The sequence below is a fragment of the Caproiciproducens sp. genome (assembly GCF_053840905.1).
This window is the reverse complement of the sequence record NZ_JBNLXQ010000001.1, coordinates 1-338,499: the sequence shown is the minus strand read 5'-3', so window position 1 is coordinate 338,499 and position 338,499 is coordinate 1. Positions and strand designations below refer to the sequence as shown.

The window sequence follows — 338,499 nt, the reverse complement described above, 5'->3', positions numbered from 1 at the left end:
GGGTGGTGATATTATCCGATTTCTGATCGTTCGCCGGATGCTGCACCGGGCAGAAATCGTAAATCTCCATGCCCTTCGGCACGACGACCATGCCCCCAGGATGCTGGCCGGTCGTGCGCTTGATCCCGGTGCAGCCGATCGCCAGACGCTGTTCCTCCGCACGGTGCATCACCATCCCCTTTTCCTCCGTATATTTTTTTACGAAGCCGATTGCGGTTTTATCCGCTACGGTTGCGATGGTTCCGGCCTTAAAGACGTTATCCTTGCCGAACAGCGTTTCTGTGTAGCGGTGTGCGCTGGTCTGGTATTCGCCGGAAAAGTTCAGGTCGATATCCGGCGTCTTGTCGCCGTCAAAGCCCAGGAAGGTCTCAAACGGAATCGTATGCCCGTCGCGGTTGTATTCCGTGCCGCAGACAGGGCAATTTTTCGGCGGCAGGTCGAACCCGCTGCCATAGCTGCCGTCGGTGATGAATTCGCTGTGCTTGCAGTTGGGGCAGACATAATGCGGCTCCAGCGGGTTTACCTCGGAAATACCGGACATATTCGCCACAAACGAGGATCCGACGGAACCACGGGAGCCAACCAGATAACCGTGCGCTTCCGAGTCCGCGACCAGCTTCTGCGCGGTCATATAAAGGATGGAGAAGCCGTGCTTCGTGATGGAACCCAGTTCACGGTCGAGACGCTTTTTCACGATATCCGGCAGCGGGTCACCGTAGACCTCTTTCGCCCTTGTCCATGTGATACTGGTCAGCTGTTCCTCGGCACCCTCGATAAAGGGCGGATAGGTTCCCTCGGGAATCGGGCGGATTTCCTCCGTCATCTCCGCGATCAGGTTTGTGTTTTTCACCACGACTTCATACGCTTTTTCCTTACCGAGATAAGCGAATTCCGCCAGCATTTCCGCGGTGGTGCGCATGTAGAGCGGAGCCTGCTCGTCGGTATCCTTGTATCCCTGACCGGCCATCAGGATTCTGCGGTAATCGCCGTCCTTCGGGTCCATAAAGTGAACGTCGCACGTCGCGACCACCGGCTTATGGAGATGCTCTCCGAGCTTTACGATCGTCCGGTTGAATTCTCTCAGCTTTTCCTCGTCGGGGACAAGGCCCTCGCGGACCATAAAAAGATTGTTCCCAATCGGCTGAATTTCAAGATAATCGTAGAAACTCGCGATTTCACACAGAGTTTCCCAAGGCTGCGCGTTGAAAACCGCTCTGTAAAGTTCTCCAGCTTCACATGCGCTGCCGACAATCAGACCTTCCCTGTGTTTGATCAGTTCGCTTTTGGGGATACGCGGGTTTCTGTAAAAGTAGTCCAGATGGGACTTGGAAATCAGCTTGTACAGATTTTTCAGACCCGTTTTATTTTTGACCAGAATGATCTGATGGTAGGATTTCATTTTTTTAGGGTCTCCGCCGGCCAGAGAGGAGTTGATATCCATCACCGACTGCGCGCCGGTGTCTTCCTTCAGACGCGTTAACAGCGCCATAAAGATCTTGCCCAGTACCGTTGCGTCGTCGCTTGCTCGGTGATGGTTGAACGGGTCGAGCTTTAAGTATTTGGCGACCGTGTCCAGTTTGCAGTTCTTGATATCCTTCAGCATGGAGCGGCACATGGGAACGGTATCGATGTACGGGTAGGAAAAATCCATTCCGCTGCGCTGCGCCGCGATCCGGATAAACGAGGTGTCGAACTCGGCGTTGTGGGCGATCAGAACGGCGTCTTTGCCGCAGAAATCATAAAACGCCTGAATGGCTTCCTTTTCCAGCGGCGCGTCTTTTACCATGGAGTCCGTAATCCCGGTCAGCTCCGTTATTTTCGCCGGAATCGGGATTTGCGGATTGACGAAGGTATCGAAGCTTTCTATAATCTCGCCGTTTTTGATCCTGACCGCACCGATTTCGGTAATTTTGTCCTTGTTCGGGCTCAGGCCCGTAGTTTCGATATCGAATGAGATGAATTCGTCATCCAGCGTTTTAGAGGATTCCCCTTTGACAGCCTGTACAAGATCATTGACAAAATAGGCTTCCACCCCATAAATGACCTTGATATGGATATCTTTCTTTTTCAGGTCGTTCACCGCGTTCATAGCGTCCGGAAAAGCCTGAGCCACACCGTGGTCGGTAATGGCAATGGCGCTCTGCCCCCACTGAGCGGCGCGCTTGATCAGGTCTCCGGCGGAATTCACGCCGTCCATGCTGGACATATTGGTATGTAAATGCAGTTCCACCCGCTTGACATCGGCTTTATCCGTCACTTTCAGCTGTTGGACCGTGCTGATGCTTTTGGCGCGCAGGACGATTTCATGGTCGTATTTATCGTATTCCACATCGCCGCGGGCGATGACCGACATGCCCTTCGACAGCGTGTCCAACGCCTTGCATTGGGAAACCATCTCAATAATTTTCAGCGTCATGGAACTGGTATAGTCCGTGATATTGATCGTGATGATTTTTCTCTGCTGATCCCTTGTAATCTTTTCTTCAATCTGAAAAATCTCGCCCCAAATCGTTACGCTCCCAATATCCGGAGTTACCTTATTAATCGGAACCGGCTTTGCTTTCGTCGCGTGCCCGTACAGTTCGCGGGCAGTTTCCGGTATCATGCAGGGGAGCAGCGTTTCGCCCGAGCGCACCTGAATTGTCCTGGGCGCTTTTACATGATTGAGATTTGTTTCGTAGGCTTCCACCTGCTCCACAACCGCTTCGCGTTTCAGCGTTTCCTGCCGCTTCTTTTTCTTTTCAATATAGACCGGATTCTCGCTGTCTACCGTCAGAAGTCCGTCGAATTCCACCGTCAGGCTGATGCCGAATTCCTCGTGAATCAGCCTGGAAATCAGGCGGTCAATATGACGCGAAACCAGCAAATCCCTTCCGCCGTGCGTCAGGGAGATGATCAGCTTTCCGTTTTCGACCCTTGCGGAGGAATCCGTCAGAGTCCCGTTGATACTGGCTTCCCGGCGCTTCAGTTCCATCACCAGACTGGGGTAATAGTCAACGCTGAAGGTCTCTGACGGGAAGGATGGAAAGATGCAGGCTTTGGCAAGGTTCAGTTCTTTACAGGCGGAAATTTGCTTTTCCACATCATAAAGCACGCGGCGCTCCACCAAAGATGGAAACGCCACGTCAGCAGTAATGATTCTGTTATTTGTATCGATTTGTAATGAAGAAATGCTTCCGTTGCACACGGGAGACGGCAGTCGTGAAGCTTCTATGTATGCACCAAAAAATTCACCAAAAGTTTTCAATGGAATTCCGTCCTTTACATCTGATCTATCTCCTGCATTAAGCAGTCCAAAAGCTGATCCTCCGGAACCTTGCGGATAATCCGGCCCTTCTTGAACAGAAGGCCCACCCCGTCTCCTCCGGCAATGCCGATATCGGCCTCGCGGGCTTCTCCGGGGCCGTTTACCGCACAGCCCATAACCGCGACCTTCAGATTCTTTTTGCATCCCGCAAGGCGCCGCTCGGCCTCGTTCGCAAGGCGGATCAGGTCGATCCGCGTTCTGCCGCAGGTCGGGCAGGAAACGAATTGGATTCCCTCCGTGTTCAGATCAAGCGCCCGCAAAATATCAAAACCGGCGGCGACCTCCTTTACCGGGTCGGCCGTCAGGGAAACACGGATGGTATCCCCTATCCCGCGCTGCAGAAGAGAACCGATTCCGATCGCGGATTTGATCAGGCCCATCCGCTCGGTCCCGGCCTCTGTCACGCCCAGATGCAGCGGGTAGTCGCAGCTTTGCGCCGCCAGCTCATAGGCCTGGATCATTTTGTTCACATCGGAGGATTTAATCGATAGGACAATATCGTGAAAATCATATTTTTCCAGCAGCGAAGCGTGATACAGCGCGCTTTCCACAAGCGCCTGCGGCGTTGGGCTGCCGTATTTTTCCAGAATTTCCTTTTCCAGCGAACCGGAATTCACTCCGATCCGGATGGGGATATTTTTTCGGCGGCATGCGTCCGCCACCGCCTTGACATGGTCGTCGGAGCCGATATTGCCGGGATTGATCCTGATTTTGTCAATTCCCGCCTCCACCGCTTCCAGCGCCAGGTGATAGTCAAAATGAATATCCGCGACAAGCGGAACCTGTACGGCGTTTTTGATCGCCGGAATCAGCGGAATGGCGTCCCTGCTCGGAATCGCGGCACGGATGATATCGCACCCGGCCTGCTCCAGTTCCACCGCCTGACGGACACTGCCGTCGATATCCGTGGAAGGAATGTTGAGCATGGATTGCACGGATATTTTGGAACCGCCGCCAATCGTCACCTTCCCGGCATGAACCGTCCTTGATTTTCGCATGATCAACCCAACCCCTTGCCAGTAATCAGCCTGATAATATCGTTGAAAGTAATAATCACCATCAGACCCATCAGCAGGCAGAAGCCGGCCGTGTTTACCCAGCCCTCGTATTTCGGGTTGATTGGCTTGCGGAAAATCGCTTCCACGATCAGGAACAGCAGCCTGCCACCGTCCAGCGCCGGCAGCGGAAGCAGATTCACGACGCCAAGGTTGACGGTAATGACCATCATCATCATCAGAATATTGTTCAGGGCGGCGATAAAATTCTGCTGCAGACCGATCGAGGCCGCCTGCCCTATGGCGTTCGCCGTGCCGACGGGGCCCGCGACATCATTGAATCCGAATTTTCCCGTGACAAGCCCGACCAGACTGTACCAGACCATTCGAACGGTGGAAACCGTGTCCTGCGCGGATTTGACAATCAGGGTGCCGGGATTTTTTTCAATCGGCTGCACATAAAAGTCAAGGGCAAGGATTTGCTTCCCGTCCGATTCCTTTGTATTAAACCGTATATCATCAAAGTTCAGCAGCTTTCCGCCGTGGGAAACCTGAATATCCGTTTTCATCGGGTCCGCCATGGCGAGAGCAAAACTCAAATCGCGGTCCCCGTTTATTTTATAGCCGTTGATGCTTTTAAAAACATCGCCAACCTGAAACCCGGCCGCCTGCAGGGCCGACTGATCGGTAAATTTCGAGATGGTCGTCGAAGAAAACGCAGGCTGCTGGCCTAAAAGAATCATCATAATGACGAGGCCCAGGATAATATTCATCACGGCGCCCATCACAACCACCAGCATCCGTTTCCAAACCGGCCTGTTGTTAAAGGCACGGTCGTCCGGGCTGTCCTCATCTTCGCCTTCCATCGCGCAGAAGCCGCCGATCGGAAACGCGCGCAGGGAATACTCCGTTTCCCCCCTTGTAAAATGAAACAGCTTCGGCCCCATGCCGATGGCAAATTCATTGACACGAACTCCGGAAAGCTTCGCCGTGAAAAAATGTCCGAATTCGTGGATAAAAATAATAAAGCTGAAAAGAAGAATCGCTATAATCACCAATATTGCTTTCGTAATCATGATCACCTCATCGTCAGCCGACCGCGCCGAAAACATAATCCCGCGCATTGCGGTCGGCATTCAAAATATCGTCAACGGACGAAACCGTTTGAACATCCGGCTGATTTTCCATCGCACTGCGGACCAGTTCCCCAATCCGGAGAAAAGAAATCCGGCCGTCCAGAAACAGCTTTACCGCGACCTCATTTGCTCCGTTTGCCGCCGCGGGGGCAAGCCCGCCGCGCTCAATTGCTTTCTTACACGTGTCAAGGCAGGAGAAAGTCTGGAAATCGGGCTCAAAAAAGGTCAATTTACCGTAATCCGTCAAGCTCAGCTGCGCAACCGGCGAAGGAAGCCTCTGCGGCCAGGTAATTGCATACTGAATGGGAATTCTCATGTCCGGCAGCCCCAGCTGCGCGATGACGGAATGATCTTCATATTCAATCATGGAATGAACGACGCTTTCCCGATGGACGACCACGGAAATTTTGGAGGCCGGCAGATCGAACAGCCAGGACGCTTCTATAATTTCCAATCCTTTATTCATCATGGTAGCGGAGTCGATCGTAACCTTGGCGCCCATGTTCCAGTTCGGATGCCTGAGCGCCTGCTGCGGCGTTACATGAATCAGCTGATCCCTGTTTTTCCCGAAAAACGGCCCGCCGGAAGCCGTAAGGAGGATGCGCTTGAGCGCTTTTTTCTCCGGGCAGCCCTGCAAACATTGAAATACGGCCGAATGCTCGCTGTCCACCGGAAAGATTTTTGCCGAATTCTTTTTGGCCGCCTCCATCACAAGGGAGCCCCCGGCGACCAGCGTTTCCTTGTTGGCGAGCGCAACGTCTTTTCCCGCTCCGATCGCGGTCAGGGTGGGCACCAGCCCAACCATTCCTACGACGGAATTCAGGATCAAATCGGCGCTTTCCATCGCTGCGGCCTCGCACAGGCCGTCCATACCGGTCACAACCCGGACAGGAGTGTCCGCCACGGCAATTTTCAGTTTTTTCGCCGCGGACTCATCAAACACCGCAGCCAACTCGGGTTTGAATTCCCTGATCTGTTCCTCTAAAAGCGCCGTATTGGCATTGGCTGCCAAAGCGCATACCTTTACGTTCAAACCGCGTACAACGTCAAGCGCCTGCGTGCCGATGGAGCCGGTCGAACCAAGAATTGAAAGACATCTTCTCATTATTATTCACCATTTTGCAGTTTTATTGCATCTAAGCATATATTTATTGAAAGACAAGCGGCAAAAACTGGACAAGCAAATACACAAACGGCGCTTCAAAAATCACGCTGTCAAAGCGGTCCAGAATCCCGCCGTGCCCCGGAATGATTTCCCCAAAGTCCTTGATATGGCAGCTGCGCTTGATCAGCGAAAAGCTGAGGTCGCCCAGAACGGACATAATCGTTCCGAAAAATCCGATGACCACCAGCGTCAGGTACGATATTTCCACGCTGTAAGCGTAGTAAACCGCGTGGAAGATATATCCGAAAACGATCATGGCGACAATATTCAGAACAAAGCCGCCGATAACGCCCTCCACCGTCTTTTTCGGGCTGATATTCGGACACAATTTATGTTTTCCCCAAAGGCTGCCGGCAAAAAACGCCCCGGTATCCGCTATCCAGGCGGAAAAAATTGCAATCATCACATAAAACATGCCGTGCTTCCCGCCAAAATTGCGCAGGCTGATCAGTGTTTCAAGGGCCGTCGGGATCATCAGCGACATACTGTAAATGACGCCCACCTCACGGAAGGTGATTACCTGATGGTACAGGATCAACGCTCCGAATATAACGACCGTATAGAGAAAATACGCAGTCTGTTGCAGCATATCAACCTGTATCAGCGGAATTACCGCGGAAAAGACCAGGCTGGGGATAAGCAGGACAAAATTTTTGGACAATCCCAGAGCGGAAATAATTTCAAAAACGGCAAAAACGGAAATCAAAGCAATCGCAATGTTCAAAGCTGCCGGAACGGTGCTGTTAAATACTACAATCGCGGCCAAAAAAAGGACAAGAGATACTCCTGAAGCAACCCTTTCTCTCAATTAAACCCCTCCAAAGCGCCTGTTGCGGCTCGCGTATTCGTTTAACGCGCGATCTAAATCCCTTGGCTTAAAGTCAGGCCACAAAATATCCATTACAACGTATTCGGCGTAAGCCGACTGCCAGAGTAAAAAATTTGAGATACGGCTTTCCCCGCTCGGCCGGATAATCAGATCCGGGTCGGGTTGTCCGCCGGTATAGAGCCGTTCGGCGACGGCAGCTTCACTGATCTGCTCGGGGGACAGCTTTCCTTTTTGCACATCCTCGGCAAGCATTCTGGCCGCGTGTACGATTTCCGCGCGGCCGCCGTAATTCATGGCAATGTTCAGGACCATGCCGGTGCGCTCTTCCGAAACCTTCTCCGTTTCCCGAATCAGTTTCTGCAGCTCCGGCGGAAAAGCCGATACGTCCCCGATAAAACGTACTTTTATGTTCTCATTTAAAAAATCACGCAGAGCATCTTCAAGATACTGCTTGAACAGCTTCATTAAAGCCCCGATTTCCTCTTTTGGACGCCGCCAGTTCTCCGTTGAAAAAGCATATACCGTAAGATACTCAATTCCAATCGAACTGCAGTAGCGCGTGATTGTCTTGAAGACAGCCGCTCCTACGGTATGGCCGGCGGAACGCGGGAGCCCGCGCTTTTTCGCCCACCGGCCATTTCCGTCCATAATGATCCCCAGATGCTTTGGAAGATACTGTTGTTCCATTTCCTTACCTATATTTCCATAATTTCCTTTTGCTTTTTTTCAAATACGCCGTCTACCTGTTTGCAATATTTATCGGTTAAATCCTGCGTTTTCTTTTCCGCCTGCTTCAGCTCGTCTTCCGTAAGCTCTGAATTTTTCTTCATGCCTTTGAGCTTTTCCATCGCGTCACGGCGCATATTGCGGATCGCGATCTTGCGCTCCTCGGCCATTTTGCTGATTTCCTTCACCAGGTCGCGGCGTCTTTCCTCCGTAAGCGGGGGAAAAGTGATCCGGATGACCTTGCCGTCGCTCTGGGGATTGATGCCGATGTCCGAGGTCTGTATGGCCTTTTCAATGGCGCGGCATACGGAAATATCCCAGGGCTGAATGGTCAGAATCCGCGCTTCGCTTACCGCCACCGCCGCAAGCTGGTTAATGGCGGTCGGCGTGCCGTAATAATCGACTTTTACTTTATCCAGCACCGCCGGGTTCGCCCTGCCCGCCCGGATGGACGCAAAATCATCCGACAGAGCGCTGACACATTTCTTCATGTGGTCCTCTGCGCGTTCCAATACTTCTTTCATCATAAGTCCTCCTTCACAAGTGTTCCGATCGGTTCCCCGCAAACGGCTTTGATAATATTATCCGGCTTGCCGATGCTGAAAACAAGAATCGGAATCTTATTATCTTTGCACAGGGAAGCAGCCGTGCTGTCCATCACCTGCAGGTTCCGGTTGAGTACGTCCATAAAGGACAGGGTGTCAAATTTTACGGCGTCCGGATTCTTTTTGGGGTCGCTGTCATAAACGCCGTCAACCATGGTGGCTTTTAAAATAATGTCCGCGTCAATTTCGGCTGCCCGCAGCGCCGCCGCCGTGTCGGTTGAGAAGAACGGGTTTCCGGTACCGCAGCCAAATACAACGACTCTTCCCTTTTCCAGATGCCGCACGGCGCGGTTGCGGATGTACGGTTCGGCAATCTGCTGCATCGCGATCGCGGTCTGCACACGGACCTGAACCCCAAGCTGCTCCAGCGCGTCGGCAACGCCCAGGGCGTTGATGGTGGTGGCGAGCATCCCCATATGATCCGCGCGGGTCCTGTCCATTTTTCCGCTGCTGCGGCCGCGCCAGAAATTGCCGCCGCCAACAACGATTCCGATCTGAACCCCCATATCCGCACATTTTTTGATCGGTCCGCAGATTTTCAGCACCGTATCAAAATCAATTCCGTGGGTCTCGCTGCCCGCGAGAGATTCGCCGCTCAGCTTGAGAAGAATTCTGTTATATTTAGGTTGCAAATAAAACACCCCTGTTTTCATTTTATATTATTCTACAATAAGCATTGTGTAAAGTAAAGGCTTTCATAACTAAATATAGTTATTATTGTCAAGTTTTATAATTTAGAAACATTTCTCCGAAAGCGGTAACAGTAGGAAGGCATAAAAATAGCGCAGGATTGTTTTCCTGCGCTATTCCTCAGTGAATTCTTACTTAACCATGCTGGCGATTTCTTCTGCAAAATTATCTTCGCGCTTTTCAATGCCTTCGCCCTTTTCAAAACGGACATAATCCACAATTGAAATGGAGCCGCCAAGCTCTTTTGCGGTAGCCTCCGTGTACTGCTGCACGGAAAGATCGCCGTCTTTGACATAGGCCTGATCCAAAAGGCAGATTTCCTTAAAGAACTTCCCAAGTCTTCCGGTAACAATCTTATCGGCAATTGCAGCAGGTTTGCCATCGTTGATAATCTGCTCTTTCAGAATCGTCTTCTCATGTTCAACAACATCGGCGGGAACCGATTTCTGATCGAGGTACTGCGGGCTGATGGCCGCAATCTGCATGGCGATATTCTTCGCGTACTCCTTAAACTCTTCCTTGGCCGCAATTTCCGCGGAAGTATCGAATTTAACAAGAACGCCGATTTTTCCGGCCGCATGGATATAGGGCGCAACTACGCCTTCAAAACGCTTGAAACGGCGGATCTTGATGTTCTCGCCGATGGTCAGGATTTTATCCTTGAGCATCGCGTCGACCGTCTGATCCGAGCCGCTTGCCTTGCACTGAAGCAAAGCCTCCACATCGGCGGGATTGGACTCGATCACCGTATCCGCACAGACCTTTACGAAGTGCTGGAAATCCGCGTTCTTCGCAACAAAGTCGGTCTCGGCGTTGACCTCGATGTCCACACCGACGGTTCCTTCCTCATTCAGGCACGCAAAAGCAACGCCCTCGGCTGCAATACGGCCCGCCTTTTTCGTAGCGGCCGCAAGGCCCTTCTCTCTCAAAAAGTCGATCGCGGCATCCATATTTCCGCTGGATGCTTCCAGTGCTTTTTTGCAGTCCATCATCCCGCAGCCGGTCTTCTCACGAAGCGCCGCAACATCTTTAGCTGTAAAAGCCATTCTATTTCCTCCGCTCTTAATATTCGTTTTATTTATTATTTGCGCATATCACCGATTATTCCGCGGCTTCCGCTTCATTCACTTTTTCTTCTTCCGCTTCAGCGGCAGCGGCGCCCATCTGGCCTTCCTTGCCTTCAACGATTGCGTTCGCGACGGTTGCGGAAATCAGCTTGACGGCACGGATCGCGTCGTCGTTGCCGGGAATCACATAATCGATTTCATCCGGGTCACAGTTGGTGTCGACAATCGCGACAATCGGGATGCCGAGCTTTTTGGCTTCCGCCACGGCGATCCTCTCTTTGCGCGGGTCAACGATAAACAGTGCGCCGGGGATTTGTTTCATATCCTTGATGCCGCCCAGGAATTTCTCGAGCTTTTCGATCTCAAGGCGAAGCTTGATGACTTCTTTTTTCGGCAGAAGATCAAAGGTACCGTCTTCTTCCATGGCCTTGAGCTGGTTCAAACGGTCGATCCTGCGGCGGATCGTACGGAAGTTGGTCAGCATGCCGCCCAGCCAGCGCGCGTTGACAAAATAAGCGCCCGCGCGTTCCGCTTCGTCCCTCACGGAATCCTGAGCCTGCTTTTTGGTGCCGACAAACAGTACGGATTTGCCTTCAGCGGAAAGGCTGCGGACGAAATTGTAAGCGTCCTCCAGCTTCTTGACGGTTTTCTGCAGGTCGATGATGTAGATGCCGTTGCGTTCCGTAAAGATATACGGCGCCATTTTCGGGTTCCATCTTCTGGTCTGGTGACCGAAGTGAACGCCGGCCTCCAAAAGTTGTTTCATTGATACTACTGACATAATAATCCTCCTTGGTTTTTCCTCCGTCCCGCTTTAACAGACGCAACACCCGGAAGCCGGGCACCAAATCGTCATAGCAGAGACGTGTGTTTTTTATTGCGCGGATATTATAGCATATAAAAGAATAAAATTCAAGACTTTTTCAGTTGCCAAAGAATCCGCCAAACCCGCGCCCTCTTTTTTTCGTTCGGCAATAGTTATTATACGTCACCAAAATAGTATCGTCCCCTATCACCTGAATATCCTGCCATTTAATAATAATATCGTCCTCCCTGCCCAGCAGCCCGAAGCAGCGCAGGCGGCCGTAAATTACAATGGCAATTACTCTGGCGTCCGCGGTGTCTATCTCCACATCACAGACACATCCTATCCGGGTCCCGTCCTTTACATTGATCACTTCTTTATGGCGCATATCAATGATCCGGCAAGTCACGCTTCCACCTCCCCTACAGATATATGCCGAACTTTGTTATATAATTAATTAATTGATTAATCAAAAAGAAAATGGTATAATTATTCGAGAAAAAATCAGGAGGCTATTATGAATATTTGGCATGATATCTCACCGAAAAGAATTAAGACTGAAGACTTTTGTGCCGTCATAGAAATTCCAAAGGGCTGTAAAATCAAATATGAGCTCGATAAGGAAACCGGTTTGCTGCTGATGGACCGGATTCTTTATACTTCCACTCATTATCCCGCGAACTACGGCTTTATTCCCCGTACTTACGCCAGCGATAACGACCCTCTTGACGTACTTGTCCTCTGTTCCGAGGATATCCGTCCGCTTTCCCTGGTGCGGTGTTATGCCATCGGCGTGATTATTATGGTGGACAACGGGATGAAAGACGAGAAAATCATCGCGATTCCGTTTAACGACCCCACCTATAACGGCTATCGTGACATTAAGGAGCTGCCGAAACATATTTTTGACGAAATGTCCCATTTCTTTTCCGTTTACAAACAGCTGGAAGGAAAAGTCACGGCGATCGACGAAGTCAAAGGACCCGCGGACGCAAAAGAAATCATCCAGAACTCCATTGACAGCTACGTTGAGAAATTTTGCAAATAATTCCCGCTGATCCAAAATCCCCTGTGAAATTCACAGGGGATTTTTTGCGCCGCAGCCGATCAAAGAAAACCGTTATGACTGAAACAGATACAGGATGCCGCCCTGGCCGCCCATTTGGCCGACATTGCTTGTATTGGAGCTGTATTCGCCGGAGTCCACCAGCACCGCGTTTTCTTTTACATAAGACTCGATATCGGAGCCGGAGCCGCCGGAACTGCCGTTCAGCAGGAAGTAGGTGATTTTGCCCTGAGCGACAAGCGCTTTCAGCCGATCGACCGTAAGGGAATTGTCCGAACCCAGGAACCCTCCGTAAGCATAGCAGGGCAGCCCGGTGTCAATGATGAACTGCGCTACGCTGCTGGACCGCTGTGCGGTAACAAGGAAGCTGCCTTCTTTATAATTTTTCACCAGATAAGCTTCCAAAGAGGCGCTCTGCGAGCTTCCGTTGCCCGACGGCATGCCGGTTCCGTTCCCCTGCCCGCTTTGCACCAGCTCCGGACCGGCGTACGGCATTGTGGCATTCGTTACGCCCATGACCGGCGTAAGAGCCCAGTAAAAAGGAGCTGCCGCTGAGGACAGGACAAGCACCGCGAGGGAAGCCGCGAGAACGCCGCGCTTATGTTTGACACAATAAACGGCGAACAGGAGGATTCCAATGCCCGCCGCGGCAAGCATAACGGGAAGCAGCCATGTCTTCAGTTCGGAATACCGCAAAACACAGACAATCTGCAGGGCAAGATTGAGAAGGAACGCGGCCAGCAGGAGCACGGGACGGAGATACTCCGTTTTTTTCTCCCGTCTGTGCTTCAGCCCGTTGTAGATGGCAACAATTCCGACGCCGCTCAGAACGGCAATGGCGGGCGCCATCATGCAGAGATAATACCGGTGATAGAATCCGGCAAAGCTGAAGAAAACCGCCATGGTAATCAGCCACAGAGACCAGAATACAAAAGCACCCTGACGCTCGTTTTTTCTTCTGAAGTTCCATTTATTCACGCAGAGCAGCATGCTGCAAAGGGCGAACAGCAGGAACCAGGAACCCTGCCCGTATAAATTTGACGTCCACAGCCGCAGAGGGGACGCACTTCCGATTTCAGAGCCGCCCATCCCGCCGGCACCCATATTGCGGCCGTCGTTCTGGTTGTCTCCGCGGCCGTCCGCACCGCCGTCAGGCATGTTCCGCCCGCTTTCATCGGCACCGTCGGACGTGCCCTGACCGTTCCCATCTGCATTGCCGCCAGGCATTCCCTGTCCGCTTCCATTTGTGCTGCCGTCCGGCACGCCCTGCCCGTAACCGTCGGGAGGCGTCCCGTTTCCGTCATCATTCGTCTGTGTTGCCGAACCGGAAGCATCCCTGTCGAATGAGCGTCCAAAGCCGCCTCCCATTCCGCCGCCCATGCTTTGTCCAAACAGCCTTTCCGTGCCGTTATGGCCAAAAATCAGTTCGATCATGGAATTGCTGCTGGTGCTGTCCACGTAAGGCCGGTTTTCAGAGGGGTAAAATTCTACGGCAAGCACCCACGCGAAAGAGACCCCCAGAACAATGACCATACTCAAAACCCCGGCAAGAATCCGCTTTCCGATTTTTTCCTTTGCAAAAAACAGATAAGTCAGGGCGACGGCGGGCAAAATCATGTATGCCTGCAGCATTTTGATATTGAAGCCCAATCCGACAAACAGTGCCGCGAGAAACAGATATTTCCATCTTCCGCTGTCGATCGAGCGAAAAAGGAACCACGCCGCTGCCAGCAATACAAAAATCAGCTGCATATCCATCGTATTGTTGCGCGACGCGACGGCGACGACCGGGGTTATGGCAAAAATCAGGGCCGAAACAAGCCCGGCGGGCCGACCGAAATACCGGGCGGTCAAAATGTAAATCATCACGGTGGAGGCCGCGCCCGCCAAAGCCTGCGGGAGCATCATGACCCAGCCGTGATAGCCGAAAATAAGTACGGAAATCGCCTGCGTCCACAAGCCGAGCGGGGGCTTATCCACAGAAACCATTCCGGCGGGATCAAATGAAACAAAGAAGAAATTTCGAAAGCTCAGCGTCATGCTTTTGACACAAGCCGCGTAATATTCGTTTCCGGTTCCATAGTTGGAAATCGCGTAGAAGTTTAAGGTAAACGACAGCGCCGCAATCAGGATCAGCGCGGGGATATAAGGCTTTTTTCTGAACTTCACAATGATGTGCTGCATAGAAGGTCCTCCGATTCCTTGCAATCTATTACAGCGCCCAGTATAATTGCTGATTGTGAAGGCGGCGTGACGGGAAAGGAAACAACAGCTAAATGTCTTTCTTGATCTTATCCAGCGCGGCCTTTTCCAGCCTGGAAACCTGCGCCTGACTGATTCCGATCTCCGACGCGACCTCCATCTGTGTTTTTCCCTGGAAAAAGCGCATGGAAAGAATCCGCTTTTCTCTGCTGTTCAAATCGCGGATCGCTTCCTTCAGCGCGATTTCGTCCAGCCAGTTGGAATCGTCGTTGTTGTCGCCCACCTGATCCATCACATAAATGGTGTCGCCGCCGTCTGAAAAAACCGGCTCAAAAAGCGAAACCGGTTCTACAATGGATTCCAGCGCAAGCACCACGTCCTCCCGCGGCAGGTTCAATTCTTTTGCTATTTCATCGATGCTGGGCTCGCGGCTGTTTTCAGCCGTCATCCTTTCTTTCGCCTGCATGGCCTTATACGCGGTGTCGCGCAGCGACCGGCTGACGCGTATGGAATTGTTATCCCTCAGATAACGCCGGATTTCTCCGATGATCATAGGCACCCCATAGGTGCTGAAACGGACGCCCTGATTGATGTCAAAGTGGTCGATCGCCTTGATCAGGCCGATGCAGCCCACCTGAAAAAGATCGTCAAGATTTTCCCCGCGGTTTGTAAAGCGCTGAATGACGCTTAAAACAAGACGCAGGTTCCCGTTAATGAGTTCGTCGCGGGCTTTCATATCCCCTTCTTTCACCCGGCGCAACAGCTGCATTTTTTCCTTTTCGGTAAGTACTTTTAATTTCGAAGTATTGACTCCGCAGATTTCGACTTTATTGTACTGCATGCCGTTCCCTCATTTCCATGGAATAACTTACTACCATTATTACCATGGGCGGGGTGATTCATGCGGAGCCGGCGGTAAAAATATTATGGGGAAAGGGAATTGCTTTTCCGTTATAAAGTCGTATATACTATAATCAATCCGTATCCTGTAAAAACAGGAAATAAGAGCAAGCGAGGCGGAGCCATGCGAATTCAGATACCGCCGCAGGTTGAAACGGTTCTTCAAAAATTGACAGCTTCCGGCTTTGAGGCCTATGTCGTCGGCGGCTGTGTGCGGGATTTCATCCTCGGGCTGGAGCCGAGCGACTGGGATGTGACCACCTCCGCACCGCCCGAGGAAACGGAACGCATTTTCAGCAACTGTCCGTGCGTAAAAACCGGAATTCAGCACGGAACCCTTACGGTGCTGATCGATCATCGGCCCGTGGAAGTGACCACCTTCCGGGTGGACGGACAGTATTCCGACAACCGGCATCCGGACAGCGTCCGCTTTACCCGCAGCTTAAAGGAGGATTTATCACGCAGGGATTTTACCGTCAACGCCCTCGCCTATTCTCACGCCGACGGCGTAATCGACTGCTTTGGCGGGATGGATGACCTGAAAAACCGAATCATCCGATGTGTCGGAACCCCCGGCCTGCGTTTTCAGGAGGACGGGCTCAGAATTCTGCGGGCGCTTCGCTTTTCCTCCGTGCTGGGATTTTCTCCGGAGCCGAACACCTCGGCCGCCATCCTGTCCAATTGCGGGCTGCTCCAACAAATCGCCCGGGAGCGTATTCAGTCGGAGCTGACTAGGCTCCTTTGCGGGAATCCGTCCGAGGCGCTTCAAAAATACCGCGCCGTGCTGGAACAGATCATTCCGGAGTTTTGCTTCATGACCAAATCGGACGAATGGGAGCACACGCTGAAAGCTGTTTCAATGGTGGAAGCAACGCCTGTTTTACGGCTGACCATGCTTTTCTATCATATCGGACAAACTACCCCGTCTGAACAAAGCCGAAACGAAAAAGAACCTTTTGACGGTTCCTGCAGCAAAAACGCCAGATCGGTCAAGGCCATCCTTCTGCGCCTCCGGTACGACGGCGATACGGTGAAAACTGTTTCCGAACTGACGGGACTTCAGCGGCTTCCTCTTCCCGCGGACGAAAGAAGCCTGCTGAAGCTTCTCCATCAATACGGCAAAAAAACGCTGAGTTTGCTTTTCAAAGTGCGGGACGCGGATCTGCGGGCGCAAAACCCGCCCGACACCCGTGGACTGGAAGAGCTGAAAAGGGCGGAAGCGATATCCCAAAGCATTTTCACACGGGGATTATGCTACTCTCTGAAGGATTTACAGATCAAAGGCTCGGATTTATTATCGATCGGCATTCCCGAAGGGACCGAAATCGGCAGGATTCTTTCCCTTCTTTTAACCACGGTGATGGACGGCAAATGCTTAAACCGGCGGGAAGCGCTTCTGAAATACGCATTACAGTTAAAGGAAGAATACCATAACGGAAACAGTTGAGCATATCTTTGGACCTGTTTATGATGAAAATTCAAGAATATTGATTTTAGGGACGATCCCTTCGCCGAAATCCCGCGAATACGGGTTTTACTACTCCCACCCGCAGAACCGGTTCTGGCGAATCGTATCGGATTTATACGGCCAGAAGCTTCCGGAAAGCAATGCGGAAAAAACGGAATTTCTGCTGAGAAACCGCATTGCGCTCTGGGATGTCCTCAAAAGCTGCAAAATCTCCGGGGCGGACGACGGCAGTATCCGCGACCCCGTCGCAAACGATATCGGGAGTTTCTTAAAGGAAACCGATATCCGCGCGGTATTTACCACGGGAACAAAGGCCGCCGCTCTCTACCGCAGGTTTTGTGAAAAAAGCGCGGGACGTTCCGCTATTGCGCTGCCGTCGACAAGCCCGGCCAACTGCCGGCACTATAGCTATGAAAGCCTGAGAGAAGCCTACCGGGTGATTCTGAAATACACACTGGAATAAAGAAAGCGTCGGAAAAGGCGGGCACGATGCCCGCCTTTTTCAGCTTACGCGCTCCAAATCCTTTTTCAGCCTTTCAATAATCCGTTTTTCCAGGCGCGATATGTATGACTGTGAAATGCCAAGGGTGTCGGCTACTTCCTTCTGCGTATGCTCTTTCGTGTTGTTCAGGCCAAAACGGAGCTGCATGATTTCCCGTTCCCGCGGAGCGAGATGCGACACGGCAGTCAGCAAAAGATTCCGCTCCACCTCCTGTTCAATGTTGCGGTTGACGGTATCCTGGTCGCTGCCCAGAATATCGGAAAGCAGAAGCTCGTTTCCGTCCCAGTCCACATTTAACGGATCGTCGATGGAAACTTCGTTTTTTAACTGGGAGCTTTTGCGCAGGTACATCAGAATTTCGTTTTCAATACAGCGGGACGCATAGGTTGCCAGCTTGATGTTGCGCTCGGGGCAAAAAGTGTTTACCGCTTTAATCAGCCCGATCGTTCCGATCGAGATCAGATCCTCCACCCCGGCGCTGCTCGATTCAAACTTTTTTGCGATGTACACGACAAGCCTGAGGTTGTGGGTGATCAGCGGTTCCCGCGCGTTTGGAACATTGTTCAGAATGTTCGCCATCACCTTTTCCTCTTCCTTCTTTGTCAGCGGCGGAGGAAGAGTCTCGGGCCCGTTAATATAGTGTACATGCCCGTTTAGACCTAATCGCAGCCATAATAATGACAGCTTATTTCCCAGTTCCCTTATCAGCTTATTCATTCCCATTTTCACTCTTTCCCTTTTGCCGCTGCCGCCGCGGCTGAGAAACGCGCCTGCCTACGGCCAAATTTAGGCTGACGTTTTTTGCAGTAAATCCGGATTCAAGAGCGCGCTGAACGCTCCAAGCTTCGATTTGGTTACCGCTATGTACACCTCGTGTACCTCAATCTTCTCTTTTCCTGTCATGACTGTCAGTTTATCCGGTTTAAACGCCGGAAGAAGCCCTTCCCCCGAAACCGCCTGAAACGGCACCAGCCGGATTTTCCCGCTCTCCTGCCGCGGCGCGATTCCGTCAAGACAATCCTCACAGACAACGGCGACCGGCGCGTTTGAAAACGGCTCGGTCAGCGTGTTGCCGGTATCCACCTTTGCGGCACAGGAAACCGACTTTCCGTTAAAATCGATCTGAATCCGGCAGAAAAGATTTTCCGGGGCCTGACGGCCCGTAATACGGTGAATCAGGCGTATGATAAAATAGCACACAACGGTCAGAATAATCAGAAGGAGCGGTGAAACATTGAAATAAACCACCGAATTTTTGATGATGAGCCCCTGCGGAGCGATAAAATACCACAGCGCAAGCATAAATCCCGCAAAGGCAAAGCTCATGATATAAAAGGCGGCCAGCTCTCTCAGAAACTGTTTGATTCCGTAACAGGGATACGCAAATAAAACAATCAGTCCCGACACGGCCAGCTTAAAAGCCAGGGATAAAAAGAGGTTGATTTCGGGTAGCAGAATAGAAAGAGAAGCGGCCGCGCCCAGGGCCGCGGCTGCAACCATTCTGGAACGTTTCACCGGCAGCGAAAGAAATTTTGAAACGGCAAGCAGCAAGAAATAATTGATAAATAAGTTGATACCGACCAGTACGTCTATGTAAATCGTCTGCTTCAAAGAGATCCCTCCCTGCGCTAAAAATAATTATACCGGCGCAGGGTCAAACATTGTGTCACAAATTGTATCCGATTCAGAATTAAAATTGTATGTTTACAACATAAAAAACGCCGGTCCTCACAAGAGCCGGCGTTGCGCTTTATTTGATTCGCATTTTGATCTTTCCGCTTTCCCTGCCGGGTTTTCCTCTGTTCCTTTGCGGGGAGGGCATTCCTCTTTTTTATTTTATTTTTATGGTTTTTACGGTCAATGGAGATGTACCGATTTCGGTCGATTTCAGGCAACTCTATGTAGCCTCGCGTTCCTCTTCGTCAAGATCAAGGCCAAAGCTGATAGACAGAGCCTGATTGACCTGTGTCATTGCCGTATTATCAAGGCGCCCCATGCGCTCTTTCAATCTGTGTTTGTCGATTGTACGAACCTGTTCAAGCAGGACAACGGAATCCTTTGCGAGTCCGGTGGTCTGGGCATTGAGCATAATATGCGTTGGAAGGTTTGCCTTTGCCCGCTGGCTGGTGATTGCCGCGGCAATCACGGTCGGACTGAACCGGTTTCCAACATCATTCTGAACAATCAGCACAGGTCGGACGCCGCCCTGCTCAGAACCAACCACCGGGCTCAGGTCGGCATAATAAATATCGCCTCTTCTAATGTTCACATTTTTCACGCTCCGAATAATTTATGATATAGGGTCTGCGATTATTGTTGACATTCTCCAGACGATTTATTCGCATGCAGTCCCTAACACATAATATTATTTAGACGCGGGGGTTGACATAAAATTAAATAGAAAAAAGGGTGCAATCGCTGTCACACCCTTATTATGTATCGTCGCGCATCTGCGCTTTCAGTTTTTTTTGAGGAATGGAAATGGTTTGAATCTGCCCTGTACTTCTGTCGGCGGTCATTGTGAAATCAATGCCCTCCACGGCGCCGGAAAATTCATCCCCATGCGTTCTGGTAAGGGAACCGCCTTTCTCCGCATAGTCCAGAACCTGCAGCAAAACGACGGCAAAAGAAGTGTCCGGCAAAACGCACTCGTCGCTTTTGGCGGAAATTCCGCTGTAGGAAACAGAAAATCCTTCGCCGCTCCAATCGTAGGTCAGGCCGTTCATATCCCCCGAAAGAAACTGCACGTTCGCCCTTCCGGGCGCGTCGCGGCTCAATGCGCATTGTATTTTTTCGCCGTTGTAATCAATATCGGCCGTGCAATGAAAACAGAAAACGATGTCTTCGGCCTTCATTTCCTGCGCCGCACAAGCAGAAAAAGAGAAAACCAGAAAAAGAGAAAACAGGCATATCGCTGTCCGGCGCATAACTTTCCACTCTCCGCACAAAAAATACGGTTTTACCGCTCAAGCTCCAGAAACAGCCCCGGAAGCATACCGATCATGTCCGTCGGCAGCATGGCACACTGGGAAAACGCTTTCGCACAGCGGTCCCCCGCCTCGCCGTGAAGATACACCGCGCCGACCGCCGCAGCAGCAGGGTCGATCCCCTGCGCAATAAAGGAAGCCGCCATTCCCGCCAGAACATCCCCGCTGCCGCCCTTTGCCATTCCGGGATTTCCCGTTGGATTCAGGTGTACCATTCCGTTCGGCTCCGCAATCAATGTGCCGGCGCCCTTGAGCACGAGGATGACGTGGTGCTTCTCCGCAAAGTTCCGGGCATATTCCAACCGGTGGGCCTGCACATCCTTTACGGTGGTCTTCATCAGACGGGCCATCTCCCCGGGATGGGGAGTCAGCACAACGGGAACGCGGGCTGTTTCCAATACATTTATATTCTCCGCAAGGATGTTTATGCCATCCGCGTCAATAATGAGGGGAACCTGTGAATCGGAAACGAGACCGCATACGATCCGCGCCGTCTCTTCCCCGCGCCCCAGCCCGCAGCCGATCAGGCACGCGCTCGCTTTGGACAGAGCATCCTTCAGCGCCCTCCTGCCGGCGGGAAGCATCGTTCCGTCCGGCGCATAGTCGAGCAGAGTGAAAACCGGCTCCACAAGCTGGGAAGCGACGATCGGGTAAAGGGTGCGGGGAAGCGCCGCGTCCACAATACCGGCCCCGCAGCGAACAGCCGCCTTCGCGCTCATCACCGCCGCTCCGGCCATCCCGTCGCTGCCGCAGAGGCACAGCAGCCTGCCGTAATTCCCCTTATTGCTGAGCGGGTCGCGCGGCCTCAGCAGAGCTTGTGCCGCCGAAAGCTCCGTTACCTCAAACGTCGACTTCTGGGCGGCGATAAGATCCGCGCCGATACCGATCGGCGCCACGCTCACCTGTCCGCAGTAATCCTGCGCGGGCTGAATCAGATGCCCGTTTTTCAGGGTGGAAAAGGAAATCGTATAGTCCGCTCTGATGCATTCCCCCTCCACCGCCCCGGAATCGCAGCCGGCGCCGCTGGGGATATCCAGGGAAACGACCACCGCGGCGGAATTGCGCACCGCGTGAAAAACAGGAAGCATTTCGTCGGGAACACAGCCGTGAAATCCGGTCCCGTAAATGGCGTCGACGATGAAGTCGGCGGAGGCTATGACGGTTTCCGCCCTCCCGCCTTCCTCCCTGTCCAGAATTTGTACCGTCGTATCCTTCAGACGAGAAAACACGGTCTTCGCAAGGTCTGTGCGGGGAAGGCCGTCGGTCATCACCACGGCAGCCGGCACGCCGAGCTCAGACAGCTTACGCGCCATCACATAGCCGTCCCCACCGTTATTCCCTTTCCCGCAGAGAATCACGACTTTCCGTCCGGACAGGCTGAACTTTTTCCGCAGGAAGCGGACGGCCGCGGCACCGGCGTTTTCCATCAGCTCCAAATAACTGATTCCGGAGCCGACGGCGCTTTTTTCAAGCTCCCTGCTCTGTTCACAGTTTAAGACCTTCATTTTCAGGCTCCTCCCCGATCACAACCGCCGAAGCGTATTCTTTCGTATGGGTCACGCTGACCTGGAGAACAATGTTTCTTTTCTGTACGATTTTCCGCGCGCTGCCGCGCAATTGAAAATACGGCCTGCCGTTTTCCTCTCTCAGCAGCTCCACCTCGCCGAGCGAAAATCCGCGCATCCCCGTCCCCAGCGCTTTGGAAAAGGCTTCTTTTGCGCTGAAGCTGGCGGCAACGCTCTGAACGGGAAATCCGCGCAATTCAAGCTGAGCGTACTCGGCGGGGCCGAGTATCCTCAGTAAAAAGCGCGGATTCTCCATGGATTTTCTGATTCTATTTATTTCAACTAAATCAATTCCTGCCAAAAGCATCGACTGCTACCTGCCTTGAAAGAAATGGTTTGATCGCGGTCAGGATTTTTTCGTTCGGGCTGAACAGCACCAGGACCCTGCCCTTTTGGGGATGGCGCGCCGCAAGGTACCAGGCGTCCCGGCCGTTTTCATATTCCGAAGCGTTGAATCTGGCCGAATAGGACTGCTTTTGATGGTCTTCCTTCCGGTACCTGCCCAGAGCTTCAATGTCGTGCACGTCAACGGAAATCACTTTTTTTCTGCTCCGGCGGCCGATGATTTTATCGATCGTAAGATCGCTGTTGGTCACACTGTATTCGTATTCCAGGCTGCGCGAAGAAATCAGATAGTAATCCAGAGCAAAAATACCGACCATAGCCGGCAGCAAAAGCATGGGTATGTACACCGCCAAAAGCGCAAGGATCAGGCAGCTTGCCGCGAGGACCCCGGCAAATACGAGCCAGTCGCTTCTACCGGTTTTTTTCTTGATCATCTGTTCAACAAAAATATCCATTTTCAATCTCTCCAACCGAATGCTGATTTATTGAATATTGTAACATATCGGTTTCCGCATTACAAGGGATTGCGTCCCCGGCAGCGGAATTGCCGACGGATTTCTTATCACATTCCCCAGATCTGTATGGCATATTCCCTGACCGCCCTGTCGCTCGAAAATTTTCCGGCGCCGGCTGTGTTCAGAAAGCCCTTGCGGGAAAACGCCAGCCGGTCGCTGTAATCGGAAATCGCACGCAGCCTTGTGTCGCAGTAAGAGAGAAAATCATACAGGACAAAGTAATGATCCGGCTTATGCCAGCTTGCCCCGTCGAGCAGGGAATGATACAGCTCCCGGAACATTCCGGTACCCCCGTCGTCAAACATGCCGTTGACAAGAGTGTCCACCGCCGCCCGGACCCTTTCGTTCTGCTCGTAAATCGTCCTCGGATTGTAGGAATCCGCGATTTTTTCAAGCTCCTCCACGCGCGCTCCAAAAATATAATTGTTTTCTTCCCCCGCCTGCCGGACGATCTCCACGTTTGCTCCGTCCAGCGTTCCGAGCGTTACCGCGCCGTTGAGCATCAGCTTCATGTTGCCCGTGCCGGAAGCCTCCGTCCCCGCTGTCGAGATCTGTTCGGAAATATCGGCGGCCGGCATGATTTTCTCCGCATAGGACACGTTGTAATCGGAGACGAAAACAACCTTCATCAAATGGTTGACGTCCGGGTCATTGTTGATTTTATTGGCAATTTCATGGATGAATTTAATAATGCCCTTCGCCCTGAGATACCCCGGAGCCGCCTTACCGCCGAACAGGAAGGCTGTCGGGTTGAAATGCCGGATTCTTCCGTCCTTTAAGCCGAAATACAGATCGAGAATGGAAAAAGCGTTTAAGAGCTGACGTTTATATTCGTGCACCCGTTTCACCTGAACGTCGAAAATAAATTCGGGGTTCAGCCTGATCCCGTCATGCTTTTCAATATAGTCGGAAAGCTGCTGCTTTTTTATCTGTTTGATTTGCGCAAACTGGCGGATAACGTTATCGTCGTCCTTATATTGTTCCAGATTCCTGAGCTTTTCCAAATCCGTAACCCAGCCGCTGCCGATCCTGTCGGTGAGAAATCCGGAAAGCTCCATGTTGGAAAGCACCACCCAACGCCGCTGGGTGACTCCGTTGGTTTTATTGTTGAACCGCCTGGGGTAAATCTGATACCATTCTTTCAATACGGAGTTTTTCAGTATTTCCGTATGGATTTCCGCCACACCGTTCACGGAATGGGTAGCAAAAACCGCGAGCCGCGCCATATGGATCACCGAATTTTCGTCAATGATCAGATACGGCTTTTGCGCTTCCTCCGCGGTAATCCCCATGCCGGACAGCTCTTTGAGCAGGGCTTTATGGATCATGACCACATACCGGTACACATTGGGGAGCACGCTCCTGAACAGCTTTGCATCCCATTTTTCCAGCGCTTCCGCCATAATGGTATGATTGGTATAGGCAAACGTCTGTCTTGCGATTTTCAGCGCCTTGCCGAAGGACACCCCCTCCCCGGAGACCAGAAGCCGGATAAATTCGGGGATGGACACCACGGGATGCGTATCATTCAGCTGGATCGCGTACTCCCCCGAAAAATGCGTGAAATCGTTTCCGTATCTTTTCTTATAGGTTCTGATCAGGTCCTGCAAAGACGCGCTTGTGAAAAAATACTGCTGCTTCAGCCTGAGCTTTTTCCCCTTGTCCGTCGTGTCGTTCGGGTACAGTACGCTGGAAATCGCTTCCGCGTCATCCCTCTCCCGGACGGCAAGTTCAAATTTCTGGTCGTTAAACAGCTGAAAATCAAACGGGACTAACGGCTCCGCCTGCCAAAGGCGCAGGGTGTTCACTGTGCCCGCCCCGTACCCGATGACGGGCGTGTCGTAGGGAACCGCATAGACCGTCTGGTTTTTAAACCTGACCTCTACTTTGTCCTCCTCCCCGCGCCGGGACCACGGGTCGCCGAACTGCTGCCAGTCGTCCACGGTTTCCTTCTGGAATCCGTTTTCAAAATGCTGCCTGAAAAGGCCGTACCTGTACCGGATTCCGTAGCCGTTCAGGGAGATTCCCTGCGTGGCGGCCGAATCCAGAAAGCAGGCGGCGAGCCTGCCAAGTCCTCCGTTTCCGAGCGCCGCGTCTTCGATTTCTTCAAAAGCAGCCACGTCTATATTATTTTCATGAAACAGCTCGGAAAGCTGGTTCAGAAGCCCTAAATTCTGTAAATTGCTGTAAATGAGCCGTCCCGTTAAAAATTCGGCGGAAAAATAGCAGGCTTTCTTACCGGCGTCCGGCGCTTCCCATTTGTACTTCACCTGCTTCATTGCCGCCTTCGAAACCGCGTGATACAGCTCCAGAACATCCGCCTGACGGATCGTTTTACCGTTTTCCAATTCCAAAAGGGTTATCACATCGTTCTTAAATGTATTCATAAAATCCACTCCTTAAAGTACAGAGGCCTATCTGCCGTAAATTCTCGCCAGACTGCAGAGTTCCTTTGAAATTTCGTCGGTAAGCTGACCCTTTTTCAGCCTCCACCGCCAGTTGGACCCTACCGTGGAGGGAACATTCATCCTGGCCCGGCCAGGCAGCAGCAGGATATCCTGCGCCTGAAAAATCACCGTATCGGCCACGCTGGCGTAGGCGGCGCGAAGGACCGCCCCCGGCAGGTCCTTTCTTCTTCTGACATGGAGGTATTCCTCCGCATACCTCACATTTTTTGCCGGCATCCTGCTGAAAAATTCAACCAGCGTGTCGTTATCGTGCGTTCCTCCGTAAACCACCGTATTGCTTGTATAGTACATTGGGAGATGCTGATTTTTCGGATCCCCGTCAAACGCGAACTGCAGGACTTTCATCCCGGGATATCCGTTGATTTTCAGAAGCCTTTTCACCTGGGGAACAACAACGCCCAGATCCTCCGCAATCACCCGTGCTTTTCCGACGGAATCGTTTATCGCGTCCGTCAGTTTGCGCCCCGGACCGGGCTGCCAGCTGCCGCCGACCGCCGTCGTTTCTCCCGCGGGAACGGCATAGTACCGTGCAATTCCGATAAAATGGTCTATCCTGATCACGTCGTAGCTCTTTGCGGAAAATTCCATCCGTTTTTTCCACCAGTCAAAATGACCGCGTTCCATGGCCTCCCAGTCATAGAGCGGGTTTCCCCAGAGCTGTCCTTCCTTTGAAAAAAGATCGGGCGGGACCCCTGCGACCTTCGTCGGCCTGCGGCGGGCATCCAGCTGAAACAGCCCGCTGTTTGCCCAGACATCCGCGCTGTCAAGGGCGGCATAAATCGGAATGTCCCCGATCACCCGGATTCCGCGCTGATTTGCATACGCTTTTACCCGGTTCCACTGCCTGTAAAATTCAAACTGGCAGAACTTCCAGAAATCCGTTTCCGCCCTCAGCTTTTCCGAATACCGCCGCACCGCCGCCGGACGGCGGAAGCGGATATCCTCGGGCCAGAGCAGCCATTCTCTGTTTTCAAATTCAGACTTCAAAGCCATGTACAGGCAATAATCTTCCAGCCAATATGCATTTTCTTCACAGAACTGCCCATACTCCGCAGTGTCTGCGTGCCTGCTTCTCGAGAAAGCCGTGCGAAGCACCGCAAACCTGGACTGAAAAAGCGCGGCATAATCCACACTGTCCTCATCGTCTCCCCAGAAAAAAGAGCCCGCTTCCCCGGGCTTCAAAAGCCCCTCCTCCGCCAGGACGTCCAGGTCGATAAAATACGGGTTCCCCGCAAAAACGGAAAAGGACTGGTAAGGGCTGTCTCCATAGCTGGTAGGGCCGATGGGAAGCACCTGCCAGTATTTCTGTCCGGCATCCTTCAGAAAATCGATAAACCGAAATGCCTGACTGCCAAACGTTCCGATTCCGTAATCGGAAGGCAGGCTGCTGATCGGGAGCAAAATACCCGAACCGCGGACAAGTTGATTTCTAACCGGCAACTTCATCACCCCGCTACGAAAAATCACGAAAATACGACAATATGATATCAAAGGATTTTTGGAATGTCAAGATAAAAAAAGAACTCTTCTGTAAGTATTTTCTATTTTTAAGCACAATATTTCGGGACATTTGCTCAATTAAAATGATAAGAGAAACCGATAAACAAAAATATTTTTCGTAATTTTTCGTAAAATTATCTTAAAGTCTCAAATCTTTATCTTATTTTATAAAAAATTTGTTTCATATATTTTCCAATTTCAAAATATAACTCTTGAAATAATGCGCGGGCAAAGTATATACTGTGGTTGAACAGGAAAAGAGGGATTTCTATGGCTACGATTAAAGACATTGCAGAAAAACTTGGAATTGCTGTCAGCACCGTATCAAAAGGCTTGAATGGGGCAAACGATATCAGCGAGGAGATGCGCCAGCTGGTGCTGGACACCGCTGTGGAAATGGGATACGCTTCCAAAAAAGTGCAAAAGCTCGGCAAACGCAAGGTCTGCATCCTGGTCGAAAACATGGAATATGAAAATATTGACCAGTTTGGCTATGAAATTGTCGTAGGATTTAAACTAAGCGCCGCCAGACATCATTGCGACGTAACGGTCATTCCCACAAACCTGAACATGCAGACTCAGGAAAAGTATGATTCCTATATGCTGAAACACGGATACAGCGGTTCGTTTTTGCTGGGATTCGCGCTGCATGACGACTACATGAGCCAACTGTACAAAACGTCGGTTCCAACGGTTTTGCTGGACAATTGCATCCCCAATAAGCACGTGGGGTACGTCGGCACCGACGGGTATAACGGCATCGACCTTGCGGTCAGGCATCTTTACGAATACGGCCATAAAAACATTGCCCTGCTGAACGGTTCCAAAAACAGCCTGGTGACCAAGGAACGCAATCAGGCCTTTATGCAAAGCATGGAGCATTACTCACTGAAAGTCAATCCTAATTTAATTGCCAACGGCTACTATGTTCCGGAATGCGCCAAAGACTATGTCGGTTCCTTTCTGAAAAACGGAGCGACCGCCATTGTCTGCGCAAGCGACCTGATCGCGGCGGGCGTGATCGCCGAACTGAACCGTCTGGGAAAATGCGTGCCCCTGGATATGAGCGTGGTCGGCTTCGACGATCTTCCGATCGCACAGCACCTGACCCCCACCCTGACCACAGTCCGGCAGGACAGGGTCGCGATCGGCAAAAGCGCCTTCATGATGCTGGAGGAGCTGATCAGCGGCGTAAGCATCAGCAAAGTTCTGCTGAAACCGGAGCTGATTATACGGAATTCCACAGGAACCTGCCCGTAAAAGAAAGATCCCGCTTGCAATTGACGTGTTTAGGTGTTATATTATGTAGTATTAACACAAGGATAAAGGAAGTAACCTTTTTTTCCGCTTATTCAGAGAGGGCATGTCAGCGGCTGAAAGCATGCCTGTAAGCCTTAAAAGGCGAAGTTCCCTTTGGAGTGGCGCGGCTGAACCTTTTCAGTAGGCTGCGACGGCAGGCACCGTTAAAGGCTGACGAGTAATTAATTAGGGTGGTACCACGGAGCTTTCGTCTTCGTCCCTTGCCGGGGCGGAGGCGTTTTTTATTGCTGATTCATGTCTGAAAGAATGGAAAGGATGATAACGCTATGAGGCAGGAGCTGGAAGCAATCCGCGAAAAAGCCATGCGCGAATTGGATGAGGCGAAAGGACAGCAGATACTCGAAAATCTGCGTATTAAATATTTGGGGAAAAAAGGAGAACTGACCTCCATTTTAAAACAGATGGGCGGACTCTCCGCGGAAGAGCGCCCCAAAATCGGCCAGCTGGCCAATGAGGTCCGCGCTTTTATTGAAGCCGATCTTGTCCGGCGCGCCGCGGAACTGAAAGAGGAAGAAACCCAAAAAAGACTGGAAAAAGAAAAAATCGACGTCACGCTGCCGGGCGTCCGCCGGGAGCTTGGCGCGAAACATCCCCTGAGCATCGAGCTGGACGCGATCAAGGAAATTTTCGTCGGTATGGGCTTTGAGATTGTCGAGGGGCCGGAGGTCGAATACGACTATTACAACTTTGAGGCGCTGAACATTCCGAAGGATCACCCCGCAAGGGATACCCAGGATACTTTCTATATCAACGACAACATTCTGCTGCGTACGCAGACCTCGCCGGTGCAGGTAAGGGTCATGGAAAAGCAGAAGCCGCCGATCCGCATCATTTCCCCCGGCAGGGTTTACCGTTCGGACGCGGTGGACGCCACGCACTCCCCGCTGTTCCATCAGATTGAGGGCCTGGTGGTTGACAAGGGAATTACCTTTGCGGATTTGAAGGGAACCCTTGAAACCTTTGTAAAGCGTATGTACGGCGAGGATTCCGTAGTACGCTTCCGGCCGCACCACTTCCCCTTTACCGAACCCTCCGCCGAAGTGGATGTGCAGTGCTTCAACTGCCACGGAGAAGGCTGCCGCCTCTGCAAAGGCGAGGGCTGGATCGAGATCCTCGGCTGCGGCATGGTCCACCCGAAGGTGCTTTCCAACTGCGGGATCGACCCGGAAATCTACAGCGGCTTTGCGCTGGGCATGGGGCTGGAACGCGTAGTCATGAGGAAATACAGCATTGACGATCTGCGCCTGTTTTATGAAAACGACGTCAGATTCCTGAAGCAATTTTAAGGGGGATGCAGAACAATGAATCTTTCAATGAGATGGTTAAAAGAATTCGTAACGCTTGACGATATGCCGATCCGCGATTTCACGGAAGCGATGACCATGAGCGGCTCCAAGGTCGAGGGCTGGGAGACCGAAGGCAGCGAAATTGAAAACGTGATCATCGGGAAGGTGCTTTCTCTGGAAAAGCATCCGGACTCCGACCATTTATGGATTACGCGGGTCGACACCGGTTCCGGGGAACCGATTCAAATCGTTACCGGCGCGCAGAATTTAAAGGCCGGCGACCTGGTGCCGGTCGCAATGGACAATTCCCTTCTGCCCGGCGGCAAGAAAATCAAAAAGGGCAGGCTCCGCGGCGTGGAAAGCAACGGAATGCTCTGTTCCCTCAGCGAGCTGGGGCTGACAAAGCACGACTTTCCCTACGCGGTGGAAGACGGTATCTTCGTGATACAGGAGGACTGCGCGCTCGGTGAGCCCGTGTGCAGGGCGATTGGGTTCGACGACACCAAAGTCGAATTTGAAATTACCTCCAACAGACCGGACTGCTTTTCCGTGATCGGCCTTGCCCGGGAAGCGGCGGCGACCTTCCATAAGTCCTTCAGCGTACACACGCCGGCTGTAAAGGCGGGGCACGGCTCCTGTAGGGGGATGCTCGACGTAAAGGTGGAAGCTCCGGATTTATGCTCCATCTACTCGGCCCGCGTGGTAAAGAACGTCCGCGTGAAGCCCTCCCCGCGCTGGATGCGCGAAAGGCTGCGCGCCATGGGCGTGCGCCCGATCAACAATATCGTCGATATCACAAACTATGTCATGCTCGAATACGGCCAGCCGATGCACTCCTTTGACCTGCGTTTTATTGACGAGGGCAAAATCCGCGTGCGCCGCGCGCAGGACGGGGAAACCATCACCACGCTGGACGGCGTCGACCATAAGCTGACCGCGAAGAATCTGGTGATCGCGGACGCCCGCAAGCCGATTGCCATCGCCGGAGTGATGGGTGGCGAATACAGCGGAATCGTCGGCGACACCACCACGATCGTGTTTGAGTCGGCATGCTTCAACGGCGCTTCCGTGCGCACGACCGCCAGGGATCAGGGCATGAGAACCGACGCGTCCTCCCGGTATGAAAAGGGCCTGGACCCCAACAACTGCCTTCCCGCGCTGGAACGCGCCTGTGAACTGGTGGAGCTGCTGGACGCCGGCGACGTGCTTGACGACAGGATCGTTGACGACCACTCCTCCGGCGAACGCACCAGAATCCATCTGAACGCGGACTGGATCAACCGCTTCCTGGATATTCAGCTGACCGCGGACGGGATGAAGGCGATCCTGAGCAAGCTGGAATGCGAATTCGACGGTGACGATATGCTGGCGCCCACCTTCCGCCCCGATCTGCAGCACAAAGCCGACATTGCCGAAGAAATCGCAAGATTTTACGGCTATGATAAAATTCCGGGCACCGCGCTGGGCGGCGGCGCGCAGGGGAAATACTCCGCAAGGCAAAAATTCGAGCGCACCATCAACGACACCATGCTCGCGCTGGGCGCCAGCGAGATCATGACGTATTCGTTCATCAGCCCAAAATACTACGATAAAATCTTAATGCCGGCCAGCTCGCCGCTGCGCAAGTCCATCACCATTTCCAATCCGCTTGGCGAGGATACCAGCATCATGCGTACCACGGCCCTTCCCTCCATGCTGGAGGTCCTTTCCCGCAACTACAACAACAGAAACGCGGACGCGTGCCTGTTCGAGCTTGCCAGCGAGTATATCCCGACTTCGGAGGACAAGCTGCCGATTGAAAAAACCAATCTGGTCGTCGGAATGTACGGCAATCACGCCGATTACTTTACGGCGAAAGGAATGGCTGAGCAGATTTTGGAAAAACTTTGCGTATACGGCTGGGAAATCGAAGCTTCTTCCGAAGAACCCAGCTATCACCCGGGGCGCTGCGCCGTGCTGAGCATAGAAGGAGAACGCCTGGGCGTGATCGGGGAAATCCATCCGAAGGTCGCCGAGAATTATGGCATCGGAGACAGGGTTTACTGCTTTTCGCTGGACGCAGACAAAATGTATGAGTACGCGAAGTCCGAAAAGACGTATACTCCCCTTCCGAAATTCCCCGCCGTGACCCGCGACCTCGCTCTTCTCTGCGACGACGGCACTCCCGTGCTGACGCTTGAAAAGGCCATTATCCGCGGCGCCGGAAATCTGCTGGAAAAAATCAGGCTCTTCGACGTTTATAAAGGAGAGCAAATCGATTCCAGCAAAAAGAGCGTCGCGTTCAGCATTACCCTGCGTTCTGCGGACAGCACGCTGACGGATGAGCGCATTGCCGGTACGATGAAAAAAGTCATGAAGGAGCTTGAAAAGGCCGGCGCTATTTTACGTTCCTAAGCTTCTGTTCACAAATTAGTTCTTGAAATTATTGTATGTATGTTGTATGATGTCAATATCGGAGGTGTTTCCATGCTTGATAAAACGATGACCTTTTCGCTCGGCACCGACCGTGAAGAGGATATTAAAAAAACACTCACCCTGGTGTATGATGCTTTGAAGGAAAAGGGATACAATCCCATCAGCCAGATTGTCGGCTACATTCTTTCCGAGGATCCGACTTATATCACGACACACAATAATGCCCGCAGCCTGATCCGCAGAATCGACCGCGACGAGCTGCTGCAGGTATTGTTGAAATCCTATTTGGGTGAGTAAATCACGCACTGTTACAGAAGCACTTATGAATTGAACAGAAGGAGGATGATACACGAATGAATGATGCAGACGAGAGCAAACCTCAGTTTCCTACCTATAAAGGCAAGCCGTTGGTGCGCTGCGGTGATGTGATTTATTACGGAAGCATGCAGGATAAATACGTTGTAAAGCTTGAAATAAAGAGCAAAAAAAAGGTTCAGGATCTTGACGTTGCGGACCGGGTCACCATACAGCTGATGTATACGGATCAGAACATCCGCTCACGCAAACAGATTGTAAAATCCAGCGAAAAAACCGGGCTTTACCTTGCAATGGATATTGCGGACGCCTGGCTGACCAGGGCGCTTGCAGAATAGATCGCAGAATAAAAGACGATACGGAAAATTCCGTATCGTCTTTTTTATGCCTATTTGCCGATATCCCGGCGGTAATGAGCGCCCTCAAACCGGATTTTGCCAACGCAGGCATAAGCTCTTTCAAGCGCCTCGTCCAAAGTACCGCCCAGCGCGGTGACCCCCAGCACGCGGCCGCCGTTGGTGTAAAACCGACGGTCCCGGTACAGCGTTCCCGCGTGGTAGACGGTGGCGCCGTCCACCTGGCCGGAATCGTCAAGGCCGGAAATTTCGAGCCCTTTGGCGTAGCTTCCGGGATATCCGCCGGAAGCCATCACGACACAGGCGCAGGCTTCCTGGCTCCATTCGATCGCCTGGGAGTCCAGCCTTTCGTCGACGACAGCCTCCAGAATCTCTACGAAATCGGTCTTCAGCCGGGGCAGGACCACCTGTGTTTCCGGATCGCCAAAACGGGAATTGTATTCGATCACCTTCGGCCCGTCCTTTGTCAGCATCAGACCGAAATACAGGCACCCCTTGAACGTCCTGCCTTCCCGGTTCATCGCCTCTACGGTCGGCTGGAAGATGGTTTTCATGCACAGCTCCGCCATTTCTTCGGAGTAATACGGGTTCGGGCTGATCGTGCCCATTCCGCCGGTATTGGGGCCCCTGTCCCCGTCCAGCGCTCGCTTGTGGTCTTTGGAGGAGACCATTGGTTTCAGACATTTTCCGTCCGTGAACGCCAGAACCGAAACTTCCGGCCCGGTGATAAATTCCTCCACCACCACCCGGTTGCCGGAAGCGCCGAACACCTTATCTTCCATGATGGTTTTCACCGCGGCGTGCGCCTCGTGGTCATCGGCGGCTATGATCACGCCCTTTCCCAGCGCAAGGCCGTCCGCTTTGATAACGATGGGATATTGGTTATTTGCCCGGATATATTCTATCGCGGCATGCGGGTCGTCAAAGACCTCATATCCCGCAGTGGGAATATGGTATTTTTTCATTAAATCCTTGGAGAACACCTTGCTGCTTTCAATCACGGCTGCGTTGGCGCGCGGGCCGAACGCACGGATTCCCGCCGATTCCAGCGCGTCCACCATTCCGGCGGCAAGCGGGTCGTCGGGAGCGACAAAAACCAGACCGATCCGGTTTTCCTTCGCAAACCGGACCACGCCGTCGATATCCGTTACCGGGATATCCACACACTCGGCGTCCCGTGAAATTCCGCCGTTGCCGGGAGCGCAATAAACCTTTTCCACCTTTGGGCTTTCCTTGATTTTGCGCACGATGGTATGCTCGCGGCCTCCCCCGCCGATGACCAGTATCTTCATATTTATCCGCCCCTATGTCTTAATTAATGGTGGAACAGCCTGATGCCGGTAAAGGCCATGGCGATTCCGTATTTGTTGCAGGTATCAAGGACATTGTCGTCGCGGATGGAACCGCCCGGCTGCGCGATATAGTTCACGCCGCTTTTGTGAGCGCGCTCAATATTGTCCCCGAACGGGAAAAAGGCGTCCGAACCCAGTGCGACATCCGTCAGCGTATCCAGCCAGGCACGCTTTTCCTCGCGGGTAAGCGGTTCCGGCTTCTGCGCAAAGAAATTCTCCCAGATTCCGTCCGCCAGAACGTCCATGTAATCGTCGGAAAGATACACATCAATGGTATTGTCGCGGTCGGGGCGGCGGATTCCTTCTTTGAATTTCAGCCCAAGCACCTTTGGATGCTGGCGTAAATACCAGGTGTCCGCCTTATTTCCAGCCAGACGGGTGCAGTGGATACGGGACTGCTGCCCCGCGCCGACACCGATCACCTGCCCGCCTTTGGCGTAGCAGACGGAGTTGGACTGCGTGTATTTCAGGGTGATCAGGGAAATCAGCAGATCGCGCTTCGCACTTTCGGGAATTTCCCGATTTTCCGTTATGACATTGGAAAGCATGTCGTTGTCGATCAGGATCTCATTTCTGCCCTGCTCAAACGTAATGCCGAAAACGTCCTTATGCTCAACGGGAGCGGGCTTGTAGTCCGGCTGAATCGAGACAATGTTGTAGCCGCCCTTGCGCTTAGATTTCAAAATGGCAAGCGCTTCTTCCGTATAGCCCGGAGCAATGATCCCGTCCGAAACCTCGCGCGCGATCAAGGTCGCCGTTTCCCTGTCGCAGATGTCGGACAGGGCGATCCAGTCACCGTAGGAAGACATTCTGTCCGCACCCCTGGCCATGGCGTACGCGCTGGCCAGCGGGGAAAGCGCAAGGTCGTCAACAAAATAAATCCTTTTCAGCGTGTCGGACAGCTCGCACGCGACCGCCGCGCCCGCGGGGCTGACATGCTTAAAAGAGGCGGCGGCGGGAAGCCCCACGGCGGCTTTCAGCTCTTTGACCAGCTGCCAGCTGTTAAAGGCGTCCAGAAAATTGATGTAGCCCGGCTTTCCGTTCAGCACCTCGATCGGAAGATCACCGCCATCCCGCATGAAAATGCGCGACGGCTTCTGATTCGGATTGCAGCCGTATTTTAAAGGTAGCTCATTTGACATTTCAGCGCCCTCCTGTTAATCATGATTTTTGTTGATAATTCTGGTTTCCGTCAGCCCGGTTTTCAGGTTGATGAAACGGGTGAACAGAGAAACCTTATTTTCTTCAGACAGGTTTTCCCAGAGCTTCTGCGTAAAATGGTCAATCTCACCGGAAATGCCGACCGGCGTCGGCTCGCCCTCAAAGGAAGGAAGCGGATTGCCGTCTCCCCGATAAGTATGGATAAAATGCCCTTCCCCGCTGACCGGTGAGGAATATTCATAGAAAAAGCGCTGCGCAGAGGCCGGATTTCCGTTTGCGCTTTTCAGAATGGACAGCCGGTAGCTTCCGTCTGCTTCCACGATACCGGAAACACGGGGCGTAAAATTCGGCCCGTCCGGTTCAAAGGTACGCGTGCGCAGAGCAGACTCAAAGGTTTTTCCCGCCTCTAAAAATTCATAGACCGTATCGGTCTGGTCCCCGTTCGTCACAATGGTGGTCCCGCTGAAAACCCTGACCGGCGAATAGATAATCAGCGAAGGGTCGCTCAGCTTTTCCGGGTCGAATGCCTGTGTGCGGATCCCTTCGCCGTCCTCCACAAAGACGCGGTTGCGGCTGTTCTCACTGCGCCCCATGATAAAATAGGCGATCACGGCGTTTTGGCCGTCCTCACTCCTGCCGAGAATGATTCCGCGCCCCGGATACCTGTTGGACGCCAGGCTGCTTTCGATATTCTGTATTTTCACGCTCAGTCCTCCTTAATGACGGTTCTTCCGTCAGCCACTTCAATCCTGCCTTCGCAGAACAGTGAAACCGCTTTGGGCAGCAACTTCCATTCCGCCTGCTCCATCACCCTGCGCTGGAGGATTTCCGGCGTATCACCCGGCAGAACCTCCACCGCCTTTTGCAGAATAATCGGCCCGCCGTCGCAGACCTCGTTAACAAAATGCACGGTCGCCCCCGTTACCCTGACTCCCTTCGCAAGCGCAGCCTCATGGACCTTCAGCCCATAGAAGCCTTCTCCGCAGAAGGAAGGAATCAAAGCCGGATGGACATTGATGATTCTGTTTTCATAGTGCCGGACAACCCTTTCGCTGATAATAGTCATAAAGCCCGCAAGGACAACCAGACCGATTTCGTACCGGTTCAGGATTTCCAGAAGGGAACGGTCGTAGTCCTCCTGCGCCGCAAAGCTCTTTCGGAGCAGGATTTCCGTAGGAATGCCCGCCTTTTCCGCGCGCCGCAGGGCAAAAGCATCCGCCCTGCCGGAAATGACAAGCGCCAGCTTTCCGCCGCTGAGCTCGGACCGGTTCCGGGCGTCAATCAGCGCCTGCAGATTTGTTCCGCCGCCGGAAACCAGAACAGCGATGTTCAGCATAGGATGACACCTTCCCCGCCGGAAACCACGCTTCCGATCACATAGGCGTGCTCGCCCATGGAATTCAGTTCGGCGACCGCGGGATTAGCCTGCTCTTTGGAGACAACCATGCACATGCCGATCCCCATATTAAAAGTATTGTACATTTCGCGCTCAGGGATATTCCCCTGCCTCTGCATCATGGAAAAAACCGGCAGCTTCGGCAGGGAGGCCAGTTCGATTTTAGCCGTCGTGTCAGGCTTGAGCATACGCGGGATATTTTCAAAAAATCCGCCGCCCGTAATGTGGGAAACCGCCTTGATGCCGACCTTTTCCATCAGCGCCAGCACCGGCTTCACATAAATTTTAGTCGGAGTCAGAAGCTCTTCCCCAAGGGTATGGCCAAATTCATTGATCTGCATATTGATATTTTTCTCGCTGATATTGAAAATTTTACGCACCAGCGAAAAACCGTTGGAATGAACGCCGGATGACTGCAGCCCGACGATTGCGTCGCCGACCTCAATTTTGGACCCGTCAATGATGCGGTCCCTGTCGACCATCCCGACGGAGAAACCCGCCAGGTCGTATTCGTCCATAGGATAAAAGCCGGGCATTTCCGCCGTTTCCCCGCCGACCAGCGCGCAGCCGGACTGCACGCAGCCGTCCGCGACGCCCGATACGATCTGCGCAATCTTTTCCGGATAGTTTTTCCCTACCGCGAGATAATCCAGGAAAAAGAGCGGCGTTGCCCCGCAGCAAACGACGTCGTTGACGCACATTGCCACACAGTCGATCCCGATCGTGTCATGCTTGTCCATTAAAAAAGCGATTTTCAGCTTTGTGCCCACGCCGTCCGTGCCGCTTACAAAAACCGGCGTCTTCATCCCGGAAAGATCCGGTTGGAACAACCCGCCGAAGCCGCCGATTCCCGAAACCACGCCCGGTATTTTGGTCCGGGCCACATGGTTCTTCATCAATTCGACCGCTTTATATCCGGCGGTAACGTCGACTCCGGCCGCTTTATAACTTTCGCTGAAACTTTTCATGTCCGATCCTCCCAATTTTTTCTCACAGTTCCTGAACCTTCGCCTGCAGCGCCTCATCCTTCTTCGCAACGCCCTGAGCCATTGCCTGTTTCATTTCCCGCAGCTTTGCGGCCAGCGTTTCGTCCGAAAGGGCCAGCATCTGCGCCGCAAGAATCGCGGCGTTATCCGCGCCGTCGATCGCTACGGTGGCAACCGGAATCCCGCTCGGCATCTGCACCGTCGCCAAGAGGGCGTCAAGCCCGTCGAGAGTGGAGGACTTGACCGGAATGCCGATGACCGGCAGGGTGGTGTGCGCGGCAAGCACGCCCGCCAGATGTGCCGCCTTCCCCGCCGCCGCAATGATTACCCCGAATCCGTTCTCAGCGGCGGAACGGGAGAATTCCGCGGCCGCCTGCGGCGTTCTGTGCGCGGACATCACATGTACTTCCATCGGGATTCCAAACGCTTTCAGCCGCTTCACAGCAGCCGAGACGACCGGGAAGTCGCTGTCGCTTCCCATGATGATCGCTACTTTTTTATCTTCCATCATTACACTCTCCTATCGTTTTCCGTCGGTCCGGAGCAATAAAAAACAGGCTGCACCATGAGATGGCACAGCCTGAAGCCATTATAACATCCGGAATATTGGCGCAGCTTGACAGTAAACAATTCCGATTCCCTTGAACCTATGAACGGAAGACACTGTCATTGCATTTCCCTCCGACAACACATAATGTATTTATTGTAGGTGATTCCGACGATAAATTCAATAGTTGTATATGCGAAAAATTTTTTTTGTACAGTTATCACGCGCAGGGCGGCTTATCGTGTTGTAATTTGTATAGTATGACCCGGCTTATTCCGCGGCGCCGGCATCATTCGCCACCAGTTCCTTCAGGGATGTGGCAAGACCCGCAAAAGACTGGAGGTTGGACGGAATAATAATTTTCGTGGCTTTTCCGTCTGCGGCCTTTTCAAACGCTTCCAGACTCTTGAGCGCAACGACCCTGTCGCCCGGATTAGCCTCGTTCAGAAGCTTGATACTGTCTGCATAGGCCTGCTGTACCAGCATGATCGCCTGCGCTTCGCCCTGCGCCTCACGGATTTTTGTTTCCTTTTCCGCGTCCGCGCGCAGAATCGCGGATTCCTTCTCGCCTTCCGCAATCAGGATGGCACTGCGCTTTTCGCCTTCCGCGGTCAGAATCTGGGCACGGCGCTCACGCTCGGCCTTCATCTGCTTCTCCATGGACTCCTGAATCTCCCTCGGCGGGATGATGTTTTTCAGTTCCACGCGGTTGACCTTGATGCCCCACGCGTCGGTGGCTTCGTCAAGGATGGTGCGGATTTTGGTATTGATGACGTCGCGGGAGGTCAGCGTATGGTCCAGCTCCAGATCGCCGATGATGTTTCTCAGCGTGGTAGCGGACAGATTTTCGATCGCGGAAATCGGCCGCTCCACACCGTAGGCATAGAGCTTCGCGTCGGAAACCTGAAAATACACGACGGTGTCGATCTGCATGGTGACGTTATCCTTTGTGATAACGGGCTGCGGCGGGAAATCGATGACCTGTTCCTTTAAAGAAACCCTTTTTGAGATCTTGTCGATAAACGGGATTTTAAAGTGAAGGCCGGTCGTCCAGGTGCTGTTGTAAGCGCCGAGACGTTCCACCACATACACGTGAGCCTGTGGCACAACCTTGATATTGCTGATTAAAATAATAAGAACAATAATTGCAAGCGCGACCAGAAAGATCGCCGCCAGATTGATTCCCATTCTATTCTTCCTCCTTCATTCCGTTATGTACCGTTACAATCAGTTTAACCCCTTCGATTGCTTTGATCAGTACATGCTCTCCGATTTTTATGACCGAACCGTCCTCGCTCCGCGCCGTCCAGACGCTGCCCAGAACATGCACCTGTCCTACGCTCAGGGTATTGTTAATTTCGGCTGTCACAATGCCGTCCTTTCCAATATAGCGATCCGCATTGGTCTCTTCTTTCTTGAAATCCATCAGTTTTTTTACCAACGGCCTGGTACTCACCAGCGTAATGGCGGTTACCGCCACAAACACCACCGCTTGGGTCCAAAGCTCGGCTCCGCAGAGGTTTGCCATCAGCGCGCCGACCCCGCCCGCAACAAACCAGATGGAAACCAGCTGAGCGGTAGAGCCTTCGACGACTGCCGCGACAATAATCACCGCAAGCCAAAAGTAAGGCAAATATGTCTCCATGTTTTCACTCCTTCCGATGCTGCGTTTATCTTACCACAATTCCAATAGGAAAACAACAACGCCAAATCGTCAAAAAAGACGGTTTCGGCCCGTTTTTTACCGCGCGGAAAATCCATCCCCCCGGCCCGGGTTGAGGCTGAGTGAACCGGGCCGGCTCTCGCCCGGCCGGTCCGTGGAGGAACAAAGAAAAGGACGGGCGCCCCAAAAAGCGTCCGTCCTTTTGAAAGACTGTTATTTACGATTAATACATGCCGCCCATGCCCGGGTCCGCCGGCATGGCGGGAGCCGGGGCAGGCTCTTTCTTGTCCGTTACCAGAGATTCCGTGGTGAGCACCATGGCCGCTACGGAAGCCGCGTTCTGCAGTGCGGAACGCGTTACCTTGGTCGGGTCCACAATACCGAACGAAGAAATCATATCGCCGTACTCCTCGGTAAGAACGTTGAAGCCGTAGCCAACCTTGTCGGCATTCTTGATGTGCTCTACAATCACAGAGCCTTCCAGGCCCGCGTTTGCGGCGATCTGGCGGATCGGCTCCTCAAGCACTTTCAGGATGATCTTAGCGCCGGTCTTTTCGTCGCCTTCGCCGTCCTCGACAACCTTCTCCACAGCCCTGAAGGTGTTCAGCAGAGCAACGCCGCCGCCCGCTACGATGCCTTCTTCCACAGCAGCCTTTGTTGCGGCAAGGGCATCTTCGATGCGGAGCTTCTGCTCTTTCATTTCCACTTCGGTTGCGGCGCCGACTTTGATAACGGCTACGCCGCCGGAAAGCTTGGCAAGGCGCTCCTGCAGCTTCTCACGGTCGAAGTCGGAGGTTGTGGTCCCGATCTGGGAACGGATCTGGGATACCCTTGCTTTGATCTCATCCTTATCGCCGGAACCGTCGACAATAATGGTGTTCTCTTTGTCCACCTTCACCTGACGCGCGCGACCGAGCTGCTCAACCGTAGTATCCTTGAGCTCCAGCCCCAGCTCTTCGGAAATCACCTGACCGCCTGTCAAAACGGCGATATCGCGAAGCATATCCTTTCTCCTGTCGCCAAAGCCCGGAGCCTTTACACCGACACAGGTAAAGGTGCCGCGCAGTTTATTCAGGATCAGGGTGGTAAGAGCCTCGCCCTCGATATCCTCCGCAATGATGACCAGCTTCTTGCCGGATTGTACGATTTTTTCCAGAAGCGGAAGGATTTCCTGGATATTGGAAATCTTCTTGTCTGTAATCAAAATATATGCATCATCAATAACGGCTTCCATTTTTTCCGTGTCTGTTACCATATAGGGGGTAATATAGCCGCGGTCGAACATCATGCCTTCTACGACCTCGGAGTATGTCTCAGCCGTTTTGGATTCTTCCACTGTAATGACCCCGTCGGAGGTTACTTTCTCCATTGCTTCGGAAATCAGCTTGCCGATAAAATCACTGGAAGCGGAAATCGTTGCAACACGGGCGATATCCTCGGAACCGGAAACCTTTTTGGAATGATCTGCCAGAGATTTTACGGCGGCGTCGACGGCCTTCTGTACGCCTTTGCGGACCTCCATCGGATTGGCGCCCGCGGTTACGTTTTTCATGCCCTCGCGGATAATGGCCTGCGCAAGCAGAGTGGCCGTGGTGGTACCGTCGCCGGCAACGTCGTTTGTTTTTGTCGCGACTTCCTTAACAAGCTGGGCGCCCATGTTTTCATAAGCGTCTTCCAGCTCGATCTCTTTGGCAATGGTAACACCGTCGTTGGTGATGAGGGGAGCGCCGAATTTTTTGTCGAGAACGACGTTCCTGCCCTTCGGGCCAAGGGTGATTTTCACTGTATCAGCAAGCTGATTAATACCGCTTAAAAGCGCTTTTCTGGCATCCTCGCCGTAAATAATCTGTTTAGCCATTGTTTATTTCCTCCAATATCAATTTATGATCTCTATCAATTACTCTACAACTGCAAGAATATCGCTCTGGCGAACGATGGTAAATTCCTCACCGTCGATCTTGATTTCGGTTCCGGAATACTTGCTTGTTATGACTCTGTCACCCTTTTTCACATACATTTTAATTTCTTTGCCGTCCACGACGCCGCCGGGTCCTGCCTCGATCACATCCGCAATCTGCGGCTTTTCCTTTGCGGAGCCGGCAAGAAGAATACCGCCCTTCGTGGTCTCCTCGGCTTCTTCCATCCTAATTAAAATTCTGTCTGCCAATGGTTTAATAGTCATAATATGTCCTCCTTCAAATAATTGATTTGTTTTAGCACTCATATTCCCAGAGTGCTAAGATATATTTTATATACTTATGACCGGAAAATCAAGTGCTTTTTTCTAAAAAACTGCAATTTCATAAATTATTTACAATTATTGTGAATTTTTGGGATTTTTAAACCGGCACAATAAAATTAACGGCGTTCGGAACCACCTCAAAGCGAAGGCTTTTGATTGTGGCGCATTCGCCGTCAAAGTTGGCGACGGCCAGATCCGGCGCTGTGATTTCCATTTTCTTTCCCCGGCAAAAGGTCAAAAGGCCTTTGAATTTCTCGGATTCCAGATGTTCGCCGTTCTTGTATATTTTAATCAGCGGCGGAATTTTATACAGAGGCGGCTTTTTAATCAGCACAAAATCCAGCAGCCCGTCGTCCGGAACGGCCCGCGGCGCGCCGCAAAAGCCCCCGCCGTAATACTTTCCGCTGCCGGCCAGAGCGAACAGGTAAGTGCCGTCAAACTTTTTGCCGCCGTCGATCAGAATCTCCAGCCGCTCGCCCAGCCTGCCGATCAGTGCTTTTACAAGGGCCAGATTATAGGCCGTGGGCCCGCTGATAAAGGGAATGTCCTTGAATTTCACCATTTCAAAAGCGACCCTGGCGTCCAGTCCCACGGAACAAAGGTTAATGGAATACCCCCCGTCGGAATGAATCATATCCACGGGGCGGGAGTGTGCTTTCAACTGCTTTTTCAAGGATAAAAAGTTCGCGGGCTCCCCAAAAGTTTTGATATAGTCATTGCCCGAACCGCACGGAAAAATTCCTACCTCGGCATTTTTTCTCCCGATGGCGCCGGCCGCCGTTTCGCTCAGAGTCCCGTCTCCTCCGATGGCGTAAATCCGGACCGGGTCCCCTTTTCCGCTCTCTGTTTCCGCAAGCTCCGCGGCGTGCTTCGGCCTCTCGGTAACATAACAGGAGAACTCGATTCCGTTCGCGTCCAGATATTCGCGGATAGCGGGAAAAAGGGTATCATAAGCATTCTTTTTTCCGGCAACAGGATTCACAATAAATACATACCGCATGATAGCCTCCAGCTGAAAGGATTTGAGGAATGTTATTTAAAATACATGTAGTATTGGCATTTAATCATGCCGTTGTAAAGCTTTCTGCGCCGGTCAGCCTTGCGGCCGAAACAATCTTCAAAGGTCTCGTCCGGGCTGATAATGGAGTAACTCCATCCATGCCTGCGTTCAAAGACGCTGCCCATGGTCCTGTAAAGCTCTTCCGCCTGACGCATGTCCAAAAGGCGCTCCCCATAGGGCGGGTTACAGATCACGCAGCCGTATTCGCCCACTGGCTTAAAATCCTCTATTCCCCGCTTTTCCGCGTGAATCTGGGAAATGACCCCGGCCTTTTTCGCGTTTTCAAGCGTGAGCGTGACCGCCGCGCCGTCAATATCGTAGCCGTGAGCAGTAAACGGAGCGTCGCGCAGGACCATGCTCTGCGCGCGTACCTTTTCCTTCTGCCAAAGACTTTTGTCGATACAATCCCAGCGTTCGGCGGAAAAATGGCGCTGCAGACCCGGCGCGATATTCAGCGCGTACAGGGCGGCCTCAATCAGAAGAGTGCCGGAACCACAGAACGGGTCGATAAAATTCGCGTCGTGCCGCACGCGGGAAAGATGTACCATACAGGCGGCAAGCGTCTCCTTAATCGGCGCTTCCGTGGAGCTTGCGCGGTATCCCCGCTTGTGAAGCCCCTCTCCGGAGGTATCGATCATAATGCTGGCCTGATCCTTCATGATCAGGAACTGGACCTGAAAAAGCGTTTCCGTCTCCTCGAACCAGCCGACATGGTACTTTTGCTTTAAACGCTCCACAATCGCTTTCTTGATGATGGACTGGCAGTCGGGAACACTGGACAGCTTGGAATTCAGGCTGCGTCCCTTGACCGGGAAACGGTCGTTTTTCCCGATCCACCGCTCCCACGGCAGGGCCTTTACCCCCTGAAAGAGCTCCTCAAAGCTGAGCGCCCGAAAATTTCCCATCTGCACGAGCACGCGTTCCCCGTAACGCGACCAAAAATTCGCACGGACAAGCATTTCGTCGGAACCGTCAAAAACGACCCGTCCGTTCTGGGGCTCCACATTTTTCGCGTCCATTGCGCGCAGTTCTTCCGCCACAAGGCCTTCCACCCCGAGAAGGCAGGGGCATACCAATTTAAAATGATCCATAATTCCACTCCAAAATGAAAATATGGGGCTGCGACAGTACGCAGCCCCAATCGTTATAGAAAACTATTCTCTATCAGGCACCGTGTTTTATCACCAAAACAGTGCGGGTGCGAATATTTTATTATTCCGTATCCGGCTCCAATAATCCGTAATTTCCGTCCTTGCGCTTATAAACCACATTGATTTCTCCGCTCTGTTCGTCGCGGAACATAAAAAACTGATGGCCGAGCAGGTTCATCTGAAGAATCGCTTCCTCCGTACTGAGAGGTTTTACAAAGAAATGCTTGGTACGCACGATCTTATATTCGCTGACGTCCTCTTCGGCAGTATGCAGATAATCCTGTACATACTGGTCGAGCGCGGCAGAATGGATTTCTTTCTCAAGCCTTGTCTTATTTTTACGGATTTGCCTGCCCAGCGCGCTGACCACCTGATCCAGCGCATCGTTCATCTCAAAGTCCGTTGCTTCCGCACGATAAATCATTCCCCGCGATTTAATCGTAATTTCGACCGTCTGGCGGTTCCTCTCCAGGGTCACCACCACATTGGCCTGCGCGTCTTCATCAAAAATTCTGTCAAAGCGCGACAGCTTCTTTGCAGCCAGCTCCTTAAAATTATCACGCAGATTGACCTTCCTGCCAGTAACAGTAATCTTCATAGGAACATCTCCTTTTTCTATTCTTAAAAAAGAACACCGATTACCTATAATATACCATAATCATACGGCAAATAAAAGCGCCAGGAAATTTAAATGGTAATTTTCTTGTGGCGGGTCACATGGCAGCCTACGTTGACCGCCACCGGCAGCCCGGCAATGTGAGTGGGAAACTGCTCGATATTCACCGCAAGAGCCGTTGTAAGCCCGCCAAAGCCTTGCGGGCCGACGTTCAGCTCATTGATCCTTTCGAGCATCCGCCGCTCCAGCCCGGCGTAAAACGGGTCGGAATTCCGCTGCGAAACCGGGCGGCAGAGCGCCTGCTTTGCCAGCAGCGCGCATTTTTCAAAATCTCCGCCGATACCCACGCCCAAAACAACCGGAGGACACGGATTCCCGCCCGCAATCCGAACCGTGTCCGCGATAAAAGCGATGATTTCATCCACGCCTGCGGACGGGGTAAACATTTTGATCCGGCTCATATTTTCGCTGCCGAAGCCTTTCGGGGCCGCGGTAATCGTAAGCTTGTCCCCGGGAACCAGGCGCAGGTGGATGACGGCGGGCGTGTTGTCCCCCGTATTCCCCCTGCAGATAGGATCCGCGGCCACCGAACAGCGCAGCCGGCCTTCGAGATACCCCCGGCGCACCCCTTCGTTGACGGCGTCCTCAAACGAGCCGCCGGTCAGGTGAACCTCCTGCCCGATTTCAGCAAAAACCACAGCCATGCCCGTGTCCTGACAGATGGGGATTTCGAGCTCCCGCGCGGCATTCATATTTTCGCACAGATCGCACAGAACGGCCCTGCCGATCGGGGACGTTTCCTTCTCCGAGGCGTCGGCGATACAGTTTTCAAGGTCCTTAGGCAAAACGCGGTTCGCGTCAATAAAAAGCTTTTTAATCGCTTCTGTGATCTGTGAAACATCAATCTCTCTCATACGCGCTCCCTCATTGAATGATTTTTCCGTTGGCGATCACATATTTCGGTTTGGAAGTCATTTCGAGCGGATTGCCGTCAAAGACGACCATATCCGCGTCTTTTCCGGGTTCAATCGAACCCACCCTGCCGTCGATCCCGCAGATTTTCGCCGGGTTGATGGTAATCGCCTTCAAAGCGTCCTCATAGCGCATTCCCTCGCGCACGGCAAGCGCCGCGCAGGTCGGAAGATACTGCAGCGGAACGACGGGATGGTCGCTGATAATCGCGGTAAGAATGCCCGCATTTGCGAGAATTCCCGGATTTTGCGGCGTTAAATTTTTCAGCTCCGGCTTGGAGCGGTCGCAAAGGAAGGGACCGGCCAGCACCCGTACGCCGTCCTTTGCCAGCGCGTCCGCAATCAGGTGCCCCTCCGTGCCGTGGACAATCACGTAATTCAGGTGAAATTCTTTGGCGATGCGGACGGCGGTAAAAATATCGTCGGCGCGGTGCGCGTGGAAATGCACCTCTATTTCACCCCTGAGGGCGGGAAGCAGCGCCTCGGACTTCATATCGAATTCGGGCGCGTCAAAGTCCTCGTCGGTCTTAGAGCGCTCCAGGTCCTTCTGATACCGCTGCGCCTTGAAAAGCTCCTCGCGGATCAGGGCGGCCGTCGCCATCCTTGTGGAGGGGGCAAGATTTTTGCCGTGATACACGGATTTCGGATTCTCCCCCAGCGCCATTTTTATGGCGACAGGAGCTTTTACCAGCATGTCGTCGATCCGTCCCCCGCAGGTCTTGATCGCGGCGAGCTGGCCGCCGATCGGGTTGGCGCTGCCGGGGCCGGTCACCACCGTCGTAACGCCGGCGGCAAGGGCTTCGCCAAAGCAGCGGTCGATGGGGTTCACCGCGTCAATAGCGCGCAGCTGCGGCGTAACGGGGTCTGTTTCCTCGTTCCCGTCGTCCCCCTCAAACGTAAGGCCGTCCTCCCACATGCCGAGATGTGTGTGCGCATCCACAAAGCCCGGATAAACCCCGGCTCCCCGAACGTCGAGGACCTGCTCATCCTGTGCGGGCCGTACGGAGCCGGAACCCAGAGAATCGATTTTTTCGCCTTTTGTGCGGATCCAGCCGTCTTCTATGACCTTGCCCGCCATCGTATCAATTTTTGCATGAATAATCAGCATTGTTTTTCCTCCAACAAAAAAGCGGAGTGCGTGCACTCCGCTGAAATTATTTCGACTGGCCGGAACCGCCGTGCTTGGAAAAGCCGCCGCGCTTTGACTCCACGCATCTTTTCAGATCCGACATCTTTTCATCACTTGTCTGCTTGAACTTGGACATCATATCCTCAAAGCTTGTCGCTTCGCTTTTTCTGCCCTGCCACTCGTAGTTTCCCGGCCTGGATACGCGTGGGGCGGGAGCATTGCCTCGCGGTGCGGGTGGAATGGCCTTTTTCATGGAAAGGCTGACTTTCCCGTCCTCGCTGATGCTCATTACCTTGACCTTCACCATTTGGTTCTCGGTTACGAAGTCGCGTATTTCCTTAACAAAGGTGGGTGCGACTTCCGAAATGTGCACCATACCGGTTTTGCCGCCCGGCAGCTCTACAAAAGCGCCGAATTTTGTAATGCCCGTAACTTTTCCTTCCAGGATCGTTCCTACCTCAAGCTGCATATGTAAGTGATTTCCTCCTTAATAATAGAGCGATTAATTCCCCGCAATATTAACAAAAACACGTTCTCCCGGCTTGGCAAAGTTCAGGCTTTCGCGCGCAACGCGTTCAATATAATCGTTGTTCCCGTTTGCGCCCGTGCTCAGGGCATGTTTTATGTCCTCGTTTTTTACCTGCTGAATGACGATCTTCTGCTTAACGGCCGCAAGTTCCTGGCGTTTCTGGCTGATCTGAACCTGTTGATTAACAAGCGCAACAATCGTATAGATTGCAAAAGCAAAGATAGCCGTACGCAGCAAAAAACTGCCCTTTTGCTTTTTTTTCTTGATAACCTTCATAACTCAGCGGCGCCTCCTAAGCTTTGCTGTCTTTTTCCGCTTCTTTTCCTTTTTTCGTTCAGGCTTTGCTTTGAAATGATTATACACTATTTGGCGGTGAGGTTTCAAGCGTTTTTTCAGATTTGACGCGACTATTTTTGTATTCTTACCAATTTTCTTCAGAACAGAGAGAAGCAAATGAGATATTTTAGCAAATAATTTCTTTATAGGAACAATAATAAATTTTCGGACGATTTTCGCCATAAAACGAAACACACGGTAGGTTACCGTACCTACCGTCAAATAATACAGGCACCAGCCGATTCCTTCCCCCGCCAGAATATAAAACCTTACTTCTCCGTAATTGACGCCCAGGGCAAGAAGGAAGGTAACAAACGCCGCCGTGACCATATAGAACAGATCCTGAAAAAACACGGCGCGGCGTTCCGACTGGAATACGGTGCGGAAGATGCGGAAAATATCATAATATGCGCCCAGAAATACGCCGGCAGCAATGGCGATGACAAACCCCTGAAGCTGGGCAGTGAGAGATAAATTCAAATAACCTCACTCCCCTATTTAAACAGCCTCGAGAAAAAGCCGCCTGAAAGCTGGTTTTCAGCATAGGACATGGCGCTGATATCGCCGGTCAAGGTCAGTTCGCCGGTTTCAATATTCAATTTATTGATCTGCAGCTTTGTCCCCTTAATAATCAGCTGGCCAAGGTCGGTGTAAGCGACAATGGTCTGTTCGTCAAAGCTGTCGACATTGGAAACGCCGGTGGCGGTCAAAGCGCGACGGTTCTCAAGGATCAGGCTGTGCGGTACCTTCACAGACTTTTTTTCTTCAGCCATTTCGAGACCCTCCTATTCATTCATACCAATTTGTATGCATAAACAGAGGGACATATACTTAAAGGTTCGCGGGTCCGTCCGACAGAACGCGGTACATTTCCGCGGCCTCTTCCTTTTTCGCGTATTCGTTTACGCTGAGCACCCGCGCCTTTACGCTGCGCGAACCGAGCTGCAGCTCCAGAATATCGTCTACCTTCACGTCGTAGGAGGCTCTGGCCGGTTTTCCGTTCACAAGCACCCGGCCGGCGTCGCAGGCTTCGTTCGCGATCGTGCGGCGCTTAATGATACGGGATATTTTCAGATATTTGTCCAATCGCATCGTATAACTCCTTCTGAATAAATAAAAGGCTGTAACGTCATAGTCTGTTACAGCCTTTTATGAGAACCGTTTTATTTTATTTAGCTGTAGCGTCCTTAAATGCCTTGCCCGCTTTAAAAGCGGGAACTTTGGAAGCGGGAATGGTGATGGGAGAATTTGTTCTCGGGTCACGGCCCTGTCTCTCACTGCGGCTGCGTACTTCAAACGTACCAAAACCAACGATCTGGACTTTTTCATCTTCGGAAACAGCTTTAACGATTGTGTCAATCATTGCATTGACAGCATTATCGGCATCTTTTTTGGACATACCTGCCTTTTCAGCAACAGCAGCAATTAATTCTGTTTTGTTCATAATATTTGACCTCCGTTTTTTTATTATTATTCAACAGCAGAAAGCTGAGAATGATTAATTTGTCTTAGCTTCATTCCAAAGAAAATCAAGCTGTTCCGGCGGCAAAGAAGCCATATCGGCTCCGCGTTCCTTTGCAAGCTGCTCCATTTTCTGAAAGCGCGAGATAAATTTATCACAGGAAAAGCTTAAGGCCTGCTCAGGCTCCATTTTCAAAAACCGCGAAACATTCACGACAGAGAATAAAAGGTCGCCCAATTCTTCCATGCGGTCTTCCCAGCTTCCATTGTCTATCGCTTCCCTTAATTCACAGGTTTCTTCCGCAACCTTATCAAGCGCGCCGGAAATATCGGGCCAGTCAAACCCGACCTTTGCGGCCTTATGCTGCACCTTGGCGCTTCGCATCAAAGCGGGCAGGGCTTTTGAAACGCTTTGCAGAACTTCCGTCTGAGTTGCCTGTTTTTTGGTTTCCTTTTTGATCGCGTCCCAGTTGACAAGAACCTCGTCGGAACTGTTGACGACCGTGCTGCCGAAAACGTGGGGATGGCGGATAATCATCTTTTTGGCAATCCCGTCCACCACATCCGAAAAGTCAAAGCGGCCCGTTTCCTTTTCAAGCTGAGAATGAAACAAAACCTGAAGAAGGACGTCGCCCAGCTCTTCCTTTAAAAGCTCCGTATCCTCATTGTCAATTGCCTCCACGGCCTCATAGGTCTCTTCAATAAAACAATTCCTGATACTATGATGCGTCTGTTCCCTGTCCCACGGACAGCCCTCCGGAGAACGGAGAATCGCCATGATATCCAGCAAATCCTGCATGCTGTATTTTTCCTTGAACTGAAAATCCAAAACAAATATCTCCTGTGAAAGAAAGTATCGGATAAACTGCTATCATTTTACCTTATCCAATTATGTTTTTCAAGTATTTTCACAATTTTTTGTCCTTTTGGAAGCATAAGCACATCGTTCGTATTCAGAGCCTTGAACCACAGCATACAGAGCACATAAATGACTCCCGCCGCGGCGATGGCCAGCAGAGTCGCGATCTTTCCCAGTCCGAGCATCGCGCCCGCCTTCTGAATAAAAAACGCGGCCGACACGCAGATGACGGAAGCCAGCAGCGGCTTCAGGAATATGCTCACAAAATTGATCGTGATCCTTGCTTCCCGGCAAAGGAAGAACAGGGCGAAAACCATAATGAAAATATAGCACACCAGAGTCCCGGTCCCCGCGCCCATCACGTTGATTTCGGGGATTCCGACCAGCGTGTAGTTTAAAACAAGCTTAATCGCAAGGCCGACAGCCAGCAGCTTTACGGGAATATCCACACGGCCCACCGCCTGAAGCATGCTGTTGATCGGCGTGCTCATCGCCGCGAAAATCGCGCCGAGACCCAGCAGCACCAGAATTCTTCCGATGACCGTAGGGGCGTTCTGAGAGCCGTACAGTAAAGTCGCGATCGGCGTGGAGAGTACGGAAAGCCCCAATCCCGCCGGTATGGTTAGCATTGCCACAATCCGAAGAACCGATTCAATGCTTCGCTTAATTTTTTTCGGATTTCCGCCCGTCCAGGCTTCCGTGACGTTCGGAAGGGCGCTGACGCCGAACGCCTGCGTAATAGCGGGCACCAGCATAAACAGGGTCGAGGCGTTGGAAAAGCAGCCAAACAGAAACGTAGGCACATTGTTGAGCTTGACGACGGAGTCGGGCATTACGTTCGCGTACATGCTGAGCAGCACCTGGGAATGCTCAGACATGATATCGTTGATGCGCTTCTGCAGGAACGTACTGTCGATAAAGGTGGAAAGGTTGACCGCAAGCGAGCCCAGCGCAATCGGAATGGCCGTTTTAATCAGGCGGACGGTCGTATGTTTCATGGGCAGCGGGCGGGGGGACGCGTGAAGCATCTCTTTTGTAATCCCGTCGCCGTGCCTTTTATGGTAAATGAAAAGATAGAGGAAACCGAAAACGGAACCGATGGTAACGCCGAAAATCGCCCCCGCGGCGGCATAAGGAAGCGTGGCGATCTTCGCGTATTCCGCCGAAGCCATCTTCACGCCGTAAACCGTACCGCCCGCCGCGAATTCCTTCAATCCGGACTGAATAACCAAAGACGCAAGGGCAAGGCCGAAAACCAGCTTGCACAGCGCTTCCACGATTTCAGAGATCGCGGTGGGATACATGTTGCGCAGGCCCTCATAGTATCCCCGGTAAATCGCCATCAGGCTGTTGAAGAGGATCGCCGGAGCAAGGGCGTAAATCGCGGGAAGCGCGTTTTGCGGGTTGTTCCCGACCGCGTAGGAAACATAGGGCTTCGCCCCGAAAAACATAATGGAAAAAGCGGCAATGCCGAGAAACAGGAAGATCTTGATGGAAACCGTATGGATCTGCCGGATGTCGCGGTACCGGCCGCGGGCGGAGTTTTCCGACACAAGCCGGGAAATAGCGATCGGGAATCCCGCCGTGGCAAGGCTGAAAATCGGGAAATACAGAGAATACGCGTTTCCAAAATAGCCGTTTCCGACGGGCGTCAGGATCCAGGCGAGCGGAATTTTAAACAGCGCTCCGATAATCTTTACCAGAGCAATCGCTACCATCAGGATTAAAGCGCCGTGTAAAAAGCTCTGCTTGCCAACGGCCGCGGTCCTTTTATTTTCCATTGCGACACATCCATTCCAAAGTAATCACATGAATTTCTATCCGTAAACAACAAACGCCTCTTTTCCACAGTCGGGTCGGAAGAAAAGAAGAATTTCCATCGCGCACATCATCTCATGGTAAATAGTATACTAAATAAGTTAAAATATTATGAACATTATTCCGGACATTGAAAAAGAGGGGTGCTACGCCCCTCTTTTTAATCCATACCGAACGATTTCAGTCATCCGACAGCTTATGGCCGCATTTGCTGCAGTAATCCGCGTTCTGAGGATTTTCCTCACCGCAGTTCTTGCAAACCATCCTGGCGCGCATGGCGACCAGCTGCTCATTGACAGCGTCAAGCTGTTCATATAAATCATCTATTGCGGTAATGCATTCACTGACAAGGTCAGACGAGTCGTTATCGGTCTTTTTGGCTTCATAAACCGTCCTGCCAAGCGATTCAAAGCGCTTCGAAATTTCATTGTTCAGATCGGCGGCGTTTATTCTAAGCTTAGAGACATCGACAAACTGACCCGCTTTTTTGCCGACGACATTCACCGCGGATTTCGCGTTGACAACGACATCTTCAAACAGTCCCATAACAGCACACTCCTTTAATTAGGTTTTCTTACTGAAATTATATTCCAACGGCAGAGGAAATGCAATAAAATTCATCAATATATCCCGCCGCCGATGAACTCGCGGATAATGGAATCCCGGGGCACGAATTCACTGTTGATCGGAGTGAATTTCTCAAGGCTTTCGACGAGTTTCTCCGTCAAAGGGTACTGCCCGCAATCGTGTGAAACGGTTTTCAGAAGAGGAATCGCCTGATTTGTCAGCACACAGGTCTCATAGGTATGCAGCGAATTGATGGTATAATCGGCGTCGCTGCGGTAGGGTTTAATGTATTTCTTCTCCCCATCCAGGACCGTCGGCCACATTTCCAGCGTCCGCACCGGCTTAGCGCCCCGGAAATTGTAATCTCTTACAATCCTTCGCACCAGCCTCATTTCATTCGCGTCAAACAGCTGTCTGTTCCCTTCGTGAATTCCCTGCTTCACACTGATATAGATTTTACATACGTCCTCCTGGGGCAGCTTACCGACAAAAACCGGATTCAGCGCGTGGATTCCTTCCACAATGGCAATGTCGTGCTCCCTCAAGGACACGTGGCGCCTGTGCGGATACGGCATGTGGATTTCAAAATTGAAAACCGGCATCGTGCAGTGACGGTCCCCGATCAGGGAAAGAAGGCATCTTTCAATATCGGGAACATCCAGCGCGTCCACGGACTCATAGTCGTGCTGCCCGTTGGCAAGTACCGGGGCCTGCTCCTCCCCGCGGTAAAAGTCATCCAGAGAGATGATGGTGGAGCCGATTCCGATCGACTGGAACGCGTTTTTCAAAAGATTTGAGGTGGTTGTTTTTCCGCTGCTGGACGGACCGGAAAGCATAATCAGCCGGCAGTTCCGCTTTTGTCCGGCAATGCTTCTGGCTATATTTCGGATGCTCTGGTGATAGGCCTCTTCCGTCCGCATAACAAAAGCTTCCGGCTGCGTGGATGCCGTGGCATTGATCCTACTGAGCTCGTTCTGATACTCTACGAAATTGCTCATAAACAGTTTTCACCTGATCTTTTCTAATAATCATTTCCTCAAAGCGATTGATATATTCATAGGGATATTTAAAGTTAAAAATGCGGGTAAGTCCGTCCGAGTACGGGTCTTTGATTTTGCTCGCGGCGCCCGCGCCGCAGGCGAGAATCGTCTGGGATTCATCCATAATCACAACATTGTACGGGCTTTCAAAGCCGGGCTTCGCCCATCCGGTATTTTCCAGATTGCCCACCATCCGGCTCTGCCGGTAAAGATAATACGGCAAATACCCGTGCGAAAGCAGCCGGCTGTCGGCGTAATCCAGCATTTCCGACGCCTGTGCGCCGCTTACAAAGGGTTCGCTTCCCTCCTGAAAAATCCTGGCCGAACGCTTCAGGGCAAGCGTGTGGACCGTAACGCTTTCCGGGGCAAGGCGGAGCACTTCATCCAAAGTGGACGTAAAGCTTTCCACCGTGTCCCGCGGCAGTCCCGCGATCAGATCCATATTGATATTGCCGAAGCCGTGTTCGCGCGCCAGCGCGAAAGCGGAGAGGGTTTGTGCGGTCGTATGGCGGCGGCCGATCGCTTTGAGCACTTCGTCGTTCAGCGTCTGCGGATTGATGCTGATGCGCGTGACCCCGTGCCTTTTCATCGCGTCCAGCTTATCGCCGTCAATGGTGTCCGGTCTGCCCGCTTCCACGGTGAACTCACGGCAGGCCGAGAGGTCAAAGCTGTCGCGGACGGCGGTCAGAAGGACCTCAAGCTGCTGCGCGGACAGGGTCGTGGGCGTTCCTCCGCCGATGTAAACGGATTCCAGCCGCAGCTTCAGGCCGGCGGCTATTTTCGCGGTATGACGGATTTCTTCGCAAAGAAGAGTCAGGTACTGCGGAATCAGCTTTGCCGTCTTTTCCACCGACGACGAAACGAAGGAGCAGTAAGAGCAGCGCGTCGGGCAGAAAGGGATGGAAACATACAGGCTGAAGGAGTCCGGCCCGGACCGTGCCAGAATCTTTTCTTCGCCGCGCATGGTCAGAAGGCTCAATTCCGTTTTGGCGCCGGAGACAAGAAGCTCGTTCCGAAAAGAATCCAGCGCTTCCTGTTCCCCTTTTTCGGCAATCAGGCGGCGCAGCAGCTTTACCGGCCTGACTCCCGTCAGGATGCCCCACTTCGGGGTAAAACCGCAGTACCGTGTCAGAAGGCGGAACAGCATCACCGCCATATGGCGCTCGCCGTCCTTCTGCCGGACATTTTCCGGTAAAGCAAACATATCCGAGTCTTCGTCCTCGTAGGAGCCGAACCTCACGCGTACGGAAATCCGCAATCCTTCCGGCAAGGCTTTCAATCCGGTATAAACGAGCCGGTCGTCCCGCTCGTCGGCGGGCAATTCGGAAACCACTTTGATTTTTTGATAAGGAAAAAAGACGCGGCAGAGATTTTCCATTTCGTAATGGAACGAGTGTCCGTCGATCATCAGGATCATAAGACGCCGTTCCCCATATACGGATTATTTTTTCTTTCGTATTCCAGCGTCGTTTCCCATTCGTGCCCCGGATAGACATGATAGTCCCCCTCGAGCTTTTCGAGCTTTTTCAGGGAATCCATCATCTGCGGGTAGCTCCCGGTCGGGAAATCCGTCCTGCCGCAGCTGCATTTCATCAGCGTGTCGCCTGAGAAAACAGCGTCCCCCACAAGATAGCAGCAGCTGCCGATCGTATGTCCGGGCGTATGCATCACGCGGATTTTCAGGCTGCCAAGCTCTACCGTATCGCCGTCGTTCAGCGCGACGTCCGCCGTAAAGGGCTCCGCTCCCAGCGGGGTGACCATGGTGGATAAATTCAGGGAATTGTCAGAGGTAAACAGCATATCGTCGGAATAGATATAGATTTTGGCGCCCGTCAGCCGTTTCAGGGAACTTACCCCCATAATATGATCAAAATGCCCGTGAGTTAACAAAATGGCTTTGATATTCTCCTTACCCGCGGCCAGAACCGCCTCCGTCAGCCTCGGGTCCTCAAAACCCGGATCGATTACCGCCGACAGGCCGGTTTCGTCGTCTGTTAAAATATAGCAGTTGGTGGGCAGCGGCCCGCCGGTGATTCTAGTTACTTTCATATCTGGCTTTAAGACCTCCCGTATCCTTATAATTGCCGGCCGCCCGGTCAGCTCAGGAACGCTTGATGGAAATAATCCCCTCAATGTTGTTGAGACGGTTAATGATGCTGTTCAGGTGCTCCAGGCCGTTGATGGTGATGGTAGCGGAAATTACGGCGCTGCCGTCCTTTGTTTCTCTGGAATTGAGTGAATGGATAAAGATGTGCATATTGAAAAGCTGCTGGGTCACGTCGGCAAGCAGGCCGGAGCGGTCGTTCGCCACAATTTCCAGCGTGGATTTAAATTCTTCCCTGACTTCGCCCGTCCAGTGCGCCTTGATCCATCTTTCCGGTTCGGGCGCGTCCTGCAGATTCTGAGGGACGTTGGAACAGGTGCGCTTGTGGATGGAAACGCCGAAGCCCCGGGTGATAAAGCCGATGATGTCGTCCCCGGGCAGGGGGTTGCAGCAGCGAGAAAACTTGATCAGGCAGTTGTCCATCCCGTCGACCGTAACGCCGCCCACCGGCTTCTTCGGTGCCTGCTTGGCAGGCGGCTGTGCCGGCACGGCCGCAGGCGGACGCTTGTCCTTCATATAGTCTTCTTTGATTTTGGGCATGATTTTCCAAAGCTGGATTCCACCGTAGCCGATGGCGGAGTATACGTCGTCCGCCGTGACGCAGTTCTGCTTTGCGCCGATTTTTTCCAGCAGGACGGCAAGCTCGGACTCGCTCATTTCAATGCCGTTCCTTCGGAATTCGCGTTCCAGCTCCGCTTTGCCCTCAACGATATTCTCATCGCGCTTCTCTCGTTTAAACCAGGCGCGTATTTTATTGCGGGCCTCGCTTGTTTTGACGATTTTCAGCCAGTCGCGGCTGGGCCCTCGGGTTTCTTTGGAGGTCAGGACTTCAATGATCTGACCGGTTTTTACTTTGTAATCGATGGGTACGATCCGCTTGTCCACCTTTGCGCCGATCATCCGGTTGCCGACGGCGCTGTGAATGGCATAGGCAAAGTCGATTACGGTGGAGCCGGACGGCAGGTTAATGACATCGCCTCTCGGCGTAAAGACAAAGACCTCCTCCGGGGCCAGGTCCGATTTGATGGTGCGAACCAGGTCGGTCGCGTCCCCGCTGTCCTTCTGGCTGTCCAGCATCTGGCGGATCCAGGCAAGACGCTGTTCAAACGAATCGTCGCTCTTCCCGCCAAGGCCGAGCTTGTATTTCCAGTGGGCCGCGATTCCGTATTCCGCGGTATGGTGCATTTCCCACGTTCTGATCTGCACCTCGAACGGGATTCCGTCCTTCCCGATGACCGTCGTGTGCAGGGACTGGTACAAATTCGGTTTTGGGGTAGAGATATAATCCTTGAACCGGTTCGGAATCGGACGGTACATATCGTGAATAACGCCCAAAACGTTATAACAGTCGTTTACCGTATCAACGATGACGCGCACGGCGTAAATATCGTATATTTCATCCATGGAGCGTCCCTGAATGAACGTCTTCCGGAAAATCCCGTTGATGCTCTTGACTCTTCCTTCCAGATAGACGTTGGGAATCAGCGGCGACACGCGTTCAAAAATACACTTTTTTGTCCGTTCAATAAAATCTTTCCGCTCGCTGCTGCGCAGCTCCAGGCTGCTTTCAATTTCCTCATAAGCCACGGGGTCCAGACATCGGAGGGAAAGGTCTTCCAGCTCCTCTTTCACGGCCCGGATGCCCAGACGGTGCGCAATCGGGGCGTAAACCTCCATATTTTCCAGCGCCTTGTCGCGCTGCTTCTGCGGCGGCATAAATTCAATCGTGCGCATATTGTGCAGGCGGTCGGCCAGCTTAATAATGATGACGCGGATATCCTTCGCCATGGCGATCAGCATTTTGCGCAGGTTCTCCGCCTGCTGTTCCTCCCGGGAAGAGTACGGAATACGGCCGAGCTTTGTCACGCCGTCGGTCAGGTTGGCAATTTCCACCCCAAAGCTCTTTTTCAGCTGCTCCAGATTGACCGGCGTATCCTCCACAACGTCGTGCAGAAGGCCGGCCGCAACGGATTCGGTATCCATGCCCAGTTCCACCAGGATGCACGCGACCGCGACGGGATGGGAAATATAGGGCGCGCCGGAAAGGCGCTTCTGCTCCTCATGGGATTTTACCGCGAGCTGATAGGCGCGGTCGATCACGTCCATGTCATATTCATGTTCACTTTCCTTGATTAAAGCGACCAAACGGTCATACGTCATTAGCGGCCACGCCATAGGATTCACCCTCCTTTCCCAGAGAATATAAATGATTCAGTATGTTGGAACGGAACAAGTCCACTTTCTTTTCCGTATGTACCATTTCTGCCGTACAGAGATTGGCGGATTTCTCCAGCCTGATCAGATGATGCTCGGCAAGGACGTCCAGTGCCGTCAGAAGCTTTCCGAAGCCGATCCGCGCGGAGCCGATTTTCGCCAAAAGGATTTCCGCTTCCCCGCAGAAGCCGTTCCCTGCGCGCAGCGCGCGGTAAACGGCGGCAAATTCGTTCCGGTCCGGTATCAGGCCGGAAAGCTCTTCCTGCGACAACGGTTCTTCTCTTCTGGATTTCTCGTAAAGCGCGAGCCCGGCAATGACTTCGTCCAGATCCACATCGGAGCGTTTCAGGTCTTTGATATAAATGGAAAGCGTATTTTTTCCGTTGTATTCCCGCGCTTCCAGCGTGACCGCAAGGTCAAGCAGGTCGCCGGGAACATACGGAAACTCCTCCAGCGTGGTGCCGAACTTCATGCAGCGTACGGCGGCGGCGCCCTGCGTCACGGTTACGCGCAGATGCTTTCCCCCGCCGACCGGCGTGATGTCGGACAATGTCATATGATACAGACCGAAAAGCGGCGACGGATTCCCCATCCCGAACGGTTCCAGCGCCTGTACATATTCGGGAATGTCCAGCGTCAGCTGCTGCGGTTTTAAAAGACAGTCGATTTTCAAAACGGGAACCGGCATTGGTCTGTTCAAAGAAGCGGCGTAAGCATTGATCGTTTTACGGAACGCGGAAATGTTTTTCGTCGGCAGCGTCAGGCCGGCCGCCATCGGGTGTCCGCCGTAACGGGTAAGCAGTCCGTCGCAGGAACGTACCGCTTCAAAAAGGGAAAATCCCTCGATACTTCTGCCGGAGCCCCTGGCTTCTTCGCCGGAATAGGAAATGATGATACTCGGTTTTCCAAACTGCTCGGTAATTCTGGAAGAAACGATTCCGATGACGCCGTGGTGCCAGTTTTCGCCCTCGATGACCAAAACACGGTCGTAAAGCCGCTGCGGCTGTTCCTTTAACTGCTGCAGAGCTTTCTCATATATTTCTTTCTCAATTTGGCGCCGGTATTCATTTTCGTCGTTGATATCGCAGGAAAGCTCGCCCGCTTCGTCCGGATATTCGGTCAAAAGCAGACGGACCGCCCTGTCGGGCGAACCGATCCGCCCCGTCGCGTTGATGCGCGGCACAATGGTAAAGGCGATATTTCCGGAGGTCAGTTTCCGCCCTTCCATCCCCGCCTGCTCCAGCAAAGAGCGAAGGCCGAGCCGGTCGGTGCGCGAGATCAGCCTGAGTCCCGCTTTGACAAAGCCGCGGTTTTCTCCCGTCAGCGGAACGATATCGCCGATCGTCCCGATCGCGGCGAGATCGGCGTAATTATCGAGAAGAGCCGTTATATCACAGTCTTCCCCTTCCAAAGCCATAATCAGCTTAAAGGCGACGCCGACGCCGGAAAAATCTTTATACGGGCTTTTGCAGTCGGTCCGGTAAGGGTCCACAACGGCACAGGCACGCGGCAGCTCCGCGCGCGGCCGGTGGTGATCCGTAATCACAACGTCCATGGAAAGGCTGTTTGCATAATCGACTTCTTCGATCGACGATATTCCGTTGTCAACCGTAACAATCAGGCTGACCTGCTGCTCGTGCAGTGCTTTGATCGCGTTGCAGTTAAGGCCGTAGCCTTCCCCTTCACGCTCCGGAATATAATACAGCACATTTGCCCCGCAGGATTCCAGATAGGAATACAGCATTGCGGTAGAGGTTACCCCGTCGGCGTCGTAGTCCCCGTAAACGGCTATTTTTTCAAATCCGTCCACAGCGCTTAAAATACGGTCGGCTGCCCGACGCATATCTGCCATTAAAAACGGATCGGAAAAAGTCAGTTCGGACTGAAACAGCTCCCGGATGTGCTCCGGCTCTGTGATTCCCCTTGCCTGCAGCAAAACCGCCAGAAGCTCGGGAATTCCTGTTTCTTTCGATATTTTCTGCGCAGACCGGCCGTCACAGGGAAAGACCCGCCACTTTTTGATACTCACGCACTACACCTGCCCCATAATTTCTTATTGTATCATTTTGATAAAAAATATTCAATATTTATCTGCATCCTGTCACATCAAAGCGGCCATGGTTCCCATGCATGACAACAAAAAGCCACCGATGACTGCCGGCGACCACAGAAAAAAGGTCAGCCGGACAGACCGGTGGCATGGATTCAAATAACGGTTTTCACCCGCGCAAAAGCTTTAAGCTTTTGCCTGCACCTTTTTTGCAGCCTTGTGGTTCTGCCACATGACATACATCGGGCCGGCAATGCAGACGGAGGAATAACAGCCGGTGACAACACCGACCATCATCGGCAGGGCGAACGTCGTTACGCTGCTCAGGCCATAAACAGCGCCGACCACATACACCGTCGCAATGGACGAAAAGGTGCATCCGGCGGTATAGAGGGAACGGGTAAAGGTCTGGTTGATACTGGTATTGACCAGGACCGAATACGGGGTCTTTGGCCCAAGAAGCCTGCGGTTTTCCCTGATACGGTCGTAAATGATGATGGTATCGTTCAGAGAATATCCCAAAATGGTCAGAACAACGGCGATAAAGCTGTCGTTGAGCGGCATTCTGAAGATAATGAAGGTAAAGTAAACCATGATAACGTCGTGCAAAAGCGCAATGACCGCCATAACGCCGGCGGACATACCGCCGATTTTCTTAAACCTGACTGCGACATAAAGAATCAGCAGCAGGGAGGCAATCGCAACCGCGGCGATACATTTCGCAAAGAAGCTGCGCCCCATGGACGGGTTGATAGAGCTTGATTCGACAACCTGGAAGCCCGCGTCCGGGTATTTCTCCGCAAGCGCTTTGGCAATTGCCTGCTGGCTGTCAATCGAAATGGAATCCGTTCCCGCGAAGGAAATGGAAACGTTGTTTTTTACCTGTGAACCGTCGGCGGATTTTACATCTTCCAGGATACGGACGGTAACGTCCTTCTTCGTGGCATCCTGAACAATCTTCTCTACATCCTCCTGTACAATCTTTCCGGTGTAGGAATATTTGATGACCGCGCCGCCGGTAAACTGAATGTCGAGCTGGGTGCCGAAAATGATGTTGAAAATCAGACCGATCGCCATGATTCCAATGGAAATACCGAAAAAGATTTTCCTGTTTTCAAAAAATTTGATGTGAAAGGTTCTCATTTTGCGGCACCTCCATATAACCATTTGCTGCGTGCGAACTTAAACCCGGAAAGGGACTTTGTCATCAGACGGGTCGCCGTTACGCCGAACACGAAGTTGCCGACAATACCAATGAGCAGAGTATAGCCGAAGGAATAAATGGAGCCGGTGGTCGACGGGCCAAAGATCATGGAAAGAATATTCGTCGGTCCGAAAACGCCCATCAGGATCAGAGCAACGATAATAACGGTGATATTGCCGTCGAAAATCGCCCAGAAGCTGTTGTCGTCACCCTTCTGGATAGCGCCGTCAAGCGTTTTGCCCGCCCACAGTTCCTCTTTGATTCTGGATGCGGTAATAATATTTGCGTCCACGCCCATGCCGATGGAAAGGATAATACCGGCAATACCGGGCAGGGTCATGGTGAAGCTGTTTACAAACGGGAAGTAGCCGGAAACAGCCGCAAAGGAAAGCGCGATCTGGCCCAGCAGCGCAATAATCGCGACAAAGCCGGGGAGTCTGAAAACGAAAAGCATAAAGATACAAATGATAGCGAATGCAATGCAGCCGGCAATCAGCATGGCGTGCAGGGAAGAGGCTCCCAGCAGAGGGCTGATCGTGCTGAAGTTTGTGGTGGTCAGCTTAAAGGGAAGCGCGCCGGCAGAAATCTTGTTTGCCAAATCGGATGCTTCCGCGGCGGTAAAATTGCCCTCGATGGAGCATTTTCCGTCGGTGATGACCGCGTTGACCGTCGGGCTGGAGATCATCACGTCGTCCATCCAGATGGAAATGACCTGGCCCTGCAGGCGCCCGGTCGCTTCCGCGAATTTTTCGGTCCCACTGTCGCTCAGCGTAAGAGCCACCTGATATTTTTGCCCGCCGGACGTTTGGTCCGAATACATTTCGGCCTTGGCGCTGCTGATTTCATTTCCCTGAAGAATAATTTTCTCCGCGGTGGTTCCCTTCGGGGTTTTATAGACGGGTTGTCCATCGGAACCGGTTTCCGTCGTCGTGTACTCGCCGCCCTCGCGGAAGGTGAGCATCGCCGTTGCGGAAAGCTCCTGAATGGCGCTTTCCGGGTCGAAAGTGGTTTCATCATTCTTCCACGGGAAGCGGACAATAATCCGGTCATGATCGTAGTCCGTATACAGCTCATAATCGGTGATGTGCTTGTCAGCCATTCGAAGCTCGATAATTGCTTTGGCGGAATCAATTTGCTCCTTGGTTGCCTTGGTCGAAGTTGCGGGGCTGAACGTAGCCTCGACGCCGCCGTTGATGTCAATTCCCCATCTAATGTCGCTTACACCCTTTATGTAGGTGTTCGAATTATCCCCGTTTTGTCCCTTAATGCCAAAGGTAGCAGTATAAGTTAAAAACAGTATGAGGAGGGCGACGATGAAAAAAACTGGTTTTGCTACTCGCTTCATTCGTAAATCCTCCAATTTTGGTATTCTGTGAATCCTCGCAGACGTAACAAAGTTTATTATATTGTTATTGCCCCAAAAAGTCAATCGATTTGGTAAGATTATTAACGGATACGGTCAAAAAAAGAAAGGGAGCAGCGCTCCCCTTCCCCTATTTTCTCAACAGCTTTTCCGCCGCCGCAAGCTGAACACAGATACAGAACAGTTCCATCGCCTGCTCCAGCTCCGCTACGGGCGGGTAAGTCGGCGCAACCCGGATATTCCTGTCGTTCGGATCCTTGCCGTACGGATACGTCGCGCCCGCGCCGGTAAGGGTGACCCCGGCTTCCCTGCAGAGCGAAACCACACGCTTTGCGCAGCCGTCCAGAACGTCCACGCTGACAAAATAACCGCCGTTCGGGTTGGTCCATTCGGCAACCCCCTTGCCCCCCAGCTCTGAAGCCAGGCTGTTGGTCACCGTCCGGAATTTCGGTTCCAGCAGAGCGCGGTGCTTCGCCATGTGCTTCATCACTCCGTCCATATCCTTGAGGAAATAAATGTGGCGGAGCTGATTCAGCTTATCCGGCCCGATCGTCTGGAAGGAATAATGCTCCCTCAGGACGGCGAGGTTGCTTTCGCTTGCCCCCATGGCCGCGATACCCGCGCCCGGAAAGGTGATCTTGCTGGTGGAAGCAAAGAAGATGGGCAAATCGATATTGTTATGTTTCCGGCATTCGTGCCAAAGGTTCAGCAGAGCGTCCGGGGTATCCGTCAGGTCATGGACACAGTAGGCGTTATCCCAGAAGATTTTGAAATCCTTTGCCGCCGGCTTCAGGGCCGCAAACCGCCGGACCGTTTCATCGGAATAGGTAATGCCCGTGGGGTTGGAATATTTCGGCACGCACCAGATTCCCTTAACCGCCGTGTCATCCGCGATCAGCTTCTCCACGACGTCCATGTCCGGGCCGGTGGCAAGCATCGGTACGGTGATCAGTTCAAAGCCGAAATATTCGGTGATGGCAAAGTGCCTGTCGTAGCCGGGAGAAGGGCACAGAAATTTAACAGGCCCCTGTCTGCCCCACGGCTCACAGCCCGCAAAACCGTGCGTCATGGCACAGGACACCGCGTCAAACATCATGTTCAGGCTGGAATTTCCGCCGACGATGATATTGTGGTCGTCCACGCCCATCATTTCCGCGAACAGCTCCCTCAGTTCCGGCAGGCCGTCCGGCAGACCGTAATTGCGGCAGTCGTCTCCGGTTGAAGAATGCATATCCGAACCTGAATTCAGAGTATCCAGCATTTTCATGGAAAGATTCAACTGATCCGTCGCCGGTTTTCCGCGCGCCATATTCAGTTTAAGGCCCTGGGCTTTAAACTGGTCGTAGCGGCTCTGCAAGTCTGCTTTCACTTTCGACAGCTCGGAATCTGACATGGATAAAAATTGCAACATGAGCATCTCCCTATCATAATATGCAAAATACATATGTAAACTCCTATTATTCTAATATATGCCGTGATAAAATGCAAGTTAAAAATAAAATTCCTGCATTTTCATCAATTTTCATGAAATTAGAATCCTAAGAACCCATTTCTATGTATTACATTTAGGAAGCTGCCCAAAAGGTTTTCGGTGGAAATTACTTCAAATACTGTGCAAGCTCACTGTCCACTTTCTGGATATGATTCAGAAGCCAGTTCATCAGAAAATAATTGGTTTTGGATACCAGCGCGATGGAAGCACCTTCTTTTGAAAGATCGTTTTTCAGATCGGCAAGCTGTTTCTTAAAATACTCATGCAGCTCCTTATGCTCTTTGTACTTTGGATAGGCGCTGCTTCTCTGCAGCTTTTCTTCATCCGAAAAATGCTTGATGGTATAGCCCTCCAGAAACTCCAGCGTTTTAAAAATTTCTTCCTTGCCCTTGCCCTGATTGCAGGCGGCAAAGAGCTGGTCGATCCGGTCGCAGAGCTCCTTGTGCTCCCCGTCAATCAGGGGCACGCCGATTTTCAGGCTTTCTTTCCACATTGCCATAAAAAACACGTCCTTTCTGTTTCCTAAATTAAAATTCCGCCGTGCCGGTCGTGCGCGGGAAAGGCAGCACGTCGCGAATATTGGCGATTCCTGTCAGATACATGACCAGACGCTCAAAGCCAAGGCCGTAGCCGGCGTGCTTTGTACCGCCGTAGCGCCTCAGGTCGAGGTACCACCAGTAATTTTCCTCGTCCAGACGGAACTCCTTCATGCGCTGCTGCAAAACGTCCATGCGCTCCTCGCGCTGGCTGCCGCCGATAATTTCGCCGATCCCCGGCACCAGCAGGTCCACCGCCGCCACCGTTTTGCCGTCGTCGTTCAGGCGCATATAGAACGCTTTGATTTCCTTCGGATAATCGGTTACAAAAACCGGCTTTCCGTAGACCTTTTCCGTCAGATATTTCTCGTGCTCGGTCTGAAGGTCGGTTCCCCATTCCACTTTGTACTCAAACTGATCGTTGTTTTTCTTCAGAAGCTCAACCGCCTCGGTATAGGTCACGCGGGCAAAATCGGAATCGACGACATTCCGCAGCCGATCCATAAGGCCCTTGTCGACAAACTGATTGAAGAACGCGATATCGTCCGGGCAGGTCTCCATAACATACCCGATGACGAATTTGATCATCGCTTCCGCCAGCTCCATGTCGTCCCGCAGGTCGGCGAACGCGATTTCCGGCTCTATCATCCAGAATTCCGCCGCGTGGCGCTGGGTATAGGATTTTTCCGCACGGAAGGTCGGCCCGAAGGTGTATACCTTTCCGAAAGCCATGGCCATGCACTCGGCTTCAAGCTGTCCCGAAACCGTCAGCGAAGTATGCTTCTGGAAAAAATCCTGTGAATAGTCTACCGCGCCGCTTTCCGTCCGAGGAGGGTTGTCCGCGTCCAGTGTGGTCACGGTGAACATCTCCCCCGCTCCCTCACAGTCGCTGCCGGTAATCAGCGGAGTGTGGACATAGACAAAGTCGTTTTCATTGAAGAATTTATGAATCGCATACGCCGCGGCGGAACGGACGCGGAACGCCGCGCTGAACGTATTGGTGCGCGGGCGCAGATGGGCGATCGTACGCAGATACTCCAGAGAATGGCGCTTTTTCTGAAGGGGATAATCCGGCGTGGACTGGCCATCCACCTCCACCCGCGCGGCATGGATCTCAAAAGGCTGCTTCGCTTCGGGTGTCAAAAGCAGTTCGCCCGACACCGTAAGAGCTGAGCCGACATTCAGCTTTGCGACCTCCGTAAAATTAGCAATTTTATCGGATTCAAATACAATCTGAACTCCCTTGAAGCAGCTTCCGTCATTCAGTTCAATAAAGCCAAGGGCTTTGGAATCCCGGATCGTGCGTACCCAGCCGCAAACCGTGACGGCTTTCCCGCCGAGTTCCGCCGTTTTGGAATATAATTCGGCTATTTCAGTCCTTTTCAAGCTGATACCTCCTAAATATTAGCAACTTATGAATTATTCTTATATTATAACACGAAGCTGCCCGGTGCAATACCAAAAACGCGGGAATTTCCGCAAAACTTCAAATATCTGTAGATTAGGGGTTGATTTTTCCCGGAACATTCGATATAATATCAGAGTTGCCTGATGTGAGAGCAACTGAATTGCCATTTGGAGAGGTATTCTAATGGTAAGGAGCCACATTGGAAATGTGGTGTGCCGCAAGGCATTGTGCGTTCGAGTCGCATCCTCTCCGCCAAGAAAGAGCATCCGCATTTGCGGGTGCTCTTTTTCATGAATGGATAACGGTAAAAACACATTGCAGTTCAACGGAAAGGACGCGAAAATTCAATGGGCGCGAAACAAGCCGTATCGTATTTATCAAAGGATATGCTTTTACATATCGATATGCTGGAAATCCTGAAACAAAACAACACCGAAATATTGCAGGCGTCCGACCGGGGCGTCCTGCTTTATAATGAAAGCTGCGGCGTCTATATGATCAGCGCACAGGACGGGCGTACGGCGAAAAAAATGCTTTCGTCCGTCAGACAGCCCGAAGTGATCGTCACGCATCAGAATTTCTGTATCGATACGGTTCAGAAGCAATTCCGTTTCCGCAGGAAAACAGCCTGCCATCAGGCGGCGTATTTCAAAAGGAACCCGCTGCCCGTACCGGAGTCCGCGGCAGTCATCCGCCCGCTGGACGAATCCTACCTGCCGTTTCTGCAAAATCATTATTCGCTCGCCGGCGTCGTGTCGGTGCAGGAACTTCTGGAATCCAGCTCCATGTTCGGAGCGTTTATCGACGGCGCGCCGGCAGGATTTATCGGCATTCACGCGGAAGGCTCCATGGGCCTGCTGGAAGTGCTGCCGGAATACCGCCGCCAGGGCGTTGCCGTCGTACTGGAAACCTTCCTCGTCAACCGTTTTCTGGCGGAAGGCCGCGTTCCGTTCGCCCAGGTCATTGCCGGAAATACGGCTTCCCTGAGGCTGCAGCAAAAGCTGGGCTTTACTGTTTCAGAACAGGCCATCTGCTGGCTGGGGTAGCGCCCCCGCCCGGCTGCTGCCCGTCCGTACCCAATCACAATTTACGGGGGAATCAAACATGACAGTTTATCAGCAAATCCTTATCGCCTGCCCTCTGGTGTTTCTGGCAAGTTTTGTGGACGCGGTCGCGGGCGGGGGCGGACTGATCTCCCTTCCCGCATACTATCTGACGGGCATGACGTCTCACTTTGCCATTGGCTCCAATAAATTTTCCTCCTGTATCGGCACGATGTTCTCTACCGGAAGGTTTTTAAAAAGCGGCAGCTTCCATCTGCGCGTCGCTCTCATCTCGGCCGGATTTGCCTTGGCCGGAAGCTACGCCGGCGCGCGGCTGGCGCTTTTTCTGGACGACCGTTTTCTTCGTCTCGCCATGCTGGTGCTTCTCCCCTTTGCCGCCGCCGTCATCTTACTTTCACGGAAAAAGGACAGTTCGGATATCAGCACTTTTGAAAAAATCCCCGCACGGCGCGCCATGGTCCTTTCCGCGGGGATCGGGCTGGCTCTCGGCATGTACGACGGCTTTTTCGGGCCGGGCACCGGCACTTTTCTGATTATTGCTTTTACTGCTTTGCTCGGGTTCGACTACAAAACGGCCTGCGGCAATACCAAAGTCGTAAATCTGGCCTCCAACGCAGCCGCGCTTGTTACGTTTGTTGCGGCGGGAACGATCCAGTACTCCGTTGCGGTTCCCGCGGCGGTTTGTTCCATCGCCGGCCACTGGATCGGTTCCGGACTGGCAATTAAAAAGGGGGCCCGGTTTATCCGGCCCGTTATGGTCTTCGTACTGGTACTTCTGTTTTCCAAAGTCGTTTACGACATGCTGATGAAATAGGAATCTTATTAAGGATAAGAAAAGTCCCGGACCCGCCCTATCGCCTAAAACTTTTTGTTATACATAAATCCTCCCGGATTTCAATAGAATAATAAAGTTTTCGGAAGGGCTTTAAAAAGTTGATGAGCAGGCCGACATTTGTTATAATCGACTTATAAAAACGAAGCATTGGTGGTGTCGCGTTTTGAACAGAAAAAAGACAAATAGGACAGCAAAGGTAGCGGCGGTAATCGACATTGGTTCGAATATGCTGAAAATGAGAATATCCCAGTTGAAAAAAGGCGAGATCGTTGATCTGGACATCCTGGAGTATCCCCTGAGCCTCGGGCACGAGGTCTTTACGGAAGGGAAAATCCGGTTTGAAAGCCTGCGAGAGCTTTCCCGCGTCCTGCACGGCTACTCTTCCGTCATGAACGAATACGGAGTTGACCAGTGCAAAGTCGTGGCCACCACCGCATTCCGGGATGCCAAAAACAGGTCCTACGTCGTCGACCAGCTGAAAATCCAAAATGACATTACGGTTCAGGTCCTGGAGGACGACCAGGAAAAAACGCTGATTTATTCCGAAATATTAAATTTTCTGAACAGAATCGAAAATAAGAAGAGCGAAAACGCGCTGATCTCTTACATCGGCGCGGGAACCATCGGATTTTCCGTTTATAACGGCAAGCATATGGTTTTTTCTCAGAATATCCCGATGGGCGCGCTGAAGCTGCACGACATGCTGGGAAATATCCAGGAACTGACGGAGGACTTTTACACCGTTGTGGAAGAATATCTTCATTCGATTATCGGACATATCAATATTCCGTTTAAAAAGGGGACCGTGTCGAACCTGATCCTGACCGGCAACGAGATCCAGCTGATCGCAAAGATCTGCGGCGTGGAGCCGGTGGACGACTGTTACACCATTCCTACGGCAATGCTTACCGACCTGTTTAAGCGGGTGCGCTCCATGTCCCAGGAAAAGATCGGGATCGAGTACGGGATCACCGAGGAAACCGCGGAGCTGCTGTATTCCGCCCTGGCCATTTATATCTCTCTGATCGATTTTACCACTTCCGATTCTATCATTTCACCCAAGGTGGAGCTTTGGGACGCGCTGATGCGGCAGATGCTCATCCCGAAAAGCGGGGACGAATACTTCGAGCATGTCCGCGCAAACGCGATTTCCTGCGCGCAGGAAATCGCAAAAACCTACAACTGCAATCAAAAGCACTCCGATAATATCCGAAAATTCGCCTGCCGTATTTTTGACAAAATGAAGGGCGCCCACGGCCTTGACCACAGGAAAAGACTTCTTCTGGAGCTGGCGGCCATCCTGCACGACAGCGGACACTATGTGACGGCCAAACAGCACCTTTTGAGCGCGTTCGACCTGATTAAAGATATTGACGTTTACGGAATGACCGACGATGAAATGCTGATTACGGCGTATGTCTCCCGGTACAACGAATACGACGTGCCGAATTACGACGACGTTGAATTTATCCGCACCAGCGACAAGAACAGGCTGATCGTTTCCAAGCTGGTGGCGATTTTCCGGCTTGCCAACGCACTGGATAAATCGCAGAAGCAGAAGCTGAAGGATATCAAGGTCAAGCTGGAAAACGACAAGCTGCTCATTACGGCGGAAAGCAACGACAACGTCTATTTGGAAAAATGGGCGTTTGACCAGTGCGCCCCTTTCTTTAAGGAGGTTTTCGGATACAATCCGGTGCTCACCGTCAAATCATCTCTCATATAAAAAGGCTGTGTGGCGATCATGAACGAGAAAATGAAAAAAACAAAAATTCCCTATATCAACCGTGAACTGAGCTGGATGGATTTTAACGGCCGGGTGCTGGAAGAGGCTTTCGAACGGGAAAATCCGATGATGGAACGGATCCGTTTTCTGGCGATTACCGCTTCCAATCTGGATGAATTCTTTATGGTGCGCGTAGCGGGCGTAAAAGAGCAGGTGAATTCGGATTATCGGGGCGAGGACCCCTCCGGTCTGACGCCAAAACAGCTTTTGCCCCTGCTTTCCAAAAAAATCCACGCTTTTACGGAAAAGCAGTATTCCTGCCTGCACCGCTCTATTCTGCCGACAATGAGAAAAAGCGATATCAGCTTTATCCCTCCTGAGGAAATGAGCCCCGATCAGCTGCATTTTATTTCCGATTACTTTGATAAAGTGCTCTTCCCCGTGCTGACGCCGCTCGCGGTGGACACAAGCCGCCCGTTTCCGCTGCTTGCAAATAAAAGCCTGAACATCGCGGTACGGCTCAAGGGTGAGGAGGACTCCTATTTCGCCGTCGTACAGGTGCCGTCGATCCTGTCCCGATTTCTGGAAGTCCCCTGTGACCGCGGCAAAACCTATGTCCTTCTGGAAAACGTCATCATCTATAAATTGGAAGCGCTGTTCGAGCTCAGCGATATCCAGTCCGCCTGCCCGTTCCGCATGACCCGCAATTCGGATCTGGACATTGACGAGGAGTCGGAGGACCTGCTGATCGAAATACAGAAATCCATTAAAAAGCGCAAGCGCGGCAAGCCCGTGCGGCTGGAGCTGCTGCAGAAGTGCGACCCTGAGACGCGGAAATTCCTGATCGACATGCTCGACGTCGGCGAAGATGAAATTTATGAGCTGCCCGGTCCGCTTGACCTGACCTTTTTCTCGAAATTCGCCTCTATTCCGGAATTTAAAAGCCTGTGCTTTCAACCGATCGAGCCGGTCTATCCGCCCGCCGATTTCTGGGGCTACGACGATATTTTCGAGGCCATCCGCGAAAAGGACAGAATGGTTCACCATCCGTATGAAAGCTTTGACATCGTGGTCGATTTCGTGCGCAGGGCGGCGGAGGACGAAAACGTGCTGGCAATCAAACAAACCCTTTACCGCGTCAGCGGACATTCCCCGATTGTGGCGGCGCTGATTACCGCGGCGGAAAACGGCAAACAGGTCACCGTACTGGTGGAGCTGAAAGCGCGGTTTGACGAAGAAAACAACATTCTCTGGGCAAAAAAGCTGGAGGAAGCCGGGTGCCATGTCATTTACGGTCTGGCCGGGCTAAAGACCCACTGCAAAATTCTGCTGGTCGTCCGCCGCGATGAGGACGGCATTCGTCGGTACCTTCATATGGGAACGGGAAATTACAACGATTCGACCGCGAGAATTTATACCGATATCGGCGTCTTTACCTGCAAGGAGCCGTACGGGACGGACGCTTCTTCCCTGTTTAACGTGCTGACCGGGTATTCCCGCCCGCCGGAGTACAACCGGTTCGTGGTTGCGCCGCACGGCATGAGAAGCTTTTTCCGGCGGATGATCGAAAAAGAGATCGAGAACGCCCGCCAGGGCCTGCCCTGCGGGATCACGGCAAAGGTAAATTCCCTTGTCGACCCCGATATTATCGAGCTGCTGTACCAAGCCTCCCAGGCAAACGTTCGGGTACGGCTGCTGGTGCGCGGCATCTGCTGCCTGATTCCCGGGCTGCCGGGAACCAGCGAAAATATTACGGTCTACAGCATCGTCGGCCAGCTTTTGGAGCACAGCCGCATTTTCCGCTTTGAAAACGGGGGCAGCCCAAAAATCTATATGGGAAGCGCGGACTGGATGCAGCGCAACCTTGACCGGCGTGTGGAGCTGATCTTTCCGATTGAGGAAGAGGACCTGCGGCAGCGGGCGTTCGCGATCCTGGACCTGATGCTGAGCGACAATATCAACGCCCGGATCATGCAGCCCGACACGGTGTACGCCCATATCGACAAGCGCGGAAAGGCCCCCTGCAATTGCCAGATTGAATTTTCCCGTCTGGCGCAGGCGGCGGTAAACAAATTTATGGAACAGGACGGCAATAAACCATTCCGCCCAATTTACAGTGCGGAACTCAGATAATGGAAAGATAAAGGAATCGGGAAAAGAGGAAACGTATGAAAAGAATCGGAATTTTAACAAGCGGCGGGGACTGTCAGGGACTGAACGCGGCGATCCGCGGCGCCGCAAAAGCGCTTTATGTCGAATTCAAGGAAAACGTCGAGATCTACGGAATCAACGACGGATACCGCGGTTTGATCGAGGGCAGCTACAAACACATGAAGCCGGACGATTTTTCGGGTATTCTGACCCTTGGCGGCACCATTCTGGGCACTTCCCGCCAGCCCTTCAAGCTGATGCGCGTGGTGGACGAAAACAGCGTTGACAAAGTCAAATGCATGAAGGACAACTATAAAAAAATGAAGCTGGACTGCCTGGTGATTCTGGGCGGAAACGGAACTCATAAAACCGCCAACCTGCTGAGCGAAGAAGGGCTGAATATTGTCACCCTCCCGAAGACCATCGACAACGACGTCTGGGGCACCGATATGACGTTCGGATTCAGCAGCGCAATGGAAATCGCGACAAACGTGCTGGACTGCATCCACACCACCGCGACCTCCCACGGCCGGGTGTTCATTGTGGAAATCATGGGCCACAAAGCGGGATGGCTGACCCTGCACTCGGGCATTGCGGGCGGGGCGGACGTGATCCTCCTGCCGGAAATCCCTTACAGCATTGACAGTATCGCCCAAACGCTGGAGCAGCGCAATAAACACGGAAAGCGCTTTTCCATTCTTGCCGTAGCGGAGGGCGTGATCTCCCAGCAGGAAGCAAAGATGAATAAAAAAGAGTTCAAAGCGTCGAGGGCCGGGATGTCTTATCCCTCCATTTCCTACCGTCTTACAAGGGAAATCAGCGAGAGGACCGGCCAGGAAATCCGCGTGACGGTTCCGGGGCATTTTCAGCGCGGCGGAAGCCCCTGTCCCTACGACAGGCTTCTGGCGACTCGGTTCGGCACCGCGGCGGCGAAACTCATCTCCGATAAAAAATACGGAAATATGGTGGCTCTGCAAAACGGAAGCATCGTTCCCGTTCCGTTGAATGAGGTCGCTGGAAAGCTGAAGGGCGTCCCGACAGACTGCGAGATCATTCAGACCGCGCGGGACATCGGCATCAGCTTCGGCGATTGAGAAAGAGGGTAATATTATGAAACCGAGCAAAAACAGGAAACCCGCCTTCGTGGCGGTTACCATGATGGTCGGCGCGATTTCCGCCGCCATGGCGGCATTTACGGCCGTACTGAACATCTGCGCTTTTATCAAAATTGTCCGCTGTACCAATACGGTTCAGAAATCATTGCCTGAAATTGAAAAAGCCGCGCGGCTTTACAGGAAGAATCACACGGCGGAAAAGACGGACCGCGAACAGAAAAACGGATAACTTACCTTCCTGAAACAGGCATCCGACGGCTGAGCCGTCGGATGCCTGTTTCACAGCAATTCCATTTCAGTTTGCGAGATAAAACATGTCACTCCCCCGCCTTCGGCGGGGGAGTGACACAACCTTATTGCAGATCAACCGGAAACGCTGTAGATTGTTTTTTATGATACCGTAATATGGTCTTTGAGCCCCGCGAACGTTTTTTCGCCGATGCCGCTGACCTTCCTGATTTCCTCTACGCTTTTAAAAGGACCGTTTTTTTCCCGGTAATCCACAATCCGCTTCGCGATCACGTCGCCGATTCCGTCAAGGCCGTCGCTTATCTGCTGAACGGTGGCGGTATTGACATTGATTTTTCCGTTGACCGCCGGGGTTCCGCCCACGGAGGAGGGGGCTTCCGATCCGGTTTTCGGGATATACGTCTCGTCGGCCGACGAAGAAGCGTCCGTTGTGACAACAAGGTCGGAAAGAGAAACTTCGGGCACATAAAACGCGTTATACCCGATGATGAGGGCGAACAGTACCGCCGCGATCACCATGAGATACCGCACATGCAGAGTTTCATCGTCCATGCTGAAGCCACCTTATCCAGCGCTAATCCCGCTTTAACTTTTTCAGAAACTGAACAAAGTAAGCCGGAAGCTCGCTGGTAATTTCCATGTATCGGCCGTCACGCGGATGAAGGAATCCGATCACCTTAGCGTGCAGGCACTGGCCGTCCAGATTCGGAACGGGTTTCTTCGGACCGTAAACCACATCCCCCGCAACCGGATGCCCAATGTACGCCATATGCACCCGGATCTGATGGGTACGCCCCGTTTCCAGCCGGCACTGTACATGGGTAAACCCGTCGTACCGCGCAAGAACATGATAATGCGTAACGGCATTGCGGGAGTTCTTTTCGGTCACCGCCATCATCTTCCTGTGGAGCGGGTGCCTGCCGATAGGCGCGTCAATCGTCCCGTCATCCTCCTTCAGGCTTCCGTGGACAACAGCCTCATAGAGGCGCGTAAAGCTGTGCGCCTTTATCTGCTCTGCCAGGTTCCGATGGGCGAAATCGTTTTTCGCCACAATCAGCAGACCGCTTGTATCCTTGTCTATGCGGTGAACGATGCCGGGCCGGACGACCCCGTTGATTCCGGAAAGCGAATCGCCGCAGTGCGCCAGAAGGGCGTTGACCAGCGTGCCGGTGTGGTTGCCGGCGGCCGGGTGCACCACCATCCCCTTCGGCTTATTGACGACCAGTAAATCCGCGTCCTCATACAGGATTTCCAGGGGAATTTCTTCCGGCCGGACATCCAGCTTTTCCGGCTCGGGAACAACGAGGTCAATGCGGTCGCCAGCCGTACCCCGGTAGCTTTTCGTAAGGGGTTTTCCGTTCAGGGTCGCGTTGCCCCGCTCAATCAGCTTTTCCGCCGCGGAGCGCGTCATATTTTCCGTCTTTTCACTGACAAGCTTGTCCAGCCGGGTACCGGAATCTTCCGGCTGAATCTCAATTTGAATCATCTTCCGCATTATTTTGTACGGATAACCTTTTCCGCGCTGCTGTTTAAATCGGAAAAAAACAGGATATGAATCATTAAAAATACCGTTCCGACCGTTACGCAGCAATCGGCAAAATTAAAAATCGGAGGAAAAAAGCTGACAGAAATATAATCGACGACATAGCCATACATCATCCGGTCGATCAGGTTCCCGATTCCCCCGCCGATAATCAGCGTACCGGCCGCATAGGAAAAGAAATTATGCTGCCTGTATTGGAACAGGGCGTAAATGATGACGGCGGAAATGGTCAGAGTCACCACAACAAAAAGCCAGCGCTGGTTCTGCAGCATTCCGAACGCCGCCCCCCGGTTCTGGATATAAAAGATTTTTAAAAAGCCATTGATCACATGAAAGCCGCTGTTGGGCTGCAAATTGGACGTAACCAGCAGCTTGAGGATCTGATCGATTGCGACAGCCGCCGCTGCAAGCAATAGTGCAATAATTGCCAACGGAATCTCTCCTTTTGTATGGTATGATGATTGGAAAAGGGCGAACCAGACAGCCCGCCCTTTTTGCAGTTATTGAAAAGCTCACGCGCAACGGCAGGGAGCATTTTTAATGACGGTCGTAGACGCCTTCGGAAGAATCCCCGCCGCCAGCGGTTCCATCCTCATCGCTGAATGGAACGGAGCTGAAATGCTGCGGCTTCTCCTCCGGCGAAAAATCGTCCTCGTCAAAATTGGAGACCTCGGTGTTAAACAGGCGGTCCTGTTTTTCAGAAGGAACCGGTTCCTCCAAAGGCTGAGCCTCTTCCTCGGGCGCGGGGACCGGAGAAACCGGCTCCGGTACCAAAACCTCCGCATTCTGCGCGGGCGCTGCTTCGGGCTTCTGCGACGGCAAAGCGTCGATTAGGGTAAGGTGCTCTTTATAAAGGCCCAGCAGCTTGGAACGGAAATCCGAAACAGTCTGCTGAAGGCGTTCCATTTCCTTTTGCTGTTCGATCACGCTCTGTTTGGCGCCGGAAACGATCCGCTCCGCCTTGATGTTGGCGTCCTTTACAATGATTTCGGCCTTGTGGCGGGATTCGCGGATGGAAGCGTCGCCCAGCTTCTGGGCGCTGACAAGGGCATTTTTGATCTCATCCTCTTCCGAACGGTAGTCTTCCACTTTTGCAGCCAATATTTTCATTTTTTCAAGAAGCTGCTCGTTTTCCGCTTTCAGCCTTTCATACGCTTCTTTTTGCTCCAGGTCTTTTTTGAGGAGCGCGTCATAGGATTCCTTTACCTGATCGATGAATTGATCCACATCGTCGGTACGGTACCCGGAAAAACCGGATTTTCTGAAACTGGCGTTAATAATGTCGTTCATTGATAGCATGTTCGAGCCCTCCGTTAAATATATTTCCTGCCTGCGATACTCAATCTGCCTTTTTTTGTGACGGGCCCAAGGCGGTCAAGAACAAAGCGGCCCTTTCCCCTGATGGAGAGTTTGCTGTCCGGCGCGACAGCCGCCGACACCGAAGTGTTCACTTCATGGTTCAGCATCACCAGCCCGGCGCGAATCATCTCTGATGACTTTTCCCTGCTTGTGCCGATGGCGGCCGCGACAATACAGTCCAGCCGCGCGGAAGCGACAACCGCGGAAAAATCTTCAAAGTTCCTGCCGACCGGCAGCGGAAGTACGGCGCCTTTCTTCAGACGGACACCCACTCTGCCGATTTTCTGCGTCTGGGACAAAAGATAATCGGTTACCTCGCCGCGGGAAAAAATCACGCAGCGGCCCTCCTCCGCAAGGATATCCCCGAGCGTTTCACGCTGGAGCCCGTTTGCAAGGAGAGCGCCGAGAAAGTCGCGGTGGGTAAGCGTGTCGCAGGCACGATAGCTTGCGGTAACCGCGGCAATGGGAAACGATTCGGCATCCGGCTGTGCAAAGTCTGGAAATGCGCCAAAAACTACACGCTCCGAACCGTCGTATCCGCCCCAGAGCATATAGTTTTTAAAGGAAAGACGATTCATGATTTTCTGTGCCGCAAGCGCCTGGCGCTCGTCTAAAAAGCCCACAAAGCGGGGCTTCGCTCCGCTTTGTGCCAGACGTACGGCGTCGCAAAGTTTTGCTTCAAAAATTGCGTCGGCCGACTGTTTCTCCATTAAAAATAAACACCGTTGTTTTCCAGCTCATCTAAAACGTCGTCACCCGTCAGGTCAACGTTATAGGGCGTGATAATGAAGGTGCTTGTGGCGACCCTCTTGATCTTTCCGCCGTTCGCGTAAGCGACGCCGCTCAGAAAATCAATAATACGGCGGGAAATATCCTTGTTTGTATTTTCAAGGTTTAAAACCACCGTATGCATTTTCAAAAGCTCGTCCGCCACTGCGCAGGTCTCTTCGCCGAAGCGCTCCGGCTTAAACAGAACGACCTGCAGCTGAGCGGTCGCATGGATATTGACGACCTTGTTTCCGTTGTTCTGCACGGGCGCGCGCTTAATGGTATCGCGTTCGCGGATTTCGGCTTCCTCGTTCTGGCGGGAGGAAATTTCCTCCTGCTGGACACCGTCATAATCGTAGTCGTACTCGTCTTCCGGCGGGTTCCACATATCTTTGATTTTTTCTACAATTCCTGCCATCGCTAAGCCTCCTGTAATGATTATTGATTGTATATTCTTGGGCCAAACAGAGCAGAACCAATTCTAACCATATTGGCTCCCGATAAGATTGCCTGGGAATAATCGGACGACATGCCCATGGACAAGTAATCCATATTAACATTATCTATTTTTTTATCCCTGATGTCAATAAAATGTTGGAACATCTTTGAAAAATATCCCTGCGTTTCGCCGCTGTCCGCGTCTGCGGGCGGAATTGCCATCAAACCGCGGATATGGATCGCCGGCAAAAGCGAAATCTGCCCGATCAGGCCGTCCAGCTCCGGCGGCAGCACCCCCGATTTGTTGGGCTCGCTCCCGATATTGACCTCGATCAGAATATCGGCCGTAAGGTCCCCGGCAAGCGAAAGGCGGGAAATTTCCTTTGCCAGCTTAACGCTGTCTACCGACTGGATCATAGAGACCTTCCCCACTATATTTCTCACCTTATTGGTCTGTAAGTGCCCGATAAACTGAAGCTCGCACCGGGAAAGCGAATAGGCGCCGTACTTTTCGCAAAGCTCCTGCACTTTATTTTCACCGATATGGTCGATGCCGAGTGCGATCCCGTGGTTGATCACTTCCACCGGAACGGTTTTCGTGGCCGCAAGAAGCGTGATATCCTGCGGACGGCGTCCCGACTTTACGGCGGCGTCAGCTATATTGCTGCGGATCACCTTCAGATTTTCTTCCAGATCCGAAAACCGGCGGTCAAAATCATTTGACGACTTTTCCATCATATAAATCAGTCCCTTCCACAACTACTTCATCAAACAGCTTTACGGTTGAATCGGTCATCAGGTCCTCCTTCGGCGGATCGGTCCGGCAGATGGCGTAATTCCCCGTGCTGAACAGCGGAAAAATCTGCCTGAACTCTATTTCACTGCCGTGCATGACATACACGCCCTTGACTTCTTTGGTAACCGAAGTTGCCTTGCCGTCGCTGTCTTTTCCCGTTTTCGTCACCCTGGCAAAATGAATCGCTTTCTGGCTCACACGGATTCCCGTGTATTTTTCGATCTGAATCTGCGCCGTGGCGTTGCGGATCAGCGCCAGCGAAGAATTCATGCTGCTGCTCTGCAGAATAACGACCGCTTCGGTGTCTTTGTCCTTCTGGTTCACCGCGGCGACCGTCGCCGGGACGGTCTGATTGGAGGCAAACGGAAACTGAATAGATACGGCGGCGCCTTCCTTGAACTTGGACGCTTTGTCCGCCGCCGCCAGACAGGCGAAATACCAGTCGTAATCCTCACAGATCTTCCCCGCGGAGCCGTTTTGCTCCGCCGGCTTTTCCTTTTGCTTTTCCTTGAATTCCGCAGGTGTAATGGTTAACAGCTTGTCATAGTCGTAAACCGATTCATAGCCGTCCGCGGAGCTGATAAAATAGCCCGACGCCGGGGCGGTAACAGCGCCGGTCGCCGCGCTGTTGGATTTGGCCAGCGTCTCGCGCTCCGCTTTCAGCGCGTTGATTCTGGCGTTGAAATTCGCCGTCTTATCCGTTACGATCTGGCGCTCGTTGATCAGGTAGAGCAAATCTTCGCGGCTGTTCGTCAGCTCGGTATATTCGCCGGACTGGATGCAGTCCAGCAAATCCACCAGCTTCAGGTTGATCTGGGAGCCGATGGAACCGATGCTGGCAGCATAAGTGTCCCCCGGCGTGCTGAGCTTCTGCAGCTTGGAAATCTGGTAATCGAGGTCGGCAATCTGCTGCTGGGCCGCGGCGCTCTGCTCATTCGGGTAAATCTTCGCGACCGTGCCGCCCTTTGCTACCTTTCCCCCGTCGCTGACGCTGTAAGTGATCACGCCGTTGACTTTGGTGTTCATCAGTTTTTCTTTCCTGACGGCGGTGCCGGTCACCTGTACGGTGTCCGCCGCGCTGGCGTAGGACGCCGTTTCCGTCTGGACTTTTGCGTAATGGGAGTTATAAATCTGATATCCCATATAAATAAACAGAAGGATGGCTACGACAGCCGATGCGATTCTTCTCAGCAGCGGACTATTCATCATTCCCATCCTTTCCGATCGATGATCCGGAATGCCTGTTGGATCACTCCGTCAAAATCCGCGTATTCATCCACCATAATCCAACGGATGTTTTCGTCGCGGCGGAACCAGGTGAGCTGGCGTTTGGCGTACCGGCGGCTTTCCCGCTTGATGGACCCGACCGCCTCGTCCAGAGAGCACTCCGAGCGGAAGTACGGCAAAAGCTCCTTGTAGCCGATCGCCTGCAGCGCGGTCCGAGCGCCGGGCCGGTCCAGAATTTCTTCCGCTTCCGCCAGCAGCCCGTCCTGCATCATCCGGTCCACCCGCAGATTGATCCTGTCGTAGAGCTTCTGACGGTCCTGAAAATCGAGGCCGATGATGCGCGCATCGTATGGGGAAGGCGTTTGCCTTGACAGCTCGAGCTGTTCGGTCATCGTGACGCCGGTCGTGCGGTAAATCTCAATGGCGCGGATTACACGGCTGAGATTGTTCGGATGAATCCGCTGCGCAGACGCGGGATCAAAGCTGCGCAGCTCGTCGATCAGCGTCTGCACGCCCAGCTTTTCGGCCTTTTCGGCAAGCGCCTTTCTCAGCGCTTCGTCCTTATCGTTCTCGGTAAACCTTATATTTTGCAGGAGGGAGCGGATATAAAGCCCGGTTCCCCCCGCAATGACCGGCAGCCTGCCGCGCGCGCGCACCTCCGAAATGCATTCCGAAGCAAGCGAAACATAGTCCGCCACACTGAACGGCTGGGTAAGCGGCGCGAAATCGATCAGATGATGCGGCACGCCGCGCATTTCTTCCGCCGTCGGCTTGGCCGTGCCGATATTCATTCCTTTGTAAATCTGCATCGAATCGGCTGAAATCACCTCGCCGTTCCTGCGGAGCGCAAGCTCCGTAGCAAGGCGGCTTTTGCCGGAAGCGGTCGGGCCGACGACCGCCGCAACCGGGATTTTATCTTTCCCGCTCATCATTGTATCCGCCCAAACTGGCGCTCCAGGTCTTTTTTCTTCATCACGATGGATACCGGCCGCCCGTGCGGGCAGTAGCGGATATCCTCACTTTCCATTCTCCTGGCGAGAGCGGCAAGCTCCGTCGGCGAGCTCAGGTCCCCCGCCTTTACTGCCGCGCGGCACGCGACGTTGTGGTAAAGCCAGTCCAGCTTTTCCGTCGTGATATCGTTTTTGGCCGACTGCAGGTAGCCCGCAATCTCCATCACCGTACCCGCAATATCGTCGTCGCCGAGAATCAGCGGGACGCTCCGGACCAGCACGGTGCCGGAACCGAAGTCGTCGATTTCAAATCCCGCCGCCGCGCAGATGTCCAGGGAATCCATGACCGCGGCGTACTCGTTTTTCTCCAGGGTAACGGCGACCGGCTCCAAAAGCATCTGCTGGTCGGCCCGGCCTTCCTGCGCCCTGAGCTTTTCGTAGAGCATCCGCTCATGGGCGGCATGCTTGTCGATAAAGACCAGTTCGTCCCCCCACTCCAGAATAATATAAGTATGAAAGGCTTCCCCCACCAGCTTTTCCGGTTCCGGAGAATCGGAAGGTTCGGCCGGTCCGGGTTCCGGCACCGCCGGATTCTCCGGGGCCACGGGCTCCGTGACGGCAGGTACGGCCGCCTGATCTTCCCGTACCACGGGAAACGGCTCGGTAAATTCAATATTTGCCGCCGCGAAATCCGTATGGAACGTCGGCCTGTGTGAATCGCTGACCGCGAAACTGTAGGAAGGCGCCGCGGGGCGAACCGCCGGGATCACCGGCACGGCCGGCTGCGGTTGCACAGCCCCAGCCGCGGGGGGAGCGGAAAACCGGATCTGAACCGGGGCCTTCGGCTGTTCGAAAACCGCGGTCTCCTGCTTTTGAAAGGACATGACGTTTGGCGTGTCCCCGCGGTGAAGGGCTGTTTTGACGCCGTGGTAAACCGCGTCAAACACCGGTTTTTCATTGATAAAGCGAACCTCTATTTTCGAGGGATGGACATTGACGTCCACCGCCTGATAGGAAATCCCTATATGAAGCACGCAGGCAGGGACCTTTCCCACCATCAGCGAGCCTTTGAACGCTTCTTCCAGAGCGACCATCGCGGTGCGGCTTTTGATGTAGCGGCCGTTGATAAAAAAATGCTGCATGCTCCGGTTCGGACGCGCCGAGGCAGGTTTGCTGATGAAGCCCCAAAGCTTTACACCGTTCAATTCGTATTCCACCGGAATCAGCCCCGCGGTAAATTCCTTTCCGAAAACAGCGTATATGGCCGATTTCAGCTTGCCGTCGCCGGGGCTGTTCAGCGTTTCGCGGGAATCACGGATGAACCGCACCGAAATTTCCGGGTGAGAAAGAGCCAGTCTGTCCATCACCGCGGCGATGGCGTTTGCCTCCGTAACATCCTTTTTCAGGAATTTCATGCGCGCAGGCGTATTATAAAAAAGGTCGCGCACCACAAGGGTGGTTCCCTGCGCGCAGCCCGCATCCTCACAAGCCTGTTCCACCCCGCCGTCGATTTCATAGCGCGTCCCCGCCAGCTCGCCCCGCGTCGCGGTCAGAAGCTCCACCCGGGCCACAGCCGCGATGGAGGCCAGAGCCTCGCCGCGGAAGCCGAGGGTGGAGATGCTCTCCAAATCGTCCTGGCTGCGAACCTTGCTGGTGGCATGGCGCAGAAAGGCAACCGCAACATCGTCGCGGGCAATCCCGCTGCCGTTGTCCGTGACCCGCATATAGGTAATCCCGCCGTTTTTTATTTCCACGGTAATAGAGGCCGCACCGGCATCGATTGAATTTTCGACCAGCTCCTTAATCACGGAAGCAGGGCGTTCCACTACCTCACCGGCGGCGATCAATTCCGCGATATGTTTGTCCAATACATTGATTTTACTCATGAAACGCCTCCTTTTTCTGTGTTCCTATTTTGCGAGTGTGGCCAGCTCAAACAGCGTATTCATGCACTCAATGGGCGTCAGGGTGTTGACGTCCAGCTTTTTGAGCCTGTCCATAATTTCCGTCTCGTTCGGCGGAGTGATCACAAGCTGCAGGTCTTCCTGTGTTTCTTCTTTATGCCCGCGCCTTTTCGGCATGGTCACCTGCTGCCCGCTTTCGAGCTCCGACAGCACCTGCTTTGCGCGGTTCACGATTTTATTCGGCACGCCGGCAAGCTTGGCCACTTCGATGCCGAAGCTGTCGTCTGCTCCGCCGCGCACGATCCGGCGCAGGAAGGTAATATCGTCGCCGCGTTTTTTTACGGCGATATTGTAATTTTTCACGCCGTCAATCAGCTCTTCCAGCTCCGTCAGCTCGTGATAATGGGTAGCGAAAAGAGCCTTCGCGCCCAAAAGCTGTTTGTTGGCGACATATTCCAGAACGGCGCGGGCAATGCTCATCCCGTCGAAGGTCGAGGTTCCCCGCCCGATTTCATCCAAAATCAGCAGACTGTTGCCGGTGGCGTTTTTAATGATGTCCGCAACCTCGGACATCTCAACCATAAAGGTCGACTGGCCGGAAGCCAGATCGTCGGAAGCGCCCACACGGGTGAAAATGCTGTCCGTAATCCCGATTTCCGCATAGGAAGCCGGTACAAAACAGCCAATCTGGGCCATAATGACGATCAGCGCGATCTGACGCATATAGGTGGATTTACCGGCCATGTTCGGGCCGGTAATGATGGCGACCCGGTTTTCGTTCCTGTCGAGCGTAACGTCGTTCGGCACGAAGGGAGTATCGAGCAAAATCTCGACGACCGGATGGCGGCTTTCCCTGAGAATGATTTTCCCGTCCAGATTGACGATCGGGCGGACATAATGATGTTCCGCCGAAACCTGTGCAAAGGAAGTCAGCACGTCGAGCCTTGCAATCGCGTTGGCCGTCGCCTGTACGCGGGTAAGCTGCGCGGCTACATTGCTGCGGACGGCGTCAAAAAGCTGGAATTCCAGCTGTACGGACTTTTCGTGCGCGCCGAGGATTTTTCCCTCCAGCTCCTTGAGCTCGGGGGTAATAAAGCGTTCGCAGTTGGTAAGGGTCTGTTTGCGTATGTATTCCGGGGGCGCCTGATCCTTATAGGAATTGCTGATCTCAATATAATACCCGAATACCCGGTTGTACCCGACTTTCAGCTTCGGGATCCCCGTTTTTTCCCGTTCCTGCGCCTCGATCTGGGCGATGATACCCCGGCCGTCGCTCATGTCGCCTTTCAGAAGATCCAGTTCCTCGCTGTAGCCCGGCAGGATCATGCCGCCTTCCCGAATGGAAAACGGAGGCTCTTCCACAATCGCCCGGTCGATTATCTGGTAAACATCTTCAAGAACGTCGATATGCTGTTCAATCTCTGTAAGGAGGTTAGACTTTACATCTTTCAGCAGGGTCTTCAAAGCGGGCAGCCGCGTGATCGCGGAGGACAGCGAACGAAGCTCCCTGCCGTTGGCGGAACCGTACACGATGCGGGACATCAGGCGTTCCAGATCGTGGATTCCGGTCAGCTGTTCGGCGACGGAGTCGCGCAGAATAGCGTCCCCCGTCAGCTCCTCCACCGCATTCAGACGGCGGTTGATCTGGACCGGGCTCAACAGCGGCTGCTCGATCCAGCTGCGGATCAGGCGCTTGCCCATCGCCGTGCGCGTTTTATCAAGCACCCACAGGAGCGAACCGCGTTTTTCCTTGTTGCGCATCGTTTCCAGAAGCTCCAGATTGCGCCGCGCGTTCAAGTCCAGATGCATATACTGCGCGCCGGTGTAAAGGTCTATCCCATTAATGCGTTCGATGCCCACGCGCTGTGTGCGCTTCAGGTAGGAAAGCAGCGCGCCGACGGCCTGCACAATCTCCGTTTTATCGGAAAGCTCCAGATCCGCAAGGCTTTTGGAATGAAACTGATCCAGCACCAGCAAAGAACAGCTCTGCGCCTCAAACTCCGCGTTATCCAGCAGTTCCAGACTGGCGGAAAGCCGCTCCTTGATAAACTTCGGAAGCCCGGTCAGCTCGAGAGTGTTCTGATTGACGAGGATTTCGCGCGGCGAATAGCGGGAGAGCTCGTTTTTAATCTGCTCCGTCAGGTCGCCGCCGGAAAGCGTGGTCGCGTGCAGTTCTCCGGTGGAAATATCCGCAAAGCAAATTCCCGCGCCCGCGCCCTCAGCGCAGAGCGAGCAGATAAAGTTGTTGCGCGCTTCGTCCAGCATGCTGCTTTCCAGCACCGTGCCGGGCGTAATCACGCGGATGATATCGCGTTTTACCAGCCCTTTGGCCAGCGCGGGATCCTCCATCTGCTCGCAGATAGCGACCTTATAGCCCTTCGCGACCAGACGCGCCACATAGCTTTCATAGCTGTGGAAGGGTACGCCGCACATGGGCGCCCGTTCTTCCTGTCCGCAGTCGCGCCCGGTCAGCGTCAGCTCCAGTTCCTTCGATGCAAGTTTGGCGTCATCGTAAAACATTTCATAAAAATCACCAAGGCGGAAAAACAAGATTGTATTGGGATTTTGTTTTTTGATTTCAAAATATTGCTGCATCATTGGTGAAAGATTTGCCATAACCTGCGTTTCATCTCCAATTCATGACTTGATGGGGAATCAGTGACAGCCCCCGCAGGAGGAGCAGTTGCCGCCGCAGGAGGATTCCACGTAATCGGTGGTCTCCGGGTCCTCGCCGTCGGCGGACTGGCCGATAATGGCGCTGACGCGCTGAAGCAGGGCATCCATTTCTTCCTTGGCCCTGTTGTAAGCCGTCATATTCGGATTCTGCATGATCTGGGCGTAGACGTGGCGCAGCTCCTGATTGAGCACCTGCATTTTGTCGGAATCCTGCTCCGGCTTCTGAGCTTCGTTGTTGATCGCCATTCTTTTGAGATTGAACTCGCCGATCAGATCCTGCAGCTGCTGATCGTCGTCGCTGTTCTGCTTTGCAAGCTGCATATTCAGATAACGCTCGTCCTTCTGTATTTCTTTGCCGATTTCTCTCGCTAAACTGATAATATCCATTTTGTTACTCCTTAATAATAATTTATATTGATGAATAAAACGTTGAAAATTTGATCGTCCGCCTGCTTTATTGATGAAGCTCTCCGTTTAAAATCCAGTTGCGGGCGGAAGTGATCCTTACATCGGCAAAGCTGCCGATCAGGCCCTGGTCCCCCGGGAAATCGACAACGATATTGCCGTCGGTCCGCCCGGAAAGAAGGCCGTTCTTTTCATTGCGCTCTTCCACCAGCACACGCTGGACTGTGCCGACCATACCGGCGCAGCGCGACGCCGCGATCCGCTCCTGCGCTTCGCAAAGCTGCGCAAACCATTTCGACTTTTCCTTGGCGGGAACCGGGTCGGGCATCTTCGCCGCCCTTGTCCCCACGCGCGGGGAATAAATAAAGGTAAACAGCGAAGTGAATTCCACCTCCTGAATCAGGCTGACGGTGTCGAGAAATTCCTCGTAGGTTTCGCCCGGAAACCCGACGATCACGTCGGAGGTAAGAGAAAGATCCGGAAGCTTTTCCTTGGCGTAACGGATCAGATCGAGATATTTTTCACGGGTGTAGCCGCGGTTCATTTCTTTCAGCACGCGGTCGCTGCCCGACTGGAACGGAAGATGAAGGTGACGGCTGATATGCCGCCCCTGCGCGATCGTGTCAATCAGCTCACGGGTCGCGTCCTTCGGGTGCGAGGTCATAAAACGGATGCGGTAATCGCCATCCACCGCGTCGAGCGATCTCAGAAGCTGTGAAAAATTCACCGGTTTGTCCAGATGTTTGCCGTAGGAATTGACATTCTGCCCCAAAAGGGTAATATCTTTGTACCCCGCCTTTACAAGGCCCTTGAACTCCTCCAGAATCGCCTCCGGGGTACGGCTGCGCTCCCTGCCGCGCACATAGGGCACAACACAGTATGAGCAAAAATTATCGCAGCCATACATGACCGTAAGCCATGCTTTCGTGCTTCCGTCGCGGTGGACCGGCAGACCTTCGACGATTTGCCTGTCCTCGCTGTCGTCGCCGCGCGCAAACACACGGGAGCCCTGCGTAATCGTGGTAAATAAAAGCTCGGGAAGCTTATGGATCACATGGGTGCCGAAAACCAGATTGACGAAAGGAAAGCTCTTCCGGATCCGCTCGGCAACATGCTCCTGCTCCATCATACAGCCACAGAGGGCGATAATCAGGGAAGGATTGCGCCGTTTCACATTTTTCAGCGCTCCCACATTTCCGAAAACCCTGTCTTCCGCATGCTCGCGGACCGCGCAGGTATTAAAAATGATGAGGTCCGCCTCATCTTCGTGATCGGTAAAGGAAAAACCCATTTCCTCGAGCTGGCCCTTTATTTTCTCGCCGTCCGCAACATTCTGCTGACAGCCGTAAGTGTGCACCAGCGCCATAGGGACGGCGCCGCGCGCCCGGATCGCCATGATCTGAGAAACGTCGCTGATGAATTCAGCCTGGGAACGCGCCGGCTGCTCCCGAGCCGGAAATTTTTCTGCCAAAAGGATAGCCCTCCTATGTTGTATGGTATAACTGATTATATCATGTTGCTTTGGTTACTTCAAGAAAAAAGAACCAAAAGCCCTGCCGCCGGGCAAGCGGCGGCAGGGCAAAAGGAAGTCCTATTTCGCTTTATACATCCACGGAATGGTGCGCCAGACGGCGAGCCGGCGTTTCAGCGCCCTGTCCGTCTTCCTGCCCGCCGAAAGCAGCTTGTCGTATCCGGCGGCGCGCAGATAGCCGCGCACCGCGTTATAGCCCGCGCCTTCTTTCAGCATGATGTCCACCCCGTTCATGACGGTCAGAGGCAGCTTCTGGTGTTCAAACAGCTGGATCAGCTCCGCGTCGTCCCGGCGGGTGGTTTTGATGAGATCAAAAATCCGGAGCATGGCGTCGGTATGCTGGAATATATTCTTCCCCACCGGCTTCTGCTTGCCGCGTTTTAATTCATAGACGGTATCCCGTTTGATGACCGTCGGCGACTGCGCGATCGTCTCGGCGGAAAGCAGGCAGCGAAAAACGAACTCCTCCGCGTATCCGTGGCTGCAGGAGTCGAAAAAATAAATCTGCCTGTCCAGCAGAAACCTGCGCCGGAGCATGACCGCGGAGATATCGATATGGATCGAATGACAGAGGACGCCCTTCAGGTATTGGGCGCCGCTTTCCTGACGGATCGCCTTGCTGATCAGCCGGCGTTCCGCGGCATGGGCTTCCTCCTCACTGATACTGCCGAATACAAAATCCGCCGAGGTGCGAAAAGCCGTTTCCAGATATCCGCCGATAAAATCGCGGTACAGTCTGCGGGCGAAAATAAAAGTGAGATAATCTCCCCCGGACTTCTGTATTCCTGTATTTAAAGCCGCGGCGACGGTTCCGTCTCCGTTCTGAATGACAAAACCACGAAGCTTCAGCTCTTTGATCAGCTGAACGGCTTCCCAGACCGTCTTGTCCGCGGAGCCCATATCCACTACGATGAATTCCGCGTCCAGCCCGGCCGCCTGCGCGGCGATCGAGCGCAATACTCCCGATATTTCCTGTTCAACATTTCTCACCGGAACAATAATGGAAAGCTTTGTAATCTGCATTACCGAACCTCCTTTACTGAATCTGTTACCAGTATATCATATTGCGGCGAATAGGAAAGATGAAAACTGACAGTTCTCCGTTCCTAATTCAAATTACTTTCAGTGATATTCTCTTTTTTCTCCGCCGGATGCTCCTGAAAATAGCGTCCTGCCGTGTAAAGCTTGCTGTCGTCGATAAAATGCGTCAGGCGCAGGACAATTTCCTCCGGCTCCTGCTTCATGCCGCAGCGCGCCCACTGGATAACGACGCCCACAAGCCCGTAGGAATAGAATTCCGCTATAAAAACCTTGTCCTCCGCGGCGATCTGGCCGCCCTGTGAAACAGTATCCAGCATCTCGGCGATCAGGTCCTTCGTCACATTGAAAAAATAGTCCTGAAAAGCGTTTTGTCCGGTGACGCTGAGGGCATTCGTATAAAAATACTGCTCCCTCTTCATCGTTTGCAGAACGTCAAGAACAACATTGTTCCATTCCTCCAACGATCTGTGCTGTGTGACGGCGGAAACGACCTCATTGTAATAAATCCAGTCCACCAAATCATATTTGTCCTTAAAATGATAATAAAAGGTCTGACGGTTAATCCCGCAGTGTTCCACAATATCGGCAACCGATATTTTCTGGAGCGGTCTTTTCATCATCAATTCCTTTATGGAAGCGGCAATCGCTTTTTTGGTGATCAGTGAATCAGACATGGTTTATTCTCCTGAAATACATGGGGATGATTATGTAGGAGGGCCTCACCCCGGACGAATGGTTTGTTTCCATTTTACCAGTATTATTGTTTTTTTTCAACAGGGCTGTAAGGAATCCATTTTTTTTACAATAGTACTTGCATTCTCCCAAAAAATATGATATTATAACAAAGCTGTTTTAAAATAATGTATGGGGCATTAGCTCAGCTGGGAGCGCAGTGCATCCGGTAAGCAACACCTCAGAGTCAGGAACAAATGAAAAATCGAATAGCCCGGAAAGCCGCATCAATAAAGGGCTTTCCAATATTTGGGGGTATAGCTCAGCTGGGAGAGCGCCTGCATGGCATGCAGGAGGTCAGCGGTTCGATCCCGCTTATCTCCACCAAAAACAATAAGCCACAAGGCCAAAACCTTGTGGCTTGCGTTTTATCTACGGCGACCGGACACTTGATAAATATCAGGGGAATGCGGAGATCAGTCATCGCATGATGGGTAATCCCTGATATCCTCATTTTCATAGAGCAATCCCATTACCAAAAGCGAGGAAAGAGCTATGTTTTCCAATTGGAGGACATAGCTCTTTTTTTTATATCCAAACGCGAAAATCCTAATAATCGCGGGCGTTATAAAAATGGAGTAGCTATTCCGTTCTCTTCGTGGTATCTTATGTGCTTGACAAATCAAAAGAAGGAGATGAATATTGGTGAGCGTAAACGCCAGAGAAGAAGAATATGAGCATGTGGAGCTGTTCGGCCGGCCCGCGCTTTTCACGAATTCCCGCATTGACCGCGGCACCGTGCCGGAAGGCTTCCACTGCTACGACCTGCGCGGCTCGGACCGCGACCCCGGAAAACCGACGACGGTGGAAAATCGGGTGGCCGTCAATCACGCCGGTACGGTGCTGACAGCCGAGCCAATCACCATTCCCAGGGAGGGCTTTCGCCGATTGCGCGGCGGGCGGCAGAACTATGGCTACATCGTGGAAACGGAGCGTTACCGCTACTGCCTGCGGTGCAATCCCGGTCCCGGAGATTATCAGGCGTACCTTGCGGCTTTCGATCTGCGGGTACAGAGGATGAACATGAAACAGGAAACACCCGCGCAGGATTGCGGCCTTGAAGATGGAATCGGGGATCAGACGCCCGAACAGGGCATCACGATGGGAGGCTTATGAGATGAGACAGCATCCGAAATGGCTGGAGTTTTTACGCGAGCAGTACCCGCCGGGCACACGTATCCGGCTCGCACAGATGAACGATCCCTATTCCCCCGTGCCGCCCGGCACCGAGGGGACGCTCGAGTACATCGACGACGCGGGCCAGTTCCAGATAAATTGGGACAACGGCCGCACCCTCGCGCTCATCCCCAGTGAGGATCACTTTTCCATCATTCCGCGGCCGTTCCAGACTCTCAAGCTCTACATGCCGCTCACCGTCACCACCTATGAGCGCGACGAATACGGCGACATGGACAACGATCCCGTCAAGCTTGACAGCCGGACGGTCCTTCCCTATGAGGATCATATCCTCGCCGCCATTCTGAAGGAGCGCGCGCCGGAGGAAGCGGAGCGTGGCCTCATGAAATACTATGGCGCGGACGACGCTGTAAACGACAAGGTGCGGTCTTATGTTTTCACGGTGGAACGTGTCCAGGGCCAATTGATGGGAGTCGCTGAGTGCCGCATCAAGAGCGAACTGACAGCTGAGGAACTGGAACGGCTCAAGGCGAACGTCTCCGGCCAGGCGTCCGATGGGTTTGGGGAAGGCTTCGAGCAGCGGCCGATCAAGACCCCGGACGGTGAGATTTACGTCAGCCTGTGGAGCAGCGAGAAAGGCTGGAACATCATGACGCAGGATGAGCTGGAGCAAAGCCAGCAGATGGGAGGCATGCGGCTTGATCAACAATAAAAGAATCATGGAGCTGGAGATCAGCCGTCCCGATACGTTCGGCTCGAATACTTCGTCGACAATTGCGTTGCCCGCCACCCCCTATGAGCTGCTGGATGCACTGGACAGGGCGCGCGTGACCGACGAACGGGTTATCTACTCCACGGAAATCCTGCGCTGCGAGCTGGACTACCTGCCCCAATTTCTCAGCCCCAGCTCCAACCTGTATGAAATGAACCATCTCTCCCAGCGGCTGGCCTCACTCAGCGATTGGGAGCTGGACTGCTTCGAAGGGATGGTGATGATGGATGCTATCCAGAACAGCTATGCTTTGATCCCTGTGGAGCGGCTGATCAACATGACCGTCAGTATGGAGCACTGTCAGATCGCCTACGAAGCACACAACGACGAATCCCTCGGCAAATTTTATGCGGAAAACGGCTTCGTGCTGCAACTGGACAGCCTGCCGGACAATATCTACGCATGGCTGGACTTCGGCAAGATCGGAAAAGAGATTCGCGAGGGCGAAGGCGGCGTCTTTACCCCGCACGGCTATGTGGTGCAGAACGGTATGATCGCGCGGCTGTATCAGAGCGGAGAGGCCGTCCCCGCCGAGAAGCCGGACTACACGGTGCTCCTGCGCGTGACCAAAGGGTATTTCAACGATCCCGAATCTGACAACGGTCTCTCCGCGCTCCTGAAGCTGCCCGCCGGCGATCAGGAGCTTTTTCAAGCGGTGAAGGAGGTGGACGCGGTATCGCCGGAGGACTGCTCGTTTGTCGCCGTGGACTGCGCCATTCCGCAATTGACGGAGAAAATCACAGATGAGCTGGAAGCAACAAATGGCGATTGCTACGGTCTGGTCAATGAGCTGGCAGGACAGCTACGGCATCTTGACCGTGAGGGCGGTATCCCCGCTTACAAAGCGATGCTGGCGGTGGCGCCCGAGGACATCTCTCTGGATGAGGCTCTCGATCTCGCGTATCAGACCGATGAATTCAGGCTTCTGCGGGAAACCGCGACCCCTGCGGATTACGCGAAAGCGGAGCTTGCGAAATGTACAATCCCGCTGAAAGAGGAACTGTTTGCCAGTGACGCGGCCCTCTGCTCTTACGGTGAAAGGCTCATGGAGCGCGACAAGGCTTCCTCCACCGAATACGGCGCCCTCGTCTCACGGGGCGGCCGGACGGTGGAGCAGTGCCTGAATCGGCCTGAGCCGCAGATGGAAATGAGGTGAATGAATCATACTTTTATCCAGAGATGTGCAACCGTAAACAGAATAAACTTTGCGCCGCCTTTTGATTTTAACGAAGATCAAAAGGCACTTTTTTGTTTCAGGAGGAAAAGTGTTGGCAGGACAATCGAATACGGTTAACAAACGGCGCCGCCTTTGCAAAAAGGCAGCGCCGTTTCCGTTATAAGGAGATGAACCATGGATCAGAAAACAAAAGAAAATCCCGGAACAGGATCGGCGGGCCCTCCGAAGCCGGTAACCCTCCCGCTTCCCAAAGAGCTGTCCCGCTGCAAAGGCTGCCCGTACCCCGGAATCGGCTTCATCTGCTGGAACACGGACGGGACCTGCATACGCACGGATGAGGAAGAAATGAACCGCCGCGATGGAAGAAGGCGGCGCAAGTGAACAGCATCATCAGCTGGATCGGCGGGAAGAAAGCTCTGCGCGACCAGATCTACCAGCGGATGCCGATTCAGATAGGACGATATGTCGAGGTGTTCGGCGGAGGCGGCTGGGTGTTGTTCGGACGAAGGCCCGACTCCGCTATGGAGGTGTATAACGACTTCAATGCCAATCTTGTCAACCTTTTTCGCTGCGTCCGCGACCGCCCGTTCGCGCTTCTGAAGGAACTGAACTTTCTGCCCCTTAACGGGCGGGACGAATTCGGCGTCCTCAAAAGGTACCTCGAAAAAGAGGAATTCACCAGCCCTTACCTGAAAGAGGAACTGGAGATCGCCGAGCGTTATCTGGCTCCTCCGGAGTATGAGGAAATCAAGCCGATCCTGCTCGAAAACGCAACGATGAATGACGTCAAGCGGGCCGCGGCCTTTTACAAACTCGTCCGCCTGAGCTACGGCAGCGGCTGCACCAGCTACGGCTGCCAGCCCTTCGATATCCGCAAGACCTTCCATTTGTTGTGGGAAGGCAGCCGGAGGCTCCGCGACACGGTTATAGAGAACAAAGACTTTGAGGCCCTCATCCGGCAGTACGAGCGGGATGACGCCTTCTATTATTGCGACCCGCCGTATTACCAGACGGAAGGTCATTACGCCGTGGCGTTTGGCCTCGAGGACCATTACCGTCTGCGGGACACGCTCGCTTCCTGCAAGGGGAAATGGCTGGTGAGCTATAACGACTGCGCATTCATCCGTGAGCTCTACCATGACTTTCAGATCGAGACGGTCAGCCGCCTGAGCAACCTTGCCCAGCGGTATGACGGCGGCTGCGAATACGCCGAAGTCCTTATCGCCAACTATGACACCAGTGAAAGACTGCGCGAACTGCCGGTGCAAATGAACCTCTTCGGTTCGTCCGACGCCGGCCTTTTTTGCTATGCAAAAGCATAGCAATAAAATAAATTCAACCGCGCCACATGCGCGAAAACTTCATGCGCTCCCGCCTCTTTTGCATCCATCGTGGCGCGCGATAATCCGCGCATGAAGTTTTATGACCAAACGGCCCAAATCAAGGAGGAAAATGCAATGAGATTACTTGAAACCAGCGCCGCCGTCGACCGGAAAGGGCGCCTCAGAATTCCCAAGGAAGTCTCCATTCAGCTGGAGCTTTCCCCCGGCGATGAAATCCGTGCCCTGATCTGCGACGATTCACACACTCTGCAGGCTCTGTGGCGGGAGTTTGTTTCCCGCCACGGCGTGGAGGATGAACAGGATCCGGCTGACAACGAGGCTTTGGAGGAAGTTGTGCTTCCCGGGGAGATGCTGGCGCAGGCGGGGCTCCGCGCCGGCGACGGACTTGACGCCATCTGCGGCGAGCGGAAGATCGTCATTACGGCCTCGGACGAAGCGCCCGGCCGTCTCGACCCTCTCGTCAGTCTGCCGGACGATCTGCGCAGGCTGTGCGGCGATCTCGGATTCAACCCCGGCACGGTTCGGAATGTGATGCGGAAAGGAGGTTATTTCCGTGAATAAGCCGATTTACAAGATTCTCGACGCCAAGGGGCGCGTGCTGATCCCGCGGGAAGCGCGCTCAGCCGCGGGTATGGACTACGGCGACATTGTCCGTCTGGATGTTCAGAACGGCCGGGTGTCGGTCAAAAAGGTCAACATCGTCGAGGTTGGGGACAAATCTCCGGAGGCGGTGGAGGCATTCGTGCACGCCGCCATCCGCGAGATGCCGGAGGAAAGCCAGATCGCCATCGCCGCCCGGCTGCTGGAGCTCATCGAGCAGAGAAAGGAAGGCCGCCATGGATGAGAAACCGGTCTATGGCGAGGAAGACTGCGTCCAAACCGGAACCGGTATGTTCATCGCCGGTTATGTGGTCGTTCTTAAACCGGAAGCAGTGCCAAAAGATCAGCATGGTATCCGTCAGCTTCTCTTCTGCGAAGGCGGATGGGGCAGCGTCCCGGACGAGGCCGACGGTTCTTCCGTGCGCGCCGTTTCCCTCGTCGGCGGAGAATGTGTTCGCCGGAGACGCAGCGAGATTCTCGGTTTGCTGAAACCCGAGCTGCTTCCCGACCGCGCGCGGCTTCAGCTGTCACAGATCCGGCCCCTGGATTCGGAGGTCCCCAAGGCGCCGCAATTTTTCGGTTACTGCTTCCTGCCGGACGGGCGCTATGCCGCGGGTGTTCCTCTTTCCGATGAGATGGAGGTGCGGGAGTACATCGACACGCAGCGCGGATACCAGCACCGCGTCATGATCTGCGACAGCGAAGACAGCTGTGTATTCGAAATGACCGCGGGTAAGGTCATTTTCCCTACACAGGAGGACATCGAGCGCTTGAATGAAGAACAAACGCTGTCGGACGCGCCCGTATCCGGCGGGATGGAAATGAAACCGTGAATTTCCGAGAAAGTGAGGCGATCCGGCAATGAAGAATATTGAAATCCGAAACGGCCGCGTCCTGTATTACGGCAATGAAGCGGGCTATGTGGAAAACGGCAGGGCCGTGGTCGACCCCATCTTCCAAAGCGATGAGCTCTCGGACTTTCTTACAAAGGAGAAACTCGAGACTCTATGGACCAACGGTGTATACGACCGGCTCACTGCCGCGAGAGAAACCACAGCGGCAGGCGCGGAGGTCCCCGCAGCCGGGCGGGCCCATGGTTTCCCCGACCGCCCGCCGCTGAAAAGCTGCCGGATATGGCAGTTGAAGCCGGACGTGGATGTCCGCATGAAATTCGTCGGCTACGACGAGCTGCTGAAGAACTTCGGCGAGCCGGATCCCGGCAATTACCAGATTGCCTACGACGGGCAGGTGGAAACCAACGATCTGGAGGAACTCTACACCAAATTCAACATCGATCATCCGCCCGGTTACGAGGGGCACAGCCTCTCTATGTCGGACGTGGTGGAGCTGTACGACGAAGCCGGCAGCTCTTTCCACTATGTCGACCATTTCGGCTTTAAAGAGATCAGATTTGACCCACCCGGACAGGAGATGCGCCAGGGGCCCGCCCTGAGTCCCTGAAGGGTGCTATAAAATTTCAAACAAAATACGGAGGTGTGGAATGAATCAGGAAAACAACAACGGAAAGGAAAAAAGTAAAAAGCGCAAAAGGGTGCTGCTGATTATCCTGCTCATCCTTCTGCTTGCGATCATCGGCATCACTTTTTCTTTTTGCCATGCCGGGACACCGAATGGTGGCGGCCCGTCCCCATCCAGCCAATCGGCCCCTTCTTCTTCACTCGATAATAACGGCAACGCCTTACCGGGCGGGTACGTCCCCAAATCCCGGCAGGAGATCCTGTCCGAGCTGCGGGAAAAGGAGGTCGTAGTCACCGACAAAGTGAGCGAACAGATCGCTTTTTCAAGTGGCGCAAAGGGCACGGTTGGTACATGGACGGTGGAAAACCCGGCATCCAACAAGGTGATTGAGCAGTGCGCTGTCATACTGAACGGACAGACCGTCGCGGAATCGGTGCCGATCTATCCGGGCCAGCATATTGAGCAGATCACCCTCTCCCAGAAGGTAGCCCCTGGTACTTACGACGTCATCGCAAATATCAAATATTACAGCACGGATACCAAGTCACTGCTTGGTCAGGCGGATTACCGCCTCAAGCTCACTGTTTCGTAAAGCCGGATTTCCGGCTTACAATCAGATTTATAAGGAGGATTTCCCATAATGAAAAAGGGTATCAAAAAACTGCTTGCGGGCATCGTCACCCTCGCCATGCTTTCCCTCGCGGCGGTTCCGGCGTTTGCCGCGACCACCACAACCGACTCGGGAACCGGCAACGTCACCGGCTCTGTAACCATCAACGGATCCATTTCGCCGCTGACGATCAGCGTGACGCACCCCATCAACGTCGCCTACGCCATCAGCCCCGACGCCGGCACGTTCACTTCACCGGACATCGGCATCACCAACAACACCAAGACGGCGGTCAATGTCACCGTCCAGTCCCTCGCCGCGGCATCCGGCGGCTCGCTGACCTTTACCGACGTCGACCCCGCGTCCAAGTCATGGAGTACGCTGAATAACGCGGATTCCAAGAAATACATCGCGCTCGGCGTAAAGGCGAAGGACTCCACTGGCTGGAGCTCCGGCTACAGCACCGCCACCCATTGGGCGACCACCCCGTCGCCGCTGCTGGTCGGATCGTTGAATCCCGCGACAACCGGGACCCTGACGCTTACGGCGGATTACGGCCTTGCCTTTGACGCGGCCTACACCGCAAACCACAGTCTCGTGTTCCTGTTCCAGCTCACATAACCGATAACGGACAGGCGGCCGGAGGCACACAGTTTCCGGCCGCTGTCTGTCCCCCGGAAAGGAGGTCAAACTCTTCATGCGTTGCTTCAAGCGCCTGTGTTGCGTCCCGCTCCTTGCCTGCTTTCTCCTGTTCACGTCCATTTTGCCCGGCATCACGGCCTCCGCGGCAACCACCCTGACACTTTCTGCAACGCCGAATCCCGCAGAAAATTATGTTGCTTTGAGCTGGACAAACAGCGACAAAAGCCAGCCGTATAGCTACATGCTGTACAGCAAATCATCCCATGATTCGACGTTCCAAAGTATTCCATCAAAGGCCAGCGTGAAAGTGCTGAACATCTACCCGGATAATTTTTCCGGATCTTGGGCCGTTTCGGGAACGGTATCCTTCACAAGCACATTAGACGGAAAAAGTTATACTTTCCCCAAAAGCGCGTCTCTGAAAATGTGGATGGAAGCCACAAATCCTGACAGCCTAAATGGGTATGGCAAAGGTCTTATCTCAGTGGATACCGTTCCTCTGTCCAGCTTCAATGCTAACCCGAACGCCTATTTAAAAGCGGCAGACGGTTCATATAAGTACGACACCGTGTTTTTCGGTTCGTGGGACGGAAATTCCAACGAGGATCTGACGTCGGCATCCGAACCGTATGTTGAAGCGTTCGTGAATACTGGTCGTGGACTTCTCATTGGGCACGATACCGCGTCTTGCGCTCCGGAATTCATGCACACCTATTTCAGCAGACTCGCGGAAAAGTACGCAAACTTGTATGCACTGGGGGGACTCAGCCAATTTCCGGCCTATGGCTACAATCAGGTTACGATCAGAAAAAAGGGGCTTCTGACCAGCTACCCTTGGGCAATCGGAGATATCGGCTCAATCCTGAACACGCCCATGTCCCATACTTATGGTCAATTCGCCATGGGTGACATCTGGATGACATACCCTCAAAATTTATGGAGCACCGCCTCCGAGATGAACACCTATAACGGAAAATCCGGTACCAATAATTTTTATCTGACGACATGGAACAACGTGGCAATGATTCAAACCGGCCACTCCAACGGGGCGGCAACGCCGGATGAGCAAAAAGTCCTTGCTAATTCACTCTTCTATCTCAGTCAAATCACTTCTGCAACCAGCTGGAATGACCATAAGGGACAGGATTTGGATGCACCTGATGCGCCGGCTATATCGGGCATCACCCACAATTCCGGCCGGACACAGTATACAGTCAACTACTCCTCGCAGGATAATCCGACCGGTTACCAATATTATGTGGAAAGCACCGGTCAAAACGACGGCGTGAAATACGATTCGCCCACCATCAGCACCAGTATCGAAAGCGGGATGAAGGGTTACTCCATTTCCATCGACAATAACCCATCCGGGGTTCCGGACGGCTCCATCACCACCACCTCGGGAAGCTACACCTTTGCGCGGCCATCCGGCAGCGGTTTTTATGTTCACATTGCCGCTGTAGACAACGTAGGAAATGTTTCAGCAGTCACGACCTATCATGTGGATGAGCTCGTTTCCGTCACACATCCGGTCAGCGTCGGCTATGCGATCAACCCCAACAGCGCGGCTCCTTTTACGGCGCCGGATGTCCAAATCGTCAACAACTCCACGATCCCCATCCGGGTTTCTGTCCAGAGCCTGTTTGCATCCGCAGGTGGTTCGCTCACGCTGAACGACGTGTTGCCGTCCAAGTATGCGGACTGGAGCAAACTGACCTCCGCGCAGACCAGATCGGACATCGCCCTCGGGCTGGGGATCAGGGAAACATCAACCGGAAGCAACACATGGTCGGAAATCGACCGGACAACCCCGCTTTATGCATCTGCTGTCACAGGCAGGATTCCTCTCGGCATCCTGAACCCCAACGGTGCCGCGGGAACACTGGCACTCACGGCAAAATACGGTCTTGCCTGGGATAAAGCCTACACTTCGGTTCACAGCCTTTCGCTGTTTTTCGATCTTACAGATTGAAAACAGATTTCTTCCACTGACAGCGGAAGGCTGTCTTTTTATACCCAAATTTGAAAACACAGGAGGAACAAGTCATGAGTGAACTGCAGAATGTACCGGCCGCCGCCCCCGAAAGTCCGGCGCAGCCCATGCAGGTGGATGTGAAAATCGGCTCCATCCGGCCGGAGGGCAATATCAAAGCCTACGCTTCAGTCAACCTGAACGGCTGCTTTGCTATCCGTAATGTCAAGGTGCTCGAAAGCAGCAAGGGACTGTTCGTGAGCATGCCGAGCTACCGGGCCGGGAACGGCGAGTATCGGGACATCTGCTTCCCGGTCACCAAGAAATTCCGGGAGCAGCTCAACGGCGCGGTGCTGGACGCCTATCACCAGGCGCTGATCCAGGGGCAGAAGGAAGCCCTCAGGCAGCATCCTCCCGAGGCTCCGAAGCAGGAAGCCGGAATGCAGATGGCGGGCGTGTGACGCCCGCCATCTTTTCGCCCCAAAGTATAAACAGAATAACGGAGGTATGTCATGAAAAAGAAAATATCCAGCGCGAAAAAGGGGTTCGCGAGCAAGCTGCTCCGGTTTTATGCCAGAATATCTTCCCGGAAGGCGGAAGGATTCGTTGACAGCGCCATCAAAATCCTGATTGCCGTCGTCATCGGTGCGCTGCTCCTCGCCGGCCTGTATGCCCTGTTCGGCAATACGATCCTGCCGACCGTGACCCAGCGGATCAAAGATATGTTCAATTATGCCGGGTAAAGGCCATGGCCTGGATACGAACCGCCGCTTTTTTTCTTCTGCTGTCGGCGGCTGCTGCCGGCGATCTCAAAAACAGGGAGATCCCGAGGGGCGACATTCCCGGCATATTCCTGGCCGGACTCCTCGTCTTTAACCCGATCAGGCTGCTCGGCGCCCTCGCGGGCGCCCCAATTTTTATCCTCGCCCTGATCTGTAAGGACAGGCTGGGTTTCGGAGACGTATGGCTGACAATCGCGGCCGGGTCCGTCGTTGGATTTGAGCATGGGCTGTGGGCACAGATCATCGCCTACAGCTCCATGCTCTTTTTTTACGTCGGCTGTCGGATCTATCGGAAGTACAGGCCGCATGGAAAGGTGCTGAACCAGCCGTACCCCCTTGCGCCTTTTATCTCATTCGGCTTTATCGCGGCCTATTTTCTATGAATATTGGAGGGATTATCTCGTGAGCTTTTTCAAAAACCGCACCGTTCTCGGGGCGCTCTGCATTTTGTTTTCACTCCTCATTTGCTTTGCGGTCACGCCCCTTTTTAACGCCGGGGTTTCGCATAAGACAAGCATTGTGCGCGTCACGAAGGACATCCAGGCCGGGCAGCAGATTACCAAAGACATGGTGCAGACGTTGGAAGTCGGCGGTTACAACCTGCCTTCAAATGTACTGAAAAGCCCGGACAGTGTTGTCGGAAAATACGCTGCCGCGGAGCTCGTTCCCGGCGACTATATCCTCAGCACGAAAGTCACCGGAACTCCTACCGTGTCAAACGCCTATCTGTCGGCCCTGAACGGGAGCAGGCAGGCTATTTCCGTGACGCTTAAAACCCTTGCGGAAGGGGTTTCAGGCAAACTGCTGCCGGGAGATATTGTGTCTGTCCTCGCCCCAGACTACCAGAACCAGGGCAGCACTGTCACTCCGAAGGAACTGCAGTATGTGGAAGTCATCGGCGTGACCACCAGTGAGGGCGCGGATGCCAATGCAAACATCGGCCAGAACGCATCGTCGGGCGGCACAACGACGGATGATGCGAAGAATCTGCCAAGCACCGTCACCCTGCTGGCGACGCCGGAGCAGAGCGCCATCCTCGCGGGGCTGGACGCGGACGGGAAGCTGCACCTTGCCCTTGTCTACCGGGGCAGCAAGGACAACGCTCAGAAATTCCTGGGCGCACAGGACAAGGCCCTGAAAGAGCTGTACCCGGACGCCTCCAGTACGGCGCTGACGGATTCCTCCGGCCCGGTTCAGGAAAGCAGCTCTTCCCAGACCGCCGCTTTCTCCGGCGAGGGGGGACAGTAATGTTCCATTTTCAGACCGGAAGCCTTTTCTCCCGGAGCTCCGGCGCGTCCAAGGCGGATCCCGAGCCGGAGCCTTCCGCACAAATTCTGGCCGTATGGGGAAGCCCCTCCTCCGGAAAAACCACGGTCAGCGTCAAGCTGGCCCAATACCTGACGAATCAGCGCCGCAACGTGCTGCTTCTGCTCTGTGACAGCACGGTTCCCATGCTGCCCTGTATCTGCCCGCCCGCGGACCTTGAGTGCGAGTGCTCCCTTGGGAGTGTCCTTGCCGCTTCGCATATCACCGCAAGCCTGATCCGGCACAACTGCATCACCCATAAGCGCATCAGCCACTTGAGTATTCTCGGGATGCGCAAAGGAGAAAACGTCTTTACCTACCCGCCATATACCTCCGAGCTTGCGGCGGAACTGATCGCCGGTCTGCGGGAGGTCGCGCCCTATGTAATCATCGACTGCGGCAGCGCCATCGCCCATGACATCCTGTCAGCGGTGGCGCTCATGGAGTCCGACGCCGTTCTGCGGCTGGTTGGCTGCGATCTGAAATCCGTCAGCTACCTGTCCTCCCAGCTTCCGCTCCTCAAAGATAACAAATGGGATGCGGAGAAGCAGTATAAGGCGGCAAGCAACATTAAGCCCAATCAGGCCAGCGAAAACATGGAACAGGTTCTCGGAAACGTTGCGTTCAAAATTCCACATTCCGACGAGCTGGAAAGCCAGATGCTCGCCGGAGATCTGTTCCGGGAGTTGTCGCTCAAGGAGAGCCGGGGCTTTCGCAGGGAAATTCAGAAAATCAGCAAGGAGGTGTTCGACGTTTGAAGCCCATTCATATGACAGACAGCCAGAACCTGTTTTTTACACCCGCGGACGAATCCAGAGACTTCGGAGAGGTTCTGCGGGAAGTTCAGGGGTATATCTCCACCCACTACGCCTCTCTGCTTTCGGCGGGGGCGGGCCTTGAATCCAAGGCGCAGCTCAAGCGGTACATCGCGCAGTATGTGCGGGAAAACCGGATCGCCGTCGCCGGCATGGATCAGCCCCGGCTCGTAGAGGCGCTGCACACTGAAATGGCGGAGTTCGGTTTCCTGACCCATTACATTTTCGGCTCCGGCGTTGAAGAAATCGACGTCAACGCCTGGGACGACGTGGAGGTGCAGTACAGCGACGGCAGCATAAAAAAACTCGATGAACGCTTCGATTCCCCGGCGCACGCCGTCAGCGTCATCCGCCGCATGCTCCACATATCGGGCATGGTGCTCGACAATGCCAGCCCGGCCGTGCTGGGGCATTTGAGCAAAAACATCCGCATCGCAACGCTCAAGGATCCTCTGGTGGATGAGGATGTGGCGGTGGCCGCGTCCATCCGGATCGTCAACCCGCAGAACATGGGGCGTGATGATTTTATCCGTCTCGGCACGGCGACGGAGGACATGCTGGATTTTCTCTCCGAGTGCCTGCGTTACGGCGTTTCCATCTGCGTCGCGGGGCCGACCGGATCCGGCAAGACCACGCTGGCAGGATGGCTCCTGACCACTATACCGGACAACAAGCGCATTTTCACCATTGAATCCGGGAGCCGCGAACTTTCGCTGGTGCGCCGGGATGCAAACGGGAAAATCCGCAACAGCGTCATCCACACGCTGACCCGCGACAGCGAAAACGGCCGGCAGCGAATCGACCAGACCGACCTGCTGGACATCGCTCTGCGTTTCAACCCAGACTATGTCGTGGTGGGTGAAATGCGCGGACCCGAAGCGGACGCGGCGCAGGAAGCCGCCCGCACCGGCATCGCGGTTGTCACCACAATCCACGCCAACTCCTGCCAGGCAACCTATTCCCGTATGGTATCCCTGTGCAAGCGCGCCGTCGATACGCCCGACGCGACCCTCATGGGCTATGTCACGGAGGCGTTCCCGCTGATTGTATTCTGCAAACAGCTCGAAAACCGGCAGCGCCGTGTGATGGAAGTGATGGAGTGCGAAATCCTGCCGGATGGCGCGAGGAATTTCCACCCCATCTTCCAGTTCGCCATCAATGAAAACCGTATCGAAGACGGCCGGTTCATCATCAGCGGCAGCCACAGCGTGGTACAGGGTATCTCTCCGAGCCTGCAGAGGCGGCTCATTGAAAACGGCATGCCGCAGGACATCCTCAAACGGATCCTGCAGATTGGAGGCGAGGCCGCATGACCGCAATAGAATTGTTTGCCTGCGCCGGTCTGATCGCCGGCGCTTTTATGATTCTGAAGCTCTCGCCGCTGGAATTCGCGGACGGGCTGTTCGGCTTTCTGCTGAAACGGCCCCGGAGCATCCGGGATGAGATCAATGAAACCACCAGGCGAAAAAAGCCGTCATTCCTGCGCCGTGAAATCATCGAGGCGCAGGAAATTCTCCGGATGACCGAACAGAGCGAACGCTTCTCCATGGTCTGCGCGACGTCGCTCCTGTTCTTCGCTTTCGGAGCGTGCGTTGCCATTCTAATGCAGAATGTGTTTCTTGTGCCGGTTCTGGCGGTGGGGCTCGCGTTCCTGCCGTTTCTCTATGTCCGGACGACGGCGGAACACTTCAAAAAGAACGTCGCCGCCGAACTGGAAACGGCGCTCTCTATTGTCACGTCGGCCTACCTGCGGAATGAGGATCTGCTGACCTCGATGGAGGAAAACCTGCCCTATCTGAACCCGCCGGTGAAGAATGTTTTTGCGGAGTTTTCCGCGCGGGTTAAGCTCATCGACCCCGACGTGGAGGCGGCAATCCGCGAGATGAAGCCCAAAATTCAAAACGAAGTGTTTCAGGAATGGTGCGATGCCGTCGCCGCGTGTCAATACGACAGGAGCCTGAAAAGCACGCTGACGCCGATTGTTACCAAACTCTCCGACATTCGCGTGGTCAACGCCGAGCTGGACTACCTGGTGTTTGAACCGCGAAAGGAATTCGTCATCATGGCACTGCTGGTTGTCGGCAATATCCCGCTCATGTATTTTCTCAATCGGAGCTGGTACGCGGCGCTGATGCATAGCCTCGCGGGCCAGATCGTCCTTGCGGCCTGCGCCGCGGCAATCTTTATCTGCGGTGCTTTTGTCATTAAACTGACAAAGCCCATCCGCTACAGGAGGTGACGGGGATGACGGGCTTGCTGTTTCTTTTTGCGGTCCTGCTTGCGGCGGGGCTGTTTTTTCTTCTTTCCGATTTGCTGAAGCTTCCGACGCTGGCCGCGGCCAAGGCTTTGCTGAGCGCCGGGAAGCCCCGGAAAAAAGCCGCCAAAAGCGTGGAGGCTTACCTCATGATGTGTGCCGGCAAGCTGGCAAGGCTTATCCGCATGGACGAATATAAACGCAGCCGTTTGGAGAACACCCTCAAAGCGGCGGGGATTCCCATGACGCCGGAGGTCTACACCGCGTATGCCATTGTGAAAAGCGGAGCGATCGCTGTCCTTGTGATCCCCTGTCTGTTCTTATTTCCGCTGCTGGTTCCGGTGCTGATGCTGCTTGCCGCCCTTGTATATTTCAAAGAAATCCGAAAGGCGGACGAGCAACTCAAGGCGAAACGCGAGCAGATTGAAAGCGAGCTGCCCCGCTTTGTGGCGACCATTGAGCAATCCCTCAAATCCAGCCGCGACGTGCTGGCGATGCTGGAGCATTACAAGCAAAACGCGGGCGAAGCCTTTGCGAATGAGCTGGGAATCCTGACCGCCGACATGCGCTCTTCCTCCTATGAGGCGGCGCTGACCCGCTTTGAGGCCCGGTTCAATTCGCCTCGTATATCCGATGTGACGCGCGGCCTGATCGGGGTGCTGCGGGGCGACGACGGGGCGGTATATTTCCAGATGCTCGATCACGACTTCAAGGCGCTGGAGCTCCAGCGGCTGCGCGGCGAGGCGCTTAAAATTCCGCCGAAGATCCGCGTCTATTCCTTTGTGATGCTGATGTGTTTCCTGTTCACATGGCTCGCCGTCATGGCGATCTCAATCATGAAATCCCTCGGCACCATGTTTTAGCGGCGAACCGCCGCTAATATGACGCGGGTGCAGACAGCATCCAGCGGAAAACAAGGCACCCGCGATCCTGAATATATCCATGTATGTGAGGAAGGGAGGTTTATAGATGGACCATCAGAAAACGCTGCAGGAGCTTCAGGAAAAGCTCGATGAAAATTACAATGCCTTTGTGCAGGGATGGTTAAATCTCGACACACCGACCCTGATCGAAAAAGCGGAGGAAATCGCCGCAACCAAAACGGTATACAAGGCGCTCCGGGCCAGCCATTTCAGGGACATGGAATATCTGCTCCGATTCCGGAACCCTCTGGAGGTTGTGCGGGATCAGTGGATGGAGGAAGAATCCTATGCGCCCGATGAGGATATGGAGCATGTTCTCTGGTCGGTCGCGGACCGCGGCGACGCGGAACAGGATTATGAACTTGACGAGGATTTTCACCCTCCGGAACAGCAGGGGGTGAAACTGTGCTGAAACGGCTCCGCTCCCGCCGCGGGGAAGGTTATATCGACATCGCGGTGCTGGTGCTCTGCGCCATGCTGGTCATCGCTTTCGCGGTCAAACTGTTTCCCGTGTATATAGAGAAAAACCAGCTGGACTCCTTTGCCACGGAGCTGTGCCGGGAAGCGGAGATCTCAGGCCGCGTCGGTACGGAAACGGACGCACGGGCGCGGGAACTGGAGGAACAGACCGGGCTGCACCCGTCTGTCGACTGGTCAAGGACAGGTAAAATCCCGCTCGATCAGGAATTCACAGTGACGGTGTCCGCACAGGCGAATATCGGACTGTTCGGCGGATTCGGCAGTTTTCCGATCAATCTGGAAGGAAAGGCCAACGGGAAAAGCGAAATTTACTGGAAATGAGGTGAAGGAAAACGTGCGCAAAAAACTGAAGCATATTCTGAAAGACCGGCGCGGGTTTTCCTTCCCGCTGGTTGTGGCGGTCGCCCTCGCGCTGGTGCTCATCCTGTGCGGGATCTCCGAATACCTGCGTCTATGCATCATCGCGTCGGGCGTCCGGGATGCGGTGCAGTCTGCCGTCGTCGCTACCGTAACCGACAATTACAGCAACGTTTATCACGGAGTCCGTGAGGGATATTCCGGTGGATATCGACCCAGCGGCTCTTCCTGGGTCGGAAGCGTCAGTACCGGCGATATTTATGGCCGGCTTGATCGGAACCTCGGCCTGAAAAATGAGAACGGAGCCCATGTAAAGGAAGCAGACGGCGCGGAGGAATTCAAGATATCTGGTTTGTCGGTGACCATTCAAAACGCACCGCTGGCGCCCTCCAACCCTGCAAACAGTCCGGCCTTTGCGGCCGACGCGACGATTCAACTGGAAGTACCGGTGAGCTTCGGCGGTAAGACGCTTTCTCCAATGCATGCCACATTGAAAGTTCGGGCAAAATATATGCCTGTTTTCTAAAAAAATCGCAGTAGCAATAGACTTTTTACCCTTTCTGTGATAGTGTGTGAAACAAGAGGAAACAAACGGAAAAGAGAAAAAAGGAGGTCAAACTCCATGAAGAAATTATCGGATAAAGCCAAAAGATCATTGACCATCGCCGGCATCGGCGTGGTGTGTGTGGCTGTGATAATCGGGATTTCCTATCAGCTTAAGGCCGAGGGAGCCAACGACGCTGATGTCGCGACATCCTCATCTTCTACTTCCAGTGAAGTGATCGTCCCGGCTGTCGGGACAAACGATAATACAACGAAAAGTGCGGCGCTCGCTTCGTCGGCATCCTCCCAGGCACAGGAAGCTTCAAGCAAGGCGGATCAGGCGATCCAGCCCGATGTATCGAAACCCGCGGCACCTTCCTCCAAGCCTGCCGCACAGGGCAGCACCACCAATCCTTCCAAGGCACCGACGTATAGCTCGAAGGATACTGCCCCAAGCGAAGGATCTGGAAGCCAGAACTTTCAGAAAAAGGACGGAAAAATCTATGTCCCCGGATTTGGATGGGTGACAGACAATGGTGGTGGCGGTTCTGGAACAACGGTGGATGGCGGCGGTGATATTAACAAGCAGGTCGGTCAAATGGATTAGCAATTAAATTTCATAATTCATTACATCATTAAAAAGAAGCAAGGCAAACAACGCCTCGCTTCTTTTTTATTTTCGGAGGTGTTTATGAAACGGATCCTGAGCGTACTTCTAATGTTGACGCTGCTTCTGACGCTCTTTGCCCCACTCAGCGCTTATGCCGATGACGGGGATGGAAATATCGACCACGGAGGTGGCGGGCTTGGAAACGGCAGCGACGCAAACTTCTGGAACTCCGGTGACGAGGGTGTCCGGGTAACCGTTATCCGGGCAAGCGACCACGCGGTGGCGTCCGCCTCCGTGGATTTCACCAACAGGCATCCGGATGATATCGCAATCAATTTCGGGAAAGTGAGTAAGATTGCATACGGAAATGGCCATGCGTTGACGCTGAATACCGGCCAGTATTCCTATGTCAATCCGGCACAGCCGCTCCCCAGAATTATCAGCTCTGACCAGGGACAATCCAGCATTGAAATCATCAAAGAATATTTCTGTTCGGAATACGTTGTGATGCGAATAGCACAACTTACAGGGTTTAGCTATGCAACTCTTACAAACGGAAACTATAAAATTCTGTTGGAACCAATCGCCTATTTCACCTTCTATGGTGCACGGGTGGCAATGACCGCTACAGAAGCCGCGCTGTACGACCAGAAGCTTGGGGGTGACCTGCGCTCCAAAATGGCGTCCCTGACTCATAAGAATCTTCCGCTGGCAATGTTTTTGGATACTCCGGATCTTGGTTATCCTGCATGGACGGGCTCCAGGGATGATCGCGTGTCCGACTCCACGATTATTTCCTCTCTCGGTCTCGGCATCGTCCGCTTTTCCGCAGCCGAACCGCCAACGCAGGTCAGCACTCAGAATTACACTTACCGTGTCAACACCGAAGTTATCACACCGGTGACTGTCAGCGGCGGGCAGTCGGATCCCGACCACCCGGTAACGGTAAGATTCAATATCGGCGGCAGAAACTATGCGGTTGGCAACGTATATTATCCTGACGGCGACAGTCAGCTAGCTTGGGTGCGCTGGACAACGCCTTCCACGCCGCAGTCCATGGTCATTCATGTGTCTGCAACGGGCAGAGGAAGCACCAGTGAAGGCACGATCAACGCGAGCATTGTGGATCTTTCCGGTCATGACCCGCCTGATCCCAACGCCGATGACCGAAACAGCGGCTATTCCCCGGCGAGTATGCCAAGCAATCCACAGAAGACCTCGGCCTCATGGAACGTATGGCGGCCCGTATGGCATGCCGATTGGGTGTGGGTTTCGGACTGGATTTGGCACGGCGACGACACCAGCGGTTCTTGGGAGGACAACGGGCAATGGGTCGATCACGGATGGTGGGACTTTGCCTGCGATACTTATATGGCGAGCCTTTCCGCATCCATGACTATTACGCCGGACGGCAAAGACCCGACTGCATCCGGCAAAACCATAAAAAGCGGATATGGGATCAATCATACCGCTGCGGCGTCTGTCAGCACCAATCAGTCCTCGGCGGTAACTGGCGCTCAAACCGCCGTCACCTACTTCCCCGAATTTGGGTATAAGACGTATTGGCGCCTGCTGGACCCGACAGCCGGCGGGTTCAACGCACGGTTTGAATTTGCCCCCAACCGCTATTCCACCTACAACCGGCGCACTCATTTCACACCGCTTTGGATGCCGGACGGAAGCTATACTCCATACACCTTTTTGGAAGATTGTTGGACCCCGACCGGCATGCTCAGCATGAATCTGAGCGACTCAGTGACAATTAGGGGAAACCTGTGGTCGGACTGGCGCGCCATCCCGGCATTACCCTGAACCATCCGCAGATAAAGAAGAAGGCCGTAGGCATCATGCTCTGCGGCCTTGAATTTTATCCTACAATGAAAGGTGTGAAAGCATATATGAAAAAGCGGAAGAAGTTTGTGATTCTCATTTGCATGGCTTTAGTGATGCTCTCCGTGTTTTGTATCACAGCGTCCGCAGCCGGCAGCGGCGACGTGGCGGGGGCGGTACAGAGTACCTGGTCGACTGCTTCCCAGCAGATCAAGACGGTGGTCAACAAAGTGGTTTTCCCCGCTATTGATCTGATTCTTGCTGTTTTCTTCTTTGCAAAACTTGGCACGGCTTATTTCGACTACAGAAAGCAGGGCCAATTTGAGTGGGCCGCGCCAGCCATTTTGTTTGCGTGCTTAGTTTTCACCTTGACGGCCCCCCTTTATATCTGGGGTGTCATCGGGATGTAGCCAATTGACCGATCAGCCTAATCCCGGTGTTATAAGGACTAACCAGCAGACCGCTTGGTGTTTCCGATATTTGTTTGTTATTTTCTTGCTTTGTAAAGGGCAATTCGGTATACGGTGGCTTTTTATTTTGCGCAAAGGAAGTGAATGTTGTGTTCATATGGAATTTCGTAGCCGGAACCGTGCTCAATCAGATTCTCGACTGGGTCTACAGTCAGATCGTCGGTTTTCTCGGGAACTTTTTTGCGCAGATGGGTGACATGGGCGCCGAGTTGTTCGACATGGACTGGGTCAAGTCCATCGTTCTCTTTTTCGTTTACCTGGCCTGGGCACTATACGGCACGGGTCTTGTGGTGGCGGTTTTCGAATGCGCGATTGAGTATCAGTCCGGCCGCGGCAGCATCAAAGACACAGCTCTCAACGCCATCAAAGGGTTTATGGCAGTAGGGCTTTTCTCGACCGTACCGGTGGAGCTGTATAAGCTGTCTGTAACCCTTCAAAGCAGCCTGACGGCGGGCATTACCGGCTATGGTTCAGGAATCAGCGGCCTTGCAAGCTCAATCATCACCGGGCTTAACTCGGCAGGAACACTGGAACAGGCGGCGAAAACCAATGTGTTCGGTGGGCTCGGCACCATTACAAGCCCTATTCTGATTTTGTTTATTCTCATTCTCATGGGTTACGCCGTAATCAAAGTGTTTTTCAGCAACCTCAAACGTGGTGGAATTCTCTTGATTCAGATCGCGGTCGGCAGCCTATATATGTTCAGCGTTCCGCGCGGCTACATAGACGGATTTGTGTCATGGTGCAAACAGATCGTGGGTTTGTGCCTGACGACGTTTCTGCAGGCGACCATCCTTTGCGCCGGTCTGCTGGTGGTCAAAGATCATGCCCTGCTGGGGCTTGGGCTGATGCTGTCGGCCGGTGAGATACCCCGCATTGCCGGAGCCTTTGGTTTGGATACGTCAACCAAGGCCAACCTCATGAGCGCGGCATATGCCGCACAAACCGCAGTGTCTATCACCCGCACCATTGCGAAGGCGGTGGCGAAGTAAACGAAAAGGAGAGACGAAGTTTGAAACAGGTCTATATCTGTTCCCCATACGCGGGGAACATTGAGGAAAATATCCGCTTTGCCAAAGCCGCCTGCAGGTATGCTATGAAACAGGGCTGCGCACCCATTGCCCCGCACTTGCTGTATCCGCAGTTTTTGAACGATACTATTCCCATGGAAAGAGAGGCCGGTATCCAAATGGGGCTGCGGGTTTTAGCCTCCTGCGAAGAACTGTGGGTGTGTGGAAGTCGTATCAGCGAGGGCATGGAAAAAGAAATTGCTGAAGCAAAGCAGCTCGGCATTCCGGTCCGCAGAATATCGGCTGAACAAATTCAGAAAGAACAAGCCATCAGGCAGTATGGTATTCTGGCGCGCCGCAGCGCCTTGTCGATCTGCGGTTCCGCCGAGGCGTGGCTGAAACAGGATGGAGAGCCGGTAACGTTTGACACCTACGAGGAGGCGGCCGCCGAAGCAAGGCGGCTCAATGAAGGAATGGGGCCCGTCAACCGGACGGTGGAATATTTTCCGAAGGAAAAAAGCCCCCTGCCGGAAGAAACATCCTCCTTCGGCATGAGCATGCGGATATGAGCACTTCACTGACTATGGGCAGTCTATTCGATGGGATAGGCGGCTTTCCCCTGGCCGGCACCCGGCAGGGCTTCACCCCTCTGTGGGCCAGTGAGATCGAGCCATTCCCCATTCGGGTAACCAAACTTCATTTTCCGGATATGATTCACATGGGTGACATTACGCAGCTCAACGGGGCAGATTTGCCCCCTGTGGACGTCGTCTGCGGGGGCAGCCCGTGTCAGGATCTGAGCACCGCGGGAAGGCGCGCGGGGCTTCAGGGCGCGCGTTCCGGGCTGTTTATGGAACAGATCCGGGTGATCAAGGAGATGAGAACGCATGACGCAGGAAGCGGACGGACAGCTGACGCTGTTCGCCCCCGATACATGGTCTGGGAGAACGTCCCCGGCGCCTTCTCCATCGCAGCCGGAGAGGACTTCCGTATCGTGCTGGAGGAAACCTGCCGAATTGTCGACGGCGCCATATCTGTTCCTCGACCTCCGGGCGGGGTGTGGTACGCTGCTGGGTGCATTATGGGAGATCAATTCTCCCTCGCTTGGAGAATATACGACGCTCAATACTGGGGCCTCGCCCAGCGCCGCAAAAGGGTGTACCTTGTCGCGGATTTTGGAGACTGTACCGCACCCGAAATATTATTTGAGCAAGACCGCCTGTTTGGGGATCCTGCGCCGGGCGAGGAAACGTGGGAAAGGCCTCCCGCCGGTGCTGCAAATGGCTCTGGAGATTCAGGCAGGGATCCGGTCAACATAGGCGCGGATAGCAGTCTTGTTGCCTTTGCCTGCAACCAGCGGGACGAGGTGCGGAATCTCCATAATGTGTCCGGCGCCATTCAAGCCCAGCCGGGGATGAAGCAGCAGACTTTTATCGCTCATCCGTCCAAGGAAACGCAGACTTCCAACTGCCTGACTCCATGGGACACCCAGCAGAAGCGGATCTTTACGGAAAAAAGTGTCGCTCCGACGCTTGCCGGTATGGATGGAAACGGCGGCAGAAACCCCGGTGGCCTCCTGCTGTCTGCGGGCGTAATCAGCAAAGGAAACGGCGAGTGCTTTCTCACACCTGAACAGCATACGGCTCTTTCATCGGGCGGCGGGCAGGCAGGCCAGGGGTATCCCTGCGTGCTGACCGCCGCCTTTTCCACAGGGGCCGGTGCTGCGGCGGGCGGCATCGGATATCGTGAGGAATGTGCGCCGACCCTTAAAGCGACCGAAGGCGGCAACATGGTGCCAGGCGTTCTGTGTCTGAACGATCAGGGCGGGAGCCGCATCGATCTGAGCGGCAACCTCTCCGGTACGCTCCGGGCGCAGGAGCATGGGCACACGCCTCTCGTGATGGGCGAACCGGAATTATATGAAAACCACGGGATCGATTCCCGCTACACCGGGCCGCACGGCGTGGCGCCCACAATGTCCGCGCGGTACGGGACGGGCGGCAACAACGTGCCGCTGATCAGCCAGCCGAGCGAAGGGGTCGGCTCCGACCTTCCTACCGGTCAGAGTTACTGCATCGCCGGCAACATTATCGACCGGCAGGATCATAACGGCGGCAACGGGATCGGCGTTCAACCAAACATCAGCTACACGCTGAACACCGCGGACCGGCATTGTGTCTTTTCTCAGCAACGAAGCGACGAGTACACGCCGAACGGCGTGGTCAGCACCCAGAGTGCCCGCCAGTACAAAGACGCGACCGATCTCGTGTGCGACACCGACATCGCGGGAATCAACTGCCGTGCCGGATCGGAAAACGGCGACCTGTGCGGTACGCCGCAGTCTCATCCAGGCGGCGGTTATTCGTTCAACACTCTGTATCCAGTGCGAACCGGAAAGCTCATCCGACGGCTGACACCGCTCGAATGCGAACGGCTCCAGGGCTTTCCCGATCACTGGACGGATATCCCCGGCGCATGTGACAGCGCGCGGTACAAGGCCCTCGGAAACAGCGTGGCGATCCCCTGTGTGGAGCATGTGCTCCGGGGGATCGCTTATTTTTTGCTCAAAACCAGAAATAAAAAGGACTGATTGCATGTATATCTATCCGGATAATCTCCGGGCGAAGCCCACCCTCTGGCTGTGGGAGTTGCGGGATCTCGGCGTGATCGGCGTCGGCCTTCTCCTCGCGGTGCTTGCGTTGGCTCAGCTGCGATTTCTGCCGCCTATTGTCCTCGTCGCGCTTTACGCCTTTTTGAGTATCCGCTTCGACGACACCAGCATTTTGAATTTCATCAAAAATGCAGCGGCTTTCTTCCTCACGAAACAGCAGTATTTTGAATGGGGGCTGTCGGACGCTGCGAATCCGCCTGATATGGGACCGCGTGGAAGGAGCAAAAACTTATGAGCAGGCAAACAAAAAAACAGGCAAGGCAGTGGCAGACCACCCGCCAGCTGATCAACACAAAAGCCATCACCGATTACAGCCTGCAAACCTATCGGAACGACGAACTGGTCTATTTTATCGTGCAGCCCACAAATATCTCCGTGCTGTCTGAAGAAAGCCTGTCCGCCCGGATCTATGCGCTGATGACCGTCCTCAAGGGGATTGCGGAATTGGAGTTTATATGCTTAAACAGCCGCGAAAATTTCGAGGGCAACAAGCAATTTCTGCGCACGCGGCTTGAAAAGGAACAGAATCCGGCTATCCGTGCTCTGTTGGAGGCCGACCTGAACCATCTGGATCGTATCCAGATGCAGATGGCGACGGCGCGGGAATTTCTGGTCGTGCTGCGCCTGCGGAATGAGAAGCAAGGCGAAATTTATTCCTATCTTAACCGCATTGAGAAGACCCTGCGGGAACAGGGCTTCTCCGCCAAACGCGCAGATTCAGAGGACATCAAATGCCTTTTGGCCGTTTACTTCGAACAGAATGTCACCTCTGAAAAGTTTGAGGATTTCGACGGGGAGCGTTGGTTGATTCCAGACGAATAGCGGCGCCGGTTCTTGTTGGGTTTGGTAATAGACTTGACACAGAATTTCGGATATTGTGTATCCAAAGGGGTCCCCTTGGATTACATATTTACGGTTAAGGACGTGTAAAACGATGAAGGATGTTGACGAGGCGCTGAGCGACTATCTGGAAACCTATGAGGCCGATGAGATCTTCAACGACCATTTTTCCGGCATCCGCAGAGCGTTTATTGCGGGTTTTAAGGCGGCGGGAGGCGAAGTTCCCCCGATACAGCCCGTATTCAGGATCATACGGCAAGACCATCCCCCAAAATGATTCAGGAGGGATCGCAAAGAATCTATTATGAATGTTTTTGAATCGGCATTTACCCAGCTGTGCGAATCCATGGCGTTCGATGCCGTGCGCATTTGTGGATCCGGACACCATACCGCTCTTTTGTTGCTAAGGCCGTAAAGCCGATGCAGTACATCGGCTTTACGGTTGCTCCATAATCGGACAGAAAAATCCGATTTATACTATTCACTCATCACAAGGATGAAACGCCATCAATTCAAATATCTGCCCATCTATGCTGATTGTTTCGTCGATAGGGATCACTGTGCCGTCGGTCATAACGACAACCTGTTCATATTCGTCTATCTTTTTAGCTGAGCCGACAGCAGTAACATAGGCACCGCCTTTTTTCTTCGCATCCGGCTGGAAATAGGTGATCGTGATTTCGGGATGCTCTTTAATCCGATCTGTTATGATTTGCAGCTTTTCTCGCAGAGCGTCCTTCGCATATTCGTCCAAATCTACTCTCTCGTCAGTCAGTCTTGCGGTTTCTTTGATTGCGGCTTCATAACCGGTCAGTGCGGCAAACGGGGAAAACTGAGCTGCCCGGTCAATAGCGGTCATATGGGAACGTGTCGCGGAGATATGGTGAGGGAGATTGATGATGTCGTCATATGTCCTTTTCATGCCTTGTGCCCTCCAATCTGCCTGTTCCGATCTATTGTGGTAGCGCCTTCCTCCAGATTCATACCCCTTAGAATGGCGTTCTTGCCGTGTTTCTTTTTTATCTCCAGCATTGTTTTCTGCACCTTTTTTTCTCGTGCAAGTTCGGCTTTTTCATCCTCTTTTTTCGCCTGCGCAGCCGCGTAATCCGTAAAGAGATCAAGCTGTTCAAAGTTGTCCGCCTTTTGAACAGTTCCCTCATCAACAACATGATTTGCTGTAATGTTGACTCTTCTGATCAGGAGATTTTTGTCAATGATGCGGTCAAACAGCTTTGCGACGGCATCCAATATTAGCTTTGTAGACGAGGTCGGTCTGCCAAGATTTATTGAACCATGCGCGGATTTCGGAACGGCGCGTCCATAGTGATCCATGGTAATTGCTCCGTGATATGATTTTTTTATCGTCGGATTTGTCAGATTTTCGATATCATATCCGGCCGTCAAGACAAGCTGGTCGGTCACAAGCCGTTTATCCACCAGATCAAGCACCAGCAGATCGGTCATTTCCCGCACGATCAGCTTCGCTTTGTCAAAAGTATAGGCGGATTGCAGCACCTGCCCCGATCCAACACTGTTTGAGCCTGGCTTATATGCTTTAATATCGGCAATCGTGCATGGCTCCCACCCCCATGCGTGGTCGATCAGCAGCTCGGCGTTGACGCCGAACAGTCTGTACAGTAAATCCTCGTTATAGTAATCGGTAGGTTTACCGAGAGAGCATCTCGCAATATCCCCCATCGTAAAGAGGCTGTGTTCCTCCAGCTTCTTGGCATATCCTTTTCCGACGCGCCAAAAGTCTGTTAAAGGCCGGTGCGACCACAGCAGGCGACGGTAGCTCATTTCGTCTAATTCAGCGATCCGCATACCGTTGTTATCAGCCGGTATGTGCTTTGCCTGGATATCCATAGCGATCTTGCTGAGGTACAGGTTTGCGCCAATTCCCGCCGTTGCTGTAATGCCAGTTGTTTTGAGTACATCCAGAATCATTTCCTTGGCAAGCTCACGGGCTGAGAGATTGTAGGTGTTCAGATATGCGGTGGCATCAATAAACACCTCGTCAATGGAGTAGACATGAATATCTTCGGGCGCGATGTACTTCAGGTAGATATTGTAAATCCGTGTGCTGTACTCTATATAATAGGCCATTCTCGGCGTTGCGACAATATAATCCAACGAAAGACCCGGTGAGGATTTCAGTTCGGTATCGTTACAGGAGGCACCGGAAAAGGCTCGTCCCGGTGCTTTGCGCAGCCGACCCGCATTTACTTCCTTGACCTTCTGTACAACCTCAAACAGCCTCGCCCTGCCGGGGATGCCGTATGCTTTGAGGGAAGGAGAGACGGCGAGGCAGATGGTTTTTTCGGTGCGGCTTGCATCAGCGACAACGAGGTTGGTGGTCAGCGGATCAAGCCCTCGTTCCACGCACTCGACCGAAGCGTAGAAGGATTTTAGATCGATTGCGATATAGGTCCTGTTCTCCATGCTTATTCTCCGGCCTCCTCCTTTAAAAGTCATCTGTTTGCAGATTGAAATTACAGAGTTCCCATTTTACGTTTCCCCACTATGCTTCATGAAAAACCACGTTTCAATAGTACATTACCCTAAAATTAGAAACCAAGTTGTTTCAGCGTTTTCACAATGTCTGATAAAGTGCATTTAACATCGCACTTATTATACCATGCTTAACCGCAAGAGGGTCCGTGCCGTCACAGAGATGTGGCGGTTTTTTATCCAAAATCCAATCGGGAAGGAAGATGCCAAATGGCAAAGCAGCAGAAGACGAAAACGCCGCCGCAGGAGGATATCCGCATGCAGGAATTTCTGGACATGATCGCACCCTCGGTGATCAAGTTTTTCACGGATTATTTTATCTGCGGCAACACATTTCGGTGCGTTTGGGCTTTGCGTGAATACCCGACGACGACCGATGAGCAGGCCATCTTACGCTATCTCGGAGAAAAAGACGGCGTAACCCTGCACCTCTACACCAGGCACGTCACACCCATGGAGGAAAAGAAAATCATCTCAAATGCTGCGAACAAAAACCGTATGCAGCGGAGCAGCACACAGGATCTTCAACAAACCGTCACAGCTGAGTCGAATTTACAAGACGTCACCACCCTTGTCACACAGATGCACCGGAGTAAGGAGCCGCTTCTGCATACGGCGGTTTACATCGAGCTCTCCGCCCACAGTCTGGAACAGCTCGGTCTGCTTCAAACCGAAGTGCTGACAGAACTCATTCGTTCCAAGCTCAATGTGGATAAACTCCTGCTCCGCCAGCAGCAGGGATTCCAGAGCGTCATCCCCTCAGGCTGGAATGCGTTTTCCAGCCAATTTGAGCGGGTCCTGCCCGCAAGCTCCGCCGCCAACCTGTACCCCTTTAATTATTCGGGCAAAACAGATCCCCATGGCTTTTACCTGGGCCGCGATAAGTTCGGCTCGAATGTAATCGTGGACTTCGACAAGCGGGACGATGATAAAACCAACAGCAATATTTTGATCCTTGGCAATAGCGGCCAGGGCAAAAGCCACCTTTTGAAGCTGATCCTCTGCAATATCCTTGAATCCGGAAAAAGCGTGATCTGCCTCGATCCGGAACATGAATACGTTGATCTGGCCGAAAACCTCGGGGGGTGTTTTGCCGACCTCATGAGCGGTCAATATATGATAAACCCTTTGGAGCCCAAGACCTGGGACGAAGGCGGCAGCCCCGAGGACAAGGAAGCGCCCCAGGCATTCCGGCAGCGGACAAAGCTCAGCCAGCATGTTTCTTTCCTGAAGGACTTTTTCCGCTGTTACAAGAATTTTTCCGACCGCCACATCGATGTTATCGAAATCATGCTGGGTAAGCTCTATGAAAAATGGGGGCTCAGCGACCGCACCGATTTCAGCAAGCTGGAGGCCGCTGATTACCCCATCCTTTCCGACCTGTACGCGCTGATTGAGGATGAGTACAAAAGCTACGACCAGGCAAAATATCAGCTCTACACCGCCGAGCTCCTGCAGGAAATCCTGCTGGGGCTCCACTCCATGTGCCAGGGCGCCGAGAGCAAATTCTTCAACGGCCATACCAATGTGACTTCCAACCGCTTTATTGTGTTTGGCGTCAAGGGATTACTGCAGGCCAGCCGGAATGTCAAGAGCGCTCTCCTGTTCAACGTCCTTTCCTTTATGTCCGACAAACTGCTGACCGAAGGCAATACGGCCGCCAGCATCGACGAGCTGTATCTGTTCCTGACCAACAATGGCGGCGGGAACGGCAACAATTATGTGGTCATTGAGTATATTCGAAGCTGCATGAAGCGGGTACGGAAAAAGGACTCCGCCATGATTCTGGCCTCGCAGAATCTCGAAGATTTCAACATCGAGGGCATCAGGGAGCTGACGAAGCCGCTGTTTTCCATCCCCACGCACGCGTTCCTCTTCAACGCTGGCAACATCGACAAGCGTTTTTACATCGACTCCCTGCAGCTCGAGGAATCCGAGTACAACCTGATCCGCTACCCCCAGCGGGGCGTATGCTTGTATAAATGCGGCAACGAGCGGTATAACCTGATGGTCACCGCACCGGAGTACAAATCAAAACTCTTCGGTACGGCCGGAGGCCGCTGATCATCGGAAAAGAGATGAAAAATTTTGGACATGAAAGAACAGCGGTTCGGGATTGAAATCGAGATGACAGGCTTGACCCGTGAGGCTGCCGCACGTGTGCTGTCCGAACATTTCGGGAATCCCGTCAGCCGCGACGGGGGGTATTACGGCGAATATTCTGTTTTGGACAGTGAGAGCCGCCGCTGGAAGGTCATGAGCGACGGCAGTATCACCTGTCAGAAAAAAGAAGGAGGCAGGCTTGTTCCCGCGGACCATGATTACAGTGTGGAGCTGGTCAGCCCCATCTGCCATTGGGGTGACATCGAAATCATCCAGGAAATCGTGCGGAAACTGCGCGGCGCCGGAATGATCGCCGATAAAAGCTGCGGGATCCATGTGCATGTGGACGCCTCTCCGCACAACGCGAACACTCTGCGCAACATCACCAATATCATGGCTGCGAAAGAGGATCTGATCTATAAGGCCATGCAGGTGGAGGTTGCCCGCGAGCACCAATATTGCAGAAAGGTCGATCAGCGTTTTCTTGAAGAACTCAATCGCAAAAAACCCAGAACGCTCAATGAGGTCAGCCGCATCTGGTACGGAGGCGCAGACCGGAGCTACCACCATTACGACGATTCCCGTTACCACTGCCTGAACTTACATAGCGTGTTCCAAAAGGGCACAATTGAGTTCAGGCTTTTTAATTCCACCACTCATGCCGGAAAGATCAAGGCATATATCCAGTTCTGCCTCGCCGTTTCCGCGCAGGCCCTCAACCAGCGCTGCGCCAGCAGGCAGAAAACCCACAGCACCAATGAAAAATACACTTTCCGCACCTGGCTTTTACGGCTTGGGCTGATTGGGGATGAATTCAAAACCGCCCGGCTGCATCTGCTGGAGCATCTGGACGGCTGTATCGCGTGGAAAAACCCCGAGCAGGCTATACAGCAAAAGCAAAGGTTACGGCAGAAAAAAGAAAAAGAACTGGAATCGGCCGCAGAAAGCCAAGCCCAACAGGAGACTGCAACGGCCACTCCACAGCAGAAATCGGCCGGGGAGGACGAGTCCCCGGCCCTTGTCATGCGTATGTAAACATATAAAGGAGATGTGTTTTTGTGAGCAAATCTATGCTGTATATCGCTTACGGCAGCAACCTTAACCTTCCGCAGATGGCTTACCGCTGCCCGACCGCCAAAGTGGTTGGAACAAGCGAGATCAGGGATTATGAACTGCTGTTCCGCGGCGGACGCCGTGGGGCGGTTGCCACCGTGGAGCCGCTCAAGGGGGCGAATGTTCCCATTCTGTTATGGAAGATCCGGCCTGCCGACGAGCAGGCACTCGACCGGTATGAAGGATACCCCCATTTTTATCACAAAGAGATCCTGCCGGTGCAACTTGGGGGAAAGACACAACCGGCCATGGTCTACATCATGAACGACAGGCATCCCTTCGGGACCCCTTCGGATTACTACCTGGGAGTCATCATGGAGGGTTATAAAACGGCGAACTTTGATACGGATTTTCTGGAAAGGTCCGTGGAAAAGTCCATCCGTCTGGCCGAAGAACAAGAGCAGTCCGAACAGGAATCACCGGATCTGGAACAAGGCAGTCTGTTCAATATGAAATGAAAATAACGCTCAATCGATTATTGCAATAGGAGCGTAAAGCGGACGCCCTACTACCCGCCGGGGTGTCTGTTCTTTTCTGCCCAAAGGAGGAATGCTTCATGGCTGCACCCGCTGTGGCCCTTGCAGTTAAGGCGGCGGTTGCCGCCGCCACAGACAAACGGACGTGGAAGGTGATCGCAGTAACCATCACCGCTGTCCTGATGCCCTTTATTCTTGCCGTACTTTTACTCATGAGTTTTCTCTCCGGGGGCGCGGCACACAACAACGACGCTGTGAATCTCGCCTTCCACGGAGGGACGATCTCCTCGGATGTTCCCTCTGAATATCGGCAGCATATTGAAGAAATGCAAGATGCGTTCAGCCAGTTGGACGATGCGATCGCACAGCTGCATATTGAATCCGGGGACGGAAGCCTCGACTCCACGCGGGTCAAGGCTGTTTTTTATTCTCTGTATTTCGGCGCCGACTCCCTGCAGGGGGTGGACTACGATTCGTTTGCCGGCTGCTTTGCAAAAACGGAAACCCGCACCCGCACTGTTCAGAATTCGGATGGAACCCATACTGAACAGAGCTATGACGCAGCTGTTCCGCTGACTGATCTCAATCAGGTCTATAAGAATCTTGACAGACTCCTCGGCCGGACCGTCACGGACGATGAAAAATCCAATGCCGATGAAATCTGTCAAAGAGCTTTGGGCGAAACCGGCACAGGGCTTACCGTCTCATCGCAAGTACCCTCCACTGCCGGCCTGATTTCCCCTGTCGGAAGTAACTGGCGGGCACTGGTCACCTCGGAATTCGGGCCCCGCATTGACCCGATCAACGGAAAAGCCACTGTCCATACAGGCATCGATCTGGGCGTACCGACCGGCACACAGGTCTATGCGGCGAAGGATGGAACTGTTTCCAAGATTGCCTGGGATCCTGACGGCTATGGGTATTATCTTATAATCGGCCATGGCGGCGGGCTGATCACGCTGTACGGACACTGCTCCCAAATTATCGCCCATGCAGGGCAAGCTGTCAAAGCCGGCGACGTCGTCGCACTTTCTGGAAACACCGGCCACAGCACAGGCAGCCACCTGCACTTTGAAGTGCGCATCGGCGGCAAGGCAGTCAACCCCAGAGGGTATCTGCCGTAAAGCAAGCCCCGTACATACAGGAGACCTTTTAATATAAAACCGATCGAAGCCGTCTCTTGGGAGGCGGCTTTTTGTGCTTCGAAGGAGGTAAAGCATGCTGAACCTCAGTGGCATGTAATCCGGGAAGCAATCATATGGAGGCAGGCCATGCGACTTGTCTATATTTTTCAAGAGAGGTGTGATTCAGATGGTGATCAAACTCGGTGTGGATAACGGAAACTACAACACCAAATCCTCAGAGGGGATGCTGTACGCCTCCGGGTACGCGGCAAGCGATAAGGAATTCATCACGGATGAGATGCAGCTCTGCTATGGCGGCAGATATTACGCCATCGGTGAAAAGCGAGTGCGGTTTCAGCAGGATAAGACGAAAGCTCCTGATACCTTTCTTCTGACGTTGCCGGCCATTGCGTCCGCCATGAAAAAGGCGGGTGTTCAGGAAGCCGATGTCATTCTGGGCGTAGGGTTGCCCATCGAAGCATACGGAATGCAGAAAGACGCCTTCCGCCAATATTTTCTGCGCGGAAATCTGACTTTCCGGTTTGAAGGAACGGATTACCATTGCCACATTGCGGACTGCAAGGTGTTCGCCCAGGGGCATGCGGCGCTGTGCCGGTATTACCCTCAGCTCCGGGCATACCGCAGCATCACTCTGGCGGACATCGGGGGGTATACGGTAGATGTTCTAACCATGCATGGCTCTAAGCTGGACCGATCAAACTGCACAAGCCTCCGGATGGGCACCATTACGCTCTATACCCGCATTCAGGACATCCTGCGGCGGCGGGACATCCTGCTGACCGATGAGCTTGTCACCGACGCCATCCGCGGTAAAATTCAGCACGCGGATCAGGATTTCATCCGGCAGACCGTGGAGCAGGAGATGCAGAAGTATATCAGGGAATTGTTCAACACGCTGCGGGAACGGGGCCTCGACCTGAAGCTCCCCACCGTGTTCGCGGGTGGCGGCGCGGAACTGCTCGGCGGCATGCTGCGTGACAGCAGCGTCAATACAGTGGCCGTTCTGAACCGCTTCGCCAATGCGGACGGTTATCGTCTGCTGTTGGGGTGAGCAGGATGAGAAAACGCTTCAATGTCTCCTTCGATTTGCAAGCCGCGCGGCACAGAGAAGCGGCCCGCCTGCTCGATGAGCAGCCCGTCGGGCAGCGCACGGAATTTATTGTGGATTGTATCCTGCGATATGACCAGGCGGTGAAACTGGAAAAGATCGTCCGCATGACCATTCAGGAGGGACTGCGGTATTTCACCGATTACCAAGCGCCGTCCGACCCGCCTGCCTTCTCTGCTGTTCTGCAACTGGATGAGGCAAATCTTTCGGATGTGCCGGACAGCCTGCTCCACGCGATGGATGACCCATAACTCCGCTCATACGCCTTGTTGGACGTCAGCACTCTCACGAGAAGGCATCGCATATCGGTATCATGCGCCCTGTTGGGTGTTTGGAGCAACAATTCGCGCCTGCTCAACTTCTGTATGCACCCTGTCAGGTGTCTGGCCTTGTACCCTTCAAGCTCTGTCAGTTGCAGGACCAATACGGAAATCCCGGTCACTTGGGAGGAATTGAGGGGCCAGACTGTCAAGAGTTTCCATTACCATCCGGCTGACCGAAGCTGGAACCTGCTGACAGATGATCCCTCCCTGAGCCAGCCGACCCAGGCGCCCGAGATACGAATGTAAAGTATCGACATAGGATCAAGGGCCGTAGACGTTGGTTTGAAAACAGAAAAGCCTGCTCCTCGCCCATGTCGCCGCCCGTGTGGCCCCGTGTCGCACTTTCTCCGCAGAGGTCACACAGCTGCACCGTGAGGCGGTAAGACCCGGTGTTAGGGCTTTGTGCGGAAGTTTGCACAAACAGACGCACCTCTTTCGGGGAGTGAACCATGGGGTGGAAAGCGATGCGGGTTAAAGCAGCGGGGTCGCGGTGCGCCCCCGCTGCGGCTCACACCGCCCCGCAATGCGGGTCGGGGAACGATTTGCTCCGGGGTCGGATTTCGGCCCCTGGGGTCGGTTCCGGGGTCGGCGGCTGAAAAAACAACCGTAAACCCGCATCTTTACGCCTTTACAGAGGGGTCATGACAGGAGTCATGGCTCTTTTTGTATAAAACAGAATGGAGGACAGCAATGCCGGAAGAAAGAGCAAACAAAAAGAAATTCCCGCTGTGGATGTACCCGGAAACACGCACTCTGATTGAGAAATGGTACAAGCAGGACAACTGTCAGAGCCAGAGCGAGTTCATCGAAAAAGCCGTCCGTTTCTACTGCGGATACATTTCGGCGGAGGACGGCGTGCGCTATCTGCCCGCCGCCATCACATCCGCGATGACCGGCATGGTGGACAGTCTGGAAAGCCGGATGGCCCGCCTTGTTTTCAAATTGGCTGTCGAGATGAGCATGATGATGAACATCCTCGCGGCAAACGCCGATGTGGACGAAGCCATGCTGCGCAGGCTGCGCGGCAAATGCGTGAACGACGTCAAAAAATCAGTCGGCTCCGTCAATTTTGAAGATGTGGTGAAATTCCAGAAGGGTGAGTAACGGCCATGCCGAAAATCATCTTCAAGTGCCGGTACCTGAAAAATGGGACCCATGCCGCCAACCTCGTGGAATACATGGCGACACGCGAGGGCGTGGAAAAGCTGCCGGAGAATGTCCGCGCCCTGCCCTCCACGGCAAAACAGCAACGGCTCATCGGTGATCTGCTGGCTCAGTTCCCCGACACCGCGGATCTGTTCGAATTTGAGGACTACCAGAAGCAGCCGACCATTGAAAACGCCTCGGAATTCATCACGGCAGCGTTAGAACAAAACCTGGATCAGCTCGGGCATAAGGAGGTATATGTGCAATATATCGCCACCCGCCCTCGTGTGGAGAAATCCGGCACGCACGGCCTGTTTTCGGATGCCGGGGCATCGCCGGTGCTGCCTGAGGTGGCGGAGGAAGTCTCCCACCACACGGGAAACGTCTGGACACCGATCATCAGCCTGCGGAGAGAGGATGCCGCCCGGCTCGGGTATGACCACGCCGCGGCGTGGATAACGCTGCTGCGCAAACAACGCAACCTGTTTGCCGAGCAGATGAAGATTTCACCGGAGAACCTGCGCTGGTACGCGGCTTTTCACGATGAAGGCCACCATCCACACTGCCACATGATCGTCTATTCCGTTGATCCCCGCGAGGGTTACGTCACCAAACCCGCCATCAACGAAATGCGGAGTACGCTGGCGCATGAAATCTTCCAGCAGGACCTGATGCAGATTTATCCGGATCAGACCGCACGCCGCAACGAGCTCGCCGAACAGAGCCGTGTCGCGCTTTCCGAAATCATCGGGCAGATGGAATCCGGTGTCTACGAAAACAAGGTTATTGAAGATATGCTCTCCCGGCTTTCCGAACGCCTGAAATACACCTCGGGCAGAAAACAGTACGGTTACCTCAAAGCGGAGCTCAAGACCCTCGTCGATCAGATCGTGGATGAGCTCTCAAAGGACGCGCGGGTGGCGGAAGCCTACCGGGCATGGTACGAGTTACATAACGAGATTCTGCACACTTACGCCGACAAGCTGCCCGACCCGCTTCCGCTTTCCCAGCAAAAGGAATTCAAGCACATCAAGAACATCGTGATCGAAGAAGCTCTGCGCATCAATGAACGGCAGATCACGTTTGAGGGCGACGAAGGCATTGAGGCTCAGGCGGATACGGCAGCTGATCAGGCCGATCGGGTGTATGAGCCGGAGGATGAGCCAGACGATGAATCCCCAGAAGACGGGAATTTTCCGGACAGCACATCAGAAGGCCCGGAACCCATTGAAAGTCCGCCCGCGACACCCCACCCATATATCGAATGGAGCGACCGCTACAAACAGGCCCGTGAATTTTTGTACGGGAAAGACGATATGGAGCCGGATTTAGCTCAGACGCTCCGGCTGTTTCAAGAAGAAGCCGATGCTGGAAACGCACTCGCCATGCATGATCTCGGACGCATGTACGCAGATGGACTGGGGATAGAAGCCGATGCGGGGATTTCTTTCACCTGGTACGAAAAGGCCCTCACAGCCTTTTATGAGATTGAAATGGGGAAAAGCCACCGCTATGTGGAATACCGCATCGGCAAGATGCATGCGGCTGGCAACGGCACCGATCAGGATTATGAAGAAGCGGCGGACTGGTTTGAGAAATCTGCCTCGGAGAATTACAAGTACGCGCAGTATTCCCTCGCCGGCCTGTATTACCGTGGCCAGGGCGTGGAACAGAACTATAATACAGCGTTTGCGCTGTATCAGAAAGCGGCGCGGCAGCATTTCCCGTATGCATCCTATGAACTGGCGAAGATGTACCGCGACGGTATCGGCACGGCAAAAGATCATGATGCGGCCGCCGCCTGCTTCCGGGAAGCCTTTCTCGGCTTTCAGCAACTGGAGGCTCAGAGCCGCGACGATAAGCTCCGGTACCGCCTCGGACAAATGCTTTATACGGGCACCGGAACGGAACAGAATATCGGCGCGGCGGTGCAATACCTCGAGAAATCGGCCAGGCTCGGGAATGCCTATGCCCAATGTCTGCTTGGAAAAATTTATCTGACTGTTGAAAGTCCGTTGAATCCGGTTGAAAACTCCTATGCGAACCCCGAAAGGGGCATCTTCTGGCTCACCAAAGCTGCGGATGCCGGAAACGACTCCGCCGAATATCTGTTAGGCAAGCTCTACCGGGACGGCCTGTATGTGGAGCGGAACTCGGAAAAAGCCGTCGCACTGTTCACCGCGGCGGCCAAACAGAAGAACCCCTACGCCGCCTACGCCCTGGGAAAGTTGTACCTCGAAGGAACGGCTGTCGTAAAGGATACGGGTGCCGCAGCCAGATGGCTGACATTCTCGGCCGGCCTCGGCAATGCGTATGCGCAGTACGCGCTGGCAAAGCTGTATCTGGCCGACGAAGATGTGCCAAAGGATGTTCCGCGGGCGGTGGATCTGCTTACAAAGGCGGCCCTGCAGAACAATTCCTTTGCCCAATACCGGCTCGGCAAGCTGTACCTTCTGGGAGAGGAAGTTCCCAAAGATGTGGATGCCGCCTTCCGGTGGCTCACAGACGCAGCGGAACAGAACAACCAATATGCCCAGTACATGCTCGGCAAGCTCTATCTGATGGGGCAGGATGTTCCCCGCGACCGCGAGGCCGCCGCCCGATGGCTGACGGCTTCCGCCGGGCAGGGCAATCCATACGCCCAAATTTTTCTCAATCATCTGGACTCGTTCCGTGATCCGTCCCCGATGCTGGCGGTTACCCGGCTCCTGCACCATCTGAGCCGGATCTTCCGGCAGCAGCAAAGCAGACTGTACGGAGGCCCCTCCATGGAGACGGACAGCAAGCTCCGCCGCCGGCTTCGGCAGAAGAAGATGGCAATGGGTCACGCGCCCGACGAGCGGGCGCCCGAACAAACCTATTAACAGGAGGCGCACATTTGATGCGAAAGCAGTATCCACAGGCAAAAGAGATCCCGCCCTCCAAAGTCAAAATGCTACTGGAAAAGCCGTCCGTGCATCAGCGGACGGCCTTTTTTCGTAGGTGCGGGAAACGCAAACGCTGAAAGGAAGGATCCTTCATGTCCTATATCCCGTTCACAGAGGAAGAAAAACAGAGGGCCAACTCGGTTGACCTTGTGGATTTTTTGCAGAGGCAGGGTGAGCAGCTCGTCCGCTCCGGGCATGAGTGGCGCTGGAAACGGCATGACAGCGTGACCATCCGCGGCAGCGAGTGGTTTCGGCATTCCCGTAAGGAGGGAGGCCATGCGATTGACTTCGTCCAGCGGTTCTACGACATGGATTTTCCCGAGGCGGTCACCTTTCTGCTTGGCGGCGAGGGCGGTCTGGAATGGAACCAGACCGCGAAAAGCGCGCCGCCGCCCAAAAAGGAATTTGCGCTTCCGGAAGCCAATCCGGACATGCGTCGGGTGTTTGCCTATCTGCTCAAGCAACGGTTCATCGACCCGAGCGTACTGTCGTATTTCGCGCGCAAACACCTGATCTACGAGGATAAGGAATACCACAACGCGGTGTTTGTCGGTTTGGATGAGGACGGCGTCCCCCGGCACGCGCACAAACGCGGCACCTATACCAAAGGCGAGCCCTACAAAGGCAACGTGGAAGGCAGCGATCCGAAATACAGCTTTCACTACATCGGGGAGGACGACACCCTCTATGTGTTCGAAGCGCCAATCGATATGCTCTCTTTTATTTCTCTTCACCTGAAGGACTGGCGGAAGCACAGCTATGTCACACTGGACGGCGTATCCGAACACGCGATGCTCCAACAGCTGAAAAGCCACCCGAATCTGAAAAACATTGTCCTGTGCCTTGATTACGACGAGGCCGGGATCGAGGCCACCGGCAGACTGAAGGACATTCTCGCGGAACACGATTATTACGACCCCGCCTATATGGACATCCCCGTGCTCCAGTCTCGCTACAAGGACTGGAACGAAGATATCAAGGCAAAACACGGCATTACCCCCATCCCTGCCGGGGAGCATCCGAAACTCGTCCTGCTGCCGGAGATCTGCGAGAATCTGTTCTCCGCTTGTGAAACCCTGTCGGCCGTTCCGGATCCGGCCTCTGTCATCCGGGAATATCACCGGAGGCTGACGCCGCTGGTCGATTCCGAAAAGCTTGCTGCCGCGAATCCGGAAATCGTGGGAGCTTGTCTGCAGAAAATGGCGGCGGGCGCGCTGCTGGCCGCTCAGCGGGAGCTTCGGCAAATGGAACGGCCGGAAACGCTCGGGCAGCTGGTCGGAAACCTGCGGGACAGCTACAGGCCCCACCTGGACCGGGGCTGGATGCGAACCAAAGCGGAAGATATCCGCGAGGATGCGGTGAATATAGACCGGCAGTCACTCGCACCCGGCATCCGCACGCTGCAGGAGCGGCTGGCATTGGTTTCGGATTACAGGCGCCTCGCGCTTGACTGCGTGAAGGCGCAGCTTTTTGTCCGGCTGGAACTGTCCCAGCCGCTCCAGGCGCCGAAGGAATCGGCGCTAAATTTTAAGATGAGCTTGTGAAGGAGGTCTATTTATGATTATTTCTCCGGTTGTCACTCTGCTGATCGCCGGATTCCTGATGTTCGCCGTCATCGGGCTTCTGTCCCTGCTGGCGCATTACTATACCCTCAACGGCATCAAATCCCGGACGGTGGGCGACGGCCAGCACGGTACGGCCCGTTGGGCGACCAAATCCGAAATCAAGCACACCTATTCGGAAGTCCCTTTTGAGCCGGAACTCTGGCGGCAGGGCAAAAACCTTCCTTCCGCACAGGGCCTGATTATCGGCTGGCATAAAGCGCCGCTGTTTGACCGGGCCGCTCCACACGGCTACGCGCTGGTTGATGACGACGATATTCACTGCCTCATGATCGGGGCTGCGGGCGTAGGGAAAACCGCAAACTTTTTATATCCCAACCTCGAATACGCCTGTGCGGCCGGCATGAGCTTTCTTACGACCGACACCAAAGGAGATCTGTATCGCAATTATGGGGGGATCGCAAAAGAGTGTTACGGTTACGACGTTGCCGTGATTGATCTGCGCAATCCGACCAAAAGCGACGGATTTAACCTGAACCATCTCGTCAACCGGTACATGGACGCCTATCTGCGGGACGATGCAAATCTTGCGTATAAGGCAAAGGCCGAAAAATATGCCAAGATTACGGCGAAGACCATCATCGGATCTGGCGGGTTCGATATTGCCACGGCAGGCCAGAACGCCTTTTTTTACGATGCGGCGGAAGGTCTGTTGACCTCGGTCATCCTTCTGCTCGCGGAATTCTGCCCTCCGGAGAAGCGTCACATCGTCTCCGTCTTCAAGCTGATTCAGGACCTGCTCGCACCGAGCGGCGTGAAGGGCAGGACTCTGTTCCAGCTGCTGATGGCGCATCTTCCGGACGACCACAAGACAAAATGGTTCGCGGGCGCGGCGCTCAACAGCGCGGATATGGCGATGCAGAGCGTCCTTTCCACGGCGCTTTCCAGGCTCAACGCATTCCTGGATTCCGAACTGGAGCAGGTTCTGTGCTTCGATACAGCCATAGACGCGGAAAAATTCTGCACGGAGAAAAGCGCCGTTTTTCTTGTCATGCCGGAAGAAGATAACACGAAATATTTTATTATCTCGCTGATCGTCCAACAGCTTTATCGGGAAATCCTTGCCGTGGCCGACGAATACGGCGGAAAACTGCCCAACCGAGTCATGATGTACCTTGATGAGATAGGGACCATTCCAAAAATAGAGTCAGCCGAGATGATGTTCTCATCCAGCCGCTCGCGGCGGGTGTCTATAACAGCCATTATCCAGAGCCTCGCTCAGTTGGAAAAAAACTACGGAAAAGAAGGCGCCGCCATTATAGTGGATAACTGTCAAGACACAGTGTTCGGCGGCTTTGCACCCAACAGCGAATCGGCGGAAACCCTGTCCAAATCCTTGGGCAGCCGGACGGTGATGAGCGGTACGGTTAACCGGGGCAGAAACGACGGCTCGCAGAACCTCGAAATGATCGAGCGCCCTCTTCTAAGCCCAGACGAACTCAAGTCCATGCCCAAGGGCAGATTCGTTGTGACGAAAACCGGCGCTTATCCAATGCGCACCCGGCTCAAGCTGTTTAAGGATTGGGGTATCACCTTTGGCGAGCCTTACGAGGTGGAGGAAAAGTCGGCCCGGAAGGTGGAATACGCCGACCGGTTCGAGCTGGAGGAAGAACTCATCCGCAGAAATGCGGCCTATACGGCGGACCCAGACAGTGCTGAAGGTGACTTCAAGACACACGGCGGGATCCAGCATTCGCCTGCGCAGGAGATAAGTGGTTTTCCGCGAAGAAAAGATCCCGTCCGCATCGAATAGGAGTGATATATCATGGGGTATTTTACATCCCTTTACGCTTCTGAGCTTCCTCACCGCGCGGTTGCCGTGTATATGTACCTGCGCGACCGAGCCGATAAGGACGGCAAATGCTACCCGGCGATCGGTACCATCGCACGGGAGCTGAAGCTGTCCAAAAGCACGGTCAAACGGGCTATCGCCGATCTTGAAAAAAGCGACCACCTCTGCAAAGAGCCGAGGTGGCGCGAAAACGGCGGAAAATCCTCCAATCTGTATCACATAAGGTAAACGCTGAAAAAGTATCTGCTCTGCCAAGAAGAAAGTCTGCCCACAGGTGAACCGTGGAACGGTTCATGGTGAACCATGAAAGCGAACCTCCTACTCTAAGCAGATCTAAATCAGAGAAAAGACAAGCGGAAAGGTTTTTTTCTTTCTTCCTTTCTTTCACCGGTATGGGAGTAACCTCCGCTGTATCCGGGTCAATCAGAATAGTTTCCTTGTTCTTTTCTCTGGCATATGTAATGAGATGAGCGGCAGATTCCACAAAAACGAGCATCTGTTCTTTGTAAACCGCCAGAACGGAGCCGGAGCGGTTCACCAGTATTCATTGCAGCGGGGATAACAACTGTTTTTAAGTAAGCGTCAAAAACGCCGTCACCTTGACAGAATCAATTGGTGTCGCGCTAAGTTTTTCATTGCTCCTGAATGTCCGGCACATCCGGTGTCAGATATTTGCTTTTGAGCGCGCGCAGAACATCGCTGATGGTGGAAACCGATGCCACATTCTGTATTTCCACCCCTGCTTCCCGAAGCGGGTTGTTACGACGGCTCCCGTAGTTGGTGCCTCTTTTGGGGGATCCAGTTCAGCAAATACCGTTCACGGATCGGCGATGATTTCTCCATCCGGCTGGCTGCAGGCCAGCAGTGCTTCGAGCCGTACTCTCCGGGAAAAGGTACACAAGCCGCGCAATAAAGTCATCAGATCCGCGCCGGGAAAACGAGTCAATCTGCTGGTGTACATTCGGGCCAAACTCCGCGCCGGAAAGGGCATCGGCTACGAACGGTGGGCCAGGATTTTCAACCACAAACACGGCATCCAACAGATCCGGGATATTTTTTATTTTTCTATTGACAATAATTTATGATAATGATAATATAACGATTAAGCAATCGTTTAATCGTTATATTAAGGGGGCTCATCCATGTCGACGAAGGTATTTATGCTTAATGGGTTGGACTGCGCCAACTGTGCCGCAAAAATAGAAACAGAAATTAAAAACATTGAAGGGATTAAGTTCGCTTCAGTAGATTTTGTTTCTAAGAGACTTACTTGGGAAGCTGAGTCGAATACCAATGTTCCTATGTTAGTGGAGAAGATAGAAAGCATCGTAAAAAAAATTGAGCCGGATGTTAAAATTGCTTTAGTGGAGAACCCTTCTAAATCTAAAATAGAAGAAAAAGATGACGACGGTGAAGAAGGGCATAAAAAAGAGATAGTCGAACTGGTGATTGGAGGAACTTTATTTGTTGTTGGATTGATTTTTAAATTTCAAAACTGGCTTGAACTTACCATATTTTTAATAAGCTATATCATTGTTGGCAGAAAAGTTGTTTTAAGCGCAATAAAAGGGATCGTACGAGGTCAGGTATTCAGTGAGCACTTCCTTATGAGTGTTGCTACAATCGGTGCCTTCTTTGTTGGAGAGTATCCGGAAGGCGTCGCCGTTATGTTGTTCTATCTGGTTGGGGAATTATTCGAGGATATGGCCGTGGATAATTCCAGAAAGTCAATCAGTGAATTAATGGATATAAGACCTGATTATGCAAATTTACAGGTTGGCGAAGAACTCAAAAAAGTATCTCCTGATGAAGTAAATATCGGTAATAAGATCGTAGTAAAACCGGGAGAAAAAATTCCTCTTGACGGCAAGGTCATAGAAGGCACTTCAATGGTTGATACAGCGGCATTAACCGGAGAATCCGTTCCACGTGAGTTAAAACCCGGAAGTGATGCTTTGAGCGGGTTTGTAAATAAGAATGGCGTTTTGACTATTGAAGTTACAAAAGGATTCGGAGAATCTACAGTTTCAAAAATCTTGGATTTAGTACAGAATGCCAGCAACAAAAAAGCGCCAACTGAAAAATTTATAACAAAATTTGCGCGTTACTATACTCCGGTTGTTGTATTTGGAGCATTGGCATTAGCAATTATTCCGCCTTTGGTTATTCCAGGAGCATCCTTCTCTGACTGGATTTACCGAGGGTTAGTATTCTTGGTGGTTTCCTGCCCCTGCGCGTTAGTGCTTTCAATACCATTGGGATTCCTTGGGGGAATTGGGGGAGCTTCAAAAAAGGGAATATTAGTAAAAGGCGGCAACTACCTTGAAGCGTTGAACAATGTTGAAGCAGTTGTTTTTGATAAGACGGGGACTTTAACCAAAGGTGTATTCAAGGTTACAAAAGCGATTTCTGAAAACGGTTATACAGAGGATGAACTGATCAAATACGCGGCATATGCTGAAAGCTATTCAAATCATCCGATTGCACTTTCAATTATAGCTGCTTATCATGCTGAAATTGATAAAGATAAAATTGAAAATTATCAGGAAATAGCGGGACATGGCATTAAGGTCAATGTCAATGGAAAGGAAGTACTCGTTGGAAATACTAAATTAATGATCAGTGAAAACATCCAATACACTGATGTGGATACGTTAGGCACAGTAGTACATGTGGCCATAGACAAAAAGTATGCGGGCAGTATCATAATTTCAGATGAGGTGAAAGAAGACTCTGCAAAAACAATTAAAGAGTTGAAAGCGCTTGGCGTTAGAAAAACAGTTATGCTTACTGGCGACTTGAAGAAGGTGGCAGACAATATCGGCAAGGAATTAGGTTTAGACAAGGTTTATTCTGAACTGTTACCCGCCGATAAAGTTGAAAAAGTTGAATCCCTGGAAGCCCAAAAATCTCACAAGGGAAAGATTGTATTTGTTGGTGATGGAATTAACGATGCGCCGGTACTTGCAAGAGCAGACATCGGTATCGCTATGGGAGGCTTGGGCTCGGACGCTGCGATTGAGGCCGCAGATGTAGTGATTATGACTGATGAACCTCATAAAGTAGCATCAGCGATAAAAATTGCGAAAAGAACGAGAAACATTGTATCTCAGAATATCGTGTTTGCATTAGGAGTTAAAGCCATATTCCTCGTATTAGGAGCATTGGGGTTAGCTTCCATGTGGGCGGCCGTGTTTGCAGATATGGGGGTTGCTCTGATTGCAGTTGTTAATGCAATGAGAGCTCTGAATACGAAAAAAATATAAATCTTTTTATGGTTATATCTTATATTGTTTATATGAAAGGGTGACTATAATGTCTGAAAACCAGGAAAACATGACAGATCAAGAAAATGCAATGTGTGATATCACTATTATTCATCAGGATATATTAGATAAAGTGAAAAAAGAAATAACTGACGATGATACTTTGTATAATATGGCTGGTATATTTAAAGTACTCAGCGATCCTACACGCCTAAAAATTATAAATGCGCTTATGCTTTCTGAAATGTGCGTGTGCGATATTTCAGCTTTGCTGAATATGTCGAAACCTGCTATTTCGCATCATCTAAAATCGTTACGGCAAACCCACTTAATTAAATACAGGCGTGACGGGAAAATCGCTTATTATTCACTGAATGATGCACACATTAAAATGATGTTTGATCTATGTATAACGCATATCAAAAAATAATGATACAGGTATTAGTTTAGCTGAAATGAGGCGGGGGTGCGCCGGCTGATCTACACCACCAAGGCTTCAACCGGCAGCTCCGAAAGGTGACGAAGGCGAAATCGATCTTTCCGACGGATGACAGCCTGCTCAAGATGCTGTATCTGGACATGATGGACATCACGAAAAAATTGACCGGCAGGCGGCAGGACTGGAGCGTGATCCACGCCCAACTGGCCGTATATTTTGCCGGCCGGATGCTGTGCTTTCTTTTATGTCTATGTCCATACACTTTCCGCTCAGTCGTCGGGGCGGTATAAGGACGGTACTTATCATGGATTTGGCGCCGGATTTCGGGGAGGCACAACGATGGTGACGGTCGAAGTTTCAGGCGGGAAAATTACTGCAATCCAAGTGGATTCCAGCGAGGATGCTCCGAGCTTTTTCAATGCTGCGTACACAATGGTTTCCAATGAAATCATCAGCAGCCAGACAGCGGAAGTGGACGCTGTATCCGGCGCGACATACAGCAGCAGGGGCATTATGGATGCAGTTTCCAATGCCTTGGCTCAAGCATAATGATTCATTTAAAGATGCAAATATTGGGGATGAATTTCCGTCTACAGGTTTATTGGGTCTAAGCAAGGTTTCCGTTCCCCTCAGCGGAACAGATTGAAACGAACTGAGCCAATCGCGCGGCAATAACATGGAACCCATATCGTTTTGAAAAGCACTTTTCCGGCAGATAATTCATATTATGGGTTAAAATCAACGGGAGAGGATCGGAAGATATGCCTGATGAAGAATTAAGAGACTATGGCCCCATACCAATAGTAGTGAATATTGAAGCGGTTACGGAGCAAAACAATACCTTCCGTACCGCTTTATGGACAGGGAATCATCTGCAGCTTACGCTGATGAGCATTCGTGTGAACGATGATATCGGCTTGGAAATGCACCCTGATGTTGACCAGTTTATCCGCATCGAGCAGGGCGAAGGGCTTGCGAAGTTCGGAAACCGGAGAGACAATATGAATTTTCAAAAGCGAGTCGGGCCAAGCGATGCCATTGTCATACCGGCCGGGACATGGCATAACGTCGTCAATGTAGGCACCGTACCCTTAAAAGTATATTCGATTTATGCACCTCCCCAACATCCTTGGGGAACCGTTCACAAAACGAAAGACGACGCAATAGCAACAGGGACATAAAATAACGGTATCATCAAGCGCTTTGGAGTATTTGAATTCGGGCCCAAGTCCCATTGGAATAATGATGCAGAAAAAGATTTGAACAGAGGACTCAGGCAGGATCAGCCTACTGTACGCTATTCCTGCCTGTCCAATTTTGAGGCTAAAAGGGAGGGCCTCTCAGCGGCTGAAGGCAGATTTATATGAAAGGCGGAGGATTATCATGAGTTATACGCATCCGAACGGACAGCCGCAGGGTACGGCACAGAAGTTTACGGATAAACTCAGGGAAATCCTGATCAGTGAAATCATCGCGATTAACGGTTACCAAACCCACATCGCCAACTCGGACATTTCTGAAATAAACGATGCCTGGCACAGTATTATGCTCGACGAAAAGCAGCATTACGGCTGGGTTCTGAAGCTGCTCCGCAAATATGATCCGGAGCAGTATAAACAGTTTTTAGCTCATAAGGGCGACAACCCCGGGCCCCAGACACCGGTGTCGCTCTCCCATTCCCAGTCCGGCGGTGCGGCCATTCTGAACGATATCCGGGACGACATCAAGGGAGAACTCGAGGCCGTGATTCTGTATGAAGCGCAGCTGCCAAAATATCCATACCGGGATATCCGCACCACCTTGCAGGCCGTGATTGATGACGAAAAAGGGCACGCGGAGCATCTTACCAGGCTGTTGCTAAAATATGACGTCGATCCGTATGATGAATTGGTCTGATTCCGGGTGTTTCAGGAAACCGACGACTTGAACGGCCATGAAATCCATTGGGGATGTCACGGCCGTTCTGATTTTACTGTTAATTCTTTCTCAGATGTTTTACAAGTTTTACGATTTCGACCCAAAGTACCGACGCCGCCGACATCACGATTACGGCGATCGCTTCCGGTCCGGTCAGCGGAGCCAGCTTCACAAAGGCTGAAAGCGGAGTGTATAAGAGCAGGACAAGCATGGAAATGGTTCCCGCAAAGGCCGCCCACATCACCTTGTCTTTGATCAGACGGTGGAATGACTGGAATGCAAAATCCGTTTGGGAACTGTTGACCAGAACCAAAAGCAGATTGCTTAGAAAAATAATGGAAAGGCCCATTGCACGGGCAACCGGAGCGTTTACGGCTGGATCTGCCATAAGAACCGTATAATAGGTTCCAAAAGAAGAGGCAAAAACCGTCAGCCCCTGCAGAATGCTTCTGAAGAGACCTTTCGCTCTCATCAGTTTTTCTTTCGGATCACGGGGATCGCGTTCCATCACATTCTGTTCCGCGGGCTGTCGTTCAAAAATGATGGAGCAGGTCGGGTCGATAATCAGTTCCAAAAGGACGACATGGATGGGCAGTAACATAAGGTTCGCCGGATTTACTTTCAGAAGAGGGGCCAACAGACAGGAAAACGCGATTGGAATGTGAATCGTGAACACATATCCGACCGCTTTTTTGATGTTGTCGTAAATCCGCCTGCCGTCCCTGATGGTATCCACAATCGTCGAAAAATTATCGTCAAGCAGGATGAGATCGGCGGCTTCGCGGGACACCTCCGAACCGCGCTTTCCCATCGCGATGCCGATATCGGCATATTTGAGCGCGGGGGCGTCGTTGACCCCGTCGCCCGTCATTGCCACGATCTCACCGTTTGCCTTGAAAGCCTTCACGATGCGCATCTTATGCTCCGGGACGACGCGGGAAAAAATGCTGACGGAACGGACACGTCTCTGAAGTTCCTCATCCGTCATCCGGTCGATCTCGCCGCCAGTGACGGATTTCCCGCATGGCATGCCGATCTGCTTCGCGATCGCGCCTGCCGTGATGCCGTTGTCGCCCGTAATCATCACAACGCGGACGCCTGCCTTCCTGCAGCGGAGGATATCCGCTTTTACGGATTCCCTCGGAGGATCCGCAAGGCCAACCAATCCGCAGAACTGAAGGCGGCACTGGGCCAAAGAAGCGGGAACTTCGCCCGCCGTTCCAACGTCCATTCTGCCAACCGCGATCACGCGGAGCCCGCGTGCCGCCATATCGGCGGCTTTTTCCTGCGCTTTGTCCCGTTCGTCCGAATTGAGATTACATAAAGCGAGGACCTTTTCCGGCGAGCCTTTCGCGGCGATCAGGATTTCATTGCCGCGCCGCCAGACATGGCCCATCATTTTTGCCTCATGAGTGAAGGAATATTCCCGAATCAGCTTGCCGCCGAACAGGAAATCCCTGGACAGGCCCCTGCCTTCACAATACGAAATCATGGCCTTTTCCATAGGGTCATATGCGTCCGGTTCGCAGGCCATCCCCATGACCGCGCAGAGGTCCCGCTCTTTGTTTTCCTCTGTCCACGTATCGCATACGGTCATCTGATTCATCGTAATGGTGCCGGTCTTATCAACGCAAAGAACCGACACGGCGCCGAGCGTTTCCACGGAAGCCAGCCTGCGCATAAGCGAATGCCTTTTTGCAAGCCGCCATGCGCCCATGGAAAGGAAGACTGTTAAAATAACCGGGAACTCTTCCGGGATCATGGCCATGGCGAGCGTGACGCCGGAAAGGATGCTTTCGATCAGCCTGTCGGTAAATTGGTGGTCCGGGATATTCAGCCAGGTGAAACAGCCTACCAATACAAACAGGACCGCCGCAATAACCGCGCAAAGCTTCACGAGCCCGCGGGTCTGCCTCTGAAGCGGCGACGGGGCTTCCGGTGCGCCGACGACATTTGTACCGATTTTCCCGAACTCGGTGGCTTTGCCGATTTGATCCACGCGGACCAGCGCGCTTCCCTGCGTCACAAGAGTCCCCGCGTAGCAGTGGTCGCGCCGCCAGTGCCCGCCGTCTGCATCGGCGGTCCCGAGCGCGACCTTCCAAACGCCTTCCGCTTCGCCCGTCATGGACGACTCGTCGACGCACAAATCGTTCGCCTGAAGGATCTCCCCGTCCGCCGGGATCTTGTCGCCTTCGGCAATTAGCATGATATCCTCCGGGACAAGATCGGCGCTGTCGATCCGCCGCTCCGCTCCGTCCCGCAGCACCGTAATGCGCGGCGCCGCGAGATCCTTTAAGGCGTTCAGAGTCTTGTCGGTTTTCCAGCTCTGAATCACATCGATACTGATCATACCCGATACAAAGATCAGCATAACAACTCCGTCGCGCGGCTCACCCAGCAAAAAATAGATGACCGCCGTCACGATGAGCAGCAAAAACATAGGTTCCGACAAGGCTTTCAAAATCTCTTGAAGAACATTCTTTTTCTTTTTCGGAATCAATTCGTTCCTGCCGAATCGCTTTTGACGTTGCACGGCTTCCGCCGTTGTCAGGCCGGTTGGATTTATGGTTTTCTTTCGTTCTGTCATAAAAGTTACCTCCATCATGCTTCTCAGCATTTATGCGACAGCTCTATGGCATTGCAAAGATACAGCTGCAGCCTCAAAAGGGTACAAAAATACCTGTGAGACAACATACTGTCCCACAGGTTCTGATCAACCTGTTGCCGCGAGGCCCAGCCCCATAAACCCAATATCGGGTTTATCGCCTGCTCAGTTTGTACTGTAGATCAAATGCAGCGCAAAGAGATGAAAGATATTCTATCATATTCATTTACTCACGTCAAGTGATTAAAAACAAAAATATAAGATTCCTATCATGAATTTTATGGCGGATCCTGAGAGAAAACCTATTTTTGATTTTTCCTTTTTTTAGAAATCCAAACAACAAAACCGACCCCTCCGACCGCCATCACGGCGAGAGCAATGTAGGTATAGAGATTCATGGATTGGCTGACGCGTTCCCAGCCGGCTCCGGCAAAAGCGCCCAGCAGCACCAGAACCACATTCCAAATTGCGGAGCCGAGGATAGTGTACAAAAGGAACCTGCCTCTGCGCATCCGCGCCATCCCCGCAGGGATGGAGATGAGGCTTCGGACTAATGGAATAAACCGGCAAAAAAAGACGGTGGAGGCACCGCGCCGATTAAACCAGTTATCCGCCCGTTCCACATCCCCTTTTTTCAGCCCGAGGACATGTCCCCATTTCCCGATGAACCTGTCCATTTTCTCGGCCGGAAGCAGCCGTCCGACGCCGTAAAGGACGATTGCCCCGGCCACCGACCCGATGGTGGCGGACAAGGTGACGATCCAGATGTTCATGCTGGTGTAAGTGGTCATGAAGCCGCCGAAAGTCAGGATCAGCTCGGACGGAATGGGAGGAAACAGGTTCTCGATTGCGATCAGCAGTGCTATCCCCACGTATCCGTACTGGTTCATAATATGGATGACCCATTCCTGCATTTTGAACTTCCTTTCAAAAATCCGAGTTTTTAATCTTTGCTTGTCTGCCGTTCCAAAGCGAGTAAACCAGCAGGGATATGGCGGCCCCGAACAGCCAGCCGCCCAGAACGTCGCTCGCATAGTGGACGCCCAGATAGACTCGGCTGAATCCGATCAGGCCCGCCAAGGCGATGCACAGGGAAGAAAGAAATAGTTTTCGGGAAAAACTTCCAAGATACCGGATGATCATCAAGATCAGCATGACATAGAGCGACGCGTTGATCATCGCATGGCCGCTGGGAAAGCTGTAGCCCGTTTCGCTGATCAGCCGGAGGACATTCGGGCGTCCCCTCGCGAAAATCTGCTTCAGGAGGACGTTGAACACACCGGACATTATCACTACCGCCGAAGTAGGCAGTGCGATGGTTCTCCTCGTTTTTGGTGCGAGAAACAGTGACAGGCAGAACACAATTACAGTAATTGGATCGCCGAGATGGGTGATCACCTTCATCATTGCAGTCAAAACGGGGGACATATTTTCCACTGCTTCCCCATAAAACCATCCTTCAAAGCGAATAGTGATTCCGGCATAGATACATACAGCGAGCATCGCAAATAAAATGACCGGCATCACCACAAGCCATATGATGCGTTTATTCATCCCGTCCCTACTCTCCTCCATCCAGTGCGCTGCCGCAGTGTTTGCAGTACCGGTCGTCTTCGCTCCCCGGCATATGGCACCGAGGACATATTTTTCCGAGTTTCGCCCCGCAGCAGGTACAGTAGGCGTTGTCTTTGTTTTGCACGGCTCCGCACCGGTAACAGGTCTGGCGGCTTTGCCGGTACAAAAGAAAAACGAGCCATCCGGCCAGATTGGTAAAAAGCGTGGCGATCCCCCATACCGCCGCGTCCATCCGGGCCTTGAGGGCCTGCGCGTAAACCCAGAGGGCCAGAAGGACCCAGTAAACCATGAAGGAAAGGACGGCGAGGGCGGCTGCGGCCTTCAGATAGAATTCGCCGCGCGGGACCGGCTGAGCGCTGCTGATAAAATAAATTTTTCCGCCGCCCGGCTCGTCCGCCAGGTAAGAGAGCAGATAGTTTTTCTGCTGCCGGTCTTGCTTTTTATAAAAGGAACGATCCTGCATCTCCTGCTCCGCCTCTTCGTCGATTCCGAGCAGTTCTTTCGAGGCTTTCAGCCTACCGCCGTCCAGCAAGCGGAAATGCAGGTGCGGATTCGTCGCATCCGTGAAATAACGATTTTGGCCATCCGGTTTCTCCACAAGGTTCAGAGAACCTTCCTTTGACAAATCCGAATGCTTTGCGGCGAACAAAATCCGGTTTTGTCCGTCCAAAATCAAAATGTCCACCAGATCCGGCGAGGAAGCCGCCAATTGATTCAGCTCGGGCTTTAATCCCTCGTATCCGCTCTTCATGCCGATTGCCTGTTCGCTCACTCTGCGGTACCCTTGGGCAAGGACGATCCTGTCCCGGAAAGTATGGACCAGAAAGCCGGCCGACAGGATTCCGGCCAGGACCGCAAGGACCAGGTAAACGGTCACCGCTTTCTTGAAATTGAATTTTTTGATGGCAGCGTCAAAGTGATTCATTTTCGGAACCTCCCGATTTCCTGCTGAAAATCAGCGGGGACAGTAGGCAAAAGCCGACGGAAAGGAACAGGACGGACGGAATGCAGAAACTCCAGAGGCTGACTCCGAGAAAGACGAGCAATCCAGGGAGCAGAAGAAACAGGCAACAGGCGACGACGAAGGCGGCGCGCAGAGCACGATCCCTGCGCCGCCGGCAGATTTCAAGACATTTTCTATCGATCTCGCTATCCAGCCTGGACAGAATCACATTTTTATCCTGTTTTATAACAAAAGCCCCCTTTTCAGCTTTTTCCTCAATTTGGTCATGCCGTTGTGGATGCGGCTTTTCACTGTTTTTGGGTCGCAGGAGAACCGATCGGCTATTTCCCGAAGCGTTTGCTGTTCGCAGTATTTCAGCCGGATGGCGGCGGCCTGCTCGGGCGGCAGACTTTCCAGCGCCTTTTTTAGTTTTTCCGCCTGCATACGGTTCAGCACCCTGTCCTGCACATCGAAGGAAGACGGCAAGTCCTGCTCCTCAAAGCTCAGTGTTTCCGGCTTGCTCCGCCTTAGAAAATCAAGATAGCAGTTTTTGGCGATTGTCATTACCCAAGTGGAAAAAGCAGTTTTTTTGCGGACGTCGAATCGGTCGATGCCCCGAATCAGCTTCACGAATGTGTCCTGCGTCAGGTCTTCGCTGAGGGAAGAATCGTTCGTCAGCTTGAAAAGGAATTTTGAGACGTAGGGATAATAAAAGACGATCAGGTCCTGAAACGCTTCTTTTTCCCCTTTTTGAGCCTTCAAAAGCAAAGAACGCTCATTCAAACCCTCACCGCCTTTTGACTCTGCTTATTACACGCAGCGGACGGAAAAAAGTTGCAGGGAATCGCAAAAAACAGAATGCCCGTTTTCCGGCATGTGCGGATTCCCGGGTGAAGGCATGGAAAAAGCAGCGAACCCGCCGGACAAGCCGGCAGATCGCTGCATTGGGCCTGAGCCGGGGCGGATATCCGCGCGGCCCGGGCGGGCGTATTATCGATCTTTCTTTTGAGGAATCGCTTTGAATTTCTGATTTGCTTCCAGTTTGCATTCTTCGCGCAGGCTCCAGAAAATTTTGAACTCCAGCTTTTCGATCTCCCGCTGCTGCTTATAGCTGACGCGCAGAGTGGCTTCCCGCGGGATCGTGACGTCCCTGCCGAGCTCCGGCAGCAGCGCCTGGATGCGGTTTCCGTTTTTTCGCAGAGAGTCCAGTCTGCTTCCGATGCCGTCGAGCAGGTCGAGGGATTTGCCGGGCGTGTCCTCGGAAACCATGTACCGCTCGTTTTGGTTGATATAGTTCGTCGAATCCCCGGCGGCGAGCCAGCGGACCAGCGCTTCCCGGCTGAAGCGCCATTCCCGGCCGATTTTCCGGGCGGGGATATGCTCCTCCCGGAGCAGTTTAATCAGCGTCTTTTCGCTGATTCCCAAAAATTCCGATGCCTGACTCAGATTTAAGATGTCGTTGTCCATGTTGTTCCTCCTCCCGAACCGTCTGCGGAATATAGTATAATACTTCCAACCTAAAATGGCAAGCCGAATGGAAATTAAATTCACTATGAAAGAACTTAACGGTAATCTGGCGGTATTTTTAATCTTTTCCAACGCCTTTCCGGCATCTTCGGCGGGCAAACCGGCTTTGCTCTTTCAATTTTCCACTATTGTAATTGATGTTGGCACTAAGTACGCTTATCATATGATTATATTCCGTTATACATTGACTTTATTCAGTATTTGCGCTATCATAAGATAAATTTGTAATTCTCTGTTTTCACGGCGGCATGACGGCGGATTTGTGCCGGCGCGGTCGGCTTTTGTTTTGAAGGAAAGTACGGGAGTATGCGGCACGAATACGGGGGCGTTTGTTTTGTCGAAAAAAAAGATGATAATCGTTTCCAATATTTTTCTGATCGGGCTGGTCAGCTTTTTTATGGATATGAGTACGGAAATGATCTACCCGATCATTCCTCTGTACCTGACGGCGGTTCTCGGGGCGACGCCGGCCATCGTCGGCGTGATCGAAGGCGTTGCGGAAAGCGTCGCTTCCCTTCTGAAAGTGGCGAGCGGCTACATCGGGGATCGATATCAAAATAAAAAACGGTTGGCTTTCCTCGGATATTCCGCCTCCGTGCTCTATAAGTTCGTCCTTCTGATAGCCGGCTCGTGGGGCGGCGTGCTGGCGGCGCGGGTGATCGACCGCACCGGCAAGGGGATCCGGACCGCCCCGCGCGACGCTTTGGTGGCGCAGTCGAGCGAAAAAGGGAAACTGGGCGGTTCCTACGGTTTACATAAGATGCTCGATATGGCGGGGTCTTCGCTCGGGGCCCTTTTTGCTTTCCTGTTTATCGCCATCGGAATGAAATATCGCTCGGCGTTCCTCTGGTCCGTCATTCCGGGCGTCGTCGCCGTGACGATCATCCCGCTGATCCGGGAGGAAAAGGGAGCCGCCCCAAAACAGCGGAGGCTGGCCTTTCGGGGCCTGAAACTGGACGCAAGACTGAAATGGTATTTCGCCGTTCTCTTCCTTTTCTGCCTCGGCAACTCTTCCAACGCCTTCTTGCTGCTCAAGGCGCAGTCGCGCGGGTTTTCCACCTCCGAGGTGATGCTGCTCTATCTGATTTTCAACGTTTCCGCGTCCATTCTGGCGATCCCGGCCGGCCGGCTGTCGGACCGGTTCGGCAGAAGCAGGGTCCTGATCCCCGGCTATCTGATCTACGGCCTGGTCTATCTGGGGTTTGCCCTGCTGACGTCGAAAGTCTCCCTGCTGATCCTGTTCGTCGCCTACGGCGCTTATACCGCCTTTATCAGCGGGGCGGAACGGGCGTTGATCGCGGAGGCGTCGCCGGCGGAATATAAGGGGACCGTGCTCGGCGTCTACGGCATGCTGCAGGGCTTCGGCCTCCTGTTTTCCTCCATAATCGCCGGCGGGATGTGGAATGTCTGGGGCTCCGACGCGCCGTTCTGGTTCGGCGGCGTTCTGGGCATCGTCTCCGCCCTGCTGATCGCTGTCATCCTCCGCTCCGGGAAAGGGCGGAAAGCGGCGGACCGTTCGGATTGAAGCCGGAACAGGAGGAAATTTTCAGAAAAAGCGGCCGCTGCCGCCGCGGAAAGTCTTGATCTTGAGGTGAAAGCATTGGAACAGCTCACATTCCGGGATGTTTCCTACCGGCAGGGCGGAAAAGAGATTCTCAAAGACGTTTCGGCACAGTTTTCAGCCGGCGACTTTGTCTCCATCGTCGGCCCCTCCGGAAGCGGGAAGAGTACCTTTTTACGGCTGTGCTGCCATCTGATCAGCCCGACGGAAGGAAAAATCTTCTTCCATGGGAAGGATATGCTTCAGGAAGACCCGATCGGGCTGCGGAAAAAAATCAGCTACTGCTTTCAGGAGCCGGTCCTCTGGGGGAATACGGTGGAAGACAACGTCGCGTTTCCCTACCGCGTCAGGGACCGGAAGATCGACCGGGAAAAAATCGTTTCGCTGCTCGCCCGCTTCAATCTGGACGAAAGCTACCTCTCGCATGAGGTCAAAGGGCTGTCGGGAGGGGAAAAACAGCGGATCTCCCTGATCCGCACGCTGCTTTTCGAACCGGAAATTCTGCTGCTGGACGAAGTGACTTCCGCACTCGACGCCGAGAACACGGAACTGATTGAAAAAGAAATCCTCCGGCTGAACCGGAAGGGCGTCACGGTCCTGTGGGTCACCCACAACACCGCCCAGAGCCGGAAATACGCCAGCCGGCTGCTGACTCTGGAAAACGGCCGAATCCAATCATCGGAGGAAATCAAATGAACGGTGCGAATATCAGCGACGCCTCTCTTCTGATGGCGTCTTCGTTAGTTCTCGTCTCTCTGCTGTTTTCCTATTTTCAGAAACTCAGGCTGGAAAAAGAGACCCTCATCAGCGTCATACGGGCGGTCATCCAGCTCTTTGCGGTGGGATATGTCCTTCAATTTATCTTCAGACTCCGCAACCCGGCCGTCACGACGCTGATTGTGCTCTTCATGATCTTTAACGCGGCCTTTAACGCGGCCAAGCGGGGAAAAGGGATCAAAAACGGAATTCTGATTTCTTTCCTTTCCATTTTAGTCGGCGCAGGCGCCACGCTTTCCGTCCTGGTCCTCTCCGGCGCGGTGCGGTACGAGGCGAATCAGATCATTCCGATCAGCGGCATGATCATCAGCAACGCCATGGTCGCCATCGGCCTGTGCTACCGGCAGCTCACCGGCGATTTCAAAAGCCGGAGGAACGAAGTGGAAATCAAGCTTTCGCTGGGCGCGGACCTTCTTCCGGCTTCGATGGATATTCTCCGGGACTCGATCCGCACGGGGATGGTGCCCACCATCGACTCCACGAAGACGCTGGGCATCGTCTCCCTTCCCGGCATGATGACGGGGCTGATCCTTGCCGGCATATCCCCGCTCATGGCAATCCGGTACCAGATCATGGTGACATTCATGCTGCTGTCTACGACGGCGATTTCCTCATTTATGGCCTGCTTTCTCTCTTACCGGACCTTCTTCAATGAAAGAAAGCAACTGCTATAGCGCTTTTAAAATAAACGGCCCCTCGCGGACTGCTCCAGCGTGTGGGGCAGAATCGCCGCAAAAGGGCCGCTTTTTGCCGGGTATGGGGCAAAAAGCAATTTTTCGCCTTTGCCCCGGACATAGGAAAAGGGGCCATTTTGCAACAGCCCCTTCTGTTTGGTTGCGGAGGCAGAATTTAAACCAACGGCCTTTGGATTTTACCGCTGACACAGAAAGCCTTGGACTGGGAACTGAAACATTGAATTTTCTGGTTCACTTTGGCCAATTGCTTTTTCATGGAGGCGATGCGACCTTCCACATCCCTTTTATGTGCCATTAGAATTTCGCAGCGCTGAGGCAGAGTCTGCTCCCCCCTGCGGCTCAGATCGACGAATTCCCTGATCTTTTTGATTGGCATTCCGGTGTTTTTCAGGCAAAAAACCAGACCAAGCCACTCCAGGTCTTCTTCCGAAAAACGCCGGACGCCGCCGCAGATAGTCTTTTGCCGGCAGAGGTAGCAAGCTGGCCCCCACTCCCTACCCCCAACGTAGGAAAATATTTTTATTTAACTATTGCAATATACAACTGTTGTATGATAGAATATGCACGAGGTGATGAAATGATTGACCAAGGGAGCGCAATCCTGAGAGAGCTGATCCGGGTGCTTGTAAGGAACTTAGGCATCCTGGAAAAAGGCGATGCCTCTTGCTGCGGCGTTACGATCACGCAATGTCACGCCATTGTCGAAATTGGCCGGAAAGAAAAAATATCACTGGTGGACCTTGCCGACTTATTGGGCGTGGACAAAAGTACCATGAGCCGGACTGTCAATAACCTTGTGGAAGCGGATTTAGCGGTGCGGGAACTGGATGCTGAAAACAGGAGATATGTTACAATTCAGTTGACAGAAAAGGGCAAAGATGTATTCCAGAATATTGAAAAAAGCATGGAGAGCTACTACAAAGGGATATTCGGTTCCATTCCAGAGGATAAAAGAAGTCAGGTGCTGGAAGGCTTGAAGCTCCTGGCGGACGCGGCGCAACGCAACAAATGCTGTTAATCGGAAATGATTTTATTGCTAATTTTAAGGAGGCTATCTTTATGTCGAAGAACATTCGGGAAGAAATCAAGGAGCATTACGGCGATATTGCAAAAAAAGTGTCTGAAACCGCAAAAAGTTCCTGTTGCGGTGGTGGGTCTTGCTGCGGTGATATATCGAATGATCTGTATTCCGTAGAATATGTTGCCGGATTGCCGGAAGAAGCGATCCGGGCCTCGTTGGGCTGCGCGAATCCGGTTGCCCTTGCAAACCTGCAAAAGGGTGAAACGGTGCTGGATTTGGGCAGCGGCGGCGGGATAGACGTGCTGATTTCCGCAAAATTTGTGGGCGAAACAGGCAAAGCCTATGGATTGGATATGACCGACGAAATGCTGGAACTGGCGAATCGCAATAAGGAGAAGATCGGCGCGAAAAATGTTGAATTTATTAAAGGATACATTGAGAATATTCCACTGCCAGACGAATCTGTTGACGTTGTTACATCGAACTGTGTAATCAACCTGACTGAGAACAAGGAAGTCGCTCTGAGAGAGGCTTATCGGGTCTTGAAAAAGGGCGGAAGACTTGCGATTGCTGATATTGTTGAACTGAAAGCCGTTCCGGATGAGATTCGCAAAAGCGTCCAAATGTGGGTCGGCTGCATTTCCGGGGCATTGAGCGTCGCAGAATATGAACGAATTCTGAAAAAAGTCGGCTTTACAAACGTAGAAATTACGCCTGTCAATATCTATACAAAAGAAATCATCCGAAGTATTGCGGAAGAAAAGGAACTTGGTGAGATTTACTCCCACCTAAACGAAGATGCCTTGGACGGTGCTTTTGCGGGCGCACATGTAAAGGCATATAAATAGAGAAAGGCTTTGAAATGGACTTTACGATTGAGAAGATGGAACCGGCCGACTGGCCTCAGGTTTCTACCATCTATTCGGCAGGCATCAAAACCGGGATCGCAACTTTCCAAAGAGACGTTCCAAGCTGGAAGGAGTGGGATCAAAGCCATCTGAATTCCTGCCGTTTTGTTGCACGATTCAATGATGTGATTTTGGGATGGGCAGCTTTATCCCCAACCTCCAGCAGATGTGTCTATGCGGGAGTAGCCGAAGTCAGCATATACATCGATCCGGAATATAAACATCAGGGCATAGGAACTAAACTCCTGAAAAATTTAATTCATCAGTCGGAAAAAGAAGGTTTCTGGTCTTTACAAGCCGGAATCATCAAAGAAAATACCCACAGCCGAGAATTACATCAGAAATGCAAGTTTCGGGAGCTTGGCTTCAGAGAAAGATTAGGACAGATGTCAAATGAAAAATGGCATGACGTCGTTTTAATGGAGCGCAGAAGCAAAGCTGTTGGCTGAATCAATCTATTTCAAGTAGAAAGCAGTGGCATAAAATGGTTCTTCTTTTCATAATTTTACTGATCATCGTCGCGGTAACTCCAAGGGAAAGCAACTCCGATTATGAGGAATATTGCCGGATGGAATGCTGGAGCAGGAGATTTCCGAAATCGTCGAATTAGTCAGAAGGCGGCTTCACGAACAAAATTCGTGAAGCTCCTTTTCTTGTCAGGCATTTACCAGTTCTAAAAATATTTATAAATTCGATTTTTCGATTTAAAGATATTGACAATCATCGATATTGACTTTATACTGTATCATAATATATATTACATATCTGATTACTTTAATTTAGAGGGGAGCAACAGCAATGACATTACAAAAAGAAGTGTTGGCCACCCAAGCCGTTGATCTATTCAGAAATGGGCTCTATTGTTCGGAAGCAATTCTTCAGGTTTTTAATAAGGAGCTTGGCCTGGGATTGAATGACACTGCCATAAAAATGGCAACCGGATTTGGCGCAGGTTTAGGTGCGTCGAAATGCTGCTGCGGCTCGCTGACAGGTGCAGTGATGGTTTTAAGCGCCGTGAAAGGCAGAACAAGTACAGAAGGCAATGTAGATGAGGTGTTTTCCTTAACTCAGGAATTGCATAATGAGTTTAAAAAAAGATATAAGGCTACCTGCTGCCGTGTGCTGACGAGATCAGTAAAATGGGGAGAACCGGAGCATCATCAGCTCTGTGAGCAATATGTCAGAGGTGCTGTAGAAATATTAACTGATATTTTAGAGAGGGAAAGTAAGCCAGCACCGGTAAAAAGCAATGGTAACTTGGAGCTGGACTAAATTTACATAAATATTATCATTAAACCCAGGGCCGCAGAAATAGCTTACCGCCTTGGGTTTTTTATTATTAAATTTTCGCCAGCATATTGACATTCATCGATATAAGTATATAATATAGATGAATTTGAATGAAATTGATGCATGTCTATCTTATGCAAAACTGGGAGGTGTACAGAAAATGAGATATTCCCACGCGGAATATGCCCCGGTGTTTAAGGCGCTGTCCGACGAAACTCGGCTGAAGATCGTCGAGATTCTTTCCTGCGGCGAAATGTGCGCCTGTGACATTCTGGAATCCTTCAAGATCACGCAGCCTACCCTTTCCTACCACATGAAAATTCTGACGGATTGCGGCCTTGTGAACGGCAGGCGCGAAGGAACCTGGATGAGGTATACGATCAACGACAAAAAAGTTACTGCCATAAAAAATTTCTGGGACGGAATCACATCGGAATATCGGGATTGTATCTGTAATAATGTCGAGGAGGAAGGAAAATGCGAATTATAATCATAGGTGCGGTTGCCGCCGGAACGTCCGCCGCGGCAAAGGCACGAAGAAACAGCGAAAGCGCCGAAATCGTCGTTTATGACAAGGACAGCTTTATTTCATATTCCGGTTGTGGTATGCCCTATTACATCGGCGGTGAAGTCGAAAACGCAGACGAACTCACCCCACGCGATCCCGCGTTTTTCAAAAGTAAATACAATGTGGATATTTTGACCCGTCATGAAGTGCTCTCAATTAACCCCGATCAAAAGGTTCTGAAAGTCAAAAACCTTACCACCGGAGAGGTGTTTTCCGATTCATATGACAAGCTGGTAATTGCAACCGGAGCACGGGCGGTCGTTCCACCAATCAAGGGCGCAGACGGACGGCACGTCTTTACTCTGCGCAATATCGGTGACATGAACCGCATCAAAACTTATATCGATGGAAACAGCCCGAAGCGCGCGGTGATCATCGGAACGGGCTTCATCGGGCTGGAAGTCTGTGAAAATCTGAAAAAACTCGGTTTAGAAGTGACCCTGCTGGAAAAGCTGCCGCAAGTGACACCGGGGCTCGACAGTGACATGGCGGTCTATGTGCAGGACCATATAGAAAAGAATGGCGTTCCTGTCCTGACGGGCGTTTCTATTACAGAGATTACGGAAAGTAGTGTCGTTTTGTCGGGCGGCAAAGAGATTCCTGCGGATCTGGTTCTGATCTCTGCCGGGGTTCGCCCCAACACGGCACTGGCCGAAGCGGCGGAGATCGAGCTTGGCGTTTCCGGTGCGATCCGTGTGAACACAAAGATGCAAACCAGCCAACCGGATATCTATGCCTGCGGAGACTGCATCGAGCAGTTCCATGCGGTGACGGGAAAACCGGTTTACCGGCCGCTGGGTTCTACAGCCAACAAGACCGGCAGAATCGCCGGAGACAGCATGACGGGCGGCGATCTGGAATTCAGAGGCATACTCGGTACCGGAATCTTCAAAATATTTGATATGACGGTGGCTCAGACCGGCCTTTCCGAACGTGAGGCGCTTGCCTTGGGTTATCAAGTCCAGGTTTGCCACAACATCAAACCCAACAAGCCGGAATATATGGGCGGCAGGGAAATGGTCATCAAGGGAATCGCCGACCGCGTGAGCGGCAGACTCCTGGGCGCGCAGATCGTCGGATATGAGGGCGTGGACAAGAGAATCGACGTGTTTGTGACGGCGATTACCTTCAAGGCGAAAGTGGAAGATCTTTTCCATCTTGATCTGGCCTATGCCCCGCCGTTTTCTACCACAAAGGACCCGGTGATGTACACCGGGATGATCCTGGATAATGCCATTCACAGGGGCAGACCGCTGATCACGGCGCAGGAGCTCGATACCCTGATGCGGTCTGGGAAACCCTATACGTTGATCGACGCCAGAGCTGCTGCGCAATATGAGAAGAATCATATTGAAACCGCGAGAAGCATCCCCCACGCCAAAGTGAGAGCCGCGGCCGAGTCGTTGGATAAGGACGCGATTACGGTTACCTACTGCAATAAGGGCGTGACCGGAAACGCAGCACAGAACATTCTGCTGGGCAAAGGGGTTAAAAAAGTATATAACCTTTCAGGCGGACAAAAACAATATGGCAAAACGCATGGAGAGAAATAAGATCGCTCTCAGCCCGTCTTAATCATCGGTGCCAAAAGGTTTGAGATGACTTGAAAAAGTTGAAACTGTTGGAGGGGCAATCATGTTAAAGGTATTATTCTTATGCACAGGCAACTCTGCAAGAAGCCAAATTGCCGAGGCAATTCTCAACTCGAAAGGGAAAGACCGGATAATTGCTTATAGTGCTGGAAGCGAACCTGAAAAAGAAATTAATCCCTATGCCATCAAGGTATTGAAAGAAATTGGCATCGATATAAGTGACTGTAAGCCAAAATCCCTGAAATTATTTTCAGATCAGTACTTCGACTTTGTAATTACTTTGTGTGATCGTGCAAGAAATCAATGTCCAGTAATAGCTGGCCCCTCTATACATGTGCATTGGGGATTTCCTGATCCGAAATATTTTGAAGGTACTGATGAAGAAATCTTGAAGCAGTTCAGAACCCTGGTGAATGAATTAACCAGAAGGATTGACTTGTTTATGCTTCTTCCCTTGGAAAAATCCGACAGGACGACTTTAAAGAAAAAGCTTAATGAAATAGTGGAAACGAATTGAATTTTATGAGAAATTTTCGGTATTATAGCAAAATAAATCCAGTTTAATAATTTGTTATATTGCCATTGTAACAAATGTCTTGTTATGGGCATAGTATATGCATATATGATCATACAGCGATATTGGAACAGGGTGCTTCAAATACATCATACGGTGGTTAAGGAGGATTATGTTATGACAGATTATCTCAGCATCAACAATATGAATATAGCCACGTGCAGAGAGGATACGCAATTTGGAATTAGCGATATGTGCGGCGTCACAAACAGAAATAATATACGCTATAGTATTGAAAACATGTGCGGTGTAACAGATCAGAGTAATGCAAAGTACTGTCTAAATAACATGAATGGTTTTCAATAAGGTCGGCCATCGCTGCACTGATCTCAATTAGCGAAGCAAGTGTATTCAAGGAAGGTGGAATGAATGATCGAGGTCTTTAAGGCATTGTCAGAGGAAAGCAGGTTACGGATTTTATCTTTACTTTTGGAAAACGAAATGTGCGTATGCGAGATTGAAGCCACGTTGAAAATGACACAATCGAATGCTTCGCGGCATCTGACAGCCTTAAAAAATTGCGGGATTTTGGATAGCTACAAAGTGGCACAATGGGCGTATTACCGGATCGACGATAATTTTAAGCAAGAAAACGCTGAGCTTTGGGAGTACCTTCAGCGCAAACTGATAGAACTTCCGACTTACAAAGTTGACCGGGAAGAATGCCGGAAATGCAAAGGTCAAAATCTGTGCGGATGTTTAAATAACAAGATGTTTAAATAACAAAACGATATAAAATTCGTTAATCATTATTCACTTGGGAGGTTTTATAGTTGGGTGTAGAAAGTAAAGCAAAATTGTCTTTTCTGGATCGATTCCTTACATTGTGGATTTTTCTTGCCATGGCCATTGGCGTAACCGTCGGTAACTTTTTCCCGTCTGCGGCAAATGCAATTAACAGCCTCAGCACAGGGACGACGTCGTGGCCTATCGCAGTCGGACTGATCCTTATGATGTATCCCCCGCTTATTAAAGTTAAGTACGAAGAAATTGGTAAGGTGGCAAATAATAAGCGGGTATTCAGCTTTTCGCTTTTACAAAATTGGATCATCGGCCCGATCCTGATGTTTCTCCTTGCGATCATCTTTTTACCAGACAAACCGCAGTATGCCATCGGCATTATTGTCATAGGGCTTGCCCGTTGCATTGCCATGGTGATCATCTGGAATACGCTGGCGAAAGGCGACAACGAGTATTGTGCCGCATTGGTCGCCCTCAACGCAATCTTCCAAATTCTTCTTTACTCCGTTTACATTTGGTTTTTTGTCACGGTTTTACCGGAAGCTTTACATCTCTCATGGGGCGGAGAAGCAGTACACGTATCGATTTTGGAAGTTGCACATAGCGTACTCATTTATCTTGGCATTCCGTTTGCAGCCGGTATTATCACAAGATTTTTGGTTATCGGAGTCAAGGGCAAGGAATGGCTGAACAATACCTTTATACCAAGGATTTCACCGCTTGCTCTTATAGCGCTTCTCTATACGATTATTATTATGTTCATGCTCAAAGGACGCATGATCGTTGAGTTGCCGTTTGATGTAGTGCAGATTGCAATTCCACTGCTGATTTACTTTGTGCTGATGTTTGTAATCAGCTTCTTTATTTCATACAAGAGCGGTTTCAAATATGACCAGACCGCGACATTATCTTTTACCGCCGCGAGCAACAACTTTGAACTTGCTATCGCCACATCGGTCGCAGTTTTCGGTATCAGTTCCGGGCAAGCATTTGCTGCAGTTATTGGGCCGTTGATCGAAGTACCGGTGATGATTTCACTTGTACGGCTTTCGCTCTATCTGAAAGGCAAATATTTTGATGGAAATGGGCTTCCGCTCCATAAACCAGAGGCTCAAAAATGACTGGCGAACTGATTTATCCGGAGCGATTTCATGAAAACAATGCGAATCTTTGAATCGGCGTTGGGCTGCACCATTGGATTACGCAATGATAATTCTAATTCTGAATTGCTTCGATTCAAAGTATCTCTCAAGACGTTGGAGAAAAACGACATTAAGGTTGAATGCTTTAACCTTTTAGACTTGCCAATGGAATTTATAAACAACAAATCCATTAATAAGCTCATCAATGATGGGAAACGTCCTGGAAAGCTTCCAATCATTGTTTTGGATGATGAAATTGTATGTATGGGCCGGTATCCAACCAACGATGAGCTCGCAAAACTCTTGAATATTCCGGTGAGTTGTTTTAATTAACCAATTATCCATTGATCGTCGGTCGATGATCAATGGTAAATAATAATTTTTAGGAGATGTCTTATATGAAAAAAATGCAAATCTTTGAACCTGCCATGTGCTGTTCGACCGGCCTTTGCGGAGTCGGAGTGGACCCCGAACTTCTTAGGATTTCGACTGCCCTGAATACACTCAAGAAAAACGGGATCAATGTTGAACGGTTCAATCTGTCCAACACTCCGCAGCAGTTTGTAAACAATAAGGCGGTCAACCACTTTATTAACGCAAAGGGTGTTGATGGGCTGCCCGTCACTGTTTTGGACGGAGAAATCGTAATTGCAGGCCGGTATCCGACTAATGAAGAATTTTCCAACCTGCTCGGCGTTCCGGCAAATCTGTTCGGCGGGAAGCCGAAGGCTGTCAAGGTCACTCCGAGAAGGTCGGGCGGATGCGGCTGCTCGGGAGGAAAGTGTTGCTGATTCGGTTCATACTTTCTGCTGAGAAAGAGATTTAGCACTTCTAACAAGACGATAGGAGCATATCTTCCCAAATCAGTTGTGTGAATTTGTCACAAGGGACGAGGATGCTCCTTATCTTTTTATAAAAATTGGAGGTTATCATCATGGAGAATTTTAATCCACAATTGATTAGGTTGACGAAATATTTGTTTTACACGGGAAAGGGTGGAGTCGGAAAAACATCGGCAGCATGCGCCACGGCCGTCACCCTTGCAGACAAAGGGAAAAAGGTGCTTTTAATCAGTACGGACCCCGCCTCAAATTTGCAGGACGTTTTCCATACGGAGCTTACGAACAAAGGGGTAGCGATTAAAGAAGTTCCAAATTTGGTTGTTTCCAACCTTGATCCCATACAGGCAGCAGCAGAATACAGGGAAAGTGTCATCGGCCCCTATCGCGGCAAGCTGCCTGATGCGGTGATTAAAAATATGGAGGAACAGCTTTCCGGTTCGTGTACGGTCGAGATTGCAGCCTTCAATGAGTTTTCAAAATTCATCACGGATGAAGCGGTGCGGGAAGACTATGATCATATCTTGTTCGATACCGCTCCGACAGGGCATACGCTTCGCATGCTGCAACTGCCGTCCGCTTGGAGCAATTTCATCAGTGAAAATACGCATGGAGCTTCCTGTTTAGGTCAGCTTTCGGGATTGGAAAGTAAAAAGGAAGTTTATAAAGAAGCCGTCAAAACCTTGTCCGACGGGAAGCAGACGACGCTGATTCTTGTTTCGCGTCCGGAAGAAGCACCTTTGAAAGAAGCGGAACGGGCATCCAGGGAACTGGCGGAGATCGGTATCAACAATCAGACACTGGTGATCAACGGCGTGCTGACTTCCTATGACGACAGCGTTTCCGAGAGCCTGTATCGGAAACAGCAAGACGCGCTTCATGACATCCCGCAAGGCTTGAGAAAACTGGCCGCATACCGGATTCCGCTGCGGGCTTATAACATCACCGGAATTGACAATGTCAGGGCTTTTCTGACCCAGGATCAGTATAAGATCCGCGATGAAAAAGTCAGGGCTAAATCGATTCCTCATCTGGAAGATGTCATTGACGATCTGTATCGCACGAATAAAAAGGTCATCTTTACCATGGGGAAAGGCGGCGTCGGGAAAACCACCGTTGCGGCCGCAATTGCACTGGGCCTTTCAAAAAGAGGAAGGAAAGTTCATCTGACTACGACGGACCCGGCCGGGCACCTGAAATCCGTAATCAGCGAGGCCAGCGGCATCACCATGAGCCATATTGATGAACAAGCCGAACTGAAAAAATATCAGGAAGAAGTGCTTTCCAAGGCAAAGAAAACTATGTCCGCTGATGATATCGCTTATATCGAGGAGGATTTACGTTCTCCCTGTACGCAGGAAATTGCAGTATTCCGGGCTTTTGCCGAAGTTGTAGAGAAAGCGGAAGACCAGACCGTCGTGATCGATACCGCTCCGACAGGGCATACCCTTTTGCTGCTGGATTCCACACAAAGCTACAATCAGGAGATCAAACGCTCCCAGGGCGAAATCCCCGAATCCGCACGGAAGCTTCTGCCGCGTCTCCGCAATCCTGATGAAACCGAGGTCATTATTGTGACTTTGGCTGAGGATACGCCCGTCTATGAAGCACTGCGCCTGGAGGAAGATTTAAAGCGCGCCGGCATCGAAACAAAATGGTGGGTAATCAATTCGTCTTTCTACCGGACCGGTACAACGAATCAAATACTTTACGCAAAGGTGAGCAACGAAATCGAGTGGATCAACAAGGTGGATGAACATTCCAAGGGAAATTTTGCGGTAATTGCATGGAGCGCTGAGGAAATCAAAGGAGATAAGCTGCTGACAATATAAGCTAACACTTTCCAATGGGACGATTGTGTCATTATAAAGATATCATAAAATGATAGAACTGGAGAAATGAAAGATGAAAATTACAGAAGAAGCAAAATCCTTGATTCAGGCGGCATTTGATTCCAATGATTGTGACTGTTTAAAAGTATCACAGCAGCAATCCTGCTGCGGCACATCCTTGCAATTTGAACTGATCAAATTGCAAGCAGGCGAGAAGTCCGTCTCCATTGACGGGGTTCCTGTTATGATGGATGACCAGACCCAAACAAGGACAGAGGCTGTGACACTTGCAGCGGAAAATGGCGAACTGACCATTCAGGACGATCAGTCATGCTGCTGTTGATTGAAACAGTAATATGGAATCCCCCCATTCCCTGCAAATCACGTGCGCCTATCATACGGAAGCACAAGCCGAAAGATGTTAAAACAACAAAATAGTCAAACCAAGGGCAAACCCATTTAACGATGGGGACGCAAAGCCATAGGGTCTAAAGTGCGTAAAAGCGCGCTATGACAGCCTGGCTGCCGGAAGTCGCACTTGAAAGCTTGCCCTTTTTACGGGCAGGCTTTCATTGTTTTTATAGCTTCTGACGGATAATTTGAACAAAGATCATTCATGGCTCTGCTATGTCCCTTGGTGAAAGGGGAACCCATGAATATTCTTTACTTCTTCCTTTTCCGGAGGTTGAAATAAAGACGGCGAATCCCGTACACACTCGCCTCCATTAACTGAATATATTCAAAAATCAGCACTTTGCCGTCCCGGGCAAAGTGCTGATTTTTTATTTTCGACAACAAAAGCCCCGCCTCGACCGCTAAAGAACAGTTTCGATTTTAAGCTCTTTTCTTTTTGTAGAAGCGTGTCGAATCGACATTGCCGATCCCCTCCGCTTGTTCTTCATTTCCGGATTTCAACAATCACGAAATGGAGGACAAGCTTATGGCAAAGTATCGGAGAAAAACAAATTACCGGGATAAATATCCCGATGTAAGCAAAGAAATTATCGAGGTTCTGGAGAAAAGCGACCGCCTGATGGAATACCAGCAGTACGACATCAAAGTCGAACGGTGCAGGATTGATTATGGCAGTGGCACCGCTACATACCTTCCCAGCCGAGAGGACTCCTACGAGCGGCTTCTGGAGGAAAACAGACAGTTTGTCACCGAGATTGAAAGTGTTGAGGATGCCGCGATCAAGACGGTGCTGATCGGGAAAATGCTGGCCTGCCTCAAACATCTCGCCCCGGAAGAACAGGAGTTGATCACGGCTCTCTTTTTTATGGATAAGAGCGAGCGCCAGCTATCCAGAGAAACCGGGATCGCGCAGCGGACAATTCACGATAGAAAGGTAAAAATCCTGGCGGAATTAAAAAAACTTATGGGAAAATAAAAATTTATCCGCTCAACCCCCTCACTCAACGTGGAAATAAGTGAGGGGGTTTTACTCTTCCCTCATTGCTCCTTGAAAATTTCATATCCGGCAACATAAATACATGATCTGTCCGGCCGTGATGAGCGGCAGCGACATTGACGGGCGCGCCAAGACTACCTGCGGATGGGTGACAGACATCCGTTGAACCGATGGCATCGAAGGCGACGAGCGGCAAAGCCCGGTTATAAAGCAGCCCGTGGTGGGTTGTTTCGCAATGAAACGGACAGTGCTAACGCTACTTCCGTCCAGCCACAGCCCCGCCTGAAAGCGGGATCACGCAATGGGGGCGGCTCGGTGAGAACCACGGAGAGGTGAAATCCCTATGGTGTTTGCTTAACCGGCAAACCATTTATGTTGCCGCCCTCGCTTCGGGAAGCAGTGCCGAATAGAAGCATTAAATTGAAATGAAGAACAAGCAAATCGTTTGACCTTAGAAACTACGCGGCAGGACAATTGCGCCCTGCCGCGCCCTTGTGAGGTCAAACCACATTATTTAGGAACAGGAGGTTTTTATAATGGGACTGAAAAAAAGAGCGTGGCTGTACTGCCGCATTGACGCGCCGGAGGATGCCCACGGCATGCTGAAAGGTCAGAAAAAAGAGCTCTATGACTATGCGGATCAGCTGGGATTCACCATTGTTGGCTGTTCCGAGGATTTGGGAAGCGGCCTGAAATATAATCGCCCCGGCCTGATTGCAGTCGAACGTGCCGCTGAACAAGACAGGATGGATGTCTTGTTAGTAAAACAACTAAGCCGCCTCGGGAGAGATTCGGCACAAACGCTGGATTTTCTCCGGAAGCTGGAGCAGTCGGGCATAAAGCTCTATTCACCGCTGGAAGGAGAAATCAGATTGTTCAGAGATATCAATGCAATCCATGAGCTCACCATGGGCATGGAATAGGAGGCTTCACTATGAAGGCAAAGCAGCCGGATACAAGAGCTGAGACTATAAGAATCCAAGTAAATGGACTACCTGTCACATTGCTTTTTTCTGCGGAGCCGAACAAAGAAGCGGCTGATTTCATAAAAAAGGCTTTGATAAATGCTTATGTAGTTAGGACAGCATAAACGCAAAGCACAATTTAAAGGCGGTTTTTTCTAATGTCAATATGCGAAAAATCAGCTATTTGTATAGCTTTTTCCTGCTTTGTGTGAGATAATGGCGTTGGCAAAAAACCAACTGCTCCTTGACAATTGAATAAAATCAAGTGTCCGGTCTCTCACTCAAAACACCAACGATATGAGAGGACGGATACAAAATGGCTGAAAGAGTTTATTGTTTATACAGAGTATCTACCGCAAAGCAGGTAGACCATGATGAACAGAATCAGGCCGACATTCCCATGCAGCGCAAAGCCTGCCATGAATTTGCAGACCGCATGGGCTGGACCATTGTTCATGAAGAACAGGAAGACGGTGTTTCCGGCTATAAAGTCAGTGCCGCTCAGCGTGACAAAATCCAGCTCATAAGAGAACATGCAGAGCAAGGCAAATTTGATATCCTTCTGGTTTTTATGTTCGACAGGCTCGGCAGGAAAGCCGATGAAACTCCCTTTGTAGTGGAATGGTTCGTAAAAAAGGGTGTCAGAGTATGGAGCGTCAATGAAGGAGAGCAGCGGTTTGAGTCCCACACCGACCGCTTGACAAACTATATCCGCTTTTGGCAGGCTGACGGCGAAAGTCAGAAAACCTCCATCAGAACCAGAACTGCTCTTGGACAGATGGTTCAGGAGGGACGCTTCCGCGGCGGCACTGCTCCATATGGTTATTGTCTCGAGAAAAGCGGCATCATCAACAAGCGCAAGCATGAAGTCTACAAATTGGTCATTGACGAGGAAGAAGCCGAAGTAGTACGCATGATGTTTAATTTATGCGTTTCGGCAGGTTACGGACGCTGGCGGCTTGCCATGTTCCTGAATGATAAGGGAATCAAGACTCGCAAGGGAACCAATTGGCATGACGCATCGGTAGGCGCAATTCTGCACAACGTGATATACAAGGGCGTCCTCCGGAGCGGCACCACTTTCTCAGAGCCGTTCGAGAAACTTCAAATCGTTGATCCCTCTACTTTTGATTTAGCGCAAAGGCTTATGACTGAGCGGGTAAATGAGAAGAAAAACGAAAGAACGGTTCCGCTAAACACCGCAGGTCAATCGCTTCTGTCCGGAAATGTATTCTGTGGACATTGCGGCGGGCGCCTGGTCCTAACCACCAACGGCAAAGTAGTCAGGCTTGCAAACGGTGAAAAAAAGGGTGTCAAGCGCATTCGTTATATCTGCTATAACAAAACGAGGCGCCGTCTTGACTGCGATGGACAAACAGGCTATACTATGCACATCCTTGACGATGCGGTGGTTCAGGTCCTGCATCAGATTTTTGACCGCATGAATTCGGCTTCCGACAGCATGATTCTTGGAAGCACGGAGGATCGCCGGATGGCGGAATTACGAGCCGAGGTTAAACGGGCTAAGGCCGAGAACAGCAAGGCTACCACCGAGTACGAATCCATGAAAGCTGAAATGGTAAAGGTCGTTCTTGGCACGAGCGATATGCCCAAGGATGTATTGTCAGAGGTTGTAAATGAGTGCCGCGATAAGGTGATTGCCACCAGTGAACGGTTGACTTCATTAACAGCCGAGTTGGAACGCGGCAATGCAAGGGTAACTGAAATGAAATCTGAACTTTCCCGCATCCGCACATGGTCGGAGATTTTCGATGGCAGCGATATGGAAGTCAAGAAGATGATCGCGAACTACATCATCAAGAGAGTCAATGTATTCAAAGGCTATAAACTGGACATTGAGCTGAACCTGAATGTGCAGCAATTTCTGAATGGTCTTGACAGCATCAGCGACGATGAAGAATCGCGTCCCGCGGTGGCATCGTAAATTGATGCAGCCTCCATAAACTCTCTACAGCTGAGTAAATATCTACATATGCGGGTTGGGTTTTGTGGTGGTGCACACCCGATACTTTGGGAGAGCGCCACACTGGCAGTGTGGAGGTCAGCGGTTCGATCCCGCTATGCTCCACCATACAAAAAAGCACTTGCTTCGGCAAGTGCTTTTTTGTATGGCTTCGCGGATGCCAAGAGAGCGTACGCGCCTGAACTGACCCAAAGGTACACACCATATCGCCCCCGCTTCACAGGAAGCGGGGTTTTCTTTACTCCATGCCCGTTGGCAGGATGTCCACTCTGTGCCGAACAGCTCCAGATCGATGCTGAAAATGTTAAAACTCCGATATCGCTGCCGCAGATTATATCAGATCAAACCAGTCGATTTTTTCCTCGCAGTAGCTGTAGAAGCTGTCCAAATCAACGTCGCCGGCAATTCTTTCCGTCTCCGTAAGATTAGCTTCTATTTTCGCCTCTGAGCAGCCCAATATTCGCATAAACGCTGAGTCAATTTCTTTGCAAATAGAATTGACAGAAATGTTCAATTTGTCCCGTTTTGAATATAGCTTCATTCCGCCGGAAATGGAGAAAAAAAGTGCAATTCTCAGGTCGGGCAGTTCAAATTTTGCCCGGCTGCGGTAGCGCATTTCCTTTATCCAGGAGTAAACACTTTCTATCAGGTAATCAAAAATATCTTCTTCACGAAAGGCGTTGCCCAGAAGTCTATCCAACTTTCGGTTAGCGTCTGCGGCATTCCAAAGCATCATTGTGTAAGAGGCAAGCTTTATATAGATGTTCGTATCCTCCGAAATCTGTTCGTCTAAGAAGACAAAGGAGGTGCTCATCAGCTCGTCAATGAGTTCCTTCATAATGCTATACTTCTGTGGATAATAATGCTGGAGCAAGGACTTGTTAATCCCGGCATCTTCGGCTATGTCCTTCAGATATACGTCGGTATAATCCGCTTCGGAAAATCGCTTAAAGGCTACCTTTAATACTTCCTGCCGTTTTTCAATATTCTTACCTTGCATAGCTGTTACCTCCATATAAACTCCTTATACTCAATATACCATCCATCTGAGAAATATTCAAATCCGTTTTACGGCAGCGAATGGTTTTAACCACACACGTGGAAAAAGGTGAATATTGACAAAAAATTATTATTTTATGATTGACATTAGTCTATTCTTAATACTATACTAGTATAGTATTAAGAAATCGGTGTGCTTCCGATTTACTAACTAAAGGAGGTAATTTAATGCCAAACATCAAGGTAATATCCAAGGGCGGTAAAGAAGCCGAGCTGACACGGGAAGCGGTTGCCCATATCAACCCTTCCAACTGTGTTAACTGCGGAACCTGCCGAGAGGCCTGTGGCTTCCCGTTTTTTATGGAAGACATGCAGCAGTGCTCTTATCCAAATATCAAAACACCTCTGTAAAGATTTTGATATAAAGGCCATTTCTTATAAACTATATTTAACTTATGGAACTCTCCTATGCAAATACATCTCTCCTTCGAGAAAATCCGCCTTATTTATTTTTATTGCATAGAAAATGGGACGGCTGGAAAAATTATAGGAAGCGTCCCTTTCTACTAAATTGCCACTTCTGAAAACAGCAAGAATACAGGAACAAATTTCTGGTTATTGAATCACTGAAAATTCCAATTTGTGAGGACGTGTAAAATTTTGACGCTTGCCATCATGCAAATCGTTTTTGGGGGACTTTGCTATAAGTGGAGCGATTGGAAAAACTGGAAACTGTATTACCCGACAATGCTTTTTTATATTATTGGAAACCTGACGGAAGACATTATCACCTGCAAAAAACCTTTGTGGCTCTACTATGGCTCAACGCCGATCGACCGATTAGCCGATTATCTGTTCGGCTTTCTGATTTTCCCCTGTGTGGTGATCCTGTTTTTATCAAAATACCCCAAGGGCAAAGTGAAACAGATCGCGTATTTATGCGCATTTATCGCCGTGATGTCGTTTGTCGAAATCGCACTTTATATTCGTGGAGAAATACAATATTACAATGGATGGAATCTCTGGTGGTCCGTTTTGCTTTACGTCGGAGTATTCCCATTGCTGCGGCTGCACTATAAAAATCCGATATGGGCATGGGTGATACTGTTCTCATTGGTGGCCGGAGGAGCATTCTATTTTAAAATTCCTTTAACGGATTTGTAACGGAATAGAGGAGAAAATCAATGTTTGCGAAAGAGCTTGCTGTCCCAAAAAGTGTGGACATCCAAAGGGAACTGACGGATATTCACATGAAAGAATGGCTGCGGGAAGACGTATTCCATTTTAAATGGTGGTTTTTGATTGCTTTTCTTGTAATTCTTGCATTGATCTGGTGGGTGATGCTCGATAAATCGAGATCGCCGGAAATCTGCCTGTTCGTGATTCTGTCCGTTATCGTCTTTATGGGCATCAACGAATACGGGGAAGAATTGACCTTATGGGATTATCCGACCGATCTTATTCCCATATTCCCGCCGTTGTCTTCCATCAATCTCATTAGTTTTCCGCTGATTTATTCACAGGTTTATCAACGCTTCGGCAGGGGAAAAGGGTTCGTATACGCAGTGATCATAACATCGGCCGTCATTTGTTTTCTATTTGAGCCGCTCCTTACCTGGGGAGGGTTCTACTGTCTTATTCACTGGCAATATTATTTCAGCTTCCCGATTTATACGATAGTGGCAATCGTCATAAAAGCAGCGGTAATGAAAATCTACGCGATCAGGGAAAAGAGTCAGATCAGTGTCCCGGTAAATCGGAATTAAGGAGCGGATACAGTTGATACCGAATAATATGCTGGCAAATGCCGACATTCAATGGAAATTGACTTCCGCCCGCTTTGAAGAATGGTTTCAGACCGAGCTGCTGCATTTCAGGTGGTGGCTGCTGCTGCTTGTGTTTTTGTTTTCTGTTGTTGTCTGGTGGAAAACGGTCGATAAATCCAGACTGAATGAGATTGTTCTGTATGCGGGTATCGTAACCGTGATGATTCTGATCCTCGACGAGCTGGGAGAGGAAATGACTCTCTGGGATTACCCCGTGGAGATATTTCCGCTGTTTCCTCCCATAGCGGCGATTGACCTGGCAAGCCTGCCTTTGGTGTACTCTGCTATCTATCAGCATTTCAGGACATGGAAAAGCTTCACGATCGCCTCGGCTATCATGTCCGCTGTCTCCTGTTTCGTTCTTGAGCCGATTTTTGTTTGGAGCGGGATCTATCAAATGATCACCTGGAAAAGCTATTATGGGCTGCCGCTGTATTTCGCCATAGGAATCTGTTCAAAAGGAATCATGGCGAAGATATTCAGAGTGCAGGCAAACCATTCCGGCCGGCTTTGACTTTTTTCCGTTCGTCCCATGCGCAGGCGGCATTGGCGTATGAAATAGATTGAGCCGGTAATAATTCCGCCCATCGAAGGGAATCCTAACGCTGAGGTGAGGATTATGAAAGTAAAAGAGATCATGTCAACAAAAATTGCGAGCCTGGATTCAAATGATTCCGTCGAAAAGGCCGCGCAGCTGATGAAGCAATACGATGTGGGCTCGATTCCCGTGTGCATTCGGGATAAGGTCGTCGGCATCGTCACCGACCGGGATATCGCCCTGCGGGCGACGGCGAACGGCGGGGACCCGAAACAGACGGTCAGGGATATCATGAGCTCCGATCCGGTCGTCGGAAGCCCCGATATGGATGTCCATGACGCCGCCAGGATCATGAGTGAAAAGCAGATCCGCCGGCTTCCCATCGTGGACCATAACAGCCTGATTGGGATCGTCGCGCTGGGTGACATCTCCCTTGAGCCCGCCCTGCAGGACAATGCCGAAGAAGCTTTAAAAAATATTTCCCAGCCCAACCACGGCGGTATGTGAACACGCGCCGCCCCATAGAATGCACCCCAAAGTCTGAAATTGATAAGGGGTGCATTTATTCTGCAATAAATTCTGTGATTTGGATAAACTAAGATAATATCAAAATCAAGGAGGACAACCAAATGAGCGATATACAAAAACGCAAATTGAAGCTGAACGATCAGGATTCTTTTTTCTATACGGACAACGTCATCTCCTCGACGGAATGCACCGGCCTGATACAGACTCCTCCGGTGTCCGAAGGGGAAGCCGAATCCTACACGGAAATCTACCATATTCCGAAACCGGAAAATGAAGAAAACAACGGTCTGCAGCACGAATAAAGAAGTCAGATTCCGTCCCCGGTCCTTCGCGCAGGCGAACGCGGCCGCGCGGCCGTCGCCGACCGTTTTGCTTTCTCGCCGCCGTTGATTTTTGATTCATCGGCGGCTTTTTTTGTCAGGCATCTCCTCAGATTGGATAAAGCGATTGACTTTTTCCCACAGACTGATATAATAAACAGGAAATTTGCGCTGTATCCGGCAACGGAACAGCAGCAGGAGGTAATAAAAGTGAATAAACAATCCGCAAAGTATGGGGACTTTGTCCTGACGGCGCTGTTCGCCGCCATCATTCTCGTGCTGGCTTTCACACCGATTGGTTTTATCAATCTGGTGATTATCAAAGCCACCATCATCCACGTCCCGGTCATTATCGGCTCGATTGTGCTGGGACCGAAACGCGGAGCGATTCTGGGCGGTATTTTTGGCCTGACGAGCCTGCTCAGCAACTACATGACTCCGTCCGTGCTCTCTTTCGCGTTCTGTCCCTTCATTCCCGTCCCGGGAACCGCGCACGGCAGCCCTCTGGCCCTCGTGATCTGCTTCATTCCCCGCATCCTGGTGGGCGTTGTGCCGTATTATGTGTATCGGTTTGCGCAGAAGCTTTCAAAGAACAGCTCGAGGGGAGAATATCTTTCCCTTACGCTTGGCGGAATTTCAGGGGCTCTCACCAACACCGCGCTGGTAATGAGCCTGATTTATTTTCTGTTTAAAGAAGCCTACGCGACCGCCAAATCCATTCCGGTCAGTGCGGTGATCGGCGTCGTGCTCGGCATCGTCGGAACAAACGGCGTTCCGGAGGCTCTTGTGGCCGCCCTGATTACCGTCGCGGTATGCAAGCCGCTGCTGAAGCTGCGGAAAAAAGAATATGCCGGAACTCAAAATCTTCCGAACAGAAAATAAGCAGGTGATTTTTTATGATTCTCGCCGTTGACGTTGGGAATACGAATACCGTCCTGGGCTGTATGGACGACGATAAAATCCACTTTACCGCCCGCTTCGCCACGGACCGTGCGAAGACAAGCGATGAATACGCGATTCTGCTGCAGAGCCTTTTTATGGTAAACCGCTGCCCCTTCTCAAAAGTAGAGGGCGGGATCATTTCCTCGGTCGTCCCGGAGCTTTCCGTGGTTTTACAGGACGCGATTGAAAAATTGACGGGGAAAGTCTCTCTGGTTGTCGGCTCCGGCGTAAAGACCGGGCTGAATATTCTGATCGACAATCCGGCCCAGCTCGGCAGCGACCTTGTGGTGGACGCGGTGGCCGCCTACGCCGGGTATCCGAAGCCCGCCGTTATTTTCGATATGGGCACCGCCACGACGCTCTCTGTTTTAGACACGCGCGGGAACTACATCGGCGGCATGATTATGCCCGGCGTACGCGTCGCCATGGAAGCGCTTTCCAGAGAAACCGCGCAGCTTCCGCATATCAGTTTAGAGGCGCCGAAAAAAATCACGGGAACAAACACGGTGGACTGCATGAAAAGCGGCGCTATCTTCGGAAATGCCGCCATGCTGGACGGGGTGATCGACCGCATCGAGGAAGAATTGCATCAGCACGTGACCGCCGTGGCTACGGGCGGGCTTGCGCACCATATTGTTCCCTACTGCAGGCGCAAGATCATCTGGGACAACGACCTGACTTTAAAGGGTCTGTACATCATTTACAAAAAAAATATCAAATAACCTTCAGGGGCTGAGATCCATCGGATTTCAGCCCCCTTTCTTTTCATTCCGCTGTATGGACAGAAAGTTCATCGTCCGCCGAGGAAAAAGCTGACAAGCCTGATTCGGGAAAAATCCGGACATACTATCTTTGTTGCGAAACAACAGAGAGACTGTATGTACGGAGCTGGGATTATGAAGAAAAAAGAAAAGGGACTGTCCGCGTGGCAGCTTACCATGATGGCGCTGGGAACGGTCATAGGGGGTTCCTTCTTTCTTGGCTCGTCGGTGGCGATTCACGCCGCGGGCCCGTCGATTTTACTGTCTTACATTTTAGCCGGGGTTCTGGTTTATTTTATCCTGTTCGCACTGTCCGAAATGACCGTCGCCAATCCCGACGCGGGCTCCTTCCGCACCTTTGCGGCCCAGGCGTACGGACAGGGCGCCGGGTTTGTCGTGGGTTGGGTATACTGGACGGGAATGATTCTCGCCATGTCCAGCGAGGCCACCGCCGTGTCCATCCTTGTCAGGGAATGGGTACCGAATCTTTCCATCCCGCTGTTCGGAAGCCTGATCATCATCATTGTGACCTCCCTGAATCTGCTGGGGGCGGATAAACTCAGCAGGCTGGAAAGCGGGCTGGCGGCGGTCAAGCTGCTGGCGATCGTTTCCTTTGTGGTGATCGCCGCCCTGCTGATCGCCGGACTCTTCCCCGGAAGCCCGGCAGTCGGTGCGGGAGCGCTTAGGAAGGAGCCTCTGATGCCGGGAGGAATCAAAGGGATCGCCGGAAGCATGCTGATCGTGATGTTTGCCTATGCGGGTTTTGAGATGATCGGTCTCGCTTCTTCGGAAGCGGACAATCCGCAGGAAACCGTTCCGAAAGCAATCAATAATACGGTGCTCTGCCTGGTCGGATTTTATATTCTTTCCGTCGCCGTGCTTCTCCCCCTGATTCCGACCGCCGATATTAACGAGGAGACAAGCCCCCTGGTCGCCGCCCTGAACAGAAGCGGGATCGGATGGGCCGGTACCGCCATGAACCTGGTGCTGGTGACTGCCATCCTGTCCACCATGCTGGCGGCCATGTTCGGCCTTGGGCGGATGATGCGTTCGCTCGCGGAGGAGGGTCTTGCCCCCGTATGGCTGAAGGATGAGAACGATGTCCCCCGCCGCGGAATCCTGTTTTCAGGTTTTTCCATGCTGGTGGGGCTGGGGTTCGGCCTGCTGTTTCCGAGAGTTTACCTGTTTCTGATCAGCTCCGGCGGCTTTGCCCTGCTCTTCACCTATACGCTCATCATGGCTACCCACATCCGTTTCCGCAAACAGCACGGCTGTCCGCCGAACGGGAAATGCCAGGTGAAAGGGTATCCCTACACCTCCCTGCTTGTCCTGCTCGCCCTGATCGTGATCATGGTCAGTATGCCCTTCGTTCCCGGACAGGCGTCCGGGCTGATGGCGGGAATTTTTATGGTCATTTTTTATTCGCTGTGCTACGTCGCGGTCAGGCTGTATTCTCTTTCAAAGCATCCGGAGCTTTCCCGCAAAAGCGCGGTTAAAAAGGATTTTCAGGAAAATCGTTCGGCGGAATTCTCCGAAGAGCTTACCCCGCAGAACACGAAAAACAACGACAGCAACCGGAAATAAGCCGGTTTTTTATTCGGAACCACTATTTCCCTGTTTCTAATTTGTTAACATTAATTTCTCAGAATTTTAAAACCTGCTTCACCGCACAGACATAAGCGAACGGTATACTTTTTATTGTTCCGAAAAGGTTTTTGCTCTTCCTTTGTATAAAGATATTATGATTACTGCCGCACGCCTGTCGGCACAGACGGAATACCGAACCGACAGGCAGGCAGACTAACAGCAGGTTCCCCTATGGGGATTCACATATATTCTTTTTCATTTCCCTCTTTCTGTCCGTCTGAAAACAGGCGGTGCAGGCGGCTCACACCGGCGATACGGTATGAGCCGCTTTTTATTTTACGTTGGAACCTTCTTAACTCTGTCTGCTGCATATTATAGAGAGTAAGGAGGTGTAATCAGTATGGCAAGAGGATTCTTCCCCTTCTGGTGGTGGTTCCAGCCCAGAAGGCGTCCGCCAAGGCCGCCCCATCCGCCGGGACCGCCTCGTCCCCCGGGACCGCCCCATCCGCCCGGCAGGCCGGGGCCGGGACATCAGCAGGGACATTAAAAAGCAAAGCGGAGGCAACACACCGCGTTCAAAATAAATTTCCATTCATAAATCAAGCGGTTTCGTAAAAATTAATCCTGAGGTGATTGATTTTTATGAATATTCCGTATTGCGGCTGGAACAAAAACGACAAAAACGATCCGTTTCAAGCCGGCGACTATGATTTTATGGAGTATAACGAGAAAGAAGCAGAAAAAGACGACAGTGACGAAGAGAGTTCTTATCAGGATTTTCTTCGGAGCGATCGGAACCAGCCAAACTGAAAAAGCCGTCCCGGAACCCGGGACGGCTGTATTTTTTACAGCGGAAAGGGAACCCTACTCGCGAGGTGATAATATGGCTGATATAGGGCCCGCGATGAAAAGCAAGTTCGACTCCCTGTCAAAGGATCTGAAAGAAGAAATTATGAAAAGGGATGTCAGAATCGATTCCATTCAGGATTTGATCAAGTGTTTGGACTCCATTGTCGCAGAGGGGTAACCCTCTGCCGCCGTTTTTTCAGAGGCCGCAGGAGCCGCAGGAATAGAAATATATTAAAATTTTTAAATAATCGTTGGCTGCGCTTGACTTCTGCTATTTTTGTGCTATAATATACAGGTATTCTAAATGTACCAATGGAACTCGCATATTTATGTAAGTCATTGACCGTTTAATGATTTACATAAATGTGCGGTTTTTTATTTTACATGCGGATATAATATATTTGGAGGTGCTTTTTATGAATAAAGGTACAGTAAAATGGTTTAACCAGGATAAAGGATTTGGGTTTATTTCCAACGACGACGGCGGGGACGATGTGTTTGTCCATTTTTCCGCGATTACCGGTCAGGGATATAAATCTTTAACGGAAGGCCAGAAGGTTACTTTTGACACCGAGACGGATCCCCGCAACGGGAAACTGAAAGCTGCCAATGTTACTGTTGTACAATAACATTTCCTTTCCGTCCGGTTTACTGTAGCGAATGCTTTTCCATGCAAAGATTTAAGAATGCCGATTGCTGAAGTACGCCGTTTACGGCGTACTTTTTTGTCAATATTTCTCTTTCTTCAATCACACTATGGATTTATATTTCTATGTTATAATAAAAGAAATACACTCAGGAGGTGCTCTATTGAATACGAAGAAAAAAGCAATGCTGAAAAGCAAGTTAGTGGTATACAAGGTTTGCTATCAGCAGGCCGAAAAACAGAAGGACCATACACGCATGGATAAGATTGAAGTTTTCATGGACGAACTCCAGGAAGAAATCGATAGTATGGATTGAATGGACGGCACGTCCGTTCCCAATAACTGCCTCCGCTTGGTTGAACCGGATGCGGCTTAAAAAGCCGCGCCTGTTTTCAGGAAGCCGGAGGTCTTTTTCTGTCTGCAGATTGCCGTTGATGCCTGAACGCGTCATTGATATCGTTTTTGCACCGTGATAGAATGAAAAAAACAAAGATCAGGAGGCCGCCGCCATGTCAAAACTTCGTATTGGAATGATCGGACTTGGAAATATAGCGCAGAAGGTTTATCTCCCGTTTCTTTCCGCGGAACAAAACTGGACTTTGGCCGGGGGATACAGCCCCACGGAATGGAAAAGGAACCGGCTGTGCGGTATGTACCGGATCAAAGCGTTTCCCAGTCTGACGGATTTACTGAGGGAAACGGACGCCGTATTCGTGTCCTCGTCGACACAGTCCCACTATGAAATCGTTTCAGAGGCTTTGCAGCACGGCAGGGACGTGTATGTAGACAAACCGCTTGCGGCCACCTCCGACGAAGCGGAACAGCTCGCGGAGCTCAGCCTGCGATACGGCAGAAAGCTGATGGTTGGGTTCAACCGCAGATTTGCGCCGATGTATGTCCGGGCAAAAAACCTGACGGGCGCCGGAACGGCGCTGATTCGGCTGGAAAAGCACCGGGCGGACTCCATCCGGCCCGAAAATTATAAAACCACGATGCTGGACGACTATATTCATCTGGCAGACACCGCCCGCTGGTTCGCCGAGCCTGAGGACGGCGGTCAGATCGGCGGTTCCGTCAGGGTGAATGAAAATCAGGAACTGATTTTCGCCCAGCACCAATATAAAGCGGAAAACGGCTGTGCCGTCTTTCTGGATATGCATCGGAAAGCCGGTACCGATCTGGAAAGAATCGAGGTTCTCACCGAAGGGGCGCTCGTGCGGGTCAGGGATATGGATACTTTTGAAACCGAAGCCGGGGGGAAAACGGAAACGGAAACTCCGCCGGCCTGGGAAACCGTTCTAAAACGCAAGGGCTTTGAAGGGGCCATTCTCCATTTTATCAATTCCATTGAAGGAAATACCCAGCCGCTGGTAAACGGCGAGGAAGCATTGAAAACCCAAAGGCTTCTGGATACGATGACGCACGTCGGGAGGGCTTAAGCGGTCGCGCAGGCCGATCCAAAAATGGAATCGATATCCTCTGCGATGGAAGCGTCAATCAGGCCGTGCTCCGACATGTTCCGCATCAGCACAATCGCCCTGCCGTGCGGCATAGCCGGACGGTACGGTCTGTCCTCCGTCAGGGCCTGATAGATATCCACACAGCACAGGAGCCGGGAATTGAAGTCAAGCCTGTTCCCGTCAAATCCATACGGGTACCCCTTCCCGTTCAGCTTTTCATGATGATTGGCCGCCCAGTCGGCGATCTCTTCAAATCCTGTGATTTCTTCCAGCGTTTTGCGGGTATAAAACGGATGGGATTGTATAACCGCAATCTCATCCGCGTTCAGAGTACCGGGTTTGTCCAGAATTTCATTGGGTATCATCAGTTTTCCCAAATCGTGCAGATCGGCGGCAATCCGCATTTTCCAGTAGGTCTCTCTGCCGAATTCATAATAATCGCACAGGATCCCGGTTTTCTCGCTGATCCCGCGTGAGTGGGAGCCGGTAAACGGCGACTTCGCGTCAATAATATTGCTGAATATTCTGGAAATCGTGCGCATTTCCTGATAGCTGAACTCCCTGTGGACGGTGGGGGTAACGACGCGCAGCGCCTGGAATACGAAGTTGTCGTCCATATTCAGCCAGAATTCAACATTTCTGCTCAGCTCCAGAAAAACATCGATAAAATCCGGGTCGAAAATCGGGGATTTTTTAACCCCGGCTTCAATATCGGCGGGCTTCCTTCCTTCGGAAAAACAGATGGCGACAGAATCGGCCAGAGCGATAATCCTTGAAAACATCGGGATTTCCCTGCCGGTAACGCCGAAAAATCCGCTGCCGTCGTAATGCTCGTGGTGATAGAGAATAACATTCGGTATTTTATGAAAGAAAGGGAAAAAATCAATGTTTTTTTCCCCTTCCACACAGTGCATCCTGTTGAGCTCCGCTTTTTTGTAATTTTCCTGGATCAGCGCTTTGGTCACTCCGTTATCGTGCAGAAGCGAATAGGAAATCAGGTCGAACAATTCCGTATTGGATAAATTGATTTTCTGCCCGATCCTTGCGGCAATATAGGCAACCCTTCTGCCGTGATTGGTAACATCGCTGATTAAATCCTTTTCTACGAAGTCAAGCGTATAGGAAAGGGAATTCAATAATTCATTTACATTAAAATCCATGATTACAATCTCCATGTTTTGCAGTTTGGTAAATTATAACATTTATTTGATTATAATTCAAGAAAAGACTTTTTGTGACCATACAACAAAATTTACAGATTCCAGATCTGAAAAATTGCCATGCTGCACAAACCTCCCCGCCCCCGCGTCTAAGCAAGCGAAAAGGCGGGCATATTCCTGACAGAAATATCCTGTTTATCTGTTCGGCCAGGAGGATTTGCATGAAAAATAAAAAAAATTTCTGGTTTATTTTTTTCACTGTGGCTATTCTGTCCTTTACACTGCTTTGTCTCGGGATAAAATATCTGCTGGGGAATCCGGTCACACCGCAGAATATTGCCGTATACGCCGTTCTTTCCCTGGTTTTCGGCGCCGTCGCCTCCGCTTTGTATCTGCTGCAGCTGAAAATCATGTGCTCAGTCTTCGTCCTGGGACTTTTTGCGGGATACCTTGATATGTTCCGGACATTTCTGGGGAGCAGAAGCGGCTGGGAGGACCTGGCCGGACTTTTGTCCCTGTTCACCTGGATGGCCATCGGGCTTTGCGCCGGCACCGTACTGCAGTTTCTCTCCTATTTTTATCATAAAATCCGGTATCGCGGAAAAAGCTGAACGTTTTGTCATGCCATGGGCGGATGCATCATAAAATTTGATAAGAATCCTAAATGGAAAGAGGTGCATCCTTATGCTGGCCGAGATACCGTATAACCGGGAACAGGCGGCCGAATACGCCAAAACGTGGGCTCTTTTGAGGAACCGCGCTTTTCTGAATTTCGATAAAATGGGCGGTGACTGTACTAATTTTGCCTCGCAGTGCATTTATGCCGGAAGCAGGGTGATGAATCATACCCCCGTTTTCGGCTGGTATTACAAAAGCGGAAATGACCGTACCCCCTCGTGGAGCGGCGTCCAATATCTTTTTAATTTCCTTACCACAAATAAGGAAGCGGGGCCTTATGCGGAGCAGGTCGACGTAAGTTCCCTGGAGGTCGGGGACATTGTCCAGCTCGGCAACGCCGAAAACCACTTTTACCATTCTCCCGTGGTTGTGGGCATCACTGAGCAGGACATTTTCATCGCCGCCCATACGTACGACGCGTACATGCGGCCGCTGAGCAGCTATTTTTACAGTACCATCCGCTACTTACATATCAAAGGCGTAAGGAAATATCAATGAAAAGCATTTACAAATACTTCCAACAATGTTAGAATGAAATAGCCGTGAACGGGTAATTTGAAGGAAAGGCAGAGCTGGTATGGAAGTAAAGCTGAAAAATCTGATGGAATCCCTGCTTTTGACCAAAATGGACGAGGTAATCGATAAGCTGGATTGCTGTAAATGCGAAAAGTGCCGGATGGACATCGCTTCTTACGCATTGAACAGACTTCCGCCCAAATATGTCGCCACCTATGAAGGTGAGGTTTATTCCAAGCTGGACACGCTGTCCATACAGTATGAAACGGATTTGCTCAACGCATTGTTTCAGGCAGCAAAGGTTATTTCGAAAAATCCTCATCATACTCTTTCCGCTGAAATTTCTTCTGAAAACGATACGCAAAAATAAAAGGAGTTCCGTTTTTCTGGCGGAACTCCTTTTATTTTTGAATCAGATCGAAATCTTAAGCGCTATGTCGTACAGGTTCTTGTCAAAAACGCGCTCCATCTCAAGCGCTTCCGTGATATCCAAATCAACGACCTTGCCCTTCTGCATCACAACGATCCTGTTGCCCCGGCCTTTGTACAGAAGATCCGCCGCATGGAATCCCATCACGCTGCCGGCCACACGGTCACGGAGCGTGGGCGAACCGCCGCGCTGTACATGGCCAAGCACCGTAGCCCTAGTTTCGATCCCCGTCTTTTCCTCAATGTCCTTTGCCAGCTTGTCCACCCCGCCGACGCCCTCGGCCACCACAATGATAAAATGCTTTTTACCCGTTTTCTGGGTAAACATCATACGGTTGATGATGTCCGTCTGAAAATCGAACGGGATTTCCGGAACAAGGATGGTCGTTGCACCGACCGCAATACCGGTCTGGAGCGCCAGATCGCCGCATTTCCTTCCCATTACCTCCACAACACTGCAGCGGTCATGCGACTCGGTCGTATCGCGCAGCCGGTCAACCATCTCCACGGCCGTGTTCATGGCGGTGTCAAAGCCAATGGTATATTCACTGGCGGCAATGTCGTTGTCGATCGTACCCGGCACGCCTACACAGGGAATTCCCTCCTTGGTAAGGTCGCGCGCGCCGCGGAAAGAACCGTCCCCGCCAATGACCACGATACCCTCGATCCCCATGTCGCGGCAATTACCGGCCGCCTTTTTTACGCCGTCCGGAGTATTGAATTCCGGGCTGCGGGCCGTAAACAAGGCCGTACCGCCGTGATGGATAATATCGGAAACACTGCGCAGATTCATTTCAAAGACGTCGCGGTTCAAAAGGCCATGGAAGCCTCTGCGTACACCCATGACTCTCATTCCATAAGAAATACCGGTCCTTGCTACCGCCCGGACGGCTGCGTTCATTCCCGGCGCATCTCCCCCGCTGGTCAGAACTGCAATCGTTTTTGTATTCATGATGTTACCCCCTAAATTCGTTGCTTTGCCATATCTAAATTATAGTATATCAGGCGAAGAAGAATCAACCGGTGAATATGGACAAAAGTATCTGCTATATGGATTATTGTTGTATTTCCTTTACAACCGCCACATTTTTTTCTCCGAGCAGGTTTTTTAATTCCCGCACCAAAATATCGTTGACGCTGACATACATGGAAAAGGGAGCCCGCACCAGCTTTTTGGTATTGACAAAGTAAATATAAAGCGGCGTCCTGCCGTCAAAAATGGCAAGATATTTTTTGGCCCGGTCATAAAGCTCCGACTGCTCCTCCGGCACTTTGATGTAAAGTCCCGGATGCGCGGGCTTTGCGGCCCCCGCACTTTTTTCACAACCCCCGTGAAGGGAGGGAGCGGGACCGACCGATTCACAGACCAGCTTGGCCTCTTCGTCTTCGCGCATACTGATTCTGCCGAACATCTTCACGATTTTCCCTTCCGTGATCCACTCGGCATACTGGGCGAGGATTTTCGGAAAAACCAGAACCTCCATAGAGCCGAACATGTCTTCCAATGTCACAAACGCCATCGTGGTATTACTCTTGGTCACTTTCATTTTTACGCCGGCAATAATCCCGAGGAGAGTCACCGTATCGCCGTCGTGAAAGCGCCCTCCGTCCTCCCTTGCGTCGTCAAGGATATCGCCGGTGCGGCTTGCGTGGACCGCGTCATACTGATTGATATATTCTGCCATGGGATGACCGGAAAGATACATGCCGGTCACTTCTTTTTCCATGGAAAGCTTGTCGCCGGCGCTGAAATCGGGCATTTCCGCTATGGAATACTCCTCGTCGTCGGCCGTCTGGGCGGGAGTGTCGAAAAAGCCCATCTGGCCGTCCACATTGCGGCGCTTGTCGTCGTCGAGATAATCCATGATATTGCCGACACTGGTCAGCATCTGCCTGCGGTTGACGCCAAGCCCGTCCAGCGCCCCGCATTTGATCAGACTTTCCAGTGCGCGCCGGTTCAGTTCGCCGTACATACGCTTGCAGAAGCCGTAGAACGTGGTATACTGCCCGTTTTCCTTCCGGTCGCGCAGGATGCTGACAATGAATCCCCGGCCCAGATTTTTCACGGCGAGCAGGCCGAAGCGGATGTCTTTCCCCGCAACGGTGAAGCCGACGCCGCTCTGGTTGACGTTGGGCGGCAGCACGCGGATGCCCAGGCGCATACACTCGGCTATGTAAGCCGCCAGCTTATTGTTGTTGTCCAGCACACTGGTCATCAGCGCCGCCATATATTCGCGCGGATAGAAGCATTTGAGCCAGGCGGTCTGATAGCTCAGCAACGCGTAGGCCGCGGCGTGGGATTTGTTGAAGGCGTAGGACGCGAAGCTTTCCATTTCGCCGTAGATGGCTTTTGCCGTCGGCTCGTCCACACCCCGGCGGATGCAGCCGTCCACTTCAACCTCTCCCTTTTCGTTGGTCAGCCCATAGAGGAAGATTTCCCGTTCCCTCTCCATCACGGCGGCTTTTTTCTTGCTCATCGCACGGCGCACGATATCCGCGCGCCCCAGCGAATAGCCCGCCAGCGTACGGAAAATCTGCATTACCTGTTCCTGATAGACAATACAGCCGTAGGTAACGTCCAGAATATCCTTTAGCAGCGGATGGCGGTAAGAAACCTTTTCCGGATGATGGCGGTTTTCGACATAGCGCGGAATGGATTCCATCGGCCCCGGACGGTACAGAGAAATAACCGCGATGAGGTCTTCGATGTATTCCGGCCTCAGCTGCATGATGACGCTGCGCATCCCGGCGGATTCAAACTGGAACACGCCGTCGGTCGCGCCGCTGGAAAGCATGGCGTACACTTTTTTATCGTCAAGAGGAATGTCCTCAATCTGAAAACCCGGCCGCTGCGCGGCGATCATGTCCTGCGCGTCGCGGATGACGGAGAGGTTGCGCAGGCCGAGAAAGTCCATTTTCAGCAGGCCGAGCTCTTCCAGTGTAGTCATGGTATACTGCGTGACTACGGAATCATTGTTTTTGGCAAGCGGCACATACTCCGCGACCGGCCTGTCCGTAATGACGACGCCCGCGGCGTGGGTGGAAGCGTTGCGCGGCATTCCCTCCAGCTTTCTCGCCATATCGATCAGCTCGTGAATCTGGGGGTCGGTGTCGTAGCGCTGCCTTAAATCGGCGGAAACTTTGAGCGCCTTTTCCAGCGTGATGTTCGGTTCCATCGGCACCAGCTTCGCAACTCCGTCCACCGTCGCGTAGGGAACCGCCAAGGCGCGGCCCACATCGCGAATGGAACCCCGCGCCGCCATGGTGCCGAAGGTGACGATCTGGGCAACATGGTCAGCGCCGTATTTCCGCACGACGTACTCGATCATTTCCTGACGGCGTTCGTCGGAAAAGTCGATGTCAAAGTCCGGCATACTGACGCGCTCGGGGTTGAGAAAGCGCTCAAACAACAGGTTGTACCGAATGGGATCGATTCCCGTAATCCCGATACAATACGCCGCAAGACTGCCCGCGCCGGAGCCTCTTCCGGGCCCCACCGGGATATCGGCTTCCTTCGCATAGCGTACAAAATCGTAGACGATCAGGTAATAATTGACGTATCCCATATGCTCAATGGTATTTAATTCATATTCCAGCCGCTCGACCAGCTCGCTTGCGGGGTTTTCTCCGTAATGCCTGTAAAGGCCCTCGTAGCATTTGTCACGGAAAAACGCCGTGTTCTCCTGTCCGTTCGGCGTATCAAAATGCGGCAGCTTGGTTTTGCCGAATTCAAACTCCACATTGCACCGCTCTGCGATACGGACCGTATTGTCCGCGGCCTCCGGATGACCCGGGAACAGGGCGCGCATTTCCTCTTCGCTCTTGTAATAGAACTGGTCGCTGCCGAATTCCATACCGTCCTTATCCTCAACCGTGTGGTTGGTCTGGATACAAAGGAGGATATGATGCATTTTATTGTCTTCCTGACTGATGTAATGGCAGTCGTTGGTCACAATAAGCGGGATTCCCGTTTCCTCCGAAAGCTTTATGATGGACGGATTGATGCGCTTTTGCTCCCGCAAACCGTGATCCTGCAGCTCCAGATAGAAATGGTCCTCCCCAAAAATATCGCGGTAGCGCAGAGCGGCTTCCTTTGCTCCGTTGTAGTCGCCCGCGGTCAGGGCGCGCGGGATTTCTCCCGCAAGACAGGCGGAAAGGGCAATGAGCCCTTCATGGTGCTCCCGTAAGAGGTCGAAATCCACACGCGGCTTGCTGTAAAAGCCCTCCGTCCATGACTTCGATACCATGGCGATCAGATTCTGGTAGCCGGTGTTGTTTTCACAGAGAAGGACCAGATGCCGGTGCTCCGAGTCCAGCTCGTGCACCTTGTCAAAGCGCGTGCGCTGGGCGACGTAGACCTCGCACCCGATGATCGGCTTGATGCCGCGCTTTTTGGCTTCCTTATAAAAATCGACCGCGCCGTACATGACCCCGTGGTCGGTAATCGCTACGGCGGCGTCTCCCCGCTCGGCGGCGGTATTCAGCAGCTCTGTGATACGGCACGCGCCGTCCAGCAGGCTGTACTCGGTGTGCAGATGCAGATGAACAAACATGTGCGGTACCCTCCTGTCAGTTCTTTATAATACTCTCGCAAACTCCATAATGCGCTGCAGACGGTGGTTCACTCCGGACCGGCTGAGCGGTTCGGAGAGCGTCGCGCCGAGCTCGCGGAGCGACATTTCGGGATACCGGCAGCGCAGCACGGCAAGCTCCCGCAGTTCCTCCGGCAGCGCGGACAATCCCCCGGCCGAACGGATGATCTTTTCGATTGCGACAATCTGTTCCGCCGCGGCGGACGCCGTCTTGTCAATATTCGCCGTCTCAAAATTGGTTTTCCGGTTGACGTTGTTGCGGACCTCTTTCAGCATTTTGACCTGCATCAGGCTCATGGCGGCCTTTCCGGCGCCCATAAAGGTCAGGAAATCCGCGACATGCTCGCTCCCCTTGATATAGACTACGTACGAACCCTTCCGGTTCAGCAGACCCGGCTGCAGGTCGAGCTCATAGATTTCGCTGATAAAGGCGCATAAATCCCTGGCAAGGTTCATAAACGGCACCACGAATTCCAGATGATAATCCTTGCTGGGGTCGGACACGGTGCCGCAGGAAAGAAAAACGCCCCGCAGAAACGCGCAGGCGCAGCAATCGTTTTCCATATTGGCACGGTTGATCCGAAGATGGATTTCTTTTCCCGTGTGCCCGAAACAGGAAAGCACCTCTTCCCTTTGTCCGCCGCCGGATACGGCAACGGTAAAAGCGCTTTTGCGCTCCTTCCGGCGCAAAAGGGAGGTGGAAATATCCACGACCACCCCGGCGGTTTCCGCGGTAAGCTGCGCGGCCCTGTGAGCGGCGGCGGTGTTTTCAATCGTCAGGGAAACGGCATTTTGAGAAAAGCTGCGGCCGAATAAAAGCATGCCGTAGCATTCCGCTTTCCGGCAGCAGGATTTTCGCGGCATCGCCTGACAAAGTTCGGTTTTTGTTTCAGACGCAAATGACATTTTTGCACGCTCCCGATTCTGTTATTGCTTTTGGATATCGCGGTGGTTGACGCTTGTCCTCCTGTTCTGTTCCAGCAGATGGTTGTACAGAAGCTGGGCCAGGGCAACGGAGCGATGATGCCCGCCGGTGCAGCCGATCGCAATCACGAGCTGGCTTTTCCCCTCGTTGCAGTAGAGCGGGATCATGTAATCGATCAGATTCAGGAAGCGTTCGATAAAGCCCTGCGTCTGCTCCCATTTCATCACATAGCTGCGCACCGGCTCGTCAAGCCCGGTCAGGTTGCGCAAATCCTCAACATAGTAAGGGTTTGGCAGACAGCGCACGTCAAACACCAGATCCGACTCGGCGGGAATCCCGTACTTGAAACCAAAGGAAACGCAGTGGATCATCAGCGCGTCGGAGGAATCGCCCAGGAACAGGCTGGAAATGCGTTCTTTCAATTGCGCGGGAGAAAGATACGAGGTATCGATGATATAGTCCGCGCATTCGCGGACCGGCTTTAAAACATCCCGTTCCAGCTTTACGGCCTGTTCCAGCGAGCCGAGACAGTTTTCCACCAGCGGATGCTTGCGGCGGGTTTCCTTAAAACGGTTCATCAGCACGGAATCGTTCGCGTCCAAAAACAGGATTTTATATTCCTTATTCTCGCTTTTCATCTGGTCCAGCGTTTCAAACAGGCTGGAAAACATGTCCCCCCCTCGGATATCGGTGACGACCGCCACCCGGGAGAGAGTGCCCTTCGCCTGTTTGGACATTTCATAAAAAGCGATGATCAGCTTGGGAGGGATATTATCGATGCAGTAAAAGCCGATATCCTCCAACGCGTCAATGGCGCGGGATTTCCCCGCGCCCGAAAGGCCCGTAATAATTAAAAACTCCATATTTCCTCCCTAACCGCCAATCGTTTTCACTTCGCATTCCAGAGACACCTTCGTCTGCTGATAAACCGTATCCTGAATGATTTTTATCAGTTCCGTCACATCCCGGCAGGTCGCGCCGCCGGTGTTGACAATAAAGCCCGCGTGCTTGGGGCTGACCATCGCGCCCCCCACCGTTCTGCCTTTCAGGCCGCAGGCCTCGATCAGGGTGCCGGCAAAGCGGCCCTCCGGCCGTTTAAACACGCTTCCCGCGCTCGGCAGCTCCAGCGGCTGCTTTGATTTTCTGCGGCTGTAAAGATCGTCCATTTCCGCCGAAATTTCATCCTGATCCCCCGGCTTCAGATCGAGCCTGAGCTCCAGAATAGTGTAGCCGTTGTCGGTATAGGCGCTGCGGCGGTAGCCCAGCTGCAGCGCTTCGCCGGACAGCGTGCCGATTTTCCCTTCCTTTGTAACATGCGTGCAGGAAAGAAGCACGCTCTTCATTTCCTGATTGTAGGCTCCCGCGTTCATAAACGCGGCTCCGCCCGCCGCTCCGGGAATTCCCCACGCGAACTCAAGGCCGGTCAGGGAATGCTCCCTGGCGAAAACACAGACCCCCGCCAGAGACGCGCCCGCGCCGCAGGAAACCGTACCGTCCGGGTTCTGTCTGATTTCGCGGAACTCGCCGTCCAGCGCGACAACCGCGCCCCGTATCCCGTTGTCGCTCACAAGCATGTTGGAACCGTTGCCGATCGGCATCAGGGGTACTTTTAGTTCGGCCGCTGCGCGGTACAGCTTCTGGATCTCCGCACGCGAGGACACGGTAATAAACAAATCCGCCGGTCCTCCGATTTTAAAGGTGGTGTGCCGGCTCATAGGCTCCTTACGGCTGACTTTACAGCCCAGGTCTTCCGCCGTCAGGGCAAGCTGTTCTAAATGATTCATCGTTTCCTCCGCTGTTCCGACAATGTCGATCGGATTTTTACGGCAATCCGACAATCGGACTACTTTTTATTGTAATAAAGGGTCGCTAAAAACATTCGTATATTCTTTGAGATATGCCTGAAAACGCTCCACGCTGGAATTCACCACAAGCTCCTCGGGGAAATCCAGTTCCTTCAGCAGCGCCAGCGACCGGTCAAAACAGCCCACCAGGCTGGAAAAATGGGAATCCGTGTTGACAATCACCGGCACACCGCGCTTTTTGCAGATCTCCATGATTTTTTTGCAGTTGGGGATGGACGACTCCCTTCCGGTAAAGCTGCTTTCGTTCAGCTCCACCAGCTTTCCACGCCGTCCGAATTCCGGAATTACCGACTCGTAGTCGTACCGGTATTTTTGCGTACCGCTGTGCCCGATCACACGAATATGCGGATTTTTCGCAATATTCATCCACGCATTGGTAACTTCCTCGACCGTCGGTCTTTCCTTCGGAATCGCTTCCGCGTGAATAGAGGCAACCACCCAGTCCATCGTAGAGATGCAGTCCTTTTCAAGATCGGTATTGCCGTCAAAATCAATGATATTGGTCTCCTGCCCGCGCAGGACGAGCACCCCTTCCAGAAGATGGGGAACGATCCCTAAATTGTGAAAGTACCAGCGGCCCGGCGCGCCCGGCATCGTGACGCCGTGGTCGGTAATGGCGATGGCATAAAGCTTCTTTAAAAACGCCGCGTGCACCATTTCCTGCAAGGTGCTGTAGGCGTGTGTGGACGCGAGCGTATGCGTATGGGTATCTGCGATAATATTCATGTTTACTCCCAGCTTCTATTCCCTGATTCCCGTCTTATAAATCCAGATCCAGCTTTTTTTCCGATTCCTGCAGCACGGAAATATCCATGCCGAGGTTCTGCATCAGCTCCTGCGCCGCGTTGTAGCCCATCTTTTTCTGGCGGTTGTTCATAGCGGCGACTTCGATGATGATCGCGAGATTTCTGCCCGGCTTTACCGGAATGGTCAGCACGGGCACCTTGATGCCGAGAATTTCCGTGTATTCGCTGTCGATGCCCATGCGGTCGTAGACCTTGTTATTGTCCCAGATTTCCAGGTTGATCACCATATCGATCTTTTCCGTCAGTTTGACGGCGCCCATGCCGAAAATGCGGCGGGCGTTAATAATGCCTATGCCGCGAAGCTCAATAAAATGCCGAATGTTATCGGGGGCCTGTCCGACCAGCGATTTGGCGGACACCTTGCGTATTTCCACCGCGTCGTCGGCTATGAGGCGATGGCCGCGCTTAATCAGTTCGATGGCCGTTTCGCTTTTGCCCACGCCGCTGTCGCCGACCAGGAGGATTCCCTCGCCGTAAACCTCGACCAGCACCCCGTGGCGCGTAATCCGCGGGGCAAGCTCCACGTTCATGAAGGAAACCAGGGAAGCCACCAGGCTGGAGGTCGTCTCCGGCGTCGTTAAAAGCGGTATTTCATGGACTTTGACCGCTTCCAGCAGTTCTGACATCGGCTCTATGCTGCGCGCGATAATCGCGGCGGGCGGCTTTTGGGAAAAAATCTCGTTCAGGACCGTGCTGCGTTTATCGGAGGAAATCGACCTTAAAAAGGAGGCCTCCGCGTTGCCGAAAATAAGAATGCGCCTTGTGTCGTAATAATCATAGAACCCGTTCAGCTCCAGTCCCGGACGGTTGACATCCGTGGAAGAAATCAGAATATCTTCAGGGTCTCCGGGCATATAAATCGTATCCAGCGACAGCTCGCCGATCACCTTGGACAGAGGCACCGTAAAATTGCTGCTCAAAAAAACACCTGCTTCCCTCTTTTTATAAGATATAGAATATTATAATATCTTTATTATATCTCAACCGGCGAAAAGTTTAAAGCCAAGAATCAAATAATATCGTACGGCTTTCCGGAAAAACACCTCCGCCCGCAGTTTCCTGCAGCCGGAGGTGTTTCTATCCGTTTTCACGGCGTGATTCCTTTCGTTGCCGGGGATAAATCAAGCGGATTTTTCACGGACTATCCGCTTTGGGAGGTGACGCCGATATTCGCCATATAGCTTCCGTACACCCAGGTGCTTATGGAATTCCCCACGCTGATGGTGACCGGCATTTCCGTGTGTCCGGTAAAATTCTCTTTGCCGGACATATCGATCTGAGCGGAAAGACTGTTTTCCGTCAGCTTGGAAATTTCCGACTCCGGCCCGACCACCGTAGCCGTCAGGGTCTTGGTATAAACCGCGGCGGACTTGTCGGCCGCGAGATTCTTAACGGTGAAATGATTGACAACCATTTGACGCGTGGCCATGGAGTTCAAATCCAGCGTAACCTTGGCAACCGGAATATTGCTCAGGTTTTTGCAGGTCGCCGGAAGGGTCACGTTCACATCAAAGGAATTTCTCGTTGGACTGATGCCCGAAAAATCCAGCGGAGCAAGACTGACCTCCGTCAGATTGGCCAGCACGTCCTGCGGGCCCGCCACTTCGATGGTCTGGGGGTCAATTTTGATCTGGTCGGAGGAAAGCGACAGCCCCAGAGGCTTGTTGGTAAAATTGACGCTGAGGGGAAGGACCTGCCTTGCGAGGACGGGGATGGTGACATCCACCTTCTGCTCGCTCATTTTCAGCTTGTTGCTCGTAATTTTATTGCCGTTTGCATCGTACATGACCAAATCGGTCGTAAAGCTCCTGGATTCTCTCAGCGTGTCGCTGATTTCGTACTGTACGGACACCCTGTTGATCTGTGAGACTTCCTTTTCAGGGCCCGAAACCGTGACCGTGTCGCTGCTGAAGGTAGGCGCGCTGACAAAGAAAGCGGGATCCGACTGATAACCCGGCTTGTATTTGATGTCATTCTGGATGGTAAAGGTCTTTTCCGCATACCGGTCCACCGTGATGATCGCCTGGCTGGGGGAAATGGAAACCCACTCGTAATCGGAAAGAGTCCCCTTTTTCTGCACCGATAAATTAAAGGTGTAGTTTCCGGGACCGGTAATGGTGGAGGCCAGCGGAGCGACGACCTGCATATCGGAAGCCTTGATCTGATTGACAATCAGGCTGTTGCCTTTAATGGATACGGTCGCGGTCTGGTCGACCGGGCTGAAAACCTTTAACCCGTCCTCCTGCGCGGCGTCCGACAGATTGATGACGACCGGCACATCGGTGATCTGCCGGGGAAACTCCTCGGTGTTTCCGGTAGCCATAAAAATCCACAGGACAATGGAGAAAAGGACGGAAAACAGCATTACAAATTTATCGTCATAAAATAAACGGCCTGCGTTAAATTTATGCTTCATTTCTTTTTTGCCCTCCTTATCGAAGGGATGATGCTCTGGCGCTTCTCGCCGGGTTCGGCCTCACTGGTCAGAATCAGGTTTTCCAGCTCGCTTTTCAGCGTTTCCCTGGTATAATTGCGCGTGAGGACGCCGTTTACGGCAACGGAAATCTGACCCGTTTCTTCGGACACCACAACCACGACGGCGTCGGAGTTCTCACTCATGCCGATCGCGGCGCGGTGGCGGGTACCGAGCTCAATGCTGACGCTGTCGTTCTTTGTCAGCGGCAGAATGCAGCCCGCGGCATACACCATACCGCTGCGCATAATCATGGCGCCGTCGTGAAGCGGAGCCTTGTTGAAGAAGATGTTGCAGATAATGGGCGCGGAGGGAATAGCATTCACCACCGTACCCGTATCAATAATATCGCCCAGCTTTGTCTGCATTTCAAAAACAATCAGGGCGCCCGTTTTCTGTTTCTGCAGAACCGCCGCGGCATCCACAACGGCATTCACGCCCCTGCGGTTCTGCTGCCTCAGCGTTTCAAGGTCATCGTTTGAAACGCCGAACAGCCAGTGCTTGTTCCCCATCCCGCTGCGGCCGATCTGTTCCAGCGCACGCCGGATTTCCGGCTGAAAAACCACCATAATGGCCACAACGCTGAATTGAAAAAAATAGGTCAGCAGATTTTTCATCATATAAAGCTTCAGGGCATAGGACACACCCCACACGGCCAAAAGCACAATAATTCCTTTAATCAGCTGTTCCGCTCTTGTTTCACGAACCAGTTTTATTCCACTGTAAATGATAAAGGAAACCAGAATGACGTCCAACGCATCGGAAACACGAAACAGTTTCACAATACCGATAAACGAATTCCATATGGTCACAACGACATCCATAACTTACTTCCTTCCGTCAGAATAAAACACATCCCTTATAATTTTAACATATATAATTTGATATGCAATCCTTTTATCTTTATTTTCAGATTATTTTCACCAGAGTCGCGGCAAAACTGTTTATTTCGCCCAAATTGCTGAAAGCGGACGGACAGACCCGCACGGCGCCCTGTGCCAGAGTCCCCATGAAATCATGCGCCGCAGGCGCGCAGTGCAGTCCCGCGCGCACCGCAAACCCGCGGGCGTTCAGCTTCTGCGCGACGGTCTCGCTGGGAACGTCGCCCACGTTGAACGAAAGTACCGGCGCGAAATACGGCGCGTCCGGCTCCGCCGTGTAAAGCTTCACGTTTTTTATTTCCGACAGTTTTTTATACAGATGCCGGATCAGCGACATCTCATGCTGATAGATCGTCCGGACTCCGCGGCTTTTCACAAACTCGATCCCGGCCCGCAGCCCGGAGATGCCCGGCATGTTCTGAGTGCCGCTTTCCATGCGGTCCGGCATGCTGGAAGGCTGTTCGAGCAAAAGGGAGTTGGTCCCGGTTCCGCCTTCAATGATCGTGGGAAGCGCGGAGCCGTCCGGCGTAATCAGCATGCCGGTCCCCATCGGGCCGTAAAGGCCCTTATGGCCCGCAATACAGAGGTAGTCGAAACCGCCGTCCGCCATGTCGATCGGCAAAACGCCCGCAGACTGCGCGCAGTCGACCGCAATCGGGACGCCGTAAATATGGCCCAGGGCGGCGATGCGTTCGACGGGCAGCCGGATTCCCCAGACATTGGAGGCGTGTGTACAGACGATCAGCTTTGTGTTTTCCCTGAGCGCACCGCGGAAAGCGTCTACCGTAGCGTCGTTATCGCCCGGAAAAACCCGCGCTCTGGTAACGGTCACTCCGGACTCCATCAGCTTTTGCAGGGGCCGCATGACGGCGTTGTGCTCAAGGCAGGAAACCACCGCGTGGTCGCCTGGCCTGAGCAGCCCTTTTATCACGTAATTCAGCGCATGCGTACAATTCAGAGTAAACGCAACGCATTCCGGCCCCGGCGCATGAAAAAAATCGGCCGCCGCCTTACGGCAGCGGTAAATCTCCTCCGCCGCTGCAAGCGACATGCTGTGGCCGGAGCGTCCGGGGTTGGCTCCATAATTTCTCAAAGCAACATTTACCGCACTTAGAACGGAATTCGGCTTTGGATACGTAGTCGCGGCATTATCAAGATAGATCATAACGATCCGTCTCTTTCCGCTCGTCCAAGTATTTTAATGCCGGCACCGGCTAAAATACTCTCTGCTTCGTCCGTCCTGTCGGGAACATATATACTGTAACCGCAGCCGGCACGGTTGCCGCCCGGTGTTCTTTCAACATAAGCTTTAATACCGTAGCTGAACAGGATGTCGCGGCTCTTCATGGCATACGTGATTGAACTAATCAGAATCATCGGTTTGCTCATGATAATCACCTCTCTGTTTTTACTACAGAGTATGCCGGAAACATGCCTTTTGACTATCGGTTATGATTCAATAAGACATACCGCGTGGGCGGCAATTCCCTCTCCCGCACCGGTAAATCCAAGATGCTCCTCGGTGGTGGCTTTCACGCTGACCCGATCCAAATCAACCCCGCAGGCCGCCGCCAGCCTTTCCCTCATGGCCTCGATATAGGGCTTCAGTTTCGGCGCCTGCGCAATGACCGTGGCGTCAATATTGGCAATACGGTAATTCTTTTGAGCAAGAAGCGCGCAGACCCGCGCGAGCAGCACAAGGCTGTCCGCGTTTTTGAAAGCGGGGTCCGTGTCCGGAAAATGCGTCCCGATATCGCCGAGAGCGGCGGCTCCCAAAAGCGAATCGGCGACGGCGTGGGCAAGCACGTCCGCGTCGGAGTGGCCCAGAAGGCCCTTGTCATACGGGATTTCGACACCGCCTAAAATCAGCTTTCCGCCTTCCGTAAGCCGGTGCACGTCGTAGCCGTGGCCGATCCTCATAGCGGTGCCTCCCTGCTTTTCAAAATAGCCTGCGCAATTTCCACGTCTTCCATCGTGGTCAGCTTGATATTCGTATATGTCCCCATGCACAAATGCACCTTAACGCCCGTATGTTCAACCAGCTGACAGTCGTCTGTATAATCTCCCCCGTCCGCCAAAGCCTGTTTCATCGCCCGCTGATAAAGTCCCCGTTCAAACACCTGCGGGGTCTGGACCGCCCACAGGGTGGAACGCTCCGGGGTGGAAATTACGTAATGATTCTTCCCGATTATTTTAATCGTATCCTTGACGGGAACCGCAAGCGCGGACGCGCCGCACTCATAGGCGTCTTCCACAGACGCATTGATTTCTTCGGAGGTAATCAGCGCCCTCGCCCCGTCGTGAATGGCAAAATAGGCGGCGTTTTCCGGCGCCGCGGAAATCCCCGCCGCAACGGACTGCTGCCGGGTAGCGCCCCCTTCGACGATCGCGGTTACTTTTTCGATTCTGTATTTCTGAATCTCGTTTCCGACTTGGGCAATATCTTCTTCCCGGCAGACCACAACGATACTCTGGATCAGTTCCGCGCTGCTGAAAGCGGAAAGCGTGCGCACAATGGCGGGCGTCCCGCAAAGGGGAACAAACTGCTTTGAAAAACCGAGCGCCATACGGGTGGAGCTTCCGGCGGCGACGATCACGGCGCAGCAGTGAGACTTTCTTCCCATCCATTCGTCCCTTCCTTCTGATCGGATTTGATCGAATGGTTATTATTATAATATTTTATACGCCGCGGCGCAATTACAATCCTGTCACAAATTGAAAATTAAAACTGTGTTAACAATTATAAGGGGATACGGGCGCCCCGCCTATTGAGTTTTTTCCAAGGATCGTATATGATTGAGTGTATGAATTCATTGATAAGGACTGGTGGTACTATGAACGAGTTACCGGCAAAAAGGGTGTCGGATTCCGAAACGGAACAGATGGAGGTCATCTTCGAAAACGATCTGAACGGCCAGGGACGTGTTTTCGGCGGGCGGCTCGCCTCCTGGATCGACATTGTCGCGGGGACCGTCGCGCGCAGGCATTCCAACCGCAATGTCACCACGGCGGAAATCGACACGCTCCGGTTCAAAAGCCCGGTTTACATGACCGACCTGATCGTTTTACACGGCAAGATCACCTATGTCGGAACGACTTCGATGGAAGTGCGCGTCGACAGCTTTTCCGAGGATCTGTCGGGACAGAGAAGGCTCGTGAACACGGCATATCTGGTCCTTGTGGCGCTTGACGAAAACGAAAAGCCGACTCCCGTTCCCGGTTTGATCTGTGAAAGCTTTCAGGAAAAAATGGAATGGGAAGCCGGCGAAAAGCGGCGCAAGCTGCGCCAGCAGCGCCGACTGGAAGCATACTGAAAACGCCTGCCAACCCGGCACTACATCCGAAAATAAGAAATTTTGCACTTCCTGACCCGGGCTCTGAATGAAACGCCGTGTACGGTGTTATACTAAGCCTGTGAACAGAAGGGAGTGAATGCTATGCCTGACCGACCCGAGCCTTGGGAAACCAACCGGGACAGCGAAGAAAAAATCACCCAGCGGGGAAAAGCCCCCATGGAAGTACAGGCCGACCTTTTGGCGGGAGAGCCGGATGATTTGGCCATCGATTTTACAAATGTCATTGATTACCGCGGAGGTGGATCGAACTGATCCGCCTCCTTTATTTGTTGGTGGAAATACTGACCGTGTTCGATTTTAAATTTTTGCAGACGTAAACCTCCGTATGGTAAACCTGGTCGACGTAAACATACAGGATGTCGTCCGCGCTGACCTTCGTGAGGCTGACCAGCTTCAGGTTATCCGGCACCTTGCTCTGGGCGCCGGCGTCGGCGGCTTTGCCCGCGGCTTCCGTTTTGGCGGTATTTTTACAGCCGGTGAAATTCAGCGCCGTCACAAGCAGAAGGATAATCAATATGCTTCGTTTCATAGCAATCACCACCCCGTGTTAAAGAAAACTCCTTTACTTTAAAGGCAGAATAAAAATTCACATCCGATAAAGTAAAGGAGTGCATAGGATTTAAAAATCAAAATCAGCTTGCGCTTTTCATGTGGAGCCTGAGCCTGTCGCTGATCATTGCAATGAACTCGCTGTTGGTCGGTTTGCCGCGCGTATTGTGGATGGTGTAGCCGAAATAGGAGTTGAGGATATCCACGTCGCCGCGGTCCCACGCGACCTCTATCGCATGGCGAATGGCACGTTCCACGCGCGAAGCCGTTGTGTCATACTGTTTCGCAACGCTTGGGTAAAGCTGTTTGGTGACCGCGTTGATAATGTCCGGGGTTTCTATTGCCATAATAATGGAGTCGCGTAAATAGTGGTAGCCTTTAATATGAGCGGGGACTCCTATTTGATGGAGTATTTCAGTTACCTGAATTTCAAGCGACGGCTCCGCTGCGGCCGGCGCCGGCTGTCTGGAAGGCGTTTTCTGTGTCAAACCGGAAATGGAACAAAGCTGAATGATTCTGTCGGAAAGGTCCGCGGCATTAAATGGATAAATGGCAAAATAAGCCGCTCCCGACATCATTACTTCACGCTCCAAAGCGGGGCTGGTAAAATTGGAAATGATTACAAACATCGGCCCCATGCCCGGGGCTTTCGCCTGAGCCGCTTTCATCACGCCTATTCCATCCAAACGGGGCATAAACAAATCGGCAAGGACGACATCAGGATGAATGGATTCTATTTTTTCAAGCAGTTTCATGCCATCCTTTTGCGTATAGATTATTTCCATGCCGGATTGTTCAAAAATTCGACCGTAATCACGGTTAAACTCTGCACTGTCATTTGCTATGAGAAGTTTAATACGCTTTTCCATTTTGAGTCCCCCTAATAGATTTAATTTACCGTTATATTACCATATATTGGAAAAAATGGCAATAGGTTGTAAAAATATTTTTTGCTAAAAAGGGGAAATATAAAAGTGGAACATCGGATTAAGAAGCTTTTTGTTTGTCATTTGATCTAACGCTTTCTGAAACCGACAGCATATTTTCAGCGAAAATGCCATATCCACGTGTCGGATCGTTCACAAAAACATGGGTCACTGCGCCGATGATTCTGTCGTTTTGGATAACCGGGCTGCCGCTCATTCCCTGAACGATCCCGCCGGTGGCGTTCAGCAGTTTTTCGTCGGTAATGTGCAAAACCATATTTTTGCTTTGTACATTTTCACGATAGTCTATTTTTTCGATTTCAGCGGTAAAGTATTGCGGCCTGCCGCCGTCTATGGTTGAAAGGATTTTGACGGGGCCGGCTTTGATTTCCTGTTTCATCGCCACTTCCAGGGCTTCTCCTTTGGGAGCGGTATTCAGGGTTCCGTAAACGCCGGCGGGAACATTGGCTTCCAGCGTTCCCATCGCGGTATCGGTGCTGAAATATCCCCGCAGCTCTCCCGGACTTCCCTTTTCGCCTTTGGTGATTCCGCTGATTGTGACGGGAACGATGTCTCCGTTCAGCAGCGGCATCAGCTCATTGGTATCCGTGTCACAGACACCGTGGCCCAGACCGGCGAAACATTTCGTAACGGGATTGTAAAAGGTGAGCGTCCCGATTCCCGCGGTGCTGTCCCGGAGCCATACTCCGGCCCTGTAGACGGAGTCGACCTCGGATTTAACCGGCTGAACGGTGGTCGTAAGGACCTGCCCGTTCCGGGAAAGGGTAAAAGTAAGGCTGCGGCCTTCGCTGTCTGTGACCATGTCGATGATTTCCGCGTTGGTGTTGACTTTTTTGCCGTCAACCTCCGTAATGATATCGCCGACCTTCAGGCCCGCCGCGGCTGCGGGGTTGATGGTTCCGGATGAAGTTTTGATATCGGCTACCCCTACGACGACTACGCCGTTTGTAAACATTTTGATCCCAAACGGCGTACCGCACGGTACCAGAAGCGTTTCCTTGACGACGTCCACGCTGACCGTCTTGATGGGGATCACGTGATAGAGCATGAGCTTTGCCTTATAACTTTTATTCGGTGTCGAACAGATGCCGGTGGAAATATCGGCGCCGTTTTCAGCCACCGCCGTAATGGCATCCGAACCCCATTGCAAACTGCTTCCGGCGGTAATTTTATAGGAATCAGGTGTGAAATAATCGGCCATGCCGACACTGGCAGCATACAAAAGAGCCAGCACAGCCGCGAATGCGGTGAATCCTTTTAGAAATTTTTTCAAAATTTCACCTCCCTTGCGCCGCTCTATTAATCTGCCACGGGACGGTGAAATTATTATGACAATTCTCCTGATTATTGGAATTAACTGGAATTATTTTCTCCAATTGCGCTGTTTTAGGCCGAAAATGCCTTCATTTACATGTGATGGGATAAAATCGCAAAGCCCGCGGCGCATAAATGCCGCGGGCTTTTATTCTTTTCATTTTCAAAAATGCAATTTTATTGCAGTTCGCGTTTTGCTTTCATTTTTTTATAAACAACAATTCCGATATAGAGCAGCAAAAATCCCAAGAGAACCGCGACCAGTGTCGCCGTCTGGCCGGGACCGCCCATTTTTACTTCCGCCCAAAGCGTATCCAGCAGCAGATTGGTGTCCTCGGGAAGGTTGACAAAGGTCTCCGATTGATTCAAAATTTTCTCATCGGGGTAAAAAATAGGATTGTTGACGGTTTCTTCCGGCAAAAGCTCTTTGGCGGCCGACTCCGGCGTGGAGTAACCGACATAGTCCACGTTCGCCGCGGCTATTTCGGGGTCGCAGAGAAAGTTGATGTACGCCTCGGCCTCTTTTTTGTGCTGGGCGCCGGTCGGGATGCAGATGGCGTCGACAAAAAAGTTCGTCCCCTCCTTTGTCGGGATGGCAAACCCGATGTCCGGGTTATCCGCCACCAAAGTGGCGGCGTCCCCCGCGTAATACGGGGCAAGCCAGGCGTCGCCGCTGGACATTTTGTCAAAGATCTGGTCCATGACATAGGCCTGAACAAGCGGCTTCTGCTCTTTTAAAAGCTTCGCGGCGTTCTCCCACTCCTCCACATTCGTGCTGTTGTAGGAATAGCCGAGAATTTTCTGCGCGATGCCGAAGGAATCGCGCGGGTTGTCGAACATCAGTATTTTTCCCTCGTACTTTTTATCCCACAGGATTTTCCAGCTGTCGACTGGCTCTTTTACATATTTTTTATTGTAAAAAATACCGACCACCCCCCAGGTGTAGGGGACGGAATATTCATTTTTCGGGTCGTATTTCGGGTTGCGGAACTGTTCGTCGATATACTGGAAATTCGGGATATTGCTGAAATCCAGCTTTTCAATCATTTTCTCGTCGATCAGCTTGGAAATCATATAGTCCGAAGGGATGACAATGTCGTAGTTCGCCCCGCCGTTGGCAAGCTTGGAGTAAAGGGACTCATTGGTGTCGAACGTGGTGTAGTTCACGTCGATGCCGGTCCGTCTGGTAAACTCCTTGTTGACGTCAAGCGTATCGTCGACGCCGTTTGAAATATACTCGCCCCAGTTGTACACATTGATGGTCACCCCTGTTTTCGGCGCGGCGGGCTGTTCGGGCTCTTCCGAAGACGCAAACGCCGGCGGGCTGACGGCGGCGGTAAGCAGTAAGGCAGCTGCCAGAGCTGCAATCGTTTTTTTCAAATCTCACGCCTCCTCAATCAGGTTTTCTTCCGCTTTCCTGTCTTTTGACTGGCGAAGGTTGACAATGATGAGCAGCACCATGATCGTGCCGAACAGCAATGTGGACAGCGCGTTGATCTCAGGGCTGATTCTCTTTCTCGTCATGGAATAGATAAAGATCGGAAGCGTCTGCGTGGTACCGCTTGTAAAATAGCTGATGACAAAATCGTCTATGGAAAGGGTGAAAGCCATAATCATGCCCGTCACAATCCCCGGCATGATTTCCGGCAGAACCACCTTAAAAAAGGCAAGAACCGGGCTGCACCCAAGGTCCTGGGCCGCTTCATACAGATGGGAATCCATCTGACGGAGCTTCGGCATGACGGACAGGATCACATAGGGCAGACAGAAGGTGATGTGCGCCAATATCAGGGAAAACATGCCGAGCGATATGTTCCCCATGGCCTTGGCGAAAAACACGAACAGCAGCATCAGGGAAACGCCGGTGACGATCTCGGGATTGACCATGGGCAGGTTGGTTACATTCATCACCATGCGCTTCATCCACTTGTTCATACCGTTGATGCCGATGGCCGCGGACGTCCCCAGAACGGTGGAAACGACCGCCGCAATCACCGCGATGACCAGCGTGTTTCTCAGAGCGTTCAGGAGCATGCCGTCCTGCATCAGCTGCGCGTACCACTTAAAAGAGAAGCCCGACCAGACGGAACGGCTCATGGTGGTGGAATTATTAAAGGAAAAAACGATCAGTACGAAAATCGGCGCGTAGAGGAACAGGAACAGAACGGCGGAATAAATCCTTGAAATTGTTTTCATATCATGATTCCTCCCCCGTTGTTCTCCCCGTCGTCAAACTGGTTCATAATCCCCATGCAGATGAGAATCAGCACCATGAGGACCAGCGAAATGGCGGAGCCCAGGTTCGGGTTGTACGCGCTTCCCAGAAACTGCATGTCGATCAGGTCGCCGATCATCAGGTTTGCGCCGCCGCCGAGCATTTTGGAAATGATAAAGGTGCTGACCGCCGGTACAAAAACCATGGTGATCCCGGAAATCACCCCGGGCATGCTCATGGGAAAAGTGACCTTTGAAAACACCTGCATCTGATTCGCGCCGAGGTCCTGCGCCGCTTCGATCACGCTGGAATCGATTTTGGTCAGTACGGAGTAAAGCGGCAGGATCATATACGGAATATAGTTGTAGACCATTCCGAGCACGACCGCGCCCTGCGTATTGATCAGATGCAGCTTGCCCAGGCCGAAAGACGCAAGCAGGCTGTTGATGATGCCGTTGTCCTCCAGCAGGGTCATCCAGGCGTAGGTACGGAGCAGAAAGTTCATCCACATCGGCAGCATGACGAGCATAATCATCATGCTCTGCCTGCGCGCGCTGATGTGGGAAATAATATAGGCAAGCGGATACCCCAGCAGCAGGGAGATCACGGTGGCCAGAGCGCCCAGCCAGATGGAGCGCAGAAAGACGTTGGAATACTGTCCGACTTCGGCGATATTTTTGAAGGTAAACGCCCCGCTTTTATCGGTGAACGCAAAAATAACGACCAGAATCATCGGAACAATAATAAAAACAGACATCCATACAACATAAGGTGCCGCGGCTGATTTTGCTTTCATTCTTAATTCCCGACCTCCCCTTCTTCGGGCAGAGGCTGACTGTCCTCGTCCATTTCGTCACTGAAGGTGCTGTAGTCGCCGAACATGCCGGAATATTCCGATTTGTGCATGATGTGGATATCGTCGGGCTGAAGCATCATTCCTATTTTTTTGCCGACCTCCTGAAAATCGGTCGACTGAATCATCCATTTGAAGCCGCGGACGTCCACGATGATTTCGTAATGAACGCCCTTGAAGGTTACGCTGGTGACAATTCCGGTCAGATGGCTGGTGTCCGGCTCCACCACGTCGATGTCCTCCGGGCGGATCACCACGTCCACCGGCTCGTCCGGCTCAAATCCCTTGTCGACGCATTGGAAAGGGTATCCCGCAAATTCCACAAGGTAATCCTCGTGCATGACGCCGTCCAGGATATTGCTTTCCCCGATAAAATCAGCGACAAAAGCATTTTTCGGCTCATTGTAGATGTCGCGCGGAGAGCCGATCTGCTGAATGGCGCCCTTGTCCATGACAACGACGGTGTCGGACATGGAGAGCGCCTCTTCCTGATCATGGGTAACAAAAACAAAGGTGATCCCGGTCTGCTGCTGTATCTTTTTAAGCTCGGCCTGCATATCCTTTCGCAGCTTTAAATCGAGCGCACCCAATGGTTCGTCAAGGAGCAGAACTTTCGGTTCGTTCGCAAGCGCCCTCGCGATGGCGACGCGCTGCTGCTGGCCGCCGGAAAGCAGATTGACATTTCTGTGCGCAAAACCGTTCAGATTGACAAGGTTGAGCATTTCCTTCACTGCGGTTTTGACCTGGCTTTCGCTCTTGCCGTGTACCCTCATACCGAACGCGACGTTGTCGTACACGTTCAGATGCGGAAACAGGGCATATTTCTGAAAGATGGTGTTGACCTCCCTTTTATGCGGCGGAAGATCGTTGATTTTTTTGCCATTGAAAAAAACATCGCCCGTGTCCGGTTTGACAAAGCCGCCGATGATCCTGAGGGTTGTCGTTTTTCCACAACCGGAAGGTCCCAGCAGGGTGACAAATTCACCGTCCCTGATGCTGAGGTTAAAATCCTTCAGCACAATTTCTCCGTCAAACGATACCGCGATGTTGTTCAATGAAATGATAGATGGATTTTCCAAATAGTGCATCCCCTTTGCGGTAAAATTAGTTACGTTAAGCCAAGCGGTTAAACGCAATCCCAGCCACGCCGTTGCCACTGCCCTCCGCAAAGGATTTTTCGCGGTCATTGCTGACTGCGGCAGTGAAGCGCCGCCGATATAGAATTAGATGCAAACGCAACATATCAAATATAGTGGCATAAACACGATTTGTCAAGATTTTTTTGAATATTTCATCAAATTTCTATTGATTTTTTAAATTACATATGAATTTGATTAATTTTCCTCTGTTTTCCGCTGAAATGCTCTGTTTTTCTCCAGACAAAATAATTGTTAAATAGATGAAAAAATCCCGCAGTCTCCTGCGGGATTTTGAGAAATCAAGCTGTTTATTTTTTAACAAGAACCGCCGCCGGTCTTTTCCGTAAGGCCCGAAGCCTTTTCACCGCCATAAAGACGCCGGACAAAAACGCCGACAACAGCACGACGCTGAAAACCATGCCGCCGTCGGAATCGGAAGCCTCCCGCACATTTTTGTCAGCCGCCGCGGCGTTGACGGCGGGAATCATGTCGCTGAAAACGATGGTCCCCGATTTGCTTTCCACAGCAGCTTCAGAGGAAAGGCTCTTCGCCGCAACGGTGGAAACCGGCTGTGCCGGGGCTTTCACCGCGGCGTCCGAATAAAGAACGCTCAGAGCGGCCTGATCCAGAATTCCGGTCTGCGCAAGACCGGAAGCCTTCTGGTAAGCCAGAACGGCCTGTTTGGTAAGGTCCCCGTAGTAAATGGTCGGGTCGCCGGTCATATAGCCCAAAGCGATCAGCCTTTTCTGCATGGAAAGAACCAGCGAGGAATGCATGCCGGGCGTAACGGTTCCCGGCTTCGGGTTTTTCACCGCGCCGGACGCAAACAGCTTCGCCTGTGTGGCCGGATCGGCAATGCCGGTGGAATTGATCCCCGCCGCGCCCTGAAACGCGCTGACGGCGTCGGACACGCAGTAATCGTAATAATTGTTTACCGATTCATAATAGTACCCAAGGTCCTTCAGACGCTGCTGCAGCTTTTCCACATCCGCGCCTTTGGAATCCGCCTGAAGCATGATATAAGACGTTTTACCCGTTGTACCCGAGGACTCCGCAGCAGCCTGAATGGCCTCTCCGGAGGAAGCGGTCAGTGCGCCGGAAGCGCCGAACGTATAGGTAACGCCAGAAATAGTTCTGGTCGTATTGACGACATACTGGCCGTTTTCATAGTAATACTTCTGGCCGTTGAAGCTTGCAAAGCCTGTGGTCGGATATGTAATCTGGGGCAGTTTGAACCACATGGTCCATTTCGGCTTGTCGCGGCCGAAGACCTTCTCATATTTTATATTGACCCCCGTCGCACGGTTGTCCACCGCCATGTTATTGCCGACGTAAACGCCGACATGGCCCGGCTGATACAGAATCAGCCCGTGGATTCGCGGCAGAGAGGAGGAATCGGAATAATTGATTTTACCCTTTGCGCTGGCGGAATCGAGCATCGCGCCGGAGCTTCCGGCTACGGAAACCAGACTGGGTCTGGGGTCGCTGGAATCGCCTGTCCACCAAAGATACGATTTGATCAGGCCGGAGCAGTCGGTTCCGCGTACTCCGCCGGAAAACTGGCCGTATCCGCCGGCACGGTATTTCCATCCCTCCTGATAGGCCTTGAGGACATGTTCGGAAAGTCCGACTCCTGTTTTGGCGCTTGCCGCGCTGACGGCTGAAGAAACATTCATCGAAAGGATCGCGATCAGAACTGCCGCGACAAACGCTGATAGAAACCCGAACCCCTTTTTCATTTTAACCTCCTGCTGCACTTCCGTTACTCTTTTTTCTACTTTCTGTCTGTAAAAAATGATACATATTCGTTACACATATTACAAATTAGTAACATTTTAACACATGTTTTTCCGGAACGCAACAGGCAAAGATCAGAATTATGAAAAAATTCACAATTTTCGGCAACTTTTAAATGTTAAAATTGTTAAATAATTATCGCAATTCTGAACGAGGATAGAAAAGCGGCGGACTAAAAAAGTCCGCCGCGGGAGTGTGTTGAAAAAGAGGAAGGCGTAAAGAGGAGATCGTTCTTTTTAAAGAAGGGCTTTGACGATCTGATCGGTTTTCATTCCGCGGGAGCCCTTGACAAGCACCACGTCTCCCCCGGTCAGAAGGGATTTGAGCTTTGCAATCGCTTCCGCATTGTCCCCGCAGGAATAGCAGACGAAGTCCGGATTGACGCTGCGTGCCCCTTCGGCGATTTCCCTGGCCCGCTCGCCGACCGTCAGCACGATGTCCACCCCCGCCCGGGCGGCATACGCGCCCACGTCAAAATGCGCCTGCTGGGAGAAATCGCCGAGCTCCAGCATATCGGCCAGCACCGCGATGCGCTTGCCCGTACGGAAGCCGCACAGGACGTCGACGCTGCTTCTGATCGCGTCGGGGCTGGCGTTATAGGAATCGTCGATGATCGTGACATCGCTGACATGATGGATCTGCTGGCGCATGGCAAGGGGCCGGTACTCCGCAAGCTTTGCAGCGGCCTTTTCCGTCGGGACGCCGAGCGTTTTGGCAACCGCTAAAGCGGCCAGCGCGTTGGTCACGTTGTGAAGCCCCAGCGCCGGAAGCTCCACCTCGCAGGACCCGCCCGGCATTATTAGAGTGAACCGGGTGGACGAGGCCGCCGTGCGGATATTTTCCGCCCGGAAATCGCACCAGGAAGCGGTGCCGAACCAGACGATTCTGATTCCCGGTTTTCCGCGCAGGCCCGCAAGGAGCGCGTCGTCCCCGTTCAGGAACAGGATGGAATCCTTATGGAAGCAATCGGTAATATGCAGCTTTTCGCTCAAAATATTCTGCTGTGTTTTCAGCTGCTCGATATGGGAAATGCCGATATTGGTCATAACGGCATAGTCCGGCGCGGCGATCTGCGCCAGACGGCTCATCTCGCCGAAATTGCTCATCCCCATCTCCACCACGGCGGCCTGATGCGTGTCGGAAACCCGGAACATGGTCAGCGGAAGCCCGATCTGGCTGTTATAGTTTCCCTCGGTCTTCATCACGTTGAACGAGCCGGAAAGCGCGAGGGCGACCATTTCCTTCGTGGTCGTTTTGCCTACGCTTCCCGTAATTCCGACAAACGGAATATGGAACCGCTGCCGGTAAACGGCCGCGATCCTCTGCAGGGCCTGTTCCGTATTCTGCACGCGGATCCATGCGTGAGAGTCAATCATCCCGTCGTGCTCCTGTGTGAGCGTTGCGGCAGCCCCCGCCGCAAAAGTCGCGCTGATAAACGAATGGGCGTCCGTCTTTTCCCCCACGATGGGGACAAAGAGGGTGCCGAACTGGATTTTGCGGCTGTCCGTACTGACCGACGTGATCAGGGTATTGGGATCGCCGCAGAGCAGCTTCCCGCCGCAGGCGGCGATGATTTCTCCAACTGTCATTCTCATATGATCACCTATATTTTTCCGTTGATAATATCCGCGATAACCTCGCGTTCATCCAAATGATATTTGACTCCCTGAATCTCCTGATAATCCTCGTGGCCTTTTCCCGCAAGGACGACGATATCGCCGTCTTCGGCGTTCTCCATGCAGTATTTGATTGCTTCCTTACGGTCGGGGATCACCACATATTTTCCGTCCGTTTTGGCGATACCGACCTTGATGTCCTCAATAATGTCCATGACATCCTCGTAGCGTGAATTATCCGCTGTAATGACGGAAAGGTCGGCGAGCTTTCCGCTGACCTCTCCCATTTCATAGCGGCGGGAACGCGCGCGGTTGCCCCCCGCGCCGAACATGCAGATCAGGCGGTGCGGACGGTACTCGCGCAGGGTTTCCAGAATATTTTCCATGCTCAGCGCATTGTGCGCGTAATCGATCAGCAGAGTATAATTTCCGGGAACACTGACCGGTTCTACCCTTCCCTTGACCTTGACCGTGTTCAGCCCTTCGGCAATCGCCTGCGGGGTCACATCAAAATGGCGGCAGACCGCCGCCGCCGCAAGCGCGTTGTAAACGCTGAACCGGCCGGGGATATCCACGTCCACGCCGAAGGCAAGCTGGCCTTGAAGGTCAAAATGAACGCCGAGATAACCCGGACGCGAAATGAGCTTTTCATTGCACGCGCGCAGGCCGGCTTCCTGTGAAAAGCCGTAGGTCTCGATCGCACAGGTGTGGCCTTTGATAATTCCGGGGTAATTTTCATCGTCTATATTGATAATACCGGTCCGGCACTGCCGGAACAGCATGCTTTTGCACTGCAGGTATTCTTCCAGCGTTTTATGCTCGCTGCCGCCGATATGGTCGGGCGAAAAATTGGTGAACAACCCGATGTCAAAGGCAAAGCCCGACACGCGGTGGTCCCTGAGCCCGATGGAGGAAGCCTCGATCACGGCGGCTTTGCAGCCGCTGTCCACCATTTTGCGCAGGAAACGCTGTACATCGTACGATTCCGGCGTGGTGTTGTTCGTCTGGATCACTTCGTCGCCGACAACCGTCCCGATGGTCCCGATGATGCCGGTTTTGATTCCGCCCGCCTCAAGAATGGAACGGATCATATAGGAAACCGTCGTTTTGCCCTTCGTGCCGGTAATGCCCACCACGCGGAGCCGGTCGGCGGGGTGCCCGAAATAGGCCGCCGCCATCACCGCCATGGCATGGCGCGTATTTTCCACCAGGATCACCGCGGCGTTCTGTACCGTTACCGGGCGCTGCGCGACAATCGCGGCCGCGCCGGCGTCCGCCGCCTGCTGCGCAAAGTCGTGGCTGTCGACGGAAGAGCCGCACAGGCACACGAACACGCAGTTCTTGACCACCCTGCGCGAATCGTAAACGATATCGGTTATTTCAACGTCCGTGTCGCCGGAGCAGGTATATTTTAATCCTTCCAGTATGCTTTTTAACCGCATAATCCAGCCTCCGTATCCATAATTTAGAAACTCTTCTGATGATACAATAAAGAGATGTCAAAGTCAATTGCATCCGGTCGGCAGCCCTTCTTTGCGGTTACATGACACTTTCCCCTTTCTGTATGATATTTGGACTGTGGAACCATTTTGTATAGATACAACCGTTCCGGATAATGCTAACATACAGTCAAGCAGCGTACACGGCGCTTAAAACGATAGAAAGGGAGCATACGTGATGGGAACTGTGAATGAAAAACTGGAATCCTACGGACTGAAAAAAGTATTGAGCTACCTGGACAACAATCCTGAAGAAAACGTACCGAAGGTCTTAAACTGGGTACGCAGATTCGACAAGGAGGATTATTATCACAACGCTTACGATCTGGTTGGAGAAGCGCTGAAAAATCCGGAAAACAACTGGTATAAACTGATTATGAGCCTTTATGACGACATTGATTCCGGCGTCAGGAAAAAAATGTTTGAAAATTTTCTGATCAATTCCTCCATTGTAGGCTGTCAGCGCAAAAATAAAAACGAAGAAAAGTACGACTGCAACATTCCGTGGGCGATCCTGATGGACCCCACCTCCGCGTGCAACCTGCACTGCCAGGGCTGCTGGGCGGCGGATTACGGCAACAAGATGAATATGAGCTTTGAGACGCTCGACAGCATTATCGAGCAGGGGAAAAAGCTCGGCACCTATATGTATATCTATTCCGGCGGCGAGCCGCTCGTACGGAAGGACGATATTATCAGGCTGTGTGAAAAACACAATGACTGCGAATTTCTGGCCTTTACAAACGCAACGCTCATCGACGAAGCGTTCGCGGACGAAATGCTGCGGGTAAAGAATTTCGTGCCCGCCATCAGCGTGGAGGGCTTTGAAGAGGCCACCGACTCCCGCCGCGGAGAAGGCACCTATCAGGCGGTCATTAAAGCGATGGAGATTTTAAAGCGGAAAAAGCTTCCGTTCGGCATCTCCTGCTGCTACACCAGCCAGAACACCGACGTGATCGGCAGTGAGGAATACTTTGACGACATGATCGCAAAGGGCGCGAAATTCGCGTGGTTCTTTACCTATATGCCGGTCGGGGCCGACGCGGTTCCCGAGCTGATGGCTTCCGCGGAGCAAAGGGAGTTCATGTATCACCAGATCCGGAAATTCAGGGGGACAAAGCCGCTGTTCACCATGGACTTCTGGAACGACGGCGAGTATGTGCAGGGATGCATCGCGGGCGGACGTTGCTATCTGCACATCAACGCGAACGGGGATATCGAGCCGTGCGCGTTCATCCATTACGCCGATTCCAACATCAAGGACAAAACCCTTCTGGAAGCGTACCAGTCCCCGCTGTTCATGCAGTACCGCAAAAACCAGCCGTTTAACGGGAACCACCTGCGTCCCTGTCCGCTGCTCGACAATCCGGGCAGACTGTCCGACATGGTGCACAAGTCCGGCGCGCAATCCACGGACATGACTCACCCCGAGGATGTTGAGGAGCTGAGCGCAAAATGCGTCAACGCCGCGAAGAACTGGACCCCCGTCGCGGAAAAACTCTGGGACGAATCCCATCCGGAAGAACAGGAAAACGCGGGCTGACCAAACAGCCGAACAAAGTATCCGATTTCATCAATATTCTTAATATATAAAGAAGGACGGCTTCCGCATACTCTAAGCGGAAGCCGTCCTTTTTATATTTCAACGAGTCCTTAAAGAAACGATTCCAACACGTTTACAATGTGTTGATGTGACTGGATGCACTCATTAAAAGAAGCAGACGGTTCGTCTCCACTTTTCTTGATATACTCCGCCTCTTCCACTTCCTGCTGAATTACTTTTTTAAAATATTCCGCATAATTTCCCGATGACAGCAAGCTGTCAGAAGCATCGGCAGAACCTTTCGTTACTGTTACCGTCCCCTGTGCCGTCGTCGGTCTCGCCCCCGCCAGGAGGTAATCCTGATAGGACAAAACGCCGCTGTTGGTCAATTCAGACAGCAAGGAATCCATTCCGGAAGCGTCTGAACCAGAGTACTTGTCCCGAAAATATTGTTTCTGCACACCGGACAACGTGTTACTCCCTGTTGATTTTTTCCCTTTTTCCGTAATAGCTGGCAGGCATGCTTCGTTTTGGGAAGAAAATGTAACTCCATCCATACTTTCTTTTGAGGCGCTTTGCACCATATTGGCAAAAGCACCGGATCTCGCTTTTTTTCCGGCACTATTGACGAAGCCTGAGAATCCATTTGAATATGCGGAAGCTATACTGTTAATCATTTCAATCTCCTTAATTACTCAGAATATAATATTCCGGTGCTGATTGCCTCTGTTCCTCCACCGCTGTATCTGATATATCCACTCAAATCGCTTGCCTCAGAAACAGTATAATAAGATATTGTCTCCAGATCACCGTCTTGGACAACAATTGGATCCAAATCCACACCATTCAATTTAAGATACAAATGGGCAGGGATGTTGCTAACCGTTTGGATTAAAAAAGTTATTTTCACTTCCCAACCAGTTGGATCAGATTTCGCTAATTTTTTATACTGCGCAATTAACTCATCTTTTTTAGCTTTAGTCAATCTGTATGTTGTGAATGGAGAACTGCTCGGATAGGTAGCCCCAGCGCTGATTCCAGAGTAGTATACTTCACCTGCCGGATAAATATAAGAGGAGTATACCCGGATTGTGTCGCGCCAACTTCCCCCTTGTAATTTATTGGGGTCTTTTTCATCTTGTTCCGATTGATCGGATGTACTTTCAGGTTTGCTTTCCGAAGAAATTTTATCCACCTTGGCACCAGATTTGTCGCTGAAAGCAGTGGCCTGTAAGGCACTCGATGGTATATTGGCAACGGAAAAAATCATACCGAACGTAAGAACGAACACAAACAGCGTATGTAAGGCTCTATTTTTTCTCATTTTACTTCTCCCTCTCAATTCAAATTCGTACTAAATGACTCTATTCAATCCACAACGGTCTCATCCCCTTTTATATTTCCATATTCACCTTAACACTATAATTCATATATGTCAATATTTTCTTCAAGAGATAAGATACCACGCAAAAATGGTGTTTCAAAATTAATTTTGAAACACCATTTTTTAAGTTTTATTTAATGATTGAGTAGCGCATACAGTTTTTCGATTTCTTCTTCATTGGTATAATCACACTGTGCCAAAGCCTGTGAAAACTCCGCGCGTTTTTCCTCCTGCAGCAGCAGCTCCTCCAGCCCCGCCGCAACCCCCTCGCTGTCCATGGGGACGATCAGCCCGTTTCTGCCGGAATCGATCTGGTCGCGGGCCGTGGAAAAATCGGTGAGCAGGATCGGGCGGCACATGACCATTGCCTCGTCGACGGCGATGGATTTGCCCTCGAACCGGGATGGCTGCAGGTAGATATCACAAGCCTTCAGATACGGGTACGGATTGGGGCGCTCCCCCATGAACCGGACGGTATCGCCGATGCCGAGTTCCCGGATCATCGCCTCCAGATTTTCTTTTTCCGGGCCGATTCCGATGATATACCACTTGAAGCGAAGTCCCTTCTCCTTTAAAGCGGCAATGGCGGGCAGCGCAAGGTCAAGCCCCTTCTGGTGGGAAAGACGGGCAATGGACAGTATGCGCAGGCCGGAAAAATCATCTTCAAAGTCGGCCGGTTCTTCGGCCATCCGGCGCATGAAGGTGGAAGAGATGATATTGTAGATCACATGGAACCGGTCGGAATACTCCGGAAAAGTGTTCTCAAGCGCGGTCTTACAGGATTCGGAAACCGTGCACAGCGCGCTGAGCTTTCCGACAAACGCGCGGTCAAACCCGCTGTTCAACCCCATTGCCGTATAATCGCCGTGGATAAATCCGATCTTGACGGGGCTTTTGACCTTGGTCACGGCGTAATAAATCGGCTGGCCCTCCATAAAGGCCACCACCGCGTCGTATTCCTTTTGGGAAGGCCGGATAAAACGTTTCTCTACGTTCCACATGCGCGCCAGCCGCTCGCCCATGGTCCCGCGCAGACCGGCGAAGGTAACCAGCAGGCGGCAGAGCGCGATCAGCGGATGCCCCTTTTTGATAAGGGCAAAAAAGGCCTGGCGGATATTGAATTTGTACTCCGCCGGAAAAAGCGGCGGCAGAAGGTTTACTTTCGGCGAAACGCGGCTCAGAAACAGGCCGTCGTTCGCGAAAAGCTGAAGGTCGACCTCGTAATTTTCATAATCGAACAGGGACAGCACCGTGACCAGACTTTTTTCAATGCCGCCGCTGTGCAGGCTGTAATTGATAAAAAGAACACGTTTTTTCGCCATTATCTTTTCCCCGCGTTTTTCAAAAGCATATTGGAATAAATCCGGTAGAACAAATAGACGGCCGGCGTGTTTTTGGAGCGGATCAGCCGCAGGATGATCCTGTCCGCGCGGGTGCCGTTTTTCAGGTAGTCGGAACGGGCCGCGACCCGGAGCACCGGATTCCGGAGAATACCGCGCACCTCTTTGTACCTTTTCGAAAAGCCCGCATCGTTGTTTGGGCTGAAACAGTTGACAAGAGAGGAATGCGCCGCGCTGCGGAGAAGCCACGCAAGGTGGCGTTCCCCATACTGGGCGTAAAGGCCGTTCTTCTGCAGGAAATCGCGCACCACATGGTAGCAGGCGGTCATCATCTCCATTTTTCGGGGACGGTACCGGGTGCTTAACGATTCGGGATTATAACGGTAATGGTAATAGGCCCCGCCAAGAACCAGCACCTTGTCCGTCAGGCAGTGCGCCATAATCGATACCGGAAGATCCTCCAGCATAATTTCCTGTTCATTGAAATACGAAAGGTGATTTCCCAGAAACCACTCCCGGCGGAAAAACCTGCGCCACGCGCAGCCGAGCATCTCTGCCTGCCGCCAGGGACCGTCCGCCGGGTCGGGACCGATCAGCTCCCGGAGCAGGACTTCCCGCGTCTCCCGGTCGAAGGCCGGGAAGCTCACCGGCAGCTTGCAGACGCGGTGCTCCTCCGCTTTGCTGTTTTCGCGCACAAAGTTAAAGACGACCATATCCGCGGCGCATTTTTCCGCGGAGGAATACAGATTCTGCAGTGCCTCCGGGTCAAGCCAGTCGTCGGAATCCACAAAAGACAGGTATTTTCCGGCGGCGCGGGCGGCGCCATAATTGCGGGTATCTCCCAGCCCCCCATGGGGCTTGTCCAGCACCCTGACACGGGAGTCCTTTTCATACGTCCGCGCAAGCTCCAGCGAACGGTCGGTCGATGCGTCGTTTACTAAAAGAATCTCTATATCCGTCAGCGTCTGCGCCAAAATGCTTTCGACACACTGCGCCAAATACTTTTCTACGTTATATACCGGTACAATCACACTTACTTTTGGCAAGATCAGACCTCCTTCTCTTCGTCGCCCCGGCGGCAGCGTCCTTTTCCGGACAGCACCGGGCATCCTTCCAGCCCCCGAATCAAACCGGTTAAGAACCGGGAAACAGGCGCCAGCCAACGTATTCGCATATAAAAATACATCTTATGATACCATTTTCTGTGAACCAATACAAGATTATTTTGCAGCAGCGTGTTGAAATGCAGCATTTTGTATGCTATTCTTTTATATATTTCTATTTTAAATCGATCAGGAGGCTGTTTTCCGATGAAGGACTGCCTGGTATTGTTAACGAAAACGTTCCCTTTCGACAAAGGGGAAGAATTCATAGAGGACGAACTCCCTCTTCTGGCGAAAGCATTCGATCAGGTCATCATCGTGGCCACAAGCACTGCCGACAACCCGGTACAGACAAGAAGCGTGCCGGAAAACGTCTGCGTCCGCAGCATCCGCGCAGCCAAAGTCAAACGCAGCCTTGCCGGAGCGGTGGCAAGGCAGTTTCCCTTTAAGGACTATAAGGGCTATTCCGGAAAAGACGAGCGGAACGCCGTGAAGGGATCGCTGAAAAAAAAGCTTTATCTGAGTTATTTTATCGCGAAATCGGAAATCGTGTACGATGAAACGGTTAAAATTCTCGCTCCGTTTTCCCTGCAGCGATACGACGGCGTAACGTTTTACAGCTATTGGTTTTACGATATCGCCATGGCGGCGGTCAGGCTGAAACGGTACTGCCAGGCAAAAACCAAGCTGGCCGTCTGCCGGGCGCACGGCTACGACCTTTACGCTTACCGCAACTCCATGAATTATCTGCCGCTGCGGCAGTACCTTCTGAAAAACATAGACAAGGTCTACACCTGCTCCCAAGACGGAAACGACTACCTGACCGGCCTGTATCCCCAGTACGCGGAAAAAATCCAGACCGCCTATCTGGGTACGCGGGATTACGGGGCGACGGAAGCAGACGGGACGGGGCCTTTCCACATTGTCAGCTGCTGCCACATCGTCCCGCTCAAACGCGTGGATCTGCTTGCCAGATCCCTGAGCCTGCTGAACGGCAGCGGTCTTGCGCTGAAATGGACGCATTTCGGCGGCGGCGGCGCATTGGAAGAGCTGAAAAAATACGCGGCGGAAAATCTGCGGTTTATGGAGTATGATTTCCGGGGAGAAGTAAAAAATTCCGACCTGATGGCCTATTACCAAAACACCCCGGTCGACCTGTTCGTCAACACCAGCAGCACGGAAGGGCTTCCGGTCAGCGTGATGGAAGCCTGCTCGTTCGGAATTCCCGCGATCGCAACGGACGTGGGAGGAACCGGAGAAATCGTCCGCGACGGCGAAACCGGCTTTTTGATCGAGGCGGATTTTACCCCGGACAAGCTGGCTTCGGCCATCCGTTCCGCGGCGGAGCTGCCGGCAGAAGAAAGAAAAAAGCTGCGCGAAAACTGCCGGTCGGTTTATCTGAGCGCCTTTTGCGCGCAAGACAATTTCGCCGCTTTCGCCCAGCAGATGAAACCGCTCTAAAAAGAACCGCGGTAAAAGCATCATCGAAAATACCATGTGCCGAACATGCGCTCTACAGGCTGAAAAGCCTTTGCAGAGGGCATGTTTTTTCATTCAGACAGTCGATAAAGCTGCGCAGCCCAAAATTGTTGTAAATTTTGCTTGCGGCGCTTTCCGCCTTGTCCTGCACGATTTTCCTACGCCTGACAGTTTTTCGATACACTCAGATTTCCTGCCCTTTTCCGTTTCCATAAGGTCCTTCGATTTCAGACAAAATGAATAAGCCGCCGCAGGACGAACATACTATCAGCGGTGATAAAAACATGACCATTTCATTTATAAGGACCTTACTGCTCTACATAGTCATTATTGTAGCGGTAAGGCTGATGGGCAAACGGCAGATCAGCGAGCTGCAGACAAGCGAGCTCGTTGTGACCCTTCTGATTTCCGATATCGCGGCAATCCCGATGCAGGACACAGGGCAGCCCCTGGTAAGCGGGTTCATCCCCATCGCGGTGCTCGTGATGTGTGAAATCCTTGTATCCGGCCTGATGCTGAAAAGCACAAAATTCCGAAAGATCATCTGCGGCAGGCCGATCATCGTAATCAACGACGGAAGGGTGGACCAGAAGGAAATGCGCCGCCTGCGCATGAGCACGGAGGACCTCTCCGAGCAGCTGCGGCAGAAAAACGTGTTCAGCTTTGAGGACGTCGCCTATGCGATTGTGGAGACAAACGGAAAGATGAGCGTCATCAAAAAGCCGGACAAGGAACAGCCGACCGCCGGAATGCTGGGCGTGGCGCTGCCGGATACCGGGCTCGAAACCGTCGTCATCAGCGACGGGGTCGTCTCCGACTTTTCCCTTCAGCTGTGCAACAAAAGCCGGGAATGGCTGGAAGGCGTTCTGCGCGGCAAAAACATCAGCACGGACCAGATTTTTATTATGACGGCCAACAGAAAGGGAGATTTCAATATTATCAAGAAGGATGAAAAGCAATGAAACGTTTATGGGCCTGCGCAGTCATCCTCGTTCTGCTCATAACGGTTTGTACCTACGGAACGGTCAAAACCAAAAAAGTCAGCGAACAGATGACCCAAACCCTCGAAAGCGCCCGACAGGCGGCGCTGGAGGGCGATCTTAAAGAAGCGCAGAAGCTGAGTCAAAAGGCCGCGGACGACTGGCACGGCTACCACGAAGTGCTGTGCACCTTCATGCCGCACGCACAGCTGGAAGCCGTTGACCAGACGCTTTCCGGGCTGCCCATGCTCTGTTACTTTGAGGGAACGGACCAGTTCGGGGCGGACTGCGACCGCGGCATCACACAGATCATGTACCTGAACGAATCCCAGCTTCCCACTCTTGAAAACATCTTTTAAGAAAAGAGCGGCAGGTACAACCCGCCGCTCTCCATGTTTTTATCGGATTTTCAGGACCTGTTCTTAATCATCCTGTTCAATTCTTCCATAAAGGTATTGATATCCTTGAACTGACGGTAAACCGAGGCAAAACGGACGTAAGCCACCTCGTCCACATCCTTCAGCTTTTCCATGGCGTACTTGCCGATCAAGCTGGAGGGCACTTCGCGGTCAAGCGAATTCTGGAGCATGTTTTCGATTTCGTCCACAATCCTCTCCAGCGTGTCAATGGACACGGGCCGCTTCTCGCACGCGCGCAGAAGGCCGTTCAACAGCTTGTTGCGGTCGAAGGTTTCACGCGATTTATCTTTTTTGATCACAACAATGGGTACCGTTTCGATCACCTCATAGGTTGTGAAGCGCTTGGCACATTTCAGGCATTCCCTGCGCCGCCGGATTCTTTCACCTTCGTCGGTCGGGCGGGAATCGATGACTTTTGATTCTTCATGGCCGCAATACGGGCACCGCATTGTAAGATCACCTCTATAAAACTATTTGTATAATTATAGCATATTTTTTCAGCGGTTAGCAAGCGTTTATGAAACAAAATATTAGTAAATCAAACCATCTACGACTTTTTTTGCGCCTGTCAATTCGTCCAGTTTGCCAAAATTGCGCCGGTAGACCTCGATAACCAGGTCCCCGTTATAGCCGGATTTTCGCATCAGCTGTTTCAGCGCGTCGAAATCCATGGTTCCGCTGCCGGGCAAAAGGCAGTCCTCCCCCGGCTTGTTGTCGTTGATGTGGACGTGGACCAGCCTTTCCCCCATCGCCGCGCACACCCGGAAGGGGTCTTCCCCTCCGCGCACCGCCTGCTTGACGTCCAGCACAAACGCGCAGTCCTCGTTCAGATATTCCCGCATTCTCAGGAGAAACCCGGGTTCGTTGCTGCGGAACAGGTTGACATTCTCCTGCGCCACCGTGACGCCGAACGTTTTCCCCAGCGCATAGAGCCGCGCGTAATGTTCAAAATACTCCTGCTCGGTGATTCTGCTGCGTTTGTCGTTGCGCTGGCCGTGAAGCACCAGAATTTCCGCGCCCAGAAGGTTCGCGGCATGAAAATACCGTTTATAGAACTCCAAACCGTCGTCGGAACGGCGCTGGTAATCCGAAAAAAGCAGGAAGCTTTCAAAGCCGGAGGTGAACGGATGAACGGACTTTACGATACTGCCGCTGTCATCCGCCATTCTTTTTAATTCTTTGATATATTTCGGTCTTAATTCGCTGATTGTATTGATAAACACCTCAAAAAGGTGGAAGTCAAGCGCGATTAACGCCGGAAGAGCCTGCTCCAGTTCCATGGGATAGAGACAGGCCGTCGAAATGCCGGAACGCATAGTATCACCCCTTTTTAAAGATTATATCCCGATGGAAGAAAAATGTCCAGATGAATCAAAGCACGGCTGGATATTCTATGATTGCCGGTCAAAATAAATTTTTTGATTTTTTAAATCAAGCGGGAGGAGAAAGTATGATAAACGAAAACGCGTCTTTGCTGGAAGAAATCTATCGGGCGACAAAAATGGGGCTGGAAGCGACTCAGCTGGTCATTCCCAAGGTCCAAAGCCCGCGGCTGCGCACCGAAATAGAGGACCAGGCTCTGCGCTATCGGGATATGGGCGCGAAGGTAAAGCGGATGCTCCACGCCGACGGAAGGATGCCGGGGGCGGAAAGGACGATGCAGAAAGCGATGCTGCGCGGGTCCATCCGGATCAACACGATGGTGAACCAGACTCCGTCACACATTGCCAGGCTGATGATGAACGGCACCGCCGCGGGGATCAGGGGCGTCACAAAAAATCTGGACCGGCTCGACGGCGCCGACACCGAGGTAAAGAAGCTGGCGGAAGATTATATCATCAATGAGCAGAAAAACATCGACGAATTGAAGAAGCATCTCTGAAGAACTTGATTTAACCGCGCTATTTCATTATAATATGGGAGCGGGGCCCGAACGCTCCGCACTTTACATATAAGGGGTTTTTACTGCTATGGGTTTGCTGAGCGCAAGCAATTTGAATAAATCCTTCGGCGCCGATATGATTTTCAGCGGCGTCTCTTTTGAGATACAGGAAAACGACCGCATAGGGCTTGTGGGAATCAACGGCTCGGGCAAAACCACCCTGCTCAAGCTGCTGACCGGCGAAACGCAGCCGGACGGCGGCGATATTTTCAAGGCGAATTCGACCGTTCTGGGGTATATGGAACAGCATGTCTGCCGCGATCTGGAAAGAAGCGCCTACAGCGAGGTGCTGACCGTATTTTCCGGGCTTCTGGAAATGGAAAAGGAACTGGAAAGCATCAATCTGCAGCTGCAGGCGAAGCCGAAGGAAATTGACCGGCTGATAGAAAAACAAACTGTGATGAACGACCGCTTTGTCGCGCAGGGCGGACTGACCTGTAAAAGCAGGGCGCGCTCCGCGCTGCTGGGACTCGGTTTCGACGACGAACAGATGGGGCTGCCGATCGCCGTGCTGAGCGGCGGGCAGAAGGCGAAGCTGCAGCTGGCGAAGATGCTGCTGTGCGGCGCCAACCTGCTGCTGCTGGACGAGCCGACCAATCATCTGGATATCTCCTCCGTGGAATGGCTGGAAGATTTCCTGCGTTCCTACAACGGCTCCTTCGTGGTCATCTCCCACGACCGGTATTTTCTGGACAGGGTGACCAACCGCACCTTTGAGCTGGAAAACGGCCGTCTGACCCCGTACAAGGGCAACTACAGCACCTATCTTGCCCAGAAAGACGAAAATAATCTGGCGGCGCAGCGCAAGTACGACAATACCCGGAAGGAAATCAAGCGCATTGAGGGAATCGTGGCGCAGCAGCGGCAATGGAACAAGGAACGGAGCATCCGGACCGCGGAAAGCAAAATGAAGGTGATCGAACGGCTGGAAAAAACGCTGGAAAAGCCGGATGAAAAACCGGACGGCATCCATTTCGACTTCGGCATCCGCCAGCGGGGCGGCAACGATGTCCTGAGCACCGAAAACCTTGCCCTGCAGTTCGACGGCAAGCTGCTGTTTCAGAATGTGAATCTTAAAATCCACCGGGGCGAAAGAGTTTTTCTGATCGGGCCGAACGGCTGCGGAAAGACCTCCCTTTTAAAGACGCTTCTGGGGATCAACACCCCCTCCGGCGGCGAATTCCGTTTCGGCGCGGGAATCGACGTCGGCTATTACGACCAGATTCAGGCGGGCCTGCATCCGGAAAAAACCGTGATCGACGAAATCTGGGATTCCTACCCGAAAATGACCCAGACCGATATCCGAAACGCGCTGGCCGTCTTTTTATTCAAGGGCGACGACGTGTTCAAAGCTGTGGAAGCTTTAAGCGGCGGAGAGCGGGCGCGCGTCCTTTTGCTCCGCCTGATGCTTTCCATGGATAACTTTCTTTTGCTGGACGAGCCTACCAACCATCTGGACATCGACTCTCTCGAAGCGCTGGAGGCGGCGCTGCAGAGCTACGAGGGCACCCTGCTCATCGTGTCCCACGACCGCTACCTGATCAATAAAATCGCCGACCGGGTCTATTTCCTTGACAAGGACGGCGCGCAGGAATTTATCGGCGGCTACGACAGCTATCTTGAAAAAAGCCGCGCAAAGGCCGCGGAAACGGCGGAGCCCGCCGCCGTGAAACCGAACGAGTACCGGCTGCAGAAGGAACGCGACGCGCTGATCCGGAAGGAAAAGGCGGAGCTGAAACGCAGCGAGGCGAAGATCGACGAGCTCGAAGCGGAAATCGCCGCTTTAAAGGAAGAGCTTTCCAAACCGGAAGTGGCCAGCGACTACGAGGCGGCGATGGAAATCACCGAAAAAACAGACTGCCTGACCAAAGAGAGCGAAAAGCTGTTTCAGCGCTGGAGCGTTCTGGCGCAGAAATACCAGGAATAAAAAAAAGCAGTCCGGATCACCGAACTGCTCATCATCGATTTAGTTTTGTGTCTGCGGTTTAAACTGTTCAAGCTGGGAGATAAATTCTTTTCCTTCCTCACCCGGAACTTCGATCGTGATCGGCTTGGACAGATCCAGGCTAAATACTCCCATAATTGATTTCGCGTCAATTTTGTATCTATCTGTACTCAGGTTAATCGGAAAGGTATAGCTGTTCGTCAGAGTTACAAACTTTTTGACAGCCTCAATGCTGGAAAGTAAAATAGAAGTTGTATACATATGATACCTCCGTATTACAAAATTCACTACTCATGATATAGCACGGAAGGAATTTTTTCAATATTTAATATAGCCATACATTATGTCAATAAGTAATTTTAAATATCTAAATTTGTAAAAGGTGAAGAAATGAAAGTCTCTGTTATTACCCTTGGATGCAAGGTGAACCAGTACGAATCACAGGCAATGCTGTCCCAGCTTGTCTCTGCGGGATTTACCGTATGCGACGCCGCACAGGAAAGCGACGTGGTGCTGATCAATTCCTGCACCGTCACCGCCATGAGCGACCACAAGGTGCGCCAGACGCTCCACCGGGCAAGACGGAAGAACCCCGGAGCGGTCCTTGTCCTGACCGGTTGCATGCCCCAGGCCTTTCCCGAAGCGGCGGCCGGGCTGCACGACGCGGACATTGTGCTGGGCAATTCCAACCGCGCGGCGCTTCTGCCCGACATCCTGAAATACCTTTCCTCGCGTCAGCGCGTGGTGGACATTGTTCCCCATGAAAAGGCCCCGGGCTTTGAGTCGATGAACGTGAGCAGCTTTTTCGAGCGCACCCGCGCTTTTATTAAAATCGAGGACGGCTGCAACCGCTTCTGTTCCTACTGCATCATCCCCTATGCGCGCGGGCGGGTACGCTCCAAGCCGATGGACGAGCTGAAAAAAGGAATCGCGGAAATCGCCGCGAACGGATACCGGGAAATCGTTCTGACCGGGATCAACCTGTCCGCTTACGGGCAGGATCTCGGCCTGCATCTCTGCGACGCGGTCGAAGCCGCCTGCGAACCGGATTCCGTCGCACGCGTACGGCTGGGCTCCCTGGAACCCGAACAGCTGAGCGAGGACGTCGTCGCCCGCCTGAGCCAGCAAAAAAAGCTCTGCGCCCAATTCCACCTGTCCCTGCAAAGCGGCTCAGACGCCACGCTGAGGCGCATGAACAGGCATTACGGCGCAGAGGAGTACCGGACGATCGTAAAGAACCTGCGCGCGTCCTTTGAAAACGCGGCGATCACCACCGACATCATGGTGGGGTTCCCCGGCGAAACCGAAGAGGAGTTTCAGGAATCACTGGCCTTTGCCCGGGAAATCGCCTTTGCGAAGGTCCATGTTTTTGCCTATTCCCGCCGCCCCGGCACAAAAGCCAACGACGCGCCCGATCAGGTTCCGCAGGCGGTGAAGGAACAGCGCAGCCGCCTGATGATCGAAGCGACGCAGAAAACCAAGGAAGCGTTTTTCCAAAGACAGATCGGGCTGACCGAGCCGGTGCTGTTCGAGCGGGAATGCGATAAAAATGTCTATGAGGGCTACACCGAAAACTACACGCCGGTCAAAGCGCACAGCGGCAAAAGTCTGAGCGGGGAAATTGTTCCCGCCCGCATTACGGAGGCCCTGAGCGACTGCTGCCTTGCCGAAATAGAAAAACAGCAGCGAATAAGTGAAAAATAATCCAAAGCCGGACGTCACGAATTCAGCACCTTCATAACGTTCTGCACCTCTTCCTTCGTCTGGTCGCTGTTCAGATAATCCCAGGAGTAAAACATAAACCCGTCGCAGGAGGTTTTCCGGCCGACCTCCACCTGCTGCGCCAGGATATTGTTCGATTTTTTCCAGGTGCCGCTGTCGGCGTCGGAGCCGCTTTTGTAAACGGCAAGCCCCAGATACAGTTTTACGTTGGTGTTCACCACCATTTTGCGCCAGCTTTGGGCGGCGGTGTCAAACGGAAGAACGGGATTTTCAAAATTGACGTACAGCTGCGGGCAGATATAATCGACATACCCCTGTGCGCCGCACCAGGAGGCGACGTCCGCGCCCATGTTCATGTCGTTCTCCACATTCCCCTGCGGGGCGATCCCAAACGGCAGGTTCGGCTTTACCGACTTGATTTCGCTGTAGACTAGGGAAACCATCGCGTTGATGTTGCCTCGGCGCCATTCCAGCAAGCTAAGCGGCGTGCCGCTTTTGGAAGCGGAAGCGCAGTACGCGTCGTAGGCGCTCTGATCGAACGAGCCGTCCTGCGTCGGATAGAAATAATCGTCAAACTGAATCCCGTCGACGTCGTAATTCTGCGCGATCTCCTTCGCGCCGTCCGCAATCAGCTTGCGCACCTGCGGGTAGGCGGGATTGTAATATTTCCCGCCGTTGCTGTCCACGACCCAGCCCGCCCTGGAAGCGTCGCTTTTCCATGTATTATAAAGATTGCCCTGCGCCAGAATGGACGGCGTTCCGGACACCTGAATGCGCAGCGGATTGATCCATGCCTGAATTTTCAGCCCCGCCTTGTGGGAAGCCGTAACCATGTAAGCAAGCGGATCGTAACCGGGGTCCACCCCCTGTGTTCCGCCGACGACATGGCTCCACGGAAAGTAGGCCGACTTGTACAGAGCGTCCCCGAACGGCCGTACGTGGACGATCAGCGTATTCATCCCGCAGTTCTTTGCCCCGGCGACAATGGCGTCGAACTTTTTCTGAAAGGCTTTTTCGCTCTTGTCCTCTTCCTGGCTCATATTCAGATTCATGTACGGCACCCATACCGCCCGCATTTCGTCGGAGGAGGCCGGAACGGCGGCGCCGGCCGCGGCCGGAGCGGAGGCGGACGCAGAAGACGGATCCCCCCCGGACGTCGGGGAGGGCTGTTCCCGGAACCGGTTATGCCCGATATTGACCAGCATAGTGAGCGCGATGACTCCTGCCAGAATACAGGCGCAGATAAAAATACTGTGCCGGTTAAAAAGCTTGATTACCATAGAAACCCATCCTTTCCAATTGCGGCTTTCCCCCGGACTTTTTGACGTTTTTTCAATTTTAACAACCATGTATTTGACAGAACTGTCCGGATAGTGTACGATACCATTTAATAAATGATTGGGGGCGGTGTGATGTTCTTCATCATCGGAGTAACCAGCGGCGCGCACGACCTTGGCCTGCGGAGATGCGGCTGTCTCCCCTGCTGTTCCGGCGGCGGCGCGATGGCTGCGGTTACCTATACGTTTCAGCAGTTTACGCTTTTCTTTATCCCGCTGTTCCGTTTCGGGAAAAGATACTTCGTCACCTGCCCCAACTGCGGTACCGTGTACGAGCTGGCAAAGGACGAGGGCAGGCGCATGGAAAAAGACCCCGCGGCTGAAATCAACCCGGAAAGAATGTATGTCGTGCAGGGCGCCAGCCGGAAAACCTGTCCGGGCTGCGGATGCGCGGTGGACCCCAACAGCCGGTACTGCCCCAACTGCGGCGCCAGACTGCTCTGACGGGAGGCGTAAGACATGCCTAATTATATATATTGGATTTGCTACTTAATTATTATTAATTTTATCGCGGTCATCGTGACGGCGGCTGACAAGCACAACGCGAAAAAACACCTTTGGCGCGTTCCGGAAAACACCCTGCTCCTGATTGCGGCCCTCGGCGGGTCCCCCGCCATGCTGCTCACCATGTACGCGATCCGGCATAAAACCCGGCACAGAAAATTTATGATCGGCATTCCGATGATCATGACCATGCAGATTTGTTTTGTCTATTACCTGTTTTTCAGATGATACCGTAGGAAAGAAGGCTTCCGTCATGGACATATGGGCTGCGTTAAAGCTCGTTGTGGCCCTGCTGTTTTTGGGAATTTTATATTCGCGCGTGCTGAGATGGATCGGTTCAAAAATCTTCCGCTTTCCTCAGATTCGGGCTTGGATAATAAGAAAGAAAAGCAGGCATCCATCCTTAAATTGCAAGAGAAATAGCAAATCCAATACCTATTGTTAAAGCAGCATTTAAAACTATAGTTTTCAATGTCAATAATGCTGTTCCTGATGATGCAGTAAATAGCGATTTAACATATCCACCTAATGATGCTTTTGATCCATTAAGAGAAGTAAGATATTGCCCAAATGATGCGTTGTTATTTGAAACTTCTTCAACTAAATCTGCTGTTTTCACAGAACTTTCTTTAATTAAATTATTATATTTTTCAAGACTTGATAAAACATTTTTAATGCCACTAAAATCTGCTGTCTTTTGATTGAATGGAGTTAATATCAATTTGTTACTTTTTATAAATAATTTTAGGGAATTACTTATAATATATTATAGGAGATGAATATAATGAAAATGTGTAAAAAATGTTATACAATAATGGAAAATAACACATTAAAATGTCCAGAATGTGGGTTAATGTATTTCAGATATTTGGGGGAAGGAGATAATATCCCAGATGATGAAGAAGCTAAAATACAATGTCAAAAAAGTGTAGAACTTTATGAGCAAGAGAAAATCCGTCGCACCACTCCACACTGCCCGAAATGCGGATCAACATCTCTAACCGCCGCCAAAAAAGGTTTTGGTGTTGGTAAAGCTATTGCCGGTGCAGTAGTCACGGGCGGGGTAGGACTATTAGCAGGATTTATTGGAAGTGGAAAAGTGGAATTGATCTGTCTGAATTGCGGAACAAAGTTTAAACCAAAAGGATAAAATCAGAAAAGACCTCTCCAATTAAGGAAAGGTCTTTTGATTTTATATCTATGAATATGAAATATTATTTTTCAGTTATCTTCTTGCTCTTCTTATCGTAAATCAATTCAATTCTATCATATTTGGCTGTATCAATTAAAACTCTACGGGTAGGATCATTCGTATAATCATGTATTTCTTCCCGAGTACTAAAATTCCTTTCGGTATACCTTGTCAATACAATTATAGGATTTCTCTGAAAATCTTCGATCATGGCTAAAATCCCTAAATATTCAATATCATTCTTGTAATTGATAACTCTAACCCACAACGTTTCAGACTTATCTTGAATATCATTCCAAATACTTTCATTAACAGTCCTTCTAATATGCAACTTCTTCCGAATCTTACTAAATATTTCACTCACATAAAACTGAGCCACAACAAAGGCTAAAACACAACAGTACGGCAAGAATAAAAAAAGATTGATATGTATTTCTGAAGCAGCTACAATGTCATGTTGCCAAGTCGAAACTAGAATAAATCCTACGACCAATGATTTTAGAAAAAGATTCTTAAAATCATTTTGCTCCTTAACTGTTGCCACAAAATTAAAAATGCTTATAAAAACAAAGCCTGACACTATAAAGATTATAATAGTAGGAAGCCATTTTAGTAATATGTTTAAATCGTCTATAGCTATTTCTCTCCTTTTGATTTACCCGTATCGGGTCTTACAATATTTTTTATAATAGGTTCTTGCGAGTGACGAATATATGAGCTGTCACTTTTATCATAATTCCATTTATTCGGAATAATTACATTACCGCCTATATGATCTTCTTTTAAGGGAATTCTTTTATCTTCTTTCTCACTCATTGTAAGTCATCTCCAATAATACTATTTCCTATAATTTACCAATATTATATCATCAGAAATAGCAAAAAACAACAAGAAAACCTCTTGTTTCTATCGAAAGAAGTTTTGTATCTGACTTTATATATGATCCAAACTCAATTCATAAATATCTCCTTGTGGTTCATTATACAAATCTCGGTAACGTATCCTACATACAAGTAAATGGTAATAGTAGACATACTGAGATATCGCCTGTCTTGCTTTCAGATAACGAACAAATAATCATAGAAAACGTCTTGGAAAGACAATTTCCTATAGAATATACATTACTGCATTAAAAATTTTGCTAAGAGCTATACTTGATTGGTATGGCTCTTTATTTTTAAGTAACCCCATACTACTTCTTTAAAGTGTCTGGATACACTTGAGTATCGGCACTAAGAATTACTTAGTGTTTTGACTGTCTATTACAAGCATAAATTTTATACTCGAATCCCTTTACAGTCGATGAACCTCTCGCAGACTGTTCCCTAAAACAATCTATATTTTTATCCATCTTATGATGAACTTAGCGATTTGGCTGCTGATCACACATTATCACGGCACTTAGGACATTACTTCACACTCCAAAATGAAATAACGCTTTTATCTCACCATATGTCATCTCTACTATTTTTCTATCTTTCGATAACTTTTCATATATCATTTCTGATTCTGTTTTAGTTGTAGAGCTTTAGCATTTACCAGCAATTTAAGGATTAGCGTCTCAAATAAATGAGATTTCTATATAGAAAATCACAAGCCGCCCGGTGTAATATCGGACGGCTTGTTGTTTTCACTGTTTCAGCTCAGTATAAAAATCTTTAACAATTTCGTTCGTACGATCACCACCCCACTGTTTTTCGGTCGTCCACAGGACGGGAAACGGACTGATCTTTGGTTTCCTCCAACACGGGATTCTCTCTTTTGCATTTTGTCCATGCAAGAAATATCTGTACAAAAGAAAGAACGAACGAAATAAAAACAGGCGACAGGAGATTGCCTTCCAGATAATTGATCTGCAGCGGCAGAAAAATCAAAATGGAAAAAGCATACATCAGAAAAGTATACAGAAACACCTGATGAATCTGAATTCTGGAATAGACCATCCGATATCCTATCCAGATAAAAAAGGCGATTCCAATGAGGTAATAACCGATCTCGACGGCCGTCGCCGTATAGCCGATTGTTTTCCAAAGACTGTCCAGCTCCGGCGACTTAACGCTTTGCTTTTGGAGCGACAGCAGCGCCAAATATACCTGACGAGAATAGACCCGATAGCTGAACTGGATAATATTGACACTGAACATCACGACCCCAAACAATACAAACGGTACCAGAGCGGATCGACTATTTTCACCGGATGCATTCCTTTGTTTTAAAAGCTTCTGCAACTCTATCGACCTTTCTTTTGCTTAATCCGGTATTGCCAAGATAATGTATGATTTGCCTGCACGTTTCATGCCGATCGGCTATCCCTCTGAAAATCCGACACAATGAACACAGTGAATAACGAAAGTCCATTTTCTTTCCTATAGATATAACGATTCAAACCGTGTTTTGTTACAGTTTTTCCCAAACTTTTTTAAATTTGTGATGTCGTCTAAATCGTTTCCCAATTTTTTATACAGTATGCCATTTCGGTTCCGGAACAAATAGTAAGACAAACAAACAAACGGCACCGGTTTTACCGGTGCCGTTTGCTGATTTTAATTTATTATTTTACGACGATATTGACCAGCTTGCCAAGATATAATTTTTAACAATAATTTTCAGCGCCAAAAGCAAATCTATTTCATATATTTTTGCGCAACTTGTTCGTAAAGCGCTTTATATTCAGTAGAATCATCATTTCCAAGATTAAGTTCTTTATTAGTCATCGATTCTATTGATTGGACTGACAGAAAGTTGCTTCCGTTTCTTGTCCGAACAGGATAACGCCCTTTTTCGAGAAGTTTAGGCGCATAGGTTCCAGACCAGTAATCTTTATTTATTTGTTTATTCCCCAAAAAGAACAAATATTCCTTTCCAACTGTTGATGGCAAATAATTTCCATCATAGACAACTTTCTCTTTTCCATTTTCGTCAGTAATGTAGTACCTTTCACCTAGCTTGATAATATCTCCGATCTTCAAATCTCCTTTATATACTTTAGTAATTTTTAATGAGGAAATATTGATACCCGATAAAGTAATATCCCCTTCTTTATTTCTTAAGATTTTCTGTTCCGCATCGTCAAGAAGTGTTCCTTGAACGATGTTAGGACTAAGTTCTTCTAACTCTTCAACAGTTTTCGCGTTATAAAGCAATATGCAATCTTGATCACTCTGAACAGCAGGAAGATCATTAACTGCTACGGTTCCCTTTTCTGAAGAATTCAATGAAATTACGTTAACTTCGGATGCCGTTCCCGTTCTTTCCGAATAAAGCAGAAAAATTACCGCCGCGAACAGTGGCAGACAAAGAAAAATGATCTTTTTTTCCATTATGGATGCCTCCTTTAATATCTTTTGTCTAAATTATATTTATCATGCGGTTGAATAGTATAGGCTGCCAGAGAGTCACTTGTTTGTCTCATAATTGCAGTATCTCTGCAAGTCGGATGTGCTAAACCCAATGCATGACCAAATTCATGAGTAATGGTCCTATTCTGCCCTTTAGAATTAAGAGCAGAATATGCATCATCATCTTCGTTTAGTACAATAACGGCATTAATATAAGAGCATTTATCCCCTTCTGGATCCAAAACCTGTTCTCTGCCTGATGACCCTTGTCTAAACACCGCAGTAACTGCTAAGAGGATACTACCATCATCTGATTGTGGAAGATCTTGAGCAATTACGCTGACTGGTTTTTGATATATATCTACATCTGAATCAGATGTAGATACGGTTCCATAAGATACTTGCGAAACAATTCCATTCCAAGCATGAATTGCATCTTTGATATTGCTGATAGCATTACTGCCAGCATTATTATTATTAATCACTTGTACAGCTGATCCACATATTAAAACGTCTAAATTTCGCGGATTATCCCATTTACCCGCCCATATTTCAGTATCATAACTTAAATTTATTGCAAGAGACTTTGAATTATCATAAGGATTGAGATCATTAATTATTTTTTGAGGATCAACTTTAAAAACGAACTCATAATGTCCAGCTTTGTTAATTGATATATTTATACTTCCAGTTAAATTTGTATGAGCTGGTACATTTATTGAGCGTTGATATATATTTACACCATTAACATCAAGTTCTATTGGAACGTTTGTCGCACTTAATGTACCACTATTAGAAAATTTAAAAATATACTCTTTGCTCTGATTGGATTCAAATTCTGTTTCTCCATCACTAGTATAAAGTGCATCTGCTGACAATGCTATACAGTCAGCCCACTTAAAATATCCTTCAGCAGAATTATTACTATAATTAGATTCTGTAATGGTCTTTGATTCATTGACCACAATCTTCAAACTGTGTGAACCGCCAACATTACACTCCATAAAAAAACTAAGGACTGCTTCTTCACCCGCATTTAAAGTTCCCTCAGCTTCAATAGAATTTTCGATATTACCATCTACGTATAATGTAAATATGAGATTGGTTGCAGGACCATTTCCTATGTTTAATACTTTTGATTGAAATTTGACGGGTATTGCATTTGGAAAAGGTTGTGATGTTGGGGACGTTATGATTGACATAGATAAATCAGGTAATCCAGCAGCGGTCCGTAATGACATATTGCTGTCCTTAGGACTATCTTCCTTACCATCGGAAATACCATCTAAGACAAAATTATCGGCAATTATATTAGAATCTTTAATATTTTGCTCTAGTTCATTATTTATTTCTATAGCATCAGAAATCTGGCAATCACTTATTGTAAATATTTCATCTGAAGCCGAATCTCCTAAAGATTCCTTCGCAAAAGCTTGTCCTGATGTTCCAAATAACAACAAAAAAGCAAGCATGAATGCTAAAGCTTTTTTGTGAATCTTCTTTTTCATATAGTTTCCTCCATCTTTTAAACTAATTTCTATCAGTACGATATGTAATTAAGCTTAACTAATATGAGGAATTTTTCACCCCTTTATCACTTCAATGGACTCATCTCCTTTTACTCCATTTAAAGAATAATTCTATCTTTGATATATATCAATATTTATTTCTAATTTGTAATTATTTAAAATCAATAAACGGCACCGGTTTTACCGGTGCCGTTTGCTGATTTTAATTTATTATTTTACGACGATATTGACCAGCTTGCCGGGGACATAAATCTCCTTGATAACGGTTTTCCCGCCGAGTTCGGCGGCAATCTTTTCGTCGGCCTTGGCTGCCGCAATCGCCGCATCCTTGGCAATATCAGCCGCGACGCTCAGGTGCGCGCGCACTTTTCCATTGACCTGGACAACGATTTCGACGGTGTCCTCGGTACATTTCGCCTCGTCGTATTCCGGCCACGCCTGCTGGCAGGCCATCCCGCCGCCAAATTTCATCAGCGCCCACATCTCTTCCGTAACGTGGGGCGCAAACGGGTTGAGCAGAACGGTAAAAATTCTGAGCTCGTCCCGGGTAATGGAACCCGCGTCGGCAATATCGTTCATCAGCGCCATCAGCGTGGCGATGGCGGTGTTGAATTTGAGCGCCTCAATATCCTCGCCGACCTTTTTGATCGACTTATGAAAGGAAATTTCCAGGCTCTTTCTGACGCCCTTTTCCTCACAGAGAATATTCTGAAGGTTCCAGTAGCGCTCCACAAAGCGGCGGCAGCCCTTGATGCCCGCGGAGCTCCACGGGGCGGCTTTCTCAAAATCGCCGATAAACATCTCGTAAAGGCGCATGGTATCCGCGCCGTACTCGCTGACGATTTCATCGGGATTGACGACGTTGCCGCGGGATTTGCTCATCTTTTCGCCGTTTTCGCCCAGGATCATACCGTGGCTGGTGCGCTTTGCGTACGGCTCCGGCGTAGGCACCACATGGATGTCGTAAAGGAATTTGTGCCAGAAGCGGCTGTAGAGCAGATGGAGCGTCGTATGCTCCATCCCGCCGTTGTACCAGTCGACCGGCATCCAGTATTTCAGGGCTTCCTCGCTGGCAAGCGCGTTGTCGTTATGGGGGTCGATGTAACGCAGGAAGTACCAGGAGGAGCCGGCCCACTGCGGCATGGTGTCCGTTTCGCGCTTCGCCTTGCCGCCGCAGTGCGGGCAGGTGGTCGTTACCCAGTCCGTCATGTGCGCCAGCGGGGATTCGCCGGTGTCGGTCGGCTCGTAGGATTTGACATCCGGCAGCCGCAGCGGAAGCTCGCTTTCCGGCAGCGGAACATAGCCGCACTTCTCACAGTAAACGACCGGGATGGGTTCGCCCCAGTAGCGCTGACGGGAAAAGACCCAGTCGCGCAGCTTAAAGTTCACTTTGGAGTGCCCCAGCCCCTTTTCCGTTAAGTAATCGGTAATTTTTTTCTTCGCTTCGTCCACGGTCAGGCTGTCCAGAATTCCGGAATTTACCATAATGCCGGTCGCGCAGTCGGTAAAGGCTTGCTTTTCCACGTCGCCGCCCTTGACCACTTCAACAATCGGCAGACCGAATTTCTTCGCAAACTCCCAGTCGCGGGTATCGTGCGCCGGAACGGCCATGATGGCGCCCGTGCCGTAGGAAACGAGCACGTAATCGGAAATGAAAATTGGAATCTCTTTTCCGGTAACCGGGTTGACGGCCGCTACGCCGTCAAGGCGGACGCCGGTCTTGTCCTTGGCGACCTCCGTGCGCTCAAAGTCGGATTTTCTGGCGGCTTCGCCCTGGTAAGCGCGCACCTCGCCGATATTTTTCAGCCTGTCGGCCCATTTTTCAATCATGGGATGCTCCGGGGAAACGACCATGTAGGTCGCGCCGTAAAGCGTGTCCGGACGGGTGGTATAAACGGTGAGCCTGTCCCCCGTCGTCGTGGTGAAATCCACCTCCGCGCCGGTGGAGCGGCCGATCCAGTTCTTCTGCTGCGCCTTGACGCGGTCGGGGTAGTCGACAAGGTCGAGGTCGTCGATCAGGCGCTGGGCGTACTCGGTGATTTTGAGCATCCACTGGGATTTGACCTTGCGGACGACCTCGCTGCCGCACCGCTCGCAGACGCCGTTGACCACTTCCTCGTTGGCCAGCACGCATTTGCAGGAAGTACACCAGTTGACGGCCATTTCCTTCTTATAGGCAAGGCCGTGCTTGAACAGCTGCAGGAAAATCCACTGCGTCCATTTATAATAATCGGGGTCGGTCGTATTGATTTCCCGCGACCAGTCGAAGGAGATGCCGAGGGACTGAAGCTGCTGCTTAAAGCGGGCGATATTTTTCTTTGTCACTTCCGCCGGATGCACATGGTTCTTGATGGCGAAATTTTCCGTCGGCAGGCCGAAGGCGTCCCAGCCGATGGGATACAGGACATTATACCCCTGCAGGCGGCGCTTGCGCGCGACGATATCGATTGCCGTGTAGGAGCGCGGGTGACCGACGTGAAGCCCCTGTCCGGACGGATAAGGGAATTCTATCAGCGCGTAATATTTGGGCTTGCCGCTGGAGTTGGAGGCATGGAAAACGCCCGCCTCTTCCCATTTATCCTGCCATTTTTTCTCGATTGACCTGTGATCGTATTTCATCTTTCCTTCGCTCCTATATTTTGATTAATCCTTTACAATATCGGAAATATCGATTTTTTCCGCGTCCTGCCACAGACGGTCAAGATTGTAAAATTCGCGCGCGTCCGCCGTAAAAATATGGACCATGACATTGCCGTAGTCCAGAAGCACCCAGGAGTTGGAACGGTAGCCGTCAACGTGCTCCGGGCTGACGCCGAGCTGCTTTAATTTGAATTCGACCTCTTCCGCAAGCGACTTGACGTGCGTGCTGCTGGTACCGGTCGAAAAAACAAAATAATCCGCAAGCACGGAAATATCCTTAATGCCGATGACCTTCAGGTCCATGGCTTTCTTTTCATCCAAAATCTTAACCGTTTCCTTTGCCAGTTCCAGTGACGTCATACACAACAACCTTTCCTTTAACTGTATTTATTTTTCAGAACCGCCTCATTATAAGCGGCGATCGTATCGGGATGGATGGCCCGGCAGCCTTTTGTCAGGTCCTGAATGGTGTAGACCATTCCTTCGATCATCGCCTGTTCCAGGCTGACGCCGGCGGCCCTGCGCAGAGCCTCTACGCCGTCGTAGTCGCGGTCCGCGGAAATAAAATCGGCGATAAAGATGATTTTGTCCAGCCGGGTCATGTGGGCCCGCCCGGTCGTGTGATACCTTACTGCATTTAAAATCTCCGCGTCGGTGATTTTCAGTTCCTTTTCCAGATAAGCCGCGCCGAGCATTGCGTGCCACAGCTTCTGCGCGCTGCGCTCCACATCGGTCAGGATGATATCGTAGCGCACCATCATTTTCAGCTGTTCATCGGGCGGAACGTCCTTCATGATGTCGTGAAGAATTCCGGCAACCTCCGCTTTTTCCGCATTGGCCTCATATTTTTTTGCGAGACGCACCGCAGCGTCGCGGACACAAAGGGAATGATCATACCGTTTTTGGCTGAGAAACGGCTTTATAATCGCCTCATAATCGATTTTATTCATTTTCCTGCTCCAAATACAACTTATTTTCCGCTATATAATCCGCAACCTTCGGCGGGACAAGCTCCGAGATGCTTTTCCCATCCCGAACCGCATTGCGGACCATTGTTGACGAAATAGGAAGATATTCAATATTCCGGATGAAGGTTTTCGCCCCTTCCGTCTCCAGAATTTCAGCGTAGTCCAAAAGGGAACGCAGCCCGTCGCCGCCGCGCGGGGCCGCGCACAGAACAGCCAGCCTGAAAATCGTTTCCGCCTCATGCCAGTGCTTCAGGGTAAGGAACATATCCTCGCCGGTAATCAGGTAAAGCTCCGAATCCGGGTCTTTTTTTTTCAGTTCCCGCAGAGTGTCCGCAGTATAGCTGCGGCCCCTCCGTTTCAGCTCTATGTCGCTGACTTCAAAAATATTCCCTTCGCACGCAAGGCGGCACATTGCAAGCCTGTCCCTGCCGGGGGCAAGGTTGGGCGCACGCTTGTGCGGAGGCTGATAAGTCGGAATCAGCAGTACCCTTTGCGCCCCGATCATCTCTGCAAACCGCTTTGCCAGATGCATATGCCCGTTGTGAATGGGGTTGAAGGTGCCGCCGAATACGGCAATTTTCTGCATATTTCCACCTTATGTCATATCATATTCCTTTTTTGCCGCTTTGGGAAGAGTGATTTTCGGTTCTTTTTCGTTTCTGCGGTACAGTACAAACTTGGAACCGATGACCTGTACGACCTGCGAGCCCGTCTCGGCGGCAATCCGTTCGGCGGTGTCCCTGACGGGGACGGGAGAGGTCTCCAGCACTTTCCCTTTCAGGATTTCCCGCGCGGTCAGGGCGTCGTCCGCCTGTTTGACGACGTCCGGGCCGACGCCGGATTTTCCCACCATTAAAATGGTATCGATCTCGTTCGCGAGGGAACGGAGAAATGCGCGCTGTTTACTGGTTATCATCCGTTTGATTCCTTTCTGTTCCGTAATTTTTCGGCGAACGCCCTGAGCGCCCGGCCTCGGTGGCTGATTTCATCCTTTTCCTCCGCAGTCAGCCGGGCGAAGGATTTTCCGTTGACAAGAAAAATCGGGTCGTAGCCGAAGCCGCCCTCCCCTTCGGGGGCGAACGCGATGGTCCCCGCGCATTCGCCCTGTGCGGTGACCCGGTCTCCGTCCGGGAAAACACAGCAGATGGCGCTGACGAATTTCGCCGCACGCTTCTCCTGCGGAACATCCTTAACCGCATCCAGCAGCTTATGGATCCGGTCAAGATCGGTCGCGCCCTCCCCGGCGTACCGGGCCGAATACACGCCCGGCGCTCCGCCCAGAGCGTCCACCATCAGGCCGGAGTCGTCCGCAACGGCGGGCAGCCCCGTTTCCCGGCAGGCCGAATCCGCTTTGAGAAACGCATTTTCCGCAAAGGTGGTCCCCGTTTCCTCCACCTCCGGCAGGTCGGGCGCCGAAACGGAGATATGGAGCGGCGTTAAGATGCGCTCAAGCTCCTGAAGCTTCTTCTGATTATGGGTAGCCATGACAAATTTCATTCCTGATTCTCCCTTGCAAATAAAGCCTCGGCAAATTCGTCGGCGTCGAACGGCTGAAGGTCGTCGACCTGCTCCCCGACTCCGATGAATTTGACCGGGATTCCCAGATTTTCGCGGATGGCGAGCACCACGCCGCCGCGCGCGGTGCCGTCCAGCTTGGTCAGCACGATCCCGGTGATGCCGGCCGCGTTCTGGAATTCGCGCGCCTGGTTCACGGCGTTCTGGCCGGTAGTGGCGTCGAGCACCAGCAACACCTCTTTGTCCGCGTCCGGCAGCTCCCGGTCAATGACGCGGCCGATTTTGGAAAGCTCGTCCATCAGGTTCTTTTTATTGTGAAGCCGTCCGGCCGTGTCGCAGATCACCACGTCCGCTCCCCGGGCCTTGGCGGCGGCAACCGCGTCGTATACCACGGAGGCGGGGTCGCTGCCCTCCGGCTGCTTCACCAGCTCGGCGCCGGAGCGCTGCGCCCAGACCTCCAGCTGTTCCACGGCGGCGGCGCGGAAGGTATCCGCCGCGCCGAGGACGACCTTTTTCCCCTCGCCCTTTAACCGGGACGCGATTTTCCCGATGGTGGTCGTTTTGCCGACGCCGTTGACGCCGATGACCAGAATCACGGACGGTTTGGTGGAAATCTGCAGCTCTTCGCCGCCGCGGAGCATTTCCGCAACGGTTTCGCGCAGCATCCCGTAAATCGCTTCCGGGTCGGTAACGCCCTGTTCCTTTACCTTTTTTCGGAGCGTATCGCAGATATGCTCCGCGGTGGACACGCCGACGTCGCCCATGACGAGCAGCTCTTCCAGCTCCTCAAAAAGCTCCTCGTCGATAGAGGTAAAGGAGCGGAGCATGGACTCCACGGAGGAGCTCATTTTGTCCCTTGTCTTTTTTAATCCCTCTTTTATCTTTGAGAATAAGCCCATTGGATTGTCTCCTTCCTCAATGTTGTTCCTTCATGCCAAGCTTGGCCTCAATTTCGGACACATGCAGCTCCAGCAGTTTGGAAATGCCCTCGTCCTGCATGGTGACGCCGTAAAGCACATCCGCTTCCTCCATGCTGCCGCGGCGGTGCGTGATCACAATAAACTGCGTGTTTTTATTCATGCGGCGCAGATACGCGGCAAACCGGTCAACGTTCACGTCGTCCAGCGCGGCTTCGATTTCGTCGAGTACGCAGAACGGCGGCGGGTTGACCTTCATAATCGCAAAATACAGGGCGATCGCCACCAGCGCCTTTTCCCCGCCGGAGAGCGACTCCAGGTGCGTGATGATCTTGCCCGGCGGCTGTACGGAGATCTCGATGCCCGAATTTAAAATATCGTCGGGCGCGCTCAGCGCCAGCTCGGCGGTACCGCCCCCGAACAGCTCCCGGAACGTCTGTTTGAAATTTTCGTTGATCTGCCCGAAGCGTTCCACAAACAGGCCGCGCATCTGATGCGTCAGCTCGCCGATCAGCTTTTTGAGCTCGTCGCGGCTTTTCTCGACGTCTTCGATCTGGGCTTTCATAAACTCGTAGCGTTCGGAAACTTCTTTGTATTCCTCGACCGCGGCCACATTGACGGAGCCGAGCGCCTTGATCTTATTTTTCAGCTCGTTCAGGCGTTTCTGCGCCTGCGCCGGATTTTCTATTTTCGCGCCCGTCTCTTCCGCTTCCCGGCGCGTCAGTTCGTATTCTTCCCATAAGCGGCTGATTATTTCATCATACTCTTTCTGAAGGTTAGCCTTGCGTTCCTCCAGACGGGCAAGCTCATGGCCTATTTTTTCTTTTTCCGCCGATTTTTCATGTTCCTTCGCGCGCATTTCCGCGGAGAGGCGTTCATACTCCATCCGTCTGGCGTTCAGCTCTTCGATTTGCCCGCCGCATTTTTTCGCGGCTTCGCGAAGGGCGGCGGCCTGCTCTTTCAGTTCCTCCACACGGACGGTCAGCGCGGCGCTGGCGGCCCGGACGGCGTTGATCTCTTCCTTCAGCGCTTCCGTCCGGCCCTCGTGGTCCTGCTTTCGGCGTTCGATGTCCTCGATCCCCGCCTTCAGGGACTCGACGTCCTTCTGCGCCGAGAGACAGGCCATGCGGATTTCCTGAAGCTGCGCGGAGAGCTCGTCGCCGGTCTGGTTCAGCTCGGTGCGGCTGCCGCTGATCTTACTGAGCTCCGCCTGAAAAGCGGCCTGTTTTTCCGCAATTTCCTTTGAGCGGGCCTGCGCGGCCTGCTGCGCTTCTTTTTGAAGGCTGAGCCTTGCGCCGGCCGTTTTGTTTTCCTCGTCCAGAGCGTCGCAGTCGCGGGAGGCGGCGGCCAGGTCGGCAAGCGCGCGCCTGTGCTCGGAATCGATTTTCACGCGCTCTTCCTGCGCGGAGGAAAGCTCCGCCTTGGCTGCGGCAAGCTCCGCTTCACAGGAAGAAACCTCTTCCGAAGCGGTTTTCAGCGCCGCGGCGGCGGCTTCCGCTTTCTTCTGGAGCTCGGCGGCTTCCGCCCGGATGCGCTCAATTTCCGACGCGCGGCTGAGCAGTCCGGAGTTTCTGGCGAGCGAACCGCCCGTGAGCGAACCGCCCGCGTTGACGACCTGCCCGTCCAGCGTAACAATACGGAACCGGTAGTTGTAGCGCTTGGCGATCGCGACGGCGCTGTCCAGGTCCTCCGCCACGGCAATGCGCCCCAAAAGGGAATTCAGGATCCCGTTGTATTTTTCATCACAGCTGCACAGGCGGCCCGCGATGCCGACGAAGCCGGGGCAGTCGTCAAGGCCGTTTTCCTGCAGAACGTTTCCCCGGATCGTGGTGAGCGGAAGAAAGGTTGCCCGGCCGGAATCGCGCTGTTTAAGCAAACGGATCGCGTTTTTCGCGTCCTGCTCATTACCGACGACAATGTTCTGCATGGCCGCGCCCAACGCCGTTTCAATGGCGACGGCGTATTCGGAAGGTACTTTGATCAGTCGGGAAACCGGCCCGTGGATGCCGCTGACGGTCCCCCGCCCGGCTTCCTTCATCACAATTTTGACACTGTGAGAGAAGCCTTCCAGATTGCGTTCCAGTTCCTCCAGAAGGTGTGCCTTGCGCGCGTGCTCCTGTGCGTCCAGACGGAGCGTTTCGCTCTGCTGCTTGACCGTTTCCATCCGCTGGCGGCGCGTGTTCAGCCGCAGCTCGTAGCCCTTCGCCGTGTTGGTCAGCGCGCCGATCCGCTCGTCGGTGTCGGAAAGCATTTTCGCGTAATCGCCGGACTCTTTCTGAAGCTGTGCCATCTGCTCCTTTTTGGCGCGGACGGTCTGGGCAATATCGGTAAGCCGAAGCTGTATTTCGGTGATGGAGGAAACCGCCGTCATCTCCGCAACCTTTGCTTCCGTCGCCTGATTGGCGCATTCCGCAATTTCCCGCGTGTATCCGTCGATTTTCCCGGTGGTTTCGTTCATGCTCCGGCGGAGTTCTTCCAATTGTTCAGTATAGGTTTGGGTCAGTCGATTCTTCTCGTTTATGTACTCTGTTTTCTGCCGGATCTGAGTCTTTTTCTGATCGATTTCCTTTTCCATATCCTGACTGGAAACGGCGCTTTGCTCGATTTCCTTTCGGATACGCCCGATATTTTCTTCGTTGTGCTGAATATCGTTCTGCAGGACCGACGCTTCGCCGTCTTTTTTGACGGCGTTTTCCTCCTGCCTGGCCGCCTCCTGGCGGATTTCATCCACCTTTGCGGTACAGGCGCCGGCTTCCCTGAAATTCTGCTCGATTTTTTCGTCTATTTCCTGAAGCTCCCGCTCCACCGTTTCATGCTGGTCATGGGCAATCAGAATTTTATCGTCGTGCTCGCGCAGGACCCGGCCCGATTTTTCCAGCGTATTGAGCCAGAGCCCGATTTCCAGCGTACGCTTTTCAGCGGCGTAGGCAAGGTACTGCTGCGCCTTTTCGGATTGCTCCTTTAACGGGCCGACCCTGTCCTGCAGCTCCGTTAGAATATCCCTCAGGCGGAGGAGGTTGTCCTCGGCCTGATTCAGCCTGCGCTCGGATTCCTCCTTGCGGTAACGGAAGCGGGAAATTCCCGCGGCCTCTTCAAAAATTTCGCGGCGGTCCTCCGAACGGGCGGCCACGATACTGTCGATCTTGCCCTGTCCGATAATGGAGTATCCGTCGCGGCCAAGGCCGGTGTCCATAAAAAGCTCGTTGATATCCTTCAGCCGCACCGCGGCCTTATTGATCAAATATTCACTGTCCCCGGAGCGGTAATACCGGCGGGTGACCGCCACGTTGTCGGCATCAAACGGAAGCTGGCGAAGGGCATTGTCAATATTCAGGGTCACCTCGGCAAACCCCTGTGCCCTGCGCACGGGAGTGCCGCTGAAAATGACGTCCTCCATTTTCGTGCAGCGGAGCACCCGGGTGGACTGTTCGCCCAGAACCCAGCGGACAGCGTCGCTGATATTGCTTTTTCCGCTTCCGTTCGGGCCCACGACCGCCGTGATTCCATGGTCGAAGCTGAGAGTTGTCTTATCCGGAAATGTCTTGAACCCCTGAATTTCCAGCGACTTCAACAGCATATTCTCACCTCAATTATTCTATCGTAAAGCAATTCTCCGAAACGCCCGCGTCCTGTACGATTTTTGCGCGGTAGCCCAGCTGCGCAAGCGCGGTCAAATTGCATTTTTTCTGGCCCGCAGCCTTGGATACCGTTTTCGGGTTCACCTTAATCATAATACTGTCTTTTAACTGCGGATTTTGCCGTAAGTACGCGGAAATTCTGCGAAGCAGGCGCGCGCTTTCGCAAAGCTCCCCGAAAGCCGGATGCCACGGTCCGGCGAGCATGTCCCGCTCCAGCTCCGGCGAGCTGTGCAGTCCCAGGCGGATGACCCTGATGCCCTGATCCTCGAAGAAATCCAGCAGTCCGGCGCAGAGCTGCACGGTTTCTTCCAGATTCAGCGTTTGGTACTCTCCCCTGAGATATCGGTCGCCCAGCTCCGTCCCCCGCATAATGACGGTCGGATAAATCCGCATATTTTCCGGACGGAGCGCGGCCAGCTTTCTCGCGGTCAGCACGCTGCCTTCGGCGGTATCGCCGTAAAGCCCGGTCATCATCTGCAGCCCAAGCGTAAAGCCGCTGGATTTCACCAGCCGCGCCGCCGCGGCGACCTGTTGCGCGTTATGTCCGCGCCGGTTCAGCCGAAGGACACGGTCGTCCATGCTCTGCGCGCCGAGCTCGATCGAGGTCACGCCGTATTTTTTCAGCAGCTTCAAAATCTCTTCGTCTATACAGTCCGGCCTTGTGGAAACGCGGATTCCTGCAAAGGTGCCGTCCTTTACAAAAGGCACCGCCGCTTCCAGAAGGGAAACCATATAGCCCGGCTCGATCGCGGTAAAGCTGCCGCCGAAAAAGGCAATCTCCGCATTTTTCGCATTCCCGCGCAGGCTGTTTTTCGCGATCCCGGCCGCGTTTTGCACGTCCTGCGGCGAGGGCTGCGCCAGCTGGCCGGTAATGGCGCGCTGGTTGCAGAAGCTGCACTGGTGCGGGCAGCCGTTGTGGGGTACGAAAATCGCTACGTTGGCGTGTTTCAATAACCCATCAGCTCCATTGCTTCGCGGGCAGCCTGCTGCTCGGCCTCTTTTTTGCTGCGCCCGCCGCCCTTGCCGATGACGTTGCTGTTCAGGTGGACCTCCACGGTAAAATGCTTGTCGTGGTCGGGGCCGCTTTCGCCCGTCAGCACATATTCCAGATGCTCCTCCGGATTCTGCTGGATGATCTCCTGCAGGGCGGTCTTATAATCCTTGAAGGCCTTCGGCCTTGCCGTCTGCAGCAGGGGCAGGACAAAGCGAAGGATAAATTTGCGGGCCTCCTCCATGCCGCCGTCCAGATAGATGGCGGCGATAATGGACTCGAACGCGTCGGCCAGGATGGAGGAACGCGTGCGGCCGCCGGAGTTCTGTTCCCCGTGGCTTAAAAGCAGGAACTTCCCGACCTCCAGCTGGGTGGAGAATCCGCAGCAGGCCTTTTCACAGACCAGCGCGGCCCGCTTTTTCGTAAGATCGCCTTCCGGCAGTTCGGGGAACTGCTTAAACAGGTAATCCGCCACCACCAGCCCCAGGATCGAGTCCCCGAGGAACTCCAGCCGCTCGTTGCTGCCGCCCGGCACCCGTGTTTCGTTGGCATAGGACGAATGGGTCAGCGCCGTTCTCAGATACTGCTGATTTTTAAAATGGTACTCCAGTTTGTCTTCCAGTTCTTTCATAAACTCACGCTCCGTTAAAACGAATCTTACCTTATTCCGCCGCATCTTCATCGCCGGATTCTTTTGCGGTATTCTTTTTATAGTTCTCAATGGAGCTTGCGATTTCGTCGACAACGCCGCCGGAAACATAGAATTTTAACAGGCGCAGCGCGTTATAGAAGGTTTTTGCCTTTGCGCTGCCGTGCGCCTTGAACACCGGTTTGGCGCAGCCCATCAGCGGGGCGCCGCCGTATTCGTTGTAATCCATCGTCTTTTGGAGCGCTTTGATGTCCTTCAAAACAATCGCCGCCGCAAGCTTGTTCAGAGAATTTTTCGTGAAGATCCCCTTTAGCTTTCCCATCAGCAGGATGGCTACACCCTCATATGTTTTTAAAATCGAATTTCCGGTAAAGCCGTCCGCAACAATCACGTCGCCGGCGTCCAGCGGGATATCGCGCGCTTCGATATTGCCGACAAAGTTCAGGCCGGAGTTTTTCAGCAGGGCAAACGCTTCGTGCTGAAGGTCGCCGCCCTTGTGTTCCTCCGTGCCGACGTTGGCGAGAGCGACCCGCGGATGGTCGATATTCATGACCTTCTGCATGTAAACGGAACCCATCACGCCGAACTGGCGGAGCATGTCCGGCTTGCAGTCCACGTTCGCGCCGGAGTCGATCAGCATAAAGCAGCCTTCCCTTTTCGGCATGACCGGCGCAAAGGCGACGCGCTTGATCCCCTTGATCCTTTTGATGATCAGGGTCGCGCCGACTACCAGAGCGCCGCTGTTGCCCGCGGAAATACAGGCGTCGCCTTCCCCGGCGGCCAGACGGCGCAGCGCTTCCGCCATGGAGGAATTGGATTTCGATTTCATGATTTCCCCGGCGTGCTCTTCCATGGTGATCACGTCCGGCACATCGATAATCTGCATACGGTTCAGGGAAACCTCATGTTCCTTCGCCACCCGGCGGATTTCCTCCTCCCGCCCGGTCAGCAGAATATCGACGTCCAGCTCCGCGACGGCCTGTGCGCAGCCTTTCAGAATTTCGAGGGGGGCGTTGTCGCCTCCAAATGCGTCAACGATTATTTTCATTGGAAACACCTCTGTTTTGACATTCATTCCAGTTGATTATCTGTCATTATTTTTTTCAATTCCCGCAGGGAACGGGCGGAAAAGGCGGCGTAGCGCTCCTTTTTGTCGCGGATATGCGCCTCGAGCGGCGGGATCACGCCGAAGTTGGCCCCCATGGGCTGAAAATCGGCTTCACTGCCGCACGCCACATAGCGGCTCAGCGCGCCGATCATGGTCGTGTCCGGCAGAACCAGCGTATCCCGCCCGTTCAGGCGGCGCACAGCGTTGATTCCCGCCATGATGCCGGACGAAGCGGATTCCATGTACCCCTCCACGCCGGTAATCTGACCGGCGAAAAAGAGGGCCGGCCGTTCGCGCAGGCTGTAGTCGGCGGAAAGCACTTTGGGCGAATTCAGGAAGGTATTGCGGTGCATGACGCCGTAACGGAAATATTCGGCGTTTTCAAGGCCCGGGATCATCCCGAACACACGCTTCTGTTCCCCGAATTTCAGGTTGGTCTGAAAGCCCACCAGATTGTACAGCGTTCCCTGACTGTCCTCCCGCCTCAGCTGTACAACCGCCCACGGGCGGTGGCCCGTTTGCGGGTCGCGCAGGCCGACCGGCTTGAGCGGGCCGAAACGCAGGGTATCCGTCCCGCGCTGCGCCATCACCTCCACCGGCATGCAGCCCTCGTACACCTTCGGGTCGGCGACGTCGAAATCGCGTACGGGCGCGCGCTCGGCGGAAACCAGGGCGGCGCAGAAGCGCTCGTATTCCTCTTTGTCCATCGGACAGTTCAGGTATGCGTCGTCCCCGCCCTTGTCGTAGCGGGACGCGGCAAAGATTCTGTCCCTGTTCAGGCTTTCCGCGGACACGATCGGCGCGGCGGCGTCAAAGAAGCTGAGGCTTCCGCCGCAGAGAGCGGCGATTTTTCTGGCAAGCGCATCCGCGGTAAGGGGGCCTGTCGCGATCACGGCGATCCCGTCCCGGGGTATTTCCGTAATTTCCTCACGGTGGATATGAATCAGCGGGTGAGCGGATATTTTTTGCGTGACGGCCTGCGAGAACCGGTCCCGGTCAACCGCGAGCGCGCCGCCCGCCGGTACCCGGCAGCCGTCCGCGCACTGCATCAGCAGGGAATGCAGCCGCCTCATTTCCTCTTTCAAAAGTCCGGCGGCGCTTTCCACGCGCTCCGCTTTCAGGGAGTTGGAACAGATCAGCTCGGCAAAGTCCAGACTGTGGTGCGCCGGGGAATACCGGACCGGCTTCATTTCGTAAAGCTCGACCTCGATTCCCGCCCGGGCGATCTGCCACGCGGCCTCACAGCCGGCCAGACCCGCGCCGACGACTCTGATACTCATTCTTCCTCCGTTTTCTCATAGCCGCAGTCAGGGGTAATGCAGTAGTATTTCGGATGCTTCCCCTTCTTTTTCAGCAGGGTCTTGCCGCAGCGCGGGCATTTTTCCGTGCTCGGTTCGTCCCATGAGATGAAGTCGCACTTCGGGTACTCGGAGCATCCGTAAAAGATCCGGCCCTTCTTGGATTTTTTCACGATGACCTTGCCGCCGCACTTGGGGCATTCTGCTCCGGTTTCCTGTACCAGCTTCTTGATGTTCTTGCATTCCGGATATCCCGGGCAGGCGATAAATTTGCCGTAGCGGCCGGTCTTAATGACCATTCTGCGGCCGCATTTTTCGCAGATAATATCGGTTTCGTCCTCTTTGAGCTGAATCTTCACGCCCTGCATATCCTCTTTGGCCTGCTTGAGCGTCTTGTCGAAATCACCGTAAAAATCATGGAGCGTCTGAATCCAGTCGGTCTTTCCGCTCTGGACGCTGTCCAGATCGTTCTCCACCTGCGCGGTAAATTTGATATTGACGATTTTCGGGAACTTCTCCCGCATCAGCTTGGTCGAAACCTCTCCCAGCTCCGTCGGTTTCAGGGCTTTGCCCTCGCGCACAACATATTCGCGGCCCGTAATCGTCGAGATGGTCGCGGCGTAGGTGGACGGACGGCCGATTCCGTTTTCCTCCAGCGCTTTGATGAGGGAAGCCTCCGTATAACGCGGGGGCGGCTGTGTAAAATGCTGGTTGCCCGCGATTTCCTTCAGCTTGAGCAGCATATCCTTTTCCAGCACCGGCAGAGAGCCTTCCCGTTCCGCTTCCTCATCCCTGCCCTCTTCATAGAGCACGGTAAAGCCGTCAAAGGTGACGGTGTAGCCGGAGGCCTTGAAAATATAGTCCTTTGCCTGAATATCGGCCTGCGTGGTGCTCTGCAGGCAGTTGGCCATCTGGCAGGCGATGAAACGTTCCCAGATCAGCTTATACAGCTTATACTGGTCGCCCGTCAGGCTTTCCTTCACCTTGTCCGGAGAAAGCCCCGGCATGGACGGGCGGATGGCCTCGTGGCCGTCCTGCGCGCCGGCTTTTGTTTTAAAATGGCGCGGCGTGTCGGGCAGATATTTTTTGCCCCAGCGCTCCAGAATATAGTCGCCCGCATCCTTGATCGCGTCTTCGGAAATACGGAGCGAATCCGTTCTCATGTAAGTAATCAGACCGACGGCGCCCATTTCGTTGATTTCAATGCCTTCATACAGCTCCTGAGCGGCCTTCATGGTGCGGCGGGCCTGAAAGCCCAGCCTGCGGGAAGCCTCCTGCTGAAGAGTGGAGGTAATAAACGGCGGCGCGGGCGACTTCTTGCGCGTGCCTTTCTTCAGCTTGACAATGCGGTATTCCGCGTTTTCCAGCTCCGCAAGAATCTTGTCGGTCTGTTCCTTGTCCGATATTTTGATCTTTCCGTTGGTGTCGCCGTAAAAGGTTGCGCCAAAGGCCCGGCGGGAACCGTGTGGGACGAATTTTGCGTCGATCGTCCAGTATTCCTCGGGTACGAAAGCGCGGATTTCCTCCTCGCGGTCCACGATAATGCGCACCGCGACGGACTGCACGCGCCCGGCGGAAAGGCCCCTGCGGATTTTCTGCGACAGGAACGGGCTCAGCTTATAGCCCACGAGACGGTCCAGGATACGGCGGGCCTGCTGCGCGTTGACAAGGTCGATATCGATCGTGCGGGGGTTCTCCATTCCTTTGGTAACGCCCGTTTTCGTAATTTCATTAAAAGTGATACGGTTGTCATTTTCGGTATCAAGGCCGAGGATGTACGCCAGATGCCAGGATATCGCCTCTCCTTCGCGGTCGGGGTCGGTCGCGAGCAGGACGCCGTCGCTTTTTTCGGCTTTGTCCTTCAGCTCCTGAACCAGCTTTTCCTTTCCCTTGATAATTTCATACTTCGGTTTAAAATCGTTTTTTACGTCAACGCTCAAACGGTTTTCCGACAAATCGCGTACATGTCCCATGGACGCGATCACATCGTAACCCGAGCCTAAAAACTTCTTGATTGTCTTGGCCTTGGCCGGTGATTCAACGATCACTAGCTTTGACATGAAAACCACCTCATCTGTCCTGTTTTATTTTCTTTTTGTTTGCCGGAATTCAGAATTTATTCAATATTATAACGTTTTACCATAAAATATTAAACATTTTTAAAATTTGCCGAACATTCGGCAATTTTTAACAATATTTAGACCGGCAGGCTGTAGCGGCGCCCCGAATGGGAACGGATCTTTTCCGCAAGCTCCAGCTCGGTCACCGCGGTCAGAAGCCGCGGGGCGGAAATGCCCGTCAGGCGCTCCAGTTCGGAAAGATGCCTCGGCGAATCCGTCAGGCTGGAATACAAAAGCACGGCGTCCCTTGAAAATTCCTTTTCATCCAGCGGCCCTGCCGCCGGCCGTACCGGCTCCGGTTCCGGCGAAAGAATCACATTCGTTTTTTCGTCCCTGAAATTGATCTGGCCGGGGAAGCGGTAAAGGTACTCCTCCAGAATCTCGCCCGCGTTGGACACGGGCTTCGCCCCGCTTTTAATCAGCCCGTTCACTCCCTGGGAAACAGGGCTGTAAATGCCGGCGGGCACGGCGAAAACGTCCCTTCCCTGGTCCAGCGCGTACTGCGCGGTAATCAGCGAGCCGCTTTTCCCGGCGGCCTCCACCACAAGGGTTCCCAGCGTCAGGCCGGAAATAATGCGGTTGCGGATCGGAAAGTTGGAATTGACGGCCTGCGTATTCGGGGGGTACTCCGAAATGACCGCGCCGGAAAGCGCGATGGCCTCGCGCAGGGACGCGTTTCCCATCAGGTAATTATAATCGATGCCGCAGCCGAGGACGCAGACGGTTTTCCCACCGGCCTGCAAAGCGCCCTTGTGGGCCGCCGTATCGATTCCCAGCGCGCCGCCGCTGACAACCACCGCCCCCTGCTTGGCAAGCTCAAAAGCGAAGCTGCGCGCGGTCGCGACGCCGGTCGCGGTCGCTTTGCGCGTGCCCACGATGGAGATGCTGGGAACCGCGGAAAAGTCCGGCAGGGTTCCCTTCACATACAGCGCGCACGGCGCGTTATGAATCTCACCGAGCGGTTCGGGGTAACCGGCGCAGCCGGGCGTAAGAACCTGCTGCCCGATTTTCTCACAGTACTCAAGCAGGGCTTCGGCGTCCCCGATGGAGAACGAGCCGAGCTTTCCCAGCTCGTTCTGCGTAAAGTAACCCTCGAGCAGCCAGCTTTCCATACCCGCGGCATAAAAGTCGTTCAGAGAACGGTAACCCGAAAGGATGCGGTTCTGCTTGGAGCTGCCCGCGCCGAGCGCGTGCTGCAGCCACACCCAGTATGCCCTTTGGTCAACAGACATTCTTAAACGCCTCCCGATTTTTCGCGCATCATTTCCCACATCAGAATCGCGGCGGAAGCCGACGCGTTGAGAGATTCCGCTCTGCCGAGCATGGGGATGGTCACCGACCCCGAACAGGCGGCGACCGCCGCGGAAGTAAGCCCGTTTCCTTCATTGCCCACGAAAAGCACCGTCGGCTTTCGGAAACCGACCTCCGTCACCTTTTGAGCAGAGGAGTCCGGAACCGCGGCAAGGGTGACGAACCCGCGGCCGTTCAGAAACCCGATGGCGGAAGCAAGCTCGGCCCCCACATAGAACGGAAGGCGGAAAACCGCGCCCATGCTGGCGCGCAGCACCTTCGGGGAATAGACGTCGCAGCAGCTGCCGCCCAAAAGGACGCCGCCGATTCCCAGCGCCTCCGCCGTACGGAGCACCGCGCCCAGATTGGCCGGGTCCTGAATGTTCTCAAGCCCCAGGTAATGAAGCCCCGGCTCCATTGCCTCGAGTTCCTCCGTCCCGGCGCGCATTCTGCAGACACAGAAAACGCCCTGCGGGGACTTTGTGTCCGACAGAAGCGCCGCGACGTGCGGCTCCACCAGATAGCTCTCTTCCGCCGCCGGCTGAATTTCGCCGAGATAGTCCGCGTATTTTTCGCCCGCCTGCGCCGTGTAAAACAGAGTCCTGATGCCGACCCCGCTCTGCGCTGCGTCGCGGCAGAGCCGCGCGCCCTCGGCCAGAAAAAGGCCCTGTTCCCTGCGGAACCCGGCGGCAGAGGAAAGGCGTGCGGCGTGTTTGATGATTTCATTTTGACGGCTTGTAATCAGATCCGGCATGTTTTCTCTCCATATAAAATTTGCGCCCGGTTTTTTCCGGGCGCAATTACAGCTTTTTAAAGCGCTGCCTTTGCTTTTTCAATCAAGCTCTTAAATGCGGCTTCGTCGGCAACGGCGATTTCTGCAAGCATTTTACGGTTCAGCGTAATCCCCGCTTTTTTCAGCCCGTTCATAAACACGGAATAGCTGACGTCGTTCGCGCGGCATGCGGCGGAAATACGGGTAATCCACAGGCGGCGAAAATCTCTCTTTCTTGCTTTGCGTCCGATAAACGCGTAGTTACCGGATTTCATGACGGCCTGTTTGGCCATTTTAAAATGTCTGCTTTTGGAACCCCAGTAGCCCCTCGCAAGTTTTAAAGTCTTTTTTCTTCTCTTGCGCGTCATCAACGCACCTTTTACACGTGCCATTCTATTACCTCCATTGAAATGGTTATTTTAATCAACAGGACTGACTCTTACTTGTAAGGAATCAATCTTTTTACCTGCGCCACGTTGGTCTTGTCGGCAATCGTGGTCTTCCTGAGGCCCCTCTTGCGCTTGGTGGTCTTTTTGTTCAGGATATGGGATTTATTGGCGTGACCGCGGATCACTTTTCCGTTCTTGGAAAGCTTGAAGCGCTTTTTTGCGCCGGTATGTGTCTTAATTTTAGGCATGGTATTGTCCTCCTTATGATGATTACTTAGCGGGTTTGGATGCAAGGAACATGAGCATATTACGTCCCTCTAACTTCGCCGGTTTTTCCACATTGGCGATTTCGCTGAGTGCCTCAGCAAAATTCCGCATAATGCTGTAACCCTGCTCCGGATGTCCCATTTCCCGTCCGCGGAAGCGGATGGAAGCCTTGACCTTGTCGCCATCCTTTAAAAAGCGGGTTGCGTGACCGACTTTTGTGTTAAAGTCGTGAGTGTCAATGTTTAAAGACAAACGGATTTCCTTGATATCGACAATGCGCTGATTTTTCTTTGCTTCCTTATCACGCTTTGCCTGCTCAAATCTGAATTTGCCGTAATCAATGATCTTGCACACCGGCGGCGTTGCCTGCGGCGCGATTTTGACAAGATCAAGATTCTGTTCAAACGCTTTTTCCAAAGCCTGGGCCGAACTCATGACGCCAAGCTGAGAACCGTCCGAACCGACGACACGCACTTCCCTGTCACGAATTTCCTCGTTAATCTGCAGTTCCTTGTTGCTAATTGTTAAGCACCTCCAAAACACGTTATCGGTTAAATAAAAGCGCGGGCAGAATATCCGCCCGCGCAACAATACACAAAAATGACGACTTTCAAAAGCCGGTTTCCGTATTGACCCATGGCGGACGAAACCCCACAGGTGTGGGCACAAGATGCCCCGCTTTGTTTTACTGAATCATTTTACCAGTGATTTTTTGATTTGTCAAGCGTTAATTGGAGATTTCACAATTCAGGCTGAAGGAATAAAGCAGGCACCCGGCAACCTTTTTCCCCGTACACTGTTCCATTGCCAGACGGTAAAGCGCAAGCTGCGCGCGGTAGCGTTCCCACAGCTCCGATGGATGATTCGTCCGATCGGTTTTATAGTCCACGATCACCAGCTCGCCGTTTTCCTCGAACGCGCAGTCGATCGCGCCCTGCAGGACCACAGGCTGGTTTTTCAGCTCGTCCGGCAGTCCCGGACGGACGTCGCCCGCGGTGATTTCCACGGTAAAGCGATATTCCCGCAGAACGTTTTCCGAAGCGAAAATCCTTTTTGCGAGCGGGCTTTCAAAGAAGGCCCGCACGCGGGCGAGATCGACCGCGTTCCCCTGCCCGGCCGTCAGGAAGCCCTGCGCGACAAGGCGTTCCAGCTCGCTTTCGGGGGCTTCGCGCGCTTTTTCGTAATCCGCGAACTGCATATAGGTATGCAGCGCCGTTCCGCGCTCGGCGGGAGTCAGCCCCGTTTTGCTTAAAAACGCGGGGCGGGACACGGCGGCGTACTGCGCGGAAAATTCACGCGCGGCAAGGTCGGAGGCGGCCACTTTAGCCTGTATCCCTTTTAAGGCGGCGTACGGATAGACATAGTCCATCGCCGAGGAGATTTCTTCCTCCAGCGCCAGGTCCGGCTGCGCGGGCAAAACCTCCTCCGGCCGCTGTACGGCAGGATCCCCCTTCGGCGGATAAATCAGATTCACGGCCCACGGCTCCTCCGAACCGACGGCGATCCCCGGCAGGGCGCAGGCAAGGTCGCGCAGGCGCTCGCCGTCGGGGTGGCGCAGGGCGCAGAGCAGCAGCCAGTCGGAAATACTGGAAACGCTGCGCACCACATAGGGCTGTATCCTGTTTTCCTCCGTCAGCCGGGCGGCGAGCTTTCCGAGCGTCTTTGCCGCGTCCCTGACCGTCGTCACCATGATGAGCTTTTCCTTCGCCCTCGTCATGGCGACGTACAGCACGCGCAGCTCCTCGCTCATTTCATTGCGGTCCAGCTCCAGCGCGACCGCTTCGCGCGGCATCGTCGTATAGCGGCAGAGCCCGGCGTCGTCCCTGAGCTTTACCCCAAGGCCGAGCGACGGGTGCAAAAGCACGTCTCCCCGTTCCTTATTGAAGCGCCGGGAGCACCCGGCGAGGATGCAGACTGGGAACTCCAGCCCCTTGCTGCGGTGGATGCTCATGATTTTCACAACATTGGCCGCCTCGCTGATGGTGGAAGCGGGCGCGAGGTCGGCGCTGCTTTTCTGAAGCCTGTCGATAAACCGGATAAAACCGGAAAGCCCGTTGTAACCGGAAGCTTCGTATTTTTTCGCGTATTCGAGCAGCAGGCGGAGGTTCGCAAGCCGCAGCTCCCCGTTGGGCATCGCCTGAACCAGATTCAGATAGCCCGTTTTGTCGTAGACCGCCTGAATCAGCCGGTCCGACGGCATGGTAGCCGCCAGCGTACGGTAGGCGTCCATATCGCGCAGAAAGTCCGCCGCGCGCGGATTGCCGTCCTGCGCGGCAGAGACGAGCGCGGGATACAGCGGCGCGCTGCGCGACGGGATACGGATATCGGCCATATCGTCAGCCGTAAAGCCGTAAATAGGGCTCATCAGCACCGACAGCAGCGGAATATCCTGCATCGGATTATCGATCACGCGCAGAAGCGAAACCGCCACCCCCACTTCCGCCGCCGCGAAGAAACCGCCCGCCGTGTCGGCCCAGGCCGGAATCCCGAGCGCGGCCAGCTCCCGCGCGTATTCGTGCGCGTACCGGTTCGCGCTGCGCAGCAGAATGCAGATATCCCGGTAGACGACGGGCCGCTGCCGGCCATGGTCCGTCACGGTGGTACCGTCCCCGGTCATCCGGTAGATCAGCTCCGCGATATGGCGGCTTTCCGCCGCGATCATTTCCTCATCGTCTTCGGACGCCGAAAGGTCAATGATATCGAGCTGCGCCGCGGGTTCGCCGCAGGGCGGGTAATCCGCCCCGGCGGCCAGCTCCTCCGCTTTCGTGTAATCCAGCTCGCCCGTCTGCTCGCTCATCAGCTGGCGGAACACGAAATTCACCGTTTCGGTCACCCCGCGGCGGCTGCGGAAGTTTTTGTCCAGTACGACACAGGCGGGATATTCGTCCTTTGTTCTGTCGTAATCGGGGTACTGCGCGCGGCGGCGCAGAAAAATCTGCGGCATCGCCTGACGGAAACGGTAAATGCTCTGCTTGACGTCGCCGACCATAAACAGGTTGCCTTCCTCTTGCGAAACCGCGCGGAAAATCATATCCTGCGCTTCATTGGTATCCTGGTATTCGTCGACCATCACCTCGTCGAACCGGGCGGATATTTCCAAGGCGTCCTCCGTCGGTGCAAAGCCGCCGTCCGTCTCCCGCACAAGCAGCTTTAAGGCGTAATGTTCCAGGTCGCTGAAATCCGCCGCGCGGCGTTCCCGTTTCAGCCGGTCCAGCTCTTCGCCGAACTTTTCCGTGACCTCGAACAGCTTCCTTACCAGCGGGGCGATGCGGGCGATCTCTTCCCCGCATTCCCGTTCGTCGGCTCCGAACAGCTCCGCCAGCTTTTTAACGGTTTCCTGCACTTCCTTGCGGCTTGCCGAAAGCTTGTTTTTCAGCGGGTCGTCGCCGTAGCCCCGCAAGGGCTTCAGCCTTTGAAAGCCGAAATTGGCGCACTGGAAGGAGACGGCGTCCCAGCCGCCCGCGTCCGCCGCGTCTTTCAGCGCCAGAAGCCCCGCCAGATCGGAATGGAAGCCGTCGCCATACGCGCCGGCGATTTTTTCGTCCTCCCGCATCAGCGCAAGGGAATTGCGCGTCAGGGAAATACAGTAGTCCACCGCGTCCGCGGCGTACTTTAAAACGGTCCGTCCCCACACGGTCCGGGAAGCGGGAGCCTCCCCCCCGTACATGGCGGCCTTTTCCCGCAGCCAGCGGCCCGGGAACGGATGCGACCGGACGAAATCGTAAAGGGTATCGACGGTCCGGATCATGCGCGCGTCGTCCCGACCGGAGGAAAACGCGTCGACAAGAGCGTAAAAATCCGGATCGTTTTGTCCGTAAAACGCTTCCAGAACGGCGGAAACCGCGTCGCCGCGCAGCAGCTTCATCTCGCTGTCGTCCAGGATGCGAAAATCCGGGGAAATCCCCAGCTTATAAAAGTTTTCCCGGATCAGCTCGCTGCAAAAGCTGTGGATGGTGCTGATGTGCGCGCGGGTCAGCAGGATCTGCTGGCGCTGAAGCCACACGTTCATAGGGTCGGCTTCCAGCAGCCCTGCGATTTCCGCCGCGATACGTCCGCTCATTTCCGCCGCCGCGGCTTTGGTGAAGGTAACGACGAGCAGCCGGTCGGCGTCGGTGGGATTCTGCGGGTCGGTCATGCGCTCAATCACGCGCTGCACCAGAACCGCCGTTTTTCCGGAGCCCGCCGCGGCGGATACCAGCAGCGTGCCGCCCCGAGCTTTGATCGCGTCCTGCTGGCTTTGCGTCCATGTGCGTGCGCTCATTCCTCGTTCCCTCCCTTCTCCTGCGTAAGCTCTTTGATGACTTCGTCCCTGTCCCACTGCCGCATCTCGCGTGTGGGATCGTCCCTTTCATGGCCGCAGACGGGCGCATAGGGGCACCACGCGCAGGCGTCGTAGGTACCGGAAAGCGGCACCGCCGAAACGTCGCCGCCGTGAAGCTCTTTGGCCATCGCGCCGACCAGCTCCTTAATATGTTTCATCACACCGGCCAGCTCCCCAGGAGAAACCACGTGATCGCGTTTGCCCGGCACGCCGTCTTTGAGCGCGACCGGGATATAATTCCCCTGCCCGCCGTGCTCCATAGCCGCGATGATTTCGGCGTCGTCCAATATAAGCCCGTCCATCCGCAGCTTTTTCGCCGCCTCCTGCCCGATCTTTTCGGCTTCCGTATTGCGGGAAGCGGAAACGGCGGGGCGGTTCGCGGGCATATACAGCACGCCGGCGGGCCGGACCTCCCCGTAGCGGCCGTCGCCGTTCTCCATCAGCGCCGCCAGATAGATCAGCATCTGCATGTTGACCCCGTAAAGAATATCCGATAATTTGAATTCCTTATGGCCGGTTTTATAGTCGATCACGCGCACATAGCCGACGCCGTCCCGGTCGAAAAGATCGACCCGGTCGATTTTGCCGTCGATTTCCACCTGTCCCCCGTCCGGCAGCGGGATACGCAAGGGGGGAATCCCGTCTTTTCCGATGGAAAGCTCGAAGTCGACGGGCTTAAATTCGCTCTGGGCAAGCTCCTGCGCGATATGGGACGCAATCACCTGCGCCGAATCGGCCAGACGCAGAAACAGGTATACAAAACGCGGCGACTTATTCTGAACGCCGCTCATTTTGGTATCGACGTACACATTTAAGAGACGGAGGATTTCCTGTTTGAGCTCCTCCGGGCTCATGCGGAGGATGGCTTCGCTGCCGGTGTCGCGGAACAGCTTTTCCAGTAAAAAATGCATCAGGCTGCCGTACTCCAGCGCGTCCAGCTCCGCCGCCCGGCGTTCCTTCGCGTTCAGGCCGAAACGGCAGAAGTACTGGAAGCGGCACAGATAGAATTTTTCGATCTGCGTCGCGGAAACGTGGAGATTTTCCCCGAACAGCGCCGTCGCTTTTTCAGGGGAAGCGAAAACGAAGGGCCGGTTCTGCGCGGCGCGGCCGATCGCGGACAGGCGGTGTTCGCAGCCGCGCTTTCCGAACAGATCTTTCAGCGTGGCAGACAGCACGGTATTGTGCTTCCACTGCTGCGCCGTCAGCTCAAAGTCGGGTTCCTTCGCGTTCGCGAAATAGGTCTGCGGCAGAAGAAGCTCGTTGACGACCGCCGTATTTTTTAAAATGGAGCATATTTCGCCCGGGATGGAGGAAGGCGTGTTCGCTTCCCCCGCCGGGCCGGTAAGCGGATACGTTATGTACAGCCTTTCGGAGACGGCGCTCATTGCCGCGTAGGCAAGGAAACGCTCCTGCACCGCGGTACCCTCAAGGGTGTCGTTCAGGGGAAGTCCCAGACGGATGAGCTCCCGCCGCTCGCTGTCGCTGAAAACGCAGTCCCCGCCGGGCGATAAGGGAAATTCGCCCTGCACGGTCCCCATCAGAAAGACCACCTTCGGCGCTCCGGTTCTGGTGCGGTCGGCGGCCCCGACGGTCACTTCGTCCAATCCCTGCGGGATGCTTGCCATACGATTTGCCAGAATGACCAGACGCAGAAGCTCCGCGTAGCGCGCGGAGGTGACGGGATTCTTTTGCAGCACCAGCGCCGTCTGGTCCAGAATCTCCATCAGAAGGTCCCAGAGCCGCAGCTGGCGGTCGGCGAGCTCCGGCTCCCCGCAGTCGGACAGATGCCGCGCGAGGTCTTTCAGGTGCCCGGCGGCGCCGATGTCCTGAAGCAGGTCGTACACCGCCGCGGCCATCCTCTCCCCGTCGGTATCGCGGAGTTTGGAAGCGAACCGAAGCAGCGGCTTCATCACCGCTTTCCGGCTTTCGTTGATTTCCGCGAGCTTTTTCAGGTCGGAGTCCGTCATTTCTTCCGCAAACCCTTTGGGATGCTCCGTCCAGTCCTCTTTCCACTGCTTCCCTTCCTTGCCCCACACGAAAACATAGTTTTCCAGCTGGGAGATTTCATCGGTGCCGAGCGCCGTCAGGCCGGTTTTCAGGTACGAAAAAACGGAGTCCGAGGAAAAACCGGACTGTACGGTTTTGAACGCGGAAAGCACCAGGCGCATCAGCGGTTCGGCGTCGATCGCCTGCGGCTTGTCCATAAAATACGGGATTTCCCACCGCTCAAGAGCCAGGTCGAGAACCCCGCGGTAACGGTCGGTCGAACGGGTGATAATCGCAAAATCACGGTAGCGATAGCCCTTTTCCATCACCAGGCGGCGGATGGAGGCGGCAACAAAGGCGGACTCGCCGTACGCATTGTCTGCTTCATACAGCACGACGTCCCCGTTATTTTCGCAGTCCTGCGCCGTGCGCCCGCAGCGGAAGGCCCCGGCCTCCACCGCGGCCAGCGGCCTGCTTTGAAAACGCGCCCCGCCCGGCAAAACGACCGGCGGCGCGATTTTCACGCCGTTTTGGCGCGCAAGCCGCGTCAGGTTTTTCCCGGTTCGGCGGACAAGGGAAAACAGGCCCATGCCGTGCTCCGGGTCGTCAAGCTGATCAGTGCAGAGCGTAACGTACAGGTCGTCCGCCTGAGAAAGGATCAGGTTGATGATATTGTATTCCTGCACCGTGAAGCTCTGGAACGAATCGAGCGCCACGGTATATTCCGAAAAGAAACGATGCTCCTGCAGGGTGTTTTTCAGCCTTGTCAGGTCGTCCAGCGGATCGATAAAGCTTTGCGCGACCAGCGCGTCATAGGCGGAAAGGATCAGGGAAAGTTCCGTCATTTTCTGGCGCAGGGTCCCCCGGGACATTTCCCCCGCCGCGTGTCCGATATCGAGCGGGGTCACGCCGCACATTTTGAATTCCGTGGAAGCGGCGATCATCAGGCCGACAAGCTCGGTGCTTTCCGCGTTCTTGCGGTAAAAGCTGAGCTGGTCCTTCACCTGCTCCAGCGCAAGGCTCATAAAGATGCTGCGGCCCCCGTCGTCCAGCCGGCGCCCCGCGCCGCCGCCGTACCGGCGGAACACCAGATCCGCCAGGCGGGAAAAGCTCGTGACCGAAACGCGCTGCACATCCTCCGCGCCGAGCAGCCGGAGCATGGCGCGCTCGTTTTCAAACGACGACTGCTCCGGTACGATCAGCATGATTTTTTTCTGTGCGGCCTGAGCCATATTCTTCAGTTCTGCCCGCAGCAGTTCCGTTTTCCCGCTGCCCGCGCGGCCCAAAATAAAACGCAGCATCGTATGCCCCCAAACATTCAGTATCCTGATTTCATACTGAACATTATAGCATGGATGCTGCGCTTACAGCAATTCCATTTTAATGTGCGAAACAAGACGTATTCCCCCCGCCTTTGGCGGGGGGAATACGAACACATTTGCATAAGCAAGTGGAAATGCTGTAAAAAAATATTCTATTTCTTTTCGAGGTAATTTTTCAGCTGTTCATAAAGTTCCACCGATTTGAATTTTACTTCAAATTCGCCTTTGCCCTCTACGATTCCAAGCTGGTTCGCGTTGAGCACGTCGCCCAGCTCCCTGGGTTCCTCGGCGGCGGGCAGGCACATCGGCGGGAAAATGACGCACCACCAGTTGCGGCCCGCGGCCTTCCCGATGGTCACGCGCAGGGAATCATAGTCCCCCGCCGGGAGAGTCACCGTCCGGTACTCTCTGGTGGTAAAATACATGTGGACCATTTCCACATTGACGGGATAATCAAAGCCCTGCTTTTTGACTTCGTCCTCCGCCGCCGCTTTCAGCTGTGGAATGGCGGAGCGAACGGCTTCCTGTGCCTCGGCTTTATTTTTGACGTTGTCCATCAGGCCTTTGCTCTCGGTAAGAATCCGGTCGCGCACCTTCAGCTTCAGCGCCTGATCCGATTCGGAGTCGGAATTTGCGAGGACGTGCAGTCGAAGTACATGGTTCGGTATATCTTCACAGCCGGCGGCAAAGCCGGTGAAGGAAAACAGCACGGTTAAGATCAGTGCCAGACAAAGCGATTTTTCAAACAGTTTCATGTTAAGTAAGTCCCTTTCTGTCGTTTATGTTGCAAGGGAATTATTGACACAAAAAACCGCTTTTATTCGTTGTGGTCTTAATATTGTATTAATGATGGGACAAAATCACTCCCACGTTTTCCATGTTTCGGGCTGATAACCCACAGTCGCCTGTTTTCCGTTGCGGACGATGGGCGTTTTCAGAAGCCGCGGATTTGCGAGAAGCTTTTCCTCTTTGGCCTGGTCCCCCGCGAGGTACCGAAGGAGCACAGCGTCGTCATCCTTTGAATCCCCGTCAATCAGCTTCTCAAGGCCGCCGACAGCCGACTTGACACTGTTGAACTCTCCCCTGCTCATGCCGTATTTCGCGACGTCGATGCTCTGGTATTTTATTTTGCGTTCCTTAAAATAGCGTTCCGCCTTTTTGGTATCAAAGCATTTCGGCTTTCCGAATATCTGAATATTCAATTTCTCTCCTTTCCGCTCCTGCGTTCACTGCAAACCGGGCAGTTCGGTCCAGTCGCACGAATTTTCAATGATCCGGGCGAGCTCTTCCAGCTCGCGGGCATCCGTTTCGTTGAAGCGGGCAAACAGCGGACTGTCGATGTCCAGCACGCCGACGGCCTGCCGACGGCTGAACAGAGGAACGACGATTTCGGAATTGGAAGCGCAGTCACAGGCAATGTGCCCCGGGAACCGATGGACGTCCTTCACCAGCACGGTTTCCCCGCGGCTGTACGCGGCGCCGCAGACACCTTTCCCGAACGCGATATGCACACAGGCAAGCTTTCCCTGAAACGGCCCGAGCAGCAGCTCCTCCCGATGCTTCAGGTAAAAGCCCGCCCAGTTGATATTCTGCAGCGCGCCGTTAAGCAGGGCGGAAGCGTTCGCCAGATTGGGGACGACGTGGCGCTCCCCCTCCAGAACCGCCTTCATCTGCGCCTTTAAAAGCGTGTACATTTCTTTTTGATCTTTCGGATAAAGAGATTCCGTTTGCTCCATCGTCAATCCTCCCATTGAAGCAGACAGCCGGAGGACGCCGGCTCACAGACGAAGGCTTCGGGATAAACGTCCTTCAGCGCCGATTGGCAGGACAACGCCTTTCCGTCCTCTTCAAAAATACCGAAGACGGCCGAGCCGCTTCCGGTCATACATGCGCCGAGCGCGCCGTGCCGAATCATCGCGTTTTTGATATGAGCCGCTTCGGCAAGGTGCATCACCTGTTCAAACTCGTTGCCAAGATTCCGCGCGACCGCCCTGAGGTCCCCTTTCCGGACCGCGTCGAGCACGGCGGCGGAAAAACCGCTCTCTTTTTTCGAGGTGGCGTCCGCCAGCGCATAGGCCTTTTTGGTGTCGACCCCCGCCGGTGGCTTACAGATCACAATACGGCACGGGGGCAGGGCGGGCAAAGCCGTCAGCTTTTCCCCGATCCCTTCGGCAAGCGCGGTCCCGCCGACAATGCAGAACGGAACGTCCGCGCCGATTTTCAGCCCGATTTCACAGAGCGTTTGCTCCGGTAAACCGGCGCCGTATATTTGATTCAGCGCAAGCAGCACGGCGGCAGCGTCGGCGCTTCCGCCGCCCAGACCGGCCTGGGACGGAATCGCCTTATCGATATGTACCGTCAGGTTCGGGTTGATGCCGGTGTAAGCAAAAAAGGCCGACGCGGCTTTATAAACGGTATTGGCTTCATTACAGGGAATTTCACTCCGGTCACAGAAAAGGCGGATCCCCTTTCCTTCCGTACGGAGCGTAAGGGTATCGCAAAGGGTGACGGACTGCATCACCATGCGCAGAAGATGATAGCCGTCCTCGCGTTTCCCGGTAATGTCCAGCGTCAGGTTGATCTTCGCGTTTGCTTTGACTGTGAAAGGCATCCTTTTGTTCTCCTCTTCCGGCCTTACTTATAAATTCTTCAGGAAATGGCCGATCCGCGACATCGCTTCCGTAATATGCTTAATGGAGTACGAATAGGACACGCGCACATACTCTTCCCCGCAGCTGCCGAAGGCGCCGCCCGGAACAACCGCTACATGCTCCGCGTAAATCAGCTTTTCGCAGAAATCCTGAGAGGTCATTCCCGTACTTTTAATGCAGGGGAATACATAGAAGGCCCCTTCCGGCTCAAAGCAGGTCAGCCCCATGGAATTGAAGCCGTCCACGATCAGCCGGCGGCGCATGTCGTACTGTTCCCGCATTTCGTCAATATCGCCGTCGCCGTTTTTCATAGCTTCGATCGCGGCGTACTGCGCCATAGTAGGGGCGCTCATGATGCCGTACTGGTGAAGCTTCGTCATCTGCCCGATGATTTCCTTCGGCCCGACGGCATAGCCCAGACGCCAGCCGGTCATGGCGAACGCTTTGGAAAAACCGTTCACGACAACGGTGCGTTCCTTCATTCCCTCGATCGCGGCGAAAGAAACGTGGCGGGTATCGCCGTAGGTAAGCTCGCTGTAAATTTCGTCCGAAAGCACCAGCAGGTCGTTTTCCCTGACGACCTCGGCGATCTCCTCCAGGTTTTTGCGGCGCATGACCGCGCCGGTCGGGTTGTTGGGGAACGGAAGAATCAGCAGCTTCGTTTTCGGCGTGATCTTCTCCCGCAGCGCTTTCGCGGTCAGGCGGAATCGGTCCTCCTGCTTCGTTTCGATCGTGACCGGCACGCCGCCCGCCATTTCCGTCAGCGGACGGTAGCAGACAAAGCTCGGTTCGGGGATCAGCACTTCCTCGCCGGGGTTGATCAGGCAGCGGATACAGAGATCGATCGCCTCGCTGCCGCCCACCGTCACGACGACGTCCGTCTTTGCCTCATATTCAATATGATAGCGGCGCTTCAGCCACCGGCAGATTTCTTCCCTCAGCTCGATAAATCCGCGGTTCGGCGAATACCACGTCTTGCCGTCCTCCAGCGATTTGATTCCCTCCTGGCGGACATGCCAGGGCGTGGAAAAATCGGGTTCCCCGATGGAGAGGGAGATCACGTTCTCCATCTCGTTTGCAATATCGAAGAAGCGGCGGATTCCGGACGGCTTCAACTGCTTGATTTCCTCATTGAGCACGGACTGGTAGTCAATCACACAGAACACTCCTTCTCTCGTCCTTCTCATCCTCGGAGTTGAGGATGACGCCGCCGTCTTTGTAACGGGTCAGGATAAAGTGGGTGGCTGTGGAAAGGACGGAGTCGAGCGTGGACAGGCGGCGCATGACGAACATGGCGATTTCCTGCATGCTTTTGCCGTGCACCTTGACCGCCAGATCATAGCCGCCGGACATCAGGTAAACGCTTTCCACCTCGTCAAACTGCATAATGCGGTTGGCAATTTCGTCAAAGCCGCGGTCGCGCTTCGGCGATACGCGCAGCTCGATCAGCGCGCTTGCTTTATTCTCATCGATCTTTTCCCAGTTGATGAGCGCCTTATAGCCCCTGATCACCCCCTGCTTTTCGTAATCGGCGATCGCGTCGGCGACCTCGTCCGGGGTTTTGTCCAGCATAACGGCCAGCTGTTCGGTGCTCAGGCGTGCGTTTTCATCCAGAAGATTCAGTAAACGGTCCATAATAATTCCTCCCAAAATTTTTCATGAATTTAAGATATCGGTAAAAATTTAGGTATATGATGCTGGTAAACGGTAAAATGATGGAAGCCCGCGGCGAGCAGAAGGCTGAGTCCCTTTTCCACCCCGCCCCCCACGTCGGCCCAGCGGTGCGCGTCCGAACCGATGGTGATCAGCTTGCCGCCCAGCTCACGGTAGCGGGCCAGCACCGGCAGATCCGGCAGGGTCGTGCCGATTTTCTGGCGGAGCCCCGAAGTGTTGATCTCCAGCGCCCTGTGCTTCAGGATCAGCGCTCTCAGCACCTCGTCTACTCTTCCCTCAAATTTTTGATTGTCGATTTTGATGTTGTGCTCGCCGACAATATACCGCCAGGGATAGGTCAGGTGAGCGAGAGAATCGAATTTGCCCCATTCGATCACTTCCAGAAGCTCGTCAAAGTACCGTTCCAGGGCATCGTCGATATCCGCATGTTCGTAATCCAAATCATAAAAATCCACGCTGTTTTTAACGCTGTGGACGGAAGCAAGCACAAAATCGAAATCGCAGGAGCCGAGAACGTCGTCCGCGGCGGAAGCGTCCTGCACGGGCTGGCCGAGCTCCACTCCGGCAAAAACATGCAGGCGGCTGTGAAAAACGGCGCCCGCCTTGCGCGCTTCAAAGTAAGACTGCCGGATGCTTCTGTCGTACTCTTCCTCCCGGTAGACGTTGCATTCGCAATGGTCCGTCATGGTGACGGAATAAAGCCCGAGCCGCACCGCGCTTTCGCACATCATCATGGTCGGGTCGTTGGCGTCGCGGGAACAGTCGGAATGGATGTGGCTGTCCGATATATAATGATATTTCATAAATTTCCCTCCGATAAAAAACAAATTGCCTCAAATCATCTTATTAATATAACATAATATCATAAAACGCCGTATATTTATAGGTCAATCATCCATATTTTTGCACCCGATAAAAGGGCTTATGTTTGAACAGATTGACTACGCGGCGGGCCCCACGCCTTCTATTGACAAGAATTCAAATGTCGTTCATAATGAAGTGTAAGTTTTTTCCTAACAATATTCATCTGGAGGTAGTAACTATGCGTGCGGTAATTACGGTCATAGGCAAAGATATGGTGGGCATCCTTGCCCGGGTTTCTACGATCTGCGCCGACAACGGCGTAAACGTGGTAGAAGTGACACAATCTATTTTACAGGACCTGTTCGCCATGATCATGATGGTCGATATTTCAAAATCCACCATCCCTTTCAACGAGCTTTCGGACAAGCTCACGGCAATCGGCAGCGATATGAACCTGACCATCCACGTCATGCACGAGGATATCTTCAACTCCATGCACCAGATATAAAGCCTATCTTAAAATACCTATATTATAAAAGAAGGGTCTGAGGACAAGCAATGGTCAACTCCCACGACATACTGGAAACCATCAACATGATTGACAATGAGAATCTGGACGTGCGCACCATTACAATGGGGATTTCCCTTTTGGACTGCGTCGATTCGGACATCGATAAAGCCTGCGATAAAATCTACGATAAAATTTGCCGTTACGCGGGTAATCTGGTGAAAACCGGCGAAGATATCAGCAAAGAATACGGCATTCCGATCATTCACAAAAGAATCGCCGTCACCCCCATCGCGATGATCGCGGCCGCGTGCCCCGGCAACAACCCGGTGCATTTTGCCAAAGCCCTTGACCGCGCCGCCAGATCGACCGGCGTCAACTTCATCGGCGGTTATTCCGCGCTGGTTCACAAGGGGTTCGCGCCCGGCGACTACGCCCTCATCAAGAGCATTCCGGAAGCGCTGAGCGAGACGGAATTCGTCTGCTCCTCCGTCAACATCGGAACCACCAAGGCGGGCATCAACATGGACGCCGTGGCCAAAATGGGCAAAATTATCCGGGAGCTGGCACAGGCCACCGCCGACCGGGACTGCATCGGCGCGGCCAAGCTGGTCGTTTTCTGCAACGCGCCGGAGGACAATCCGTTTATGGCGGGCGCCTTCCACGGGGCTGGCGAGCCGGACTGCGTGATCAACGTGGGCGTTTCCGGCCCCGGCGTCGTCCGCGCGGCGCTGGCAAAGGCCGGCGACTGCGACATTACGGCGGTAGCGGATATCGTTAAGAAAACGGCGTTTAAAATCACGCGCATGGGTCAGCTGGTGGCGCAGGAGGCTTCCCGCAGGCTGTACGTTCCGTTCGGCATCGTCGACCTTTCCCTCGCGCCGACTCCGGCCGTGGGCGATTCCGTGGCGTATATTCTGGAGGAAATGGGCCTTGAGTGCTGCGGCGCGCACGGCACGACCGCCGCTCTCGCCCTTCTGAACGACGCCGTCAAAAAAGGCGGCGTGATGGCGTCCTCCCATGTAGGCGGGCTGTCCGGCGCGTTTATCCCGGTAACGGAGGACGCGGGTATGATTCACGCCGCACGGTGCGGCGCGCTGAACATCGTCAAGCTGGAAGCGATGACCGCCGTGTGCTCCGTAGGATTGGACATGATTGCGGTCCCGGGCGACACGCCCGCGGAAATCCTCTCCGCCATTATTGCGGATGAAGCCGCGATCGGTATGGTCAACTCGAAGACCACCGCCGTGCGCATTATTCCGGCGATCGGGAAAAAGGCCGGAGAAGAGCTGAATTTCGGCGGCCTTCTGGGCGGAGGTCCCGTGATGGAAGTCAACCGGTACTCCCCTTTGAAATTTATAGAGCGCGGCGGAAGAATCCCCGCGCCGATGCAGAGCCTTAAAAATTAGGTCGAAAGCACGGGAATCAGGGCGTTTTGCTTTTTGCTCCTTTCAACACAATGTATAGTTTTATAAAAAAATAATGCTTCTCCTTGCGTATGATTGCATATTGTAAAAGCATTTCAACAGGACTATAATGAATTATCACCGAGTATGTAATATGTCTACAAATATTTTGAAATAAATTGTTTATTTCGCCACGAGGAGGCGCGGTCAAATGCAGGATTTGATTAAACAGATTGTCGAAATGGACCGTCAGGCCAGAGAGATCACGGACGCGGCCCAGCGGGAGAAGGTCAGTTCCGAAAAGGAAGTCGCGGGAAAACGGGAGCAGATCCGAAACGATTATCTGGAAAGGGCCAGAAAGCGGATTGCACTGAACGAACCGGGCGAACGCGCGGCCGCCGAGGCCGAATGGAACGAGAAAAAAAAGAAGATCGCCGAGCTTTCTTCAAAGCTTGACGACCTTTACGCCAAAAACGGCGACACTTGGGTCAATGCAATCGTCGCCCGCGTATTAGGAGAGTGATAAAAAATGCTTTCCACCTTTTCTTCCAACGTGGTTCTGTCAAAGGCGCGCGCCATGTACGGAAGACGCCTTACAAAACAGAACTACAGGGAATTGATGGCCTGTCAGAGCGTGGGGGAAGTCGCCAATTACCTGAAAACGCGGACGGCGTACGGCAAGGCGCTCGCGGGGGTCGACCAAAACAGCGTCCACCGCGGCCAGCTGGAGGCCAGACTGAAGCAGAAGCTTTTCGAGGATTACGCTTCCCTGTGCAGATACGAAATATCCGTCGGCGACCATTTTTCCCGGTATCCGATTACGCGCAGCGAAATCGAGCAGATTCTTCACAGCATGCTTTTACTGGAAGCCGGCACGCCGGAGGATTACCTGTTTTCTTTGCCGATGTATCTGACCCGGCACACGCACATGAACCTGACGGCGCTCAGCCAGGTCAAAAGCTACGACGACCTGCTCGGCGCGCTCAGCCACACGCCATACCGGAAGATTCTGGAGGGCTTCAAGCCCGTCAAAGGAATTCCGATCAATTATACCGGAATTGAAAACGCTCTTTACACCTATCTCTATCAGAATGTGTTTGAAGTCATCGACAAGTATACCCGGGGGGAAACCGCCAAGCAGCTTCGGTGGATCTTCAACACTTACATCGGTTTGGACAACTACGTCCGCATGATCCGTTTAAAGCGTTTTTACAAGGTAGGCCCGGATTTTATCCGCAGCTCGCTTTTGCCGTTCGGCAATATAAACAAACGCTGGATGAACGAAATGATTGAAGCCGCCGATGAAACCGGGGTCAAAGAAACGATGGGCAAAACCAAAATCGGCAAACGCGTCCTCAAGATAGACTCCGAAGATATTGACAAATCCCTGAACCTTGTAAACCTTGTCAAATATAAGACGTCCCGGCACGATATTCATTTTTCCACTCATCCGTCGGTCGTGATGATCGCGTATACCTTTATTATGGAAGCGGAAGTCAGGGACATCATTACGATTGTCGAGGGAATCAGATACAAATTGCCCCCTGAAGAGATTGTGAAATTGCTTGTGGTCTATCATTTCAATGAAAGGAGTGATTGATATTTGGCCGTTTTAAAAGTAAAAGTAATCAGTATTATAGGAAGAATGGACGACTTGGATCAAGCCACCGCGCTGTGCGGAAAATCGTGTGTGTTTCATCCGGACAACGCGCTGTCCTTTTACTCCGACACTTCCGATTTTTCTCCGTTGAATGAAGAAAATCCTTACTCCGAGCCCCTGCAGGAGCTTACCGACGCCATGGCGGGTTCCAAAAAGAAGCTTGCCCTTCTGAGCGCCGCCGAGGTTTCCGGAATCAAGATGAGCCGCGAAGAGATGAACGATTACGTTGACTATATATCGTCCTCTTTCAGCCAGCTGCAGAAGGAGCGTGCGGACGCCCAGCTCAAAATTCAGAATTACACCGGGGAAATAGAAAAAATCAGTCATTTCGTAGGCCTTGAACTGGACCTGGACCAGATTCACGCCTGCAAGTACATTAAGGTTCGGTTCGGCTCTCTTCCGAAGGAAAGCTATGAAAAACTGAATTCTTATAAACAAAATCCATACATTATCTTTTTTCCGTCCACGAGCGATGCGACTCATTACTGGGGGGTTTATTTTTCGCCCATCGATGTGGTCAGCGAGGTCGACCGGATCTTTTCCAGCCTCTATTTTGAAAGGACGCGCCTGGCGGAACTGACCGGCAGCCCGGAATCGGGTGTGGAAACGCTCCGCAAAAAACGCGATGCGGAAACAGAGCGCCTCAAGCGTATCGACGAACAGTTTGAAGCGCTTTGGAAAAAGGAAAAAACGATGTGCCGGAAGGTTTATTCCTGGCTGACCGAGCAGTCCGTCTATTTCGGGATCCGGCGTTATGCCGCCCGCTACAACGATAATTTTATCCTGACCGGCTGGATTCCGGCAAATCAGGAAAACCGTTTCAAAAAAGAGCTCGACAAGGTGGAGTCCCTGAATTACACCTTTGAGGGAGCCGAGGAGGAGCTGCTGCACTCCCCGCCCGTAGAGCTGGAAAACAAGAAGATATTCCGCCCCTTTGAATTCTTTGTCGACATGTACGGGCTTCCGTGTTACGACGAGGTCGACCCGACCCCGTTTGTCGCCATTACCTATTTCCTGCTGTTCGGCATCATGTTCGGCGACGTTGGCCAGGGGCTCTGCGTTTCCCTGGTGGGCTGGTACATGTGGAAAAAGAAGCAGATGAAGCTGGGCAGAATCCTGATTCCCTGCGGCTTTTCTTCCGCTGTTTTCGGGCTGATCTTCGGTTCGGTATTCGGCTTTGAGAACGCGCTCGACCCGGTGTACCGCGCGCTCGGCTTTGCCGAAAAACCGGTGGAAGTGATGAAGCCCGCCACCACCAACACGATCATCTATTCTGCGGTGGGAATCGGCGTGGTTCTGGTCATGCTGGCGATCTTAATCAACATTTACTCTTCCCTGAAGAGAAAACACTATGAGAACGCCCTGTTCGGCCCCAACGGGGTCGCCGGTTTCATTTTCTATACGTCGCTGGTACTCGGTTTCGGCGGACAGATGCTGTTCGGCTGGCAGATCGTCACCCCTTCCTATGTCGTCTGCTTCATCATCCTGCCGATCGCCGTGATGTTCTTCCGCGAGGTGCTCGGCGGTTTCGTGGAGCGCAGACCGGACTGGAAGCCCGAAAAATGGGGCGATTTCATCATGCAGAACTTTTTCGAGGTGTTTGAATTCCTGCTGAGCTTTGCGACCAACACCATGAGCTTTCTGCGCGTAGGCGCTTTTGTGCTGGTCCACGCCGGTATGATGCTGGTGGTGTTTACGCTGGCCGAAATGTCCGGCGGCATCGGATATATTCTGGTCGTAATAATCGGCAATGTGTTCGTTATGGCCCTGGAGGGCCTGCTTGTGGGGATTCAGGTACTGAGGCTTGAATTCTACGAGATGTTCAGCCGTTTCTTCGACGGCGGAGGCCGCCCGTTCAATCCCGTTGTTGTTCGTAGGGAGCAGTAATGCTTTTTGCCGATAACCATATATCAGATATTTGATGGAGGTATTATCATGAACTTCGTATTAATTTGCTTACCTGTATTGTTTTTAATTGCTTCGGTAATCCTTTCCGTCCGTTCCGTTAAGAACGGGAAAAAAGTACGCAGCGCCGTAGCGACGCAGCTTTTGGCCTTCATGGCTGTTTGTGTCCTTACCTTCGCGATTCCCGTCGTGGCTTCCGCCGCCACTGCTTCCGAAACTCCCGCCGCGACAACCACCTCTGATACGGCGGCTCCGGCAGCTTCCAACGGCCTTGGCCTGATTGCGGCCGCCCTCGTTACCGGACTTGCGGGCATCGGCGGCGGGATTGCCGTCGCCGCGGCGGCACCCGCCGCTATCGGCGCGACCAGCGAAGACCCGAAGGCGTTCGGCAAAGCGCTGATCTTCGTGGCTTTGGGCGAAGGCATCGCTCTTTACGGCCTGCTGATTTCCATTCTGATCCTGAACAAGGTTTAACTGATCGAAAGCTGAGGTGCATTGCCTATGCGCTTTTATCTGATAAGCGACAATGTGGATACGCAGGTTGGGCTGCGTCTGGCCGGGATCGACGGCGTGGTGGTTCATGAGACCGCCGAGGTGCAGAAGGCACTGAAGGAGGCCATGGAGATGGAAGACGTGGCCGTTATTCTGATAACGGAAAACCTTCTTTCCCTTTGCCCCGACCTGATTTATGATTTAAAGCTCAACCAAAAGCGCCCGCTGATTCTGGAAATTCCGGACAGACACGGCAACGGCCGTACGAAGGATTCGATTACCCGTTATGTCCGTGAGGCCATCGGGCTGAAAATTTAAGGAACGGGGGATTCAATCATGGCTGTCAACGATGATAAAATGAATAAATTCTACCTTGCCATCAATCACTATGCGGAAGAACAGCGTGAAAAGATTGAGCGGGAAGTGGCGGAATTCAAACAAAAAGAGCTGGATGAAGCCGAGGTGGAGGTGCTGACCGAAGCGTACCGCCTGATCCAGAAGGAAATGGCGGAAATGCGCAACGGAATTTCCCGTGAATTGGCCCAGCGTGAAATGGAAGGCCGGAAGGGGCTTCTGGCCCAGCGCCGGAAAATCACCGCGAAGGTTTTCGAGCGCGCCAAAAACGCGCTGACGGAATTTACGCAGAAAAGCGATTACGTCTCTCTGCTGAAAAAATTCGCGGCCGAGCTTTCCGGGACCTTCACGGAACCCGGCACTGTCCTTTGCATTAAAAAAGAAGACGAAACCTGCCAGGAGCTGATAAAAGAAGCTTTTGGAAAAGACTGTACTTTCAAGATCAGCCCCGACATTCATATCGGCGGGATCCGCGCCTACAATTCCCGGATGGGCATTGCCGCGGACATAACGCTCGATTCCATGTTGGAGGACCAGCGCGAGTGGTTTGCAGAAAACTCGGGGATGGCTGTCGTCTGAGCCGGTACCCAATTGTTATAACGGAGATGAATGAGATGGAGAATCATGACGTAATATTCGGAATAAACGGTTCCGTCGTAACCGTAAAGGACTCGCGCAGCTTTTCCATGATGGAAATGGTATATGTCGGGAACGAACGCCTGGTCGGCGAAGTAATCGGCATTACAAATAAATGGATTACCATTCAGGTCTATGAAGAAACTACGGGGCTGAGGCCCGGAGAGCCTGTTTCCGGTACCGGCAGTCCCATGAACGTTACGCTCGGCCCTGGCATCATCGACAATATTTTTGATGGAATCGAGCGTCCGCTGAAAAAGATTGCGGAACAGTCCGGCGCGTTTATCGCCCGCGGAAGCAACGTGTCCCCTCTGGATGAGAGCCGGCTTTGGGACGTTACGGTCACCGTGAGAGAGGGCGACCGGTTAAAGGGCGGCGACGTTTACGCGGAGTGCCCGGAAACAACCATCATCAAGCATAAGTGCATGGTGCCCCCGCTGCTTTCCGGCGTGGTCACAAAGGCAGGCGCGGACGGCAGATACAAAGTGACCGACCCCGTTGTGGAACTGCTGGACGAGCACGGGGAGACACACCGGCTTTCCCTCTGCCAGCGCTGGCCGATCCGCGTGCCGCGCCCGGTGACCGAGCGCCTGCAGACAAAAGTGCCGCTGATTACCGGCCAGCGTGTCATAGACACCCTCTTCCCCATTTCAAAGGGAGGCACGGCGGCGATTCCGGGCGGTTTCGGCACCGGAAAGACCATGACGCAGCATCAGCTCGCCAAATGGTGCGACGCCGATATCATTATTTACGTCGGCTGCGGCGAGCGCGGCAATGAAATGAGCCAGGTTCTGGATGAGTTTTCGGAACTGACCGACCCGAAATCCGGCAGGCCGATGACCGACCGGACCGTACTGATCGCCAACACCAGCAACATGCCCGTCGCGGCGCGCGAGGCTTCCATTTACACGGGAATCACGCTGGCCGAATACTACCGCGACATGGGCTATCATGTTGCCATCATGGCGGACTCCACTTCCCGCTGGGCGGAAGCTCTCCGCGAGATATCCGGCCGGTTGGAGGAAATGCCCGCCGAGGAAGGCTTCCCGGCTTACCTGCCCAGCCGCCTTTCCGAATTCTACGAGCGCGCAGGCATGGTCAAAAACCTGAACAGCACCGACGGCTCCATTACCATTATTGGTGCCGTTTCCCCGCAGGGCTCCGACTTTTCCGAGCCTGTCACACAGAACACAAAACGTTTTACCCGCTGCTTCTGGGCGCTGGACAAAGCCCTTGCTTACGCAAGGCATTACCCGGCCATCAACTGGACCCAAAGCTACAGTGAATATTTCACCGATCTGGATCCGTGGTACGCGGAGCATTTGGGCGAAGACTTTATCAAATACCGCAAAGAGATCAATAAAATCCTGCAGGAAGAAAACCAGCTGATGGAAATTGTCAAGCTGATCGGCTCGGACGTTCTGCCCGACGACCAGAAGCTGATCATAGAGATCGCCAGAATTATCAGAGTCGGTTTCCTGCAGCAGAACGCTTTCCACGCGGAAGATACCTTTGTTCCCCTTGAAAAGCAGAAGCTGATGATGAAAGTGATCCTGTATCTCTATAAAAAGGCAAAGCAGCTTGTGTCTGCGTCTGTGCCGATCTCCGGCATTGTGCAGTCCGGGCTGTTCGACAAGCTGGTCAAGATGAAATACGACATTCCCAACAACAAGCCGGAGATGTTCGACGACTATATAAAAGAAATAGACCGGACTCTCTCCGCGATTCTCGCTTCCTGACGCGCGGATGGAACTCCTAATTTTACCTAAGAAGGTGGTTACGCCATGATTCTTGATTATATTGGCTTACAGGAAATTAACGGCTCTCTGATCGTTCTGGACGATGTCGCAAACGCCTCGTTTGAAGAGGTCGTTGATATCCGTCTGAACGACGGCACGCTGCGTCGGGGAAGAATTGTTCAGATGGAAGGCAGCCGCGTTGTGATTCAGGTGTTTGAAGGCACCCGCGGAATTTCCCTTGACAATACCAGCACGCGGCTGATGGGGCATCCGATGGAGATGCCGCTTTCCCCGGAAATTCTGGGCCGCGTGTTCAACGGCTCCGGCCGCCCGATCGACGGGCTCGGCGAAATATTCCCTTTGAAAAAGGCCAATATCAACGGGACGCCGATCAACCCGGTCTCCAGAGAATACCCGAAAAACTACATCAACACCGGCATTTCTACCATAGACACCCTGATGACGCTGATCCGCGGCCAGAAGCTCCCGATTTTTTCCGGCTCCGGCATGAAGCACAACGAGCTCGCCGTCCAGATCGCGAGACAGTCGAAGATCAGCGACGACAGCGGCAGCAATTTCGCGATTGTTTTCGCCGCCATGGGCGTAAAAAACGACGTTGCCGAATACTTTCGCCGCTCGTTTGACGAGTCCGGCGTACTGCAGAAGGTCGTTATGTTTCTGAACCTTGCAAACGACCCGATCATTGAAAGAATCCTGACCCCGCGCTGCGCGCTGACGGTGGCCGAATACCTTGCCTTTGAGCTGGGGATGCACATCCTCGTCATTATGACGGATATGACCTCCTATGCCGAGGCGCTGCGTGAATTCAGCTCCTCCAAGGGCGAAATCCCGGGCAGAAAGGGATTCCCGGGCTACCTGTACTCCGACCTCGCTTCCCTTTACGAACGGGCCGGAATGATCCGCGGCAAGAAAGGCTCCGTCACACAGATTCCGATTCTGACCATGCCGAACGACGACGTGACCCACCCTGTCCCCGACCTGACCGGCTATATTACCGAGGGGCAGATCGTTCTGGACCGTTCGCTCGACAGCTCCGGCTTCTATCCCCCGGTTTCCGTACTGCCCTCCCTTTCCCGCCTGATGAAGGACGGAATCGGAGCGGGCTACACGCGCGAGGATCACTCCGCGCTCTCCAACCAGCTTTTCGCGTCCTACGCGAAGGTGATGGACGCCCGTTCCCTCGCGTCGGTTATCGGCGAAGAAGAGCTTTCGCCTGTCGATAAGAAATACATCGAATTCGGCAAGCTGTTCGAATCCCAGTTCGTCAACCAGGGCTTCAATGAAAACCGCACGATCGACCAGAGCCTTGACCTGGGCTGGAAGCTGCTTTCCACGCTGCCGCGCGGGGAGCTGGACCGTGTGGACGACGAGATTCTCGATAAATACTACAGCAAAGCCCGGGAACCTGAGAAACCCGGACAGGAAACCCCGGAGGAGTAATCCCAAAAGGAGGTGAGCCGCATTGAGCAACCAGATCGTCCCCACAAAAGGCAATCTGCTCGCTACCAAAAAGACCCTTGCGCTTTCGCGCACCGGCTTTGATCTTCTGGACCGTAAACGCAACATTCTGATCCGTGAAATGATGTCTCTGATCGAGCGGGCCGCAAAAATCCAGAGCGTCATTGACGATACTTACGACGAAGCTTACGCCGCGCTGCAGAGAGCAAACATCACGCTGGGCATCTGCAACGAGCTGTCCCGCACGGTACCGCTCGACAACAACCTGAACGTGGCCTACAGAAGCGTCATGGGGGTGGAGATTCCCATGGTTTCGATCGATACGGTGTGCGCGCCGATTCCGTTCGGGCTGAATTCCACCAATATCATGCTTGACAACGCCTATATGAAATTCAACGAAGTAAAGCGGCTGACCGCAGAGCTGGCGGAGGTGGAAAACAGCGTTTACCGGCTGGCGGACGCAATCAAAAAGACCCAGAAGCGGGCCAACGCGCTGAAAAATATTATGATTCCCCGGTTTGAGGAAACCGTAAAGTTTATTACCGAAGCGCTGGAGGAAAAGGACAGGGAAGAATTTTCCCGTCTGAAGGTGATTAAAAGGCAGAAATCCAGCAAATAAAAAAGGATGCATCCCGCGGGATGTATCCTTTTTTGTCATGCGAACTCCCCCGACTATGCCGGGGGACTATCCGCTGATTTTATCAGATATCTTCAGGGTCGACGACCGTCTTGTCCTCTGTGGAAGCGTAGTTGAGCTTCTCGACAATCTCCTTGGTATCGCGCGCAATGACAAGCTCTTCATTGGTCGGAATGACATAAACGGCGACCTTGGAATCATAGGTGGAAATTTTGCCCTCGCGCCCGGAAACCATTTTGTCGTTCAGAACCGGGTCGATCTTCACGCCGAAGAATTTCAGGCCGCGGCAGACCGCGTAACGCAGGTGCGCCTGATTTTCACCGAGACCGGCTGTGAAAACGATGCAGTCAAGGCCGTTCATGGCGGCCGCATAGGAGCCGATATATTTGATAATCTGATAAGAAAGCATTTCGTGGGCAAGAATAGCTCTGGGATCGCCCTCGATTTCCGCTTTGGTGACGTCGCGGTCGTCGCTGTGTCCGCTGATGCCGAGCAGGCCGGATTTCTTGTTCAGGATTTCATCCATCTGTTCGGGAGTAAGATTTTCTTTCTCCATAATGAAGGTCACGACCGACGGATCAAGCGAGCCGGAGCGGGTACCCATCATAAAGCCGTCCAGCGGCGTAAGGCCCATGCTGGTATCGACAACATTGCCGCCCTTGATGGCCGCAATGGAGGAACCGTTGCCGATATGGCAGGTAACCATGTTGATATCCTCGATCGGCTGGTGCATCAGATGCGCGCAGTGATTGCTGACATAGCGGTGGGACGTGCCGTGGAAGCCGTAACGGCGGATTTTATATTTTTCATAATATTCGTAAGGAATGGCAAACATGTAAGCTTTCGGGGGCATGGTGGAATGGAAGGAGGTGTCAAAGACGACGCATTCCGGCACGTCTTTTCCAAAGACCTCGCGGCAGGCGAGGATTCCCTGAAGCTCGGGGCCGTTGTGCAGCGGAGCCAGCGGAATCAGACCCTTGATCCCTTCGATCACATCTTCATTGATAAACAGGGATTTGCTGAAAATGGCGCCGCCCTGAGCAACGCGGTGGCCGATTGCCGTAACCTCTGACAGGTTTTTGATAACGCCGACCTCTTTATCCGTTAAAGCTGCCGTAACAAGCTTAAATGCCTCTTTATGATCGGACATGGTAATCTGCAAGTCCTTCTTGCGGCCGTCCGCAGTCTTATGCGTAAACGTTCCGCCTTCTATTCCAATACGCTCGCAGTTCCCCTTTGCAAGCATCCCCTCGGTTTCCATATCAATCAGCTGATATTTGAGCGAAGAGCTTCCTGCGTTTATTACCAAAATCTTCATGCTTTTTCCTCCTAAAATGCTTTCAGATACCTGAGCGGCTATTGAATCCGCCGAGAGAATACTGTATATTATAATAATAGTACATCGAACTGCTAAATTCAAGGAAAATCAAGGAGTTTGTCATAAAATGCTTGTGGCCGGAATCGTTTCTGAATACAATCCGTTCCATAACGGACACGCCGCGCTGGTTTCGGAAACCCGCAAAGCGGGAGCCACCCACGTTGCGGCGGTCATGAGCGGCAACTTTGTACAGCGCGGCGAACCGGCGATCCTTTCCAAATGGGCGCGGACAAGGCAGGCGCTGGAAAACGGCGTCGACCTTGTCGTGGAGCTGCCGCTTCCCTGGGCGCTTGCGGGAGCGGAAAAGTTCGCTTACGGCGGCGTGGCGCTGCTGGACGCGATGGGAGTCGGTCTGCTGAGCTTCGGCAGCGAATGCGGCAGCACAGAGGATTTATACAAAGCGGAGCGGGCGCTCGGCTCCGGGGAGCTGCGGGAAAGAATCCGTTCCGAGCTGAAAAGCGGCGCAACCTTTGCAAAGGCAAGGCAAAACGCGGTCGCCAACCTGTTCGACGAAGAAACCGCGGAACTTTTAAGCGAGCCAAACAATATTTTAGGCATAGAATACCTGAAGGCTCTGCGCAGGCTGAATTCCGGCATCCGGCCGTTTACAGTCAGGCGCGTGGGCGCCGCGCACGACGCGCACGACGCGGAGGGATCCGTGGCCTCCGCCTCACAGATACGGAGAATGATGCGCTCCGGAAAAGATTTTTCCCCGCTGATGCCTCTTTCCTGCGCGGAAACGGCAAGGCGGGAAATCAAAGCCGGAAACGCTCCCGCCGATCTTGCCCTCATCGAGCGGGCCGTTCTGGCAAAGCTGAGGACGATGGGCCCCGACCGGTTCGCCGCCCTTCCCGACATCAGCGAAGGGCTGGAGAACCGGGTTTACGCCGCGGTGCGCAAAGCCGGCGGTCTGGAGGAAGCATACCGCCTGATCAAGTCCAAAAGATATACGCACGCCAGAATCCGGCGGATTATTCTTTCCGCTTTTCTGGGGCTGGACGCTTCCATGAGCGCGGGGGGTCCTCCCTATCTGCGCATCCTCGGGTTCAATCGGCGCGGCACGGAAATTCTGCATTCCATGAAAGGACGGGCGGCCCTGCCGGTCGTCACCAATTCGTCGGACATATTTTCTCTTGACAAAAATGGGAAAAATATGCTTGAATTAGAAAACAGAGCAACAGACCTTTATTCGCTGTGTACGCCGAAAATCGCGCCCTGCGGGCTCGACAGGACAACGGGTATTATTTCTATTTCGTCTTTTGACTGAAAGGATGTGTCTTCTCTTGTCTATTGAAATTAAGGAAACGGAATATGAGAACTACGGAAAATGCCTGAGGCTGGATAACGGCCTGATCGACGTTGTCGTAACCATTGAGTTCGGGCCGCGTATCGTCCGTTTCGGCTATATCGGCGAAGAAAATATTCTTTACAACGATCTGGAACGCCGCAATGATATCAGCGGCGAAAGCATGTCGGAACGCTACGGCAAGGACGCGGCTTTTTACCATTACGGCGGTCACCGCGTATGGCTCAGTCCCGAAAAGATGCCTGAAACGTATTATCCGGACAACGAGCCGGTCGTATACGGCATTCTGCCGGAGGGCGTCAGTTTTACACCCCCGCGCCAGAAGCGCAACGACGTTCAGCTGAGCTTTGAGGTGATCATGACCGAGGGTACCACGGATATCATGGTGGTGCACAGCGCGAAAAACTGCTCGAAGGAAAAACGGAGCTGCGCGCTGTGGGCGCTGACCATGGTGAAGGGCGGCGGCGTGGAGGTGATCCCGATGAACAGGGACACCGGCAGCTCGCTGCTCCCCAACCGGCTTCTCACGCTTTGGCCGTATTCCGATATCCGGGACAAACGTCTGTCGGTGGGCAACCGGTTTATTACGATCCGGCACGACGCGGGCAAGCCCGACGCGCTGAAGCTGGGCGTTAACAATACGTCGGGCTGGGCGTCGTACACCTGCGGAGAATACACGCTGGTAAAGCGTTACCTTCACACCGCTCAGGCGGCGTACCCAGATTACGGCTGCTCCTATGAGACGTACGCGTGCGGCGATTTTATCGAAATGGAATCGCTGAGTCCGCTGTACGGTCTGGAACCGGGCGAGGGAATCCGACACGTGGAAAATCTTTCGCTGATCAAACAGCCTTTCCCGGAGGACCCGGCCGACGAGGACGCAATCGAAAAATTCTGCGCGAATTTCAAATAAACCCTGTTTAAAATAGCAGCGCTATGCGCGAAGTGGTTTATAGGAGTTGGTTTTTTGCTTTGCCATATGCTTACTCTCATGAGTGCTTTCCCTCTGTACAAGATCTAATGTCGGGGCAATTGTACAGAGGATGAACCAAATATCGCCCGCATTGGATTTTGTGCTTATAGATACTTTCAAAAATGTCTGGTCTATAAGGAGAATTCCAATGAAAAATAATCATTTCCGTACGTTTATTTTATTCTGGGCAACGCAGTCCGTTTCGCAGATGGGCAGTGCCATGTCCGGCTATGCTCTCACAATATGGGCATATTCTAAGACACATACTGCAATGTCGGTTTCCCTGCTTACGTTTTGCTATTATGTTTCTTATGTGTTGGTAAGCCTTTTTTGCGGTTCAGCGATCGACAGACATGGAAAAAAGGGAATTATGCTCCTGTCGGATTCTATTGCAGCAATCTGTACCCTGATTGCCTTTTTCCTGTGGCGATGCAGTGAACTGCAGCTGTGGTATCTTTATGTTATCAATTTTGTTATAGGTATGATGAACGCCCTTCAGGCTCCTGCCGAATCAGTAACAATCGGTCTGTTAGTTCCTGCGGACAAGCAAGCGAAAGCCAGCGGAATGGACTCATTTTCGGAAAATCTGGTTACCGTTGTTTCCCCTGCCTTTGCGGTAGCGGTCTATGGAAACATTGGTCTGGGCGCCGTATTTTTAGTGGACTTTGTATCCTTTCTGTTCGCGTCATCGGTATTGCTGCTGTATATCAGCATACCGGACCCGGAATCCGAACATGGACAAAGCGCAGCGGTTTTATCTCTGTCCGGCATAAAAGACGGTTTTCATTTTCTGAGGCAGCATACGATTCTTTTATATCTCATTACGACAATGGCCGTGATGAACTTTTTCTCGCGTCTGACTTATGAAAATATCCTTTCCCCCATGTTATTGGCAAGAAGCGGTAACAATGCCGTGGTTCTCAGCATCGTCAGCGCGGTATTAGGGATTGGCGGTATTGCGGGAGGGTTGGCAGTATCTTTTGATGAAAGAACACGCGACCCGATCAGAATGGTATATTGGAGCGCCGTGATCTCTTTCCTTTGCGGTGACTTGTTGATGGGTATTGGCCGAAATGTCTTTGTTTGGTGTATTGCCGGTATGGCTGCCAGCGTCCCAATCCCATTTATAATGGCAGGGCAGCGTTTATTGCTGTACCGCGATGTTCCTACAAAAGTACAGGGCCGTATTTTTTCGGTGCGCAATGCGGTTCAGTTCAGCACAATTCCAACTGGCATTCTTCTTGGCGGATTTCTGGCAGACCGTGTGTTTGAACCGCTTATGCAAACGGATATACCCCTGGTACATATCCTGCAATTTATGGTAGGCACCGGCGATGGCGACGGTATGGCGATTATGTTTCTTTGCACAGGTACACTCGGCTCTGTATTCTGTATTTGGTCTTACCAGAGACTAAAGAGATTTAAGTCTGCCAATTTATGAAAAGACAATTAAGATTTATTTCATTAAGGAAAATGATATATGATTTATAAATTGCATGATATTATACCGCAAAACATTAAATTATCTGACAGCGATTTAATATTACATCAAATTTCTTTAGATGATATATTTTTAATCTGGAAATTTCAAGGAAAAAATAATTTCATAAACGAAAGTTGCAGACCTGTTAGTAGCAGAAACGACCAGGAAGAAAAAGAGTTTTACAAATCAGTTTTAAAAAATCAGAATGTTTTTATATTTGGAATTTATCATTCTGGTAGCGTGGAGAAAGCAATTGGACAAATTACCTTATCTGATTTTAATTGTCGTAATCGAAGTTCAGAAATCGGATATTCGTTAATGTCAGAATATCAAAAAAGAGGATATATGCGAAGATGTATATCTGTATTAAATTCTTTCATTTTTACTAAAACACCGATGAATAAAATTTATGCTCAAACCGGAGAGTTTAATAAATCATCAATAAATCTTCTTGAGCATCTTCATTTTCATTGTGATGGACACTTAAGAGAACATCATGAGCTTGACGGAGTACTATATGAAGATTACTTATTTAGTCTAACAAGGAACGACTGGCTTAAATACTGAATAAACAAACGCCCCATTTCTCAATATCTGCTGATTTTTTCGACACGATCAAGCGGGGGACGGCCAATGGCCGCCCCCCGCTTCCTTCTGTTTTTACAGTGTTCCGAAAATACGGTCGCCCGCGTCGCCAAGACCCGGCACAATGTAGCCGATGTCGTTCAGGTGATCGTCGACGGCGGCACAGAAAAGCTGTACGTCGGGATGCGCTTCGGTAAACGCCTTTACCCCTTCCGGAGCGGCGATAATGCACATAAAGCGGATGCTCTTCGGCTTGCTGCGCTTGATGATGGTGACCGCGTCGATCGCGGAGCCGCCGGTGGCGAGCATCGGGTCCAGCACGATGACGTCGCGCTCTTCAATATCCTGCGGCAGCTTGCTGTAGTATTCCACCGGCTGCAGCGTCTCGTGGTCGCGGTAAAGGCCGATATGGCCGACCTTCGCGGCGGGAACCATTTTCAGTACGCCGTCCACCATGCCCAGGCCCGCCCTTAAAATAGGAACAAACGCAAGCTTTCTTCCCGCGATCACCTTTGTTTTCGCTTTCCCCATGGGGGTCTCGATCGTCGTGTCCTCCAAAGGAAGGTCGCGGGTCGCCTCGTAGCACATCAGCATCCCGATTTCACCGACCAGCTCGCGGAATTCCTTGGAACCCGTGTTTTTGTCGCGTAAAAAAGTCAGCTTGTGCTGAATCAGCGGATGATCCATAATAAATACCTGTTTATCCATGTTGACAGCCTCCATAGTCTAGTATTTTTGTAACCCCAAAATTACAGCTCGCCGCGCTCAATCGCAGCGATTTCGTCAATACGCTGCTGGTGGCGGCCGCCTTCAAATTCGGTTTTTAGATAGATTTTTGCGAGCTCCACCGCCTTTTTTTCATCGATCACCCGGCCTCCAAGACAGAGAATGTTGGAGTTGTTGTGCCGGCGGGTCATTTCCGTGCAGTAAGCGTCGGCGCACACCGACGCGCGGATGCCCTGCACCTTGTTGGCCGCGATGCTCATCCCGATTCCCGTTCCGCAGCACAGGATTCCGCGCTCCGCTTCGCCGTCCGCCACGCAGTGCGCGACCTTTGCCGCAACCGGCGCATAGTCGACGGAGGTTTCGTCAAACGTGCCGAAATCCTTATAGGCAATATTTTCGGCGGCAAGATAGTTCTTAATGGCTTCCTTCAATAAAAATCCGCCGTGATCCGCTCCTAAAGCTATCATTTGATTTCTCCTTTTATTCGTTTTTTTAACTCCCGCTCCGCCTGCGGCGGGCGAAGATAAATCGGCATCAGAGCCGCCGGGGACACCGCCCCGCCCTGCTCGTATACTTTCTGCGCAGACTTTGCCACGCCCCACGCACGCTGATAAAGCAGATGCTCGGGCGGCAGAACCGCGTTCAGGCTTTTAAACCGCTCATTATTATAACACAATTTCGCGCCGTCTCCAACAAGGAAGACCGGTTTCGCGTAATTTTTACATTCCTGTGCCAAATCCTCAATGGAAAGCGCCCGGTCGGGAGTGATTCTCTCCACGGAATTTTCATGCGCGGAAAAAACTGCGTTATAGACCTGCCCGCAGCGGGCGTCCATGACCGCGCAGACCGTGCAGTCCAGGTGCGCCAGGTTCTGCGCCATGGCCTCCAGGGCGGAAACTCCCGCACAGGGTTTATTCTGCGCCATGGCCAAGCCTTTGATACTCGCCACGCCGATACGGACGCCCGTAAAAGAACCGGGGCCCGCGGAAACCGCAAACAGATCGACGTTTCCCAGTTCTGTCCGCGTACACTCCAGAAGATGGTCGATCATGGGCATCAGCGTCTGGCTGTGGGTCAGGCGGGTATTGATGTAAAACTCTCCCAGCAGCCTGTCGTCGTCAAGCAGAGCCGCCGAGGCCGCGGTCGCGGAAGAATCGATTGCCAGTATCCTCATGGTTTTATCCCTTCTATCTGAAAAATCCGTTCGTTTTCCCGCGCGCCCCGACGGATTTCAATCCGTATCGCATCCTGCGGAAGAGCGGCCTCGATGTTTTCGCTCCACTCGATGACGAGCACGCCGCCGCTGTCGAGATAATCAAAAAATCCGGTGGAGTAAAGGTCGTCCCACCCGGTTACGCGGAACATATCAAAATGGTAGACATCCAGCCTGCCGTGATATTCGTGAACGAGCGCAAAGGTCGGGCTGGAAACGCCGTCCTGAATTCCAAGCCCGCGGGCAAGGCCGCGCGTAAAGGCGGTCTTCCCCATCCCCATCCCGCCGAAAAGCGCCAGCACCTCGCCGCCGGTCAGCTTTTCCGCGATTTTCGCCCCGAGCGCTTCCGTCCCGGCAGGCGAAGAAGTGATGATTTCCTGCATATCCGGTCCCCTTATATCTTTAAAATAGTCCTGAAATTTTCCCGTTCGCGTCCACGTCGATCTTTTCGGCGGACGGTACCCTCGGCAGCCCGGGCATGGTCATAATATCCCCCGCGTACGCAACCACAAACCCCGCGCCGTTGGAAAGGCGCAGGTCGCGGATGGTAATTCGGAATCCCTTCGGGCGTCCCAGAAGCGCGGCGTTGTCGGAAAGAGAATATTGAGTTTTCGCAACGCAGACGGGCAGCCTGTCCCCGCCGAGCGCGGAGATGTCGGCAATGGCCTTTTCCGCCTGGCCTGTGTAGTCCACGCCGTCCGCCCCGTAAATTTCTTTGGCAATGCATTCGATCTTCTGTTTGACCGTGGAATCGACGGAATAAATCGGATGGAAATCCGACGGCTTTTCCGCCGCCTCACAGACCTTTTTCGCCAGCTCCGCGCCGCCCGCGCCGCCTTTGGCAAAGACCTCCGAAAGCGCGAAATCCGCGCCGTTGTCGCGGCAGTATTTTTCAATATACGCCAGCTCAGCGTCGGAATCGCTGCCGAAGCGGTTGATGGCGACGACCACCGGCACCCCGTACTTCTTCATATTGGCGATATGCGCGCCCAGATTGACGATACCCTTTTCCAGAGCTTCCAGATTCTCCGCCGCAGTACGTTCCTTCGGCACGCCGCCGTTGTATTTCAGCGCGCGAGCGGTCGCCACAAGGACAACGGCGCTGGGCTTCAGCCCCGCAAGACGGCACTTGATGTCCAGAAACTTTTCCGCGCCAAGATCGGAACCGAAGCCGGCCTCGGTAATGCAGTAATCGGCAAGCTTCAAAGCAAGGCGCGTGGCCCTGACGGAGTTGCAGCCGTGGGCGATGTTGGCAAACGGCCCGCCGTGCATGATAACGGGCGTGCCCTCCAGCGTCTGCACCAGATTCGGATTGATCGCGTCTTTCAGAAGCGCGGCCATGGCGCCCTGCGCCTTGAGGTCCGAAGCGTAGACGGGCGCGCCCGCAAAGGTGTACGCGACCAGAATTCTTCCCAGCCGTTCCTTCAGATCCATAATGTCGGACGCAAGACAGAAAATGGCCATGATTTCCGACGCAACGGTAATGCAGAAGCCGTCTTCGCGAGGAATTCCGTTGATTTTCCCGCCAAGGCCGACCACGATGCTGCGCAGGGCGCGGTCGTTCATGTCGAGACAGCGTTTGATTAAAATCCTTCGCTGGTCAATCCCCAGCGCGTTCCCCTGATGGATATGGTTGTCCAGCATGGCGCAGAGCAAATTGTTTGCGGACGTAATGGCGTGAAAATCGCCCGTAAAATGCAGGTTGATGTCCTCCATCGGCACCACCTGTGCGTATCCGCCGCCCGCGGCGCCGCCTTTGATGCCGAATACCGGGCCGAGGCTCGGTTCGCGCAGGGCAATCACGGCATTTTTCCCGATCCGCTTCATCGCCTCGCCAAGGCCCGCCGTCGTGGTGGTCTTCCCTTCCCCCGCGGGAGTGGGATTGATTGCCGTAACCAGAATGAGTTTGCCGTCCTTACGGGAGGCAAGTCTGTTGTAGAGAGAGTCGTTCAGCTTTGCTTTAAATCGGCCGTATGGCTCAAGTTCTTCCTCGTGAATCCCAAGGTCAGCGGCAATTTTCGCAATCGGTACGAGCTTTGCCTGCTGTGCAATTTCGATGTCCGTCAGCATTCATGCATTCTCCTAACACATCATTATGACAAAATTATATCATATTCTTTTGTAAAAATGAACAGGAAAGAGTAATATTTCCTGATGAAACAGACGGCGGAAGCATCGTTGTCCAGATATGTTATAATGAAAAGCAGCTCCACAGATCAAGAATAGGACGAGTACAGAAAATTAAAATCTTCAGTTTTTTGTAAGAAATCCGTTCAGTTTTTCTTAAGAAATATGCGGTAAGCTGTTGTTAAGGTTTTTGAGGGAGGAAATCAAATGGATAAAAAACAGATTCTGATTGTCGACGACGACCGTGAGATCGTCCGCGCGATCGCCATTTTACTGGAAAAAGAGGGCTATTCGGCTCTGTGTGCCTATGACGGGCTGGAGGCCATCGACGCGGCGATGAACAACGAAATCCATTTGATTTTGATCGATGTGATGATGCCGAAGCTGAACGGGCTTTCCGCGGTCATGAAAATCCGTGAAAAACGCAATATCCCGATCATCGTGCTTTCGGCAAAAAGCGAGGACACCGATAAAATTCTCGGGCTCAGCATGGGCGCGGACGATTACGTGACAAAGCCGTTTAATCCCATGGAGCTTGTCGCGCGCGTCCGTTCCCAGCTCAGGCGCTACATCAGCCTGGGCGACATCAACGCGAATACGAACGCAAACGAGGTCGTCAACGGCAGACTGAGCTACAACACGGACGAACGCATCCTGAAGGCGGACGGCGAGCCTGTGCGCCTGACGGCGACGGAAACCAAAATCGTCGACCTGCTGATGCGCAATCTGGGCAGGACCTTTCCCGCGGAGGAAATATACAGCCGCGTATGGAACGAGCCCGCCTACTGTGTGGAAAACACGGTTATGGTCCATGTCCGGCGCATCCGGGAAAAAATCGAGCTCAACCCAAAGGAACCCGAATATTTAAAGGTGGTGTGGGGCATTGGCTACAAAATCGAAAAAGTTTAAGGCGGTATTCGGCTGGCTCTGTTTTTTCTTCAGTATGGTGACGATTACGGGAATCCTGAGCTTCGGCCTTTTTTCCGGGGAATTCGTCAACCGCGGCGACTACTTCCTCAGAGAAGTGAACGATGCGTTTGAACAGGACTATCAGAAAACATCTATGTTCAGCAGAGGGATCGGATTGCATCTGCAGGATATTCTGAATTCGCTGGCCGCAGGAGAAGGAACTGACGACACCGGCGCCTGGGGGCTTTTGGACCGGGACGCAAGCAAGAACATCCTCTATTCGGCGGGAACAAAGGACAAACCAGCAATGCATACCAACGGGTACCCGAATCTGGATCTGGATACCGCCCCGCTGCCGGACGGGTATAACTTCAAGCTGCACTTCGACGGCGAAAAGGTGACGATTACCAAGGACGAAAAAAATCTGGATATTTACGGGGACGGCGTTTACCGGCCGAACAAATCCATGTGGTATGTTCCGGGTTACACCAGCAACACGGACCTGAATGATTCCGCGCTGGAGGACTACCGCGTAACCATGTTTGTCCGCAGTGAGCTTGTCGAACCTATTAATGGCAGCAGCAGTGTTCTGTCCTACATTCCGGAGGCGCAGACAAATATGAAAACTGCTTTGTATGCCGCCGGGGTCTTTCTGGTGCTCGGCCTGATTGCCTTCGCCGTATATATTCTGCTGAGAAAAGAGAAAAAACAGGCCGATCTGGCTCTGGCACGCTTTACCGGCTGGTTCTGGTGGGAATTCAAAGCGCTGTGCGTCGTCATACTGGTCTATCTGGACTTTCCTTTTATGACCGCAACCTGGAACAGCGACCGAATTCTATGGGGAATCTGTGCAGTGATTTCGCTGTTCTTCTATTATCTGGTTGTGAACGATATACGTTACAACCGCCCCTTCTATCGGCACAATATTTTTAACTCCATTTTAAGCAATTACAGAAGATTCGAATTTTCAAAGCCCTTCCAGCGGCAGATGGTCCAACGCTTCTGGGCGCTGCTGGCGGCTGAAATCCTGCTGATGCTGTTTGGTTTGACCGTAACGGCCGTCCTTCATCCCAGTTCCTTCTTTGTCATGGTCTTTCTGCTGCTGGTGCTTGCCGGGATGATTTACCTGATTTACCGGTATGCGCGCAGATTTCAGAACACCGTCTACGACATTGGGCTTCTGATACGCCATATTTCCCTTGTGAAAACCGGCGATTCTTCGGCGGTGGTCGAGCTGCCGTCGGAAGCGGACCTGAAAAACGCTTCGCTGGAATTGAACGAGATCCAGTCCGGCATCGGCGAAGCGGTGGAAGAACGCCTCAAAAGCGAACGGATGAAAATAGAGCTGATCACCAATGTGAGCCACGACCTGAAAACGCCGCTCACCTCCATCATCAGCTATATCGACCTGTTAAAGCAGGAGGAAAATCTGCCCGACCATGTAAAGGACTATATCGAAATCCTTGCCCAAAAATCCGACCGGCTGAAAAACATGGTGCAGGATATCTTTCAGGTGAGCAAGGCGACCAGCGGAAACATTGAGATGAATCCGGAAACTCTGGATTACGGAAAGCTGATCCTGCAAACGCTGGCGGACATGAACGAGCAGGTGGAGGCTTCCGGACTGGTATTGAAAATCGACATTCCGGATACCCCCGTCATGATCCGGGCGGACGGAAAGCTCTTATACCGGGTGTTCCAGAACCTCATCGGCAACGCGCTGCAGTATTCGCTGGACGGCTCCCGTGTATTTATCACGCTGGAACAAACCGGGGAAGAAGCCTCCGCCTCGGTAAAGAACACCTCCCGCTTTGAGCTGGACGGCGACCGGGATATGACCGAACGCTTTGTAAGGGGCGACAGCTCGCGCACGACAAGCGGCAGCGGACTGGGGCTTTCCATCGCACGCAGCTTTACGGAGGCCTGCGGGGGCAGGTTCGGAATCAGCGTCGACGCCGACCTGTTTTCGGCCAGAGTCGATTTTCCGCCTGCGCGGCGGCAAGCGGAAGAACAGTGAAGAGTGCGATTGCTGTGAACATAAAAAGGAAAACCGATGCGGGCTTCTCGCCCGCGCCGGTTTTCCTTTATTATTCGCTTGCAGTTTTCGCGTTTCCATCATATAATAAATAAATCAGAGGTGAAGTCATGCGAGGTTTGAAATCTTTTGCCAACTATTTAAAACGGGCGGACAAGCTGTATTGGACCATTATGATCCTGATATCGGCGTACAGCCTTCTGCTGCTCAAAACCGTGCCCAACAGCGGCTCGGGCAAGTCCTATTTTGCCGTGCAGCTGGTCGCCATTGTCATCGGCTATGTGGGCGCGATCCTGTTCACGCTGATCGATTACCGGGAAATCGCGAGCTATTGGTATATTGTAGCGGGATTTTGTCTGTTCCTGATTATTTATACACAGATTTTCGGTAAGGCGGTCACGAATAGCGGCGGTATAAACGCAAAAGCGTGGATAGAACTCCCCGGCGGTATCACCTTTCAGCCGAGCGAATTGGTCAAAATCGGTTTTATCATTACATTTTCCAAACATATATCGGAACTGAAAGAACGCGATCTGCTGAAATCCTTTCCGCAGGTCATGCTGCTGGCTTTCCATGCGCTGATTCCAGTCGTACTGGTCCATTTTCAGGGAGATGACGGCACCGCGGTCATCTTCTTCTGCATGTTCCTTGCCATGGCGTTTGGAGCCGGGGTCCAGCTCAGATACTTTGGAGCGGTATTCGCCGCGCTGGCTGTTGCATTCCCTATTGCGTGGGAATATATTTTGCAGGATTATCAAAAAGACCGATTTACCATTTTCCGCCACCCGGAATCGGACCCGCTGGACAAGGGCCTGCAACAGATTCAGGGCAGGCTGTCCATCGGCAGCGGACAGCTGTGGGGACGCGGGCTGTTCAACGGCAATTCGCGCGTCAGTAAAAGGCTGGTACCCGTACAGCAAAGTGATTTCATTTTTTCCGTTGCCGGAGAACTGCTCGGCTTTTTCGGCTGTATGCTGATTATGGTTCTTCTTCTTCTGCTCCTGTTGCGGACGCTCCGGATTGCGAGAAAATCCCCCGACTGTCTGGGCAGCAGCATCTGCTTTGGCTTCTTCGGCATGATTGCGGCGCAGGCACTGTTCAATTTAGGCATGTGCCTGAACCTTTTGCCGGTCATGGGCGTTACGCTCCCGTTTTTCAGCGCGGGCGGTTCGTCCGCAGCCTGTCTGTATCTGGGGTTCGGGTTAACGCAGAACGTGCATATGCACAGAATGAACACGGACAAAGTTACGCTCCGGCGATAGAGCGTCATCATAAAAAACACCGCCTTATCCCATCGCAACGGGAAAGGGCGGTGTTTTTATGATATCCCGCATTTTTACTGAAAAAGTTTATCCTGCAGCTTTTTTGTTTTGGATCGTCTTTGCGCCGTCGCTTCCGCATTGACGCTGAGCGTCCCCTCGGCGTCGTCCACGTTCAGCACGTCGCCTTCCCGCGCGCCCTGCGGGAGCTCGGAGGTTTCGATGGCGAAGAATTTCTGATCCTTGTCCTCACAGATTGCGTAGGTCCCCTCAAAACGGTCTATGACCAGCATTTTCATTTTTCTATCCCCTCTTTATTATCATCAGCGCTCGGCTGCAAGCTTTATATTTTGCCCGTCGCTCATAAAAATAAGCGTTCCGCTGACATCGGTCCGGTAAACCGCCGCGCCGGCGGACAACAGTCTTTTCAGTACTTCCCGTTTCGGAAGCCCGTTGGAATCGTCGGCAACGGAAATCGCCGCCCATTTCGGCTTTACGGCGTTCAGCAGCGCGTCCGTAGTGGAGGTACTGCTGCCGTGGTGGCCGACCTTCAGAACATCGGCGGAAAGGTCTTCCCCGCCTGCAATCAAATCGGATTCCTCCTCTTTTTCCGCGTCGCCCATCAGCAGAAACCGCGTTTTCCCATAGGTCAGCTTCAGGACGATGGAATTGTTGTTGGTGCTGCCGCCCTGCCGGACAGGGGCAAGGACCTCTATTTCCATACCGCCGAGAGAGAAAGTCTCTCCGGGCCGGGGAACAACCGTGGAAATCTGTTTGTCGTTCAGCGCTTTCTGCGCGGCAAGATATTCCCCGCTGGAGGGGATCAGGTCCTTCGGGATATCGGGCGCAAAATATTTTTTGACGGGATAACGCCCGATCAGGTACGCAAGGCCGCCGATGTGGTCCTCGTCCGGATGCGTGTTGACCATATATTCCAGCTCCTTTACGCCCCGGCGGTCAAGGTATTCCGCCACCGGTTCCCCGCAGTCGACAGTCCCGCCGTCCACGAGCATCGCTTTTCCCCCGCACTCAATCAAAAGGCTGTCGGCTTTTCCGACCTCCAGCACATGGAGGGACATCGGGCTGGAATCCGCCGCCGCGGAAAAATCGCTCAGTCCGAAAAAGGAAAAAATCCGATGCCAGAAGGCGGCTGCCCCGAACGGCAGCAGCGAAACAACGAGTCCCATCGCCAGAAACAGCGAAATGGTGATTTTCAGCGCCTTTTTACTGTTTTTTTGCTGCCCCATCTGCCCCGCTTCTCTCTGTTCTGATTCTCTCTGTTCTGAACTTGGGCGGCACGCTGCATGGCAGGGCTGGGAGGGACAAGACACGATCCGCCCGTACCGATCAGGTCGCTGCGGCCCGCGGCTTTCAGCGCCGCAATTACCAGATCCCTGTTCTTTGGATTAAAATACTGCAGAAGCGCCCGCTGCATCGCCTTTTCCCGGTCGGTGCGGGGAATATAGACTTCTTTCATCGTATAAGGATCGAGCCCGGTGTAAAACATGCAGGTGGAAATGGTTCCGGGCGTGGGATAAAAATCCTGCACCTGCTCCGGACGAAGGTGCTCGCGCTTTAGAAACAGGGCGAGCGAAACCGCGTCTTTCAGGGTGCTGCCCGGGTGGGAGGACATCAGGTACGGAACAAGATACTGCTCCTTGCCCTCCTCCTTACAGAAATGATCATACTTTTTTTCAAATTTCAAAAAAGATTCAATATGCGGCTTGCCCATACAGTCAAGGACCTCCGGCGTACAGTGCTCCGGCGCAACCTTCAGCTGTCCGCTGACATGGTATTTGACCAGTTCCTTAAAAAAGGCGTCGTCCTTGTCTTCAATCAAATAATCAAAGCGGATGCCGGAACGGATAAACACGCGTTTGACCTTCGGCAGGGCGCGCAGCCTGCGCAGAATGTCGAGGTATTCGCTGTGGTCCACCTTGAGCAGGGGGCACGGCTTCGGTGCAAGGCATTTTTTTCCGCCCGCGCAGAGCCCCAGCTTTTCCTGTTTGTCGCAGGACGGGTGGCGGAAATTGGCGGTCGGGCCGCCGACATCGTGGATATATCCTTTAAAATTTGGGCTTTCCGTCAGCTTTTTCGCTTCGCGCAGGATGGATTCCTCGCTGCGGGTGGTGATGGAACGGCCCTGATGGAACGCGATCGAACAGAAATTGCAGGCGCCGAAACAGCCGCGGTTGTGCGTAATGGAGAACTCCACCTCCTGAATGGCCGGGACCCCGCCCATGCTCTCGTAGCACGGGTGATAGGTGCGCATATACGGCAGCTCATAAACGGCGTCGAGCTCTTTTTGCTTTAAAGGCGGCATCGGCGGGTTTTGAACCAGTATTTTGCCGCCGTGGCGCTGAATGACTCTGCGTCCCCGCACGGCGTCCTGTTCATCCTGCTGTTTGCGGCAGGAAACGGCGTACTCTCTTTTATTCTGACAGACCTGCTCAAAGCTGGGACAGTCGACCGCGGGAACGGGCCGGTATTCCTTTGTGGGAACCGCGTAGCAGGTGCCGCGGATATCGGTGATCGTGCTGATCGGCTCGCCGGAAAACAGGCGGCGGGCAATTTCGACAGTCTGGCTTTCGCCCATGCCGTAGGTCAGCAAATCCGCCCCGGAGTCCAGAAGAATCGACGGGCGGATTTTGTCGTCCCAGTAATCGTAATGTGCGAAACGGCGGAGGGAGGCTTCCAGCCCGCCGATAACGACCGGCGAATCCGGATAGATCTCCCTGATTTTCTTCGTGTAGACAATAACGGCGCGGTCGGGCCGGAGACCGGTTCTGTTCCCCGGCGAATAGGCGTCTTCTTTGCGCCTGCGGCGCGCCACGGTGTAATGAGCGACCATGGAATCAATGTTTCCCGAGTTGACCAGAAAGCCGTATTTCGGCTTGCCGAAGCGGGTAAAGTCCCGGTCGGTGCGCCAGTCAGGCTGCGCCAGAATGGCCACCCGGTAGCCAAACTCCTCCAGCACGCGCGAGATGATCGCGGTGCCGAAGGTGGGATGGTCAACGTAGGCGTCGCCGGTTACAACGACGAAATCCGGCGCGTCCCAGCCAAGAGCATCTGTTTCTTCTTTTGTAATGGGTAAAAAAGGCATTCCGCTTATTCTTCACTTTCTTTTTGATCCGCCTGCTGCATGGTCATTTCCAGCCACTGCTGGTATGTAATGAGCACCTGACGCGGCTTGGAGCCTTCGTGCGGGCCTACAATGCCCATCTGCTCCATCTCGTCGACCAGACGGCCGGCGCGGGCATACCCGAGGCGCAGGCGTCGCTGGAGCAGAGAGGTCGAAGCCTGTCCCGCTTCCACAACACACTTGACCGCTTCCGGCATCATGGGGTCGGTGTCGCCGTTCACACCGCCGTCTCCCCCGCCGTCCTTTTCGGCCACGGCGTTTTTCTCAATCTCTTCGGCAATATTTTTATCGTATCCCGCTTCCTGCGACTTCTTTACGAAATTTACGACGGATTCGATTTCGCTGTCGCTGACAAAGCAGCCCTGGATTCTGGTGGGCTTCTGCGAGCCGACGGGCGAAAACAGCATATCCCCGCGCCCCAGAAGCTTTTCCGCGCCGCCCATGTCCAGAATGGTTCTGGAATCCACCTGGGAGGAAACGGAGAACGCGATACGGCTGGGGATATTCGCCTTGATAATTCCGGTGATGACGTCGACGGAGGGCCGCTGTGTGGCGATCAGCAGATGCATGCCCGCGGCACGCGCCATCTGCGCCAGACGGCAGATGGAATCCTCCACCTCGTTGGGGGCGGCCATCATCAGGTCGGCAAGCTCGTCGATGATGATGACGATCTGCGGCAGGCGCGGCATGGGCTGCCCGTTTTCATCCTGAAAGCCGCTGCTTTCCGCCAGCGCGTTGTATCCGCCCAGATCACGCACGTTGTTCGCGGCAAAGGTTTTGTACCGCTTGAGCATTTCCGTTACGGCCCATCCCAAAGCGCCCGCGGCCTTGCGGGGATCGGTGACGACCGGGACCAGAAGCTGCGGGATCCCGTTGTAAATGCCCAATTCCACCACCTTCGGGTCGATCATCAGAAATCTGACCTCTTCCGGAGTGGATTTATACAGAAGGCTGACAATAAACGAGTTGATGCACACGGATTTTCCGGAGCCCGTGGCGCCCGCGATCAGAAGATGGGGCATCTTGCTCAGATCCGCCGTCGCGACCGCGCCCGCGATGTCGCGCCCGAGCACGACGGTCAGGCGGCTTTTCGCCGCGCCGAAGCTGTTGGACTCGATCAGCTCGCGCATTCTGACAACGCTGACCTTTTTGTTCGGGACCTCTATCCCGACGGCGGCCTTGCCCGGGATCGGCGCCTCGATGCGCACGCCGGACGCGGCGAGGTTCATGGCGATATCGTCGGACAGATTCGTGATTTTACTGATTTTCACACCCGCGGCGGGCTGCAGCTCGTAACGGGTGACGGCGGGGCCGCGGCTGATATCCACGATTTTTGTCTGGACGCCGAAGCTCTTCAGCGTCTGCACCAGCATCTGCCCGTTCAGCTTCAGTTCCTCGGTCACATCCTGCTCGCTCAGTTCCTTTGTGGTTTCCAGCATGGTGACCGGCGGGAAATGGTAGGCGCCGTCCTGCGGAGGCTCGTCGGTAAACATGGTCATCTGCACGCCGGCAGGTTCGGATCTCTTTTGCGCCTCCGGCTGCGGCGAAGCGGCCTGACGGGCGGCGTAAGCGGCGGCCGCCGCCGCGGAGCCGGTTTTATCCGCGGCCGGCGGAACCGGAGCCGCGGGCTGCTCTATCTTTTCCACTACGGGCTCTTTGACCCCGAACACCTTTTCCAGCTGCTCGAGCTTCTTGTTTTTCTGCGGCTTGCCCTTGGCCTGAACGGCACGCTGCGCCATATCCTCGCGGTCAAGCGCGATATCGATGTTGGAATTGGCCTGACGGGCGCGTTCCACAGCCCGCTGTTCGTGCGCGCTGCTGAAATTGGCGGCCATCATGTCGGCCGGTTTTGTCACCGCCCGGAACAATTGGACAAGGCTGGTCCCGGTCAAAATCATAACCGCTACGAAAAGGGACAGAATAATAACGATTTTTGCCCCGGTCGAACCGAGCGCCGCGACGAACGGGATCCCGATCAGACCGCTGAACAGCCCGGCGCCGGACCTTTGGGTACCCAGGGTATAAAGATCCTTGAGCCTGTCCCAGTACGAGGTAATGGGCGTGTTGTTCTGATCGGTAAAAATATAGACAGCCGCGCAAAACAGCGCAATAATGACGATCATAAAAACGACTTTGCTGCCCAGACGGTTTTTCTGGCGCTCAAAAGCCGTTACGAGCGATATGTAGCAGAGAAGAATCGGCCAGATGATCGCGCAGCTGCCAAAAAGGCCCAGAAGCGCGTTGTGGCACCACAGCCAGATGTGGTCGCCTTCGATCAGCACAAGGCAGACCATCAGAATGGACACGGCAAACACCACAACCGCGTTGATCTGGTTGCGCTGCCTGATGTACTCGGCATCCTTTTCCGCCCTTGTTTTTCTTCCGCCGGCAAGGTGCCGTGCCTTCGGCTTGCTCCGTGCGCGGGGCGCCGCTTTCTTATTCGTATTTGTTCTTTGAGTTGCCACCTTATAATCACCTTATATTTTTAATTTGTTCCGGTTATTCGTTTTATGTAACTTACGATGAAGAATGATTCAGGAAACGCGTTCCTGAAGGCTTCCTTTTTCATTCTCCATCAGATGTTTTATACGCCGCGGCTTTTGGCGGCGGTCTTTGCTGTTTTGGGCTCCGGCTTTTTTGCCCCCGCCTTAGCGGTTCTTGCGCCGGACTTTTTTTGCTGCGCCTTATTCTTATCTACCATATCGTAAAGGCAGTCGATGGCGTCGGAAAGGCTTCCGAGAGAATCGATCAGACCTTCCTTGACGGCGTCGTTTCCGTCCAGAACCGTCCCCACGTCCATCACCAGCTCCTGCGTGTTCATGGAAAGCTCGTGGAACCGTTCGGGGGAAATGTGAGAATTCTGAGTGACGAACCGCGTAATGCGCTCCTGCATCCGCTGGAAATACTCGAGGGTCTGCGGAACGCCGAGCAGCATGCCGTTCATACGCACCGGATGAATCGTCATCGTCGCGCTGGGGGCGATGAAGGAATGCTTGGCGGCAACCGCCAGCGGCACGCCGATAGAATGGCCGCCGCCCAGCACGAGCGACACGGTCGGCTTTTTCATCCCCGCGACCAGTTCCGCAAGGGCAAGCCCGGCTTCCACGTCGCCGCCGACGGTGTTCAGGATGATCAGAAGCCCGTCTATGGTGGGCTCTTCCTCAATCGCGACAAGCTGCGGAATCACATGCTCGTACTTGGTCGTCTTGTTTTGCGAAGGCAGAATATAATGTCCTTCGATCTGGCCGATGATCGTCAGGCAGTGGATCAGATGCTTGCCGTTGCCGGTAATGACCGAACCGGTGTCGATAATCTGGTCGGTCTGCTTTTCGTTTTTCTCGGCTTTATCGTCATCATTGACCCGCTTTATATAATCCTGGTCTTCTTTCCGGCCTTTTTCGTTTTGGTCTTTATGGCTCATTGATAATCCCTCCTACCGCTTTATTGTGCCGTAAGAAGGGTGTTCTCATACACGGAAATATACAAGTTTGAAATATCAATATTATGATTATATCATCTGTTGTGATATTCATCAAGAAAATAAAGCGTCAAACATAGAATGCTTTGGCTGAAAGTGATTGGATAGATTGACAATTTTGCTTTTTTATTGGATAATGGTTATATATTTAACTATGTTGGGAATTCGAATTGGAAGGAAGCTTGATCATGAGTTTGACTTTGGCACAAAAAATCATTAAAACCCATCTTCTGAGCGGCGAAATGACGCCAGGCAGCGATATCGGTTTGAAAATAGACCAGACGCTGACGCAGGATGCCACCGGAACCATGGCCTATCTGGAGTTCGAGGCTATGGGCGTCCCGCGCGTAAAAACAGAGCGCTCCGTCGCTTATATCGATCACAATACCCTTCAGACCGGCTTTGAAAACGCGGACGATCACCGGTACATTCAGACGGTCGCAAGGAAACACGGAATTTATTTTTCAAGACCCGGCAACGGGATCTGCCATCAGGTCCATCTGGAGCGCTTCGGCGTTCCGGGCAAAACGCTGATCGGCTCGGACAGCCACACCCCCACCGGCGGCGGAATCGGCATGCTCGCCATGGGCGCCGGCGGGCTTGACGTTGCGGTTGCCATGGGCAGCGGCGAATATTATATCCCCATGCCGAAAATGCTGCGTATCAATCTGACCGGAAAGCTTTCTCCGTGGGTTTCCGCCAAAGATATTATCTTAGAGGTCCTGCGCCTTCTGTCCGTAAAGGGCGGCGTCGGCAAGGTCGTGGAATACGGCGGCGAAGGGATCGCGGCGCTGAGCGTGCCGGAGCGCGCGACCATCACCAACATGGGTGCGGAGCTGGGCGCAACCACCTCCATCTTCCCTTCCGACGAAGTGACCCTTGCGTTTTTAAAAGCGCAGGGCCGCGAAAAGGACTGGGTGGAGCTAAAGCCGGACGCCGACGCGAAGTACGACGAAACCATCGGGATCAACCTGTCCGAACTGAAACCGATGGCGGCCTGTCCCCACAGCCCGGACGCGGTAAAAACCGTGGACGAGATCGGCCCCATCAAAGTGGATCAGGTCTGTATCGGGTCCTGTACCAATTCCTCTTACCGCGACATGATGCGGATTGCCTCCATATTAAAAGGAAAGACGGTCCACCCCGACGTGAGCCTTTCGATCGCCCCCGGCTCCAAACAGGTTTACAATATGCTTGCACAGAACGGCGCGCTTGCCGACCTGATTTCCGCCGGCGCACGGATTCTGGAATGCGCCTGCGGCCCCTGCATCGGGATGGGACAATCCCCGAATTCCGGCGGTATTTCACTGAGAACCTTCAACCGCAATTTTGAGGGGCGTTCCGGCACGGCGGACGCCAAAATTTACCTTGTCAGCCCGGAAACCGCCGCGGCTTCCGCCATCAACGGCGTTCTGACCGATCCCCGGACGCTGGGCGAGGAAGCTCCCATCGAACAGCCCGAAAAATTCCTGATCAACGACAATATGATCATTCCCCCCGCCGGCGAGAAGGAAGCGGAAAACGTGGAAGTCCTGCGCGGGCCGAACATCAAGGAAGTCCCCGCCACCACCGCCCTCCCCCGGGACATTGCCGCAAAAGCCCTGCTGAAGGTCGGCGACAACATCACGACCGACCACATTATGCCGGCGGGGGCGAAAATTCTTCCGTACCGTTCCAACATTCCCTACCTTTCCAACTTCTGTTTCGCCGTCTGCGACAAGGAATTCCCGGAGCGCTGCCGCCAATACGGCAGGGGCGTGATTGTGGGCGGCTCCAACTACGGGCAGGGCTCTTCCCGTGAACACGCCGTTCTGGTCCCGCTGTACCTTGGAATCAAAGCGGTGATCGCAAAGAGCTTCGCGCGGATCCACTGCGCCAATCTGGCGAACGCAGGAATCCTTCCGCTCGTATTTAAAAACGAGAAGGATTACGACGGAATCGACCAGATGGACGAGCTGGAACTGCCGGATATCCGCGCCACCATTGAAAACGGCGGAACCGTTCTTGTGAAAAATCTGACAAAAGGCACCTCCTTTGAAGCAGACGCCATTCTGAGCGACCGTCAGAGAAAGATCGTCCTTGCGGGCGGCCTGCTGAGCTACATCAAAGAACAGAACAGCTGACACAAAATACAACGGACCTGCAGAACGCTTACAGAAAACGGAGGGCTACGAATGAATAAGATTCAAATGACGACGCCGCTGGTGGAAATGGACGGCGACGAAATGACCAGAATCATCTGGAAGATGATTAAAGAGATCCTGCTGAACCCTTATATCGACCTGAAAACGGAATATTACGATCTCGGGCTGGAAAACCGCGACGCAACCGACGACAAGGTCACGTTTGATTCCGCCTACGCCACAAAGAAATACGGCGTTGCCGTAAAATGCGCGACGATCACCGCGAACGCGGACAGAGTGCGCGAGTATGGATTAAAAGAAATGTGGAAATCCCCGAACGGCACCATCCGTGCGATTCTGGACGGCACCGTTTTTCGTTCCCCCATCCTTGTGAAGGGCATTACGCCCTTTATCACCACCTGGAAAAAGCCGATCACCATTGCGCGCCACGCCTACGGCGACGTCTACCGCAACACGGAAATGACCGTTCCCGCCGGCGCAAAGGCCGAGCTTGTCGTTACAAAAGCGGACGGCACCGAAGAGCGCGCGCTGATTCATGATTTCGAGACCTCCGGCATTATTCAGGGCCAGCACAACATAGACAAAAGCATTGAAAGCTTTGCCCGGTCCTGCTTCAGCTACGCGCTCGACGTCGGACAGGACGTGTGGTTTTCGACCAAGGACACGATTTCGAAAAAATACGATCATCGTTTCAAGGATATTTTTCAGGAAATTTACGAATCCGATTACAAAGAAAAATTTGAAAAAGCCGGTATTACCTATTTTTACACCTTAATTGACGACGCGGTAGCCCGTGTGATCCGTTCAGAAGGCGGATACATCTGGGCCTGTAAAAATTACGACGGCGACGTCATGAGCGATATGGTCGCAACCGCCTTCGGCAGCCTCGCCATGATGACGAGCGTTCTCGTTTCGCCCGAGGGAATCTATGAATACGAGGCGGCCCACGGCACCGTACAGCGCCATTACTACAAACATCTGAAGGGCGAAAAGACGTCCACCAATTCCATGGCTACCCTGTTTGCCTGGACCGGCGCGCTGAAAAAGCGCGGAGAGCTCGATCACCTTCCCGCGTTGACGGATTTTGCGAACAAACTGGAAAAAGCGTCTGTTCAGACAGTTGAAAGCGGCGTTATGACCGGCGATCTTGCCGCTCTTTCCACGCTGCCAGGCAAAACTGCGGTTGACACCGAAACCTTTTTAAGGGAAGTCAATAAAAGTCTGGTCCGGCTTTTATAAACCGGACTATTACGGAGGGAAAGCGTATGCCAAGACGCGAAAATATTTCAATGTCGGTAATCAGAAGATTGCCCCGCTACTATCGTTTTTTAACCCATCTGAAACAAAAAGGGGTCACTAGGATCTCTTCCACCGAGCTGTCCGTGAAGCTGGGGCTGACCGCCTCGCAGATCCGTCAGGATCTGAACTGCTTCGGCGGGTTCGGCCAGCAGGGTTACGGCTATATTGTCGACCAGCTCTGTGACGAAATCGGGAACATTCTGGGCCTTTCCAACGAGTATAAAGCGATTCTGATCGGAGCCGGAAATTTGGGAAGGGCAATCGCCTCCCACATGTCGTTTGATGATGAAGGGTTCAGGCTGATCGGTGTTTTTGACAGCTCCCCCAGTAAAACCGGGACCAGAATCAACGGTCAGATTGTACGCGACACAGTCGAGCTGGAAGATTTTTGCCGGAAGGAACAGCCGACCATGGCTGTCCTCTGCATCCCCCGCGACGGCGTTCATACCGTGATCGAACGCCTGTACACTCTGGGTGTGCGCAATTACTGGAACTTCAGCCATTATGATATTGCGATGAAGTATGAAGATACGATCGTCGAGAACGTTCATCTGAACGACAGCCTGATGACGCTTTGCTACCGAATTTCAAACCCAAGCCGGAAATAAACCGTTCAGGGGGAAGGGATATGAAAATCCTTTCCCCTTTTTGCACGGCAAAGAAAATCCGTTTTCCGGGTACAATAAGGATTGTTTTCCCCGCTTTTCTTTTTCTGTAAAATATGTTATGATCATTTTGCAGCAATTTAAGCGATGTTTTACTATCTTTCAAAAACCGCAGAGATGATTAGGAGGTACGCATCATGAATTGGATCGCCTTTGGCATTGTTGCCGCAGTTATCCTGATTCTTGTTTTCTGGGTCACAGGCATGTACAACAAGCTTGTCTCTTTCTCCGTAAGAGTGGACAACGGATGGGCACAGGTGGACGTTCAGCTGAAAAAGCGCTTTGACCTCATCCCCAATCTGGTGGAAACCGTCAAGGGATACGCTTCCCATGAAAAATCGACCCTGGAAGAGGTCACAAAATGGCGCGGCGCGGCCATGAGTTCCAAAACGCCCGAAGAGGCGATGGCGAACAACGCCAAGCTGTCCCGCGCGATGGTGAACCTGTTTGCCACGGCGGAGCAATACCCGGACCTGAAGGCAAACCAGAATTTTCTGGACCTGCAGGGACAGCTGAAGGACATTGAAAGCAAAATCGCTTTCGCCCGTCAGTTTTATAACGACACCGCAATGAAATACAACGAGTACGTCATGCATTTCCCGTCCAATATCATTGCTTCCCTGTTCCATTTCGGACAGAAAAAATACTTTGAGATCGAGGAAGCCGATAAAGCCGTACCACAGGTGAAATTCTGATTTTCGGCGAACGAAGGGAGCATACAGATTGGCCAAAAAGCTTTTTGGCGGGATGGCTGCGGCCGTCGCCGCTATCCTATTGGTTCTTTTTATCACCGGCGTCGGCGCCGGCGGTTACAAGCACGGCGCAAAGCAGACTTTGGAAAATCTGGATATCGTTTCTCAGCTGAACAGTAACGGCGATATGCAGGTGACGGAAACCTGGCGCATCAATCTGGAAGACCGCGGCAAACCTTACAGCAACCTGTATAAAACCTTTCCGGTAAACGGAAGCCAGAGCGCGGGAATCGAGAATTTATCCGTGTACGACATGGATGAAAACGTTCAGTACAGCTTCCGTGACGATATCGATCCGACAAGCGGCTATTTTTCTGAGGATAACGTCTGTTACATTTACAACACGGCGAAGGATATTGAAATCGGCTGGTTTTTGCCGGCGATCGACAGCGGCGTACGAAACTTCAAGGTAGAGTACACCGTCAAGAACCTTGTCAGCGTATACGGAGATACTTCCGTATTGTACAACGCCTTTATCGGAAAGAACTTCAGTATTCCGATCACCCAGCTGCACGGCACCATTTTGATTCCGTCCGGCGCGAAGGAAAAGGAAGTGAAGGGATGGCTGCACTGTACGGCACAGAGTCGGCTGACCATCGATTCCCCTGCCCGGATTTCCTTTACCGCAAACGAGGTCCCGCCGGAGACGCTGGTGGAAACGCGCGTCTGCATGCCCGTTTCCCTGTTCCCGGATTCGGCAAGGGTCAGTACGGTCAACGTGCTGAGCGATATTGAAAAGGAAGAGAATAAATGGGCGCAGGACTGGGAAAAGCAGCAGAAGCTGAATTACACGGTCGGCATCGTGGATGCCGTGGGCGGAGTTGTTCTGGTGATAGCCGGAATCTTCATTCTGATATGGCTGAAAAAGAAAGCCCGGCCGTATCAGGTGGACGCCCCCGAATACACCCGCGAGATACCGGAGAACAGTTCCCCCGGCGGCGCGGCAAACCTGTTCTATTATTACAGCGGCGGGGTCACCAGCAAAGAACAGGGGCGTGTTTTCAGCGCTACGCTGATGAGCCTGGCGCGCAAGGGGTACGTCCGGTTTGACTCCAATGAGAAAAAAGATCTTGTGGTAAGCGTAGCGGGGGACACAAAACAGATGCCGCTTACGCAAAGCGAGCAGACGTTTTACGACATGATTGCCCTCGTCGCGTCGCCGTACGGCGACCGTTTCACCATGAAGCAGTTCGAAAAATACGCCAGGGAGCACAACAAATCGATCGACAGCAGTATGGAGCTCTTTCTGTCGCAGGCAAAGAGGGAAATCGCCCCGCGCGGGTATTATGAGCGCCGGCCCGCTTTTCTGACGGTCAGCTCCGTCCTGGGAATTCTCGGTATTGTGGGAGCCATTGCGATCCTTCTGCTTTCAGGCGGCTGGCTGGTCTACATTCCCGTGGGGTTCATCGTTTTCGGTGTCCTGCTGATCATTGCTTCGAGCGGAAAAACAAGGCTGAGCAAAAAGGGAGAATACGATTACGCCGTATGGCAGGGGCTCAAAAAATACATGCTCGAATTTTCGCGCATGAAGGAATACGGCGTCCCCGAGCTTGCGCTTTGGGAGGAATACCTTGTTTACGCAACCATGATGGGCATTTCCAAAAAGGTCTGCGATCAGCTCAGAATGGTCTATCCGCAGCTGAATGACGACGGCTACCTCTACACGAATTACGCAGACAGCTACCTATACTACATGTTCGGCCGTTCCATCGGCATGGGCGGCTTCAGCCACATCGGCAGCGATTTCGGCGCCTCGCTGGGAAATACGATCAGCAACATCAGCACTTCCGCTACGCGCCTTGCGCATCCGCCCCAATCCGGCGGGGGCCCGGGCGGCTTCGGCGGCGGCGGTTTTGGCGGCGGCGGCTTCGGAGGAGGCGGCGGCGGCTTCGGAGGAGGCGGTGGCGGCGGCGCCAGATAACCGAATAACAGCGCAAAGAACCGTTGGAAACCGTTCGGTTTCCGGCGGTTCTCTTTTTATTGCCAGTCAAGCAGCCGGCAAAGCAATCCTTACAGCAATTTCATTTCGGTTTGCGAGACAAAACACGTTCCTCCCCTGCCTTCGGCGGGGGAGGAACGCAACCTTGTGGCTAAATCGATTGGAAACGCTGTAAAACAAATTCTAAATAAAATCTAAACCGCAAAAAATGCCGCCTCCCATCGAAAATGGAAGACAGCATTGAAAATTCGGATTTCGGCGGCTTATTTCTTTTGGCCCGCCTTGTACTCCTTTGCCGCGCCGACAAGGCCCCTGAAAAGCGGGTGCGGACGGTTCGGACGGGACTTGAATTCCGGATGGAACTGGGAGCCCAGAAACCACGGATGCTCCGGGACTTCCATCATTTCCACGATATGGTCGTCCGGCGATTTCCCGCAGAAGACCATGCCCGCCTGCTCAAACCGCTCCCGGTAATCGTTGTTCACCTCAAAACGGTGACGGTGGCGCTCGGAAATGAGCGGCTCGTTGCCATAAAGCGCAGCCGCCTTTGTGCCCGCGGTCAGCTTGCACGGATACTGCCCAAGGCGCATGGTGCCGCCTATCTGGACAACGTCCTTCTGCTCCGGCATCAGGTCGATGACATGGTTGCTGCTCTGCGGATCGAATTCCGCCGAGTTCGCGTCCGCAAGACCCAGCACATCGCGGGCGTACTCCACAATCGCAAGCTGCATACCGAGGCAGATGCCGAGACACGGAATCCGGTTGATTCTGGCGTAGTGGATCGCCGTAATCATTCCCTCGATACCCCTCTGGCCGAATCCGCCGGGCACGATCACGCCGTCCATACCGGTAAGAATCTCCGCGACGTTGTCCGGAGCGATCGTCTCGGAATCAATCCATTTGATATTTACTTTGACGTTATTGCCGATTCCGCCGTGGGTCAGCGCTTCGGCAACGCTCAGATACGCGTCGTGCAGCTCCACATATTTGCCTACAAGCCCGATGGTGACGCTTTCCGTCAGGGACATGGCCGTGTTGACCATGGCGATCCAGTCGCTCAGGTCGGCGCCGGGCGTGTCCAGCCCAAAGCGTTTGCAGACGATATCGTCCAGACGCTCGTCCTTCAGCGCAAGAGGGACCTGATACAGAAGCGGAAGGTCCAGGTTCTGTATCACGCAGTTCTCATTGACATTGCAGAAAAGCGCGATTTTCTTTTTGATATCGTCGCCGACCGGCCTTTCGGAACGGAGAATGATAATATCCGGCTGAATGCCGATGGAGAGGAGCTCCTTTACGCTGTGCTGGGTGGGTTTTGACTTATGTTCATGGGAACAGATCAGATAAGGAACAAGGGTAACATGGATAAACAGGCAGTTGTTTCTGCCGACCTCCGTCGCAAACTGACGGATGGCCTCCAGAAAGGGCAGGCTCTCAATATCGCCGACCGTACCGCCCACTTCGATGATCGCTACGTCGATATTGTCCTTCCCGTCATAGATGCGGGATTTGATTTCGTTGGTAATGTGGGGGATCACCTGAACCGTACCCCCGTCGTAATCGCCGTTGCGCTCGTTCTGCAGCACATTCCAGTAAATTCTGCCCGAAGTGATATTGCTGTTCTGGGTCAGATTCTCGTCGATAAAGCGTTCGTAGTGGCCAAGATCCAGATCTGTTTCCGCTCCGTCATTGGTTACGAAAACCTCTCCGTGCTGGAACGGGTTCATGGTACCCGGATCAACATTCAGATAGGGGTCGAATTTCTGTATGGTAATTCTCAGCCCCCTTGCCTTCAGTAAGCGCCCCAAAGAAGCCGCCGTGATTCCTTTCCCCAATCCGGATACAACCCCGCCTGTTACAAAAACATATTTTGCTGACATAGTTACCCTCCATAAGCACTTGAATTTACTGCCGCTGCAAAAACCAAATTAAATTAATTATATCGCCTGTTGTATTGGCTTGTCAATGCAATAGGCGATAATAAACGCCGTTCTTTACGAGATTTGAAACAATCCGCCAATAATCGGCCCGAGTGCCCCGCCGACCTGTGCACCCTGCATAACGGCCCGTATTACGGCTGGTATTTTTCGATCTCCGCTTTTTGGATGGTAACCGGGGCTGCGGGCCTGCTCTTCTCCCCCTGATCGTTTTCGGAAACGGGAACCGCGGCAATTTTGTCGACGACATCCATTCCCTCGATCACCTGCGCAAAAACGGTGTGTCCCCGTTCCACAATATTGTACGCGCCGTCCAGATTGGGATTCCCGCCGTTGTCGTCATACAGCTTCTTATAGGCGTCGGTGACCTTGTCCATGTTGAGAAAATAGGTGCCGTACTGCTGGATGAAGGCGTCCGGATACTGCTTATAGACATTGTACGCCTGCTGATAGTTCTCCCAGTCAATCTTTTCGGAGGTTCCCCTCTGATTGATGAAAAACTGGCTTCCGTTGGTGTTTTCACCCGCGTTCGCCATGGAAACGGAGCCGCGGATGTTGACCAGGTTGGCGTTGAACTCATCCTCAAAGTCCTTGTTCCAGATGCTTTCCCCGCCGGTGCCGTCGCCTTTGGGGTCGCCGGACTGAATCATGAAATCGTTAATCACGCGGTGGAAGGTCAAGCCATTGTAATAGCCCTTCTGAATCAGACCTTTAAAATTCTCAACGGCTTTCGGAGCGGCCTGCGCAAAAAGGCGAAGCCTGACCACGCCCATACTGGTGGTCAGTACGGCAATGTCTTCACCGGCGGCGGGCTTTTCAAGCTGATAACCTATTTTTTTGCCGTCGTCCGGCTTTACCCGGCTGGAAGCGGCCGAGCTCGCTGGTGCGGAGGAGGCCGGAGAGGAGGACGCCGGAGAGGACGATTCCGCAGAGCTTGCGGCGCTGCCGCCGGAACAGGCGGTCAGGCTCAGAAGCAAGGCGAAAACAGAAACAAACCCAATTATTTTTCTGCCGTATCGTATCATAAAAAATAACTCCTTCTCGTAATACATAAATTATATTCTATTATAAAAAGCAATCATATTCAAGCCGGAGGGAGATAAATTAACAATTTAATAATTAATCAGCGTAGTATTACCGATTCATTTTAAGCATATAGATAAGCGAAGACATAAAGGAGGTAGGAAAATGTTTGATTACTATCCTGAGGGTTGGATCATCGATACACCCGAAAACCGCGCGGCGACCCTGAACATCTCCGCGCTGAACGACGCCTGCCGGGATGGAAAAATTTTGGAAGGACGCGCGCTGATTTGTGACAGCTCGCATAATTTACTGGTCGATTTAGGATGCATGAAGGGTGTGATTCCGCACGACGAGGGTGCTTTAGGGATTCGCGAAGGTACGGTACGTGACATTGCCATCATTTCCAGAGTCAACCGGCCGGTATGCTTTACTGTGACGGGTTTTCAGAAAGATACGGACGGACATATGACCGCCCTGCTGTCGCGGCGGGCCGCACAGGAAAAGTGCATGGCCGAATCTGTGAAAAAGCTTGCTCCGGGCGACGTCATCAACGCGCGCGTGACCCACCTGGAAAGCTTCGGGGCTTTTGCCGACATCGGCTGCGGGATTATCGCGCTGCTGCCGATCGACGCCATCTCCGTTTCCAGAATTGACCACCCGCGCGAACGGTTTACGGTCGGCATGGATATCCGTGTTGTCATAAAATCCGTGGAAAACGGACGCATTACCCTGAGCCACAAAGAGCTTCTGGGAACCTGGGCGGAAAACGTAGCCATGTTCAAAGCCGGGGAAACAGTGGCCGGGATCGTGCGTTCCGTGGAATCCTACGGCATTTTCGTCGAGCTTTCCCCTAACCTTGCCGGGCTGGCGGAAACCAAGGAGGATGTGGTACCCGGTCAGCAGGCGAGCGTTTACATAAAAAGCATCATTCCTTCACGGATGAAGGTAAAGCTCGTGATTATCGACACGTTCGACTACTCCTACCGTCCTTCCGCGCCGAAATATTTTTTCACCGGAAACAGGATCGACCGGTTCGTCTATTCTCCCCCCGACAGCGAAAAAGAAATCGCGACCAATTTTACGCCGGAATAGGATATCAGGCCGCGGGTCCGGTCACGGGTCCGCGGCCTGATTCTTATGAGCGGGACCCTTCCCTTTTGAACGCGACGATTCCGGCCACCAGGTCCGCCAGCTGTTCGGCTTCTTCCGGGGTGAGCCTCTCTGCAGCTGTCGTGATTTTTTTGACGGCCGCCTCTTTCTTTTCACATTTCTTCGGACAACCGAAGTCAAACAGCTCGGAAAGGGAAATATTCAGCGCCATTGCGATTTTATTGAGCGTGTCGATCGTCGGGCACTTCAGGCACCGCTCGATATGGCCTAAAAAAGCCGGGTCCAGCCCGGCGGAATTTGCGAGCGATTTCTGGCTGAAGCCCGCCACCTTGCGCAGATGTTTGATTTGCTCCGCAGTTTTCTGCATAATTTCCATTTTTGCCTTATCCATGTTTACCTCTGTCCCCTCATCCTTCCGGTCACATTTTTCTCAAACATCCAATTGATCTCTAAAGATATTCGACGGAAAATGACTATAGGTATTGAAAAACCGTTTTTTTTCGCGTATACTGAAAAAGGCAGTTTGTTTGATCATGTCGATTTAGAAATATAAGTTGAAAAATATTTCAGTATCTGGAGTATTGGACAGGGAACGGACAGATGCGGCGCCGGCACTGATCCAGGGTACGTTACCAATATTAGAATACCCCGATCAGCGAAAATGACCCAAAAAGTTAAAGGAATGAGAAAATGTTCAAAAATATGAAAATCGCTAAAAAACTGATGGTTACAATGATTGCCGTAGCCGTCATTTCCAGCGTCAGCGGAATCGTAGGCGTAAACGCAACGGCGCTTCTGAACGCCGCTTACGGCAAGGCGCTGACGGATTACGGTTTCTCTCAGGGAGAAATCGGGCTTTTCAACACGCAATTCAATGTGAGCCGTTCCATTCTCAGCGATATCCTTCACAGCACGGATTCACGGAAAATACAGGAAAGCGGGAACGAGCTTGACCAGTCGGGCAAGAAACTGGATACTTACCTGAAAAATATGAAAAAGGGAATGGTCACGGAAAAGGAACTGGACTATTATGATCATATTCAGGAAAATCTGACAAAGTTTGAACAGGTCAGCGACCAGGCGGTTGAGCTGGCCAAGCAAAACAGGAACACGGAGGCGGCCGAACTGCTGGACCGCGAGGGAACCCCTCTTTCCGACAGCATCCGGGCGTCCGCCGAGGCCCTGCTTACGGAAAAGACGACAGCCGGAAACAAATTGGCGGGCGACCTGTCCAAGCAGGCCCGGCTTGCGGATTTTGCCATTGTCGGGGTCATTTTCCTCAGCCTCCTGATTTCCATTATCATCGCCATTTGGATTTCCCGCGGCATCAGCAAACCCGTGGCCGAAATGGCGGAAGCCGCGCAGAAGATCGCTCAGGGCGATCTGAACATCCAAATTGATGCGAGCTCCGAAAATGAAATCGGACGGCTGGGAGAAGCCTTCGCAAAATCCGCGGCTTCCATCCGGGTTTACATATCGGATATCGGAAATATAGTCAGTGAAATCGAACGCGGCAATCTTACCGTGGGAACCGATCTGGATTACGTCGGCGACTATGCCCAGCTCAAGAGCTCTGTTTTAGGGATCATCGCCACCCTGAACCACACCTTCAGCCAGATCGATCAGGCGGCGGAGCAGGTCGCCAGCGGTTCCTCCCAGGTTTCCAGCGGCGCGCAGGAACTGGCGCAGGGCGCCACGGAGCAGGCAAGCTCCGTGGAAGAGCTTTCCGCCAGCATTTCCGAAATATCCACCCATGTCAAAGACAACGCGGAGCATACCGCCAACGCGAGCAGATCCGTGGCCGAAGTCACCAGGGAAATCGAGACAAGCAACCAGCACATGGACGACATGATCAAGGCCATGTCCCTGATTAACAAATCTTCCGGAGAAATCGGAAAGATCATCAAGACCATTGAGGATATCGCATTCCAGACGAACATCCTCGCGCTGAACGCAGCCGTGGAAGCGGCCAGAGCCGGGGCGGCCGGAAAAGGGTTCGCCGTAGTTGCGGACGAGGTAAGGAATCTTGCAAGCAAGAGCGCCGAAGCCGCGAAAAACACGACCGCGCTGATTGAAAACTCCGTAAGGCAGGTAGAAAACGGGACGAAAATCGCGGACGAGACCGCTCAGTCGCTCCACCGCGTCGTTTCCAGGGCAGAGGAGGTCACCAAAACGGTCGAAAAAATTTCGATGGCGACCAACCGGCAGTCCGATGCCATTTCCCAGGTCACGCTGGGTGTAGAGCAAATCTCCAGCGTTGTTCAGACAAACTCCGCAACCGCCGAAGAAAGCGCCGCCGCAAGCGAGGAGCTTTCCGGACAGGCGCAGCTCCTGAGAGACCTGGTCGAAAAATTCAGGCTGAACGGCCAGCCCCCCGTGCCGCTGGAAGCGGCGGCATATCCAGGGGAAGCCGCCGCTACTGAGCTGCCGATGGCGGCGGGCGGCAAGTATTAACAGAAAAATGCAATTCCGATTATTTAAGTCAAAGAATACGCTCGTATTCTTTGACTTTTTTATGGAAAACGGAGCCGCGCACCGCATACTCCGCTTGAATAACGCCGCCCGCTATTATACGGGCGGCTTATTTTCCTGCAGTTTTAATATATGGGCATCCAGCAGCTGCTTGAAAAGATCGTTTTTACGGGTATGGCCGAGAGAATCCGTATATTTCACCGGATCGTAATACTGGCTCTGCCTTTGCTGCTTTAAGAACTCCAGCGCTTCTTCCCTGCCGTGCAGCTTTGCGACCAGATCGGCCGCTTTAATCGCGTTCATTGCGCTGTAAGGCTCCAAACGGTACGCCTCGGTAAAATTAAAGAGCGCGGCGTCAAGGCGTCCCAGGCCCTCCTGGGCCTTCGCAAGGTCCCTCAGCACGGAAGCGCGCTGCGCGGCGGCGTAGTTGATGGTGATGCCGTCCTCCTCCCGAAGGTGACTCGGGAGGCTCCCCCAGCCGGAGGTGTGCAGGTACTCCCCGGCATAGCGGACCGTTTCCTGATAATATTTTTTGCCCAGCCAGCTGTAGGCTTTCGCGACCAGATAGAGCTGCTCCGGCGTATGCGGCTCGCCGCAGAGCCCGATCACCTTCAGCAGTATTTTTTCCCGATCCCGGATTTTCTCCTTCAGGGCGGCGGCCTCTTCTTCCAGCGCCCGGCGGTGCGGCACGGTTTCCCCCATCACAAAAAAGAGCGCTGCCGCCAGATCCGTACTGTCATGGTCCGTGCTGTCATTTTTTAATTTGGCCACAGATATTTCCCCCTTTTCAGAAAATCCCTGATCTTTTCGGCCCGCAGGCCGCGCCGCTCCGCGGGAGTGAGCTTTTTTCCGCTGTAAAACGTCAGCGTAGCGGGCTGGACCAGGACCGTCAGGCGGCTGATTTCGCCGTAATCGATCGGATCAATCAAGCCCGTGGCCACGCCGAACCGGACGTTGGAAATCAGCTGCATGAATTCCTCGTTCGCCATCATCTTCGCGCTTTGCAAAATTGCAAGGGAGCGGCTGACGGTATCCTGGATTTCAAGGCTTTCCGCCAGTTCCTTTCTGGCGGCGCGTTCCTGTTCGATCAGCTGCATGGCAATGCTTTGAAGGTTCGCGATCGCTTCCTGCTCCGACAGCCCGAAGGTAACGCGGTTGGACAGCTGGTAGACGGCGCCCCTCGGTTCCACCCCGGACCCGAAAGTGCCGCGCAGCACAAGGCCAAGCTTACTGAGATTCGCGGAAATCCGGGAAATTCCCCCGCCTTCCCGCAGCGCGGGAAGATGCAGCGTCAGAGACGCGCGCATCCCCGTCCCGAGGTTGACGGGATTCTGTGTCAGGTATCCCAGATTTTCATCAAAAGCGAAACCGAGGCATTTATCCAGAATGTCGTCCAGGCCGTCCGCCGAGGCGAACGCTTTTTGCGGATTCAGCCCCGCTTCCGAAGACTGAAGATGAATGTGGTCCTCTTCATTGACCATGATGCCGACCGTTTCATCCGCGTTTACAAAGAAGCCTCTTCCGCGGCGGTCCGATATGAAATCCGCGCTGACGAGATGGCGTTCCACCAGAGAAACCGCTTCCACCCGGGACAGGCTCTCCATGTCCGTAAATTGAAAAAGGTGGGACAGGACCTCATTGCCGCCGAAGGCCTCCGCCACTCTTGCGGAAAGCTTCTGACGGTCGGCGCGGCTCATTTTCGCGCAGAAGGGGACGTCCGTCAGATTGCGGAAAAGATGGATTTGCGTACGGATTACAACGTCCTCTTCGCACCCGGGATTCCGGTCATTCACGGTCCTTCCCTCCTTCCAGCTCTTTGATCCGGTCGCGCAGGCTGGCGGCATGTTCAAAGTTTTCGGCGTCGATTGCCTCCCGCAGCTCCCGGCGCATCAGGCTGAGCTGCTCCTGCGGCCTGCTCTGAAGAGCGCCGCCGCCCGGAACCTTTCCGCGGTGCCTGGTATTGCCGTGAATACGCTGAATCAGAGGGATCAGCCGGTCGTAAAAGGTATGATAGCACTGCGCGCAGCCGACCTGCCCGCTGCGCATGATATCGTCAAAGGTCGACCCGCAGCACTTGCAGCGGACCGGGTCGTCCACTCCGGCCCCGCCGAAAAAGCCGCCCAGCAGGCTGCCGTAATCACAGCCCAGCCCGGTCAGAAGATTTCCATACCCCAATCTCTGCGCACATTCGGCACAGAGGGAATATTCCGTCAGTTCCCCGTTGATGATGGTTTTAATATGAGTGGTAACCGGATTTTTTCCACAGGAATCGCACAGCATAGAATCACCCCGCAAGATTATGAAACATAATATAATATTACTATTAATTCATCATGAATAGAAGATTAAAAAAGCCTGATTTTTGGGTGAGGCCCCAAAAGAAAAATTTGTAACACGTTTTGTTCCTATGCAATATTATATACTGTAAACCGAAAGGAGGCAAACAATTATGTGTAACAACAATTTCTTTGGTGGATGCGGTGGTGGCAGCTGCTGTTGGATTATCATCCTTATCATTATCCTTTTGTGCTGCTGCGGTGGAGACAATGATTGCGGTGGCTGTGGCAATTGCAACAACGGATGTGGCGGCTGCTAAACGCACAAAAAGGGCTGCGAGTAAAATCGCAGCCCTTCATTCTTTATTTGCGCTCCTGCTGCTCTTTTGCCTGTGATAACGCGATCGCCAGCTGATCCGGGCAGGAGGTGGGCTTAAACCCGCACTTGATTCCCTTCAGGCGCCGGATGGCCTCGTCGGCCTTCATTCCCTCCACAAGCGCGCAGATTCCCTTGCCGTTCCCGTTGCAGCCCCCGATGATCCTGACCGATTTGACGGTGTCGCCCTCCAGCTCCAGATCGATTTCAGAGGAGCACGTGCCCTTTGTTTTGTACTGATACACCAAGCTGTTTCCTCCGCTGCTCTATTTTTTCAAATGTATTTTGGCCTTTTTCAGCGCTTCCAGCTGACTGTCCGGCGTTACACAGGTCCCGATCGGCATTGCGACGGTCGTATACATGCCGTGAAAATCAGTGCCGCCCGTCATCACCAGGCCATACTCCTGCGCAACGGCGGTAAAGCGTTCCTCGTCGCCCGGCCTGTTGCGCGGATGCCAGACCTCCACGCCTTCAATCTCATGATCTTTTGCAAGCTGTTCCAGCAGATCATAGCTGTCGTACTCACCGGGATGCGCCAGAACCGCAACGCCCCCGGCGTCATGGATCTGCCCGATCACGTCGTGGACGTCGGGATAGTGGACGGGAAAATAAGCAAGCCCCGTCTTGGAATTAAACAGCTTGTGATACGTTTCACCAAAAAAATGATTGGAATATCCCGCGTCTATCAGCGCGTGCATAATATGCTGCTTATAGATATTGGTACTCCCCTGCGCCCGGCGCAGAACCATTTCCGCAGTAATCGGATAAAGCTTCATTACCTTCTGAATCATGATGCAGGAAGCGCGGCGGCGGCTGTCCCCGGTGCGTTTGCACAGGCCCTCCAGCCGGTCGGTATTGTCGCAAAGGTAGCACAGTATATGCGCCTTTCTTCCGGTAGCAGGGTCCGTCGTTGAAAGCTCGACCCCCGAAATCACTTTAATCCCATGTCTGTCCCCAAAAATTCTTGCTCTGGTTGATCCCGCAAATGTGTCATGATCAGTGACGGCAATCGTGGGGACCCCATGCGTCTTGGCAAGTAGAACAACCTCGTCAATACTGACCGAACCGTCGGACATTTTCGTATGACAATGTAAATCTGCAGCCACTTAATCACCTTCCAGTCTTCGTCATTTTCATACTATTACAGTTCTATTATAATACTTTCCGACGGCGAAGGCAAATAGGCGGTTCATTTTAAAAGCTTTTCCGGCGTGAAAGAACGCGCCGCGACAAACCAGAGAAGACAGTCAGCCACAAGTAAAACCACCGCAATGATCAGCAGGATCAGCGCGTTGAGCTGAAACAGGCCGGTGAACTGCCCCACAAAAAGGAGGACAAGCGGCAGGACGATGTATCCCGACGTCTGGAAGGACTCCATGTAGCTTTTGCTCCTGCCGGAAACCAGCACCATAAACACCACTCCGAAAACCGTGACCCCGGGCGCCAGAAAAAGCACGAGTACGAGCCAGTTCCAGTTCAGGAAAAACGGCATGCCGAGAAGAAGGTCCCCCGCCGTAATGACGCAGGCAAACACCACAAAGGAGATCCCCGTGGCGATCGCGGATAAAAAGACGCAGCTGAGCACCTTGGCCTTGAAAATCGATTTTACGCTCAAAGGGGTCAGAAGCAGCGTCTGGATCGTGCCGCGTTCCTTTTCGCCGACAAAGCTGCTTGCCGCCGAAACACTGGAAACCATCAGGGGGATCATCAGAAAGAACATGGGACAGACCACATTCGTCATAATGTAGAACATGCCCTGCTTGACGGAAAAATATGACGCTTCCCGCGGAAGGAGCTGCAGCATCTGGTCAACGCCGTTCATCTCCCCGGCCGGGACGAAAAGAATCATCAGAAGGTACATGACGGGCAGGAGCAGAACCATCAGCAGCGGCACGAAAATAATGGTGTTGCGCGCCATTCTGGTGTTCCAGATCTCCCCGAAATCCTTATTTACAACCGCCTGTTCGGCTGACGACAGCAATTTCATTGTGCTTCCTCCTGACGCCTCAGATATTCAAAATAGATGTCCTCCAGCGTTGGCTTTACCAGACGCGCTTCAAAAACATCATGCCCGGATTCAACGACGGTTTTCAGCAGCCTGGGCATCTGTTCTTCCCGCTCAAGCTCCGTCCGCCACCATCCTCCGTCGGCGTCAAAGCCGTCCAGGGAATCCCCCTCCGGAAGACGGAAAGCGGCCTTGATGCGGCAGCCGATCCCGCTGCAAAGGGCTTCGAGTCCGCCCCCGGCGATCAGCCTGCCTTTATCGACGATTCCATAGCTGTCGCAGATATCCTGCGCGTAGCGCAGCTGATGGGTGCACAGGAACACCGTCGTGCCGGTATTGCCCGCCAGGTCCGTAATCATGGAATTAACCGTCTGTGCGGATTCCGGATCGAGCCCGCTGGTGGGCTCGTCCAGAAAAAGCACCTGGGGACGGTTGATCAGCGCGCGGGCCAGAGAAAGGCGCTGCGCCATGCCGGTGGAATATTCGCTCAGCTTTTTTTCGCGCGCGTCCCACAGGTCAAGCTTTTTTAAAAGCTGTGCCGCCCGCTCGCCGCCCTCTTCGCGGCTCAGGCCCGCCGTCCGGGCAAAGAAGAGGAGGTTCTGCGTGCCCGTCAGCTGGCCGTACATTCTGGCGGATTCCGTCATGACCCCGCAAAGCCGGTGGACGTCGCCGGGGGCTTTCACGGGATTCAGGTCAAGCACCGTACACTCCCCCTGCGTCGGCTTCAAAAGCCCCGTAAACAGTTTGACGGACGTCGTTTTTCCGGCCCCGTTCGGGCCCAGAAAGCCGTACACGCTGCCCTGCGGAATATCCAGATTCAGGTCGTTCAGGGCATTGGTTTTCCCATCATAGGATTTCGTAAGACCTTTCGCGCTGACTGCGTACAAAAGCGATCCCTCCTTTTCCCCTTTATTCTTGGGGATCCGTGGTCATTTTAATCTTTGAAAAATCGTGTATGCTCTGAATGTTTTCGAGGATGCCGCGGTGATCCGCGGACGCCATCAGCCTGCTGCGGTTTTTCAGAAGCTTCTGCAGCTCCTCCACGCCGCCGGGCCCGGCGACACAGCCGCCCTCGCACGCCATGCCTTCCACAAAATCCTCTTCCAGACGCCCGGCGTTCAGGAGCATCAGAGTCTTTTTGCACTCGGCCGCGCCGTTGCATTTTACACAGGTAAACGGCAGCTCGAAATTCTGTTCCTCCAGCGCCTGCTTCACCGCGCCGGAAACGCCGCCGCTCTGCGCAAAGCCCTTGCCCGCAAGGCTTCCGTCCTGCTCGTTTTCCGCTTCCTCAAGGAGGACGTTGATCTCCTTTGCGCTGAACATGGCCTCAAGCTCTTCAAAGGTCATGACATAGTCGGCGGTATCCCGAACCTTCCGGATCTCAATTTTCTTGGCAATGCAGGGACCGATAAAGACGACCTTTCCGTCGGGATGTTCCGCCTTTATGTATCGGACGGTCAGCGTCATGGGAGAAGCGGTGTGCGAAATCAGCGGCACCAGCTTCGGGAAATGCTTTTCAATCATCTCCACAAAGGCCGGGCAGCAGGAGGTGGTCATTTTCTGTTTGTTTTCCAGCGCTTCCCGTAGCTCCCGCGCCTCGTGAAAAGTCGTCGCGTCCGCGCCGAGGGAAACCTCCGCGACGCCTGCAAAGCCCAGCTTTTTGATCGCGGATTTCAGCATGCCGACGTTGGCACCGCCGAAATGCCCTTCAATGGCCGGCGCGAAAACCGCGTAGACCGGCTTGCCGGACTTGATCTCCTCAATCACGTTGACAATGCTGGAACGGTCGGTGATTGCGCCGAAGGGGCAGTTTTTCGTGCAGGCCCCGCAGTTGATACAGCGGGAATAGTCGATGGCGGCCCGCTTGTATTCATCTTTTGTGATCGCTTTGACGGGACAGGCCCGGATGCAGGGGCGCATGGTGTCGGAAATCGCGTTGTACGGGCAGGCCGCCGCGCAGCGTCCGCATTCCTTGCATTTGGCGGGGTCGATGTACGCGCCCTTGGGGGTAATGGAAATAGCGCCGAACGGGCAGGCTGCGTGGCATTTCTTCGCAAGGCAGTGCTGACAGTTGTCCGTGACGTTAAAGCGGTTGATCGGACAGCCCTCGCAGGCCGCCGTAAGCACCGCGACGATATTGCCGTCATCCTGTCCGGGCAGGTTTTCCCCGCGCGCGGAAATCAGGCGTTCCCGGATAATTTCGCGTTCCCGGTAAACACAGCAGCGGAATTCCGGCAGCGGCCCCGGGATGATCTCATAGGGGATGGTGTCAAGGTGTTCCTTCAGCGTGCCTTCGTAAGCGTATTTGGCGGCCTTGGTCAGTACTTCGTATTTTAATTGCTTGGCGTCATTATTATATTGCATGAATAATCCTCATCTAATAGTAATATTTTTCTACTTTTTTGCCGAGCCGCTGCACAAGGGTGCAGAGCTCTTCGATCAGCTTGATCTTGATGCTCAGGTCGGCCGGGAGGCCGGGGTTCTGGTGGGCGGGATTGATCGCCCTGCCGATATAAACCTTCAGGTCGGTACAGTCCTCCAAAAGAAGCCTGGCGAGCATTGCCGCGCCGTTCGGCTGGTCCAGAACATGAAAATAGTAGGAGTCGGTCTGGCGGGAAAGATAGTCCTTCAGGATTTCCACCGTCCGGCTGAGCGTCAGGACGCCCTCGGTCACAAGGTCGATCCCCTCTATTTTTCCGGTGGGCGGAATGTCCGGATCGGTGTAATGAATCGTGGTCTCGATCTTCCGGTTCAGCACTCTGGACACGATATTGGCGCTGGTTCCCCCGCAGACCACTCTTTTCCCCGGGGAGGTCATAAAATCATGGACGATCCTGGCGTCGTCCTCCTTGCGGACCGGCGGCCCGGAAAGAAGGCTGACCATACAGCGCGGGGTGACTTTTAAAATCAGGTCGGTGGAATCGTCCCCCGGCTTTCCCAGATAAAGCTCGTTGACGGCCTGCGACAGCGAAACCGCAAGCCGCGGCGCGGACGTTTCCTGCAGGGTTGTCTTGGCAAGCCACGCGGAGACATTTTCCCAGTTCCAGCCGAAATTGAGCGCCTGGCCCACGCCGGCGTAGATAATGCCGTCGCTGACAAGGGCGATCACATCTCCGGGGCAGACGGTAAAATGGCTTTCCGTTACAGTCTTTCCGGCGCACTCCTTGATTTCCGAGCAGTCCTCCAGATCAACGATCCCGCCGTTTCGCACAAAGATGCAGGGCGGATTGTCAAACTCCACCAGAGAGACGTCGCCGTCGTCGGACACCCGGATGACGCTGAAGGTGGAATAAGCCAGCTTGCGGATATTGCAGACCGGCAGCGTTTTGGCAATGGTCTCGACCGCCTCCACCAAAGTCGCCCCCTCTTCCAGCATGGTGGAAATAATGCTGGAGGTCAGAGTGGAAAGGATATTGGCTTTTACGCCGCTGCCCAGCCCGTCGGCCAGAACCGCGATGGTGGCGTCCTTCGTGCGCGAGACGATCACCTTGTCCCCGCACAGCTCTTCGCCGTATTTATTCAGGCTTCGATACGCGGTGTCAACATGCATTTTCATTGTTCATCACCGTCAAACACAATCATATTTTTCAGCTTGGTCAGCGTGACCTTTGTCTCCGCCGTCGTTTCCCCGAGCAGGCTCGCAATCTGCTGGGCGGCTACCATTTGTTTGTCAATGACCTTCTGGGCCATCTCCATGGTCTCGCTGCGAAGCTTATACTTGCTTTCCAGCTCCGCTTCCTCGCGGGTGATATCCTTGTAAATCCCCATGGCAATGTTCTGCTTCGCGATATACACAATGGTCTGCATCGTGGTGATCCCATAATCCCGGAAATGCACCTTTTTGTCCGGGATGGACTGTCTTGCGTCAAAAACATACTGAAAATCGGAGGAATCCATAATCTCGTAAATGCATTTCTGCAGCGCCTCGTGGCGGGAAAGCTGGAACGCCTTCTCCGCCGCGGTGTTGAATTCAATGATATTCAGGTCCTTGTCAACAATGATGGTGATGTTGGGCGTTTCGGCCAGCACACAGTTGGAAAGCGACTCGGCGCGCTCCTTCATGTACGGCATACACATGGTCAGCTCGGCCTTGTTCTGGTAGACGGCGACCGCCTTGTCCCGGCAGGTCGGATAGCCGCAGGAACCGCAGTTGAGCTCATCCTCCGGCGACTCCTTGCCGATTTTCGCCAGAATCATGCGGATCGTCGCTTCGTCGGGAATGTCCTCCCGCACGGAACAGTCCACAAACTGCATTCCCATGGGAATCTGCTCCGGCAGATTGGGATACTCGCCGGCGTCCTCACCGGCATATTTCCTGACCTTCATCGAGGAGGAGAAACGCGAAGCCGCGTCCCTGTTGGAAATCGGCCCGTTGACGCAGCCGTCCCTGCACATATTGATCTCTATAAAGCAATGCCGCAGATCGCCGCGCTCCAGCGCTTTGCAGAGGTCGATGCATTCCGCGGAGCCGCTTACGCTGAGCATCTTCCAGTCGTCCGTATCACCCATGGCGCGCAGGGAAGCGATGATTCCGTCCGTCACCGGATACATCCGCAGGATTCGCGAGCTTGGGTTGAGAAAGGATGCCGGCTGCGCTTCATGAATAGAAATATGCTCTTCCTCCATCCATCTGGCCAGATCGTCAAAGGTAATCACGGCGTCCACATCATTGTTGTGGCGGATATCGGCGGCCTCGCCGATCTTTGCGATACACGGGCCTACGAATACGACGCGGGTACCGTATCCAAAGGTCTTTTTCAGCAGCCGGGCGTGCGCGATCATCGGAGAAACCACGGGCGCCATCTGGCCGACCAGGGACGGATAATAATGCTCGATCAGCCTGTTTGCCGAAGGGCAGCAGGTCGTAATGATGTTTTCCATGCGGTTTTCCTGCATCAGCCGGTGGTACTCCGCCGTCACATAAGCCGCTCCCATGCTTGTTTCGGCTACGCCGTAAAAGCCCAGCGCTTTCACAGCCCCCGCAAACTTTTGCACATCGTCGAAATCAAAGGAGCCCACGTAGGACGGAGCCACGGAAAGAATGGTCCGGACGCCCTTCCCGATCATTTCCCTGACAGCCGCGGCATCGCTGTTCAGCGTCTTTGCGTTCTGAGGGCACTGCTCCAGGCAGGTTCCGCATAAAACACAGTTCCGCTCGATAATCTGCGCCTGTGCATGTTCCACTTTAATGGATTTGACCGGGCAAACCTTTACGCACTTATAACAGTTTTTACAGTTTGCCGCCTTTAAACCGATAATCCCCATTTTATGTCCCCACTTCCGCTTTACTCAGTTCCTTGATTCTCGGCACAATTTCGCAGTTAAAAAATGATTCCGCTTGGGACGGAGTAACATTGAATCGCTCCTCGCCCACGCAGATGCACACGCCGTTCTTGGAGCATTCCCCCATACAGAACGACCCCTTGAGCGTAACCTTGTCCTCCAGACAATGAAACGCGATCAGCCTTTCAAAAATTTTGATGACGTCGCGCGAACCCTTCAGATGACAGGAACTTCCAATACAGATCGTGATTTCCAAAGTTGCCATCCCTCTCACTCATCATTTGTTAATTTTTTAACGTATCATTATTATAGCATGCTCCGCCTGTTTCCACAAGCAGTTTTCGGACAAAGGTCTTACAAAGGAAAGGTATTGCAGGCTGTATTTATTATAAAGTTTTTCAAGGCTAATTTCAATACGGTCAGCGCATTTACAGTCCTTCCCATAAAAAAGCGGGCGCGCCGCACGGCGCGCCCAAAAAGCTGTATTTGCGTTCAGCCTATTCCAGATTCAGTTTCTTTTTCAGCATCCAGTCGGTCAGAAAATAATACGCCGCTCCGAACACAAGCATATACGCCAGCAAGGCCAGAAGCAAATACTGGACCGCCAGAAGCTGGTCGGAATTGGCCGCCGTGCTGAGCCAGTTGAAATAGCGGGTAAAGTTTCCGCCGAAGGACGTCAGCAGAATCGAGGTAACGATCTGCTCAATCACGCCGAAGCCCAGATAAGCGCCGATGCTGAGCAGGATTTTATGTTTGGAGCTCATGTTGCCCACCGTGATGGAGGCATAGATCGTAAGGACCTGGCAAAGGACACCGGCAACCGCCAGCAGCAGGCTTTCCAGAAGGATCATATAGGCCCCGGGGCCCACCCTGCTTAAAAACTCCGCACAGGCTGCGAAAAACTGCCGGAGGGACGCAATGGTATTTTCGTTTACCGCCAGCACAAATATGGACGCCAGCGATACGAGGACGCTCAGGACCGACCACATCAGGGAGACGAGCATCTTGCAGTCGATATGGCTGTGAATCTTCACCGGCAGCGTAAAGGACAGATAGCCCTCGTCGGACAGCAGGTTCTTGTTGTAGCGCTGAATGGTGACCACCAGCGTCATGACGCAGATCCCGATGATGATGATCCCGAAAACCGTTGCGGAAATGACCTGCGGGATTCTCAGGTAGTCGGCGTTCACCGCGATGAAAAACTTATTCAGCAGCGCGAAAACGATCAGAAGCGCATACATCGGTAGAAAGATTCTGGCCGTCGCCTGTATTTCATATTTCAAAAGTTTCCTCAGCATTTAAATACCTCCCTGAACAGCGCATCCACGCTCTTATTCTCTTTTTCACGGATGTCGTCGACCGTGGAGGTCAGCACGATGTTGCCCTGATTGATAAAGACGACCTCATCCAGCACCTTTTCAACGTCCGCAATCAGGTGGGTGGAGATTACGATGGTGGCTTCGGCGCTGTAGTTGCCGATGATCGTGTCGAGGATGTAATCCCTTGCCGCAGGGTCCACGCCGCCGATCGGCTCATCCAGCAGATACAGCTTTGCCTCGCGGCTCATGACCAGAATCAGCTGTACCTTCTCCTTGGTGCCCTTGCTCATGGTTTTCAGCCTTTGGACGGGGTCCACGCCGAGCCGGCGGAGCATGTCATACGCCTTCTGCTTATTGAAATCCTCATAAAAATCAGCAAAAAAATTGACCATACTGTTGACATCCATCCAGTCGTTCAGGTAGGTCCGCTCCGGAAGATAAGAAATCATTTTCTTTGTTTCTATGCCCGGTTCCATCCCGTCGATCAGGATTTTGCCGCTGGTCGGCGTAATCAGGCCGTTGGCCAGCTTGATCATGGTGCTTTTGCCGCTGCCGTTCGGGCCGAGCAGGCCGACGATCCTTCCTTTTGGTATGGCCAGACTGATCGAGTTCAATGCCAGACATCCGGGAAAGAATTTCACCAGATTTTGGCATTCCAAAATGTTCTCCATTATTTTTCCTCCTTCGATATCCTCTCAAGCAGCGAGATGGTCTGCCGCCTGTCGTAGCCCAGATTGCCCATGTTTTCTATAAATTCTTTGATCAGTCCCTGAGCCAGACTGTTTTTCGTCTGCATAATGCGCTCCACATCCTCTGTTACAAATCTGCCGCTGGTACGCTGTGAATATAATAAGCCGTCGTTCTCAAGCTGCGCCAGCGCGCGCTGCATGGTATTCGGGTTGACAGAAGCCTCCCCGGCCATGTCGCGGACCGACGGCAGCTTTGAACCGGCAGGATAAACGCCCGATACGATCAAAAGCTCTATCTGTTCGATCAGCTGCGCATAAATCGGTCTGTCGGATTTCAAATTCCAGGCCATGGATCCACCTCCGTTCTGTATTATTGTACTAATATCTTAATACAATAATACATCATATTTTCAATTTGTCAATAGCTTTTTAAAAAAAGAAAACGCCGGAAGCTTCATTTCCGGCGCCAGATTGTTGATAAAGTTGTTTCCCTTCTTTGAGGAAGCCGTCAGGCAAAGCCTGGCTGATACTCCCTCCGGCGCGCCAAGCGCGCCACCTCCCTCTCGGGGGGAGGCTGGCATTGGCTTTCACTTAACCGTCTTAGTGCAATTTCCATCCACCTGACAAGTTTTTCGACACTCTCACGCCGGAAGCTTCCCTACGGCGCATGATTTGAATTTATTTCCCGTGTACGGAAGACGTCCCCTTTTCACAAAGATAGGTGCTTTCCAGATCTGAAAGGTGCAGCTTCACGGCGATGGGATATTTCTGCCACGCCAGACCGATGGAAAAGCTTCCGCCCCGAACGGATTCGTCGAAGCCGCCCATGTGCCAGCGGATGGCGATCGCCTCGCTGGTTTTCAGGCGCATAAACCGCTCGATCAGAAAGACCGATTTTTCACCGTGACCGTACGGATAGCTGTCCTCTATCGTATAGTACGGGCGTTTTTCCCACGCGCCGGTCTCTTCGTTTTTCACATTGCGGGTGCTCTCTTTATAAAACTGGGCCTTGCAGACGTCGTGCAGAAGCCCGCAGATGGCAAAGCTTTCTTCACTGTCCGTCTCCGCGTTGAAGTGTTTATCCATCATCACGCGGTACACGCTGACACTGTGCTGAACAAGTCCGCCCAGACAGGCGCAGTGAAATTTCGTGCTTGCAGGCGCGGTAAAAAAGTCGGTGGTTTTCAGCCATTCCAGCAGCTCCGCGCTCCCCGCCCTTGTGATTTTGGATATGTATATTTTTTCAAAGTCCTCTTTGTATCCCATAACAAATGCCCCCATTCTATGGTATTATTATATCATAGAAACGGGGGCATTCATAGACCCTGCTTTTAAATTACAAATCAAACTTCTCAGAATTTGCGGGTGAAGATATCGCTGTGTTCGATCAGGCTTTCCACCGTGTCAAAGCCAAGCCGGTGCAGCAGCTCGATCACATAGGGGTTGTCTATCGGGGTCTGATAGACGGCTTCCTGGCCGTATTGGTTCACGTTTTCGCGGCCCTCCCCGCGGGGGATCAAAGCCTTCGGCCCGCCGACGCAGCCGCCCACGCAGCCCATGCCCTCCAGGAAGTTCGCGTCGATTTTTCCGGCCAGCAGGTCGTTGATCATCGCCTTGCAGGCGGGGACCCCGTCGGCCTGATGGGCGCGGACGGTGATTTTCCGGTCGGGGCTCAAGCGTTTGGACGTCCTCTGGACCGCCTCGCTGACACCGCCGCTTCTGGCGTAAATTCTTCCCGCGCGCGACGAGTGGTCGCGTTCGTCCTCCGGCAGCGCGGCAAGATCCAGCTTTGCGAATTCAAAAACATCCCGTATTTCCTGAAAGGTCAGGACAAAGTCCGTGGAATCCGAAATATCCGGCTCGCGCGCCTCGGCCTTCTTGGCGATACAGGGCCCGATAAAGACGGTAAGCGCATCCGGATGAATGGCTTTAATGGCGCGGCCGCAGGCGACCATGGGGGAAACCGCGCCGGGCACATGGGGCATCAGCTCGTGGTACACCTTGCGGATCATGGCGATCCACATGGGGCAGCAGCAGCTGGTAAGCTGGAAGTCGGTTTCCCTGACGATATTTTTATTGAACTCGAGCGCCTCTTTCAGGGTAAGGATGTCCGCAAAAAGGGCAACCTCGACCATGCCGGCAAACCCGAGCGTCTTAAAGGCGGTACGCAGCTTCCCGGGAGTCACGTCTTTGCTGAACTGGCTGATAAAGGCGGGGGCAATCATTGCGTAAACGGGCGCTTTCGCTTCATGTACAGCGGCAAGCGCGGGCAGAATATCGCGGCTGGCCGTCAGCTTTTTGGCCTGGCAGCTCTCAATGCACTCGGAGCAGCCGACGCACAGGTCCTGATTGATTTGAACGTTTCCCTTTTCATCCCTGTAGAGGGCGTCAAAAAGGCATTTCCCCTCGCAGGGCGCCTGCTCGCTGCCGGAGCATTTACAATCGCCGATGCGAAGCACCGGCGCGTACTTTTCCGGATTCAGCAGACAGTCAAGGTGATGCGGGTCGAATTCCTGCTCCCGAATTTTTTCAAGCTCCTGCGGTTCCCTGTTTTCCACCGAAGCTTTTACAAGTCTTTCGTACAATTCATTGAATGTAGTCATGCTTTCCCTCCTGTCCTGTTATTGTATCCGTAAGACACATTTTCAGTCATCTGGTACATTCTGTATTTTCTTATGGCAAAATCATAACATATAGAGGATTTTTTTGAAAGAGATACGGAAGATTTCCTGTATTTTTTGTCTGCTTTCCAATTTAGAGGCCGCAAATATTTTCGCCGTAATGAAATAAATGAAATAATAGGCCGGAGATATGATATAAAATAAAAGAGAAATACAGAAAATCAGAAAAGGCAGACGCGGCCTTTGGCGCGGGTACAAAACAAAACGCACCTCACAAAGTGAAGTGCGCGATTTGTGTCCAGCTTCAGGCTGGTGGAGCTACTGGTCAGAATCGAACTGACAACCTGCTCATTACGAATGAGCTGCTCTACCATTGAGCCACAGTAGCGTAATGGAAAAGGCGTAAGCCCTTTCATTTTCGGGACCCGGGGGACTGCTCTTCGCATCGAAAATATCTTTACTGAACAGCCAACTAAAATATTATACAAAATCAAAGTGCGCACGTCAAGAGCTAATCCAATAAATTTATTGTTTAAGGATTATTTTTAGGTGAATAAACATCACGTTATTATCGTGACGGCATTATCTATGTATATAATCTTGATTAATACAAGCCCTCTGGCACTTCTTATTAAAGGTGGTGTGACCTATTATTGAAAAAATCCATATAAACGAAAGGCTGCGCGAGCTTCGTATAAAAAGCGGCTACACACAGGTGCAGATCGCTAAAATATTAAACATTGACCGCTCAACCTATTCGTACTATGAAATTGGCAAAACAACACCCGATATAACCGTACTGATGACCCTCGCCAAGGTCTTCAATATTGCCATAAATGATTTGCTGGCCGATGAAGGAACACCGGAAACAGTAGTGGACAGCGGGGCCAAATCCAACTTTATCTACAGTAAAAAAAATACAAGCCATATTTACGAGCTTTCCAGCAATGAAAAAATCCTGGTTGGCGTGTTCCGCTCCTGCACTGCGCAGGAACAGGAAAAAATATTGAAATACCTGAAGGAAAATATGAAAAAATAACGGAAGCCCCGCAATGCGGATTGAAAGAAATCCGGTTGTATGTTAAAATAACAGCAGTACACGTTCCGAGTCAAAGCCAAGCCTGCTCCGGCGATTGAGGAGTACGTTTGCTTTGGCTTTTTTGCGCAGAATAAAAAATTTGCCGGAGGTGTTGTTTATGGATTTTGACGCTTTTACCGGAGGGATCGAACCGGGCGGACTCCGCAGCAAGAACGAGATACGCATTTTAATTTGTTATCTGCTGTCAAGCCTGGATGCGCCGCTTTCAAAAAGCGATATTTTAAATATCATTCAGGACAACGGACTGGCAAACTATTTTGAAGTCACCGATGCGCTGGCGGAGCTGATCGAAAAAGGGAATGTCATTGTCAGCGGAGAAAAGGACGAGCTCTGCTCGGCGAGCGGCACCGCCCGGATGATCGCCAAACAGCTGGACAGGGCGCTTCCCCACGTTGTGCGGGACAAAGCGGTCGCGGCCGCGATCAACCTGCTGGCCAGAACAAAGCGCGAACGGGAAAACAAGGTGGAGATCACAAAGACCGAACGCGGCTACAACGTTGTCTGCCATATTTCCGGCGGAGATATGGATCTGATGAATTTTACCCTGCATGTCCCGGATCTGTATCAGGCCAACATGGTGAAGCACAACTTTCACCAGTCGCCGGAAAACGTCTACCGGATGCTGCTGGCGCTGGTGACCGGAAACAATGAAATGGCCGCCGACATTTTGAAGGACCACACGGCGGCGCTCAAATAAAAACGAAAAAACGGGCAAAGCCCGCCTGACAAAGAAGGGGAACTCTCACTTGCGTGAAAGCTCCCCTTCTTCGTCTCATTTTACAATCAGATTCAAAAGCAGCAGCAGGGTCACCCCCGGAATCCCGGCGGCGCCGGAAACCCCTATGGTAAGCGGGCTGAGCGGCAGGCTGACCCCGGTAAAAAATCCGCTCAGATTCACCGCGGCAAGCGCGCAAAGGCCCATGATGACACCGCCCGCCGCACGCTGCACGGGCTTTTTTGCCTTGACGATCACCTGAATCACCACGAGAAGCGCAAATACCCCGCACATGGAAAGCATAAGAATCAGATCGGGCAAAATCACACCCCCATTTCCTTGCATCTGAAAGGAGTACAGCTGATCCCCCGCTGTTTTGCCAGGTTCAGCAGATATTTGTAACGGGAATGGAGCTCTTCGCGCTGATAAATACAGGCGTCTATCAAATTTTCGTCACATTCCAGTTCAAACCAGCAGTCGTTGCAGGCGATCAGACGACAGACTTCCTTGATTTCTTCCAGGATTTGCTTTTTATCATCATTTTCCTGAACAGCTGCGCAATCCGTGCGCTGCACCAGTTTTAAAACAGATTCCATACTAACAGCTCCGCCTTTCGGTTTTATATCTATGTTAGTATGATGGTCAAATATGCCAAAATTTATACCAATGTTTCAATATTTTGCCAACGAAGAGGGGTTTTTTATGGAAATAAACGCAATTAAGGTTCCTCATTTTTGGAAGGATCCGGAATAAAGTCGATTCTGCCGCTCGTCACATCCGCGGCAACCGCCCGGACGGCAAGTTCCTGCCCGATGGTCAGCTTGCGGCCGGTGTTCTCGTCGACCTGTGTGATAACGCCGTCAAAGCGGAAACGTGCACCTTCAAAGCTGTCGACCGGCACAAAGCCCTCGACGGAATTCGGCAGTTCCACAAAAACGCCGCGCTGGGTCACCCCGCTGATGATTCCGGTATAACATTCGCCGATATGCTGCGTCATATATTCCGCCATATAGCAGTCTTCCGCGCTGCGCTCGGCCTGCATGGCGCGGACTTCCGCGGAAGAGGAAGCAGAGGCGGCGGCGTTCGCAAAGGTCAGGAACCTTCTGTTCAGCTCTGCCCTGTCCTTCGTTTCCAGCATGGCGGAAAGGATGCGGTGGATAGCCGTGTCCGGATAGCGGCGGATGGGAGAGGTAAAGTGGCAGTAGTCCGCAAGCGCAAGCCCGAAATGCCCGATCGGGTTCGTATCGTAGCGCGCCTTTGCCATCGTCCGCAGAAGCTGATGGGAAATGACCTTCTGCGCGGGCGTGCCCTCCGCCTGATGCATGATGTCGGCGAAGTCGGCGGTGGTAACGTCCCCTTCGTGCTTCAGGCTGCGCGCGTTCAGCCCGAGCGCCCCCACGAGCTGCGCCAGGTTCTCCACACGCTCCGGGCTGGGCTGCTCGTGCACACGGTAGACAAACGGGATGGCATTCGCTTTGGCCAGCTTGGCGGCGGCCTGATTGGCCGTAATCATCAGCTGCTCGATCATCTGCTCGGAAACGCCCGTCTGCCGGGGCTCCACATTGACGCAGACCCCTTCCTCGTTCAGCGTGAATTTGGATTCCGTGCTGTCCAGATCGACCGTTCCCTTCTGAATGGAACGCGCCTTCAAAAGATCGGCGAGCTCCTTTGCCGCGTTGAGCGAGCGGATGACCGGAGCGTATTTTTTCCGCAGACCGGCGTCGGCCGTCTTGTCAAACAATTGGTTCACTTCCGAATAAACGCCGCGCACCTTGGAACGGATCACGCTTTTCCGGAACTGGTAGGAAAGGATTTCCCCCTGTCCGTCCAGCTGGATAATGGCGGAAAAGGTCAGCTTGTCCTCTCCGGCGTTCAGCGAGCAGACCCCGTTGGAAAGCTCCTTGGGAAGCATGGGGATGACGCGGTCGGCGAAATAAACGGAGGTCCCCCGCTCCAGCGCTTCCGCGTCGATGGCGCCGCCCTCTTTTACATAATGGCTGACATCCGCGATATGGACGCCGAGCTTGTAGCCCGTTTTTGTCCGGCTGACGGAAATAGCGTCGTCCAGGTCCTTCGCGTCCGCGCCGTCAATGGTGCAGATGCTGGTGTCGCGCAGGTCGAGCCTGCCCCTCAGATCCTGTTCCGTAATCGTACCCGCGGCGATCTTTTTCGCTTCGGAAAGGACTTCGTCCGGAAATTTGGTCCGGATGCCGTTCTGGTCGATAATGGCGTCCGCGCAGATTTTCGCGCTGCTCGATTTCCCATAGACCTTGACGATCCGCGCGGAAAGCAGGGAGGTGCGGGGCGCGCGGAATATTTCCGCCTGAACCTTGTCCCCGTCCCTCACGTTCTTTGCGGAGCTCTTTTCCACCGGGATATGGTAGCGGATCGCGTCGTCCGGGACAATTTCGCACAGTCCCTTTCCCCTGCTGAGCGTACCGGTAATGATCCGGCTGCTTTTTTCCGAAATTTCGTCCACATGGGCGCTCGGCCCCTTGGCGCTCTGTTTCACATGCTTCAGCAGGACCGTGTCGCCGATAAAGGCCTTTTTCAGATTGTCGGCGTGAATAAACAGATCCTCTCCGCCGTCCGACGGGCGCGCGAAAGCAAAGCCTTTGGAAAGGGACACGATGGTCGCCTTGACGGTCTTCCTTTCTTCCGGCAGACGGACGCGGTGTTTTTTATTGACCTCCACGGCGCCCTCGTCCCGCAGCTGATTTAACGCGCGGTAAAAGCTTTTGTTATCCTTGATCCCGAGCTTTTTGATCAGTCCGCGGGAAGTCACGCTCTGCGGATAAGCCTGCAGATATTGTATGATTTTCTTCTTAATTTCCTCTAACATGGTTCCTCCGAATTTATCATTCATTTTATAATTCCCATTTTTACACAGCCTGCGTAAAACGGGGCGGCGCGCCGATAAGAAAAGCCCCGCTTTACACAAGCGGGGCTTTAGCATTCAAGTTACTTCAAAAAGTACATGTACGCGTTGATACCGATCACCAGTACAAAGAATCCAATCGCAATCACTTTTGTCCACCGGGCAAGAAACGCATCTACCGAACGGGCCTTATTCTTTGAAAGAAAAGTATCGGCACCGCCCGTAATCGCCCCAAGTTCCTGCTGATGACCTTCCTGAAGAAGGACGACAATCGTTATAGCAACTGAAAATATTAATAATATAATCCCGAAAATAACCTCGACAGCCGACATAGCGCACCTCCGAATATTCTTGCATAAACAACTTAAACTATACTAACATAAAAAGTGCGTTTTTGCAAGCATATTTTATGTGCATTCTCAATTTTTATGCATATGAAAAAGTCAAAAGGGCAATCTAAGTATGGACTCATCAAAGCGTCTGCGTTTGCCGCTTTGACCTGACCCCGCCGCTGGACTGCTATTGGCTTTTCAGCGGCGTTTTTTATTATTTTACAGCTTCAGCTGCTCCCCGGCCGTTTCCTCCGCGGCGGGAAGGGATCCGGAAGCCGGAATGTTTTTGCGGTAACGGTTCGGGTTGACCAGCATTCCTTCGCCGTACGGCTCCGCGCGTAGCAGCCTGCTGCCCTTGCGGAGCGTCATGACGGCGACGCCCTGCGTGCTGCGCGTGGACTTGCTGGGAACCGCGCCGGTATGGACCAGAAGGATCCGGCCCTGCAGCGACGTCAGCATAAAGTCGCAGTCCTCTTTTACATACGCGATCCGCACGGCCGGGGATTTGCCGCAGTAGGCGTTTAAAAGCTTGCGGCGGTTCGTTTTTGTGGCATAGGCGGACATGTCGACCTTCGCGGCTTTGCCGTTTTCGAAAAAGAAAAGCATATAGCCGTCATAGTCGTGGGTAACCGCCATACAGAGCGCGTTCTCGCCCTCGTCCATCCCCAGCTTCGCCGGGATGTACTCTCCAAGGACGCTCGCCTTGGTATCGCCGAAATCATTGGCCTTCGCTTTATAGACCTGACACCGGTCGGTAAAAAACAGCAAGTCGGCGGTGTTGCTGTCCTCGATATGCTGTACGACCTCGTCCTCCTCCTTGAGCTTCTGCTCCCCGCTCATGCGCAGGGAAAGCGGGGTGATTTTCTTGAAGTAGCCGTCCCGCGTAAAGAACAGATTCACCGGGTAATCCGCCACTTCCTCCTCCGCCGAATACTCCTCGATCTCATTCTGATAAATCATCATGGTTTTGCGGGGCTGGCCGTATTTTTTCGCCACGGCGTCCAGCTCCGAAATAATGATGCTTTTTACCTTGGATTTGCTGTCCAGCACGGACTGCAGCCCGGCAATCTCTTTTTCCAGCTGTCCGATTTCCTCGGTGCGCTTCAGAATATACTCGCGGTTCAGGTGGCGCAGCTTGATTTCCGCGACGAATTCCGCCTGCGTCTCGTCGATGCCGAAGCCGATCATCAGGTTCGGCACGACCTCGCTCTCTTCCTCCGTACGGCGGACAATGGCGACCGCCTTGTCGATATCGAGCAAAATGGCCTGAAGGCCCTTGAGCAGATGCAGCTTGTCCTTCTTTTTCGCAAGATCGTAGAAGGTGCGGCGGCGGACGCATTCGACGCGGAACGCGGTCCATTCCTCCAGCAGCTCCCGGACGCCCAGCACACGCGGAATGCCCCCGACCAGAACGTTGAAATTGCAGGAAAAGCTGTCTTCCAGCGGAGTCATCTTAAACAGGCGCTGCATGAGCCTGTCCGGCTCCACGCCGCGCTTCAGATCGATGGTGATCTTTAAGCCGTCCAGCCCCGTTTCATCGCGGATATCGGAAATATCCTTGAGCTTGCCCTGCTTGACCAGATCGACGACCTTCTCGACAATGGCCTCCACCGTCGTGGTCGGAGGAATCTGGGTAACGTCAATGCAGTTCGCGCTCTTATCATAGGCATAGCGCGAGCGGATGCGCACGCCGCCGCGCCCGGTGCGGTAGATTTCCTCCATTGCGGCCCGGTCGTAAACCAGCTGGCCGCCTCCCGGGAAATCAGGCGCCAGCAAGGTGGTGGCAACGTCGTGCTCCGGGTCGCGCATCAGGGCGGCGGCGGTCTGGCACACCTCGCCCAGGTTGAAGGGGCAGATGGAGCTCGCCATTCCAACCGCGATGCCCGTGTTCGCGTTGACCAGCACGGACGGGAACGTAGCCGGCAGCAGGGTCGGCTCCTTTAAAGTATTATCGTAATTGTCTACAAAATCGACGGTATCCTTATCGATATCCCGGAAAAGCTCCTGACAGATGTCGTCCAGGCGCGCTTCCGTATAACGGGAAGCCGCCCAGGCCATGTCGCGGGAATAGAACTTTCCGAAGTTGCCCTTGGAATCCACATAGGGATGCAGAAGCGCCTCGTAGCCGCGGCTCAGACGCACCATGGTGTCGTAAATGGCGGCGTCGCCGTGAGGATTCAGCTTCATGGTCTGGCCTACGATGTTCGCGCTTTTGGTGCGCGCGGAGCCGAGAAGCCCCATTTTGTACATGGTATATAAAAGCTTGCGGTGGGACGGCTTAAAGCCGTCGATCTCGGGAATAGCCCGGGACATGATCACGCTCATGGCGTAAGGCATGTAATTTTTTTCAAGCGTATCGGTGATCCGCTGCTCCACAACCGCGCCCGCGCCCTCAATAACGCCGTGCCCGCGCGGCGGCGCCGACTGCTCCGTTCTCTTTTTTGGCATTCTGGTTTACACCCACATTCATTAAAATTTATCCGTATTCATTTTTCAGCTTAGCTTACATCCGCTGAATCAATATAGCTGTATCCGTTTTCCGCGATATAATCCTTCCGGCCGCTCAGATTGTCGCCGAGCAGAAGGTCGAACATTGCGCTGGTCCCGGCCGCGTCCGTGGGCATCACCTTGATCAGGCGGCGCGTCGCCGGGTTCATCGTGGTCAGGTTCATCATGTCCGGCTCGTTTTCACCCAGCCCTTTGGAACGCTGGATCGTAAACTTTTTTCCGCTCAGCTTTTTCAGCACTTCGTCCTTTTCCCGTTCGGTATAGGCAAAATAAGTATTGTCCTTCGCCGCGATCTCAAAAAGCGGGGATTCGGCAATAAAGACCTTCCCCTCTTCGATCAGCGTAGGGGTCAGGCGGTACAGCATGGTCAGAAGCAGGGTCCGGATCTGAAAGCCGTCCACGTCGGCATCGGTGCAGAGGATAATTTTATTCCAGCGAAGAAGGGACAGGTCGAAAGAGGACAAATCTTTGTTTGCCTTCGACTTTACCTCGACGCCGCAGCCCAGCACCTTGATCAGGTCGGTGATAATATCGTTCTTGAAAATCTTGTCATAGTCGGCTTTCAGGCAGTTCAGGATTTTGCCGCGGATCGGCATAATGGCCTGAAAATTCGGGTCGCGCGCCTGTTTGCACGCGCCGAGGGCGGAATCCCCCTCCACGATAAAGATTTCCCGCTCGCTCACGTCGCGGGTGCGGCAGTCCACGAACTTGGCGACGCGGTTCGTGATGTCCATATTGCTGGTGAGCTTTTTCTTGATGTTCAGACGGGTTTTCTCCGCGTCCTCGCGGCTGCGCTTGTTGATGAGCACCTGCGCTGCGATTTTGTCCGCGTCGGCGGGGTTCTCGATGAAATACACCTCAAGCTGATGGCGGAGCATCTCCGTCATCGCTTCCTGGATGCCTTTATTGGTAATTGCCTTTTTGGTCTGATTTTCATAGGAAGTCCGGTTGGAAAACGAGGAAATAATCAGCACAAGGCAGTCCTCGACGTCTGCAAAAGTGATTTTGCTTTCGTTTTTGTTGTACTTCCCCGTCTGCTTCAGATAAGCGTCGATCTGATAGACAAACGCGTTGCGCACCGCCTTGTCCGGCGCGCCGCCATGCTCCAGCCAGCTTGAATTATGGTAATATTCGATCAGCTTACTGCGGTTGGAGAACGCCGCCGCCACATTGATTTTCGTCTTGTACAGGGGCTTGTCCGCGCGGTCGCGCACCTTGCGCTCCGCCTGCCAGAACTGGACGGGGGTAAGGGCGTCCTCCCCCGCTATTTCCCTGACGTGGTCCACGATCCCCTGCTGATACAGCATTTGGGTCTCTTCAAAGCCGGAAGCGGTCTGGCTGCGGAACAAAAAGCTGATGCCGTCGTTGACGATCGCCTGACGCCGGAGCACGTCCAGATAATACTCCACCGGTACGCTGATGTCGGTGAATACCTGCAGGTCCGGCTTCCAGCGGATGATGGAACCGGTATCCTTTTTATTGTACGGTTCTTTTTTCAGTCCGCCGATATTTTCCCCGTGCTCAAAATGCAGGGTATAGCGGAACCCGTCGCGGCGGACCTCCACATCCATATATTCCGAAGCGTACTGTGTGGAACAAAGCCCAAGGCCGTTCAGGCCGAGGGAGTACTCGTAGCTTTCGTCCGAATCGTTGTTGTATTTTCCGCCGGCGTAAAGCTCGCAGAACGCAAGCTCCCAGTTAAAGCGCTGTTCCTTCTGATTATAATCGACCGGACAGCCGCGGCCGTGGTCCTCTACCTGGACCGAATTGTCGCTGAAACGCGTGATGGTGATCTGTTTGCCGTAGCCTTCGCGCGCCTCATCGATGGAATTGGACAGTATTTCAAAAATGGAATGCTCGCAGCCCTCTATGCCGTCCGATCCGAAAATGACAGCAGGGCGCCTGCGCACGCGGTCCGCGCCTTTCAGGGAGGAAATACTCTCGTTTCCATATTCTGTTTTCTTAGTCATACCAACATATCGCTCCTAAAATCTATTCGCTGTTTTGAAGTTCCTTTTGCAGAACACCGTGATTTTCGCTTTCCGCACAATCGTATCGACTCTTATTATACACAAAGATTCCGGACAGCAAAAGGGGAAATGTGGCAACATTCCCCCCTGAATTTCTTATTCTGCTGTAGCGCCGGACAGCTGGCCCCCATCGGAAAACTCCTCCGGAGGTTCGGGTCCCTTCGCTTCCATCATCTCTTTGAACTGTTCGCCGGACATTTTTTCGTTCTGGTAAAGGAATTTCGCTACTTCGTGCAGCTTATCCATGTGTTCGCTTAAAATGCTTTCCGTTCGGTTGTAAGCGGTCGTCATCAGGTTTTTGACTTCCTGGTCGATCATGGACGCCGTCTCTTCGGAATAGTTCCGGATATGGCCCATATCGCGGCCAAGGAACGGCTCGCCCTGATCCTGCCCGTAAGTGATCGGGCCAAGAGCGTCGGTCATGCCGTATTTTGTGACCATGCTGCGCGCAAGCTTTGTGGCGCGCTCAATGTCGTTGGAAGCGCCCGTGGAAATGTCGTCAAGCGCAAGCGCTTCGGCAACGCGCCCGCCCAGCAGCACCACCAGGTCCTCCTGCATCTCCTTGCGGGATTTGTAGGAACGGTCCTCGGTCGGAATCTGCATGGTATAGCCGCCGGCCATGCCGCGGGGGATGATGGAAATCTGGTGAACGGGGTCCTGTGTGGGGCAGAAATAGGTGGAAACCGCGTGGCCGCCTTCGTGATACGCGGTGAGGGTCTTTTCCTTTTCCGTCATCACATGGCTCTTTTTCTCGGTGCCGACCACCACCTTGATGGTGGCCTCCTCGATCTCCTCCATGGTAATGGCCTTCAGGCTCTTTCTCGCGGCCAGAAGGGCTGCCTCGTTCAAAAGGTTTTCGAGATCCGCGCCGGTGAAGCCGGCGGTGGATTTCGCGATGGTTTTCAGATTGACGTCCGGCGCAATCGGCTTGCCGCGCGCGTGGACCTTCAGGATTTCCTCGCGGCCCTTGATATCCGGATAGCCGACCATGACCTGACGGTCAAAACGGCCCGGACGCATCAGGGCGGGGTCGAGGATGTCGGGACGGTTGGTGGCGGCGATCATGATGACGCCCTCGTTCGCGCCGAAGCCGTCCATTTCCACCAGCAACTGGTTCAGGGTCTGCTCCCGCTCGTCGTGCCCGCCGCCGAGGCCGGCGCCGCGCTGACGGCCGACCGCATCGATTTCATCGATGAAGATGATGCAGGGAGAATTCTTTTTCGCCTGTTCAAACAGGTCGCGCACACGGGAGGCGCCGACACCGACGAACATTTCAACGAAGTCGGAGCCGGAAATGGAGAAGAACGGCACGCCGGCTTCTCCGGCCACAGCGCGCGCCAGCAGGGTTTTACCGGTACCCGGAGGGCCCACAAGCAGCACGCCTTTCGGGATACGCGCGCCAAGCTCGTTGTATTTTTTCGGGTTTTTGAGGAATTCGACGATCTCGCGCAGCTCTTCCTTTTCCTCGTCGGCGCCCGCCACGTCGGCAAAGGTCGTCTTGCGCTTTTCGTCCGCCATCTGTTTGATCTTGGCCTTGCCGAAATTCATCTGCTTGCCCGCGTCGCCCATGCTGGTGTTCAGGCGCTTCATCATAAACCACCAGAACAGAACCATGATGCCGAGGGTGACGAGCATGGGAAGCATGCTGGCGATCCACGACGTTTCCGCCGGATGCTTCAGGTTATAGACCATCCGGGCGTCCGGATGATCCTCGTCGTACTGTTTGATATCCTCGCGGATATCGTCGTAGAGCAGCTGGGCGTTCGGGGCCACGTAGGATATCTGCGTCTTGTCCTTCAGCTTGATGATCATTTCGCCGCTGCCCATGTCCATGGAAAACTCCGGAACCTGCTGGTTCTGGAAGTAATGCAGAATATCGGAATAATTATAGGTCTTTTGCGGCCTGTTGCCGTAAATCATGGCAATCAGGATAAACAGCAAAATAGGCACTCCAATAAACAGGCCGATATTTTTAAGTGTTTTTTTGTTATCCAAATGAAGTTCACTCCTTACTTGAGTCGCCTGACGCCTTTCGGTCAGCTTCCTCGTAAACCTCCGGTTTTAGAATTCCCACAAACGGAAGGTTCCTGTATTTTTCATCAAAGTCAAGGCCGTAGCCGACTATGAATTCATCCGGAACGACTGTTCCGACGTAATCAGCTTTTATGTGGGCAGTCCGTCTGTCCGGTTTATCGAACAGAGTACAGACCTTAATGCTCTTCGGGGAGCGGGATTGAAGCAGCTCGAGTATGTAGCTTAAGGTCAGCCCGCTGTCAAGAATATCTTCAACGACCAAAAGATCGTAACCTTCCAGGTTAATGTCCAGGTCCTTAACAATTTTCACCACGCCGGAAGTCTTTGTTCCGGAGCCATAGCTGGAAACGGACATAAAGTCAATGCTGCAGGGAATGGTGATTGCGCGCATCAGATCGGCCATAAAAACCACGGAGCCTTTCAGGACGCTGACCATCAAAAGGTTTTTATCCCTGTAGTCCTCGCTGATCCGTCTGCCTATTGTCTGTACAATGTCAGCAAGCCTCTCCTCGCTGAACAGTACGGACTGAATATCATTTCTCATGTTTCGAACTCCTTAATTATTATTTCCGCTATATTGTGAGTGCCTTCGGTGACACAGGCACGCTGTGAAACACCAAAACCCTCTATCCAGATAATTTCCCCGCCGCTTTCAAGCATTGCAATTTTACCGCGCAGAGACGGCGCAACTGCCCCTTCGTTGAAAAGCTTTTTGAGGCTCTTTGCGACACCGCGTCCGGCAGGACGGAAAGTGTCGCCGCTCCGTCTGTTCCTAACAGAGGTAGTACTAGATATTGTATCATAGTTAATTAGATTATTAAATAACAATTTATTAAATTTGTGGCATTTTTCCAATTCTTTTTCGGTCAGTTTTACGACGCTGAGCGTTCTTCCGTCCGGCAAAACGGTTTTTGGGGGGCTGAAAGGCACGCTCCACTCCACAAAAGAAGCCGGGCCGCTTCCGGCGGCAATAGAAAGAGTATTGCCCTGTGCGGTACATTGTATTCTTCCCGCAACGGTTGCGGAGCCGGCGCCCTCCCGCACAATTTTGGCGACGGACTCAATATGGCGGCTTTCCAGCCTGACCCTGCGCACCCTTTCCACGCCCATGGCGATTGCCCGGGAAAGCAGCGGACCGGGCAGCCCGCGCAGCGTTTCCAGGCGGTATCCGCCGGGGCAGGCGGCCGCTTCTAGCCGTTCGCGCGCAAGCGCGTTCAGATATTCGTCGTCCTCGCTCAGGCGGCCGGTCATTCCGAAAACCGCCGACTCAAAGGCGGGATTGATTTCGCGCAGGACGGGGATGACGCCGAGCCTGATTTTGTTGCGCTCATATTCCGCTTCAAAATTCGTGCTGTCCGTCACATAATGCAGGCCGTAATGCGCACAGTAGGCTTCCACCTCGGCGCGCGTAACGCCGATCAGCGGACGGATAATATTTTCCCGCACCGGCGGGATTCCGCGCAGGCCGCGCGCGCCCGCTCCCTTTGCCAGGTTCATCAGAACGGTCTCGGTACTGTCGGACAGCGTGTGGGCCGTGGCGATTTTTCCGTCATCCCCGGCGAGTTCTTTGAAAAAGCCGTAGCGCACGCTGCGCCCGCACTCCTCAAGGCCCTCGGATTTCTCCGCGGCCAGAGCGCGCACATCGGCGCGCAGAATTTTCAGCCCGACTCCATTTTCCCCGCACCACCGGGAAACAAAGCGCTCGTCGCCGTCGGCTTCTTTTCCGCGCAGCCCATGGTTAATATGCGCCGCGATCAGATGAATATGACGGGTTTTCCCGTATTTTAAAAGAAAATGAGCAAGCGCCAGGGAATCCGCGCCGCCCGAAAGGCCGACCACAACGGTACAGCCCGGGGGCAGCATGTTCCACCTGACGATTACTCCTTCTATCTTATTTTCAATATTGAATATGTCACTGTTCACTGCGGACAACCTCCTGCGCCGTAAAGCGCATGAACTCACCCTGCCAGTGCAGAGGGATCGTCTTCGTTTCCCCGTGGCGGTTTTTGGCGACAATGCATTCCCCGCTGTTGCGGTCGGCGTTTTCATTCGGCGTTTCCGCGTCCTGATAGTAGTCCTCGCGATACAAAAACAGAACGATATCCGCGTCCTGCTCAATGGAACCGGAATCACGCAGGTCGGACAGAACCGGGCGGTGGTTGGTGCGCTTTTCGCTGTCACGGGCCAGCTGCGAAAGCATCAGCACCGGCACGTTCAGCTCCTTCGCCATGATCTTCATATTACGGGTAATCGCCGAAATCTCCTGAACACGGTTGTCGGTTTTTCCGGCGACGGTCATCAGCTGCAAATAGTCGACCACCACAAGGTCGACATCCCTGAGCCGTCTGAGTTTGGCTTTCATTTCGCCCACCGTAATGGACGGATTGTCGTCGATATAAAACTGGGTTTTGGAAAGGACGTCGCCCGCCTCGATAATGCGGATCCATTCATCCTCGCTCAATTTCCCGGTGCGCAGCTTGGTGCCCCCGACCAGAGCCTCGGTGGACAGCAGGCGAGACGCCAGCTGTTCCTTGCCCATTTCCAGCGAGAAGAACGCGACCCGTTTGTTTGCCTTTACCGCCGCGTGCCGCGCGATATTCAGCGCGAAGCTGGTCTTTCCCATGCCGGGACGCGCGCCGAGCAGGATAAAGTCGGTGCGGTTCAGGCCGGTGATGGTGTCGTCCAGCTCCTTAATGCCGGTCGGCACGCCTTTATACAGATCGGCGTCCGGGGAATTCAGCAGGTCGAGCCGGTCGAAGGTCTGCACGATGATTTCGTCCAGGCGCTGCAGCCCCTGCATATTTTTGCCGCGCCGGATGTCAAAAATGCGCTGCTCCGCGGAATCGAGCAGAGTGGCCGCGTCGGCCGCTCCGGAGGAAGCCTCCTCGATGATATCGCGCGAAGCGGTGATCAGGGTTCGCACATCATATTTGTCCCGCACGATGCGGGCATAGGATTCCACATTGGAAATGGAGGGAACGAGCTGCGCAAGCTGAAGCAGATAGGTCTTTCCGCTTGCCTCGTCAAAGCCCGGCGTTCCCTTCAGCCGTTCCAGGAGGGTGACGAAATCCACCGGCTGGGCCACGGTGAACATCTCCAGCATGGCGGAATAAATCAGGCTGTTGTTTGTCTGATAAAAATATTCCGGACGCGGAAGAATCTCCGCGACGCGGTCCAGGCAGGAGGAATCCAGAAGGACGGCGCCCAGAACGGACTGCTCCGCTTCGGGGCTGAACGGCAGATTCAGCGCGCTGTAACCGCCCGTTACCATCTTATCCATCTTCTTTCCCCCTCTCCGTTCTGCCCTTCTTTAACGGATCACGACTCCTTTTCGCCGACGACGGCGAAAACCTTCGCGGTAATTCCGTTGTAAAGCTTAACCTCACATTCATAGGTGCCGAACGCTTTAATGTCGGCGTCCAGAACGATCTTGCGCTTGTCAATATCGACATGATAGGCCTTTTTGAGCTCTTCCGCAATTTCCTTCGCCGTGACGGAGCCGAAAATCTTACCGCCCTGCCCCGCTTTCGCGTAAAGCTTCACGCTTTTTCCGTTGATTTTCTCCGCGGTCTGTTTCGCGGCGTCTATTTCCGACTGAATTTTAAAGGCCTTCGCTTCCGCGGCGTTTTTCAGTTCGTTCATCGCCTGGGCGTTCGCCTCTTTTGCCAGCTTGCGGGGAAACAGAAAGTTGCGGGCGTAGCCGTCGCTGACATTGACCAGATCCCCCTTTTTGCCGGTTCCTTTCAGGTCTTCAAGCAGAACTACCTTCATTGATGATTACCTCCATTATCTGAAATTGATTTATTGCATCGCCTTTGCCATGGTGTCCCGTAAAACGGCGATCAGCTTTTCGCGCGCCTGCCCGACCGTAACGCCGGTAAGCTGCGCGCCCGCCATCGTCAGGTGGCCGCCGCCGCCCAGAGCCTCCATGATCAGCTGTACGTTGATTTCGCCCAGAGAACGGGCGGAAACATTCACCACGTTATTTCCGGTCGGGAACAGCACGAACGAGGCGTTCACACCCTGAATGGACAGAAGCTCGTCCGCCGCCTGCGCCGAGGTGATGCGGATATCCGGGAATTCGTGGTCGGCGGAAGCGATCGCGCAGTCGCCGAAAATCTCCGCGCCGGAAACGATCTGATACTTTGCCTTATAGGTGTCGATCGTGTCGGAAAACATGCGTTTTACTTCCACCGTATCCGCGCCGCGCCGGCGAAGATAGGCCGCCGCCTCAAAGGTGCGGACACCGGTTTTGAGCACGAAATTCTTGGTGTCGAGCATAATGCCCGAAAGCAGCGCCTCGGCCTCGGTCTGAGTGAGCGCGTTTTCACCGATATACTGCACAAGCTCGGCCACCATTTCGGAAGCGGAGCTTGCGTAAGGCTCGTGATAAAAAACGAGCGCGTTTTCGATATGCTTGACCATCATGCGGTGGTGGTCGATAATGACCACCCGGGAAACCGCGTTTAAAAGCTCCGCGCTTTCCACGAATTCCGGGGAGTGCGTATCCACAACGATCAGCAGCGATTTCGGCGTCGCCATGGACAGCGCTTCCATGGGAGAAATAAAAACTTTTCCGCTGCCCGCGCCCGAGGCTTCCATGGACGCGATCAGCGGGGACGCAAGGCTCTGCGAACGGTTGATCACAACAAAGGCGGGCTTTTTCAGCGCCCTCGTCACCGCGCTCCACATGCCCACAGACGCGCCCACACTGTCCAGATCGGAAAATTTATGACCCATGACCAGAACGTTGTCGCTGTTTTTAATATGGTCGGAAAGGGTTGCGGCAATGACCCGCGTACGCACCTTGTCGCGTTTCTCCACCCCTTTGGAAAGGCCGCCGAAGAACTCGTATGTATCGTCCTTTTGTTTGACGGCCACCTGATCTCCGCCGCGGCCCAGCGCCATGTCGAGCGCCTTGCGCGCCCACTCCTCACACTCCGACAGGGATTCCGCGCCGCGCCCCACACCGATGGAAACCGTGGCGCTGCGCCTTTCCCCCGCTTTGATCCCGCGGATGGTGTCCAGAATCTGAAAGCGTTTTTCCATGGCGTCCCGGGTGTGGGCTTCGTCGGTCAGGATCAGATAACGCCCGCCGCTCAGCCGCTTGAGAAAGCCGCCCATGCTCTGCGCCCAGGTAATCAAAGCGCCCTCCACCTCCGACGCGATACGGGAATCCTCGCTGCCGCTGGAATCGCGGGCGAGCTCTTCCCGGTTGTCGAAGCTTGCCAGCGCGACAACCGGGCGGCGCTCGATATATTCACGGTTGATTTCCTTGTAATAGGTGTCGTCCACAAAATAGACCACACTGCCGTATTCCGTTTTTGCGGCAAAGACGGTGTACTGCCTGTTCTCTACGGTAATATCGGTTCCGCTTTCGGTGATGATCTGGCGGATCGTTTTCGGGTAAATAAACTTTAAAATATTTTCCCCGCGGCATTCGCGCTTGACGCTGACTTTTTCCGCAAAGGCGTTATTCACCCAGATAATGTCCCCTTCTTCGCCAATCACCGCAACCGGCATCGTGAATTCCTGCAGCGCGCGGTACTCCTCGCCGGACAGGATTTTCTGAGCGCTTTTCACCGCGGTGGCTACGTGCGCCTTGAAACGTTCCGTGGAAAGGATGACGGCAATGACGGAGCCGATGGCAAATGTCATTTCGACGGCAAACAGAATATGGCTGTAAAAATAGCTGACGCTGGCCATAATGAGCATAACCGCTGTGATGACAAAGAATACCGGCGAAGACACCCATACTTTTCTCTTCAAAATGATTACCCCTTTGGCGTTTCAGGCTAAACTTCCATAATAATCGGAAGGATCATCGGGCTTCGTTTCGTACGGTCGTAGAGCATGCGGGAAAGCTCATCCTTGATTTTGGTTTTGAGCGTACCCCAGTCATGAATTTTATTTTCAAGGCAGTTCTCGAGTACGGAATTGACCAGTACCCTCGCCTCGTCAATCAGCGGTTCGGATTCGCGCACATAGACGAACCCGCGGGAAACGACGTCCGGCCCGGAAACAATATGCCCGTCGCTCTGAGAAAGGGTGCAGACCACCACGATCAGGCCGTCTTCGGCCAGATGCTTGCGGTCGCGCAGCACGATGCTGCCCACATCCCCGACGCCAAGGCCGTCCACCAGCACCCTGCCGGCCGGAACGGAGGAAAGCTTTTTCATATAATCCTGATTCAGCTCCAGTACGTCGCCGATATCGCCGATAAACACGTCCGAGGCGTTCTTGCCCATGGCGTAGGCCAGACCCGCGTGCTTGCGCAGGTGCTTCTGCTCGCCGTGAACGGGAATGAAAAATTTCGGTTTGGTAATCCCCTGCATCAGCTTCAGCTCTTCCTGACAGGCGTGGCCGGAAACATGCACCTCGTACATGGATTCATAGACCACCTGGCAGCCGCGCTTCATCAGCTCGTCGATCACCGTGCCGACCGTTTTCTCGTTTCCGGGAATCGGCCGCGCGGAAATGATGATAAAGTCCCCGGGGCCCACCTCCACCTTGCGGTGGTCGGCGAAAGCCATGCGGGTCAGCGCGCTCATCGGCTCGCCCTGGCTGCCCGTGGTAACCAGAACGATCTTATCCTTCGGATACCGGTTGATCAGGTCAAGGTCGATCAGCACCCCTTCCGGAACCTCCAGATACCCCATTTCCACGCCGATGCCCATCACGTTGAGCATACTGCGGCCGGAAAGGGCGACCTTGCGCCCGTACTTGACCGCGCAGTTGATGATCTGCTGCACGCGGCTGATATTGGAAGCAAAGGTGGCGATGATGATCCGGCTGTTTTCCGCCTGCTTGAACAGGCGGTCAAAGGAATCGTTCACCTTGCTCTCCGACATGGTGTAGCCGGGCCTTTCGGCGTTTGTGGAATCCGCGAACAGAGCCAGAACGCCCTCCTGCCCGAGCTGGGCAAAACGGCCGAGGTCGATCATGTCCCCCTGCGCGGGGGTACAGTCGATTTTAAAATCTCCGGTATGGACAATCGTGCCCGCCGGGGAATGGATCGCCAAAGCAACCGAATCCGGTATGGAGTGGTTGACATGGATCAGTTCGACCGTCATGCAGCCGAGCTTGATCTGACTGCCCGGGTGGACGACGTTCAGCTTCGCCTTATTGGACAGCCCGTGCTCCTTGAGCTTGCCTTCCACAAGGCCGAGGGTCAGCGGAGTGCCGTAAACGGGCAGATTTATCTTTTTCAGCAGATAGGGCATCGCTCCGATATGGTCTTCGTGGCCGTGGGTCAGCACGATCCCGCGGATTTTATCGGCGTTGCGTTCCACAAAAGTGAAATCAGGCAAAACCAGGTCGACGCCGAGCATATCCCCGTCCGGGAAAGCCATGCCGCAGTCGACGATCATCATATCGTCTTCACATTCAAACAGGGTGAAATTCTTTCCGATCTCATTTAATCCGCCGAGAAAATATGCTTTGATCGACGGTTTTTGCTGGCCCTGCCTGCCCCGTTTACCCTGCTGGCGCTGGCTTGTCTTTTTTTGCTGCGCCGATTTCTGCCTGGTAAGCTGCGCCAGTACCTGCGGGGCCTTTGACGGGCTCTGCTGGGCCTGCTTCTGCGGCTGGCGTCTCCGTCTGGGCTTTGCGGGCTGGGGAGCGGGTTCCTTTACCGGAACGGCCTCCCCGCCGATGACCTGGTCCGCAGGCTTCTGCGGCTTCTTCTTCGCCGCCGGTTCCGGCCTGCGTGCCGGTTTTTGCGGCGGTACCACCTTTTGATAAAGAGAAGAACGGCCCTCGCCCGAAGCGCCGGTGCGCTGCTCTGCGCTCTCCTTTGGCTCCGCGGAATTTGTTTGATTTTTTTCTGACACGAAATAACCTCCATTGTTAATTAGGGTGCAACCAATAAAGTCCGCCGGCAAACGGTGCCTGAGCGGGCATGGTTTCTCCCTGTTCGATTTTTCGCTTCCTTCGCACTGCGCGGGCAGCTGCGAAAGGCAGCAGAGTCAACCGCAGAAAATGCGGTTTCAAATATATTTAATGTCTAAATATAATGCAATATAAAAATAAATCCGGACACAAATATCGTTATCATTGTACCTTGATTCGTTATGGCTGTCAAGCGATTGCGTCTTCGTGCAGATAATTTATATTATGGCCAAAAAAGAACATCCTAAACCAAAGTTGGCATTGTTTGTATAAAGTCGGTATGATATAATAAAAAAAATATTCGGTTATACTAAAGGATGGTTCAAATGAAACAGGTTGAAATCTATACCGACGGCGCCTGCAGCGGAAATCCGGGCCCGGGCGGCTGGGGAGCAGTGCTTCGGTACAACGGCGTCGAAAAGGAAATCAGCGGCGGCGCGGCCGACACGACCAACAACCGGATGGAGCTGACCGGGGTGATAGAGGCGCTTCGCCTGTTAAAAGAGCCCTGCGAGGTGATCCTGCGCAGCGATTCCAAGTACGTCTGCGACGCGGTCAGCAAGGGTTGGGCAAGAAGCTGGAAGAAAAACGGCTGGCGCAAGGCCGACAAAAAGCCCGCTCTCAATCCGGACCTGTGGGAGACGCTGCTGGCGCTTCTCGAAAAGCACCGGGTGACCGTCCAGTGGATCAAGGGACATGCCGGACATCCGGAAAACGAGCGCTGCGACCGGCTTGCCGTAGCCGCAATAGAAAAATTTAAATAATCGTCGTTAGACTATTGAAACATATACCAATTTGGTGTATATTATGTGCAGGACATATTCCTATCAATTCAATAATATATTAAGTAAAGGTGATAAGATGGCACGTTTTGTTTACGCGGACAACGCCGCGACGACTCCCGTTTCCAAATCCGTCCTGGAAGCGATGGAGCCTTTCTATACCCAATATTACGGAAATCCCTCCAGCTTGTATTCTGTGGGACGGACGGCAAAAAAGCCGCTTGAGCAGGCGCGGGAGACCGTCGCCCAGTGCCTGGGCGCATTGCCGAATGAAATCTTTTTCACGTCCGGCGGCAGCGAAAGCGATAACTGGGCGCTGAAGGGCGTTGCCCACGAGCAGGCGAAAAAAGGTAAAAAACATATTATCACTTCCAAGTTTGAACACCACGCGATCCTCCACTCCTGCGAAGCGCTGGAGAAAGAGGGTTTTGAGGTCACCTATCTGGACGTGCACAGCGACGGCCTTGTCAGGCCGGAAGAGCTGGAAGCGGCCATCCGTGACGATACCGCGATCGTCTCCATTATGTACGCGAACAATGAAATCGGCACCATCCAGCCGATTGCCGAAATCGGGGCCATCTGCAAAAAGCACGGCGTGATTTTCCACACCGACGCGGTACAGGCAGTGGGCAACCTCCACATCGATGTGAAGAAGCAGAATATCGACCTGCTGTCGCTTTCCGGCCATAAATTCCACGCGCCGAAGGGCGTCGGCGCTCTGTATATCCGCAACGGCGTCAAACTGCCGAACCTGATCGACGGCGGCGCGCAGGAACGCGGCCGCAGAGCCGGGACGGAAAACGTCGCCGGGATCGTGGGCCTGAGCGTCGCGCTGAAAGAAGCCTGCGCAAACATCGACGAGCGCGCCGAACGCCTCACAAAGATGCGGGACAGGCTGATCGGCGAGCTGCTGAAAATCGACCGTTCCCACATCAACGGCGACCGGGTAAAACGTCTGCCGGGCAACGTCAACATGTGCTTTGAGGGCATTGAGGGCGAATCGCTTCTGTTAAAGCTTGACCTGAACGGTATCTGCGCTTCCTCCGGTTCGGCCTGCACCTCCGGTTCCCTCGACCCAAGCCACGTGCTGCTGGCAATCGGCCTTCCCCATGAAATTGCCCACGGTTCCCTGAGAATCACCTTCAGCGAACAGAACACGGAGGAAGACGTTGACTATATTCTGGAGGTGCTCCCGAATATCATAGAGTATCTCCGTTCCATGTCCCCGCTGTGGGAGGAAATCATCTCCGGACAGAAGTCCTATTCTCAGAACATTTTTTAAGGAACAGTCTCCTATTTATAAGTACTAAGAGAGGTAATGAATATGGCATACAGCGAAAAAGTGATGGACCATTTTGCGAATCCGCGCAATGTCGGTGAAATTCCGGACGCAAGCGGTGTCGGCGAAGTCGGCAACCCGAAATGCGGGGATATTATGAGGATGTACATCAAGGTTGACGGCGACGTCATTTCGGACGTAAAGTTCAAGACCTTCGGATGCGGCGCCGCGATTGCGACCAGCTCCATGGCGACCGAGCTGATTAAAGGAAAGAAGATCGAGGATGCCTTAAAGCTGACAAACAAAGCGGTCATGGAAGCGCTGGACGGCCTTCCGCCGGTCAAGGTGCACTGCTCCGTACTGGCCGAACAGGCAATTAAAGCCGCTGTCGCGGACTATTACAAAAAGAAAGGGATCGACCCCGGCCCGCTGGTCGGCGAGATTCCGGAATGTGAGTCCTGCGCCTGCGACCTGCACTAAGAAACATCCTTGCAAAAAGAGTTTATTACAGGACACCGAAAATAAAATTACACAAAGAGCCGGGAAGAACGTGGTTGACGTTCTTTCCGGCTCTTTGCTCATCAATTCCGGAAATACCGATATAAGCAAATTGATTCTCCCGTATCCCCGGTTTTATACCCGGTCGGGACCGGTCAATCCTTTGTAAAGGCGATCAATTCTTTATTGAACCGCTCCCTCTGATCGTAGAGAAGGAAATGACCGCACTGGTTAAAGGGAACGAGCTTTGAATTCCGGATTCCCCGGTTCTGCGCGACGGCCAGCGGGTACAGACAGACCCGGTCGTTTAACCCGTGTAAAATCAGGGTCGGAACATTGATTTTTGCCATGTCGTCGAACAGGACCTCTTTGATCCACGTGTTTGCGATGGCAGCGGTCGACCAGCTCGCGGCCTGCAGCCCCAGCTGGAAAATCCAGTCGGACAGCGGAATGCCGACGCGGTGGAAAAAGATCGTGTTTCCGAAATCCCGCAGCATCTTAGGGCGGTCCGTATAAGTGCCCTGAATGATATCCAGCACGGCCTGTTCCTTCAGCCCATTCGGAAAATAGGGCCGCTGAATGAGGCTGGGCGCGGCCGCGGCAAAAAGAGCCAGCTTTGACACGCCGTGTCCGCTGTGCCGTGCCATATAGCGGATACAGATCGCTCCGCCCGTGGAATGCCCGGCCAGCGTAATGTCTTTCAGCTGAAAAGCATCGATCACGGCCCGTACGTCGTCGGCCAGCCGGTTATAGTCGTACCCGCCCCAGGGCTTGTCGGACATCCCGAAGCCACGGCAGTCAATGGCCACGCAGCGGTACCCCAGCTCGGGAAGCTGGTTCAGCTGGTATTCAAACAGATGATGGTTTCCGGGCCAGCCGTGAACAAATAAAATCGTTTTATTCCCATTCGGGTTTAAATCTTCAACGTAAAGATTGACGTTTTGTTCCACCGATACATAATACCCCACACAATCACCCCATCTCATCCTGATCCCGATCGTCTACAGGAATATTTATGTTTGCAGTCAACCCAAAAGAACCCCCGGCCTGTAAAAAGCCGGGAGTTCCTATTGCCCGCGCGGTTAAAGGCGCATCTGTCGATTAACCGGGCGGCCTATCTCATATAATGTCGTATGCGGTATCAGTGGATTTCGCTGCGCTGCTCCTTCAGCCGGGTGAAGAACCGGGGATCCGGTATCACGTATTCCGGTTTTGGCAGAGCAATGCCCAGCGCTTCCCGCAGGACATCTTCTATGGTTTCCACCGCGACGATCTGAATTTTTTCCTTGACTTCGTCGGGAATATCCTTCAAATCCGCCACGTTGTCCTTCGGAATCAACGCTTTCCGGATTCCGGCGCGTTCCGCGGCCAGAAGCTTTTCTTTCAGTCCGCCGATCGGGAGCACCGTACCCCTCAAAGTGATTTCACCCGTCATAGCCAGTCTGGAATCGACTTTGATGCCGGTAATCAGGGAGGCAAGGGCCGTAAAGAGCGTAATGCCCGCCGAGGGTCCATCCTTCGGAACGGCGCCGGACGGCACATGGATATGGATATCCTTTTCCTTGAACTTGATCGCATTGACCGGCAGACGGGATTTCAGCAGGCTGAGCGAGATCCGCGCGGACTCCTTCATGACGTCCCCCAGCTGGCCGGTCAGGATGATCTGGTCGTTGCCGGGCATTTCGGTCGCTTCAATGAACAGGATTTCCCCGCCCACCGGCGTCCACGCCAGACCGGTGACCACTCCGGGAGGATTCATCTCCTGAGCAACGTCGTGTCTCGACATTTTGCTGCCCAGAATCTCCTCCAGATCGTCCGCGGAAACGGCATAGGGCCTTTCGACATCCCCAAGAACGATTTTTTCCGCCGCCTTTCTCGCAATGGAATCCAGCCTTTTCTTCAGCCCTCTGACGCCGGCCTCCATGGTGTAATCGGCTATGATCTTTTGAAGGGCTTCGTCGCTGATCTGCACGTCGTCCTCGGTCAGGCCGTGCTCTTCCAGCGCTTCACGAACGAGATGGTTCTTCCCGATATGGAATTTCTCGCTTGAGGTGTAGCTGGAAAGCTGAATGACCTCCATGCGGTCCAGCAGTGGCCCGGGGATGGTCTCCAGCGAGTTTGCCGTCGCGATGAAAAAGACGTTGGACAGGTTGTAGGGAAGGTCAAGGTAATGATCCGTAAAGGTATCGTTCTGCTCCGGGTCAAGGACCTCCAGCAATGCGCTTGCCGGGTCCCCGTTATAGCCTGTCATCAGCTTGTCGACTTCGTCCAGCACCATGACCGGGTTCATTGTGCCGGCTTTCTTCATACTCTGGATAATCCGTCCCGGCATTGCGCCGATATAGGTTCTGCGATGTCCGCGGATTTCCGCCTCGTCGCGGATTCCGCCGAGGCTCAGCCGGACATATTTTCTGCCCAGCGCTTCGGCAATGCTCCGTCCCAGGCTGGTTTTCCCGGTGCCGGGAGGTCCGACCAGAAGAAGGATGGAACCCTGCTTATCCTTTTTCAGATGCAGCACCGCCAACTGCTGGATGATACGGTCCTTCACCTTTTCAAGGCCGTAATGCTGCTCGTCCAGAACGCGGCGGGCTTCCCGGATATCCACGGGTTTTTCTTCCTTCGTCTCCCACGGCAGCTCTACCAGCAGATCCAGATAGTTCTGAATGACGTTGTAATCCGCGCTCGCGGGATTCTGGCTTTCCAGCTTGCTCAGCTCTTCCAGAGCAGCCTGCCGTATTTCTTCCGGCATATGCGCGTCCTCAATGCGGGTTCTGTAATCCTTCCCTTTTTTTGCGGATTCCGGTTTTCCCTCGTTCAGTTCCTCCTGAATGGCCTGAAGCTGCTCGCGCAGGACTGCCTCGCGGTAGTTTTTGTTTGCCTTTTCGGAAAAACGCTCCGTCATCTCAATCTGGAGCTGTATTTCTTCTTTGTAATGGAGGAAATAATCGATAAACGTCAGGCCGCGGTCTTTCAGGGATGAGGTTTCCATCAGGGTATACTTTTCCTGTCTGGAAAACGGCAGGAACTGGCATATGTAGCCAATCAGCACATTGAGGTCCCTGATTTCATCGATGGCCTTCATGACGCCGCCGGAATTTTTGAAATTCGATCCGATCTGGTGAGCGATGTTCTGAATATAGCTCGCCATTTCTTTCTGGCTGTTTTCATTGAGGTCGATGACTTCCGGAATGTCAACAGTATTGCCTGTGATGACGTTTTCCCCAATCACAAGGTCGGAAACTTCCAAGCGGGTCATTGCCTTTACCTTAACCAAGTGGCCTTTTTCGCCGGACATGACATCCAGTACCTGCAGCGCGATCCCTATTTTATAGAAATCCTCCGTTCCCAGTTCCTTTCTGTTCACCCGGCGCTTTAACGGCAGCGCCGCGATTTCCTGATCTTTATTTTGCAGAACGGACAGCTCTTCTTCGCTTAACCGGCTGAATGCCAGCGGATAAACCATACCGGGCAGTAAAGCGAGATCTTCAATTGGTATTATCAACATAAACAGTTTCCTTTCTTTTTATAAATGAACGTTCGTTTATAATCTCTGTAAAAAACAGTGTGGGTTTCGAATCTTAATAGCCCCTGATCAGCGCTTTCTGAATGATCGCAATCAATTCGTTCAGACGGTCTCTTGCGGCCTCCTCGGAGTCACAGCGCTTCACGGCAATGGTTTTCACCGGAGAGAACAGGATGGCGTACAGGTTATCATTGCTGTAATTATTGAGAATATGTCTCCTCTTCAAATCCGTGAGCAGTTGGTTCAAGTTTCCCGGTCCCTTCATAAACCCACAGCCGGATTGGAGCGCGGGACAGGTGCTGAACTGCTCGATGAAGTGAAAAATCTCCTGATTCTCAACAATATAGGAATAATAGCTGCGGATCAGTTCTTCAATGATCTGTTCCCCTTCCATATTCGGGTTTAAGCATTCCAGCAGATACTGAAAGGTGTCTTCGGCATATTCCTGATAAATATCGCGCAGCATTGCGTCCTTGTTTTCATAATAAATGTACACCGTCGCTGGGGAGACACCCGCCGCATGGGCAATTTTAGAGATGGACGCGCCCTGAAATCCTTCTTTTAAAATTAATTCAACAACCGCGGTTTTAATGCATCTCTGTTTTTCATCATCTTTTTTTCTCATACGCACCACCAAAATTTTTGATAAAGCGGAAGGATTACTCTTATAATAAACGATCATTCATTTATTGTCAAGTACCGACACTCTTCAAACTGTTAAATATTTGTGAAGATTCCAAAATAAAAGACACCCGCGAAGGGTGCCTTCCGATGTTGGTGGGCCATCAAGGACTCGAACCTTGGACCGACCGGTTATGAGCCGGTTGCTCTAACCAACTGAGCTAATGGCCCGTATTGAAAACGAAAGACAGAAAAGAATTCTGTCTAACAAAGCGCTTGAATATAATACCACAAATCTGTATAAAATGCAATCTCAAGTTGGAATTTTTACAACCAAAATGCTGTTATCAAATAAGCCTTGTTGCAGAGGATACGGGCTAAACACAAAAATCACCAGTCCTGCGACTGGCGATCTTCTCTGGCTCCCCAAGTTGGACTCGAACCAACGACCCTGCGGTTAACAGCC

At 52.9% G+C, this 338,499-nt stretch carries 335 protein-coding genes, 4 tRNA genes, 2 pseudogenes, 2 riboswitches and 1 other annotated feature; of the genes and pseudogenes, 144 read left to right on the top strand and 197 right to left on the bottom strand.

The genetic code is table 11. The features are described 5' to 3' along the window. From ACQGQ5_RS01705 to ACQGQ5_RS01655, 11 genes are all read right to left on the bottom strand, one after another. Positions 1–3,247, bottom strand: a 3,247-nt coding sequence (locus tag ACQGQ5_RS01705) for a PolC-type DNA polymerase III (RefSeq protein WP_455734866.1), incomplete at its 3' end; no start/stop codon positions are given. 14 nt (positions 3,248–3,261) lie between these two features. Next, complete coding sequence (ispG, locus tag ACQGQ5_RS01700; protein ID WP_455734865.1) at positions 3,262–4,305, bottom strand: flavodoxin-dependent (E)-4-hydroxy-3-methylbut-2-enyl-diphosphate synthase; 1,044 nt, start codon at positions 4,303–4,305, stop codon at positions 3,262–3,264. 2 nt (positions 4,306–4,307) lie between these two features. Further along, on the bottom strand, positions 4,308–5,378 hold the full coding sequence (locus ACQGQ5_RS01695; RefSeq protein WP_455734864.1) for a M50 family metallopeptidase: 1,071 nt from the start codon (positions 5,376–5,378) through the stop codon (positions 4,308–4,310). Positions 5,379–5,391: 13 nt separating this feature from the next. Continuing rightward, positions 5,392–6,543, bottom strand: coding sequence for a 1-deoxy-D-xylulose-5-phosphate reductoisomerase (locus ACQGQ5_RS01690; RefSeq protein WP_455734863.1), 1,152 nt, complete (start codon positions 6,541–6,543; stop codon positions 5,392–5,394). Positions 6,544–6,586: 43 nt separating this feature from the next. After that, positions 6,587–7,411, bottom strand: coding sequence for a phosphatidate cytidylyltransferase (locus tag ACQGQ5_RS01685; RefSeq protein WP_455734862.1), 825 nt, complete (start codon positions 7,409–7,411; stop codon positions 6,587–6,589). Beyond that, the gene (locus tag ACQGQ5_RS01680) at positions 7,412–8,119 is read right to left on the bottom strand and encodes an isoprenyl transferase (protein WP_455734861.1); all 708 of its coding nucleotides are present in this window, start codon (positions 8,117–8,119) and stop codon (positions 7,412–7,414) included. 8 nt (positions 8,120–8,127) lie between these two features. Continuing rightward, positions 8,128–8,682 (bottom strand): ribosome recycling factor, encoded by a 555-nt coding sequence (gene frr, locus ACQGQ5_RS01675; protein WP_455734860.1) that lies wholly within the window; start codon positions 8,680–8,682, stop codon positions 8,128–8,130. Next, the gene (gene pyrH / locus ACQGQ5_RS01670) at positions 8,682–9,395 is read right to left on the bottom strand and encodes a UMP kinase (RefSeq protein ID WP_455734859.1); all 714 of its coding nucleotides are present in this window, start codon (positions 9,393–9,395) and stop codon (positions 8,682–8,684) included. The genes frr and pyrH overlap by 1 nt, the downstream gene beginning before the upstream one ends. Before the next feature lie 189 nt (positions 9,396–9,584). Then, positions 9,585–10,499: a translation elongation factor Ts gene (gene tsf, locus ACQGQ5_RS01665; protein ID WP_455734858.1), complete on the bottom strand. Its 915-nt coding sequence runs from the start codon at positions 10,497–10,499 to the stop codon at positions 9,585–9,587. A gap of 55 nt (positions 10,500–10,554) precedes the next feature. Next, positions 10,555–11,301, bottom strand: a complete 747-nt coding sequence (gene rpsB / locus ACQGQ5_RS01660) for a 30S ribosomal protein S2 (protein ID WP_455734857.1) — start codon at positions 11,299–11,301, stop codon at positions 10,555–10,557. 142 nt (positions 11,302–11,443) lie between these two features. Then, complete coding sequence (locus tag ACQGQ5_RS01655; RefSeq protein WP_455734856.1) at positions 11,444–11,734, bottom strand: YlmC/YmxH family sporulation protein; 291 nt, start codon at positions 11,732–11,734, stop codon at positions 11,444–11,446. 108 nt (positions 11,735–11,842) lie between these two features. Between ACQGQ5_RS01655 and ACQGQ5_RS01650 the strand changes: the two genes are divergently transcribed. Then, the gene (locus ACQGQ5_RS01650) at positions 11,843–12,373 is read left to right on the top strand and encodes an inorganic diphosphatase (RefSeq protein ID WP_455734855.1); all 531 of its coding nucleotides are present in this window, start codon (positions 11,843–11,845) and stop codon (positions 12,371–12,373) included. 72 nt (positions 12,374–12,445) lie between these two features. Here the strand turns inward: ACQGQ5_RS01650 and ACQGQ5_RS01645 are convergent, their stop codons facing one another. Both ACQGQ5_RS01645 and sigG read right to left on the bottom strand, forming a co-directional pair. Beyond that, the gene (locus tag ACQGQ5_RS01645) at positions 12,446–14,575 is read right to left on the bottom strand and encodes a glycosyltransferase family 39 protein (RefSeq protein ID WP_455734854.1); all 2,130 of its coding nucleotides are present in this window, start codon (positions 14,573–14,575) and stop codon (positions 12,446–12,448) included. 88 nt (positions 14,576–14,663) lie between these two features. After that, on the bottom strand, positions 14,664–15,434 hold the full coding sequence (sigG, locus tag ACQGQ5_RS01640; RefSeq protein WP_444657791.1) for an RNA polymerase sporulation sigma factor SigG: 771 nt from the start codon (positions 15,432–15,434) through the stop codon (positions 14,664–14,666). A gap of 183 nt (positions 15,435–15,617) precedes the next feature. Between sigG and ACQGQ5_RS01635 the strand changes: the two genes are divergently transcribed. Then, entirely contained in the window at positions 15,618–16,940 is a 1,323-nt protein-coding gene (locus ACQGQ5_RS01635) for a CCA tRNA nucleotidyltransferase (protein WP_455734853.1), read from the top strand. Continuing rightward, positions 16,924–17,424 carry a DNA-deoxyinosine glycosylase gene (locus ACQGQ5_RS01630; protein ID WP_455734874.1) on the top strand — a complete coding sequence of 167 codons (501 nt, stop codon included), beginning with the start codon at positions 16,924–16,926 and terminating at the stop codon, positions 17,422–17,424. Before ACQGQ5_RS01635 ends, ACQGQ5_RS01630 begins: the two co-directional genes overlap by 17 nt. Positions 17,425–17,463: 39 nt before the next feature. On the opposite strand, the gene sigE is transcribed toward ACQGQ5_RS01630, so the two are convergent. From sigE to malQ, 9 genes are all read right to left on the bottom strand, one after another. Next, positions 17,464–18,180: an RNA polymerase sporulation sigma factor SigE gene (gene sigE, locus ACQGQ5_RS01625; RefSeq protein ID WP_455734852.1), complete on the bottom strand. Its 717-nt coding sequence runs from the start codon at positions 18,178–18,180 to the stop codon at positions 17,464–17,466. A gap of 69 nt (positions 18,181–18,249) precedes the next feature. Beyond that, positions 18,250–19,074 carry a sigma-E processing peptidase SpoIIGA gene (locus tag ACQGQ5_RS01620; protein WP_455734851.1) on the bottom strand — a complete coding sequence of 275 codons (825 nt, stop codon included), beginning with the start codon at positions 19,072–19,074 and terminating at the stop codon, positions 18,250–18,252. Between the two features lie 286 nt (positions 19,075–19,360). Beyond that, on the bottom strand, positions 19,361–19,732 hold the full coding sequence (locus tag ACQGQ5_RS01615; RefSeq protein ID WP_038324246.1) for a type II toxin-antitoxin system PemK/MazF family toxin: 372 nt from the start codon (positions 19,730–19,732) through the stop codon (positions 19,361–19,363). A 163-nt stretch (positions 19,733–19,895) separates the two neighbouring features. Then, complete coding sequence (locus ACQGQ5_RS01610; RefSeq protein ID WP_455734850.1) at positions 19,896–20,318, bottom strand: hypothetical protein; 423 nt, start codon at positions 20,316–20,318, stop codon at positions 19,896–19,898. A gap of 104 nt (positions 20,319–20,422) precedes the next feature. After that, entirely contained in the window at positions 20,423–21,955 is a 1,533-nt protein-coding gene (locus ACQGQ5_RS01605) for an NAD(P)H-hydrate dehydratase (RefSeq protein WP_455734849.1), read from the bottom strand. Then, entirely contained in the window at positions 21,936–22,316 is a 381-nt protein-coding gene (gene acpS / locus ACQGQ5_RS01600) for a holo-ACP synthase (RefSeq protein ID WP_455734848.1), read from the bottom strand. Before acpS ends, ACQGQ5_RS01605 begins: the two co-directional genes overlap by 20 nt. Next, positions 22,303–22,815 (bottom strand): DUF6106 family protein, encoded by a 513-nt coding sequence (locus ACQGQ5_RS01595; RefSeq protein WP_455734847.1) that lies wholly within the window; start codon positions 22,813–22,815, stop codon positions 22,303–22,305. Before ACQGQ5_RS01595 ends, acpS begins: the two co-directional genes overlap by 14 nt. A 107-nt stretch (positions 22,816–22,922) precedes the next feature. After that, positions 22,923–25,262 (bottom strand): glycogen/starch/alpha-glucan phosphorylase, encoded by a 2,340-nt coding sequence (locus ACQGQ5_RS01590; protein WP_455734846.1) that lies wholly within the window; start codon positions 25,260–25,262, stop codon positions 22,923–22,925. 27 nt (positions 25,263–25,289) lie between these two features. Continuing rightward, positions 25,290–26,789 (bottom strand): 4-alpha-glucanotransferase, encoded by a 1,500-nt coding sequence (gene malQ / locus ACQGQ5_RS01585; protein WP_455734845.1) that lies wholly within the window; start codon positions 26,787–26,789, stop codon positions 25,290–25,292. 324 nt (positions 26,790–27,113) lie between these two features. Here malQ and ACQGQ5_RS01580 point away from each other — a divergent pair, with 324 nt between their 5' ends. The 5 genes from ACQGQ5_RS01580 to ACQGQ5_RS01560 all read left to right on the top strand — a co-directional run bounded on the left by ACQGQ5_RS01580 (position 27,114) and on the right by ACQGQ5_RS01560 (position 32,517). Next, positions 27,114–28,103, top strand: a complete 990-nt coding sequence (locus tag ACQGQ5_RS01580) for a LacI family DNA-binding transcriptional regulator (protein ID WP_455734844.1) — start codon at positions 27,114–27,116, stop codon at positions 28,101–28,103. A 50-nt stretch (positions 28,104–28,153) separates the two neighbouring features. After that, positions 28,154–28,367 (top strand) — a binding site (T-box leader). Positions 28,368–28,429: 62 nt separating this feature from the next. Continuing rightward, positions 28,430–29,449 (top strand): phenylalanine--tRNA ligase subunit alpha, encoded by a 1,020-nt coding sequence (gene pheS / locus ACQGQ5_RS01575; protein ID WP_455734843.1) that lies wholly within the window; start codon positions 28,430–28,432, stop codon positions 29,447–29,449. Positions 29,450–29,464: 15 nt separating this feature from the next. Next, positions 29,465–31,843 carry a phenylalanine--tRNA ligase subunit beta gene (gene pheT, locus ACQGQ5_RS01570; RefSeq protein ID WP_455734842.1) on the top strand — a complete coding sequence of 793 codons (2,379 nt, stop codon included), beginning with the start codon at positions 29,465–29,467 and terminating at the stop codon, positions 31,841–31,843. 72 nt (positions 31,844–31,915) lie between these two features. Then, entirely contained in the window at positions 31,916–32,161 is a 246-nt protein-coding gene (locus ACQGQ5_RS01565) for an IreB family regulatory phosphoprotein (RefSeq protein WP_038324264.1), read from the top strand. Between the two features lie 56 nt (positions 32,162–32,217). Then, positions 32,218–32,517 carry a hypothetical protein gene (locus ACQGQ5_RS01560; RefSeq protein ID WP_455734841.1) on the top strand — a complete coding sequence of 100 codons (300 nt, stop codon included), beginning with the start codon at positions 32,218–32,220 and terminating at the stop codon, positions 32,515–32,517. A 50-nt stretch (positions 32,518–32,567) separates the two neighbouring features. Here the strand turns inward: ACQGQ5_RS01560 and purD are convergent, their stop codons facing one another. From purD to asnS, 34 genes are all read right to left on the bottom strand, one after another. Next, a complete protein-coding gene (gene purD / locus ACQGQ5_RS01555; RefSeq protein WP_455734840.1) occupies positions 32,568–33,827 on the bottom strand; it encodes a phosphoribosylamine--glycine ligase in 1,260 nt (419 codons plus the stop codon). Between the two features lie 23 nt (positions 33,828–33,850). After that, positions 33,851–35,029: a phosphoribosylaminoimidazolecarboxamide formyltransferase gene (locus ACQGQ5_RS01550; RefSeq protein ID WP_455734839.1), complete on the bottom strand. Its 1,179-nt coding sequence runs from the start codon at positions 35,027–35,029 to the stop codon at positions 33,851–33,853. Between the two features lie 15 nt (positions 35,030–35,044). Continuing rightward, complete coding sequence (locus ACQGQ5_RS01545; protein WP_455734838.1) at positions 35,045–35,752, bottom strand: IMP cyclohydrolase; 708 nt, start codon at positions 35,750–35,752, stop codon at positions 35,045–35,047. A gap of 2 nt (positions 35,753–35,754) precedes the next feature. Continuing rightward, on the bottom strand, positions 35,755–36,384 hold the full coding sequence (gene purN / locus ACQGQ5_RS01540) for a phosphoribosylglycinamide formyltransferase (RefSeq protein WP_455734837.1): 630 nt from the start codon (positions 36,382–36,384) through the stop codon (positions 35,755–35,757). After that, the gene (purM, locus tag ACQGQ5_RS01535) at positions 36,378–37,412 is read right to left on the bottom strand and encodes a phosphoribosylformylglycinamidine cyclo-ligase (protein WP_455734836.1); all 1,035 of its coding nucleotides are present in this window, start codon (positions 37,410–37,412) and stop codon (positions 36,378–36,380) included. The genes purN and purM overlap by 7 nt, the downstream gene beginning before the upstream one ends. 22 nt (positions 37,413–37,434) lie before the next feature. Next, complete coding sequence (purE, locus tag ACQGQ5_RS01530; protein WP_455734835.1) at positions 37,435–37,941, bottom strand: 5-(carboxyamino)imidazole ribonucleotide mutase; 507 nt, start codon at positions 37,939–37,941, stop codon at positions 37,435–37,437. A gap of 306 nt (positions 37,942–38,247) precedes the next feature. Beyond that, positions 38,248–39,165 (bottom strand): SPFH domain-containing protein, encoded by a 918-nt coding sequence (locus ACQGQ5_RS01525; RefSeq protein WP_455734834.1) that lies wholly within the window; start codon positions 39,163–39,165, stop codon positions 38,248–38,250. A 1-nt stretch (position 39,166) separates the two neighbouring features. Then, positions 39,167–39,622 (bottom strand): NfeD family protein, encoded by a 456-nt coding sequence (locus tag ACQGQ5_RS01520; protein WP_455734833.1) that lies wholly within the window; start codon positions 39,620–39,622, stop codon positions 39,167–39,169. 241 nt (positions 39,623–39,863) lie between these two features. Further along, on the bottom strand, positions 39,864–41,498 hold the full coding sequence (groL, locus tag ACQGQ5_RS01515; RefSeq protein WP_455734832.1) for a chaperonin GroEL: 1,635 nt from the start codon (positions 41,496–41,498) through the stop codon (positions 39,864–39,866). A 39-nt stretch (positions 41,499–41,537) separates the two neighbouring features. Then, positions 41,538–41,822, bottom strand: a complete 285-nt coding sequence (locus ACQGQ5_RS01510; RefSeq protein ID WP_455734831.1) for a co-chaperone GroES — start codon at positions 41,820–41,822, stop codon at positions 41,538–41,540. 157 nt (positions 41,823–41,979) lie between these two features. Next, complete coding sequence (locus tag ACQGQ5_RS01505) at positions 41,980–42,882, bottom strand: diacylglycerol/lipid kinase family protein (RefSeq protein WP_455734830.1); 903 nt, start codon at positions 42,880–42,882, stop codon at positions 41,980–41,982. Between the two features lie 32 nt (positions 42,883–42,914). Then, positions 42,915–44,033, bottom strand: a complete 1,119-nt coding sequence (locus ACQGQ5_RS01500) for a THUMP domain-containing class I SAM-dependent RNA methyltransferase (RefSeq protein ID WP_455734829.1) — start codon at positions 44,031–44,033, stop codon at positions 42,915–42,917. 121 nt (positions 44,034–44,154) lie between these two features. Then, positions 44,155–44,691, bottom strand: coding sequence for a ribosome hibernation-promoting factor, HPF/YfiA family (gene hpf, locus ACQGQ5_RS01495; RefSeq protein ID WP_455734828.1), 537 nt, complete (start codon positions 44,689–44,691; stop codon positions 44,155–44,157). 89 nt (positions 44,692–44,780) lie between these two features. Beyond that, positions 44,781–45,623, bottom strand: coding sequence for a fumarate hydratase (locus tag ACQGQ5_RS01490; protein ID WP_455734827.1), 843 nt, complete (start codon positions 45,621–45,623; stop codon positions 44,781–44,783). Between the two features lie 10 nt (positions 45,624–45,633). Then, on the bottom strand, positions 45,634–46,788 hold the full coding sequence (locus tag ACQGQ5_RS01485) for an amidohydrolase (protein WP_455734826.1): 1,155 nt from the start codon (positions 46,786–46,788) through the stop codon (positions 45,634–45,636). A 46-nt stretch (positions 46,789–46,834) separates the two neighbouring features. After that, positions 46,835–47,278, bottom strand: coding sequence for a S1 RNA-binding domain-containing protein (locus ACQGQ5_RS01480; protein WP_444657813.1), 444 nt, complete (start codon positions 47,276–47,278; stop codon positions 46,835–46,837). 33 nt (positions 47,279–47,311) lie between these two features. Beyond that, the gene (locus ACQGQ5_RS01475; RefSeq protein ID WP_455734825.1) at positions 47,312–47,614 is read right to left on the bottom strand and encodes an FtsB family cell division protein; all 303 of its coding nucleotides are present in this window, start codon (positions 47,612–47,614) and stop codon (positions 47,312–47,314) included. A gap of 3 nt (positions 47,615–47,617) precedes the next feature. Continuing rightward, positions 47,618–48,154: a spore cortex biosynthesis protein YabQ gene (yabQ, locus tag ACQGQ5_RS01470; protein ID WP_455734824.1), complete on the bottom strand. Its 537-nt coding sequence runs from the start codon at positions 48,152–48,154 to the stop codon at positions 47,618–47,620. 14 nt (positions 48,155–48,168) lie between these two features. Next, the gene (yabP, locus tag ACQGQ5_RS01465) at positions 48,169–48,447 is read right to left on the bottom strand and encodes a sporulation protein YabP (RefSeq protein WP_455734823.1); all 279 of its coding nucleotides are present in this window, start codon (positions 48,445–48,447) and stop codon (positions 48,169–48,171) included. A 58-nt stretch (positions 48,448–48,505) separates the two neighbouring features. Beyond that, positions 48,506–48,766, bottom strand: coding sequence for an RNA-binding S4 domain-containing protein (locus ACQGQ5_RS01460; RefSeq protein WP_455734822.1), 261 nt, complete (start codon positions 48,764–48,766; stop codon positions 48,506–48,508). Between the two features lie 76 nt (positions 48,767–48,842). Then, positions 48,843–49,118, bottom strand: a complete 276-nt coding sequence (locus tag ACQGQ5_RS01455; protein ID WP_038324296.1) for an HU family DNA-binding protein — start codon at positions 49,116–49,118, stop codon at positions 48,843–48,845. A gap of 54 nt (positions 49,119–49,172) precedes the next feature. After that, on the bottom strand, positions 49,173–49,964 hold the full coding sequence (gene mazG / locus ACQGQ5_RS01450; RefSeq protein WP_455734821.1) for a nucleoside triphosphate pyrophosphohydrolase: 792 nt from the start codon (positions 49,962–49,964) through the stop codon (positions 49,173–49,175). A 47-nt stretch (positions 49,965–50,011) separates the two neighbouring features. After that, the gene (locus ACQGQ5_RS01445; protein ID WP_455734820.1) at positions 50,012–51,775 is read right to left on the bottom strand and encodes a putative polysaccharide biosynthesis protein; all 1,764 of its coding nucleotides are present in this window, start codon (positions 51,773–51,775) and stop codon (positions 50,012–50,014) included. A gap of 217 nt (positions 51,776–51,992) precedes the next feature. Continuing rightward, positions 51,993–52,358: a zinc-ribbon domain-containing protein gene (locus ACQGQ5_RS01440; RefSeq protein WP_081928281.1), complete on the bottom strand. Its 366-nt coding sequence runs from the start codon at positions 52,356–52,358 to the stop codon at positions 51,993–51,995. 74 nt (positions 52,359–52,432) lie between these two features. Next, on the bottom strand, positions 52,433–53,377 hold the full coding sequence (locus ACQGQ5_RS01435) for a uridine kinase family protein (RefSeq protein WP_455734819.1): 945 nt from the start codon (positions 53,375–53,377) through the stop codon (positions 52,433–52,435). After that, a complete protein-coding gene (hemZ, locus tag ACQGQ5_RS01430) occupies positions 53,340–54,836 on the bottom strand; it encodes a coproporphyrinogen dehydrogenase HemZ (protein WP_455734818.1) in 1,497 nt (498 codons plus the stop codon). The genes ACQGQ5_RS01435 and hemZ overlap by 38 nt, the downstream gene beginning before the upstream one ends. Next, complete coding sequence (locus ACQGQ5_RS01425; RefSeq protein ID WP_455734817.1) at positions 54,833–55,468, bottom strand: MBL fold metallo-hydrolase; 636 nt, start codon at positions 55,466–55,468, stop codon at positions 54,833–54,835. The genes hemZ and ACQGQ5_RS01425 overlap by 4 nt, the downstream gene beginning before the upstream one ends. Before the next feature lie 52 nt (positions 55,469–55,520). Beyond that, complete coding sequence (locus ACQGQ5_RS01420) at positions 55,521–57,698, bottom strand: RelA/SpoT family protein (RefSeq protein ID WP_455734816.1); 2,178 nt, start codon at positions 57,696–57,698, stop codon at positions 55,521–55,523. After that, the gene (gene recJ, locus ACQGQ5_RS01415; protein WP_455734815.1) at positions 57,673–59,766 is read right to left on the bottom strand and encodes a single-stranded-DNA-specific exonuclease RecJ; all 2,094 of its coding nucleotides are present in this window, start codon (positions 59,764–59,766) and stop codon (positions 57,673–57,675) included. The genes ACQGQ5_RS01420 and recJ overlap by 26 nt, the downstream gene beginning before the upstream one ends. A gap of 207 nt (positions 59,767–59,973) precedes the next feature. After that, positions 59,974–60,930, bottom strand: a complete 957-nt coding sequence (gene secF / locus ACQGQ5_RS01410) for a protein translocase subunit SecF (RefSeq protein WP_455734814.1) — start codon at positions 60,928–60,930, stop codon at positions 59,974–59,976. Beyond that, positions 60,927–62,336 (bottom strand): preprotein translocase subunit SecD, encoded by a 1,410-nt coding sequence (locus ACQGQ5_RS01405; protein ID WP_455734813.1) that lies wholly within the window; start codon positions 62,334–62,336, stop codon positions 60,927–60,929. The genes secF and ACQGQ5_RS01405 overlap by 4 nt, the downstream gene beginning before the upstream one ends. A gap of 148 nt (positions 62,337–62,484) precedes the next feature. Beyond that, positions 62,485–63,765 carry an aminotransferase class I/II-fold pyridoxal phosphate-dependent enzyme gene (locus ACQGQ5_RS01400; RefSeq protein WP_455734812.1) on the bottom strand — a complete coding sequence of 427 codons (1,281 nt, stop codon included), beginning with the start codon at positions 63,763–63,765 and terminating at the stop codon, positions 62,485–62,487. A 187-nt stretch (positions 63,766–63,952) separates the two neighbouring features. Next, a complete protein-coding gene (locus ACQGQ5_RS01395; protein WP_455734811.1) occupies positions 63,953–64,345 on the bottom strand; it encodes a bacteriohemerythrin in 393 nt (130 codons plus the stop codon). A 28-nt stretch (positions 64,346–64,373) separates the two neighbouring features. Continuing rightward, positions 64,374–65,768, bottom strand: a complete 1,395-nt coding sequence (asnS, locus tag ACQGQ5_RS01390) for an asparagine--tRNA ligase (protein ID WP_455734810.1) — start codon at positions 65,766–65,768, stop codon at positions 64,374–64,376. A gap of 191 nt (positions 65,769–65,959) precedes the next feature. On the opposite strand from asnS, the gene ACQGQ5_RS01385 reads away from it, so the two are divergent. From ACQGQ5_RS01385 to ACQGQ5_RS01355, 7 genes are all read left to right on the top strand, one after another. Continuing rightward, positions 65,960–66,045: transfer RNA gene (locus ACQGQ5_RS01385), tRNA-Ser, on the top strand. A 92-nt stretch (positions 66,046–66,137) separates the two neighbouring features. After that, positions 66,138–66,836 carry a GNAT family N-acetyltransferase gene (locus ACQGQ5_RS01380; RefSeq protein ID WP_455734809.1) on the top strand — a complete coding sequence of 233 codons (699 nt, stop codon included), beginning with the start codon at positions 66,138–66,140 and terminating at the stop codon, positions 66,834–66,836. A 58-nt stretch (positions 66,837–66,894) separates the two neighbouring features. Further along, positions 66,895–67,668, top strand: coding sequence for a sulfite exporter TauE/SafE family protein (locus tag ACQGQ5_RS01375; RefSeq protein WP_275717202.1), 774 nt, complete (start codon positions 66,895–66,897; stop codon positions 67,666–67,668). 184 nt (positions 67,669–67,852) lie between these two features. Further along, a complete protein-coding gene (locus tag ACQGQ5_RS01370; protein WP_455734808.1) occupies positions 67,853–69,415 on the top strand; it encodes a Ppx/GppA phosphatase family protein in 1,563 nt (520 codons plus the stop codon). Between the two features lie 18 nt (positions 69,416–69,433). Beyond that, entirely contained in the window at positions 69,434–71,548 is a 2,115-nt protein-coding gene (locus ACQGQ5_RS01365) for an RNA degradosome polyphosphate kinase (RefSeq protein ID WP_455734807.1), read from the top strand. 35 nt (positions 71,549–71,583) lie between these two features. Continuing rightward, positions 71,584–72,660 (top strand): 6-phosphofructokinase, encoded by a 1,077-nt coding sequence (locus ACQGQ5_RS01360; RefSeq protein WP_455734806.1) that lies wholly within the window; start codon positions 71,584–71,586, stop codon positions 72,658–72,660. A 16-nt stretch (positions 72,661–72,676) separates the two neighbouring features. Continuing rightward, the gene (locus ACQGQ5_RS01355) at positions 72,677–72,910 is read left to right on the top strand and encodes a hypothetical protein (RefSeq protein WP_455734805.1); all 234 of its coding nucleotides are present in this window, start codon (positions 72,677–72,679) and stop codon (positions 72,908–72,910) included. Positions 72,911–73,071: 161 nt separating this feature from the next. On the opposite strand, the gene ACQGQ5_RS01350 is transcribed toward ACQGQ5_RS01355, so the two are convergent. From ACQGQ5_RS01350 to dhaS, 15 genes are all read right to left on the bottom strand, one after another. Continuing rightward, positions 73,072–73,482 (bottom strand): ComEA family DNA-binding protein, encoded by a 411-nt coding sequence (locus ACQGQ5_RS01350; protein WP_455734804.1) that lies wholly within the window; start codon positions 73,480–73,482, stop codon positions 73,072–73,074. Between the two features lie 22 nt (positions 73,483–73,504). Next, entirely contained in the window at positions 73,505–74,416 is a 912-nt protein-coding gene (locus ACQGQ5_RS01345; RefSeq protein WP_455734803.1) for an RluA family pseudouridine synthase, read from the bottom strand. An 8-nt stretch (positions 74,417–74,424) separates the two neighbouring features. Continuing rightward, positions 74,425–74,904 carry a signal peptidase II gene (lspA, locus tag ACQGQ5_RS01340; RefSeq protein WP_455734802.1) on the bottom strand — a complete coding sequence of 160 codons (480 nt, stop codon included), beginning with the start codon at positions 74,902–74,904 and terminating at the stop codon, positions 74,425–74,427. 106 nt (positions 74,905–75,010) lie between these two features. Further along, positions 75,011–75,772: a DivIVA domain-containing protein gene (locus ACQGQ5_RS01335; protein WP_455734801.1), complete on the bottom strand. Its 762-nt coding sequence runs from the start codon at positions 75,770–75,772 to the stop codon at positions 75,011–75,013. A 14-nt stretch (positions 75,773–75,786) separates the two neighbouring features. Next, positions 75,787–76,542, bottom strand: coding sequence for a YlmH/Sll1252 family protein (locus ACQGQ5_RS01330; RefSeq protein WP_455734800.1), 756 nt, complete (start codon positions 76,540–76,542; stop codon positions 75,787–75,789). Beyond that, entirely contained in the window at positions 76,542–77,018 is a 477-nt protein-coding gene (locus tag ACQGQ5_RS01325; RefSeq protein WP_455734799.1) for a cell division protein SepF, read from the bottom strand. The genes ACQGQ5_RS01330 and ACQGQ5_RS01325 overlap by 1 nt, the downstream gene beginning before the upstream one ends. Positions 77,019–77,038: 20 nt before the next feature. Then, the gene (locus ACQGQ5_RS01320; RefSeq protein ID WP_455734798.1) at positions 77,039–77,776 is read right to left on the bottom strand and encodes a YggS family pyridoxal phosphate-dependent enzyme; all 738 of its coding nucleotides are present in this window, start codon (positions 77,774–77,776) and stop codon (positions 77,039–77,041) included. Then, positions 77,754–79,043 (bottom strand): HlyD family efflux transporter periplasmic adaptor subunit, encoded by a 1,290-nt coding sequence (locus ACQGQ5_RS01315; protein WP_455734797.1) that lies wholly within the window; start codon positions 79,041–79,043, stop codon positions 77,754–77,756. The genes ACQGQ5_RS01320 and ACQGQ5_RS01315 overlap by 23 nt, the downstream gene beginning before the upstream one ends. Beyond that, positions 79,040–79,990 (bottom strand): tRNA (adenosine(37)-N6)-dimethylallyltransferase MiaA, encoded by a 951-nt coding sequence (gene miaA, locus ACQGQ5_RS01310; protein ID WP_455734873.1) that lies wholly within the window; start codon positions 79,988–79,990, stop codon positions 79,040–79,042. Before miaA ends, ACQGQ5_RS01315 begins: the two co-directional genes overlap by 4 nt. Further along, positions 79,990–81,897 (bottom strand): DNA mismatch repair endonuclease MutL, encoded by a 1,908-nt coding sequence (gene mutL / locus ACQGQ5_RS01305; RefSeq protein ID WP_455734796.1) that lies wholly within the window; start codon positions 81,895–81,897, stop codon positions 79,990–79,992. Before mutL ends, miaA begins: the two co-directional genes overlap by 1 nt. Positions 81,898–81,921: 24 nt before the next feature. Then, positions 81,922–84,531: a DNA mismatch repair protein MutS gene (gene mutS, locus ACQGQ5_RS01300; protein WP_455734795.1), complete on the bottom strand. Its 2,610-nt coding sequence runs from the start codon at positions 84,529–84,531 to the stop codon at positions 81,922–81,924. A gap of 39 nt (positions 84,532–84,570) precedes the next feature. Further along, positions 84,571–84,978 carry a YlbF family regulator gene (locus ACQGQ5_RS01295; RefSeq protein WP_275717168.1) on the bottom strand — a complete coding sequence of 136 codons (408 nt, stop codon included), beginning with the start codon at positions 84,976–84,978 and terminating at the stop codon, positions 84,571–84,573. Positions 84,979–85,045: 67 nt separating this feature from the next. After that, positions 85,046–86,392, bottom strand: a complete 1,347-nt coding sequence (gene miaB, locus ACQGQ5_RS01290; protein WP_455734872.1) for a tRNA (N6-isopentenyl adenosine(37)-C2)-methylthiotransferase MiaB — start codon at positions 86,390–86,392, stop codon at positions 85,046–85,048. Between the two features lie 195 nt (positions 86,393–86,587). After that, positions 86,588–87,550 carry a glycosyltransferase family 2 protein gene (locus ACQGQ5_RS01285; RefSeq protein ID WP_455734794.1) on the bottom strand — a complete coding sequence of 321 codons (963 nt, stop codon included), beginning with the start codon at positions 87,548–87,550 and terminating at the stop codon, positions 86,588–86,590. An 83-nt stretch (positions 87,551–87,633) separates the two neighbouring features. Beyond that, positions 87,634–88,242 carry a dihydroxyacetone kinase transcriptional activator DhaS gene (gene dhaS, locus ACQGQ5_RS01280; RefSeq protein ID WP_455734793.1) on the bottom strand — a complete coding sequence of 203 codons (609 nt, stop codon included), beginning with the start codon at positions 88,240–88,242 and terminating at the stop codon, positions 87,634–87,636. Positions 88,243–88,551: 309 nt separating this feature from the next. Between dhaS and ACQGQ5_RS01275 the strand changes: the two genes are divergently transcribed. The 33 genes from ACQGQ5_RS01275 (at position 88,552) to ACQGQ5_RS01115 (ending at position 113,199) form a co-directional block, all read left to right on the top strand. Further along, positions 88,552–88,627, top strand: a tRNA-Ala gene (locus tag ACQGQ5_RS01275). A 318-nt stretch (positions 88,628–88,945) separates the two neighbouring features. Beyond that, complete coding sequence (locus ACQGQ5_RS01270; protein ID WP_444645579.1) at positions 88,946–89,416, top strand: LPD28 domain-containing protein; 471 nt, start codon at positions 88,946–88,948, stop codon at positions 89,414–89,416. Position 89,417: 1 nt separating this feature from the next. Next, the gene (locus ACQGQ5_RS01265) at positions 89,418–90,149 is read left to right on the top strand and encodes a DUF4314 domain-containing protein (protein WP_444640712.1); all 732 of its coding nucleotides are present in this window, start codon (positions 89,418–89,420) and stop codon (positions 90,147–90,149) included. Then, positions 90,136–91,365, top strand: a complete 1,230-nt coding sequence (locus tag ACQGQ5_RS01260; RefSeq protein ID WP_444640714.1) for a hypothetical protein — start codon at positions 90,136–90,138, stop codon at positions 91,363–91,365. Before ACQGQ5_RS01265 ends, ACQGQ5_RS01260 begins: the two co-directional genes overlap by 14 nt. A 195-nt stretch (positions 91,366–91,560) precedes the next feature. Further along, positions 91,561–91,767, top strand: a complete 207-nt coding sequence (locus ACQGQ5_RS01255) for a hypothetical protein (RefSeq protein ID WP_086035635.1) — start codon at positions 91,561–91,563, stop codon at positions 91,765–91,767. Continuing rightward, positions 91,764–92,708, top strand: coding sequence for a DNA adenine methylase (locus ACQGQ5_RS01250; protein WP_444640716.1), 945 nt, complete (start codon positions 91,764–91,766; stop codon positions 92,706–92,708). Before ACQGQ5_RS01255 ends, ACQGQ5_RS01250 begins: the two co-directional genes overlap by 4 nt. Before the next feature lie 135 nt (positions 92,709–92,843). Continuing rightward, a complete protein-coding gene (locus ACQGQ5_RS01245; RefSeq protein ID WP_444640718.1) occupies positions 92,844–93,290 on the top strand; it encodes an AbrB/MazE/SpoVT family DNA-binding domain-containing protein in 447 nt (148 codons plus the stop codon). Further along, the gene (locus ACQGQ5_RS01240; protein WP_444645581.1) at positions 93,277–93,573 is read left to right on the top strand and encodes an AbrB family transcriptional regulator; all 297 of its coding nucleotides are present in this window, start codon (positions 93,277–93,279) and stop codon (positions 93,571–93,573) included. Before ACQGQ5_RS01245 ends, ACQGQ5_RS01240 begins: the two co-directional genes overlap by 14 nt. After that, positions 93,566–94,162, top strand: coding sequence for a hypothetical protein (locus tag ACQGQ5_RS01235; RefSeq protein WP_444640720.1), 597 nt, complete (start codon positions 93,566–93,568; stop codon positions 94,160–94,162). Before ACQGQ5_RS01240 ends, ACQGQ5_RS01235 begins: the two co-directional genes overlap by 8 nt. A gap of 28 nt (positions 94,163–94,190) precedes the next feature. After that, the gene (locus ACQGQ5_RS01230) at positions 94,191–94,790 is read left to right on the top strand and encodes a YodL domain-containing protein (RefSeq protein WP_444640722.1); all 600 of its coding nucleotides are present in this window, start codon (positions 94,191–94,193) and stop codon (positions 94,788–94,790) included. Between the two features lie 40 nt (positions 94,791–94,830). Beyond that, positions 94,831–95,400 carry a hypothetical protein gene (locus tag ACQGQ5_RS01225; RefSeq protein WP_455734792.1) on the top strand — a complete coding sequence of 190 codons (570 nt, stop codon included), beginning with the start codon at positions 94,831–94,833 and terminating at the stop codon, positions 95,398–95,400. A gap of 48 nt (positions 95,401–95,448) precedes the next feature. Further along, the gene (locus ACQGQ5_RS01220) at positions 95,449–96,039 is read left to right on the top strand and encodes a hypothetical protein (RefSeq protein WP_444640726.1); all 591 of its coding nucleotides are present in this window, start codon (positions 95,449–95,451) and stop codon (positions 96,037–96,039) included. A gap of 76 nt (positions 96,040–96,115) precedes the next feature. Then, on the top strand, positions 96,116–98,032 hold the full coding sequence (locus ACQGQ5_RS01215) for a DUF5057 domain-containing protein (RefSeq protein WP_444640728.1): 1,917 nt from the start codon (positions 96,116–96,118) through the stop codon (positions 98,030–98,032). Between the two features lie 74 nt (positions 98,033–98,106). Next, on the top strand, positions 98,107–98,493 hold the full coding sequence (locus tag ACQGQ5_RS01210; protein ID WP_444640732.1) for a SpoVG family protein: 387 nt from the start codon (positions 98,107–98,109) through the stop codon (positions 98,491–98,493). Between the two features lie 51 nt (positions 98,494–98,544). After that, entirely contained in the window at positions 98,545–98,775 is a 231-nt protein-coding gene (locus tag ACQGQ5_RS01205) for a DUF6133 family protein (protein ID WP_444640734.1), read from the top strand. Between the two features lie 5 nt (positions 98,776–98,780). Further along, a complete protein-coding gene (locus ACQGQ5_RS01200; protein WP_444640736.1) occupies positions 98,781–99,197 on the top strand; it encodes a prepilin peptidase in 417 nt (138 codons plus the stop codon). A gap of 19 nt (positions 99,198–99,216) precedes the next feature. Next, complete coding sequence (gene cpaB / locus ACQGQ5_RS01195) at positions 99,217–100,062, top strand: Flp pilus assembly protein CpaB (RefSeq protein ID WP_444640738.1); 846 nt, start codon at positions 99,217–99,219, stop codon at positions 100,060–100,062. Then, a complete protein-coding gene (locus ACQGQ5_RS01190) occupies positions 100,062–100,877 on the top strand; it encodes a ParA family protein (RefSeq protein ID WP_455734791.1) in 816 nt (271 codons plus the stop codon). The genes cpaB and ACQGQ5_RS01190 overlap by 1 nt, the downstream gene beginning before the upstream one ends. Before the next feature lie 11 nt (positions 100,878–100,888). Continuing rightward, entirely contained in the window at positions 100,889–102,247 is a 1,359-nt protein-coding gene (locus ACQGQ5_RS01185; protein WP_455734871.1) for a type II/IV secretion system ATPase subunit, read from the top strand. Beyond that, positions 102,244–103,173: a type II secretion system F family protein gene (locus ACQGQ5_RS01180; protein ID WP_455734790.1), complete on the top strand. Its 930-nt coding sequence runs from the start codon at positions 102,244–102,246 to the stop codon at positions 103,171–103,173. The genes ACQGQ5_RS01185 and ACQGQ5_RS01180 overlap by 4 nt, the downstream gene beginning before the upstream one ends. A 5-nt stretch (positions 103,174–103,178) precedes the next feature. Further along, on the top strand, positions 103,179–104,051 hold the full coding sequence (locus tag ACQGQ5_RS01175) for a secretion protein F (RefSeq protein WP_455734789.1): 873 nt from the start codon (positions 103,179–103,181) through the stop codon (positions 104,049–104,051). A gap of 106 nt (positions 104,052–104,157) precedes the next feature. Beyond that, positions 104,158–104,523, top strand: a complete 366-nt coding sequence (locus ACQGQ5_RS01170) for a DUF3848 domain-containing protein (RefSeq protein WP_455734788.1) — start codon at positions 104,158–104,160, stop codon at positions 104,521–104,523. Continuing rightward, complete coding sequence (locus tag ACQGQ5_RS01165) at positions 104,517–104,912, top strand: DUF4320 family protein (protein ID WP_174193237.1); 396 nt, start codon at positions 104,517–104,519, stop codon at positions 104,910–104,912. Before ACQGQ5_RS01170 ends, ACQGQ5_RS01165 begins: the two co-directional genes overlap by 7 nt. A 13-nt stretch (positions 104,913–104,925) precedes the next feature. Then, positions 104,926–105,474 (top strand): hypothetical protein, encoded by a 549-nt coding sequence (locus tag ACQGQ5_RS01160; RefSeq protein ID WP_455734787.1) that lies wholly within the window; start codon positions 104,926–104,928, stop codon positions 105,472–105,474. 96 nt (positions 105,475–105,570) lie between these two features. Next, positions 105,571–106,098 (top strand): DUF6550 family protein, encoded by a 528-nt coding sequence (locus ACQGQ5_RS01155; RefSeq protein ID WP_413777964.1) that lies wholly within the window; start codon positions 105,571–105,573, stop codon positions 106,096–106,098. 84 nt (positions 106,099–106,182) lie between these two features. Further along, positions 106,183–107,913: a hypothetical protein gene (locus ACQGQ5_RS01150; RefSeq protein ID WP_455734786.1), complete on the top strand. Its 1,731-nt coding sequence runs from the start codon at positions 106,183–106,185 to the stop codon at positions 107,911–107,913. Positions 107,914–107,999: 86 nt separating this feature from the next. After that, entirely contained in the window at positions 108,000–108,341 is a 342-nt protein-coding gene (locus tag ACQGQ5_RS01145; protein ID WP_086036838.1) for a DUF3852 domain-containing protein, read from the top strand. A 149-nt stretch (positions 108,342–108,490) separates the two neighbouring features. Further along, entirely contained in the window at positions 108,491–109,393 is a 903-nt protein-coding gene (locus ACQGQ5_RS01140) for a conjugal transfer protein TrbL family protein (RefSeq protein WP_455734785.1), read from the top strand. Positions 109,394–109,413: 20 nt separating this feature from the next. Then, positions 109,414–109,980 (top strand): DUF7768 domain-containing protein, encoded by a 567-nt coding sequence (locus tag ACQGQ5_RS01135; protein ID WP_455734784.1) that lies wholly within the window; start codon positions 109,414–109,416, stop codon positions 109,978–109,980. Beyond that, positions 109,977–112,001, top strand: a complete 2,025-nt coding sequence (locus ACQGQ5_RS01130; RefSeq protein WP_455734783.1) for a DNA cytosine methyltransferase — start codon at positions 109,977–109,979, stop codon at positions 111,999–112,001. Before ACQGQ5_RS01135 ends, ACQGQ5_RS01130 begins: the two co-directional genes overlap by 4 nt. A 4-nt stretch (positions 112,002–112,005) precedes the next feature. Beyond that, the gene (locus ACQGQ5_RS01125; protein ID WP_212506691.1) at positions 112,006–112,317 is read left to right on the top strand and encodes a hypothetical protein; all 312 of its coding nucleotides are present in this window, start codon (positions 112,006–112,008) and stop codon (positions 112,315–112,317) included. Next, complete coding sequence (locus ACQGQ5_RS01120; protein ID WP_086035610.1) at positions 112,314–112,904, top strand: hypothetical protein; 591 nt, start codon at positions 112,314–112,316, stop codon at positions 112,902–112,904. Before ACQGQ5_RS01125 ends, ACQGQ5_RS01120 begins: the two co-directional genes overlap by 4 nt. A 112-nt stretch (positions 112,905–113,016) precedes the next feature. After that, positions 113,017–113,199: a hypothetical protein gene (locus tag ACQGQ5_RS01115; RefSeq protein WP_086035609.1), complete on the top strand. Its 183-nt coding sequence runs from the start codon at positions 113,017–113,019 to the stop codon at positions 113,197–113,199. A 204-nt stretch (positions 113,200–113,403) separates the two neighbouring features. Here the strand turns inward: ACQGQ5_RS01115 and ACQGQ5_RS01110 are convergent, their stop codons facing one another. Then, the gene (locus ACQGQ5_RS01110; RefSeq protein ID WP_455734782.1) at positions 113,404–113,844 is read right to left on the bottom strand and encodes a hypothetical protein; all 441 of its coding nucleotides are present in this window, start codon (positions 113,842–113,844) and stop codon (positions 113,404–113,406) included. Beyond that, on the bottom strand, positions 113,841–115,364 hold the full coding sequence (locus tag ACQGQ5_RS01105) for a Y-family DNA polymerase (RefSeq protein ID WP_455734781.1): 1,524 nt from the start codon (positions 115,362–115,364) through the stop codon (positions 113,841–113,843). The genes ACQGQ5_RS01110 and ACQGQ5_RS01105 overlap by 4 nt, the downstream gene beginning before the upstream one ends. Positions 115,365–115,643: 279 nt before the next feature. Between ACQGQ5_RS01105 and ACQGQ5_RS01100 the strand changes: the two genes are divergently transcribed. The 11 genes from ACQGQ5_RS01100 (at position 115,644) to ACQGQ5_RS01050 (ending at position 129,416) form a co-directional block, all read left to right on the top strand. Beyond that, complete coding sequence (locus tag ACQGQ5_RS01100) at positions 115,644–117,497, top strand: VirB4 family type IV secretion system protein (RefSeq protein ID WP_455734780.1); 1,854 nt, start codon at positions 115,644–115,646, stop codon at positions 117,495–117,497. Positions 117,498–117,521: 24 nt separating this feature from the next. Then, the gene (locus ACQGQ5_RS01095; RefSeq protein WP_444640747.1) at positions 117,522–118,571 is read left to right on the top strand and encodes an amidoligase family protein; all 1,050 of its coding nucleotides are present in this window, start codon (positions 117,522–117,524) and stop codon (positions 118,569–118,571) included. Between the two features lie 23 nt (positions 118,572–118,594). Continuing rightward, positions 118,595–119,107 carry a gamma-glutamylcyclotransferase family protein gene (locus ACQGQ5_RS01090; protein WP_444640749.1) on the top strand — a complete coding sequence of 171 codons (513 nt, stop codon included), beginning with the start codon at positions 118,595–118,597 and terminating at the stop codon, positions 119,105–119,107. A 98-nt stretch (positions 119,108–119,205) separates the two neighbouring features. Then, positions 119,206–120,249 carry a M23 family metallopeptidase gene (locus ACQGQ5_RS01085; RefSeq protein WP_444640751.1) on the top strand — a complete coding sequence of 348 codons (1,044 nt, stop codon included), beginning with the start codon at positions 119,206–119,208 and terminating at the stop codon, positions 120,247–120,249. A gap of 187 nt (positions 120,250–120,436) precedes the next feature. Then, on the top strand, positions 120,437–121,321 hold the full coding sequence (locus ACQGQ5_RS01080; protein ID WP_455734779.1) for a ParM/StbA family protein: 885 nt from the start codon (positions 120,437–120,439) through the stop codon (positions 121,319–121,321). Between the two features lie 5 nt (positions 121,322–121,326). Next, positions 121,327–121,629, top strand: a complete 303-nt coding sequence (locus ACQGQ5_RS01075; protein WP_086035604.1) for a hypothetical protein — start codon at positions 121,327–121,329, stop codon at positions 121,627–121,629. A 762-nt stretch (positions 121,630–122,391) separates the two neighbouring features. After that, a complete protein-coding gene (locus ACQGQ5_RS01070) occupies positions 122,392–122,805 on the top strand; it encodes a hypothetical protein (protein ID WP_455734778.1) in 414 nt (137 codons plus the stop codon). Positions 122,806–122,810: 5 nt separating this feature from the next. Continuing rightward, positions 122,811–125,711: a MobP3 family relaxase gene (gene mobP3, locus ACQGQ5_RS01065; protein ID WP_455734777.1), complete on the top strand. Its 2,901-nt coding sequence runs from the start codon at positions 122,811–122,813 to the stop codon at positions 125,709–125,711. Positions 125,712–125,866: 155 nt separating this feature from the next. Continuing rightward, positions 125,867–127,318, top strand: coding sequence for a DUF3991 and toprim domain-containing protein (locus ACQGQ5_RS01060; RefSeq protein WP_455734776.1), 1,452 nt, complete (start codon positions 125,867–125,869; stop codon positions 127,316–127,318). A gap of 13 nt (positions 127,319–127,331) precedes the next feature. After that, positions 127,332–129,149, top strand: coding sequence for a type IV secretory system conjugative DNA transfer family protein (locus ACQGQ5_RS01055; protein ID WP_455734775.1), 1,818 nt, complete (start codon positions 127,332–127,334; stop codon positions 129,147–129,149). 12 nt (positions 129,150–129,161) lie between these two features. Beyond that, positions 129,162–129,416: a helix-turn-helix domain-containing protein gene (locus tag ACQGQ5_RS01050; protein ID WP_212506677.1), complete on the top strand. Its 255-nt coding sequence runs from the start codon at positions 129,162–129,164 to the stop codon at positions 129,414–129,416. A gap of 589 nt (positions 129,417–130,005) precedes the next feature. Here the strand turns inward: ACQGQ5_RS01050 and ACQGQ5_RS01045 are convergent. Next, positions 130,006–130,149, bottom strand: a complete 144-nt coding sequence (locus ACQGQ5_RS01045; protein ID WP_164919016.1) for a hypothetical protein — start codon at positions 130,147–130,149, stop codon at positions 130,006–130,008. Between the two features lie 181 nt (positions 130,150–130,330). Between ACQGQ5_RS01045 and ACQGQ5_RS01040 the strand changes: the two genes are divergently transcribed. From ACQGQ5_RS01040 to ACQGQ5_RS01015, 6 genes and pseudogenes are all read left to right on the top strand, one after another. Next, positions 130,331–132,454 (top strand): heavy metal translocating P-type ATPase, encoded by a 2,124-nt coding sequence (locus ACQGQ5_RS01040; RefSeq protein WP_444640768.1) that lies wholly within the window; start codon positions 130,331–130,333, stop codon positions 132,452–132,454. A gap of 49 nt (positions 132,455–132,503) precedes the next feature. Further along, complete coding sequence (locus ACQGQ5_RS01035) at positions 132,504–132,884, top strand: ArsR/SmtB family transcription factor (protein ID WP_444640770.1); 381 nt, start codon at positions 132,504–132,506, stop codon at positions 132,882–132,884. Between the two features lie 59 nt (positions 132,885–132,943). Next, positions 132,944–133,183 (top strand): annotated as a pseudogene (locus ACQGQ5_RS01030) (hypothetical protein); the annotation flags it as partial. Positions 133,184–133,232: 49 nt separating this feature from the next. After that, positions 133,233–133,442: an FMN-binding protein gene (locus tag ACQGQ5_RS01025; RefSeq protein ID WP_444640772.1), complete on the top strand. Its 210-nt coding sequence runs from the start codon at positions 133,233–133,235 to the stop codon at positions 133,440–133,442. A 224-nt stretch (positions 133,443–133,666) separates the two neighbouring features. Then, positions 133,667–134,074, top strand: a pseudogene (locus ACQGQ5_RS01020) (cupin domain-containing protein); the annotation flags it as partial. Between the two features lie 202 nt (positions 134,075–134,276). Then, positions 134,277–134,789 (top strand): ferritin-like domain-containing protein, encoded by a 513-nt coding sequence (locus ACQGQ5_RS01015; protein WP_066648681.1) that lies wholly within the window; start codon positions 134,277–134,279, stop codon positions 134,787–134,789. A gap of 79 nt (positions 134,790–134,868) precedes the next feature. Here ACQGQ5_RS01015 and ACQGQ5_RS01010 read toward each other — a convergent pair whose 3' ends face one another. The 6 genes from ACQGQ5_RS01010 to ACQGQ5_RS00985 all read right to left on the bottom strand — a co-directional run bounded on the left by ACQGQ5_RS01010 (position 134,869) and on the right by ACQGQ5_RS00985 (position 141,400). Beyond that, positions 134,869–137,397 carry a cation-translocating P-type ATPase gene (locus tag ACQGQ5_RS01010; RefSeq protein WP_444640775.1) on the bottom strand — a complete coding sequence of 843 codons (2,529 nt, stop codon included), beginning with the start codon at positions 137,395–137,397 and terminating at the stop codon, positions 134,869–134,871. Positions 137,398–137,503: 106 nt separating this feature from the next. Then, positions 137,504–137,594: riboswitch (NiCo riboswitch) on the bottom strand. 123 nt (positions 137,595–137,717) lie between these two features. Further along, a complete protein-coding gene (locus tag ACQGQ5_RS01005; protein WP_212506672.1) occupies positions 137,718–138,329 on the bottom strand; it encodes a DedA family protein in 612 nt (203 codons plus the stop codon). A 13-nt stretch (positions 138,330–138,342) separates the two neighbouring features. After that, positions 138,343–138,969: a phosphatase PAP2 family protein gene (locus ACQGQ5_RS01000; protein ID WP_212506671.1), complete on the bottom strand. Its 627-nt coding sequence runs from the start codon at positions 138,967–138,969 to the stop codon at positions 138,343–138,345. A 7-nt stretch (positions 138,970–138,976) separates the two neighbouring features. Further along, positions 138,977–139,915, bottom strand: a complete 939-nt coding sequence (locus tag ACQGQ5_RS00995; protein WP_444640778.1) for a zinc ribbon domain-containing protein — start codon at positions 139,913–139,915, stop codon at positions 138,977–138,979. 261 nt (positions 139,916–140,176) lie between these two features. Further along, the gene (locus ACQGQ5_RS00990; RefSeq protein WP_444640780.1) at positions 140,177–140,716 is read right to left on the bottom strand and encodes an RNA polymerase sigma factor; all 540 of its coding nucleotides are present in this window, start codon (positions 140,714–140,716) and stop codon (positions 140,177–140,179) included. A 207-nt stretch (positions 140,717–140,923) separates the two neighbouring features. Beyond that, positions 140,924–141,400, bottom strand: a complete 477-nt coding sequence (locus ACQGQ5_RS00985) for a helix-turn-helix domain-containing protein (protein ID WP_444640782.1) — start codon at positions 141,398–141,400, stop codon at positions 140,924–140,926. 394 nt (positions 141,401–141,794) lie between these two features. On the opposite strand from ACQGQ5_RS00985, the gene ACQGQ5_RS00980 reads away from it, so the two are divergent. From ACQGQ5_RS00980 to ACQGQ5_RS00970, 3 genes are all read left to right on the top strand, one after another. Continuing rightward, positions 141,795–142,985, top strand: a complete 1,191-nt coding sequence (locus ACQGQ5_RS00980) for an MFS transporter (RefSeq protein WP_246419221.1) — start codon at positions 141,795–141,797, stop codon at positions 142,983–142,985. A gap of 75 nt (positions 142,986–143,060) precedes the next feature. After that, positions 143,061–143,717 (top strand): ABC transporter ATP-binding protein, encoded by a 657-nt coding sequence (locus tag ACQGQ5_RS00975; protein WP_066648706.1) that lies wholly within the window; start codon positions 143,061–143,063, stop codon positions 143,715–143,717. Then, the gene (locus ACQGQ5_RS00970) at positions 143,714–144,472 is read left to right on the top strand and encodes an ABC transporter permease (protein ID WP_444640785.1); all 759 of its coding nucleotides are present in this window, start codon (positions 143,714–143,716) and stop codon (positions 144,470–144,472) included. The genes ACQGQ5_RS00975 and ACQGQ5_RS00970 overlap by 4 nt, the downstream gene beginning before the upstream one ends. Positions 144,473–144,647: 175 nt before the next feature. Here the strand turns inward: ACQGQ5_RS00970 and ACQGQ5_RS00965 are convergent, their stop codons facing one another. Beyond that, positions 144,648–144,947: a MerR family transcriptional regulator gene (locus ACQGQ5_RS00965; protein WP_455734870.1), complete on the bottom strand. Its 300-nt coding sequence runs from the start codon at positions 144,945–144,947 to the stop codon at positions 144,648–144,650. A gap of 123 nt (positions 144,948–145,070) precedes the next feature. Between ACQGQ5_RS00965 and ACQGQ5_RS00960 the strand changes: the two genes are divergently transcribed. The 17 genes from ACQGQ5_RS00960 to ACQGQ5_RS00880 all read left to right on the top strand — a co-directional run bounded on the left by ACQGQ5_RS00960 (position 145,071) and on the right by ACQGQ5_RS00880 (position 159,321). Continuing rightward, positions 145,071–145,511: a MarR family winged helix-turn-helix transcriptional regulator gene (locus ACQGQ5_RS00960; protein WP_444640787.1), complete on the top strand. Its 441-nt coding sequence runs from the start codon at positions 145,071–145,073 to the stop codon at positions 145,509–145,511. A gap of 41 nt (positions 145,512–145,552) precedes the next feature. Continuing rightward, positions 145,553–146,362, top strand: coding sequence for an arsenite methyltransferase (gene arsM / locus ACQGQ5_RS00955; RefSeq protein WP_066648714.1), 810 nt, complete (start codon positions 145,553–145,555; stop codon positions 146,360–146,362). Positions 146,363–146,376: 14 nt separating this feature from the next. Then, positions 146,377–146,871, top strand: coding sequence for a GNAT family N-acetyltransferase (locus ACQGQ5_RS00950; protein WP_444640789.1), 495 nt, complete (start codon positions 146,377–146,379; stop codon positions 146,869–146,871). Positions 146,872–147,220: 349 nt separating this feature from the next. Then, positions 147,221–147,694, top strand: a complete 474-nt coding sequence (locus ACQGQ5_RS00945; protein ID WP_444640791.1) for a C-GCAxxG-C-C family protein — start codon at positions 147,221–147,223, stop codon at positions 147,692–147,694. Positions 147,695–147,872: 178 nt separating this feature from the next. Next, entirely contained in the window at positions 147,873–148,202 is a 330-nt protein-coding gene (locus ACQGQ5_RS00940; protein WP_444640793.1) for an ArsR/SmtB family transcription factor, read from the top strand. Then, positions 148,190–149,833: an FAD-dependent oxidoreductase gene (locus ACQGQ5_RS00935; RefSeq protein ID WP_444640795.1), complete on the top strand. Its 1,644-nt coding sequence runs from the start codon at positions 148,190–148,192 to the stop codon at positions 149,831–149,833. Before ACQGQ5_RS00940 ends, ACQGQ5_RS00935 begins: the two co-directional genes overlap by 13 nt. Positions 149,834–149,915: 82 nt before the next feature. Further along, entirely contained in the window at positions 149,916–150,389 is a 474-nt protein-coding gene (locus ACQGQ5_RS00930; protein ID WP_444640797.1) for an arsenate reductase ArsC, read from the top strand. A 426-nt stretch (positions 150,390–150,815) separates the two neighbouring features. After that, positions 150,816–151,169, top strand: a complete 354-nt coding sequence (locus ACQGQ5_RS00925) for a metalloregulator ArsR/SmtB family transcription factor (RefSeq protein WP_444640799.1) — start codon at positions 150,816–150,818, stop codon at positions 151,167–151,169. A gap of 50 nt (positions 151,170–151,219) precedes the next feature. Next, a complete protein-coding gene (arsB, locus tag ACQGQ5_RS00920; RefSeq protein WP_455734774.1) occupies positions 151,220–152,308 on the top strand; it encodes an ACR3 family arsenite efflux transporter in 1,089 nt (362 codons plus the stop codon). Between the two features lie 30 nt (positions 152,309–152,338). Beyond that, entirely contained in the window at positions 152,339–152,662 is a 324-nt protein-coding gene (locus ACQGQ5_RS00915; RefSeq protein WP_455734773.1) for an arsenic metallochaperone ArsD family protein, read from the top strand. A 65-nt stretch (positions 152,663–152,727) separates the two neighbouring features. Next, entirely contained in the window at positions 152,728–153,120 is a 393-nt protein-coding gene (gene arsD, locus ACQGQ5_RS00910; RefSeq protein ID WP_455734772.1) for an arsenite efflux transporter metallochaperone ArsD, read from the top strand. Positions 153,121–153,263: 143 nt separating this feature from the next. After that, positions 153,264–155,000 (top strand): arsenical pump-driving ATPase, encoded by a 1,737-nt coding sequence (gene arsA / locus ACQGQ5_RS00905; protein WP_455734771.1) that lies wholly within the window; start codon positions 153,264–153,266, stop codon positions 154,998–155,000. Between the two features lie 73 nt (positions 155,001–155,073). Further along, positions 155,074–155,343: a hypothetical protein gene (locus ACQGQ5_RS00900; protein ID WP_128742608.1), complete on the top strand. Its 270-nt coding sequence runs from the start codon at positions 155,074–155,076 to the stop codon at positions 155,341–155,343. A gap of 95 nt (positions 155,344–155,438) precedes the next feature. After that, positions 155,439–155,530: riboswitch (cyclic di-GMP riboswitch) on the top strand. Between the two features lie 410 nt (positions 155,531–155,940). Beyond that, a complete protein-coding gene (locus tag ACQGQ5_RS00895; protein ID WP_444640808.1) occupies positions 155,941–156,390 on the top strand; it encodes a sigma-70 family RNA polymerase sigma factor in 450 nt (149 codons plus the stop codon). A 557-nt stretch (positions 156,391–156,947) separates the two neighbouring features. Then, positions 156,948–157,334: a recombinase family protein gene (locus ACQGQ5_RS00890; protein ID WP_444640810.1), complete on the top strand. Its 387-nt coding sequence runs from the start codon at positions 156,948–156,950 to the stop codon at positions 157,332–157,334. A gap of 11 nt (positions 157,335–157,345) precedes the next feature. Further along, entirely contained in the window at positions 157,346–157,501 is a 156-nt protein-coding gene (locus ACQGQ5_RS00885; protein ID WP_164919018.1) for a hypothetical protein, read from the top strand. 191 nt (positions 157,502–157,692) lie between these two features. Then, positions 157,693–159,321, top strand: coding sequence for a recombinase family protein (locus ACQGQ5_RS00880; protein ID WP_444640813.1), 1,629 nt, complete (start codon positions 157,693–157,695; stop codon positions 159,319–159,321). Positions 159,322–159,691: 370 nt separating this feature from the next. Here ACQGQ5_RS00880 and ACQGQ5_RS00875 read toward each other — a convergent pair whose 3' ends face one another. Beyond that, complete coding sequence (locus tag ACQGQ5_RS00875) at positions 159,692–160,360, bottom strand: TetR/AcrR family transcriptional regulator (RefSeq protein ID WP_455734770.1); 669 nt, start codon at positions 160,358–160,360, stop codon at positions 159,692–159,694. A 227-nt stretch (positions 160,361–160,587) separates the two neighbouring features. On the opposite strand from ACQGQ5_RS00875, the gene ACQGQ5_RS00870 reads away from it, so the two are divergent. From ACQGQ5_RS00870 to ACQGQ5_RS00805, 14 genes are all read left to right on the top strand, one after another. Next, the gene (locus tag ACQGQ5_RS00870; protein WP_455734769.1) at positions 160,588–160,770 is read left to right on the top strand and encodes a 4Fe-4S binding protein; all 183 of its coding nucleotides are present in this window, start codon (positions 160,588–160,590) and stop codon (positions 160,768–160,770) included. A gap of 249 nt (positions 160,771–161,019) precedes the next feature. Beyond that, positions 161,020–161,523 (top strand): CBO0543 family protein, encoded by a 504-nt coding sequence (locus ACQGQ5_RS00865; protein WP_455734768.1) that lies wholly within the window; start codon positions 161,020–161,022, stop codon positions 161,521–161,523. 20 nt (positions 161,524–161,543) lie between these two features. After that, positions 161,544–162,125: a CBO0543 family protein gene (locus ACQGQ5_RS00860; RefSeq protein ID WP_455734767.1), complete on the top strand. Its 582-nt coding sequence runs from the start codon at positions 161,544–161,546 to the stop codon at positions 162,123–162,125. Positions 162,126–162,138: 13 nt separating this feature from the next. After that, positions 162,139–162,699 carry a CBO0543 family protein gene (locus tag ACQGQ5_RS00855; protein WP_455734766.1) on the top strand — a complete coding sequence of 187 codons (561 nt, stop codon included), beginning with the start codon at positions 162,139–162,141 and terminating at the stop codon, positions 162,697–162,699. A 105-nt stretch (positions 162,700–162,804) separates the two neighbouring features. Beyond that, positions 162,805–163,230 (top strand): CBS domain-containing protein, encoded by a 426-nt coding sequence (locus ACQGQ5_RS00850; protein WP_455734765.1) that lies wholly within the window; start codon positions 162,805–162,807, stop codon positions 163,228–163,230. Between the two features lie 122 nt (positions 163,231–163,352). Next, on the top strand, positions 163,353–163,553 hold the full coding sequence (locus ACQGQ5_RS00845; protein ID WP_038324376.1) for a hypothetical protein: 201 nt from the start codon (positions 163,353–163,355) through the stop codon (positions 163,551–163,553). A gap of 228 nt (positions 163,554–163,781) precedes the next feature. Continuing rightward, entirely contained in the window at positions 163,782–164,453 is a 672-nt protein-coding gene (locus ACQGQ5_RS00840) for an ECF transporter S component (protein WP_455734764.1), read from the top strand. A gap of 14 nt (positions 164,454–164,467) precedes the next feature. After that, positions 164,468–165,235 carry a type III pantothenate kinase gene (locus ACQGQ5_RS00835; protein WP_455734763.1) on the top strand — a complete coding sequence of 256 codons (768 nt, stop codon included), beginning with the start codon at positions 164,468–164,470 and terminating at the stop codon, positions 165,233–165,235. 174 nt (positions 165,236–165,409) lie between these two features. Next, the gene (locus tag ACQGQ5_RS00830) at positions 165,410–166,858 is read left to right on the top strand and encodes an amino acid permease (RefSeq protein ID WP_455734762.1); all 1,449 of its coding nucleotides are present in this window, start codon (positions 165,410–165,412) and stop codon (positions 166,856–166,858) included. Positions 166,859–167,503: 645 nt separating this feature from the next. Beyond that, a complete protein-coding gene (locus ACQGQ5_RS00825) occupies positions 167,504–167,671 on the top strand; it encodes a hypothetical protein (protein ID WP_455734761.1) in 168 nt (55 codons plus the stop codon). A 73-nt stretch (positions 167,672–167,744) separates the two neighbouring features. Continuing rightward, positions 167,745–167,888, top strand: a complete 144-nt coding sequence (locus ACQGQ5_RS00820) for a hypothetical protein (RefSeq protein WP_455734760.1) — start codon at positions 167,745–167,747, stop codon at positions 167,886–167,888. A gap of 238 nt (positions 167,889–168,126) precedes the next feature. Further along, on the top strand, positions 168,127–168,339 hold the full coding sequence (locus ACQGQ5_RS00815; RefSeq protein WP_275717135.1) for a cold-shock protein: 213 nt from the start codon (positions 168,127–168,129) through the stop codon (positions 168,337–168,339). A gap of 181 nt (positions 168,340–168,520) precedes the next feature. After that, positions 168,521–168,673: a hypothetical protein gene (locus ACQGQ5_RS00810; protein ID WP_455734759.1), complete on the top strand. Its 153-nt coding sequence runs from the start codon at positions 168,521–168,523 to the stop codon at positions 168,671–168,673. Between the two features lie 193 nt (positions 168,674–168,866). Continuing rightward, entirely contained in the window at positions 168,867–169,796 is a 930-nt protein-coding gene (locus ACQGQ5_RS00805) for a Gfo/Idh/MocA family protein (protein WP_455734758.1), read from the top strand. Here the strand turns inward: ACQGQ5_RS00805 and ACQGQ5_RS00800 are convergent. After that, on the bottom strand, positions 169,793–170,977 hold the full coding sequence (locus ACQGQ5_RS00800; protein ID WP_455734757.1) for an HD-GYP domain-containing protein: 1,185 nt from the start codon (positions 170,975–170,977) through the stop codon (positions 169,793–169,795). The two genes, ACQGQ5_RS00805 and ACQGQ5_RS00800, sit on opposite strands and share 4 nt — an antisense overlap. Before the next feature lie 221 nt (positions 170,978–171,198). On the opposite strand from ACQGQ5_RS00800, the gene ACQGQ5_RS00795 reads away from it, so the two are divergent. The 3 genes from ACQGQ5_RS00795 (at position 171,199) to ACQGQ5_RS00785 (ending at position 172,541) form a co-directional block, all read left to right on the top strand. Next, entirely contained in the window at positions 171,199–171,588 is a 390-nt protein-coding gene (locus ACQGQ5_RS00795; protein WP_455734756.1) for a hypothetical protein, read from the top strand. 73 nt (positions 171,589–171,661) lie between these two features. Then, positions 171,662–172,153 carry an amidase domain-containing protein gene (locus ACQGQ5_RS00790; RefSeq protein WP_455734755.1) on the top strand — a complete coding sequence of 164 codons (492 nt, stop codon included), beginning with the start codon at positions 171,662–171,664 and terminating at the stop codon, positions 172,151–172,153. 79 nt (positions 172,154–172,232) lie between these two features. Then, positions 172,233–172,541, top strand: a complete 309-nt coding sequence (locus ACQGQ5_RS00785; RefSeq protein ID WP_455734754.1) for a late competence development ComFB family protein — start codon at positions 172,233–172,235, stop codon at positions 172,539–172,541. A 42-nt stretch (positions 172,542–172,583) separates the two neighbouring features. Here ACQGQ5_RS00785 and pfkA read toward each other — a convergent pair whose 3' ends face one another. The 13 genes from pfkA to ispD all read right to left on the bottom strand — a co-directional run bounded on the left by pfkA (position 172,584) and on the right by ispD (position 186,766). Beyond that, positions 172,584–173,552 carry a 6-phosphofructokinase gene (gene pfkA / locus ACQGQ5_RS00780; protein WP_455734753.1) on the bottom strand — a complete coding sequence of 323 codons (969 nt, stop codon included), beginning with the start codon at positions 173,550–173,552 and terminating at the stop codon, positions 172,584–172,586. Positions 173,553–173,655: 103 nt separating this feature from the next. Beyond that, complete coding sequence (locus tag ACQGQ5_RS00775) at positions 173,656–177,153, bottom strand: DNA polymerase III subunit alpha (protein WP_455734752.1); 3,498 nt, start codon at positions 177,151–177,153, stop codon at positions 173,656–173,658. Positions 177,154–177,177: 24 nt separating this feature from the next. After that, positions 177,178–178,098 (bottom strand): DNA-binding protein WhiA, encoded by a 921-nt coding sequence (gene whiA / locus ACQGQ5_RS00770; RefSeq protein ID WP_455734751.1) that lies wholly within the window; start codon positions 178,096–178,098, stop codon positions 177,178–177,180. 21 nt (positions 178,099–178,119) lie between these two features. Continuing rightward, a complete protein-coding gene (gene rapZ / locus ACQGQ5_RS00765) occupies positions 178,120–178,980 on the bottom strand; it encodes an RNase adapter RapZ (protein WP_275717116.1) in 861 nt (286 codons plus the stop codon). A 9-nt stretch (positions 178,981–178,989) separates the two neighbouring features. Continuing rightward, complete coding sequence (gene murB / locus ACQGQ5_RS00760) at positions 178,990–179,901, bottom strand: UDP-N-acetylmuramate dehydrogenase (protein WP_455734750.1); 912 nt, start codon at positions 179,899–179,901, stop codon at positions 178,990–178,992. Positions 179,902–179,967: 66 nt separating this feature from the next. Beyond that, positions 179,968–180,708 (bottom strand): phosphatase, encoded by a 741-nt coding sequence (locus tag ACQGQ5_RS00755; RefSeq protein WP_455734749.1) that lies wholly within the window; start codon positions 180,706–180,708, stop codon positions 179,968–179,970. A 34-nt stretch (positions 180,709–180,742) separates the two neighbouring features. Beyond that, positions 180,743–181,708, bottom strand: a complete 966-nt coding sequence (hprK, locus tag ACQGQ5_RS00750; RefSeq protein ID WP_455734748.1) for an HPr(Ser) kinase/phosphatase — start codon at positions 181,706–181,708, stop codon at positions 180,743–180,745. 221 nt (positions 181,709–181,929) lie between these two features. Continuing rightward, the gene (locus ACQGQ5_RS00745) at positions 181,930–183,204 is read right to left on the bottom strand and encodes a CdaR family protein (RefSeq protein WP_455734747.1); all 1,275 of its coding nucleotides are present in this window, start codon (positions 183,202–183,204) and stop codon (positions 181,930–181,932) included. Beyond that, a complete protein-coding gene (gene cdaA, locus ACQGQ5_RS00740; protein WP_455734746.1) occupies positions 183,201–184,085 on the bottom strand; it encodes a diadenylate cyclase CdaA in 885 nt (294 codons plus the stop codon). Before cdaA ends, ACQGQ5_RS00745 begins: the two co-directional genes overlap by 4 nt. 85 nt (positions 184,086–184,170) lie before the next feature. Next, positions 184,171–185,307, bottom strand: coding sequence for an aminotransferase class V-fold PLP-dependent enzyme (locus tag ACQGQ5_RS00735; protein WP_455734745.1), 1,137 nt, complete (start codon positions 185,305–185,307; stop codon positions 184,171–184,173). Continuing rightward, positions 185,304–185,531 (bottom strand): DUF3343 domain-containing protein, encoded by a 228-nt coding sequence (locus ACQGQ5_RS00730; protein WP_275717106.1) that lies wholly within the window; start codon positions 185,529–185,531, stop codon positions 185,304–185,306. Before ACQGQ5_RS00730 ends, ACQGQ5_RS00735 begins: the two co-directional genes overlap by 4 nt. Before the next feature lie 60 nt (positions 185,532–185,591). Beyond that, positions 185,592–186,062: a 2-C-methyl-D-erythritol 2,4-cyclodiphosphate synthase gene (gene ispF, locus ACQGQ5_RS00725; protein WP_455734744.1), complete on the bottom strand. Its 471-nt coding sequence runs from the start codon at positions 186,060–186,062 to the stop codon at positions 185,592–185,594. Continuing rightward, positions 186,059–186,766, bottom strand: coding sequence for a 2-C-methyl-D-erythritol 4-phosphate cytidylyltransferase (ispD, locus tag ACQGQ5_RS00720; RefSeq protein WP_455734743.1), 708 nt, complete (start codon positions 186,764–186,766; stop codon positions 186,059–186,061). The genes ispF and ispD overlap by 4 nt, the downstream gene beginning before the upstream one ends. Before the next feature lie 210 nt (positions 186,767–186,976). On the opposite strand from ispD, the gene ACQGQ5_RS00715 reads away from it, so the two are divergent. Then, positions 186,977–187,456: an acyl-CoA thioesterase gene (locus ACQGQ5_RS00715; RefSeq protein WP_455734742.1), complete on the top strand. Its 480-nt coding sequence runs from the start codon at positions 186,977–186,979 to the stop codon at positions 187,454–187,456. 123 nt (positions 187,457–187,579) lie between these two features. Next, a complete protein-coding gene (locus tag ACQGQ5_RS00710) occupies positions 187,580–187,750 on the top strand; it encodes a hypothetical protein (protein WP_455734741.1) in 171 nt (56 codons plus the stop codon). A 10-nt stretch (positions 187,751–187,760) separates the two neighbouring features. Here ACQGQ5_RS00710 and ACQGQ5_RS00705 read toward each other — a convergent pair whose 3' ends face one another. From ACQGQ5_RS00705 to ACQGQ5_RS00660, 10 genes are all read right to left on the bottom strand, one after another. Further along, positions 187,761–188,027: a hypothetical protein gene (locus tag ACQGQ5_RS00705; protein WP_455734740.1), complete on the bottom strand. Its 267-nt coding sequence runs from the start codon at positions 188,025–188,027 to the stop codon at positions 187,761–187,763. A 103-nt stretch (positions 188,028–188,130) separates the two neighbouring features. Continuing rightward, positions 188,131–188,916 carry a sporulation transcription factor Spo0A gene (gene spo0A, locus ACQGQ5_RS00700; protein ID WP_455734739.1) on the bottom strand — a complete coding sequence of 262 codons (786 nt, stop codon included), beginning with the start codon at positions 188,914–188,916 and terminating at the stop codon, positions 188,131–188,133. Positions 188,917–189,034: 118 nt separating this feature from the next. Then, positions 189,035–190,267 (bottom strand): SpoIVB peptidase, encoded by a 1,233-nt coding sequence (spoIVB, locus tag ACQGQ5_RS00695; RefSeq protein ID WP_455734738.1) that lies wholly within the window; start codon positions 190,265–190,267, stop codon positions 189,035–189,037. A gap of 218 nt (positions 190,268–190,485) precedes the next feature. Beyond that, positions 190,486–191,688 (bottom strand): ABC transporter substrate-binding protein, encoded by a 1,203-nt coding sequence (locus tag ACQGQ5_RS00690; protein WP_455734737.1) that lies wholly within the window; start codon positions 191,686–191,688, stop codon positions 190,486–190,488. A gap of 3 nt (positions 191,689–191,691) precedes the next feature. Further along, positions 191,692–192,504: an ABC transporter permease gene (locus tag ACQGQ5_RS00685; RefSeq protein ID WP_444657867.1), complete on the bottom strand. Its 813-nt coding sequence runs from the start codon at positions 192,502–192,504 to the stop codon at positions 191,692–191,694. After that, positions 192,501–193,319 (bottom strand): ABC transporter permease, encoded by an 819-nt coding sequence (locus ACQGQ5_RS00680; protein ID WP_455734736.1) that lies wholly within the window; start codon positions 193,317–193,319, stop codon positions 192,501–192,503. The genes ACQGQ5_RS00685 and ACQGQ5_RS00680 overlap by 4 nt, the downstream gene beginning before the upstream one ends. A gap of 2 nt (positions 193,320–193,321) precedes the next feature. After that, positions 193,322–194,455 (bottom strand): spermidine/putrescine ABC transporter ATP-binding protein, encoded by a 1,134-nt coding sequence (potA, locus tag ACQGQ5_RS00675; protein ID WP_455734735.1) that lies wholly within the window; start codon positions 194,453–194,455, stop codon positions 193,322–193,324. A 368-nt stretch (positions 194,456–194,823) separates the two neighbouring features. After that, entirely contained in the window at positions 194,824–196,254 is a 1,431-nt protein-coding gene (locus tag ACQGQ5_RS00670) for a peptidoglycan-binding protein (protein WP_455734734.1), read from the bottom strand. Between the two features lie 294 nt (positions 196,255–196,548). After that, positions 196,549–197,907 (bottom strand): UDP-N-acetylmuramoyl-tripeptide--D-alanyl-D-alanine ligase, encoded by a 1,359-nt coding sequence (locus tag ACQGQ5_RS00665; protein ID WP_455734733.1) that lies wholly within the window; start codon positions 197,905–197,907, stop codon positions 196,549–196,551. An 8-nt stretch (positions 197,908–197,915) separates the two neighbouring features. Further along, positions 197,916–199,370: a UDP-N-acetylmuramoyl-L-alanyl-D-glutamate--2,6-diaminopimelate ligase gene (locus tag ACQGQ5_RS00660; protein ID WP_455734732.1), complete on the bottom strand. Its 1,455-nt coding sequence runs from the start codon at positions 199,368–199,370 to the stop codon at positions 197,916–197,918. A 235-nt stretch (positions 199,371–199,605) separates the two neighbouring features. On the opposite strand from ACQGQ5_RS00660, the gene ACQGQ5_RS00655 reads away from it, so the two are divergent. After that, the gene (locus ACQGQ5_RS00655) at positions 199,606–200,970 is read left to right on the top strand and encodes a radical SAM protein (protein ID WP_455734731.1); all 1,365 of its coding nucleotides are present in this window, start codon (positions 199,606–199,608) and stop codon (positions 200,968–200,970) included. A 110-nt stretch (positions 200,971–201,080) separates the two neighbouring features. Here ACQGQ5_RS00655 and ACQGQ5_RS00650 read toward each other — a convergent pair whose 3' ends face one another. From ACQGQ5_RS00650 to ACQGQ5_RS00635, 4 genes are all read right to left on the bottom strand, one after another. Next, the gene (locus tag ACQGQ5_RS00650; protein WP_455734730.1) at positions 201,081–201,647 is read right to left on the bottom strand and encodes a hypothetical protein; all 567 of its coding nucleotides are present in this window, start codon (positions 201,645–201,647) and stop codon (positions 201,081–201,083) included. A gap of 14 nt (positions 201,648–201,661) precedes the next feature. Further along, positions 201,662–202,294 carry a hypothetical protein gene (locus ACQGQ5_RS00645; RefSeq protein ID WP_455734729.1) on the bottom strand — a complete coding sequence of 211 codons (633 nt, stop codon included), beginning with the start codon at positions 202,292–202,294 and terminating at the stop codon, positions 201,662–201,664. Between the two features lie 194 nt (positions 202,295–202,488). Then, on the bottom strand, positions 202,489–203,676 hold the full coding sequence (locus ACQGQ5_RS00640; protein WP_455734728.1) for a glycosyltransferase: 1,188 nt from the start codon (positions 203,674–203,676) through the stop codon (positions 202,489–202,491). After that, positions 203,676–204,740: a glycosyltransferase family 2 protein gene (locus ACQGQ5_RS00635; protein WP_455734727.1), complete on the bottom strand. Its 1,065-nt coding sequence runs from the start codon at positions 204,738–204,740 to the stop codon at positions 203,676–203,678. Before ACQGQ5_RS00635 ends, ACQGQ5_RS00640 begins: the two co-directional genes overlap by 1 nt. Before the next feature lie 264 nt (positions 204,741–205,004). Between ACQGQ5_RS00635 and ACQGQ5_RS00630 the strand changes: the two genes are divergently transcribed. Next, positions 205,005–206,258, top strand: coding sequence for a glycosyltransferase (locus ACQGQ5_RS00630; protein WP_455734726.1), 1,254 nt, complete (start codon positions 205,005–205,007; stop codon positions 206,256–206,258). Positions 206,259–206,310: 52 nt separating this feature from the next. Here ACQGQ5_RS00630 and ACQGQ5_RS00625 read toward each other — a convergent pair whose 3' ends face one another. After that, positions 206,311–206,460, bottom strand: a complete 150-nt coding sequence (locus tag ACQGQ5_RS00625) for a hypothetical protein (RefSeq protein WP_455734725.1) — start codon at positions 206,458–206,460, stop codon at positions 206,311–206,313. A 100-nt stretch (positions 206,461–206,560) separates the two neighbouring features. On the opposite strand from ACQGQ5_RS00625, the gene ACQGQ5_RS00620 reads away from it, so the two are divergent. Together ACQGQ5_RS00620 and ACQGQ5_RS00615 are read left to right on the top strand one after the other, a co-directional pair. After that, positions 206,561–207,238, top strand: a complete 678-nt coding sequence (locus tag ACQGQ5_RS00620; protein ID WP_455734724.1) for a DUF421 domain-containing protein — start codon at positions 206,561–206,563, stop codon at positions 207,236–207,238. After that, positions 207,235–207,615, top strand: coding sequence for a DUF4363 family protein (locus ACQGQ5_RS00615; protein ID WP_455734723.1), 381 nt, complete (start codon positions 207,235–207,237; stop codon positions 207,613–207,615). The genes ACQGQ5_RS00620 and ACQGQ5_RS00615 overlap by 4 nt, the downstream gene beginning before the upstream one ends. A gap of 50 nt (positions 207,616–207,665) precedes the next feature. On the opposite strand, the gene nrdR is transcribed toward ACQGQ5_RS00615, so the two are convergent. Then, positions 207,666–208,124, bottom strand: coding sequence for a transcriptional regulator NrdR (gene nrdR / locus ACQGQ5_RS00610; protein ID WP_275717497.1), 459 nt, complete (start codon positions 208,122–208,124; stop codon positions 207,666–207,668). An 81-nt stretch (positions 208,125–208,205) separates the two neighbouring features. After that, complete coding sequence (locus tag ACQGQ5_RS00605; RefSeq protein ID WP_455734722.1) at positions 208,206–208,991, bottom strand: sugar phosphate isomerase/epimerase family protein; 786 nt, start codon at positions 208,989–208,991, stop codon at positions 208,206–208,208. A 134-nt stretch (positions 208,992–209,125) separates the two neighbouring features. Here ACQGQ5_RS00605 and ACQGQ5_RS00600 point away from each other — a divergent pair, with 134 nt between their 5' ends. Then, positions 209,126–209,557 carry a hypothetical protein gene (locus ACQGQ5_RS00600; RefSeq protein WP_455734721.1) on the top strand — a complete coding sequence of 144 codons (432 nt, stop codon included), beginning with the start codon at positions 209,126–209,128 and terminating at the stop codon, positions 209,555–209,557. Between the two features lie 88 nt (positions 209,558–209,645). Further along, a complete protein-coding gene (abc-f, locus tag ACQGQ5_RS00595; RefSeq protein ID WP_455734720.1) occupies positions 209,646–211,544 on the top strand; it encodes a ribosomal protection-like ABC-F family protein in 1,899 nt (632 codons plus the stop codon). A 39-nt stretch (positions 211,545–211,583) separates the two neighbouring features. Here the strand turns inward: abc-f and ACQGQ5_RS00590 are convergent, their stop codons facing one another. Continuing rightward, positions 211,584–211,823: an HPr family phosphocarrier protein gene (locus ACQGQ5_RS00590; protein ID WP_444657879.1), complete on the bottom strand. Its 240-nt coding sequence runs from the start codon at positions 211,821–211,823 to the stop codon at positions 211,584–211,586. Positions 211,824–211,952: 129 nt separating this feature from the next. Here ACQGQ5_RS00590 and mtaB point away from each other — a divergent pair, with 129 nt between their 5' ends. Beyond that, complete coding sequence (mtaB, locus tag ACQGQ5_RS00585; RefSeq protein ID WP_455734719.1) at positions 211,953–213,266, top strand: tRNA (N(6)-L-threonylcarbamoyladenosine(37)-C(2))-methylthiotransferase MtaB; 1,314 nt, start codon at positions 211,953–211,955, stop codon at positions 213,264–213,266. A 14-nt stretch (positions 213,267–213,280) separates the two neighbouring features. Here mtaB and ACQGQ5_RS00580 read toward each other — a convergent pair whose 3' ends face one another. Continuing rightward, entirely contained in the window at positions 213,281–214,564 is a 1,284-nt protein-coding gene (locus ACQGQ5_RS00580; protein ID WP_455734718.1) for a glycoside hydrolase family 10 protein, read from the bottom strand. Positions 214,565–214,696: 132 nt separating this feature from the next. On the opposite strand from ACQGQ5_RS00580, the gene ACQGQ5_RS00575 reads away from it, so the two are divergent. After that, positions 214,697–215,065 (top strand): zinc ribbon domain-containing protein, encoded by a 369-nt coding sequence (locus tag ACQGQ5_RS00575; protein ID WP_455734717.1) that lies wholly within the window; start codon positions 214,697–214,699, stop codon positions 215,063–215,065. 15 nt (positions 215,066–215,080) lie between these two features. Next, entirely contained in the window at positions 215,081–215,353 is a 273-nt protein-coding gene (locus ACQGQ5_RS00570) for a DUF1294 domain-containing protein (RefSeq protein WP_455734716.1), read from the top strand. 175 nt (positions 215,354–215,528) lie between these two features. On the opposite strand, the gene ACQGQ5_RS00565 is transcribed toward ACQGQ5_RS00570, so the two are convergent. After that, positions 215,529–215,846: a hypothetical protein gene (locus ACQGQ5_RS00565; RefSeq protein WP_455734715.1), complete on the bottom strand. Its 318-nt coding sequence runs from the start codon at positions 215,844–215,846 to the stop codon at positions 215,529–215,531. A 63-nt stretch (positions 215,847–215,909) separates the two neighbouring features. Here ACQGQ5_RS00565 and ACQGQ5_RS00560 point away from each other — a divergent pair, with 63 nt between their 5' ends. Continuing rightward, entirely contained in the window at positions 215,910–216,275 is a 366-nt protein-coding gene (locus tag ACQGQ5_RS00560; protein WP_455734714.1) for a hypothetical protein, read from the top strand. Positions 216,276–216,339: 64 nt separating this feature from the next. Here the strand turns inward: ACQGQ5_RS00560 and ACQGQ5_RS00555 are convergent, their stop codons facing one another. The 32 genes from ACQGQ5_RS00555 to ACQGQ5_RS00400 all read right to left on the bottom strand — a co-directional run bounded on the left by ACQGQ5_RS00555 (position 216,340) and on the right by ACQGQ5_RS00400 (position 252,503). Continuing rightward, entirely contained in the window at positions 216,340–216,861 is a 522-nt protein-coding gene (locus ACQGQ5_RS00555) for a hypothetical protein (protein ID WP_455734713.1), read from the bottom strand. Between the two features lie 92 nt (positions 216,862–216,953). Further along, entirely contained in the window at positions 216,954–217,133 is a 180-nt protein-coding gene (locus ACQGQ5_RS00550) for a hypothetical protein (RefSeq protein ID WP_455734712.1), read from the bottom strand. 863 nt (positions 217,134–217,996) lie between these two features. After that, a complete protein-coding gene (locus tag ACQGQ5_RS00545; RefSeq protein WP_455734711.1) occupies positions 217,997–218,461 on the bottom strand; it encodes a hypothetical protein in 465 nt (154 codons plus the stop codon). Between the two features lie 480 nt (positions 218,462–218,941). After that, positions 218,942–219,637 (bottom strand): hypothetical protein, encoded by a 696-nt coding sequence (locus tag ACQGQ5_RS00540; RefSeq protein WP_455734710.1) that lies wholly within the window; start codon positions 219,635–219,637, stop codon positions 218,942–218,944. Positions 219,638–219,651: 14 nt separating this feature from the next. After that, the gene (locus ACQGQ5_RS00535; RefSeq protein WP_455734709.1) at positions 219,652–221,163 is read right to left on the bottom strand and encodes a CARDB domain-containing protein; all 1,512 of its coding nucleotides are present in this window, start codon (positions 221,161–221,163) and stop codon (positions 219,652–219,654) included. A gap of 231 nt (positions 221,164–221,394) precedes the next feature. Next, positions 221,395–223,803 carry a leucine--tRNA ligase gene (gene leuS, locus ACQGQ5_RS00530; protein ID WP_455734708.1) on the bottom strand — a complete coding sequence of 803 codons (2,409 nt, stop codon included), beginning with the start codon at positions 223,801–223,803 and terminating at the stop codon, positions 221,395–221,397. Positions 223,804–223,827: 24 nt separating this feature from the next. Continuing rightward, complete coding sequence (gene rsfS, locus ACQGQ5_RS00525; protein ID WP_455734707.1) at positions 223,828–224,184, bottom strand: ribosome silencing factor; 357 nt, start codon at positions 224,182–224,184, stop codon at positions 223,828–223,830. A gap of 17 nt (positions 224,185–224,201) precedes the next feature. Further along, positions 224,202–224,774 carry a bis(5'-nucleosyl)-tetraphosphatase (symmetrical) YqeK gene (yqeK, locus tag ACQGQ5_RS00520; RefSeq protein WP_455734706.1) on the bottom strand — a complete coding sequence of 191 codons (573 nt, stop codon included), beginning with the start codon at positions 224,772–224,774 and terminating at the stop codon, positions 224,202–224,204. Further along, positions 224,767–225,378, bottom strand: coding sequence for a nicotinate (nicotinamide) nucleotide adenylyltransferase (gene nadD / locus ACQGQ5_RS00515; RefSeq protein ID WP_455734705.1), 612 nt, complete (start codon positions 225,376–225,378; stop codon positions 224,767–224,769). The genes yqeK and nadD overlap by 8 nt, the downstream gene beginning before the upstream one ends. A gap of 9 nt (positions 225,379–225,387) precedes the next feature. Further along, complete coding sequence (locus tag ACQGQ5_RS00510; RefSeq protein ID WP_455734704.1) at positions 225,388–225,708, bottom strand: YhbY family RNA-binding protein; 321 nt, start codon at positions 225,706–225,708, stop codon at positions 225,388–225,390. Further along, positions 225,705–226,289, bottom strand: a complete 585-nt coding sequence (gene rdgB / locus ACQGQ5_RS00505; protein WP_455734703.1) for an RdgB/HAM1 family non-canonical purine NTP pyrophosphatase — start codon at positions 226,287–226,289, stop codon at positions 225,705–225,707. Before rdgB ends, ACQGQ5_RS00510 begins: the two co-directional genes overlap by 4 nt. Then, on the bottom strand, positions 226,286–227,206 hold the full coding sequence (gene ftsY / locus ACQGQ5_RS00500; RefSeq protein ID WP_455734702.1) for a signal recognition particle-docking protein FtsY: 921 nt from the start codon (positions 227,204–227,206) through the stop codon (positions 226,286–226,288). The genes rdgB and ftsY overlap by 4 nt, the downstream gene beginning before the upstream one ends. Before the next feature lie 16 nt (positions 227,207–227,222). After that, positions 227,223–230,801 (bottom strand): chromosome segregation protein SMC, encoded by a 3,579-nt coding sequence (gene smc, locus ACQGQ5_RS00495; protein WP_455734701.1) that lies wholly within the window; start codon positions 230,799–230,801, stop codon positions 227,223–227,225. Between the two features lie 13 nt (positions 230,802–230,814). Next, positions 230,815–231,813, bottom strand: a complete 999-nt coding sequence (locus ACQGQ5_RS00490; protein WP_455734700.1) for an elongator complex protein 3 — start codon at positions 231,811–231,813, stop codon at positions 230,815–230,817. Then, positions 231,810–232,484 carry a ribonuclease III gene (rnc, locus tag ACQGQ5_RS00485; protein WP_455734699.1) on the bottom strand — a complete coding sequence of 225 codons (675 nt, stop codon included), beginning with the start codon at positions 232,482–232,484 and terminating at the stop codon, positions 231,810–231,812. The genes ACQGQ5_RS00490 and rnc overlap by 4 nt, the downstream gene beginning before the upstream one ends. Positions 232,485–232,515: 31 nt before the next feature. Next, the gene (gene plsX / locus ACQGQ5_RS00480; protein WP_455734698.1) at positions 232,516–233,550 is read right to left on the bottom strand and encodes a phosphate acyltransferase PlsX; all 1,035 of its coding nucleotides are present in this window, start codon (positions 233,548–233,550) and stop codon (positions 232,516–232,518) included. 23 nt (positions 233,551–233,573) lie between these two features. Then, positions 233,574–234,890, bottom strand: a complete 1,317-nt coding sequence (gene trmFO / locus ACQGQ5_RS00475) for a methylenetetrahydrofolate--tRNA-(uracil(54)-C(5))-methyltransferase (FADH(2)-oxidizing) TrmFO (RefSeq protein ID WP_455734697.1) — start codon at positions 234,888–234,890, stop codon at positions 233,574–233,576. Further along, positions 234,887–236,968, bottom strand: a complete 2,082-nt coding sequence (gene topA, locus ACQGQ5_RS00470; protein WP_455734696.1) for a type I DNA topoisomerase — start codon at positions 236,966–236,968, stop codon at positions 234,887–234,889. Before topA ends, trmFO begins: the two co-directional genes overlap by 4 nt. 137 nt (positions 236,969–237,105) lie before the next feature. Further along, positions 237,106–238,260: a DNA-processing protein DprA gene (gene dprA, locus ACQGQ5_RS00465; RefSeq protein WP_455734695.1), complete on the bottom strand. Its 1,155-nt coding sequence runs from the start codon at positions 238,258–238,260 to the stop codon at positions 237,106–237,108. A 2-nt stretch (positions 238,261–238,262) separates the two neighbouring features. Further along, positions 238,263–239,072: a TrmH family RNA methyltransferase gene (locus ACQGQ5_RS00460; protein WP_455734694.1), complete on the bottom strand. Its 810-nt coding sequence runs from the start codon at positions 239,070–239,072 to the stop codon at positions 238,263–238,265. A 56-nt stretch (positions 239,073–239,128) separates the two neighbouring features. Then, entirely contained in the window at positions 239,129–239,482 is a 354-nt protein-coding gene (rplT, locus tag ACQGQ5_RS00455; protein ID WP_275717548.1) for a 50S ribosomal protein L20, read from the bottom strand. Positions 239,483–239,529: 47 nt separating this feature from the next. Next, positions 239,530–239,727 carry a 50S ribosomal protein L35 gene (rpmI, locus tag ACQGQ5_RS00450; RefSeq protein WP_038324618.1) on the bottom strand — a complete coding sequence of 66 codons (198 nt, stop codon included), beginning with the start codon at positions 239,725–239,727 and terminating at the stop codon, positions 239,530–239,532. A gap of 22 nt (positions 239,728–239,749) precedes the next feature. Continuing rightward, the gene (gene infC / locus ACQGQ5_RS00445) at positions 239,750–240,289 is read right to left on the bottom strand and encodes a translation initiation factor IF-3 (protein WP_455734869.1); all 540 of its coding nucleotides are present in this window, start codon (positions 240,287–240,289) and stop codon (positions 239,750–239,752) included. Between the two features lie 184 nt (positions 240,290–240,473). Next, complete coding sequence (gene addA / locus ACQGQ5_RS00440; RefSeq protein WP_455734693.1) at positions 240,474–244,007, bottom strand: helicase-exonuclease AddAB subunit AddA; 3,534 nt, start codon at positions 244,005–244,007, stop codon at positions 240,474–240,476. Then, positions 244,004–247,354 carry a PD-(D/E)XK nuclease family protein gene (locus ACQGQ5_RS00435; RefSeq protein ID WP_455734692.1) on the bottom strand — a complete coding sequence of 1,117 codons (3,351 nt, stop codon included), beginning with the start codon at positions 247,352–247,354 and terminating at the stop codon, positions 244,004–244,006. The genes addA and ACQGQ5_RS00435 overlap by 4 nt, the downstream gene beginning before the upstream one ends. A 173-nt stretch (positions 247,355–247,527) precedes the next feature. Continuing rightward, positions 247,528–248,130 (bottom strand): stage II sporulation protein R, encoded by a 603-nt coding sequence (spoIIR, locus tag ACQGQ5_RS00430; RefSeq protein WP_455734691.1) that lies wholly within the window; start codon positions 248,128–248,130, stop codon positions 247,528–247,530. 105 nt (positions 248,131–248,235) lie between these two features. Next, complete coding sequence (locus ACQGQ5_RS00425; RefSeq protein ID WP_455734690.1) at positions 248,236–248,577, bottom strand: arsenate reductase family protein; 342 nt, start codon at positions 248,575–248,577, stop codon at positions 248,236–248,238. Positions 248,578–248,601: 24 nt separating this feature from the next. Beyond that, complete coding sequence (locus tag ACQGQ5_RS00420; RefSeq protein ID WP_455734689.1) at positions 248,602–249,111, bottom strand: GAF domain-containing protein; 510 nt, start codon at positions 249,109–249,111, stop codon at positions 248,602–248,604. A gap of 2 nt (positions 249,112–249,113) precedes the next feature. After that, entirely contained in the window at positions 249,114–249,986 is an 873-nt protein-coding gene (ispE, locus tag ACQGQ5_RS00415) for a 4-(cytidine 5'-diphospho)-2-C-methyl-D-erythritol kinase (protein WP_455734688.1), read from the bottom strand. 27 nt (positions 249,987–250,013) lie between these two features. Beyond that, a complete protein-coding gene (locus tag ACQGQ5_RS00410) occupies positions 250,014–251,213 on the bottom strand; it encodes a pyridoxal phosphate-dependent aminotransferase (RefSeq protein WP_455734687.1) in 1,200 nt (399 codons plus the stop codon). Continuing rightward, on the bottom strand, positions 251,176–251,661 hold the full coding sequence (locus ACQGQ5_RS00405) for an Lrp/AsnC family transcriptional regulator (RefSeq protein WP_444657905.1): 486 nt from the start codon (positions 251,659–251,661) through the stop codon (positions 251,176–251,178). Before ACQGQ5_RS00405 ends, ACQGQ5_RS00410 begins: the two co-directional genes overlap by 38 nt. Before the next feature lie 29 nt (positions 251,662–251,690). Beyond that, complete coding sequence (locus ACQGQ5_RS00400) at positions 251,691–252,503, bottom strand: histidinol-phosphatase HisJ family protein (RefSeq protein WP_455734686.1); 813 nt, start codon at positions 252,501–252,503, stop codon at positions 251,691–251,693. Between the two features lie 239 nt (positions 252,504–252,742). Between ACQGQ5_RS00400 and ACQGQ5_RS00395 the strand changes: the two genes are divergently transcribed. The 11 genes from ACQGQ5_RS00395 to ACQGQ5_RS00345 all read left to right on the top strand — a co-directional run bounded on the left by ACQGQ5_RS00395 (position 252,743) and on the right by ACQGQ5_RS00345 (position 263,302). Next, positions 252,743–253,012 (top strand): ACT domain-containing protein, encoded by a 270-nt coding sequence (locus tag ACQGQ5_RS00395; protein ID WP_455734685.1) that lies wholly within the window; start codon positions 252,743–252,745, stop codon positions 253,010–253,012. 50 nt (positions 253,013–253,062) lie between these two features. Next, entirely contained in the window at positions 253,063–254,421 is a 1,359-nt protein-coding gene (locus ACQGQ5_RS00390) for a DUF711 family protein (protein WP_455734684.1), read from the top strand. A gap of 208 nt (positions 254,422–254,629) precedes the next feature. Next, the gene (locus tag ACQGQ5_RS00385; RefSeq protein ID WP_455734683.1) at positions 254,630–254,941 is read left to right on the top strand and encodes a hypothetical protein; all 312 of its coding nucleotides are present in this window, start codon (positions 254,630–254,632) and stop codon (positions 254,939–254,941) included. A gap of 6 nt (positions 254,942–254,947) precedes the next feature. Further along, positions 254,948–256,018 (top strand): V0D/AC39 family V-type ATPase subunit, encoded by a 1,071-nt coding sequence (locus ACQGQ5_RS00380; protein ID WP_455734682.1) that lies wholly within the window; start codon positions 254,948–254,950, stop codon positions 256,016–256,018. A gap of 45 nt (positions 256,019–256,063) precedes the next feature. Beyond that, positions 256,064–257,965 (top strand): V-type ATP synthase subunit I, encoded by a 1,902-nt coding sequence (locus ACQGQ5_RS00375; RefSeq protein WP_455734681.1) that lies wholly within the window; start codon positions 256,064–256,066, stop codon positions 257,963–257,965. A gap of 48 nt (positions 257,966–258,013) precedes the next feature. Then, the gene (locus ACQGQ5_RS00370) at positions 258,014–258,457 is read left to right on the top strand and encodes an ATP synthase subunit C (RefSeq protein ID WP_455734680.1); all 444 of its coding nucleotides are present in this window, start codon (positions 258,014–258,016) and stop codon (positions 258,455–258,457) included. A gap of 27 nt (positions 258,458–258,484) precedes the next feature. Next, the gene (locus ACQGQ5_RS00365) at positions 258,485–258,793 is read left to right on the top strand and encodes a V-type ATP synthase subunit F (protein WP_455734679.1); all 309 of its coding nucleotides are present in this window, start codon (positions 258,485–258,487) and stop codon (positions 258,791–258,793) included. A gap of 18 nt (positions 258,794–258,811) precedes the next feature. Beyond that, positions 258,812–259,408: a V-type ATP synthase subunit E gene (locus tag ACQGQ5_RS00360; protein ID WP_455734678.1), complete on the top strand. Its 597-nt coding sequence runs from the start codon at positions 258,812–258,814 to the stop codon at positions 259,406–259,408. A 35-nt stretch (positions 259,409–259,443) separates the two neighbouring features. Next, a complete protein-coding gene (locus tag ACQGQ5_RS00355) occupies positions 259,444–261,204 on the top strand; it encodes a V-type ATP synthase subunit A (RefSeq protein WP_455734677.1) in 1,761 nt (586 codons plus the stop codon). Positions 261,205–261,249: 45 nt separating this feature from the next. Continuing rightward, positions 261,250–262,665, top strand: a complete 1,416-nt coding sequence (locus tag ACQGQ5_RS00350; protein WP_455734676.1) for a V-type ATP synthase subunit B — start codon at positions 261,250–261,252, stop codon at positions 262,663–262,665. A 22-nt stretch (positions 262,666–262,687) separates the two neighbouring features. Then, positions 262,688–263,302: a V-type ATP synthase subunit D gene (locus ACQGQ5_RS00345; RefSeq protein ID WP_455734675.1), complete on the top strand. Its 615-nt coding sequence runs from the start codon at positions 262,688–262,690 to the stop codon at positions 263,300–263,302. An 82-nt stretch (positions 263,303–263,384) separates the two neighbouring features. Here the strand turns inward: ACQGQ5_RS00345 and ACQGQ5_RS00340 are convergent, their stop codons facing one another. Next, positions 263,385–264,638: an acetate/propionate family kinase gene (locus ACQGQ5_RS00340; protein WP_455734674.1), complete on the bottom strand. Its 1,254-nt coding sequence runs from the start codon at positions 264,636–264,638 to the stop codon at positions 263,385–263,387. 127 nt (positions 264,639–264,765) lie between these two features. Here ACQGQ5_RS00340 and ACQGQ5_RS00335 point away from each other — a divergent pair, with 127 nt between their 5' ends. The 4 genes from ACQGQ5_RS00335 (at position 264,766) to ACQGQ5_RS00320 (ending at position 269,027) form a co-directional block, all read left to right on the top strand. Then, positions 264,766–265,965, top strand: a complete 1,200-nt coding sequence (locus tag ACQGQ5_RS00335; protein ID WP_455734673.1) for a tRNA(Met) cytidine acetate ligase — start codon at positions 264,766–264,768, stop codon at positions 265,963–265,965. 16 nt (positions 265,966–265,981) lie between these two features. Then, positions 265,982–266,917, top strand: a complete 936-nt coding sequence (locus ACQGQ5_RS00330; protein WP_455734672.1) for a hypothetical protein — start codon at positions 265,982–265,984, stop codon at positions 266,915–266,917. A gap of 208 nt (positions 266,918–267,125) precedes the next feature. Then, entirely contained in the window at positions 267,126–268,418 is a 1,293-nt protein-coding gene (locus ACQGQ5_RS00325; protein ID WP_455734671.1) for an MFS transporter, read from the top strand. Between the two features lie 39 nt (positions 268,419–268,457). Continuing rightward, the gene (locus tag ACQGQ5_RS00320) at positions 268,458–269,027 is read left to right on the top strand and encodes a GNAT family N-acetyltransferase (protein ID WP_455734670.1); all 570 of its coding nucleotides are present in this window, start codon (positions 268,458–268,460) and stop codon (positions 269,025–269,027) included. A gap of 93 nt (positions 269,028–269,120) precedes the next feature. Here ACQGQ5_RS00320 and upp read toward each other — a convergent pair whose 3' ends face one another. From upp to ACQGQ5_RS00295, 5 genes are read right to left on the bottom strand one after another with little or no spacing between them, the layout of a single operon-like run. Then, a complete protein-coding gene (gene upp / locus ACQGQ5_RS00315; RefSeq protein ID WP_455734669.1) occupies positions 269,121–269,753 on the bottom strand; it encodes a uracil phosphoribosyltransferase in 633 nt (210 codons plus the stop codon). A gap of 41 nt (positions 269,754–269,794) precedes the next feature. Beyond that, the gene (gene rpiB, locus ACQGQ5_RS00310) at positions 269,795–270,238 is read right to left on the bottom strand and encodes a ribose 5-phosphate isomerase B (protein WP_455734668.1); all 444 of its coding nucleotides are present in this window, start codon (positions 270,236–270,238) and stop codon (positions 269,795–269,797) included. Next, on the bottom strand, positions 270,235–270,945 hold the full coding sequence (gene tsaB, locus ACQGQ5_RS00305; RefSeq protein WP_455734667.1) for a tRNA (adenosine(37)-N6)-threonylcarbamoyltransferase complex dimerization subunit type 1 TsaB: 711 nt from the start codon (positions 270,943–270,945) through the stop codon (positions 270,235–270,237). The genes rpiB and tsaB overlap by 4 nt, the downstream gene beginning before the upstream one ends. After that, the gene (gene tsaE / locus ACQGQ5_RS00300; protein WP_455734666.1) at positions 270,942–271,367 is read right to left on the bottom strand and encodes a tRNA (adenosine(37)-N6)-threonylcarbamoyltransferase complex ATPase subunit type 1 TsaE; all 426 of its coding nucleotides are present in this window, start codon (positions 271,365–271,367) and stop codon (positions 270,942–270,944) included. Before tsaE ends, tsaB begins: the two co-directional genes overlap by 4 nt. A gap of 19 nt (positions 271,368–271,386) precedes the next feature. Continuing rightward, positions 271,387–273,054 carry a formate--tetrahydrofolate ligase gene (locus ACQGQ5_RS00295; RefSeq protein ID WP_455734665.1) on the bottom strand — a complete coding sequence of 556 codons (1,668 nt, stop codon included), beginning with the start codon at positions 273,052–273,054 and terminating at the stop codon, positions 271,387–271,389. 264 nt (positions 273,055–273,318) lie between these two features. On the opposite strand from ACQGQ5_RS00295, the gene ACQGQ5_RS00290 reads away from it, so the two are divergent. From ACQGQ5_RS00290 to ACQGQ5_RS00280, 3 genes are all read left to right on the top strand, one after another. Next, positions 273,319–274,020 (top strand): response regulator transcription factor, encoded by a 702-nt coding sequence (locus ACQGQ5_RS00290; protein ID WP_455734664.1) that lies wholly within the window; start codon positions 273,319–273,321, stop codon positions 274,018–274,020. Next, positions 273,995–276,037, top strand: a complete 2,043-nt coding sequence (locus tag ACQGQ5_RS00285; protein ID WP_455734663.1) for a histidine kinase dimerization/phospho-acceptor domain-containing protein — start codon at positions 273,995–273,997, stop codon at positions 276,035–276,037. Before ACQGQ5_RS00290 ends, ACQGQ5_RS00285 begins: the two co-directional genes overlap by 26 nt. Positions 276,038–276,165: 128 nt before the next feature. Further along, entirely contained in the window at positions 276,166–277,317 is a 1,152-nt protein-coding gene (locus ACQGQ5_RS00280; RefSeq protein WP_455734662.1) for an FtsW/RodA/SpoVE family cell cycle protein, read from the top strand. Between the two features lie 74 nt (positions 277,318–277,391). Here ACQGQ5_RS00280 and ACQGQ5_RS00275 read toward each other — a convergent pair whose 3' ends face one another. From ACQGQ5_RS00275 to ACQGQ5_RS00255, 5 genes are all read right to left on the bottom strand, one after another. Beyond that, on the bottom strand, positions 277,392–277,613 hold the full coding sequence (locus ACQGQ5_RS00275; RefSeq protein WP_038324672.1) for a DUF3006 domain-containing protein: 222 nt from the start codon (positions 277,611–277,613) through the stop codon (positions 277,392–277,394). A gap of 24 nt (positions 277,614–277,637) precedes the next feature. Next, a complete protein-coding gene (locus ACQGQ5_RS00270) occupies positions 277,638–278,561 on the bottom strand; it encodes a ComEC/Rec2 family competence protein (protein ID WP_455734661.1) in 924 nt (307 codons plus the stop codon). After that, positions 278,528–280,417, bottom strand: a complete 1,890-nt coding sequence (locus ACQGQ5_RS00265) for a YgiQ family radical SAM protein (protein WP_455734660.1) — start codon at positions 280,415–280,417, stop codon at positions 278,528–278,530. The genes ACQGQ5_RS00270 and ACQGQ5_RS00265 overlap by 34 nt, the downstream gene beginning before the upstream one ends. Positions 280,418–280,422: 5 nt before the next feature. Beyond that, on the bottom strand, positions 280,423–282,921 hold the full coding sequence (locus ACQGQ5_RS00260; protein WP_455734659.1) for a DNA translocase FtsK 4TM domain-containing protein: 2,499 nt from the start codon (positions 282,919–282,921) through the stop codon (positions 280,423–280,425). 119 nt (positions 282,922–283,040) lie between these two features. Beyond that, the gene (locus ACQGQ5_RS00255) at positions 283,041–283,877 is read right to left on the bottom strand and encodes a ClpP family protease (protein WP_455734658.1); all 837 of its coding nucleotides are present in this window, start codon (positions 283,875–283,877) and stop codon (positions 283,041–283,043) included. Between the two features lie 245 nt (positions 283,878–284,122). Here ACQGQ5_RS00255 and ACQGQ5_RS00250 point away from each other — a divergent pair, with 245 nt between their 5' ends. From ACQGQ5_RS00250 to ACQGQ5_RS00230, 5 genes are all read left to right on the top strand, one after another. After that, positions 284,123–286,057, top strand: coding sequence for an aconitate hydratase (locus ACQGQ5_RS00250; RefSeq protein WP_455734657.1), 1,935 nt, complete (start codon positions 284,123–284,125; stop codon positions 286,055–286,057). A 51-nt stretch (positions 286,058–286,108) separates the two neighbouring features. Next, a complete protein-coding gene (locus tag ACQGQ5_RS00245; protein ID WP_455734656.1) occupies positions 286,109–287,317 on the top strand; it encodes an NADP-dependent isocitrate dehydrogenase in 1,209 nt (402 codons plus the stop codon). A 26-nt stretch (positions 287,318–287,343) separates the two neighbouring features. Next, positions 287,344–287,985 (top strand): redox-sensing transcriptional repressor Rex, encoded by a 642-nt coding sequence (locus tag ACQGQ5_RS00240; protein WP_455734655.1) that lies wholly within the window; start codon positions 287,344–287,346, stop codon positions 287,983–287,985. Positions 287,986–288,179: 194 nt separating this feature from the next. Continuing rightward, positions 288,180–288,737: a LemA family protein gene (locus tag ACQGQ5_RS00235; protein ID WP_455734654.1), complete on the top strand. Its 558-nt coding sequence runs from the start codon at positions 288,180–288,182 to the stop codon at positions 288,735–288,737. A gap of 28 nt (positions 288,738–288,765) precedes the next feature. Then, the gene (locus ACQGQ5_RS00230; RefSeq protein ID WP_455734653.1) at positions 288,766–290,715 is read left to right on the top strand and encodes a DUF2207 family protein; all 1,950 of its coding nucleotides are present in this window, start codon (positions 288,766–288,768) and stop codon (positions 290,713–290,715) included. A gap of 281 nt (positions 290,716–290,996) precedes the next feature. Here the strand turns inward: ACQGQ5_RS00230 and ACQGQ5_RS00225 are convergent, their stop codons facing one another. Together ACQGQ5_RS00225 and ACQGQ5_RS00220 are read right to left on the bottom strand one after the other, a co-directional pair. After that, a complete protein-coding gene (locus ACQGQ5_RS00225; RefSeq protein ID WP_455734652.1) occupies positions 290,997–292,610 on the bottom strand; it encodes a CTP synthase in 1,614 nt (537 codons plus the stop codon). A gap of 191 nt (positions 292,611–292,801) precedes the next feature. Then, positions 292,802–293,692 carry a peptidylprolyl isomerase gene (locus ACQGQ5_RS00220; RefSeq protein ID WP_455734651.1) on the bottom strand — a complete coding sequence of 297 codons (891 nt, stop codon included), beginning with the start codon at positions 293,690–293,692 and terminating at the stop codon, positions 292,802–292,804. 163 nt (positions 293,693–293,855) lie between these two features. Here ACQGQ5_RS00220 and ACQGQ5_RS00215 point away from each other — a divergent pair, with 163 nt between their 5' ends. Further along, a complete protein-coding gene (locus ACQGQ5_RS00215; RefSeq protein WP_455734650.1) occupies positions 293,856–294,785 on the top strand; it encodes a S1 RNA-binding domain-containing protein in 930 nt (309 codons plus the stop codon). A gap of 43 nt (positions 294,786–294,828) precedes the next feature. Here ACQGQ5_RS00215 and ACQGQ5_RS00210 read toward each other — a convergent pair whose 3' ends face one another. Next, complete coding sequence (locus tag ACQGQ5_RS00210; protein WP_455734649.1) at positions 294,829–295,194, bottom strand: helix-turn-helix domain-containing protein; 366 nt, start codon at positions 295,192–295,194, stop codon at positions 294,829–294,831. 299 nt (positions 295,195–295,493) lie between these two features. Here ACQGQ5_RS00210 and ACQGQ5_RS00205 point away from each other — a divergent pair, with 299 nt between their 5' ends. After that, on the top strand, positions 295,494–297,257 hold the full coding sequence (locus tag ACQGQ5_RS00205) for a methyl-accepting chemotaxis protein (protein ID WP_455734648.1): 1,764 nt from the start codon (positions 295,494–295,496) through the stop codon (positions 297,255–297,257). A 114-nt stretch (positions 297,258–297,371) separates the two neighbouring features. On the opposite strand, the gene ACQGQ5_RS00200 is transcribed toward ACQGQ5_RS00205, so the two are convergent. From ACQGQ5_RS00200 to ACQGQ5_RS00115, 18 genes are all read right to left on the bottom strand, one after another. After that, positions 297,372–298,046, bottom strand: coding sequence for a hypothetical protein (locus tag ACQGQ5_RS00200; RefSeq protein WP_455734647.1), 675 nt, complete (start codon positions 298,044–298,046; stop codon positions 297,372–297,374). Next, positions 298,034–299,068, bottom strand: coding sequence for an ATP--guanido phosphotransferase (locus ACQGQ5_RS00195; RefSeq protein ID WP_455734646.1), 1,035 nt, complete (start codon positions 299,066–299,068; stop codon positions 298,034–298,036). Before ACQGQ5_RS00195 ends, ACQGQ5_RS00200 begins: the two co-directional genes overlap by 13 nt. Further along, positions 299,061–299,555 (bottom strand): UvrB/UvrC motif-containing protein, encoded by a 495-nt coding sequence (locus tag ACQGQ5_RS00190; protein WP_455734645.1) that lies wholly within the window; start codon positions 299,553–299,555, stop codon positions 299,061–299,063. Before ACQGQ5_RS00190 ends, ACQGQ5_RS00195 begins: the two co-directional genes overlap by 8 nt. 43 nt (positions 299,556–299,598) lie before the next feature. Continuing rightward, positions 299,599–299,877: a hypothetical protein gene (locus tag ACQGQ5_RS00185; RefSeq protein ID WP_455734644.1), complete on the bottom strand. Its 279-nt coding sequence runs from the start codon at positions 299,875–299,877 to the stop codon at positions 299,599–299,601. A gap of 37 nt (positions 299,878–299,914) precedes the next feature. Continuing rightward, a complete protein-coding gene (locus ACQGQ5_RS00180; protein WP_455734868.1) occupies positions 299,915–300,172 on the bottom strand; it encodes a TIGR03905 family TSCPD domain-containing protein in 258 nt (85 codons plus the stop codon). 21 nt (positions 300,173–300,193) lie between these two features. Beyond that, positions 300,194–301,033 carry a PHP domain-containing protein gene (locus ACQGQ5_RS00175; protein WP_455734643.1) on the bottom strand — a complete coding sequence of 280 codons (840 nt, stop codon included), beginning with the start codon at positions 301,031–301,033 and terminating at the stop codon, positions 300,194–300,196. An 83-nt stretch (positions 301,034–301,116) separates the two neighbouring features. Then, complete coding sequence (locus ACQGQ5_RS00170) at positions 301,117–301,914, bottom strand: ABC transporter permease subunit (RefSeq protein ID WP_455734642.1); 798 nt, start codon at positions 301,912–301,914, stop codon at positions 301,117–301,119. Next, positions 301,911–302,819 carry an ABC transporter ATP-binding protein gene (locus tag ACQGQ5_RS00165; protein WP_455734641.1) on the bottom strand — a complete coding sequence of 303 codons (909 nt, stop codon included), beginning with the start codon at positions 302,817–302,819 and terminating at the stop codon, positions 301,911–301,913. The genes ACQGQ5_RS00170 and ACQGQ5_RS00165 overlap by 4 nt, the downstream gene beginning before the upstream one ends. A 22-nt stretch (positions 302,820–302,841) precedes the next feature. After that, positions 302,842–304,296, bottom strand: coding sequence for a 4Fe-4S dicluster domain-containing protein (locus tag ACQGQ5_RS00160; RefSeq protein WP_455734640.1), 1,455 nt, complete (start codon positions 304,294–304,296; stop codon positions 302,842–302,844). A gap of 13 nt (positions 304,297–304,309) precedes the next feature. Next, positions 304,310–305,488 carry a SpoIIE family protein phosphatase gene (locus tag ACQGQ5_RS00155; RefSeq protein ID WP_455734639.1) on the bottom strand — a complete coding sequence of 393 codons (1,179 nt, stop codon included), beginning with the start codon at positions 305,486–305,488 and terminating at the stop codon, positions 304,310–304,312. Beyond that, positions 305,485–307,197, bottom strand: coding sequence for a [Fe-Fe] hydrogenase large subunit C-terminal domain-containing protein (locus tag ACQGQ5_RS00150; RefSeq protein ID WP_455734638.1), 1,713 nt, complete (start codon positions 307,195–307,197; stop codon positions 305,485–305,487). The genes ACQGQ5_RS00155 and ACQGQ5_RS00150 overlap by 4 nt, the downstream gene beginning before the upstream one ends. 1 nt (position 307,198) lies before the next feature. After that, positions 307,199–307,480 (bottom strand): (2Fe-2S) ferredoxin domain-containing protein, encoded by a 282-nt coding sequence (locus tag ACQGQ5_RS00145; protein WP_455734637.1) that lies wholly within the window; start codon positions 307,478–307,480, stop codon positions 307,199–307,201. Positions 307,481–307,712: 232 nt separating this feature from the next. Beyond that, the gene (locus ACQGQ5_RS00140; protein WP_455734636.1) at positions 307,713–308,513 is read right to left on the bottom strand and encodes a hypothetical protein; all 801 of its coding nucleotides are present in this window, start codon (positions 308,511–308,513) and stop codon (positions 307,713–307,715) included. Continuing rightward, positions 308,507–309,205, bottom strand: coding sequence for an ABC transporter ATP-binding protein (locus tag ACQGQ5_RS00135; protein WP_455734635.1), 699 nt, complete (start codon positions 309,203–309,205; stop codon positions 308,507–308,509). The genes ACQGQ5_RS00140 and ACQGQ5_RS00135 overlap by 7 nt, the downstream gene beginning before the upstream one ends. Then, positions 309,205–309,573 carry a GntR family transcriptional regulator gene (locus ACQGQ5_RS00130; RefSeq protein ID WP_455734634.1) on the bottom strand — a complete coding sequence of 123 codons (369 nt, stop codon included), beginning with the start codon at positions 309,571–309,573 and terminating at the stop codon, positions 309,205–309,207. Before ACQGQ5_RS00130 ends, ACQGQ5_RS00135 begins: the two co-directional genes overlap by 1 nt. Before the next feature lie 328 nt (positions 309,574–309,901). Continuing rightward, positions 309,902–310,489: a hydrolase gene (locus ACQGQ5_RS00125; RefSeq protein WP_275717607.1), complete on the bottom strand. Its 588-nt coding sequence runs from the start codon at positions 310,487–310,489 to the stop codon at positions 309,902–309,904. 86 nt (positions 310,490–310,575) lie between these two features. After that, positions 310,576–311,826 carry a [Fe-Fe] hydrogenase large subunit C-terminal domain-containing protein gene (locus ACQGQ5_RS00120; RefSeq protein ID WP_455734633.1) on the bottom strand — a complete coding sequence of 417 codons (1,251 nt, stop codon included), beginning with the start codon at positions 311,824–311,826 and terminating at the stop codon, positions 310,576–310,578. A gap of 331 nt (positions 311,827–312,157) precedes the next feature. Beyond that, positions 312,158–312,232: transfer RNA gene (locus ACQGQ5_RS00115), tRNA-Thr, on the bottom strand. 261 nt (positions 312,233–312,493) lie between these two features. Between ACQGQ5_RS00115 and ACQGQ5_RS00110 the strand changes: the two genes are divergently transcribed. Further along, a complete protein-coding gene (locus ACQGQ5_RS00110) occupies positions 312,494–312,883 on the top strand; it encodes a helix-turn-helix domain-containing protein (protein ID WP_455734867.1) in 390 nt (129 codons plus the stop codon). Positions 312,884–313,040: 157 nt separating this feature from the next. Further along, positions 313,041–313,640, top strand: a complete 600-nt coding sequence (locus ACQGQ5_RS00105) for a DUF4364 family protein (RefSeq protein ID WP_455734632.1) — start codon at positions 313,041–313,043, stop codon at positions 313,638–313,640. A 75-nt stretch (positions 313,641–313,715) separates the two neighbouring features. Here the strand turns inward: ACQGQ5_RS00105 and ACQGQ5_RS00100 are convergent, their stop codons facing one another. The 13 genes from ACQGQ5_RS00100 to ACQGQ5_RS00040 form a co-directional block, all read right to left on the bottom strand. Then, positions 313,716–313,979 (bottom strand): pro-sigmaK processing inhibitor BofA family protein, encoded by a 264-nt coding sequence (locus ACQGQ5_RS00100; protein ID WP_455734631.1) that lies wholly within the window; start codon positions 313,977–313,979, stop codon positions 313,716–313,718. Between the two features lie 2 nt (positions 313,980–313,981). Further along, a complete protein-coding gene (locus ACQGQ5_RS00095) occupies positions 313,982–314,254 on the bottom strand; it encodes a DUF2508 family protein (RefSeq protein WP_455734630.1) in 273 nt (90 codons plus the stop codon). 122 nt (positions 314,255–314,376) lie between these two features. Continuing rightward, complete coding sequence (gene rnr, locus ACQGQ5_RS00090) at positions 314,377–316,500, bottom strand: ribonuclease R (protein WP_455734629.1); 2,124 nt, start codon at positions 316,498–316,500, stop codon at positions 314,377–314,379. Between the two features lie 119 nt (positions 316,501–316,619). Next, complete coding sequence (gene secG / locus ACQGQ5_RS00085) at positions 316,620–316,868, bottom strand: preprotein translocase subunit SecG (RefSeq protein ID WP_455734628.1); 249 nt, start codon at positions 316,866–316,868, stop codon at positions 316,620–316,622. 219 nt (positions 316,869–317,087) lie between these two features. Further along, on the bottom strand, positions 317,088–319,316 hold the full coding sequence (locus ACQGQ5_RS00080; protein ID WP_455734627.1) for a DNA gyrase subunit A: 2,229 nt from the start codon (positions 319,314–319,316) through the stop codon (positions 317,088–317,090). A gap of 50 nt (positions 319,317–319,366) precedes the next feature. Continuing rightward, the gene (locus tag ACQGQ5_RS00075; protein ID WP_455734626.1) at positions 319,367–321,346 is read right to left on the bottom strand and encodes a DNA gyrase/topoisomerase IV subunit B; all 1,980 of its coding nucleotides are present in this window, start codon (positions 321,344–321,346) and stop codon (positions 319,367–319,369) included. A gap of 156 nt (positions 321,347–321,502) precedes the next feature. Then, the gene (ftsH, locus tag ACQGQ5_RS00070) at positions 321,503–323,401 is read right to left on the bottom strand and encodes an ATP-dependent zinc metalloprotease FtsH (RefSeq protein WP_455734625.1); all 1,899 of its coding nucleotides are present in this window, start codon (positions 323,399–323,401) and stop codon (positions 321,503–321,505) included. A gap of 7 nt (positions 323,402–323,408) precedes the next feature. Next, positions 323,409–323,984, bottom strand: a complete 576-nt coding sequence (hpt, locus tag ACQGQ5_RS00065) for a hypoxanthine phosphoribosyltransferase (protein WP_455734624.1) — start codon at positions 323,982–323,984, stop codon at positions 323,409–323,411. Continuing rightward, positions 323,981–325,363 (bottom strand): tRNA lysidine(34) synthetase TilS, encoded by a 1,383-nt coding sequence (gene tilS, locus ACQGQ5_RS00060; protein ID WP_455734623.1) that lies wholly within the window; start codon positions 325,361–325,363, stop codon positions 323,981–323,983. Before tilS ends, hpt begins: the two co-directional genes overlap by 4 nt. Continuing rightward, the gene (gene dnaB, locus ACQGQ5_RS00055) at positions 325,353–326,720 is read right to left on the bottom strand and encodes a replicative DNA helicase (RefSeq protein ID WP_455734622.1); all 1,368 of its coding nucleotides are present in this window, start codon (positions 326,718–326,720) and stop codon (positions 325,353–325,355) included. Before dnaB ends, tilS begins: the two co-directional genes overlap by 11 nt. A gap of 38 nt (positions 326,721–326,758) precedes the next feature. Further along, positions 326,759–327,211 (bottom strand): 50S ribosomal protein L9, encoded by a 453-nt coding sequence (rplI, locus tag ACQGQ5_RS00050; RefSeq protein WP_455734621.1) that lies wholly within the window; start codon positions 327,209–327,211, stop codon positions 326,759–326,761. A gap of 30 nt (positions 327,212–327,241) precedes the next feature. Beyond that, positions 327,242–329,209 carry a DHH family phosphoesterase gene (locus ACQGQ5_RS00045; protein ID WP_455734620.1) on the bottom strand — a complete coding sequence of 656 codons (1,968 nt, stop codon included), beginning with the start codon at positions 329,207–329,209 and terminating at the stop codon, positions 327,242–327,244. A gap of 26 nt (positions 329,210–329,235) precedes the next feature. Further along, the gene (locus ACQGQ5_RS00040) at positions 329,236–331,272 is read right to left on the bottom strand and encodes an RNase J family beta-CASP ribonuclease (protein ID WP_455734619.1); all 2,037 of its coding nucleotides are present in this window, start codon (positions 331,270–331,272) and stop codon (positions 329,236–329,238) included. 384 nt (positions 331,273–331,656) lie between these two features. On the opposite strand from ACQGQ5_RS00040, the gene rnhA reads away from it, so the two are divergent. The 3 genes from rnhA to nifU all read left to right on the top strand — a co-directional run bounded on the left by rnhA (position 331,657) and on the right by nifU (position 333,871). Then, complete coding sequence (gene rnhA / locus ACQGQ5_RS00035) at positions 331,657–332,094, top strand: ribonuclease HI (RefSeq protein ID WP_455734618.1); 438 nt, start codon at positions 331,657–331,659, stop codon at positions 332,092–332,094. Positions 332,095–332,191: 97 nt separating this feature from the next. Beyond that, complete coding sequence (gene nifS, locus ACQGQ5_RS00030; protein ID WP_455734617.1) at positions 332,192–333,394, top strand: cysteine desulfurase NifS; 1,203 nt, start codon at positions 332,192–332,194, stop codon at positions 333,392–333,394. A 42-nt stretch (positions 333,395–333,436) separates the two neighbouring features. Beyond that, the gene (gene nifU / locus ACQGQ5_RS00025; RefSeq protein WP_455734616.1) at positions 333,437–333,871 is read left to right on the top strand and encodes a Fe-S cluster assembly scaffold protein NifU; all 435 of its coding nucleotides are present in this window, start codon (positions 333,437–333,439) and stop codon (positions 333,869–333,871) included. 173 nt (positions 333,872–334,044) lie between these two features. On the opposite strand, the gene ACQGQ5_RS00020 is transcribed toward nifU, so the two are convergent. From ACQGQ5_RS00020 to ACQGQ5_RS00005, 4 genes are all read right to left on the bottom strand, one after another. Continuing rightward, positions 334,045–334,857, bottom strand: coding sequence for an alpha/beta fold hydrolase (locus ACQGQ5_RS00020; protein ID WP_455734615.1), 813 nt, complete (start codon positions 334,855–334,857; stop codon positions 334,045–334,047). Between the two features lie 173 nt (positions 334,858–335,030). Then, positions 335,031–337,394 carry an endopeptidase La gene (gene lon, locus ACQGQ5_RS00015; protein WP_455734614.1) on the bottom strand — a complete coding sequence of 788 codons (2,364 nt, stop codon included), beginning with the start codon at positions 337,392–337,394 and terminating at the stop codon, positions 335,031–335,033. 73 nt (positions 337,395–337,467) lie between these two features. Next, positions 337,468–338,037, bottom strand: coding sequence for a TetR/AcrR family transcriptional regulator (locus tag ACQGQ5_RS00010; RefSeq protein ID WP_455734613.1), 570 nt, complete (start codon positions 338,035–338,037; stop codon positions 337,468–337,470). A gap of 150 nt (positions 338,038–338,187) precedes the next feature. Continuing rightward, positions 338,188–338,264: transfer RNA gene (locus ACQGQ5_RS00005), tRNA-Ile, on the bottom strand. Between the last annotated feature and the right edge of the window lie 235 nt (positions 338,265–338,499).

Excerpts from the sequence above, each read along its gene's own strand:
- ispG (WP_455734865.1), bottom strand. The coding sequence starts at position 4,305 with ATGCGAAAATCAAGGACGGTTCATGCCGGGAAGGTGACGATTGGCGGC.
- ACQGQ5_RS01695 (WP_455734864.1), bottom strand. The coding sequence starts at position 5,378 with ATGATTACGAAAGCAATATTGGTGATTATAGCGATTCTTCTTTTCAGC.
- ACQGQ5_RS01690 (WP_455734863.1), bottom strand. The coding sequence starts at position 6,543 with ATGAGAAGATGTCTTTCAATTCTTGGTTCGACCGGCTCCATCGGCACG.
- ACQGQ5_RS01680 (WP_455734861.1), bottom strand. The coding sequence starts at position 8,119 with ATGGAACAACAGTATCTTCCAAAGCATCTGGGGATCATTATGGACGGA.
- frr (WP_455734860.1), bottom strand. The coding sequence starts at position 8,682 with ATGAAAGAAGTATTGGAACGCGCAGAGGACCACATGAAGAAATGTGTC.
- tsf (WP_455734858.1), bottom strand. The coding sequence starts at position 10,499 with ATGGCTTTTACAGCTAAAGATGTTGCGGCGCTTCGTGAGAAGACCGGC.
- rpsB (WP_455734857.1), bottom strand. The coding sequence starts at position 11,301 with ATGTCAGTAGTATCAATGAAACAACTTTTGGAGGCCGGCGTTCACTTC.
- ACQGQ5_RS01650 (WP_455734855.1), top strand. The coding sequence starts at position 11,843 with ATGAATATTTGGCATGATATCTCACCGAAAAGAATTAAGACTGAAGAC.
- ACQGQ5_RS01645 (WP_455734854.1), bottom strand. The coding sequence starts at position 14,575 with ATGCAGCACATCATTGTGAAGTTCAGAAAAAAGCCTTATATCCCCGCG.
- sigG (WP_444657791.1), bottom strand. The coding sequence starts at position 15,434 with ATGCAGTACAATAAAGTCGAAATCTGCGGAGTCAATACTTCGAAATTA.
- ACQGQ5_RS01635 (WP_455734853.1), top strand. The coding sequence starts at position 15,618 with ATGCGAATTCAGATACCGCCGCAGGTTGAAACGGTTCTTCAAAAATTG.
- sigE (WP_455734852.1), bottom strand. The coding sequence starts at position 18,180 with ATGAATAAGCTGATAAGGGAACTGGGAAATAAGCTGTCATTATTATGG.
- ACQGQ5_RS01610 (WP_455734850.1), bottom strand. The coding sequence starts at position 20,318 with ATGAAGGCCGAAGACATCGTTTTCTGTTTTCATTGCACGGCCGATATT.
- ACQGQ5_RS01605 (WP_455734849.1), bottom strand. The coding sequence starts at position 21,955 with ATGAAGGTCTTAAACTGTGAACAGAGCAGGGAGCTTGAAAAAAGCGCC.
- ACQGQ5_RS01595 (WP_455734847.1), bottom strand. The coding sequence starts at position 22,815 with ATGGATATTTTTGTTGAACAGATGATCAAGAAAAAAACCGGTAGAAGC.
- ACQGQ5_RS01590 (WP_455734846.1), bottom strand. The coding sequence starts at position 25,262 with ATGAATACATTTAAGAACGATGTGATAACCCTTTTGGAATTGGAAAAC.
- malQ (WP_455734845.1), bottom strand. The coding sequence starts at position 26,789 with ATGAAGTTGCCGGTTAGAAATCAACTTGTCCGCGGTTCGGGTATTTTG.
- ACQGQ5_RS01580 (WP_455734844.1), top strand. The coding sequence starts at position 27,114 with ATGGCTACGATTAAAGACATTGCAGAAAAACTTGGAATTGCTGTCAGC.
- pheS (WP_455734843.1), top strand. The coding sequence starts at position 28,430 with ATGAGGCAGGAGCTGGAAGCAATCCGCGAAAAAGCCATGCGCGAATTG.
- pheT (WP_455734842.1), top strand. The coding sequence starts at position 29,465 with ATGAATCTTTCAATGAGATGGTTAAAAGAATTCGTAACGCTTGACGAT.
- ACQGQ5_RS01565 (WP_038324264.1), top strand. The coding sequence starts at position 31,916 with ATGCTTGATAAAACGATGACCTTTTCGCTCGGCACCGACCGTGAAGAG.
- ACQGQ5_RS01560 (WP_455734841.1), top strand. The coding sequence starts at position 32,218 with ATGAATGATGCAGACGAGAGCAAACCTCAGTTTCCTACCTATAAAGGC.
- purD (WP_455734840.1), bottom strand. The coding sequence starts at position 33,827 with ATGAAGATACTGGTCATCGGCGGGGGAGGCCGCGAGCATACCATCGTG.
- ACQGQ5_RS01550 (WP_455734839.1), bottom strand. The coding sequence starts at position 35,029 with ATGTCAAATGAGCTACCTTTAAAATACGGCTGCAATCCGAATCAGAAG.
- purN (WP_455734837.1), bottom strand. The coding sequence starts at position 36,384 with ATGCTGAACATCGCTGTTCTGGTTTCCGGCGGCGGAACAAATCTGCAG.
- purM (WP_455734836.1), bottom strand. The coding sequence starts at position 37,412 with ATGAAAAGTTTCAGCGAAAGTTATAAAGCGGCCGGAGTCGACGTTACC.
- purE (WP_455734835.1), bottom strand. The coding sequence starts at position 37,941 with ATGATGGAAGATAAAAAAGTAGCGATCATCATGGGAAGCGACAGCGAC.
- ACQGQ5_RS01525 (WP_455734834.1), bottom strand. The coding sequence starts at position 39,165 with ATGGGAATCAATCTGGCGGCGATCTTTCTGGTCGCGCTTGCAATTATT.
- ACQGQ5_RS01520 (WP_455734833.1), bottom strand. The coding sequence starts at position 39,622 with ATGGAGACATATTTGCCTTACTTTTGGCTTGCGGTGATTATTGTCGCG.
- groL (WP_455734832.1), bottom strand. The coding sequence starts at position 41,498 with ATGGCTAAACAGATTATTTACGGCGAGGATGCCAGAAAAGCGCTTTTA.
- ACQGQ5_RS01510 (WP_455734831.1), bottom strand. The coding sequence starts at position 41,822 with ATGACTATTAAACCATTGGCAGACAGAATTTTAATTAGGATGGAAGAA.
- ACQGQ5_RS01505 (WP_455734830.1), bottom strand. The coding sequence starts at position 42,882 with ATGCGGTATGTATTTATTGTGAATCCTGTTGCCGGAAAAAAGAATGCT.
- ACQGQ5_RS01500 (WP_455734829.1), bottom strand. The coding sequence starts at position 44,033 with ATGGATCATTTTAAATTGGTATGCCCCTGCCTTCTCGGGGTGGAAGGC.
- hpf (WP_455734828.1), bottom strand. The coding sequence starts at position 44,691 with ATGAAGATTACTGTTACTGGCAGGAAGGTCAATCTGCGTGATAATTTT.
- ACQGQ5_RS01490 (WP_455734827.1), bottom strand. The coding sequence starts at position 45,623 with ATGAGAGAGATTGATGTTTCACAGATCACAGAAGCGATTAAAAAGCTT.
- ACQGQ5_RS01485 (WP_455734826.1), bottom strand. The coding sequence starts at position 46,788 with ATGCTGATTATTCATGCAAAAATTGATACGATGGCGGGCAAGGTCATA.
- ACQGQ5_RS01480 (WP_444657813.1), bottom strand. The coding sequence starts at position 47,278 with ATGCAGCTTGAGGTAGGAACGATCCTGGAAGGAAAAGTTACGGGCATT.
- ACQGQ5_RS01475 (WP_455734825.1), bottom strand. The coding sequence starts at position 47,614 with ATGAAGGTTATCAAGAAAAAAAAGCAAAAGGGCAGTTTTTTGCTGCGT.
- yabP (WP_455734823.1), bottom strand. The coding sequence starts at position 48,447 with ATGGCTGAAGAAAAAAAGTCTGTGAAGGTACCGCACAGCCTGATCCTT.
- ACQGQ5_RS01460 (WP_455734822.1), bottom strand. The coding sequence starts at position 48,766 with ATGCGATTGGACAAATATCTGAAAATATCCCGTATCATTAAGCGCCGC.
- ACQGQ5_RS01455 (WP_038324296.1), bottom strand. The coding sequence starts at position 49,118 with ATGAACAAAACAGAATTAATTGCTGCTGTTGCTGAAAAGGCAGGTATG.
- ACQGQ5_RS01445 (WP_455734820.1), bottom strand. The coding sequence starts at position 51,775 with ATGGAAAATAAAAGGACCGCGGCCGTTGGCAAGCAGAGCTTTTTACAC.
- ACQGQ5_RS01440 (WP_081928281.1), bottom strand. The coding sequence starts at position 52,358 with ATGGGACTGTTTGAAGATGTCGTTGTCAACGCGAAATCCGCGGTGAAT.
- ACQGQ5_RS01435 (WP_455734819.1), bottom strand. The coding sequence starts at position 53,377 with ATGAGCAATTTCGTAGAGTATCAGAACGAGCTCAGTAGGATCAATGCC.
- hemZ (WP_455734818.1), bottom strand. The coding sequence starts at position 54,836 with ATGATCCTGATGATCGACGGACACTCGTTCCATTACGAAATGGAAAAT.
- ACQGQ5_RS01425 (WP_455734817.1), bottom strand. The coding sequence starts at position 55,468 with ATGAAAGTAACTAGAATCACCGGCGGGCCGCTGCCCACCAACTGCTAT.
- ACQGQ5_RS01420 (WP_455734816.1), bottom strand. The coding sequence starts at position 57,698 with ATGGCGTGGCCGCTAATGACGTATGACCGTTTGGTCGCTTTAATCAAG.
- secF (WP_455734814.1), bottom strand. The coding sequence starts at position 60,930 with ATGAGAACCTTTCACATCAAATTTTTTGAAAACAGGAAAATCTTTTTC.
- ACQGQ5_RS01405 (WP_455734813.1), bottom strand. The coding sequence starts at position 62,336 with ATGAAGCGAGTAGCAAAACCAGTTTTTTTCATCGTCGCCCTCCTCATA.
- ACQGQ5_RS01400 (WP_455734812.1), bottom strand. The coding sequence starts at position 63,765 with ATGTTGCAATTTTTATCCATGTCAGATTCCGAGCTGTCGAAAGTGAAA.
- ACQGQ5_RS01395 (WP_455734811.1), bottom strand. The coding sequence starts at position 64,345 with ATGGCAATGTGGAAAGAAAGCCTGAAAATCGGCGTGCCCCTGATTGAC.
- ACQGQ5_RS01380 (WP_455734809.1), top strand. The coding sequence starts at position 66,138 with ATGGGCGCGAAACAAGCCGTATCGTATTTATCAAAGGATATGCTTTTA.
- ACQGQ5_RS01375 (WP_275717202.1), top strand. The coding sequence starts at position 66,895 with ATGACAGTTTATCAGCAAATCCTTATCGCCTGCCCTCTGGTGTTTCTG.
- ACQGQ5_RS01365 (WP_455734807.1), top strand. The coding sequence starts at position 69,434 with ATGAACGAGAAAATGAAAAAAACAAAAATTCCCTATATCAACCGTGAA.
- ACQGQ5_RS01360 (WP_455734806.1), top strand. The coding sequence starts at position 71,584 with ATGAAAAGAATCGGAATTTTAACAAGCGGCGGGGACTGTCAGGGACTG.
- ACQGQ5_RS01355 (WP_455734805.1), top strand. The coding sequence starts at position 72,677 with ATGAAACCGAGCAAAAACAGGAAACCCGCCTTCGTGGCGGTTACCATG.
- ACQGQ5_RS01350 (WP_455734804.1), bottom strand. The coding sequence starts at position 73,482 with ATGGACGATGAAACTCTGCATGTGCGGTATCTCATGGTGATCGCGGCG.
- ACQGQ5_RS01345 (WP_455734803.1), bottom strand. The coding sequence starts at position 74,416 with ATGATTCAAATTGAGATTCAGCCGGAAGATTCCGGTACCCGGCTGGAC.
- ACQGQ5_RS01335 (WP_455734801.1), bottom strand. The coding sequence starts at position 75,772 with ATGCTATCAATGAACGACATTATTAACGCCAGTTTCAGAAAATCCGGT.
- ACQGQ5_RS01330 (WP_455734800.1), bottom strand. The coding sequence starts at position 76,542 with ATGGAGAAACAGTCGGCCGACGCAATTTTTGAAGCAAAACTTTGCGAC.
- ACQGQ5_RS01325 (WP_455734799.1), bottom strand. The coding sequence starts at position 77,018 with ATGGCAGGAATTGTAGAAAAAATCAAAGATATGTGGAACCCGCCGGAA.
- ACQGQ5_RS01320 (WP_455734798.1), bottom strand. The coding sequence starts at position 77,776 with ATGATGGAAAAGTCGTCAAATGATTTTGACCGCCGGTTTTCGGATCTG.
- ACQGQ5_RS01315 (WP_455734797.1), bottom strand. The coding sequence starts at position 79,043 with ATGATGAATAGTCCGCTGCTGAGAAGAATCGCATCGGCTGTCGTAGCC.
- miaA (WP_455734873.1), bottom strand. The coding sequence starts at position 79,990 with ATGAGCGGGAAAGATAAAATCCCGGTTGCGGCGGTCGTCGGCCCGACC.
- mutL (WP_455734796.1), bottom strand. The coding sequence starts at position 81,897 with ATGAGTAAAATCAATGTATTGGACAAACATATCGCGGAATTGATCGCC.
- mutS (WP_455734795.1), bottom strand. The coding sequence starts at position 84,531 with ATGGCAAATCTTTCACCAATGATGCAGCAATATTTTGAAATCAAAAAA.
- ACQGQ5_RS01295 (WP_275717168.1), bottom strand. The coding sequence starts at position 84,978 with ATGGATATTATCAGTTTAGCGAGAGAAATCGGCAAAGAAATACAGAAG.
- miaB (WP_455734872.1), bottom strand. The coding sequence starts at position 86,392 with ATGGCGATCCGGGCGCGCGGCGCCGTCCCTATGGCGCTGGTGCACACT.
- ACQGQ5_RS01285 (WP_455734794.1), bottom strand. The coding sequence starts at position 87,550 with ATGCAGATTACAAAGCTTTCCATTATTGTTCCGGTGAGAAATGTTGAA.
- dhaS (WP_455734793.1), bottom strand. The coding sequence starts at position 88,242 with ATGTCTGATTCACTGATCACCAAAAAAGCGATTGCCGCTTCCATAAAG.
- ACQGQ5_RS01265 (WP_444640712.1), top strand. The coding sequence starts at position 89,418 with ATGAGACAGCATCCGAAATGGCTGGAGTTTTTACGCGAGCAGTACCCG.
- ACQGQ5_RS01255 (WP_086035635.1), top strand. The coding sequence starts at position 91,561 with ATGGATCAGAAAACAAAAGAAAATCCCGGAACAGGATCGGCGGGCCCT.
- ACQGQ5_RS01245 (WP_444640718.1), top strand. The coding sequence starts at position 92,844 with ATGAGATTACTTGAAACCAGCGCCGCCGTCGACCGGAAAGGGCGCCTC.
- ACQGQ5_RS01235 (WP_444640720.1), top strand. The coding sequence starts at position 93,566 with ATGGATGAGAAACCGGTCTATGGCGAGGAAGACTGCGTCCAAACCGGA.
- ACQGQ5_RS01230 (WP_444640722.1), top strand. The coding sequence starts at position 94,191 with ATGAAGAATATTGAAATCCGAAACGGCCGCGTCCTGTATTACGGCAAT.
- ACQGQ5_RS01225 (WP_455734792.1), top strand. The coding sequence starts at position 94,831 with ATGAATCAGGAAAACAACAACGGAAAGGAAAAAAGTAAAAAGCGCAAA.
- ACQGQ5_RS01220 (WP_444640726.1), top strand. The coding sequence starts at position 95,449 with ATGAAAAAGGGTATCAAAAAACTGCTTGCGGGCATCGTCACCCTCGCC.
- ACQGQ5_RS01215 (WP_444640728.1), top strand. The coding sequence starts at position 96,116 with ATGCGTTGCTTCAAGCGCCTGTGTTGCGTCCCGCTCCTTGCCTGCTTT.
- ACQGQ5_RS01210 (WP_444640732.1), top strand. The coding sequence starts at position 98,107 with ATGAGTGAACTGCAGAATGTACCGGCCGCCGCCCCCGAAAGTCCGGCG.
- ACQGQ5_RS01205 (WP_444640734.1), top strand. The coding sequence starts at position 98,545 with ATGAAAAAGAAAATATCCAGCGCGAAAAAGGGGTTCGCGAGCAAGCTG.
- ACQGQ5_RS01200 (WP_444640736.1), top strand. The coding sequence starts at position 98,781 with ATGGCCTGGATACGAACCGCCGCTTTTTTTCTTCTGCTGTCGGCGGCT.
- ACQGQ5_RS01190 (WP_455734791.1), top strand. The coding sequence starts at position 100,062 with ATGTTCCATTTTCAGACCGGAAGCCTTTTCTCCCGGAGCTCCGGCGCG.
- ACQGQ5_RS01185 (WP_455734871.1), top strand. The coding sequence starts at position 100,889 with ATGACAGACAGCCAGAACCTGTTTTTTACACCCGCGGACGAATCCAGA.
- ACQGQ5_RS01180 (WP_455734790.1), top strand. The coding sequence starts at position 102,244 with ATGACCGCAATAGAATTGTTTGCCTGCGCCGGTCTGATCGCCGGCGCT.
- ACQGQ5_RS01175 (WP_455734789.1), top strand. The coding sequence starts at position 103,179 with ATGACGGGCTTGCTGTTTCTTTTTGCGGTCCTGCTTGCGGCGGGGCTG.
- ACQGQ5_RS01170 (WP_455734788.1), top strand. The coding sequence starts at position 104,158 with ATGGACCATCAGAAAACGCTGCAGGAGCTTCAGGAAAAGCTCGATGAA.
- ACQGQ5_RS01155 (WP_413777964.1), top strand. The coding sequence starts at position 105,571 with ATGAAGAAATTATCGGATAAAGCCAAAAGATCATTGACCATCGCCGGC.
- ACQGQ5_RS01150 (WP_455734786.1), top strand. The coding sequence starts at position 106,183 with ATGAAACGGATCCTGAGCGTACTTCTAATGTTGACGCTGCTTCTGACG.
- ACQGQ5_RS01145 (WP_086036838.1), top strand. The coding sequence starts at position 108,000 with ATGAAAAAGCGGAAGAAGTTTGTGATTCTCATTTGCATGGCTTTAGTG.
- ACQGQ5_RS01130 (WP_455734783.1), top strand. The coding sequence starts at position 109,977 with ATGAGCACTTCACTGACTATGGGCAGTCTATTCGATGGGATAGGCGGC.
- ACQGQ5_RS01125 (WP_212506691.1), top strand. The coding sequence starts at position 112,006 with ATGTATATCTATCCGGATAATCTCCGGGCGAAGCCCACCCTCTGGCTG.
- ACQGQ5_RS01120 (WP_086035610.1), top strand. The coding sequence starts at position 112,314 with ATGAGCAGGCAAACAAAAAAACAGGCAAGGCAGTGGCAGACCACCCGC.
- ACQGQ5_RS01115 (WP_086035609.1), top strand. The coding sequence starts at position 113,017 with ATGAAGGATGTTGACGAGGCGCTGAGCGACTATCTGGAAACCTATGAG.
- ACQGQ5_RS01110 (WP_455734782.1), bottom strand. The coding sequence starts at position 113,844 with ATGAAAAGGACATATGACGACATCATCAATCTCCCTCACCATATCTCC.
- ACQGQ5_RS01105 (WP_455734781.1), bottom strand. The coding sequence starts at position 115,364 with ATGGAGAACAGGACCTATATCGCAATCGATCTAAAATCCTTCTACGCT.
- ACQGQ5_RS01100 (WP_455734780.1), top strand. The coding sequence starts at position 115,644 with ATGGCAAAGCAGCAGAAGACGAAAACGCCGCCGCAGGAGGATATCCGC.
- ACQGQ5_RS01085 (WP_444640751.1), top strand. The coding sequence starts at position 119,206 with ATGGCTGCACCCGCTGTGGCCCTTGCAGTTAAGGCGGCGGTTGCCGCC.
- ACQGQ5_RS01080 (WP_455734779.1), top strand. The coding sequence starts at position 120,437 with ATGGTGATCAAACTCGGTGTGGATAACGGAAACTACAACACCAAATCC.
- ACQGQ5_RS01075 (WP_086035604.1), top strand. The coding sequence starts at position 121,327 with ATGAGAAAACGCTTCAATGTCTCCTTCGATTTGCAAGCCGCGCGGCAC.
- ACQGQ5_RS01070 (WP_455734778.1), top strand. The coding sequence starts at position 122,392 with ATGCCGGAAGAAAGAGCAAACAAAAAGAAATTCCCGCTGTGGATGTAC.
- mobP3 (WP_455734777.1), top strand. The coding sequence starts at position 122,811 with ATGCCGAAAATCATCTTCAAGTGCCGGTACCTGAAAAATGGGACCCAT.
- ACQGQ5_RS01060 (WP_455734776.1), top strand. The coding sequence starts at position 125,867 with ATGTCCTATATCCCGTTCACAGAGGAAGAAAAACAGAGGGCCAACTCG.
- ACQGQ5_RS01055 (WP_455734775.1), top strand. The coding sequence starts at position 127,332 with ATGATTATTTCTCCGGTTGTCACTCTGCTGATCGCCGGATTCCTGATG.
- ACQGQ5_RS01050 (WP_212506677.1), top strand. The coding sequence starts at position 129,162 with ATGGGGTATTTTACATCCCTTTACGCTTCTGAGCTTCCTCACCGCGCG.
- ACQGQ5_RS01045 (WP_164919016.1), bottom strand. The coding sequence starts at position 130,149 with ATGTACACCAGCAGATTGACTCGTTTTCCCGGCGCGGATCTGATGACT.
- ACQGQ5_RS01040 (WP_444640768.1), top strand. The coding sequence starts at position 130,331 with ATGTCGACGAAGGTATTTATGCTTAATGGGTTGGACTGCGCCAACTGT.
- ACQGQ5_RS01035 (WP_444640770.1), top strand. The coding sequence starts at position 132,504 with ATGTCTGAAAACCAGGAAAACATGACAGATCAAGAAAATGCAATGTGT.
- ACQGQ5_RS01025 (WP_444640772.1), top strand. The coding sequence starts at position 133,233 with ATGGTGACGGTCGAAGTTTCAGGCGGGAAAATTACTGCAATCCAAGTG.
- ACQGQ5_RS01015 (WP_066648681.1), top strand. The coding sequence starts at position 134,277 with ATGAGTTATACGCATCCGAACGGACAGCCGCAGGGTACGGCACAGAAG.
- ACQGQ5_RS01010 (WP_444640775.1), bottom strand. The coding sequence starts at position 137,397 with ATGACAGAACGAAAGAAAACCATAAATCCAACCGGCCTGACAACGGCG.
- ACQGQ5_RS01005 (WP_212506672.1), bottom strand. The coding sequence starts at position 138,329 with ATGCAGGAATGGGTCATCCATATTATGAACCAGTACGGATACGTGGGG.
- ACQGQ5_RS01000 (WP_212506671.1), bottom strand. The coding sequence starts at position 138,969 with ATGAATAAACGCATCATATGGCTTGTGGTGATGCCGGTCATTTTATTT.
- ACQGQ5_RS00995 (WP_444640778.1), bottom strand. The coding sequence starts at position 139,915 with ATGAATCACTTTGACGCTGCCATCAAAAAATTCAATTTCAAGAAAGCG.
- ACQGQ5_RS00985 (WP_444640782.1), bottom strand. The coding sequence starts at position 141,400 with ATGGACAACGACATCTTAAATCTGAGTCAGGCATCGGAATTTTTGGGA.
- ACQGQ5_RS00970 (WP_444640785.1), top strand. The coding sequence starts at position 143,714 with ATGAACGGTGCGAATATCAGCGACGCCTCTCTTCTGATGGCGTCTTCG.
- ACQGQ5_RS00960 (WP_444640787.1), top strand. The coding sequence starts at position 145,071 with ATGATTGACCAAGGGAGCGCAATCCTGAGAGAGCTGATCCGGGTGCTT.
- arsM (WP_066648714.1), top strand. The coding sequence starts at position 145,553 with ATGTCGAAGAACATTCGGGAAGAAATCAAGGAGCATTACGGCGATATT.
- ACQGQ5_RS00950 (WP_444640789.1), top strand. The coding sequence starts at position 146,377 with ATGGACTTTACGATTGAGAAGATGGAACCGGCCGACTGGCCTCAGGTT.
- ACQGQ5_RS00945 (WP_444640791.1), top strand. The coding sequence starts at position 147,221 with ATGACATTACAAAAAGAAGTGTTGGCCACCCAAGCCGTTGATCTATTC.
- ACQGQ5_RS00940 (WP_444640793.1), top strand. The coding sequence starts at position 147,873 with ATGAGATATTCCCACGCGGAATATGCCCCGGTGTTTAAGGCGCTGTCC.
- ACQGQ5_RS00935 (WP_444640795.1), top strand. The coding sequence starts at position 148,190 with ATGCGAATTATAATCATAGGTGCGGTTGCCGCCGGAACGTCCGCCGCG.
- ACQGQ5_RS00930 (WP_444640797.1), top strand. The coding sequence starts at position 149,916 with ATGTTAAAGGTATTATTCTTATGCACAGGCAACTCTGCAAGAAGCCAA.
- ACQGQ5_RS00925 (WP_444640799.1), top strand. The coding sequence starts at position 150,816 with ATGATCGAGGTCTTTAAGGCATTGTCAGAGGAAAGCAGGTTACGGATT.
- ACQGQ5_RS00915 (WP_455734773.1), top strand. The coding sequence starts at position 152,339 with ATGAAAACAATGCGAATCTTTGAATCGGCGTTGGGCTGCACCATTGGA.
- arsD (WP_455734772.1), top strand. The coding sequence starts at position 152,728 with ATGAAAAAAATGCAAATCTTTGAACCTGCCATGTGCTGTTCGACCGGC.
- arsA (WP_455734771.1), top strand. The coding sequence starts at position 153,264 with ATGGAGAATTTTAATCCACAATTGATTAGGTTGACGAAATATTTGTTT.
- ACQGQ5_RS00900 (WP_128742608.1), top strand. The coding sequence starts at position 155,074 with ATGAAAATTACAGAAGAAGCAAAATCCTTGATTCAGGCGGCATTTGAT.
- ACQGQ5_RS00895 (WP_444640808.1), top strand. The coding sequence starts at position 155,941 with ATGGCAAAGTATCGGAGAAAAACAAATTACCGGGATAAATATCCCGAT.
- ACQGQ5_RS00890 (WP_444640810.1), top strand. The coding sequence starts at position 156,948 with ATGGGACTGAAAAAAAGAGCGTGGCTGTACTGCCGCATTGACGCGCCG.
- ACQGQ5_RS00885 (WP_164919018.1), top strand. The coding sequence starts at position 157,346 with ATGAAGGCAAAGCAGCCGGATACAAGAGCTGAGACTATAAGAATCCAA.
- ACQGQ5_RS00880 (WP_444640813.1), top strand. The coding sequence starts at position 157,693 with ATGGCTGAAAGAGTTTATTGTTTATACAGAGTATCTACCGCAAAGCAG.
- ACQGQ5_RS00875 (WP_455734770.1), bottom strand. The coding sequence starts at position 160,360 with ATGCAAGGTAAGAATATTGAAAAACGGCAGGAAGTATTAAAGGTAGCC.
- ACQGQ5_RS00870 (WP_455734769.1), top strand. The coding sequence starts at position 160,588 with ATGCCAAACATCAAGGTAATATCCAAGGGCGGTAAAGAAGCCGAGCTG.
- ACQGQ5_RS00860 (WP_455734767.1), top strand. The coding sequence starts at position 161,544 with ATGTTTGCGAAAGAGCTTGCTGTCCCAAAAAGTGTGGACATCCAAAGG.
- ACQGQ5_RS00850 (WP_455734765.1), top strand. The coding sequence starts at position 162,805 with ATGAAAGTAAAAGAGATCATGTCAACAAAAATTGCGAGCCTGGATTCA.
- ACQGQ5_RS00845 (WP_038324376.1), top strand. The coding sequence starts at position 163,353 with ATGAGCGATATACAAAAACGCAAATTGAAGCTGAACGATCAGGATTCT.
- ACQGQ5_RS00835 (WP_455734763.1), top strand. The coding sequence starts at position 164,468 with ATGATTCTCGCCGTTGACGTTGGGAATACGAATACCGTCCTGGGCTGT.
- ACQGQ5_RS00830 (WP_455734762.1), top strand. The coding sequence starts at position 165,410 with ATGAAGAAAAAAGAAAAGGGACTGTCCGCGTGGCAGCTTACCATGATG.
- ACQGQ5_RS00825 (WP_455734761.1), top strand. The coding sequence starts at position 167,504 with ATGAATATTCCGTATTGCGGCTGGAACAAAAACGACAAAAACGATCCG.
- ACQGQ5_RS00820 (WP_455734760.1), top strand. The coding sequence starts at position 167,745 with ATGGCTGATATAGGGCCCGCGATGAAAAGCAAGTTCGACTCCCTGTCA.
- ACQGQ5_RS00815 (WP_275717135.1), top strand. The coding sequence starts at position 168,127 with ATGAATAAAGGTACAGTAAAATGGTTTAACCAGGATAAAGGATTTGGG.
- ACQGQ5_RS00805 (WP_455734758.1), top strand. The coding sequence starts at position 168,867 with ATGTCAAAACTTCGTATTGGAATGATCGGACTTGGAAATATAGCGCAG.
- ACQGQ5_RS00800 (WP_455734757.1), bottom strand. The coding sequence starts at position 170,977 with ATGGATTTTAATGTAAATGAATTATTGAATTCCCTTTCCTATACGCTT.
- ACQGQ5_RS00795 (WP_455734756.1), top strand. The coding sequence starts at position 171,199 with ATGAAAAATAAAAAAAATTTCTGGTTTATTTTTTTCACTGTGGCTATT.
- ACQGQ5_RS00790 (WP_455734755.1), top strand. The coding sequence starts at position 171,662 with ATGCTGGCCGAGATACCGTATAACCGGGAACAGGCGGCCGAATACGCC.
- ACQGQ5_RS00785 (WP_455734754.1), top strand. The coding sequence starts at position 172,233 with ATGGAAGTAAAGCTGAAAAATCTGATGGAATCCCTGCTTTTGACCAAA.
- pfkA (WP_455734753.1), bottom strand. The coding sequence starts at position 173,552 with ATGAATACAAAAACGATTGCAGTTCTGACCAGCGGGGGAGATGCGCCG.
- ACQGQ5_RS00775 (WP_455734752.1), bottom strand. The coding sequence starts at position 177,153 with ATGTTTGTTCATCTGCATCTGCACACCGAGTACAGCCTGCTGGACGGC.
- whiA (WP_455734751.1), bottom strand. The coding sequence starts at position 178,098 with ATGTCATTTGCGTCTGAAACAAAAACCGAACTTTGTCAGGCGATGCCG.
- rapZ (WP_275717116.1), bottom strand. The coding sequence starts at position 178,980 with ATGGAGTTTTTAATTATTACGGGCCTTTCGGGCGCGGGGAAATCCCGC.
- murB (WP_455734750.1), bottom strand. The coding sequence starts at position 179,901 with ATGAATCATTTAGAACAGCTTGCCCTGACGGCGGAAGACCTGGGCTGT.
- ACQGQ5_RS00755 (WP_455734749.1), bottom strand. The coding sequence starts at position 180,708 with ATGAATATTATCGCAGATACCCATACGCATACGCTCGCGTCCACACAC.
- ACQGQ5_RS00745 (WP_455734747.1), bottom strand. The coding sequence starts at position 183,204 with ATGAAGCATAAATTTAACGCAGGCCGTTTATTTTATGACGATAAATTT.
- cdaA (WP_455734746.1), bottom strand. The coding sequence starts at position 184,085 with ATGGATGTCGTTGTGACCATATGGAATTCGTTTATCGGTATTGTGAAA.
- ACQGQ5_RS00735 (WP_455734745.1), bottom strand. The coding sequence starts at position 185,307 with ATGATCTATCTTGATAATGCCGCGACTACGTATCCAAAGCCGAATTCC.
- ACQGQ5_RS00730 (WP_275717106.1), bottom strand. The coding sequence starts at position 185,531 with ATGAGCAAACCGATGATTCTGATTAGTTCAATCACGTATGCCATGAAG.
- ispF (WP_455734744.1), bottom strand. The coding sequence starts at position 186,062 with ATGAGGATCGGCCACGGCTACGACGTGCACCGGCTTACGGAAGGCGGA.
- ispD (WP_455734743.1), bottom strand. The coding sequence starts at position 186,766 with ATGGGAAGAAAGTCTCACTGCTGCGCCGTGATCGTCGCCGCCGGAAGC.
- ACQGQ5_RS00715 (WP_455734742.1), top strand. The coding sequence starts at position 186,977 with ATGAACGAGTTACCGGCAAAAAGGGTGTCGGATTCCGAAACGGAACAG.
- ACQGQ5_RS00710 (WP_455734741.1), top strand. The coding sequence starts at position 187,580 with ATGCCTGACCGACCCGAGCCTTGGGAAACCAACCGGGACAGCGAAGAA.
- ACQGQ5_RS00705 (WP_455734740.1), bottom strand. The coding sequence starts at position 188,027 with ATGAAACGAAGCATATTGATTATCCTTCTGCTTGTGACGGCGCTGAAT.
- spo0A (WP_455734739.1), bottom strand. The coding sequence starts at position 188,916 with ATGGAAAAGCGTATTAAACTTCTCATAGCAAATGACAGTGCAGAGTTT.
- ACQGQ5_RS00685 (WP_444657867.1), bottom strand. The coding sequence starts at position 192,504 with ATGAAAACAATTTCAAGGATTTATTCCGCCGTTCTGTTCCTGTTCCTC.
- ACQGQ5_RS00680 (WP_455734736.1), bottom strand. The coding sequence starts at position 193,319 with ATGAAAGCAAAATCAGCCGCGGCACCTTATGTTGTATGGATGTCTGTT.
- ACQGQ5_RS00670 (WP_455734734.1), bottom strand. The coding sequence starts at position 196,254 with ATGAAAAAGGGGTTCGGGTTTCTATCAGCGTTTGTCGCGGCAGTTCTG.
- ACQGQ5_RS00665 (WP_455734733.1), bottom strand. The coding sequence starts at position 197,907 with ATGAGAATGACAGTTGGAGAAATCATCGCCGCCTGCGGCGGGAAGCTG.
- ACQGQ5_RS00660 (WP_455734732.1), bottom strand. The coding sequence starts at position 199,370 with ATGCGGTTAAAAAGCATACTGGAAGGATTAAAATATACCTGCTCCGGC.
- ACQGQ5_RS00655 (WP_455734731.1), top strand. The coding sequence starts at position 199,606 with ATGGGAACTGTGAATGAAAAACTGGAATCCTACGGACTGAAAAAAGTA.
- ACQGQ5_RS00650 (WP_455734730.1), bottom strand. The coding sequence starts at position 201,647 with ATGATTAACAGTATAGCTTCCGCATATTCAAATGGATTCTCAGGCTTC.
- ACQGQ5_RS00645 (WP_455734729.1), bottom strand. The coding sequence starts at position 202,294 with ATGAGAAAAAATAGAGCCTTACATACGCTGTTTGTGTTCGTTCTTACG.
- ACQGQ5_RS00640 (WP_455734728.1), bottom strand. The coding sequence starts at position 203,676 with ATGGCGAAAAAACGTGTTCTTTTTATCAATTACAGCCTGCACAGCGGC.
- ACQGQ5_RS00630 (WP_455734726.1), top strand. The coding sequence starts at position 205,005 with ATGAAGGACTGCCTGGTATTGTTAACGAAAACGTTCCCTTTCGACAAA.
- ACQGQ5_RS00620 (WP_455734724.1), top strand. The coding sequence starts at position 206,561 with ATGACCATTTCATTTATAAGGACCTTACTGCTCTACATAGTCATTATT.
- ACQGQ5_RS00615 (WP_455734723.1), top strand. The coding sequence starts at position 207,235 with ATGAAACGTTTATGGGCCTGCGCAGTCATCCTCGTTCTGCTCATAACG.
- nrdR (WP_275717497.1), bottom strand. The coding sequence starts at position 208,124 with ATGCGGTGCCCGTATTGCGGCCATGAAGAATCAAAAGTCATCGATTCC.
- ACQGQ5_RS00605 (WP_455734722.1), bottom strand. The coding sequence starts at position 208,991 with ATGCGTTCCGGCATTTCGACGGCCTGTCTCTATCCCATGGAACTGGAG.
- ACQGQ5_RS00600 (WP_455734721.1), top strand. The coding sequence starts at position 209,126 with ATGATAAACGAAAACGCGTCTTTGCTGGAAGAAATCTATCGGGCGACA.
- abc-f (WP_455734720.1), top strand. The coding sequence starts at position 209,646 with ATGGGTTTGCTGAGCGCAAGCAATTTGAATAAATCCTTCGGCGCCGAT.
- ACQGQ5_RS00590 (WP_444657879.1), bottom strand. The coding sequence starts at position 211,823 with ATGTATACAACTTCTATTTTACTTTCCAGCATTGAGGCTGTCAAAAAG.
- mtaB (WP_455734719.1), top strand. The coding sequence starts at position 211,953 with ATGAAAGTCTCTGTTATTACCCTTGGATGCAAGGTGAACCAGTACGAA.
- ACQGQ5_RS00580 (WP_455734718.1), bottom strand. The coding sequence starts at position 214,564 with ATGGTAATCAAGCTTTTTAACCGGCACAGTATTTTTATCTGCGCCTGT.
- ACQGQ5_RS00575 (WP_455734717.1), top strand. The coding sequence starts at position 214,697 with ATGTTCTTCATCATCGGAGTAACCAGCGGCGCGCACGACCTTGGCCTG.
- ACQGQ5_RS00570 (WP_455734716.1), top strand. The coding sequence starts at position 215,081 with ATGCCTAATTATATATATTGGATTTGCTACTTAATTATTATTAATTTT.
- ACQGQ5_RS00560 (WP_455734714.1), top strand. The coding sequence starts at position 215,910 with ATGAAAATGTGTAAAAAATGTTATACAATAATGGAAAATAACACATTA.
- ACQGQ5_RS00550 (WP_455734712.1), bottom strand. The coding sequence starts at position 217,133 with ATGAGTGAGAAAGAAGATAAAAGAATTCCCTTAAAAGAAGATCATATA.
- ACQGQ5_RS00545 (WP_455734711.1), bottom strand. The coding sequence starts at position 218,461 with ATGTTCAGTGTCAATATTATCCAGTTCAGCTATCGGGTCTATTCTCGT.
- ACQGQ5_RS00540 (WP_455734710.1), bottom strand. The coding sequence starts at position 219,637 with ATGGAAAAAAAGATCATTTTTCTTTGTCTGCCACTGTTCGCGGCGGTA.
- ACQGQ5_RS00535 (WP_455734709.1), bottom strand. The coding sequence starts at position 221,163 with ATGAAAAAGAAGATTCACAAAAAAGCTTTAGCATTCATGCTTGCTTTT.
- leuS (WP_455734708.1), bottom strand. The coding sequence starts at position 223,803 with ATGAAATACGATCACAGGTCAATCGAGAAAAAATGGCAGGATAAATGG.
- rsfS (WP_455734707.1), bottom strand. The coding sequence starts at position 224,184 with ATGACGTCACTGGAACTGGCAAAGGAAACGGTTAAGATTTTGGATGAA.
- yqeK (WP_455734706.1), bottom strand. The coding sequence starts at position 224,774 with ATGAATAAAATCGATTATGAGGCGATTATAAAGCCGTTTCTCAGCCAA.
- nadD (WP_455734705.1), bottom strand. The coding sequence starts at position 225,378 with ATGCAGAAAATTGCCGTATTCGGCGGCACCTTCAACCCCATTCACAAC.
- ACQGQ5_RS00510 (WP_455734704.1), bottom strand. The coding sequence starts at position 225,708 with ATGATAACCAGTAAACAGCGCGCATTTCTCCGTTCCCTCGCGAACGAG.
- rdgB (WP_455734703.1), bottom strand. The coding sequence starts at position 226,289 with ATGAAATTTGTCATGGCTACCCATAATCAGAAGAAGCTTCAGGAGCTT.
- ftsY (WP_455734702.1), bottom strand. The coding sequence starts at position 227,206 with ATGGGCTTATTCTCAAAGATAAAAGAGGGATTAAAAAAGACAAGGGAC.
- smc (WP_455734701.1), bottom strand. The coding sequence starts at position 230,801 with ATGCTGTTGAAGTCGCTGGAAATTCAGGGGTTCAAGACATTTCCGGAT.
- rnc (WP_455734699.1), bottom strand. The coding sequence starts at position 232,484 with ATGAAAGAACTGGAAGACAAACTGGAGTACCATTTTAAAAATCAGCAG.
- plsX (WP_455734698.1), bottom strand. The coding sequence starts at position 233,550 with ATGAAAATAATCGTTGACGCATTTGGAGGCGACAACGCCCCCCTCGAA.
- trmFO (WP_455734697.1), bottom strand. The coding sequence starts at position 234,890 with ATGAGTATCAGAGTCGTCGGCGCGGGTCTGGCCGGCTGTGAGGCCGCG.
- topA (WP_455734696.1), bottom strand. The coding sequence starts at position 236,968 with ATGTCAAAGCTAGTGATCGTTGAATCACCGGCCAAGGCCAAGACAATC.
- dprA (WP_455734695.1), bottom strand. The coding sequence starts at position 238,260 with ATGTCTGTTGACCAAAGGGCATACTGGGTGTGGCTGCAGCACGCGCTC.
- ACQGQ5_RS00460 (WP_455734694.1), bottom strand. The coding sequence starts at position 239,072 with ATGCCGGATCTGATTACAAGCCGTCAAAATGAAATCATCAAACACGCC.
- rplT (WP_275717548.1), bottom strand. The coding sequence starts at position 239,482 with ATGGCACGTGTAAAAGGTGCGTTGATGACGCGCAAGAGAAGAAAAAAG.
- rpmI (WP_038324618.1), bottom strand. The coding sequence starts at position 239,727 with ATGCCTAAAATTAAGACACATACCGGCGCAAAAAAGCGCTTCAAGCTT.
- addA (WP_455734693.1), bottom strand. The coding sequence starts at position 244,007 with ATGAGCGCACGCACATGGACGCAAAGCCAGCAGGACGCGATCAAAGCT.
- ACQGQ5_RS00435 (WP_455734692.1), bottom strand. The coding sequence starts at position 247,354 with ATGCTGCGTTTTATTTTGGGCCGCGCGGGCAGCGGGAAAACGGAACTG.
- spoIIR (WP_455734691.1), bottom strand. The coding sequence starts at position 248,130 with ATGAAACTGTTTGAAAAATCGCTTTGTCTGGCACTGATCTTAACCGTG.
- ACQGQ5_RS00420 (WP_455734689.1), bottom strand. The coding sequence starts at position 249,111 with ATGGAGCAAACGGAATCTCTTTATCCGAAAGATCAAAAAGAAATGTAC.
- ispE (WP_455734688.1), bottom strand. The coding sequence starts at position 249,986 with ATGCCTTTCACAGTCAAAGCAAACGCGAAGATCAACCTGACGCTGGAC.
- ACQGQ5_RS00410 (WP_455734687.1), bottom strand. The coding sequence starts at position 251,213 with ATGAGAAGGACGAGAGAAGGAGTGTTCTGTGTGATTGACTACCAGTCC.
- ACQGQ5_RS00405 (WP_444657905.1), bottom strand. The coding sequence starts at position 251,661 with ATGGACCGTTTACTGAATCTTCTGGATGAAAACGCACGCCTGAGCACC.
- ACQGQ5_RS00400 (WP_455734686.1), bottom strand. The coding sequence starts at position 252,503 with ATGAAATATCATTATATATCGGACAGCCACATCCATTCCGACTGTTCC.
- ACQGQ5_RS00395 (WP_455734685.1), top strand. The coding sequence starts at position 252,743 with ATGCGTGCGGTAATTACGGTCATAGGCAAAGATATGGTGGGCATCCTT.
- ACQGQ5_RS00390 (WP_455734684.1), top strand. The coding sequence starts at position 253,063 with ATGGTCAACTCCCACGACATACTGGAAACCATCAACATGATTGACAAT.
- ACQGQ5_RS00385 (WP_455734683.1), top strand. The coding sequence starts at position 254,630 with ATGCAGGATTTGATTAAACAGATTGTCGAAATGGACCGTCAGGCCAGA.
- ACQGQ5_RS00380 (WP_455734682.1), top strand. The coding sequence starts at position 254,948 with ATGCTTTCCACCTTTTCTTCCAACGTGGTTCTGTCAAAGGCGCGCGCC.
- ACQGQ5_RS00375 (WP_455734681.1), top strand. The coding sequence starts at position 256,064 with ATGGACGACTTGGATCAAGCCACCGCGCTGTGCGGAAAATCGTGTGTG.
- ACQGQ5_RS00370 (WP_455734680.1), top strand. The coding sequence starts at position 258,014 with ATGAACTTCGTATTAATTTGCTTACCTGTATTGTTTTTAATTGCTTCG.
- ACQGQ5_RS00365 (WP_455734679.1), top strand. The coding sequence starts at position 258,485 with ATGCGCTTTTATCTGATAAGCGACAATGTGGATACGCAGGTTGGGCTG.
- ACQGQ5_RS00360 (WP_455734678.1), top strand. The coding sequence starts at position 258,812 with ATGGCTGTCAACGATGATAAAATGAATAAATTCTACCTTGCCATCAAT.
- ACQGQ5_RS00355 (WP_455734677.1), top strand. The coding sequence starts at position 259,444 with ATGGAGAATCATGACGTAATATTCGGAATAAACGGTTCCGTCGTAACC.
- ACQGQ5_RS00350 (WP_455734676.1), top strand. The coding sequence starts at position 261,250 with ATGATTCTTGATTATATTGGCTTACAGGAAATTAACGGCTCTCTGATC.
- ACQGQ5_RS00340 (WP_455734674.1), bottom strand. The coding sequence starts at position 264,638 with ATGAAGATTTTGGTAATAAACGCAGGAAGCTCTTCGCTCAAATATCAG.
- ACQGQ5_RS00335 (WP_455734673.1), top strand. The coding sequence starts at position 264,766 with ATGCTTGTGGCCGGAATCGTTTCTGAATACAATCCGTTCCATAACGGA.
- ACQGQ5_RS00325 (WP_455734671.1), top strand. The coding sequence starts at position 267,126 with ATGAAAAATAATCATTTCCGTACGTTTATTTTATTCTGGGCAACGCAG.
- ACQGQ5_RS00320 (WP_455734670.1), top strand. The coding sequence starts at position 268,458 with ATGATTTATAAATTGCATGATATTATACCGCAAAACATTAAATTATCT.
- upp (WP_455734669.1), bottom strand. The coding sequence starts at position 269,753 with ATGGATAAACAGGTATTTATTATGGATCATCCGCTGATTCAGCACAAG.
- rpiB (WP_455734668.1), bottom strand. The coding sequence starts at position 270,238 with ATGATAGCTTTAGGAGCGGATCACGGCGGATTTTTATTGAAGGAAGCC.
- tsaB (WP_455734667.1), bottom strand. The coding sequence starts at position 270,945 with ATGAGGATACTGGCAATCGATTCTTCCGCGACCGCGGCCTCGGCGGCT.
- tsaE (WP_455734666.1), bottom strand. The coding sequence starts at position 271,367 with ATGCAGGAAATCATCACTTCTTCGCCTGCCGGGACGGAAGCGCTCGGG.
- ACQGQ5_RS00295 (WP_455734665.1), bottom strand. The coding sequence starts at position 273,054 with ATGCTGACGGACATCGAAATTGCACAGCAGGCAAAGCTCGTACCGATT.
- ACQGQ5_RS00290 (WP_455734664.1), top strand. The coding sequence starts at position 273,319 with ATGGATAAAAAACAGATTCTGATTGTCGACGACGACCGTGAGATCGTC.
- ACQGQ5_RS00280 (WP_455734662.1), top strand. The coding sequence starts at position 276,166 with ATGCGAGGTTTGAAATCTTTTGCCAACTATTTAAAACGGGCGGACAAG.
- ACQGQ5_RS00275 (WP_038324672.1), bottom strand. The coding sequence starts at position 277,613 with ATGAAAATGCTGGTCATAGACCGTTTTGAGGGGACCTACGCAATCTGT.
- ACQGQ5_RS00270 (WP_455734661.1), bottom strand. The coding sequence starts at position 278,561 with ATGGGGCAGCAAAAAAACAGTAAAAAGGCGCTGAAAATCACCATTTCG.
- ACQGQ5_RS00265 (WP_455734660.1), bottom strand. The coding sequence starts at position 280,417 with ATGCCTTTTTTACCCATTACAAAAGAAGAAACAGATGCTCTTGGCTGG.
- ACQGQ5_RS00255 (WP_455734658.1), bottom strand. The coding sequence starts at position 283,877 with ATGAGCCATAAAGACCAAAACGAAAAAGGCCGGAAAGAAGACCAGGAT.
- ACQGQ5_RS00250 (WP_455734657.1), top strand. The coding sequence starts at position 284,123 with ATGAGTTTGACTTTGGCACAAAAAATCATTAAAACCCATCTTCTGAGC.
- ACQGQ5_RS00245 (WP_455734656.1), top strand. The coding sequence starts at position 286,109 with ATGAATAAGATTCAAATGACGACGCCGCTGGTGGAAATGGACGGCGAC.
- ACQGQ5_RS00240 (WP_455734655.1), top strand. The coding sequence starts at position 287,344 with ATGCCAAGACGCGAAAATATTTCAATGTCGGTAATCAGAAGATTGCCC.
- ACQGQ5_RS00235 (WP_455734654.1), top strand. The coding sequence starts at position 288,180 with ATGAATTGGATCGCCTTTGGCATTGTTGCCGCAGTTATCCTGATTCTT.
- ACQGQ5_RS00225 (WP_455734652.1), bottom strand. The coding sequence starts at position 292,610 with ATGTCAGCAAAATATGTTTTTGTAACAGGCGGGGTTGTATCCGGATTG.
- ACQGQ5_RS00220 (WP_455734651.1), bottom strand. The coding sequence starts at position 293,692 with ATGATACGATACGGCAGAAAAATAATTGGGTTTGTTTCTGTTTTCGCC.
- ACQGQ5_RS00215 (WP_455734650.1), top strand. The coding sequence starts at position 293,856 with ATGTTTGATTACTATCCTGAGGGTTGGATCATCGATACACCCGAAAAC.
- ACQGQ5_RS00210 (WP_455734649.1), bottom strand. The coding sequence starts at position 295,194 with ATGGATAAGGCAAAAATGGAAATTATGCAGAAAACTGCGGAGCAAATC.
- ACQGQ5_RS00205 (WP_455734648.1), top strand. The coding sequence starts at position 295,494 with ATGTTCAAAAATATGAAAATCGCTAAAAAACTGATGGTTACAATGATT.
- ACQGQ5_RS00190 (WP_455734645.1), bottom strand. The coding sequence starts at position 299,555 with ATGCTGTGCGATTCCTGTGGAAAAAATCCGGTTACCACTCATATTAAA.
- ACQGQ5_RS00170 (WP_455734642.1), bottom strand. The coding sequence starts at position 301,914 with ATGAAATTGCTGTCGTCAGCCGAACAGGCGGTTGTAAATAAGGATTTC.
- ACQGQ5_RS00160 (WP_455734640.1), bottom strand. The coding sequence starts at position 304,296 with ATGCAATATAATAATGACGCCAAGCAATTAAAATACGAAGTACTGACC.
- ACQGQ5_RS00155 (WP_455734639.1), bottom strand. The coding sequence starts at position 305,488 with ATGAAAATGCATGTTGACACCGCGTATCGAAGCCTGAATAAATACGGC.
- ACQGQ5_RS00150 (WP_455734638.1), bottom strand. The coding sequence starts at position 307,197 with ATGGGGATTATCGGTTTAAAGGCGGCAAACTGTAAAAACTGTTATAAG.
- ACQGQ5_RS00145 (WP_455734637.1), bottom strand. The coding sequence starts at position 307,480 with ATGGCAACTTTGGAAATCACGATCTGTATTGGAAGTTCCTGTCATCTG.
- ACQGQ5_RS00140 (WP_455734636.1), bottom strand. The coding sequence starts at position 308,513 with ATGCTGAGGAAACTTTTGAAATATGAAATACAGGCGACGGCCAGAATC.
- ACQGQ5_RS00135 (WP_455734635.1), bottom strand. The coding sequence starts at position 309,205 with ATGGAGAACATTTTGGAATGCCAAAATCTGGTGAAATTCTTTCCCGGA.
- ACQGQ5_RS00130 (WP_455734634.1), bottom strand. The coding sequence starts at position 309,573 with ATGGCCTGGAATTTGAAATCCGACAGACCGATTTATGCGCAGCTGATC.
- ACQGQ5_RS00125 (WP_275717607.1), bottom strand. The coding sequence starts at position 310,489 with ATGGGATACAAAGAGGACTTTGAAAAAATATACATATCCAAAATCACA.
- ACQGQ5_RS00120 (WP_455734633.1), bottom strand. The coding sequence starts at position 311,826 with ATGACTACATTCAATGAATTGTACGAAAGACTTGTAAAAGCTTCGGTG.
- ACQGQ5_RS00105 (WP_455734632.1), top strand. The coding sequence starts at position 313,041 with ATGGATTTTGACGCTTTTACCGGAGGGATCGAACCGGGCGGACTCCGC.
- ACQGQ5_RS00095 (WP_455734630.1), bottom strand. The coding sequence starts at position 314,254 with ATGGAATCTGTTTTAAAACTGGTGCAGCGCACGGATTGCGCAGCTGTT.
- rnr (WP_455734629.1), bottom strand. The coding sequence starts at position 316,500 with ATGTTAGAGGAAATTAAGAAGAAAATCATACAATATCTGCAGGCTTAT.
- secG (WP_455734628.1), bottom strand. The coding sequence starts at position 316,868 with ATGTCGGCTGTCGAGGTTATTTTCGGGATTATATTATTAATATTTTCA.
- ACQGQ5_RS00080 (WP_455734627.1), bottom strand. The coding sequence starts at position 319,316 with ATGCCAAAAAAGAGAACGGAGCAGTCGGCGCCGCCGCGCGGGCACGGC.
- ACQGQ5_RS00075 (WP_455734626.1), bottom strand. The coding sequence starts at position 321,346 with ATGACTAAGAAAACAGAATATGGAAACGAGAGTATTTCCTCCCTGAAA.
- hpt (WP_455734624.1), bottom strand. The coding sequence starts at position 323,984 with ATGAGAAATGATATTCAGTCCGTACTGTTCAGCGAGGAGAGGCTTGCT.
- dnaB (WP_455734622.1), bottom strand. The coding sequence starts at position 326,720 with ATGGATAAGATGGTAACGGGCGGTTACAGCGCGCTGAATCTGCCGTTC.
- rplI (WP_455734621.1), bottom strand. The coding sequence starts at position 327,211 with ATGAAGGTAGTTCTGCTTGAAGACCTGAAAGGAACCGGCAAAAAGGGG.
- rnhA (WP_455734618.1), top strand. The coding sequence starts at position 331,657 with ATGAAACAGGTTGAAATCTATACCGACGGCGCCTGCAGCGGAAATCCG.
- nifS (WP_455734617.1), top strand. The coding sequence starts at position 332,192 with ATGGCACGTTTTGTTTACGCGGACAACGCCGCGACGACTCCCGTTTCC.
- nifU (WP_455734616.1), top strand. The coding sequence starts at position 333,437 with ATGGCATACAGCGAAAAAGTGATGGACCATTTTGCGAATCCGCGCAAT.
- lon (WP_455734614.1), bottom strand. The coding sequence starts at position 337,394 with ATGTTGATAATACCAATTGAAGATCTCGCTTTACTGCCCGGTATGGTT.
- ACQGQ5_RS00010 (WP_455734613.1), bottom strand. The coding sequence starts at position 338,037 with ATGAGAAAAAAAGATGATGAAAAACAGAGATGCATTAAAACCGCGGTT.